Origin of the sequence: Micromonospora haikouensis, assembly GCF_000876225.1 — a bacterium.
Lineage (GTDB): Bacteria > Actinomycetota > Actinomycetes > Mycobacteriales > Micromonosporaceae > Micromonospora > Micromonospora haikouensis.
In genome coordinates, this window is record NZ_JXSX01000003.1 from 113,568 (window position 1) to 574,940 (window position 461,373).

General features: G+C 74.7%; 402 protein-coding genes, 3 tRNA genes, 1 other RNA gene, 9 pseudogenes, 1 CRISPR repeat array and 1 riboswitch (2 of these 417 running past the window's edge). Of the genes and pseudogenes, 243 read left to right on the top strand and 172 right to left on the bottom strand.

Translation table 11 applies throughout. The features are described from left to right. The 18 genes from dnaG to TK50_RS22255 form a co-directional block, all read left to right on the top strand. Positions 1-557 carry the 3' portion of a DNA primase gene (gene dnaG, locus TK50_RS22170; RefSeq protein ID WP_043966822.1) on the top strand. 1,315 nt of this gene lie to the left of the window's left edge, so only the last 557 of its 1,872 coding nucleotides appear in the window; its start codon lies off the left edge, out of view; it ends in the stop codon at positions 555-557. Then, positions 557-1,147, top strand: coding sequence for a hypothetical protein (locus TK50_RS22175; protein ID WP_043966823.1), 591 nt, complete (start codon positions 557-559; stop codon positions 1,145-1,147). Before dnaG ends, TK50_RS22175 begins: the two co-directional genes overlap by 1 nt. A 529-nt stretch (positions 1,148-1,676) precedes the next feature. Next, positions 1,677-2,855: an ROK family protein gene (locus TK50_RS22180; protein WP_043966824.1), complete on the top strand. Its 1,179-nt coding sequence runs from the start codon at positions 1,677-1,679 to the stop codon at positions 2,853-2,855. Next, positions 2,852-4,426, top strand: a complete 1,575-nt coding sequence (locus TK50_RS22185; protein WP_043966825.1) for a sugar ABC transporter ATP-binding protein — start codon at positions 2,852-2,854, stop codon at positions 4,424-4,426. The genes TK50_RS22180 and TK50_RS22185 overlap by 4 nt, the downstream gene beginning before the upstream one ends. Then, positions 4,423-5,562 carry an ABC transporter permease gene (locus TK50_RS22190; protein WP_043966826.1) on the top strand — a complete coding sequence of 380 codons (1,140 nt, stop codon included), beginning with the start codon at positions 4,423-4,425 and terminating at the stop codon, positions 5,560-5,562. Before TK50_RS22185 ends, TK50_RS22190 begins: the two co-directional genes overlap by 4 nt. A 120-nt stretch (positions 5,563-5,682) precedes the next feature. Beyond that, positions 5,683-6,741, top strand: coding sequence for a substrate-binding domain-containing protein (locus TK50_RS22195; RefSeq protein ID WP_043966827.1), 1,059 nt, complete (start codon positions 5,683-5,685; stop codon positions 6,739-6,741). 53 nt (positions 6,742-6,794) lie between these two features. Beyond that, the gene (locus TK50_RS22200; RefSeq protein WP_043966828.1) at positions 6,795-7,988 is read left to right on the top strand and encodes a Gfo/Idh/MocA family protein; all 1,194 of its coding nucleotides are present in this window, start codon (positions 6,795-6,797) and stop codon (positions 7,986-7,988) included. Positions 7,989-8,407: 419 nt separating this feature from the next. Continuing rightward, the gene (locus TK50_RS22205) at positions 8,408-9,619 is read left to right on the top strand and encodes an inositol-3-phosphate synthase (RefSeq protein ID WP_043966829.1); all 1,212 of its coding nucleotides are present in this window, start codon (positions 8,408-8,410) and stop codon (positions 9,617-9,619) included. Then, complete coding sequence (locus tag TK50_RS22210) at positions 9,616-10,461, top strand: SCO3242 family prenyltransferase (RefSeq protein WP_043966830.1); 846 nt, start codon at positions 9,616-9,618, stop codon at positions 10,459-10,461. The genes TK50_RS22205 and TK50_RS22210 overlap by 4 nt, the downstream gene beginning before the upstream one ends. Further along, positions 10,458-11,480 (top strand): sugar phosphate isomerase/epimerase family protein, encoded by a 1,023-nt coding sequence (locus tag TK50_RS22215; protein WP_082106503.1) that lies wholly within the window; start codon positions 10,458-10,460, stop codon positions 11,478-11,480. Before TK50_RS22210 ends, TK50_RS22215 begins: the two co-directional genes overlap by 4 nt. Before the next feature lie 33 nt (positions 11,481-11,513). Then, positions 11,514-12,167: an EboA domain-containing protein gene (locus tag TK50_RS22220; protein ID WP_043966831.1), complete on the top strand. Its 654-nt coding sequence runs from the start codon at positions 11,514-11,516 to the stop codon at positions 12,165-12,167. Positions 12,168-12,169: 2 nt separating this feature from the next. Next, complete coding sequence (locus TK50_RS22225) at positions 12,170-13,066, top strand: TatD family hydrolase (RefSeq protein ID WP_043969239.1); 897 nt, start codon at positions 12,170-12,172, stop codon at positions 13,064-13,066. Continuing rightward, positions 13,066-14,250, top strand: coding sequence for a metabolite traffic protein EboE (gene eboE, locus TK50_RS22230; RefSeq protein ID WP_043966832.1), 1,185 nt, complete (start codon positions 13,066-13,068; stop codon positions 14,248-14,250). The genes TK50_RS22225 and eboE overlap by 1 nt, the downstream gene beginning before the upstream one ends. Further along, positions 14,247-15,638, top strand: coding sequence for an alkaline phosphatase family protein (locus tag TK50_RS22235; protein WP_043966833.1), 1,392 nt, complete (start codon positions 14,247-14,249; stop codon positions 15,636-15,638). The genes eboE and TK50_RS22235 overlap by 4 nt, the downstream gene beginning before the upstream one ends. 32 nt (positions 15,639-15,670) lie before the next feature. Further along, positions 15,671-16,750: a polyprenyl synthetase family protein gene (locus TK50_RS22240; RefSeq protein WP_043966834.1), complete on the top strand. Its 1,080-nt coding sequence runs from the start codon at positions 15,671-15,673 to the stop codon at positions 16,748-16,750. Between the two features lie 369 nt (positions 16,751-17,119). Continuing rightward, entirely contained in the window at positions 17,120-19,993 is a 2,874-nt protein-coding gene (locus TK50_RS22245) for a carbohydrate-binding protein (RefSeq protein ID WP_043966835.1), read from the top strand. A 75-nt stretch (positions 19,994-20,068) separates the two neighbouring features. Continuing rightward, entirely contained in the window at positions 20,069-21,784 is a 1,716-nt protein-coding gene (locus TK50_RS22250) for a ThuA domain-containing protein (protein ID WP_043966837.1), read from the top strand. 268 nt (positions 21,785-22,052) lie between these two features. Further along, entirely contained in the window at positions 22,053-23,060 is a 1,008-nt protein-coding gene (locus TK50_RS22255) for a sugar phosphate isomerase/epimerase family protein (protein ID WP_043966839.1), read from the top strand. Positions 23,061-23,168: 108 nt separating this feature from the next. Here TK50_RS22255 and TK50_RS22260 read toward each other — a convergent pair whose 3' ends face one another. From TK50_RS22260 to TK50_RS22275, 4 genes are all read right to left on the bottom strand, one after another. Continuing rightward, positions 23,169-24,353, bottom strand: coding sequence for an ROK family transcriptional regulator (locus TK50_RS22260; protein ID WP_043966841.1), 1,185 nt, complete (start codon positions 24,351-24,353; stop codon positions 23,169-23,171). 144 nt (positions 24,354-24,497) lie between these two features. Continuing rightward, positions 24,498-25,571, bottom strand: a complete 1,074-nt coding sequence (locus TK50_RS22265; protein WP_043966843.1) for a sugar phosphate isomerase/epimerase family protein — start codon at positions 25,569-25,571, stop codon at positions 24,498-24,500. An 85-nt stretch (positions 25,572-25,656) separates the two neighbouring features. Beyond that, positions 25,657-28,992 (bottom strand): ThuA domain-containing protein, encoded by a 3,336-nt coding sequence (locus tag TK50_RS22270; protein ID WP_052503880.1) that lies wholly within the window; start codon positions 28,990-28,992, stop codon positions 25,657-25,659. Between the two features lie 340 nt (positions 28,993-29,332). Next, positions 29,333-29,761, bottom strand: coding sequence for a hypothetical protein (locus tag TK50_RS22275; protein ID WP_043966846.1), 429 nt, complete (start codon positions 29,759-29,761; stop codon positions 29,333-29,335). 285 nt (positions 29,762-30,046) lie between these two features. Here TK50_RS22275 and TK50_RS22280 point away from each other — a divergent pair. The 4 genes from TK50_RS22280 (at position 30,047) to TK50_RS22295 (ending at position 33,868) form a co-directional block, all read left to right on the top strand. Beyond that, positions 30,047-30,119: transfer RNA gene (locus TK50_RS22280), tRNA-Asn, on the top strand. Positions 30,120-30,315: 196 nt separating this feature from the next. Then, on the top strand, positions 30,316-32,430 hold the full coding sequence (locus TK50_RS22285; protein ID WP_043966848.1) for an MMPL family transporter: 2,115 nt from the start codon (positions 30,316-30,318) through the stop codon (positions 32,428-32,430). Beyond that, the gene (locus TK50_RS22290) at positions 32,420-33,661 is read left to right on the top strand and encodes an NAD(P)/FAD-dependent oxidoreductase (protein ID WP_043966850.1); all 1,242 of its coding nucleotides are present in this window, start codon (positions 32,420-32,422) and stop codon (positions 33,659-33,661) included. Before TK50_RS22285 ends, TK50_RS22290 begins: the two co-directional genes overlap by 11 nt. Positions 33,662-33,794: 133 nt before the next feature. Continuing rightward, positions 33,795-33,868, top strand: a tRNA-Ile gene (locus TK50_RS22295). Between the two features lie 59 nt (positions 33,869-33,927). On the opposite strand, the gene TK50_RS22300 is transcribed toward TK50_RS22295, so the two are convergent. From TK50_RS22300 to TK50_RS35740, 5 genes and pseudogenes are all read right to left on the bottom strand, one after another. Next, the gene (locus TK50_RS22300) at positions 33,928-34,338 is read right to left on the bottom strand and encodes a type II toxin-antitoxin system VapC family toxin (RefSeq protein WP_043966852.1); all 411 of its coding nucleotides are present in this window, start codon (positions 34,336-34,338) and stop codon (positions 33,928-33,930) included. Then, a complete protein-coding gene (locus TK50_RS22305) occupies positions 34,335-34,613 on the bottom strand; it encodes a type II toxin-antitoxin system Phd/YefM family antitoxin (RefSeq protein ID WP_043966854.1) in 279 nt (92 codons plus the stop codon). The genes TK50_RS22300 and TK50_RS22305 overlap by 4 nt, the downstream gene beginning before the upstream one ends. Positions 34,614-34,945: 332 nt before the next feature. Beyond that, a complete protein-coding gene (locus TK50_RS35035; protein WP_043966856.1) occupies positions 34,946-35,428 on the bottom strand; it encodes a MarR family winged helix-turn-helix transcriptional regulator in 483 nt (160 codons plus the stop codon). A 17-nt stretch (positions 35,429-35,445) separates the two neighbouring features. Further along, positions 35,446-35,766: an MBL fold metallo-hydrolase gene (locus TK50_RS35040; RefSeq protein WP_241774090.1), complete on the bottom strand. Its 321-nt coding sequence runs from the start codon at positions 35,764-35,766 to the stop codon at positions 35,446-35,448. A gap of 199 nt (positions 35,767-35,965) precedes the next feature. Next, positions 35,966-36,355: pseudogene (locus TK50_RS35740) on the bottom strand (MBL fold metallo-hydrolase); the annotation flags it as partial. A gap of 18 nt (positions 36,356-36,373) precedes the next feature. Between TK50_RS35740 and TK50_RS22320 the strand changes: the two are divergent. Beyond that, positions 36,374-37,471 (top strand): hypothetical protein, encoded by a 1,098-nt coding sequence (locus TK50_RS22320; RefSeq protein WP_043966859.1) that lies wholly within the window; start codon positions 36,374-36,376, stop codon positions 37,469-37,471. On the opposite strand, the gene TK50_RS22325 is transcribed toward TK50_RS22320, so the two are convergent. The 7 genes from TK50_RS22325 to TK50_RS34525 form a co-directional block, all read right to left on the bottom strand. After that, positions 37,401-38,279 (bottom strand): ABC transporter ATP-binding protein, encoded by an 879-nt coding sequence (locus TK50_RS22325; protein WP_199486189.1) that lies wholly within the window; start codon positions 38,277-38,279, stop codon positions 37,401-37,403. The genes TK50_RS22320 and TK50_RS22325 overlap by 71 nt on opposite strands. After that, complete coding sequence (locus tag TK50_RS22330) at positions 38,276-39,352, bottom strand: FecCD family ABC transporter permease (RefSeq protein ID WP_043966861.1); 1,077 nt, start codon at positions 39,350-39,352, stop codon at positions 38,276-38,278. The genes TK50_RS22325 and TK50_RS22330 overlap by 4 nt, the downstream gene beginning before the upstream one ends. After that, entirely contained in the window at positions 39,349-40,398 is a 1,050-nt protein-coding gene (locus TK50_RS22335; protein ID WP_082106507.1) for a FecCD family ABC transporter permease, read from the bottom strand. The genes TK50_RS22330 and TK50_RS22335 overlap by 4 nt, the downstream gene beginning before the upstream one ends. After that, positions 40,395-41,333 carry an ABC transporter substrate-binding protein gene (locus tag TK50_RS22340; RefSeq protein ID WP_043966863.1) on the bottom strand — a complete coding sequence of 313 codons (939 nt, stop codon included), beginning with the start codon at positions 41,331-41,333 and terminating at the stop codon, positions 40,395-40,397. Before TK50_RS22340 ends, TK50_RS22335 begins: the two co-directional genes overlap by 4 nt. A 63-nt stretch (positions 41,334-41,396) precedes the next feature. Then, on the bottom strand, positions 41,397-42,248 hold the full coding sequence (locus TK50_RS22345) for a siderophore-interacting protein (RefSeq protein WP_043966866.1): 852 nt from the start codon (positions 42,246-42,248) through the stop codon (positions 41,397-41,399). A 95-nt stretch (positions 42,249-42,343) separates the two neighbouring features. Then, the gene (locus TK50_RS34520) at positions 42,344-42,766 is read right to left on the bottom strand and encodes a LysR substrate-binding domain-containing protein (RefSeq protein WP_199486124.1); all 423 of its coding nucleotides are present in this window, start codon (positions 42,764-42,766) and stop codon (positions 42,344-42,346) included. Next, positions 42,763-43,245, bottom strand: a complete 483-nt coding sequence (locus TK50_RS34525; protein ID WP_199486125.1) for a LysR family transcriptional regulator — start codon at positions 43,243-43,245, stop codon at positions 42,763-42,765. The genes TK50_RS34520 and TK50_RS34525 overlap by 4 nt, the downstream gene beginning before the upstream one ends. Positions 43,246-43,395: 150 nt before the next feature. Between TK50_RS34525 and TK50_RS22355 the strand changes: the two genes are divergently transcribed. From TK50_RS22355 to TK50_RS22405, 12 genes are all read left to right on the top strand, one after another. Beyond that, positions 43,396-44,286, top strand: coding sequence for an SDR family oxidoreductase (locus TK50_RS22355; protein WP_043966868.1), 891 nt, complete (start codon positions 43,396-43,398; stop codon positions 44,284-44,286). Between the two features lie 61 nt (positions 44,287-44,347). Then, entirely contained in the window at positions 44,348-44,647 is a 300-nt protein-coding gene (locus tag TK50_RS35790; RefSeq protein ID WP_158499188.1) for a hypothetical protein, read from the top strand. Next, complete coding sequence (locus tag TK50_RS22360; RefSeq protein ID WP_241774091.1) at positions 44,569-45,207, top strand: amidohydrolase family protein; 639 nt, start codon at positions 44,569-44,571, stop codon at positions 45,205-45,207. Before TK50_RS35790 ends, TK50_RS22360 begins: the two co-directional genes overlap by 79 nt. A 236-nt stretch (positions 45,208-45,443) precedes the next feature. Beyond that, positions 45,444-45,818 carry a VOC family protein gene (locus TK50_RS22365; RefSeq protein ID WP_043966872.1) on the top strand — a complete coding sequence of 125 codons (375 nt, stop codon included), beginning with the start codon at positions 45,444-45,446 and terminating at the stop codon, positions 45,816-45,818. A 436-nt stretch (positions 45,819-46,254) separates the two neighbouring features. Next, a complete protein-coding gene (locus TK50_RS22370; protein ID WP_043966874.1) occupies positions 46,255-47,268 on the top strand; it encodes an ABC transporter substrate-binding protein in 1,014 nt (337 codons plus the stop codon). 2 nt (positions 47,269-47,270) lie between these two features. Then, complete coding sequence (locus tag TK50_RS22375) at positions 47,271-48,032, top strand: ABC transporter permease (protein ID WP_199486126.1); 762 nt, start codon at positions 47,271-47,273, stop codon at positions 48,030-48,032. Then, the gene (locus tag TK50_RS22380) at positions 48,029-48,784 is read left to right on the top strand and encodes an ABC transporter ATP-binding protein (RefSeq protein ID WP_043966876.1); all 756 of its coding nucleotides are present in this window, start codon (positions 48,029-48,031) and stop codon (positions 48,782-48,784) included. Before TK50_RS22375 ends, TK50_RS22380 begins: the two co-directional genes overlap by 4 nt. Further along, positions 48,781-49,728: an ABC transporter substrate-binding protein gene (locus tag TK50_RS22385; protein WP_043966877.1), complete on the top strand. Its 948-nt coding sequence runs from the start codon at positions 48,781-48,783 to the stop codon at positions 49,726-49,728. Before TK50_RS22380 ends, TK50_RS22385 begins: the two co-directional genes overlap by 4 nt. Next, positions 49,725-51,002, top strand: coding sequence for a TIGR03618 family F420-dependent PPOX class oxidoreductase (locus tag TK50_RS22390; RefSeq protein ID WP_063838616.1), 1,278 nt, complete (start codon positions 49,725-49,727; stop codon positions 51,000-51,002). The genes TK50_RS22385 and TK50_RS22390 overlap by 4 nt, the downstream gene beginning before the upstream one ends. Further along, positions 50,999-51,604, top strand: coding sequence for a nucleoside/nucleotide kinase family protein (locus tag TK50_RS22395; RefSeq protein WP_043966879.1), 606 nt, complete (start codon positions 50,999-51,001; stop codon positions 51,602-51,604). The genes TK50_RS22390 and TK50_RS22395 overlap by 4 nt, the downstream gene beginning before the upstream one ends. Next, on the top strand, positions 51,601-52,977 hold the full coding sequence (locus TK50_RS22400) for an LLM class flavin-dependent oxidoreductase (protein WP_043966881.1): 1,377 nt from the start codon (positions 51,601-51,603) through the stop codon (positions 52,975-52,977). Before TK50_RS22395 ends, TK50_RS22400 begins: the two co-directional genes overlap by 4 nt. Before the next feature lie 165 nt (positions 52,978-53,142). Beyond that, positions 53,143-53,532 (top strand): hypothetical protein, encoded by a 390-nt coding sequence (locus TK50_RS22405; protein ID WP_043966883.1) that lies wholly within the window; start codon positions 53,143-53,145, stop codon positions 53,530-53,532. A gap of 46 nt (positions 53,533-53,578) precedes the next feature. On the opposite strand, the gene TK50_RS22410 is transcribed toward TK50_RS22405, so the two are convergent. Together TK50_RS22410 and TK50_RS22415 are read right to left on the bottom strand one after the other, a co-directional pair. Then, entirely contained in the window at positions 53,579-54,220 is a 642-nt protein-coding gene (locus tag TK50_RS22410) for a response regulator (protein WP_043966885.1), read from the bottom strand. After that, the gene (locus tag TK50_RS22415; RefSeq protein ID WP_082106820.1) at positions 54,217-55,488 is read right to left on the bottom strand and encodes a sensor histidine kinase; all 1,272 of its coding nucleotides are present in this window, start codon (positions 55,486-55,488) and stop codon (positions 54,217-54,219) included. The genes TK50_RS22410 and TK50_RS22415 overlap by 4 nt, the downstream gene beginning before the upstream one ends. A gap of 151 nt (positions 55,489-55,639) precedes the next feature. Between TK50_RS22415 and TK50_RS22420 the strand changes: the two genes are divergently transcribed. Then, a complete protein-coding gene (locus tag TK50_RS22420) occupies positions 55,640-56,392 on the top strand; it encodes an ABC transporter ATP-binding protein (protein WP_043966887.1) in 753 nt (250 codons plus the stop codon). After that, a complete protein-coding gene (locus tag TK50_RS22425; RefSeq protein ID WP_043966889.1) occupies positions 56,389-58,974 on the top strand; it encodes an ABC transporter permease in 2,586 nt (861 codons plus the stop codon). Before TK50_RS22420 ends, TK50_RS22425 begins: the two co-directional genes overlap by 4 nt. A gap of 53 nt (positions 58,975-59,027) precedes the next feature. On the opposite strand, the gene TK50_RS22430 is transcribed toward TK50_RS22425, so the two are convergent. After that, on the bottom strand, positions 59,028-60,200 hold the full coding sequence (locus TK50_RS22430) for an acyl-CoA dehydrogenase family protein (RefSeq protein ID WP_043966891.1): 1,173 nt from the start codon (positions 60,198-60,200) through the stop codon (positions 59,028-59,030). Between the two features lie 377 nt (positions 60,201-60,577). Between TK50_RS22430 and TK50_RS22435 the strand changes: the two genes are divergently transcribed. The 4 genes from TK50_RS22435 (at position 60,578) to TK50_RS22450 (ending at position 66,370) form a co-directional block, all read left to right on the top strand. Further along, a complete protein-coding gene (locus tag TK50_RS22435; protein WP_052503881.1) occupies positions 60,578-62,875 on the top strand; it encodes a sensor histidine kinase in 2,298 nt (765 codons plus the stop codon). Beyond that, positions 62,865-63,527: a response regulator transcription factor gene (locus TK50_RS22440; protein WP_241774092.1), complete on the top strand. Its 663-nt coding sequence runs from the start codon at positions 62,865-62,867 to the stop codon at positions 63,525-63,527. The genes TK50_RS22435 and TK50_RS22440 overlap by 11 nt, the downstream gene beginning before the upstream one ends. A 141-nt stretch (positions 63,528-63,668) precedes the next feature. Next, positions 63,669-64,598, top strand: coding sequence for an LLM class F420-dependent oxidoreductase (locus TK50_RS22445; RefSeq protein WP_043966893.1), 930 nt, complete (start codon positions 63,669-63,671; stop codon positions 64,596-64,598). 146 nt (positions 64,599-64,744) lie between these two features. Then, complete coding sequence (locus TK50_RS22450) at positions 64,745-66,370, top strand: alpha/beta hydrolase (RefSeq protein ID WP_043966895.1); 1,626 nt, start codon at positions 64,745-64,747, stop codon at positions 66,368-66,370. A gap of 70 nt (positions 66,371-66,440) precedes the next feature. Here the strand turns inward: TK50_RS22450 and TK50_RS22455 are convergent, their stop codons facing one another. Then, the gene (locus TK50_RS22455; RefSeq protein ID WP_043966898.1) at positions 66,441-66,881 is read right to left on the bottom strand and encodes an Rv0361 family membrane protein; all 441 of its coding nucleotides are present in this window, start codon (positions 66,879-66,881) and stop codon (positions 66,441-66,443) included. A 68-nt stretch (positions 66,882-66,949) separates the two neighbouring features. Further along, a complete protein-coding gene (locus TK50_RS22460) occupies positions 66,950-67,378 on the bottom strand; it encodes a hypothetical protein (RefSeq protein WP_043966899.1) in 429 nt (142 codons plus the stop codon). 148 nt (positions 67,379-67,526) lie between these two features. Between TK50_RS22460 and TK50_RS22465 the strand changes: the two genes are divergently transcribed. Both TK50_RS22465 and TK50_RS22470 read left to right on the top strand, forming a co-directional pair. Continuing rightward, positions 67,527-68,789 (top strand): FAD-binding protein, encoded by a 1,263-nt coding sequence (locus TK50_RS22465; RefSeq protein WP_043969247.1) that lies wholly within the window; start codon positions 67,527-67,529, stop codon positions 68,787-68,789. A gap of 95 nt (positions 68,790-68,884) precedes the next feature. Then, entirely contained in the window at positions 68,885-69,808 is a 924-nt protein-coding gene (locus TK50_RS22470) for an alpha/beta hydrolase family protein (protein ID WP_043966901.1), read from the top strand. Positions 69,809-69,859: 51 nt separating this feature from the next. On the opposite strand, the gene TK50_RS22475 is transcribed toward TK50_RS22470, so the two are convergent. After that, entirely contained in the window at positions 69,860-71,002 is a 1,143-nt protein-coding gene (locus TK50_RS22475) for a site-2 protease family protein (protein ID WP_043966903.1), read from the bottom strand. Between the two features lie 98 nt (positions 71,003-71,100). Here TK50_RS22475 and TK50_RS22480 point away from each other — a divergent pair, with 98 nt between their 5' ends. Then, positions 71,101-73,188, top strand: coding sequence for a prolyl oligopeptidase family serine peptidase (locus TK50_RS22480; RefSeq protein WP_241774093.1), 2,088 nt, complete (start codon positions 71,101-71,103; stop codon positions 73,186-73,188). A gap of 273 nt (positions 73,189-73,461) precedes the next feature. On the opposite strand, the gene TK50_RS22485 is transcribed toward TK50_RS22480, so the two are convergent. The 4 genes and pseudogenes from TK50_RS22485 to TK50_RS22500 all read right to left on the bottom strand — a co-directional run. Beyond that, on the bottom strand, positions 73,462-73,773 hold the full coding sequence (locus tag TK50_RS22485) for a hypothetical protein (RefSeq protein WP_043966905.1): 312 nt from the start codon (positions 73,771-73,773) through the stop codon (positions 73,462-73,464). A gap of 180 nt (positions 73,774-73,953) precedes the next feature. Next, the gene (locus tag TK50_RS33800; RefSeq protein ID WP_144420366.1) at positions 73,954-74,811 is read right to left on the bottom strand and encodes a helix-turn-helix domain-containing protein; all 858 of its coding nucleotides are present in this window, start codon (positions 74,809-74,811) and stop codon (positions 73,954-73,956) included. Between the two features lie 185 nt (positions 74,812-74,996). Continuing rightward, positions 74,997-76,551: a CRISPR direct-repeat array (repeat unit 29 nt; unit sequence GGGATCACCCCCGCGTGCGCGGGGAACAG). 172 nt (positions 76,552-76,723) lie between these two features. Next, positions 76,724-76,924, bottom strand: a complete 201-nt coding sequence (locus tag TK50_RS22495; RefSeq protein ID WP_043966909.1) for a DUF397 domain-containing protein — start codon at positions 76,922-76,924, stop codon at positions 76,724-76,726. Continuing rightward, positions 76,917-77,669 (bottom strand): annotated as a pseudogene (locus tag TK50_RS22500) (DUF5753 domain-containing protein); the annotation flags it as partial. The pseudogene TK50_RS22500 and the gene TK50_RS22495, both read right to left, overlap by 8 nt. Between TK50_RS22500 and TK50_RS33095 the strand changes: the two are divergent. Both TK50_RS33095 and TK50_RS35045 read left to right on the top strand, forming a co-directional pair. Next, on the top strand, positions 77,637-77,903 hold the full coding sequence (locus TK50_RS33095) for a DivIVA domain-containing protein (protein WP_241774095.1): 267 nt from the start codon (positions 77,637-77,639) through the stop codon (positions 77,901-77,903). The pseudogene TK50_RS22500 and the gene TK50_RS33095 overlap by 33 nt on opposite strands. After that, positions 77,900-78,155: pseudogene (locus TK50_RS35045) on the top strand (hypothetical protein). The gene TK50_RS33095 and the pseudogene TK50_RS35045 overlap by 4 nt, the downstream one beginning before the upstream one ends. A 37-nt stretch (positions 78,156-78,192) precedes the next feature. On the opposite strand, the gene TK50_RS22510 reads toward TK50_RS35045, so the two are convergent. Next, entirely contained in the window at positions 78,193-79,098 is a 906-nt protein-coding gene (locus TK50_RS22510; protein ID WP_043966911.1) for a L,D-transpeptidase, read from the bottom strand. A 95-nt stretch (positions 79,099-79,193) separates the two neighbouring features. Beyond that, a complete protein-coding gene (locus TK50_RS22515; RefSeq protein ID WP_043966913.1) occupies positions 79,194-80,642 on the bottom strand; it encodes an alpha-amylase in 1,449 nt (482 codons plus the stop codon). A gap of 302 nt (positions 80,643-80,944) precedes the next feature. Between TK50_RS22515 and TK50_RS22520 the strand changes: the two genes are divergently transcribed. The 4 genes from TK50_RS22520 (at position 80,945) to TK50_RS22535 (ending at position 85,860) form a co-directional block, all read left to right on the top strand. Further along, positions 80,945-82,783: a ferric reductase-like transmembrane domain-containing protein gene (locus tag TK50_RS22520; RefSeq protein ID WP_043966915.1), complete on the top strand. Its 1,839-nt coding sequence runs from the start codon at positions 80,945-80,947 to the stop codon at positions 82,781-82,783. Beyond that, positions 82,780-84,246 (top strand): NADH-quinone oxidoreductase subunit NuoF family protein, encoded by a 1,467-nt coding sequence (locus TK50_RS22525; RefSeq protein ID WP_043966916.1) that lies wholly within the window; start codon positions 82,780-82,782, stop codon positions 84,244-84,246. Before TK50_RS22520 ends, TK50_RS22525 begins: the two co-directional genes overlap by 4 nt. A gap of 79 nt (positions 84,247-84,325) precedes the next feature. Then, positions 84,326-84,988, top strand: coding sequence for a TlpA family protein disulfide reductase (locus tag TK50_RS22530; RefSeq protein WP_082106514.1), 663 nt, complete (start codon positions 84,326-84,328; stop codon positions 84,986-84,988). Next, the gene (locus TK50_RS22535; RefSeq protein WP_052503882.1) at positions 84,988-85,860 is read left to right on the top strand and encodes a cytochrome c biogenesis CcdA family protein; all 873 of its coding nucleotides are present in this window, start codon (positions 84,988-84,990) and stop codon (positions 85,858-85,860) included. Before TK50_RS22530 ends, TK50_RS22535 begins: the two co-directional genes overlap by 1 nt. Here TK50_RS22535 and serS read toward each other — a convergent pair. The 5 genes and pseudogenes from serS to TK50_RS22560 all read right to left on the bottom strand — a co-directional run. Beyond that, positions 85,844-87,130 carry a serine--tRNA ligase gene (gene serS, locus TK50_RS22540; RefSeq protein WP_043966917.1) on the bottom strand — a complete coding sequence of 429 codons (1,287 nt, stop codon included), beginning with the start codon at positions 87,128-87,130 and terminating at the stop codon, positions 85,844-85,846. The genes TK50_RS22535 and serS overlap by 17 nt on opposite strands. A gap of 240 nt (positions 87,131-87,370) precedes the next feature. Next, positions 87,371-88,438 (bottom strand): DNA polymerase III subunit beta family protein, encoded by a 1,068-nt coding sequence (locus TK50_RS22545; protein ID WP_043969253.1) that lies wholly within the window; start codon positions 88,436-88,438, stop codon positions 87,371-87,373. Positions 88,439-88,484: 46 nt separating this feature from the next. After that, positions 88,485-89,669: a saccharopine dehydrogenase family protein gene (locus tag TK50_RS22550; protein ID WP_043966918.1), complete on the bottom strand. Its 1,185-nt coding sequence runs from the start codon at positions 89,667-89,669 to the stop codon at positions 88,485-88,487. Between the two features lie 47 nt (positions 89,670-89,716). Beyond that, positions 89,717-90,892, bottom strand: a complete 1,176-nt coding sequence (locus TK50_RS22555; protein WP_043969254.1) for a zinc-dependent alcohol dehydrogenase — start codon at positions 90,890-90,892, stop codon at positions 89,717-89,719. Positions 90,893-90,990: 98 nt separating this feature from the next. Next, positions 90,991-91,416, bottom strand: a pseudogene (locus TK50_RS22560) (hypothetical protein); the annotation flags it as partial. Positions 91,417-91,608: 192 nt separating this feature from the next. Between TK50_RS22560 and TK50_RS22565 the strand changes: the two are divergent. The 3 genes from TK50_RS22565 to TK50_RS22575 all read left to right on the top strand — a co-directional run bounded on the left by TK50_RS22565 (position 91,609) and on the right by TK50_RS22575 (position 99,345). Further along, positions 91,609-94,353 carry a LuxR family transcriptional regulator gene (locus TK50_RS22565; protein WP_082106516.1) on the top strand — a complete coding sequence of 915 codons (2,745 nt, stop codon included), beginning with the start codon at positions 91,609-91,611 and terminating at the stop codon, positions 94,351-94,353. Between the two features lie 165 nt (positions 94,354-94,518). Next, on the top strand, positions 94,519-96,354 hold the full coding sequence (locus TK50_RS22570) for a hypothetical protein (protein WP_052504045.1): 1,836 nt from the start codon (positions 94,519-94,521) through the stop codon (positions 96,352-96,354). 228 nt (positions 96,355-96,582) lie between these two features. Further along, positions 96,583-99,345 carry a cellulose binding domain-containing protein gene (locus tag TK50_RS22575; protein WP_043966920.1) on the top strand — a complete coding sequence of 921 codons (2,763 nt, stop codon included), beginning with the start codon at positions 96,583-96,585 and terminating at the stop codon, positions 99,343-99,345. A 138-nt stretch (positions 99,346-99,483) separates the two neighbouring features. On the opposite strand, the gene TK50_RS22580 is transcribed toward TK50_RS22575, so the two are convergent. Beyond that, positions 99,484-99,891 (bottom strand): hypothetical protein, encoded by a 408-nt coding sequence (locus TK50_RS22580; RefSeq protein ID WP_043966922.1) that lies wholly within the window; start codon positions 99,889-99,891, stop codon positions 99,484-99,486. Positions 99,892-100,049: 158 nt separating this feature from the next. After that, positions 100,050-100,193, bottom strand: a complete 144-nt coding sequence (locus TK50_RS34205; RefSeq protein WP_158229444.1) for a hypothetical protein — start codon at positions 100,191-100,193, stop codon at positions 100,050-100,052. 340 nt (positions 100,194-100,533) lie between these two features. On the opposite strand from TK50_RS34205, the gene TK50_RS22585 reads away from it, so the two are divergent. Further along, positions 100,534-100,896 carry an STAS domain-containing protein gene (locus TK50_RS22585; protein ID WP_043966924.1) on the top strand — a complete coding sequence of 121 codons (363 nt, stop codon included), beginning with the start codon at positions 100,534-100,536 and terminating at the stop codon, positions 100,894-100,896. Positions 100,897-100,973: 77 nt separating this feature from the next. Next, a complete protein-coding gene (locus TK50_RS22590) occupies positions 100,974-101,423 on the top strand; it encodes an SRPBCC family protein (RefSeq protein ID WP_043966927.1) in 450 nt (149 codons plus the stop codon). A 49-nt stretch (positions 101,424-101,472) separates the two neighbouring features. Here TK50_RS22590 and TK50_RS22595 read toward each other — a convergent pair whose 3' ends face one another. From TK50_RS22595 to TK50_RS22615, 5 genes are all read right to left on the bottom strand, one after another. Continuing rightward, a complete protein-coding gene (locus tag TK50_RS22595) occupies positions 101,473-102,543 on the bottom strand; it encodes a coiled-coil domain-containing protein (RefSeq protein WP_043966929.1) in 1,071 nt (356 codons plus the stop codon). A gap of 4 nt (positions 102,544-102,547) precedes the next feature. Beyond that, a riboswitch (cyclic di-AMP (ydaO/yuaA leader) is annotated at positions 102,548-102,677 on the bottom strand. Positions 102,678-102,830: 153 nt separating this feature from the next. After that, positions 102,831-103,745: a cation diffusion facilitator family transporter gene (locus TK50_RS22600; protein WP_043969258.1), complete on the bottom strand. Its 915-nt coding sequence runs from the start codon at positions 103,743-103,745 to the stop codon at positions 102,831-102,833. Positions 103,746-103,851: 106 nt separating this feature from the next. Continuing rightward, positions 103,852-105,969: a HelD family protein gene (locus TK50_RS22605; protein WP_043966931.1), complete on the bottom strand. Its 2,118-nt coding sequence runs from the start codon at positions 105,967-105,969 to the stop codon at positions 103,852-103,854. Between the two features lie 204 nt (positions 105,970-106,173). After that, positions 106,174-107,097 (bottom strand): alpha/beta fold hydrolase, encoded by a 924-nt coding sequence (locus TK50_RS22610; RefSeq protein ID WP_043966933.1) that lies wholly within the window; start codon positions 107,095-107,097, stop codon positions 106,174-106,176. A gap of 259 nt (positions 107,098-107,356) precedes the next feature. Next, positions 107,357-107,686: a hypothetical protein gene (locus TK50_RS22615; protein ID WP_043966935.1), complete on the bottom strand. Its 330-nt coding sequence runs from the start codon at positions 107,684-107,686 to the stop codon at positions 107,357-107,359. 326 nt (positions 107,687-108,012) lie between these two features. On the opposite strand from TK50_RS22615, the gene TK50_RS22620 reads away from it, so the two are divergent. The 4 genes from TK50_RS22620 (at position 108,013) to TK50_RS22635 (ending at position 113,779) form a co-directional block, all read left to right on the top strand. Beyond that, positions 108,013-108,504 (top strand): DUF3145 domain-containing protein, encoded by a 492-nt coding sequence (locus tag TK50_RS22620; RefSeq protein WP_043966937.1) that lies wholly within the window; start codon positions 108,013-108,015, stop codon positions 108,502-108,504. A 105-nt stretch (positions 108,505-108,609) separates the two neighbouring features. Continuing rightward, positions 108,610-110,346, top strand: coding sequence for a glycoside hydrolase family 3 protein (locus TK50_RS22625; protein WP_043966939.1), 1,737 nt, complete (start codon positions 108,610-108,612; stop codon positions 110,344-110,346). Between the two features lie 104 nt (positions 110,347-110,450). Further along, on the top strand, positions 110,451-111,455 hold the full coding sequence (locus tag TK50_RS22630; protein ID WP_277814345.1) for a glycosyltransferase family 2 protein: 1,005 nt from the start codon (positions 110,451-110,453) through the stop codon (positions 111,453-111,455). Then, on the top strand, positions 111,452-113,779 hold the full coding sequence (locus tag TK50_RS22635) for a hypothetical protein (RefSeq protein ID WP_043966942.1): 2,328 nt from the start codon (positions 111,452-111,454) through the stop codon (positions 113,777-113,779). Before TK50_RS22630 ends, TK50_RS22635 begins: the two co-directional genes overlap by 4 nt. Before the next feature lie 83 nt (positions 113,780-113,862). Here TK50_RS22635 and TK50_RS35480 read toward each other — a convergent pair whose 3' ends face one another. Continuing rightward, positions 113,863-116,580: a sugar-binding protein gene (locus TK50_RS35480; RefSeq protein WP_043966944.1), complete on the bottom strand. Its 2,718-nt coding sequence runs from the start codon at positions 116,578-116,580 to the stop codon at positions 113,863-113,865. Between the two features lie 503 nt (positions 116,581-117,083). Between TK50_RS35480 and TK50_RS22645 the strand changes: the two genes are divergently transcribed. The 8 genes from TK50_RS22645 (at position 117,084) to TK50_RS22680 (ending at position 126,727) form a co-directional block, all read left to right on the top strand. Next, complete coding sequence (locus tag TK50_RS22645) at positions 117,084-118,247, top strand: ROK family protein (protein ID WP_043966947.1); 1,164 nt, start codon at positions 117,084-117,086, stop codon at positions 118,245-118,247. Positions 118,248-118,279: 32 nt separating this feature from the next. After that, positions 118,280-119,326: an extracellular solute-binding protein gene (locus TK50_RS22650; protein WP_043966949.1), complete on the top strand. Its 1,047-nt coding sequence runs from the start codon at positions 118,280-118,282 to the stop codon at positions 119,324-119,326. A gap of 70 nt (positions 119,327-119,396) precedes the next feature. Continuing rightward, a complete protein-coding gene (locus TK50_RS22655) occupies positions 119,397-120,470 on the top strand; it encodes an ABC transporter ATP-binding protein (protein ID WP_043966951.1) in 1,074 nt (357 codons plus the stop codon). Then, positions 120,467-122,260, top strand: coding sequence for an ABC transporter permease (locus TK50_RS22660; protein ID WP_241774096.1), 1,794 nt, complete (start codon positions 120,467-120,469; stop codon positions 122,258-122,260). The genes TK50_RS22655 and TK50_RS22660 overlap by 4 nt, the downstream gene beginning before the upstream one ends. Further along, positions 122,257-123,237: a creatininase family protein gene (locus tag TK50_RS22665; protein ID WP_241774097.1), complete on the top strand. Its 981-nt coding sequence runs from the start codon at positions 122,257-122,259 to the stop codon at positions 123,235-123,237. Before TK50_RS22660 ends, TK50_RS22665 begins: the two co-directional genes overlap by 4 nt. Further along, positions 123,234-124,196 (top strand): amidohydrolase family protein, encoded by a 963-nt coding sequence (locus TK50_RS22670; RefSeq protein ID WP_043966953.1) that lies wholly within the window; start codon positions 123,234-123,236, stop codon positions 124,194-124,196. The genes TK50_RS22665 and TK50_RS22670 overlap by 4 nt, the downstream gene beginning before the upstream one ends. Before the next feature lie 73 nt (positions 124,197-124,269). Beyond that, entirely contained in the window at positions 124,270-125,727 is a 1,458-nt protein-coding gene (locus TK50_RS22675) for a lyase family protein (RefSeq protein ID WP_043966955.1), read from the top strand. A gap of 34 nt (positions 125,728-125,761) precedes the next feature. Continuing rightward, positions 125,762-126,727 carry an ROK family protein gene (locus TK50_RS22680; RefSeq protein WP_241774098.1) on the top strand — a complete coding sequence of 322 codons (966 nt, stop codon included), beginning with the start codon at positions 125,762-125,764 and terminating at the stop codon, positions 126,725-126,727. Here TK50_RS22680 and TK50_RS22685 read toward each other — a convergent pair. The 3 genes from TK50_RS22685 to TK50_RS22700 all read right to left on the bottom strand — a co-directional run bounded on the left by TK50_RS22685 (position 126,720) and on the right by TK50_RS22700 (position 129,115). Continuing rightward, positions 126,720-127,346 (bottom strand): lipoprotein, encoded by a 627-nt coding sequence (locus TK50_RS22685; protein ID WP_052503883.1) that lies wholly within the window; start codon positions 127,344-127,346, stop codon positions 126,720-126,722. The two genes, TK50_RS22680 and TK50_RS22685, sit on opposite strands and share 8 nt — an antisense overlap. A gap of 141 nt (positions 127,347-127,487) precedes the next feature. Next, positions 127,488-128,204 carry a class I SAM-dependent methyltransferase gene (locus tag TK50_RS22690; protein ID WP_043966960.1) on the bottom strand — a complete coding sequence of 239 codons (717 nt, stop codon included), beginning with the start codon at positions 128,202-128,204 and terminating at the stop codon, positions 127,488-127,490. Between the two features lie 593 nt (positions 128,205-128,797). Next, complete coding sequence (locus TK50_RS22700) at positions 128,798-129,115, bottom strand: hypothetical protein (protein WP_052503884.1); 318 nt, start codon at positions 129,113-129,115, stop codon at positions 128,798-128,800. Positions 129,116-129,322: 207 nt separating this feature from the next. On the opposite strand from TK50_RS22700, the gene TK50_RS22705 reads away from it, so the two are divergent. The 3 genes from TK50_RS22705 (at position 129,323) to TK50_RS22715 (ending at position 130,617) form a co-directional block, all read left to right on the top strand. Continuing rightward, a complete protein-coding gene (locus tag TK50_RS22705) occupies positions 129,323-130,096 on the top strand; it encodes a helix-turn-helix domain-containing protein (protein WP_043966963.1) in 774 nt (257 codons plus the stop codon). Next, complete coding sequence (locus tag TK50_RS22710; RefSeq protein ID WP_043966964.1) at positions 130,093-130,284, top strand: DUF397 domain-containing protein; 192 nt, start codon at positions 130,093-130,095, stop codon at positions 130,282-130,284. Before TK50_RS22705 ends, TK50_RS22710 begins: the two co-directional genes overlap by 4 nt. 114 nt (positions 130,285-130,398) lie before the next feature. After that, positions 130,399-130,617: a hypothetical protein gene (locus TK50_RS22715; RefSeq protein ID WP_043969263.1), complete on the top strand. Its 219-nt coding sequence runs from the start codon at positions 130,399-130,401 to the stop codon at positions 130,615-130,617. 108 nt (positions 130,618-130,725) lie between these two features. On the opposite strand, the gene TK50_RS22720 is transcribed toward TK50_RS22715, so the two are convergent. The 8 genes from TK50_RS22720 to TK50_RS22755 form a co-directional block, all read right to left on the bottom strand. Beyond that, positions 130,726-132,294, bottom strand: coding sequence for an amidohydrolase family protein (locus TK50_RS22720; RefSeq protein ID WP_082106520.1), 1,569 nt, complete (start codon positions 132,292-132,294; stop codon positions 130,726-130,728). A gap of 458 nt (positions 132,295-132,752) precedes the next feature. After that, on the bottom strand, positions 132,753-133,979 hold the full coding sequence (gene fabF / locus TK50_RS22725; protein ID WP_043966965.1) for a beta-ketoacyl-ACP synthase II: 1,227 nt from the start codon (positions 133,977-133,979) through the stop codon (positions 132,753-132,755). 1 nt (position 133,980) lies between these two features. After that, positions 133,981-134,220, bottom strand: a complete 240-nt coding sequence (locus TK50_RS22730; RefSeq protein ID WP_007072348.1) for an acyl carrier protein — start codon at positions 134,218-134,220, stop codon at positions 133,981-133,983. 86 nt (positions 134,221-134,306) lie between these two features. Next, a complete protein-coding gene (locus TK50_RS22735; protein WP_043966966.1) occupies positions 134,307-135,251 on the bottom strand; it encodes a beta-ketoacyl-ACP synthase III in 945 nt (314 codons plus the stop codon). After that, positions 135,248-136,414 (bottom strand): acyltransferase domain-containing protein, encoded by a 1,167-nt coding sequence (locus tag TK50_RS22740; protein ID WP_043966967.1) that lies wholly within the window; start codon positions 136,412-136,414, stop codon positions 135,248-135,250. The genes TK50_RS22735 and TK50_RS22740 overlap by 4 nt, the downstream gene beginning before the upstream one ends. Positions 136,415-136,515: 101 nt before the next feature. Then, positions 136,516-137,751 (bottom strand): PucR family transcriptional regulator, encoded by a 1,236-nt coding sequence (locus TK50_RS22745; protein ID WP_043966968.1) that lies wholly within the window; start codon positions 137,749-137,751, stop codon positions 136,516-136,518. 64 nt (positions 137,752-137,815) lie between these two features. Beyond that, on the bottom strand, positions 137,816-138,493 hold the full coding sequence (locus TK50_RS22750) for a response regulator (RefSeq protein WP_043969265.1): 678 nt from the start codon (positions 138,491-138,493) through the stop codon (positions 137,816-137,818). A gap of 89 nt (positions 138,494-138,582) precedes the next feature. Continuing rightward, the gene (locus TK50_RS22755; protein WP_043966969.1) at positions 138,583-139,809 is read right to left on the bottom strand and encodes a sensor histidine kinase; all 1,227 of its coding nucleotides are present in this window, start codon (positions 139,807-139,809) and stop codon (positions 138,583-138,585) included. Between the two features lie 180 nt (positions 139,810-139,989). Between TK50_RS22755 and TK50_RS22760 the strand changes: the two genes are divergently transcribed. Further along, positions 139,990-140,529: a hypothetical protein gene (locus TK50_RS22760; protein ID WP_043966970.1), complete on the top strand. Its 540-nt coding sequence runs from the start codon at positions 139,990-139,992 to the stop codon at positions 140,527-140,529. A 105-nt stretch (positions 140,530-140,634) separates the two neighbouring features. Continuing rightward, positions 140,635-140,985, top strand: coding sequence for a hypothetical protein (locus TK50_RS22765; RefSeq protein WP_043966972.1), 351 nt, complete (start codon positions 140,635-140,637; stop codon positions 140,983-140,985). Positions 140,986-141,068: 83 nt separating this feature from the next. Here the strand turns inward: TK50_RS22765 and TK50_RS22770 are convergent, their stop codons facing one another. After that, positions 141,069-141,824 (bottom strand): hypothetical protein, encoded by a 756-nt coding sequence (locus TK50_RS22770; protein ID WP_043966973.1) that lies wholly within the window; start codon positions 141,822-141,824, stop codon positions 141,069-141,071. A gap of 248 nt (positions 141,825-142,072) precedes the next feature. Between TK50_RS22770 and TK50_RS22775 the strand changes: the two genes are divergently transcribed. Further along, positions 142,073-142,687, top strand: coding sequence for a copper resistance CopC family protein (locus TK50_RS22775; RefSeq protein ID WP_229405155.1), 615 nt, complete (start codon positions 142,073-142,075; stop codon positions 142,685-142,687). A 90-nt stretch (positions 142,688-142,777) separates the two neighbouring features. Here the strand turns inward: TK50_RS22775 and gltX are convergent, their stop codons facing one another. From gltX to TK50_RS22790, 3 genes are read right to left on the bottom strand one after another with little or no spacing between them, the layout of a single operon-like run. Continuing rightward, positions 142,778-144,187: a glutamate--tRNA ligase gene (gene gltX, locus TK50_RS22780; protein ID WP_082106522.1), complete on the bottom strand. Its 1,410-nt coding sequence runs from the start codon at positions 144,185-144,187 to the stop codon at positions 142,778-142,780. Positions 144,188-144,246: 59 nt separating this feature from the next. Further along, positions 144,247-145,524, bottom strand: a complete 1,278-nt coding sequence (locus TK50_RS22785) for an MFS transporter (RefSeq protein WP_043966975.1) — start codon at positions 145,522-145,524, stop codon at positions 144,247-144,249. Positions 145,525-145,528: 4 nt separating this feature from the next. Beyond that, positions 145,529-146,911: a GH1 family beta-glucosidase gene (locus tag TK50_RS22790; protein ID WP_043966976.1), complete on the bottom strand. Its 1,383-nt coding sequence runs from the start codon at positions 146,909-146,911 to the stop codon at positions 145,529-145,531. Positions 146,912-147,163: 252 nt separating this feature from the next. Here TK50_RS22790 and TK50_RS22795 point away from each other — a divergent pair, with 252 nt between their 5' ends. Beyond that, on the top strand, positions 147,164-147,610 hold the full coding sequence (locus TK50_RS22795; RefSeq protein WP_043966977.1) for an SRPBCC family protein: 447 nt from the start codon (positions 147,164-147,166) through the stop codon (positions 147,608-147,610). Positions 147,611-147,924: 314 nt separating this feature from the next. Here the strand turns inward: TK50_RS22795 and aceE are convergent, their stop codons facing one another. Next, positions 147,925-150,669, bottom strand: coding sequence for a pyruvate dehydrogenase (acetyl-transferring), homodimeric type (gene aceE, locus TK50_RS22800; protein WP_043966978.1), 2,745 nt, complete (start codon positions 150,667-150,669; stop codon positions 147,925-147,927). Positions 150,670-150,826: 157 nt separating this feature from the next. Between aceE and TK50_RS34530 the strand changes: the two genes are divergently transcribed. Further along, positions 150,827-151,147 carry a hypothetical protein gene (locus TK50_RS34530; protein ID WP_199486231.1) on the top strand — a complete coding sequence of 107 codons (321 nt, stop codon included), beginning with the start codon at positions 150,827-150,829 and terminating at the stop codon, positions 151,145-151,147. Beyond that, positions 151,144-151,542 carry a YjbQ family protein gene (locus TK50_RS22805; protein WP_043969267.1) on the top strand — a complete coding sequence of 133 codons (399 nt, stop codon included), beginning with the start codon at positions 151,144-151,146 and terminating at the stop codon, positions 151,540-151,542. Before TK50_RS34530 ends, TK50_RS22805 begins: the two co-directional genes overlap by 4 nt. Positions 151,543-151,608: 66 nt before the next feature. Here the strand turns inward: TK50_RS22805 and TK50_RS22810 are convergent, their stop codons facing one another. Continuing rightward, on the bottom strand, positions 151,609-153,261 hold the full coding sequence (locus tag TK50_RS22810; RefSeq protein WP_043966980.1) for an alkaline phosphatase D family protein: 1,653 nt from the start codon (positions 153,259-153,261) through the stop codon (positions 151,609-151,611). 223 nt (positions 153,262-153,484) lie between these two features. Between TK50_RS22810 and TK50_RS22815 the strand changes: the two genes are divergently transcribed. The 5 genes from TK50_RS22815 (at position 153,485) to TK50_RS22835 (ending at position 157,883) form a co-directional block, all read left to right on the top strand. Next, positions 153,485-153,967: a MarR family winged helix-turn-helix transcriptional regulator gene (locus TK50_RS22815; RefSeq protein ID WP_043966981.1), complete on the top strand. Its 483-nt coding sequence runs from the start codon at positions 153,485-153,487 to the stop codon at positions 153,965-153,967. A 79-nt stretch (positions 153,968-154,046) separates the two neighbouring features. Beyond that, entirely contained in the window at positions 154,047-156,611 is a 2,565-nt protein-coding gene (locus TK50_RS22820; RefSeq protein WP_043966982.1) for a transketolase C-terminal domain-containing protein, read from the top strand. A gap of 112 nt (positions 156,612-156,723) precedes the next feature. Beyond that, positions 156,724-157,161, top strand: coding sequence for a DUF3052 domain-containing protein (locus tag TK50_RS22825; RefSeq protein ID WP_043966983.1), 438 nt, complete (start codon positions 156,724-156,726; stop codon positions 157,159-157,161). Positions 157,162-157,261: 100 nt separating this feature from the next. Further along, a complete protein-coding gene (locus tag TK50_RS22830; RefSeq protein ID WP_007072327.1) occupies positions 157,262-157,729 on the top strand; it encodes a peroxiredoxin in 468 nt (155 codons plus the stop codon). Between the two features lie 82 nt (positions 157,730-157,811). Continuing rightward, positions 157,812-157,883: transfer RNA gene (locus tag TK50_RS22835), tRNA-Val, on the top strand. Between the two features lie 151 nt (positions 157,884-158,034). On the opposite strand, the gene TK50_RS22840 is transcribed toward TK50_RS22835, so the two are convergent. After that, positions 158,035-159,234: a pectate lyase gene (locus TK50_RS22840; RefSeq protein ID WP_043966985.1), complete on the bottom strand. Its 1,200-nt coding sequence runs from the start codon at positions 159,232-159,234 to the stop codon at positions 158,035-158,037. Between the two features lie 241 nt (positions 159,235-159,475). Here TK50_RS22840 and TK50_RS22845 point away from each other — a divergent pair, with 241 nt between their 5' ends. Further along, complete coding sequence (locus TK50_RS22845; RefSeq protein ID WP_063838619.1) at positions 159,476-159,760, top strand: alpha/beta fold hydrolase; 285 nt, start codon at positions 159,476-159,478, stop codon at positions 159,758-159,760. 49 nt (positions 159,761-159,809) lie between these two features. On the opposite strand, the gene TK50_RS22850 is transcribed toward TK50_RS22845, so the two are convergent. The 3 genes from TK50_RS22850 to TK50_RS22860 form a co-directional block, all read right to left on the bottom strand. Then, on the bottom strand, positions 159,810-160,283 hold the full coding sequence (locus tag TK50_RS22850; protein WP_052503886.1) for a hypothetical protein: 474 nt from the start codon (positions 160,281-160,283) through the stop codon (positions 159,810-159,812). A 64-nt stretch (positions 160,284-160,347) separates the two neighbouring features. Beyond that, positions 160,348-160,680, bottom strand: coding sequence for a DUF6204 family protein (locus tag TK50_RS22855; protein ID WP_043966987.1), 333 nt, complete (start codon positions 160,678-160,680; stop codon positions 160,348-160,350). 146 nt (positions 160,681-160,826) lie between these two features. Next, on the bottom strand, positions 160,827-161,699 hold the full coding sequence (locus TK50_RS22860; protein WP_144420367.1) for a hypothetical protein: 873 nt from the start codon (positions 161,697-161,699) through the stop codon (positions 160,827-160,829). A gap of 186 nt (positions 161,700-161,885) precedes the next feature. Between TK50_RS22860 and TK50_RS22865 the strand changes: the two genes are divergently transcribed. Next, positions 161,886-162,683: an alpha/beta fold hydrolase gene (locus tag TK50_RS22865; RefSeq protein ID WP_043966992.1), complete on the top strand. Its 798-nt coding sequence runs from the start codon at positions 161,886-161,888 to the stop codon at positions 162,681-162,683. On the opposite strand, the gene TK50_RS22870 is transcribed toward TK50_RS22865, so the two are convergent. Then, positions 162,655-163,323, bottom strand: a complete 669-nt coding sequence (locus TK50_RS22870) for a dihydrofolate reductase family protein (protein ID WP_043966994.1) — start codon at positions 163,321-163,323, stop codon at positions 162,655-162,657. The genes TK50_RS22865 and TK50_RS22870 overlap by 29 nt on opposite strands. A 66-nt stretch (positions 163,324-163,389) precedes the next feature. Here TK50_RS22870 and TK50_RS35485 point away from each other — a divergent pair, with 66 nt between their 5' ends. The 3 genes from TK50_RS35485 (at position 163,390) to TK50_RS22885 (ending at position 165,813) form a co-directional block, all read left to right on the top strand. Then, the gene (locus TK50_RS35485; RefSeq protein ID WP_043969270.1) at positions 163,390-163,989 is read left to right on the top strand and encodes a TetR/AcrR family transcriptional regulator; all 600 of its coding nucleotides are present in this window, start codon (positions 163,390-163,392) and stop codon (positions 163,987-163,989) included. Positions 163,990-164,021: 32 nt separating this feature from the next. Further along, positions 164,022-164,510 carry a GNAT family N-acetyltransferase gene (locus TK50_RS22880; protein ID WP_052503887.1) on the top strand — a complete coding sequence of 163 codons (489 nt, stop codon included), beginning with the start codon at positions 164,022-164,024 and terminating at the stop codon, positions 164,508-164,510. A gap of 151 nt (positions 164,511-164,661) precedes the next feature. After that, a complete protein-coding gene (locus tag TK50_RS22885; protein ID WP_043966996.1) occupies positions 164,662-165,813 on the top strand; it encodes a polysaccharide pyruvyl transferase family protein in 1,152 nt (383 codons plus the stop codon). Between the two features lie 69 nt (positions 165,814-165,882). On the opposite strand, the gene TK50_RS22890 is transcribed toward TK50_RS22885, so the two are convergent. Continuing rightward, a complete protein-coding gene (locus TK50_RS22890) occupies positions 165,883-166,089 on the bottom strand; it encodes a hypothetical protein (RefSeq protein ID WP_043966998.1) in 207 nt (68 codons plus the stop codon). A 159-nt stretch (positions 166,090-166,248) separates the two neighbouring features. On the opposite strand from TK50_RS22890, the gene TK50_RS22895 reads away from it, so the two are divergent. After that, positions 166,249-166,770 (top strand): DinB family protein, encoded by a 522-nt coding sequence (locus TK50_RS22895; RefSeq protein ID WP_043967000.1) that lies wholly within the window; start codon positions 166,249-166,251, stop codon positions 166,768-166,770. A gap of 123 nt (positions 166,771-166,893) precedes the next feature. On the opposite strand, the gene TK50_RS22900 is transcribed toward TK50_RS22895, so the two are convergent. Then, complete coding sequence (locus tag TK50_RS22900; protein ID WP_043967002.1) at positions 166,894-167,766, bottom strand: carbohydrate kinase family protein; 873 nt, start codon at positions 167,764-167,766, stop codon at positions 166,894-166,896. A 90-nt stretch (positions 167,767-167,856) separates the two neighbouring features. On the opposite strand from TK50_RS22900, the gene TK50_RS22905 reads away from it, so the two are divergent. Beyond that, positions 167,857-171,156: a DEAD/DEAH box helicase gene (locus TK50_RS22905; RefSeq protein WP_043967004.1), complete on the top strand. Its 3,300-nt coding sequence runs from the start codon at positions 167,857-167,859 to the stop codon at positions 171,154-171,156. After that, on the top strand, positions 171,153-172,190 hold the full coding sequence (locus TK50_RS22910; protein ID WP_082106524.1) for an SWIM zinc finger family protein: 1,038 nt from the start codon (positions 171,153-171,155) through the stop codon (positions 172,188-172,190). The genes TK50_RS22905 and TK50_RS22910 overlap by 4 nt, the downstream gene beginning before the upstream one ends. On the opposite strand, the gene TK50_RS22915 is transcribed toward TK50_RS22910, so the two are convergent. Next, complete coding sequence (locus TK50_RS22915) at positions 172,159-172,416, bottom strand: DUF3040 domain-containing protein (protein ID WP_043967006.1); 258 nt, start codon at positions 172,414-172,416, stop codon at positions 172,159-172,161. The two genes, TK50_RS22910 and TK50_RS22915, sit on opposite strands and share 32 nt — an antisense overlap. A gap of 438 nt (positions 172,417-172,854) precedes the next feature. Between TK50_RS22915 and TK50_RS22920 the strand changes: the two genes are divergently transcribed. Genes TK50_RS22920 through TK50_RS22940 form a run of 5 tightly spaced genes read left to right on the top strand, consistent with a single transcriptional unit; the run spans position 172,855 to position 179,162 of the window. Next, positions 172,855-174,969 (top strand): DUF1800 domain-containing protein, encoded by a 2,115-nt coding sequence (locus TK50_RS22920; RefSeq protein WP_043967008.1) that lies wholly within the window; start codon positions 172,855-172,857, stop codon positions 174,967-174,969. Positions 174,970-175,001: 32 nt separating this feature from the next. Beyond that, positions 175,002-176,381: a DUF1501 domain-containing protein gene (locus TK50_RS22925; protein ID WP_043967011.1), complete on the top strand. Its 1,380-nt coding sequence runs from the start codon at positions 175,002-175,004 to the stop codon at positions 176,379-176,381. After that, entirely contained in the window at positions 176,378-177,796 is a 1,419-nt protein-coding gene (locus TK50_RS22930; RefSeq protein ID WP_043967013.1) for a ferredoxin reductase family protein, read from the top strand. Before TK50_RS22925 ends, TK50_RS22930 begins: the two co-directional genes overlap by 4 nt. A gap of 24 nt (positions 177,797-177,820) precedes the next feature. After that, on the top strand, positions 177,821-178,381 hold the full coding sequence (locus tag TK50_RS22935) for an FMN-binding protein (protein WP_043967015.1): 561 nt from the start codon (positions 177,821-177,823) through the stop codon (positions 178,379-178,381). Positions 178,382-178,430: 49 nt separating this feature from the next. After that, positions 178,431-179,162 carry an FAD:protein FMN transferase gene (locus tag TK50_RS22940; RefSeq protein ID WP_043969273.1) on the top strand — a complete coding sequence of 244 codons (732 nt, stop codon included), beginning with the start codon at positions 178,431-178,433 and terminating at the stop codon, positions 179,160-179,162. 340 nt (positions 179,163-179,502) lie between these two features. On the opposite strand, the gene TK50_RS22945 is transcribed toward TK50_RS22940, so the two are convergent. Further along, positions 179,503-180,174 (bottom strand): bifunctional DNA primase/polymerase, encoded by a 672-nt coding sequence (locus TK50_RS22945; RefSeq protein ID WP_043967016.1) that lies wholly within the window; start codon positions 180,172-180,174, stop codon positions 179,503-179,505. Positions 180,175-180,425: 251 nt separating this feature from the next. Here TK50_RS22945 and TK50_RS22950 point away from each other — a divergent pair, with 251 nt between their 5' ends. From TK50_RS22950 to mctP, 7 genes are all read left to right on the top strand, one after another. Beyond that, the gene (locus TK50_RS22950) at positions 180,426-181,655 is read left to right on the top strand and encodes a helix-turn-helix domain-containing protein (protein WP_043967018.1); all 1,230 of its coding nucleotides are present in this window, start codon (positions 180,426-180,428) and stop codon (positions 181,653-181,655) included. Beyond that, on the top strand, positions 181,652-182,254 hold the full coding sequence (locus tag TK50_RS22955) for a flavoprotein (protein ID WP_043967019.1): 603 nt from the start codon (positions 181,652-181,654) through the stop codon (positions 182,252-182,254). Before TK50_RS22950 ends, TK50_RS22955 begins: the two co-directional genes overlap by 4 nt. Positions 182,255-182,362: 108 nt before the next feature. After that, positions 182,363-183,328, top strand: a complete 966-nt coding sequence (locus TK50_RS22960; protein ID WP_043967020.1) for a Nif3-like dinuclear metal center hexameric protein — start codon at positions 182,363-182,365, stop codon at positions 183,326-183,328. Then, entirely contained in the window at positions 183,318-184,055 is a 738-nt protein-coding gene (locus tag TK50_RS22965) for a zinc ribbon domain-containing protein (protein WP_043967021.1), read from the top strand. Before TK50_RS22960 ends, TK50_RS22965 begins: the two co-directional genes overlap by 11 nt. Positions 184,056-184,060: 5 nt before the next feature. Continuing rightward, the gene (locus TK50_RS22970; protein ID WP_043967022.1) at positions 184,061-185,290 is read left to right on the top strand and encodes a bifunctional RNase H/acid phosphatase; all 1,230 of its coding nucleotides are present in this window, start codon (positions 184,061-184,063) and stop codon (positions 185,288-185,290) included. Between the two features lie 202 nt (positions 185,291-185,492). After that, entirely contained in the window at positions 185,493-185,735 is a 243-nt protein-coding gene (locus tag TK50_RS22975) for a DUF3311 domain-containing protein (protein WP_043967023.1), read from the top strand. A gap of 58 nt (positions 185,736-185,793) precedes the next feature. After that, positions 185,794-187,452 carry a monocarboxylate uptake permease MctP gene (gene mctP, locus TK50_RS22980; RefSeq protein WP_043967026.1) on the top strand — a complete coding sequence of 553 codons (1,659 nt, stop codon included), beginning with the start codon at positions 185,794-185,796 and terminating at the stop codon, positions 187,450-187,452. A gap of 124 nt (positions 187,453-187,576) precedes the next feature. Here mctP and TK50_RS22985 read toward each other — a convergent pair whose 3' ends face one another. Further along, complete coding sequence (locus tag TK50_RS22985; protein WP_043967028.1) at positions 187,577-188,059, bottom strand: MarR family winged helix-turn-helix transcriptional regulator; 483 nt, start codon at positions 188,057-188,059, stop codon at positions 187,577-187,579. Between the two features lie 53 nt (positions 188,060-188,112). Between TK50_RS22985 and TK50_RS22990 the strand changes: the two genes are divergently transcribed. Next, positions 188,113-189,345 (top strand): MFS transporter, encoded by a 1,233-nt coding sequence (locus tag TK50_RS22990; protein WP_043967030.1) that lies wholly within the window; start codon positions 188,113-188,115, stop codon positions 189,343-189,345. A 23-nt stretch (positions 189,346-189,368) separates the two neighbouring features. Here the strand turns inward: TK50_RS22990 and TK50_RS22995 are convergent, their stop codons facing one another. Further along, entirely contained in the window at positions 189,369-190,130 is a 762-nt protein-coding gene (locus tag TK50_RS22995; protein ID WP_043967032.1) for a sulfite exporter TauE/SafE family protein, read from the bottom strand. Between the two features lie 204 nt (positions 190,131-190,334). Here TK50_RS22995 and rnpB point away from each other — a divergent pair. After that, an RNA gene (rnpB, locus tag TK50_RS32460) (RNase P RNA component class A) lies at positions 190,335-190,751 on the top strand. 12 nt (positions 190,752-190,763) lie between these two features. Here rnpB and TK50_RS23000 read toward each other — a convergent pair. Continuing rightward, complete coding sequence (locus tag TK50_RS23000; RefSeq protein WP_043967034.1) at positions 190,764-191,048, bottom strand: hypothetical protein; 285 nt, start codon at positions 191,046-191,048, stop codon at positions 190,764-190,766. Positions 191,049-191,510: 462 nt separating this feature from the next. Between TK50_RS23000 and TK50_RS23005 the strand changes: the two genes are divergently transcribed. Beyond that, a complete protein-coding gene (locus TK50_RS23005) occupies positions 191,511-191,705 on the top strand; it encodes a helix-turn-helix transcriptional regulator (protein WP_199486127.1) in 195 nt (64 codons plus the stop codon). 34 nt (positions 191,706-191,739) lie between these two features. On the opposite strand, the gene TK50_RS23010 is transcribed toward TK50_RS23005, so the two are convergent. Beyond that, the gene (locus TK50_RS23010; protein ID WP_043967039.1) at positions 191,740-191,970 is read right to left on the bottom strand and encodes a hypothetical protein; all 231 of its coding nucleotides are present in this window, start codon (positions 191,968-191,970) and stop codon (positions 191,740-191,742) included. Positions 191,971-192,045: 75 nt separating this feature from the next. On the opposite strand from TK50_RS23010, the gene TK50_RS23015 reads away from it, so the two are divergent. Next, a complete protein-coding gene (locus TK50_RS23015; RefSeq protein WP_043967040.1) occupies positions 192,046-192,762 on the top strand; it encodes a TetR/AcrR family transcriptional regulator in 717 nt (238 codons plus the stop codon). A 53-nt stretch (positions 192,763-192,815) separates the two neighbouring features. Here TK50_RS23015 and TK50_RS23020 read toward each other — a convergent pair whose 3' ends face one another. After that, positions 192,816-193,496 (bottom strand): HAD family hydrolase, encoded by a 681-nt coding sequence (locus tag TK50_RS23020; RefSeq protein ID WP_043967043.1) that lies wholly within the window; start codon positions 193,494-193,496, stop codon positions 192,816-192,818. Beyond that, complete coding sequence (locus TK50_RS23025; protein WP_043967045.1) at positions 193,493-194,485, bottom strand: DMT family transporter; 993 nt, start codon at positions 194,483-194,485, stop codon at positions 193,493-193,495. Before TK50_RS23025 ends, TK50_RS23020 begins: the two co-directional genes overlap by 4 nt. A 124-nt stretch (positions 194,486-194,609) precedes the next feature. Between TK50_RS23025 and TK50_RS23030 the strand changes: the two genes are divergently transcribed. The 4 genes from TK50_RS23030 (at position 194,610) to TK50_RS23045 (ending at position 198,019) form a co-directional block, all read left to right on the top strand. Next, on the top strand, positions 194,610-195,143 hold the full coding sequence (locus tag TK50_RS23030; protein ID WP_043967046.1) for a YlcI/YnfO family protein: 534 nt from the start codon (positions 194,610-194,612) through the stop codon (positions 195,141-195,143). Positions 195,144-195,355: 212 nt separating this feature from the next. Next, positions 195,356-196,195: a DUF4097 family beta strand repeat-containing protein gene (locus TK50_RS23035; RefSeq protein ID WP_043967049.1), complete on the top strand. Its 840-nt coding sequence runs from the start codon at positions 195,356-195,358 to the stop codon at positions 196,193-196,195. 28 nt (positions 196,196-196,223) lie between these two features. Beyond that, positions 196,224-197,183, top strand: a complete 960-nt coding sequence (locus TK50_RS23040) for a daunorubicin resistance protein DrrA family ABC transporter ATP-binding protein (protein ID WP_043967051.1) — start codon at positions 196,224-196,226, stop codon at positions 197,181-197,183. Further along, positions 197,180-198,019, top strand: a complete 840-nt coding sequence (locus TK50_RS23045; protein ID WP_043967053.1) for an ABC transporter permease — start codon at positions 197,180-197,182, stop codon at positions 198,017-198,019. Before TK50_RS23040 ends, TK50_RS23045 begins: the two co-directional genes overlap by 4 nt. 18 nt (positions 198,020-198,037) lie before the next feature. On the opposite strand, the gene TK50_RS23050 is transcribed toward TK50_RS23045, so the two are convergent. The 7 genes from TK50_RS23050 to TK50_RS23080 all read right to left on the bottom strand — a co-directional run bounded on the left by TK50_RS23050 (position 198,038) and on the right by TK50_RS23080 (position 204,478). After that, the gene (locus TK50_RS23050; RefSeq protein WP_043967055.1) at positions 198,038-198,412 is read right to left on the bottom strand and encodes a DUF4259 domain-containing protein; all 375 of its coding nucleotides are present in this window, start codon (positions 198,410-198,412) and stop codon (positions 198,038-198,040) included. A gap of 322 nt (positions 198,413-198,734) precedes the next feature. After that, positions 198,735-200,438, bottom strand: a complete 1,704-nt coding sequence (locus TK50_RS23055; RefSeq protein WP_082106526.1) for a SulP family inorganic anion transporter — start codon at positions 200,436-200,438, stop codon at positions 198,735-198,737. Between the two features lie 239 nt (positions 200,439-200,677). Continuing rightward, positions 200,678-201,295, bottom strand: a complete 618-nt coding sequence (locus tag TK50_RS23060) for a hypothetical protein (protein ID WP_043967057.1) — start codon at positions 201,293-201,295, stop codon at positions 200,678-200,680. A 193-nt stretch (positions 201,296-201,488) separates the two neighbouring features. Continuing rightward, positions 201,489-202,712, bottom strand: a complete 1,224-nt coding sequence (locus tag TK50_RS23065) for a S8 family peptidase (protein ID WP_043967059.1) — start codon at positions 202,710-202,712, stop codon at positions 201,489-201,491. A 106-nt stretch (positions 202,713-202,818) separates the two neighbouring features. After that, positions 202,819-203,595, bottom strand: a complete 777-nt coding sequence (locus TK50_RS23070; RefSeq protein ID WP_043967061.1) for a hypothetical protein — start codon at positions 203,593-203,595, stop codon at positions 202,819-202,821. Between the two features lie 26 nt (positions 203,596-203,621). Continuing rightward, complete coding sequence (locus TK50_RS23075) at positions 203,622-204,110, bottom strand: roadblock/LC7 domain-containing protein (RefSeq protein ID WP_043967063.1); 489 nt, start codon at positions 204,108-204,110, stop codon at positions 203,622-203,624. Beyond that, positions 204,107-204,478, bottom strand: a complete 372-nt coding sequence (locus TK50_RS23080) for a hypothetical protein (RefSeq protein ID WP_043967064.1) — start codon at positions 204,476-204,478, stop codon at positions 204,107-204,109. The genes TK50_RS23075 and TK50_RS23080 overlap by 4 nt, the downstream gene beginning before the upstream one ends. 462 nt (positions 204,479-204,940) lie before the next feature. On the opposite strand from TK50_RS23080, the gene TK50_RS23085 reads away from it, so the two are divergent. The 4 genes from TK50_RS23085 (at position 204,941) to npdG (ending at position 208,317) form a co-directional block, all read left to right on the top strand. After that, positions 204,941-205,144: a hypothetical protein gene (locus TK50_RS23085; protein ID WP_043969275.1), complete on the top strand. Its 204-nt coding sequence runs from the start codon at positions 204,941-204,943 to the stop codon at positions 205,142-205,144. 82 nt (positions 205,145-205,226) lie between these two features. Then, positions 205,227-205,982 (top strand): hypothetical protein, encoded by a 756-nt coding sequence (locus TK50_RS23090; protein ID WP_043967067.1) that lies wholly within the window; start codon positions 205,227-205,229, stop codon positions 205,980-205,982. A gap of 131 nt (positions 205,983-206,113) precedes the next feature. Beyond that, complete coding sequence (locus TK50_RS23095; RefSeq protein ID WP_043967069.1) at positions 206,114-207,532, top strand: RNB domain-containing ribonuclease; 1,419 nt, start codon at positions 206,114-206,116, stop codon at positions 207,530-207,532. 86 nt (positions 207,533-207,618) lie between these two features. Further along, the gene (gene npdG, locus TK50_RS23100) at positions 207,619-208,317 is read left to right on the top strand and encodes an NADPH-dependent F420 reductase (RefSeq protein WP_043967071.1); all 699 of its coding nucleotides are present in this window, start codon (positions 207,619-207,621) and stop codon (positions 208,315-208,317) included. Positions 208,318-208,524: 207 nt separating this feature from the next. Here the strand turns inward: npdG and TK50_RS23105 are convergent, their stop codons facing one another. From TK50_RS23105 to TK50_RS23115, 3 genes are all read right to left on the bottom strand, one after another. Continuing rightward, on the bottom strand, positions 208,525-209,145 hold the full coding sequence (locus TK50_RS23105; protein ID WP_144420369.1) for a hypothetical protein: 621 nt from the start codon (positions 209,143-209,145) through the stop codon (positions 208,525-208,527). 26 nt (positions 209,146-209,171) lie between these two features. Further along, positions 209,172-210,017: a 3-methyl-2-oxobutanoate hydroxymethyltransferase gene (gene panB, locus TK50_RS23110; RefSeq protein ID WP_043967074.1), complete on the bottom strand. Its 846-nt coding sequence runs from the start codon at positions 210,015-210,017 to the stop codon at positions 209,172-209,174. A 121-nt stretch (positions 210,018-210,138) separates the two neighbouring features. After that, positions 210,139-211,947 (bottom strand): NAD+ synthase, encoded by a 1,809-nt coding sequence (locus TK50_RS23115; protein WP_043967076.1) that lies wholly within the window; start codon positions 211,945-211,947, stop codon positions 210,139-210,141. 224 nt (positions 211,948-212,171) lie between these two features. On the opposite strand from TK50_RS23115, the gene glnA (TK50_RS23120) reads away from it, so the two are divergent. The 4 genes from glnA (TK50_RS23120) to TK50_RS23135 all read left to right on the top strand — a co-directional run bounded on the left by glnA (TK50_RS23120) (position 212,172) and on the right by TK50_RS23135 (position 215,281). Next, positions 212,172-213,521, top strand: a complete 1,350-nt coding sequence (glnA, locus tag TK50_RS23120; RefSeq protein ID WP_043967078.1) for a type I glutamate--ammonia ligase — start codon at positions 212,172-212,174, stop codon at positions 213,519-213,521. A 104-nt stretch (positions 213,522-213,625) separates the two neighbouring features. Then, complete coding sequence (locus TK50_RS23125; RefSeq protein WP_043967080.1) at positions 213,626-214,051, top strand: DUF350 domain-containing protein; 426 nt, start codon at positions 213,626-213,628, stop codon at positions 214,049-214,051. A 34-nt stretch (positions 214,052-214,085) separates the two neighbouring features. Then, positions 214,086-214,778 (top strand): helix-turn-helix transcriptional regulator, encoded by a 693-nt coding sequence (locus TK50_RS23130; RefSeq protein ID WP_043967082.1) that lies wholly within the window; start codon positions 214,086-214,088, stop codon positions 214,776-214,778. A gap of 125 nt (positions 214,779-214,903) precedes the next feature. Continuing rightward, a complete protein-coding gene (locus TK50_RS23135) occupies positions 214,904-215,281 on the top strand; it encodes a VOC family protein (protein ID WP_043967083.1) in 378 nt (125 codons plus the stop codon). Between the two features lie 135 nt (positions 215,282-215,416). On the opposite strand, the gene TK50_RS23140 is transcribed toward TK50_RS23135, so the two are convergent. Next, the gene (locus TK50_RS23140; protein ID WP_043967084.1) at positions 215,417-215,908 is read right to left on the bottom strand and encodes a hypothetical protein; all 492 of its coding nucleotides are present in this window, start codon (positions 215,906-215,908) and stop codon (positions 215,417-215,419) included. Between the two features lie 161 nt (positions 215,909-216,069). Here TK50_RS23140 and TK50_RS23145 point away from each other — a divergent pair, with 161 nt between their 5' ends. Then, a complete protein-coding gene (locus tag TK50_RS23145; RefSeq protein WP_241774099.1) occupies positions 216,070-216,981 on the top strand; it encodes a Vgb family protein in 912 nt (303 codons plus the stop codon). Here TK50_RS23145 and TK50_RS23150 read toward each other — a convergent pair. After that, positions 216,978-217,928: a S66 peptidase family protein gene (locus TK50_RS23150; protein ID WP_241774100.1), complete on the bottom strand. Its 951-nt coding sequence runs from the start codon at positions 217,926-217,928 to the stop codon at positions 216,978-216,980. The two genes, TK50_RS23145 and TK50_RS23150, sit on opposite strands and share 4 nt — an antisense overlap. A gap of 49 nt (positions 217,929-217,977) precedes the next feature. Here TK50_RS23150 and TK50_RS23155 point away from each other — a divergent pair, with 49 nt between their 5' ends. Beyond that, a complete protein-coding gene (locus TK50_RS23155; protein WP_199486128.1) occupies positions 217,978-218,820 on the top strand; it encodes a type 1 glutamine amidotransferase in 843 nt (280 codons plus the stop codon). 8 nt (positions 218,821-218,828) lie between these two features. After that, positions 218,829-221,948: a bifunctional [glutamine synthetase] adenylyltransferase/[glutamine synthetase]-adenylyl-L-tyrosine phosphorylase gene (locus TK50_RS23160; protein WP_043967088.1), complete on the top strand. Its 3,120-nt coding sequence runs from the start codon at positions 218,829-218,831 to the stop codon at positions 221,946-221,948. A gap of 60 nt (positions 221,949-222,008) precedes the next feature. Here the strand turns inward: TK50_RS23160 and TK50_RS23165 are convergent, their stop codons facing one another. Further along, entirely contained in the window at positions 222,009-223,595 is a 1,587-nt protein-coding gene (locus TK50_RS23165; protein WP_043967089.1) for a hypothetical protein, read from the bottom strand. A 44-nt stretch (positions 223,596-223,639) separates the two neighbouring features. Here TK50_RS23165 and mptB (TK50_RS23170) point away from each other — a divergent pair, with 44 nt between their 5' ends. Further along, entirely contained in the window at positions 223,640-225,064 is a 1,425-nt protein-coding gene (gene mptB, locus TK50_RS23170) for a polyprenol phosphomannose-dependent alpha 1,6 mannosyltransferase MptB (RefSeq protein WP_199486129.1), read from the top strand. Between the two features lie 9 nt (positions 225,065-225,073). Beyond that, the gene (mptB, locus tag TK50_RS23175) at positions 225,074-226,711 is read left to right on the top strand and encodes a polyprenol phosphomannose-dependent alpha 1,6 mannosyltransferase MptB (protein WP_199486130.1); all 1,638 of its coding nucleotides are present in this window, start codon (positions 225,074-225,076) and stop codon (positions 226,709-226,711) included. 320 nt (positions 226,712-227,031) lie between these two features. Here the strand turns inward: mptB (TK50_RS23175) and glnA (TK50_RS23180) are convergent, their stop codons facing one another. Beyond that, the gene (glnA, locus tag TK50_RS23180; RefSeq protein ID WP_043967093.1) at positions 227,032-228,456 is read right to left on the bottom strand and encodes a type I glutamate--ammonia ligase; all 1,425 of its coding nucleotides are present in this window, start codon (positions 228,454-228,456) and stop codon (positions 227,032-227,034) included. Positions 228,457-228,714: 258 nt separating this feature from the next. Between glnA (TK50_RS23180) and TK50_RS23185 the strand changes: the two genes are divergently transcribed. Next, a complete protein-coding gene (locus tag TK50_RS23185) occupies positions 228,715-229,107 on the top strand; it encodes an RDD family protein (RefSeq protein WP_043969279.1) in 393 nt (130 codons plus the stop codon). Positions 229,108-229,111: 4 nt separating this feature from the next. Here TK50_RS23185 and TK50_RS23190 read toward each other — a convergent pair whose 3' ends face one another. From TK50_RS23190 to lipA, 3 genes are all read right to left on the bottom strand, one after another. Beyond that, on the bottom strand, positions 229,112-229,801 hold the full coding sequence (locus TK50_RS23190; RefSeq protein ID WP_043967094.1) for a DUF4191 domain-containing protein: 690 nt from the start codon (positions 229,799-229,801) through the stop codon (positions 229,112-229,114). 51 nt (positions 229,802-229,852) lie between these two features. After that, positions 229,853-231,343 carry an NAD(P)/FAD-dependent oxidoreductase gene (locus tag TK50_RS23195; protein WP_043967096.1) on the bottom strand — a complete coding sequence of 497 codons (1,491 nt, stop codon included), beginning with the start codon at positions 231,341-231,343 and terminating at the stop codon, positions 229,853-229,855. A gap of 98 nt (positions 231,344-231,441) precedes the next feature. Then, complete coding sequence (gene lipA, locus TK50_RS23200) at positions 231,442-232,509, bottom strand: lipoyl synthase (RefSeq protein WP_199486131.1); 1,068 nt, start codon at positions 232,507-232,509, stop codon at positions 231,442-231,444. A gap of 363 nt (positions 232,510-232,872) precedes the next feature. Here lipA and aspS point away from each other — a divergent pair, with 363 nt between their 5' ends. Next, positions 232,873-234,159, top strand: coding sequence for an aspartate--tRNA(Asn) ligase (aspS, locus tag TK50_RS23205; protein ID WP_043967099.1), 1,287 nt, complete (start codon positions 232,873-232,875; stop codon positions 234,157-234,159). A 347-nt stretch (positions 234,160-234,506) separates the two neighbouring features. Here the strand turns inward: aspS and TK50_RS23210 are convergent, their stop codons facing one another. From TK50_RS23210 to TK50_RS23220, 3 genes are read right to left on the bottom strand one after another with little or no spacing between them, the layout of a single operon-like run. Then, positions 234,507-234,899 (bottom strand): VOC family protein, encoded by a 393-nt coding sequence (locus TK50_RS23210; protein ID WP_043967101.1) that lies wholly within the window; start codon positions 234,897-234,899, stop codon positions 234,507-234,509. Between the two features lie 46 nt (positions 234,900-234,945). Next, complete coding sequence (lipB, locus tag TK50_RS23215) at positions 234,946-235,587, bottom strand: lipoyl(octanoyl) transferase LipB (protein ID WP_043969281.1); 642 nt, start codon at positions 235,585-235,587, stop codon at positions 234,946-234,948. Positions 235,588-235,616: 29 nt separating this feature from the next. Beyond that, positions 235,617-237,437, bottom strand: coding sequence for a DUF6311 domain-containing protein (locus TK50_RS23220; RefSeq protein ID WP_043967103.1), 1,821 nt, complete (start codon positions 237,435-237,437; stop codon positions 235,617-235,619). A 164-nt stretch (positions 237,438-237,601) separates the two neighbouring features. Here TK50_RS23220 and TK50_RS23225 point away from each other — a divergent pair, with 164 nt between their 5' ends. Then, positions 237,602-238,843 (top strand): extracellular catalytic domain type 1 short-chain-length polyhydroxyalkanoate depolymerase, encoded by a 1,242-nt coding sequence (locus tag TK50_RS23225; protein WP_043967106.1) that lies wholly within the window; start codon positions 237,602-237,604, stop codon positions 238,841-238,843. Here TK50_RS23225 and TK50_RS23230 read toward each other — a convergent pair whose 3' ends face one another. Together TK50_RS23230 and TK50_RS23235 are read right to left on the bottom strand one after the other, a co-directional pair. Beyond that, on the bottom strand, positions 238,844-239,743 hold the full coding sequence (locus tag TK50_RS23230) for a TIGR01777 family oxidoreductase (RefSeq protein ID WP_043967108.1): 900 nt from the start codon (positions 239,741-239,743) through the stop codon (positions 238,844-238,846). A 108-nt stretch (positions 239,744-239,851) separates the two neighbouring features. After that, a complete protein-coding gene (locus TK50_RS23235; protein ID WP_043967110.1) occupies positions 239,852-240,865 on the bottom strand; it encodes an aldo/keto reductase in 1,014 nt (337 codons plus the stop codon). Between the two features lie 53 nt (positions 240,866-240,918). Here TK50_RS23235 and TK50_RS23240 point away from each other — a divergent pair, with 53 nt between their 5' ends. Both TK50_RS23240 and TK50_RS23245 read left to right on the top strand, forming a co-directional pair. Continuing rightward, on the top strand, positions 240,919-241,278 hold the full coding sequence (locus TK50_RS23240; protein ID WP_043967112.1) for a MerR family transcriptional regulator: 360 nt from the start codon (positions 240,919-240,921) through the stop codon (positions 241,276-241,278). Between the two features lie 59 nt (positions 241,279-241,337). Beyond that, positions 241,338-241,859 (top strand): DinB family protein, encoded by a 522-nt coding sequence (locus tag TK50_RS23245; protein ID WP_043967114.1) that lies wholly within the window; start codon positions 241,338-241,340, stop codon positions 241,857-241,859. On the opposite strand, the pseudogene TK50_RS35070 reads toward TK50_RS23245, so the two are convergent. Together TK50_RS35070 and TK50_RS35745 are read right to left on the bottom strand one after the other, a co-directional pair. Beyond that, a pseudogene (locus TK50_RS35070) lies at positions 241,792-241,974 on the bottom strand (hypothetical protein); the annotation flags it as partial. The gene TK50_RS23245 and the pseudogene TK50_RS35070 sit on opposite strands and share 68 nt — an antisense overlap. 193 nt (positions 241,975-242,167) lie before the next feature. Beyond that, complete coding sequence (locus TK50_RS35745) at positions 242,168-242,677, bottom strand: hypothetical protein (protein WP_387161384.1); 510 nt, start codon at positions 242,675-242,677, stop codon at positions 242,168-242,170. A 282-nt stretch (positions 242,678-242,959) separates the two neighbouring features. Here TK50_RS35745 and TK50_RS23255 point away from each other — a divergent pair, with 282 nt between their 5' ends. The 3 genes from TK50_RS23255 to TK50_RS35075 all read left to right on the top strand — a co-directional run bounded on the left by TK50_RS23255 (position 242,960) and on the right by TK50_RS35075 (position 244,005). After that, entirely contained in the window at positions 242,960-243,187 is a 228-nt protein-coding gene (locus TK50_RS23255; protein ID WP_043967116.1) for a winged helix-turn-helix domain-containing protein, read from the top strand. Between the two features lie 174 nt (positions 243,188-243,361). Beyond that, a complete protein-coding gene (locus TK50_RS23260; protein WP_043967118.1) occupies positions 243,362-243,832 on the top strand; it encodes a helix-turn-helix domain-containing protein in 471 nt (156 codons plus the stop codon). A gap of 11 nt (positions 243,833-243,843) precedes the next feature. Then, the gene (locus TK50_RS35075; RefSeq protein WP_229405107.1) at positions 243,844-244,005 is read left to right on the top strand and encodes a VapC50 family PIN domain-containing toxin; all 162 of its coding nucleotides are present in this window, start codon (positions 243,844-243,846) and stop codon (positions 244,003-244,005) included. Between the two features lie 49 nt (positions 244,006-244,054). On the opposite strand, the gene TK50_RS23265 is transcribed toward TK50_RS35075, so the two are convergent. The 4 genes from TK50_RS23265 to lpdA form a co-directional block, all read right to left on the bottom strand. After that, positions 244,055-244,972 (bottom strand): LLM class flavin-dependent oxidoreductase, encoded by a 918-nt coding sequence (locus TK50_RS23265; RefSeq protein ID WP_043967119.1) that lies wholly within the window; start codon positions 244,970-244,972, stop codon positions 244,055-244,057. Between the two features lie 142 nt (positions 244,973-245,114). After that, entirely contained in the window at positions 245,115-246,401 is a 1,287-nt protein-coding gene (locus TK50_RS23270) for a low temperature requirement protein A (RefSeq protein ID WP_338390909.1), read from the bottom strand. Between the two features lie 177 nt (positions 246,402-246,578). Next, the gene (gene sucB, locus TK50_RS23275; protein ID WP_043967123.1) at positions 246,579-248,423 is read right to left on the bottom strand and encodes a 2-oxoglutarate dehydrogenase, E2 component, dihydrolipoamide succinyltransferase; all 1,845 of its coding nucleotides are present in this window, start codon (positions 248,421-248,423) and stop codon (positions 246,579-246,581) included. Between the two features lie 73 nt (positions 248,424-248,496). After that, positions 248,497-249,888: a dihydrolipoyl dehydrogenase gene (lpdA, locus tag TK50_RS23280; RefSeq protein ID WP_043967125.1), complete on the bottom strand. Its 1,392-nt coding sequence runs from the start codon at positions 249,886-249,888 to the stop codon at positions 248,497-248,499. A 177-nt stretch (positions 249,889-250,065) separates the two neighbouring features. Here lpdA and TK50_RS23285 point away from each other — a divergent pair, with 177 nt between their 5' ends. After that, positions 250,066-250,395, top strand: a complete 330-nt coding sequence (locus TK50_RS23285) for a hypothetical protein (protein ID WP_043967126.1) — start codon at positions 250,066-250,068, stop codon at positions 250,393-250,395. A gap of 73 nt (positions 250,396-250,468) precedes the next feature. Here TK50_RS23285 and TK50_RS23290 read toward each other — a convergent pair whose 3' ends face one another. Further along, on the bottom strand, positions 250,469-252,040 hold the full coding sequence (locus TK50_RS23290) for a leucyl aminopeptidase (protein WP_043967128.1): 1,572 nt from the start codon (positions 252,038-252,040) through the stop codon (positions 250,469-250,471). A 164-nt stretch (positions 252,041-252,204) separates the two neighbouring features. On the opposite strand from TK50_RS23290, the gene gcvT reads away from it, so the two are divergent. Next, positions 252,205-253,335 carry a glycine cleavage system aminomethyltransferase GcvT gene (gene gcvT, locus TK50_RS23295; protein ID WP_043967130.1) on the top strand — a complete coding sequence of 377 codons (1,131 nt, stop codon included), beginning with the start codon at positions 252,205-252,207 and terminating at the stop codon, positions 253,333-253,335. Here gcvT and TK50_RS23300 read toward each other — a convergent pair. The 3 genes from TK50_RS23300 to TK50_RS23310 all read right to left on the bottom strand — a co-directional run bounded on the left by TK50_RS23300 (position 253,332) and on the right by TK50_RS23310 (position 257,474). Beyond that, positions 253,332-254,633 (bottom strand): DUF2314 domain-containing protein, encoded by a 1,302-nt coding sequence (locus TK50_RS23300; protein ID WP_043967133.1) that lies wholly within the window; start codon positions 254,631-254,633, stop codon positions 253,332-253,334. The two genes, gcvT and TK50_RS23300, sit on opposite strands and share 4 nt — an antisense overlap. Positions 254,634-254,698: 65 nt before the next feature. Continuing rightward, positions 254,699-255,490, bottom strand: a complete 792-nt coding sequence (locus TK50_RS23305) for an adenosylcobinamide-GDP ribazoletransferase (protein WP_043967135.1) — start codon at positions 255,488-255,490, stop codon at positions 254,699-254,701. After that, positions 255,480-257,474: a bifunctional adenosylcobinamide kinase/adenosylcobinamide-phosphate guanylyltransferase gene (locus TK50_RS23310; RefSeq protein WP_043967136.1), complete on the bottom strand. Its 1,995-nt coding sequence runs from the start codon at positions 257,472-257,474 to the stop codon at positions 255,480-255,482. The genes TK50_RS23305 and TK50_RS23310 overlap by 11 nt, the downstream gene beginning before the upstream one ends. A 232-nt stretch (positions 257,475-257,706) precedes the next feature. On the opposite strand from TK50_RS23310, the gene TK50_RS23315 reads away from it, so the two are divergent. Beyond that, positions 257,707-257,907: a hypothetical protein gene (locus tag TK50_RS23315; RefSeq protein WP_043969283.1), complete on the top strand. Its 201-nt coding sequence runs from the start codon at positions 257,707-257,709 to the stop codon at positions 257,905-257,907. Then, positions 257,907-258,707, top strand: coding sequence for a site-2 protease family protein (locus TK50_RS23320; protein WP_043967138.1), 801 nt, complete (start codon positions 257,907-257,909; stop codon positions 258,705-258,707). Before TK50_RS23315 ends, TK50_RS23320 begins: the two co-directional genes overlap by 1 nt. A 91-nt stretch (positions 258,708-258,798) precedes the next feature. Here TK50_RS23320 and TK50_RS23325 read toward each other — a convergent pair whose 3' ends face one another. Together TK50_RS23325 and TK50_RS35080 are read right to left on the bottom strand one after the other, a co-directional pair. Continuing rightward, complete coding sequence (locus TK50_RS23325) at positions 258,799-259,797, bottom strand: aldo/keto reductase family protein (RefSeq protein ID WP_043967140.1); 999 nt, start codon at positions 259,795-259,797, stop codon at positions 258,799-258,801. A 61-nt stretch (positions 259,798-259,858) separates the two neighbouring features. Continuing rightward, a complete protein-coding gene (locus TK50_RS35080) occupies positions 259,859-264,922 on the bottom strand; it encodes a WG repeat-containing protein (RefSeq protein ID WP_241774101.1) in 5,064 nt (1,687 codons plus the stop codon). A 160-nt stretch (positions 264,923-265,082) separates the two neighbouring features. Here TK50_RS35080 and TK50_RS23335 point away from each other — a divergent pair, with 160 nt between their 5' ends. Genes TK50_RS23335 through TK50_RS23345 form a run of 3 tightly spaced genes read left to right on the top strand, consistent with a single transcriptional unit; the run spans position 265,083 to position 267,767 of the window. Beyond that, positions 265,083-265,934, top strand: a complete 852-nt coding sequence (locus tag TK50_RS23335) for an ABC transporter permease (protein ID WP_043967142.1) — start codon at positions 265,083-265,085, stop codon at positions 265,932-265,934. Next, entirely contained in the window at positions 265,927-266,733 is an 807-nt protein-coding gene (locus tag TK50_RS23340) for an ABC transporter permease (protein ID WP_043967144.1), read from the top strand. Before TK50_RS23335 ends, TK50_RS23340 begins: the two co-directional genes overlap by 8 nt. Beyond that, positions 266,730-267,767 carry an ABC transporter ATP-binding protein gene (locus tag TK50_RS23345; protein ID WP_043967146.1) on the top strand — a complete coding sequence of 346 codons (1,038 nt, stop codon included), beginning with the start codon at positions 266,730-266,732 and terminating at the stop codon, positions 267,765-267,767. The genes TK50_RS23340 and TK50_RS23345 overlap by 4 nt, the downstream gene beginning before the upstream one ends. Here the strand turns inward: TK50_RS23345 and TK50_RS23350 are convergent. The 3 genes from TK50_RS23350 to nadA all read right to left on the bottom strand — a co-directional run bounded on the left by TK50_RS23350 (position 267,745) and on the right by nadA (position 271,197). Next, positions 267,745-268,341 carry a DUF3043 domain-containing protein gene (locus TK50_RS23350; RefSeq protein WP_043967148.1) on the bottom strand — a complete coding sequence of 199 codons (597 nt, stop codon included), beginning with the start codon at positions 268,339-268,341 and terminating at the stop codon, positions 267,745-267,747. The genes TK50_RS23345 and TK50_RS23350 overlap by 23 nt on opposite strands. A gap of 88 nt (positions 268,342-268,429) precedes the next feature. After that, positions 268,430-269,785 carry a UDP-N-acetylglucosamine 1-carboxyvinyltransferase gene (gene murA, locus TK50_RS23355; protein ID WP_043967150.1) on the bottom strand — a complete coding sequence of 452 codons (1,356 nt, stop codon included), beginning with the start codon at positions 269,783-269,785 and terminating at the stop codon, positions 268,430-268,432. Positions 269,786-269,997: 212 nt separating this feature from the next. Next, the gene (gene nadA, locus TK50_RS23360) at positions 269,998-271,197 is read right to left on the bottom strand and encodes a quinolinate synthase NadA (protein WP_043967151.1); all 1,200 of its coding nucleotides are present in this window, start codon (positions 271,195-271,197) and stop codon (positions 269,998-270,000) included. Positions 271,198-271,269: 72 nt separating this feature from the next. On the opposite strand from nadA, the gene TK50_RS23365 reads away from it, so the two are divergent. The 3 genes from TK50_RS23365 to TK50_RS23375 all read left to right on the top strand — a co-directional run bounded on the left by TK50_RS23365 (position 271,270) and on the right by TK50_RS23375 (position 274,359). After that, on the top strand, positions 271,270-272,430 hold the full coding sequence (locus tag TK50_RS23365) for a glycerate kinase family protein (RefSeq protein ID WP_199486132.1): 1,161 nt from the start codon (positions 271,270-271,272) through the stop codon (positions 272,428-272,430). Positions 272,431-272,623: 193 nt separating this feature from the next. Continuing rightward, positions 272,624-272,992, top strand: coding sequence for an iron-sulfur cluster insertion protein ErpA (gene erpA / locus TK50_RS23370; protein WP_013735179.1), 369 nt, complete (start codon positions 272,624-272,626; stop codon positions 272,990-272,992). A gap of 389 nt (positions 272,993-273,381) precedes the next feature. Next, positions 273,382-274,359 (top strand): carbohydrate kinase family protein, encoded by a 978-nt coding sequence (locus TK50_RS23375; RefSeq protein WP_043967159.1) that lies wholly within the window; start codon positions 273,382-273,384, stop codon positions 274,357-274,359. A 278-nt stretch (positions 274,360-274,637) separates the two neighbouring features. On the opposite strand, the gene TK50_RS23380 is transcribed toward TK50_RS23375, so the two are convergent. Both TK50_RS23380 and TK50_RS23385 read right to left on the bottom strand, forming a co-directional pair. After that, positions 274,638-274,907 (bottom strand): sulfurtransferase TusA family protein, encoded by a 270-nt coding sequence (locus TK50_RS23380; protein WP_043967160.1) that lies wholly within the window; start codon positions 274,905-274,907, stop codon positions 274,638-274,640. Next, positions 274,904-276,055, bottom strand: coding sequence for a cysteine desulfurase family protein (locus TK50_RS23385; protein WP_043967161.1), 1,152 nt, complete (start codon positions 276,053-276,055; stop codon positions 274,904-274,906). The genes TK50_RS23380 and TK50_RS23385 overlap by 4 nt, the downstream gene beginning before the upstream one ends. A 169-nt stretch (positions 276,056-276,224) precedes the next feature. Here TK50_RS23385 and ctaC point away from each other — a divergent pair, with 169 nt between their 5' ends. Together ctaC and TK50_RS23395 are read left to right on the top strand one after the other, a co-directional pair. Further along, complete coding sequence (gene ctaC / locus TK50_RS23390; protein WP_043967162.1) at positions 276,225-277,196, top strand: aa3-type cytochrome oxidase subunit II; 972 nt, start codon at positions 276,225-276,227, stop codon at positions 277,194-277,196. Between the two features lie 10 nt (positions 277,197-277,206). Continuing rightward, the gene (locus TK50_RS23395) at positions 277,207-277,635 is read left to right on the top strand and encodes a cytochrome c oxidase subunit 4 (protein WP_043967163.1); all 429 of its coding nucleotides are present in this window, start codon (positions 277,207-277,209) and stop codon (positions 277,633-277,635) included. A gap of 312 nt (positions 277,636-277,947) precedes the next feature. Here the strand turns inward: TK50_RS23395 and TK50_RS23400 are convergent, their stop codons facing one another. The 4 genes from TK50_RS23400 to TK50_RS23415 form a co-directional block, all read right to left on the bottom strand. Next, positions 277,948-278,163, bottom strand: coding sequence for a hypothetical protein (locus TK50_RS23400; protein WP_043967164.1), 216 nt, complete (start codon positions 278,161-278,163; stop codon positions 277,948-277,950). A 347-nt stretch (positions 278,164-278,510) separates the two neighbouring features. Next, positions 278,511-279,557 (bottom strand): anthranilate phosphoribosyltransferase, encoded by a 1,047-nt coding sequence (gene trpD / locus TK50_RS23405; RefSeq protein ID WP_043967167.1) that lies wholly within the window; start codon positions 279,555-279,557, stop codon positions 278,511-278,513. Between the two features lie 141 nt (positions 279,558-279,698). Further along, the gene (locus TK50_RS23410) at positions 279,699-280,094 is read right to left on the bottom strand and encodes a hypothetical protein (RefSeq protein ID WP_043967169.1); all 396 of its coding nucleotides are present in this window, start codon (positions 280,092-280,094) and stop codon (positions 279,699-279,701) included. A gap of 105 nt (positions 280,095-280,199) precedes the next feature. After that, entirely contained in the window at positions 280,200-281,168 is a 969-nt protein-coding gene (locus TK50_RS23415) for a cytochrome c oxidase assembly protein (protein ID WP_043967171.1), read from the bottom strand. Between the two features lie 108 nt (positions 281,169-281,276). Between TK50_RS23415 and ctaE the strand changes: the two genes are divergently transcribed. From ctaE to TK50_RS23440, 5 genes are all read left to right on the top strand, one after another. Then, the gene (gene ctaE, locus TK50_RS23420) at positions 281,277-281,876 is read left to right on the top strand and encodes an aa3-type cytochrome oxidase subunit III (RefSeq protein ID WP_043967173.1); all 600 of its coding nucleotides are present in this window, start codon (positions 281,277-281,279) and stop codon (positions 281,874-281,876) included. A 72-nt stretch (positions 281,877-281,948) separates the two neighbouring features. Further along, a complete protein-coding gene (gene qcrC / locus TK50_RS23425; RefSeq protein ID WP_043967174.1) occupies positions 281,949-282,785 on the top strand; it encodes a cytochrome bc1 complex diheme cytochrome c subunit in 837 nt (278 codons plus the stop codon). A gap of 67 nt (positions 282,786-282,852) precedes the next feature. After that, the gene (gene qcrA / locus TK50_RS23430; RefSeq protein ID WP_043967176.1) at positions 282,853-283,941 is read left to right on the top strand and encodes a cytochrome bc1 complex Rieske iron-sulfur subunit; all 1,089 of its coding nucleotides are present in this window, start codon (positions 282,853-282,855) and stop codon (positions 283,939-283,941) included. Next, entirely contained in the window at positions 283,938-285,563 is a 1,626-nt protein-coding gene (gene qcrB, locus TK50_RS23435) for a cytochrome bc1 complex cytochrome b subunit (RefSeq protein ID WP_043967178.1), read from the top strand. Before qcrA ends, qcrB begins: the two co-directional genes overlap by 4 nt. 193 nt (positions 285,564-285,756) lie before the next feature. Next, entirely contained in the window at positions 285,757-286,431 is a 675-nt protein-coding gene (locus tag TK50_RS23440; RefSeq protein ID WP_043967179.1) for a DUF4142 domain-containing protein, read from the top strand. Positions 286,432-286,590: 159 nt separating this feature from the next. Here the strand turns inward: TK50_RS23440 and TK50_RS23445 are convergent, their stop codons facing one another. The 5 genes from TK50_RS23445 to TK50_RS23465 form a co-directional block, all read right to left on the bottom strand. After that, positions 286,591-286,878, bottom strand: coding sequence for an Lrp/AsnC family transcriptional regulator (locus TK50_RS23445; RefSeq protein ID WP_043967181.1), 288 nt, complete (start codon positions 286,876-286,878; stop codon positions 286,591-286,593). A gap of 484 nt (positions 286,879-287,362) precedes the next feature. Continuing rightward, positions 287,363-288,259, bottom strand: coding sequence for a nucleotidyltransferase family protein (locus TK50_RS23450; RefSeq protein ID WP_241774102.1), 897 nt, complete (start codon positions 288,257-288,259; stop codon positions 287,363-287,365). Then, positions 288,256-288,789, bottom strand: a complete 534-nt coding sequence (locus tag TK50_RS23455) for an NUDIX hydrolase (RefSeq protein ID WP_043967183.1) — start codon at positions 288,787-288,789, stop codon at positions 288,256-288,258. The genes TK50_RS23450 and TK50_RS23455 overlap by 4 nt, the downstream gene beginning before the upstream one ends. A gap of 53 nt (positions 288,790-288,842) precedes the next feature. Next, positions 288,843-290,630, bottom strand: coding sequence for a RelA/SpoT family protein (locus TK50_RS23460; RefSeq protein WP_043967185.1), 1,788 nt, complete (start codon positions 290,628-290,630; stop codon positions 288,843-288,845). A gap of 128 nt (positions 290,631-290,758) precedes the next feature. Next, positions 290,759-292,516, bottom strand: coding sequence for a DEDD exonuclease domain-containing protein (locus TK50_RS23465; protein ID WP_144420370.1), 1,758 nt, complete (start codon positions 292,514-292,516; stop codon positions 290,759-290,761). 296 nt (positions 292,517-292,812) lie between these two features. Between TK50_RS23465 and TK50_RS23470 the strand changes: the two genes are divergently transcribed. From TK50_RS23470 to TK50_RS23480, 3 genes are all read left to right on the top strand, one after another. Continuing rightward, a complete protein-coding gene (locus tag TK50_RS23470) occupies positions 292,813-294,162 on the top strand; it encodes an NYN domain-containing protein (RefSeq protein ID WP_374199678.1) in 1,350 nt (449 codons plus the stop codon). A 208-nt stretch (positions 294,163-294,370) separates the two neighbouring features. After that, positions 294,371-295,630 (top strand): M48 family metallopeptidase, encoded by a 1,260-nt coding sequence (locus TK50_RS23475; RefSeq protein WP_043967190.1) that lies wholly within the window; start codon positions 294,371-294,373, stop codon positions 295,628-295,630. Further along, positions 295,627-296,751, top strand: a complete 1,125-nt coding sequence (locus tag TK50_RS23480) for a glycosyltransferase family 4 protein (protein WP_043967192.1) — start codon at positions 295,627-295,629, stop codon at positions 296,749-296,751. The genes TK50_RS23475 and TK50_RS23480 overlap by 4 nt, the downstream gene beginning before the upstream one ends. Before the next feature lie 10 nt (positions 296,752-296,761). Here TK50_RS23480 and TK50_RS23485 read toward each other — a convergent pair whose 3' ends face one another. The 5 genes from TK50_RS23485 to TK50_RS23505 all read right to left on the bottom strand — a co-directional run bounded on the left by TK50_RS23485 (position 296,762) and on the right by TK50_RS23505 (position 303,764). Continuing rightward, positions 296,762-298,585: a putative bifunctional diguanylate cyclase/phosphodiesterase gene (locus TK50_RS23485; RefSeq protein ID WP_374199662.1), complete on the bottom strand. Its 1,824-nt coding sequence runs from the start codon at positions 298,583-298,585 to the stop codon at positions 296,762-296,764. Continuing rightward, positions 298,560-299,372 carry an SAM-dependent methyltransferase gene (locus TK50_RS23490; RefSeq protein ID WP_043967194.1) on the bottom strand — a complete coding sequence of 271 codons (813 nt, stop codon included), beginning with the start codon at positions 299,370-299,372 and terminating at the stop codon, positions 298,560-298,562. Before TK50_RS23490 ends, TK50_RS23485 begins: the two co-directional genes overlap by 26 nt. A gap of 195 nt (positions 299,373-299,567) precedes the next feature. Continuing rightward, on the bottom strand, positions 299,568-300,236 hold the full coding sequence (locus TK50_RS23495; RefSeq protein WP_007072219.1) for a response regulator transcription factor: 669 nt from the start codon (positions 300,234-300,236) through the stop codon (positions 299,568-299,570). 7 nt (positions 300,237-300,243) lie between these two features. Then, positions 300,244-301,881 carry a sensor histidine kinase gene (locus TK50_RS23500; RefSeq protein ID WP_043969287.1) on the bottom strand — a complete coding sequence of 546 codons (1,638 nt, stop codon included), beginning with the start codon at positions 301,879-301,881 and terminating at the stop codon, positions 300,244-300,246. A gap of 74 nt (positions 301,882-301,955) precedes the next feature. Continuing rightward, positions 301,956-303,764 carry an AMP-dependent synthetase/ligase gene (locus TK50_RS23505; RefSeq protein WP_043969288.1) on the bottom strand — a complete coding sequence of 603 codons (1,809 nt, stop codon included), beginning with the start codon at positions 303,762-303,764 and terminating at the stop codon, positions 301,956-301,958. A 121-nt stretch (positions 303,765-303,885) separates the two neighbouring features. On the opposite strand from TK50_RS23505, the gene TK50_RS23510 reads away from it, so the two are divergent. From TK50_RS23510 to TK50_RS23535, 6 genes are all read left to right on the top strand, one after another. Then, positions 303,886-304,341 carry an SRPBCC family protein gene (locus TK50_RS23510; protein ID WP_043967200.1) on the top strand — a complete coding sequence of 152 codons (456 nt, stop codon included), beginning with the start codon at positions 303,886-303,888 and terminating at the stop codon, positions 304,339-304,341. 43 nt (positions 304,342-304,384) lie between these two features. After that, positions 304,385-305,080: a hypothetical protein gene (locus tag TK50_RS35085; RefSeq protein WP_043969289.1), complete on the top strand. Its 696-nt coding sequence runs from the start codon at positions 304,385-304,387 to the stop codon at positions 305,078-305,080. 69 nt (positions 305,081-305,149) lie between these two features. After that, the gene (locus TK50_RS23520) at positions 305,150-306,106 is read left to right on the top strand and encodes an ROK family glucokinase (protein WP_176734398.1); all 957 of its coding nucleotides are present in this window, start codon (positions 305,150-305,152) and stop codon (positions 306,104-306,106) included. An 11-nt stretch (positions 306,107-306,117) separates the two neighbouring features. Further along, entirely contained in the window at positions 306,118-306,843 is a 726-nt protein-coding gene (locus TK50_RS23525; RefSeq protein WP_043967203.1) for an endonuclease/exonuclease/phosphatase family protein, read from the top strand. Positions 306,844-306,978: 135 nt separating this feature from the next. Next, entirely contained in the window at positions 306,979-308,382 is a 1,404-nt protein-coding gene (locus TK50_RS23530) for a flavin-containing monooxygenase (protein WP_043967205.1), read from the top strand. A gap of 23 nt (positions 308,383-308,405) precedes the next feature. Then, the gene (locus TK50_RS23535) at positions 308,406-309,200 is read left to right on the top strand and encodes an alpha/beta hydrolase (RefSeq protein WP_043969290.1); all 795 of its coding nucleotides are present in this window, start codon (positions 308,406-308,408) and stop codon (positions 309,198-309,200) included. 81 nt (positions 309,201-309,281) lie between these two features. Here TK50_RS23535 and TK50_RS23540 read toward each other — a convergent pair whose 3' ends face one another. From TK50_RS23540 to TK50_RS23550, 3 genes are all read right to left on the bottom strand, one after another. After that, positions 309,282-310,700, bottom strand: a complete 1,419-nt coding sequence (locus TK50_RS23540; protein WP_043969291.1) for an alpha,alpha-trehalose-phosphate synthase (UDP-forming) — start codon at positions 310,698-310,700, stop codon at positions 309,282-309,284. 206 nt (positions 310,701-310,906) lie between these two features. After that, complete coding sequence (locus TK50_RS23545; RefSeq protein ID WP_043967206.1) at positions 310,907-311,734, bottom strand: hypothetical protein; 828 nt, start codon at positions 311,732-311,734, stop codon at positions 310,907-310,909. A gap of 785 nt (positions 311,735-312,519) precedes the next feature. After that, the gene (locus TK50_RS23550) at positions 312,520-316,035 is read right to left on the bottom strand and encodes an ATP-binding protein (RefSeq protein ID WP_338390919.1); all 3,516 of its coding nucleotides are present in this window, start codon (positions 316,033-316,035) and stop codon (positions 312,520-312,522) included. A gap of 198 nt (positions 316,036-316,233) precedes the next feature. On the opposite strand from TK50_RS23550, the gene TK50_RS35090 reads away from it, so the two are divergent. Further along, entirely contained in the window at positions 316,234-316,371 is a 138-nt protein-coding gene (locus TK50_RS35090; protein WP_228987051.1) for a hypothetical protein, read from the top strand. Between the two features lie 95 nt (positions 316,372-316,466). Here TK50_RS35090 and TK50_RS23560 read toward each other — a convergent pair whose 3' ends face one another. After that, entirely contained in the window at positions 316,467-317,159 is a 693-nt protein-coding gene (locus tag TK50_RS23560; RefSeq protein ID WP_043967208.1) for a Crp/Fnr family transcriptional regulator, read from the bottom strand. A gap of 244 nt (positions 317,160-317,403) precedes the next feature. Between TK50_RS23560 and TK50_RS23565 the strand changes: the two genes are divergently transcribed. The 5 genes from TK50_RS23565 to TK50_RS23585 all read left to right on the top strand — a co-directional run bounded on the left by TK50_RS23565 (position 317,404) and on the right by TK50_RS23585 (position 321,521). Beyond that, positions 317,404-317,901 (top strand): polyadenylate-specific 3'-exoribonuclease AS, encoded by a 498-nt coding sequence (locus TK50_RS23565; protein ID WP_043967210.1) that lies wholly within the window; start codon positions 317,404-317,406, stop codon positions 317,899-317,901. Positions 317,902-317,965: 64 nt separating this feature from the next. Next, positions 317,966-318,469, top strand: a complete 504-nt coding sequence (locus TK50_RS23570) for a pyridoxamine 5'-phosphate oxidase family protein (protein WP_043967212.1) — start codon at positions 317,966-317,968, stop codon at positions 318,467-318,469. 162 nt (positions 318,470-318,631) lie between these two features. Then, the gene (locus TK50_RS23575) at positions 318,632-319,660 is read left to right on the top strand and encodes a 6-phosphofructokinase (RefSeq protein WP_043969293.1); all 1,029 of its coding nucleotides are present in this window, start codon (positions 318,632-318,634) and stop codon (positions 319,658-319,660) included. Positions 319,661-319,751: 91 nt separating this feature from the next. Next, positions 319,752-320,570 carry a pyrroline-5-carboxylate reductase gene (gene proC / locus TK50_RS23580; RefSeq protein WP_043967215.1) on the top strand — a complete coding sequence of 273 codons (819 nt, stop codon included), beginning with the start codon at positions 319,752-319,754 and terminating at the stop codon, positions 320,568-320,570. A gap of 12 nt (positions 320,571-320,582) precedes the next feature. Then, entirely contained in the window at positions 320,583-321,521 is a 939-nt protein-coding gene (locus tag TK50_RS23585; protein WP_043967216.1) for an aminoglycoside phosphotransferase family protein, read from the top strand. Between the two features lie 233 nt (positions 321,522-321,754). Here the strand turns inward: TK50_RS23585 and TK50_RS23590 are convergent, their stop codons facing one another. Continuing rightward, positions 321,755-322,294 (bottom strand): NUDIX domain-containing protein, encoded by a 540-nt coding sequence (locus TK50_RS23590; protein WP_043969294.1) that lies wholly within the window; start codon positions 322,292-322,294, stop codon positions 321,755-321,757. Further along, a complete protein-coding gene (locus TK50_RS35095; RefSeq protein ID WP_241774103.1) occupies positions 322,275-323,033 on the bottom strand; it encodes an NsdA family TPR-like regulatory protein in 759 nt (252 codons plus the stop codon). Before TK50_RS35095 ends, TK50_RS23590 begins: the two co-directional genes overlap by 20 nt. 1,033 nt (positions 323,034-324,066) lie before the next feature. Between TK50_RS35095 and TK50_RS34535 the strand changes: the two genes are divergently transcribed. The 5 genes from TK50_RS34535 (at position 324,067) to TK50_RS23620 (ending at position 327,563) form a co-directional block, all read left to right on the top strand. After that, positions 324,067-324,360, top strand: a complete 294-nt coding sequence (locus TK50_RS34535) for a globin family protein (RefSeq protein ID WP_043967218.1) — start codon at positions 324,067-324,069, stop codon at positions 324,358-324,360. Continuing rightward, positions 324,357-325,442, top strand: coding sequence for a ferredoxin reductase domain-containing protein (locus tag TK50_RS23605; RefSeq protein WP_043967220.1), 1,086 nt, complete (start codon positions 324,357-324,359; stop codon positions 325,440-325,442). The genes TK50_RS34535 and TK50_RS23605 overlap by 4 nt, the downstream gene beginning before the upstream one ends. 88 nt (positions 325,443-325,530) lie before the next feature. After that, entirely contained in the window at positions 325,531-326,100 is a 570-nt protein-coding gene (locus TK50_RS23610; RefSeq protein ID WP_043967222.1) for a type IV toxin-antitoxin system AbiEi family antitoxin domain-containing protein, read from the top strand. After that, complete coding sequence (locus TK50_RS23615; protein WP_063838620.1) at positions 326,097-327,083, top strand: nucleotidyl transferase AbiEii/AbiGii toxin family protein; 987 nt, start codon at positions 326,097-326,099, stop codon at positions 327,081-327,083. The genes TK50_RS23610 and TK50_RS23615 overlap by 4 nt, the downstream gene beginning before the upstream one ends. A 129-nt stretch (positions 327,084-327,212) precedes the next feature. Beyond that, positions 327,213-327,563 (top strand): DUF2203 domain-containing protein, encoded by a 351-nt coding sequence (locus tag TK50_RS23620; RefSeq protein WP_043967223.1) that lies wholly within the window; start codon positions 327,213-327,215, stop codon positions 327,561-327,563. An 8-nt stretch (positions 327,564-327,571) separates the two neighbouring features. On the opposite strand, the gene TK50_RS23625 is transcribed toward TK50_RS23620, so the two are convergent. Both TK50_RS23625 and TK50_RS23630 read right to left on the bottom strand, forming a co-directional pair. Further along, on the bottom strand, positions 327,572-328,519 hold the full coding sequence (locus TK50_RS23625; protein ID WP_043967225.1) for a threonine ammonia-lyase: 948 nt from the start codon (positions 328,517-328,519) through the stop codon (positions 327,572-327,574). Positions 328,520-328,606: 87 nt separating this feature from the next. Then, positions 328,607-329,440 carry an exonuclease domain-containing protein gene (locus TK50_RS23630; RefSeq protein ID WP_043967227.1) on the bottom strand — a complete coding sequence of 278 codons (834 nt, stop codon included), beginning with the start codon at positions 329,438-329,440 and terminating at the stop codon, positions 328,607-328,609. Positions 329,441-329,662: 222 nt separating this feature from the next. Here TK50_RS23630 and TK50_RS23635 point away from each other — a divergent pair, with 222 nt between their 5' ends. The 5 genes from TK50_RS23635 to TK50_RS23655 all read left to right on the top strand — a co-directional run bounded on the left by TK50_RS23635 (position 329,663) and on the right by TK50_RS23655 (position 335,720). Beyond that, positions 329,663-330,466, top strand: a complete 804-nt coding sequence (locus tag TK50_RS23635) for an SGNH/GDSL hydrolase family protein (RefSeq protein WP_043967229.1) — start codon at positions 329,663-329,665, stop codon at positions 330,464-330,466. A gap of 306 nt (positions 330,467-330,772) precedes the next feature. After that, on the top strand, positions 330,773-332,392 hold the full coding sequence (locus TK50_RS23640; protein ID WP_043967231.1) for a glycosyl hydrolase family 18 protein: 1,620 nt from the start codon (positions 330,773-330,775) through the stop codon (positions 332,390-332,392). Between the two features lie 201 nt (positions 332,393-332,593). Further along, positions 332,594-333,082 carry a hypothetical protein gene (locus TK50_RS23645; protein ID WP_241774104.1) on the top strand — a complete coding sequence of 163 codons (489 nt, stop codon included), beginning with the start codon at positions 332,594-332,596 and terminating at the stop codon, positions 333,080-333,082. 91 nt (positions 333,083-333,173) lie between these two features. Next, positions 333,174-334,580 (top strand): class II 3-deoxy-7-phosphoheptulonate synthase, encoded by a 1,407-nt coding sequence (locus tag TK50_RS23650; RefSeq protein WP_043967233.1) that lies wholly within the window; start codon positions 333,174-333,176, stop codon positions 334,578-334,580. A 108-nt stretch (positions 334,581-334,688) separates the two neighbouring features. Continuing rightward, the gene (locus tag TK50_RS23655; protein WP_082106534.1) at positions 334,689-335,720 is read left to right on the top strand and encodes a threonine aldolase family protein; all 1,032 of its coding nucleotides are present in this window, start codon (positions 334,689-334,691) and stop codon (positions 335,718-335,720) included. A gap of 34 nt (positions 335,721-335,754) precedes the next feature. On the opposite strand, the gene TK50_RS23660 is transcribed toward TK50_RS23655, so the two are convergent. After that, the gene (locus TK50_RS23660; protein WP_043967235.1) at positions 335,755-336,624 is read right to left on the bottom strand and encodes a deoxyribonuclease IV; all 870 of its coding nucleotides are present in this window, start codon (positions 336,622-336,624) and stop codon (positions 335,755-335,757) included. Then, complete coding sequence (gene pknB, locus TK50_RS23665) at positions 336,621-338,606, bottom strand: Stk1 family PASTA domain-containing Ser/Thr kinase (RefSeq protein ID WP_043967237.1); 1,986 nt, start codon at positions 338,604-338,606, stop codon at positions 336,621-336,623. Before pknB ends, TK50_RS23660 begins: the two co-directional genes overlap by 4 nt. Before the next feature lie 176 nt (positions 338,607-338,782). Between pknB and TK50_RS23670 the strand changes: the two genes are divergently transcribed. Continuing rightward, positions 338,783-339,175 (top strand): Rv2175c family DNA-binding protein, encoded by a 393-nt coding sequence (locus tag TK50_RS23670; RefSeq protein ID WP_043969299.1) that lies wholly within the window; start codon positions 338,783-338,785, stop codon positions 339,173-339,175. Positions 339,176-339,256: 81 nt separating this feature from the next. Here TK50_RS23670 and TK50_RS23675 read toward each other — a convergent pair whose 3' ends face one another. After that, a complete protein-coding gene (locus TK50_RS23675) occupies positions 339,257-340,339 on the bottom strand; it encodes a polyprenyl synthetase family protein (protein WP_043967240.1) in 1,083 nt (360 codons plus the stop codon). 379 nt (positions 340,340-340,718) lie between these two features. Here TK50_RS23675 and TK50_RS23680 point away from each other — a divergent pair, with 379 nt between their 5' ends. Further along, positions 340,719-342,272, top strand: a complete 1,554-nt coding sequence (locus TK50_RS23680; RefSeq protein ID WP_043967242.1) for a non-reducing end alpha-L-arabinofuranosidase family hydrolase — start codon at positions 340,719-340,721, stop codon at positions 342,270-342,272. 292 nt (positions 342,273-342,564) lie between these two features. Here the strand turns inward: TK50_RS23680 and TK50_RS32325 are convergent, their stop codons facing one another. Both TK50_RS32325 and TK50_RS23690 read right to left on the bottom strand, forming a co-directional pair. Continuing rightward, positions 342,565-345,957 (bottom strand): phosphocholine-specific phospholipase C, encoded by a 3,393-nt coding sequence (locus TK50_RS32325; RefSeq protein ID WP_422119966.1) that lies wholly within the window; start codon positions 345,955-345,957, stop codon positions 342,565-342,567. 451 nt (positions 345,958-346,408) lie between these two features. After that, positions 346,409-346,813, bottom strand: a complete 405-nt coding sequence (locus TK50_RS23690) for a helix-turn-helix domain-containing protein (RefSeq protein WP_052503890.1) — start codon at positions 346,811-346,813, stop codon at positions 346,409-346,411. Between the two features lie 243 nt (positions 346,814-347,056). On the opposite strand from TK50_RS23690, the gene metF reads away from it, so the two are divergent. After that, the gene (metF, locus tag TK50_RS23695) at positions 347,057-347,974 is read left to right on the top strand and encodes a methylenetetrahydrofolate reductase [NAD(P)H] (RefSeq protein ID WP_043967244.1); all 918 of its coding nucleotides are present in this window, start codon (positions 347,057-347,059) and stop codon (positions 347,972-347,974) included. Between the two features lie 43 nt (positions 347,975-348,017). Then, a complete protein-coding gene (locus TK50_RS23700) occupies positions 348,018-348,707 on the top strand; it encodes a CDP-alcohol phosphatidyltransferase family protein (RefSeq protein ID WP_043967246.1) in 690 nt (229 codons plus the stop codon). Positions 348,708-348,724: 17 nt separating this feature from the next. Here the strand turns inward: TK50_RS23700 and TK50_RS23705 are convergent, their stop codons facing one another. From TK50_RS23705 to TK50_RS23750, 10 genes and pseudogenes are all read right to left on the bottom strand, one after another. Further along, a complete protein-coding gene (locus tag TK50_RS23705) occupies positions 348,725-350,215 on the bottom strand; it encodes a phytoene desaturase family protein (RefSeq protein WP_043967248.1) in 1,491 nt (496 codons plus the stop codon). A gap of 11 nt (positions 350,216-350,226) precedes the next feature. Then, the gene (locus TK50_RS23710) at positions 350,227-351,354 is read right to left on the bottom strand and encodes a glycosyltransferase family 2 protein (RefSeq protein ID WP_043967250.1); all 1,128 of its coding nucleotides are present in this window, start codon (positions 351,352-351,354) and stop codon (positions 350,227-350,229) included. Next, on the bottom strand, positions 351,351-352,205 hold the full coding sequence (locus TK50_RS23715; protein WP_387161544.1) for a carotenoid biosynthesis protein: 855 nt from the start codon (positions 352,203-352,205) through the stop codon (positions 351,351-351,353). Before TK50_RS23715 ends, TK50_RS23710 begins: the two co-directional genes overlap by 4 nt. A 71-nt stretch (positions 352,206-352,276) precedes the next feature. Next, positions 352,277-352,837 (bottom strand): annotated as a pseudogene (locus tag TK50_RS23720) (GNAT family N-acetyltransferase); the annotation flags it as partial. Then, positions 352,834-353,571: a monooxygenase gene (locus TK50_RS23725; RefSeq protein ID WP_043967254.1), complete on the bottom strand. Its 738-nt coding sequence runs from the start codon at positions 353,569-353,571 to the stop codon at positions 352,834-352,836. The gene TK50_RS23725 and the pseudogene TK50_RS23720, both read right to left, overlap by 4 nt. Then, the gene (locus tag TK50_RS23730; RefSeq protein WP_043969301.1) at positions 353,568-354,056 is read right to left on the bottom strand and encodes a YbaK/EbsC family protein; all 489 of its coding nucleotides are present in this window, start codon (positions 354,054-354,056) and stop codon (positions 353,568-353,570) included. The genes TK50_RS23725 and TK50_RS23730 overlap by 4 nt, the downstream gene beginning before the upstream one ends. A 48-nt stretch (positions 354,057-354,104) precedes the next feature. Beyond that, on the bottom strand, positions 354,105-354,917 hold the full coding sequence (locus tag TK50_RS23735) for an FAD:protein FMN transferase (RefSeq protein ID WP_052504047.1): 813 nt from the start codon (positions 354,915-354,917) through the stop codon (positions 354,105-354,107). A gap of 17 nt (positions 354,918-354,934) precedes the next feature. Further along, positions 354,935-355,417 (bottom strand): FMN-binding protein, encoded by a 483-nt coding sequence (locus TK50_RS23740; RefSeq protein ID WP_043967256.1) that lies wholly within the window; start codon positions 355,415-355,417, stop codon positions 354,935-354,937. 20 nt (positions 355,418-355,437) lie between these two features. Next, on the bottom strand, positions 355,438-356,838 hold the full coding sequence (locus TK50_RS23745; RefSeq protein WP_043967258.1) for a ferredoxin reductase family protein: 1,401 nt from the start codon (positions 356,836-356,838) through the stop codon (positions 355,438-355,440). 103 nt (positions 356,839-356,941) lie between these two features. Further along, complete coding sequence (locus tag TK50_RS23750) at positions 356,942-357,925, bottom strand: EamA family transporter (RefSeq protein WP_199486133.1); 984 nt, start codon at positions 357,923-357,925, stop codon at positions 356,942-356,944. Positions 357,926-358,348: 423 nt separating this feature from the next. On the opposite strand from TK50_RS23750, the gene TK50_RS23755 reads away from it, so the two are divergent. From TK50_RS23755 to TK50_RS23790, 8 genes and pseudogenes are all read left to right on the top strand, one after another. After that, positions 358,349-358,798: an SAV_6107 family HEPN domain-containing protein gene (locus TK50_RS23755; protein ID WP_043967260.1), complete on the top strand. Its 450-nt coding sequence runs from the start codon at positions 358,349-358,351 to the stop codon at positions 358,796-358,798. A 103-nt stretch (positions 358,799-358,901) separates the two neighbouring features. Beyond that, positions 358,902-359,678: pseudogene (locus TK50_RS23760) on the top strand (hypothetical protein); the annotation flags it as partial. A gap of 137 nt (positions 359,679-359,815) precedes the next feature. Further along, positions 359,816-361,615, top strand: a complete 1,800-nt coding sequence (locus TK50_RS23765; RefSeq protein ID WP_043967261.1) for a DNA polymerase Y family protein — start codon at positions 359,816-359,818, stop codon at positions 361,613-361,615. 105 nt (positions 361,616-361,720) lie between these two features. Then, entirely contained in the window at positions 361,721-365,194 is a 3,474-nt protein-coding gene (locus tag TK50_RS23770; RefSeq protein WP_043967262.1) for an error-prone DNA polymerase, read from the top strand. A 65-nt stretch (positions 365,195-365,259) separates the two neighbouring features. Then, a complete protein-coding gene (locus TK50_RS23775; RefSeq protein WP_043967263.1) occupies positions 365,260-366,027 on the top strand; it encodes a methyltransferase domain-containing protein in 768 nt (255 codons plus the stop codon). Further along, positions 366,024-367,244 (top strand): alkaline phosphatase family protein, encoded by a 1,221-nt coding sequence (locus tag TK50_RS23780; RefSeq protein WP_043967264.1) that lies wholly within the window; start codon positions 366,024-366,026, stop codon positions 367,242-367,244. The genes TK50_RS23775 and TK50_RS23780 overlap by 4 nt, the downstream gene beginning before the upstream one ends. A gap of 59 nt (positions 367,245-367,303) precedes the next feature. Beyond that, the gene (locus TK50_RS23785; RefSeq protein WP_043967265.1) at positions 367,304-368,563 is read left to right on the top strand and encodes a DNA polymerase IV; all 1,260 of its coding nucleotides are present in this window, start codon (positions 367,304-367,306) and stop codon (positions 368,561-368,563) included. 115 nt (positions 368,564-368,678) lie between these two features. Continuing rightward, entirely contained in the window at positions 368,679-369,077 is a 399-nt protein-coding gene (locus tag TK50_RS23790) for a DUF3040 domain-containing protein (RefSeq protein WP_043967266.1), read from the top strand. A 272-nt stretch (positions 369,078-369,349) separates the two neighbouring features. Here TK50_RS23790 and TK50_RS23795 read toward each other — a convergent pair whose 3' ends face one another. From TK50_RS23795 to TK50_RS23810, 4 genes are all read right to left on the bottom strand, one after another. After that, entirely contained in the window at positions 369,350-370,258 is a 909-nt protein-coding gene (locus TK50_RS23795) for a hypothetical protein (protein WP_144420373.1), read from the bottom strand. Positions 370,259-370,285: 27 nt separating this feature from the next. Then, entirely contained in the window at positions 370,286-370,801 is a 516-nt protein-coding gene (locus tag TK50_RS33825; protein WP_144420374.1) for a hypothetical protein, read from the bottom strand. 731 nt (positions 370,802-371,532) lie between these two features. Next, on the bottom strand, positions 371,533-371,712 hold the full coding sequence (locus TK50_RS23805; protein ID WP_043967274.1) for a DUF397 domain-containing protein: 180 nt from the start codon (positions 371,710-371,712) through the stop codon (positions 371,533-371,535). After that, positions 371,709-372,548, bottom strand: coding sequence for a helix-turn-helix domain-containing protein (locus TK50_RS23810; RefSeq protein ID WP_043967275.1), 840 nt, complete (start codon positions 372,546-372,548; stop codon positions 371,709-371,711). Before TK50_RS23810 ends, TK50_RS23805 begins: the two co-directional genes overlap by 4 nt. A gap of 346 nt (positions 372,549-372,894) precedes the next feature. Between TK50_RS23810 and TK50_RS23815 the strand changes: the two genes are divergently transcribed. Then, positions 372,895-374,109: a helix-turn-helix domain-containing protein gene (locus TK50_RS23815; protein WP_043969304.1), complete on the top strand. Its 1,215-nt coding sequence runs from the start codon at positions 372,895-372,897 to the stop codon at positions 374,107-374,109. 8 nt (positions 374,110-374,117) lie between these two features. Here the strand turns inward: TK50_RS23815 and TK50_RS23820 are convergent, their stop codons facing one another. The 3 genes from TK50_RS23820 to TK50_RS23830 form a co-directional block, all read right to left on the bottom strand. Next, positions 374,118-376,595: a transglutaminase TgpA family protein gene (locus tag TK50_RS23820; protein ID WP_043967277.1), complete on the bottom strand. Its 2,478-nt coding sequence runs from the start codon at positions 376,593-376,595 to the stop codon at positions 374,118-374,120. Positions 376,596-376,662: 67 nt separating this feature from the next. Further along, complete coding sequence (locus tag TK50_RS23825; RefSeq protein ID WP_043969305.1) at positions 376,663-377,961, bottom strand: DUF58 domain-containing protein; 1,299 nt, start codon at positions 377,959-377,961, stop codon at positions 376,663-376,665. A 2-nt stretch (positions 377,962-377,963) separates the two neighbouring features. Beyond that, positions 377,964-379,019, bottom strand: coding sequence for an AAA family ATPase (locus TK50_RS23830; protein WP_043967279.1), 1,056 nt, complete (start codon positions 379,017-379,019; stop codon positions 377,964-377,966). Positions 379,020-379,503: 484 nt separating this feature from the next. Between TK50_RS23830 and leuS the strand changes: the two genes are divergently transcribed. Beyond that, positions 379,504-382,341 (top strand): leucine--tRNA ligase, encoded by a 2,838-nt coding sequence (leuS, locus tag TK50_RS23835; RefSeq protein ID WP_043967281.1) that lies wholly within the window; start codon positions 379,504-379,506, stop codon positions 382,339-382,341. Positions 382,342-382,444: 103 nt separating this feature from the next. Here the strand turns inward: leuS and TK50_RS23840 are convergent, their stop codons facing one another. The 3 genes from TK50_RS23840 to TK50_RS23850 are packed head-to-tail and all read right to left on the bottom strand — an operon-like array spanning position 382,445 to position 385,140. Continuing rightward, positions 382,445-383,146: a TVP38/TMEM64 family protein gene (locus TK50_RS23840; RefSeq protein WP_043967283.1), complete on the bottom strand. Its 702-nt coding sequence runs from the start codon at positions 383,144-383,146 to the stop codon at positions 382,445-382,447. Between the two features lie 37 nt (positions 383,147-383,183). Continuing rightward, positions 383,184-383,903: a type 1 glutamine amidotransferase gene (locus tag TK50_RS23845; protein WP_043967285.1), complete on the bottom strand. Its 720-nt coding sequence runs from the start codon at positions 383,901-383,903 to the stop codon at positions 383,184-383,186. After that, positions 383,893-385,140, bottom strand: a complete 1,248-nt coding sequence (locus tag TK50_RS23850; RefSeq protein ID WP_043967287.1) for a MurT ligase domain-containing protein — start codon at positions 385,138-385,140, stop codon at positions 383,893-383,895. Before TK50_RS23850 ends, TK50_RS23845 begins: the two co-directional genes overlap by 11 nt. A 354-nt stretch (positions 385,141-385,494) precedes the next feature. Here TK50_RS23850 and mraZ point away from each other — a divergent pair, with 354 nt between their 5' ends. From mraZ to TK50_RS23980, 25 genes are all read left to right on the top strand, one after another. Beyond that, complete coding sequence (gene mraZ / locus TK50_RS23860; protein WP_043967289.1) at positions 385,495-385,926, top strand: division/cell wall cluster transcriptional repressor MraZ; 432 nt, start codon at positions 385,495-385,497, stop codon at positions 385,924-385,926. Positions 385,927-386,128: 202 nt separating this feature from the next. After that, positions 386,129-387,223: a 16S rRNA (cytosine(1402)-N(4))-methyltransferase RsmH gene (rsmH, locus tag TK50_RS23865; protein ID WP_043969307.1), complete on the top strand. Its 1,095-nt coding sequence runs from the start codon at positions 386,129-386,131 to the stop codon at positions 387,221-387,223. Further along, positions 387,220-387,858: a cell division protein FtsL gene (gene ftsL, locus TK50_RS23870; protein WP_043967291.1), complete on the top strand. Its 639-nt coding sequence runs from the start codon at positions 387,220-387,222 to the stop codon at positions 387,856-387,858. The genes rsmH and ftsL overlap by 4 nt, the downstream gene beginning before the upstream one ends. Before the next feature lie 5 nt (positions 387,859-387,863). Continuing rightward, complete coding sequence (locus TK50_RS23875) at positions 387,864-390,086, top strand: peptidoglycan D,D-transpeptidase FtsI family protein (RefSeq protein ID WP_043967294.1); 2,223 nt, start codon at positions 387,864-387,866, stop codon at positions 390,084-390,086. A 91-nt stretch (positions 390,087-390,177) separates the two neighbouring features. Then, a complete protein-coding gene (locus TK50_RS23880) occupies positions 390,178-391,701 on the top strand; it encodes a UDP-N-acetylmuramoyl-L-alanyl-D-glutamate--2,6-diaminopimelate ligase (RefSeq protein WP_043967296.1) in 1,524 nt (507 codons plus the stop codon). After that, positions 391,698-393,098 carry a UDP-N-acetylmuramoyl-tripeptide--D-alanyl-D-alanine ligase gene (locus TK50_RS23885; RefSeq protein WP_043967298.1) on the top strand — a complete coding sequence of 467 codons (1,401 nt, stop codon included), beginning with the start codon at positions 391,698-391,700 and terminating at the stop codon, positions 393,096-393,098. Before TK50_RS23880 ends, TK50_RS23885 begins: the two co-directional genes overlap by 4 nt. Next, positions 393,095-394,231 (top strand): phospho-N-acetylmuramoyl-pentapeptide-transferase, encoded by a 1,137-nt coding sequence (gene mraY, locus TK50_RS23890; RefSeq protein ID WP_043967300.1) that lies wholly within the window; start codon positions 393,095-393,097, stop codon positions 394,229-394,231. The genes TK50_RS23885 and mraY overlap by 4 nt, the downstream gene beginning before the upstream one ends. A 289-nt stretch (positions 394,232-394,520) precedes the next feature. Further along, positions 394,521-395,927: an FtsW/RodA/SpoVE family cell cycle protein gene (locus tag TK50_RS23895; protein ID WP_229405286.1), complete on the top strand. Its 1,407-nt coding sequence runs from the start codon at positions 394,521-394,523 to the stop codon at positions 395,925-395,927. Then, entirely contained in the window at positions 395,927-397,033 is a 1,107-nt protein-coding gene (gene murG / locus TK50_RS23900; protein WP_043967301.1) for an undecaprenyldiphospho-muramoylpentapeptide beta-N-acetylglucosaminyltransferase, read from the top strand. Before TK50_RS23895 ends, murG begins: the two co-directional genes overlap by 1 nt. A 34-nt stretch (positions 397,034-397,067) precedes the next feature. Then, a complete protein-coding gene (gene murC / locus TK50_RS23905) occupies positions 397,068-398,534 on the top strand; it encodes a UDP-N-acetylmuramate--L-alanine ligase (protein WP_043967302.1) in 1,467 nt (488 codons plus the stop codon). Next, positions 398,531-399,349, top strand: coding sequence for a cell division protein FtsQ/DivIB (locus TK50_RS23910; RefSeq protein WP_043967304.1), 819 nt, complete (start codon positions 398,531-398,533; stop codon positions 399,347-399,349). Before murC ends, TK50_RS23910 begins: the two co-directional genes overlap by 4 nt. Before the next feature lie 297 nt (positions 399,350-399,646). Further along, on the top strand, positions 399,647-400,759 hold the full coding sequence (ftsZ, locus tag TK50_RS23915; RefSeq protein ID WP_043967306.1) for a cell division protein FtsZ: 1,113 nt from the start codon (positions 399,647-399,649) through the stop codon (positions 400,757-400,759). A gap of 9 nt (positions 400,760-400,768) precedes the next feature. Next, positions 400,769-401,530, top strand: coding sequence for a YggS family pyridoxal phosphate-dependent enzyme (locus TK50_RS23920; RefSeq protein ID WP_043967308.1), 762 nt, complete (start codon positions 400,769-400,771; stop codon positions 401,528-401,530). Positions 401,531-401,720: 190 nt separating this feature from the next. Further along, entirely contained in the window at positions 401,721-402,443 is a 723-nt protein-coding gene (locus tag TK50_RS23925) for a cell division protein SepF (protein ID WP_043967310.1), read from the top strand. Positions 402,444-402,472: 29 nt separating this feature from the next. Continuing rightward, positions 402,473-402,772, top strand: a complete 300-nt coding sequence (locus TK50_RS23930) for a YggT family protein (RefSeq protein WP_043967312.1) — start codon at positions 402,473-402,475, stop codon at positions 402,770-402,772. A gap of 55 nt (positions 402,773-402,827) precedes the next feature. Continuing rightward, positions 402,828-403,631 carry a DivIVA domain-containing protein gene (locus TK50_RS23935; RefSeq protein ID WP_043967314.1) on the top strand — a complete coding sequence of 268 codons (804 nt, stop codon included), beginning with the start codon at positions 402,828-402,830 and terminating at the stop codon, positions 403,629-403,631. Positions 403,632-403,704: 73 nt separating this feature from the next. Further along, complete coding sequence (locus TK50_RS23940) at positions 403,705-404,322, top strand: hypothetical protein (RefSeq protein WP_043967316.1); 618 nt, start codon at positions 403,705-403,707, stop codon at positions 404,320-404,322. A gap of 6 nt (positions 404,323-404,328) precedes the next feature. Further along, positions 404,329-404,628, top strand: a complete 300-nt coding sequence (locus TK50_RS23945; RefSeq protein ID WP_043967318.1) for a DUF167 domain-containing protein — start codon at positions 404,329-404,331, stop codon at positions 404,626-404,628. Positions 404,629-404,650: 22 nt separating this feature from the next. After that, complete coding sequence (locus TK50_RS23950) at positions 404,651-406,156, top strand: potassium/proton antiporter (RefSeq protein WP_043967320.1); 1,506 nt, start codon at positions 404,651-404,653, stop codon at positions 406,154-406,156. A 223-nt stretch (positions 406,157-406,379) separates the two neighbouring features. Next, on the top strand, positions 406,380-406,799 hold the full coding sequence (locus tag TK50_RS23955; RefSeq protein WP_043969309.1) for a TraR/DksA family transcriptional regulator: 420 nt from the start codon (positions 406,380-406,382) through the stop codon (positions 406,797-406,799). A gap of 62 nt (positions 406,800-406,861) precedes the next feature. Further along, positions 406,862-407,470: a signal peptidase II gene (lspA, locus tag TK50_RS23960; protein WP_043967322.1), complete on the top strand. Its 609-nt coding sequence runs from the start codon at positions 406,862-406,864 to the stop codon at positions 407,468-407,470. After that, positions 407,467-408,411, top strand: coding sequence for an RluA family pseudouridine synthase (locus TK50_RS23965; protein ID WP_043967324.1), 945 nt, complete (start codon positions 407,467-407,469; stop codon positions 408,409-408,411). The genes lspA and TK50_RS23965 overlap by 4 nt, the downstream gene beginning before the upstream one ends. A 4-nt stretch (positions 408,412-408,415) precedes the next feature. Beyond that, the gene (locus TK50_RS23970) at positions 408,416-409,321 is read left to right on the top strand and encodes a hypothetical protein (protein ID WP_043967326.1); all 906 of its coding nucleotides are present in this window, start codon (positions 408,416-408,418) and stop codon (positions 409,319-409,321) included. 76 nt (positions 409,322-409,397) lie between these two features. Next, the gene (locus TK50_RS23975) at positions 409,398-411,053 is read left to right on the top strand and encodes an AAA family ATPase (protein ID WP_043967328.1); all 1,656 of its coding nucleotides are present in this window, start codon (positions 409,398-409,400) and stop codon (positions 411,051-411,053) included. Positions 411,054-411,144: 91 nt separating this feature from the next. Next, positions 411,145-412,044 (top strand): hypothetical protein, encoded by a 900-nt coding sequence (locus TK50_RS23980; RefSeq protein ID WP_043967330.1) that lies wholly within the window; start codon positions 411,145-411,147, stop codon positions 412,042-412,044. Here TK50_RS23980 and TK50_RS23985 read toward each other — a convergent pair. Further along, positions 411,959-412,660: an LON peptidase substrate-binding domain-containing protein gene (locus tag TK50_RS23985; RefSeq protein ID WP_043967332.1), complete on the bottom strand. Its 702-nt coding sequence runs from the start codon at positions 412,658-412,660 to the stop codon at positions 411,959-411,961. The two genes, TK50_RS23980 and TK50_RS23985, sit on opposite strands and share 86 nt — an antisense overlap. Before the next feature lie 187 nt (positions 412,661-412,847). Between TK50_RS23985 and hisD the strand changes: the two genes are divergently transcribed. The 12 genes from hisD (at position 412,848) to hisF (ending at position 421,071) form a co-directional block, all read left to right on the top strand. After that, on the top strand, positions 412,848-414,170 hold the full coding sequence (gene hisD / locus TK50_RS23990; protein ID WP_043967334.1) for a histidinol dehydrogenase: 1,323 nt from the start codon (positions 412,848-412,850) through the stop codon (positions 414,168-414,170). Beyond that, positions 414,167-415,237, top strand: a complete 1,071-nt coding sequence (locus tag TK50_RS23995) for a histidinol-phosphate transaminase (RefSeq protein ID WP_043967335.1) — start codon at positions 414,167-414,169, stop codon at positions 415,235-415,237. Before hisD ends, TK50_RS23995 begins: the two co-directional genes overlap by 4 nt. Next, positions 415,237-415,848: an imidazoleglycerol-phosphate dehydratase HisB gene (gene hisB / locus TK50_RS24000; protein WP_043967336.1), complete on the top strand. Its 612-nt coding sequence runs from the start codon at positions 415,237-415,239 to the stop codon at positions 415,846-415,848. Before TK50_RS23995 ends, hisB begins: the two co-directional genes overlap by 1 nt. Before the next feature lie 2 nt (positions 415,849-415,850). After that, positions 415,851-416,021 carry a hypothetical protein gene (locus tag TK50_RS34540; RefSeq protein WP_176734836.1) on the top strand — a complete coding sequence of 57 codons (171 nt, stop codon included), beginning with the start codon at positions 415,851-415,853 and terminating at the stop codon, positions 416,019-416,021. Beyond that, the gene (gene hisH / locus TK50_RS24005) at positions 416,021-416,665 is read left to right on the top strand and encodes an imidazole glycerol phosphate synthase subunit HisH (protein ID WP_043967337.1); all 645 of its coding nucleotides are present in this window, start codon (positions 416,021-416,023) and stop codon (positions 416,663-416,665) included. The genes TK50_RS34540 and hisH overlap by 1 nt, the downstream gene beginning before the upstream one ends. A 42-nt stretch (positions 416,666-416,707) precedes the next feature. Beyond that, positions 416,708-417,031, top strand: a complete 324-nt coding sequence (locus tag TK50_RS24010) for a hypothetical protein (RefSeq protein ID WP_043967338.1) — start codon at positions 416,708-416,710, stop codon at positions 417,029-417,031. 31 nt (positions 417,032-417,062) lie between these two features. Beyond that, positions 417,063-417,788: a bifunctional 1-(5-phosphoribosyl)-5-((5-phosphoribosylamino)methylideneamino)imidazole-4-carboxamide isomerase/phosphoribosylanthranilate isomerase PriA gene (priA, locus tag TK50_RS24015; protein WP_043967340.1), complete on the top strand. Its 726-nt coding sequence runs from the start codon at positions 417,063-417,065 to the stop codon at positions 417,786-417,788. Then, positions 417,785-418,174, top strand: coding sequence for a RidA family protein (locus tag TK50_RS24020; RefSeq protein ID WP_043967342.1), 390 nt, complete (start codon positions 417,785-417,787; stop codon positions 418,172-418,174). The genes priA and TK50_RS24020 overlap by 4 nt, the downstream gene beginning before the upstream one ends. A 125-nt stretch (positions 418,175-418,299) precedes the next feature. After that, positions 418,300-418,746, top strand: a complete 447-nt coding sequence (locus TK50_RS24025) for a MarR family winged helix-turn-helix transcriptional regulator (RefSeq protein WP_043967344.1) — start codon at positions 418,300-418,302, stop codon at positions 418,744-418,746. A gap of 5 nt (positions 418,747-418,751) precedes the next feature. Then, the gene (locus TK50_RS24030) at positions 418,752-419,183 is read left to right on the top strand and encodes an organic hydroperoxide resistance protein (RefSeq protein WP_043969310.1); all 432 of its coding nucleotides are present in this window, start codon (positions 418,752-418,754) and stop codon (positions 419,181-419,183) included. A gap of 94 nt (positions 419,184-419,277) precedes the next feature. After that, positions 419,278-420,276, top strand: a complete 999-nt coding sequence (locus TK50_RS24035) for an NADP-dependent oxidoreductase (RefSeq protein ID WP_043967346.1) — start codon at positions 419,278-419,280, stop codon at positions 420,274-420,276. A gap of 27 nt (positions 420,277-420,303) precedes the next feature. After that, positions 420,304-421,071 carry an imidazole glycerol phosphate synthase subunit HisF gene (gene hisF, locus TK50_RS24040; RefSeq protein ID WP_043967348.1) on the top strand — a complete coding sequence of 256 codons (768 nt, stop codon included), beginning with the start codon at positions 420,304-420,306 and terminating at the stop codon, positions 421,069-421,071. 38 nt (positions 421,072-421,109) lie between these two features. Here hisF and TK50_RS24045 read toward each other — a convergent pair whose 3' ends face one another. Continuing rightward, positions 421,110-421,571, bottom strand: a complete 462-nt coding sequence (locus tag TK50_RS24045; protein WP_043967350.1) for a hypothetical protein — start codon at positions 421,569-421,571, stop codon at positions 421,110-421,112. Positions 421,572-421,656: 85 nt separating this feature from the next. Beyond that, entirely contained in the window at positions 421,657-422,325 is a 669-nt protein-coding gene (gene yczE, locus TK50_RS24050; RefSeq protein ID WP_043967352.1) for a membrane protein YczE, read from the bottom strand. A 58-nt stretch (positions 422,326-422,383) separates the two neighbouring features. Between yczE and yczR the strand changes: the two genes are divergently transcribed. Both yczR and TK50_RS24060 read left to right on the top strand, forming a co-directional pair. Next, positions 422,384-423,841: a MocR-like transcription factor YczR gene (yczR, locus tag TK50_RS24055; RefSeq protein ID WP_043967354.1), complete on the top strand. Its 1,458-nt coding sequence runs from the start codon at positions 422,384-422,386 to the stop codon at positions 423,839-423,841. A 78-nt stretch (positions 423,842-423,919) separates the two neighbouring features. Then, positions 423,920-425,224 (top strand): low temperature requirement protein A, encoded by a 1,305-nt coding sequence (locus TK50_RS24060; protein ID WP_043967356.1) that lies wholly within the window; start codon positions 423,920-423,922, stop codon positions 425,222-425,224. 168 nt (positions 425,225-425,392) lie between these two features. On the opposite strand, the gene TK50_RS24065 is transcribed toward TK50_RS24060, so the two are convergent. The 3 genes from TK50_RS24065 to TK50_RS24075 all read right to left on the bottom strand — a co-directional run bounded on the left by TK50_RS24065 (position 425,393) and on the right by TK50_RS24075 (position 429,050). Further along, entirely contained in the window at positions 425,393-427,219 is a 1,827-nt protein-coding gene (locus TK50_RS24065; protein ID WP_043967358.1) for an AMP-dependent synthetase/ligase, read from the bottom strand. Between the two features lie 125 nt (positions 427,220-427,344). Further along, the gene (locus TK50_RS24070; RefSeq protein WP_043967360.1) at positions 427,345-428,292 is read right to left on the bottom strand and encodes a terpene synthase family protein; all 948 of its coding nucleotides are present in this window, start codon (positions 428,290-428,292) and stop codon (positions 427,345-427,347) included. A gap of 128 nt (positions 428,293-428,420) precedes the next feature. Further along, positions 428,421-429,050 (bottom strand): TIGR03085 family metal-binding protein, encoded by a 630-nt coding sequence (locus TK50_RS24075; RefSeq protein ID WP_043967363.1) that lies wholly within the window; start codon positions 429,048-429,050, stop codon positions 428,421-428,423. A 150-nt stretch (positions 429,051-429,200) separates the two neighbouring features. Between TK50_RS24075 and TK50_RS24080 the strand changes: the two genes are divergently transcribed. The 3 genes from TK50_RS24080 to TK50_RS24090 all read left to right on the top strand — a co-directional run bounded on the left by TK50_RS24080 (position 429,201) and on the right by TK50_RS24090 (position 433,715). After that, positions 429,201-431,078: an ABC transporter ATP-binding protein gene (locus TK50_RS24080; RefSeq protein ID WP_199486135.1), complete on the top strand. Its 1,878-nt coding sequence runs from the start codon at positions 429,201-429,203 to the stop codon at positions 431,076-431,078. Next, positions 431,075-432,850 carry an ABC transporter ATP-binding protein gene (locus TK50_RS24085; protein ID WP_043967368.1) on the top strand — a complete coding sequence of 592 codons (1,776 nt, stop codon included), beginning with the start codon at positions 431,075-431,077 and terminating at the stop codon, positions 432,848-432,850. Before TK50_RS24080 ends, TK50_RS24085 begins: the two co-directional genes overlap by 4 nt. A 112-nt stretch (positions 432,851-432,962) precedes the next feature. Beyond that, positions 432,963-433,715 carry a DUF2470 domain-containing protein gene (locus TK50_RS24090; RefSeq protein ID WP_043969311.1) on the top strand — a complete coding sequence of 251 codons (753 nt, stop codon included), beginning with the start codon at positions 432,963-432,965 and terminating at the stop codon, positions 433,713-433,715. Between the two features lie 88 nt (positions 433,716-433,803). On the opposite strand, the gene TK50_RS24095 is transcribed toward TK50_RS24090, so the two are convergent. The 3 genes and pseudogenes from TK50_RS24095 to TK50_RS24105 form a co-directional block, all read right to left on the bottom strand. Then, a complete protein-coding gene (locus tag TK50_RS24095; protein ID WP_043967370.1) occupies positions 433,804-434,403 on the bottom strand; it encodes a TetR/AcrR family transcriptional regulator in 600 nt (199 codons plus the stop codon). An 18-nt stretch (positions 434,404-434,421) separates the two neighbouring features. Further along, positions 434,422-435,177 carry an ABC transporter permease gene (locus tag TK50_RS24100; protein ID WP_043967372.1) on the bottom strand — a complete coding sequence of 252 codons (756 nt, stop codon included), beginning with the start codon at positions 435,175-435,177 and terminating at the stop codon, positions 434,422-434,424. A gap of 74 nt (positions 435,178-435,251) precedes the next feature. After that, a pseudogene (locus TK50_RS24105) lies at positions 435,252-435,983 on the bottom strand (ABC transporter ATP-binding protein); the annotation flags it as partial. A gap of 680 nt (positions 435,984-436,663) precedes the next feature. On the opposite strand from TK50_RS24105, the pseudogene TK50_RS35100 reads away from it, so the two are divergent. The 4 genes and pseudogenes from TK50_RS35100 to TK50_RS24120 form a co-directional block, all read left to right on the top strand. Next, a pseudogene (locus TK50_RS35100) lies at positions 436,664-436,972 on the top strand (phosphoribosyl-AMP cyclohydrolase); the annotation flags it as partial. A gap of 219 nt (positions 436,973-437,191) precedes the next feature. Continuing rightward, positions 437,192-437,626 carry a phosphoribosyl-AMP cyclohydrolase gene (hisI, locus tag TK50_RS35105; protein ID WP_043969313.1) on the top strand — a complete coding sequence of 145 codons (435 nt, stop codon included), beginning with the start codon at positions 437,192-437,194 and terminating at the stop codon, positions 437,624-437,626. Continuing rightward, positions 437,623-439,176: an anthranilate synthase component I gene (locus TK50_RS24115; protein WP_043967375.1), complete on the top strand. Its 1,554-nt coding sequence runs from the start codon at positions 437,623-437,625 to the stop codon at positions 439,174-439,176. Before hisI ends, TK50_RS24115 begins: the two co-directional genes overlap by 4 nt. Before the next feature lie 43 nt (positions 439,177-439,219). After that, positions 439,220-439,828: a Trp biosynthesis-associated membrane protein gene (locus TK50_RS24120; RefSeq protein WP_043967377.1), complete on the top strand. Its 609-nt coding sequence runs from the start codon at positions 439,220-439,222 to the stop codon at positions 439,826-439,828. A gap of 87 nt (positions 439,829-439,915) precedes the next feature. Here the strand turns inward: TK50_RS24120 and TK50_RS24125 are convergent, their stop codons facing one another. Beyond that, positions 439,916-440,173, bottom strand: coding sequence for a hypothetical protein (locus TK50_RS24125; protein WP_043967379.1), 258 nt, complete (start codon positions 440,171-440,173; stop codon positions 439,916-439,918). A 520-nt stretch (positions 440,174-440,693) separates the two neighbouring features. On the opposite strand from TK50_RS24125, the gene trpC reads away from it, so the two are divergent. The 5 genes from trpC to TK50_RS24150 all read left to right on the top strand — a co-directional run bounded on the left by trpC (position 440,694) and on the right by TK50_RS24150 (position 446,108). Continuing rightward, the gene (gene trpC, locus TK50_RS24130) at positions 440,694-441,557 is read left to right on the top strand and encodes an indole-3-glycerol phosphate synthase TrpC (protein WP_043967381.1); all 864 of its coding nucleotides are present in this window, start codon (positions 440,694-440,696) and stop codon (positions 441,555-441,557) included. 70 nt (positions 441,558-441,627) lie between these two features. Continuing rightward, positions 441,628-442,863, top strand: coding sequence for a tryptophan synthase subunit beta (gene trpB, locus TK50_RS24135; protein WP_043967382.1), 1,236 nt, complete (start codon positions 441,628-441,630; stop codon positions 442,861-442,863). Positions 442,864-442,866: 3 nt separating this feature from the next. Next, complete coding sequence (gene trpA / locus TK50_RS24140; RefSeq protein WP_043967383.1) at positions 442,867-443,670, top strand: tryptophan synthase subunit alpha; 804 nt, start codon at positions 442,867-442,869, stop codon at positions 443,668-443,670. A gap of 86 nt (positions 443,671-443,756) precedes the next feature. Next, positions 443,757-444,905 (top strand): prolipoprotein diacylglyceryl transferase, encoded by a 1,149-nt coding sequence (gene lgt / locus TK50_RS24145; RefSeq protein ID WP_043967384.1) that lies wholly within the window; start codon positions 443,757-443,759, stop codon positions 444,903-444,905. Positions 444,906-444,920: 15 nt separating this feature from the next. After that, positions 444,921-446,108 carry an FAD-dependent oxidoreductase gene (locus TK50_RS24150; RefSeq protein ID WP_043967385.1) on the top strand — a complete coding sequence of 396 codons (1,188 nt, stop codon included), beginning with the start codon at positions 444,921-444,923 and terminating at the stop codon, positions 446,106-446,108. A gap of 213 nt (positions 446,109-446,321) precedes the next feature. Here the strand turns inward: TK50_RS24150 and TK50_RS24155 are convergent, their stop codons facing one another. Further along, positions 446,322-447,173, bottom strand: coding sequence for a GNAT family N-acetyltransferase (locus TK50_RS24155; protein WP_043967386.1), 852 nt, complete (start codon positions 447,171-447,173; stop codon positions 446,322-446,324). Between the two features lie 145 nt (positions 447,174-447,318). On the opposite strand from TK50_RS24155, the gene gltB reads away from it, so the two are divergent. After that, positions 447,319-451,983 (top strand): glutamate synthase large subunit, encoded by a 4,665-nt coding sequence (gltB, locus tag TK50_RS24160; protein WP_043967388.1) that lies wholly within the window; start codon positions 447,319-447,321, stop codon positions 451,981-451,983. Then, positions 451,976-453,481: a glutamate synthase subunit beta gene (locus tag TK50_RS24165; RefSeq protein WP_043967390.1), complete on the top strand. Its 1,506-nt coding sequence runs from the start codon at positions 451,976-451,978 to the stop codon at positions 453,479-453,481. Before gltB ends, TK50_RS24165 begins: the two co-directional genes overlap by 8 nt. 75 nt (positions 453,482-453,556) lie before the next feature. On the opposite strand, the gene TK50_RS24170 is transcribed toward TK50_RS24165, so the two are convergent. Beyond that, positions 453,557-455,110: a M1 family metallopeptidase gene (locus TK50_RS24170; protein ID WP_043967392.1), complete on the bottom strand. Its 1,554-nt coding sequence runs from the start codon at positions 455,108-455,110 to the stop codon at positions 453,557-453,559. Positions 455,111-455,307: 197 nt separating this feature from the next. Between TK50_RS24170 and TK50_RS24175 the strand changes: the two genes are divergently transcribed. The 3 genes from TK50_RS24175 (at position 455,308) to TK50_RS35110 (ending at position 459,743) form a co-directional block, all read left to right on the top strand. Further along, positions 455,308-456,135: an SGNH/GDSL hydrolase family protein gene (locus TK50_RS24175; protein ID WP_043967394.1), complete on the top strand. Its 828-nt coding sequence runs from the start codon at positions 455,308-455,310 to the stop codon at positions 456,133-456,135. A gap of 191 nt (positions 456,136-456,326) precedes the next feature. Beyond that, positions 456,327-458,888: an FtsK/SpoIIIE domain-containing protein gene (locus TK50_RS24180; protein WP_082106536.1), complete on the top strand. Its 2,562-nt coding sequence runs from the start codon at positions 456,327-456,329 to the stop codon at positions 458,886-458,888. A gap of 3 nt (positions 458,889-458,891) precedes the next feature. Continuing rightward, positions 458,892-459,743, top strand: coding sequence for a hypothetical protein (locus TK50_RS35110; protein ID WP_043967398.1), 852 nt, complete (start codon positions 458,892-458,894; stop codon positions 459,741-459,743). 31 nt (positions 459,744-459,774) lie between these two features. Here the strand turns inward: TK50_RS35110 and TK50_RS24190 are convergent, their stop codons facing one another. Beyond that, the gene (locus tag TK50_RS24190) at positions 459,775-460,731 is read right to left on the bottom strand and encodes an FAD-dependent oxidoreductase (RefSeq protein WP_043967400.1); all 957 of its coding nucleotides are present in this window, start codon (positions 460,729-460,731) and stop codon (positions 459,775-459,777) included. Positions 460,732-460,833: 102 nt separating this feature from the next. Here TK50_RS24190 and TK50_RS24195 point away from each other — a divergent pair, with 102 nt between their 5' ends. Continuing rightward, on the top strand, positions 460,834-461,373 hold the 5' portion of the coding sequence (locus TK50_RS24195) for a LysR family transcriptional regulator (RefSeq protein ID WP_043967402.1). Its footprint extends 345 nt past the window's final position; the window shows 540 of its 885 coding nt (coding positions 1-540); the start codon lies at positions 460,834-460,836; its stop codon lies off the right edge, out of view.

Consider the following 461,373-nt stretch of genomic DNA (forward strand, 5'->3'; position numbering starts at 1 on the left):
GGGCCGTGCTCGCCGCCGCCTCCGGCCAGCCCGACGGGGGCGCGGCGGCACCGGCGCGCGCCGCCCGGCCCGCGCCCGGCGCGGACAGCCCGATGTCGCTGGTCGAGCGGGAGGCGCTGAAGCTCGCCCTCCAGGAGCCGGTGCTGGCCGGGCCGATGTTCGACGCGGTCGAGGCGGCGGAATACCAGCACCCGGTGCACGTGGCCGTGCGGGAGGCGATCGCGGCGGCCGGCGGGGCCGCCGCCGCCACGCAGGGCGCGGTCTGGGTCGAGGCGGTCCGCGACGCCTGCGCCGACCTCGCCGCCCAGGCCCTGGTGGGCGAGCTGGCCGTGGAGCCGCTGCGCATCGACGGGGAGCCCGACCCCCGGTACGTCTCGGTGACCATCGCCCGGTTGCAGTGGGGCTCGGTGACCGGCCGGATCCGGGACCTCAAGTCGAAGATCCAGCGGATCAACCCGGTCAGCAACAAGGACGAGTACTTCGCGCTCTTCGGGGAGCTGCTGTCGCTGGAGCAGCACGCACGGGCGCTGCGCGAGCAGGCCGCGGGAGGGCTGTGATGGGGCTGTTCAGTCGCAAGCCGAAGCTGCCTGCGGCGGCCCGCCCGCCGCTGGCCGACGCCGAGCGGGTGCTGGCCTGGGCCGGCTCTGGCTCTGGCTCCGGCTCCGGCTCCGGCTCCGGTGAGGCTGCTGCCGCGGGCGAGGCCGGCGGTCCGGGCGTCGGCGTGCTGGTCGCCACCAACCTGGGGCTCTGGCTGCCGGGGCGGGACGCCCGGCTGGGCTGGCACGACGTCCTCAAGGCCGTCTGGTCGGGACGGGAGCTGACCGTCACCCCGGCCGAGCGGCTCGCCGAACGCGCCGGGTACGTGCTGGTGGCCGACGGCCCCGCCGAGACGTACCTCCTGCTCGAACCGGGTGAGCTGCCGCACCAGGTGCGGGCGCGGGTGACCCGTTCGGTGGCGTACACCCAGCACCACCCGGTGCCCGGCGGCGCCGGCCGGATCGCCGCCCGCCGCGTGCCCGGGGCGGACGGTCTGACCTGGACGGTCCGCTACGACCCGGGCACCCCCGCCGACGACGAGGCGGTGGTCGCCGAGACCGACCGCCTGGTCGCCGCCGCCCGCGCCGCCACGGCCCCCACCGACCTCTAGGGCCCCGCCGACGAGGTCGGCGACGCTCGTTCGGCGCGTGACGCAGCGCTACCGCCCGCCCGACCCCCACCACCCTTCCCCGCCCCTTTGCTCTGCACCCACGGACGCAGCGGGTTACGCAGCGCTGTCCGGGGTCGGCCGGCCCGCCCTGACGGACGCCGCAGATGCGCTGCTCAGGCCAGTGTTGCGCGGGTGGGTGCAGAGCAAAGGGGACAGGGGGTCTCTGGCGGGGCGGGCAGGTCGACACGCAGCGTGAGGCCCCGGCGCGGTCCCCTCGCCACGCCCGTGTTCACCCACGGTGAGGCGGCAGGTGGCGGGCCGTGTCCCTTCGGCGGCGGGTCGGCGGCCGACTGACGGTTCCGTCCGCACCTTTCCCAGATCAACTACTTGCTTTTGTTCGAACGGACGAAAGTTGTGGTCAGATCGGCCGAAGCTCTGGACAGCAGCCGCAGAACGCTTCTACTGTGTCGCACACAACACGTCGCGATTTCGTCGATGTGAACGACTCCGATGCGGAGGTGAGTTGCCGGTGCGAACGGTGGAGCCCCTGCACCTGCGGCTGTTGCGATTGCTCCGCGACGAGGGAGCTGTCTCCCGGGCGGAGCTGGGCGACCGGCTGGAGATGCCGCGTCCCCGGCTGCTCGCCGAGCTGGAGCGGCTGGTGGACCTCGGCTACGTCGCCGAGGCTGGCCTCGCGGCGTCGCGGGGCGGGCGCCGGTCGACCCTGGTCGAGCTCAACCCGCAGCTGCGCTTCGCGGCGGTCGACCTCGGCGCGAGCTCGATCGACGTCGAGGTGGTCAACGGGCGGCTGGAGCCGGTCGCCGCGTACGCGGAGCCGGCCGACATCCGCAACGGTCCGAAGGTGACCCTCCAGCGGGTGAACGAGCTGCTGCACAAGTTCCGGGTCGACGGGGCGTACGAGCGGCTGCACGCCGTGGGCATCGGCGTCCCCGGGCCCGTGAGCTTCCGCGACGGGGTGCCGGTCTCGCCGCCGATCATGCCCGGCTGGGACCGCTTCCCCGTCCGCGAGCTGCTGACCCGCGAGCACGGCTGCCCCGCGGTGGTCGACAACGACGTCAACATCATGGCGATCGGCGAGCGGCACGGCGGCGTCGCCCACTCGGTGGACGACTTCCTGTTCGTCAAGATCGGCACCGGTATCGGGTGCGGGATCTACCTCAGCGGCGAGGTCTACCGGGGCACCGACGGCTGCGCCGGGGACATCGGCCACATCCAGGTCGACACGCACGGGCCGACCTGCTCCTGCGGCAACGCCGGCTGCCTGGAGGCGCTGTTCAGCGGGGCCGCCCTGGCCCGCGACGCGAACGCCGCCGCGCGCAACGGCTCCTCGCCGGCCCTGGCCGAGCGACTGTCCACCCGGGGCACCGTCACGGCGGAGGACGTCGCCGAGGGCGCCATCGAGGGCGACGTGGTCTGCATCCAGCTCATCCGCGACGGCGGCCGGCGGGTCGGCGGCGTGCTGGCCGGGCTGGTCAGCTTCACCAACCCGTCGATGATCGTGATCGGTGGCGGGCTGGCCAGGCTGGGCCACATCCTGCTCGCCGAGATCCGCAGCGTGGTCTACCGCCGGTCGCTGCCGCTGGCCACCGGCAACCTGCCGGTCGTCCTGTCCGAGCTGGGCCCGCGCGCCGGGGTGGCCGGCGCCGCCGTGCTCGCCAGCGATGTGGCCTTCGGGGAGGCGTCATGAGCCAGGACGACAACGCGGCCCCGCTGGTCGAGGCCCCCGCCGACACCGTGGCCGGTGAGGTGGTGCTGCGGCTGACCGACGTGGTGAAGACCTTCCCCGGCGTACGGGCGCTGGGCGGGGTGCAGCTCGAGGTGCGGGCCGGCGAGGTGCACTGCCTGCTCGGCCAGAACGGCGCCGGCAAGTCCACCCTGATCAAGGTCCTCGCCGGGGTGCACCGCCCCGACTCGGGCGAGGTGCAGTGGCGGGGCCAGCCGGTCGAGTTCGCCAACCCGCAGGCCGCCATGCGCGCCGGCATCGCCACGATCTACCAGGAACTCGACCTGGTCGACGACCTGTCGGTCGCCGAGAACGCGTTCCTCGGCCACGAGCCGCGCCGGAGCGGTTTCATCCGCCGCGGCCACATGGCCCGCCGGACCCGGGAGATCCTGGGCCGGCTCGGCCACGGCGAGATCCCGCCGGGCCGGATGGTGCGGGCGCTGCCGGCGGCCGGCAAGCAGATCGTCAGCATGGCCCGGGCGCTCTCCCACGAGGCCCGACTGATCATCATGGACGAGCCGAGCGCGGTGCTGGCCCACGACGAGGTGGGCAACCTGTTCCGGATCATCCGTGAGCTGACCGCGCAGGGCATCGCCGTCATCTACATCTCCCACCGCATGGAGGAGATCCGCGAGATCGGCGACCGGGTGACCGTACTCAAGGACGGCCGGACCACGGCGGCGAACCTGCCGGCGCGCGACACCCCGACCAGCGAGCTGGTCGCGAAGATGACCGGCCGCAACATCGAGTACGTCTTCCCGGACCGTCCCGCCGACACCGGCGCCGGCGCGGAACTGCTCCAGGTCGACGGGCTGACCCGGGCCGGGGAGTTCGCCGACGTGTCGCTGCGCGTGCGGGCCGGCGAGATCGTCGGCATCGCGGGGCTGGTCGGCTCCGGCCGCTCCGAGCTGATGGAGACCATCTACGGCGCCCGCCGCGCGGACGCCGGCACGGTCCGGATGGGCGGGCACGCGCTGCGCCCGGGCAGCGTCGGCGCGGCGGTACGGGCCGGCATGGGGATGGCCCCCGAGGAGCGCAAGAGCCAGGCGTTGCTGCTCGGCGAGCCGATCTTCCGCAACGTCACGCTGGCCACGTTCGGCCGGTTCGCCCGCCTCGGCTTCACCGACGCCGGGCGGGAACGGGCCGAGGCGGAGGGGGTCGCCGACTCCCTGGAGCTGCGTCCCCGCGACGTGCGCCGGCCGGTGCGTACCCTCTCCGGCGGCAACCAGCAGAAGGTCGTGGTCGGGCGCTGGCTGCTCGGCGGCACGAAGCTGCTGCTGCTCGACGAGCCCACCCGCGGCGTCGACGTCGGCGCCCGGGCGGAGCTGTACCAGGTGATCCGGGGGCTGGCCGCCCAGGGCGTCGGGGTGCTGCTGGTCTCCAGCGAGGTGCCCGAGGTGCTCGGCCTGGCCGATCGGGTGCTGGTGATGCGCGAGGGCCGGATGGTGCGCGAGGCGCCCGCCGGTGAACTGGACGAAGACACGGTGCTCGACCTCGTCATGGCGGGGTCGCTGATGGAAGGCGCACCAGCATGACCGATAGCACACCCACCGCCACACCGGAGCGGCCGGCGGAGCTGCCGGCCCAGTCCCCGCCCGTGGACCCCGCCGCGACGGCGGCGGCCGCCAAGAGCCCCGGTCACCACGGGGCCGCCCCGGCCGCCGGCCGGCTCTCCTTCTGGCGCGGCGACAGCGGCGAGGGCGCCCGGCGCAACCTCGGCCTGATCGGCGTCCTCGTCGTGCTGGTCGTGATCGGCATCGCCACCCGCCCCGACCTGTACGGCAACTCGAGCTGGGTGTGGGACAACATCCTCACCATCCTCAAGCTCGCGTCCGTGGTCGGCGTGGTCACCGTCGGCATGACGTTCGTGATCATCGGCGGCGGGATCGACCTGTCGGTCGGCGCGATCGTGGCGCTGGCCGGGGTGTGGGCCACCACGCTGGCCACCCAGAGCTACGGCGCGGGCGGCATGATCTTCACGGCGCTCGCCGTCGGGCTGGGCGTCGGCCTGGTCAACGGCCTGCTCGTGTCGTACGGGAAGCTGGTGCCGTTCATCGCCACCCTGGCCATGATGGTGGCCGCCCGGGGCCTGGCCGCGGAGATCTCCGACAAGCAGACCCAGGTGTCGGGCAACAGTGTGATCAACGGGATCGCCAGCACCAGCCCGCTCGGCATCCCCCTGCTGGTCTACATCCTCGCCGCCGTGGTGATCGCCGGCTGGGTGCTGCTCAACCGGACGACGTTCGGCCGGCGCACCGTCGCCGTCGGCGGCAACCCGGAGGCGGCCCGGCTCGCCGGCATCAACGTGCGGCGGCACACCGTGCTGCTCTACGCGCTGTCCGGCCTCTGCTGCGGCATCGCCGCGATCATGCTGACCGCGCAGGCCAACTCCGCCCAGGCAGCGATGGCGAACCTCTACGAGCTGGACGCGATCGCCGCCGCGATCATCGGCGGCACGCTGCTCAGCGGCGGGCGGGGAACCATCGTCGGCTCCCTGCTCGGGGTGATCATCTTCTCCACCATCACCAACCTCTTCGCCATCAACGGCCTCTCCACCGAGGCCCAGAACATGGTCAAGGGCGGGATCATCGTGGCCGCCGTCCTGATCCAGCAGTTCCAGTTCCGCAGCTTCACCCAGTTCCTCGGCCGCAACCGCCTCACCACCACCTGATCCACCCGCACCACCACCCGAGGCACCACACCGCCCAGCACATCCGGCGACCGTCGCACCGACGGTGGCTCGGCGCACCACACCCTTCTTCCGCCCACCACCCTCTTCCAGGAGGTCGTCATGACCCAGCACAGTCGGGACCTGTCCCGTCGGCGGCTGCTGTTCGGCGGGGCCGCGCTCGGCGCGGGCGCGCTGCTCACCGCGTGCACCAGCAACGAGGCGGCGCCCACGGCGGCGCAGACCAAGGTGGCCGAGGCCGCCGCCGGCGGCAACAGCACCCCGGGCAAGCAGGTGACCATCGGCTTCTCCGCCCCGGCCGCCGACCACGGCTGGATCGCCGCCATCACCAACAACGCGAAGGCGCAGGCCGGCGCGTACTCCGACGTGAAGTTCACGTCGGTCGAGGCCGGCGCGGACGCGGCGGCCCAGCGCGCGGCGCTGTCCACCCTGGTCGCCCAGAAGCCGGACGTCATCGTGCTGCTGCCGCACGACGGCAAGGAGCTCAACGCCTTCGGCCTGGAGGCCATGAAGGCCGGCATCCCGGTGGTCAACCTGGACCGGGCCTTCCCGGACGCCCGGGCCTACCGGCTCCAGATCAAGGGCGACAACTACGGCATGGGGGTGGCCGCGGCCACCTTCATCATCGACCAGCTCAAGGCCAAGGGCGTCAGCAACCCGATCATCGGCGAGATCCCCGGCATCGACTCGCTGGAGCTGACCCAGGAGCGCTCGAAGGGCTTCGCGGACACGCTCGCCGCGAGCGGCTTCAAGGTGGCCAACCGGCGTCCGGCGGAGTTCACGGCGGACTCCGGCCAGCAGGCCGCCACCGGCCTGTTCCAGGCGCTGCCGAAGATCGACGCGATCTGGAACCACGACGACGACCAGGGCATCGGGGTGCTCGCCGCCGTCAACCAGGCCAACCGCAAGGAGTTCTTCATGGTCGGCGGCGCCGGCTCGAAGAAGGCGATGGAGGACATCCAGGCCGACAACACGGTCCTGAAGGCCACCGTCACCTACAGCCCGTCGATGGCGTCCTCCGCGATCTCGCTCGCCCGGCTCATCGGCCAGGGCAAGGGCATGTCCGACCTGGTGGAGCTCCAGGTGCCCAAGGAGATCGTGCTGGCTTCCGAGACGATCACCAAGGAGAACGCGAGCAACTACCTCAAGCTCGGGTTCTGACACACGGGGGGAGACCCACCTTGTCCACTCACCACAGTCAACTGCGGGTCGGCATGGTCGGCTACGCGTTCATGGGCGCCGCGCACTCACAGGCGTGGCGCACCGTGAACCGGGTGTACGACCTGCCGGCGCAGGTGCGGATGGCGCTGGTCTGCGGCCGGGACACCGGAAAGGTGGCCGAGGCCGCCGACCGGCTCGGCTGGGACGCGCACACCACGGATTGGCGTCGCCTCGTCGAGTCCGACGAGATCGACGTGGTCGACATCTGCACACCGGGGGACAGCCACGCCGAGATCGCGCTGGCCGCGCTGGCCGCCGGCAAGCACGTGCTCTGCGAGAAGCCGCTGGCCAACACGGTCGCCGAGGCCCGCGAGATGGCCGCCGCGGCGGTCGCCGCGCAGGCGGCGGGGGTCCGGTCCATGTGCGGCTTTACCTACCGCCGGGTCCCGGCGGTCACCCTGATGCGCCGGATGGTCGCCGAGGGAAGACTGGGCACCATCCGCCACGTCCGGGCGGCGTACCTCCAGGACTGGATCGTCGACCCGCAGTTCCCGCTGGTCTGGCGGTTGCAGAAGGACAAGGCGGGCTCCGGCGCGCTGGGTGACATCGGTGCGCACATCATCGACATGACCCAGTACGTCACGGGCCAGCGGATCACCGGGGTCAGCGCGATCACCGAGACGTTCGTCAAGCAGCGTCCGTTGCCGGCGGAGTACAGCGGCCTGGCCGCGCAGGCCGCCGGCAACGGGGTGGCCGACGGGCAGGGCCCCGACATGGGACCGGTCACCGTGGACGACGCGGCGGTCTTCGTGGCCCGGCTCGACGACGGCGCGTTGGCCACGTACGAGGCGAGCCGCTTCGCCACCGGCCGTAAGAACGCGCTGCGGGTGGAGATCAACGGTTCGCTGGGCACCCTGGTCTTCGACCTGGAGCGCCTCAACGAGCTGGAGTTCTACGACGCGACGCGACCCGCCGCCGAGCAGGGCTTCACCCGCATCCTGGTGACCGAGGCCGAGCACCCGTACATGTCGGCGTGGTGGCCGCCGGGCCACATCATCGGCTACGAGCACAGCTTCACCCACCAGGCGCGCGATCTCGTGGAGGCGATCGCCACCGGCGTCGACCCCGCGCCGTCGTTCGTCGACGGGTTGCAGGTCCAGCTCGTGCTGGACGCGGTGACCCGCTCGGCGGAGCTGGGCTCCACGTGGACCCACGTGGAGCCGGCGTTGGAGGCGGTCGCCGCCTGACCGGACGGCGGTGCGGCCCCGTGCCGCACCGCCCGACCAGAGGCTTTCCGGACCGGCCGGCGAGGGACCCGCCGCGGTTGCGCCCCGCGGCGGGGACGGGGTCGGCTCCGGAAGGCGTGCGACGGCGGGCATCCGCCCGGCGCGCACGACAGCACGACGGCACCTCCGGTGCGGCCGGACCGGGATTCCCCGGTCGCGCCGGAGGGCCGGGCACCACGCACCATGCACTGCGGGGGAGACAGGGACGGGACGCCGACCGACCCTGCCTGCCAGCCTCGTCCGCCGCCCGATCCGGCGAACCCACCCGGCACCGTTGTCGCCGCTTTCGGCGCCGGACGTGGGGAGTCGGGTCGGGCGGCCGGGCGGGGCGCATAATATCGACGTTGATCTATGCTGGAGCCACTGGCGGAAGGAGCACCATGCGTACGGGTGTCTGGCTGGTGGGGGCGCGCGGCTCGGTCGCGACCACCAGCATCGTCGGGGCGCTCGCCCTGCGGGCCGGGTTGACCGGCCCGACCGGCTGCGTCACCGAGCTGTCCGAGCTGCGGGGCCCCGCGTGGCCCTCGTTCGCCGACCTCGTGTTCGGCGGTCACGACGTGGCCGCCACCCCGCTGGCCAAGCGGGCCGAGGCCCTGGCCGACGCCGGGGTGGTCCCGGCCCGACTGGTCGCCGCGCTCGGCGAGGAGCTGGCCGCCGTCGACGACGACGTGCGCCCCGCCCCGGTGGACGGGACCCAGGCCGACCGGGCCGCCGCCGTCGTCGCCGACCTCGCCGCGTTCCGCGAGCGGCACGGGCTGGACCGGGTGGTGGTGGTCAACGTCTCGGCCACCGAGCCGGCCGCCCGCCCGCACCCCGCGCACGCCGACCCCGACGCCCTGGCCGCCGCGCTCGCCGCCGGCGGGGAGGTGCTGCCGCCCAGCTCGCTGTACGCGTACGCGGCGTTCACCGCCGGCTGCCCCTACGTGGACTTCACCCCGTCGACCGGGGCCCGGCTGCCGGCCCTCGCAGCGCTGGCCGCCCGGCACGCCGTGCCGTACGCGGGGCACGACGGCAAGACCGGGGAGACCCTGCTCAAGTCGGTGCTCGCCCCGATGTTCGCGATGCGGCACCTCGCGGTGCGCTCCTGGTCCGGCACGAACCTGCTCGGCGGTGGCGACGGCGCGACCCTGGCCCAGCCGGAGGCCAACGCCGCCAAGGTCGCCAGCAAGCAGCGCGTCCTCGGCGAGATCCTCGGGTACGTCCCGCAGGGCGACACCCGCATCGACTACGTCGAGGAGCTGGGCGACTTCAAGACCGCCTGGGATCTGATCACCTTCGCCGGCTTCCTCGGCACCGGCATGCGGCTGGAGTTCACCTGGCACGGCTGCGACTCCGCGCTGGCCGCCCCGCTCGTGCTCGACCTGGCCCGGATCACCGCCGCCGCGCACGCCGCCGGCCGGCACGGGCCCCTGACCGACCTCGCGTTCTTCTTCAAGGACCCGCTCGGCCCCGCCGACTCCGTGCCGGAGGCGGGTGCGATCGCCGACCGGACCCCCAGCCACGCGCTGGGCGAGCAGTGGGCCCGACTGGCCGCGTTCGCCGCAGACCTGCACGCCGGGGCCGGCACACCGCCGGCCGGCGGTGCCGCGTGAGCACCCTCGCCGACTTGGCCGAGCTGGTCCGCGCCCCGGCCGGGCTCTCCGTGCCGGGCGACGTGCTGGCCGGCGCGGCGGCGGCCGGCGCGCTCGGTCGGCGTACGCCCGGCCTGGCCGCCGCGTCGGTGCTGCTGTACTGGGCCGGCATGGCCGCCAACGACTGGGCCGACCGGGGGCTCGACGCGGTCGAGCGCCCGGAGCGCCCCATCCCCAGCGGCCGGGTCAGTCCGCCCGCCGCGCTCGGTGTCGCCGCCGGCCTCACCGCCGCCGGGGTGGCCCTGGCCGCCGCGGCGGGCGGCCGGCGCGCCGCCGCCGTCGCCGTGCCGCTGGCCGCCGCCGTCTGGGCGTACGACCTGGCGGCCAAGAACACCGCCGCCGGCCCCGCCGTCATGGCGGCCTGCCGGGGGCTGGACGTGCTGCTCGGCGCGACCGGCGGCCGGCTGTCCCGGGCCGTGCCGGCGGCGGCCACCGTCGCCGCGCACACCTGGACGGTCACCGCCCTGTCCCGCCGCGAGGTCGGCGGGACCGACCGGGCCCTGCCCGGCGCGACCCTCGCCGGCACGGCCCTCGTCGCGGCGGCCGCCGTGGGCCCCCGGCCCGCCGCCGCCCCGGCGGCGCTCGCCGCCGGCTACCTCGCCCGCTACGGCGGGGCGCAGGTCCGGGTGCTCGCCGACGGTTCGGCCGGCCGGGTCCGGGCCGCCGTCGGCGCGGGCATCACCGGGCTGCCCGCGTTGCAGGGCGCGCTGACCGCCCGGGCCGGCGCGGGGCTGCTCGGCCTCGCGGTCGCCGCCGCCGCGCCGCTGGGCCGGCTGCTGGCCCGGAAGGTGTCCCCGACGTGACCGCCGAACTGCCGGCCGGCCCCGCCGCCGACCGACCCGCCGCCGACCGACCCGCCCCCGCCGACCGTCCCGCCGTCCCGGCCGGGCCCGGCTCGCTGCGGTTCGGCTACGGCACGAACGGCTTCGCCAACCACCGGCTCGACGACGCGCTCGCCGTCATCGCCGACCTCGGCTACCGGGGGGTGGCGCTCACCCTCGACCACGACCACCTCGACCCGTTCGCCCCCGACCTGGCCCGCCGCACGGCCGCCGTGGCCCGCCGCCTCGACGCGCTCGGGCTCGCCGTGGTGGTCGAGACGGGGGCCCGGTTCCTGCTCGACCCGTGGCACAAGCACGCGCCGACCCTGCTGCACGACGACCCGGCCCGCCGCGTCGAGTTCCTCCGCCGGGCCGTCGCCGTCGGCGCCGACCTGGGCGCCGAGGCGGTCTCCTTCTGGGCCGGGGTGCGCCCCGCCGACGTCGCGCCGGCCGTCGCCTGGGACCGCCTCGTGGCTGGCTGCGCCACCGTCTGCGCGGCGGCCGACGCCGCCGGGGTGCGGCTCGGCTTCGAGCCGGAGCCCGGGATGCTCGTCGAGGACATCGCCGACTGGCGGCGGCTGCACGACGCCCTGGGCCGCCCGGCGGCGTTCGGCCTCACCCTCGACATCGGACACTGCCGCTGCCTGGAGCCGGTCGACGTGCCCGACTGCGTCCGGTCCGTCGGCGCGCACCTGGTCAACGTGCAGATCGACGACATGCGCCGGGGCGTGCACGAGCACCTGGAGTTCGGCACCGGCGAGATCGACTTCCCGCCGGTGCTCGCCGCGCTCGCCGAGGTCGGCTACGCCGGGCTGGTCGCCGTGGAGTTGCCCCGGCACTCGCACGCCGCCCCGCAGGTGGCCGCCCGGTCGCTCGACTTCCTGCGCGCCGCCGCCGAGCGCGCCGTCGCCGCCGAGCATGCGGTCGCCGCCGAGCGCGCCGTCGCGAGCCGTGCCGCCGCCGCGCCCGGCACACCGTCCGACCACCCCGGCGGCGGCTGAGCACGTCCGCACCAGCTCGGAAGGGAGACCGGGATGACACCCGAACGACTACGCGCCGCCCTGCGGGGCGTACCGGACCCGGAGTGGCTGGACGCGGCGATCGAGCGCGTCGCGGCCGAACCGGCGACGGTCCCGCGGTTCTTCGCCGCCGCCGCCCGCCGCTGCGGCCGGGACCCGCTGCCCGACGCCCCCGGCTGGACGGCCGACGAGGCGGCGCGGGCGCTGCTGCTGGCGGCGCTGCCCGCCGACCACGCCGGCCACGCCGCCGACGTCTACCGGCACGGCGACGCCGCCGAGAAGCGGGCCGTGCTGCGGGCCCTGCCGCTGCTGCCGATCGGCGCGGAGTGCGAGCCGCTGCTGCACGACGCGATCCGCACCAACGACACCCGGCTGATCGCCGCCGCCCTCGGCCCGTACTCCCGGCACCTCGACGCGGACGCCTGGCGGCACGCCGTGCTCAAGTGCGTCTTCACCGGCGTGCCGCTGGCCGTGGTGCACGACCTCGACGCCCGCGCCGACGCCGGGCTGGCCGCCATGCTGGGCGGGTTCGCCGTCGAGCGACGCGCCGCCGGCCGGGACGTGCCGGCCGACGCCGCCGCCCTGCTCGACCGGCTCACCGCCACCGCGAGCCCCGCCGCGAGCCCGGTCGCGGACCCCGCCGTACCGTCCGACGCCCGGAAGGCGTGACCATGCGCATCTTCGACCCGCACATCCACATGACCTCCCGCACCACGGACGACTACGAGCGGATGGCCGCCGCCGGGGTCCGGGCGGTGGTCGAGCCGGCGTTCTGGCTGGGCCAGCCGCGCACCAGCCCGGACAGCTTCGCCGACTACTTCGACTCGATCATCGGGTGGGAGCCGTTCCGGGCCTCGCAGTTCGGCGTCCGGCACCACGCCACCATCGCGCTGAACCCGAAGGAGGCCAACGACCCCCGCTGCCGGCCGGTGCTCGACCTGCTGCCCCGCTACCTGGAGAAGGACGGCGTGGTGGCGGTCGGCGAGATCGGGTACGACTCGATGACGCCCGCCGAGGACGAGGCGTTCGCCGCCCAGCTCGCCCTGGCCGTCGCGCACGACCTGCCGGCCATGGTGCACACCCCGCACCGGGACAAGGCCCGGGGCGTGGAGCGCAGCCTCGCGGTGGTCGCCGAGTCCGGCATCGACCCGGGCCGGGTGGTGCTCGACCACCTCAACGAGGTGACCGCCGGCCTGGTCCGGGACTCCGGCTGCTGGCTGGGCTTCTCGATCTATCCCGACACCAAGATGTCGCCGCCGAGGATGGTGGAGCTGCTGCGGCTGTACGGCACCGAGCGGATGCTGGTCAACTCGGCCGCGGACTGGGGCCGGTCCGACCCGCTGCTGACCCGGGCCACGGGCGAGGCGATGCTGCTGGCCGGGTTCACCGCCGACGACGTCGACCGGGTGCTGTGGCGCAACCCGGTCGAGTTCTACGCCCAGTCCGGCCGGCTCGACCTGACCGGCGTCGACGACGCCGACGCCCCGGGCGGGGCCGGCGGGCAGCCGGGGGCGGGCGGCGCCGGCGGCACGTTCGCCGGCAACTCGATCCTGCGCGGCGGCAGCTGATGCGACTGCGCCACGGCGGCGGCGAGACCGTGCACCTCGGCTACTGCACCAACGTGCACCCGGCCGAGGACCTCGCCGGCATCCTCGCCCAACTGGACACCTACGCCGTGCCGGTGCGCCGTGCCCTCGACTCCGACCGCCTCGGGCTGGGGCTGTGGCTGGCCGCACCGGTGGCCGCCGCGCTCGCCGCCGACGAGGGCCTGCGCCGCCGGCTGCGCGCCGAGCTGACCGCGCGCGGGCTGGAGGTGGTGACGCTCAACGGCTTCCCGTACGCGGCGTTCCAGGCCCCGGTGGTCAAGCACGCCGTCTACCACCCGGACTGGACGACGCCCGAGCGGCTCGCGTACACCCTGGACCTGGCCCGGGTGCTGGCCGACCTGCTGCCCGACGACGCGGCCCGGGGCTCGGTCTCCACCTTGCCGCTGGCCTGGCGCACCCCGTGGGACGCCGACCGGGCCGACGCGGCGCGGCGGCGGCTCGACGCCCTGGCCGCCGGGCTGGCCGGCATCGAGCGCGACACCGGCCGCACGGTGCGGGTCGGCTTCGAGCCGGAGCCGGGCTGCGTGGTGGAGTCCACCGGCCAGGCCGCCGCCCTGCTCGCCGGCACCGACCCGGCGCGGCTCGGCGTCTGCCTGGACCTGGCCCACCTGGCCTGCGCGTGGGAGGAGCCGGCCGCCGCCCTGGGCCGGCTCGCCGCCGCCGGGCTGCCGGTGGTGAAGGTGCAGGTGTCCGCCGCGATCGAGGCCCCGGCCGGCGCGGTGCAGGCGCTGCGCCCGTGGGTGGAGCCGCGCTTCCTGCACCAGACCCGCGCGGCCGGCTGCGGCCACGCCGCCGACCCGGCCGACCCGGCGTACGCCGCCGACGACCTCGACGCGGCCCTGGCCGCGGCGTTGCCCGGCGCGTGGCGGGTGCACTACCACGTGCCGCTGCACGCCCCGCCCGAGCCGCCGCTGACCGCGACCGTGCCGGTGCTGCGCGCCGCGCTGGCCGCGCTGTTCGCCGGCCCGGTCGCCGGGTGCGACCACCTCGACGTCGAGACGTACACCTGGGGGGTGCTGCCGGCGGCGCGGCGGCCCCGCGACGCGGCCGAGCTGGCCGCCGGGATCGCCGCCGAACTGGCCTTCGCCCGCGACGAGCTGGTCGCCGTGGGTCTCACATCACTTGGGACGGGGGTGCTGCGGTGAGCAAGCGACTGGTGGTGCTGGACGTGGTGGGCCTGACCCCACGCCTGCTGGCCCACATGCCCCGGCTGCGGTCGGTGGCCGACGGCGGCTTCACCGCCCCGCTCGGCACGGTGCTGCCGGCGGTCACCTGCGCGGTGCAGTCCACGTTCCTCACCGGCGAGCCGCCGGCCGGGCACGGCATCGTCGGCAACGGCTGGTATTTCCGGGAGCTGGGCGAGGTGCTGCTCTGGCGGCAGCACAACGCCCTGGTCGGCGGGGAGAAGCTGTGGCAGGCCGCCCGGAAGGTCGAGCCGGGCTACACGGTGGCCAACGTGTGCTGGTGGTACGCCATGGGCGCGGACGTGGACTGGACGGTCACCCCCCGCCCGGTCTACTACGCCGACGGCCGCAAGGAGCCCGACTGCTACACCGACCCGCCCGAGCTGCACGACGCGCTGACCGCGAAGCTGGGCACGTTCCCGCTGTTCACGTACTGGGGGCCGGGGGCCGGGCTGCCGTCGTCGGCGTGGATCTGCCGGGCGGCCGAGCAGATCCTCGCCGACCACGCCCCCGACCTGACCCTCGTCTACGTCCCGCACCTCGACTACGACCTGCAACGGTTCGGGCCGTCCTCGCCGCAGGCCGCCGCCGCGGCGGCGGAGCTGGACAAGGTGCTCGGCCCGCTGATCGACGCCGCCCGCGCCAAGGGCGCCACGGTGGTGGCCCTGTCCGAGTACGGCATCACCGACGTGGCCTGCCCGGTGGACGTCAACCGGCTGCTGCGCGCCGAGGGGCTGCTGCGGGTCTACACCCAGGACGGCATGGAGTACCTGGACCCGTGGACGTCGCGGGCGTTCGCCGTGGCCGACCACCAGATCGCCCACGTGTACGTCCGCGACCCGGCCGACGTGCCGGCGGTGGCGAAGCTCTGCGCGGGGCTGCCCGGGGTGGCCGAGGTGCTCGACGCCGACGGCCAGGCCGCGTACGGCCTGGCGCACCCGCGCAGCGGCGAGCTGGTGCTGGTGGCCGAGCCGGACGCCTGGTTCACGTACTACTACTGGCTCGACGACGCCCGCGCCCCCGACTTCGCCCGGCTCGTGGAGATCCACCGCAAGCCCGGGTACGACCCCGCCGAGTTGTTCTTCGACCCGGCCGCCCCGGGCGCGGCGAAGCGCCGGGCCGCGACCGCGCTGGCCCGTAAGAAGTTGGGTATGCGGTATCTGATGAGCGTGGTGGGGCTGGACGCCGGTGCGCGGGCGGTGCGCGGGTCGCACGGCCGGCTGCCGGCCGACCCGGCCGACGGTCCGGTGCTGCTCTGCTCCGACCCCGGCCCGGCCCGCGACGCGGTGGCGGCGACCGAGGTGAAGGCGCTGCTGCTGGAGCTGGCCGGCCTGACCCGTCACGGGTGAACCGGCCTCGCCACTGAACAGGGAGACACAACATGACGGTGACGGCCGCGCCCAGCGACGCGAGCGGCCTGCGCACCCGGGTCGACACCGAGCTGGCCGCCTTCCTTGAGCGGCAGGCTCCCGACTGGCCCGACGGCGCACCCCGGGGCATCTTCGCCGCCCTGCACCGGTTCGTCCTGGCCGGCGGCAAGCGGCTGCGCCCGCAGTTCTGCTACTGGGGCTGGCGGGGTGCCGGCGGGGAGGACGACGGTGGGGAAGGCACCCCGATCCTGGTCGCCTCGGCGGCGCTGGAGCTGTTCCACGCCTTCGCGCTGATCCACGACGACATCCTCGACCACAGCGACCGGCGGCGGGGCGCGCCGTCGGTGCACCGCATCTTCGCCGACCTGCACACCCGCTCCGCGTGGCGGGGCGACCCGGAGGCGTACGGGCGCAACACCGCCCTGCTCTGCGGCGACCTCTGCGCCGCCTGGGCGGACCAGATGTTCCACGAGTGCGGGCTGCGCCGCGACGAGCTGCTGCGCGGGTACGCGGTGTTCGCGCTGATGCGCACCGAGGTGATCGCGGGGGAGTACCTGGACCTGGTCTCCGGCGTGGGCGACGGCTCGGTGGCCAGCGCGCTCACCGTGATCCGGCTCAAGGCGGCGCGCTACACGGTGACCCGGCCGTTGCAGATCGGCGCGGCCCTGGCCGGCGGGTCGCCGGAGCTGGCGGAGGCGCTGGCCGAGTTCGGCGACCCGGTCGGCGACGCCTTCCAGCTCCGCGACGACGTGCTGGGCGTCTTCGGCGACCCACAGGTCACCGGCAAGTCCGTCCTGGACGATCTGCGTGAGGGCAAGCCGACGGTGATGATGGCGCTGGCCCGGCAGTCGGCGGACCGGGCGCAGAGCGCCCGGCTGCGGGAGCTGTTCGGCAACGCCGACCTGGACGACGAGGGTGCCGCCGAGCTGCGGGCCATCATCGAGGCCACGGGTGCCCGGGACGAGATCGAGCGGATGATCCGGATGCGGGCCAAGGCGGGCCTGCGTGCCCTGGCCGACGCGCCGCTCGCCCCCGCGGCCCGGGAGGCGCTCGCCGGGCTGGCCGCCCGGACCATCACCCGCACGGTCTGACGCCACCGCCGGCCCGGTGGTGCGGGCCCGGTGGTGCGGGACCCGCCCGCCGCCGGGCCGGCGGTGCTGCTCGGCAGCCCGTTCCTGCGGGCCGGCGGCGGGCGCACATTTTCGAAACATCCTCGACACAACCACGCAGATCGATTAATGTGAATGTGCTGCGAATCGGTTCGACGAGGTGTCTCCAGTGGGCGCGGTGCCCTCGTCGTCGGCTGCCGGCCGCAATCTCCGTCCCCGCGTGCCGACGGTCTCGTCCCTGCCGACGAGCCCAGCCCGCCGAGGAACGTCCACCGGTGTGCCGAAGGGACGTCCGTCGCGGTATCCGGCGCGACGACGCGCCCCACCACCGGCCAGAGAGGGCACCCCTGCATGTATAGAAGACTTCGTCACCACCGCCGAGCCGCCGGTCACCACGGCCCGGCCCGGAGCTGGCAGGCGGCGGGCACCGCCCTGCTCACGGTGGTCGCCGCGGCCACCGCCGTCGCCGTGTCGGCGGCGCCGGCCGCCGCGCACACCATCAACGCCAGCGACTTCCAGCAGGTCGAGCTGGCCCGCGGCGTCTCCGAGATGGGCGAGCCGATGTCGCTGGCCGTGCTGCCGGACCGGTCGGTGCTGCACACCGCCCGCAACGGCACGGTGCGGCGCACCGACGCCTCCGGCACCACCCGGACCATCGGCACGATCCCCGTCTACACCCACGACGAGGACGGGATGCAGAGCCTCGGGGTCGACCCGAACTTCGCCACCAACCGGCACATCTACCTCTACTACGCCCCGCCGCTGTCCACCCCCGGCGGCGACGCGCCCGCCACCGGCACCAACTGGTCCGCCTGGCAGGGCGTCAACCGGCTGTCCCGCTTCACCCTGAACTCCGACTTCACCATCAACATGTCCAGCAAGGTCGACATCCTCGACATCGGCACCGACCGGGGCATCTGCTGCCACGTCGGCAGCGACATGGACTTCGACGCCGCCGGCAACCTCTACCTGTCCACCGGCGACGACAGCAACCCGTTCGACTCCGCCGGCTACTCGCCGCTGGACGAGCGCACCAACCGCAACCCGGCGTACGACGCGCAGCGCAGTGCCGGCAACACCAACGACCTGCGGGGCAAGCTCCTGCGGATCAAGGTGAACGCCGACGGCACGTACTCGATCCCGGCCGGCAACCTCTTCGCCCCCGGCACCGCGAAGACCCGCCCCGAGATCTACGCGATGGGCTTCCGCAACCCGTTCCGGATCAGCGTCGACAAGGCCACCGGCATCGTCTACGTCGGCGACTACGGGCCGGACGCCGGCAGCACCAACTCCAACCGGGGCCCCTCCGGCCAGGTCGAGTTCAACCGGGTCACCGGCCCCGGCAACTACGGCTGGCCGTACTGCACCGGCACCAACACCACCGCCGAGACCTACAACGAGTGGGACTTCGCCAGCAACTCCACCGGCCCCAAGTTCAACTGCACCGGCGGGCCGACCAACAACTCGTTCCGCAACACCGGCCTGAGCACCCTCCCGCCGGCCAAACCCTCCTGGATCAAGTACGGCGGCGACTCCGGCAGCCCGCCCGCGTTCGGCAGCGGCTCCGAGTCGCCGGCGGCCGGCCCGGTCTACCGGTACGACCCCGACAACCCCTCGGCGACGAAGTTCCCGCAGTCCTTCGACGGGCAGTTCTTCGCCACCGAGTTCGGCCGTGGCTGGATCAAGCCGATCCACCTGAACACCGACGGGTCGCCCGGCACCATCGACAGCTTCCCCTGGGTCGGCAAGCAGGTGATGGACTCCGCGTTCGGCCCCGACGGGGCGTACTACGTGCTCGACTACGGCACCGGCTACTACAACGGCGACGCCAACTCGGCGCTGTACCGCTTCGACTACGTCGGCGTCGGCAACCGGGCGCCGGCCGCCCGCGCCAGCGCCGACCGGACCTCCGGGCCGGCCCCGCTGACCGTGAACTTCTCCTCGGCCGGGTCCGCCGACCCGGAGGGTGGGGCGCTGACCTACTCGTGGGCGTTCGGCGACGGCACCACCTCCACGGCGGCCAACCCGGCGAAGACGTACACCACGGACGGGTCGTACACCGCGACGCTGACCGTGCGCGACCCGCAGGGCGCGACCGGTTCCAGCAGCGTCACGGTCAACGTCGGCAACACCGCCCCGACGGTCACCATCACCGGGCCGGCCAACGGCAGCCTGTTCTCCTTCGGTGACACCGTGCCGTTCAGCATCACCGTGACCGACCCCGAGGACGGCTCGATCGACTGCACCAAGGTCAAGATGACCTACGTGCTCGGCCACGACCAGCACGGTCACCAGATCGCCTCGCAGAACGGCTGCTCCGGCACCATCACCATCCCCGTCGACGGCGAGCACGACGACGCGGCGAACATCTTCGCCGTCTTCGACGCCGAGTACACCGACGCCGGCGGCCTGACCACGCACACCCAGCACATCCTGCAGCCCCGGCACCGGCAGGCCGAGCACTTCAAGACCTCGTCCGGCATCAGCACCTACGACAAGGCCACCGCCGAGGGCGGCAAGACCGTGGGCGACATCCAGAACGGGGAGTGGATCGCCTTCGAGCCGTACCGGATCGCGAACGTCACCTCGTTCACCGCCCGGGTCTCCTCGGCCGGCGCGGGCGGCACGCTCCAGGTCCGCACCGGCTCGCCGACCGGCACCGTGCTCGGCTCGGTGACCGTCCCGGTGACCGGGTCGTGGGAGACCTTCACCACCGTCACCGGGTCGATCTCCAACCCGCCGACCGGCACCACCACCCTCTACCTCACCTTCGCCGGCGGCTCCGGGACGCTGTACGACGTCGACGCGTTCACCCTGAACACCGGCACCGTGACGCCGCCGACCGGCACCGGCCGGATCGTCGGGTTGGCCGGCAAGTGCCTGGACGTGCGCAACGGCTCGTCGACCGACGGCACGCAGGTGCAGCTGTTCACCTGCAACGGCGCCGCCGGCCAGCAGTGGACGGTGGGCACGGACAGCACGATCCGGTCGCTGGGCAAGTGCCTGGACGTCAACGGGGGCGCCTCGGCCGACGGGACGAAGGTCCAGCTCTGGTCGTGCAACGGCGGCAACGCCCAGCGGTGGGCGGCGCAGTCCGACGGTTCGCTGCGCAACACCCCGACGGGCAAGTGCCTGGACGTCTCGGGCAACAACTCCGCCGACGGCACGGTCGTGCACCTGTGGACCTGCAACGGCGGGGCCAACCAGAAGTGGACCCTGCCCTAAGGCACCTCTGCGGTCTCCCTGCGGTCCCCCGCCCCGGGCGGGGGACCGCACCGCCACCACACCCAGGAGAACGACATGCGAAGACTCCTCCGTCCCCTCCTCGGGGCGGCCACCGCCGCCCTGGCCGTGCTCGCCTGCACCACCCCGGCCACCCCGGCGTCGGCCGCCGACGCCCCGTACGACGTGCTGGTCTTCTCCAAGACCGCCGGGTTCCGGCACGACTCCATCGCCGTGGGCACCCAGGCCATCCGTGACCTCGGCGCGGCCAACAGCTTCACCGTCACCGCCACCGAGGACGCCGCCCAGTTCACCACCGCCAACCTGGCCCGCTTCGAGGCGGTGATCTTCCTCAACACCACCGGCGACGTGCTCAACGACAGCCAGCAGGCGGCGTTCGAGTCGTACATCGGCGCCGGCGGCGGCTACGTCGGCGTGCACTCCGCCGCCGACACCGAATACAACTGGCCGTTCTACGGCAACCTCGTCGGCGCGTGGTTCGCCTCCCACCCGGCCATCCAGCAGGCCCGGGTGAAGGTGGAGGACCGGGCGCACGCCGCCACCGCGCACCTCGGCCAGACCTGGACCCGCACCGACGAGTGGTACGACTTCCGCACCAACGCCCGCTCCACCGCGCACGTGCTGGCCAGCCTCGACGAGTCGTCGTACTCGGGCGGGGCGATGGGCGGCGACCACCCGCACGCCTGGTGCAAGACCTACAGCGGCGGCCGGTCCTTCTACACCGGCGGCGGCCACAGCCAGTCGTCGTACTCCGAGGCGGCGTTCCGGTCCCACCTGCTCGGCGGCATCCGGTACGCGGCCGGGCGCACGAAGGCCGACTGCCGGCCCGAGACCGGCTACACCGCCCTCTACAACGGCGCCACGACCGGCTGGAGCCAGGCGGGGCCGGGCGGCTTCACCAACACCGACGCCACCCTCAGCTCCTCCGGCGGCCTCGGCCTGTACTGGTACAGCGCGAAGCAGTTCACCAACTACTCGCTCAAGCTGGACTGGCGGATCCCCGGGGACGACAACTCCGGGGTCTTCGTCGGCTTCCCCGCCTCCAGCGACCCGAACTCGGCGATGACCAACGGGTACGAAGTGCAGATCGACGCCACCGACTCCGACGACCGCACCACCGGCTCGATCTACGGGGTCAAGTCCGCCGACCTGGCCGCCCGCGACGCCGCGCTCAACCCGCCGGGGGAGTGGAACACCTACGAGCTGCTGGTCGAGGGGGAGCGGCTCCAGGTCCTGCTCAACGGCGTGAAGATCAACGACTTCACCAACACCGACCCGGCCCGCTCGCTCGCCGGCTACGTCGGCATCCAGAACCACGGCACCGGCGACGACGTGTCGTTCCGCAACATCCGGATCAAGGAGCTGGGCGGCACGAACCCGCCGACGACCCGCACCGGGCGGATCGTCGGGCTGGCCGGCAAGTGCCTGGACGTGCGCAACGGCTCCTCGGCCGACGGCACCCAGATCCAGCTGTTCACCTGCAACGGCGCCGCCGGTCAGCAGTGGACGGTGGGCACGGACAGCACGATCCGGTCGCTGGGCAAGTGCCTGGACGTCAACGGCGGCTCCTCGGCCGACGGGGCGAAGGTGCAGCTCTGGTCGTGCAACGGCGGTGGCGCCCAGCGGTGGGCGGCGCAGTCCGACGGGAGCCTGCGCAACACGCAGTCGGGCAAGTGCCTGGACGTCTCGGGCAACAGCTCGGCCGACGGCGCGGTCGTGCACCAGTGGAGCTGCCACGGCGGCACCAACCAGAAGTGGACCCTGCCCAGCTAGCCGGAGGTAAGGAAGGGCCCCCTGTTAACGCATTCTGTTGCACAGGGGGCCCTTCCTAACCGCCGCAGGCGGCCATAGAGTGAGCGGCGGCGACCGTACGCGGTTGCCGGTGACCCGGCGGGAGGCGCAACCCGCTGGGCCCAGGCGCTGCTCCGCGCCCACCGGCACCCCGCCCGGTCCGCCGTGCACCAGCCCGGCCCAGCCCGGTCACCCTCGCCCCGGTCACGCACACGGAATCCCCCATCACCACCACAGGGGAGTAGGACTCATGGCGCGACCCATCACGCTCTTCACCGGCCAGTGGGCCGATCTTCCGTTCGACGAGGTCTGCCGGCTCGCCTCCGAGTGGGGCTACGACGGGCTGGAGATCGCCTGCTGGGGCGACCACTTCGAGGTCGACAAGGCTCTCGCCGACGACTCGTACGTCGAACGGAAGCTCGCGACCCTGGCGAAGCACAACCTGAAGGTCTTCACGATCTCCAACCACCTGGTCGGCCAGGCCGTCTGCGACCACCCGATCGACGAGCGGCACCAGGGGATCCTGCCCGCCCGGATCTGGGGCGACGGCGAGCCGGAAGGGGTCCGCCAGCGGGCCGCCGAGGAGATCAAGGACACCGCGCGGGCGGCGGCGAAGCTGGGCGTGGACACCGTCGTCGGGTTCACCGGCTCGTCGATCTGGCACACCCTGGCGATGTTCCCGCCGGTGCCGCCGGAGATGATCGAGCGCGGCTACCAGGACTTCGCCGACCGGTGGAACCCGATCCTCGACGTCTTCGACGAGGTGGGGGTGCGCTTCGCCCACGAGGTCCACCCCAGCGAGATCGCCTACGACTACTACACCACCAAGCGCACGCTGGAGGCGATCGGTCACCGGCCCGCGTTCGGGCTGAACTGGGACCCGTCGCACTTCGTGTGGCAGGAGCTGGACCCGGTGAACTTCATCTTCGACTTCGCCGACCGGATCTACCACGTCGACTGCAAGGACGCGAAGGTGCGCACCGGCGACGGCCGGCGCGGCCGGCTGGCGTCCCACCTGCCCTGGGCCGACCTGCGCCGGGGCTGGGACTTCGTCTCGACCGGCCACGGTGACGTGCCGTGGGAGGACTCCTTCCGGGCGCTGAACGCCATCGGCTACTCCGGCCCGATCTCCATCGAGTGGGAGGACGCCGGGATGGACCGCCTCGTGGGGGCCCCCGAGGCGTTGCAGTTCGTCCGGCGGCTCGCCTTCGACGCCCCGTCGGCGGCCTTCGACGCGGCGTTCAGCAGCAAGGACTGACGCTCGGCAGCACCGAGGACTGAGCCGGCCGTGCCGGTCGGGCCCGCCCGGGTCCGGCCGGCCGCGCCGGTCGGGATGCGACGTGGACGGCGGGGCCGACCGAGCGGGTCACGACGCGCCGAAGACGTCGTCGCTGGCCAGGCGGGCCGCGCCCACCACCCCGGCGGTGTCGTCCAGGTCGGACAGCACGATCGGCAGGTTGCCGGTGGCCAGCGGCGGAGACCGCCGGTAGACCACCGACCGGATCTCGGCGAGCATGGTCGGCCCGAGGCCGACGGCCGTCCCGCCGATGATCACGATGCCCGGGTTGACGAAGTTGACCAGCCCGACCAGGACGCGGCCGAGCCGCCGGGCCGCGTCGCGGACCAGCGTCTGCGCGGCGGGGTCGCCGGCCACCGTCGCCCGGCCCACGTCCGCCACGGTGAGCGCGCTGGCCTCGGCGAGCCGGGCGGCGAGCACCGGCGACCGCCCGTCCTCGACCGCCGCGAGCGCCTCCCGGACCAGGGCCTCGTCCGAGCAGTACGCCTCCAGGCAGCCCGTCTCGCCGCAGGCGCAGGTCGGGCCGTCGTCGCTCTGCCGCAGGTGCGCGATGCCGCCCGCGCCGCTGGTGGCGCCCCGGTGCAGCGCGCCGCCGAGCACCAGGCCGCAGCCGATGGCGGTGCCCAGCTTGACGTAGAGGAAGTCGTCGAAGGCACGGCCGGTGCCGGCGTGCTGCTCGCCGAGCGCCATCACGTTGGCGTCGTTGTCGACCAGCACCGGGCAGCCCAGCTCCGCGGCGAGCGCGTCGCGCACGCCGTACCCGTGCCAGCCGGGCAGGGCCGGCGGGGAGACCGGCGCCCCCTCGCGGAACGCGACCGGGGCGGGCAGGGCCACCCCGACCCCGGTGAGCCGGCCCAGGCCGAGGTTCGCGCGGACCTTGCCGAGCAGTTCGAGCGTACGGGCGATGGTCGCCTCCGGGCCGAGGCGGACGTCGACGGGCTCGCGGCGCCGGGCCAGGACGGACAGTTCGCCGTCGGTGACCGCGACGTCGATCTCCCGGGGGCCGATGGTGATCCCGGCGAAGCGGACCGCGCCGGCGATGCGCAGCAGCGACGAGCGGCGACCGCCCCGGGACGCGGCCGGGCCGGCGGTCTCCACCAGGCCCAGGGCGACCAGGCGGTCGACCTCCGCGACGAGCCGCGCCCGGCTGAGCCCCGCGGCGTCGCCGAGCTCGACCCGGGAGCGCGGGCCGTCGTCGCGGAGCAACCGCAGCAGCCGGGCCTGGTCGGCGTTGTCCGGGCCGTCGTACGTCATGTCGTGACCACCTCCGTCCGGAATCCTCCCCCGTCGTCCCCCGGCCGCGCCCGTCGAGGGCGACAACGAGTGCCAGGTCACCCCGGACGCGGGGCGGGGCCGCGCCCGGTCACCCCGGACGCGGCCCCCTTCGGTCGGCTCGGCTCAGCCGCGCAGGCCCGACATGTGCTTGTAGCTGATCTGGGCGTACTGGAGCGACCGGCCCGGGTCGGCGGTGCCGCCGGGCGCGTTGTCCTGCTCCCACATCGGGTTGTGGTAGCCCTTCGCGCCCATGTTGGCGAAGAAGCCTCCGTAGTCGATGTCGCCCTGGCCGAGCGGCGCGAACTCGTACCCGTTGGTGACGTTGGGGTTGCGCTTGCCGTCCTTGGCGTGGAACAGCGGGAAGCGCATGGTCCGGGCCTGGACGGTGGCCAGCGGGTCGAAGATGTCCGTGCGGGCCACGCCGTCCGGGTCGGTGTAGGTGTGCCAGCGGTGCTGGGCCACGTGCGCCCAGTAGATGTCCATCTCGAAGAAGACCCACTCGGGGTTGGTCTGCGCGAAGAAGTACTCCAGCTTCCGGATGCCGGAGGACCGGGTCGGCCGGCCCAGGTCGTCCAGCGGGCCGCTGTCGAGCAGGAAGTTGTACGCCGCGTCGTGGTTGTGGGTGTACAGCTTCAGCCCGCGCGAGGCGGCCATTTCGCCGAGGATGTTCCACCGCTCGGCGGCGGCGTCCCAGTCGGCCTTGTAGTTGCTGTTGGTCGGGTCCGAGCCGGTGCCGATGTGGCTCATGCCGAGCGTCGCGGCGATGTCGAGCTGCGCCTCGAACGCGGCGAGCGTGGTCGGGGTGAGCGTGCTCGGGATCGAGGCGTGGGTGCCGTTGGCCCGCAGCCCGTTGTCGTCGAGGATCTTGCGGATCTCGGCGGGGGTGATCTGCCGGCCCAGGATGGCGGTGCTCTGGTTGTAGCCGGCGAACTCGATCTCCTTGTAGCCGATCTCGGCGAGCCGGCCGAGGACCCGCTCGAAGCCGTACGGGACGCCGGTGGCGTCGGGGGCGGCGCTGATCCGGTCCCGGACGGAGTAGAGGATGATGCCGCGCTTGCCGGGCGGGACGAGGACGCCGTTGGCGGCGCTGGCCGACGAGACGAATTGGGTCGCCCCGCCGATGGCCGCCGCGCCGGCCACGCCGGCGACGGCGCCGAGCATCCGGCGGCGGCTCATTCCGTGCTGGTTGTCGCTCATGTCTGTGTTGCCTTCCTGAGGTCTGGTGATGGCGGCGCCGGGGGCGGGGTGGGGCCGCCGGGTGCGGCCCCACCCCGGGGTGGGATCAGGGGGTGACGCCGATGCCCTGACCGTTGAACTCGACCCAGTTGAGGTTGCCGAAGCCGCTGGCCGGGCCGCCGGGGACGGCGGTGAAGACCAGGTACAGCCGGCGGGTGCCGCCGGGGTCGGTGAAGGGGACGGTGGTGCTGGTGAACACCGTGTTGCCGGTGGTCGCGTTGACCGTGGCGGTGGTCAGCAGCGGGCCGGTGGGGGAGTCGAGCCGGAACTCGACGCCGAACCGGGGCTGCCCGGCGGTGGCGGCGCTGCCGCCGGAGGTGCGCAGCGTGACCGACTGCATGTTGGTCAGGTTCACCGTGCCGTTGATCGCGATCCAGTCGCCCGGGTCGAGGCTGCCGCGGTGCTGCCCGGCGCCGACGTCGGCCGTGTTGGCGACGGTGGTGCCGGACTGGTCGGCGGCGAACTCGACGTCCTGCTTCTTGGCCTGGATCACCTGCTGGTCGACCGTGGTCAGCGCCGGTTGGCCGTTGGCCCCGCCGTCGGTGTACGACGCGCTGATCACCCCGTAGATGTAGCCGCCGTGGGAGGCGTCGTCGGGGTCGGTGGGCAGCACGCCGGAGCAGCCGAACGCGTTGGCCCCACCGTGGCCGTGCTGGTCGTGACCGAGGACGAAGGTGACCTCGACCTTGCTGCAGTCGACCGGCCCGTCCTCCGGGTCGGTGACGGTCACCGTGTAGGGGATCGAGTCGCCCCACTGGAAGAAGCCGCCCTCGACGGGGGTGTTGACGGTCACCGTGGGCGCGGTGTTGCCGACGGTGATGGTGGTGTTCGCCGAGGCGGTCTTGCCGCTGGAGTCGGTCACCGTCAGCCGCGCCGTGTACACGCCGTTGGCGGTGTACGTGTGCGACGGGTTCGGGTCGATCGAGTCCGTGGTGCCGTTGCCGTCGAAGTCCCAGGCGAACGAGATGGAGTCGGCCGGGTCCGGGTCCTTCGAGCCGGTGCTGGAGAACGCCACGGTCAGCGGCGCGATGCCGTTGGTCGGGGTGGCGGTGAGCGTCGCGATCGGCGCCCGCAGCCCCTTGACGTAGCTGAACTTCAGCATGGCGGCGTCGGGGTTGACGTTGAAGAACCCGTCGCCGTACGTGAGCAGGTAGAGGTTGCCGTCCGCGCCCCAGCGCATGTCCATCGGGTTGTCGCACAGGAAGGGCTGCGTGGGGGTGGTGGGCGCCTGCCCGCAGTTCAACATGTTGTTGATCTTCAGGATGTCGCCGTTGGAGTCGAGCCGCACCTCCTTGAGGGTGTCGCGGGTGAACTCACCGAACACGATGGCGCCGTCGTAGTACGCGGGGAACTTCGTCTCCGACCTCAGCTCCGGGTCGTAGTCGTACTTCGCCGCGCCGTGCGGACCGACGCCACCGGTGCCCAGTTCGGGGAACAGCACCGGGCAGGTCTGCGTCGGAGTCGACAGGTACGACTCCGGGCAGGGGGTGGGGGCCTGGAACGAGTACCACAGCTCCGACTTCTCGACCGCCGGCAGCTCGGTCAGGCCCGTGTTGTGCCGCGAGGTGTTCCGCGGCGCCGCGCAGTCGAACGGCGCGACCGGGGAGATCGGACTCGTCGTCCAGTTCATCTCGATGTACGGCAGGTTCGGCTGCACGCACAGCGGCCAGCCGTAGTTGGCGGGCTTGTCGATCACCATCATCCGGCCGGTGCCGGCCGGTCCCCGCCCCACCGCCGCCGTCGACGAGTCGGGGGAGTAGTCGGTGACGTACGCGACGTCGTTCTTGTCGACGGTGATGCGGAACGGGTTCCGCAGGCCCATCGCGTAGATCTCCGGCCGGGTCTTCGCCGTGCCGGCCGGGAACAGGTTGCCCGCCGGGACCGTGTACGACCCGTCCGCGCCCACCGTGATCCGCAGGACCTTGCCGCGCAGGTCGTCGGTGTTCGCGGAGCTGCGCCGGGCGTCGGCGAACGGCGCCTGGTAGACGCCGGCCGCGCTGACCGAGTCGTTGTGCGGGGAGAAGCCGCCGGAGCCGCCGGCGCCCGACGGGGTGTCGTCGCCGGTGACCAGCCACAGGTTGTTCTTCGAGTCGAAGGCGATGTCGCCGGCCACGTGGCAGCAGGCGCCCCGGTCCACCGGGACCTGGAGGATCTTCTGCTCGCTGGCCACGTCCAGCGACGGGGTCTCCCCGTCGACGAACTTGAAGCGGGAGAGCTGGAAGTAGCCCTTCCACCGGTCCCACGTGGTGGGGTCGGTGCTGGTGGTCGGCGCCGCGCCCGTGGGGGTGTCCAGCAGCGGGGCGTAGTAGAGGTACACCCACTTGTTGGTGGCGAAGTCGTTGTCGACCGCCGGGCCGTACATCCCGTCCTCGCTGTGGGTGTAGACCGGGATCTGGGCGAGCACGGTGGTCTCGTTGGTCTCCGTGTCGTGCAGGCGTACGCCGCCGCGCCGGTCGGTCTGGATGACCCGGCCGTCGGGGAGCACGTCGAAGCCGATCGGCTCGTTGACGTTGGGCTGCGCCCCGACCACCGTCATCTGGTAGTTGGCCAGCACGGTCGCCCCGCAGTCGCCGTCGGTCACCCCGGCGGCCCACTGGATCGCGCCGCCCAGGTGCGCGCGCAGGTCGGTGCTGCGGAAGCTCGCGGCCGTGGCCCCGAGCCCCGTGTAGAACGACCGGCCGCCCTGGTAGTCCTTGCACCAGGTGACGGGGTGGTCGTAGCCCATGCTGCCGCCGGCGTACGTCTTCTCGTCCACCGTGGCCAGCACGTGCGAGACGCCCCGGACGTTGGCCGCGTAGTTGTACCAGCGGTCGGTGTGCCGCCAGCGCTCCGGCAGTGCGGCGGAGGCGGGATGGACCCGGTCGGCGACGGTGACGGTCGCCGGTGCGACCTCGGCGGCCCCGGTGGCCCGGGTGCCGAGCACGTCGGTGAGGAACGACCAGTCGGGCTCGGCCTCGATGGCCGAGTGGACGCCGACGAAGCCGCCGCCGGCCCGGTAGTACTTCTCGAAGGCGGCCTGCTGGGCGTCGTTGAGCACCTCGCCGGCCGTGTTGAGGAAGACGACCGCCCGGAACTGCTTGAGGTGGGCGTCGTCGAACTTGCGGGCGTCGTCGGTCACCTCGACGGTGAACCGGCGGTCCTTGCCGAGCTGGCGGACGGCCTCCACCCCGGCGGCGGTGGCGGCGTGGCTGCCCCCGGCGGAGCGGGTGAAGACGAGGACCTTGTACTGGATGCCGTTGGGTGAGGAGGGTGCGGACAGGACGGTGGTCGGCGCGGCGAGCGCCGGGGTCGGCTGCTGCTGCGTCGTCGCGACGAGTGTCGCGCCGACGAGGGCTAACAGGCTGAGATGGGTGGCGGCCCTGCGGCCGGTGGTTCGGAGCATCGAACCTCGCTCTGGTCAGGCGGGTCCGCCTCAGCACCGGGACGTGGCTGAGGTGGTCGCTTGGGGAGGTGACGAGAGCCTGGCCAGGTTCTTACGCAGGACCGTAATTGCGTCGGGGAGGAAAGAGAAGAGGCCGAAGGAAGGAGTTTTCGTGGAAACGCTCCAACTTTTGCTTGGCGTCAGCAAAAGTGGGATGAGCTGGGCTTACGCCCCGGTCGCGGCCCAGCATGGCAAGGCGTGCCGGCACGGCAGACGGGCGGCCCGATGCGGCGGAGCGGGTCGCCCGGCACGGCAGACGGGCCGGCCACCCGAAGGTGGCCGGCCCGCCGCGAACCGTGAGTCAGAGAGTGCTGCCGTTGGTGCCCGTGCCGGACGGCTTCGTCCGGGCCGGGCCGGAGGCCGACCCGCTCGTGGTCGACCCGGACGCGCCGGTGCCCGACGGGCCGCTGCCCGCCTTCGCGCCGACCGTCGCCGGGGTGCCCGCGAACGGCTTGTCGGCGGCGGTCAGCTCGTGCTTGCCGCTGTCGCCCCCGCTGCTGCCGTTGCTGCCCAGCTTCTCGCCGATCCGCGACTGGCTGAGCTTCTCCCTGCCCTCGCTGTAGAGCCGGTTGGCCTGGGCCTGCGCGACGCCGGCCGCCTCCTGGACGGTCGGGTGGTCGAGCACCTTGCGGCCCCGGACGACCAGCTCCTCGTACTTCTCCCGGCCGGCACGGGCGCCCAGGACGAATCCCGCAGCCAGCCCGCCAAGAAACATGATCTTTCCGCGCATGGCGGCTCCTTCCGTACCTGACGCGCCGTCGCCTCCCCGGGGCGGACCCCGCGGGCGACGAGCATCTCGCGCCTACGTCCTCTGTCGGCAGCTAACTACCCATCCTCCACCGCGCTCATACCTGGTTGTGCCCGGATGCCGAATTGTCCGCCCGCCGGGCGGTTCGGACGCCCCCGGTGCCGGTGCGCCCCGCGTCGGAACCCCCTGGACCAAACCCCGGGTGAATCCTGTACTCTTGTGCCGTCGCCGGGGGTGCCGGAGAGATCCGATCCGGGCGACGAGCGGTCCCCCGTAGCTCAATTGGCAGAGCAGCCGGCTGTTAACCGGCAGGTTTTTGGTTCGAGTCCAAACGGGGGAGCAAACAACGAGAAGGCCCGCCGGCCGCAGCCGGCGGGCCTTCTCGTATGCCCACCCCGCATGTCCGGAAGTGGGCCGGCGGGGGTAACGGGGCCGTTTCCGCCCGCCTGGGCGCGCTCGGCCGGCAGGATGGTCGATGTCGACTTAGACTCCCGCTGCGTCGATCGCTGCGTCGATTCAAGAGGTGGGTGGGTGGGATGGCCGGAAGACGGGGCGGCACCGCCACGCTGGTCGCGGCGCTGGTCGTGATCGGCTGGTTGGTCGTCGGCGGGGTGGCCGGGCCGTACGCGGGGAAGTTGGGGGAGGTCTCCACCAACGACAACGCCTCCTTCCTGCCCGCCGAGGCCGAGGCGACCCGGGCGCAGGACCTGACCGCCGAGTTCGCCGACCGGCAGACCACCCCGGCGCTCGTCGTCTACGCGCGGGCCACCGGCATCACCGACGCCGACCGGCAGCGGGCCGCGGCCGACGCCGCCCGGTTCGCCCAGGTCCCCGGCGTCGTCACACCGATCCCGCCGCCCGTGCCCAGCCAGGACGGCCAGGCCCTCCAGGTGGTCGTCCCCATCGACGAGGCCGAGGGGGAGCGGATCGGGCAGGTCATCGACGAACTGCGCGCCATCGCCGGCGACGACCGGGACGGGCTCACCGTGGACGTCGCCGGGCCCGCCGGGCTGCTCGCCGACCTCATCGAGGTCTTCGGCGCCATCGACGGCCCGCTGCTGCTGGTCACCCTCAGCGTGGTGCTGGTCATCCTGCTGGTCGTCTACCGCAGCCCGGTGCTGTGGATCTTCCCGCTGCTCGCCGCCGGCACGTCGTACGCCCTCGCGGCGGTCTTCGTCTATCTCCTCGCCGACCACGACGTGGTCAAGCTCAACGGGCAGGCGCAGGGCATCCTCACCGTCCTCGTCTTCGGCGCGGGCACCGACTACGCGCTGCTGCTCATCGCCCGCTACCGGGAGGAACTGCACCGGCACGGGCGCCCCTGGGACGCCATGCGGGCGGCCTGGCGCGGCGCCGCCCCGGCGATCATCGCCTCCGGCGGCACCGTCATCCTCAGCCTGCTCTGCCTGCTGCTGTCCAGCCTCAACTCCAACCGGGCGCTCGGCCCGATCGCCGCCATCGGCATCGCCGCCACCCTGCTGGTCATGCTGACCTTCCTGCCCGCCCTGCTCGTGCTCGGCGGGCGCTGGGCGTTCTGGCCGCGCCGGCCCGCCGTCGACCAGGCCGACCCGCAGACCGAGCACGGACTGTGGAGCCGCATCGCCGGCTTCGTCGCCCGCCGGGCCCGGGTCGTCTGGCTCGCCACCGCCGCGGTGCTGGCCCTGCTCACCATCGGCCTCACCCAGCTCGGCGTCACCACCCTCGGCCAGACCGACCTGTTCACCCAGCGCACCGACTCCGTCGCCGGCCAGGACGTGATCGCCGCCCACTACCCGGCCGGCACCGGCAGCCCGGCCACCATCTTCACCAACCAGGCCAGCGCCCAGCAGGTCGCCGAGGTGGCCCAGCGGGTGCCCGGCGTCGCCGCCGTCAGCCCCGTCACCCAGGGCAGCCAGGCCGGCCCGCCCGACCCGAACGCCCCGCCGAAGGTGGTCGACGGCCGCGTCGAGTTCGAGGCCACCCTCGCCGACCCGCCCGACAGCAACGGCGCGGAGCGCACCATCCGCGACCTGCGCGAGGCCGTGCACGGCGTACCCGGCTCGGACACGGTCGTCGGCGGGTTCACCGCGATCAACGTGGACACCTCCGACGCGTCCGCCCGCGACCGCAACGTGATCATCCCCGTGGTGCTGCTGGTGATCGCCGTCATCCTGGCCCTGCTGCTGCGCGCCCTGCTCGCCCCGCTGCTGCTCATCGCGACCGTGGTGCTGTCGTTCCTCGCCACCCTCGGGCTGTGCGCGCTGATCTTCCGGCACCTGCTCGACTTCCCCGGCGTCGACCAGTCGTTCCCGCTGTTCGCGTTCGTCTTCCTCGTCGCCCTCGGCATCGACTACAACATCTTCCTGATGAGCCGGGTCCGCGAGGAATCGGTCCACCGGGGCACCCGCCCCGGCGTGCTCGCCGGCCTCGCCGTCACCGGCGGCGTCATCACCTCCGCCGGCATCGTGCTCGCCGCGACGTTCTCCGCACTCGCCGTGCTGCCCCTGGTCGTCCTCGTCGAGCTGGGCGTCGCCGTCGCCGTCGGGGTCCTGCTCGACACCATTGTCGTCCGTTCGCTGCTGGTGCCCGCCCTGTCGTACGACATCGGGGCGCGGATCTGGTGGCCCGGCCGGCTGGGCCGCACGGACCGGGAGGCGCGTCATGCCCGCTGAGCCCGACGTCGTCATCGTCGGCGGCGGCCTCGCCGGCCTCGCCGCGGCCCGCCGGCTGCACCGCGCCGGCGTGTCCTGGCGGCTGCTGGAGGCCGGCGACCGGCTCGGCGGCCGGGTCGCCACCGACACGATCGACGGGTACCTGATCGACCGGGGCTTCCAGGTGCTCAACACCGCGTACCCCCGGCTCGGCACGCTGCTCGACCTGGCCACCCTCGACCTGGGCTGGTTCACCCCCGGGGTGCTGGTCCGGCGCGGCGAGGCCGTCGCCCGGCTGGTCAACCCGCTGCGCGAGCCCGCCGGGGCGGCGGGCACCGCGCTGGCCGACGTCGGCTCGCTGCGCGACCGGCTCCGGTTCGCGGCGCTGGCCACCGGCTGCGCCACCCTGCCGCCCGGCCGGCTGCTCGACGCCCCCGAGACCACCGCCGAGGGGGCGCTGCGCCGCGCCGGCCTCTCCGACGCGATCATCGAGGAACTGCTGCGGCCCTTCCTGTCCGGCGTGCTCGTCGACCGGGCGCTGGAGACCTCCAGCCACGTGCTGGCGATGGTGCTGCGCTCGTTCGCCCGGGGGCGTGTCGGCGTGCCCGCGCAGGGGATGGGTGCGCTGCCCCGGGCGATCGCCGCGCCGCTGCCCGCCGACCTGGTCGAGCTGCGCACGCCCGTCGCCGAGGTCGGCCCTCATCGGGTACGCACGCAGCCCGGCGAGCTGCGCTGCCGCGCCGTGCTCGTCGCCGTCGACCCGCCCACCGCCGGCACGCTGCTGCCGGCCCTCGGCCGGGTACGCATGCACGCCTACACCACCTACTACCACGCCACGGACACCCCGCCCCTGGACGAGCCGATCCTGCTCGTCGACGGCGACCGCCGGGAACTGGTCGCCAACACCGTCGTGCTGAGCCGGGCCGCGCCCACGTACGCGCCCGCCGGGCGGCACCTCGTCGCCACCTCCGTGGTCGGCCCGTCCGCCCCGCCCGAACCGGTCGTCCGCGCAGAGCTGGCCCGCCTCTACGGCCGCCCCACGGCGGACTGGGCGCACCTGACCACGGTCGACGTCCCCGCCGCGCTGCCCGCCGCGCCGCCGCCGCAGGGCCGGCTGCGCAAACCGGTGGCGCTCGGTGGTGGCCTCTTCGTCGCCGGGGACCACCGCGACAGCCCGTCCATCCAGGGCGCGCTGGCCAGCGGCTGGCGTGCCGCCGGGGCCGTGCTGGCCGAGCTGCGCGCCCAGGGCTGAGGCCGTCGCGGACGGCTGCGTGCTGTTATCCTCGCGTTGCCCATCGTGCTGGATCATCGATCGGTTGCCGGTGGGCTAGGCCGTTTCGTGCTGGCCGGTGATCGCCGGGCGGGTTACGATCCGGCGCGGTTGCGGGGCGGTAGCTCAGCGGGTTAGAGCAGGGGACTCATAATCCCTCGGTCACGGGTTCGAGTCCCGTCCGCCCCACCGAAACGGAAGCCGCAGGCCATGGCCGTACTGTGTGCTCAGAGTGGGGGGCTCGTGGGTCAGTTCTGGCCGGGGCTCGCTACGGGCAGCCCTGCTTCCTTGGCGCATTCGAGCAGTCGCCGGTCGTAGGTGACGAAGGCGATGAGTGCCGTTCCGGACTCGTTGGTCAGAAGCTGGGCGGTGGCCAGATGGATGGCGTCGAGGCTGCGCAGGGTCGGCTCATTGAACGCGGCTGCGGTTGCGCGGATCGTGCTGTCGATCTCCAGTCGGAAGAGCCGTCCGACTGCCGCCGGCACGCCGATCAAGGCTTGCGGAGCCGACCGGCGTAACGCTCTGGGCACTTCCACCTCGACGAGCGCGGAGGAGACCAGCGGTACATCGTCGTGAGCGTTGAGCCAGGAGACAAGGTCAGCACTGCATGCCTCCTGCCGAACCAACTTGACGACGGCGGCGGAATCGAGGTAGATCACCAGCGCTCCTCGTCCCGCATCTCTGCGAGCGTGGCGGCTACGTCCACATCCTCGTCACCAAGCCTCGGCGGAAGCGGAACGGGACCGCCGCCGGTCGGGGCGACGGCCCGCCCCGCAGCTACCAGCCTGGCTAGCATCGACCGGTCGTTACCTACTGGGACAAGTCGGGCGATCGGGTGCCCGCGATCGGTGATCTCGACGGTTTCGCCGCCGCTCACCCGAGCCAGCACCTGGCTCGTGTTCTGGTTCAGCTCCCGGACACCGATGCGCTCCATGGGCAAAGTGTAGAACGAGATGTTCTACACTTCCAGCTTTTGGGGGCGTCAGGGCTGTCTCGTTGCCGACCAGATGGGGTCGAAGCGGTCCAGGTCATGGCGACCGGCTGGCGGTTGGGCTGGTCGGGGTCGGGGTCATCGTGCCCGACCCGAGGTCCGTGAGCGGGGTAAGTCCAGTGGGAGGGGGACGTCGGAGATCGTGGCGGTGCGGTTCGTATGGTGGCGCCTCCGGCCCACCGAAACGGAAGCCGCAGGCCATGGCCAATGCCGTACTGCGTACCAAGAGTGGTGGACCGGTTGGGGGTTGGCCGCGCCGTGGTCCCTGCTGGTGGTCACAGGCACGATCCCCGGTCCTCGACGTCGCCGATGATCGCGAACAGCATGCGGCGGAGGGCCTGGACCTGGTCCTGGCCGAACCGGTCGAGCACCGAGGTCTCGACCGCGGCGCAGGCGTCGGCCACCTTCATGCACAGGGCCCGGCCGTCGTCGGTGATCACGGGGATGCGAAGGCGGCGGTCGCCCGGGGCGCCGTGGCGCTCCACGAGGGCTCTGCGTTCGAGGCGATCCAACTGGCTCATGAGGGTGGTCTTGTCCAGCCCCAGCGATTTGCCGAGTTCGCCCTGCGTGAGCCCGGGGGTCTTGACGAGGGCGCTCAGCACGATGTAGTCGCGCAGCCCGAGTCCGTGCGCCTCGGCCACGTCACCGGTCGCCGCGCGCATGCGCTGAGCCGCCCGGTGCAGAAGCCAGGTGATCTCGGAGCCGATGGAAGGGCTTGGACCGATGGGCTCGGGTGCCGGTGGTCGCGGGCTCTGCATGCGGAAACCGTACGTCGTCAGTGGGACCGCGCCGCGGCCTCGGGGGCCAGCAGCGGGATGCCGTCGTAGGAGCCGAGGTCGTGCGCGGGGACGATCCGCATCAGTCCGTCCAGGGCGATCATGCGGAGGAGGTCCTGGCGCAGCCGGCCGCGATCGCTGTCGGCGAGCCTGCTCAGCAGCCGTGGCCGTTCGACCCGCCGGCGGATGCCGTCGATCTGCCAGGTCAGGTCGCCGATGAACGCGTAGCGGAGGCCGGACGGCAGGGTCACGAAGACGATCACGGAGCCGGTCGTGTGGCCGCCCGCGAGGACGACGACCACCGCGCCGTCGCCGTACACGTCGTGGCTCGAGCCGAATCCGAGGTACAGCTCGTCGGTGAACCCGTACTCGTGGATCGGATGGCCCCGGGAGACCTGACGGAAGACCCTTTCCGTCCGGGGCGGCGGCGTACTGCCGCTCGTCGCGGTTCATCCAGATCGGCGTGCCCGGCAGGCCGTCGAGGCCGCTCGTGTGGTCCCAGTGCGAGTGGGTCAGCAGCACCCCCAGCAGGCGGCTGCGGTCGTAGCCGCTGTCGTCGAGTTGCTCGCGCACCGTGCGGCCCACCGCATAGGGGGCGCGCATGAAGCGGGGAAGCATCGCGATGTGCGCCGCGACGCCGGCACCGAAGCCCGCGTCGATCAGCAGGTCCCCTTTCGGGTGCCGTACGAGGACGGCGGACGCGGCGAAGTGGCGCTTGTCGCGGAACGATCCCCCTTTGACGGCGAGGGCGGCACGGGTGTCGTACGTGCCGGTCGGCAGGTGGTGGATGGTCATTTCCGCAGGTGGGCGTGCCTCGGGCAGCGGCTGGTTCCAGGTGGGGGGCTCGGGAAGTGGCGACATGCTGAGATCGTATGAGGCAGGATCGTCTGAGGCAAGACTTTCTGTCATGAGACTATCTTGCGTCAGATGATCTGGTTGGAGGTGGCGATCGTGGCGACGCAGACCATCCAGCGGGCGATCGTCGTCCCACTCCGCGCAACGGCTCGGCGCGGCGGATCGTTGGGGAATGACGTGGGCGCTGTCGTTCGAGAGGTCGTCGTCGTGGTGGCCGTGGCCGCGCTTTCAGCGTGCGGCGCGGTCGCCGGGCCGCCAGCCGACTCGGGGCCGGCTCCACCGGTGACCCGGACAGCCGGAACGCCGGCTGTCGAGTCAGGCTGGACCTCCTGCGCGGTCGACGCGCCCGAAGCTTTCGCTGGCCCATTGACCGAGGCTCTCACCCTGCCCCGTCTCGGCACCGGCTTCGCGGCCACGGCGGCGGTCCTCTGCCGACAGGAGCCGACCCGCCGCCCTGACGGCGGCACGGACCTGGTCCTCACCGAGGGTCGCTCCACCGAGCTGACCGGCCTGCTCGCCGCCCTGCGCCTGCCTGACGGCGGGCCCACCACCGACGCCTGCACCCTGGAACTCCCGTCGGTGCCGAACCTGCTGCTGTTCGACGTGTCAGGCCGGTGGATCCGACCGGGGCTGCCGGTCGACGGCTGCGGCAAGCCCCTCCCCGAGGTCCAGCAGGCGGTCCGGAGCCTACGACTGAGCATCACGTTCCGGACCGTCGTGCGGGAGATCGAGTCGGCCGGGGCGGCCGCCTCGGGCTGCGGGCAGTCCTGGTCGGACATGGTCGCCACCGAAGCCGGCCAGCAGGGCAGCCGGCCGCCTGTCGGTCGGATCGTGCCGCCCTTCCCGCCGACCACACCGCTGCGGCTGTGTGTGTTCCGCGTGCCGACAGGCCAGCAGGGCGGGAGCAAACCCGCCGGGTCGTTCGCGTACGGGCGGTCCCTCCCGCCTTCGGAACGGGAAGCGCTACTGCCTGTGCTGGCCGCGCTGCCTCCGGCCGGACGTTGCGTGGGCGCTGCCGACAGGTTCGCTGTGCTGCGGGCCAGCGACGGCACGGGCGGCGAGCTGTACGTGGAACTCGACCACTGCCGACGTGTCCTGGTCAGCCCGTCGGTCGGCCCACCGACCCTTGCTCAGGCGGACGAACCGCTCCTCGAACTCCTCGCGAGGTAGCGTGCGGCCTGCCGGTGAACCCCGGCTCCCGGGTGTCGGCCGGCACGACGAGCGGCGCTCCGGTGACCGGGTCGGGGACGACCTGGTTCGGCATCCCGAAGACCTCGGTGACGAGCCCGGTGTCGACCGTCGAGGCGGGCGGGCCCTCGGCCACGATCCTGCCGTCGCGCATCGCCACGAGATGGGTCGCGTACCGGGCGGCGTGGTTGAGGTCGTGCAGCACGGCCACCACGGTGCGGCCCCGGGTGACCAGGCGGTGCAGCACGTTGAGCACGTCGATCTGGTGCGCCACGTCCAGGTAGGTGGTGGGCTCGTCGAGCAGGACGAGCGGCGTCTCCTGGGCCAGCACCATGGCGATCCAGGCCCGCTGCCGTTGCCCGCCGGAGAGCTCGTCGACCCGGCGGTCGGCCAGCTCGGTGGTGCCGGTCGCGGCCAGCGCCGACTCGACGGCCTCCTCGTCGGCGTGGGAGAAGCGGCGGAGCACCCGCTGGTGGGCGTAGCGGCCCCGGCCGACCAGTTCCCGCACCGTGATCCCCTCGGGCGCGGTCATGGTCTGCGGCAGCAACGCGAGCCGGCGGGCGCGTTCCTTCGCCGGCAGGCCGCCGAGATCCGACCCGTCGAGCAGGACCCGGCCCGCGGCGGGGCGGAGCAGCCCGGACAGCGCCCGCAGGAGCGTCGACTTGCCGCACGCGTTGGGCCCGATGAGCACCGTGAACGAGCCGTCCGGCACCGCGAACGACAGCTCCTCGCTGACGACCCGCTGGTCGTAGCGGAGGGTGACGTTCTCCGCCCGCAGCCGCGCGTTCAGCTGGTCGACCATCTGGTCCTCCTGATCTCGTGGACGAGCAGCCAGAGCAGGTACCCGCCGCCGAGGGTGACCGTGACCACCCCCACCGGCACGGTCAGCGGGATCACGTGCTGGGCGACCAGGTCGGCGCCGAGCAGCAGCACCGCCCCGACCCCGGCGGTGGCGGCGAGCGGCAGGCCCGGTGCCCGGACGAGCCGGTGGGCGATCTGCGGGGCGGCCAGGGCCACGAAGGAGATCGGGCCGGCGACGGTGGTGACGGCGCTGACCAGGGCGACCGCGATGAGGACGAGGATGGCGCGGCTCCGGTCGACCGCGACCCCGCTGGCGGCGGCGACTTCGTCGCCCAGTGCCAACTGGGCCAGGGCCGCCGCCCACAGCGGGGTGACCGCCAGCAGTGCCAGGACGACCCCGGCGGCGGGCCAGACCACCTCGGCGGTGGCGGTGTTGAGGGAACCGGCACCCCAGGCGGCGGCGAAGAGCGCCGTCTCCAGGTCGGCCCGGAGCAGCAGCCAGGTGTTGGTGGCGGCGAGCATCGAGGAGACGCCGACACCCACGACGATGAACCGGAATCCGGAGAGGCCGTCCCGGTAGGCGAGCAGGTAGATCGCCAGCGCGGCCAGCAGGCCGCCGAGGAGCGAGCCGAGCATCAGCAGGTGCCAGCCGCCTCCCATCAGCAGCAGGGCGACCAGCATTCCGGAGAACGAGCCGTTGGCCAGGCCGATGATGTCCGGGCTGGCCAACGGGTTGCGGGTGATGGTCTGGAAGATCGCCCCGGCGACGCCGAGCGCCGCGCCGAAGGCGACGGCGGCGGCGACGCGGGGCAGCCGCCACTCCAGCACGACGGTGCGGGTCAGCCCGCCGATCCGGCCGCCGAGCACGCCGAGCACCTCGTCGACGCGGAGCGGGAAGTCGCCCAGCCAGAGGCCGACCACCGCCAGCGTCGCGACGACGAGCGCGGCGGCGGCGCAGACGGCGGCCTCGCGTACGCCGACGGCAACGTGCCGGCGGTCGGTGCCGAGCACCAGCCGGCGGCCTCCGGCGGCGCGGCGGACCGGCCGGCTCCCGGCGCTCACAGCGCGGTCGCCCGTCGCCGTCGGGCCAGCGCGATCAGCACCGGTGCGCCCACGAACGCGGTGACGATGCCGACCGGCATCTCGCTGGGCAGCACGGCGATCCGGCCGACCACGTCGGCCAGCAGCACCAGGATCCCGCCGGCCAGCAGGGAACCGGCGAGGATCCGGCGCTGGTCGGTGCCGACGCCCCAGCGCACCAGGTGCGGCACCACCAGCCCGACGAACGAGATGGGGCCGGCGATGGCGCTCGCCCCGCCCGCGAGCAGGGTCACCGCGCCCAGCACGAGCAGCCGGGTCCGGACGAGGCTGACGCCCTGCGCGGCGGCCAGGTCCGGGCCGAGCGCGAGCGCGTTCAGACTGCGGGCCGCGAGCAGGCCGGCGAGCAGCCCGGCCACGATCAGCGGCAGCACCGGCAGCACCACGGCGGTGTCGCGTTCGAGCAGGCTGCCGGCGTTCCAGCCGCGCATCCGGTCGAAGGTGTCGGGGTGGGTGAGGGTGATCCCGGTGGTCAGGCCGGCCAGCACGGCACCGGTCGCCACCCCGGTCACCAGCAGCCGGGTCGGGGTGGCCCGCAGGTCCGCCGCGCCGCCGACGGCGTACACGGCGGTGGCGACCAGGAGCGCGCCGAGCAGGGCGAGCCACATGTAGCCGGCCGGCGAGGTGACCCCGAGGAAGGCGATGCCCACGGCGACGAACGCGGCGGCTCCGGCGTTGACGCCGAGGATGCCCGGTTCGGCGAGCGCGTTGCGGGTGAACGCCTGCATCAGGGCGCCCGCCACCCCGAGCCCGGCGCCGACCAGCAGCCCGGCGAGGGTGCGCGGCAGGCGTTGTCCCCAGACGACGTACTGCGCGGTGTCGCTGCCCGCGCCCCGCAGCGCCGCCCAGACGTCCGCCGGGGGCACCGGGTTCGCGCCCACGAAGACCGACAACACCACCGACCCCAGGAGTACGGCGACCGCCCCGGCCAGCCAGCGCCAGACGGTACGGCGACGCGCGGCACGGCCGGTGGTCGGCGGTGCCGCGCGTGCGGGTGTGGTGGTGGTCAATTCGACGCGGCGAGGATGCGTTCGAGGTCGTCGAGGACGGCCTGTCCACCGACCGTGCCGACCCCGGTGATCCAGAAGGACTGGTCGACCAGGTGCAGGCGGGGGAAGGCGGCGGCGTTGGCGTCGACCGAGGCCGGGATGGTGCTGCGGTCGTTGACGTCGACGGTGGTGACGAAGACGTGGTCGGCCTTGGCCTCCAGCACCCGCTCGGGGGAGATGTCGACCGAGATGGAGTTCTCCCAGTCGCGCTGGGGGGTCTTGAAGCCGACGCACTCCAGCGTGCTGCCGGCGAACGAGGTGGGCCCGTACAGCGTGAGGACGCCGTCGCGCGGCCGGATGAGCTGTGCGGTCTTCCCGGCGGTGCCGAACTTCCCGGCGATCTCCGCGCACCGCTGCTGGTAGCCGGTGAGGAGCTTGTCGGCGGATTCCGCCCCGCCGAGCGTGGTGGCGGTGAACTTGACGTTGTCCTGCCACGGGTCGGCCTGGGACGCCATGAACACGGTCGGGGCGACGGCGGTGAGCTGGTCGTAGAGGGCGGAGTGCCGGGACTCGGTGCCGATGATCAGGTCGGGCTTGAGGGCCGCGATCTTCTGCACGTTGGGTTCCTGGACGGTGCCGACGGTGGTGATGCCGGCGGCCTTGTCGCCGAGGTATTTGGGCACGCCGGCGGCCTCGCTGAGCACGGCCGCGCCGACCGGGGTGATCTCCAGGGCGATGGCGGTGTCGAGCTGGACCGGTTCGAGGACGACGACCCGGGTCGGCTTGTTCGGCACGTCGGTCTTGCCGCGCGCGTGCTCGACGGTTCTGGTGTCACCGACGCCGCCCGCCGGGTCGGAGTCGGCGGAGCCGCAGGCGGCCACGACGAGCGCCGTCGTCGAGGCGACGGCGAGGGCGAGGAGGCGTCGGCGGGCTGTTCGAGGGGTTGTCGAGCGCATGGTGCAGGTTCCCGTCTGGTGACTTATGGTGATGCCAGGGCGGCGGGATTAGGTTAGCGTAACCTAATCTGCTGCCTCCTCGCGGGCCGGGCGATCATGCCAGTACCCCTGCGTGTGAACCCGATCCGGGTCGATGCGCGCCTCGGCGAAGAGGCGGCGCAGGTTCGCGATCCTGCTACTCTCCGTGGCCGCCCAGGCGTAGAAGTCGGTCCCCGCCCCGGCTGCCGCCGCACCGTGCTCGACCAGCCAGTCACCCACCATGGTGGTCAGCACCGTCCCGCCCCGGGCCCCGCTGCGCAACCCGACCTGGACCGAGTGGCCGGCGGTCACGTCGTCGAGGGTGGCGGCGTCCGCCGCGACGCCGGCCTCCAGCAGGACCGTCGCCCGCACTCCCGGCCCGAGGCTGGGCAGGATGCCCCGCACCGCCGGGTACGCGGTCTCGTCCGCCGCGATCAGCACCCGCGTCGCCGGCCCCGGCTCCCACTGCACGCCGTACCCGGGCTGGCCGGACCGGACGTGCGGACCCGACAGCATCAGCCGGTCGCCCGGTCGGGCCCCCGCCGCCCAGCCGCTCGCCGGGCCGTGCGGCTGGTGCAGGTAGAAGTCCAGGTCCAACTCGCCCGCCGCCGGCCGGGTCCGGTACGCGGTGTAGCTGCGCAGCAACGGCCGCTCGCGGTCGGGCGTGGACCGCCACTCGCGCCGCCACCCGTGCTCGGGCAGCCCCGCCCGCAGCCCGGCCGGGTAGTCACCGGTGACCGGCAGCATGATCTTGATGCGCTGGTCGAGCTGGTGCGGGGCCAGCTCCCGCAGTCGTTCGTCGCCGAGCGTGACGCGGACGAACCCGGGCGACAGCCGCCGGGTCGCCGTCACGGTCGTCTCGAACAGGACGTTGGGCGAGTTGCGGAAGGTCGACATGCCGACAAAGGTTAGCCTAACCTGATCGGCTGCCATGGACTTGCCGGGCTGCAGCGACCCGCAGGCCGAGGTCGGGCCCATCGGCGGCAGCCGCGTCAGTGCTGCCTGCCCGGCTCCGCGCCGACCAGGTGACGACGGGCGAGGTCGCGGAAGTCGGCGACGAGCCGGCTGCGGTCGTCGGCGCGGACGGCGACCACGACGTGGCCGGGGGCGACGCCGTCGAGGCGGACGGTCGTCACGTCCGGGCGCAGCCCGCGCGCGCCCGCCGGGACGATCGCCACCGCCTGGCCCGAGGCGACCAGTTCGATCTTGTCCTCGGCGGCGTGGACCAGCGGGCCGTCGGGGGCCGGGCGTCCGTCCGGGCGCGGGTCGATCCGCCAGTACGCGTCCCAGGCGGGGTCCGCCACCCGGGGCAACGGCTCGTCGGCGATGTCGTCGAGGGCGACGGACTCCTTCCCGGCCAGCCGGTGATCGAGGGCCACGGCGAGCACCCGCGGCTCGGCGTAGAGGACCGTCACGGCCAGGCCCTCGGCGGCCAGGGGAGGCGGCTCACCACGGCGTCGACGCGGCGGTCGAGCAGCGCCTCGCGGCACTGCCGCCAGTCCAGGTGCTGGGTGCTCACCTCACAGTCCGGGTGCCGGCGCCGCAACTGCCGCACCGCGGGGGTGACGAACAGGCCCGAGGTCCAGCCGACGACGATCCGCCGCGGGCGCGCGGCGGCCCGCGCCTCGGTGGTGGCCTGCGCCGCCGCCCGCAGCAGCTCCCTCGCCCGGGGCAGGAACGCCTCGCCGGCCCCGGTGAGCCGGCTGCCCTGCGGCGTGCGGTCCAACAGCCGTGCCCCGAGCTGCCGCTCCAGGCGGCGGATCTGCCGGCTCAGCGAGGGCTGGGTGAGGTGCAGCTCCTCGGCGGCCCGCCCGAACCGCTGGTGCGCGGCGACGACGGTGAAGTAGCGCACCAGGCGCAGGTCGAGGTCGGCGGCCGACGGTGGATCGGGCATGGCTCCACCGTAGGCCGGCACCGTTAGCTCCGGTGATGCCCGCCGCGTATGGCGTCGTACGAAACAGGCTTTGGACCTCCGCAGGTGTGGCCCGGCACCGTGGTGGGCGTCGGCCCGGCGGCGCGCCGGGCCCTGCCCCGAGGAGACCCCATGCGTGTGTTCGTCACCGGCGCGACCGGCTTCGTCGGTGCCGCCGTCGTCCGCGATCTGCTGGACGCCGGCCACCAGGTCGTCGGCCTGGCCCGCTCGGACTCCTCGGCCGCCGCCCTGGCCGCCGCCGGCGCGGAGGCGCACCGCGGCTCGCTGGAGGACCTGGCCGGCCTCCGGGCCGCCGCCAGCGCCGCCGACGGCGTCGTGCACACCGCGTTCGTCCACGACTTCACCGACTTCGCCGCCGCCGTGCGCACCGACCTGCGGGCCGTCGAGGCGTTGGGCGAGGCCCTGGTCGGCTCCGGCAGGCCGCTGGTCGTCACGTCCGGCACGACGCTGCTCACCCCCGGCCGGGTCAGCACCGAGGACGACGCCGCCGGCCCGGACTTCCCCCGGGGCCGCGCCGAGGAGGCCACGCTCGGGCTCGCCGGGCGGGGCGTGCGGGCGGTGGTGCTGCGGCTGCCGCCGAGCGTGCACGGCGCGGGCGACACGCGCGGCTTCCTGCCCCGGCTGGTCGGCATCGCCCGGGACAGGGGCTTCTCGGCGTACGTCGCCGACGGCGCGACCCGGTGGGCGGCGGTGCACCGGCTGGATGCCGCCCGCCTGTTCCGCCTCGCGCTGGAGGGCGCGCCGGCCGGCAGCCGGCTGCACGGGGTGGCCGACGAGGCGGTGCCCTTCCGCGCCATCGCCGAGGTCATCGGCCGCCAGCTCGACGTGCCCGTCACCTCGATCGCCGCCGGGCAGGCGGACGAGCACTTCGGCTTCCTCGGCGCCCTCGCCGGGAACGACACGGCGGCCACCAGCGCGCAGACCCGCACGCTGCTCGACTGGCAGCCGACGCATCCCACGCTGCTCGACGACCTCGACGCCGGGCACTACCTCACCTCCTGACGCCCGCCGGTGCACGCCGAGCCGGAACCCCCGACCGCCACGACACGAGACGAGCACGCCCATGGAGATCATCGACGCCCACCTGCACCTGCCCCGCACCCAGCGGCCCTGGGACCACGGCGACGAGTCGTTCCTGGACCTGCAGGGCGAGTTGCTGGTCGCCCAACTGGACGCCGCCGGGGTCGACGTGGCCGTTCTGGTCAGCCACCCGCTGTTCGCCCAAGGGTGGGGTGTGAAGCGGCCGTGGCGCGGCATCCCGACCGGCTCGCCGCGGTGCTGCAGTTGGACGAGACCGCCCGGGACGTCGCCGAGCAGGTGGCGCGGCTCAGGACGAGGCCGGGGATCCTGGGCCTGCGGGTGACGACCACCTGGCCGCCCGGCAACAGCGGGCGTCTCCGCGCGGGCGCGTACGAGACCCTGCTGGCCGCCGCCGAACGCCACCGGGTCCCGGTGTGCCTGCTCGCCACCGGTGACCTTCCCGGCGTGGCGGTCATCGCGCGTGCCCACCCGGCACTGCCGCTGGTCGTCGACCACCTCGGGCTGGCGCAGCCGCCCTACCAGACGCCGGACGACCCGGCCTGGCGCGACCTCGCGCACCTGCTGGCGCTCGCCGAGTTCCCGAATGTCTCGGTCAAGCTCTCGGGCGCACCGACCCTCTCGGCCGCTCCCTACCCGTATCCGGACGTCTGGCCCCACCTGCGGCAGGTGCTCGACGCGTTCGGCGTCGACCGCTGCATGTGGGCCACCGACCAGCACCGCGTCTCCGGACGCCTGCCGGGCCTCGATCCGCTGCCCAGGCACCCCGGCTACCACTCGTACGCCCAGGCCCTGCACTACCTGCTCGACCGGCTCGACCTCTCCCCGGCCGAACAGGCCGCGTTGTTCGGCGGCACGGCCCGCCGGGTCCTGGGCGTGCCCTGATCGCTCACGCGCGGCCCGGTGCAGGAAATGATGTTTGCGGTCACGATCCGCCCCGGGTAGCGTCACCGATCGTGAACACCGGACCGGCATCTCGCCACGCACGGATCGGCGATCCGGTGGAGGGCTGACCGCACGGCGGGTGCCGGCAGGGCACCCTCCAGGCTCGGCACGTGGACCTCCCGGCGGCCTGCGCACCGCAGGTCCCCATCCGTGTCGAGCACCACGAGGTCAGTCGCATGACAGTCACGTTCAACCACACCATCATCGCCGCCCGGGACCGCGAGGAGTCGGCGCGGTTCTTCCGCCAGTTGTTGGAACTGCCGGAAGCGCCGTCCTGGGGCGTGTTCACCAACATCCAGCTCACCGACGGCGTGCTGCTCCAGTTCGCCGAGCCGCCGGTGGAGATCCAGATGCAGCACTACGCGTTCCTGGTCGACGACGACCTGTTCGACCGGGCGTACCGACGGCTGTGCGAGCAGGGCATCGAGCACTGGGCCGATCCGCAGATGCGCCGTCCCGGCGAGACCAACACCGAGCACGGTGGCCGGGGGGTCTACTTCAAGGACCCGGCGGGCCACGCGATCGAGCTGATCACCCGCCCGTACCTGTAACGGACGGGGTCCCTGGCCGGGCGCCCGGAGCGCGGTGCCTGGCCAGGGCGCCAGGGCGGCGACGCCGCCGGATAGCCTACTAATCAGACCGGATATACCGGTGAAGTATGTTGCATGGGCCACTCTTGCTGGTCAGGGGCCTGTGGTCGCACGTAGGTTCCCCTCGTGACCGGCGCCGTCGTACCCCTGACGAGCTGCGCGTACGTCGACAACTGCGACGTCGCCAGCGCGCTGTGTCGCGGCCTGCGGCCCCGCCGCCGGGGCTGACCCGCCACCCGGGCCGGCCGGCCCCCACAGTCGAGGGCCCCGGCCCGCCCGGTCGACCCCCGCGGTCCCATCCGGCCCGCCCCGGTCGCCCCTCGCCACCGAAACGCCCCTGCGCGCCCGCGCGGAACCGGGGCGCGCACCCCTGACACCCCACCGGAGACGATCCACCATGCCCACGTTCCCCCGCCGCAGACTGCTGGCCCTGACGGCCGCCGCCGTCGTCGTAGCCGCCGCCGGCTGCGCCGACAGCGACAGCACCCCGACCTCGGCCGACCGTGCCCTTCGCAAGATCCAGGTCGCGCTCGACTGGACCCCGAACACCAACCACACCGGCTTGTACGTGGCCAAGGCCAAGGGCTTCTTCGCCGCGCACGGCCTCGACGTGGAGATCGTGCAGCCCGGCGACGCCGACGCCTCCTCGCTGGTCGCCGCCGACAAGATCCCGTTCGCCATCGGCTACCAGGAGGCGGTGACCCAGGCCCGCGCCCAGGGCGCGCCGCTGGTGTCGATCGCCGCGATCGTGCAACACAACACCTCCGGGTTCGCCTCGCCCAAGGACCGCGACCTCACCCGCCCCGCCCAGTACGTCGGCAAGACCTACGGCGGCTTCGGCGGCCCGCTCGAGGAGCCGCTGCTGCGTACCATCGTTGCGGCCGACGGCGGTGACCCGAGCCGGATCAAGACGGTCAACGTCGGCGACGCCGACTTCTTCGCGGCGACGAAGAAGGGCATCGACTTCGAGTGGATCTTCTACGGCTGGACCGGCATCGAGGCCGAGCTGCGCGGCGAACCGGTGAACATCCAGTACGTCCGCGACTACGATCCGGCACTGGACTTCTACACCCCGATCCTGATCACCAACGAGAAGCGGATCGCCGGTGACCCGGAACTGGTGAAGGCATTCACCGCCGGCGCCTCCGAGGGCTACACGTACGCGGCGAAGAACGCGGCCGAGTCCGCGCAGATCCTCCTCGACGCCGCCCCGGAACTCGACGCCGACCTGGTCAAGCGCAGCCAGGAGTGGCTCAGCCCGCGCTACCAGGACGACGCCCCCCGCTGGGGCGAGCAGAAGAAGGACGTCTGGACCAACTTCGCGGCCTGGCTGCTCGCACAGAAGGTGCTCGCCACCGAGGTCGACGCGACGAAGGCGTACACCAACGACTTCCTGCCGGCCGGATCATGACCGTGGCCCTGCGACGATGGGCGCCACCGGTGGCGACGCTGGTGGCGCTCGTCGGGGCCTGGCAGCTCTACACCACGCTCTCCGGCATCGACCCGTGGCTGCTGCCCAGCCCCGCCGACCTGTTCGCCGCCGCCGCCGAGCAGCGCACCGCGCTGACCGCGCACACCCTCGCCACCGCGCGGCTGACCCTGCTCGGCTTCGCCGCCGGGGCGGCCACCGGCCTGCTGGTCGCCGTGGTCCTGCACCTGGTGCCGGTGCTGCGGGCCGCGGTGTACCCCCTGCTGGTGGTCAGCCAGAACGTGCCGATCATCGCCATCGCGCCGCTGCTGGTGGTCTGGTTGGGCTTCGGCATCGCCCCGAAGCTCGTGGTGATCGTGCTGGTCTGCTTCTTCCCGGTCGCCGTGGCGACCCTCGACGGGCTGCGCCGGGGCGACCCGGTGATCGCCGACTACCTGCTGATGAGCGGGGCCAACCGGCGGCAGATGTTCACCGCCTTCCAATGGCCCGCCGCGCTGCCGACGATGTTCTCCGGGCTGAAGATCGCCGCCACGTACAGCGTCTTCGGCGCGGTCATCTCCGAGTGGATCGGCAGCGACCAGGGCATCGGCCGCTACATGATCGTGCAGAAGTCGGCGTTCCGCGCCGACCGGATGTTCGTCGCCATCGCCGTCGTCGTCGTCCTGGCGCTGCTCGTCTTCGGGCTGGTCGCGCTCGGCGAACGCCTCGCCGTCCGGGGCCGGCCGACTGCGGGGGAGCGGCCGTGACCGGGTACGCCCTGGAGATCACCGACCTGTCCCACCATTACGGCGACCTCTCCGTCCTGCGGGAGGTGAGCCTGCGGGTACGCCGCGGCGAGTTCGTCTCCGTCGTCGGCCCGTCCGGCAGCGGCAAGAGCACCCTGTTCCACCTGATCGGCGGCCTGGTCACCGCCGAGTCGGGGACGATCCGCGTCGATGGGCAGCCCACCGCCGGCCGGCGGGGACTGGTCGGCTACATGCCGCAGCAGCCCGCCCTGCTGCCCTGGCGCACCGTCGAGGACAACGTGGTGCTCGCCCGGGAACTCGCCGGGGCGTCCCGGCGGGCCACCCGCGCCGTCGCCCGCCGGTGGCTCGACCGGGTCGGCCTGGGCGGGTTCGCCCGCGGGTACCCGCACCAGCTCTCCGGCGGCATGCAGCAGCGGGTGGCGTTCCTGCGGGCGCTGCTCTCCGGGCACGACCTGATCTGTCTGGACGAGCCGTTCAGCGCGCTCGACGCGATGCTGCGCGCCGAGATGCACCGGTGGCTGCTCGACCTGTGGGAGACCGAGCGCCGCTCGATCCTCTTCGTCACCCACAGCATCGAGGAGGCGCTGCTGCTCTCCGACACCGTCTACGTGCTCACCCGCCGGCCGGCCACGGTCACCGCGCGGGTGGACGTGCCCTTCCCCCGGCCCCGCCGCGACGAGGTCGTCGACGACCCGGAGTTCGTGCGGCTGCGCCGCCGACTGACCGAACTGCTGCGAAAGGAGGCGTCATGACCCGCACCCGACAGGGCGGCGTGGCGACCCGCACCCACCTGCGCGTGATGTTGGAGTACTTCCACCCGTGGCCCAACGCCGCCGGCCTCTACGTGGCCAGCAGCGCCGGCTGGTACCGGGAGGCGGGGCTCGATGTCGAGCTGACCGTCTTCGACGCGCTGCGCGGCGACACCCTGGAGCACCTGCGCCGGGGGGAGGTGCACCTCGGCGTCTTCCCCACCAACCGGCTGCTGGTCCGTCGCGCCGCCGGCCAACCGCTGCACGCCGTCGCCGCGATCAACCACCGGGGCATGGAGACCATCCAGACGGTCACCGGGCGCGGCATCGCCCGCCCCCGTGACCTGGTCGGCAAGCGGCTCGCGCTCAACCCGACCCCGCGCGGGGTGGCCATGGTCCGCCACCTCGTCGCCGCCGACGGCGGCGACCCGGACGGCGTCGAACTGGTCGACAGCGGATACCGCGAGCTGAGCGTCGACGACATCGCCGCCGGCCACGTCGACGCCACCTTCGGCGGCTACTGGGCGTGGGACGCGCTGATGGCGGACCTGCCCGGCGAGCGGCGCGTCGTCTGGCCGGTCGACGAGATCGGCGCGCCCCCGTACCACAGCTATCTGCTCGGCACCGGTCCCGCGCTGGACGGCCGCGACGACCTGCTCGCCACCTTCCTGGAGGTGACCGCGCGGGGCTACCGGGCGGCCACCGACGACCCGGAGCAGACCCTCGCGGTGCTCGACCGGGTGATCCCCTACTTTCCGCGCGCCCTGCTGGCCCGCTCCCTGGAGCTGATCGCGCCGACGTGGTGGCACGAGGGTCGCTGGGGGACGGTGCGCGCCGAGCTGATGGAGCCGTACACCGGCTGGTTGGCGGCCAACGGCATCCTGCCCGCCGGGTTCGACTGGCGCGACGCGTACCGGCCGGTGGGTCCGGTGGGGGTGCCGCGGTGAGCGTCCTGGTGTCGGCGGCGGAACTGCGGGAACGCCTGGCGACCCTACCCCGGCCGGTGGTGCTCGACGCCACCGTCGAGCTGCCCGCCGCCGCCCACGACGGTGACCACCGGGCCGCCTCCGGCCACGCCGGCTGGCTCCGGGAGCACCTTCCCGGCTCCCGGCACGCCGACCTGCTCGTCGAGCTGAGCGACCCGGCGGCGCCGTACCACTTCGCCCGGCCCACACCGGCGGCGCTGGCCGCCGCGCTGGCCCGGCTCGGCGTCGTCGACGGCGTACCGGTGGTGGTCTACGACACCGCAGGCGGCATCTGGGCGGCCCGGCTGTGGTGGCTGCTCGACTGGATCGGCGTGCCGGCACAGGTGCTCGACGGCGGCCTGGCGGTCTGGCGGGCCGCCGGCCATCCGGTGGCCACCGGCGCGGACGGGCCCGACGCCGGTGCCGCCGTCCCCGCCGCCGGGCGGCTCACGCCCCGGGTCCGGTCGGGCCGCTGGGTCGAGCGCGACGACCTGCGACGCTGGCTGGCCGGCGACGCCGACGCCACGGTGGTCTGCGCGCTCGGCGCGGACGCCTACCGGGGCGACGTGCCGACCCGCTACACCCGGCGCGGCCACCTCCCCGGCAGCGGCAACCTGCCGGCCCGCGCGCTGGTCGGCCCCGATGGCCGCTACCTGCCCGGACCCGAGCTGCGCGCCGCGCTCGGCGACCTGCTGGCCGACCCCCGGCCGGTCTGGCTCTACTGCGGCGGCGGCATCTCCGCCGCCGCCCTGGGCGTCGCGCTGGCGGCGGCCGGCCGCGCCGACGTCGCCCTCTACGACGGCTCCCTCGAAGAGTGGTCCGCCGACCCGGCCCTGCCGCTGACCCGGGGCGACGAGCCGGCCGCCCGGCTCGACCCGGACACCCGCGCGCTGCTCGACCGACCCGAGTTCGCGGTGCTGTCCACCACCGAACCGGACGGTCGCGCGCAGCTGTCCGTCATGTGGGTCGGCCGCGACGGCGACCACCTCGTCATGGCCACCAAGGACGGCCGGCGCAAGGTCCGCAACATCCGCCGCGATCCCCGGGTCACCGTCCTGGTCTACGACCGGGCCCGGCCCACCCGCTACGTCGAGATCCGGGGCCGCGCCACCGTCACCGACGAGGACGCCCACGCCCTCATCGACGAGCTGGCCCGCAGCTACACCGGTGCCGCCCACGTCACCGGCACGCCGGAGCAGGAAGCCGGCCGGGTGGTCCTGCGGATCACCCCCGACCGGGTACGGCGGCACTCGTGACCGCCGCCGACCAGGTCGCCGCCTGGGCCCGGGGCCGGCCGCCGCGCGCCGGACGCACCCGGGTGCTCGCCGTCGAGGGCCGATCCGGGGCGGGCAAGAGCGACCTCGCCACCGCCGTCGCCGACCGGCTCGGGGCGGAGCTGCTGCGGCTGGACGACCTCTACCCGGGCTGGGACGGGCTGCTCGCCGGCGTGACGGCGGCCCACGACTGGGTGTTGGAGCCGTTGTCGCGCGACGCGCCCGCCCGCTGGCGGCGCTGGGACTGGGCGACCGGCCGGTACGCCGAGTGGCACCCGGTCGGCGACCGGGACTGGCTGGTCGTCGAGGGGGTGGGCAGCGGCGCGCGGCAGCTGGCCCCGTACCTGAGCGGGGTGGTCTGGGTCGACGCCCCCACCGCGCTGCGCCGGGCCCGCGCGCTGGCCCGCGACGGCGACACCTACGCCCCGCACTGGTCCCGCTGGGCGGCCCAGGAGGACGCCTACTACGCGGCCGACGACGTGCGCGGCCGGGCCGACCTCGTCGTCGACACCTCCCCGGGCCGGGTCGTCGACACCTCCCCGGGCTCCATCATCGGCACCTCGTCCGAAAGGGCATCAGCATGACCGAGCGACGGATCCGACTCAACGGGCTGCGCCAGTCCACGGTGGGCCACACCGCGATCGGGCTGTGGCGGCACCCGGACAGCCAGGCGCATCGCTACCGCGACCTCGACTACTGGCTCGACACCGCGCGGATCCTGGAGCGGGGGCGGTTCGACGCGCTCTTCGTCGCCGACGCGCTCGGCCCGCTCGACGTCTACCAGGGGCGCGTCGACGCGGCGCTGCGCGACGGCATCCAGACCCCCACCGACGACCCGCTGCTGGCGATCAGTGCGATGGCCGCCGTCACCCGGCACCTCGGCTTCGCGGTCACCGTCTCCACCACCTACGAGCAACCGTACGCGTTCGCCCGGAAGATGACCACCCTCGACCACCTGACCGGCGGTCGGATCGGCTGGAACATCGTGACGTCCGCGCTGGACAGCGCCGCCCGCAACCTCGGCCTGGTCACCCAGCTGCCGCACGACGAGCGGTACGCGATGGCCGAGGAGTTCATGGAGGCGGTCTACCGGCTGTGGGAGTCGAGCTGGGCCGACGACGCGGTGGTCCGCGACGCCGCGTCGGGAATCTTCGTCGACCCGGCGAGGGTGCGCCCCGTCGGCCACGAGGGCACCTGGTACCGGGTGCCGGACATCGCCCTGGCCGAACCGGGCGTGCAGCGCACCCCCGTGCTCTACCAGGCGGGCACCTCCCCGGCGGGGCGGGCGTTCGCCGGGCGGCACGCCGAAGGGGTGTTCCTCTCGGCGTACCTGCCGTCGATGGCCCGGCGGCTGGTGTCCGGGGTGCGCGAGCAGGCCGTGGCGGCCGGCAGGGACCCGGCGTCGGTGCGGTTCTTCGCCATCGCCACCGTGATCGTCGCCGACACCGACGACGAGGCCCGCGCCAAGCTCGCCGACTACCAGCGGTACGCCAGCGTGGAGGGGGCGCTGGCGCGGTGGAGCGCGCTGATGCACATCGACCTGTCCGCGCTGGACCTGGACCGGCCCCTGGAGTACGTCGACACCGACGGCATCCGGGGCATGGTGGAGCTGTTCACCACCCTGGACCCGAGCCGCACCTGGACGCCCCGGGCGATCGCGGAGTTCGTCGGGGTGGGCGGCGGCGGCCCGGTCATCGTCGGCAGCCCGGCGACCGTCGCCGACGAGCTGGAACGCTGGATGGACGAGGCCGACATCGACGGTTTCAACATCGCCGACCCGGTCCCGCCGGTGACCTTCCGCGACTTCGTCGACCTGGTCGTGCCCGAGTTGCAGCGCCGGGGCAGGGTGTGGCGCGAGTACGCCGGCGACACCCTGCGGGAGAGCTTCCACGGCCCCGGGGTGACCCGGGTGCGCGACGACCATCCGGCGGCCACCCACCGCTGGACGACCGCCTGAGCCGTCCCGCCCCCTGCGCGGTTCCATGGCCTCTGCCGAACGGCTGAGCCGGCGGGGGATTCTCCGTCCCCGGAGGGAGGCGGTCGGCCGGGCGCCGGTGCGAGGGTGGCACCTGCCGGCGGACGCATCGGCTCCGCCGCCATCGTGACGACGAGGAGTGCCCCCGTGCGCCGTACCCTGTCCGCGAGCCCGTGGCGTGTCCTGCCCGGGAGCCTGCTGCTCGGTCCGGTCCTGCTGCTGGCCTCCGCCTGCGCGGACACCGGCCCGCTGGAGGTGCGGTACGAGCTGACCGGCGAGCCCGGCGTCACCGTCGGCCCCGTGATCGTGGTGCCGGCGGAGGGCGGCGACGGGACGGCGACCCAGCGGACCACCCAGGAGACCGGGCCGGTGCCGTGGCAGGCGACCCTGGTCGTCGAACGCGGCGAGACGACCCTGGAAGCGACGCCGTCGCGGGGCGCGCTGACCTGCCGCATCGTGGTCGAGGGGCGGGAGGCGGCCAGGGTGACCGGCGTCCCGGGCCAGCCGGTGACGTGCTCGGCGCCGGTCGGCGAATGACCGTGCCCGCCACGTGAGGTGGCACGTCGCCCCGACCGCCCCGCCGTCAGCCGACGAGGCGGCGTTCCCAGGCCCAGGCGGCGATCTCCACCCGGTTGCGGGCGTCCAGCTTCGCCTGCACGCTGCCGAGGTGCGTCTTGACCGTGCCGACGGAGATGAACAGCTTCGCGGCGATCTCCGCGTTGGTCGCGCCCCGCGCCACCAGCCGCACCACGTCCAGCTCCCGGGGTGACAGCCCCGCCGGGTCGGGGCGCGCGGGCTCCGGCGGATTGAGGTGCCGCAGCAGCCGTACGGTGATCGACGGGCTGATCAGGGCGTCGCCGGACACGGCGGCCCGGACCGCCTCCACCAGCAGGGCGGGGCCGGAGTCCTTGAGCAGGAACCCGCACGCGCCGTTGCGCAGCGCGGCGTGCACGTACTCGTCGAGGTCGAACGTGGTCACCACGACCACCCGCACCGGGTCCACGACGCCGGGGCCGGCGAGCCGGCGCAGCGCGTCCAGCCCGTTCAGCCTCGGCATGCGGATGTCCAGCAGCACGACGTCGGGGCGCAGCCGGCGGGTCAGCTCGACCGCCTCCACGCCGTCGCCGGCCTCGCCGACCAGCTCCATGTCCGGCTGCGCTCCGATGATCATCCCGAACCCGGTGCGCACCATCGCCTGGTCGTCGGCCACCAGCACCCGGATCACCGGCCGCCCTCCCCGCCCGCGAGCCCCCGAGCCGCCGGGCCGGAAAGGCCCCGCCCGGCAGAGGACCCGCCGACCAGCGGCAGCGCCGCGTCGACCACCCATCCTCCGTCGACGCCGGGGCCGGCCCGCAGCCGCCCGCCGAGCGCGCCCACCCGCTCGGTCAGCCCGGTCAGCCCGTATCCCGGCCGGCCGCCGCGCTGCCCCCGCCCGTCGTCGGCCACCCGCACCGACAACCACTGCGGCGTACGGCTGACCAGCACGTCCACCCGCCGCGCCCCGGTGGCGTGCCGCCGGACGTTCGTCAGCGCCTCCATCACCACCCGGTACGCCGACGTGGTCACCTCGACCGGCAGGTCCCCGAGCGGCCCGTCGGTGTGCAGGTGGGCCGGGACCGGGCCGGCGGCGGTGAACGCCGCGACCAGCTCCGCCAGGTCGACCACCCCGGCCAGGGGCGTCACCGGCGCGTCGGGCGGCCCGTCCTGGCCGCGCAGCACCCCGATCATGCGGCGCATCGCCGTCATGGTCTCCGCGCCGGCCCGCTCGATCTGCTCCAGCGCGGCGACGGCCCGCTGCGGGTCGCGCCCCGCGACGTACCGGGCGCCCTGGGCCTGCACCACGATCCCGGTGACGTGGTGGGCGACGAAGTCGTGCAGGTCCCGGGCGAACTCGGCGCGCTGCTCCGCGCGTACCGCCGCGACCCGGCGCTCCCGGGCGGTCTCCGCCAGCCGCAGGTACATGCCGGCGGCGGCGGCCCCCGCCGCGAGCAGCGCGTAGGCCATGCCGATGATCAGGTAGGTGCTGCCGGCCCCGGCGCGCAGCGGCAGCGCGGCGACGGCGAGGCCGGTCGCGGCCACGGCGGCCAGGGCCGGCAGCGGGGCGGCCCGCCGCGCCAGCACGAAGACCATCCCGAGCAGCCCCGCCGACTCCGCCAGCCCCCACAGGTGGTCCGCCCCCCGCACCGGCACCCGGCCGTCCAGGCCGCCGGTCTCGCGCAGGAGGGCGTACGCCGCCGTCGTCGCCAGCGACCAGGCCGCCACCGCGCCGCCGGCCGCCGCCAGCCGGCGCGAGCCCTGCCGGTGGGCGGGCAACCACACCGCCGCCGTGGCGACCGCCAGCGCGACCTGCGCCAGCGCGGCCGGCACGGCGAGCAGGCCGGCGACGGGGAAGATCCGGCCGCCGACGACGTCGACGAGGCCGAGCAGCGCCATGCCGGCCAGGGCGGCGGCCTGCCCGGCCCGCCGCCACCCGCCGCTGAGGGTTCCGGTCATCGCCCCCACCGTAGCCACCCGGCCGGCCCGCCGGATCTGCCGAAAGTCGGAGGCGGCGGGCGCGGACCCGACCCCGGACGGATGCGCCGACGGCCCGCGCGCCGGGAGGCTCTGCGGCGTCCCGGTGACCGGCACCGGAGGTGGAGGAGACATGACGACGCACCATCCCGACCCCACGGCGGCCGTCGCGGCGGTCGACCTGGTCAAGGTGTACGGCAGGGGAGCCACGGCGGTACGCGCCCTCGACGGCGTGACGGTGGGCTTCCGCCGCGCCGCGTTCACGGCGATCATGGGCCCGTCCGGCTCCGGCAAGTCCACCCTCATGCACTGCCTGGCCGGGCTCGACACGGCCACCTCCGGGCAGGTGCTGCTCGGCGGCACCGACCTCGGCCGGCAGTCCGACCGGGTGCTGACCCGGGTCCGCCGGGAGCGCATCGGGTTCGTCTTCCAGTCGTTCAACCTGCTGCCCCAGCTCACCGCCGCGCAGAACGTCACCCTGCCGCTGGACCTCGCCGGGCGCGGCGTCGACCGGGAGTTCCTCGACCACGTGGTGGACGCGCTCGGCATCGGCGACCGGCTGGCGCACCGCCCCAGCGAGCTGTCCGGGGGCCAGCAGCAGCGGGCCGCCCTCGCCCGGGCCCTGGTGTCCCGCCCCGAGGTCGTCTTCGCCGACGAGCCGACGGGCAACCTCGACTCCCGCGCCGGTGCCGAGGTGCTCGGCCTGCTGCGCGACTGCGTGCGTACCCTCGGGCAGACCGTCGTCATGGTGACCCACGACCCGGTCGCCGCCGCGTACGCCGACCGGGTGGTGCTGCTCGCGGACGGCCGGGTCGCCGGCGACCTGGCCGAGCCCGACCGGGGCGCGGTCACCGCCGCCCTGCACGGCCTGGCGGCGGCCCGGTGAGCCGGCGCGCCGTGCTGCTGCGCGCGCAGCTCGTCGAGGCGGCCCGCCGCCCCGCCCGGACGCTGCTGACGGGCCTGGCCGTGATCGTCGCGGCGTTCGTCGTGTTCGGCACCGTGCTGGCCTACCAGGTCACCGAGCGGACCGTGCTCGCCGGTTTCAGCGGGACCCCGGCGGCGGCCGACCTGGTCGTCACCGGCGGCGACGGGGTCTCCCTGCGGACGCTGGACGCGGCCCGCCGGCTGCCCGGCGTCGCCGAGGCGGTGGGCCGCACGGACGCCTTCCACGAGTTCGCCGACGACCCGGGCGCGGGCCTGTCCGTGTACGCCGACCCCGGCTCCGGGCCGCTCGCCACGGTCCGCGTCGTGCAGGGGCGGTACCCGGCCGCGGCGGGTGAACTGGCCGTCACCCGGCGCACCGTCGACCGGCTCGGGCTGGGCGTCGGCGAGACCCTGCGGCTGGCGGGCGCGGCGCCGGACCGGCCGGTCGCGGTGACCGTCGTCGGCGTGGTCGACGCCCCGGACGACCCGGGGGAGACCGGCTACACCACGGAGGCGTTCGCCGCCCGCCTCGGCGGCTCCGACCAGCTCCGGCAGGTCGAGGTGCGGCTCGCCCCCGGCGTCGACCCCGACGTCGTGTCCGCCGCGCTGGCCCGCGCCGCGTCGGCCCCCGGCCCGTCGGCTTCCGGCCCGTCGGCCCCCGGTGCGTCGGCCGCCCCGTCCGAGCGCGCCGGTGCCGGCCTCGTCGTCCGCGCCGGGTCGGAGGTCCGCCGCGCGGAGGCCGACCAGGTCAGCGAGCGCGTCCAGGACCTCTTCGCCCTCGTCACGATGTTCGTGGCGATCGCCGTCGTGGCGGCGGTGCTGGTCGCCACCTCCACGTTCCGGATCGTCTTCGCCCAGCGGATGCGGCAGCTCGCCCTGCTGCGCGCCGTCGGGGCGCCCCGCGCCGGGCTGTTCCGGGCGCTGGTCGTCGAGGGGGCCGGCACCGGCCTCGTCGCGGGCCTGGCCGGCGTGCTGGCCGCGTACGGCGTCGGGCACGGGCTGCCGCCGGTGCTGCGGGGGTTCGGCCTCGCCGTGGCCTCGCCCGGCCACCCGGTCGCGGCGGCGGTCGCCGTGGCGCTCGGCGCGGCCCTGGTCACGGCGCTGGCGGTGCTCGCCCCGGCGGTCACCGCCGCCCGGGTCGCCCCGCTGGAGGCGCTGCGCGCGGCCAGCACCACGGCCGGCCGGCGCGGCGTCGGCCGGCTGCGCGCTGCGGCGGGACTCCTGCTCGCCGTGGGCGCGGTGCTGGTGGCGCTGCTGGTGGCGAGCCGGCTGCCCGGCCCCGACACCGAGAACTACGATCCGGCGAACCCGCTGCTGACGATCGTGGCGTCCGGCGCGCTCGCGTACGCCGCGCTGGTGGCCCTCGGGCCGCTGCTCGTGCGCCCGGTGCTGGCGGTCGTCGGCTGGCCGCTGCGCCGCCTCGGCCCGCTCGGCCGGCTGGCCGTCGGCGGGGTCGGCGGGGCGCCCCGCCGGGCGGCGGCGGTCAGCGTCGTCGTCGCGCTCGGGGTCACCCTGGTCGCGGGCGCGCTCGTCGGCAGCGCCTCGCTCGGGACGCTGCTCAAGCAGGAACTCGCCGGCATGGCGCCGGCCGACGTCGCCGTCACCGCCCGGGGCGACGGGCCGCTGCCGGCCGGGCTCGTGCAGCGCGTCCGGGGCATCGGCGAGCTGGACCGGGTGGTGCCGTACCGCAGCAGCCCCGACGTGCGCGTCGCCGGCGCGGAGGTCGACGGGCTCTCCGCCACCGACCTGGACCTGCGCGCGCTGGCCACCTGGTCGGACTTCGGCGCGAGCGCCGGCCGACTCACCGACGCCGGCCCGGGGCGGGTGGTGCTGCTGCGGTTCCTCGCCGAACAGGCGGGCGTGCGGCCGGGCGGTGAGGTGACCGTCACCCGGGGCGACCGGTCGGTGCGGCTGCGGGTGGCCGCGACCATGGCGAACACCCCGGTCGGCGCGGGCCTGCTGGTCGACCCGGCGGACCTGGACCGGCTCGGCGTGCCGGCCGGCCCGACCGGGCTGCTGGCCGACGTGGCGGGCGACGACGACCGGGCCCGGACGGCGGCGGTGCGGGCCCTGCGTGCGGCCGGCGGTCAGCAGGTGGGCATCGTGGTGACCGCCGACGACCGCGACGAGCTGGACGGCCGGCTCGACGCGCTGCTGGGGGTGCTGCTGTCCCTGCTCGGCCTGACCGTGGTCGTCGCCGTGGTCGGCGTCGGCACCACCACGGCCCTGTCCGTGGTGGAACGCACCCGGGAGTCCGGCCTGCTGCGGGCCGTCGGGATGTCGCGTCGCCGCCTCGGGGCGATGCTGACGGTCGAGGCGGGCCTGTACGGCGTCCTCGGCGCGGCCCTCGGCCTGCTGCTGGCGTGGCCGTACTCGTGGCTGACCGTCGCGGCGCTCGGCCAGGACGCGCCCGTCGAGTTCCCGGCCGGGCAGCTCGCCGGGGTCGTGCTGGCCCTCACGGTGGCGACGGCGCTCGCCGGGCTGCTGCCGGCGCGCCGGGCGGCCCGGGTGAGCCCGGTGGTCGCCCTGGGCGCGGGCGACTGACCCCGCCCGGTCGGGCCGGGCGGTGGGCCATCGTCGCCGGCGCAACCCCGCCGTCAGTAGGCGAGCTCGACCGGGCGGCCGAGCAGCTGGCTGCCGTTGTTGCCCAGCCAGCCCTCGGCCGCCGCCGCGTGCTGCGAGAACGTGTGGATGTCCCGGAAGCGGCGCTGCACGGGCGAGGAGTCCCGCGCCGCGCCGCCCCCGGTCGCCCGGTAGCAGGCGTCCACGGCGGCGGCGGTGACCTCGGTGACCCAGGGCAGGCTGGCCGAGATGCGCGGCTGCAACGCGGCGAACGCGGCCGGCCCGCCGCCGTGCGCCGCCCGGAACAGGTCGTCGGCCAGCGACCGCAGCAGCGCCCGGGCCGCCCGGACGTGCAGGTCGGCCCGGCCCAGCCGCTCCCGGAAGGCCGGCGAGTCGGCCAGCGACTGCCGGGCGTAGAGCCGCCGCCGGCCCCCGTCGAGCAGGGTGACCGTGTCGTCCAGGGCGCCCTGGGCGATCCCGACGGCCACCGCGCCCAGGTGCAGGACGAACTGGGCCAGCGGCGCGACGAAACCCGGCCCCGGCACGCACGGGACGCCGGTGAACAGGTCGAAGCTCCGCTCGACCGGGCAGTAGACGGCGTCGACCCGCACGTCGTGGCTGCCGGTGCCGCGCAGCCCGAGGGCGTGCCAGGTGTCCTCCACGGTCACCTGCCCGGCCGGGAGCAGCATCGAGCGGACCTCCACCGGCTGGCCGGCCGGGCCGGGCAGCGGCTGACCGTCGCCGGTGAGCACGCAGTTGCCGAAGATCCAGTCGGCGTGCCGGGACCCGCTGGCGAACGCCCACCGCCCGGTCACCTGGAAACCGCCGTCGGCCAGCTCCGCCCGCCCCTGCGGGGCGAAGCCGCCGGCCACCACGACGTCTGGGCCGTGGGCGTACAGCTTGTCGAACTGGTCGCGGGGCAGCATCGCCAGCAGGTGCGGGGTCTCCGCGCCGATCATCACCGTCCAGCCCGTGGACCCGTCCGCGCGGGCCAGCGCCTCCAGCACCGCCAGGCCGGTGTGCGGGTCGGCGTCGTACCCGCCGTGGCTGCGCGGCACGAACATCCGGAAACAGCCGGCGGCCCGCAGCCGGTCGAGCAGGTCGACGGGCAGCCCCCGGGCCGCCTCGATCTCCTCCGCCCGCCGGGCCAGCTCCGGGGCCAGCTCCCGCACGGCGCCGATCAAGCGAATCCGGTCCTGGTCGTCCACTGCCGCCTCCTGGTCACACCTGGCACGCGACGTCCCTGCGACGCCACGGCACAGACGGTCCGTCGCCCGGCGTCCCGGCGGGAAGGGACAGCGGTACCGGCGGGCCGGGCCCGCGGCGCGCGGCGGAAGTTCCCGACCGACCGGGACGGCACGCACCAGGCGGCCGGGACACCGGGACCGGGATGCTCGACGGGCCGGGGCCGTCGCCCGCACCGCGACCCGCCGGCCCACGCCCACGAGCCGTCAGCCCGGAGGTCTCCGTGTCCGTCAGCGCCCACCCCGTCCCCGCCGGCCGGCGGGCGACTGTCGCGGGACCGACATCCGCCCTGGAGCAACGGGCCATCGGCAACCGACGACGCGGCTGACAGGATCACGTCATGCTGGCCGACCCGCCGCCGCGTGCCCGCCCCGTCCCGAGCACCGGCGACGACCACCGCCGCCCGGTCGCCGCCCGGGCCGTCGCCGTCGCCTGCGCACTGCTGTTCACCGGCACCGCGCTGTGTTGGGCGCTGGCCCACCGCCCGTGGGGGCTGACCCAGCTCTACTTCCTCGTCGACTTCACCGACTGCGCCGTCTACGGGACGGTGGCCTGGCTGGTCCTGCTGCGCCGCGGGCACCCGGTCGCGTGGCTGCTGGCCGTGACCGGGATCGGCGGCGGGGTCTCCGCCCTGGGCGCGCAGTACGCCGACCTGCTGCGGGTGCACCCCGGGCTGCCCGAGATCACCTGGCTCACCTCGGCCCGGCACTGGGGCTGGGCGCCGGGCATGCTGTCGCTGATCGTGGTGCTGCCGTGGCTGGTGCGGGAGGGGCGGCTGCCGGTGCCGGCGCGGGTGGCGGTGACGGCGGGCGCGGCGGTCGTGGCCGCCTTCGAACTGTGCCAGCTCACCTGGCCGGGCCCGGGGGCCACCGGCTCCGACGTGCCGCTGCCGATCCGCAGCGCCGGCTGGGCGACGCTGGTCGAGCTGGTCCTGCCCGTGCTCGCCGCCCTGGTGCCGGTGCTCGGGCTGATCGCCGCCGGTGGGCTGCTGTGGCGGCGGCGGGTCGCGTCGACCACCGAACGGGTCGGACTGGGCTGGCTCGCCGTGGGCACGGCGCTGCTCGCGGTGAGCTTCGCCCCGGTGGCGCTGCCCGCCGACCGGGCGCACCTGGTGCCGCCCTGGCTGCCCCCGACGGGCATGCTGGCCGCCCAGGCGTTCTTCCCGGCCGCCGTGCTGGCCGTCGTGCTGCGGCAGCGGCTGTGGGGGATCGAGATCGCCGTCCGCCGTACCCTGGTCTGGTTCCTGCTGACGTTCCTGCTGGTCGCCGCGTACGTCGTCGGGGTGACCACCCTGGACGCCCTGCTCCCGGCCAGCCGGGCGGTGCCCGGGGTGCTGGTCACGGCCCTCGTCGCCGCCGCCGTGCAGCCGGGCCGCTGGTGGGTGCAGCGGCGGGTGGACCGGCTCATCCACGGTGCCGCCGCCGAGCCGCTCGGGGTGGTCCGGGGCGTGGGGGACCGGATCAGCGCCAGCGAGGACCCGGCCGACGTGCTGACCGGGGTGGCGCGGAGCCTCACCGACTCGCTGCGGCTGGGCGCGTGCGGCATCGAGGTGGACGGCCCGGAGCCCTGCACCGCCCACTGCGCCTCGACCGGGCCGGTGGGTGAGCCGCTGGTGCTGCCGCTGCGGCGGGGCGAACGGGAGGTCGGGCGGCTCACCGCGTGGGCGCGGGCCGGCGAGCGGCTCGACGGGCGTACCCGATCGGCGTTGGTCGACCTGGCCCCCGTGGTCGCCTCGGCGGCCAGCCTCGTCGCCACCAGCCGGGCACTGGTGGCCTCGCGGTCCCGGCTGGCCGAGGCCCGCGACTCGGAACGCCGCAAGCTGCGCCGGGACCTCCACGACGGGCTCGGCCCCACCCTCGCCGGGGTGGCGCTCGGCCTCCAGGCGGCCCGCAACCTGCTCGGCGTCGACCCGGCTGCCGCCGGCCGGCTGCTGGACCGGCTGCGCGACGAGACGGACCAGGGCGTCGAGCAGGTCCGTGACCTGGCCCGTGGCCTGCTGCCGCCGGTCCTCGGCGAGCGCGGGCTGGCCCCCGCCCTGCACGAGCTGGCCGGGCGGTACGACGGCTCGGGGCTGGTCGTGCAGGTGGACGCCCCGCCGCTGCCGCTGCCCGAGCCGGTGGCCACCGCCGTGTACGGCATCGTCGCCGAGGCCGTCCGCAACGCCCAACGGCACTCGGGCGCGTCGGTCTGCACGGTGCTGGTCGAGCGCGACGCCGACGGGCTCGCCGTGCGGGTCGCCGACGCCGGGCGGGGCATCGGGGCGGGCATCCCGGCCGGGGTCGGCATGCTCTCGATGCGGGAGCGGGCCGAGGGGATCGGCGGGGTGTGCGCGGTCGGGCCGGGGCCGGACGGCGGGACGGTCGTCAGCGTGCGCGTGCCCGCCGACAGGCTCCCGCCGCCCCCGCCGTTCCCGCCGCTCCCGGCCGGGACCCCGGCCGACGGTGCCCGGCCGGTGGGTGCTGAGCGGCCGGTGGGAGCTGCGGTGGGTGCTGAGCGGCCGGTGGACGCGGCGCGTTTGGAGGGCGGTCTGCTGCCGGTGGGCGCTGCGCGCGTGGAGGGCGGTCTGCTGCCGGTCGGCGTTGTGCCGCCGGTGGGGGTCGCGTCGGGCGGGTCGGAGGTGACCGTTCGTGGGCGGTGACGAGGCGGCGATCCGGGTGGCGGTCGTCGACGACCATCCCGTGTTCCGGCTCGGCATGACGGCGCTGCTGGCGTCCACACCCGGGCTGGAGGTCGTCGGCGAGGCCGCGGACGCCGACGAGGCCGTCCGGGTCGCCGACCTCACCCGCCCGCAGGTGATCATCATGGATCTCCACCTCGGCGGCGGCCGGTCCGGGGTGGAGGCCACCCGCGAGATCGTCGGCCGGCACCCGGGGATCGGGGTGCTGGTGGTGACGATGCTGGACGACGACGACTCCGTCTTCGCCGCGCTGCGCGCCGGAGCACGGGGCTACCTGCTCAAGGGCGCCGCGCCGGGCGAGGTGGACCGCGCCGTCCGGGCGGTGGCCAACGGGGAGGTGCTGCTCGGGCCGGTGGTGGCGAGCCGGGCGATCGGCTTCCTGGCCGGGGGGCGGGCGAGCGGCCCGGCGCCCTTCCCCGAGCTGACCGACCGGGAGCGCGAGGTGCTCGACCTGGTCGCCCAGGGGCTGAGCAACCTCGTCATCGCTCGCCGGCTGACCCTGAGCCCGAAGACCGTCCGCAACCACCTGTCCAACGTGCTCGGCAAGCTCCAGGTCGCCGACCGCAGCCAGGCCATCCGGCGGGCCCGCGAGGCCGGCCTCGGCCAGCCCTGACCCGCCCGCCCGGCGTGGGTGGCGCGGGCGGGCCCCTAGCGGGCGTCGCGGGGCGGGCAGCCCGGGGCGTGCGGAGGGTGCCCCTTCGCTACCGGAGGCATTGCCGAGGGGCCCTGCCCTGCACCTCCCTATGCTCGGGGAATGGAACTGCGGATCTTCACCGAACCCCAGCAGGGCGCCAGCTACGACCAGCTGCTCGCCGTGGCCCGCTGCGCCGAGGACGCCGGCTACGGCGCGTTCTTCCGTTCCGACCACTACCTGAAGATGGGCTCGGTCAGCGGCGACCCCGGCCCCACCGACGCCTGGACCACCCTCGCCGGGCTGGCCCGGGACACCTCCCGGATCCGGCTCGGCACGCTGATGACGGCCGCCACCTTCCGGTTCCCCGGGCCCCTCGCGATCACCGTCGCGCAGGTCGACCAGATGAGCGGCGGACGGGTGGAGCTGGGCATCGGCGCCGGCTGGTTCGCCGAGGAGCACAGCGCGTACGGCATCCCGTTCCCGCCGCTGGGGGAGCGGTTCGACCGGCTGGAGGAGCAGCTCGCCGTCATCACCGGGCTCTGGGAGACCCCGGCCGGTGAGACCTTCGACTTCGCCGGACGCTACTACCCGGTGCAGGGCTCGCCGGCCCTGCCCAAGCCGGTGCAGCAGCCGCGCCCGCCGATCCTGCTCGGCGGGAAGGGGCCGAAGCGTACGCCCCGCCTCGCGGCCCGCTACGCCGACGAGTTCAACCTGCCGTTCGTCTCGATCGAGGAGACGGCCGCGCAGTTCGAGCGGGTCCGCGCCGCGTGCGCGGAGATCGGCCGGGACCCGGCCGGGATGAACTGGTCCAACGCCCTGGTGCTGTGCTGCGGGCGGGACGAGGCGGAGGTGCGCAGGCGGGCCGAGGCGATCGGGCGGGAGCCGGCCGAGCTGCGCGAGAACGGCCTCGCCGGCACCCCCGCCGAGGTCGTCGACAGGATCGGCCGGTACGCCGAGACCGGCAGCGGCCGGATCTACCTCCAGGTCCTCGACCTGGCCGACCTGGATCACGTCGAGCTGGTCGCCGCCGAGGTGATGCCCCAGCTCTGACGGCCGCCACCGGGCGGGACCGGCCACCGGGGCGGGAGGTCCAGCCATCCGGGGGCCCGCCGCCTGGGCGAGTTCGCCGGATTCGCTGACACCGGGGCCCCGCTGGTGGAACCTGCGAGGGGAGCTTCGGGCGGAGGTGGGGGCGCGTGGGCCGCAGGCAGGTCGGGCTGCTCGTCCTCACCGGCCTGTTCCCCACCGTCGAGGCCATCGTGCTGGTGGCGATGGGCTTCGTGGCGGCCGAAGGGCTCGCGCCGCAGACCGGCGCCGTCTGGCCGTACGACACCTACCACGACCTGCGGTGGATGTTCGTCTACCACCAGTCGTGGCCCGAGTTCCTGACGACGTTCTGGCTGGTGGTGCTGGCCCGCACCGGCTACCACGTCCTCATGGTGCGGCTGGCGTGGCCGGACGGGATGCCGATGCCGTCGGTGCGCCGGATGCTCCGGCGGGCGTTCATCCTCGCCGTGGTGGTCACGGTCGTCGTCTCGCCGTGGGCGGTGATCTCGGTCGCCGCGTCGGTGGTGGCGCTGTCCTGGGTGCTGCTCGCGTCGCTGCTGCCGATGTTCCTGATCGCCCCGTTCATGCAGCGGGCCGCCATGGTTGATCCGTGGTGGCGGGGCCTGCCGTCGATCCGGCTGGTCGGCTGGTCGCTGCTGAACCTGGTGGCGCTCACGGTGGCCGGCGCGGTGGCGTGGAGCGTGCCGAGCTGGTGGACGGTGCCGGTTTCCGCCGTGGCGGGCGTGGTGAACGGGCTGCTGTGGATCCGGATCCTCCGGGTGGCCCTGCTCGCGCCGCCGCCGAGGTGGGCCCGGGTGCCCGTGACGCCGTTCGTGGTGCTGGTCGCGTTCGCCGTGCCGGTGCTGATCCCGTTGGCGGTGGACGCGGTGCCGGCCAGCCTGCGGGCCGAGCAGGTGCTGCTCGACCAGCCGCTGCCACCGGAGATCACCCAGGCGGTGGTCGTGCTGGCGGGCTACGGCTCCGCGTACGGGGGCGAGCAGCCGCGCGACCCGAGGGTCCAGTGGTTCTCCTACCGAGGGCTGGGCCCCGACGGCGAGCCCCGGCCCTACGGGCCGACGGACACCACGATCTCGATGGCCGACAGCGTGCGGCTGCTCGCCGACCAGGTGGACCGGCTGCACCGGCAAACCGGCCGGAAGGTGGCCCTCGTCGGGGAGAGCGAGGGGGCGCTCGTGGCCCGCACCTACCTCGCCCAACGGCCCCACCCGGCGGTCGACGCGCTGGCCATGTTCAGCCCGCTGATCGGGGCCGGCCGGGCCTACTATCCGCCGCCCGGCGAGCGCCGGGGATGGGGGCTGGTCACCGGCTGGTACCTGCGGGCCCTCTACGAACCCGTTCGACTCAGCGGCGGGCCCGGCAACGGCCCGGACGAGCCGTTCATCCGCTCGCTGCTCGACGACGCGCCGTTCTACCGCAACCGGTTCATGTGCCCGGTGCCCGGCGTGCGGATGGTGGCCTTCCTGCCGTACACGACGGCCGCCGAGGCGCCGCCCGGCGACTACACCGGCATCCCGGTCTTCCAGACCATCGGCGTGCACGGTGGCCTGCTCGACCGGACGCAGGTCCGGGACAACCTGGTCGCCTTCCTCGCTGGCGAGCCGGTGCAGCGGACCCGGGCCGAGTACACGCTGATCCAGCGGCTCACCGCCGCCTGGCAGGCGCCGCCGCTGGACATCTCGGCCAATCCGGCGTGGGCAGACGTGCGGGAACCGGACCCGGCGTTCACCGGCCGGGTCTGCGTGCCCGGCCGCTGACCGATCTGCGTGTCCGGCCGCTGACCGACAGGAGCGCCGGGCGGGGCGGGCCGCCGCGGGTCCGCGCGGGTCACAGCGGCGGCGGGCCGCACACCTTCCAGCCGCCGTCCTGCTTCTTGAGGTGGAACTGCACCTCCCTGCTCGGGAGGCCCGGGTAGGTGATCTCGGCGGTCACGACGTACTGCGTGGGGGCATCGCTGCTCCGCTTAACGGCGAGGTCGGTGATGCGGAATCCGGTCGGGTCGACGATCGCGCTGGCGGTGGCGTCCCAGTCCGCCCGGGACCGCCCGCGCTGTTCGGCCGCGCAGAGCAGGTCGTACGCCGTGCCGTTGTCGCCCCGCACGGCGGCGCCGAGGTACGCCTCACCGGCGGCGCGCATGCCCGGCTCGTCCGCCTTGTCCTTGCGCTGGAGATAGAAGCCGCTGATCGGCGTGCCGCAGCAGACGAGCGCGACGACGACGAAGAGCGTGATCTCGAATCCCCGGGTGGACATGTTCGCCTTGTCGGCCATGCCGTGAGGGTAGGGACGGCCGGCAACGCCCCGGTGCCGGGCGGCGAAGGCGGCGGTGGCGCTGCCCCTCAGCCCGTCGGGCGCGGGTCGCGGACGACGGTGTCGAGGCGGCCGTCCCGGTCGCTGTCCAGGTAGGTGATGTCCGGCACACCGTCGCCGTCGAGGTCGAACTGCACCACGTCGGCGATGCCGTCGCCGTCGAGGTCGGTGACCACCTCGGTCGAGCCGTCCAGGTGGTGGGTGACGATCGAGTGCGACTCGACCGGCGGGCGCGGGGCCGGCCCCGGCGACGGCGCGGGAACCGGCCCGGGTGCCGGCCTCGGCGCGGGCCCGGGTGTGGGCGACGGCGCGGGGTACGCCCCGAAGACCGGGCCGGCCTGCGGGTACGCCCCGAGCGGCGCGTCGTTCTGCGGGTCCGGGCCGACGCCGGTCGGGTCGATCTCCTCCTCGGACGGGTACACGTCACCGCGCAGGGCGGGATCCGGGTAGCTGCTCATGGGCGTATGGTTCCCCGACGACGCCCCGGGCAACCAGTGCCCGGCCCGCCGGTGCCGCCCGGGTGTCGACCCGACGACGCCGAGTGACGGGAGAGGGCACGTGGACGCGACCGACGGGAAGCCAGGCGGGAGCGGGCCGGGCGCCGGCGTGCCGGAGCGCAACTGGGCCGGCAACGTCCGCTACGCGGCGGCGCGGCGGCACCGCCCGACCGGCCTGGACGAGCTGCGTCGACTCGTCGCCGGCAGCGACCGGATCCGGGCGGTCGGCACGGGCCACTCGTTCAACCGGCTCGGCGACACCGCCGGCGACCTGGTCTCGCTGGCCGGGCTGCCGCAGACGGTCGAGGTCGACCGGGAACGGGCGACGGTCACCGTCGCCGCCGCCATGCGCTACGGCGACCTGGCCACCCGGCTGCACGCCGCCGGGTTCGCCCTGCCGACGATGGCGTCGCTGCCGCACATCTCGGTGGCCGGCGCGGTGGCCACCGCCACCCACGGCTCCGGCGACGGGATCGGCAACCTGGCCACCGCCGTCTCGGCGCTGGAGCTGGTCACGGCCGACGGGGAGCTGCTGACCGTACGCCGGGACGAAGGCGGCGACCGGTTCGCCGGGATGGTGGTGGCGCTCGGGGCGTTGGGCGTGGTCACCCGGCTCACCCTGGACGTGGTGCCCGCCTTCGAGGTGCGGCAGTACGTCCGGCTCGGCCTGCCGCGGGCGGCGCTGGACGAGGCGTTCGCGTCGGCGTACAGCGTCAGCCTCTTCACCGACTGGCGCGGCGGGGCCGACTCGCGCGGCGCGGCCGGCCGGATCGACCAGGTGTGGCGCAAGCAGCTCGCCGACGCCCCGCCGCCGCCGGCCGACTGGCTGGGCACCACGGCGGCGACCGGGCCCGTGCACCCGGTGCCGGGCATGCCGGCGCGCAACTGCACCGCCCAGCTCGGCGAGCCGGGGCCGTGGCACGAGCGGCTGCCGCACTTCCGGCTCGGCTTCACCCCGAGCAGCGGCGACGAGCTCCAGTCGGAATACCACCTGCCCCGGGCGGCGGCGGCCGGGGCACTGGCCGCGCTGGACCCGCTGGCGGACCGGATCGCCGCCGTGCTCCAGGTCTGCGAGCTGCGCACGGTCGCCGCCGACGAGCTGTGGCTGAGCCCGCAGTACGGGCGCGACAGCCTCGCCGTGCACTTCACCTGGATCGGCGACGGCGACGCGGTGGCCCCCGTGCTCGCCGAGGTGGAACGGGCGCTCGCCCCGTTCGCGCCCCGGCCGCACTGGGGCAAGGTGTTCACGCTCGACCCGGCGGCGGTCGCCGCCGCGTACCCCCGGTTCGCCGACTTCGCGGCGCTGGCGGGCGAGCTGGACCCGGCGGGGAAGTTCCGCACCGACCTGCTGGACCGCTACCTGCCCCGCTGACGGGCCGGCGGCCGGCGGGGCGGGCCCGGGCATAACCCCGTGACAGGAGCGCGACGGGATTGGCCCGGCCCGGCCGCTGCGGGAAAAAATGATGCATGTCGATTTATCCTGGCGTGCTGTCCGCCCCCCGTGTGCCCGGCCGCTCCCGGCCGGCAGCGCCCCGTCGCCCGTGGCGCGTGGTCGCCGCGCTGGCCACGACCCTCGCCCTGGCCGTCGCCGGCCCGACCCCCGCCCACGCCGCCAACCCCTACGAACGCGGCCCCGACCCCACGGTGGCGAGCATCGAGGCGACCACCGGCCCGTTCGCCACCGCCCAGCTCACCGTCGCCCGCTCCGCGGTGACCGGCTTCGGCGGCGCGACCGTGTGGTATCCGACGAGCACCGCCGAGGGCACCTTCGGCGCGGTCGCCATCGCGCCCGGCTTCACCAACACCCAGTCCGCCGTGGCCTGGCTCGGCCCCCGCCTCGCCTCCCAGGGCTTCGTCGTGGCCACCATCGACACCCTCTCGGTGTACGACCAGCCGGCGAGCCGGGGCACCCAGCTCCTCGCGGCCCTGGACTACCTGGTCGGCACCAGCGCCGTGCGCAGCCGCATCGACCGCAACCGGCTCGCCGTCATGGGCTACTCCATGGGCGGCGGGGGCACCCTCGCGGCGGCGAACACCCGGCCCTCCCTCCAGGCGGCGATCCCGCTGACCGGCTGGCACACCACCAAGAACTGGTCCGGCGTACGCGTGCCGACCCTCGTCGTCGGCGCCGAGAACGACACGACGGCCCCCGTCGCTTCGCACTCCGAGCCGTTCTACACCAGCCTGCCGGCCAGCCTCGACAAGGCGTACCTGGAGCTGAACGCCGCCACCCACTCCGCGCCCACCTCGCCGAACGTGACCATCGCGAAGTACAGCATCTCCTGGCTCAAGCGGTTCGTCGACGACGACACCCGCTACGAGCAGTTCCTCTGCCCCGCCCCGCGCGGCAGCGCGATCGAGGAGTACCGCGACACCTGCCCGCACTCCTGACCCGCCCCGCCCAGCGTGGCCGGTCGGCGGGGTGTCACCTCGGCGCCTGCGTCACCTGGACGTCTGCGCCTGCTGGTCGCGGAGGCTGCCGCGCTGCACCGCTCGGCTGATGTCGCTGGGCGAGACGATGCCGACCAGCCGCCCGCCGGCCACCACCAGCGCCCGGCCGTCGGCGCACTCGCTGAGCCGGGGCAGCAGGTCGGTGAGCTGCTCGTCCGGGTCGGCCAGCACGAGCTGGTCGGCCCGGCAGGCCACCTCGGCCAGCGTGGTCGCCGACCGGCGGTCGGCCGGGATGCCGCGTACCCGGTCGAGGGTGACCAGGCCGACCGGCCGACCCTCGTCGGTCAGCGGCAACGCCGAGTGCCGGTACGCGAAGAGGTAGTGGTCGACGAAGTCGGCCACGGTCATGTCGCCCGACGCGGTCTGCGGCTGCGGGGTCATCACGTCGGCGACCCGCACCCCGCGCAACGCGCTGCCCATCCGGGCCTGCCGCTCCTCCATCCCGGCCGCCCCGATCAGGAACCAGCCGATCAGCGCCAGCCACAGCCCGCCGACCCCGGCCCCGCGCAGGAACTGCCACAGGCCCAGCGCGATCAGCAGCGCGCCGAGGACCCAGCCCGCGCGGGCCGCCACCACCGACGCCCGCGTCCGGTCGCCGGTGGCCTTCCACACGGCGGCCCGCAGCAGCCGGCCCCCGTCCAGCGGGGCGGCGGGCAACACGTTGAAGACCGCCAGCAGAATGTTGATGCCGGCCAGCCAGGCCAGCGCGCCGAGCAGCAGCCCGTGCACCCCGGCCAGGGCGAGCAGCGCCGCGACCCCGCCGAAGACCACGCCGATGATCAGGCTGACGAGCGGCCCGACGCCGGCGATGCGCAGCTCCGCCCCCGGGTCGCGGGCCTCCCCGCGCAGCTCGGCCACCCCGCCGAACAGCCACAGGGTGATCCCGGAGACCTCCAGCCCGTTGCGCTTGGCGACCACGGCGTGCGACACCTCGTGGGCGAGCAGCCCGAGGAAGAAGACCACGGCCGCGCTCAGCCCCGCCAGCACGTACGCCCAGGTCGGCCGGTCCGGGTACGACCGGGGGAACTGGCTGCCCGCCAGCCCCCAGGCGATCAGCCCGAAGATGACCAGGACGCTCCAGTTGACCCCGACGGGTACGCCCGCGATCCGGCCGATCCGGAAACTCGCCCTCATCTGCCCGTCATACCCCGCGAAACGCGGCCCATGCCAGGGCCGATGGTCCCTCGGCGGGCCGCCGCCGGGGGTTGACCCGGCCGGGAATAGTGGCAAAGGTGACGAGGCTGATCGACGAGGATGACGACCCGTACCGCTGGCTGGAGGACCTGGACGGCCCGGACGCCGCCGGCTGGGCGCGCGACCGCAACGCCGAGACCATGGCCGCCCTCACCGGCGGCGACCGGTTCGCCGCCCTGCGGGCCGAGATCCGCGAGGTGCTCGACGCCGACGACCGCGTCCCCTACCCGACCTGGCGCGGCGACCACCTCTACTACAACTTCTGGATCGACGCGGCCCACCCCCGGGGGATCTGGCGCCGCACCACGCTCGACGAGTACCGCCGGCCCGAGCCGCAGTGGGACGTCCTGCTCGACATCGACGCGCTGGCCGCGCAGGAGGGCGAGAACTGGATCTGGCAGGGGGCGACGGTGCTGCGCCCCGGGCACGACCGCTGCCTGGTCAGCCTCTCCCGGGGCGGCTCCGACGCCACCGTCGTGCGCGAGTTCGACCTGGTCCGCCGGGCCTTCGTCGCCGACGGCTTCACCCTCGACGAGGCCAAGAGCGACGTCACCTGGGTCGACGCCGACCACATCCTCGTCGCCACCGACTTCGGGCCCGGCTCGCTGACCACCTCCGGCTACCCCCGCACGGTCCGCCGGTGGCGACGGGGCACGCCACTGCCGTCCGCCGAGGTCGTCTTCGCCGGCCAGGTCGACGACGTCTCCGCGTACGCCTCGCACGACCCCACGCCCGGGTTCGAGCGCACCTTCGTGGGCCGCCGCCTCGACTTCTTCCGCTCGGAGTCGTACCTGCTGACGCCCGCCGGGGAGCGGGTACGCATCGACGTGCCGTCCGACGCCCACTGGGACGCACACCGGGAGTGGCTGGTGATCGGCCTGCGCTCGCCGTGGACGGTCGACGGCGTGGCGGGTGTCGACGGCGGCGGGGGCGTCACCTTCCCCGCAGGCGCGCTGCTGGCGGCCCCGTTCGACGCGTTCCTCGCCGGTGCGCGGGAGCTGACGACGCTGTTCACCCCGGACGAGCGCACCGCGCTGAGCTACCACGGGTGGACCCGTGGCCACCTGATCCTGGCCACCCTCGCCGACGTGCGCAGCAGACTGGAGGTGCTCACCCCCGGCGTCCCCGGCGCTCCCGGCTCGGCGGGGCACTGGCGGCGGGAGCCGCTCGCCGGCGTGCCGGAGTTCGAGCACACCCGGCTGGTCGACACCGACCCGGACGTCGGCGACGCGTACCTGCTGGCCTCCGAGGGGTTCCGGCAGCCGGCGACGCTGCGGCTCGGGCAGGTCGGCGGCCCGGTCGAGACGCTCAAGCGGGCGCCGGCGTTCTTCGACGCCGCCCGCCTGACCGAACGCCAGCACTTCGCCACCTCCGCCGACGGGACCCGGGTCCCGTACTTCCTGGTGGGCGACCCCGACGCGGCAGGCGGGCCGACCCTGCTCACCGGGTACGGCGGCTTCGAGGTCCCCGAGCTGCCGCACTACAGCGGCATCGTCGGCCGGGGCTGGCTGGCCCGGGGCGGCAGCTACGTGGTGGCGAACATCCGGGGCGGCGGCGAGTACGGCCCCGCGTGGCACCGGGCCGCGCTGCGGGAGAACCGACCGAGGGCGTACGAGGACTTCGCCGCCGTCGCCGCCGACCTGGTGGCCCGGGGCATCACCACCCCCGCGCGCCTCGGCATGGAGGGCGGCAGCAACGGCGGCCTGCTGGCGGGCGTGATGCTCACCCGCTACCCGGAGCTGTTCGGCGCGGTCGTCGCGCACGTGCCGCTGCTGGACATGCGCCGCTACCACAAGCTGCTCGCCGGGGCGTCCTGGATGGCCGAGTACGGCGACCCGGACGACCCCGCCGACTGGGCCTACCTGCGCGACTACTCGCCGTACCACAACGTCGACCGCGACCGGCCGTACCCGCCGACGCTGCTCGTCACCTCCACCCGCGACGACCGGGTGCACCCCGGGCACGCCCGCAAGATGGCCGCCCGGCTGCGCGAACGCGGGCACGAGGTGGCGTACTACGAGAACGTGGAGGGCGGGCACGGCGCGGCGGCGAACAACGCGCAGCGGGCGTTCGTGTGGGCCCTGACCCTGGAGTTCCTCTGGCGGCATCTGGGCGGGCCGGCATAGCTTCGCCCTGCTTCTGCCCGGCCGGCTGGCGTCTTCGCTGTGGGGGTGCCGTCGGTTCAGCCATGATCGTCTGTCGTTTCCAGAGACGACACGCCGCCGCCCGTCTCCATAATCAGCAGACGATCATGACTGGGCGTGTCCCCGGTGTTGTGTGTCCTGGAACGGTGCGTCTTGCCGGCGGGAGAGGGAGGGCGGGCAGATGCGGCATCCGGAGGAGGCGATCCGGCCGGTGTCCCACCCCGTCCGGGGCAGGACACCACGCGCGGTTGTCGTCTAGCGGGCCTCGATGAAGATGTCGGTCACGTGGCTCGGGCTCTTGCAGGACGAGTAGGCGGTGTGGGTGCCGCCGTCGGACCAGCCGTACCAGCCCGAGTTGGTCGAACCGGCGTAGTAGCACCAGGTGACGACCCGCCACTCTCCCCGCCCGGTGCAGGTTCCCCACGCGGTGTTCGCGTTGTTGTAGCCCTTGGTGCACTTGGTCGGATCGACCGCCAAGGCGGGCGCGGCGAGAGCGAGCGCCCCCGTCAGCAGGCCCGCGAAGGCGGCTGTGGCGACGCGGACGTGTCCGCGCTTGGGGTTCAACATGCTGTCCTCCGGAGATCATCGACCGGGGCGGGTGCCGCGGTGATGCCATCTCCGCACGCCGCAGCGTTGTTCAGGCCCGACGACGGACTACCAGGGCCGGCGACGGTCTATCGGCGGCACCGCCGGCAGGCCGGGGCATCGGGTGCAGCCGTCCCGGCGAGAGCAGCAAGGGCAGCGAGATCAGCGGGGCGTGCAGATCGGCAGTCCCATGCCGCCCCGGTACCGTGCTTCGACGTACACCTCCGACAGGTATCCCGTCCGCCCGTCGTGCAGGACGACCTCGTACCAGATGTTGGAGGCCACCCCATTCGGGTTCGTCTCGATGCCCTCGCTGGTGAGATCCCGGTTGGTGATCTTGTCGCCGACGACCTGGCAGCGCGCCACCAGGACCGCGCCGCTCCAGACCTCGGTGCCGGGCACCTTGCAACCCCGCTTGGCGCAGAACGGCGCCGGCCTACCGGACAGGTAGGCCGGCGTGGTGTCCTCGGCGAGGCCGGATGGCCCGATCGCCACCTTGTTCTGTACGACGAGCGCGGCAGGAGCGCCGGCCGACGGCGCGGCCGGTGCCTGGTTGCCCCCTCCCTCGGAGCTGCGGGACCCGAGGGCCAACGGCACTGACAGCAGGAGTACGCCCAGCGGGACCACGGCAAGGAGGGCCCAGCGGAGCCGACGGCGGATCGCCGGCCGTCCGGCGACCAGGGGCGGCGCATCGTCAGGAAGATCGGCGACGGTAGCTGCCGCGCCACTGCGTGACGGCGGCTCTGCCGGCCGTATCGCCTCCTGCGCCGTCTCCCACCTCACCCGCCACTGACGGACATCGCCGCCGCATGCCCTGACGAACGCCTCGACCGTCTCCCAGGTGGGCAGATGATCGCCGCCGGCAGCTTCGGCCAGGGCGGTTCTGGACCGGCCCGACGCGCGCGACATCTGGAGGTACTTCGGCGAGCCTGCTCCTTCGCGGAGCTGTCGAAGCTCTGCGGCAAACGACTGGATGGGGCCCGCTTCAGGGTCTATCTGGCGTTCGGGACGAGGCACCATGACTCCAGGTCACTGCAACATCACGACCGGTGCGCAACTGCGCCGATCGATAGTAGTCGCTGACAGTCGCAGCGCGCCATCGCCCCGACTGACGTAGTGCGGCAGGTTCACACCTATAGGACACAGGGGCACCCCGCATACGCGCGGAGCAGGTCGTGGAGCTGAACCCGCACAACGGGCCGGGCAGGATCACCCCCGTATGCGCGGGGAGCAGCGTGCGGGCCAAGCCTCGGTGGTCGACAGCACGGGATCACCCCCGCATGCGCGGGGAACAGATCAGGCGAGCGTGGCGGGCGCGGTGGTGGCAGGGATCACCCCCGCGTGCGCGGGGAACAGCGCGGCTTCCGTACCTCCGTCATGATCTCCCCCGGATCACCCCCGCGTGCGCGGGGAACAGTGGTCTGCACGTCACACCGCCCTCGTGCGGGCCGGATCACCCCCGCGTGCGCGGGGAACAGGTCGCCCGGCTTCGAGTTGAACAGGGCCATGCCGGATCACCCCCGCGTGCGCGGGGAACAGAAGATCCGCGAGTTCGTCGCCGACGTGAAGGAAGGATCACCCCCGCGTGCGCGGGGAACAGCTCGGATGCCGTCCAGGCGGGGGGCCAACCGGCGGGATCACCCCCGCGTGCGCGGGGAACAGGCGTCCAGGGCGTCGAGCCGTGCAAGCGCGGCGGGATCACCCCCGCGTGCGCGGGGAACAGGGTCGCCGGGTCGCGCTCGGCGGCGTCCAGGCGGGATCACCCCCGCGTGCGCGGGGAACAGTCCGTGTCCACGATCAGCGTTCCCGCGTCCCCGGGATCACCCCCGCGTGCGCGGGGAACAGCAGATCACCCCGCAGAAGGCGTCCGCGTGGGTGGGATCACCCCCGCGTGCGCGGGGAACAGGTGCGGGTGTGGTCGCGGCCGGCGCCCTGGGCGGGATCACCCCCGCGTGCGCGGGGAACAGAGGTCCCAGTCGAGCTGGGTGAGGGCCGCCTGGGGATCACCCCCGCGTGCGCGGGGAACAGGGACCCAGCATCGCCGACCCGACCGGGCTGACGGGATCACCCCCGCGTGCGCGGGGAACAGGACACGACCAGCCCAGAGGAGACCGGCCCGCAGGGATCACCCCCGCGTGCGCGGGGAACAGTCGGGGGCGGCTCCGCGAGCCCGCATCGACTACGGATCACCCCCGCGTGCGCGGGGAACAGAGCAATGCGACAAGATGCGCAATCACCCACCCCGGATCACCCCCGCGTGCGCGGGGAACAGGGTGAACTCACGACCTACATGCGGGCCGACTACGGATCACCCCCGCGTGCGCGGGGAACAGATCTCCAACGGCAGGTACAGGATGAACGCCGAGGGATCACCCCCGCGTGCGCGGGGAACAGACGCTGCCGGCCCCGTGCTCCCGGACCGCCTTGGGATCACCCCCGCGTGCGCGGGGAACAGGTCTGGAGCGCGTACCCCGTCGTCCAGAACTTGGGATCACCCCCGCGTGCGCGGGGAACAGCGAGGGCCAGCCCGGCGACGCTGATCCCGATGGGGATCACCCCCGCGTGCGCGGGGAACAGTCCGTCCTCCGACGCGGGGGTGATGACGGCGGGGGATCACCCCCGCGTGCGCGGGGAACAGCTGAACGGGCCCTGGACTACGGACCCCGCCGACGGATCACCCCCGCGTGCGCGGGGAACAGCTGATGCAGCTCATCCACGTGTGGTCGCTGCGGGGATCACCCCCGCGTGCGCGGGGAACAGACTTCCTGACCTGGGGCGCTATAGATCAACTAGGCGGATTTCATTCACTTTGCTGGCCAAGATCACATCCTGAGTGGTGGCTGGGCGTCCAGGCTAGGTGGTGAACAGCCTACGAGTTGACCGGCATCTTCGGTGGGCAGGAGAGGAACCGTGGCGCAGCCTCCTTCCAGTTTCAGCGGCCAGGTGGCTGGGCCTTGACGTCCTCGATGAAGGCGGCCCAGGACGACGGGGTGAAGGTCAGCACCGGCCCGGCCACGTCCTTGCTGTCGCGTAGCCCGACGACGCCCGGGAGGTTGTCGGCGACCTCGACGCAGTTGCCGCCGTTGTTGCTTCGGGTCGACTTGCGCCAGACGGCACCGGTCAGGTCAGGCATGAGAGTACTCCTCTGCGGCTTGCTGGATCAGGCTCTGGGATCGGGACTCGTTGAGGGCGCGGCTGGCCATGTCGGCCCAGATGGTGTTGTAGGCGGCTGTCTCGTGCGGCTTGTCGAGATAGATCGCTCCGGTTGCGGCTTCCAGGTAGGCCACCGGTGGTTCCACCTCCTTGCCATGCTCGTCCCGTGGAAACTCCAAGATCGAGAAAGCTCCGGACATTGCCCCGGCATGCAATCCGGCAGAAAAAGTAAGCACCTGCACGGTCACGTTGGGTAGCTGGGTGGCCTTCAGGATCTGATGGAGTTGTTCGGCCATGATCGTTGTGTTGCCGACCGGGCGGCGTAACACGGCCTCGTTGATTATCACGCTCAGTAGCGGCGGGGAGAACCGGGTGAGGAGGGTTTGGCGCTCGGTCCTGAGCTGGATGGCCCGCCGCTGCTCCTCAGTGGCCTCCGCATCGATCGCGCCACCGGGCATCCGGAAGACCTGCTCCGCGTAGGCGGGAGTCTGTAGCAGCCCGGGGACCAGCTCCGCCTCGTACTGCCGGATGTGCGAAGCCCCGGCCTCCAGTCCGATGTAGAGCTGGAACCAGCGCGGCAGGCCGGAACCGATGTAGTCGTGCCACCAGTTCTTGTTCTCCCGGGTGGCCGCCGTCATCGCGAGAAGCAGCTCACTGTCCTCGGCGGACGCGCCGTAGAGGTCGAGCATCTGTTGCACGTCGGCCTGCCGGAAGCGGACGTGCTCCGGCTGCTGCCCTGGCAGGTGCGGGAGCGGCGGTTCCGTTCGGCCCCGCTCGGTCGGCGCGGGTTCGACCCGCAGGAGGTGCGGGAGTTCCTGGAGCGGGTCGCCGTCGAGTTGGCCGCCGCGCACGAGGCGCTCGCGCAGAGCCGCCGGGAGGCCAGCGAGGTCAAGCTCGCGCTGTGCCGGTTGCGGTCCGAGGCGGCGCATGCCCGCAACGAGCGGGGGTGGGGCCGGTGAGCGAGCGGTTCGTGATCCACCTGCCGGTGGTCGCCAACGACCTGCTCTCCGCCCAGCGGTTGGCCCGGGTGGTGGCGCACTGGACGCACGTGCTGCCGCAGACCGAGCCCGGGGGGCGCGACCGTGTCGCGGGAGGACGACCAGAACGTACGACACTGGGTCTTCTGCGACCGGTTCATGGATGGTGGCCGGCGGTGCCTGCTGCGGCCCGACCACGACGGCGCGTGTTCCCGCCGGCCGAGGCGGCGGTGAGCGTGCGGCGGCGGCCGGCAGCCGTCGCGGCGTCGGATCAGGCTGTCGGAGGCGGGGTGGGCAGGGCGTCCACGACGAGCACGACGCTGCCCGGCCGCACCTCGTCGAGCAGCTGGCGCTGGCCGCTGCGGGTCAGCCGGATGCAGCCGTTGGTGACGTCCTCGCCGAGGGTGTCGTCGTCCTGCCAGGCGTGCAGGCCGATGTGCGCGCCGGCCAGGCCCGGTGGGATGGCGTCCGGGTCGTCGGGGATCGCGCCGAGGGCGAAGACGTCGACGCCGCCGTACACGGGCTCGGGTGGGGGCGTGCGGCCGAGGACGAAGGTGCGGCCCAGCGGGGTCTCCTGGCCGCGCATGCCGAGGCTGACCTGCCACGATCGTTTGGCGTGCCCGTCGCGGTACCAGGTGAGCCGGTGCGGCCGGCGCTCCACCACGATCTGGTCGCGCAGCGGCACGGTGGCCCAGTCGCCGTCGGGCGGCAGCCAGGCGATCCGCCGGGTGGCCGAGGGCAGCAGCACGGCCGTCCAGCCGGTGCGGCGTTCGACGATCGGCACGGTCACCTCGACGCCGTTGATGGTGGGGGCGAGGAAGGCCAGCGGCCGGCCGCCGGGCGCGTCGTAGGCGGCGACCTTGCGGGTCGGCGTCAGCCCCTCCGTGAGCGGGGTGGCATCGGACGGGCGCGGGTCGGCGGGGAAGCCGGCGGGCGCCGGGTCGTAGGTGACGACCGGCAGGGTGGCCGGCGCGGGCGCGGCGGCGGGCACCGGCTCGCCGGTGGGCGTTGCCTCCGTGGCGGGCGCGGTGGGGGCGGCGGGCGGCGGGGCGACCCGCGCCGGCTCCGGGGTGAGCGCCCGGGCCGTGACCAGCCCGGTCGCCAACAACAGGGGTACGCCGAGCGCGGCGGCCAGCCAGCCCAGCCCCCATCGCGACACAATCCGGTCAAACAGCACAAAAGCACTGTAGGCGGTGGGTGGCCGGTGGCGGGGGTGATTGCAGGGGGCCCCTCCTATACGGAAAGCGTTAAGAAGGGGCCCTTCCTTGCACCTCAGCTCAGCTTGGCGGCGGTGTGGATGGCGATCGCGTCGTGGGCCGGGACGTTCGCCGTGAACCAGCCGTTCGCGTCCACCGTGATCACCGGGCCGCTGCACGTGCCGCCCGTGAAGTCGCCGTGGATCACGTCGCAGTACCGGCCGGCGGGCAGCCCGGTGTAGTACGAGCGCCCGGTGACCGCCCCGTCCTCGTCGTTCATCGTGAGGTAGCCCTTGCCGGCGCGGCTGAACGCGATGTGGTTGTTGCCGTTGTCGTACCAGTTGGTGACGCCCGCGCCCTGGGTGGCGTTGGCGAAGCCGACCATGTTGGCGACGACCCGCCAGCGGTGCTCGCACTCCCAGCCCGAGTAGCAGGTGGTGTTCAGGGTCTTGTTGTTGGCGTCGGAGGGCGGGCCGGCGTCCCGGTTGCTGAAGGTGTAGCTGGACATGACCGTGGGGGAGCCGTACGGCCAGGCCAGCATGAAGGCGTTGGCCAGCGCGTAGATGCCGCCGTCGCGGTAGGTGAGCACCCCGCCGACGTCGCGCTGGGTGTCGTGGTTGTCGACGAAGACCGCCGCCGAGCCGCTGGGCAGGTGGCCCCACCCCTCGCCGAAGTTCTTCAGGTACGCGAGCTTCTCGCTGCGGAACACCCGGGCGAGGTCCTTGCCGTACCGGAACTCGTGCACGTCGCCGTTGCCGGTGTACTCGGTCGGCTGGATCGGCTCGCCCGCGCCGTAGATGACCTCCTGCACGATGTACGCCGAGCGGGACAGCCTGCCCTTGATGGCGGCGATGTCGGCGGCCGGCATGTGCTTGCTGGCGTCGAGGCGGAACCCGTCGACGCCGAGGGAGAGCAGGTCGTTGAGGTACCCGGCGATCTTCGACCGGACGTAGTCGGACTCGGTGGCGAGGTCCGACAGGTTGACCAGCTCGCAGTTCTGCACCTCGTACCGGTCGTTGTAGTTGGCGATGTCGTCGCCGCCGTTGCGCCCGCAGTGGTGGAAGTCCTGGGTCTGGTAGATCCCGGGGTAGTCGTAGTGGCCGTAGGAGGAGCCGGCCCAGCCGGTGCCGCCGGCGTCCTGGCCGGACATGTGGTTGACGACGGCGTCGACGATCACCTTGACGCCGGCGGCGTGACAGGTGTTCACCATGGACTGGAACTGCGCCCGGGTGCCCTTGCGGGACTCGATGCGGTAGCTGACCGGCTGGTACGCCAGCCACCACTGGTTGCCCCGGACGTGTTCCTGGGGCGGGGAGACCTGCACGTAGCCGTAGCCCTTCGGGCCGAGCACGTTCGTGCACTCGCTGGCCACCGACGGCCAGTTCCACTCGAACAGGTTGGCGATGACCTTCTTCGTGCCGGACGGGGCGGCGGCGGCCGGGGGTGCCGCCACGGCGGTCGGTGCGAGCAGGCCGGCGATCACGCCCAGGGCGAGGACCGCCGAGCGGCATCGACGTCGATGCATCGGGGACTCCTGACGGGGGTCGGGGGAGGGGGTGGTCTGAACTGCTGCTTGCCGGCATCTTGCAGTCAGTGTTGAAATTTTCGGAAAGGTTACAAGCGCGTTGCAGTGGGTGTCAACGGATGGACGGGCGTCGCTGCGCGGGACGCCCTACACGCAGCCCACGCCGGGACGGTTCGACGGTGCCGCAGAAAAACCCGGGAAATTTCGCGACCGGGGCTGATCCGTTGAACCCGGTGCTCCGTACTCGATGGGGGAGCAGGGTCGGCCGGTGGGGGCGCCGCCGCTACACGATCGAGGAGCAGATGGCTCGGGCACAGCAGAACACCAAGGCCACGACCGTCCGTACCACGAGCAGCAGCCGCGGGGTGCGGACCAGGTCCAAGACCTCCATCGCACTGATGGCCGGGTCGGCGCTCGCGATCGTCTGGGCCGGCGTCGAGCTGGCCGGCGCCGGCACGGCGATGTACGCGTACGGCTTCTTCTTCACCGAGTTCTTCGCCGGCGTCGTCGCCCTGGTGTCGCTCAGCCTCACCGTGATGATGGGCCTGCTCGCCACCGACCGGCTCGTGCTGCGCATCCCGCACCGGGTGCTGTTGCAGTCGGCGCACCGGGCCACCGGCATCCTCGGCGTCGCCGGGCTGGTCTTCCACGTCATCACCAAGATCGCCATCGGCCGGGCCGGGCCGACCGACGCCCTCGTGCCGTTCATCGGGGGGCGGGGGCTCTACGTCGGGCTCGGCACGGTGGCGTCGTTCCTCATGGTCAGCGTGCTGTGGACCGGCATCATCCGGGCCCGGTTCGTCGGTGTCGGCCCCAAGTGGTTCTGGCGGGGGCTGCACTCGATGGCGTACCTGTCCTGGCCGTTCGCCCTGTTCCACGGCCTGAACGCGGGCCGGCCGGCGGCGTCCTGGGTGACCCTGAGCTACTTCGCCTGCGTGCTGCTCGTGGTGCTGGCGCTGATGGTCCGGCTCTCGGTGCACCTCGGCAAGCGCAGCCGCGAGCAGCACCAGGCCGCCGCCCTGAACAAGGCGATGGCCGGCAAGTCCACCGAGGACGGCAAGACGACCACGATGCTGCTCGGCAAGATCGGCCGTAAGCGCGACGACGCCGAGGAGAAGCGGGAGAGCCGCCCCGGGCGTACCCGTGCCGCCGGCGGCTGGGCGGAGACCACCGCCACCACCGGCTCCTGGGCGATGCCGACCGGCACCGCCCGCGGGCGACGCGACCCCGAGCGGTTCACCGTGCCGGTGGTGCCCGAGCCGGGCACCCTGCGCGAGCCGGTACGGGCCACCCGTCGCCGCGACGGGGAACTGGACGCCCCGGCCCGCCGCGGCGAGCGCGAGCTGACGTCGGCCGCCCGGCGTACCGCCGAGCCGGCCCCCGACCGGTCGAGCCGGCGGCGACGCGACGCGGACGCCCCCGTCTCCGCCCCCCGCCGCTCGCGCTCCGAGGAGGACGTCGCCCCGGTCTCCAGCCCTCGGCGCTCCCGGCGCGACGAGGACGTCGCCCCCGTCTCGGGGGGCCGCCGCGCCCGCTACGACGAGGACGTCGCCCCGGTCTCCGGCGGTCGCCGCGCCCGTTACGACGAGGACGTGGCCCCCGTCTCGGGCGGTCGCCGCGCCCGCTACGACGAGGACGTCGCCCCGGTCTCCAGCCCCCGCCGCTCCCGCCGCGACGAGGACGTCGCCCCCGTGTCGCCGGGCCGCCGCTCCCGCCGCGACGACGAGGACCTCGTCGCCCGCTACTCCTCGCCGCCGCGGCGCACCGACGAGCCCGAGGAGCCGTGGGACAGCCCGCGCCGTTGGGAGTCCGCGACGCCCGTCTCCGCCGAACCGATCTCCGCCGAACCGATCTCCGCGGCCCCGCGCAGCGGGTCCGGCCGGCACAGCGTCGACGACGAGGTCCCGGAGGAGCCCGACTACTGGCGGCCCCCGGCCCGGTTCGTCGCCGAGGAACTGCCGCCCATGGACGACACCCCGACCCTGGTCGACCTGGCCTCGCGGCGGGCGCTGCGGGCCGCCGGGGACGGCAGGCCGGGCCGACGCAAGCGGGACCGCGACCGGGACCGCGACCGCGAGCGGGCCAACGCCGACGCGATCGACGGCGCGTACTGGGCCGGGCTGCGGGGTGAGGCGAAGTGATGCGCACGACGGTGCCCCCCGTGGCGTGCGTCGGCGAGCCCCGGCTCACCGCCGGCTTCGCCGAGTTCGGCCGCCTCGACCTGATGGCCCACGAGGAGGTGCACGGCCCCATCGGGCCCATGGAACCGGCCAACCTGCTCCGGCTCGCCGAGGCCATCCAGCTCAAGGGCAAGGGCGGGGCGGGCTTCCCGTTCGCCCGCAAGCTGCGCGCCGTGCTGGAGTCCTGCGAGCGGCAGGACGCCTCCGCCATGGTCGTGGTCAACGCCACCGAGGGCGAGCCGGCGAGCTGGAAGGACAAGGTGCTGCTCACCCGGGCCCCGCACCTGATCCTCGACGGCGCGGCCCTGGTCGCGTACGCGCTGGACGCCGACGAGATCGTCATCGGCGTCGCCGACGACGACGTGGGCCGGCCGTCGTTGACCGAGGCGCTCCAGGAACGCCGGATGCCGGTGCCCACCAGCATCGTGACCGTGCCGCACCGGTTCATCTCCGGCGAGGGCGGCGCGCTCGTCAACGGCATCAACGGGCTGCCGCACATCCCGCCGGGCACCAAGAAGCGCTCCAGCGACTCCGGCGTCGGCGGCCTGCCCACCCTGCTGTCCAACGCCGAGACGTACGCGCAGCTCGCCGTCGCCGCCCGGCTCGGCCCGTACGAGTACGCGGCCCTGGGCACCGACGACGAACCCGGCACGGTCCTGCTCACGGTGACCGGCGCGGCCAAGCGCCCCGCCGTCGTCGAGTGCGCCGCCGGCACCCCCCTGCGCGACATCCTCGAACTGTGCGAGGTGCCCGACGGGCCGGGCATCCTCATGGGCGGGTACCACGGCAAGTGGATCACCGCCGAGGCCGCGCAGCGGGCCGAGGTGTCCCGCAAGGGCCTCACCGCCGTCGGCGGCACCCTCGGCGCGGGCATCATCGTGCCGCTGGCCCGCGACACCTGCCCCCTCGGCGAGGCCGCCCAGGTGGTCCGCTACCTGGCCGGCGAGTCCGCCGGGCAGTGCGGCCCCTGCAAGATGGGCCTGCCCGACCTGGCCCGCGCCGTCGACCTGGCCGTCTCCGGCAGCGCCCCCGTCGAGATCGTCCGCGCCGCCGCCGGCGACGTGAAGGGCCGCGGCGCGTGCAGCCACCCCGACGGCACGGCCCGGTTCGCCCTCTCCGCCATGGAGGTCTTCGCCGACGACCTGAAACTGCACACCACGGGCGAGGGGTGCGGCAAGCGGACCAAGGGCGTCATGGGCCTGCCCGGCGCCCCCGACGCCGACCCGAGGAAGCTGACCCTGGACTGGTCCCGCTGCGACGGCCACGGGCTCTGCGCCCACGTCGTGCCCGACTTCATCCGGCTGGACGGCAACGGCTACCCCGCCTTCCCCACCACCCCCGTGCCGACCTGGCTGCGGGAGGGCGCCATGAAGGCCGTCAAGGTGTGCCCCGAACTCGCGCTCCGGCTGGTCAAGGCCGAGTAGCGCGCCCCGGGACCGTCGGACACTCCAGCGCCGCCGTGGCGCCCCGTCCTGCGCGGCCCGCTACCGAAGGGAGACGCGGATGCGATTGTTCCGCCGGCCGTCGCGCCGCCGGACCGGCCCGGGTGGACGGTCGCCCCGCCGACGGCGGGCCGGCACAGCCACCGCGCTGGTCGCCGCCCTGTGCACCGCCCTGCTGGGCGCGGCGTCCTGCGCCGTCGACCCCCCGGGACCGCCGGTCGACGCGGCCGCCGCCGCGCCCGCCGGCGCCGACGATCCCACGGCGACCCCGACCGGTACGCCCACCGGCGCGCCGCCGACGCCGGCCGCCCCGGCCCGGGTGCCGGACAGCCTCCGGTTCACCGGCACCACCCTCGACGGGAAGCCGTTCGCCGCCGCCGACCTGGCCGGCAGGCCGGTGGTGCTGTGGTTCTGGGCCCCCTGGTGCGCCACCTGCGCCAGCCAGGCGTGGACGGTCGCCGAGATCGCCCCGCAGTACCGCGACCTGGTGCCGATCGTCGGCGTCGCCGGCCTCGGGCAGCGCAAGGCGATGCGGGACTTCGTGACCGAGTTCGAGCTGGGCGGCACCCTCCAGCTCGACGACGCGGCCGGGAAGCTGTGGCGGCGCTTCGAGGTCGTCGAGCAGAGCACCTTCCTGATCATCGACCGCGACGGGAAGGTGATCCACCAGGGCTTCCTCGACGGGGAGGACCTCACCCGCCGGGTCGCCGCCCTGGCCGCCTGATGGACGCCCCGCTGCTGCTGGCGCTGACCGCCGGGATGCTCGGCGCGGTCAACCCGTGCGGGTTCGCGATGCTGCCCGCGTACCTGTCGATCCTGGTGGCCGGGCCCGGCGACGGACGTGGCGCCGTCGGCCGGGCGCTCACCGCCGCCGCCGGCCTCACCTGCGGGTACGTGCTGGTCTTCGGCGCGTTCGGGCTGGCCTTCGCGCCGCTGGCCGGCTGGCTGCGCCCCCGGCTGCCCTGGCTCACCGTCACCCTCGGGGTGGGCCTGGTGCTGCTCGGCTGTTGGCTGCTCGCCGGGCGGCGGCTGCCCACCCCGCGCCCGCTGGCCCGCGCGCCCCGGCTGACCCGCACGCTGCCGTCGATGGTGCTGTTCGGCGCGGCGTACGCGCTGGCGTCGCTGACCTGCTCCATCGCCCCGTTCCTGGCGATCGTGGCGACCAGCCTCCAGGCCGGCTCGACGCCGCGCGGGCTGGCGCTGTTCGTCGCGTACGCCCTCGGGATGGGTCTCGTGGTGGCCGTGGCCGCCCTCGGCGTGGCGCTGCTGCGCGACCGGGTGGTGGCCCGGCTGCGCGGGGCCGGCCGGTGGGTGCCCCGGCTCAGCGGCCTGGTGCTGCTGGCCGCCGGCGGCTACGTCGCCTGGTACGGCTGGTACGAGGTGCGGCTCGCCGAGGGCCGGCACGACGCGTTCGGCGACCCGGTCGTGGTCGCCGCGGCCCGCGTCCAGCAGGCCCTCGTCGGTGCGCTCGATGCGGCCGGCCCCGCCCTGCTGGCCGTCGCCCTGCTCGCCCTCGCCGCGCTCGGGGCGAGGAGACGGCGGGGGCCGGGTGACCCGACCCCCGCCGACGAGGCGACGGTCAGCGACCCGGCGTGAGCCGGTCCGTGCCGACCCGGTCGCGGAGCACCTCCGGCACCAGCACCGAGCCGTCGGGCTGCTGGAACTGCTCCAGGATCGCCGGGAACAGCCGGCTGGTGGCCAGCGCGGAGCCGTTCAACGTGTGCACGAAGCGGGTCTGCTTGCCGCCCGCCTCCCGGTATCGGATGGCGGCCCGCCGGGCCTGGTAGTCGCCGGCCCAGGACACCGACGACACCTCCTTGTACTTGCCGGTGCTCGGCATCCACACCTCGATGTCGAGGGTCTTCTTCATCGAGGCGCTGGCGTCGCCGGCCGACAGCAGGCTGGTCTGGTGGTGCAGGCCGAGCCGGGCGACCAGGCCCTCCACGTGGGCGACCATCTGCCCCAGCGCGGCGTCGGCCTGCTCGGGCAGCGTGAACTGGAAGATCTCCACCTTGTTGAACTGGTGACCCCGCACGGTGCCGCGCTCGTCGGAGTGCGAACCGGCCGCCTCCCGTCGGTAGCACGGGGTGTACGCGAACCGCTTCAGCGGCAGGGTCGCGGTGTCCAGGATCTCGTCCTGGTAGGCCCCCAGGATCGCCGTCTCCGCCGTGGGCAGCAGGAACTGCCCGCGCGGGGCGGACTCCCGGTCGAGGTGGTAGACGTCGTCGTAGAACTTGGGGAACTGGCCGGCGGCGAAGCCGGCGGTGTCCAGCAGCAGGTGCGGCGGGAGCAGGAAGTCGTAGCCGGCCGTGATGTTCTGGTCGATCAACCAGTTGAGCAGCGCCCACTCCAGCCGGGCCCCCAGGCCCGTGTACATCCAGAAGCCGGAGCCGCCGAGCTTGACGCCCCGCTCGTGGTCGACCAGGCCCAGCAGGCGGCTCAGCTCGACGTGGTCCCGGACCTTCTCGATCGCCGGCGGCTCGCCGAACGTCCGCACGACCCGGTTGGCCTCCTTGCCGCCGGGGACGACGTCGTCGGCGGGCAGGTTCGGCAGCTCGCTCATCCGCTCGCGCAGCCGGGCCTGCACCTCGTCGAGCTGGGACTCCAGCTCGGCGAGCTGCTTGCGCTCGGCCTCCGGGGCGACGCTCTCCGGCGCGGTGCCGGCCCGCTTCGCCGCCGCGTACGCCCGCGCCTCGGCCTTGCGGCGCTGCCGCTCGGCGTCGATCTCCGTGATGAGGGCGCGGCGCTCCTGGTCGAGCCGCTGGATCTCGTCCAGCGCCCGGTTGACCTCGGCGGGATCCAGTCGCTTCGCCAGCGCGGTCGCCACCGCCTCGCGATCCTTCCGGATCAACTCCATGTCGAGCATGCGCTCCGTACGCCTCCGTCCGGGAATCTCAGGTGGGAACCCACCGATGCTACCGTCGCCGCCTCCCCCGCCCGGCCCCGGCCGTGAGCCCACCGGCCGGGACCGTCGCGCCGCGACGCGGTCTCGCCATGTCGGCGACACCGTGGGGTTCCCTGGGGCGGGAAGCCGCGATGTCGCCGACATGGCGCGCTGGCACCGGCGCGGCACCGGCGCGGGCGCGGCGCCAGCGCCGGCGCGGGTTCAGAGCCGGATCGGCATCAGGATGGAGTACGCGTCCGCGTCGTCCGGGCGGCGCACCGCCAGCGGGGCGATCGGCCCGTCCAGCTCCAGCAGCAGCTGTCCCCGGTCGCCCGCGTCCAGGGCGTCGAGCAGGTACCGCCCGTTGACGCCGAGCCGCACCGCGTCCGGCGCGGCGTCGGCCAGCGCGGCGTCGTCGAGGACCCGCAGGCCGCCCGCGTCGTCCAGGCCCAGCACGGTCACCGGCACGTCGACGCCCTCGTGCCGCAGGACCCGCGCCGGCGGGCGGCCGGCGACCTGCGCGCGCAGCGCCGGCACGTCCACCGTGATCCGGTACGCCGGCACGCGCGTGCCCAGCAGCCGCTGGTAGTCGGGGAACTCGTCGGGCAGGGCGGCCCCGCCGACCTCCCGGCCGGCGACGGTGACGGTGAGGCCGTCCCCGTCCAGCCGCAGGTGGGCGTCGGCCCCGCCGTCGACGCCCGACAGCTCGCGGACGGCGTCGATGAGGTCCACCGGGGCGAGCAGCCGCCGGGTGGGCCCGTCGACCGCGCCGGGGACCCGGGCCACCGCCATCCGGTGCCGGTCGGTGGCCACCAGGCGTACGCCGTCGGCGGCCACGTCGAACAGGACGCCGGAGAGCACCGGCAGCTCCGGGTCGGTGCCGACCGCGAAGCGGACCGCGTCGATCGCGGCGGCGAGGTCGGCGCGGGACAGGACGAGACGGGTGGACATCTGGTACTCCTCGTGGTCGATCAGGGCTCGGACCCGGGAGAGCTCGCGGCGGGCGTCGGTGAGGCCGTCCTCCAGCCGGCGCAGGTGCGCGTCGAGCAGCCGGCCCACCACGGCCGGCTCGGCCCGGTGCCGCACGGCGGCGGCGATCTCCGCCAGCGGCATCCCGACCCGGCGCAGCGCGGCGACCAGCCGGGCCGGCAGGACCTGGTCGTCGGCGTACCAGCGGTAGCCGGTGACCGGGTCGACCAGCGCGGGCACCAGCACCCCGGAACGGTCGTAGAACCGCAGGGCGCTGACGGTCAGGCCGCTGGCGCGGGCCAGCTCGCCGATGCTGCGCAGTTCGCTCTCCACGCCGAGGATCCTGTGCCCTCCACCATGTCGAGGGTCAAGCCGCCGCACCCTCCAGCGTGCGGAAGGCGATGCCGGCGGCGGTCAGGCGGCGCAGCAGCGCGTCGCCCATCGCGGTCACCGGGGTCACCTGGCCCGCGACGGGCGGCAGGTCGTCGAGGGCCAGGCAGAGGGCGGACTCGGCGAGCATCTTCGCCGTCTCGTCGTACCCGGGGTCGCCGCCGGCCACCTCGGTCACCACCCGCCGGCCGCCGCCGGAGCCGACGAAGCGCACCCGGAACCACGACTTCGCCCGCTGCTCGGCGCTGGGCCCCTGCCCGGAGGCGAGCCGGCCGAGCAGCCAGCGCCGGGCCGGCGGCACCTTCACCAGCCCGGCCAGCCCGGCGAGCCCGACCGCGCCGAGGACGATCGTGGGCAGCCGCCGCACGGCGGCGAAGTGCCGGTAGCGGAAGTCCGGCCCGTACTCCGGCCGGGCCGCCGCCGACCGGCGGACCACCTGCGGGTCGATGGTCGGCAGCGGCACCGCCCACCCGCCCAGCTCCGCCGACCGGCCGACCCTGCCGGGCACGGCCCGGACCCGGCGGCCCGGCGGGCGCGGCTCGACGGCCCGCCGCTCCTTCGCCGCCCGGCCCGCCTCGGCGGCCCGGGACAACGCGGTGAGCGCCGAATGGTACGTGCCGGCGGAGAACCGGCCGCCCGCCCGGACGAACCCGTCCACGGTGACCGGCCCGTCGGCCGGCAGTTGCGTGACCGTGTACCAGACGCCCAGGTCGTGCGGGATCGAGTCGAAGCCGCAGGCGTGCACGAGGCGGGCCCCGGTGCGTACGGCCTCGGCGTGGTGCCGCACGTACATGGTGTCGACGAACTCCGGCTCGCCGGTGATGTCGAGGTAGTCGGTGCCGGCCCGCGCGCACGCGGCGACCAGCGGCTCCCCGTGGTGCACGTACGGCCCGACGGTGCTGGCCACGACGCGGGCGTCCGCAGCGACCCGGCGCAGCGACTCCGGGTCGGTGACGTCGGCGGTGAGCAGCGGCAGCCCGGCCAGGGCCGGGTCGACGCCGGCGAGCCGGTCCCGTACGGCCGCCAGCTTGGCCGGGTTGCGCCCGGCCAGCGCCCAGCGCAGCCCCGGCGGCGCGTGCCGGGCGAGGTACTCGGCGGTGAGCCCGCCGGTGAACCCGGTCGCCCCGAACAGCACGACGTCGTACGCCCGATCCTCACGCATTCCGCGAGTCTGCCACCGCCGGGCAGCACCGGCACCACGATGGGCGCTCAGGGCGTGAAGACCGCACGCAGGCAGCCGTCGGCGCGGGTGCGGAACAGGTCGTAGCCGAGCGCGCCCTGCTCCAGGGGCAGGTGGTGGGTGGCCAGGTGCCCCGTGTGGATCTCGCCGCGCGCCATCCGGTCCAGCAGCATCGGGATCCAGCGTTGCCCGTGCTGCCGGGCGGCGCGCACGGTCAGCCCCTTCTGCATGACCGCGCCGAGCGGGAACGTGTCGACGAACCCGGTGAACGTGCCGAGCACCACCACCGTGCCACCCTTGCGGCAGGCGTGCACCGCCTCGCGTACCGCGATGGGCCGGTCGGGGGCGGCGCCGGGCAGCGCGGCGGCGGCGAACCGCTCGGCCAGCGACCGGGGCTCGGTGCCGTCCCACGCCATGCCGACGGCCTCCACGCACACGTCGGGGCCCCGCCCGCCGCTGCGTTCGCGCAGCTCGGCCGGGACGTCGACGCTGAGGTAGTCGAGGGTCTCCGCGCCGACGTGCCGCTGCGCCAGGCCCAGCCGCTGCGGGTACCGGTCGATCACCACCACCCGGTCCGCGCCGCGCAGCAGGGCCGCCTGCGCGGCCATCTGGCCCACCGCGCCCGCGCCCCAGACCGCCACCACGTCGCCCGGGGACACCTCGCCCAGCTCGGCGGCGAGCCAGCCGGCCGGCACCGCGTCCGAGGCGAAGACCGCCCGGTCGTCGTCCACCGGCTCCGGCACCGCGAACGCCCCGACGTCGGCGTACGGCACCCGGACGTACTCGGCGTGGCTGCCGGCGAAGCCCCCGGCCGACCGGGGATGGCCGTAGCAGCCGCCGGTCGGCTGCCCCCACGCCGCCTCGGCCGCCGCCGGCCCGGTGCTGCCGTTGTCGCAGCAGGCGTAGAGGCCCTGCCGGCAGTACCAGCAGTTGCCGCAGGCCACGGCGGCGCAGACCACCACCCGGTCGCCGACGCGGTGCCGCCGGACCCCGGGGCCGACCTCCACCACGTCGCCGAGGAACTCGTGCCCGAGCACGTCGCCGACGGAGAGCGCCGGGGCCCGCCCGGCGAGCAGCGGCAGGTCCGCCCCGCAGGTGGCGCTACGCCGCACCCGGACGATCGCGTCGGCGGAGTTGCGCAGCTCGGGATCGGGCACCTGCCGCACCGCGAGGCCGTCCGCGCCGAGCCAGCACAGGGCCCTCATCCGGGCACCGCCGGGCCGTCGCCGGGCCCGGCCGCCCCGGGCCACCCGGTCCCGGGCCCGGTCGGGGCGGCCCGCGCCGGTCGGGGGCCCTCCAGCGGGGAGCGGTCCGCGCGCAGCAGCTCACCGGTCTCGGCGAGCTGCTTGGCCTGGCGCAGCGCCTCGCGGACCAGCGGCGCGGGGTCGCCGCCGCCGACGAGGTGGGCGGCCATCCCGGTCACCGGCACGCCGCGCACGGGCCGGGCCGCCAGCTCGGTGCCGCGTCCGCCGGGCGCGGGCCCCTGCGCCACCTCCACCGCGCCGTCGAGCCGGCGCAGCGGCTCCGGCCACCGGCCGCCGGGCAGCACCCGCTCCGGCGGCCGGTCGATCGTGACCACCTGCCAGCCGTCGCGCGGGCCGCCCGTGCGCGGGCGGCCACCCCGGAAGGGGCCGCGCAGCACCCGCGCCACCGTCACCCCGGCGACCGCGCCGGCCACCACCCCGGCGGTACGGGCCAGCGCCCGACCGCCCCGCCTGCCCCGTCCCATCCGTCCCACCCGCCTCTCGTCGCCGATGCAGCCACTCGTCGCCGTGCAGCCGTCGGCGGGCCCGACGGCCGGTGCCCCCAGCGTCGGCGGCGGCCGGGTGAACCGGGATCCCCCCGAAGGGGTGAACCGGCCGGGGCCGGGTAACCGCCCGCCGCACGGGCCGGGGAGGGACGCGTGGCGTGGGGGTGCCGCATGACGCAGCACGAGGTGGCCGGGGTGACCGTGGCGGCCGGGGTCGACCCCGTTCCCGCCGCGGAGGACGCGGCGCCGCTGCTGGCGTCCCGGCTCGCGCCGGCCCCGCTGCCCGAGCCGGTGCTGGTCCGGCCCCGCCTGCTGCGCCGGCTGGACGAGGGCGCCGCCGGGGCGCTCACCCTGGTCACCGCGCCCGCCGGCTGGGGCAAGACCACGCTGCTCGGGTCGTGGGCCCGGACCGTCGAGCCGGCACCGGCGTGGGTGTCGGTCGAGGCGGGCGACACGGGGGCGCGGCTCTGGTCGTACCTGACGGCGGCCCTGCGCCCGCACGCGCCCGACGGGCCTTCGGCGGACCCGCCCCGGCCCGACCGGCTGGAACTGCTGGCCGCCGCGCTCGCCGCCCGGGAGCGCCCGGTGCTGCTGGTCCTCGACGACGTGCACCGGGTCGCCGACCCGGCGGCGCTGACCGGGCTGGAGTTCCTGCTCCGCCACACCGGGGGGCGGCTGCGGGTGGTGGCCGGGGCCCGCACCGACCTGCCGGCGGGGCTGCACCGGCTGCGGCTCGCCGGTGAGCTGACCACCGTGGGCCCCGGAGAGCTGGCCTGCACCGACGACGAGGTGGCCGACCTGCTCGTCGCGCACGGCGTGTTCCTGCCGGCCGCGGCGGTGCCCCGGCTGCGCGCACGTACCGGCGGCTGGCCGGCCGGGCTGCGGCTGGCCGCGCTGGCCGCCCGGGACCGGCCGGACCCGGTGCGCTGGCTGGAGCAGTTCGGCGGCGACCAGCCGGACGTGGCCGGCTACCTGCGCGCGGAGGTGCTCGCCCCGCTCGACGACGCGGCCCGCGACGCGCTGCGCCGGGGCGCGGTGGCCGACGCCGTCAGCGCCGACCTGGTCGACGCGCTGACGGGCCGCCGCGACGCCGAGCGGGCGCTGACCGCGCTGGCCACGGCCGGCGGTTTCGTGGACCGCGACGACAGCCGGCCCCCCTGGTACCGCTGCCATCCGCTGCTGGCCGACCTGCTCCGCGCCGAGCTGGGCGAGCTGACCGCCGAGGAACGCCGGGACCTGCACCGGCGGGCGGCCGACTGGTACGCCGGGCACGCCCGCCCCGCCGAGGCGCTGCGGCACGCCCTCGTCGCCGGTCGCTGGGACGCGGCCACCGAGCTGCTGGTCACCGGCTGGCCGGAACTCGTGCCGTACGACGACGAAGGGGCGGGCGGGCCCGTCCCCGCCGCGCCACCGGAGGCCGAGGTCCGGCGGGACCCGGAGCTGGCGCTGGCCGCCGCCGCCGAGCGGGCCCACGCGGGCGACGCCGACGCCGCCGCCGCGCAGCTGCGCCGGGCCGCCGGGCACGGCCGGTCGCTGCCCGTGCCGCGCCGGGACCGGTTCCGCCGGCTGGCCGTCGCCGTGGAGGTCACCCTCGCCCGGTTGACCGGCGACCACGACGAGGTACGCCGGGCGGCGTCGCGCCTGCTCGCCACGCGTACCCCCGGGGGGCCGGCGGACGACCCGCGCGCCGGAGCCGGCGACGACGCCGACGTGGCGGCGGCGGCCGGGGCGGCCCTCGGCCTGGTCGCGCTCTCCGGCGGCGACCTGCGCGGCGCGGCGGCCGAGTTCGACGCCGCGCTCGCGGCGGCCCGGGCGGGCGGCCGGGCCCGCACCGAGCTGCTCTGCGTGAGCCGCGCCGCCCTGCTGCACGCGGCCCTCGGCGAGCTGCGGGCGGCCGAGCGGGCCGCCGGGGAGGCCCTGGCGATGCCGCCCTGTCAGGGCTGGTCCTGCCGCACCGACTGCGCGTACGCCCACCTGGCGCTGGCCGTCGTCGCGCTGCACCGGGACCTCCCCGACGACGCGGAGGCGCACCTGGCGCTGACCGGCCCGACCGCCGACGAGCCGGCGGTGGCGGCGCTCGCCGCGCTGTGCCGGGCGACGCTGCTGCGCGACCGCGGCGAACCGGCCACCGCCCTGCGGCTGCTGTCGGCGGCCCGGGACGCCCTCGCGCCGCTGGCGGCCGGCGACGGGCCCGCGCGGGCCGACGATGGCCCACCGGGGTCGGGTCGGGGCGTCGGCGCGGGGGAGCTGGCCGCCTGGCTGCTGGCCGCCGAGGCGGACCTGCGGGCCGCGCACGGCGACCCCGGTGCCGCCCGGGAGCTGCTGGCCGGCACGCCGGCCGGTGCGCCCGCCGTGGCCCTGGCCCGGGTCGAGCTGCACGCCGGTGACCCGGCCGCCGCCGCCCGCGCCCTGCCGCCCTGGGACGGCCCGGAGGCCGCCGCCTGGCCGCTGCCGGTACGCCTCGACGCCGGCCTGCTCGACGCGGTGCTCGCCGGGCGGGCCGGGGACGCCCGGCGGGCCGGGCGGACGCTGGAGCGGGTCCTGGAGCTGGCCGCCGCCGAGGGGTTCCGCCGTCCGTTCACCCGCGCCGAGCCCGGGGTGCGGGACCTGCTCGCCGCGCACCTGGACTCCGGCACGGCGCACTGGCCGACGGTGAGCGACCTGGTCCGGGTGGCGCAGGAGCCGCCCGCGCGGCCGGGTCCCGCGCCGGGCCGGGAGCTGGACGAGCCGCTGACCGAGCGGGAGCTGACCATCCTGCGCTACCTGCAGAGCATCCTGTCCAACGTGGAGATCGCCGCCGAGCTGTCCCTGTCGGTGAACACCGTCAAGACGCACGTGCGCAACATCTACCGCAAGCTGGACGCCACCCGCCGCCGGGAGGCCGTCCGCCGCGCCCGCGAGCTGCACCTGATCTGATGGCCCACCTGCGCCGCCCCCGGGCCGGGCGGTCAGGAAGGGGACCCTTCCCATGCGGAAAGCGTCAACAAGGCGCCCCTCCTTGCAGTGATGACGGTCGACAAGACGGCGCGCGGTCCGGCACGATCTGGGGCGGCGTTGACCGTCGGGAGCGGGGAGCAGGCGATGGGTGAGGTTGGCGAGGCGGCACCGGTCGACGTCGCCGGGCCGCCGGCGACCGCCGGTCGGGGGCGGGCGGTGGCCGACCGGCTCGCCCGGTTCACCCGGCACGAGTGGACCCTCGCGGTGCTCGGGTCGCTGGTGCTGGCCGTGGTGCTGACCTGGCCGACGGTGCGCGACCTGACCGGCACCATCCCGCAGGACGTCGGCGACCCGACGTTGCAGGCGTGGCAGGTCGCCTGGGGCGGGCACGCGGTGCTCACCAACCCGACGCAGCTCTGGCACTCCAACACGTTCTGGCCGGAGCCGTACACGTACGCGTACTCGGACACGCTGCTCGGCTACGCCCCGTTCGGGTTCTTCGGCGACGGGCCGGTCGCCGCCGTGGCCCGTTACAACCTGCTGTACGTGCTGGTGCACGCGCTCGCCTTCGTCGGCGCGTACGCGCTGTCGCGGCAGCTCGGCGCGGGTTGGGCGGGCGCGGCGGTGGCCGGGGCGTCCTTCGCGTACGCGCCGTGGAAGCTGGCCCAGGCCGGGCACCTGCACGTGCTCAGCGTCGGCGGGATCGCCCTGGCGCTGGCCATGCTGGCCCGGGGCCACGGCTGGTCGCTGCGGCACGGCTACCGCCCCGAGCGGGTGCGCCCCGGCTGGGCGGGGGCCGGCTGGGCGGTCGCCGCCTGGCAGGTCAGCCTCGGCTTCGGCATCGGCCTGCCCTTCGCGTACGCGCTGGCGCTGCTCTGCCTCGGCGCGGCCGGCGGGTACGGCTGGTCGTGGTGGCGGCGTCGGCGGCGGCCGGCGTTCGGCCGCCGGCTGCTGGTGGCGGACCTGGCCGGCGGGGTGTTCTTCGCCGGGGTGACCCTGCTGATGGCCGCGCCCTACTTCGAGGTGGTGGCCCGGCACCCGGACGGCCGGCGCACGGTCGGGCAGATCGCGAGGTTCTCCCCGCCGCTGCGCGGGTTCCTCACCGCGCCGCCGGAGTCGTGGCTGTGGGGGGAGCGGCACGAGACGGCGCGGGCCTCGCTGAGCTTCGCCGGGGAGATGACGCTGCTGCCCGGGATGGTGCTGATCGGGCTGGCCGCCGCCGGGCTGTTCGTGTCGGCGTGGCGGGTGCGGCACCGGGTGGCGCTGGCCGTCGGGGTGCTGGTGACCGTGGCGCTGGCCGCCGGCAGCACGCTGGGCGGGGACGGCGACCCGGGGTACGTCACGCTGGTGGAGCACGTGCCGGGCTGGGACGGCGTGCGCACCCCGGGCCGGCTGGTGCTGTGGACGACGCTGCTGCTGGGCATCCTGGCCGCCGGGGCGCTGACGGTGGGCGACGCGGAGCAGCCGTCCCGCGAGCCGGGCCCGGACGCGGCGTCGGGCCCGGAGCCGGCGTCGGAGCCGGCGGGCGGGCCCGGCGGCGGGTGGCGGCGCTGGGCGCGGCTCGTGCTGGTGCTGCCGGTGCTGCTGGTGCTCGCCGAGGGCGTCAACCGGACCCCGCACGTGCCGGCCCCGGTCGCGCCGGCGGCGATGCACGGGCTGCGCGGCCCGGCGCTGGTGCTGCCCAGCGACGGCATCCGGGAGTTCCACGTGATGCTCTGGTCCACCGACGGCTTCCCGAAGATCGTCAACGGGCTGGCGTCGTTCGTCCCGGCCAAGCAGCAGGAGATCCGGGCGGCGAGCGCGGGCTTCCCGGACGCCGCGTCGGTGGCGTACCTGCGGGGGGTCGGGGTGCGCACGGTGGTGGTGCTGCCGGCCTACACGGCGGGCACGCCGTGGCAGGGCGCGGAGACCCGGCCGGTGGACGGGCTGGGCGTGCGGCGCGAGGCCGTCGGCGACGGGTACGTCTACCACCTCGACTGATCGGCCGCCGCCGGCCCGCCGGCCGGGCGAGTTTGTTGGGAGTGCTTCCTAACTCGGCCCGGGAGAGGTTACCGTGAATGCCTTCCTCGGCAGCGGGAGCCACGCGCGCCGGTGGGAAGCCAGGGCAGGCTTCCCGCGCCCCGACGTCGGGCCTGGGCACGGTCGTCCGTCGACCGCCGACGTCGTGCTCGTCCCACCACCACGGGCATCCCCGAGAGGAAACCGCAGATGCGGAGAGGTCTCGTCGGCGCGGTCACCACCGTGCTGGCCGCCGCCACGGCAGTCGTGGCCGTTCAGTTCACCGTCGCCCCGTCCACCGAGGCGGCCGCGGCCGCCTCGGAGCCGTACTCCTTCAAGAACGTACGGATCGACGGTGGCGGCTTCGTCCCCGGCATCGTCTACAACCCCACCGAGAAGAACCTGATCTACGCCCGCACCGACATCGGCGGACTGTACCGCTGGGAGCAGGCCAGCCAGTCCTGGACGCCGCTGCTGGACTGGGTCGGCGCGGACAAGTGGGGCTACAACGGCGTGGTCAGCGTCGCCACCGACCCGGTGCAGACCAACCGGGTGTACGCCGCCGTCGGCATGTACACCAACGACTGGGACCCGAACAAGGGCGCGATCCTGCGCTCGTCGGACAAGGGCGCGACCTGGCAGGTCACCGAGCTGCCGTTCAAGAACGGCGGCAACATGCCCGGCCGGGGCATGGGTGAGCGCCTCGCCGTCGACCCGAACAAGAACAGCACGATCTACTACGGCGCCGAGGGCGGCAACGGCCTGTGGCGCAGCACCGACTACGGCGCGACCTGGGCCAAGGTCGCCAACTTCCCCAACGTCGGCAACTACCAGGCCGACCCGAACGACACCACCGGCTACCAGAGCCAGAACCAGGGCCTGACCTGGGTGTCGTTCGACAAGAGCACGGGCACGGCCGGCAACACCACCCAGACGATCTACGTCGGCGTGGCCGACAAGGCCAACCCGGTCTACCGCAGCACCAACGGCGGCACCACCTGGGAGCGGATCCCCGGCCAGCCGACCGGCTACCTCGCCCACAAGGGCGTCGTGGACCCGGTGGGCGGCTACCTCTACATCGCCACCAGCGACACCGGCGGCCCGTACGACGGTGCCAAGGGCGACGTGTGGAAGTTCAACCGGGCCACCGGCGCGTGGACGCAGATCAGCCCGATCCCGTCGTCGAGCTCCGACGCGTACTTCGGCTACTCCGGCCTGACCATCGACCGGCAGAAGCCGAACACCCTCATGGTGGCCACCCAGATCTCCTGGTGGCCGGACGCGATCTTCTGGCGCAGCACCGACGGGGGCGCGACCTGGTCCCGGATCTGGGAGTTCACCAGCTACCCGGACCGCAGCAAGAAGTACACCATGGACATCTCCTCGGTGCCGTGGCTGACCTTCGGCACGAACCCGGCCCCGCCGGAGGAGACGCCGAAGCTGGGCTGGATGAACGAGTCGGTCGAGATCGACCCGCACGACTCCAACCGCTTCATGTACGGCACCGGCGCGACCATCTACGGCAGCACCGACCTGACCAAGTGGGACACCGGCGGCCAGCTCACCATCAAGCCGATGGTCAAGGGCCTGGAGGAGACCGCCGTGCTCGACCTGATCAGCCCGCCCACCGGGGCCCCGCTGGTCAGCGCGCTCGGCGACCTCGGCGGCTTCCGGCACACCGACCTCGACGCGGTGCCGGCGAAGATCTTCAGCCAGCCGGTCTTCACCAGCACCACCAGCATCGACTACGCCGAGACCAATCCGGCCGTGATGGTGCGGGCCGGCAACTTCACCGACGCCGACCGCCCCAACGACAGCCACGTCGCGTTCTCCACCGACGGCGGGGCCAACTGGTTCCAGGGCAGCGAGCCGGGCGGGATCAACAACGGCGGCACCGTCGCCGCGTCCGCCGACGGCAGCCAGTTCGTCTGGTCGCCCGGCGACGCCGGCCAGCAGGTCGTCCGCTCGGTCGGCTTCGGCAACTCGTGGACCGCGGCGACCGGGATCCCGGCCAACGCCGTCGTCGAGTCCGACCGGGTCAACAAGAACAAGTTCTACGGCTTCTCCGGCGGCAAGTTCTACGTCAGCACCAACGGCGGGGCGAGCTTCACCGCGTCGGCGGCCACCGGGCTGCCGAGCACCGGGAACGTCAAGTTCAAGGCGCTGCCCGGCAAGGAGGGCGAGATCTGGCTGGCCGGCGAGGGCGGGCTGTGGCGCTCGACCGACTCGGGGACCACCTTCGCCAAGCAGGCCGGCGTGTCGTCGGCGGTGAACGTGGGCTTCGGCAAGGCGGCCCCCGGGCAGACGTACCCGGCGCTGTTCGTCTTCGGCACCGTCGACGGGCAGGCCGGCCTGTTCCGGTCGGACAACACCGGCGCGGCCTGGGTCCGGATCAACGACGACAAGCACCAGTACGGCAACGCGGGCGAGGCCCTGACCGGTGACCCGCGCGTCTACGGGCGGGCCTACCTGGGCACCAACGGGCGGGGCATCATCGTCGCCGACCGGCTCGGCGGCGCCACGACCCCGCCGGCCACGACGCCCCCGGCGACCACCCCGCCGGCGACCACGCCGCCCGCGACGACGCCGCCGGCCACCACGCCTCCGGCGACCACGCCCCCGGCCACGACGCCGCCGGCCACCCCGACGGGTACGCCCGTGCCGGCCGGGGCCTGCTCGGCGACGTACAAGGTGACCACCTCCTGGTCCGGCGGCTTCCAGGGCGAGGTGACCGTGAAGAACAACAGCGGCTCGGCGAAGAGCTCCTGGAGCGTGGTCTGGAACTTCCCCGGCGGCCAGCAGATCACCCAGCTCTGGGGCGGCACCTACACCCAGACCGGCGCGCAGGTCGTGGTGCGGGACGCGGGCTGGAACGGGACGCTGCCCGTCGGCGGCAGCACCACCTTCGGCTTCGTGGCCAGCGGGACCGGAGCCAACTCGACCCCGGCGATCCTGACCTGCACGGCCAACTGACCGCACACTGACCGCCCCGCGCGGTCCCGAAACGCCGGGCCGGCCTCCCCGCACGGAGGCCGGCCCGGTTCGCGTCTCGAAGGGCCGGCGACGGCCGGCCGGGGATGCTCAGCCCTCCAGGGCCCAGCCGCCCAGGGCTCAGCCGTCCAGGCCGACCGGGGAGTTGGGTCGGTCGACGTCGACGAACTCGATCTCCTCGACGTCGCGCTCGCCCCGCCGCCCGGCGGCCCGCGCCGCCGAACCGGCGGCCCAGCCGATCGCCGCGCCGGCCAGGGCGGCCCCGATCAGCAGCGCCCAGGGCAGGGCGGGCCGGCGACCGGCGAGCGCGTCGAAGGCCAGCACCGCCCGGCGGCGCGCCTCGTCGGCCGCGGAGCCGACCAGGTCACCCGCCTCGTCGGCGAGGCCCGAGCCGCTGCGCCGGGCGGAGCGGGCGGTGTCGCGAACGCTGTCCCCGGCCGAGACGACGGCGGAGGCCAGGTGCTGCCACGCCTGGTCCGCGATCCGCTCGGGCTTGCTGCGGCGCTCCAGCAGGTTGGTTCCGAACATCGTGCTACCTCCTCGGGTGCCGAAGCTTGCGGCCACTTCGGACTGCGGCGTGGGTCCGGTGGGCGGTCGCCCGGGCGTTGCCCCGGCGCGGTCCGCCCACCGGGGCAGTGCCCCACCCGGCGCCGCCGCAAACCCCCCGGCGCGCGCCGGCCGTGCCCTCAGCGTACGGACACCACCGCCGCGCCCCGGGCGAAGTCGTCGTCGTCATCGTCATCGTCGTCCCCGGCGCCGCCGAAGCCGCAGGCCAGCATGAGTGCGAGCAGCGCGCCGACGCCGGCCAGGCCGGCCAGTCTCCGGATCATGGGTGGTCCCTTCCGAGCTACGGGTGTGGACGTCGCCGATGCTAGGCGGGGCGGGCAACGGTGGCGGGTCCCGCCCGTGGCGGCCGGGTGGGCACACGCCCGGGGTGCGGGGTGCGCGCAAAGGTCGGAGGGGACCGCTACCCTGGGTCGGCGACACCGGCCCCCGGGCTGGTCGTCCGGCAAACAGGATCTGAAAAGTCCGGATAAGGGCAACGTGTTTTGCCCTGATCCACGAATTGCTCATCCCGAGGGGTGGCGACCGAGGCCATCGGAGGAATACTCTCGGTCGCGGCCCGCGTACTGATGAGGCGCCCGTCAACGGGCGAGTGGAGGTGCTCGCGTGAGCCTGTCGATCGTGAAGTCGGTTCTTTCCGGTGGTGTCATCGAGATCGCCCCGCGCGGTGAGATCGACGTCGACACCGCGTACGAGGTGCGTGAAGCCATCGCCGAGGTGCTCACCAAGGGGCGGCCCGCCCGCATCGAGCTGAACATGCGTCTCGTCACCTTCATCGACTCGGTCGGCATCAGCGCGATGGTGGCCGGCTTCCAGACCGCCGAGGTCAGCGGGGTGAAGCTGGTCGTCACCGAGCCGAGCCGCTTCGTGCACCGGCAGCTCTGGGTGACCGGCCTGCTCGGGCTCTTCGGTGCCCCGGAGCCCTACCTCGCGGGCACGGCCACCCCCGAGGTGCTGCCGGGCGCCTGACGCGGCTGCCGGCGCTGGTCCACGTGCCGGGGCCTCCGACCCTTCCCCCACGCCCCCGGGTGGGGGACGATCGACGGATGCCCCGGCGCGACAGCTTCCAGTACTCGGTCCAGGCCCGCTGCTCGCGGGCGGAGGCGGTGGCGCTGCTCAGCGATCCCGCCCGGCAGACCGAGCTGCATCCGTTGATCACGCGGGTGCGCCGGCTGTCGCCCCGACCGGGCGCACTGGCCAGCTACGCGATCACCGACCAGCTCGCCGCCGGGCCGGTGCGCTTCGGCGTGACGTACCAGGCGGACGTGCTGGTGGTGACCGACGACGAGATCGTCACGGTGGCCCGGCAGCGGCCGGCCACGACGGTGCGTAACCACACGCGGCTGCGCGACGAGCCGGACGGCCTCGTCCGCGTCGATGTGGAGATCACCCTGGTCGCACCGACGCCGCTGTTCGCGTACGCCTTCCGGCAGGCCCGCTCGGCGCACCTCGGGCTGGCCCGCCGGCTCGGCGAGGTGCTCGGCCGGGCGGCGTAGCGCCCCGGCGACCGTCCCGTCGGGGGAGGGCCGCCGGGGCGGTCGCGGGTCAGATCACCGACAGGTGCACGTGGTTGGTGTGGTCGCTGGACGGGTCCCCGTTTCCGCCGCTGTACGCCTTCCAGCCGCTGCTGGGCAGCCAGATCTGCTTGAACCAGATCACGTACAGCACGGCGAGCCGGTCGGCGTTGCGCACGAAGTACGCGGCCAGGTTGTTGCCGTAGGTGCGGTCCCCGCCGCTGGCCACGCCGCCGAAGCCGCCCTTCTGCGCGGCGAAGTCGCAGGCCCGGCCCTTCGGGTGCTCGCCTGAGCCGCCGGGCCGGTAGCAGGAGACGTACCGGGTGAAGCCGGCGGCCTTGGCCTGGTTGAGCGCGTGCAGGGTGCGCGGGGTGATGCAGCCGTTGGCGGGGGTGGGGTCGTTGACGCTGCACGACTCCGCCGGCCAGGAGCCGTCGGAGTTGCGCTTCGCGGGGGTGGCGTTCGCGCTGGAGGTGCCGCCTGGGCTGGACCCGCCGCCGCTGCTGCTGGCCTTGTTGTTGGCCACGGTGAGGGCCCGCTCGGCCTGCTCCTTGCGCTTGCCCATCAGCGCGACCTGCTTGCGCTGCTCGCGGATCTCGCCGTCGAGGGCCTGCCGGGTCTTCGTCGCCTCGTCCCGGGTGGTCAGCAGCTCGCGCAGCGCCCGGTCCTCGTTCGCGGCGATCGTGTCGAGCGCGGCGGCCCGGTCCAGGAACCCCTCGGGGGAGCTGCTGTCGAGCAGCACCGAGGCGGCGGTGAGCCGGCCCTTCTTGTACGCCACCCCGGCGATCTCGCCGACCTTGGCGCCGCGGGTGACCAGCTCGGCCTCGACCGTCTTGAGCTGGCCGCCGAGCTGCTGCTGCCGCTTCACCGACCGGTCGAGGGCGGTCTTGGCCTCCAGGTAGCCCTTGCTCGCCGCCTCGAGCTGGGCGCGCAGGGCGGGCGTGCCGCCCTCCTCGTCGTCGCCGGGTGCGGCGAGCAGGCCGACGGGCGGCGCGGCCCCGGCCGGCGTCACCGGCGCGACCCCGAGGCCGACGGCGAGCGTCAGCACCAGCGCCGCCGCCACCCGGGCGGCGAGCCTTCCTACAGGTGCCACTACTGGCATATGCGTGTCCTTCCGTCAGCCGCCGACCGGGTTAGCTGACGGGTTCGGGACGGAAGATCCCTACCGCTGGAGCGGATGCACCCCACAAACATGGTTCCCCGGCTCGCCCGCAGGCGATTAGGCGGCGGCCACCACAGGCGCCGGAGGGCGCCGCCCGGCGATGGCCGGGGCCGAGCCTACCGGTGCGCGTGGGACCAGCGCTGCTTCCGTGACGGAGGGTACGCGGATGAAACCTGTCAAGTCAGTCATTCGGCCACGAATGTCGCGAAAATTGATGAGCCTCGGTCTCACCAGCCGGCCGGCCCGCAGCCGTCGCGGGCGGCTCCCGGCTCGACCTGCAGGGTGGCGTGCTCGATGTGGAAGTCCTCGTGCAGGGCGGTGCGGGCGGCGGTCAGCACCGCGCCGACCTCCGCGCCGGGCGCCATGGTCAGGTGGGCCGAGGCGACCTCCATGCCGGAGGTCAGCGTCCAGACGTGCAGGTCGTGCACCTCGACCACGCCGGGCACGGCGGCCAGCCGGTCGTGCACGGCGGTCACCTGGAGGTGCTCCGGCGCGGCCTGCACCAGGATGCGCACCGCGGCCCGCCCGAGCCGCCAGGTGCGGGGCAGGATGAACACGCCGATCGCGACGGCCACCGCCGGGTCCGCCCACCACCAGCCGGTGGCCATGATCAGCGCCGCCGCGCCGATCACGCCGACCGACCCGAGCAGGTCGCCCAGCACCTCCAGGTACGCCCCGCGCAGGTTGATGCTCTCCTTCGCCCCGCTGCGCAGCAGGGCGAACGCGGCGACGTTGGCGAGCAGGCCCAGCACCGCCACCACGAGCATCGGGCCGGTGGTGACCTCGGGCGGGTCGCCGAAGCGGCGGACGGCCTCGACGAGGACGTAGACGGCGACGCCGCTGAGCAGCAGGGCGTTGCCGAGCGCGGCGAGCACCTCCAGCCGGTAGAGCCCGAACGTGCGCTGCGGGTCGGCGGTGGCCCGGCGGGTGGCGGTGATCGCGGCGAGCGCCATGCCGATGCCGAGCACGTCGGTGAACATGTGCCCGGCGTCGGAGAGCAGCGCCAGCGAGCCGGTGCCGAGCGCGGTCACCGCCTCGACGATCATCAGCGCGGCGAGCAGCGCGAACGCCGCCCAGAGTCGACCCGAGTGGCGGTCCGCCGCGTTCGCCGCCCCGTGGTGGTGGTCATGACCTGCGCCCACGCCCACACCCTCCGTCCGTGATCCCCGCCCGGCCCAATCTATGCTCACATCGCAATATGTGCAAGTGATCGACAGCGGTCCGGCCGGGGAACGGCCGGGCGCCGGATCAGCCCGTGGGTTCGACGGTGACGAGGCGCTGGGTCGCCCGGGACAGCGCCACGTACAGCGTCCGCACGCCCGACCCCGGGTCGGCCCGGATCTCGCCCGGGGCGACCAGCACCACCCCGTCGTACTCCATGCCCTTGGCCTGGAGGCTGGTCACCACCTGCAGGCGCGGCGCCGCCCGGCCCGCCAGCCAGCCCGCCACCTCGTCGCGGCGCGGCACCGGCGTGATCACCCCGACCGTGCCCTCCACCTCGCCGAGCAGGTCGCCGACCGCCGCGACGGTCGCCGCCGCCAGTTCGGCCGCCGGCACGGTCAGCTCGACCGGGGCCACGCCGGTGGACCGCACCGCGCGGGGCAGCGCCAGGTCCGGGTAGAGCCGGCGGATCTCCGCCTCCGCCACCGCGAAGATCTCCGCCGAGTTGCGGTAGTTGGTGGTCAGCTCGAACTGGTGCCGCCGGCGGCGGCCCAGCGCCGCGTCCCGGGCCCGGGTCAGCTCCTCCGGGTCCCCCGTCCACGCGGTCTGCGCCGGGTCGCCCACCACCGTCCAGGACGCCAACCGGCCACGCCGGCCGATCATCCGCCACTGCATCGGCGACACGTCCTGCGCCTCGTCGACCACCACGTGCGCGAAGTCGCGGTAGTCCTCGGGCCGCTCCCGGGCCGCCTCCCGCGCCGCGCGCTGCCGGTCGGCATGCGTGCTCAGCTCGCGTACGCCCCCGGCGAGCTGGAACGGGTCGCGCCTCGCCCGCTTCGGCTGCAGCGGCTTGCCCAGCAGCGCGTCCAGCTCGTCGAGCAGGGCGACGTCGGCGATCGTGAGCCCCTCGACGTCCAGCGCCCGGTACGCCTCGACGAGCAGGCCGACCTCCGCCCGGGACAGCACCCCGGCGGCGTACCGCCGCAGCCGGTCGGGGCGGGCCAGCCAGCCCAGCACGTGCCGGGGGTGCAGCCGCGGCCACCACGCCTTGAGGAACTCGCGGAACTCGGGCCGCTCGGCGATCTCGTCCTCGAACGCGCGCTGCTCCGGCAGCCGGCCGATGCCCAGCCGCCGGGCCTGCGCCCACAGCGCCGCGAACACCCCGTCGAAGCCCGCCCGGCGCGACTCGTTGCGGCGGGCACCCCGGCCCAGCGCCCGGTCCCGGATGCCGTCGAGCTCTCGGCGGTCGAGCCGCAGCAGCTCACCCCGGTAGAGCAGGCGCAACTCGCCAGGCCCGCCCGGCACCGCGTCCCGCACCGCCCGCTCCAGCACCCGGCGCATCCGCAGGGAACCCTTCACCGCCGCCACCTCCGGCGGGTCGGTGCGCGTCGCGCCCATCCCCGGGAACATCGACCCCAGCGAGCGCAACGTCGCCGTCTCCTCGCCCAGCGACGGCAGCACCGAGGCGATGTACTCCACGAACACCGCCGACGGGCCCACCACCAGGATGCCGCCGCCCGCGTAGCGGCTGCGGTCGGAATAGAGCAGGTACGCCGCCCGGTGCAGGGCCACCGCCGTCTTGCCCGTGCCCGGCCCGCCCGAGACGATCGTGACCCCGGAGGCGGGGGAGCGGATCGCCTCGTCCTGCTCGCGCTGGATGGTGGCCACGATGTCCCGCATCCCCCGGCCCGTGGCCCGGGACAGGGTCGCCAGCAGCCCGCCGTCGCCCACCACCGCCATGTCCGGCGGTGCCGCCGCCGGATCCAGCAGGTCGTCCTCGATCCGGGTCACCCGCTCCGCCGACGAGGAGATCGTGCGCCGCCGCACCACGCCCAGCGGCTGGGCGGGCGTCGCCTGGTAGAAGGCGGCGGCGGCCGGGGCCCGCCAGTCCACGACCAGGGTCTCGGCGTCCTCGCCGCGCACCCCGAGCCGCCCCACGTGCAGCACCTGCCCCTCGCGCAGGTCCAGCCGGCCGAAGACCAGCCCCTCGTGCTCGGCGTCGAGCACGTGCCGGCGCTGGGCGGCGTGGAAGACCATCGCGTCCCGCTCGACGAGCGCCCCGAAGTTGCCCACCCGGGCCAGGCGGTAGCCGTCCTTCTCGGCCTGCGCGGCAAAGTGGCGCAGCTCGGCGAGGCGGGCGTACACCCGGTCGAGGTGCCGCTGCTCGGCGGCGATCTCCTGCTCCAGGGTCGTGCGGTCGGTCAACGTACGGGCTCCTCGCAGACGGCGGCGTCGGCCGCGCCAGGGGCGCGGCGGCGCGCCGGGGTGACCGGGTGAGGGTACGGCCAGCAGCCGACGGCTTCGCGGGGCCATGCCGCCGCCGCGATCCACCCCACGTCCCGGGCGGCCGGCGCGGGTCCCCCGGTCGGCGCCGCCGCGGCCCCGGTCAGGCCCCGTCGGGGCCCCCGGTCAGCGCGGCGCGGACGCCTCCGGCGCGCCCGCCAGCACCCGGCCCAGCACCCCGGCCAGGGCCGCGTTCACCTGCTCGGGCCGCTCCATCATCAGCATGTGCCCGGCGCCCGGGCAGACCGTCAGCTCCGTCGCCGGCAGGGCCGCCGCGATCGACTCGGCGCACGGCGGCGGGGTGAGCCGGTCCCGGTCGCCGACCAGCGCCGCCGCCGGCAGGTGGGCCAGCGCCGCGAGGGTGTCCAGCCGGTGCTGGGCCCCGATCGACGCCCGGAACCCGCCGATCGAGCGCAGCGTGGCCCGGGCCACCGCCGAGGTGACCAGCCGGATGTCGGTCGGGTCGCAGCGGTCGCCGAAGAGCATCCAGCGGATGCTGGGCCGCAGGGCGCGCAGCAGCGCCCGGGGCGGACGCCACGCGCCGCAGCGGGCCAGCACCCCCGCGCCCGTGGTCTCGGCCAGCCGGATCAGCCGGGCGATGCGGGGGGAGAGGCCGTACACGGTGTGGGTGTGCCCCTCGGCGGTGGTCGAGACGAACACCAGCCCCGCCGTGCGGGCGGCGAAGTGGCCGGGGTGCCGGTGCGCGTACTCCATGATCGTCATGCCGCCCATCGAGTGCCCGACCAGCACCACCGGCCCGGCGGGCGCGACGGCGTCGAGCACGGCGGCCAGGTCGTCGCCGAGCTGGGCCAGGGTGGCGGTGCGCAGCGCCATGCAGCCGGACCGGCCGTGCCCCCGGGCGTCGTACGTGACCACCCGGACCCGGTCGCCGAACCGCTCGCGCAGCTCGGCGAGCTGCCGGTGCCAGCTGCGCCCGTCCAGCGTCCAGCCGTGCAGCAGGACGGCGGTGACGTCGGCGTCGGCCGGCCCGGACGTCTCGACGTGCAGGCGCACGTCGTCCGTGAGCCGCACCTCCACGTGTTCCGGCATCGCCGCCTCCCCTCGGGCCGCCACGGAAACTTCACCGCCGGGTGACCCGGCGGTAACACCGGCTACCCGCCATGACACCACGCCAACCCTGTGCAAGGAAGGGCCCCTTCTTGACGCCTGGGGTGAAGAAGGGTCCCCTGCTCACCTTCGACGGCCCGGAGCGGGGGCGGGGCGCAGACGGCGAACCGCCCGCCGGGTGGCCCGGCGGGCGGTTCGAGGTGGCGCAGGTGAAGCGGTCGAGCAGGTGTCGCGGGCGGGCTCAGCCGCCGAAGACACCGGCCTCGGCGAGGCGCTTCTCGGTGGCGTCCCAGCCGTGGTCGGGGTGGGCGGCCGCGAGGCTGTTCAGCTCGGCCCGGATCTTGGCGGCGTGGCCGGCGGCGGCCAGCGTCCGGATCTCCTCGACGAAGGCGTCGGAGTCGGTGCGCAGGTGCGCGGTCTTGCCGTTGGTCAGGTTCCGCACGTAGGCGTGCTTGCCGCCGTTGAGCGGGATCAGGTACTTGAACTCGCCCAGCACGCTGAGGGCCCCACCCTGGCCAGCCTGGCCGGCCCGGACTGACGCGCGCGCGGTCTTAGAGGTGTTGCTCGCCACGGAGGTACTCCTTGGAGACGTACGGGAGGACGGGGAACGTCCGGGGGCTGTGACGGGTGACGCCCGGGAAGAGCCTCGGCCCGCCGAAGATGTGCGCGGCACAAGCCGCCGAGAGAACTGTACACGACCACGATGCCTGGCTGGTCACCGCGACTGTCGTCAGGGCACAACCGAGGCCACCGGCCCGGCATTCCGTCCCCGTCCGGGGCGGCGAATTTTCCGATTCCCTGGCGCACCATCCGCCCCACCAGTCATCATGTGTTCCAACAGCCACTCGGGTGTCGAGGTCGTAGGGGAAGACGCACCTCGCTCTCCGGGAGGTCACCGTGCCAACGCGTGGCGTCGTATACGTCCACTCGACCCCGCTCGCCGTGTGCTCACACGTCGAGTGGGCGATCGCGCGCGTCCTTGCCGCGCCGGTCAACCTGCAGTGGACGGCCCAGCCCGTCGATCCCGGCGCCCGCCGGGCCGAGTGCGGGTGGACCGGTCGCCCGGGGACGGGCGCCGAGCTGGCTGCTGCCCTCCGGCAGTGGCCCATGATCCGTTTCGAGGTGACCGAGGAACCGAGCGCGGGCGTCGACGGCGAACGCTTCATGTACGTTCCGGGGCGGGGCCTGTTCCGGGCCACCGTCGGCGCGGCCGGCGACATCCAGCTCGGCGAGGACCGGCTGCGCGGCATCATGGCCGCCGCGCGGGCCCCCGAGGCCCTCGCGCACGCGCTCGACAAGGCGCTCGGCACCGCCTGGGACGCCGAGCTTGAGCCCTACCGCTACGCGGGCGACGGCGCCCCGGTGACGCTGCTCACCCGCGTCGGCTGAGCGCCGCCCCGGCCACCTCCCCACCCGGACGCGGCCGGCGACCTCCGGTCCCGGCGCGGCGGCTTGACCGGGCCGAGTTGCCCCGATAAGGGGTGAACTGGTGGGATGGACCGCGTGTCGAACTCCCCGCGACGTGCCGGCGTCGCGCTCGCCGCCCTGACCGCCGTGCTGCTCACCGGGTGCACGGGGGAGCCGGACCGGCCCCGCCCCGCCCCGTCGGCCAGCCCCGCCGCGGCCGACCCGACCCCGTCGGGCGCGCCGACCGCGACCGCCGACCCGGCCGCCCGCGCCGCCGCCCTGGTCGGCACCCTCGCCGACGAGGACCTGGTCGGCCAGGTCCTCATGCCCTACGCGTACGGCGACAACGCCACGAAGGTCTCCACCGGCTCCGCCGCCGGCAACCGGGCCCTCGCCGGGGTGGACACCCCGGCCGAGATGGTGGCGAAGTACCGGCTGGGCGGGCTCATCCTGGTCGGCTTCAGCGCCGACGACCCGACCTCCGGCAACCAGGAGACCACCAACGTCGACAACCCGCAGCAGGTCCGCGAGCTGACCACCGGCCTGCGCGACGCGGCCGGGAAGCTGCCCGCCGGCGCGGCCCCGCTGCTGATCGGCACCGACCAGGAGTACGGGGTGGTCACCCGGATCACCGACGGGGTCACCCTGCTGCCCAGCCCGCTGGCCGCCGGAGCGGCCGGGGACCCGGCGCTGACCGAGGCCGCCTGGCGGGCCGCCGGCCAGGAGCTGGCCGCGATGGGGATCAACCTCGACTTCGCCCCCGTCGCCGACGTGCTGGTCACCCGCAGCACGGTGATCGGCTCCCGGTCGTTCGGCGCGGACCCGAAGCGCGCCTCGGCCCAGGTGGCCGGCGCGGTGCGCGGGTTGCAGGGCGCCGGGGTGGCGGCCAGCGTCAAGCACTTCCCGGGCCACGGCCTCAGCGCCGCCGACTCCCACGAGGAGCTGCCGGTGGTCGGCCAGAGCCGCAAGGTCCTCGACTCCACGGCGTTCCCGCCGTTCTCCGCCGGCATCGACGCCGGTGCCCTCGCCGTGATGTCCGCCCACCTCGACGTCACCGCCGTCGACCCGGGCACCCCGGCGACGTTCTCCCACAAGCTCCTCACCGGCGTGCTGCGCGGCCAGCTCGGCTTCAAGGGCGTGGTGATCACCGACGGCATGAACATGGCCCCCGCCAAGCGCTGGTCGCCGGGGGAGGCGGCGGTGCGGGCGCTCAAGGCCGGCAACGACCTGATCCTGATGCCGCCCAACGTCACCCAGGCGTACGACGGGCTGCTCGCCGCCCTGCGCGACGGCTCGCTGCCCCGGGCCCGGCTGGTCGAGGCGGTGACCCGGGTGCTGACCATGAAGTTCACCCTGGCCGGCACGCCCGCCCCGGCGATGTCCACGCTGAACGACCCGGAGCACCGCAGGGCCGCCGAGGCGCTCGCCGCCGGCGCGGTCACCGTGCTGCGCGGCTCCTGCACGAAGGGGGTCGCCGCCCCCGTCACGGTCACCTCCTCCGGCGGCCGGGAGAAGACCCGCGACCTGCTGACGCAGGCGCTCACCGCCGCCGGGGTGAAGGTGGCGCCGAGCGGCGGCACCCGGGTGCACCTCGTCGGGTACGGCGACGGAAGCGGCGACCTCGCCGCCGACGCGGCGGTGACCGTCGCGATGGACACCCCGTACGTGCTGGCGAAGGCGAAGTCGCCGACGCTGCTGGCGACGTACTCCTCCAGCGCCGCGTCGATGACCGCGCTGGCGAACGTGCTCGCGGGCCGGGCCCGCCCGACCGGCCGCTCCCCGGTGCCGGTGTCGGGGCTGCCCGCGACGACCTGCGGAAACTGACCCGGGCCGGCGGTCGCAGGTCGGCGCGCGCGGGCCTTGCGGGCCGGGCCCGGCTGGTAGCGTGCGGCTGTCCGAGCGCCGCAGACGAGACGGAGGCGAGCCCTGTGACGCCACCGGAGCCGGCGCTGTCGGTCGTGGTGCCGATGTTCAACGAGGAGAGCGTGCTGCCGCTGTTCGCCCCGCGGCTGCGGGCCGTCCTCGACGCCCTCGGCGAGCCGTACGAGGTGCTGGTGGTCGACGACGGCAGCACCGACGGCACCCCCGCCGGCCTGGCCGGGCTGCGCGCCCGCTGGCCGCAGCTGCGGGTGCTGCGGCTGCGCCGCAACAGCGGCCACCAGGCGGCCCTGGTCGCCGGGGTGCTGCGGGCCCGGGGCCGGTGGGTGGTCAGCCTCGACGCCGACCTCCAGGACCCGCCCGAGACCGTCGCCGAGATGCTGCGCCGGGCCCGCGCCGACGGCCTCGACATCGTGTACGGGGTGCGCGCCGACCGCAGCCGCGACACCCGCTTCAAGCGGTGGACGGCCGCCGGCTACTACCGGCTGATGCGTCGCCTGGTCGGCAAGCAGGTGCCCGCGCAGGCCGGCGACTTCCGGCTGCTCAGCCGGGCGGCCGTGGAGGCCCTGCGCGAGCTGCCCGAGCGCAGCCCCGTGCTGCGGCTGGTGGTGCCCTGGCTCGGCTTCCCCAGCGGGGAGGTCACCTACCAGCGCGAGGAACGGGCCGCCGGCCGCACCAAGTACCCGCTGTCCCGGATGGCCGGGCTGGCCGCCGAGAGCGTCACCAGCTTCTCCGCCGCGCCGCTGCGCGTGGCCACCTGGCTGGGTCTGGTCGGGGTGGCCGTGTGCGGGGTGCTGGTGGTGGTCGCCGTCGCCGCCTGGCTGGCCGGCTCCACGGTCACCGGCTGGCCCTCGCTGTACGTGGCGATCCTCTTCCTCGGCGCGGTGCAGCTGCTCTGCCTCGGCCTGCTCGGCGAGTACGTGGCCCGGATCTACACGGCCGTGCAGGGCCGCCCGGCGTACTTCGTGGCGAGCGACACCGCCGGGCCGGGCGCGGCCGACGCCGACGGGCCGACGGCCGACGGCCCCGCCGAGCTGGCCGACAGCCTCCGGTGACCGCGCTCGCCACCGGCGGCGGCGACCCGGCCGGCCCCCGCCGCGACGCGACCGTCGACCGCGCGGCCGGCGGCGCGGCCGGCAGCGGGCCCGCCCGGCGTCCCGCCGCCCTGCGGTACGCCCCGGCCGTCGCCGGCTACGCCGTCGTCGTCGCCGCGCTGCTGGCCACCGGCACCCCCGCGCCCGACGTGGCCCGCTGGACCGGGTACGCGCTGCTGGCCGTGCTGCTGCCCGGCACGCTGGTGTTCCGCGCGCTGCGCCGCCGCCCGCACACCCTCGTCGAGGACGTGGCGTTCGGCGCGGCCGTCGGCCTGGTGTTGGAGCTGGCCGGGTGGGCGGCGTTCACCGCCGCCGGCCTGCCCCACCTGCTGTGGCTGTGGCCCCTGGCGGTGCTCGTGCCGTTCGCCGTCGTGCCCCGGCTGCGCCGGCACTGGCGGACCACCGGGCACGCCCCGGTGCCGACGGGCTGGGCCTGGGCCCTCGCGGGGGTCGTCGCCGGCTTCACCCTCTATCTCTACGAGTCGTTCCTGCGGGTCAACCCGGTGCTGCCCACCGACGAGGGGCAGGCGCAATACATCGACCTCGCGTTCCAGCTCTCCCTCGCCGGGGCGGCCACCCACCAGGTGCCGCTGGACGTGCCGCAGGTCGCCGGGGAGCCCCTGCACTACCACTGGTTCGGCTTCGCCCACTTCGCGGCGGCCAGCTTGGTCAGCGGCGTGGACCTGCCGACGGTGTTCTTCCGGCTGGGCGTGCCGACGCTCTGCGCGCTGGCGGCCGTGCTGGCGGCGGTGGTCGGCTGGCGGGTCACCGGCCGGCCGTACGCGGGGGTGGCCGCCGCCGCGCTGATGTTCACCGTCGGCGAGTTCGGCTACGAGAACGGGATCCGCCAGCTCTTCGGCACCCAGGCCACGTTCATCGTGTGGGGCAGCCCGTCGATGACGTACAGCTGGGTGTTGCTCCTGCCGCTGGTGGCGGCGCTGGGCGAGCTGGTCGGGCGGGCCCGGGGCTCGACGGTGCCGGCGCTGGGGCGCGGCGCGTGGGTGCTCTCGGCGCTGTTCCTGGCCGCCTCGACCGGGGCGAAGGCCAGCTCGGTGCCGGTGGTGCTGGCCGCGCTGGCGTTCACCGCGGCGGTGTCGCTGGTGTTCCGGCGGACCCTGCCCCGGGCCGTGCTGGCGGCGGCCGGGCTGGCGCTGGCCGCGCAGCTGTTCGCCACCGCCGTGCTGTTCGCGTTCGAGAGCCACGGGGTGACCGTCGACCCGTTCTCGGGGCTGCGACCGTACGTCGGGACGGGCCGGCCGGCGGGGACGACCGCGTTGCTGTGGGCGGCGGTGTTCGTCGCGTTCCTGCTCAACCTCCAGCTCCGGCTGGCCGGGGTGGTGGCGCTGCTGCGGCTGCGCCGGTGGCGGCTGGAGCCGGTGCAGGTGTTCCTGCTCGGCGGGGCGCTCGCCGGCCCGGCGATCTACCTGCTGGTGGGGCATCCGGGCAGCAGCAACCAGTACTTCACCCGGGCCGGCTTCGCGTTCGGGGTGATCCTGTCGGCGTGGGGCTGGGCCGAGCTGGTCGACTCCGCCGCGCTGGGCGCGCGGGGCCGGGCGCTGCTCGGCGCGGGCGCGGCCGGGCTCGCCGTGCTGCTCACCGCCGTCCAGCTGTGGCGTCCGGCGGCGTCGCCGTCGACCCCGGCGTACGCGCCGGTGCTGCCGCTGCTGACCTGGGCGGCGGCGCTGGCGGCGGTGGCGTTGCTGGTCGGGCTGTGCTGGCCGGCGCTGGTCGGGCGCTGGCCGGGGCTCGCCGGCCGGGGCGGGGCGGTGCTGCTCACGGCCGCCCTGGTCGCGGGCGCGCCGGGGCTGGTGCTGGACGCCGCCGCCGCGCACCGGTTCCCCAACGGCGGGGCGTACCCGGTGGAGCGGATGCCGGCGTCCCGGGTGGCGGCGGCCCGCTACGTGCAGGAGCACAGCGCACCCGGCGACGTGGTGGCCACCAACGCGCACTGCCGGGCGGTGGTCAACGGCTGGTGCGACGCCCGGTCGTTCTGGGTCAGCGCCTACACGGAGCGCTCGGTGCTGGTGGAGGGGTGGGCGTTCGCGCCCCGGATGGTGGGCCTGCCCGGCGGCCCGTACGCCCCGTTCTGGGACGCCGAACGGCTGCGCGCCAACGACGCCGCGTTCACCGCCCCCACCGCCGCAGGGCTGGCCGACCTGCGCGACACGTACGGCGTGCGCTGGCTGGTGGTGGACCGGCGGGTCGCGCCGGAGTCCCCGGCCCTGGCCACGCTCGCCGACCTGCGCTACACGAACGCCCGGATGGCCGTCTACCGCCTCCGCTGAGCGCGCCCCGGTGGGCCCCGGTGTCAGGAGGGGCCCCTTGTACAACAGAATGCGTTGACAAGGGGCCCCTCCTTTCGGGAGGGTCAGCGCAGCGGGAGGCTGCGGGCCACGGCCGCGCCGTGCGACTCGTACGCGGCCAGCAGGGCGGTCGGCCGGCCCGAGGTGACCGGCACGACGACCGTCACCGACCGGTTCGCCTTCAGCTCGACGGTCCGGTCACCGAGGGCGGCGGAGCCGTCCCAGGCGTACAGGTAGGCCGTGCCGGACCGGTCGGCGCGCAGGGTGACCTTCACCCCGCCGGGGACCCGGCGCTGGTCGGTCAGCCGCAGCGCCTTCTCGGGCAGCCGCGCCACGGCGGCCGGAGCCACCCCGTCGACCGCCGACTGGGCGATGGTCTGCGGGCTGTGCACGCTGCGCGCGGCGGTGTCCGGGAAGACCGGGGCGCTGGGCTGCCGCGCCGCCGGGGTGTAGCCGGGCAGGGTCGCCAGGCCGTAGCGGTACGGGTCGGCCCGCACGCCGGTGAACGTGGACCAGCCCAGCCGGGACTGCGAGCTGAGGTCCTGGGTGTCCGAGTCGTAGACGAGGACGTTGAAGCCCATCCGGTTCGGGTCCACCGCGTCGGGCAGCACCGCGAACGGGATGCTGGCCTCGATGGTGTAGCCGGCGTACGGGCTGGTCACCTTGCTGACCACGGTCATGCCCGGCGCGGTCGTCGCCCCCGGGCCCTGCCGGTTGTCGGCGTCGCGCTGCCAGCACGGCGGGTCACCGTTGGCCGGGTCGTCGGTGACGGGGAAGATGCCGGCCTTGAACACCGTGGAGGTGTCGGTCGAGTTCCCCTTCGGGTCGACGATGATCTCGACGCTGTCGGTGCGCCGCTGCCGCTTGCAGTCCTGCGGCACGACCTTGCGGCCGAGCACGTCGTCGGTGACCTGGACGAACACCTTCAGGGCGTCGGCGGTCCAGGCGATGCGGCCCTTCGCCGAGGCGTCCTGCGGCGTGGTGGCCTGACCCTCCCAGATGCGGGAGAAGTCCAGCTCCTGGCCGGGGTACTCGCCGGCCGAGGCCACCCCGTCGACGGCGTGGTCGTGGCCGGCCTGCGGGACCTCGGTGGTCGGCACGATCTCCAGCGCGCCGGTCTCCACGGTGCTGCCGGCGGCGCTGGTGGTGGTGATGGTGATGCCGTAGTCGCCGTCGGTGCCGCCCGCGTTGGCGGTGGGCAGGGTGGCGTCGGTGTTGGTGACGGTGAAGGTGACCGCCCCGGTCGCGCCGGGGGCCAGGCCGGTGTAGCTCTTCGTGGCCGCGTCGGCGGTGAAGCCGGCGGGCAGGCCGAGGGTGACGGTGCCGCTGCGGGTGGCCTCGCCGTGGTTGCGCAGGTCGACGCGGACCGACCGGCTCTGGCCGGAGCCGATGGTGAGCACCGGCTTGATCAGCGTGTCGAGCTGCGGGTATCCGCCCTCGCCGGCCCACTCGCGGAACAGCCCCACCTCGGGCAGCGGCTCCAGGGTGCCGCGCACGTCGGCGACGACCCGCACGGCCCGGTCGGCGCGCCCGACGCCCTGCCGGGTGGTCAGGGTCGCGCCGACGAGCTGCTGCTGGTTGGTGTCGGCGCCGGCGGGGACGGCGACGGTGAACGTCGCGGTCCGCTCCTTGCCCGCCGGCACGCTGCCCCGCAGCGCGCCGGAGCCCTTGGCGGTCCAGCCCTGCGGCAGCCGCAGGTCGATCCGCGGCGCGGCCAGTGCCCGGTCCCGGGGCGCTCGCACGTGCGCGGTGACCTTGACGGTCTCGCCGGGGGCGAGGTCGAACCGGTCGGTGGTGAGGTACAGCTCGGTGCCCCGGGGCAGCCCGCCGGCCGCGTTCGGCAGCACGGAGCCGCGCAGGATCGCCTCGGGGGAGGCGTCCGCCGGGTCGTACGGGACGCGGCTGTCGACCAGGGTGTAGAAGTCGCAGCGCATCTTCGTCGGGTCGGTGGGGGCGGCGGCGGTGCCGGCCCAGCCCTGGGTGACGTACTCCCGGCGGGCGTCGACCTCGATCTCGGCCCAGGTCTTGCCGCTGGCGCTCGGCGTGCCCTCCCAGACCCCGAAGACCTGGTCGGTGGGGACGGTCGGCACGAAGCTGGACGCGCACTCGGGCCCGGCGGCCGACGTGCCGGTGCCGCCCGTACGCAGGAACTTCGCGGCCCGGAACGGCTTGAGGCCCTCCTTGCGGAGCTGCTCGGGGAACGCCTTCGGGTCGGCGGCGGCGTGGAACGCCTCGGCGGCGAACCGGGCGGCCTGCTGGTGGTTGCCGTGGTTGCCCGGGGTCGGCGAGGGGTTCATGGTCATGACGATCTCGGGCCGGGTCTGCCGGATCACCCGGACGATCTGGCCGAGCGTGTCGTCGTGTCCCCAGATCCGCTCGGACAGCGGCGCGGACGCCGTGTACCAGAAGTCGACCCGGTCGAGGTTGTAGAGGTTCTCCACGCCGGCCCGGCCGATCGCGGTGCGCTCCTCGCGTTCGCGGATGATGCCGAGCGGCGGGCCCTCTTCGAGGCCGACGGCGTTGCCGCCGCCCTCGCCGCGGGTGATGGTGACGACGCCGGCCTTGGCGCCGTACTTCTCCTTCCACTGCCCGAGGGTGGCGAGGCTGCCAGCCTCGTCGTCGGGGTGGGCGCTGACGAAGAGGACGTCGAGGTCGACGGTGTCGCCCGCCCGGCCGCCGTGGCGGTCGGCGGCTGCGTCGGCGGGGGAGGCGAGGGCGGCGGCGGGCACCCCGGACAGGGCCAGGGCTAGCGCCGTGGGTAGCAGGAACGCCTTGATGCGCATGCGGATCCTTCCGGAACTGTCCCGGGTCCGGGCAGCGGCCATCGCCGTCGGACGCGCGGCGTCGACGCGGGGTCGCTGATCGGGCGGCGGGACGGTGGGGCGGAGCCGGTGGCCGCGGCGGTGCCGGGCCACCGGCTGGGCAGCGGCGGGAAACGCCGCGGTACGGCGACGGCGGGGGTGCCGTCACCGGCGGTACGGCAGCGGCGCGGACTCCGTCACCGGGTACAGCGGCGGCGTGGGTGTCCGTACACACTGGAAGGCCTTCGCCCGGTGACGCTAGGGACCGGCGCGGCGGCCCGTCAATGCTTTGCAAGGTCTTTTTTTCTTTGCAAAAGAAATAAATTCAGGCCGGTCCACCTCTCCGGGGTGCCGGCCCGGTCGCGCGCCCCCGATCCGACATCGGGGCCGAAGCGGGGCGTTTTCCCTGTTCGTGAGGGTTCCTCGGGTGGGCCGAGACGCTTTTGTTACTTGACTCGATAGTTCGTTCGCCGTAGGAAGGAAGTGTGACTGACGTGGTGACGCCACCAACGAGCCCGGTGAGCCGGGAGCGGTCGAAGGAGATCAAGCGGTTGTCCGTGATCTCCACCGCCCGCCAGGTGCGGGTGCTCTCCCGCGCCGAGCTGACCGAGCTCACCGGCCTGAGCCCCGCCACGCTCACCCCACTCGTGCGCGAGCTGATCGCCGAGGGCTACCTCATCGAGCGGGGGCCCGGGGCGTCCCGCGCCGGCCGCCCCCGGGCGATGCTGGAGTTCAACCCGCGCGCCGAGCTGGTCGCCGCCGTCTCCCTGGAGCCGTCCCGACTCAGCTGCGAGATCGCCGACAGCGACGGCACGGTCGTCGCCCACCGCACCGTCCGCCTCGCCGGCGACATCATCGACACCATCTGCCGCTCGGTGCCCGAGCTGGCCGGCGACGGCCTGCCGGCGCTGCGCGGGGTCGCCATCGCCGCGCCCGGCGTCTCCTCCGGCGGGGCCGTCCGGCTCGCCCCCTCGGTCGGCCTCGTGGAGGGTCGGCCGATAGGGGAGGCGGTGCAGCGGCACCTCGGCGTGCCGGTGGTGGTGGACAACGACGTCAACCTCATGGCGGCCGGCGAGCACGCGGCCGGCGCCGGCAGCGACGTCGCCGACCTGCTGCTGCTGCACGTCGCCGACGGCATCGGTGCGGGGCTGGTGCTCGACGGCCAGGTCCGCCGGGGCGCGGGCGGGGCGGCCGGCGAGGTCGGCTTCCTGCCGCTGGACCCGGCCGACCGGGGCCACGACGGGGTCGGCCCGTTCGAGGCCCGCTGGTCGGAGAACGCCGTCGCCGAGCGGGTGGTGGCCCTGGCCCCCGGCCGGCGGCCCGACGCCCCGGTGGCCGCCCTGGTCGAGCTGGCGCGCGCCGACGAGCGCGCCGCCGCGTACCTCGACGAGGTGCTGACCGCGTGGTCCCGGCTGATCGTGTCCTGCGTCTGCGTCATCGACCCCGGTCGGGTGCTGCTCAGCGGCGCCGCCGCCCAGCTCGACGACCCGGCCGTCGACCGGCTCCAGGCCCTGGTCGCCGCCGCCGCGCCGAGCACCACCGAGGTACGCCGGGCCGTGCTCGGCGACCGGGCCGTGCTGCACGGCGCGGTCAGCTACGCCCTCTCCGCGGCGGCCACCGGGCTGCCCACCCTGCTTCCCACCCCCTAGCTCCGCCCAACCCGAACCCCTCGGAGGTCCCCATGAGACGTCGCCTTCTCCTCGCCGGTGCGCTGGCCACAGTCCTCGCCGCAGGCACCGCCTGCGGCGGCGGTGGCGACGACGCGTCCGGCGACGCGGGCGCCGAGAAGCTCACCATCTACACGGCCCGCGACAAGAAGGTCTCCACGTTCGTGGTGGACCAGTTCACCGCCAAGTACCCCGAGTACAAGGGCAAGGTGGAGATCCTCAACCTGGGCGCGCAGGAGATCCTGGAGCGGGTCCGGGCCGAGAAGGCCAACCCGCAGGCCGACGTCTGGTGGGGCGGCACCCAGCAGGGGCTCTCCGCGGGCGCGTCCGAGGACCTGCTGACCGGCTGGCAGCCGGCGTTCGCCGCCAAGATGGACGCGAAGTACAAGGACGCCGAGGGCCGCTGGTTCGGGGAGATCCTGCTGCCCGAGGTCATCATGTACAACAACAAGGCGCTCACCCCGGAGCAGGCCCCGAAGGACTGGGACGACCTGCTGAAGCCGGAGTGGAAGGACAAGATCGTCATCCGCGACGTCGCCGCGTCCGGCACCATGCGGTCGATCTACGCGGCGATGATCATGCGGCAGTCCCCGGACGGCAGCAACCCGCAGCCCGGCTACGACTGGCTGAAGAAGCTGGACGCCAACACCGGCTCGTACGCGGCCAACCCCGCCGACCTCTACCTCAAGCTCTCCCGCCAGCAGGGCGTGCTCAGCGCCTGGAACCTCCAGGACATCCTGCTCCAGGCCAACCAGTCGAACATGCCGTTCGGCTACGTGATGCCGGCCTCCGGCGCCCCGGTGCTCGTCGACGGCATCGCCGCGGTCAAGGGCGGCAACACCACCGGCGCGCAGAAGTTCATGGAGTTCCTCTTCGACGACGCGCTCCGCGCCGACCTGGCCAAGGACTACTACCAGATCCCGGCCGTGGAGATCGCCGAGAAGCCGCAGTGGCTGGCCGAGCTCAACCTCAAGCCGCTGGACGTCAACTGGGACGTGATCGGCAAGAACGAGACCGAGTGGATCAACCACTGGAACAGCCAGATCAAGAACAAGGGCTGACCACGGCGGCACCCGGGGCGGGCGCGGCGCGCCCGCCCCGGATTCCATCAGCCAAACAGGAGAGGACGCCATGATCGATGTCACGCTGGAGTCGGTGAGCAAGCGCTTCGCGCGCGGCGGCGACACCGCCGCCGTGGCCGACGTCGACATCACCATCGCCGCCGGGGAGTTCTTCACCCTGCTCGGCCCGAGCGGCTGCGGCAAGACCACCACCCTGCGCATGGTGGCCGGGTTCTACTTCCCCACCTCCGGCCGGATCCGGTTCGGCACGGAGGACGTCACCCGGCGTCCGCCGAACAAGCGCGACACCGGCATGGTGTTCCAGAACTACGCGCTCTTCCCGCACCTGTCCGTCGCGCAGAACGTGGCGTACGGGCTGAAGATCCGCAAGGTCGGCCGCGTCGAGTCGAAGCGGCGCGTCGAGGAGGCCCTCGGCCAGGTGCACCTCGCCGGGTACGGCGACCGGCGCATCGACGAGCTCTCCGGCGGCCAGCAGCAGCGGGTGGCCCTGGCCCGCGCCCTGGTGATCCGGCCGAAGACGCTGCTGCTCGACGAGCCGCTGTCCAACCTCGACGCGAAGCTGCGCGAGGAGACCCGCACGGAGATCCGCCGCATCCAGCAGGAGGCCGGCACCACCGGCATCTACGTCACCCACGACCAGGCCGAGGCGATGGCCATGTCGGACCGGATCGCGGTCATGCAGGCGGGCCGGGTGCAGCAGATCGGCGCGCCGCAGGAGATCTACCACCGCCCGGCGACGAGCTTCGTGGCCCGGTTCATCGGGCGTAGCAACGTGCTCACCCTGCCCGTACAGGGCGCCACGGAACGGACCGTGACGGTGGGGCTGCCCGGCGGCGGCGAGATCGACGTGCCGGCCCCGGCCGACCACGGCCTGCGCCAGGGCGAGACCGCCCAGGTGTCGGTGCGCCCCGAGCACATCGGCCTCACCTCCACCACCGAGGCGGGCGCGCTGCCCGGCCGCGTCGCCGAGCTGGAGTTCACCGGGATGGCCACCAACCTGGTCGTCGACACCGCCGGGGAGCGCATGCAGGTGGCCGCCGTCGACGTGCCGGCCGGCATCGCCGTCGGCGACCAGGTGGGGCTGCGGCTCAACCGGGACCGGATGTGGGTGGTGCGTCCGTGACCACCATCCCCGCCACCCCGAGCCCGGCCACCGTCGCCCCGGTCACGAAGGAGCCGACGCCGCCGCCGGGCCCGCGCCGCCGGCTGGCCGCCCGGTTCGCCGGGGGCACCGGTTCCCGCTGGTTCCCGTACGTGCTGGTCTTCCCGCTCGCGCTGGTCCTCTTCGGGTACGTCGTGCAGCCCATGTTCGCCACCTTCGCCGAGAGCGTCGGCGTGGACGGGGTGGAGAACTACGGCAGCTTCCTCACCGGCGGCGGGGTGGCCCGGTCGTCGCTGGTCACCTCTCTGATCATCTCGGCGGCCAGCGTGCTGCTCTGCGGGATCGTCGGCGTGGCGATGGCGTTCCTGCTCAAGCGCTTCTCGTTCCCCGGCCGCAAGCTGATCGAGGCGATCATCCTGGTGCCGGCGGCCCTGCCGCCGCTGATCGGGGCGATCTCGTTCCAGCTCCTCTACAGCGAGACCGGCATCCTGCCGCGCGGCCTGCAGCAGCTCTTCGGCGCGGAGAACCCGGTGCTGCCGTTCAGCGGCATCGCCGGGGTGCTGGTGGTGCACACGTTCACCATGTACCCGTACTTCTACCTGTCCGCCTCCGCCGCCCTCGGCGGGATGGACCCGTCGGTGGAGGAGGCCGCGTACAACCTGGGGGCGTCCCGGGTGCGGGTGTGGCGCACGGTGCTGCTGCCGATGCTCACCCCGGCGCTGGTGTCGGCGTCGCTGCTGGTGTTCATGACGTCGCTGGCGTCGTACACCGCCCCGCTGTTGTTCGGGGTGGACCAGACGATGACCATGCAGATCTACATCAACCGCACCAACGGCGACCTGCCGATGGCGTCGACGTACGCCTCCGTGCTCGGCGTCGTCTCGGTGCTGTTCCTGCTCGGCATGCGCTGGTACGAGGGGCGGCGCAGCTACCGCTCCCAGTCCAAGGGCGTCGCCGCCCACCGGCGGGAGATCACCAACCCGCTCGGCCGGTGGCTCGCCCTGGCCGCGTCCCTGCTGGCCACGGCCGTGCTGCTCGCGCCGGTGGCGACGATCGCCCTGGTGGCGTTCTCCCGGGACGGCTCGTGGACCACCGAGGTGATCCCGGCGCAGTACACGATGCAGAACTTCGTCACGATCTTCGCGGAGCCGAGGGCGTTCCAGCCGATCCTCAACTCGCTCAAGATGAGCCTCATCGCCACCGTGGCCTGCGTCGTGGTCGGCGTGCTCATCGCGTACGCGGTGCGCCGGCTGGACTTCCGCGGCCGGGGCCTGCTGGACGTGGCGGTCATGCTGGCCTGGGCGCTGCCCGGCACGGTGGTGGCGATCAACCTCATCTCGGCGTTCAGCACCGGCAACGCGTTCAGCTTCGGGCAGGTGCTCATCGGCACCTTCTGGATCATGCCGCTGGCGTACTTCGTGCGGTTCCTGCCGCTGGTGTTCCGCTCCAGCTCGGCCGCCCTGGCGCAGCTCGACCCGGCGCTGGAGGAGGCCGCCCGCAACCTCGGGGCGTCCTGGTGGCGGGCGTTCGGCACGGTCACCCTGCGGCTGATGCTGCCGGGCGTGCTGGCCGGCGCGCTGCTCGCCTTCGTGCACGGGGTCGGCGAGTTCGTCGCCTCGGTGCTCATCTACACCTCGGAGACCGCGCCCATCTCCGTGGAGATCAACAACCGGATGTACTCGTTCGAGGTCGGCACCGCCGCCGCGTACGGCATGCTCCAGGTGGTTTTGATCTTCGTGGTGATGGTGGTCTCCGGCCGCCTGGAGGGCGGCCGACGCTCGACCCGGGAGGCGGCGCGATGGACGGCGTGACGACACCGGCCGGCGACCACGTGGCCGCCTGGCTCGCCCACGGCGGGCTGGTCCCGGTCGCCCGGGTCCCCGGCGGGGAGCTGGCGGCGGTCGCCGCCGCGGCCGACTTCGCGGTGCTGCCGGTCGGCGCGGTCGAGTGGCACGGCCCGCACCTGCCGCTGGGTACCGACCTGATCCTCGCCGAGGGCTTCGCCGCCGAGAGCGCGCAGGCCTCCGCAGACGGCGCGGCCTCGTCCGGCGGCGGGACCCCGGACGAGGCCGCGCCCCCGGCGGCGGGCCCGCGCGGGGTGCTCTTCCCCGCCGTGGCGTACGCCGCCTGCCCCGGCCAGACCCGGCCGTGGCCCGGCACCGTGGCGATCCGGCCGGAGATCGCCGTCGGCTACCTCGCCGACGTCATCGAGGGCATCGTGGCGGCCGGCTTCCCCCGGCTGCTGATCGTCAACGGGCACGACGCCAACATGTCCACCGTCCGGGCCGCCATGGAGTGGGTGTCCGGGCGGCGCACGGCGAGCCTGCTGCTGGTCAACTGGTTCCAGCTCGTCACCCCCGCCGAGACCACCGAGCTGTACGGGCCGCAGGTCTCCCGCGGCCACGGCGGCGCGTACGAGACGTCCGGGGTGCTCGGGTTCGACCCCGGCGCGGTCCGGCTCGGCGCGGTCGACGACCTCCCGCCGAAGCCGAAGCTGCCGGTGACCCACCCGTACGTGCTGGTGGAGTCCCGGCCCGACCCGTGGCAGGGCTGGTCCGGGCACGTGTCGCTGGCCGACGAGCCCGCCGGCCGGCGGGTGCGCGAGTTGGCCGGGGCGCGGCTGCGCGAGGTCGTCGCCGCCTGGGTGGCCGCCGCCCCGCCCGCCCCGCCCACCGCCGACCCGCTGCCCGGCACCGACCCGCTGCCCGGCACCGACCCGCTGCCCGGCGTCGACCCGCTGCCGGACCCGCCGCCGGAGTCGCCGCCCGCCGAGGGGGAGCCGTCGTGACCGTCGACCGGGGACTCGACATCGTCGACTTCCACCTGCACTTCCGCATCGCCGCCGACCCGACGATCCAGGCGTGCGAGCACGCCGCCGGAATGCACCCCGGCGGGGAGCACGAGCGGGCCGTCCGCGCCGCCGGCTCCGCCCCGTACGCGGCGAAGTGGCGGCGGGCGTGGGCCTTCGCCGACCCGGAGCCCCCGGCGCAGCGCTGGGAGGACGAGGCGGACCGGTGGGCCGAGGAGCTGCGCCGGGTCGACGTGCGGCGGGCCGTGTTCGTCACCGGCGGCGGCAACGACACCGTCGCCGACGTCGTCGACCGCCACCCCGACCTGCTGCTCGGCCTCGCCCACCACGACCCCTACTCTCCGGGGGCCGCCGCCGAGCTGGAACGCGCCGTCACCGAACGCGGCCTGCGCGGGCTGAAGCTGTTCGCCCCGCTGCTGCGCGGCCCCCTCGACCACGCCGACCTCGACCCGCTGTGGGCCACCGCCCAGCGCCTCGGCGTGCCCGTGCTGATCCACATCGGGCACTACGGCAGCGCGGGCGGGCTGAGCTTCGGCCGGCACGGCGGCCCCGACGAGCTGGCCCGGATGGCCCGGCGCTTCCCCGAGCTGGCCGTGGTGGTGCCGCACTTCGGCGTCCAGCACGTGCAGGACCTGCTCTTCGCCGCCTGGGGCTGCCCGAACATCCACGTCGACACGTCCGGCTCCAACCAGTGGGTGCGCTGGATGCCCTACAAGCTGACGCTGGAGGACCTGTTCCGGCGCTGCTACGAGACCATCGGCCCGCACCGCATCGTCTACGGCAGCGACTCGTCGTGGTTCCCGCGCGGCTACGTCACCCGCTACCTCGACGACCAGCTCCGCGTCTGCCACGAGCTGGGACTGCCCGACGACCACCTGCGCGCGATCTTCGCCGGCAACGCCGAGCGCCTGCTCGGCCTGGACACCACGACCGGCTGACGTCCCGGGCGCGACGAGCGGCGTCGCGCCCGACCCACGTCCCGCCCGGCCCCGGAAGGAAGCAGAGACCCTGATGAGCACACCCGCGCTGACCACCTACCAGCGGCACCACCTGCGGCCCACGTACGACCACCACGTCGGGCGGCTCTTCCCGGCGATGGTGCGGGCCAGCCAGGCGCACGTGGTGATGCTGACCGAGCAGGGGCTGATCCCCGCCGAGCGGGGCGCCCGGCTGCTGCGCGGGCTGGCGGAGCTGCGCGCCGACACCGACCCCGCGCCGCCGTTCGACGGCACCTTCGAGGACACGTACTACCTGCTGGAGAAGCGGCTGGCCGCCGCGTGCGGCGTGCCGGCGTCCGAGCTGGACGTGCAGATGGCCCGCAGCCGCAACGACCTCGACGCCGGGGTGTTCCGGATGCTGCTGCGCGACCAGCTCGTCGGCGTCCTCGACCGGGTGCTCGCCACCGGGGCCACCGCCCTGGCCGCCGCCGACCGGTACGCCGACGTGGTGATCACCGGCTACACCCACCGCCGGCCCGCCCAGCCCACCACCATCGGCCATGCCCTCGCCGGGTACGCCGAGGCCCTCGCGGGCGAGGCCGCCGCCTACGCCGACCTGATCGACGCGCTCAACGTCTCGCCGCTGGGCTCCTGCGCGTTCGCCGGCACCGACCTGGACATCGACCCGGCCCGGGTGGCCGAGCTGCTCGGCTTCGCCGGCCTGGTCACCAACTCGTACGAGGCGGTGGCCGGCGCGGACCACCTGGTCCGGGTCGGCACGCTCAACGCGCAGGCCCTCGCCACCGGGGCGCGGCTGGCCCGCACCCTGATGGACTGGCTGAGCTGGCGCTGGGTGACCACCCCCGGCGACTTCACCCAGGGCAGCAGCATCATGCCGCAGAAGCGCAACCCGGTGGTGCTGGAGCACCTCGTCTCGTACGCCGGCGCGACCGCCGCCGACGCCGCGAGCGTGCTCAACAACGTCGGCGCGGCCTGGTGGGAGGACTCCAACAACGCCACCACCGACGTGCAGGTGCGGCTCTGGGAGAGCAACGACCGCACCGACCGGTTCTTCGCCCTGCTCGGCGGCTTCCTCGCCGAGATCGAGCCGCTGGAGCCGCCGTCGGCCGGGGAGATCGTCGCCTCCGGGGCCACCACCACCGCCGCCGCGGACGCGCTGACCCGGCACGGCGTGCCGTTCCGGGCCGCCCACTCGGTGGTCGGCCGGCTGGTCCGCGCCGGTGCCCCCGACACGTGGACCGCCGAGGGCGTCCGCGCGGCGGCGCAGGGCGTCACCGACCGGCTCGACGACGACGCGATCGCCGACCTGCTCGCCGCCGCCGTCCGCCCCGAGCTGGTGCTCGACCGGGCGCAGGTCGACGGCCCCGGCCGGTGCGCCGTCCGCAACCAGGTGGCGGCGCTGCGCGGCCACTTCGACACCGTCGCCGGCCGGCTCGCCGCCGTGCGGGCCCGGCTCGCCGCCGCCGACGCGGAACTCGACGCCGTCGCCGCCGAACGGGCCGCCCGGTGAGCGCGCGCGCCACCACGACCGAGGGGACCGGCCCGTGAACCTGCGGCTCGACGGCCCCGCCACCCCATCTTCCCCGCTGCCCGGCGACGCGGAGATGACCGGCGATGCGCAGGTGACCGGCGACGACGGCGTGCTGCTCGGCATCGACTTCGGCGGCACCAAGATGGCCGTCGGGGTCGCCGACGCGGCGGGCCGGCTGCTGGCCCGCGAGCGGGTGCCCACGTACGCCGAACGGGGTGCCCCGCAGGCCCTGGACCGCGCCCTGGAGCTGGCCGCGAAGCTGGTGGGGCAGGCCGGCGGGCCGCTCGCGGCGGCGGGCGTCGCCTCGCCCGGGGTGGTCCGGCCCGACGGCATCGACCTGGCCCCGAACGTGCCCGGCTGGGACCGGCTGCGGCTGGCCGACGCGGTGCGCGACCGGCTCGGCGCGCCCGTCGTCGCCGTCGACAACGACCTGAACGCCGCCGCCCTGGCCGAGCTGCGGCTCGGCGCGCTCCGCGACGCCGACCCCGGCCTGGTCGTCGGCATCGGCACCGGCGTCGCGGCGGCGCTCACCGTGCGCGGTGCCGTGCTGCCCGGCCACCACGGGGCGGCCGGCGAGATCGGGTACGCCGTGGCCGGCGGCCCCTGGCCCGGCACCATGCTGGAGCTGGACTTCTCCGGCCGGGCGCTGGACCGGCTCGCCGCCGACCTCGGCGTGCCCGGGGCCGCCGCCGGGCTGGCCGCCGCCGCCGCCTCGCCCGGCCCGGCCCGGGACGCGCTGACCGCCCGCGTCGACGAGCTGGCCCGCCACCTGGTCACCTGCTGCCTGCTGGTCGACCCGCAGCGGGTGGTGCTGGTCGGCGGGGTGGCCGGCAGCGACCTGATCCGTGGCCTGCTCGTCGAGCGGCTCGCCGCCGTGCTGCCGTACCGGCCGGAGGTGGTGCTCTCCGGCTTCGCCGACGACGCCGCGCTGCTCGGCGCGGTCCTGCTGGCCGGGGAGGCGGTCCCGGCGGTCAGTTGACCTGGAACGTCCGCGTCGCGAGCTGGTAGGCCGGGAACATGTCCTCGAACTCGTCGGTGTCCATCCCGCCGAGGGTCAGCAGCACCGGCCCGCCGGCCGGGGTGTCCGCCACCAGCGCCCGCTGCCGGTTCGGGCCGCTGAACTCGCTGCGCTGCAGGAACGTCGCCTCGACCAGGTCCAGCGGGCCGCGCCGCACCCGCCGGTACTCGATCTCGCTGACCCGGCCGTAGTCGGCGAGGAACCCCTCCAGCGTGGCGCGGCCGTCCCCGGTGGACCCGTCGGCCGCCCACACCCGCAGGAAGCCCACGCTGCCGGCGGGCTTGGCGTCGACCTCGCAGCGCAGCCGGGCCCCGCCCAGCGTGATCGTGGCCTCCTCCGCCACCGCCTCGGGCGTCCACCCGGTCGGCAGCGAGAACGTGACCGGCAGCTCGCAGGGGCTGCCCGGCACGCCGACGGTGAGGGCGGCCTCGGCGGGGGCCACCTCGTCGTACCAGGGCGGGCCCGTCACCACCGGGGACGGGCCGGGGCTTGTTGCCGCCCGCGTCCCCTCGTCGGCGCAGCCCGCCGCCGGCACCGTGCAGAGGACGGCCAGCAGGGCCGCCCCGATCCGTCGCAACACCGCTCGCACATCCCCCGTGGTCGTCCACACCGCCCGGTCCACCCCGGACGGGCCGATGGATGGTAACGGTGGGTGGCCAGGTTGGTCGGTGGCGGGGCGGTGCGCGTGACGGTCAGTCGTCGGCGGGGCCCGGCGGAGCGGTCAGTCGGTGGCGGGTCGGTGGGCGCGCAGCATCAGCGACACCCCCGGCAGCGCCCGCACCGGCAGGTGCCGCTCGGCGGTGACGACGGCGCGCAGCCCGAGGTTGACCAGCGGGTTCAGCTCGTCCAGGTCGCTGCCGGTGGACCTGCGCCGCCGCCAGGCCGCGACCGGCCGCAGCAGCACGTTCCAGCTCCACAGCTCGTCGACGACCAGCCCGGCCTTCTCCACCACGGCCCGCAGCGACGCCCGGTCGTAGCGGCGGACGTGACCGACCGCAACGTCGTGCGCCGACCACAGCGCCATGTCGGCCGGCACGGCGATCAGCGCCACGCCCCCGGGGCGCAGCGTGCGGCGGATCTCGGCGGCGGCCAGGTGGTCCTCGTCGAAGTGCTCCAGGATGTCGAACGCGGTGACCAGGCCCAGGCTCGCCGACGGCAGCGGCAGGTGCCGGGCGTCGGCCCGGATCACGTCGAGCCCACGTTCCCGGGCGACCCCGGCGCCCTCCGGGCTGTATTCCAGCGCCACGGGCTGCCAGCCGTGCGCCCGCAGGACCCGGGTGTTGCCGCCGCCGGCCGCGCCGACGTCGAGCGCCCGCCCGGGGACGTGGCCGGTGGCGGCCAGCCGGCGCAGCGCCCGGGCCAGCAGGACCCGCCGCTCCCGGTACCACCAGTGGGTGTCCTCCAGCGCGGCGAGCTTGCGGATCTCGGTCGCTTCCACGGCATGCTCCTAGCGCGATCTCGGCGAACCTCACCCTAGACGAGTACTCCCGAACCCAGCAGCCAACGCCCCGCCCTGCCCCGGCGCTGCCCCGCCCTCCCGCCCCGGCGGTTCTGGCCCGGCTCAACCGCCTCGCCGCGCGGCTGCCCGTACACCTGAGGTTCGCCGACGCGACGACGCCGCAGTTCGTCCCGGAGCGTGGCGGCATCGACGCCGTGCTGGCCGGGCTGCTTGGCGTGCTGGCCGGGCTGCTTGGCGTGCTGGCCGGGCTGCTGCCGTGCTGGCCGGGCTGCTCGGCGTGCTGGCTGTCGCGGCACGCGACGGCACCCGGGGCCGGCGGAAGATGCCACGTCGACCACGCGCACCTGACCGAGCCGAAGGCGGGGATTCCATAGATCTTGGAGAGTTTTGGCCCCTGGAGGGGCCATTTCGCTCCAAGATCTCCCATTCTCGCCCGCGATCTTGCAGTTGCGGCCCCCCGGCAGGGCGCATTGTTCCTTTTTCGGGCCGTGACTGCTAAGCGCGCCGACCGGCACCGCCTCAACCACGCCCTACACGCCATCACCACTCATCACCGAACCCCTTGACAACCCTCACTCGCGGATGGGCGCGACCGGGGTGGGCGGCGCGGGGGTGGGGGTGGGGCGGCGGGCCCAGCGTAGGAAGCGGCGGAACAGCTCGCTGGGCCTCGGCGGGTCGTCCGGGTGCAGCGCCCGGAGGTCCTCGTTGGCGTCGAACATCCGCCAGGCCAGGAACAGGCACAGCCCGACGCGGTCACCGGCGTAGGCGGCCAGCAGGTCGTCGCGGGCCTGTGGGCAGGGCCACGGGGCCAGGCACGCCCGGCACAGCCACAGCGGGCGCAGGGGTGGGTGCGGCCGGCGTCGGTCGCCGTCGCGTCGGTGCTCTGCCACGCGCCTGCCTCCTCGTCGGTTGTGGGGGAGGGCCGCCCCGCAAGGGGGGTGCGGGGCGGCCCGCGCTGGCCCGGCCGCCGGGCATCGCCTCCACCAGCCGGACCGCGTGGTTCCACCCTGGACCGGGGCGGGCCGGACAAACAGGACCATCGGGGGTACGGTGCACAGCGTGATCGATGCGGAACCATCAGTGAGGAGTGGTGAGGAGTGAGCGCGTATCTCGCTCTCGTGCTGAAGCACGAGCGGGGCAAGCGGGGGCTGACCCAGGACCAGGTCGCCGAGGCGGTGCACGTCTCCGGCTCGTTGATCGCGATGTTCGAGACGGGGCGGCGCGTCCCGCAGCCCGACACGGCCCGCCGGCTCGACGAGCTGCTGGGCACCGGCGACCTGATCGCCCGGATGGCCGTCGAGGCACGCCGGGACGCCCAGCCCGGCTGGTTCCGCCCGTGGGCGGAGGTGGAGCGGGAGGCCACCTCGCTGCGCTGCTTCCAGGCGACGATCGTGCCGGGGCTGCTCCAGACCGAGGCGTACGCCCGCGCGGCCCTCGCCAGCGGCCTGTTCGTGCCCGAGAAGGTGGAGGAGCACGTCGCCTTCCGGATGGAGCGGCAGGCGCTGCTCGACCGCAAGGAGCCGCCGCTGACCACGTTCGTCATCGACGAGGCGGCGCTGCACCGGGGCGAGCCGGCGGTGCTCAAGGAGCAGCTCCTGCACCTCGCCGAGGTGGGGCTGCGGCCCCGGGTGCTGGTGCACGTCGTGCCCTGCGACGCCGGTCCCTACCTCGGCCAGTCCGGCCCGTTCACGCTCGCCGAGGCGGCCGGCGGCGAGCACCTGGCGTTCCTGGAGGACCAGTTGGAGGGCCGCGTGCTCGCCGACCCGAAGCGGGTTTCCACACTGGAGCGGGCGTGGGAAGCTGTGCGTGCGGTCGCCCTGCCGCGCGACCAGTCGAGAGACCTGATCCTGAAGCAGGTGAACGAGCTGTGAGCACCCACCACCCCCGCTGGCGCACCGCCACCCGCAGCAACACCAACGGCGGCGAGTGCGTCGAGGTCGCCGACAACCTGCCGGGCGTCGTGCTGGTGCGCGACTCCAAGGCCCGCGACGCCGGCACCCTCGCCTTCGCCCCGTCGGCCTGGCGGGCCTTCGTCGCCGACCTCCGCACCCCCGCCTAGCCGCACCCGATTCCCCTTCCTCCGGCAGTGCCGCCCGGGCGCGACGCGTGCACCGCCGTTGCCGTAGCCGAATTCGGATGCGCGGTGGCGGCGAGGGGTGCGAGGGTGCCGGGCGTGGCAGAGGCGCAGGGATTCGCGTACGCCGAACGGGCGGACGGCACGGTGGTGATCACGCACCATGGGCGGGTCGCGGGGACGCTGCGGGGTGGCCGGGCGGCGCAGTTCCTCGCCGAGGTCGACGACGACCCGCAACTGGTGATGGCCAGGTGGACGGGCAACTACCGCCGGGGCAACGAACGGCAGGCGCGCCGACACCCCCGCAACCGCCCCTAGCACTCCCGAACGCGCCCCGGATGTGGAGCCGGCGGCGGGTGATGCTGGTCGGGTCGATGTGCGGTGCCGCCGTGCACCCGGTCGCGGTCGGGTGCACGGCGGCGGTGCTCAGAACCGGGGCGGGGTGGGGCTGGTCGGGGTGAGGACGCCGCCGGCCCGCGTACGGACGGCGTGCGCCGCAGCCGCCGCGTTGCGCACGATCGTGCCGGCGTCGTGGCTGACCATCTCCCGGTTGCGCTTCACGATCCGGCCGTCGATCAGCACGGTGTCGATGTTGGCCGGGGTGGCCGACCGCACCACGGTCGACTCCAGGTCGCCGATCGGGGCGATGTTCAGGTCGTCCGCCCGGATCAGGACGATGTCGGCCCGCTTGCCGGGGGTGATCGACCCGGTCACCGCCTGCAGGCCGAGCGCCTTCGCGCCGTTGATCGTGGCCATCTCGATCGCCTGCCGGAACACCACCGGCGGCAGCGCGGCGGTGTCCGTGCCCACCCACGGGATGCCCAGGTTCCAGGCCACGTTCATCGACTCGAACATGTTGATCGGGGCGAGCGAGCTGGCGTCGAACGACAACGAGACGGTGACCCCGGCGGCCAGCATCCGCAGCAGCTGCCCGTGGAACCCACCGGCCGTGCCGAGGCGCAGTTCGGAGTGGACGGAGAAGCTGACCGGCGCGTTCGTCCGCACCATCGCCTGCCGGTCCGCCTCGTCGAACGGCAGCGCGTGGCAGAGCAGGAAGTCCGGCCCGAGGAAGCCCATCTTCTCCAGGTCGGCGGCGTGCACCGCCGTGGTCGGGCCCTGCCCGGAGTGCACCGAGATCGGCAGCTTCCGCTTGCTGACCTCCGCCATCTCCGCCAGGAACGTCGGCAGCTGGCCGGGCCCGCGCAGGTTCACCCCGAGGTGCACCAGGCCGTCGAACGGCGACTTCTTGCCGAACCACGTGGCCGCGACCCGGTCGATGTCCGCGAAGTCGATCGGCTGGGTGGCCGGCTGGCCGTCCCGGTGGCCGTACGAGTAGCGCGCCCGCACGAGGCCGTCGGCGTGGGCGTGCAGCTCCGCGTCGGCGTACTCCGGCCCGCGTACGTTGTGCGACCAGTTGTTGACGGTGGTGATGCCCGCGCTCGCGCACTCGACGAGGCCGAGCAGCACGCTGTGGTAGAAATCGTCCGGCTGATACGCGGCGACGGTGGCCGACTTCGCCGCGAAGTACTCGAATCCGGTGGAGACGAAATTGCGGCCGAGAGCGCTCCACATGTGATAGTGGGTTTCCACGAAACCGGGCATCGCAATCATTTTCGACGCGTCGATGACCCGCGCGCCGCGCGCCTTCAGGTTCGGGCCGACCTGGACGATGCGCCCGTCGCGCACCTCGATGTCGGCCTTGGCCTGGTTGCCGATGGTCGGGTCGACGGAGACCAGCGCCGCGCCCTTGATCAGGTAATGTCCGCGTTCCGGGCGTCGGCCGGGCTTCCCGCTGGGGGTGTGTGGGCCGGGGGAGGAGGCGGCGGCCGGAGCGCCGAACGCGAGCGGGGCGATGGCGGCGGCACCAGCGGCGGCGAGCAGCGCGCGGCGGCCGACCGAATGCGCGGGAACGGGCCGTCCGCAGTCGTCGACAATTGTCGCTGTGTGGTCGTCGCCGCTTTCCGGCGTCGACAGTGGATCAGCTGTGGGGGGCATGCGGGAAAGCTAGGGAGCACCGATTTCCCGCACATTGCCGACTGGCTAGCATCGCGTGAACCCGCTGGTCGCGACCGCATGCCGGGAAGACCGCCGCCGACCGGCACGCAGCGGCGCGACGCTGCTGCCGACCGTCACGCCGCGGGTGGGCCTGGGTGCCGCCGGTGCGGGCGTGGGCACCGGTGTGGGCGCCGGTGTGGTGCGAGCGTGGTGCGGGCGTGGGCGCGGGTGCCCAGCCGGATCCGGGAGGTCACCGTGGCGGCCATGATCGACTTCATGTCGGCGACATGGCGGTGTCACGGTGGCTCGGATGCCGCCATGTCGCCGACATGAAGTCGATCTTGCCACCTCGAAACGCTGCGGGCCGCCGCCAGGCCCGCCACGTCAAGACGGGTGCGGGCGTTAAGAAGGGCCCCCTGCTATGCGGAACGCGTTGACAGGGGGCCCTTCCTTGCGCCTCAGGGGCGGGTGAAGACCAGTGCCACGTTGTGGCCGCCGAAGCCGAACGCGTTGTTCAGCGCGGCGGGGATCTCCAGGTGCCGTGCCTTGTGCGCGGCCACGTCCATGTCCAGCCCGGCGTCCGGGTCGTCCAGGTTGATCGTCGGCGGCACGACGCCGTCGCGGATCGACAGGATGGTGGCGATGGACTCCAGCGCGCCGGCCGCGCCGAGCAGGTGACCGGTCATCGACTTGGTGGCGGTGAGCACCGGGTGGTCGCCGAGCGCGGCGCGCAGCGCGCCGATCTCCAGCATGTCGCCGACCGGCGTCGAGGTGGCGTGCGCGTTGACGTGCACGATGTCCTCACGGGCGATGTCGGCGTCCGCGATGGCCTTCTTGATCGCGCGGATCGCGCCCTCGCCCTCCGCGTGCGGCTGCACGATGTCGTACGCGTCGGAGGTGATCCCCGCGCCGGCCAGCCGCGCGTACACCCGGGCGCCCCGGGCGGCGGCGTGCTCGGCGCGTTCCAGGACCAGCACGCCCGCGCCCTCGCCGAGGACGAAGCCGTCGCGGCCGGTGTCCCACGGGCGGGAGGCCCGCTCGGGCTCGTCGTTGCGGGTGGACATGGCCCGCATCGAGGCGAACCCGGCGATCGGCAGCGCGTGGATGACCGCCTCGGTGCCGCCGGCCACCACCACGTCGGCCCGGCCGGAGCGGATGATGTCCAGCCCGAGGGCGATGGCCTCCGCGCCGGTGGCGCAGGCGCTCGCCACCGTGTGCACGCCGGCCTTCGCGCCCAGCTCCAGCCCCACCCAGGCGGCGGGGCCGTTCGGCATCAGCATCGGGATGGTGTGCGGGGACACCCGGCGGGGGCCGGACGCCTCCAGGATGTCGTCCTGGGCGAGCAGGGTGGTGGCCCCGCCGATGCCGGAGCCGACGCTGACGGCCAGCCGCTCCCCATCCAGCCCGGAGTCGGCGAGGCCCGCGTCCGCCCACGCCTGCCGGGCGGCGATGATCGCGATGGCCTCGGAGCGGTCGAGCCGGCGCATCTTCACCCTGTCCAGCACCTCGGACGGGTCGACGGCGAGCTGCGCGGCGATGCGCACCGGGAGCTGCGCCGCCCACTCCTGGGTGAGCGGACCCACCCCGGAGCGGCCGGCGAGCATGGCGTCCCAGGTCGACGCGACGTCCCCGCCCAACGGGGTGGTCGCGCCGAGCCCTGTGACGACGACGTCGGAACGACTCATGTCAGGACTGCGCCTCGATGTAGCTGACGGCGTCGCCCACGGTCTTCAGGTTCTGCACCTCGTTGTCGGGGATCTTGACGCCGAACTTCTCCTCGGCGGCGACCACGACCTCCACCATCGAGAGCGAGTCGACGTCGAGGTCGTCGGTGAAGGACTTGCCCTCGGCCACGTCGTCCGGGTTCACCCCGGCAACCTCTTCGAGGATCTCGGCGAGGCCGGCGGTGATCTCGTCACGGGTCATGGTTGGTGCGTTCCTCTCCTGGGTGTGGAATCGCCGGCGGCGCGCGCCGCGCGGCGTGCGAACGGCCCCGCTGGGGGCCGGACGTCTCAGGGGCAGCGGACGACCTGACCGGCGTAGGTCAGGCCGCCGCCGAAGCCGAAGAGCAGCACCGGGGCGCCCGAGGGCACCTCCCGCCGCTCGATGAGCTTGGACAGGGCCAGCGGCACGCTCGCCGCCGAGGTGTTGCCGGACTCGACGATGTCCTTCGCGATGATCGCGTCGGGAATGCCGAGCCGCTTGGCGATGCCGTCGATGATCCGGGAGTTGGCCTGGTGCGGCACGAACGCGGCCAGCTCGGACGGGGCGACCCCGGCCCGCTCGCAGGCCTGCAGGGCCAGCGGGGCCAGCGCCGTGGTGGCCCAGCGGAAGACCGTCTGGCCCTCCTGCTTCACGTACGGCCGCCAGCCCTCGATGCGTACGGCGTCGCTCTTGTCCGGCACCGAGCCCCAGACGACCGGGCCGACCCCGGCCGGCTCGCCCTCGGCGGTGGCGGTGACCACCGCGGCACCGGCGCCGTCGCCGAAGATGATGCAGGTGGAGCGGTCGGTCCAGTCGGTGAAGTCGGAGAGCTTCTCCGCGCCGATGACGATCGCGTTGCGCGACGCCCCGGCCCGGATCGCGTGGTCGACGGTGCCCAGCGCGTACGCGAAGCCCGAGCACGCGGTGTTGATGTCGTACGCGCCGGGCGCGGTGATGCCGAGCTTGGCGGCGACCCGGCAGGCGACGTTCGGGCTGCGGTCGATGGAGGTGCAGGTGGCGACGACGACGAGGTCGATGTCGGCGGCGGTGAGGCCGGAGTTGGCCAGCGCCTTTCCGGCGGCGGCCGCCGCCATGTCGGACACCGTCTCGTCGCCGGCGATGCGGCGGCTGGCGATGCCGACGCGGTCCCTGATCCACTCGTCGTTGGTCTCGACGAACTGCGCGATGTCGTCGTTGGTGACGATCCGGGAGGGCTGGTAGTGCCCCAGGGCGAGAATCCGGCTACCTGTCATGAGTGACCCCCGATCCGGGCGAGCGGTTGACCCGGGGCGACCGGGGCGTCGTGGTGGGCGAGCCACTCGGTGAGCGGGCCGCCGTCGTGCGCGGTCACCTCGACCGGGCCCCGCCCGGTGACGACGTGGCCGATGACCTGGCCGATCTTCAGCGCCTGGCCCTCGGTCAGGCCCTGGGCGGGCTGGAAGACGCCCGGCGCGGGGGCCGTCACGACCCGGAACCGGGCGGTCGGCGCGGGGCGGGCGGCCGAGCCGTGCCGGGCGATCAGGTCGCGGGCGGCGGGCAGGTCGTCCGGCGTCTTCAGGGTGACGATCTCGGGCAGCGAGTCGGCGAGCTCCCGCTTGATCAGGCCGGCGAGGGTGCCGGCCGGCGGCAGCTCGACCACCCCGGTCACGCCGAGGTCGGCCAGGGTGCGCATGCACAGGTCCCACCGCACCGGCGAGGTGACCTGGCGGACCAGCCGCTGCACCAGCTCCCGGCCGTGGTGGACGGCCGTGCCGTCGAGGTTGGACAGCAGGATCCGGGCCGGGCGGGCCGGGGTGATCCCGGCGGCCACGCCGGCCAGGGCGGCCTCGGCGGGGGCCATGTAGGGGGTGTGGAACGCGCCGGCCACCTTCAGCCGGACGACCCGGGCCTTCGTGGGCGGCTCGGCGACGAGAGCGTCGATGCCGGTGGTCGACCCGGCGGCCACGATCTGGCCGGCGCCGTTGCGGTTGGCCGCGTGCAGCCCGTGCCTGTCGAGGGCGGCGAGCACCTCGTCGGTGTCGCCGCCGAGCACGGCGGCCATGCCGGTCGGCTCGATCGCGCAGGCGGCGGCCATCTCCCGGCCGCGCACCCCGGCGAGGGTGATCGCGGTCTCGGCCGGCAGGACCCCGGCCAGCGCCGCCGCGCCCAGCTCGCCGACGCTGTGCCCGGCCGTGAGGGTGACGTCGTGCATCGGCAGGTGCTCGGCGGCGAGCAGGGCCGCGGCGACCAGCAGCGGCTGGGTCCGGGCGGTGTCCTGGATCTCCTCCGCGCCGGCCGTGGTGCCCAGGTGGACCAGGTCGACGCCGGCCAGCGCCGACCACCAGCGCAGCCGTGCCTCGGCGCCGGTCAGGTCGAGCCACGGTGTCAGGAAGCCGGGTTTCTGGGAACCCTGTCCCGGTGAGAGTACGGCGAGCACGCCTATGACTCTTCCGGATACTCGCCAGTCACGGTGTTACCGGCCGCAACCAAACCGCACTAGAACCTTTGGAGGAACCCTACAGAAATAGGTGACCGTGATCATCTCTTTGCGGAGGTTTGCCGGTTTGGTGGCGTTATGGGCGGAGGTGTCACGACGGGCACCACCGGGTCGAGCCGCCCCACGGTCAGCGCCACCTGCAACGCGAACGCGTCCCGGGGGGTCAGCGGCGACAGCCCCGTCACGTCGGCGATCCGCCGCAGCCGGTAGCGCACCGTGTTGGGGTGCACGAACAGCGCCCGCGCCGCGCTCTCCAGCGTGCCGCCGGCCGCGAAGAAGGCGTCCAGGGTCTCCAGCAACTCGCCGCCCGCCCGGGCCAGCGTCGCGTACACGTCGTGGCGCAGCCGGCGGCGGGCCTCGGCGTCCCCGGCGAGGGCCCGCTCGGGCAGCAGGTCACCGGCCGGCACCGGGCGCGGCGCGGTCGGCCAGGCGGGAGCCGCCCGGTAGCCGGCGAGCGCGGCCCGGGCCGAGTCGGTCGCCTCGTCGAGGCTCGGCACCGCCGGCCCGACCACCACCGGCCCCTCCCCGAACGCGGGCAGCAGCTTCCCCGTCGCCGCCATCGGGTCGGCCGCGCCGCCGAGCACGATCACCAGCCGGTCGCCGTGCACCCCGCCGATCACCTCGACGCCGACGCGCCGGGCCAGCCGGTGGACGGTGTGCAGCACGGCGGCCACCTCGCCGCCCGGGGACCGGCCCACCGCCACCGCCACCGGCGGCGCGTCCGACCAGCCCAGCGCCGCGCCCCGGCTGGCCAGCACGTCCGGGGAGTCACCGCGCAGCAGCGCGTCGACCAGCAGGGCCTGCAGCCGGGCGTCCCAGGAGCCGCGCGACTCGGCGGCCCGCGCGTAGACCCGGGCGGCGGCGAAGGCGATCTCGCGGGAGAAGCGCAGCACCGCCTCCCGCAGCTGCTGCTCCTCGCCCTCGGCGGCGAGGGTGCCCACCTGCTCCTCGACCACGTCGATCGTCACCTTGATCAACGCCACGGTCTGCTGGAGGCTGATCGAGCGGGCCAGGGCCAGCGGGGCGGTGGCGAAGACCTCGTCGGAGACCTCCTGGGTGCTGTCCGCCGTGCCGCCGCCGTCGCGCAGCCACTGCACCAGCGACCGCGCGCCGGCCTGGGCCACCAGCATCACCCAGGACCGCTGGTCGGCCGGCAGCGCCCGGAACCAGGGCAGCGTCTCGTCCATCCGGGCCACGCTGGCGGTGGCCAGGGCCCCCGCCGCCCGCTCGATGCGGCGCAGCGTGGCCGACAGCTCGATCCCGCCCGGCTCGCTCACCCCACCAGCCTTGCAGAGAAGGTGGGGCCCCCTGTCGACGCCCCCGCGGAGAGGGGCACCCCGCTCACCCCGCACCGCCCGACGGCGGCAGCGGGGGCGGCGCGGGCAGGGACAGCTCCTGGGCCACGATCGCGGCCTGCACGCGGCTGCGCAGGTCGAGCTTCGCCAGCACCCGGCTGACGTGGGTCTTCGCGGTGCTCTCCGCCATCGCCAGCCGGTCGGCGAGCTGCTGGTTGGACAGGCCCAGCCCGAGACAGGCCAGCACGTCGCGTTCCCGCGCGGTGAGCGTGGCGACCGCGGCCCGCGTGGCGGCGGGCGCCCCCGGCGCGGTGGCGGCGAACGCGCTGATCAGCCGCCGGGTCACCGCCGGGGCGATGATCCCCTCGCCCCGGGCCACCGTGCGCACGGCGGCGACCAGGGCGGCGGCGTCGGTGTCCTTGAGCAGGAAGCCGGCCGCCCCGGCGCGCAGCGCGCCGAAGACGTACTCGTCGAGGTCGAAGGTGGTCAGCACGAGCACGTCGGCGAGCCGGCCGGCGACGATCTCCCGGGTGGCCGAGATGCCGTCGAGCCGGGGCATCCGGACGTCCAGCACGGCGACGTCCGGGCGCAGTTCGGCGCAGAGCCGCACCGCCGCCTCGCCGTCGGCGGCCTCGCCGACCACCTCGACGCCGGGCGCGGCGGCCAGGATCAGCGCCAGTCCGGCCCGCACTGCCGGCTGGTCGTCGGCGAGCACCACCCGCACCGGCCCCGCCGCGTCGCCCCGCCCGTCGGCACCCACCGGCCCCGCCGGGTCCGTCCCGTCCGCGGCCCGCCCGGGGGCGGCCCGGCCGGTCACGCCGGCTCCCCGGTGGGCAGCCGCGCCCGGACCCGCCACCGCCCGTCCGCCGGGCCCGCCGTGAAGCCGCCGCCCAGCAGCACCGCGCGCTCGCGCATCCCGACCAGCCCGGCGCCCGCGCCGGGCGCCGCCGCGCCGCCCGCCCGCAGCGGGTTCGCCACGGTCACCACCACCTCCGTCGGCCCGTACGTCACGACCAGCTCCGCCTCGCCCGCGCCGTGCTTGAGCGCGTTGGTCAGCGACTCCTGCACGATCCGGTACGCCGCCAGGTCCACCCCCACCGGCAGCGGACGCGCCCCGCCGGTCACCTCGGTCCGCACGGCCAGCCCGGCGGCGCGCATCCGGCCCACGAGGCGGTCCAGCTCGGCGAGGCGTACCCGGGTCGCCTCCTCGGCCGGATCCACGGCGTCGCCCGGCGCGGGCCCGACGCCCGCCGTGGGCTCCCGCAGCAGCCCGATGAGCTGCCGCATCTCCGCCAGGCCCTGCACGCTGTTCTCCCGGATGACCCGCAGCGACGAGGCCACCTGCTCCCGGTCCAGCCCGGGGACGGAGAGCGCGGCGGTGGCGTGGATGGCCACCGCGCCGAGGTGGTTGGCGACCACGTCGTGCAGCTCCCGGGCCATCCGGGAGCGCTCGGCGCGGACCGCCTCGCGCCGGTCCAACTCGGCCAGCCGGGCGGTCTGCTCGGCCCGGGCCCGTTCCTCGGCGGCCCGCGCCCGCTCGGCCGCCGCCTGGTCCCGGTACTGCCGCACGCTGATCCCGGTCAGCACCGGCACGACGCCGACCAGCACCACCGGCACGCCCAGCGCGACCCCGCGCCAGTGGCCGAACACCAGCACCCCGCCGACGGCGGCGAGCAGGCTCAGCGCCACGCTGCCCCGCAGCAGCCAGCGCCACAGCCGGGGCGGGCCGTACACGCAGGAGTCGTAGAGCACCTGGGTGTAGATCAGCGCGGTGCCGAGGGTGGTGCCGAGCGCGACGTCGACGCCGAGCGCCGCCGTGCCGAGGGCCAGCCCCGTCCGGGTGGCCACCCGCCGCAGGGCCACCGCCGCCGACACGGCCACCAGCGACGGCAGGAAGGCCGCCGTGGGCACGCCGGGCCGCGGGGTGATCGCCAGGTGCGTGCCGAGGCCGAGCAGCGCCAGCCCGCCCGCGAGGGCCACGCCGGCCAGCGCCACGTCCCGGCCCGCGGTGCCGGGCCGGGGCCAGGGCGGCAGTCGCATTCTCCGATCCCACCACACCCGCCGCCGCGCCGGCTCCGACCAGGGCACGAGGCCGCGTCCCCCGAAGGAGGTACGCCCCGACGCGGTCCATCGTTCGGCGTACCCGGATCTCGTCGCCCGGGTCGAGGGCGGGGCGCACGGCGGGCGGCACGCTGGACCCACGGACAGGGGGAGGTCGTCGTGCTGGTCGCGGTCATCGTCGGATGCGAGATCGGGTTCTGGATGCTGCTCGTGGCGGGGCTCGTGGCCCGCTACCCGCTGCGCCGCCCCCGCCTCGGCGCAGCACTGCTGGTCTGCGTACCCCTGGTCGACCTGGTGCTGCTCGCGGCGGCCGCGCTGGACCTGCGGCGCGGGGCCACCGCGGACGCCACCCACGGCCTGGCCGCCGCCTACCTCGGGTTCTCGGTGGCCTTCGGCCACTCGCTGATCCGCTGGGCCGACCAGCGCTTCGCCCACCGGTTCGCCGGCGGCCCGCCGCCGGTCCGGCCGCCACGCTACGGCTGGGCCCGCGCCCGTCACGAGTGGCGGGAGTGGGCCAAGGGCCTGCTCGGCTGGGCCGTGGCCTGCGCGTTGCTCGTGGCGGCGATCGCCTTCGTCGGTGACGCCGAACGCACCCGGGCCCTGTGGGACTTCGCCCGCACCCTCACCGTCGCCCTCGTGATCTGGCTCGTCGCGTTCCCGGTCTGGGAGACGATCTTCCCGCGCCGCCCCCGCCGCTGAGGTGGGGTACGCGCCGCACGGCGCGTCCGCCCGCCCCAGTACGGTGACAGGGCACGCGGGCCAGGGGCCGGCCGGCGGGCGAGGAAGAGCGTGAGGAGACCGCCGATGGCGCACGGGGAGGTCGAGCCGGGCTGCGCCCAGGGGGAGTCCTGCCGGCCGGGCCACCACGAGCCGGCGGCGAAGCATCCCCGCCGGCTCACCGGGACGACCCATCCTGCCGAGCCGACCTGCGGCCGGGCCGCGGAGCCGACCTGCGGCCGGGGCGCCGCGCCGGCCGACGAGGACGCCCCGGTGCCCCGCCAGCGCGCCGCCGAGCCGCCCGCCGACGACGAGTCCGGCCGGGCCGCTGCCTGCCGCAGCGACCTGCCCGGCTGGGCCGGCGCGCACCGGCACGGCCCGGTCCGCCCCCGGCACCGGGCCCTGCGCCGGGAGCGCCCGCCGCGCCGCTGGTGCTGAAGCCGCGCCGCCGGTGCTTGAGGCCGTGCCGCTGGTGCTGAGCGCACGGGGGCCCCGCGCCGAGCGGCACGGGGCCGGGCCCGTCAGCGGGTACGGCGGCGGATCAGCAGCGCGATCCCGGCCAGCCCGAGGGTGATCACCAGCATCACCCCGACGTTGAGCAGCAGCAGCCGCTGCAACTCGTCGAGCGCCTCGTCGATGTCGCCGGCCGGGTTCAGCGAATCGTCGGGCAGCACCCGCTCGCCGCCCCCGACGCCGCCGCTGACCGTGTCGACCTGCCGCTCCAGCGGCACCCCGACCGTCCGCAGCGTCTCGGACATGCTGAGCCGGCCGAGGAACCAGCCGGCCTTCTCCTTGCGGGCCGGGTCCGGCTGCTTTGCCGGCCGGTAGACCCGGGGGCCGCCCTTGGCCAGCGGGTAGAGGTCGTACGTCTGGGTGGCGATCTCCCCGACCAGCACCACCACCGTGTACTTCGGACCCAGGTCGGCAGGCTTCGGCCCGCTGGCCGCCCCGGTGGGGCCCAGCCAGCTCACCTGGTCGACGACCGCGACCACCTCGACGGGGTGGGCGGTGGCCCGCAGCCGCAGCGGCTCGGCCAGCCCCTCGCCGGTGATGTCCACCCCGGCCGGGAGGGTCTTCTTCGGCACCTTGCGGGCCAGCGCCGCGCTGGCGGCGGCGGCCGCGTCGGCCAGCGCCGCGCCCGTCGTCGCCGGACCCGTCGTCGCCGGACCCGTGGCCGTGCCGGCCGCCCGGACCGGCCCCGCCAGCGCCGTCGCCAGCGCCGTCGCCAGCAGCGCTCCCGCTGCCGCCCGGCTCAGCCGCCTCACCTGTCGGACCATCGCCGCCTCCTCGCCCCGTTCGATTTGGATGGCTTCGCTGCAGGTCACGCGTTGGTCGGTCGCTGGCGGTGACCATGCCCACAGGGCGGGGCGCCCACCTGAAAGACTGCGCAGAACGTCGATCGGTTGCAGCTGTTGGATCGGGAATTGGAACTATCTGCGATCTCAGCTCGACTAACCAATCGGCCGTAGATCAGCGGGCGGATAGTACCTTTACGGAGGTGTACATGGGGGGCAGGTTCCCACGCGTGGCGCGTACCTGGTTGGCCGTGCTCGGCGTGGCGCTCGGTGTGTCGCTCGTGCTCCCGGCCGCGCCGGCCGCCGCGCACAACTCACTGAGCGGCAGCAACCCGGCCAACGGCGCGCGGATCGCCACCGCGCCGGAGCTGATCGAGCTCCGGTTCCTGGCGAAACCGAACCCGGGTACGACGAAGATCACAGTCACCGGGCCGGACAATGTGGCCGCCCTCGACGGGGAGCCGACCTTCTCCGGAACGCGGGTGCGGATCCCGTTCGCGCCCGGCAAGGCCGGCCTATACATCGTCGGCTACCAGCTCGGATCCGCCGACGGCCACCCGATCAAGGGCGAGGTGCGGTTCACCCTCACCACCGGCACCCCGGCCGAGTCCCCGTCGCCGTCGGCCGCCGCGCCGGAGCCCGTCCCGCCGTCGGATGCCCCGTCCGCCGCCGCGCCGTCGTCGGCCGCCGCGACCCCGGAGGGTGCCGGCAGCGCCGTGCCGGCCGCCAGCGAGTCGACCGACGGGGGCCCGCCCGGCTGGCTCTGGGCGCTGGGTGGCGGCGTGCTGCTGGTGGCCGCCGCTGCCGGCGGGTTCGCCGTGCGCCGCCGCCGCGCCGGCACCTGACCGACCCCAGGCAGGACGCGTAGGGGCCCGCCGGTCCACCGGCGGGCCCCTACGTTCGCGTACCCGATCAGGCAGGCGTCGCGTACCCGATCAGGGCAGGCGCAGGCGGGCGGCGCGCAACCGGGCGAGGGTGCGCTCGCGGCCCAGCACCTCCAGCGACTCGAACAGCGGCAGCCCGACGGTGCGGCCGGTGACCGCCACCCGGACGGGCGCCTGGGCCTTGCCGAGCTTGAGGCCGCGCTCCGCGCCGACCGCCTCCAGCGTCGCCTTCAGCGACTCGGCGTCCCACGACGCGAGCCCCTCGTACGCGGCGACCGTCGCGTCGAGCAGCTCGGCCGCGCCCTCCTTCATCGCCTTCGCCCACGCGGCCTCCTCGATGCTCGGCGAGGCCAGGAAGAGGAAGTCGACGTTGGGCACGATCTCGCTGAGCACCGCGATGCGGGTCTGGGCCAGCGGGGCCACGGCGGCGAACGCGGCCTCGTCGAACTCCTCCGGCTGCCACGGCGGCGGGGCGATCGTGTCGGTGCCGGTCAGCCACGGCCGGCACGCGGCCACGAACTCGTCGACCGGCAGCGCCCGGATGTAGTCGCCGTTGAACGCGCGCAGCTTCTTCTCGTCGAAGAACGCGGGGGAGGGGTTGACCTCCTCCAGCCGGAACTCGTCCTCGATCACCGACCAGGGCACGATCTCCCGGTCGCCCGACGGGGCCCAGCCCAGCAGCATCAGGTAGTTGCGCATCGCGTCGGCGAGGTAGCCCTCGTCCCGGTACGCCTCCAGGGCGACCTTGTCGCGCCGCTTGGACAGCTTCTGCCGCTTCTCGTTGACCACCACGGGCACGTGCGCCCAGACCGGCGGCTTGACGCCCAGCGCGTCCCACAGCAGCTGCTGCTTCGGCGTGTTGGGCAGGTGCTCCTCGGCCCGGATCACGTGGGTGATCCCCATGGTCATGTCGTCGACCACGTTGGCCAGCAGGAACACCGGGGAGCCGTCGCCCCGGGCGATGACGAAGTCCTCGATCAGCCGGTTCTCGAACGTCGGCTCGCCCCGGATCAGGTCGACCACCACGGTCTCGCCCGTGTCCGGGGTGCGGAACCGCAGCGCGCGCCCCTCGCCGGCCGGCAGGCCCCGGTCGCGGCAGAAGCCGTCGTAGCCGGAGTACTGCGAGCCGGTGCGCGCCTGCACGGCCTCGCGGGTGCAGTCGCAGTAGTACGCCCGGCCGCCCTCGTGCAGCCGCTGCGCGGCGGCCCGGTGCTCGGCGGCGTACGACGACTGGAAGTAGGGGCCCTCGTAGCTGCCCCGGGCGATGCCGATCCAGTCCAGCGCCGACAGGATGCCCTCGGTCCACTCGGGCCTGTTGCGGGCCGCGTCGGTGTCCTCGACGCGGAGGACGAACACCCCGCCCTGCTGCCTGGCGAAGATCCAGTTCTGCAGGGCCGAGCGGGCGCCGCCGACGTGGAACATTCCGGTCGGGGAGGGGGCGAAGCGTACACGTACCGTCACGTCTCCCAGCCTACGGCCGCCGGCCAGCGGTTAACGGAGGGGCCCCTCGATCTCCACCGTCACGCCACGCCACGGATCTTGACGACGAGCGCGCTGCCGAGCAGGGTGACCGCCGCAGTGGCCGCGTACAGGGTGGGGTAGCCGCCCAGGTGCACCACGATCGGGGCGGACAGCGCCGGGCCGAGCACCTGCGGCGCGGAGTTCGCGATGTTGATCACCCCGAGGTCCTTGGCCCGGTCGGTGGCCGCCGGCAGCACCTCGGTGATCAGCGCCGCGTCCACCGACAGGTAGACGCCGTAGCCCGCGCCGAGCAGCACCGCCGCGACCATCGCCATCGGCCAGACCGGCGCGACGGCCAGCAGCAGCGCGGCCACGGCCATCACCAGCCCGGAGGTGATCACGAAGACCTTGCGCCGGCCCGAGCGGTCGGAGAGCCGGCCGGAGACCACGGCGGTGAGGATCATCCCGAGCGTGTAGAGCAGGATCAGCACCAGCAGCCCGCCCTCGGGGTCGGGATAGCGCACCCCGTCGGCGAGGAAGTACAGCAGGTACAGCGTGCCCAGCGCGTTGCCGAGCTGCACCAGGAACCGGGTGAGCCAGGCCCAGGCGAAGTCCGGGTGCCGGCGCGGGCTGATCCACATCGAGGCGAGCAGCGCGCCCACCCGCAGCGGCGGCCGGTGCGCCCGGGGCAGCGGGTCGTCGGCGGTGAGCAGCGCGAACGGCAGCGACAGCAGCAGCACGGCCAGCGCGATCGTGGCGTACCCGGCGGCGTTGCCGGTCACCACCGCCGTCACCAGCACCGCGCCGAGCACCAGGCCCAGCGACTGCGGGATGCCCACCCAGCCGGAGACGCCGCCGCGCTGCAGCACCGGCACCCGGTCGGGGATGCCGGCGGTGAGGCTGGCCAGCATCGCGTTGAAGCAGACCTGGGCGGCCACCCAGCCGACCGCGACCCCGGCGATGGTGTCCTGCCGGGCCAGCAGCACCAGGGCGAGCGCGCCGAGCACCGCGCCGCCGGCCGTCCAGACGTGCCGGCGGCCCAGCTCCCGGCCGCCCACCCGCAGGCAGGTGCGGTCCGACAGCGCCCCGGCGAGCGGGTTGGCCAGCACCGCGGCGAGCGCGCCGAGGCCGGTGACCACGGCGAACATGGCCTCCTTGTCGCCCGGGGCGATCCGCTCGATCTGCTGGGGCAGCAGCACCTGGATCGGGGTGAAGAAGGCCATCCACACCCCGAGGTTCGCCGCGAAGATCAGCGCGATCCAGCTCCGCCGCACCGGGACGGTCGGCTCGGCGAGCGCGGCGGGCAGCGACGCCGGTGTCGGGTCGACGGTGGTCACGGCGCTACTCCGCGTCGGATGTGGCGCGGCGGGAGGCGGGCGCGGCTGCGGCCGTGCCGGGCCGCGTCACGGCGTCGCGCAGCCAGGCGTACGACGACTTGGGCGTGCGCGCCCCGGTGCCGAAGTCGACGTGCACGAGGCCGAAGCGCTTGGTGAAGCCCTCCGCCCACTCCCAGTTGTCCAGCAGCGACCAGACGAAGTAGCCCGTGACGTCCACGCCGTCGTCGATCGCGGCCCGCAGGGCGCGCAGGTGGGCGTCGAGGTAGGCGATCCGGTCCGGGTCGTGGACCCGGCCCTCGGCATCGGGTACGTCGTCGTAGGCGCAGCCGTTCTCGGTGACCTGGACCGGGGGCAGCCGGTCGCCGTAGCGGTCGCGCAGGCCGGTGAGCAGCTCGCGCAGCCCGTCGGGGGCCACCGGCCAGCCGAACGCCGTGCGCGGGTACCCGGCGAGTTCCACCAGCTCGAACGGCAGCGGCGAGCCGGGCTCGGGCGCGCGTACCCCCGAGGGGTTGTAGTAGTTGACGCCGAGCACGTCGAGCGGCGCGGCGATCACGGCCAGGTCGTCGCCGCGCACGAGCCCCGGGTCGAGGTCGAGCAGGTCGGGGTAGCCGAGGCCGAGCAGCGGGTCGGTGAACAGCCGGTTGTGCAGCGCGTCGTACGCCGCGGCGGCGGCCCGGTCGGCGTCGGTGTCGCCGGCCGGGCGCACGGGCGAGTAGTTGTTGGCGATGGCGACCGGGCTGCCGGTGCGGGCGTGCAGCGCGGCGACGGCCAGCCCGTGCCCGAGGAGCTGGTGGTGGGCCGCCGGGAACGCGTCGAACAGCAGCGTCTGGCCGGGGGCGTGCTCGCCGGTGCCGTAGCCGAGGCTCATGTGGATGAACGGCTCGTTGAGGGTGATCCACAGCTTCACCCGGTCGCCGAGCCGGGCGGCGACCAGGTCGGCGTACTCGGCGAACCGGGCGGCGGTGTCGCGGTGCAGCCAGCCGCCGGCGTCCTGGAGGGGCTGCGGCAGGTCCCAGTGGTAGAGCGTGGCGACCGGGTCGATCCCGGCGGCGGCCAGGTCGTCGACGAGCCGGTCGTAGAAGTCGAGGCCGGCGGCGTTGGCGGGACCGGCGCCGCCCGGCTGGACCCGGGGCCAGGCCACCGAGAACCGGTACGCCGACACCCCGAGCCCGGCCATCAGCGCGACGTCCTCGGCGTGCCGGTGCCAGTGGTCGCAGGCGACGTCGCCGGTGCTGCCGTCGGCGATCAGCCCGGGGGTGTGCGCGAACGTGTCCCAGATGGAGGGCCCCCGGCCGGCGGCGGTCGCCCCGCCCTCGATCTGGTACGCGGAGGTGGAGACTCCCCAGCGGAATCCGGCCGGGAACTCGGGCAGCGGCTCGGTGGTCATGCGCTCTCCAGGCGGCAGGGGCCGGCGCGTCCGCGGGCGCGGGACGCGCGACGTCCCACGATGCCGGCCGGGCAGCCGGCGAACGTGAAACGTGTTCGGACTCTAGGCCGCGGCGGGAGTTTGCGCCATAGGCCGCCGGCGATCGGGGCGCAAGGGTTTTCGGCGTGTCTTTTCCAAAGTTGTCCGTTTGCGTCCGATTTAGCGCATAGAGTGCCGAATATCGCGGATGTCCTCAGTGGGGGAAAGAACAGAATGATCCTCGTGGAACGCAGTGCGCACGTGATGGCGCCGGTGGAAGCGGTCTGGGAAGTCGTGCAGCGGGCCGAGCAGTTGCCGGCCTGGCTGGCGGGAGTTCGCGCGGCGGAGGTCCTCTCGGGGGAGGGCTTCGGCCGGCGACAACTGGTCCAGGCCGGGCGCGGGTCGGCGCACGAGGCCGAGGTGATCGCCTTCCAGGAGCCGACCCTGATCGGCTGGCGGGAGCGCGCCAAGGGCGCCGGTGCCCGGGCCGAGGCCCGCACCGAGATCTACGTCCAGCTCACCGCAGACGAGGAGGAGGGCGGGACCATCGTGCGGCTCATCGTCGTACGCTGGCCCGCCGGCCCGGTCAAGGCCGCCCTCCTCCGGCTCGGGCTGCGGCGGGTCGGCGCCGACCTGGAGGACTCGCTGGCCCGGCTGACCGACCTGGCCGCCGTCGGCTGAGCGGGGCACGTCTCACAGCGCCATCCGCGACGGCGGTGGCCCGGCGCGTCCCCACCAGGAACGCCCCGGACCACCGCCGTCACACTGCCCACCCACCCTCTCCCCACCCCGCTCCGTCCCGCCCCCCGCCCCCCGCCCCCGCCCCGGTGATCAAGAGAAAAGTGTCAAAGTTGATCTTCCCGGTGACGCAAACCTCTTGATCACCGAGGCGAGGGCGGGGCGAGGGCGGGGCGAGGGCGGTGGGGTGGGGTGGGGGTTGGTGTGGCGAGGGGCCCGGCGCGGTTGCGCGCCGGGCCCCTCCGTCGTGCCTGTGGCTAGCTGTCGCCGCCCGTCTCGCCGACCGGGGCCGCGTTGACGTCGTCGATGGCGTACTTCTTCGCCGCCTCGGCCGGCACCTGCGCCGGCACCGCGCCGCGCAGGGCGAGCTGCCGCAGCGTCGCGACCGTCACCGACTCGGCGTCGACGTGGAAGTGCCGGCGCAGCGCGTGCCGGGTGTCGGACATGCCGAACCCGTCGGTGCCGAGCGAGGTGTAGTCGCCCGGTACCCAGCGGGCGATCAGGTCCGGTACGGCGCGCATCCAGTCGCTGACCGCGACCTTCGGCCCGTCGGCGTCGGCCAGCTTCTGCTGGATGTACGGCACCCGCTGCTCCGCGCCCGGGTGGAGCAGGTTGTGCTCCTCGCACTCCACCGCGTCGCGGCGCAGCTCCGTCCAGGAGGTCACCGACCACACGTCGGCGGCCACCCCCCAGTCCTGGGCGAGCAGCTGCTGCGCCTTGAGCGCCCACTGCATGCCCGTGCCGGAGGCCAGGATGTTGGCCCTCGGCCCGTCGCCGTCGACCTTCGGGGCGGGGGAGTAGCGGTAGATGCCCTTGAGCAGCCCCTCGACGTCCACGTCGGCCGGCTCGGCCGGCTGGTGGATCGGCTCGTTGTAGACGGTCAGGTAGTAGAAGATGTTCTCCGGCTGCTCGCCGTACATCCGGTGCAGGCCGTTCTCCATGATGTGCGCCAGCTCGAACGCGAACGCCGCGTCGTAGGCCACCACCGCCGGGTTGGTGGCGGCGAGCAGCAGCGAGTGGCCGTCCTCGTGCTGGAGGCCCTCGCCGTTGAGCGTGGTGCGGCCGGCGGTCGCGCCGAGCACGAAGCCCCGCGCCATCTGGTCGGCCGCCGCCCAGAACCCGTCGCCGGTGCGCTGGAAGCCGAACATCGAGTAGAAGATGTACAGCGGGATCATCGGCTCGCCGTGCGTGGCGTACGCGGTGCCGGCGGCGGTGAACGAGGCCACCGAGCCCGCCTCGTTGATCCCCTCGTGCAGGATCTGCCCGGTCGTCGACTCCTTGTACGACAGGAACAGCTCCCGGTCGACCGAGGTGTAGCGCTGGCCGTGCGGCGAGTAGATCTTCTGCGTCGGGAACAGCGAGTCCATGCCGAAGGTGCGGGCCTCGTCCGGGATGATCGGCACCCAGCGCTTGCCGAACTCCTTGTCCTTCATGATGTCCTTGAGCAGGCGGACGAAGGCCATCGTGGTGGCCACCTTCTGCTTGCCCGAGCCCCGCTTGACGTCGGAGAACCGCTCGCTGCCCGGGATCGCCAGCGTCCGGCCGGCGGTCCGCCGCGACGGGAGGTAGCCGCCGAGCTGCTCCCGGCGCTCCCGCAGGTAGGCGATCTCCTCGGACTTCTCGCCCGGGGTGAAGTACGGCGGGAGGTAGGGGTTCTCCTCCAGCGTCTTGTCCGAGATGTCCAGGTAGAGCCGGTCGCGGAAGAGCTTCAGGTCGTCCAGCGTCAGCTTCTTCATCTGGTGCGTGGCGTTGCGGCCCTCGAAGTGCGAGCCGAGCGTCCAGCCCTTGATCGTCTTGGCCAGGATGACCGTCGGCTGGCCGGTGTGCTCCATCGCCGCCTTGTAGGCCGCGTAGAGCTTGCGGTAGTCGTGCCCGCCCCGCTTGAGGTTCCAGATCTCGTCGTCGGTGAGCCCCTCGACCATCTTGCGGGTGCGCGCGTCGCGGCCGAAGAAGTGCTCCCGCACGTACGCCCCGGACTCCGCCTTGTAGGTCTGGTAGTCACCGTCGGGCGTGCTGTTCATCAGGTTGACCAGCGCGCCGTCGGTGTCGGCGGCGAGCAGCGGGTCCCACTCGCGGCCCCAGACCACCTTGATGACGTTCCAGCCGGCGCCCCGGAAGAACGCCTCCAGCTCCTGCATGATCTTGCCGTTGCCCCGGACCGGCCCGTCGAGCCGCTGCAGGTTGCAGTTGATCACGAAGGTGAGGTTGTCCAGCTCCTCGCGGGCGGCCACGCCGATCGCGCCGAGCGACTCGACCTCGTCCATCTCGCCGTCGCCGAGGAACGCCCACACGTGCTGCTGCGAGGTGTCCTTGATGCCCCGGTGGTGCAGGTACCGGTTGAACCGGGCCTGGTAGATCGCGTTCAGCGGGCCGAGGCCCATCGAGACGGTCGGGAACTCCCAGAAGTCCGGCATCAGCCGCGGGTGCGGGTACGACGGCAGCCCGCCGCCCGGGTGGGACAGCTCCTGGCGGAACCCGTCGAGCTGGTTCTCGCTCAGCCGCCCCTCCAGGAACGCCCGCGCGTACATGCCCGGCGAGGCGTGACCCTGGTAGAAGATGTGGTCGCCGCCGCCCGGGTGGTCCTTGCCCCGGAAGAAGTGGTTGAAGCCCACCTCGTAGAGCGACGCGGAGCTGGCGAACGTCGAGATGTGCCCGCCGACGCCGATCTCGGGGCGCTGCGCGCGGTGCACCAGCATCGCCGCGTTCCACCGGATGTACGCCCGGATCCGCCGCTCGATGTGCTCGTCACCCGGGAACCACGGCTCGCGCTCCGGCGGGATGGTGTTGATGTAGTCGGTGGTGGTCAGCGACGGCACCCCGACCTGGCGCTCCCGCGCGCGCTCCAGCAGGCGCAGCATCACGTACCGGGCGCGTTTGGTTCCGCGCTCGTCGATGACACCGTCCAGCGACTCGACCCATTCGCCGGTCTCTTCGGGGTCGATGTCCGGAAGCTGGCTCGGCAGACCGGCGGTGATCACCGGGCGCTTGCGTTCCGTGGCCACAGGCGTTCCCTCGGTTGTGTGTGGGATAGGTCTCTAGACGTTCATCCTGCCTTCTACCGACGGTTTTCGTCACGTCTGCCTCCCCCAGACGCGACGCTCAACACAGGTACCCGCCGGTAACTTATGGCTGCTTGCGGCCGTCTCCTACCGTCGACCCATGACGATGCTGCGAGCCGTGGCGAGCGCACTCGTGCTGGCCGGAGCGCTCACCCTGCTGCTGTCGGTGCTCGGCCTCGCCGGCGGCCGACTCGACACCGCCCCCGTGGGGCTGCTCGGCCTGGCCCTGCTCGCCGCGGGCCTGGTGCTGCTCAACCGCACCGGCGGCCGGAGCGCCCGCTACGGCTACGCCACCACCACCGGCGACCCCGCCGCCTCGTACGGCTCCGGCGCGTACGGCGCGGGCGCGGGCCAGCCCGGTGCCGACTTCCACGCCGGCGACGCCGGCACCGGCTGGTCCGGCGACCCGGGCCCCGGCTGACGGAAGCCCGGCCGCGACCCGGGTCCCGGCTGACCGTCCGGGACATCACCGCCGAGGCGGAACGGTTCGTCTCCGGCGCCGGCGACGGCCTGCTGCACGTCTTCGTGCCGCACGCCACCGCCGGCCTCGCCGTCATCGAGACCGGTGCCGGCTCCGACGACGACCTGCTCCGGGCGCTGGACGACCTGCTGCCCACCGACGACCGCTGGCGGCACCGGCACGGCTCGCCCGGCCACGGGCGCGACCACGTGCTGCCCGGCCTCGTCCCCCCGTACGCGACCCTGCCGGTGATCGACGGGCGGCTCGCGCTCGGCACCTGGCAGTCCATCTGCCTGGTCGACACCAACGGCGACAACCCCACCCGCAAGGTCCGCTTCTCGTTCCTGCCCGGCTGACCGCCCGCCGGCCGCTGACCGCCCGCCGGCCGCTGACCGCCCGCCGGCCCGCGTCGGCCGCCCCGGTCAGGGCCGCAGGGTCTCCGCCTCCACCGTCTGCCGGCCCAGGTCCGCCCCGGCCCCCGGGGCGGTGCGCGCGGCCGGTGCCGGCGGCCGGTCGTACGTCTGGTGCAGGCCCGGCACCCGGTCCTCGATCACGAACGTCGCCCGGGTGTACGCCGGGGCGTCCGGCCGGCTCACGTACGGCAGCACGTCGAAGTCGGCCGCCAGCTGCGCCGGGGTGATCGTCGTGCGGACGTACCCCCGGAGGTTGTTCTGGAAGCGCAGGTGCGGGTTGAACGCGAACCACGGGTGGGAGCCCGTCGGCGAGTCCGCGCCGTCGCCGGTCGACGTGACCGAGGAGCAGACCAGCTCGCTGCCGACCGTGCGCGACGTGGGGTCGGCGTAGTCGAGCTTCAGGTCGCTGGCCCAGTGGGCGTGCACGTCGCCGGTGAGCACCACCGGGTTGCGCACCCCGGCGGCCAGCCAGCCCCGGGTGATCCGGTCGCGGGAGGCCACGTACCCGTCCCAGGCGTCCATGCTGGTGACCGTGAGCGGCCCCGAGTTGTTGTCCCGCTGCGCGAAGAAGACCTGCTGGCCCAGAATGTCCCAGCGCGCGTCGGAGCGGCGGAACCCGTCGAGCAGCCACGCCTCCTGCTCCGCCCCCGTGATCGACCGGGCGGGGTCGGCCGCCGCGGCGCACTCCTTGTATCCGTCGCCGCACGCCTGGTCGTCGCGGTACTGCCGGGTGTCGAGCATGTGGAACGTGGCCAGTCGGCCCCAGCGCACCCGCCGGTACAACTGCATGTCGATGCCGCGCGGCAGCGAGGTGCGCCGCAGCGGCATGTTCTCGTAGTACGCCTGGAACGCCGCCGCCCGCCGGGCGAGGAAGTCCGGGTCCGGGGCCTCCGGCACCTCGTCGGCCCAGTTGTTCTCCACCTCGTGGTCGTCGAAGACCACCACCCAGGGGGCCACCGCGTGCGCCGCCTGGAGATCCGCGTCGGTCTTGTACTGGGCGTGCCGCTGCCGGTAGTTCGCCAGCGTCCGGGTCTCCGGGCCCTCGTGGTCGCGCGGGTTCCCGCCCGGCACCGTGTACGTGCCCTTCTCGTACTCGTACTGGTAGTCGCCCAGGTGCAAAATCAGCTCCGGCTCGGTCTCGGCCAGCCGCCGGTACGCGGTGAAGTACCCGTGCTCGTACTGCGAGCAGGAGACGAAGCCCATGGCCAGGGCCGACGGCAGGGTTCCCGGCGCCGGCGCGGTGCGGGTGCGCCCGACCGGGGACGCGTACCCCTCGGCCCGGAACCGGTAGAAGTACTCCCGGCCCGGCAGCAGCCCGCCCAGCTCCACGTGCACGCTGTGCGCCGCCTCGGGTCGGGCCTGCGCCACCCCGCGCCGCACCACGTGCCGCAGCCCCTCGTCGGCGGCGACCTCCCAGGTCACCGCCACCGGCCGCGCCGGCATGCCGCCCAGGCCGTCCTCCGCGAGGGGCTGCGGGGCCAGCCGCGTCCACAGCACGAAACCCTCGTGGTCCGGGTCGCCGGAGGCCACCCCGAGGGTGAACGGGTCCTGCCGCAGCGGGCGGGCCGCCGCCGCGCCGGCCGCCACGGGCAGCCCGGCCACCGCGCCGGCCGCGCCGACCGCCGCGCCGGAGAGCAGGATCGTACGTCGGGACAGTGTCACGGTTTCCTCCCCAGAGTCCGTGTTGTTCGACTCCGGGGAGCGTTGCGCCCGCCGATGGCCGTCAGGTGAAAGGAAGGGCCCCTTGCCATCGCCTTTTGTCGAACAAGGGACCCCTGCAAACACCCGCCGGGCGGCCGGGCGGCCGGGCGGCTAGGCGGGTGGTCGGTCGGGCGGCCAAACTGATGGAGGTGTTCAACAGTTGCGCTGGGCGTACGATTGCGGCATGGCGCAGCGCATCCCCACCGAGGCGGGGCCTTCCGCGGGTGGCCGCGCCGACCTGGCCGGTGCCGCCGTACGCCGGATCATGCACGTGGCCTCGGCCATCCGGCACCGGCAGGAGGCCGGGGTGGCCGGGCTGGGCCTGACCCCGGCCGTCGCCCGGGCGCTGCACGTGCTGGACCCGGACCGCCCGCTGCCGGCCCGCACCCTGGCCGACCAGTTGCGCTGCGACCGTTCCAACGTCACCACCCTGGTCGACAAGCTGGAGCAGGCGGGCCTCGTGGAGCGCCGGGCCGACCCGACCGACCGGCGGCAGAAGACCCTCGTGGTCACCGAGGCGGGCCGGCGGATGCGCGACCGCGTCGAGCGGGTGATGTCGGACTCCCGACTCCTCGCCGGGCTCACCGACGCCGAGCTGGCCACCCTGCACGAGCTGATGTGGAAGGTCGCCGACGGCGACTGCCCAGGGGAGCGCGCCTCGCGGTGACGCGCCGCCGGGCCCGGCGGCGACGGTGACCCGCCCCGGACGGACGTGTCTGAGTGGGCGACCGGCCGCCGCGTCGGTAATGCTGTCGGACGTGACCACCCCGCAAGATCTCGACGACCGGTTCCGGGAGGCCCTCGCCGGGCTCGCCGCCGCGCCCCGGCGACGTGACCCGGCCGAGCGGGTCCACGACGGCGCGCCGCTGACCGGGGCGCAACTGCTGGACCTCTTCGACGCCCAGGTCACCAGCCGGCAGCTTGACCTCGCCGGGCGGTGGCTGCGCAGCTTCGGCGAGGGCTTCTACACCATCGGTTCCGCCGGCCACGAGGGCAACGCCGCGGTCGCCGCCGCGCTGCGTCCCGGGGACCCGGCCCTGCTGCACTACCGTTCGGGCGCGTTCTACTGCCTCCGCGCCGCCCAGGCCGCCGGGGAGGTCGCCTTCCCCGGGCCGGAGGGGGAGACCGACGCGCCGACGCCCGGGGCGCAGGCCACGCCGGCCGAGGCGGAACCCGCGCGGCCCGAGGCGGCACCCACGCCGTCCGACGCGGAGGAACCGCCGCCCGAGACCGGGGCCGAGGTCGGGGCCGGGGCGGCGGCGGGGACGGGGGTCGAGGCCGCGGTCGGTGCGGCCGGCGGGCCGGCGGCGGGCCGCGACGGTGCGGCCGGGCGGGAGGACGCGTACGCCGGTGCCGCCCGGGACGTGCTGCGCGGGATGGTCGCCTCGGCCCGGGAGCCGATCGCCGGGGGCCGGCACAAGGTCTTCGGCCGGGCCGACCTCGCGATCGTCCCGACCACCTCCACCATCGCCTCGCACCTGCCCAGGGCGGTCGGCGCGGGGCTGGCCCTGGAACGGCTGCGTCGCCGCGACCCGGCCGGGCGGCGGGCCGGTGCGGACCCGCTCGGCGACGTCGGGCAGCCGCCCCGCTCGCCGTGGCCGCCGGACGCCATCGTGGTCTGCTCGTTCGGCGACGCCTCGGTCAACCACGCCAGCGCCACCGCCGCGTTCAACACCGCCGGCTGGTACGACCACACCGGCCTGCGCATCCCGGTGCTCTTCGTCTGTGAGGACAACGGGCTCGGCATCAGCGTCCGGTCCCCGAAGGGCTGGGTGGAGGCGACCCTGCGGTCCAAGCCGGGCATCCGCTACTTCTCCGCCGACGGCACCGACCCCGTGCAGGCGTACGAGGCGGCCGTTGAGGCGGCCGGCTGGGTGCGCCGGCACCGGCGGCCGGCCGTGCTGCACCTGAGCACCGTACGGCTGATGGGGCACGCCGGCGCGGACGCCGAGGCCGCGTACCGCAGCTCCGGCGAGATCGCCGCGGACCTGGACCGGGACCCGCTGCTGGCCACCGCCCGGCTGCTCGTGGCGGCGGGCGTCGCCACGACCGACGAGCTGCTGGCCCGCTACGACGAGCGCGGCTGGCAGGTACGCCGCATCGCCGAGGAGGTGCTCGGCGAACCGAAACTCGCCTCCGCGGCCGAGGTGGTCGCCGAGACCGCGCCCCGCCGCCCGGCCCGGGTGGCCCGCGCCGTCGCGGACGCGGCGACCCGGGCCGGCGGGCCCGGCGCGGCGGCCCGCGCGGACGTGTTCGGCGGCCGGCTGCCCGAGGCGGCCGGCCCGCTCACCCTGGCGCAGAGCATCAACGCCGCCCTCGCCGACGGCATGCTCGACCACCCCGGGATGGTCGTCTTCGGCGAGGACGTCGCCGCCAGGGGCGGGGTGTACGGGGTGACGAAGGGGCTGCGCGACCGGTACGGCGCGGCCCGGGTCTTCGACACGCTGCTCGACGAGACGTCGATCCTCGGGCTCGGGCTGGGCGCCGGGCTGGCCGGGCTGCTGCCGGTGCCGGAGATCCAGTACCTGGCGTACCTGCACAACGCCGAGGACCAGCTGCGCGGCGAGGCGGCGACGATGCGGTTCTTCTCCTCGGGGGCGTTCCGCAACCCGATGGTGGTGCGGGTGCCGGGGCTGGCGTACCAGGAGGGCTTCGGCGGGCACTTCCACAACGACAACTCCCTGGCCGTGCTGCGGGACGTGCCCGGGCTGGTGATCGCGGTGCCGGCGCGGCCGGACGACGCCGCCGCGATGGTGCGTACCTGCCTGGCGAGCGCGGCCGTCGACGGCAGCGTCTGCGTGCTGGTGGAGCCGATCGCGCTCTACCACACCCGCGACCTCTACACGGAGGGCGACGGCGAATGGCTGGCCGACTACGCCGGGCCCGGCGCGTGGGCCGCCGGCCACGCGCCGGTCGGCCGGGCCCGGGTGTACGGCGTCGGCTCCGCCGAGGACGTCACGATCGTCACTTTCGGTAACGGGGTGCCGATGTCGCTGCGCGCCGCCGCCACCCTCGCCGACGAGGGGATCGGCAGCCGCGTCGTCGACCTGCGCTGGATCGCCCCGCTGCCGGTCGCGGACATCGTCCGGGAGGCGTCGGTGACCGGCCGGGTGCTGGTCGTGGACGAGACCCGCCGCTCCGGCGGGGTCGGCGAGGGGGTGCTCGCGGCGCTGGTCGACGGCGGGTACGTCGGTGCGGCGCGCCGGGTGGCCTCAGTTGACTCGTTTGTACCATTAGGTCCGGCGGCGCGTGAGGTGCTGGTCACCGAGGATGCCATCACCCAGGGTGCCCGTACGCTGCTGGCACGGTAAATTCCGTTCCACCCGGTGCGCCACTTGCGCGGGGGGCCGCGAGTGTGTGGACTTTGCCTGACGGCGTCGCCGCGACGCCGCGAGCAGGGACGAGATGAGGAGGCACGCGACAGTGAGCGCGACCGCTGGTCAGGCCGCCGACGGGGTACGCAGCCTGGCGGACCGGTTCGGTATCGAGCCGGGGATGGTCGTCATGGAGATGGGGTACGACGAGGACGTCGACCAGGATCTCCGGGACGCCCTGACCGACCGCTGTGGAGAGCTGGTCGACGAGGACACCGACGAGGTGGTCGACGCGGTGCTGGTCTGGTACCGCGACGGCGACGGTGACCTCTTCGAGCTGCTCGTCGACGCCCTCGGCCCGCTGGCCGACAACGGCGTCGTGTGGCTGCTGACCCCCAAGGCCGGGCGGGAGGGCCACGTCGAGCCGAGCGAGATCGCGGAGTCCGCGCCCACCGCCGGCCTGCAACAGACGTCCACGGTCAACGCCGGCCGGGACTGGAGCGGTGCCCGCCTCGTGCTGCGCCGGGGCGCCAAGGCCAAGAAGTAGCCGAACCTGCCCCCGCCCGTGGGGCCGGCCACACTCGGTGGCCCCGGCCCTCGGGTGTGGCAGGCTGATGCCACCTCCAGAATCGACCCAAGGAGCTCGCATGCCGATCGAGGTTGGCGCCGAGGCGCCGGACTTCGTGCTCAAGGACCAGAACAACCAGGAGGTCCGGCTGTCGGACTTCCGCGGCAAGCGCACCGTGCTGCTGGTCTTCTACCCGCTCGCCTTCACCGGCATCTGCCAGGGCGAGCTGTGCGAGGTGCGGGACAACCTCAACGAGTACGTCAACGACGACGTCCAGGTGCTCACCGTGAGCGTGGACTCGGTCTACGCCCACAAGATCTGGGCCGAGAAGGAGGGCTACCAGTTCCCGCTGCTGGCCGACTTCTGGCCGCACGGCGCGGTCGCCCAGGCGTACGGCGTCTTCAACGACGTCGCGGGCATCGCCAACCGGGGCACGTTCGTGATCGACAAGGCCGGCGTCGTCCGGTTCGCCGAGATGAACATGCCGGGCGAGGCGCGCGACCAGCAGGGCTGGCGCAAGGCGCTGGCCGACGCCGTCGCCGCCTGATCCCACCACGGGCACACCGGCGCGGCGGGCCGGAGTCGGCAGGGTAAGCTTGCCGGACTCCGGCCCGCCGTGCGGGCGTTCGGGGCGCGTAGCTCAGTGGGAGAGCACTCGCCTTACAAGCGAGGGGTCGCAGGTTCGAAACCTGCCGCGCCCACCCATCACCACCAGCGCGGGAGCGCTTCCGAAGCTCAAGAACCCGGCCGCTGACAGGCCAGCACAGGGGTCTGTGGCGAGACAGACGACGGACACCGAAGGGGCACCCGCCGCCAGGCAGGTGCCCCTTCGCGAACGTGGGTGTCCAGTGACTACCGGAAGGTGACGTCACTCCTGTTGACCTTGCAGTTGGCGTCGTTCCAGCCCTCACCGAGGTAGCTGGGTTCGCTGCCCTTGGGCACACCCTTGTACTTGCCGCAGATGGTGGCCGAGCCGATGACGACCACGCGGGTGATCGTCGCGGTGTCGTTCCAGTTGCTGTTGATGCCGGCGAGCATGTCGATGTCGTCGACGAGGACGTTGTCGATTCGCACGTGGCGGGTGTACGAGGTGGAGCAGTTGCCGCAGCCGCGGTACAGCTTGCCGGACCCCTTGAGGTAGAAGCCGGAGATGTTGACCGTGCCGTTGCCGTTGTGCTGGAAGGTCTTGTCGCTGCCGCTGCGCGCGCCGCCACCGATGACGTAGGAGGTGCCGCCGTTGGTCTGCTTGAAGGTGGCGGCGTCCTCACCGATGTCGTTCCACCACACGTTGCGCAGCGTGCAGGTGCCCTCGCAGTGCACGCCGTCACCGGCGGGCGAACCGAGGATGACGTTCTGCAGCGTGCCGCCGTTGGCGATCTTGAACATCGGGTCCTGCGACTCGCCCTGCCCACCGTCACCGATGCAGCAGTAGGTCTTCATCCCGCCGTCGAAGGTGCCGGAGACGTTGACCGTGCCCGAGATGCTCACCGAACCGGCCGACGACGGCCACGCGCCGGTCGGTGCGCCTGGGTTGCTGGTCGGGCCGGACGTCGGACCGCTGGTGGGGCTGGTGGTCGGGGTCGACCCGCCGCTGGAGTACGTCTCGAACTCGGCGATCCGCGGGGCACCGGACGCGCTGGTGATGACGAAGGAGAGCTTCTTCAGCGACGTCGAGGAGAAGTTGATGGTGCTCGGGGCGCTGCTGCCGCTGGCCAGGACGGCGCCCGTGTCGTGGTTCGTGAGCTGCCAGCCGCTGATCGAGCCGCCGCCCGAGGCCTGCACGATGACGGCCGAGGACACCGTGGTGGCGCCGCCCCACTTGACCGAGATCGTGCCGGTCGAGCCGCTCGGCGACCAGAAGGTGCTGGTGTTGCCGTCGATGACGTTGCCATAGCTGGTGCCGCTGGCCTTGCTGGAGCCGTCGGCGCCTGCACCGATGCTCAGGTTCGTGGCGGCCGAGGCGTGGGGGACCTGCAGCGCCAGCGCGGCGACGGCCCCTGCGACCGCAGTGGCACCGCCGGCCAGCCACCGTGTAGCAACTTTGCGTTTCATCTGATCCGCCCTTCAATCATGAACACCCTGTTACGGAAAGCGCTTTCCAGTAACCATAGGGCTTTATCGATGGCGCGGCAAGGTTGCGATTGCCGATTCGCCGACGTCTGGCACCCGCGCCGGGTGACCTGCTGGGCGACGAGCTGTTGGCGCTGCTCATCGAGGGTTGGAAGTTCCTGTGCGCCGAAGCGGTCGGCCCTGTTGCTGTCGGCGGCAACGGTGGTAGCAGCAGGGCCGGACAGTGCGGCCCACCACTCTCGACGAGACGACGCTGATCTTCCGCCACGACGGCCCGCCGAAGCAGTGGGCCGGCGTCGACGCCGAGGTGCTGCTGGCCTGCGGCGGGGCCGGGCCGCCCTACTACCGGCCGACCAACGAGGCCCTGGCGGGAGCCCTGCCGCACGCCCGCACCCTGGTGGTGCCGCGCGCGGGTCACGACGCGCTCAACCGTGCCCCGCGCCACCTGGTCGACGCGCTTGCCGAGTTCTTCACCGCCCCGGTGACCTCGGAGCGGGCGGGCTCATAAGGCGGGCGGGGTTCAGACAGGCCAGCCGTAGTTGTCTCAGCGAGGACGTTCAGGCCCAGCTGGCGTACGGGCGGTCCCGACGCGGACCGGCGATCGGCTCAGCAAGGTCACCAGCCGCAGCCACCAGGGTGATCGGGAATTCCGCATCCCACTGGCCGACGCCGACACACACGGTGCGATCGTCGAAGTGCCAGGCAGACAGGGATGGCACGAAGTTGGAAAGGACACCAGCCAGGGCCGACACTGCCTCGCCCCGCATCGAGCGTTCCAGGACCGGGCCCAGCTCGATCCGCTCCGGTGGCCCCCACACCTGAGCAAGCGACTCCGCCAGGACCAGGCACCCCCGATCGAAGTGATCCCATACCTCGTCGGTCTGGGAGCGATCCTCCCAGGATTCGGCACTGGTGCACAGGAACAGGATCTGGTAGCCCGGACCTGCCGTGTCGGCAACGGCAGTGTGAGGACCCGGTAGCGGTTGCTTCTCAAGTCCGAGCACCCGCTCCAAGCACCCAGCGAGATCCACGTCAGGCACTCTATGCGTTGAGCTGAGACGATCCGAGGCGACCGGACTCCCGCTGTCGTCGGGGTCAGCGTCCCCGGGGGCGGACCTTGATGCTGTCGAGGTCCGTCGCCACCGACGTGAGGTCGCCGTGGTCGGCGCCCAGCCCCCGGACGGCGGCTGCAGCCAGCGCCTCCGCCCGGCCGGTCACCACCTTCGCTGCGTCCTCCGCCGTGGCCCGGACGACGCAGCGGAAGGTGAACCCGAGCAGGGAACGCTCGTAGGTCACCGTGCCCTCCTCCGTGAACCGCGCCGCGAACACGTCGTGCTCGTCGGCGCGGGCGAGCAGCGCGGCCCGTTGCCCGGCGTCGAGCGGCGCGAACCTGCCGCGCACGATGACCTGATACGCCTTGTCCGCCATTGCTGATGCTCCCCGGTTTGTGGACGAAGTCACGCGGCGACTCCACCCTCATCGTGCCGCGCCCCCGGCGTACGGCAAGCGGTTTACGCCCCGCCGCTGCGACGGCGCGGGCCGCCGGGGGTGACCGGCGGCCCGCCGCGACCGGGTCAGTTGGCGCAGACCGCGTACGCGCGCACCTTCCAGTTGCTGCTGAAGCCGTTCTCGTCCTCCATGGCCCGGACGGTGACCGTGGTCGAGGAGGTGGCCCGCATCTCGGTCAGGCGCACCTGGCCCTCGCCGCCGAGGATCTCGCCGCCGACCCCGTGCACCCGGGTCCCGGCCGGGCAGGTGGCCACCACCGACTGGACGGCGGCGGAGCTGTAGGAGCTGTCGTCGACGACGCGCTGCTCGCCGGGGAGCGGATCGGCGCAGATCGCGGTGGCGTCGAGCCACCAGCTGCCGGCGAAGCCGGTGCCGTCCTCGACGCCGGCCACCACGACGCTGCTCTGCTGGATGCGCAGGTCCTCCAGGATCACCTCGCTGCTGGACGCCCCGACGACCGCGCCGCCGACCCCGATGGCGTGCTTGCCGGCGGGGCAGGACTTCTCGAACCAGTTGGACGTGCCGAAGCTGGGCGCGGAGCTGCCGGAGACGGTCACCAGGCCGCTGGGGGCGGGGGCGCACAGCGCGCTCGCGGTGACCGCCCAGTTGCCGGCGACGCCGTTCTCGTCCTCGCGGCCGGTCACCGAGTACGCGCTTCCGCCGGCCAGCGGCAGCATGATGTCCATGCCGACCTGTCCGAGACCGGAGCCGGTGATCGCCCCGCCGCCGCCGATGACCGTGGTGCCCGTCGGGCAGGTCGCGCTCTGCGACTTCGCGACGGAGTTGCTGGGGCCGGTCGTCGTCCTGATGCTCAGGCCGGGCACCGCCGCCACGGGCCCGGTGAGGGCCAGTTGGCCGAGCACGAGCGCGCTCAGCGCCGCCCCGCCCACGGCGGTCGTGCGACGCGTCCACCGGCTCCGGTTCAATCCTTCTCGCATGCTGTTCGACCTCTCAGAGAAGCTCGGCGGGCGATCCGGCCGAGGGTGTGTGTGCGTTGACACCGGTGGGAGAGGCGAGGGGGCGGTACGCCAACAAAAAACTCCGGAGAAGTTTCCGGGCCGGAATGTCGTACCGCTGGGGTTGGATCGGAAGCGGGACGGTCGGACGGAGCCGGAGGTGCCCGGGTGAGCTACGCGGAGGTCAACGGCCTGCGGCTGTGGCACGAGGTGCGCGGGTCGGGCCGCCCGCTGGTGCTGCTGCACGGGGGGTACGGCGCGGCGGAGTCGTTCGCCCCGCTCCTGCCGGCGTTCGCCGGCCGGCGGCGGGTGGTGACGGTCGACCTCCAGGGGCACGGCCGCACCGCCGACGTCGACCGTCCCCTGCGGTTCGAGTCGATGGCCGACGATGTCGCCGCGCTGATCCGCCACCTGGGCCTCGGCGAGGCCGACGTGCTGGGCTATTCGCTGGGCGGCGGGGTGGCGCTGCGCCTGGCGATCCAGCATCCCGCGCTGGTGCGCCGCCTCGTGGTGGTCTCCGCGCCGTGCCGCAGCGGGGGGTGGTATCCGGAGGTGCTGGCCGCGATGGCGGCCCAGGACGCGGCGACGGGGGAGCGGATGCGGGGCACCCCACCGCACGAGCTGTACGCCCGGATCGCCCCCCGCCCGCAGGACTGGCCGGCGCTGTGGGCGAAGACGGGGGAGCTGCTGCGCCGCGACTACGACTGGTCGGCGCAGGTCGCCGCCCTGGCCAACCCGACCCTGCTGGTCTTCGCCGACGCCGACTCGGTCCCGACCAGCCACGTGGCGGAGTTCTTCGGGCTGCTCGGCGGCGGCCACCGCGACGCCGGCTGGGACGGCAGCGACCGTCCCGCGTCGCGGCTGGCCGTCCTGCCGGGGCTGACCCACTACGAGATGCTCGACTCGCCCGCGCTGCCGGCCGCCGTGCTGCCGTTCCTCACCGCCCCGGCGCGCCCTCCGCAGTGACCCCCGCCGGGTCCGCTGCCGCCGGGTCCGCTGTGCCGGTCGACGCCGACGTCGGGGCCGGCTCGGCGGCGTAGTGCAGGAGGACCAGGCCGCTGTCGAACGACTGCGTGCCGGTCAGGGTGAACCGGTGCGCCGCGAAGCCCCGGGCGGCCAGCGGGATGCCGCTGCCGGCCACGATCGGGTGCAGCTTGACGACGAGTTCGTCCACCTCGGGCAGGAGCTGCCCGGCGAGGTTCCCGCCGCCGCAGAGCCAGATGTCGCCCCCGGGCCGCCCCTTCAGCTCGCGGACGAAGGCCACCGGGTCGCCGGCGACGACCTCCAGCCCGGGGCCGGTCGACGGCGGCAGCGAACGGGAGAAGACGTACTGCCGCAGGTGGGCGTACGGGCTGGTGATGCCGACGCGCAGCGCCGGATCGTAGGTGGCACGCCCCATCAGCACCGCGTCGAAGCGCCCGGTGGGTCGGTCGATGCCGAGCTGCGGGTGGCTGAAGGTGGGGAAGGTCTGCGGCCATCCGGCGGTGAGGTGGGCGGCCACGTCCGGCTCCAGGGGGAAGAAGTCGTAGGACCCGTCGGGGGCGGCGATGAAGCCGTCGAGGGTGCTGGCCACGTAGTACACGAGCTTGCGCAAGGGGACTCCCATCAACCACTACTGCTGTCGTGGTTGGAACGTACTACACCTGTCGTGGTTGTTGCTAGGGTGTTCGGCATGGCCCGGAACCCCCAACGACGTGCCCTGCTCGCCGACGCCGGGCTGCGCGTGCTCGCCGCCGCCGGGGCGCGGGGCCTCACCCACCGCGCCGTCGACGCCGAGGCGGGCGTGCCCACCGGCACCGCCTCCAACTACTTCCCCACCCGCGAGGCGCTGCTCGGCGCGCTCGGCGAGCGGGTCTTCGAGCGGTACGCCCCCGACGAGGCCGTCCTCGCCCGGCTCGCCGCCCGCGACCCGTCGATCGACCTCACCACCGACTACGTCCGCTACATCGTCGAACGCACCACCCGCGAGCCGTACGTCACCCGGGCGCTGATCGAGCTGCGGCTGGAGGCGGCCCGCCACCCCGAGCTGGGCCGGGGCCTGGCCGAGGTGCTCCGCCGGGGGTACGCCGACGACGTCGCGTTCCACGCCGCCGCCGGGTTACCGGGTGGCGCGTTCGAGATCGCCCTGCTTCACTATGCGGTGGACGGGTTGCTGCTCGACCTGCTCACCACGTCGATCGACGCCGGCTTCGACGTGGACGAGGTGGTTTCCGCCCTGGTGTCCCGCCTCGTCGGCGGCGCCGCCCCGCGACCCGGGGTCGCCCGCGACTGACGGCGGCCCGCCCGAAGCGCCGAAGGAGTCGCGTGTCGCTCACCCTGGCCCCGATGACCGACGACCAGCTCGTCCGCCTGCGGGTCGGGCTCGAACGGTCGTACGCCGAGAACCTCGCCGAGGCCCGGGGACTGTCGCCGGAGGCGGCCCGGGCCGAGGCGCTGGCCCAGATCGGCCGGCTGCTGCCCGACGGGGTGGCCAGCCCGGGCGTCCTGCTGCGGGTGGCCCTGGTCGAGGGCGAGGAGGTCGGCTGGATCTGGACCACCCTGCCCGGTGCCGACCTGCCCACGATGGCCTGGATCCACAACATCGAGGTGCATCCCGCCCACCGGGGGCAGGGGCACGCGCGGCGGATGATCCAGCTCGCCGAGGCCGAACTCGCCCGGCTCGGCGTCGACCGGCTCGGGCTGAACGTGTTCGGGCACAACACCGTGGCGATCCGGCTCTACGACAGCCTCGGCTTCCGCGTCGCCGCCCAGCAGATGGTCAAGCCGCTGCCGCCGCCGGCAGCGCTGGGCTGAACGCCGCCGATCCGCCGGGCTGACCGCGCCGCGACGCCGATCCGCCCCTGCCGCGATGCCGATCCGCCCCCGCCCGATATCGGGACGTGTGCCCCCGCAGCCAGCGGGAAACCCACCCGGAACGCGCATCCTGCGGGGAGGAGCGAGGCCAATGAGGGACCGCACCGCACCGACGATCGGCGTGCTGGGCTCGTACGGCGGTCGCAACCTCGGCGACGAGGCGATCCTGAGCGGCCTGCTGGCCGACCTGCGCTCACACGAGCCCGACGCACGGATCATCGTCTTCTCCCGCAATCCGGCGCACACCGCCCAGGCGCACCCCGACGTCGAGGCCGTGCCGTGGGAGGGGGTGAGCCGGGTCGACTCGGCCGAGGTGCTGGCCGAGCTGGACCTGCTGATCCTCGGCGGCGGCGGCATCCTGTACGACCGGGAGGCCCGCCGCTACCTGCGCGTCGTGCGGGTCGCCCAGGAGCGGGGGCTGCCCCTGCTCACGTACGCGGTCGGGGTGGGCCCGCTCAGCGACGGGGTGGACACCGGCATGGTGCGGGAGACCCTGGCCGGCGCCACCGAGGTCACCGTGCGGGACCAGGAGTCCCGGATGGTGCTGGAGGAGGCCGGGCTGCTCAACCCGATCACGGTGACCGCCGACCCCGCGTTCCTGCTGGAGCCGGAGGAGTTCCCCGCGCACCTGCTGCGCGAGGAGGGCGTGCCGAACGGCAAGCGTCTGGTGGGGCTCAGCGTGCGGGAGCCGGGCCGGGCCGCCGAGCGGCTCGACGTCGACGGCTACCACCGGCTGATCGCCCAGATCGCCGACTTCCTCATCCACCGGATCGACGCGCACGTGCTCTTCGTGCCGATGGAACGCGACGACATCCGGCACTCGCACGGCGTGATGTCGCACATGACCGCCGCCGACCGGGGCCGCATCCTGCACGGCGACTACTCGCCCCGGCAGGTGCTGGGGCTGATGCGGCACTTCGACCTCGCCGTCGGCATGCGACTGCACTTCCTGATCTTCTCGGCGATGGTCGGCACCCCGTTCCTGCCCCTGCCGTACGCCGGGAAGGTCTTCGACCTCGCCCAGCGGCTCGGCGTGCCCGCGCTGCGCGGCGTGGAACGCGAGGTCGAGGGGCCGCTGCTGGCCGAGGTCGACCGCCTGTGGGACGAGCGGCACGCGCGCGCCGCGGAGACCGCCCGCCGGGTGGCGGAGGTCTGCGAGCAGGCCCGGGGGACCTCCCAGGTCACCGGCGCGGTCCTGGAGAGCCTGCGGTCGCGGACCCTGACCCGCGCCGGGGCGGCCTGACCTGCGCCGGGTGGCGTGGAGCGCGTCGGGGCGGCCTGACCCCACCACCGCCGCGGTGGCGGTCGGCGGTCAGACGGCGGGCCCCCGCCAGCGGTAGAGCCACCCCTGATCCCCGCCGACGGTCGACTCCAACTCGTAGATCTCGGCCTCGGCCAGCCCGTGCCCGCCGAGGTGGTGGTGGGTCAGCGGCGGCCGGCCGTTGCTGTCCAGCTCCACCCTGACCGTCTGCCCGTCGGCGCTGCCGCCCGTCAGCGGGATCTCTGCCGTTGCTGCCATGGGCCCATCCTGCCCCGGCACCGGAGGCCCCGCAGGGCCGTCACCCGGAGATCTTGGTGATTTTCGGCCCCTCCGGGGGCCATTTTCTTCCAAGATCTACGCCCGGCGGGGCCGCCGCGCGGGGCAGCGCGACCAGAATCGGACAAGTAGGGTGCGGAGATGGCGGAGATCAAGATCGACCCGACCCTCGGCCCCGTGTTGGCGCGCACCGGCGACGAGCGCGCGGTGCTCGAATCCTTCCTCGACTTCCACCGGGGCATCGTGCTTCGCAAGGTGGCCGGGCTCTCCGACGCCGACGCGCGTCGCCGGCTGGTGCCCTCCCGCACCACCCTCGCCGGCCTGGTGAAGCACCTGACGCTGGTGGAGCGGAACTGGTTCCCGGCCCTGCTCGCCCCCGGGCCGGGCGACGTCCACGTCACCGGCGAGGCGGATGCGGTGGACAGCTTCACCCTCGACGGGTCCGACACCGTCGAGTCCCTGGTGGCCGGCTACGAGCGGGCGTGCGCCCGGTCCCGGGAGGTCGCGGCGCGCTTCGACCTCGACCACGTGGTGCCGCAGCCGCAGCTCGGCGAGGTCTCCCTGCGCTGGATCCTGACGCACATGATCGAGGAGACGGCCCGGCACGCCGGGCACGCCGACATCCTGCGCGAGCTGACCGACGGCTCCACCGGCGCGATCTGACCACGAACGGCCCCGGCGGCGAACCAGCCCCGCCCGCCCGGCCGCGTCCCTCCCGGCTCACCGGCCGGGATACGCCCCGCTCACCGGCCCGGTCGCGTCTCAGCAGGCCTGCTGCCGCCCCGCTCACCGGGTCGGCAGCAGCCCCGGCGGGTACTCCATGCCGTCGTGGGCGCAGGCCGCGGCGGCCACCCGGGCCGCGTACGTCGCCGCGTCGGCCAGCCCCGCGCCGCGCAGCCGGGCCGCGAGCAGGCCGGCCGCGAAGGCGTCCCCGGCGCCGTTGGTGTCCACGACCGGCGCGGGCGCGACGGCGGCCGGCACCCGCACGGGCGGGGCCCCGCCCGTGAACAGCTCCGCCCCGTCCGCGCCCCGGGTGACCGCCGTGGTCCGGGGAGCGAGGGCGGCGGCGAGCGCCCCGGCCCGGTCGCCCAGCCGCACCCCGCTGACGAAGACCAGGTCGGCGACCTCGGCGAACGGCCGGTGATAAGGGTTGTCGCCGTCCCAGTCGTGCAGGTCGGTGGAGAGGCCCACCCCGGCGGGCAGCCCGGCGCGCAGGCCGGGCAGCAGGGGCGGCACCCAGTCCATGATCGAGACGTGTACGTGCGCCGCGTCCCGGGCGAGCGCGGCCAACCGCTGCGGCGAGAACGGCGGCGGCCCCTGCCACGGGCGGGGGTCGTAGAGCGACATCCGCCGGCCGGCGGGGTCGACCAGGTTCACCGACCGGCGGGTGCCGCCGGGGTCGACGACCAGCTCGGCGTGCACCCCGGCCCGCTCCAGCGCCCGGCGCACCACCTCGCCGGCCGGGTCGGCACCGAGCACGTCGACGACCGCGACCCGCAGCCCCAGTGCGCGGGCGGCCAGCGCCACCCCCGCCCCGGTGTTGCCGATCCGCAGGTCGATCGGGGGCACGGTGAGCGAGTCGGCGGCCGGCAGGGGGAGCTGCGGCACACGTACCCGCAGATCCACCCCCAGCCCCCCGAGCACCAGAAGGTCGAACATCCCCCGACCGTAGCGGCCCGGCCCGGCCCGGTGCCCCGGTGGACCCGCCGGGCCCGGCTATCCTCGGGGGTCGTCGGCGGAGGGGGAGCGGTGCTGGTCGTCCACGGGGCGTGGCTGCCCGGCGCGGGGCTCGTCGTCTGGGCGGAGGACAGCGCCCTGCCCCCGCAGGCGCCCCGCCGGCCGGGCCGGGCCCCCCGCGAGCGCCCCCACCCGTTCGCCGCCGACCACGCGGCCCTCGCCGCCGCCCTGGCGAGCGCCGGGCCGCAGACCGGCACCCCCTCGGCCCGCCCGGCGAGCGCACCGTCGCAGAGCACGGGACCGCACGCCCCGGCCGCCGCCGAGCCCGGGTCGGTGCTGCTGCGCCTGCCCACCCGGGCCGGCTCGCCGGCCGACTCCCCGGAACTGGTCCGCCCGGCCGTCGCCGAACCGGTCCGGGGGCCGGTCACCCTCGCCGGCTGGCGCGCTTTTGCCCTCCGGTACGCCCCGGCGGACGCGCTCGCGCTGCTGCGCGCTGCCGGTGACCGGGCCGGGGTGCCCGGCGCGACGCTGCGGCACCTCGCGGAGCTGGCCGGGTTCGCCGTCGACCTGGTCCGCCGGGGCCGGGTCCTGCCAGGCGTGGCCGGAGCACCCGAGCCCCGACCGACCGCCTTCCGCCCACTCGACGGTGCCTCCGCCGCGCCGCGCGCCGCCGGCCCGGGTCGTGCCGGCGAGGTCGGGGCGCGGGCGGTGTGGCGGCCCCTGCTCACCGGCGCCGACGCCGCCTGGGCCCGGTCGCTCGCCCTGGCCCTGCCCCCGGCCGGGCGGGCCGCTGCCGCCGACGTGCCGGCCGGGGAACTGGTCGCCGACGCCCTCGACGCGCTCACCGACGCCGCCGCGCGGGCGGCGCTGACCCGGACCGTGCTGACGCAGGGTGGCCGCCGAAGCGGCGCGGTGCCGGCCTGGCTGGCGGCGCTCACCGCGCCGGACGGCGGGTTCACCGCCGAGCGGGTCGCCCTCGACGCGCTCGCCGCCGAGCTGGACGACTGGCAGCGGGACGCGGCAGGCGGCGCGGTCCGGGCCAGCTTCCGCCTGGTGGAGCCGGCCGTCGACCCGATCGCCGACGCCCTGGCCGCCGCGCTGGACCCGACCGCCGCCACCGACACCGACGCCACCGCTGCGACCGCCACCGCCGACGCCACCGACGACTCCGGTGGTCCGGGCGGCGGCGCGGAGACCGGCTCCGCCGCCGCCGGCCGCTGGCGGGTGGAGTTCGGGCTCCAGGCCGCCGACGAGCCGGGCCTCGTCGTGGAAGCCGGGCACGTCTGGCGCTCCCCGCACGCCCCGTCCGGGCTCGCCGGCCGGCTCGACTCGCCCCAGGAGACCCTGCTCGCGGAGCTGGGCCGGGCCAGCCGGCTCTGGCCGGAGCTGGACACCGCCCTGCGTACGGCGACGCCGGAGGCGCTGGAGCTGGACGTCGAGGGCGCGCACCGGTTCCTGCGCGAGGGCGCGCCGGTGCTGCACGCCGCCGGGTTCGGGGTGCTGCTGCCCGGCTGGTGGCGGCGGCCGTCGGCGCGGCTGGGCGCGCGGTTGCAGGCGCGCAGCCGTACCGCCCCCGGCACGGTCGCCGCGGCGGACGGAGGGTTCGGCCTGGACGCCCTGGTCGACTACCGGTGGGAGGTGTCCCTCGGCGACGAGCCGATCTCCGCCGAGGAGCTGGCCGCGCTGGCGGAGCTGAAGACCCCGCTGGTGCGGCTGCGCGGGCGCTGGGTCGAGCTGGACCCGGGGCGGCTGGCCGCCGGCCTGCGGCTGCTGCGTTCGGCGGGCGAGCTGACGGTGGCCGACCTGCTGCGGCTCGGGCTGGCCGAGGCCGACTCGGCCGACGCGCTGCCGGTGCTGGAGGTCGTCGCCGACGGCGCGCTGGGCGACCTGCTCGCCGGGCAGGCCGAGCGCCGGCTCGTCCCGCTGGACCCGCCGCCGGCCTTCGCCGGGACGCTGCGGCCGTACCAGCGGCGCGGGCTGGCCTGGCTGGCGTTCCTCCAGTCGCTGGGCCTCGGCGGGGTGCTCGCCGACGACATGGGGCTGGGCAAGACGGTGCAGCTGCTCGCCCTGTTCGCCGGGGACCCGGCCGACGCCGGCCCGACCCTGCTGGTCTGTCCGATGTCGCTGGTCGGCAACTGGCAGCGGGAGGCCGCCCGGTTCGCCCCGAAGCTGCGCGTACACGTGCATCACGGTGCCGAGCGGGCGCGGGGCGACGACTTCGTCGCGGCCGTGCACGCGGCGGACCTGGTCCTCACCACCTATTCGGTGGCCGCCCGCGACGCCGTCGACCTCGCCGGGATCGACTGGCACCGGGTCGTCGTCGACGAGGCACAGGCGATCAAGAACGCCTCGACCCGGCAGGCGGAGGCCGTGCGGGCGCTGCCGGCCCGGCACCGGATCGCGGTCACCGGCACGCCGGTGGAGAACCGGCTCGCCGACCTGTGGTCCATCATGCAGTTCGCCAACCCGGGCCTGCTCGGCCCGGCCGCCAGCTTCAAGAAGGCGTACGCCGAACCGATCGAGCGGCACGGCGACGCCGAGGCCGCCGAGCGGCTGCGCCGGATGACCGGCCCGTTCGTGCTGCGCCGGCTCAAGACCGACTCCTCGATCATCTCCGACCTGCCCGAGAAGCTGGAGATGGAGGTGCTGTGCAACCTCACCGCCGAGCAGGCGGCGCTCTACCGGGCGGTGGTGGACGACATGATGGCCCGCATCGAGTCCACCGACGGCATCGAGCGGCGCGGCCTGGTGCTGGCGGCGATGACCCGGCTCAAGCAGGTCTGCAACCATCCCGCCCAGCTCCTGCGCGACGGCTCCGCCCTGCCCGACCGCTCCGGCAAGCTGGCCCGGCTGGAGGAGATCCTCGACGAGGTGCTCGCGGCGGGGGAGAAGGCCCTGCTGTTCACCCAGTACGCCGAGTTCGGCGGGATGCTGCGCGGCCACCTGTCGGCCCGGTTCGGCCGCGAGGTGCTCTTCCTGCACGGCGGGGTCGGCAAGGCCGACCGGGACGCGATGGTGACCCGGTTCCAGTCCGACGCGGGACCGCCGCTGTTCGTGCTCTCCCTCAAGGCAGGCGGCACCGGGCTCACCCTCACCGCCGCCAACCACGTCGTGCACGTCGACCGGTGGTGGAACCCGGCGGTGGAGGACCAGGCCACCGACCGGGCGTTCCGCATCGGCCAGCGGCGGCGGGTGCAGGTCCGCAAGTTCGTCTGCGCCGGCACGGTGGAGGAGAAGGTCGCCGCGATGATCGCGGAGAAGCGGAGCCTTGCCGCGTCCGTGGTGGGCACCGGCGAGCAGTGGGTCACCGAGCTGTCCACCGAGCGGCTGCGCGAGCTGTTCGCCCTGGAGGCGGGGGCGGTGGTCGAGTGACCGGCCCGTTCGCCGACTACGGCAGGCCCCGGCGGGTCGAGGGCGGGCTGCGCGCCCGCAGCACCCGGGGCGCGATCGGCCGGTCCTGGTGGTCCCGCCGCTTCCTGGAGGTGCTGGAGTCGTTCGCGTTGGGCACCCGGCTCACCCGTGGCCGGTCGTACGCGCGGGCGGGGCAGGTGCTCGACCTCGACGTCGCCCCCGGCGTGGTGACCGCGCGCGTGCAGGGCTCCCGCCCCCGGCCCTACCAGGTGCGCATCGCGGTGGAGCCGTTCCCGGCGGCGCGGTGGGAACAGGTGGAGGCGGCGCTGGCGGCGCAGGCGTTCTTCAGCGCGCGGCTGCTCGCCGGCGACCTGCCGGCCGAACTGGAGGAGCTGTTCGCGGCCACCGGCGTGCCGCTGTTCCCGGCCGGCGTCGGCGAGCTGGACCAGCACTGCTCCTGCCCCGACCACGCGGTGCCGTGCAAGCACCTGGCCGCGACGTTCTACCTGCTCGCGGAGGCGTTCGACGCGGACCCGTTCGAGCTGCTGCACTGGCGGGGCCGCCGCCGCGCCGACCTGCTGGACCGGCTGCGGACCCTGCGCGCCGCGACCACCGACCGGGGAGGCGACGACGGCGGCACCGTCGCGCCGGGGTCCACCGGCGACGGCCGGGACGCGGCAGCCACGCCGGGCGCACCGTCCACAGGCGACAGCCGGGGAGCGGTCGCCACGGCGGACGGCGACGGCCGGGCCGTACCGGCCGTCGGTGCCGCGCGGGCGCTCGCCCCGCTGCCCGCCGCGCCGCTCGCCGACGCGGTGGACCGGTTCTGGGTCCCGCCGGTGCCGCTGCCGGACCGGCCGCCGAGCCTGGCGACCGGGCCGGACCTGCTGCTGCGGCAGCTCGGCGCCCCGGCGGCCGCGCTCGGCGGCCCCGGCCTGACGGAACGGCTGGGCCGGGCGTACCGGGAGTTCGGCCGGTTCCGCCCGGAGGCCGACCGCCCGGAGGCCGACGACGACGGGGCGGCTACCACCAGCGGCGGCGGAACCGCCACATGACGGCGGCGTTGGCCAGCAGCACCGCCGCGAAGATCGCCCCGGCCGGTCGGCCGGCCAGGACGGTCGCCGCCGGCAGCGAGGCCCACAGCACGACGGTCAACAGCATCAGGTACCGGCCGCGACGGGCGCGGGCCCGATGGTCCAGGCGGGCGAAGAACTCCGGGTCGCTCTCCCGGAGCTGACGGGTGATCTGTTCGAACCTGCGCTGATCCTCTTTGCTGAGCATGGCGGTGCCTTCCCCTCACGCGTTCAGCGGTTCGGCGGCATACCCGCTGCGGTGGCGGCTCACGCGCTTCTGCTGCTGCTACTTTCGATGGGCGAGTGCGCCGCCGCCCGCTGGCACCTGAGAGCCCGGTTATCCCCGCCTTAAGTTTCCCTGTGGCAACCAACGGCGCGGCCGGCGGCCGGCCGGGGCGAAATGTCGCAGCGGGGGCCTGCGGGGTGCGCGTCCGCCCTGCTCGGGACACCCTCGGCGGCAGGGCCCGAACCGGACCGTGCGGCATCGGCGTTGAGCGCCGTCTTAAGTGCCCTCCCCGGCCCGCCCGCAGCGCCTTGAAGCGGCCTCCACCCGTCGTTAACTTCCCTGGCAACTCCTCAGGCAACAGTCGCCGCACCCGCCCCACCCCCGGGCTGGCCCCGGCGCTTGACGAAAACGGATTGGTACATGGCCGACCAGAACGTGCCACCGCGCCGACCGCGGGACGACCGCGCCTGGGACGGGCGACAGGACCCCAGCCCGGACGCCTACCGCGAGCACGGACCATCCACCGCCTACGGACCCACCGGCCACGAGCCGGGCCACCCCCCGTACCACCAGGCCTCGTACCCCGCCGGGCCGCAGCCGGGCCGCCCGCAGTCCGCGTACCCGACGGTCGCCGGCCCCGGCCACGACCCGGCCCGGCGCGGCCCGCGCTGGGTGGGACCCGACGGCCTCGGCGGGCCCACCGGCCCCGGCGGCCCCGGACTGCCCAACCTGGACGACGACGGCGACCCCGGCCGCCGGGTGGGCCGCCGCCGCGCCCTCGCCGCGATCGGCGGCACCGCCGCCGTGGTGGCCGGCGGCGCGGCCCTGGCCATGACCCCGCAGGTACGCGGCCTGTTCGACCTCGGCGGCGACGCCCCGATCGGCGACGCCACCGGCACCACCGTCACCGACGGCAGCTCCGTGCGCCCCGGCGGCCAGCAGCCCAGCACCGTGCGCACCTACACGGAGCAGAACGAGAGCTACATGGGCTCCCGGGCCGGCGCGGCGCTGAAGAGGAACACGCCCACCGGTGGCCGCACCTTCTCCGGCCCGGCAGCCGCCGCCGAGGCGACCGAGGTGACGGTCAAGACGGTGCTCGCCAAGGACCCGGTGCGGCACCTGGCCAGCCGGGCCACCTTCGGCGCGACCCCGAAGCTGCTGGCCGACATCAGGCGGATGGGCATCGACGCGTGGGTCCGCGAGCAGCTCGAACCCGAGAAGATCGCCCCCAGCGCGGCCGAGCTGAAGCTGTCGGAGCTGCCCACCCTCAAGCTCAGCCCGCAGCAGCTGCGCGACCAGCGTGACGCGCTCAACGAGCGCGGCGCGCAGCCGGAACGGGAGCTGGTCGACGCCACCATCGCCCGGCAGATCTGGTCGGAGCGCCAGCTCTTCGAGGTGATGGTCGACTTCTGGAACGACTTCCTGCACGTCGCCGCCGACTTCGACGGCGGCGAGGTCTACCGGGCGTCCTTCGACACCGACGTGGTGCGCCGGCACGCGCTGGGCAGCTACCCGGAGATGCTGGTCGCCGCGAACAAGCACCCCGCGCTGCTGCTCTACCTCAACCAGAACGACTCCCGCGCCGACGCGGTCAACGAGAACCTGGCCCGGGAGAACCTGGAGCTGTACTCCGTCGGCGTCGACGGCGGCTACACCGAGAAGGACGTGCGGCAGGCCGCCCTGCTCCAGACCGGCCGGGGCGTCAACGACGGCACGTACGTGTTCCGCCCCGAGCGGCACTACCTGGGCAAGGTGAAGATCCTCGGCTTCACCCACGCCAACAACTCCGACGACCCGAAGAAGGCCGACGCGGCCATCGACGCGTACATCGCGTACATCGCGCTGCACCCGTCGACCGCGAAGTACGTGGCGCAGAGCCTCGCCACCCGGTTCGTCTCGGACACCCCGCCGAAGTCCCTCGTGGACCGGCTCGCCAAGACGTACGCGGCGAACAAGGGCATGATCAAGCCGATGCTGATGACGCTGTTCAGCTCCTCGGAGTTCTGGGCGTCGGTCGGCCAGAAGGTGCGCCGCCCGATGGAGTACCTCGTCGCCACGTACCGCACCCTCGGCGTCTCCCCGCAGGCGTCGCCCGCGTTCGAGCAGCGCGACAGCCGGCGCACCGCGTTCGCCCAGGGGCTGCGGCAGGTCCAGGACAAGATGCGCGAGCTGGGCCAGTACCCGATGGGCCAGCCCACCCCGGACGGCTACCCCGACGTCTACGTCGCCTGGACCTCCGCCGGCACGATGGTCAACGGCTGGAACGAGGCCGGTGAGCTGATCGGCGGACGGCGCACCCAGTTCACCTACACCCCGCCGGAGAAGCTGGTCGCGAAGCCGCCGGCCACCGCCGGGGCGTACGTGGACGCGCTGGCCCAGCGCCTCGTGCACCAGAAGCTCAGCGCCCGCGAGCGGGAACTGATCCTCGACGTCGCCGGCGTCCCGGCGGGCACCCGGGTCGACGCCACGTTCGACGGTGCCGTCGCCGCCGTCGCGCGGGCGATCCTCGCGTCCCCCCAGCACCACCTGCGGTGAGGCACCCGATGGAGAAGCCGACGAGGCACCCGATGGAGAAGACCGTGCACCCGTTCCCCCTGCACCCCGAATGCCCCGACCTGCGCCGCCTGGCCGACGACCCGGCCGAGGCGCTGCTGCGGGCCGAGGCCGACATCGTCGCCGCCGAGAACGCCGCCGAGGCCGACCGCTACCGCCGGCTGGAGGCGCTGGAGGAGGCCCAGCAGGACGGCCGGGGCGTCACCCGGCGCACCTTCGTCGCCGGGGCCGCCGCCACCGCGACCGCCCTGGCCACCGCCCAGTTCGTCACCACCTCCGCGTCGTTCGCGGCGACGAAGACCGGCACCCTGATCCACGTCTTCCTCTACGGCGGGCTGGACGGGCTGAGCCTGGTCGCCCCGGCCGACGACCCGGTGCTCGCCAAGGCCCGCCCCGACCTGCTGCTCGGCGACGACTCCCTGGCCCTGGGCCGCGGCTTCAAGCTGACCAGCGCGTTCGCCCCGCTGGAGAAGTGGCTCAAGGCCGGTCAGCTCGGCTTCGTTCCGGCGGTCTCCGACGAGCGGCTGTCCCGCAGCCACTTCCAGGCCGCCGACGCCTGCAACCTCGGCGGGCTGCCCAGCGAGACGGGCGGCCGGGGCTGGCTGGACAGCCTCGTCGACAACCTCGGCAAGGGCACCGCGTTCCGCAGCGTCGGCATCGGCAGCACCCTGCCCCGGTCGCTGGTCGGCACCAACGGCGCGCTGGCCATCAACAGCGTCGGCTCGCTGCGGCTCAACGGCGACGAGAAATACCGGGCGGCCACCGAGAAGGCGATCCGGGGCCTGTTCACCGGGATCAACCACCCCGTCCAGGAGGCGGTGCAGGACGGCCTCGGCGCGCTGGCCACCGCCCAGAAGCTCGCCGCGAAGCCGTACCAGCCGGCCGAGGGCGTGAAGTATGAGGGCGTCGGCTACGCGTTCCAGCAGCTCGCCCAGCTCATCAAGGGCGGGGCGAACGTCCGCGTCGCCACCGTCGGGATGGGCGGCTACGACACCCACGAGAACCAGGGCACCCGCCCCGGCGGGCAGCTGCACCGCCGCCTCGGCGAGCTGGCCGCCGCGCTGGCCGCGTTCTTCACCGACCTGGGCGACGCCGCCGCCGACGTCACCATCATGGTGTCCAGCGAGTTCGGCCGCCGGGTCGCCTCCAACGGCGGCGGCACCGACCACGGCCACGGCGGCGTGGTCACCGTCCTGTCCGGCCGCAAGCTCGCCGGCTCGCTGCTGGGCGCCTGGAACGGCCTGACCGACCTCGACTCCGGCGACGTGCCCGAGTACAACAACATGTTCGACGTGTACGGCTCCGTGGCGCAGGGCCGGTTCGGGCTCACCACCGCCGAGGTCGACAAGATCTTCCCCCGGCAGAAGTTCACCCCCATGAAGCTGTACGCGTGACCCACCCGCACACCCACACCGCCGGCCGCCGTACGGGCAACCCCGCCCCGCACGGCGGCCGGTCGGCTGCGCCCGTACCCCCGGCGGCGGTGCCCCGGCGCGGGCCCGGCGGCCGGCGGGCGCTGGTGGGCCTGTTCTGGGCGGGCCTGGTCGCCGCCGTGCTGCCGTGGTGGCTGGACACCCCCGCCGGTTCCCTGGACGGCCGCGCCGCCGCGCTGACCGCCGCCGGCCGCATCACCGGCCTCGTCGCCGGCTACCTGCTGCTGGTGCAGGTGCTGATGATGAGCCGCCTCGGCGCGTTCGAGCGGTCGGCCGGCGCGGAACGGGTCTCCCGCTGGCACCGGGACGTCGGCGCGACCCTGCTGGTCGCGGTGCTGGCCCACCTGTCGCTGATCGTGGTCGGCTACGCCGCCGAGGGCGGCCGGTCGGTGCTCGGTCAGGCCGGCGAGCTGCTGGCCGACTACGAGGACATGGTGGGCGCGTTCGCCGCGGCCGGCATCCTGGTGCTGCTCGGCCTCACCGGGGTCCGCGCGCTGCGCCGGGCGCTGCCCTACGAGCTGTGGTACCACCTGCACCTGGCCAGCTACCTCGCCGTCGCGCTCGGGTTCGGCCACCAGTTCAGCAACGGCGCGCAGCTCTTTCCCCCGGGGCCGGTGCGCACCGGCTGGATCGCCGCGTACGCGCTGGTGGTCGCCGCCCTGCTCTGGGGCCGGGTGGTCGCCCCGCTGCGGTTCAACCTGCGCCACCGGCTGCGGGTGGCCGACGTCGTGGCGGAGAGCCGCGACACCGTGTCGATCTACCTGACGGGCCGGCGGCTGCACCGGCTCGACCTGCTCGGCGGGCAGTTCCTGCGCTGGCGGTTCCTCGCGCCGGGCTGCTGGTGGCAGTCGCACCCGTTCTCCGTCTCCGCCGCCGCGAACGGCCGCTGGCTGCGGCTGACCGTCAAGGTGGTCGGCGGGCACACCGCCGACCTGCGCGAGGTCGAGCAGGGCACCCGGGTCTGGGCGCAGGGCCCGGCGGGCACGTTCACCGCCGCCCACCGCCGCCGGGAGCGGGCCCTGCTGATCGCCGGCGGCAGCGGCATCGCCCCGCTGCGGGCCATGCTGGAGGAGCTGCCGCCGGGCGCGGCGCTGATCTACCGGGCCCGCACCCCCGACGACGTGCTGCTGCGCCGGGAGCTGGACTGGCTCGCCCAGGAACGCGGCACCGACGTCTGGTACGTCGTCGGCTCCCGCGACGACCCCGGCCCCCGGCAGGTGCTCAGCGCGCCGGGGCTGCGCAAGCTGGTGCCCGACGTGGCCCGCCGCGACGTCTACCTGTGCGGGCCGCCCGGCCTGGTCGAGCAGTCGGTCCGCGCGCTGCGGGCGGCCGGCGTGCCCCGCCGCCAGATCCGCCTCGCCACCTTCGAGCTGTAGTCCTTCGCCGAGAGGTCCCTGCCCATGCGTCGCGCGCTCCTCGCGATCACCGGCCTCGCCGCCGGCACCACCGCCCTGGTGGTGCTCAAGGGCTCCCCGGGGGCCAGCCAGGCCGCCCAGGACCCGCCGGCCGCCGCCTCCCCGTCGGGCGGGGGCACCCCGTCGGCCGACCGCGCCACCCTCGGCGCGAAGCCCCGCGCCAGCGCCACCACCCCGGCCGCCACCCGCACCCCGACGGCCCGCGCCACCACGGCCCGGCCCACCTCAGCCCCGCGCGCCACCACGGCCGCGCCGCGCGCGACGACCCGCCGGGTCACCGGGCCGGTCGTCGAGAACGAGTACGGCAACGTGCAGGTGCAGATCGTCCTCTCGGGCACCCGGATCGTCGACGCCGTGGCCCTGGAGCTGCCGCAGGAGACAGCGCAGTCCGACCGGCGCAGCGACCAGGTCGACGGCCGCTACAGCGGCACCTCGGGGCAGGTCGTGCAGCGGCAGAGCGCCGAGCTGGACACCGTCTCCGGGGCGACCGCCACCAGCGAGTCCTACCGGCGGTCGCTCCAGGCCGCCATCGACCGGGCCCGCTGAGGTGGCGGCGGCACCGACCCGGCCGGGCCTGCGCCGGGTCGAGCAGATCATGGGTACGGCGATCAGCCTCGACCTCGCCGACGATTTGCCCGCCGGGCGGCTGCACGAGCTGGCCGAGGAGACGTTCGCCTGGCTGCGGGAAGTGGACGCCCGGTTCAGCACGTACCGGGCCGACAGCGAGGTGCGCCGCTTCGACCAGGGCGAGGTGCTGCTGTCGGAGGCGTCGCCGGACCTGCGGGCCGTGCTGGCCCGCTGCGCCGACCTGTGGGGCGACACCGACGGCTTCTTCGACGCGTACGCGACGGGGGCGCTGGACCCGTCCGGCTACGTGAAGGGCTGGGCGGCGCAGGTCGCCTCCGACCGGCTGCTCGTGGCCGGCGCGCCGAACCACTGCGTGAACGCGGGCGGGGACGTGCGGGTGCGGGGACTGTCGGCGGGCGGCCGGCCGTGGCGGATCGGCGTGCGGCACCCGTGGGACGAGACCTCGACGTGCCTGGTGCTCACCGGCACCGACCTGGCGATCGCCACCTCCGGGGTGTACGAGCGCGGCTACCACGTGCTCGACCCGCGCCGGGGTGCCCCGGCGACCGGGCTGCGCTCGGTCACCGTGGTCGGGGCGGACCTCGGCGTCGCCGACGCGTACGCCACGGCGGCGGTGGCCATGGGCGTGGCCGGCATCGGCTGGCTGGACCGCCTGGCGGGCCACGAGCACGCGATCGTCACCGACGACGCCCGCCTCCTGCACTCGACCCGGCTCCCCACCCTCCCCACGGCCCCCTGACCGAGGCGGTGGTGTGGTGGGGGTCAGGCGGTGGGGCGGCGGGTGCCGGCCGGGTGGGAGCCCAGCGGGCGCGGGCGGCCGGGGCGCGAGCCCGGCGGACGGGTGGGCGGCCAGCGCCGGGGCCGGCGGTGGTGCGGCGGCGGCTCCGCCCCGTCGGGCCGGCGCGTCGCGTCATCCCTGGACATCAGACCCCCGATCGGGGCGCTGTCGCGCCCTCGTCCGGGTCAACGACGCCCGTGGCGGCCGGGACGCTGCCCGCCCGGCGTCCGCTCCCCGACAGTGGCCCTCGCCGGCCGCCTGCCGACGGGACAGCTCACCGGCCGCCTGCCGACGGTGGCCCTCACCAGCCGCGCCGGGGCAGCGGCAGGTGACCGGGGAGCAGCTCGGCCGGGAGCGACACGCCGGTGGCCCGCAGGGCGTCGACCAGCACGTTCTGCATGAGGTAGGAGTCCGGAAGCTGCCAGCGCGCCTGCTCGGGGGCGACCGCCCAGCGGACCGGGCCCTCCGGCAGCCGGGTCGGCGGGGCGGCGATCCACGAGCCGGGGCCGTGCCGGACCACGTGGAAGCAGTGCTCCAACTCGGGGCGGAGCGGGTCGCCCGGGCGGACCAGGAACATCCAGCGCCCGGTCGGGGTGACCACCACCGGCCCCCGGACCCCGGCGCCGGCCGGGTGCGTCCCGATGGAGTCGAGCACGTGCCGCCCGAGGTGGGCCGGCACCTCGAGGACGTCGAAGGCCCGCCCGGTGGGCAGCAGCACGCCGTGCGGGCGGCTGCGCCACCAGGTCGCGACCCGGGCCGGGTCGGCGGTGGCGGCCCGCTCCCACTCCTGGAGGGCGGGGTGGCAGCCGACGGTGGGGCAGCCGGCCCGGCCGCACACGAAGCGACTGCGGGCGAGGCAGGCGCCGGGCGTCACCTCCCAGCCGTGCGCGGCGTAGCGGACGGCGACCCTCCGCAGCCGGACCCGTTCCAGCGGCGACAGTTGTGCGACCCGTGGGCCGACGTTCCCCCACATCCGTTCGTACTCCCTCCGCCTGACGTCCCTAGGTGTCAGGTCACATGTTGAGCGCCGTCACTGCCGCAGGCCGCCGTCGTTGACCTGACGGAACGGTTGGTGCAACTTGCACGAAAGCTATGAGGGTCACCCGTACGGCCGACGTACAGGCTGTGCGACCAGCGAAAACCTGAGAACGAACGGACTGCCGCGCCACCCGCGCAGGCGGCCGCCGGTGGCCGGTCGGGCCCCGGCAGGGGAGGGATGGGGAGATGGACGAGTTACCCATTGGCCGGCGGGTGGCCTACTGGCGCGGACGGCGCAAGCTGTCCCAACAGGTCTTCGCCGACCGGCTCGGCAAGTCCAAGAGCTGGGTGGACAAGGTCGAGCGCGGGGTGCGCCGGCTCGACAAGTTCTCCGTCCTCTATGAGATCGCCTACATCCTCGAAGTCGACGTGCAGCTGCTGCTGGGCAAGGACCCGGAACGCCGCGCCGACGCGCTCAACTGCATCGACCAGGTCGAGGTCCAGGAGATCCGGGCGGCCCTGGAGCGGTACGACTCGATGAGCGCCTACTTCGACGCGGCCCCGTTCCCGCCACCCCTGATGGACATGCGCAAGGCGGTCAACCACGCCTGGCTCACCTACCAGTACGGCCGCTACGGGATGCTGACCCGGGCGCTGCCGAAGCTGCTGCGCGACGCCCAGGCCGCCGACGCCGGCCACGACGGCGACCACTCCCGGGAGGCGGCCCACCTGCTCGGCCAGGTCTACCAGATCGCCTCCTCGGTGCTGCGCAAGCTCGGCGAGTGCGACCTGGCCTGGCTGGCCGCCGACCGGTCGATGGCCGTCGCCCAGCGGGCCGACGACCCGTTGCTGGCCGGCATCGCCACCACCCGGGTGTGCAACGCGATGGTCGCGATGGGCCGGCCCCGCCCCGCGCTGGAGCTCAACCTCACCATCGCCAACCGGCTCGCCCCCGGCGGCGACAACGACAGCGACCCGGGGCGGCTCTCCGTCTACGGGCTGCTGCTGCTGCAGGGCGCGATGGCCGCCGCCCGGCTCGGCGACTCCGCGACCGTCGACGACCTGATCAACGGCGCCCACGAGGCGGCCCTGCAGCTCGGCAGCGACCAGAACCACTACTGGACGTCGTTCGGCCCGACCAACGTGGAGCTGCACCGGGCCGCCGCCGCCGTCGAGCTGGGCGACGGGGGGCGGGCGGTGGAGGTCCATCGCCAGCGCATCGCCGAGCCGATGTTCAACACCCTGCTGCCCGAGCGCCGCGCCCACCACCTGCTCGACCTGGCCCGGGGCTTCGCCCAGATCGGCGACGTGGCCAACGCCGGGGAGATGCTGCTGCGCGGCGACCGGCTCGCCCCCTCGGAGATCCGCTGCCGCCCCATCGCCCACGAGGTGATGTCGGACGTCCTGCGTCGCACAAGGGGTGCGCCGCCTTCGCTGATCGCGGAGTTGGCTGAGCACATGGGAGTGGGAGTATGAGCGCGGCGGGGGTCGGGACCACCGACCCGCACCGCAGCAGCGAGCGCCGCGAGGTGCTCTACGTCATCGCCTGCGGGTCGCCGCTGGCCAGCCACGTCGGCCGGCTCGTGGACCTGGCCCAGCAGGACGGCTGGGACGTGTGCGTGGTCACCACGCCGGACGGCGCGAAGTTCGTCGACCGGCCGGCGCTGGCCCGACAGACCGGTCATCCGGTCCGCAGCCGCTACAAGAACCCGGGCGACCCGGACGTGCTGCCCCCGGCCGACGCGATGGTCGTCTGCCCGGCGACGTCCAACACGGTCAACAAGTGGGCCGCCGGGATCACCGACACCCTCGCCCTCGGCCTGCTGGTCGAGGGGCAGGGCAAGGGGGTGCCGATCGTGGCGGTGCCGTTCACCAACGTCGCGATGGCCGGGCACCCGGCCTTCCGGGCCAGCCTGGCCCGACTGGGCGAGTGGGGGGTCGACGTGCTCTTCGGCGACCACGTCCTCCCGCTGCACCCGCCCGGCACCGGCGAGCACCACCTGCACACGTTCCCCTGGGCCGCCGTCCTGGCGGCCGTACGCGGCCTGCGCTGTTCGGTGAGCCCGGCAGCCTGAGCCCAGCCGGGAAGCAGGGGCCCCTTGTCAGCGGATTCCGTGAGCCGAGGGGCCCCTGTCCACCGCCGAGGCCGTGACGCGCGGCCGACGCCGGTAAGCTGGCCCGCCGTGAGCACAACCGCGACACCGCCGCAGCCGACGACCGTGGCCGACGTGGTGGCGGCGCTCGCGCGCCGCTACCCGACGACCTGGGCCGAGGACTGGGACCGGGTGGGGCTGGTGCTCGGCGAGCCCACCGCCCGGGTGCGGCGGGTGTCCTGCGTCGTCGACGTGGTCCCCGAGACGGTCGCCGAGGCCCTCGCCGCCGGTGCCGACATGATCGTCGCCCACCATCCGCTGCTGCTGCGCGGGGTCTCGTCCGTCGCCCCGACGACGTTCAAGGGGCGCATCGTCCACGACCTGATCAAGGCCGACGTGGCGCTGTACGTGGCACACACCAACGCCGACGTGGCCGACCCGGGCGTCTCCGACGCCCTCGCGGCCCGCTTCGGGCTGACCGGCCTGCGCCCGCTGCAGCCGCCGGCCCCCGGCTCCCCGGCCGCGGGCGCGGGGCGGGGCATCGGCCGCATCGGCGAGCTGCCCCGGCCCATGACCCTCGCCGAGCTGACCCGGCACGCCGCCGCCGTGCTGCCCGCCACCGCCTGGGGCGTTCGCGCCGCCGGCGATCCCGGGCGTATGGTTCGTACCCTCGCGGTCAGCGGCGGCTCGGGCGACGCGTTCCTCGGCGCGGCGACCGCGGCCGGCGTCGACGCCTACCTGACCTCCGACCTGCGCCACCACCCCGCCGGCGAGCACCTCGCCGCCGGCGGCCCCGCCCTGCTGGACGCCGCCCACTGGGCGACCGAGCGGCCCTGGCTCGACGACCTGGCCGCCGCCCTGCGGGCCGAGCTGGGCGTCGAGACCATCGTGTCCGACCTGGACACCGACCCGTGGACGGTGCACGCCGCCGCCCCCACGGCTGCCACCCCGGCAGCCACCCGCACCGTGCCCGGCGGCACCGCCCCGGGACCCGCCGCCGACCCCGCCGACCCCGCCCCCGCCGCGGACGACAAGGAGCCCCGACGTGAAGGCTGACCCGAAGGTCCAGCGCCGCCTGCTCGACCTCCAGGCGATCGACACCACCCTCGCCCAGCTCGCCCACCGCCGCCGCACCCTGCCCGAGCTGGCCGAGCTGGAGACCCTCGCCCGGGAGCTGTCCGCGCTGGAGGACGAGCGGGTCCGCGCCCAGGTCGCCGTCGACGACCTGGACCGCGACATCGCCCGCATCGAGAAGGACGTCGAGCAGGTCCGGGCCCGCAAGAGCAAGGACGAGGCGCGGCTGGCCGCCGGCAGCGGCCCGGCCCGGGAGCTGGAGGCGCTGCAGCACGAGCTGGTCTCGCTCAACCGCCGGCAGAGCGACCTGGAGGACGCCGAGCTGGAGCTGATGGAGCAGCGGGAGACCGCCCAGGGCGTACTCGACGGGATCGAGCGGCGGGCCGCCGACGCGCGCGAGCGGCGGGCGGCGGCCGAGCGGCGTCGCGACGACGCCCTCGCCGACATCGCCAAGGAGGAGGAGTTCAAGCGGCAGTCCCGTCAGCCCCTCGCCGGTGACCTCCCGGCGGAGCTGGTCACCCTCTACGACAAGATCCGTGCCGACACCGGGCTCGGCGCGGCCCTGCTCACCGGCGGGCGCTGCGGCGGCTGCCGGCTGGAGCTCTACGGCGCGGACATGGCCCGCATCCGCAAGGCCGCGCCGGACGACGTGGTGCGCTGCGAGGAGTGTCGCCGCATCATGGTCCGCACCAACGAGTCGGGGCTGTAGCTCCGATGGCGGTGCGCGCGGTCGTCGTCGAGGCCGACGGCGGGTCCCGGGGCAACCCCGGCCCGGCCGGCTACGGCGCGGTGGTCCGGGACGCGGCCAGCGGCGAGGTGCTCGCCGAACGCTCCGAGGCGATCGGCACGGCCACCAACAACGTCGCCGAATACCGGGGGCTGATCGCCGGCCTGGAGGCCGCCGCCGAGCTGGGCGCGGCCGAGGTCGACGCCCGGATGGACTCCAAGCTGGTGGTCGAGCAGATGTGCGGCCGCTGGCAGATCAAGCACCCGGGGCTGCGCCCGCTCGCCGCGCAGGCCGCGGCGCTGGTCGGCCGGTTCGCGGCGGTGCGGTTCCAGTGGATTCCCCGGGAGCGCAACCGGCACGCCGACGCCCTGGCCAACGCCGCGATGGACGCGGCGGCCACCGGCGGGAAGGCCCGGAAGACCGACGCGGGCGGGGTGGCCCGGCCTGCCGCCGAGCCGCCCCGCGAGGTCGCCGCACCGGACTCGCCCGCCCGCGCCCTCGCCCGGGAGGCCGCCGCCCGCGCCGCCACCCGGCGGGCCGGCACCGACCCGGCGACCGCCCCCGCCTCCTGGGAGCCGCGCCCCAGCGACACCGCGACCCGGCTGATCCTGGTCCGCCACGGCGAGACCGAGTTCACCGAGCAGCGCCGCTACTCCGGCCGCGGCGACGTGCCGCTGTCCGCCCGGGGCCGGGCCCAGGTGCGGGCCACGGCCGCCCGGGTGGCCGCCCTCGCCCCGGCCGTCGCGGCCGTGGTCAGCTCGCCGTTGTCCCGGTGTACGGCCACCGCGCGGGCGATCGCCGGGGCGCTGCGCGGCACCGTGCCGTTACGCACCGACGACGACCTGATCGAGTGCGACTTCGGGGCGTGGGAGGGGCGCACCTTCGCCGAGGTGCGCGCCGGCTGGCAGGGCGAGCTGGACGCCTGGCTCGCCTCGACCCGGGTCGCCCCGCCCGACGGGGAGTCGTTCACCGAGGTCGCCGCCCGGGTGACCCGGGCCACGGACGCGCTGGTCGAGGCGTACCCCGGGGAGACCGTGGTGGTGGTCTCGCACGTCTCGCCGATCAAGCTGGTGCTGCGCGAGGCCCTCGCCGCCGACGACGCGTTCCTGCACCGGCTCTACCTCGATGCGGCCGGCATCTCGGTGCTGGACCGGTGGTCCGACGGCGGCGTCGCGGTGCGCTCGGTCAACGACACCGCCCACCTCGCCGCGCTCTGACCCACCGCGATCAGGCGGCCGTCCCGACGGGACGGCCGCCTGATCCGTCTGCCCGCGACCGGCGGGACATCGACGGGCATGCCGTTCGGCGCACCCGGCGGCCCGCTCGGCGCACCGCCCCGCGTCGGTTGAACGTGACGCCCGTCACCGGGTCGTAACGTCCGGCCGTCATGGGGAGACAAGACCACCGGAGGTGTGTCGTATGACCGCATCCGAACCGGAGGAACCCGGCTCGGCGTCGTCCAGGGCGAAGGACCGCAGCCCCTGGAACTGGTTGCTGTTCGTCCCGATCGCGGTGCCGCTGATCCCGGTGTTCTTCAACGCCGACTCGCCGCGCGTGTTCGGGTTCCCGCGCTTCTACTGGCTGCAACTGGCCTACATCCTGCTCGGCGTGGCCACCACCACGCTCGTCTACCAGCTGACCAAGAAGCGGGGTGACCGGTGAGCGCGAGGAGTGAGCCGGGCCTGCGAGCCCCGCAGTCGCGAACGAAGGAGGTCCGGTGATGTGGCGGGACCACCTGACCGAGATCGTCGTCTTCACGGTGCTGTTCCTGCTGGTCAGCGTCATGGGTTTCGTGGCGGCCCGGTGGCGGGCGCCGAGGGACATGGCCCACCTCGACGAGTGGGGGCTGGGCGGGCGCAGCTTCGGCGGCTGGATCACCTGGTTCCTCGTCGGCGGTGACCTCTACACGGCGTACACGTTCGTGGCGGTGCCGGCGCTGGTGTTCGGCGCGGGCGCGATGGGCTTCTTCGCGGTGCCGTACACGATCGTGATCTACCCGATGGTGTTCCTGGTGCTGTGCCGGCTCTGGTCGGTGTCGCACCGGCACGGCTTCGTCACCCCCGCCGACTTCGTCCGCAGCCGGTTCGACTCGCCGGTGCTGGCGCTGGTCGTCGCGATCACCGGCATCGTCGCCACCATGCCGTACATCGCGCTGCAGCTCGTCGGCATCGAGGCGGTGCTCAAGACCATGGGGGTGACCGGCGAGAGCGCCCTCGCGCGGCACCTGCCGATCATCATCGCGTTCGCGATCCTGGCCGCGTACACGTACCAGTCGGGGCTGCGCGCGCCCGCGCTGATCGCGTTCGTCAAGGACACGCTGATCTACGTGGTGATCCTGGTGGCGGTGCTCTGGCTGCCGCAGAAGCTGGGCGGGTGGGGCTCGATCTTCGACGCCGCCGAGGCGAAGTTCCAGGCCACGGCGCAGAACCCCAACGACGGGATCCTGCTCAACGCCAACAACCAGCTCCAGTACGTCACCCTGGCGTTCGGCTCGGCGCTGGCGCTGTTCCTCTACCCGCACAGCATCACCGGCGTGCTGGCCAGCCGGAACCGGGACGTGATCAAGCGGAACATGTCGGCGTTGCCCGCGTACAGCCTGGTCCTCGGGCTGATCGCGCTGCTCGGCTACATGGCCATCGCGGCCGGGGTGAAGCCGCTGCCCGGGGCGACGCCCGGCAGCGCGGACGCGAACACGGTCGTGCCGGTGCTGTTCGACCAGCAGTTCCCCGACTGGTTCGCCGGGGTCGCGTACGCGGCCATCGGCATCGGGGCGCTGGTGCCGGCGGCGATCATGTCGATCGCGGCGGCGAACCTGTTCACCCGCAACATCTACAAGGAGTACCTGAAGCGGGACGCCAGCCCGGCCCAGGAGGCGAACGTCTCGAAGATCACCTCGCTGGTGGTGAAGGTCGGCGCGGTGGCCTGCATCGTCTTCCTCGACCCGCAGTTCTCCATCGACCTGCAGCTCATCGGCGGCGTGATCATCCTCCAGACGCTGCCGGCGGTGGCGCTGGGCCTCTACACCCGCTGGTTCTACCGGGGCGCGCTGATCGCCGGCTGGGCGGCCGGCATGGGGCTGGGCATGTGGATGCTCTACCAGATCCCCAACCCGGCGACGAAGCGCGCCCACTTCGGCGGCTCGGCGTTCCCGCTGAGCGACTTCGGCTTCGACACGAAGAAGACGATCTACGTCGGGATCGTGGCGGTGCTGGTGAACCTGCTGGTCGCCGCCCTGGTGACCCTGGTCCTGCGGGCGGCGAAGGTGGACGCGGGCCGCGACGGCACCACGCCGGACGACTACTTCGCCGACGAGGGCGACCCGCGCGTCACCCCGGGCCCGGCCCGCGACGCCGACGCCGCCCCGGAACCGGTGGCGTAAGGAGGGGCCCCTGTTAACGCTTTCTGTTGTACAGGGGCACCTTCTAACAAAGCCGCCGCCAGGCGCGCGCCCGCCGCAGCGGGGGAGCGGAGCGCGGGCGCTCGGCGGCGGCCCGGCGCGCTGGTCAGCGGCGGGTGCGGGTGCGGGTCTCCAGCGCCTCGTTGAGCCGGTGCAGCAGGTCGGCCAGGGTGTCGCGGTCGGCCGGGGCCCAGTCGGCGAGGATGTCGCCGTAGAGCCGGGTGCGGGCCGCCCGGACGGCGGCCATGCGCTGCAGCCCGGCCGGGGTGGGGGAGACGACGGTGCCCCGGCCGTCGCTCGGGTCGGGGGCGCGGGCGATCAGCCCGTCGCGCTGCATGGCGGAGACCTGCCGGGTGACGGTGGAGCCGTCCAGGTTGAGCCGGGCGGCGAGCGCCGAGACGTTCTGCGGGCCGGCGCTGTCGAGGTGCCGCAGGATCACGTACGCCGCGCGGTCCAGCACCCGGTGCTCGGCCGTGCCGGTGGCGCGCCGGGTCGCCTCGCCGAGTCGCATCAGCAGCGCCACCTCGGTCTCGATCCGCCCGAGTGTGACCTCTTCCGCAGTGCCTTCCGCAGTGCTGTCTTCGCTCATAGCTGTAGGATACAGGGAAACTAACTGTACGATACAGCTATCTGGGAGGCGGAGTGGACCGGCGCAACGAACCCCACCGCAGTGCCATCTACGCCACCACGCTGGTGGCCTTCCTCGCCATCGCCGGCATCGCCGTCGTCGACCCCATCCTGCCCGCCATCGGCGAGGCCATCGGCGTCACCGCCTGGCAGGTCGAGCTGCTGTTCACCGCGTACATCGCGGTCATGGCCCTGGGCATGATCCCCGCGACCCTGGCCAGCGGCCGGTTCGGCTTCAAGCCCGTGCTGATCACCGGCGTCTCCGTGGTCGGCCTGGCCGCCATCGGCGCCTCGTTCAGCAACGACATCGTGCAACTGTCGGTGCTGCGCGGCGTGTGGGGGCTGGGCAACGCCATGTTCTTCGCCACCGCCATGGTGGTGCTGGTCAACCTCGCCAACGACCGCGAATGGGTGGTCGGCCTCTTCGAGACCGCGCTCGGCCTCGGCTTCGCCGTCGGCCCGCTGCTCGGCGGCCTGCTCGGCGAGGTGAGCTGGCGACTGCCGTTCTTCGTCTGCGGGATCTTCATGGTCCTCGCGCTCGCCGTCGCGTCCCGCCGGCTCCGCGAGCCGGCAAACCCCCAACCTCGGGTACGCCTCGGCGCGATCTTCGCCACCTACCGCCGGCCCGCGTTCGTGGCCCTGTGCGCCGTCACCGCCGCCTACAACTTCGTCTTCTTCGTCGTGCTCGGCTACACGCCGCTCTTCCTCGGCCTCGACGTCATCCCGCTCGGCCTCGCGTTCACCGGCTGGGGCCTCGGCCTCGCCGCCGGCATCCTCGTGGTCGGCCACCGGCTCGCCCACCGCATCGGCGCGGTGCAGACCGTCGGCGTGGCCGTCGCCGGCCTGCTGGCCTGCATGGTCCTCTTCGCCACCTCGACCGGCACCGCCATGTCGCTGGTCGTGCTCGTCGTCGCCGGCCTGTTCATGGGCCTGGCCAACGCCAACCTCACCGACCTGGCCCTCGGCCTCGGCGCCGCCGACCGCCGGGTCGCCACCGGCGCGTTCAACCTGGTCCGCTGGGGCGCCGCCGCGCCCGCCCCGATCATCTCCGGCAAACTCGCCGAGCACGGGCCGGCCCTGCCCTTCTGGGTCGGCCTCGGCGTCCTCGCCGCCGGCGCGCTCGTCTACCTCGCCACCGCCCACCGGATGGCCGCCGGCCACGGCGAGCGGGTGCTCTGGGCCCGCTGGAACCGGGCCGCCGCGCGCAACGAGCACGCCCCGGAGGAACCGGTCGGCGAGGCGTACTGAGCCGGTTCGCGCGCGGTGCCGGCTCAGCGCACCGCGCGCCACAGCAGGTACAGGCCGATGGCCGTGCCGAACGCCACGATCAGCGTCTTCAGCACCACCGGCGGCAGCCGGCGCACCAGCCGCGCGCCGACGTAGCCGCCGACCAGGGTCGCCGGGGCCACCACCGCGACGGCCGCCCAGTTCACCGGGCCGAAGAGCGCGAACACCACAAGCGTGGTCAGCCCCACCGTCGCCGAGAGCAGGTTCTTCACCGCCGACACCCGGGCCAGCGTCGCGTCCAGCACCAGCGCCAGACCGGCCACCAGCATCACCCCCAGGGCCGCGCCGAAATAGCCGCCGTACACCGCGCCGACCGCGACCATGGCCTGCACGGTGACGGTACGGCGGCGCGGCCCCAACTCGGCCGGATGCCCGACGAGGCGGCGCAGCGGATCCTGGAACGCGAGCACGGCGGTCGCCCCGAGCACCAGGAACGGCACCACCAGCTCGAACGCCCGCGCCGGGGTGCCCAGCAACAGCAGGCACCCGACGATCGTGCCCACCACCGTGGTCGGCAGCAGCGCCCACAGCGCCCGGCCGCGCGGCAGGTCCGTGCGGCTGCCCGCCACGCTCGCGACGTACCCGGGGAACACCGCCACGGAGTTGCTCACGTTCGCCGGCACCGGCGGCAGGCCCGCCGCGATCATGGCCGGGAAGGTGATCAGCGAGCCGCCGCCGGCCACCGCGTTGACCGTGCCCGCGGCGAGACCGGCGGTGACCAGCAGCGCGGCGTCGGAGAGTTCCACGTCGCCGAGGCTAGCCCGCCCGGCCGCCCCGCCCGCCGCCCGCCCTCTTGCCCGCCCGTCCTCTTGATCATCTCCATGTCGGCGACATGGCGGTATCCCGACGCCCCGGACCCCGCCATGTCGCCGACATGGCGTCGGCGGCCCAGCCCGGAAGGCCGCGAAATGGGCGCGGGGGTGTGGTCGTTAGGATGGGGGAGCGACGGACGAGTCGACCGGGCGGTCGCGTCGGCGGGCCAGGTGCCCGTCGCCGAGGAACGTCCGGACTCCACAGGGCAGGGTGGTTGCTAACGGCAACCCGGGGCGACCCGCGGGACAGTGCCACAGAAAACAGACCGCCGGCCCCAACGGGGACGGTAAGGGTGAAACGGTGGGGTAAGAGCCCACCAGCATCCCGGGTGACCGGGATGGCTCGGTAAACCCCACCCGGAGCAAGGCCAAAATGGGCCGTCACCGCAAGATGACGACCTGCGCAGACGCCTGAGGGCTGCCCGCCCGATGTCTGCGGGTAGGCCGCTGGAGCCTGCCGGCGACGGCAGGCCTAGATGGATGGCCGCCGCTGGCGCGTGGCCCGCGAGGGGCATGCGCCGGGCACAGAATCCGGCGTACAGGTCGACTCGTCCGTCGCCCACCAGCTCAGCGCCTTGATCGGGGCTCCGAGCTGGTGCTTTTTTCGGTTCTCCGTGTTCCGTGGCCGCTGTTGCTGCGAGGAGTGCGCAGCAACCTGACGGCTGCCTCCAACACGTACAACTCCCTCCGGGCCACGGCTTCGTCCCTCTCGTCCAGCTGGTAGCCGTCGAGCCAGATCCAGCCGGCGTACGTGTGCAGTTCGGTGCGGACCTTGATGAGGCGGAGGAAGGTCGGCCGTACGAACTGAGGGCTTGCCGCCCGGGTCAGGTGCAGCACGTCACGGGCCTTCACGTCGGCTCTTCCGGTCCCGCCACGCGCGCAGGGTCTCGCCGGCTGCCGCCAGGCGCGGGCATCCGTCGTCGGAGCACTTCGAGCAGACGGAACGGTGATGGAAGTCGACGACGTAGCCGGCCATCAGGGCGGCGAACGGGGGCTCTGGCTGCCGCTGGGGGATCGGCACCGCTCACCTCTGGTTGAGCCGCTTGAGCGTCTGCGCCGAACGCCCAGCGCCGACCCTGGCCATCAGTGGCCGCCGCCCTGGGTTGGGGACCACGGCTCGACCGATCCACGTCTGAGCCTCCGGGTTGCACCTGCTCGTGGCCGGCGAGCCGGCCACGTAGTCCACCGGCTGGTCGGGGCGTTGGAACCACTTGAACCTAGTCATGCATCAAGGGTAAGCGACTAGAGTGAGAGGAAGCTAGTCGTCCATCAAGTTGACACACGCCCAGTCGACGCCTGCCTAGCGTCAGCGACATGGGTAGGAAGCTGCGGTTGGTGGGTTCGGGCGAGATCCGGACCATGCTCGGCGGCGTCTCGCGGCAGCGCGTCTACCAGATCACCAGCCGGCGCGACTTCCCTGAGCCGGTGGCCACGCTCCAGATGGGCAACGTCTGGCTGGCCGAGGACGTCGAGGCGTGGATCGCCGCCAAGCGCGGGGACCTAGCCTGACTCCAGGCGGGGGGCCTCGCCTCCCGGCGGGCGCTCAGGGTGCAGTGTCGGAGTAGACCTCGACGTCGTAGAGCAGCTGCACATTCCGGCGGCCGTTCGTGATGCCGACGAAGACCGGTTCGCCGGCCGGCGTCCGGCCCTGCCGCCACACCGCGTCCCGCGCCGCCTCCCGCGACTCGTGGTGGGTCTTGCCCTCCTGGTGCAGTTGCAGGATGCGTCGGGCGGTGACCCGGTCGCTGTCAAGGTGGACCCGCAGCAGAGGCATGACGCGACCCTCTCCCCGATTCCGAGCCCAACTTACCAACGTTAAATTGCCTGTCCACCGTACTAGAATGGCGCCATGACCACCACGGAGCCCGGCGGGCGGCGGGGCGGCCGCACGCCGCAGCCCGTCTGGCTGCGCGCGGAGCCGGCGCGCGCCCGGCGGAAGCCGCCGCTGACCCTCGACCGCATCGTGGGCGCGGCGGTGACCCTGCTCGACGCCGACGGCATCGAGGGCCTGACGATGCGCCGCCTCGCCCAACGGCTCGACGTGACGGCCACCGCGTTGTACTGGCACGTGAAGACGAAGGACGACGTCCTGGACCTGGCCGTCGACGGGGTCTTCGGCGACGTGCCGATCCCCGAGGTGACCGACGACTGGCGACAGGACGCCCGCGTCCTCGTCCGTGCCTGGCGCGCCGCGATGCTGCGCCATCCCTGGGCGCCGGGGCTGATCGGGCGGCCGATGCTCGGGCCCAACGTCCTGGCCCGCACCGAGTTCCTCCAGGCGGCGCTGGTGCGCGGCGGCTGTGGCGGGCTTGGGCTCACGGTGGCCACGCGGATGCTGGCCAACTACGTCATCGGGGCGTCGCTCACGGAGGCCACCTGGCGGCAGCACGCGGACCCCGGGGCGAGGGCCGCCGCCCGCGAGCACGTCGCCGCGAGTGCCGACACCTATCCGACCCTCCACGCCTCCGGCCACCTGGACGACAGCCGGTGGGACGACGACCTGCTGTTCGAGGAGGGCCTCGACGGCGTTCTCCGGGCGGCGGCACGAGCGGGAGCGTCGGGCTGACCGGGGCTCGGCGGCGGCACGGGCGGGGGCCGCTGGGCTGACCGGCCGCGCAGTCAGTCGACGCCGAAGGCGGCCACCAGCTCGGCCATGCTGTCGATGGTGGCGTCCGCCGCGGCGAGCCGGGCGCGCTTGCCGGGCTTGTTGGCGTACCCGATGGCGGCGATCCCGGCGGCGTGGGCGGCCTCGACGTCGGTGGCCGAGTCGCCGACCAGGACGCAGTCCGCCGGCTCGGCGTCCAACTCACGCAGGGCTGCGAGCGCCGGGTACGGGTCCGGCTTCATCCGCTCTGGCGCGCCCTCGGGGCGGCCGACGACCGGGTGCACGTACGAAGTGAGTCCATGGGCGCTCAGGTAGGCGCGGACGCACGCGGCGGAGTTGTTCGACACCACGGCGACCCGGCGGCCGGTGCGGTGGGCGGCGACGATGACCTGCCGGCCGTACGGGGTCGGCGCGGCGGTGCGGGCCGCGGTGACCTCCGCGCGGGTCAGCGCCTCGTCGACGAGGCGGATGACGGCGGGGCGACCGAGCGTGGCGGTGAAGCGCAGCACGGCGAGCGGGTCGGGCTCGTGCCGGATCCCGGGCGGCAGGGGCACGCCCCGGCCGGCGAGCAGCCGGCGCAGCTCGTGGGCGACGGCCGAGGCGGGGTGTCGGGCGAAGACGCCGCACACGGGCCCGTCGAAGTCGAGCAGGACCACGCGGGCGCGGCCGACGAGGGGAGCGAGAACGGCGGTCACGGCCCGGCGGCCCCGTCGGGCTGCGGCGGGCCGGGCCTTGCCGCTGCGGGGGCGGTTCGGTCCTGGCCCGCAGGTTGGAGGGCGACGACCGCCGCCAGGATCAGGGCGCCGCCGAGCAGCGCGGGTGCGGTGAACCGCTCGCCCAGGAGCAGCGCCGCCAGGAGGGCGGCGGAGAGCGGCTCGACGAGGGTGGCCACCGTGGCGGCCGATCCGGACGTCGTCCGCAGCCCGGCGTAGAGCAGGCCGTACGCCAGGGCCATCGTCGCGACCCCGAGGTATGCCAGCAGGGCGAGCGAGGCGGGGTCTGCCGTGAGTACCGGCTCGCCCGCGGCGAGGGCGATCCCGAGCCAGGGGAGCAGCGCCAGCGTCCCGGCGGCGGTGGCGCACGTGGTCAGTGCCACGGAGTCGACCCGCTGGGCCAGGGTGTGCCCGAGCAGCGTCGTCGCCGCGTACGTGGCCCCGGACGCGACGGCGAGGACGATCCCGAGCCCCGGCCGGCCGCCGGGGGCGGGTGAGCCGTGTCCGGCGGTCGCGCTGATCAGCACCAGCCCGGTGAGCGCCGCCGCCAGCACGGCCACCTCGCGCAGCGACGGGCGTGACCGGGCGGCGGCGTGCTCCCAGGCGGCGGTCAGGACCGGTGCCAGCCCGAGCGAGACGACGGTCGAGGCGCTCACGCCGACCAGCAGGACGGAGCCGAAGTACAGGGCCTGGTAGAGGGCGGTGCCGACGCCGACCACGACGGCCAGCGCCGGGTGGGTGCGTATCGTCGCGAGCACGACGCCCGACCGGCGGGTCACCACGGCGAAGCCGACCAGGGCGACGGCGGCCAGCGCCATCCGCCACGCGCTGACCGTCATCGCGCCGAGGCCGTCGCGGCGGTGCAGCAGAGTGACCACGAGCCCGCCGGTGCCCCACAGGACGCCGGCCGCGCAGACCTGGAGCAGCCCGATGCGGGTACGTCGGTGCGTGGCCCCCGCTGTCGTCGTCACGGCACCAACCTATGCGGCGCGGGAAGCTCGTTCGATCCGATTATGCCGCCGTGGTGCCATGCCTGGCGGCACTGCTGTGCCAAGTTGGCTTGTTCGTGTGCCATTCATGTGCCATAATGGTGCCATGGACCTGACCTCCTACGTGAGCAACCTCGGACGCGAGTTCGCCACCCTCGCCGAGGCCGGCGGCGACGAGTCGCGGTTGCTGGTCGAGCGCCTGACCGGGCCGCTGGAATCGGCGATCCGGATGACCCTGCTGGAAGCGCTCTCGGCCGCCGCCGACGAGATCACCCGGGACCTAGCCCCGGGGTCGGTGGAGCTGCGCCTGCGCGGGCGCGACCCCGACTTCGTCGTCACCCCGCCGCCCGCCGAGCCGCTCCAGCCCGCCACGGCAGGCGTCGCGGCGACGGGCGGCGGCACACCGGACGCCGTCCCGCCGATCGCCGAGGACGGCCCCGCCGCGCGGATCAACGTACGCCTGCCCGAGCAGCTCAAGGCCGCGATCGAGGAGGCGGCGGCGCGGGAGGGCCGCTCGGTCAACGCCTGGCTGGTCCGCGCCGCCGCCGCCGCCCTGCAACGACCCGACCACGACCAGCGCCCCGAGCCCCGCGACAGCGGCAGGCGCGCCCGGCAGAGCTTCACCGGCTGGGTGCGCTGACCGCACCCGCCCCACGCCGCCCCGGGCGGCACCGCTCCACGCCAGCCCGGGCGGCACCCGCCCCACGCCGCCCCGGGTAGCAGCACGCCACGCCGTACGGGCGGCAGCACCTCAGGCCGGGCCGCACCGCGCAGCACGCCGGGCCGCACCGCCCCGGCCTCACGTCCCCGACCTGCGGGGGCGACCCACCCACCCACGATGCGGAGACAACCATGCCTACTTTCGAGACCCCCGAACCGATCTCCGTCACGCTGGAAATCGGCGTGGCCCACGTGCGGGTCGCCGCGAGCGACCGGACCGACACCGTCGTCGAGGTCCGGCCCAGCGACGAGACCGACGAGTCCGACGTGCAGGCCGCCGCGCAGGTCCGGGTCGACTACGCCAACGGCGCGCTCCAGGTCACCGGCCCGAAGCGTACCTTCGACTTCTCCAAGAAGAGCAGGTCGGTGGAGGTCTCCATCGAACTGCCCAGCGGTTCCCCGCTCTCCGCCCACCTGGTGATGGGCGACGTCCGCTGCACCGGCCGGCTCGGCGAGTGCCGGATCAGGACCACCGGCGACGTCCGGATCGAACGGACCGGCCCGCTGCGCCTGCACACGGGGGTCGGTCACGTCACCGTCGACGCCGTCGCGGGCGACGCCGAGGTCTCCACCGGCTCCGGCAAGGTCGAACTCGGCGAGGTCGAGGGTGCCGCGTCGGTCAAGAACTCCAACGGCGACACCAGCATCGACGCGGTCACCGGCGACGGGCGGGTGCGCGCGGCCAACGGCGACATCCACGTCGAGCGGGCCGGTGCCGGCATCGACGCGAAGACGTCCAACGGCAGCATCCGGCTCGGCGAGGTGGTCCGCGGCGCGATCGTGCTCGGCACCGCCGCCGGGAACCTGGACGTCGGCATCGCCGAGGGCACCGCCGCCTGGCTGGAGGTCAACACCGGGTACGGGCACGTGCGCAACCTGCTGGAGAACACCGGCCGGCCCGGCGGGACCGAACAGACCGTCGAGGTCCGCGCCGCCACCTCCTACGGCGACATCACCATCCACCGCTCCTGACCCCCTTCGGCCCGAGGAGAGAACAAGCATGTCCAGTACGCGAACCCGGCCCGCGATCGCCGCGACCGGCCTGCGGAAGTCGTTCGGCGACCAGGTCGTACTCGATGGTGTCGACCTGTCCGTGCCGGCCGGCACGGTGTTCGCGCTGCTCGGCGCGAACGGTGCCGGGAAGACCACCACCGTCCGGATCCTGTCCACCCTGCTCGCCGCCGACGCCGGTGACGTCCGGGTCGCCGGGCACGACCTGGCCCGCGAACCGGACGCGGTGCGCGCCGCGATCGGGGTCACCGGCCAGTTCTCCGCCGTGGACAACCTGCTCACCGGCGAGGAGAACCTGCTGCTGATGGCGGACCTGCACCACCTGCCCCGGGCCGAGGGCCGGCGGCTCGCCGCCCGACTGCTCGAACAGTTCGACCTGACCGACGCGGCGCGCAAGCCGGCGTCGACGTACTCCGGGGGCATGCGGCGGCGGCTCGACCTGGCGATGACCCTGGTCGGCGACCCGCGAGTGATCTTCCTCGACGAGCCGACGACCGGGCTGGACCCGCGCAGCCGCCGCAACATGTGGCAGCTCGTCCGGGACCTGGTGGCCGGCGGCGTCACGATCTTCCTGACCACCCAGTACCTGGAGGAGGCCGACGAGCTTGCCGACCGGATCGCGGTCCTCGACCGGGGCCGGGTGATCGCCGAGGGCACGGCGGAGGAACTCAAGCGCCGCATCCCCGGCGGGCACGTCCGCCTGCGGTTCGCCGACGAGCAGGGCCTCGACGCGGCCCGGCGCGTGCTCGGCCAGGTTTCGCGCGACGGCGACGCCCTCGCCCTGCGGGTGCCCAGCGACGGCAGCCTGCGCTCGCTCAGGGCCCTGCTCGGCCGGCTCGACGACCAGGCCGTCCAGGTCGACGAGTTGTCCGTGCACACCCCCGACCTCGACGACGTCTTCCTCGCCCTCACCGGCGGCCCCACCGACGAGAAGGTGACCATCCGATGAGCACCCCCGCCCTCACCGGCCCCGCCCCTGCGGCCCTGCGCCTCCACCCGCTGCGTGACTCGGCGACGATGCTGCGCCGCAGCCTCCGGCGCATGCTGCGGTACCCGTCGATGACCGTGACGCTCGTCGCGATGCCCGTCGTCTTCCTGCTGCTGTTCGTCTACGTGTTCGGCGGCACGCTGGGCGCCGGGCTCGGCGGGGCGGTGCCCGGCGGCGCGGCCGGCGGGCGGGCCGCGTACGCCAACTACGTGGCCCCCGCGATCATCCTGATGACCGTGACGGCGGCGGTCCAGGGGACGGCGATCACCATCGCCATGGACCTGACCGAGGGGATCATCGCCCGGTTCCGCACGATGCACATCGCCCGCGTCTCGGTGCTGACCGGACACGTCCTGGGCAGCATGATCCAGGCGATGCTCAGCGTGGTGGTGGTGACCGCAGTGGCCGTGCTGGTCGGCTTCCGGCCCGCCGCCGGACCGGGCGGGTGGCTGGCCGCGGCCGGCTTCCTGGCGGCGGTGACCTTCGCGCTCGTCTGGCTGGCCGTCGCGCTCGGCCAGGTGAGCGGGAGCGTCGAGACCGCCAGCAACCTGCCCATGCCGCTCGTCCTGCTGCCCTTCCTCGGCAGTGGGTTCGTCCCCACCGACTCGATGCCGGCCGGGCTGCGCTGGTTCGCCGAGTACCAGCCGTTCACGCCGATCATCGAGACCCTGCGCGGCCTGCTGATGGACGAGCCGGTCGGCAACGACGCGTGGCTCGCGCTCGCCTGGTGCGCGGCCATCGCGCTGGGCGGCTACCTCTGGTCGAGGCGGCTGTTCAACCGGGAGCCCGCGCGCTGACGGTGGGCCGGCTCCGGCTCATGCCCCGCCCGCCGAAGCCAGCTCGGCGAGCTGGTCGAAGGTGCGGACGAGCACCTCGCGCCGCTGCGCCCGGTAGGCGGGGCTGGGCTCCAGGCCGTCGATCGTCTCGTCCCAGACGGCCAGGTACCGGCTCTTCCAGCCGGCGATGGTCTCCGGGTCGGGCAGCGTGACCCCGACGTGGCGCTGGCTGCCGATGAGGTGCAGCAGCTCCAGATTGCAGGGGACGACGACGCCCCAGTATTCGTCCGGCTCCAACCTGACCGGGTCGCCGGACATCGCCTCCGCGATCTCGTCGACCAGCCGCCCGGTCACCGTCGACAGGTGATCGGCGGCGGTGTCGTCGTCGAAGTTGCCACTGCCCCAGGTCCCCATGGTGTCGTCTGCCCTTTCGCGATCGTCGCTCGGTCGACGCCCGAGTCAACCAGACACCACCGACGATCCGCCGCCAGCCGCCAGCCGCCAGCCGCCAGCCGCCGGGTCCGCCGTCGCCAGCCGCCAGCCGCCGGGTCCGCCGTCGCCATGTCGGCGACATGGGGGCATCCGGCCGGTCGGGATACCCCCATGTCGCCGACACGGCGGACCCACCCGGACCCACCCGGACCCCACCCCACCCCGGGCCGGGCGGACCCGGCGAGCCCGGCCCGGCGGGCCCAGGACCGGGCGAGCCCGGCTCGGCGGGCCGGGCCGGCCGGGGTCAGTCCGTCGCGTCGACCGTGGTGGGGCGGTCGTCCTCCGCCGGGCGCGGCGCGACGACGTGCACCGACACCCCCGCGTTGCGGTTGTGCGTCTCGATCCAGGTGTCCAGCGCGGTGCGGCAGGCGTGGTCGACGTGCCGCAGCCCGCGCAGGTCCAGCCGGACGGTCCGGTCGGCCGGCAGTTCGTTGAGCGTGGTGAGGATGGTGGGCAGCCGGAGGAAGGTGGCGTTCCCGGTGATCGCGACCTCGACCGGCCCCGGGCCGGCGTCGCCCACAGCGGCATCACGCGCGGAAACCTCACGCGCGGACGCACCGCCCACCGAGACAGCCCACGCAGAGACGTCACCCGCAGAGACGTCACCCGCTGAGACGTCCCGCGCTGGGACGTCGTCCACCGAGACGTCCCGCGCTGAGACGTTGCCCGTGGAGACGCCCCGCGCCGAGACAGCGTCCAGGGCGGCGTCGCGCACGGTGACCCGGACGTGCGAGGTCTCCCACGCGGTCTTCACCACGGCCAGACCGAGGCCGACGAGCACGCCGGTGAACATGTCGGTGGTGAGGATGGCCAGGGCCGTCACCGCCAGCACCGCCGCCTCGCCCCGGTGTTCCCGCCACAGCTGCGGCAGCGCGCGCAGCGGCAGCAGCTTGACGCCGGCGTGGACGAGCACGGCGGCGAGCGCGGGCAGCGGCATCAGCCCGATCAGGCCGGGCGCGGCGGCGGCGAACAGCAGCAGCCACAGCCCGTGCAGCACCCGGGAGGACTTCGTCCGTGCGCCGGCCCGCACGTTGGCGGAGCTGCGGACGATGACGGCGGTCATCGGCAGGGCGCCGAGCAGGCCGCAGATCGTGTTCCCGGTGCCCTGCGCCACGAGTTCCCGGTCGAAGTCGGTGCGAGGGCCCTGGTGCAGCCGGTCGACGGCCGCCGCGCTGAACAGGCTCTCCGCTGACGCGACCAGGGTGAACGTGGCGATGGTGGCCAGCACCCCGACGTCCGCGAGGGTGCCCCAGTGCCCGAGCGACGGCTGCATCGCCGCGAGCAGCCCCTCGACCTCGATGGTGTCGACGGGCAGCCCGAGCGCGGCGGTCACCCCGGCCGCCGCCACGACGGCGACGAGCGCACCGGGGACCGTCCGCAGCCGACCGGGCAGCCTGTCCCAGCCCACCATCACGGCGATGGTGGCCACGCCCACGGCGAGCGAGACCCGCGCCGGTGTGGACGTGGCGACCTCGCCCACCAGCCCCGGCAGGCCGGTGAACTTGCCCGGCCCGGTGTGCGGCGCGGCGACGCCGGCCAGGACGTACAGCTGCCCGGCGATGAGCAGCAGGCCGATGCCGGCGAGCATGCCCTGCACCACCGACACGGTGATGGCGCGGAACCAGCGGCCGAGCCGCAGCAGCCCCAGCCCGATCTGGAGCAGCCCGGCGACCAGGACGATCGTGCCGAGGCCGGCGAGGCCGTAGCGGTCCACGGCCTCGGCGACCAGCACGGTCAGGCCGGCGGCGGGGCCGCTGACCTGCATGCTGCTGCCGGGCATGAACCCCACGACGAGGCCACCGACGATGCCGGTGACCAGGCCGAGTTCGGCCGGCACGCCGGAGGCGACGGCGATGCCCACGCAGAGCGGGAGGGCGACGAGGAAGACGACGACGGAGGCGGACAGGTCGGCGCGCAGCGTGCGCCAGGGCAGGGCGGGAGGCGACATCGTTCACATCCGGGGAAGGCGGGGCGAGCGGGCAACGGGTCGGCCACCGACGCCGGCCGCCGGCTGGTCGCACCGCCGGCCGGGCCGGGGGTACGGGTGTCGGCGGCGCGACGGCCGGTGGGTGACGCGTGGTGGTCAGGCGTACGCGGAGGTGCCCGACGGGCCGGGGGACGTCCTCGCCGTCCGCCGGCCGTGCGCCGCCCGCGACGGCGGGCGGGCCGGGTGCCGGCTGGCGGCGCTCAGCAGCGCAGGACGCTCAGCCGGATCGGGTCGGGTCCGGCGTCGGCGGTGGCGGGGCGCCCGTCGGCGGTGCTGCCCCGGCGGACGGCGGCGTCGGGCAGGGCCGACCCGGTCTGCGGCCCGGGGTCGCGGCGGTCGGTGCCCTGGTTGCCCCGCCCGGAGCGGCTGACCGATCCGCACGCCTTCCCGTCGAAGCGGGGCACGACGGTGGGGTCCGGCGGCTGGCCGGTGTGCGCGGCGAGCGTGGTCACGAGGCGGTACGCCTCCAGGGCGACCTGCCCGGCCCGCCCGGTGCGCGGCGGCCCGCCGGCCCGGGAGGTTGCCCCGGACCGGGCATCGGCGCGGGCCCGGGGGCCCAGGTCGGCGGGCGGCGCGACGGTGGCCAGGGCGGCGACGGCGGTCGGGGCGCTGGCGTGCGGCGCGACGGCGGCCGGGGCGGCGACGGCGGCCGGGGCGCTGGCGTGCGGTGCGGTGTCGGCCTGCGGTGCGGTGTCGGCCTGGGGCGCGACGGCGACGGCGACGGCGTCGAGCGGGGAGCGGCAGGCGAGGCCGAGGTGCAGCAGGAGCGCGCCGGCGAGCAGCGGGGCGAGGAGAACGGCGACGGGTCTGCGCTGCACCGCTCACCCCCAGGCCGGTACGCGTGCACGCACACCGCGTGCCACCACACCGTAGAACTCCCGACCCGCGTTGCCGGTTACGCCCGTTTTAACGGATTGATGCGCGCTGTGGGGGCCTGTCGTGATCCGTGCCCGGACGCGGTGCGGCCCCGGAGCGATCGAGCGCTCCGGGGCCGCACCTGGGGGTGGGTGATCAGCTGGAGGGGGAGACGTACAGCAGGCGGTTCGGGGAACCGGTGCCGGGGCTGGTGACCACGCCGGCGGTGGCCGTGCTGGTCAGGTACGAGGCGACCTGGGCCGGGGTCCAGGTCGGGTTGTTGGACAGGACGCGTGCGGCGGCGCCGGCCACGTGCGGCGAGGCCATCGAGGTGCCGCTGATGGTGTTGGTCGCCGTGTTGCTGCTGTACCAGGCGGACAGCACGTCCACGCCCGGGGCGAAGATGTCCAGGCAGGTGCCGTAGTTGGAGAAGCTGGCGCGCGCGTCGTTGCTCTGCGTCGCCCCGACGGTGATCGCCGTGGGCACGGCGGCCGGCGAGGAGGTGCAGGCGTTGGCGTTGGAGTTGCCGGCGGCCACCGCGTAGGTGACCCCGTCGGCGATGGAGTTCGCCACGGCCGTGTCCAGCGACGAGTTCGCGCCGCCGCCGAGGCTCATGTTCGCCACCGCCGGCTGGCCGGCCTGGTGGTTGGAGGTCACCCAGTTGACGCCGCCGATGACGCCGGCGTTGGTGCCCCGGCCCCGGCAGTTGAGCACCCGCACGGCGACGAGCTTGACGTCCTTGGCCACGCCGTACGTGGTGCCGCCGACGGTGCCGGAGACGTGCGTGCCGTGACCGTTGCAGTCGGCGGCCGGCAGCGCGTTGTCGACCGCGTCGTACCCGTCGACGGCCTGGCCGCCGAAGTCGTTGTGGTTGATGTTGATGCCGGTGTCGATGATGTACGCCGTGACGCCGGTGCCGGCGCTCGTGTAGTTGTACGAGCTGCTCAGCGGCAGGGCGGCCTGGTCGGTGCGGTCCAGCCCCCACGGCGGGTTCGCCTGGGTGGTCTGGAGGCTGACCTCGTGGTTCTGCTCGACCCAGGCGACGGACGGGTGCGCCGCGAGGCGCTTCGCGGCGGCCTCGGACAGCCGCACCTCGAAGCCGTTGAGCGCCGCGCCGTACACCTGGGCGACGCTGCCGCCGAACCGCTTGGCCAGGCTGCCGGCGGAGCTGGCGACGGCGGCGGCCCGGGTGCCGGCCTTCCCGCCCACGGCGCTGTCCTTCAGGACCACGATGTAGCTGGAGGGAACGGCGGTGGCGCCACCGGCGTGGCGGATCTCGCCGGTCGCGGGCGCTGCGGACACCGGGCTGCCGATCATGGTGGCGGCCAGCGCCGACGCGGTCAGCACGCCGAGGGTGGCGGCCTTGCGGGGGAGCGTCATCTATCGGTCTCCTCTGTCGTCGACCGCGCCCAAGCTGCGGGTACGCGGTCTGAGATCGTGATGACAGGCTATCGATAGATCCACAGTGAGCTATATATCGAATGGGTCATAGCATCGCGCGTATCTCGTCGCGTACGCCCCGCTGGAACGCGCGGGCCGCCACGCCGCCCGGTGGCGGGCCGCCGCCCCGGGCCGCGATCGCGCGCTCGATCAGGCCGGCCGCCGGGTGCCCCCGCCCGACCAGCCGCCGCCCCGCCGCCACCTTCGGCAGCCAGTCGCCGTCGCGGCAGCGCACCAGCGCGCGGCACGCGCCGAGCACCGCGTCCTCGGCGCCGGCGGCCGGCTCGTCGCCGGGCGGGGTCGGCAGCGCCAACCACCAGGTCAGCGCGTCCACCAGCAGCCGGCGCAGGTCGGCCGGCGTCAGGTCGGCGAACGCCTCCCCGGCCGGCGGCCCGAGCAGGGCCGACCCGCCGGCGTGCAGGATGCTGCGGTCCAGCCCGTACCAGAACCGGCCTTCGGCGGCCGGCCGCTCGTCGCCGGACCAGGTCACCCGGGGCGGCATCCGGGCGCCCGTGTTCAGCTCCACCTCGAAGCCCGGCTCCGGGGTGCCCGACCGGGCCACGTCCCGGCGGTAGACGACCAGCTCCAGCCCGCGCGCCGGGCAGGGCAGCGCCTCGTGCCGCAGCCGGGCGACCAGCTCCCGCTTGCGTCCGGCGGGCAGGGCCTTCGCGCACAGCAACGCCACGTCCACGTCGCTGCGCCCCGGCTGGTACGCGCCGAGCGCCACCGACCCGGCCGCGTACGCGCCGACGAGGTCCTCGCCGAGCACCTCGCCGGCCGCAGTGACCAGCTCCGTCAGGTAGCGCTCCACCTCCGTGTCCACCGTCGCATTGTGGCGGTCCGGCTCGCTCAGGGGCGGTCCCGCTGCAGCAGGGCGGCGAGCCGCTCGGCCGTCGACGGCGCGTGCAGGTGCAACCGGGCCACGTTGATGCTGTCCTGACCCACCACGGCGAGCAGTGCCTGCGGACTGACGGCGTAGACGCTCAGGTAGCCGCGGTCGTTGCGGACGGTGGACTGCTGGAACTCGCCCTGGCCCAGCCGCAGCCCCACCTGCCGGCCCAGGCCGTACGTGGTCGCGGCGAGCGCGGCCAGGTCGTTCGGGTCGACGTCGGTCTGCATGTTGTGGGTGATGAGCAGGCCGTCCACGCCGCCGAGGACGCAGCCGTGCACGCCGGGGATCTGCAACCGCAGGTCGGCCAGCTCCTGCCCGATCGCCGCGTACGGCAGCGAGGGGTTGCCCGCCAGCGACGGCGGGAACGACCGGGGCGCCGGCAGGTCCCCCGGCTGCCGTGCGGTGCGCCGGGGCAGGACGGTTCCGGTGCTGTCGACCACGCTCACAGCTCCAGGCTCTCCTCGATGACGCGCAGCTGGTGGCGGGCCATCGCCAGGTTGGCCCGGCTCTTGCTCACCATCAGGTACAGGAACAGGCCCTTGCCCGTCCGGCTGGTGACCGGCCGGATCAGGTGGTACTGCGAGCCGAGGGTGATGAGGATGTCCTCGATCTCGTCGTTCAGGTTCAGCATCTCGATGGTGCGCAGCTTGGCGCGGACCACGTCCGTGTTGCCGGCGGCGGCGACCGTCAGGTCGATCTCCCCGGTGCCGCCGGCCACGCCGAGCGTCATGCCGCTGTTGTAGTCGACCAGTGCGGCGCCGATCGCGCCATCGATGTTCATCGCGCTCTTGAGCGCGACGTCAAGGTTCGCCACGGTGTTGTCCCCCAGGTCGGGCGCGCGGGCGTCGCCTGTGCGTTGCCGAGGGTCACCTGTCGGTGACAGGGGCGCCGCGCCGCGCAGAAGGTTTCGCAGAGGCTCGCACACGGCGCGGCGGGGCGCACCCGCAAGCAGGCGTATCGACCTGAGCGGAGGGCCGTGCCGGCTCGCCGGTCCCGTAAGTGGGACCCGGTGACGGATGGCCCGTTCTCGTCCAGGCTGATATGAAGCCCCCCAGGGTGGGTGGTAGGGGACGGGACCGCTCTTACCGACCGCCGCGCGGTCTCCGCCGACACCGCGCCGGCCGCCCCGGCGGGGCACCGCGACGGCGCGGACTCCCGGTCGGCGGGTTCCGCCATTCCGGCCCGGCGGCCGGTCAGCGCGTCTACTGTGGAAGACGTCGGCGACTATTTGCCTGAACCGGTGGCGGCCGGGCGGTGCGCGGTGCACAGTGATCCCATGAGCGACAGCGGAAGTGGTGGGCACTACTACTGGTGCACGCGACACCACCGGGTCGAGACCGAGGCCGACGTCTGCGCGGCGCGGCACGTGCTCGGGCCGTACGCCTCGGCGGCCGACGCGGAGAACGCCCTGCAACAGGTGCAGGAGCGCAACGACGCGTGGGACGCCGAGGACGCCCGTTGGGCCGGGGAGGACAGATAAACGGCGCGGGACGGCCCGCGTCGAGGAACTCCGTGCCCCGAGAGGAGGCACGCGAGAGCATGTCCCCAAGGAGGGAACCACGATGGCCGAAGCACAAAAGGCCACCACCCGCCCGGCCGCCCAACGTACGACCGCGAAGAAGACCGCCGCGGCCGGACGGGCCACGGGCACGACCCGGGCCGCCACCACGGCGACCCGGCGGTCGACCGTGACCAAGGCGTCCCCGAACGCCTCCGGCGCCGGGGCCGGCCGGGTGCCGGCGAAGAAGGCGGTCGCGAAGAAGGCCGCCGCGACGAAGGTGGCGACCAGCAGGACCCCGGTCGGCAGCAGGACCGCGGCGAAGAAGGCGCCCGCGACGCGGGCGTCGGCGAAGAAGGCCCCGGCCGCCAAGACCACGACCGCCAGGAAGACCACCGCCGCGAAGACCACCGCCGCGAAGACCACCGCCACCAAGACCGCGAGGAGCGCCACCGGCGCGGCGGCGACCAAGCGGACGACGGCGGCGACCAAGAAGGCGTCCCCGGCGGCGAAGCGGACGACCACGACGGCGGCGAAGCGCACGACGGCGGCGAAGCGCGCCGGCGCGACGGCGGCGAAGCGCACGACGGCGGCGGCGGCGAAGAAGGCGCCCACGGCGGCGAAGCGCACGGCCGCAGCCGCGAAGAAGGCCCCGGCGGCGAAGAAGACCACGGCCCGGAAGACCACGGTCGCGAAGAAGGCCCCGGCCGCTAAGAAGACCACGGCCCGGAAGACCACGTCGTCCCGGTCCACCGCCACCCGCACGGCCACCGCCAAGAAGGCTCCGGCGAGGAAGTCGACGTCCTCCCGTAACCCCTGATCCCGCCCACCCCGCCCTGTCGACCAGGAGGTTCGCGCCGAAGGCCCGCCGGCCGGCGACGTGAACCTCTTGGCCGACCCCGCGGTGCGGGGCGCCGCGGTGCGGTGGGTGGGGGGTGTCAGGATGGGGCCGTGGTGATCCGACGCGTCCTCGCGCCCCGCATCGACTTCGGTGCGCTGCGCCGCGAGCTGGAACTGCCCGAGCGGTTCCCGCCCGCGGCGCAGCGCGAGGCCGAGGAGGCCGCCGCCGCGCCGCCCCGGCCCGACGTCGACCGCACCGACGTCCCGTTCGTCACCGTCGACCCGGCCACCTCACGGGACCTCGACCAGGCGATGCACCTCGCCCGCCGCTCCAGTGGCGGCTTCCGGGTCCGGTACGCCATCGCCGACGTCGCCGCCCACGTGCGCCCCGGCGGCGCGCTGGAGGAGGAGACCTGGCGGCGCGGGCAGACCGTCTACCTGCCCGACGGCAACGTCCCCCTGCACCCGGAGACGCTCAGCGAGGGCGCGGCCAGCCTGCTGCCCGACCAGGACCGGGCGGCCGTGGTGTGGACGATCGACCTCGACGCCGACGGCGAAACGGTCGCCGTCGTGCTGGAACGCGCCCTGGTGCGCAGCCGCGCCAAGCTGGACTACGTCGGCGTCCAGGCCGCCGCCGACGCCGGTCGGCTGCCCGAGCCGATCGCCCTGCTCCCCGAGCTCGGCGCGCTGCTCACCGCACGCGGCCTGCGCCGGGGCGCGGTCAACCTGCCGCTGCCCGAGCAGGACGTCGAACCGGACGGCGACGGCTGGCGGCTGGTGCTGCGCGGCCCCGTCCCGATGGAGGAGCACAACGCACAGATCTCCCTGCTCACCGGGATGGCCGCCGCCGACATCATGCTCGCCGGCGGGATCGGCCTGCTGCGGACGATGCCGCCGCCGAGGCCGGAGGCGGTGGCCCGGCTGCGCACCGCCGCCGCCCCGCTGGGCGTGCACTGGCCCGACGGCGTCGGCGTCGGTGAGGTGCTGGCCGGGCTGGACGCCTCCGAGCCCCGGGCCGCCGCGTTCGTCGACCAGGCGGCCGAGCTGATGCGCGGTGCCGCGTACACGGCGTTCGACGGCGCGCGGCCCGAGCAGCCGGCACACGGCGGGGTCGCCGCCGCGTACGCCCATGTCACGGCCCCGCTGCGCCGGCTGGCCGACCGGTACGCCACCGAGGTCTGCCTGGCCCTGCACGCCGACCGGCCGGTGCCCGACTGGGCCCGCGCGGCGCTGCCCAGGCTGCCGCAGGTGATGGCCGCGACCGACCGGACGGCCGGCGCGGCCACCCGGGGCGCCGTCGAGCTGGCCGAGGCGGTGCTGCTGGCGCACCGGGTCGGCGAGACCTTCGACGCGGCGGCGCTGGAGGTGGACGAGCCGAGGCCGGGCCGGCAGCCCGGCGGCACGGTGGCGCTGGACGCCCCGCCGGTGCGGGCCCGCTGCACGGGGGCGCTGCCGCTGGGCGAGCGGGTCCGGGTCCGGCTGGTCACCGCCGACCCGGCCACCCGGAAGGTCCTGTTCGCGCTGACCTGACGGCCGTGCGGGCCCGCGCCGCACGGCCGCAGCCCGCGCCGCGCCCGGCGCTGCTGCCGGACCGGCTGGTTTGCGAGGATGGGCCCATGGCATACGACGCGAGCACGCTGCCCGACGTGTCCGGGCTGACCGTCGGCATCATCGGCGGCACCGGCGACCAGGGCCGGGGCCTGGCCTACCGCTTCGCCCGCGCCGGGCAGTCCGTGCTGATCGGCTCCCGGTCGGCCGAGCGCGCCGCCGAGGCCGCCGCCGAGATCGCCGCCCTGCGGGGCGTGCCGGCCGACGCCGAGGTGGCGGGCGCGGACAACGAGGAGGTCGCCCGGCGCAGCGACGTGGTCGTGATCGCGGTGCCGTGGGACGGGCACGCGGCGACCGTCGCCGCCCTGGCCGGGCCGCTCGCCGGCAAGATCGTCGTCGACTGCGTCAACCCGCTCGGCTTCGACCGGCAGGGCCCGTACGCGCTGACCGTCGCCGAGGGCAGCGCCGTCCAGCAGGCCGCCGCCCTGCTGCCCGACTCGCGGGTCTGCGCGGCGTTCAACCACGTCAGCGCCCCGCTGCTGGCCGACCCGGAGGTGGACCGGATCGACCTCGACGTGCTGATCTGCACCGAGGACCGCGAGCTGGTGGACGTCGTCGGCGCGCTCGCCGCCCGGATCCCCGGCATGCGGGGCATCTACGCCGGCCGGCTGCGCAACGCCCACCAGATCGAGGCGTTCACGGCCAACCTGATCGCCATCAACAAGCGTTACAAGGCCCACGCCGGCCTCCGCGTCACCGACCTCTGAGGGACGCCGCCCCGCCCCGCCCCGGCCCGCCCCGGCCGGTCGCTGCGGGTCGGGCCGCGCGATGTCGGCGACATGGCGGTATCCGGGCGGTTGGGATACCGCCATGTCGCCGACGTGGAGTCGATCACCACCTGTGGGACGGGCTGCCGCGTCGAGGCGGCACTGCGGCGGTAGACGGCCGCCGGCACACCCAGTTCGGCGCTCGGGTCAGAGGTTCGGGTCGACGCCGACCTTCTTGCAGGCGGCGTTGGCCTTCGCGCCGGCCTTCTCCAGGGCGGCGCTGTCCTCGGCCGCGGCCTCGACGTCCGCGGCGTTCGCGATCCTGCGGGCCTCCGCGCCGACCGCGGCCAGCGCGATGGCGACCTCGCTGCCGGAGCCGCCCGTCGCGGGCGCGACCTCCGACATCTCGGTGAACGCCTTCTTCATCGCCGCCGCCGGGTCCCCGCCGTCCACGACGGCCTTCATCAGCGCCTTCTTCGAGTCGTCCGCGATCTTCTTCGCGGTTTCGCAGAGCTTCTTGTCGGCGGCCGGGTCGGCGGAGGCGGGGGTGGCGGCCGTCGGGGCGGGGGCGGTGGTCGGGGCGGCAGCAGTGGTAGCAGTGGCGGCGGCCGAGGTGGGCGCGGCTGTCGGGGCCGGCTCCTCCCCGCCGCACGCCGCGAGCGCCAGCACGGAGACGCAGGTCAGGACAACGGTTGAGATGCGAACATGATCCACGAGCGGGTACCTTAGCCGCTGCGTCCGCTGGCCGGACGCCCGCGTCACCACCCGCCGGCTGTCGCCGCCGTCGGCGCGGGCCGCCGGGCGCTGCCGGTGGACGACGCGGGGCACGCCGCCCACCGCAGCCCCCGGACGTGTCAGAAGGTGTGCTCGGCGGCCGGGAACTCGCCGCCCCGGACCTCGTCGGCGAACCGTCGGGTCGCCTCGGTCAACGCCCCGGCCAGGTCGGCGTAGCGCTTCACGAACCGGGGGGCCCTCCCGGTGCGCAGGCCGGCCATGTCCTGCCAGACCAGCACCTGCGCGTCGGTGTCCGGCCCGGCGCCGATGCCGACCGTCGGGATCGCCAGCTCCCCGGTGATGCGCTTGGCCACCTCGCCCGGCACCATCTCCAGCACCACCGCGAACGCGCCCGCCTCGGCCACGGCGAGGGCGTCGGCGAACACCTCGTCGGCCGTGTCGCCGCGCCCCTGCACCCGGTACCCGCCGAGGGTGTGCTCGCTCTGCGGGGTGAAGCCGACGTGCGCCATCACCGGGATGCCGGCCCCGACGATCGCGGCGACCTGGTCGGCGCAGCGCCGGCCGCCCTCCAGCTTCACCGCGTGGCAGCCGCCCTCCTTCATGAACCGCACGGCGGTGCGCAGCGCCTGCGTCGGCCCCTCCTCGTACGAGCCGAACGGCAGGTCGCCGACGATCAGCGCCTGCTTCGTCGCCCGCACCACCGCCCGCACCAGCGGCAGCAGCTCATCGGTGGTCACCGGCAGCGTCGTCTCGTAGCCGAAGACGTTGTTCGCCGCCGAGTCGCCGACCAGCAGCGCCGGGATCCCGGCGGCGTCGAAGATCGACGCCGTGTACTGGTCGTACGAGGTGAGCATCGACCACTTCTCGCCGCGCTCCTTGGCGGCGAGCAGGTCGCGGGTGCGCACCCGCCGGGTGGCCGGGCCGCCGTAGAGGGCGGTCACCTCGGTCGGGGTGGACTCCACCATGACTGTCTCCTTCCTCGAGGCCGCGTGCGCGGTCCCCGGGTCCGTCGCAAGCGTCGCACCGCGCGACGGTCGACGGCAGGAGGCAGTGGAGGATTTCACTCCCCGGTGGGCCCGGCCGGGCTCAGCCGTCCTCGCGCCAGCGGTTGGTGATCGGCAGCCGCCGGTCCCGCCCGAACGCCTTCATCGAGATCTTCGTGCCGGGGGCCGACTGCCGCCGCTTGTATTCCGCGGTGTCCACCATCCGCAGCACCCGGTCGACGACCGCCGGGTCGTGCCCCGACTCGACGAGCCCCGTGCGGCCCAGGTCGCCGTCGACGTACCCGATCAGGATCGGGTCGAGCACGTCGTAGTCCGGCAGCGTGTCGCTGTCGAGCTGGCCGGGGCTCAGCTCGGCGCTCGGCGGCTTGCCGATCGAGTTCTCCGGGATCGGCGGGGTCTCGCCCCGGCGGGTGGCGTCGGCGTTGCGCCACTTCGCCAGCCGCCAGATCAGCGTCTTCCACACGTCCTTCACCGGGTTGAAGCCGCCGACCGAGTCGCCGTAGAGAGTGGAGTAGCCCACCGCCAGCTCGCTCTTGTTGCCGGTGGTGAGGACCAGGTGGCCCTCCTGGTTCGACAGCGCCATCAGGATCACCCCGCGCACCCGGGCCTGGAGGTTCTCCACCGTCACCCCGGACAGCGACATGTTCGCCAGGAACGTGTCCACCATCGGCTGGATCGGCTCGACCCGGTAGTCCAGGCCGGTGCGCTTGGCCAGGTCCTCCGCGTCGGCCCGGGAGTGCTCCGACGAGTGCCGGCTGGGCAGCGAGACGCCGACCACGCGGTCCGGGCCGAGCGCGTCGACCGCGAGGGCCGCCACGACCGCCGAGTCGATGCCGCCGGAGAGCCCCAGCACCACCGACGGGAACCGGTTCTTGTCGACGTAGTCGCGCAGGCCCAGCACCAGCGCCTGCCACACCTCCGCCTCGTCGGCGACCGGCTCGATGATCCCGCCCACCGCCGCCGCGCCGCCGGGTGCCGGCGGGACGTCGCCGACCGTGGCCCGCACGATCCGCATGCCCGCGGCCAGCTCGCCGCCGGCCGGCGCCGCCCCGCCGGCCGGCGCCGCCCCGCCGGCCATGGCCGCGTCGCCGCCGTGTCCCTCGGCCGCCGGCAGCTCGACGTCGTGCACGAGCAGGTGCTCGACGAACTGGGGGGCGCGGGCCAGCAGCGTCCCGTCCGCGCCGACGATCAGCGAGTCGCCCTCGAAGACCAGCTCGTCCTGGCCGCCGACCATGTTGACGTACGCCACGGCGGCACCGGCCTCGGCGGCCCGGCGGCGCACCAGCGGCAGCCGGATGTCGTCCTTGTTCAGCTCGTACGGCGAGCCGTTGATCGTGACGACCAGGCCGACGCCGGCCTGCCGGGCCGCCGCGAACGGGCCCCCGGCCTGCCACATGTCCTCGCAGATGGTCAGGGCGACGTCCACCCCGCCGACGCGGACCACCGTCAGCGCGTCGCCCGGGACGAAGTAGCGGTCCTCGTCGAACACCCCGTAGTTGGGCAGGTGGTGCTTGAAGTAGGTGGCCACCACCTCGCCGCCGTGCAGCACCGCCGCGGCGTTGCGGGCCCCCCGGCCCGGCTCGGCGTCGGAGCTGACCTGCGGCGGGCCGTCGGCGTCGAGGTAGCCGACCACCACCGGCACCCCGCCCAGGCCGTCGGCGGCCAGGTCGGCGGCGAGACGGCGCAGCGCGGCCTGCGACGCGGCGACGAAGGACCGGCGGAACACCAGGTCCTCGACCGGGTACCCGGTGAGCACCATCTCCGGGAACAGGACGAGCTGGGCGCCGGCGTCGGCGGCCGTGCGGGTCCACCGGCGGACCAGGCCGGCGTTGCCGGCGAGGTCGCCGACGCTCGGGTTGACCTGGGACAGGGCGAGACGCAGGGTGGGCATGTCCACATCTTGCCCCAGCCGGCCGGCGCCGACACGGCGGCGGCGCGGAGACGGCGGCCACTCGTGCGGCGACGCCCGGCAGCCCGGCGGGGGTCCGTCCGCCAGGGGGCGGGACACGACAGGACGCGGTCCGGGCCGGTCGCGTAACGTCTGCGTAAAGGAGCCGGTGGAGACTGGGCGGCCAGGCCCCACCGGTGGTGGAGACAGTGGCACGAGGGGTGGAAGTGGACCGTCAGCAGGAGTTCGTCCTCCGTACGCTGGAAGAGCGGGACATCCGGTTCGTCCGGCTGTGGTTCACCGACGTGCTGGGCACGCTCAAGAGCGTGTCGGTGGCCCCCGCCGAGCTGGAGGCCGCGTTCGAGGAGGGCATCGGGTTCGACGGCTCGGCGATCGAGGGCTTCGCCCGGGTCTTCGAGTCCGACATGGTGGCCATGCCCGACCCGACCACGTTCCAGGTGTTCCCCTTCGAGGGCGGGGTCAGCGGCGAGAGCGCCCGGATGTTCTGCGACATCCTGCTGCCCGACGGCGGCCCGTCCTGGGCCGACCCCCGGCACGTGCTGCGCCGGATGCTGTCCAAGGCCGCCGAGAAGGGCTTCACCTTCTACACCCACCCCGAGATCGAGTTCTTCCTGCTGGAGAACGGCCCGCAGGACGGCTCGGTGCCGACCCCCGTCGACACGGGCGGCTACTTCGAGCACACCACCCACGCCGTGGCGCGGGACTTCCGCCGCCAGGCCGTGCTGGCCCTGGAGCGCATCGGCATCTCGGTGGAGTTCAGCCACCACGAGGTCGCCCCCGGCCAGCAGGAGATCGACCTGCGGTACGCGGACGCGCTGACCACCGCCGACAACATCATGACCTTCCGGCACGTGGTCAAGGAGGTCGCGCTCTCCACCGGCGTGCAGGCCAGCTTCATGCCGAAGCCGTTCACCGACCAGCCGGGCAGCGGCATGCACACCCACCTGTCGCTGTTCGAGGGCGAGCGCAACGCGTTCCACGACGGCGGCGACCCGATGAAGCTGTCGAAGGTGGCGAAGTCGTTCATCGCCGGGCTGCTCACCCACGCCCGGGAATACACGGCGGTCACCAACCAGTGGGTCAACTCCTACAAGCGGCTGTTCCCGCAGGCGCTGCCCGACCGGATCACCGAGAGCCCCGCGTACGTCTGCTGGGGTCACCTCAACCGGTCGGCGCTGGTCCGCGTCCCGGCCTACGGCAAGCCGAACTCGGCCCGGGTGGAGGTCCGCTCGCTGGACTCGGCGACGAACCCCTACCTGGCGTTCGCGGTGCTGCTCGGCGCCGGCCTCAAGGGCATCGAGGAGGGCTACGAGCTGCCCCCGGGCGCCGAGGACGACGTCTGGTCGCTGAGCAGCGCCGAGCGCAAGGCGATGGGCTACGAGGCGCTGCCGGAGAACCTGGCCGAGGCGATCGACGTGATGGCCGGCTCGGAGCTGGTCGCGGAGGTGCTCGGCGAGCACGTCTTCGACTTCTTCCTGCGCAACAAGCGGGCCGAGTGGGAGCAGTACCGCCGCGAGGTCACCCCCTACGAGCGGCAGCGCTACCTGTCGCTCTAGACGCCGCAGGCCGGCGCGGTCTGTCGGGGAGTTGCGGCGGGCCGCTATCGTCTCGATCACCGCGCCGGCACCCCCGCCGGGCGGCAGGTGGTGGGAGGCAGTCGGTGCTGGAGGACCTGCTCAGCGGAGCATGGCAGAGCGTCGTGTTCGGGGTCGTCGGGGTGGGGCTGATGGCGGCCGGCTTCGGCCTGGTCGACCTGCTCACCCCCGGGAGGCTGCGCGAGCTGATCTGGGTGCGGCGCAACGCCAACGCCGGGTTGCTGCTCGCGGCCAACCAGCTCGGCATCGCCGGCATCGTGTTCACCGCGATCCTGACCAGCTACAGCGACTTCGCGAAGGGCCTGGCGTCCACGGTCGTCTTCGGGCTGATCGGCCTGCTGATCATGGCGCTGGCGTTCTTCGTGCTCGACCTGCTGACCCCCGGCCGGCTGGGCGAGATCATCTGCTCCGACGAGCCGCACCCGGCGGCCCGGGTCAGCGCCGCCACCCACTTCGGGGCCGCGCTGATCGTCTGCGCCTGCATCGCCTGAGCGGCCTGTCACACCCGGCGGCTAGCGTCGGCGCGTGAACCGCACCGACCGCCTCTACGCCCTGGTGGAGGAGCTGCGGGCGGTGTCGCCCCGGCCGCGCAGCGCCCGCTGGCTCGCCGGCCGCTTCGAGGTCAGCTCCCGCACCATCGAGCGCGACATCGCCGCGTTGCAGCAGGCCGGGGTGCCGATCTGGGCCGAGCCGGGCCGCACCGGCGGCTACGTGGTCGACCGCGCGCACACCCTGCCGCCGGTGAACCTCACCGCCGTCGAGGCGGTGGCGATGGCCGTCGCGCTGCACCGCCTCGACGGCGGCCCGTTCGCCGAGGCGGGCGCGACGGCCCTGCGCAAGCTGCTCGCCGTCATGCCGCCAGCCGACGCCGCCGAGGCCCGCCGGCTCGCCGGGCGGGTGCACCTGGTCGGGGGCGGGCCGGCCGCGCCCGTCCCGGCCGCCGTCGCCGGGGCGGTCACCGCCGCCCGGGTCCTGCGCATCGGGTACGCCGACCGGGCCGGCGTCGCCACCGAGCGCACCGTGGAGCCGGTGGGCTTCCTCGGCAACCCCTGGCACTGGTATCTGCTGGCCTGGTGCCGGCTGCGCGACGGCCCGCGCGCGTTCCGCCTCGACCGGATCGCCTCGGTGACCGTGCTGGCCGAGCCGGTGACCCGGGAGTTGCGCCCCGACGCGCTGGACATCCCGCGCCAGGTCGTCCGCCAGCTCACCCTCGCCTGAACCGCGCCGCGCGCCCTCGCCCGATCCCCGTCGGAAACACCGACAGGACGCTGTCGCGGAGCGGGGCGAGGCTGGTCCCCGACGACGCCGGTCGACCGGCCGGCGCGACGAACGGGAGGCAGTCCATGACCACGACCAACGCGATCACCTGGTTCGAGATCGGCACCGACCGGCCGGACGAGGCCGAGCGCTTCTACGGCGAACTGTTCGGCTGGGAGTTCGCCGAGCAGGGCGCGCCGGGCCGGTCGTACCGGGTGACCGGCGGCGGGGCGGGCGGCGAGGGGATCGGCGGGGCGATCCGCGCCTCCGACGGCAGCACGCCGAACTACGCGATCTTCTACGCGCAGGTGGCGGACGTGGCCGACGCCGTCCGGCGGGCGGAGACGGCCGGCGGCCGGGTGCTGGTGCCCACGTTCACCGCGCCGAGCGGGCTCACCTTCGCCCACCTGCTCGACCCGTCGGGGAACCACTTCGGGGTCTTCACGCCGCCCCCGGGGCGGTGAACGCCGCCCTGTGCGGGCGGTGAACGCCGCCTTGCGCGGGCGGTGAACGCCGCGCGCCATGACGCCGACATGGCGGGGTCGGAGTGCTCCTAACCCCGCCATGTCGGCGACCTGGTGTTGCTCAGGCGCGCGGCGTCACTCGCCGGCCGGGCCGCCGTGGCCCCGGCCCCAGCTGCCGGGGAAGCCGCCCCCGCCGGGGAAGACGCCGGCCTCGACGGCCTTGGTGATGGCGTCGGCCTGCTCCTGGGTGAGCTTGCCGTCCTTGACGGCCTGGGCCAGCCGCTCCTTCAGCGCGGCCTGCCGCTCGGCGGCGTCGGGCCGCTCGCCGCGCTCGCCGACCTTGCCCCGCTCCGGCCGGTCGGCCTTGTGCTGCTCCCGGACCTTCTCCAGGGCGGCGGTGACCTTGTCGGTGGAGACGCCCAGCTCCTTGGCGAGCGCCTCGGCGAACTCCGACTGCCGCTCGGCCCGCTTCTCCTGCCGATCGGTGTGCTCGCTGCTGCTGGCGCTCGGCGACGGGGTGGTCCCCTCCTCGGCGAACGCGATGGTCGGCGCCGCGATCCCCACGCCGAGCACGCCGGCCGCCGCGAGGCCCGCCAGCACGTGCTTCTTCGACATCTTGCGGGACATCCTGTGTCCTCCAGACTCGTTGCTCGGATGCGATGACGTCACCGACAGTGACGGGTCTAGCTGGGCCGGAGCCGTGGCGACCCTGTCAGCGAGCTGAAAATCGGGCATTTAGGGGCGGACAAATCGGTTGCCGGGGGACACCGGGCACGGCAGGGTGGCCCGTGACCCCACAGAGAGGCGGGACGCCCGTGCCGCAGCCCACCATCCGCGAGACCGCCCTGCCCGACCCGGACTGCGGGCCGTACGGGATCGCCGCCGGGCCCGACGGCGCGCTCTGGGCGACGCTGGTCCGCTCCGGCGGGATCGCCCGGGTGAGCGCCGACGGCACCGTGCGGGTCCACCCCGGCGACCCGGCGAGCCGGCCCCTCGTCGTCACCGCCGGCCCCGACGGCGCGCTCTGGTTCACCCGCTCCGGCGACGACCGGCTCGGCCGGATCACCACCGCCGGGGCGGCGACCTCCGTCGCGCTGCCGGCCGGCACCGGCCCCGGCGGCATCGCCGCCGGCCCCGACGGAGCCCTCTGGTACGCGGGGATGAGCAACGACACCGTCGGCCGGGTCGACGTCGACGGCACCCACACGGCGTACCCGCTGCCGGTCGCCGGCGGGTTCCCGTCGATGATCACGGCGGGGCCCGACGAGGCCCTCTGGTTCACCCTCAACCAGGCCAACGCCGTCGGCCGGATCGCCTGCGACGGCGAGGCGGCCCTGCACCCGCTGCCCACCGCCGCCGCCGGCCCGGTCGGCATCACCCTCGGCGTCGACGGGGCGCTGTGGTTCGTCGAGATCGCCGCCGGTCAGCTCTGCCGGATCACCACCGACGGGCGGATCGAGGAGTTCCCGCTGCCCGACCGCGCCGCCCGCCCGCACGCGATCGTGGCCGACCCGGCCGGCGGCTGCTGGTTCACCGAGTGGGCGGCCAACCGCATCGGCCACGTCACGGCCGCCGGGCGCATCGACGCGTACGACCTGCCCACCCCCGGCTCGGAGCCGCACGGCCTGGCGGTCCTGCCCGACGGCACGGTCCACGCCGCCCTGGAGTCGGGCGCGATCGCCCACCTCACCCCGGCCTAGCGGACGGCGGGGGCGGCGGTCAGGGTGCCGGCGGTGGCGTCGAGGATGGCCTCCGTGCCGACGGGGACGGTGAGCTGGCCGAGGCCGTGGCCGATCGGCAGGCCGCCGAGGACCGGCACACCGAGGTCGCCGAGGCGGTCGGTCAGCACGTCGACGACCGTGGTGTCCCAGCCGTCCGCGCAGTCGGTGAACTGGCCTACGGCCACCCCGGCCAGGCCGTCCAGCGCCCCGGCCCGGCGCAGCTGGGTGAGCATCCGGTCGACCTTGTACGGGGGCTCCTGCACGTCCTCGACCAGCAGGACCGCCCCCGTCAGGTCCGGCATGTCGGCGGTGCCGAGGGTGGCGGCGAGCAGGCACAGGTTGCCGCCGAGCAGCGTGCCCGTGGCGCGACCGGGCACCCGTACCCCGAAGGTCTCCTCGCCGGGGACGGCGGCGACGGTGACCGGCGCGGTGGTCATCAACGCCGCGTGCAGCGACTCGGCGGAGCGCAGCGGGGTGCGCTCGTCCCGCCAGGCCGCCCCGGGGCCGTGCACGCCGGCCAGCCGCGCGCCCCGCCACAGGGCGAGCTGCAACGCGGTGATGTCGGAGAAGCCCGCCACCACCTTCGGGTCCCGGCGCACCGCCGCCATGTCGAGGGCGTCCACGACGCGCTGCGCGCCGTAGCCGCCCCGGGTGCAGATCACCCCGCGCACCTGCGGGTCGGCGAACGCGGCGTTCAGGTCGGCGGCGCGCAGCTCGTCCGCGCCGGCCAGGTAGCCCCGCCGGGCGTATGCGTGCGGGGCCGGCACCGGCCGCAGCCCCCAGCCGGTGAGCAGCTCCACGCCCCGGGCCACCCGCTCGGGCCGGGTCGGCCCGGACGGCGACACCAGCAGCACCGTGTCGCCGGGGCGCAGGGCCGGTGGACGCAGCACGGCGGCCGGGCGCGGCACGGCGTCGTCGGCGGTCACAGCCGCAGAGCCTAGCCGCCGGTCGGCTCCCCGCAGCGGGCACTCCTTCATGGGACCGGACGCGTCCGGCGCGCGGGCCGAGGCGTTCCGGGCGGCGGTCGACGCAACCGATAGCCTCGACGGCGTGGGAACCGCGCTGGTGATCGAGAACGACCCGACCGACGACCCCCGCCGCCTGGGGGAGTGGCTGGTGGAGGGGGGCCTGGAGCTGCGGGTGCTGCGCCCGCACGCCGGCGACGACCTCCCCGACGACCTCGACGGGTACGTCGCGCTGGTGGTGCTCGGCGGCGACCAGCACGCCTACCCGGGCCCCGACGGCACCCCCGGCGCCCCCTGGTTCGGCAAGCTGGAGGGGCTGCTGCGCAAGGCCGTCCGGCACCGGGTGCCGACCCTCGGCGTGTGCCTCGGCGCGCAGCTGCTCGCCACCGCCCACGCCGGCCTGGTCGAGCGCAGCCCGTCCGGGCCCGAGGTCGGCCCGGCCGTCGTCGGCCGGCGGGACGCCGCCGAGACCGACCCGCTGTTCCGGTACGTGCCGCTGATCCCCGACGTGCTCCAGTGGCACACCGACGAGATCACGGAGCTGCCGCACGGGGCGACGCTGCTGGCCGCGTCCACCCGCTACCCGCACCAGGCGTTCCGGCTCGGCGACCGGGCCTGGGGCCTGCAGTTCCACATCGAGTGCGACACCGCGATGATCGCCGACTGGGCGGCCGACTCCGCCCTGCTCGACGAGCTGGGCTACGACCCCGAGCTGGTGGTCGCCGCCTGCGACCGGGTGATGGCCGACGTCGAGGAGGTGTGGCAGCCGTTCGCGATCCGGTTCGCCGCCCTCGCCCTCGGCGAGCTGGGCGACGACAGCGTCCGGCGTCCCCTGCCGCTGCTCGGGCACTGAGGGCGACGATGAGCAGACCCGCCCGGGGCCGGCTGGCCCGCTACGGCTTCGGCACCGACGACAGCTCCCGTGCCGCCGACCTGCTCGGCCCGGCCGGGCTCGACCTGTGGCACCCGCAGGAGCAGGAGCCGATCGACGACCGGGCCGCCGAGCTGCTGGCCGCGCTGTCCCGGGCCGCCGACCCGGACCTGGCCCTGCGCCAGCTGCACCGCCTCGTCGAGGCCGAGCGCCGCACCACCGGGGGCGTCGCCGAAGCCACCGGGGGCGACGGTGACCGCGCCGCCGGCTCGGCCGTGCTGGACGCCCTGCACGCCGACCCGGGGCTGCGCCGACGGCTCGTCGCCGTGCTCGGCGCGTCCTCGGCCCTCGGCGACCACCTGGTGGCCAACCCCCACCAGTGGCCGGTGCTCGCCACCGACCCCGACGGGCTCGCCCCCGCCGCCGAGGGCCGGCTCGACCTGGCCGCCGCCGCCCGCCTCACCCCGTCCACCCAGCCGGTGGCGGTGCTGCGGCAGGCGTACCGGCTGGCCCTGCTGCGCATCGCGGCGGCCGACCTGACCGGCGGCCGGGCCCTGGAGCAGACCATGGCCGCGCTGTCCGCGCTGGCCGACGCCACCCTCGCGGCGGCGTACGACATCGCGGTGGGCGAGCTGCCCGAGGGCACCGCCGTGCCGCGCCTCGCCGTGGTCGCGATGGGCAAGTGCGGCGGCGGCGAGCTCAACTACGTCTCCGACGTCGACGTGATCTTCGTCTGCGCCGAGGACGACGAGCTGCCGGCGGCCACCACGATCGCCACCCGGCTGATCCACGTCTGCGGGCTGGTCGCCTGGCCCGTCGACGCGGCGCTGCGCCCCGAGGGCAGCCGGGGCCCGCTGGTGCGCACCCTCGCCAGCCACCTGGCCTACTACCGGCGCTGGGCGCGCACCTGGGAGTTCCAGGCGCTGCTGAAGGCCCGCCCGGCGGCCGGCGACCTGGCGCTGTGCCAGGAGTGGATCGACCAGCTCGCCCCGCTGGTGTGGACCGCCGCCGAGCGACCCGAGGCCGTCGACGACGTCCGGTCGATGCGCCGGAAGATCATCGACAACATCCCGCCGAAGGAGCTGGACCGCGAGATCAAGCGCGGCCCCGGCGGGCTGCGCGACATCGAGTTCGCCGTCCAGCTGCTGCAACTGGTGCACGGCCGCGGCGACGAGACGCTGCGCGTACCCGGGACGATCCCCGCCCTGCGCGCCCTCGTCGCCGGCGGCTACGTGGGCCGGGCCGACGGGGAGGCGCTGCTGCGCGGCTACCGCTTCCTGCGCGGCGTCGAGCACCGGCTCCAGCTCCAGGGCCTGCGCCGCACCCACACCGTGCCGACCGAACCGGCCGCGCTGCGCTGGCTCGCCGCAGCCCTCGGCTACGTGGCCACGCGGGGCCGCAGCGCCGTCGAGGAGTTCCGCGCCGAGTGGGTCACCCACGCCACCGAGGTACGCCGGCTGCACGCCAAGCTGCTCTACCGGCCCCTGCTGGAGTCGGTGGCCCGCGTCCCCGCCGACGGGCTGCGGCTCACCCCCGAGGCGGCCCGGCACCGGCTGGAGATCCTCGGCTTCGCCGACCCGGCCGGGGCGCTGCGGCACCTGCAGGCCCTCACCGGCGGGGTGAGCCGCACCGCCGCCATCCAGCGCACCCTGCTGCCGGTGCTGCTCAGCGAGTTCGCCGACGCCCCCGAGCCGGACCGGGGGCTGCTCAACTACCGGCAGGTCTCCGACTCCCTCGGCAGCACCCCCTGGTATCTGCGGCTGCTGCGCGACTCCGGCCCGGTGGCCCGCCGGCTGGCCCGCGTCCTGTCCTCCTCCCGGTACGCGGCGGACCTGCTGGCCCGCGAGCCGGAGGCGCTGCGGCTGCTCGCCGAGGAGAACGAGCTGACCCCCCGCCCGCGCGCCGTCCTCTGCGAGGGCTTCGCCGCCGCGGCGGCCCGGCACGCCGCCGACCCCGTCGAGGCGACCCGGGCGGTACGCGCGCTGCGCCGCCGGGAACTGGTCCGCATCGCCTGCGCCGACATGCTGAGCCGGGCCGGCTCGCTGGCCCCCACTCCCGGCCGGGACGCCGACCGGGCGGCATCGGGGCGGGACCCCGACGCCGCCGCTGGCCGCCCCGACGCCGACGTACGGGCCGCGCTCGGCCTCGCCGACGTCACCGCCGTCGGCACCGCCCTGTCCGACGTCACCGACGCCACCCTCGCCGCCGCGCTGCGCGCCGCCCGGGCCGCCCGGGCCGCCCAGCCGGCCCTGCCCGGCCTGCGGTTCGCGGTGATCGGCATGGGCCGGCTCGGCGGGTACGAGTCCAACTACCTTTCCGACGCCGACGTGCTCTTCGTCTACGACCCGCCCGCCGGGGCCGACGAGGGCGCGGCCAGCGCCGCCGCCCACGCCGTCGCCGAGGAGCTGCGCCGGCTGCTGTCAGCCCCCGCCCCCGACCCGGCGCTCGGCGTCGACGCCGATCTGCGCCCCGAGGGCCGGCAGGGCCCCCTCGTGCGCAGCCTCGCCGCCTACGCCCAGTACTACGCCCGCTGGTCGAAGGTGTGGGAGGCGCAGGCGCTGCTGCGCGCCCGGTTCGTCTGCGGCGACGCCGACCTGGGGGCCGAGTTCGAGGCGATGGTCGACCCCGTTCGCTACCCCGCCGACGGACTCACCCGGGAGCAGATCGTCGAGATCCGCCGGATCAAGGCGCGGGTGGAGACCGAGCGGCTGCCCCGGGGCGCCGACCCGGCCACCCACACCAAGCTGGGCCGGGGCGGGCTCGCCGACGTCGAGTGGGCGGTGCAACTGGTCCAGCTCCGGCACGCCGGCCGGCTGCCGGAGCTGCGCGGCACGCGTACCCTCGACGCGCTCGCGGCGGCGGCCGGCGCGGGCCTCGTCGACCCGGCGGACGCCACCGCGATGGCCGCCGGCTGGACGCTCGCCGCGCAGGTCCGTAACGCGCTGATGCTGGTGCGGGGCCGCTCCGGCGACCAGCTGCCCCGGCACGGCGTGGAACTGGCCGGGGTGGTGCGGCTGCTCGGCCGCGACGACCCGGGCGAGTTCCTCGACGAGTACCTGCGCACGGGCCGCCGCTCCCGCGCGGCGATGGAACGCGTCCTCGATGCCTGAGGCGCAAGGAAGGGCCCCTTCTTATCACCTTCTGCATAGCAGGGGCCCTTCTTAACCGCGTCAACCGGTCAGCGTGAAGGTCCCCGGTCCTGGCGGTCGCGCAAGCGTCCATCCGCCCGCCGGCCGCAACGTGACGCCGGCAGTGGTCCGCAGCCACCGGCTGTATCTCACCCTGATCAACACCTGCTCGTCCGACCTGGTGGTGAAGGTGACGGCTGACGCCGTCTGCCCGACGAGAGTGGCCGGCTTTCCGACGAGGGGCTGGGCCTCGGTGAAGACGAACAGTCGCCAGTGCGCGTCCTGCCAGACCGGCCGGAGATAGGGCAGGCCGTCGGTGACGAGCTGAGCCTCCGGCCTGCCGACCCAGGACAGCGGAGCATCCGGGACTGCCACGTACTGGACGGCGTTGTCGGCCAGCCAGTCCCGATAGCTGGCGGCCGTCAGCGGCACGCCCGTCCCCTCCGCGCCGGGCACCTGTCCGAAGAAGAGGGGATTGCGGTCGACGTCCGCCTGCCGCAGCCAGCCCCGCGCCAGCGGCACGTCGCCCAGGAGCGCGGCCTCCCAATAGTTCCGGGTTGGCGGCACCTCGACCCGGCCGGTGAGCCCCCGCCGCGCCAGTTCGGCACGCAGCGGCGCGAAGTAGGCCGGATCGCTGGTCGGATCCCCGACGCTGCGCAGGTCGGCCGGCACCACCGGGGGCTGCCACCAGCAGACGGCGGCCAGCAGCGCCGCCAGGGCGACGCCGGCCACGCCGCCCCGGCGCAGTCCCGGCGGCACCCGCCGGGCCGCCGGAGCGGGCAGGCGGGCGGCCGCCGCGAGCAGGGGCAGCGCGAACATCACCGCCAGCCGGGTCGCGTTCAGCCCGACGGGCGTGTGCACGACGGAGGCGAGCAGCACCCCGCCCGCCGACAGCAGGGCGCCCACCCGGACCGGGCGGTACGCCACGAGCGCGGCCACCAGCAGGCTGGTGAGCACCGCCCGCACCGTGTCGGTGCGGCTGATGTTCATCCAGCCGCCCTCGCCGAACAACAACCCGGTGACCGCCAGGGGAACGGCCGCGCCGACGCCCAGCAGCAGGCCGTCGCCGTACCGGCGGGTGAGCAGCAGCGCGGCTCCGGCCAGCCCGACGAAAAGGCCGGCGACGGGGCTGGTTGCCGACGCCAGCAGCGCTGCGGCGACGGCCAGCCCGGCACGCAGTCGGCGCCGGCCGGGGGACACGTTCGTCGGCATGGTGAGGGCGAGCAGCGCGGCCAGCCCGAACGCTACGCCGAGCCCGTAGGTGACCCGGCCGGAGACCAGGTTTCCGGCGATGGTGAGCACCCCGACCAGACTCCCGAGGATCGGGCGGGGCACACGCGTCCGCACCAGCAGGGCCGCGAAGACAGCCGCCGAGGCCACCAGCGCCAGGGCACCGGTGACCCGGACCCCGAGGACCGCCATCACCGGCGGCGAGACCAGGCTGTAGCCGAGCGGGTGGATGCCGCCGTACCACCGGAGGTCGACCAGGGCGGCACCGTGCGCGGCGAAGAAGTCGGCCCGGGCCACCTGGGCGGACAGGTCCGAGCCCATCCTCGGCAGCAGCAGGTACGCCACGCCCAGGGCCGCCGCCGACGCGGCGGCAACCGCCACCACCCGACTGCGACGCATGCCCACCTCCGTACCGCGACCACCGTACTGGCAGCATGGCGGGCGTGCCTCACCACCTCGCGCGCTGGACCGGGTTGGCCGGTTCCCTGCTGCTCGCCGTGTCCGCGTTCCTCGGCGGCGTGTTCCCGGACGGGGACCTGCGTCCCACCCCGGTCAGCATCTGGCAGGGCCCGCACGGGCCGCTGATCCTCGCGTCCTGGCTGGTCGGCACCGCGCTCATGGCGTGGGCCTGGTGGTCGCTGCGGAACGCGGTGCCGTCCGCGCGGTGGGCCCTGGTCACGGTGGGGCTCTGGCTGCTGCCCCTGCTGTTCGTGCCGCCGATGGGCAGCCGGGACGCCTACGCGTACGCCTGCCAGGGGGCGAGCTTCGCCAACGGCATCAGCCCGTACGAGTACGGCGTGTCGGCGCTGCCCTGCCCGTGGCTGGACACCATCTCGTACATCTGGCGGGACACCCCGGCCCCGTATGGACCGCTGTTCGTGCTGATCGCCGGTGCCGTGGTCAAGGCGACCGGGTCGCTGACCGGCGCGGTCGTCGCGTTCCGGCTGCTGGCGGTGGCCGGGGTGACGCTGACCGCCGCCTGTCTGCCGGTGCTGGCCCGCCGCTGCGGGGTTCCCGTCGGGCGGGCGCTGTGGCTGGCGCTGGCCAGCCCGCTCATCGGTGTGCACCTGGTGGCCGGGGCGCACAACGACGCGCTGATGGTGGGCCTGCTGGTCGCCGGCCTGGCCGTGGTTGCCGCCCGGCCGGGCCGCCCCGTGCCGCTGCTGGCCGGGGGAGTGCTGCTCGGGCTGGCCGTGTCCATCAAGATCACCGGGCTGGTGGTGATCCCGTTCGCGGCGCTGGCGGCGATCGGCGGGCCGTACCGGTTCCGCGCGCTGCTGCGGGACGGTGGCCCGGTGGTCGCCGGGGCAGTCGCCACCGTCATGGGGGTGACCTTCGCCGGTGGGCTGGACTTCGGGTGGATCGGCGGGCTGGAGAGCGGCGGCGAGGTGATCGCCTGGACCTCGCCGCCGACCGCCGTCGGACAGACCGCCGGGTACGTCGCGCTGCTCTTCGGGCTGCACGTCGATGCCCTGCCGGTGGCCCGTGCCATCGGGGTGCTCGCGCTCGCCGCGCTGCTGCTGTGGCTGTGGTGGCGGGCCCGCACCCGCGACCCGTTCTTCCACGCCGGCCTGGCGCTGGCGGCCACCGTCGCGCTCTCCCCGATCGTGCACCCCTGGTACTGGATCTGGCCGCTCACGGTGCTCGCCGCCACCGCCCGCGACGGCGTGTGGTTCGCCGCGGTCGCGCTGGTCGGATCATTCCTGGTGCTGCCGGACGGCACCGGGCTGGCCCGGTACACGAAGCTGCCAGGTGCCCCGCTGATGACGCTTCTGCTGATCTGGGCGGCCGTGCGGTTGGTACGGTCGGCCAGGGCGGATCGCGCGGCGGACCGCGCGCCGGACCCCGCCATCCGGGGAGCCGACTGAGCGAAGGGTGTGCCGGTGGCCGTCGTCGCCCGCTGGGCGGGACTGCTCGGTGCCGCTCTGCTCGCCGTCGCCGGCTGGCTGGGCGGGGCGCTGCCCGACCTGACCGGAGGCACGCCCGCCCAGGTGTGGCGGGGCCCGCACGGCCCGGCGGTGCTGGGCTGCTGGCTGGTCGGCACCGCGCTGATGGTCGGGGCGTGGTGGGCGCTGCGCGACGGCGCCCCGTCGGGCCGGTGGGCGTACACGACCGCCGGGCTCTGGCTGCTGCTGCTGGCGACGCCGCCGCTGGGCAGCCGCGACGTCTACTCGTACGCCTGCCAGGGCTGGTCGTACGCGCACGGGCGCGACCCGTACCGGTTGGGGGTGGCGGCGGCCGGCTGCCCGTGGCTGGACTCGGTCGCCCCGATCTGGCGGGACACTCCCGCGCCGTACGGCCCGCTGTTCGTGCTGCTCGCCGCGCTCGCGGTGACCGTCGGCGGCGGGCTCGCCGGTGCCGTCGCGCTCCTGCGGCTGTACGCCGTCGCGGGCGTGCTGCTGGCCGCGTACTGCCTGCCGGGGCTGGCCCGCGCGGCGGGCGTGCCGGTCCGGCGGGCCGCCTGGCTGGCACTGGCCGCGCCCCTGGTTGGGGTGCACCTGGTGGCCGGCGCGCACAACGACGCGGTGGCCCTCGGCCTGCTGCTGGTCGGCCTGCTGATGCTGGTCCGCCGGCCGGTCGGGCTGGTCCCGACTGCTGGGCCGCCGCCGGCCGGGCCGTCGACTGCTGGGCCGGCTCCGACTGCCGGGGTGCTCCTGCTGGCCGGGGTGCTGCTCGGGCTGGCCGTGGCCGTCAAGGCGACCGCCGTGGTGGTGCTGCCGTTCGCGGCGCTGGCCGCCGTGCGGGGCCGGTGCACCTGGCGGGCGCTGCTGCGCGCCGGGGCCCTGCTGGCCGGCGGCGTCCTCGCCGCGCTGCTGGCGACCTCCGTGGCGTCCGGGCTGGGCCTGGGCTGGGTCGAGGGGCTGGCCCGCAGCGGCGACTCCGCGCAGTGGACCTCACCGCCGACGGCAGTCGGCTTCGTCGTCGACTACGCGGGGGAGTGGGCCGGGCGGCGGCCCGACGCCGTGCCGGTGACCCGGGCCGTCGGCCTGCTGCTGCTCGCGGCGACACTGGTGGCCCTGTGGTGCTGGGCGTGGCGGTCGCTGCGCCGGCTCGACGCCGTACCCCACGGGGCGGGCGCCCCGGCGGCGGCCCGGCCCCGGGTGGCGCTGCTCGGGGCGGGGCTGGCGCTGGCCGCCACCGTCGCCCTCTCGCCGGTCTTCCACCCCTGGTACGCCATCTGGCCGCTGACGCTGCTCGCCGTCTCGGTGATCCGACCGGCCCGGACCACGTGGTTCGTGCTGCCCAGCGCGGTGGCCGCCGTCCTCGTCCTGCCCGACGGCACCAACCTGGCCCGCTCCACGAAGGCCCCGGGCGCGATCGCGATGACGGCGCTGCTGCTGACGCTGGCGGCAGTGGCGACGCTGGCGGCGGTTCGCGCCACCGGCGGTCGGCGCGGTGGCGGTGGCGGTGGCGGTGCAAGTGGCGGCGGAGGTGGAGGTGGCGGAGACCGCGGCGTGGGCGACGATGGCGAAATCGGCGGGGACGGGGATGGCAAGGCTCCGTGCGGCCCCTAGGGAGCTGAGTCATCGGCGACATCACGGCGTCGGTGGGCTCGGACGTCGAGGCGTCGGGTGGGTTCGGACAGCACGGTCTCGGTTGGGCTCGGACATCACGGTGTCGGGTGGGCCCGGGGCCGGGTGATGTCGTAAACGACTCAGCTCCCTAGGCGGTCTCAGCCCCTGTGCCACCTGGAGCTCCCTCGGCGATCGGTTGCCGTGCCGGCAGATGCGAAGCGGCCGGGCCGGCTCCGCGTGCGGCGGAACCGGCCCGGCCGGTGCTGAAGGAGGTGCCGGCCCGAGGGCTCAGCAGTCCGCAGTGCTCAGCAGTCGAAGGCTCAGCAGTCGAAGTACATGGCGAACTCGTGCGGGGTCGGGCGCAGGCGCACCGGGTCGACCTCGTTGGCCCGCTTCCACTCCACCCAGGTGGAGATCAGGTCCGGCGTGAAGACGCCGCCGTCGAGCAGGTAGTCGTGGTCGGCCTCGAGGGCGTCGAGCACCTCGGGCAGCGAGCCCGGAACCTGCTTGACCGAGCCCCACTCCTCCGGCGGCAGGTCGTACAGGTCCTTGTCGATCGGCGCCGGCGGCTCGATCTTGCTCTTGATGCCGTCGAGGCCGGCCATCATCATCGCCGAGAAGGCGAGGTACGGGTTGCTCGACGGGTCCGGCACGCGGAACTCGACGCGCTTGGCCTTCGCGTTGCTGCCGGTCACCGGGATACGGGTGCAGGCGGAGCGGTTGCGCTGCGAGTAGACCAGGTTCACCGGGGCCTCGTAGCCGGGCACCAGGCGACGGTACGAGTTGACCGTCGGGTTGGTGAACGCCAGCAGCGACGGCGCGTGGTGCAGCAGGCCGCCGATGTACCAGCGGGCGGTGTCCGACAGGCCGGCGTAGCCGGTCTCGTCGTAGAACAGCGGCTCGCCGTTCAGCCACAGGCTCTGGTGGGTGTGCATGCCCGAGCCGTTGTCGCCGAAGAGCGGCTTCGGCATGAACGTCGCGGTCTTGCCGTTGACCCAGGCCTCGTTCTTGATCAGGTACTTGAAGAGCTGGAGCTGGTCGGCCGAGTGCAGCAGGGTGGAGAACTTGTAGTTGATCTCCGACTGGCCGGCGGTGCCGACCTCGTGGTGCGAGCGCTCCACGGTGAAGCCGGCGTCGACCAGGCGGCGGACCATGCCGTCGCGCAGGTCGGCGTAGTGGTCGACCGGCGGCACCGGGAAGTACCCGCCCTTGTACGCGGTCTTGTAGCCGCGGTTGCCGCCCGGCTCCTCGCGGCCCGTGTTCCAGGCGCCCTCGATCGAGTCGATGTAGTAGAACGACTGGTGGGCCGAGGTCTCGTGGCGGATCGAGTCGAAGATGTAGAACTCCGCCTCGGCGCCGAAGTACGCGGTGTCGGCGATGCCGCTCGCGGCGAGGTACGCCTCGGCCTTCTTCGCCACGTTCCGCGGGTCCCGGGAGTAGGCCTCACGGGTGAACGGGTCGTGGATGAAGAAGTTGAGCGCGAGGGTCTTCTGCGCGCGGAAGGGGTCGATGAAGGCGCTCGCGACGTCCGGGAGCAGGAGCATGTCCGACTCGTGGATCGCCTGGAAGCCGCGGATCGACGATCCGTCGAAGGCGAGACCGTCGTTGAAGACGCTGTCGTCGAAGGACTCCACCGGCAGGTTGAAGTGCTGCATCACGCCGGGCAGGTCACAGAAACGTACGTCGACGAACTTCACGTCCTCGTTCTTGAGGTATCGCAGCAGTTCCTCGGGATTGGCGAACACACGTCCTCCTGGCACGTCCACGGGTGGCTGGCTGTTGGCGACGCTATGGCCGTGCGGTTGCCCGGTCGTATCTGCTGTGTTTCTGTCGTGTTACGTCGCTCGCGCTGCGTCATAAGCGCCGGTCAGTCGCCGTCGGATGTCCGTTCGGACGATACCCGGCGCGGCGATGTGCCGCAGATCAACGCCTTTTGTCCGGTTCGGCGGCGGGTGTGCTTCCGGCCACGTCCGGGCCCCTGACTACCCTTGGCGGTCGTGACCATGCCGCAGCCCCCCGCGCCGCCCGCCGCCGACCCCGCGTTCGCGCCGCCCACCCTGGGCCGCCGGTTCGGCGCCCTGGTGATCGACTGGGTGCTCTGCCTGCTGGTGTCCAACTTCTTCGCCGACCCGGTCCGCGACGGCTGGGCCCCCGTCGCGGTGCTGATCGTCGAGTACGGCTTCTTCCTGGGCCTGTTCGCGCAGACCCCCGGCATGTACGTCACCCGGATCCGCTGCCTGTCCTGGGCCGACGGCGGCCGGATCGGCCTGGCCCGGGCGCTGCTGCGTGGCCTCCTGCTCGCCCTGGTCGTCCCGGCCCTGATCATGGACGAGCACCGCCGCGGCCTGCACGACCGCCTCACCGGCTCGGTGATCGCCGCCGCGCCGCGCGGGTAGGGCGTCAGCGGCCCCGGGTCTGCCGGAACGCGCCACGCGGCGGGCGCATGTTCTTCGGGATCGCGCCCTTAGGCATCTGCGGGCGGGCGGTGAGCGCCTTGAGCCGCTTGTCGAGGGCGTTGACGTCCTTGCCGCTGAGGGCGCGCGGCAGCCGCATCAGCGTCATCCGCAGCTTGCGGATCGGCAGCTCACCCTCGCCCTGGCCGATCACGTAGTCGTGCAGCGGCGCGGAGCCGATCACCTTGGCCAGCCGCCGCTTCTCCTGCCCCAGCAGGCCGCGGACCCGCTGCGGGTGCCCCTCGGCCAGCAGGATCACGCCGGCACGGCCGATCACGAGGTGCACCATGTCCATCTGCGTGGTCGCGCTGACCGCCGGGGACACCCGCCAGTCACCGCGCATGCTCTCCATGATCTGCGCCGCCGCGCCGGGCTGCCCCTCGGCGGCATTCATCATCGCGGCGTTGGACCGCAGGTTGAGCACGATCAACAGGGCGAGCAGGGCGAGCAGGATGCCCAGCGGCAGCCAGAGCCAACCCCAGAGGAGCACCGCGACCACGGTCAGCGCGAGCGGGATCAGCACCGCGCCGGCGGCAAGCGGAGCGAACCACCTGTCCTGCTTGGCGGTGAACTTGAACACCATCCCGATCTGCTTCAGCCGCTGGCCGAACGAGACCTTCTCCTGGGGCTTCGCCATGCCGCAGAGTCTAGGTGGTCGCCGCCGGCCCCGTTGATCCGCGGCCGGCAGTCACGGGCGGCGGGGCAGCACCGGGGCGGCCCGGCCCGTGCCGTGCCGCCCGTCGGCCGAGGCGGAGGACGACGATGCGTCCGCCTGCTCGTGGTATTCCTCCTCCACGTTCACCTCCCACACGTCGTGGTCGGCGTCGTCGAGGATGTTCTCCACGGTCAGCATCGCCGTGAGCATCGAGTGGTCCTGGTTGTTGTAGCGGTGCATGCCGTTGCGGCCCACCGGGTGCACGTTCGGCAGCGCCTCGGCGAGCCAGTGGCGCATGGTCTCCACGGCCTGCTCGTAGCCGGAGTCGTAGACCGGGTACGCCTTCGGCATCCGCACCACGTACCCGGCCGAGACCGCCCCGGGGCGCACCAGCCCGAGCGCCTCCAGCTCGGCCGTGCCCAGGGTCACCAGGTCGTCGTCGGCCGACTCCCACAGGTCGTCACCCTCGTCGACGAAGTACTCCAGCCCGAGGCAGGTGAACCCGTCCCGCACCAGGAACGGCGACCAGGAGCCGAAGTTCTGGATCCGGCCCACCCGTACCCCCGGGGTGTGCACGTAGATCCAGTTGTCCGGGAACCCGGCGTCGGCCGGCACGACCAGCGCCACGGTGAGGAAGTCGCGGTGCCGCAGCGCGTCGGCGGCGGCCAGCACCGGCGGCGGCGCGGGCGGGTCCACGGCCCGCACCAGCTCCGGCAGCGGCATGCTGGAGATCACGTGGTCGGCCTCGATGCGGCGCTCGCCGTCCGGGCCCGCCACGGTCACCGCGACCGCCCGGCCGTCGGCCCGGTGCACCCGCGTCACCGACGTGCCCATCGTCACCGTGCCGCCGGCCTTCGCGACCAGCTCGGCGCAGCGTTCCCACATCATCCCCGGGCCGAGCTTCGGGTACTGGAACTCCTCGATCAGGCTGGTGATGTCGGCGCGGGCCCGGCGGGGCAGCAACGCGTTGCGCACCGCGCCGGCCAGGGACAGGTTGCGGATGCGCTGGGCCGCCCAGTCGGCCTGCAGCTCGGTGGCCGGAAAACCCCAGACCTTCTCGGTGTACGTCTTGAAGAACATCCGGTACAGGCGGGTGCCGAAGCGGGCCGACACCCAGCCCTCGAAGTGGCTCTGGTCCGCCGGTGGCCGCAGCCGCGCCCACACGTACGACCCGACGCAGCGCACCGCCTCGACGATGCCCAGGTTGCCCAGCGCGTTGCCGGCCCGCAGCGGGTAGTCGAACAGCTTGCCCCGGTAGTGGATCCGGCTCATCCGGGGACGCAGCAGGAAGTCGCCGTCGGGCAGCACCTCGTGCCAGAACTCCTCGACCCGGCCGACCTTGGTGAAGAACCGGTGCCCGCCGATGTCGAACCGCCACCCGTCCCGCTCGACGGTGCGGCTGATCCCGCCCACGACGTCGTCGGCCTCCAGCACCTCCACGGGGGCGTTGCGTCGAGTCAGCTCGTACGCGGCGGTGAGGCCGGCGGGACCGGCGCCGATGATGACGGTGTGCGGCAGGGGCATGACTAAATTCACCACCATCAACGTATCGATGGCAATAGCCGCCCCGTTTGTTGGGACATCATCCGAACAGGTGGATCTAGCCCCCCGGGGGGCGTGGCTCAGGCGCGCACGGCCTCGCGGGCGTCGAGGGCCTGCCGGTAGAGCCGGCCCGCCCGGTACGACGAGCGCACCAGCGGCCCGCTCATCACCCCGGCGAAGCCGATCTCCTCGGCCTCCTCACGCAGCTCCACGAACTCCTCCGGCTTCACCCACCGGGTCACCGGGTGGTGCCGGGGCGACGGGCGCAGGTACTGCGTGATGGTGATCAGCTCACAGCCGGCGTCGTGCAGGTCCCGCAGCGCCTGGGACACCTCGGCCCGCTCCTCGCCCATGCCGAGGATCAGGTTGCTCTTGGTGACCAGGCCGTCGGCGCGGGCCTGCCGGATCACGTCCAGCGAGCGCTCGTAGCGGAACGCCGGCCGGATCCGCTTGAAGATCCTCGGCACCGTCTCGACGTTGTGCGCCAGCACCTCCGGGCGCGCGCCGAACACCTCGGCGAGCTGCTCGGGGACGGCGTTGAAGTCGGGGATCAGCAGCTCGACCCCGCAGCCCGGCTGGAGGGCGTGGATCTGGCGGACCGTCTCCGCGTACAGCCAGGCCCCGCCGTCGGGCAGGTCGTCGCGGGCGACGCCGGTGATCGTGGCGTACCGCAGGCCCATCGACACCACCGACTCGGCGACCCGGCGCGGCTCGTCGGCGTCGAACTCGGCCGGCTTGCCCGTGTCGATCTGGCAGAAGTCACAGCGCCGGGTGCACTGGTCGCCGCCGATGAGGAACGTGGCCTCCCGGTCCTCCCAGCACTCGTAGATGTTGGGGCAGCCGGCCTCCTGGCAGACGGTGTGCAGCCCCTCGCGCGAGACGAGCCCGCGCAGCTGGGTGTACTCCGGCCCCATCTTGGCCTTCACCTTGATCCACGGCGGTTTGCGCTCGATCGGCGTCTCGGCGTTGCGCGCCTCGATGCGCAGCAGGCGCCGCCCCTCGGGGGCGACCGTCGCGGTACGCGAGGCGGGGCTGGTCGTCGGCTGCTCGGTCGTCGTCGGCGTCGTCGACGCGGCGTGCTCGATCGTCACAAAACCGAGCCTACGCCCGACGGCAGCCGTCGATGAACGGGACGCGACGCCCGTCACCTCCCGTTTCCTGTGACGCCGCCCACCGCCACCGCCGAAAACCCCGTTACACCGCCGCGTCCGGCTGCTAGCGTGCCCGCAAAGCTGCGACGGAGCCGAGTAGCGCGTCGCCCCGCCAGTCCAGAGAGCCGCCGAACGCTGCGAGGCGGTCTGGCGACGGCGCGCGAAGACCCTCCCGAGCTGCGGGAAGAACGGCGCTGTCCTCCGCGACGCGCGCCCAGTAGAACCCGCCCGGCTGGCCCCGGTCACCAGGCGACGAACGAGGCCCCCGCGCGCGGGGGCGAAGGTGTGGTGGCACCGCGAGGACCCGCTCGCCCACACCTCCCGGGGATCGCGTTGCGATCGATCGAGGAGGTAACCGCCTTGCAACGCATCCTGTCCACCCAGCTCCCCGCCCACGTCGGCGCGACCGTCCGGGTCGCCGGCTGGGTCCACCGCCGCCGGCTGCTCAAGTCGGTGGCGTTCCTGATCATCCGGGACGCCGCCGGCCTGGCCCAGGTCGTGGCCGCCGACCCGGCCGCCCGCGCTGCCGTCGAGCAGCTCACCGAGGAGACCGTCGTCGAGGTCACCGCGACGGTGGTCGCGACCCCGGCGGCTCCCGCCGGGGTCGAGCTGACCCATCCGACGGTACGACCGCTCGGCCCGCCCGCCGCCGCGCCCCCGTTCGACCTGTACCGGCCGGCGCTGGCGGCGACCCTGCCCACCCAGCTCGACCATGCACCCGTCGCCCTACGCCATCCGCGCAGGTCGGCGGCGCTGCGCGTTGCGGCGGCGGCGGTGGCCGGGTTCCGGGCGGCCCTCGACGCCCGCGACTTCGTGGAGATCCACACGCCGAAGGTGGTCGCCTCGTCCACCGAGAGCGGGGCGAACGTCTTCGCGCTGGACTGGTTCGGCCGGCCCGCGTACCTCGCCCAGTCGCCGCAGTTCTACAAGCAGCTCATGGTCGGCGTCTTCGAGCGTGTGTACGAGGTCGGGCCGGTGTTCCGGGCCGAGCCGCACGACACCGCCCGGCACCTGGCCCAGTACACCTCCCTTGACGCGGAGCTGGGCTTCGTCGGCGACCACACCGATGTGATGGCCGTGCTGCGGGACACCCTCGCCGGGATGCTGGCGACGGTGGCGGACCGGGCCGGCACCGCGCTGGGCACGCTGGGCGTGACGGTGCCGCAGGTGCCGGGGAGTATCCCCGCCGTCCACTTCACCGAGGCCCTGGCGATCGCCGGCGCGCCGGCCGACGAGCCGGACCTGGCCCCCGCCCACGAGCGGGCGCTGGGGGAGTGGGCCCGCCGCGAACACGGCAGCGAGTTCGTCTTCGTCACCGGGTACCCGATGGCGAAGCGGCCCTTCTACACCCATCCCGACCCGGCGCGTCCGGCGTACTCGAACGGGTTCGACCTGCTGTTCCGCGGCCTTGAGCTGGTCACGGGCGGGCAGCGCCTGCACCGGCACGACGACTACCTGGCGGCGCTCGCAGCGCGCGGCGAGCCGGTCGAGCCGTACGCCGGGTACGTGGACGCGTTCCGGCACGGCATGCCGCCGCACGGCGGCTTCGCGATCGGCCTGGAACGCTTCGTCGCCCGCCTGGTCGGCGCGGCCAACGTCCGCGAGGTCACGGCCTTCCCCCGCGACCTGCACCGCCTCACCCCCTGACGCGCCCCGCCCCGCCTGGCGGCTACCCGGTGTGACGACTCGCGGACCTCGCGGTCAATGTGACCCTGGGTGATGGAATTTTGCTCCTGGGGCGCGGTCATCCCGGTCGCGCCCCAGGTGGAGGTCGCCGACCTGGCCTACCTTGCCGACCCCACACGACCCGTTCCCGGCCCTTTGCTCTGCACCCGCATACGCAACAGCCACCCTCCGTTACCGCTGCGTGGGTGGGTGCAGAGCAAAGGGGAAGGATCGGGGTGTGGGTGGGAGGAGGTTGGTCACGTTGAGTGCATGCGTTGCGGCCCGGGACCCGCCGTGCAAGTGCCCCGATCCGCGCCGCGTCAGTCGGGTCAGGCCGGGCCGAGCAGGTCCCAGGGGTTGCCGGCGATGTCGCGGAAGACGGCCACCCGGCCGTACGGCTCGGCGCGCGGCGGCCGGAGGAACTCCACGCCCGCGTCGACGAGACGGCGATAGGCGGCGTCGAAGTCGTCGACCCGCAGGAAGAAGCCGACCCGCCCGGCCGTCTGGGCGCCGACCGCCGCCTCCTGCCGTTCGCCGTCGGCGCGGGCCAGCAGCAGGCCGGTCTGCGCGCCCGGCGGGCGGACCACCACCCACCGCTTCGGGCGGCCGTCGGTGGTCTGCGCCGGGGAGTCCTCGACCAGCTCGAAGCCGAGGACCTCGATGAAGAAGGCGATAGCCGGGTCGTACTCGGCGACGACGAGGGTGACGAGGTCGATCTGCACCCGCCGAGCCTAGAGCGTGACCAGGGCCCAGAGCGTGACCAGGGGCCTAGAGCGTGACCAGCGTGGGCAGGCGGCGCTCCACCACCGGCAGCACGTCGGCCACGGTGATCGGGCGGCCCAGCTCCGCGGTGAGCGAGGTGACCCCGGCGTCGCGGATGCCGCAGGGCACGATCCGGTCGAAGTACGCCAGGTCGCAGTCGCAGTTGATCGAGAAGCCGTGCTGGGTGACCCCACGGGCGACCCGGATGCCGATGGCGGCGACCTTGCGGGCCGGGCCCCGGTCGTCCTCGGGCACCCAGACACCGCTGCGCCCCTGGACGCGGTCGGCGGCGAGGCCGAACTCGGCGCAGACGTCGATCAGCAGCTGCTCGGTGCGGCGCACGTACGCGACGACGTCCACCGGGTCGGGCAGCTTCACGATCGGGTAGCCGACCAGCTGCCCCGGGCCGTGCCAGGTGATCTTGCCGCCGCGGTCCACGTCGACGACGGGGGTGCCGTCCAGCGGCCGGTCCCACGGCTCGGTGCGCTTGCCGGCCGTGTAGACGCTCGGGTGCTCCAGCAGCAGCACCGTGTCGCCGCGCTCGCCGGCCACCACCGACTCGTGCAGCCGTCGCTGCTCGTCCCACGCGGCCTGGTAGTCGAGCACCCCTGCACGGACGGCGGTCAGCCCCGGAATCGTCGCGGTCACGCCCACCAGCCTAGTCCCGTACCCGCCGGTCAGGCCGGTGGCACCCGCCACAGCCACACGTCGTCGACCCGCTGCGGCGGGCCGAGCAGGGCGGTGGCGGTGCGGCGCAGCGCGTCCTCGTCGAGGTCGTACTTCGCGCCCTCCACCCGGTCGGCGAGGACCACCACCTCGACCCCCCAGTACCGCAGGTCGGCCAGGGACAACCGGATGCTGCCCTCGGTGATGATCGGGACGAGCCCCGTGCGGCCCGCCTGGTCCATCAGCGTGTCGAAGGTGCGCGGCGGCGGCCCGATCCGGCCCCGGCCGTCCGGGCCGCCGGGGCCGAGGAAGAACCCCGCCGGGAGGCGGAACTCACCCTGCCGGTGGGCGAGCGCGTACGCCTGCCAGCGCTGCCCGTCCGGGGTCACGTCGAGGGTCAGCGGCAGCGGGGTGAGGGTCCCGCCCGGGGAGACGTACTCCTTCCAGGTGCCGGCGGTGATGAACACCGGCACCGGCTCGCGGACCCTGGTCAGCAGCGGCGTGGGCAGCAGCGGCAGCAGCGCCGCCGCGAGGCCGAGCACCCAGGCGGCCCGCGCGGCCCGGCGGCGTGGCGGGTCGGCCCGCAGCCGGTCGACGGTGTACGCCAGCAGCACCCCGAACACCGGGGCCACGATCAGGGCCAGCCGGGCCGGCAGGGCGGCGTTGACCACCGGCAGGTCGTCCAGCAGCAGGAACGGCAGCGGGGTGTCGGTGTGCCGGCCGGCCCACTTGGCCCGGGGCCCCCAGGACAGCACGGTGAACACGACGGCGGTGCCGCCAAGGGCGGCGAGGGTGGCCCGCAGGGCCCGGTCCCGCCGCCACAGCCAGCCGAGGCAGACGACGGCGAGCAGCAGCAGCGGCACCCCGAAGAACGAGTTCTCCTCGGTCGGGTTGGGCGCGAGCGAGGTGCCCAGCCCCGCCTCGCCGGCGAGGGACCGGCGCGGGTACGCCGCGTACGCGGCGATGTCCTCGGCGTGGATGACCGGGTCGAAGCCGGTGCCGTGGAAGCGCTGCGGGCCGGCGAAGTGCAGCCACAGGGGGTACGCCAGCAGCACCCCGGCGGTCAGCGCGGTCACGCCCAGCCCGCGCGCGAAGGCGGGCAGCGCCGCGCGGGCCCGCGCCCGCCGCTCGGGGTGCAGCGCCCAGATCGGCAGGAACACGCCGAGCGCGAGGGCGGTGAAGAACAACCCCTCGGCGGCGATGGAGAAGGCGACCGCCACGGCGACGCCGAGCACGACCCCGTTGCGCAGCCAGCGCCCCGGCTCGCGCAGGGCGAACACCCGCCACAGCAGCAGCGGCACCAGCCACCCGGCGGTCCAGTTCAGGTGGGCGTTGGCGTGCGACACCATGCCGGGGGAGTACGCCACGAACAGCGCGCCGACGCCCGCCGCGAGCCGGCTGCGCACGAGCTGCCGGGACAGCAGCAGGTACCAGGCCAGCGCGGTGACGGCGAGGTTGAGGGTCAGGATCACCAGGAACGTCGCGGGCGGCCCGATCAGGTACGTCAGCGGCGCGAACACGGCCGCGTACACGGTGATCGAGGTGTTGACCGCGAGGTTCACCCCGTCGGGGACGTTGAGCAGGGTGGTGAAGAGCGGGTTCTCGCCGTGGGTCAGCGCGTGCCCGCCGAAGGCGAGCAGCCACTCGAACAGCGCCTGGTCGCTGGAGTTGACGGTGATCACCCGCTGGTCGGGGCTCAGCCACAGCCCGCTGGTGACCCAGCCGGCGAGGGCCAGCGCGAGCAGCGCGAAGAGCGCGTCGGCGCGCCGGTTGCGGGAGCCGGCGGCGGTGCCGGTCGCCGGTCCGGCGGCGGGGGGCGGGGAGGGCGGCACGCAGCGGACGTTACCAACCGGACCTGGGCACGCCGGGGCGACACGGGCACACGTCGACGGCCGCGAATGTGTGACCGGCGACCATGTCGGCGGGAGGAAACACCGACGTAACGTCGCGGCAACTCGGAAGTGACTCAGTTCACAATCCGCGACAGGAGGTCGTCGTGCGCCGCTCCACCACCTCGCTCACCCGGCTCGCCGGGGCGGTCGCCGGGGCCGCGCTCGCCGCGGCGGCCCTGGTCGCCGTCGTCGCCGCGCCCGCCCGGGCCGCCACCCTCACCCAGGTCACCGGCTTCGGCGCCAACCCCGGAAACCTCACCATGTACGCCTACCGGCCCGACGGCCTCCCGGCGAACGCGCCCGCCGTCGTCCTGCTGCACGGCTGCACCCAGAACGCCGCCGGCTACGTCGCCAACTCCGGCTGGCAGAAGTACGCCGACCAGTGGAAGTTCGCCCTGATCGTGCCCCAGCAGTCCAGCGCCAACCAGGCGCTGACCTGCTTCAACTGGTTCACCGAGGGCGACATCGCCCGGGGCCAGGGCGAGGCGGCGTCGATCGCGCAGATGGTCGGGTACGCGAAGACCACGTACGGCCTCGACGGCAGCCGCATCGCCATCAGCGGGCTGTCGGCGGGCGGGGCGATGGTCTCGGTCATGCTCGCCGCGTACCCCGAGCTGTTCGCCGCCGGCTCGGTCATCGCCGGCGTGCCCTACCGCTGCTCCCCGCCCGCGTCCACCAGCGTCTGCCAGTACAGCGGGGTCGACAAGACCCCCACCGCGTGGGGCGACCTCGTCCGGGCCGCGTACCCCGGGTACGCCGGCCGCCGGCCCCGGGTGGCCATCTGGCACGGCACCGCCGACAGCACCGTCGTGCCGGCCAACGCCGTCGAGTCGCGCGACCAGTGGACCAACGTGCTCGGCGTCGCGCAGACCCCCACCGGCACGGCGTCGCTGCCCGCCGGCACCGCCCTGGAGGTGTACGGCGACGACGCCGTCCGCCTCTACCGGGTCGCCGGGATGGGCCACGGCACCCCCGTCGACCCCGGCTCCGGCGCCGACCAGTGCGGCACCGCGGCGGCGTACTTCCTCGACACGATCTGCTCGACGTACCGCGACGCGGTCTTCTTCGGCCTCGACGGCGGCGGCGCGTCGCCCGGCCCGACCCCGACGGCCACCGCGTCGCCCACCCCCACCCCGACGGCCTCGCCGACCGCCTCGCCCACCCCGACCGCGTCGCCCACGTGCGTCACCGCCAGCAACTACGCCCACGTCGCCGCCGGGCGCGCCTACCAGTCCGGCGGCTACGCGTACGCGCTCGGCAGCAACCAACGGATGGGCCTCTACAACGTCTTCTACACGTCCACGCTGAAGCAGACCGCCCCCGGCTACTGGGTGCTCGGCTGCTGATCAGTCGTTGAGGGCGGCGTGCAGGGCGCTCGGCAGGTCCGGGTGGTGGTACGCGAAGCCGGCCCGGGTCAGCACGGCGGGCAGCACCCGGGCGCTGGTGAGCGCCTCCTGGGCGAAGCCGCCCAGGGCCACCTTCAGGGCCAGCGCCGGGATCGGCACGACCGCCGGGCGGTGCAACTGGCGGGCCAGCTCCCGGGTGAACTCGGCGTTCGTGACCGGGGCGGGGCCGACGACGTTGACCGCCCCGGCCACGTCGTCGCGGTCCAGCAGGAACCGCGCCGCGCGCAGCCAGTCGGCCATCGAGATCCACGGCAGCCACTGCCGGCCGCTGCCCAGCCTCCCGGCGATGCCCAGCCTGAACGGCAGCAGCTGCGGCTTGAGCAGCCCGCCGTCGCGGTGCAGCGGCAGCCCGGTGCGCAGCCGGACGACCCGCACCCCGGCGTCCTCGGCGGGACGGGTGGCCGCCTCCCAGACCCGGCACACGTCGGCGAGGAAGCCCTCGCCCGCCGGGGCGTCCTCCTCGACCACCCGGTCGCCCGTGTTGCCGTACCAGCCGACGGCCGAGGAGTTCAGCAGCACCGTCGGCCGGTCGGCGGCCGGCAGGCCCGCGATCGTGATGGCCAGCGTGGTGGTCGAGTCGACCCGGCTGGACCTGATCAGCCCCTTGTACGCGTCGTTCCACCGCTTGTCGCCGACGCCCGCGCCGGCCAGGTTGACCACGGCGTCGGCGTCGGCGACCACCGCCGGGTCGAGCTGCGCGGCGGTCGGGTTCCACTGCCGCTCGTCGCCGGTGCGCGCCGGCCGCCGGACCAGGCGGGTCACCCGGTGGCCGTCCGCGGTGAGGTGGTCGGCCAGCCGGGTGCCCAGGAAGCCGGACGCGCCGGCCAGGAGGATCCGCATGCCCCCATCTTCGGTCACGGGAGGGCGGTTGGATGCGGTGAGCGGGATGAAGGAGCCCGCTCACCTCACGAGGCCACCCGGCCGGTCAGCCCCGACGCCGCCTGCCGGTCAGCCCCCGACGCCGGCCGGGCGCAGGTCGGCCAGGAGGCGCTCCACCTCCGCGAACGCGTCCGCCGGCAGCGGGCCGAGGGCGAGCGTGGCGAAGTTCTCCTCCGCCTGGGCCACCGTGCGGCAGCCGGGGATCGGCAGCGTCCGGTCGCTGCGGGCCAGCAGCCACCCCAGCGCACCCTGTGCGAGGGTACGGCCGTCGGCCGTCAGCGCCTGGCGCACCTCGGCGACCCGGGCCGCCCACTGCGGCGTCGGCCGGCCGTCGGTGAACCACGCCAGCCACTCCGGGGCCTTCCCGCGCACGTCGTCGCCGCCCAGCGCCGCTGGACTGCCCTGGTAGCGGCCGGTGAGCAGGCCCATCGCGAGCGGCCCCCGGTTGAGGCTGGCCTGGTCCAGCTCGGCGCAGACGGTGAGCATCGCCGCGTTGTCCTTCAGCACCGACTGGTCGTGCTGGATCGCCGAGCAGTGCGCGCCCGCCTCGGCGAACGCCCGCGCCGAGGCCGGGTTGTCGGTGCTCCACCCGTACGCCCGGATCTTGCCCTGGGCGACGAGGCCCTCCAGGGTGTCGACGAGGTCGAGCGCGGCGGGCACCGGCAGGTCGTTGAGGTGCAGCTGGTAGAGGTCGACGTGGTCGGTGCCGAGCCGGCGCAGCGACCCCTCCAGGCTCTCCACGGCGTAGGCGGGGGAGGCGTCCGTGCCGGTGGCCAGCCGGGTCGCCTCGTCGGAACGGTTGCCGAACTTGGTGGCGATCACCACCTCGTCCCGGCGGCCCGCGAGGGCCCGGCCGAGGACCCGCTCGCTGTGCCCGGCGCCGTAGTTGCTGGCCGTGTCGAACAGCGTCACCCCCAGGTCGAGGGCCCGGTGCACGGTGCGGATCGACTCGTCGTCGTCGACCTCGCCCCACCCGTACGGCTGCCCGTCGTCGCCCCAGAGCGGCCCGCCGATCGCCCAGCACCCCATGCCGATGGCGCTGACCTCGATCCCGCTGCGACCCAGTGTCCGTGTCGTCGTCATGCGCCCAGTTTTCTACCTGGAGCGCGCTCCAGGTCAAGCGCTACTGTGCGTCGGTGACCGGATACGCCCCCTCGGAAGCCGCCCGCCGCAGCGGGTTCAGCCTCGACACCCTGCGCTACTACGAGAAGATCGGCCTGCTCAGCGGCGTCGGCCGCACGTCGGCCGGGCGTCGGGTGTTCACCGACGAGGACCTGGGCTGGCTGACGCTGTTCCGCTGCCTGCGCGACACGGGCATGCCGATCGCCGAGATGTGCCGGTACGCCGAGCTGGCCCGCGCCGGCGACCACACGACCGGGGAGCGTCGGGCGCTGCTGGTGCGGCACGCGGAACGGGTGGAGGACCAGATGCGCCTGCTCCAGCGCCAGTACGACCACCTCCGCGAGAAGATCCGCTTCTACGACACCCTGGGCTGAGCGCGGAGCCGCGCCGTTATCCGGTCGACCGCACCGAGGCCCGGTGGCAGGATGCCCGGGTGTCGACGTCCCGTGGTGACCTGGTCCGGTGGCAGTTCGACCTGACCTGGGCCCTGTTCGAATACCACCTCGAACGGCTGGAGCCGGACGACTTCCTGTGGGAGCCGGCCGCGCACTGCTGGACTGTCCGGCCCGGCCCGGCCGGCACGTGGGTCCCGGACTGGGCGCAGACGGAGCCCGAACCGGTGCCGGTGCCCACGATCGCGTGGTTGACCTGGCACATCGGGTGGTGGTGGTCGTCGGCGGGGGAGCACCTCCAGGGGCGGCCCGTGCCCCAGCACACCGAGGTCGCCTGGCCGGGTGCCGGCGCGGTGACGATCGAGTGGCTGCGCGACCTGCGGCGGCGGTGGCTCGGGCACCTTGGCGGGCTAGGCGACGCCGACCTCGACCGGGTCGTCGCGTATCCGTGGCCGGCCGACGCCGGGCATACCGTCGCCCACCTGCTGGGTTGGGTCAACGCCGAGCTGATGAAGAACGTCGCCGAGATCGGCCAGCTCCGGCTGCTGCGCGCCGCGCGGTGACACAGCGGCACCAGAACTGGCGGGGCACGAACCCGTCGCGGCGCAGCCAGTGCTCGGTGTAGACGATCCGCTCCGCCTCGACGACCACGAGGGTGTCGTCGGGTGGCTCGGACAGCGGTTCGGGTAATAGCGCACTGGGGTCGCGGGCGGCCCGTCCGGCCCGGCACGCACAGCCAGCCATGATCGTCTGCTGATTCTGGAGACGGGCTACGGCGTGTCGTCTCCAGAAACGACAGACGATCATGGCCGAGCCGGCCGTGGCCCCGCGACTCGTCCAGCGCGGGCGTGATGGCGCAGGTCGTCGTGCGCTACGAAGGGCTACGAGACCGGGCCCAGCCGAGGAAGCGCGCGAAGAGCTGCGCCGGCTCCGGAGCGTCGTGCGGGTTGAGCGTGTAGAGCTGGGTCGTCGCCTCGTGCAGCAGCCCTGCCAGGTGGATCAGCAGCGCGACCCGGTCGTCGGCGTACTCCCGCAGCAGCGCAAGCCGGGCCGGCGCGCACGGCCAGGGTGCGGCGCAGGCCCGGCACAGCCAGAGCGGGCGCAGCGGCAGGTGCTGGGCGGTCGTCGCATGAGCGCCGTCGTTGCGCCGGGCCCGTGCGGTCGCGCCGGCCACCCGGCCCGGCCAGCGGCTGTTGCGCGCCGGACCGGGAGCCCTGACGGGCGGGGCGGGCGGCTCGGTGGGCGGTGGGGCGTGCCGGTCCGGGCACACCGCCCAGCGCAGGCCGCACGAGCACCAGCGCCGCCAGCCCCGCCAGGTCCGCCGGTGGCGCGGGCCGAGGGGGATGGGCGCCGCGTCGCGCCGCCGGCCCGACCACCTCACCACAATCCTTCGGGTACGCGGAACGTCTCCTTCGCGGTCGTCACGTGCACGCTCGCCGGCCCTTCGTGTCGAGGTTCTGTGGGGGTGGTGGCACCCGGTCGGCCGGGGGAATGGCCGACCGGGTGCGTCCTGCGCAGGACAACCGGCTCCGGGTTGCAGACCAGGGAGCCAGCCGAGGAGAACTTTGTCAGACAAGACTAGTAAAGTCAACGGTGGTCTAGACCTTGCTTGTCATGTATTGCCTGGTCGTGATCGAATGGCGGTGCAGACCAGGGAGTCAACATGCCCGCCAAAGCAAAGTGGGCGCACATCGCGGACCAGCTCCGTGATCAGATCGCGTCCGGACAACTCGCACCCGGTGACAAGCTGCCATCTACGGCTCAGCTCAGGGAGGAACACGGCGTTTCCGCCGGCGTCGTTCGCCATGCGATCCTCGTCCTGCAGATGCAGGGCTGGGTGGAAGGCGTGCATGGCGTCGGCGTGTTCGTCGCCGAGCGGCCCGGGGCCTGACGCGCGTCCCGCCGTGGGCGCGCGTGCTCCAGCCTCAGACCTTGGACAGTTGCTGTTCGCCGAACGCGTCAACTGTCCAAGATCTCGGCGTGCCTGCCGTGCCGTCCACCGGGATGATCTCGTCAGATTCCCTGATGTCTTTGCGGATTTTTCGATTAGCGATACGCTCGGACCATGAGCAGCGCACTCCGCGAACGCACGGTCCTACCCCCCGAAGACCCGGCCAACCTGGCTCGATTCGTGCAGGAGCTGCGGAGCGCAGGCAATCGCGCACGGGCCCGGCTGGTGGGCCCCGACGGCTCCGAAATCGAGATTCCGGACGAGTTGTACGGCGTGCTCCGTGACGTCGTGACAGCCCTGTCCGAAGGGCTGGCCATCTCCATCGCGCCGCACAACACCATGCTGACGACGCAGGAGGCGGCGGATCTGCTCAACATCTCCCGGCCGACCCTGGTCCGGTTGCTCTCCGACGGCGAGATCCCCCACACGATGCGAGGACGCCACCGTCGAGTCATGTTGCGGGACATCCTCGACTATCAGGAGCGCACCCGTCAGGAACGGCGGCAGACGCTCGACCGGATGACGGTTGAAGCCGAGGAAGACGGGTTGTACGACCTCACGTCCACTCCGCGAGCCACGAGATGAGGGTGGCCTGAGTGGCGTTCTCGGCATTCCTCGACACCTGTGTGCTCTACCCGGCACATCTGTGTGACACCCGCGCATACCGGAGAGAGCCGACCACCGTGCCGGGCCTGCTCGTGCTGCTCGGCCGCACGGGCGTGCCGCAGTTCGCGGCCGAGGTCCGCAGGCACCTCTGATATCGACCGGCATGCGTGATCACTGCCCCGCCGTGCATCTGCCGCCTCGTCAGGTGGCGAGGCGGTGCAGGACCGGGGTGAGCGGGTCGAGGGCGTCGGCGCGTACCACGAAGCGGGTGACGCCCCAGCGGCGCTCGTGCTCGGCGACCGCCGCGACGATCTCGTCCTCGGTGCCGATCAGCACGAACGGGGTGGCCAGCAGCTCCGGGCCGGTCAGGCCGGCGGCGACCGCGCGCTGCGCCGCGACGGCCTCCGCGTCGTCGGTCACCGTCACCGTCTGCACCAGCGCCTCCAGCGCGGGCGGTCGCGCCCGGCTTGCCGCGCCCTCGGCGACGCGGGCCAGCTGCGCCTCGATCTGGTCGGCCCGCCACCGGGCCTCGTGTCGGTGGCCGTCGTCGAGGGTACGGCCGAAGCCGGCCAGCCCCACGACGTCGGCGTGCGCGCCGGCCCAGCGCAGCAGCGTCGAGTTGGAGGTGCCGACGGTCAGCGGCACGCGTTCCTGGACCGGCCGGGGCGACTCCAGCCGGGCGGCGCGCACGGTCAGCTCGGGGGAGTCCACGGTCACCTCCTCCCCGTCGAGCAGGGCCCGCACCGCCTCGGCGGCGGCGACGCAGCGGCGGACCCGGCCGGCGACGTCGGGGCGTTCCCGGCCGACCGCGCGCCACTCGGCGGGGGTGTGACCGGCCCCGACGCCGAGGCGGGCCCGCCCGCCGGAGACGACGTCGAGGGTCGCCACGGCGGTGGCCAGCAGCATCGGCTCGCGGACGCCGAGGTTCGACACGTACGAGCCGAGGCCGATCGTCGTGGTGACCGACGCGGCAGCGGCCAGCGCGACGAACGGGTCGCCGCAGGAGCCGGGGTGGTCGGCGGCGAGCAGCGCGTCGAAGCCGGCGGCCTCGGCCCGGCGGGCCAGGTCGAGCCAGCCCGCCGCGTCGGTCGGGGTGGACTGGAGCGAGAAGGTGGCCATCGGCCCAGCGTCCGGCACCGGCGACCGGCAGGCAACGCGCCGGGGGTCGATTCTGCCGACCGGCGAATCCGCCGACCGCTGAACGTGCACCGGCCGGCCTGCAGCCCCCGGCCCGCCCGTAGCCCCGTCACTCCTCAGCCCGTTACTCCTCGTCCGGGTCGCCGTCGTGCCAGCGTCGCCGCCACTGCGCCTCCCGCGCCTCGTGGGCGGTCCGTTCGGCGAAGACCGCCTCGCGCAGCGCGTGCCGGGAGTCGGCCATCGTCACCACCTCCACGGCCACCAGGCCGACGCAGACGCCGGTGAGCAGGACCAGCGCGGCCAGCGCCGGCATCCGGCCGCCGACCGGGATCAGCGCCACGAGCAGCAGGACCGTGCCGGCGCGGGCCCAGGTGAAGGTGTGCAGCGTACGCAGTTGGAAGAGCATGTCGCCGGCCAGATAGCAGGCCACCCCGCCGAAGAGCAGCGGGATCCCGGGGCCGTGCAGTGACTCCTCCAGCGGCAGGTGCGGCTGGCCGAGCAGGTTCAGCATCTCCTCCGCCCCGAGGGAGAACAGGATCAGCCCGGTGATCATCGGCAGGAAGAGGTAGGCGTAGGCGTCGCGGGCCAGCCCCACCCGGGTCCGGCCCCGGGCGGCGTGCAGGGCGATGCGGGCCGCCGGGCCGACCACGTCGAAGTGCAGCCACCACAGCGTCGCGGCCAGGACGATGGCGATGCCGGCGGCGGTGATCGCCTGCCAGCCCACGGACCGGCTGGCCAGGTTGGTGCCGATGCCGACGGAGATCACCGACTCGCCGAGCGCGATCATGAGGATCAGGTCGTACCGTTCGGTCCAGTGCTCGGCGGAGATCACCCCGCCGCCCCCGGTGCCGGCCAGCAGCCCGGTGGCGTACTGGGAGACGACCACGACGGCCCAGAGCCCGTCGCGGACCAGCGCGCCGGCGTCGGGGTCGGCGAACTGGGCGGGGACCAGGGCGGCGGCGAGCAGCAGCACGGTGCTGAGCACCAGCTCCGGCGCGAGCTTCATCAGGTGCCGGCTCTCCACCGGCTCGTCCCGCATCACGTGCCAGTAGATCCACAGGTGGACGACCCGGATGACCAGGTAGCTCACCGCGACGGTGAGCGGGCCGGCCAGCCCCTGCCCGCGGGCGGCGATCGTCTGCGGCACGGTCAGGGCGAAGGCGAACAGGGCGGCCATCCCGACGACCATGACCACCGGCACGAAGCCCTCGCCGAGGCGGACCCGGGTGGCGACCACGCTGTGGATGACCCAGACCCACCAGAGCACCGCCAGCACGAGGAAACTGCGCAGCAGGGTGTGGCCGGTGATGTCGGTGGCGGTGGCCCGCACGATGACGAAGAACGAGAAGACGAAGACCAGGTCGAAGAAGACCTCGAACCGGTCCACCCGGGCGCCGGGCGCGATCGCCACGGCGGGCCCGAGGCTTCCCCGCCGCCGCTCACCGCGCACCCTTCCACTCTCGCAGCGTCCGCCGGGCGGCCGGGCGGATTCGGCGCAGGCGCTCCCGGGCCGGCGGGATCCCACCCGGTACGCCGACGGGCGCCCCGGTCGAGGTGACCGGAGCGCCCGTCGGAAGGGGCAGCGGTGTTACAGGCCCAGCTCGGCCTCGAAGTTGCCGCCCTCCAGCCGCTCCTTGACCGCGACCAGGAAGCGGGCCGCGTCGGCGCCGTCGATGAGCCGGTGGTCGTACGACATGGCCAGGTAGACCATCGAGCGGACCGCGACGACCTCGCCCAGCTCCGGGTCGTTGACCACGACGGGGCGCTTCACCACGGCGCCCGTGCCGAGCATCGCCGACTGCGGCGACGGCACGATCGGGGTGTCGAACAGCGCGCCCCGGCTGCCCGTGTTGGTCAGCGTGAACGTCGCCCCGGCGATCTCGTCCGGGCTGATCTTGTTGGTGCGGGTGCGCTCGGCCAGGTCGGCGATCCGCTTGGCCAGGCCGCCCAGGTTGAGGTCGCCCGCCCCGTGGATCACCGGCACCATCAGGCCGCGCTCGGTGTCCACCGCGATGCCGAGGTGCTCGGCGTCCGGGTAGGTGATCGTCCCGGCGTCGAGGTCCATGCTGGCGTTGACGATCGGGTACGTCTGGAGCGCCTCGACCGCCGCGAGGGCGAAGAACGGCAGGAACGACAGCTTCACGCCGTGCCGCGCAAGGAACGAGTCCTTGGCGCGGGCCCGCAGCTTGGCGACCTTGGTGACGTCGACCTCGACGACCGTGGTGAGCTGCGCCATCTCGTGCAGCGACTGCTGCATCCGCTTGGCGATCGTGGCCCGGATCCGGGGCAGCTTCTCGGTGGTGCCGCGCTTCGCGCTCGGCTGCGGCTTCGCGGCCGGCTTCGCCGGGGCCGCCGCCGCGGCGGGCTGCGCCGCCGGAGCCGGGGCCGCCTTCGCCGCCTTGGCCTTCTCGGCGGCCTCCAGCACGTCCTGCTTGCGGATGCGGCCACCCACGCCGGTGCCCTTGACCGAGGCGAGGTCGACGCCGTGCTCGCCGGCGAGCTTGCGGACCAGCGGCGTCACGTACCCGGCCGCCTCCTCGCCGCCCTGGGCGGGCGCGGTCGGGCGGGCCGGGGTGGCGGTCGGGGCCGACGGCTGCGCCTGCTGCTCGGCCTGGGCCGGCTTGGCGGCGGTCTCGGCGTCCGCCGCCGGCTCGTTGTACGACGCGCCCGGGGTCGGCTCCTCGGCCTTGGCGGCCGGGGCGGCCTCGGCCTTCGGCTCCGGCTTCGGCTCGGGCTTGGCCTCGGCCTTCGGCTCCGGCTTCGGCTCGGCCTTCGGCTGGGCCGGGGCGGCGCCGGCCGTACCGACGACCGCCAGGTCGGCCCCGACGGCGGCGGTCTCGTCCTCGGCGACCTTGATCTCCAGCAGCGTGCCGGCGACCGGGGACGGGATCTCCGTGTCGACCTTGTCGGTGGAGACCTCCAGCAGGGGCTCGTCGACCTCGACGGTGTCGCCGACCTGCTTGAGCCAGCGGGTGACGGTGCCCTCGGTGACGCTCTCGCCCAGGGCCGGCATCTTCACCGGGGTGCCCTCGCCCGCCGGGGCCGGGGCGGCCTGTGCGGCCGGCGGCTCCTCGACGGCCGGCTGCTCCGCCTCTGCCTGCGGCGCGGCGGCGGCCTCGGCGGCCTCCTCGGCCGGCTCCTCCTGCGGCGCGGCGGCCTCGCCGCCGCCGGTAGCCCCGCCGCCCGCGGACTCGCCCTCGCCGGCGATGACGGCCAGCTCGCTGCCCACCTCGGCGGTCTCGTCCTCGCCCACCACGATCCGGCTCAGCACGCCCGCCGCCGGGGACGGGATCTCGGTGTCGACCTTGTCCGTCGAGACCTCGAGCAGCGGCTCGTCGACCTCGACGGTGTCACCCTCCTGCTTGAGCCAGCGGGTGACGGTGCCCTCGGTGACGCTCTCGCCGAGCCGAGGCATGGTGACCGATACCGGCATCTTCTAAGACTCCTTCGTTCCCCTGGTGCGATCTCGCCCGTCTGCCGCCGGACGCCGCGGAATCAGTTCTCGATCAGGCGTGCGCGTGCAGCGGCTTGCCGGCGAGGGCGAGGTGCGCCTCGCCCAGGGCCTCGTTCTGGGTCGGGTGGGCGTGCACGAGCTGCGCCACCTCGGCCGGGTACGCCTCCCAGTTGTAGATGAGCTGCGCCTCGCCGACCAGCTCGCCGACCCGCGCGCCGACCATGTGCACGCCGACGACGGGGCCGTCCTCGACCCGGACCAGCTTGATGAAGCCGGCGGTCTTGAGGATCTGGCTCTTGCCGTTGCCGCCCAGGTTGTAGTTGTACGTCTTGATCTTGTCGGCGCCGTACTGCTCCTTGGCCTTCGCCTCGGTGAGGCCGACCGACGCCAGCTCGGGGTCGCAGTAGGTGACCCGGGGGATGCCGGCCTCGTCGATCACGGCCGGGTTCTGCCCGGCGATCTCCTCGGCCACGAAGATGCCCTGCTGGAAGCCCCGGTGGGCGAGCTGGAGGCCGGGCACGATGTCGCCGACCGCGTAGACGTTCGGCACGCCGGTGCGCAGCCGCTCGTCGGTCAGCACGTACCCGCGGTCCATCCGCACGCCCTGCTCCTCGTACCCGAGGTCGGCGGTGCGCGGGCCGCGGCCCACGGCGACCAGCAGCAGCTCGGCCTCGACGGTCTCGCCGCCGGCGATGGTGACCTTGACGCCGTTCTCGGTCTTCTCGACCTTCTCGAACGGCTTGCCCACCTTGAAGTTGATCTTCCGCTTGCGGAACGCCCGCTCCAGCGCCTTCGACGACTCCTCGTCCTCGGCGGCGACCAGCCGGGGCAGCGCCTCGATGATCGTCACGTCCACGCCGAAGGACTTCCACACGCTGGCGAACTCGACGCCGATCACGCCGCCGCCCAGCACGATCGCCGAGGACGGGACCCGGTCCAGGGTCAGCGCGTGGTCGCTGGTGATGATCCGCTCGCCGTCGACCTCCAGGCCGGGCAGGCTCTTCGCGTACGAGCCGGAGGCCAGCACGACGTTGCGGCCGGTGTAGCGCTTCCCGTCGACCTCGACGGCGTTCGGGGCGACCAGCCGGCCGTGGCCCTCGACGACGGTGATCGCCTTGTTGCCCTTGAGCATCCCCTGGAGGCCCTTGTAGAGGCGGGAGATCACGCCGTCCTTGTACGCGTTCACGCCGGCCATGTCGATGCCGACCAGCTCGGCCTTCACGCCGAACTGCTCCGACTCGCGGGTGGAGTCGGCGATCTCGGCGGCGTGCAGCAGGGCCTTCGTCGGGATGCACCCGTTGTGCAGGCAGGTCCCGCCGAGCTTGCCCTTCTCGACCAGCGCCACGGTCAGGCCCAGCTGGACGGCGCGCAGGGCGGTCGCGTAGCCGCCGCTGCCACCTCCGAGGATGACGATGTCGAAGGTCGCTTCGTTCGGCTCGCTCACGTCCAACTCCCAGTTCGCGTCACTGCATCGGGGGTCACGGCGGGGCGGCACGGACAGACCCCACCTCGGTCATCTTGTCACCACCGCGTACCGGGCGCGTAGTGAGGTGCCCAACGACACGTCCCGGACACGTACGCTTGGCACCGGTTTCGATCACGGATATGGGGGAGACGGTCGGTGGCGCTGTTCCGACGACGCAAGAAGGCGCGCCCGGCGGGGGCGGACCGCGCGCCCGACCGCGCCGATCTCGACCACCTGGAGAACTTCGTCCGCACCCGGCGGGGGGTCGAGGCGTTCATCGAGCCCCGCACCACCGTCACCGAGACCACCGTGATCCTCATCGCCGACGACGGGGAGTGGACCCGCCGGCGCATCGACGGCCCCGAGGGCGCCCGCCGGTTCGCCCACAAGCTGGCCATCCCCGTCTACGACGTGCGCCTCATGGGCTACCCGCAGCGGATGCGCGACTACAACGAGCGCCGCAAGCGCCGCCCCGAGCTGTACTGAGCCGCGCGGCCCGCGCCGGGCCGCCCGGCGAAGGGCCCCCCGACGGGTGGGGGGACCCTTCCGCGCGACCGCGTCAGCCGTTGGCGGCGACGTCCTCCACCAGGTGCACGAGGGTACGCACCGGCACCCCCGTGCCGCCCTTGGTCCAGTAGCCGGTCGCCTCACCCGAGTGGTAGCTGGGGCCGGCGATGTCGATGTGCGCCCAGGCCACGTCGTCGGCGACGAACTCCCGCAGGAACACCCCGCCCTGCAGCATGTGCCCCGCCCGGTCCATCCCGGCGTTGACCTGGGAGATGTCGGCGACGTCGGAGTCCATGCCCTTGCGCACCTCGTCGGGCAGCGGCATCGGCCAGGCCGGCTCGCCCACCGCGTCGCCGGCCGCCCGGACCCGCTCGCACAGCTCCGGGGTGCCCATCACGCCGGAGATCCGCTTGCCCAGCGAGATCACCTGACCGCCGGTGAGGGTCGAGGTCTCGAAGAGGTAGTCGGCGCCGTCCTCGCAGGCCCGCGCGATCGCGTCGCCCAGGATCATCCGGCCCTCGGCGTCGGTGTTGAGCACCTCCACCTTCTTGCCGTTGTACATGGTGATCACGTCGCCCGGCCGGTAGCTGGTGCCCGACGGCATGTTCTCGGCCATCGGCAGGTAGCCCGTCACCGTCACCGACGGCTTCAGCGCGGCGATCGCCAGCATGGTCGCGCCGACCGCCGCCGCGCCGCCCATGTCGGACTTCATCTCCCACATGCCCTGCGCCGGCTTGATCGAGATGCCGCCGGTGTCGAAGGTGATGCCCTTGCCGACCAGCGCCACCCGCTTGCCGCTGCCCCCGCCCTCGGGCGTGTAGGTGATCTTGACCAGGCGCGGCGGGGCCTCCGAGCCCTGCCCGACGGCCAGGATGCCGCCGTAGCCGCCCGCCGCCAGGGCCGCCTCGTCGAGCACCTCGACGGCGAGTCCGGCCGCGCGGGCCGCCTCGGCCACCGCGTCGGCGAACGCCGGCGGGCGCTGCAGGTTCGGGGCGGTGTTCACCCAGTCGCGGGTCAGCCGGACCGCGCCGGCCACCGCGTGCGCCCGCTCGATCTCGGCACGGGCGGTCGCGTCGCCGGCCTCCGGCACCGCGATCAGCACCTCGGCGACCGGATCCCGCCGGGCCGGCTGCGGGCGGGTCTTGTACCCGGCGAACCGGTAGCCGCCGAGCAGCGCGCCCTCGGCCACCGCGCGCAGCGCGTCGGCGGCGTCGGCGTCGTCGGGCAGCGGCAGGCTCAGCGCCACCCGGCGCGCCCCCGCCAGGGCCCGGACCGCCGAGCCGGCGGCCCGGCGCAGCGTCTCCGGCGCGGGGGCGGCCCCCGTCGGCTCGGGGCCGAGGCCGACCGCCGCGACCACCGGGGCGGTGACGGTGCCCAGCGTGGCCAGCTTGATCACCTCGCCCGGTGCCCCGGTCGCGCCGAGCAGCGCCAGCGTCTCGGTGAGCTTGCCGTCGAAGGCGGCGGCGATGCTCTCGGCGCCGCTGGCGAGCAGCAGCGCCCCGGCGGGGCCGCCGGCGGCGTCCTGCTCCCCGGTCTGGCTGTGCAGGCCGATCACGATCGCGTCGACGGCGAGCTCGGCGGGGTCTGTGTCGACCAGGCTGAGGGTGGTGCTGGGCGATGTCACTGAAGCTACTCCGGGCGGGCCGGGCCGGTCGCGTCGTCGCGTACCGGCGGTGAAGGTCTCCGGCGGCAACCTACCCGCCGGACGGTGGGCTGTCCCGCCGAACTCCGCCGACGGGGGTCCCGCCGATGCTAACCAGACGTTCAGCCACCGGTAAGTTGCCACCCATGACCGACGCGACCTCCGACGCCGCCGCGACCCGGCTGCGCCGTTCCCCGCTGCACGAGCGGCACACCGCCCTCGGCGCCAAGTTCGCCCCGTTCGGTGGCTGGGAGATGCCCCTGGAATACTCCGGCGGCGGGGTGCTCCGGGAGCACACGGCGGTCCGCACCGGCGTCGGCGTGTTCGACGTGTCGCACCTGGGCAAGGCGCGGGTCACCGGCCCCGGCGCGGCCGACTTCGTCAACGCCTGCCTCAGCAACGACCTGGGCCGGATCGGCCCCGGCCAGGCGCAATACACCCTGTGCTGCGACGACGCCACCGGCGGCGTGGTGGACGACATCATCGCCTACCTGCACGCCGACGACCACGTCTTCCTCGTCCCGAACGCCGCGAACACCGCCGAGGTGGTGCGCCGGCTGCGCGCCGCCGCGCCCGAGCACGTGACCGTCGTCGACGAGCACGCCGGACACGCCGTCCTGGCGGTGCAGGGCCCGCGCTCGGCCGAGCTGCTCGCCGCGCTGGGCCTGCCCACCGACCACGACTACATGAGCTTCCGCACCGCCACCCTCGCCGACGCCGAGCTGACCGTCTGCCGCACCGGCTACACCGGCGAGCTGGGCTACGAGCTGGTGGTGCCGGCCGGGCACGCCGTCGCCGTCTGGGACGCGCTGACCGCCGCCGGCGCGGCGTACGAGCTGCGGGCCTGCGGCCTGGCCGCGCGGGACACCCTGCGCACCGAGATGGGCTACCCGCTGCACGGGCAGGACCTGTCGCCGGAGATCACCCCCGTGCAGGCCCGCTCCGGCTGGGCCGTCGGCTGGGACAAGCCGGCGTTCTGGGGCCGCGACGCGCTGCGCGCCGAGAAGGCCGCCGGCCCCGCGCGTACGCTGCGCGGCCTGGTCGCCGTCGACCGGGCGATCCCGCGCCCCGGCATGAAGCTCTACGTCGGCGACACCTGCGTCGGCACGGTCACCAGCGGCACCTTCAGCCCGACGCGCAAGCAGGGCATCGCCCTGGCGCTGCTCGACACGTCCGCCGGCCTGGCCGACGGCGACCGGGTGGACGTCGACATCCGGGGCCGCCGCGCCCCGCTGACCGTCACCCGCCCCCCGTTCGTCACCCCCTCGGTCCGCTAGTCCCCGCTCGACGGGGTGGGGCGTTCGCCGGCGTCGAGGACGGCCTGGGTCCAGCCGCCCTCGATGACGCCCGTCGCGCCGAGGACGGCCCAGTCGACGACGTCCGCCGCCTCGACCACCACCGGCGCGCCGATGCGCACCGTCGGGTCGGTGCTGGCGTCGCTGGCGCTCGCGCCGACGATCCGTTCCGGGGCGTCCCACGACGTCACGCCCGCCCACACGTACTCGGGGCCCTCGTCGCCCGGCAGGCCGTACTTGACCACGAGCTGCGACTCCGCCGGCAGTTGGCCGGCCAGGAACCGGGCCCGCACGTCGTCCAGGCCCTCCCGGGCGGTGGCGATCGCCCGGCTCATGGCGTCGCCCGGGCGGGCGTAGCGTACGTCCGGCGCGATGCCGTCGAACAGCGTGGCGCAGGCCGCCGCGTAGTACCGCCCGTCCGGGCCCGGGTGCCCCGGCGGCGGGCGCAGGCTCAGGAACGAGTCGGCCTCCGGGTCGGTGGCCGGGTCCAGCTCCAGCCGCAGCAGCACCGGCGCGGTCGCCCCGTGCTGCTCCGGGTTGCCGTACGCGACCGCGATGTCGTGCCCGGTGACCGTGGCCAGCACCGGGAGCTGCACGAACGCCGGCACCTCGTCGCCGGCCAGCCCGTCGGTCCAGGCCCGCAGCAGGCGGCGGGCGGCCCCGGTGAGCACCGCGCCCCAGGCCCGGGTGAGGTGGTCGGGCACCCCCTGGGTCTGCAACTCCAGCAGCCCGAAGCGGCGCAGCCCCTTCGTGGTGAACCACAGCCCCTCGGCGTCCGATGAGTAGGGCACCAGCACCCAGTCGACCAGCCGGATCCGCCCCTGGTCGTCCGGCAGCGACCGCAGCGCCGTGGCCGGGTCGAGGAACTGCAGGCCGAAGACGTCCACGACGTCCCCGCCCGCGCTCTCGGCGACGGCGGCGGCGACCGCCCGCGCCGCCCACTCGTGCGCGGGCGGCCAGCCCGGCCGGTACTCCGCCTGCACCACCACCAGGTGGGTGGCCGCAGCCAGCCGGTCGAGCTGCTCCTGGCTCGCCCCGAACGCGGTCAGCAGGTCCGGCGGCAGCGCCGGGAACTCGGCGACCGGCCGGGTGTCCACGCTCATCAGCGGGCTGTCCAGCATCTGCGTGGCCAGCCCGTACACCGGCTCGGCGAGCCGACCGGCCAGCGCCCGCACGGCCGTCTTCGTGCCGACCTTCGGCAGGCCCACCATCGGCACCAGGTAGGTGGCGGTGAGCGACTCGGGGACCGGGACGGGCAGGAAGTCGTCGGTGATGAGCATGTGGTCCCCTGTCTGCCCCGTGCCGGCCTGTCGCCCGAAACGCTACCCGCCCCGGCGCGTCCGGATCAGCGGGTCGCCGCCAGCCCCAGGTAGACCAGCGTGGTCACCACCTCGACCGTCGCGCCGAGCACGTCGCCGGTGATGCCGCCGAGGCGGCGTACCAGGTGGCGCAGCAGCAGCACCGCGACGGCGAGCGCGGCGAGCACGGCGACCGGCCCCTGCCACGGGCGGCCCGGCACGGCGGCGACCGCGACGAGCGCGACGGCGGCCGTGCCGACCCCCGCCGCGACCGGGCCGACGGTGCCCGCGACCAGCGCGCCCAGCCCGTCCGGCCGGGCCGCCGGCACGCCGCGCCGGCAGGCCAGCGTGACCCCGAGCCGCCCGGCCGCCGTCGCCGCCACCACGCCCGCGAGCGCCGCCGGCCACGACCGGGCCGCCAGCTCCGCGAGGGCCGCGGCCTGCACCAGGAGTACGACCACCAGCGCGGCCACCCCGAACGGCCCCACGTCCGGCTTCTTCATGATCTCCAGCGCGGCGGCGCCCCGCCGGTACGACCCCAGCGCGTCGACGGTGTCGGCGAGCCCGTCGAGGTGCAGGCCCCGGGTGAGCAGCGCGCCCGCCCCGAGGGTCACCGCCGCGGCGACCAGCGGCGCGGCGACGGCCCCGACGAGCAGCAGCACCCCGGCCAGCGCCGCCCCGAGCAGGGCGCCGACCGCCGGGGCGAGCGCCATCGCGGTGCCCGCCGTGGCACGGTCGACCCGGCCGGCGCGCACCGGCCAGACGGTGAACGTGGTCAGCGCCAGCCGCAGACCGTCGCCGGCCCGCCGTCCGCCGCCCGGGTGGGCGTCAGTCGGCACGCCGCCCGGCCGGATCCGGCTCCGACCCGGTCGGCTCGGCGGCCCCGGCCGGCGGGGTGGGCTCGGCCGGCGCGGCGTGCTCGGTGGGCGCGGCCGGCTCGGTGGGCGCGGTGGTGGCCGGGCCCGGGCCGGCCGGCTCCGGCTCGACGAACGCCGCCGCGTCCGGGTCCCCGGCGGTGTCATCCGCGCTTGTCGCGCCGTCCGTGCCAGCGGCGGCGTCCGCGCCGGCCGCGTGCTGCTGGTCGGGACGGGCGGGCAGCGCGGCGGCCAGCGACAGCACCGAGCGCAGCAGCGGCAGCGCGGTCAGCGCGTTCGCCCCCTCGCCGAGGTCGAGCCGCAGGTCCAGCAGGGGTTCGAGGCCCAGCACGTCGGCGGCGAGCCGGACCGCCGGGTGACCGCCGTGGTCGGCCAGCAGGCACCAGTGCCGGGCCTGCCCGGCCAGGTCCCGGCTGACCATGCCGGCGGCCAGGCCGACCGGGCCGTCCAGCAGCACCGGCAACCGGCGGGCGGTCGCGCCGAGCAGCACGCCGGTGGCCACCGCGATGTCCCCGCCGCCCAGCTCGGCCAGCACGTCCTTGGCGTCGCGGGGCGAGCGCCGGGTGCGGTGCAGCGCGTCCCGGACCGCCGCGCAGCGCCGCATCCACGCCGCGTCGTCGATCTCGCCGCCCGCCGTCACCACCCGGCCGAGCACCGCGGGCGGCTCCGCCCCGGCCGTCGCCGCGAGCACCGCCGCCGCGGCGGCGTCCGTGCCGGCTCCGCACGCCGCCAGCACCAGCAGCCGTACGCCCGCCTCGGCGGCCTCCTCGGCCAGCCGCCAGCCGTACCGCAGGGCCTGCTCCACCTGCTCGTGGTCCAGGGCCGGCAGGTCCTCGATGGCCTCGGAGGCCGGCGTCTCGACGACCTGGAGGCTCGCGCCGCTCTCGGCGGCCAGCCGGGCCAGCACGCCCTGCCCGGCGCGGGCCTGTGCCGCCCGCCGGGCCGACTCCCCGGGCGGGGAACCGGCGGCGGCCCCGCCGGCGTGGTCGCCGTGCAGCAGCAGCACCCGCACGCTGTCCCAGGACGCCGGCGTCGGGGTGCCCTGGGTGGCCGCGGCGAAGCCGACCACCCGCTCCAGCACGCCCAGCCCGGCCCCGGGCACGTCCAGGGTGGCGAGCCGCTCCAGGGCCTGCGGCCCGGCGTACTCGTCGGGCATCGGCAGTTCCATGCCGGGCTGGATGACCAGGCCCGTGGCGACTACCGGCAGCGCCATCGTCGGCGCCGCCCACGGCACGCCGGCCGGCTCCGGTGCCGTGGTCGGGGTCAACACCTCCGGCAGCGCCGCCGCACGGTCGTGGCGTGCACCGCCGGGCGTCGCCGTGGCCGGGACCGCCGCCTGCGCCGCCGCAACCGTCGTCGGCGCAGCGGTGACCGCCCCGGCCCCCGTGCCCGAGGAGGCGGCGGGGGTCTTGAGCCAGCACGCCTGGCCGGCGACCACCAGGACCACCGCGTCGCACGCGTCGGCGACCGCCCGGTTGGCCGCGCCGAGGGCGTCGGTGAACGCCCGACCCAGCGGGGTCGTCGGCACCAGCGACAGCCCCACCTCGGGACTCACCACCACCAGCCGCGCCGGGCAGGCCCGCACCGCGTCGGCCAGCTCGGCGACGGTCGCCGTGTCGTCCGCCGGCTGGTGGGCCGGGTCGAGCAGCACGGTCACCCAGCCGCCGAGGTCGTCGACGAGCAGCGTCTCGTTCGGCCGCGCCGACGCGACGAGGTCGGCCAGCCGGCGCGGATCGTCGGCGGTCTCCTCGGTGGTCCAACCGCCCGGCCGCCGGTCGCGATGGGCCTTCAGGCGGGCCGCCCACTCGGCGTCGGTCGGGTCGCCGGCAGCCGACGTCGCCACGTAGCGGACCGTGGGCGCGTCGGCGACCAGGGACTCCGCGAACTCGGACTTGCCGGAGCGGATCCCGCCGAGCACCAGGACCGTGTTCCACCCGTCAACGGACATGCCCCGTACCTTAAGGCCGCCGTGGCCCGCGCCGCCGGTCGGCCCGCGCCGGTGACCACGGTTCGGGCGGACGGGGCCGGGGCGGTCCCGGGTGGGCCCGCCGCCGCGCGACCCGGCCGACCGCAGCGGCCGGCGGCGGTGCCCGGTGGAGCGGCGGGCCGTCCGGCACGGGGCCGACTACGCTTGCGGGGGTTCGTCCCAGGAGGACTTCAGCGGCGAGGGGAGACGCGGCATGGCGTGGAGCTGGCGGTACGAGGGCGCGGACGGCGCGGCGGCCGAGGGGCCGACGGAGACGTTCGGGAGCCAGGCGGACGCCGAGTCCTGGATCGGCCAGACCTGGCGGGAGCTCGCGGCATCCGGCGTCACGACGGTCACGCTCGTCGAGGACGACCGGGTGGAATACCGGATGAGCCTCCAGCCCCCGGCCGAGTGATGACGGCGGGCCGCCCGGGCGGCGGCGAGCCGCTGGTGCTCGGGGTGCCCCGGGCGGCCTTCCGGCCCAGCCCGGTGTTCCTGGCGCTGGTCGCGCTCTTCGCGGCCAGCGGCGTCATGGCCTGGAACCGGTTCGGCAACGTCCGGGTCGACGTGTTCCTCTTCGTCGTCTCGGGCTGGCTCGTCTCGCTCTGCCTGCACGAGTACGCCCACGCGGTGGTCGCCTACCGGGCCGGGGACCGCGACATCGCCCACCGGGGCTACCTGACGCTCAACCCGTTCAAGTACACCCACCCGCTGCTGTCGATCGTGCTGCCCGTGGTGGTGGTGCTGCTCGGCGGCATCGGCCTGCCCGGCGGCGCGGTGTGGGTGGACCGGCACGCCATCCCGGGGCGGCTGCGGCACACCCTGGTCAGCCTCGCCGGCCCGGCCACCAACGTGCTGTTCACCCTCGTGCTGGTGGCGGTGCTGCGGGTCGGCTTCGGCGGCGGCGGGTCGGTGGAGTTCTGGGCGGGCCTGGCGCTGCTGGCGTTCCTCCAGCTCACCGCCAGCGTGCTCAACCTGCTGCCGGTGCCCGGCCTCGACGGCGGCAACATGATCCAGCCGTGGCTGAACCCGCAGTGGCGGCGGATGTACGACCTGTTCGCCCCGTTCGGGTTCATCCTGCTGTTCGCGCTGCTGTGGAACCCGCGCCTCGGCGGCTGGTTCTTCGACGGCGTCTTCGCCGTGGCGGACCTGCTCGGCCTGCCCCCGTGGCTCTACGCCGTCGGCCTCGACCTGATCCGCTTCTGGCAGGGCTGACCCGCCCGCTCACGAAGGCGGCGGGGCCCGGTCCCACCTTCCCGGCGGGCCCGGTCCGGCCGGCGCGCCGCGCCGACCGGACCGGGACGCCTCACGGCCGCTGGGCGGGGGACTGCGTCTTGCCCGGGTCCCGCTCGACGATCGGGTCGACGATGGCGTCGATCGCCTTGAGCAGGTCGGCGTCGAGCTTCACCCCGGCCGCCTTGACGTTGTCGTGCACCTGCTCGGGGCGGGACGCGCCGACGATCGCCGAGGAGACGTTCGGGTTCTGCAGCACCCAGGCGATGGCGAGCTGCGGCATGCTCAGCCCGGCCTGCTCGGCCAGCGGCTTGAGCTCCTGCACCCGGGTCAGCACCTCGTCGGTGAGGAACCGGGCGATGAAGTTCGCCCCCGACTTCTCGTCGGTGGCCCGGGAACCGGCCGGCGGCGGCTGCCCCGGAAGGTACTTGCCCGACAGCACGCCCTGCGCGATCGGCGACCAGACGATCTGCCCGAGGCCCAGCTCCTCGCTGGTCGGCACCACCTCGGCCTCGATGACCCGCCACAGCATCGAATACTGCGGCTGGTTGGACACCAGCGGGATGCGCAGCTCCCGGGCGAGCCGGTGACCCGCCCGGATCTCGTCCGCCGTCCACTCCGAGACGCCGATGTAGTGGGCCTTGCCGGAGTGCACGACGTCGGCGAACGCCTCCATCGTCTCCTCCAGCGGCGTGCTGTGGTCGTACCGGTGGGCCTGGTAGAGGTCCACGTAGTCGGTCTGCAGCCGGCGCAGCGAGCCGTTGATCGACTCCATGATGTGCTTGCGGGACAGGCCCCGGTCGTTGCGGCCCGGACCGGTCGGCCAGAAGACCTTCGTGAAGATCTCCAGCCCCTCGCGGCGCTCGCCCTTCAGCGCCCGGCCGAGCACCTCCTCGGCCTTCGTGCCGGCGTACACGTCGGCGGTGTCGAACGTGGTGATGCCCGTCTCCAGCGCGGCCCGGACGCAGGCGGTCGCCGCGTCCTCCTCGACCTGCGAACCGTGGGTGATCCAGTTGCCGTACGAGATCTCGCTGACCAGCAGGCCCGAGTGGCCCAGGTGTCGGAATTCCATGGTCCGACCCTAGCCCGCCCCCGTCATGGTCACCCGTCGGCGGGTTGCGCGGCGGCCCGGGTCAGACCAGCGGGCTGGCGTCGGCGAGCAGGTGGTCGATCTGCTCGACCACCCGGTCCCGGCTCGGGTGCACCGGGTCGATCAGCGGCTCGCCGCGCCGGTCCAGCGCACCCCAGCGGCCGAGGCCGTCGCCGACCAGGTACGCCACCGGGTGCACCACCAGCGCCGGGTGCGCAGGGGCCACCAGCACCCGGCCCGTGCGGTCCACCACCCCGCGCCGGCCGTTCAGCTCCACCACGGCCAGCCCCTCCTCGGTGAAGCCGTCGACGTAGCGGCCGTCGGCCAGGGCCGTGGTGAAGCCGTGGTAACGGGTGGGCACCACCACCGTGCCGGTGCGGTCCACCGCCCCCCAGCCGCCGCCCGCGCGGACCGCCGCCACCCCGCCCCTGAACGGCCGGACGTCGTCGAAGCCGGGCGGGATCACCACCATGTTGGACGGGTCGACGGCCATCCAGTTGCCGGTGCCGTCCATCGACACCCAGGCGAGGCCGTCGGAGAACGAACCGACCGACCGGTAGCCGTTGTTGGCCTGGATCAGGGTGCGGCCCGAGTCGTCGATCAGCGCCCACCGGGTGCCCTCCGGCCGGCGCACCCAGGCCACGCCCTCGCGGAACGGCTGCACCTCGGCGTAGTCGGTGCCGATCACCAGGTTGCCGTCGGCGTCGGCGTAGCCCCACCGGTCCAGGTCCTCGTCGTACGTCGGCACCGGCGGCCGGGGCGTGCGCAGGATCTCCGACCGCCCGCGCGGGTAGGGGCCGAAACCGTCCCGCCCGGCCCGCTCGGCGACCGCGTCGAGTGCGATCCGGGTGCGGGCGAGCAGCTCCGGGTCGGCGGACCGGCGCAGGTCGAGCGCCCGCTCGAAGTGCTGGCACGCCTCGATCAGCCGGCCCTGGTCGTAGCAGCAGCGGCCGGCGTGCTCGTGCAGGGCCGCGCGCAGCCGGTCGGGCAGCTCCGTCGAGTTGGCCTCCGCGAAGAGCCGGTCGGCCTCGGCGAACTCGCCCCGCCAGCGCAGCACGTGGGCCAGCCGCGCCCGCGCCAGCGCGGTCCGCCGCAACTCGCCGGTGGCCTCGGCGTACGTCAGCGCGAGCCGGGCGTCGTCGACCGCGTCCCCCAGGTCGCCGAGCAGGCGCGACGCCACCGCCCGCAGGCTCAGCAGCCGGGCCCGGGACCGGTTGTCCAGGGCGACGTCGAGCTTGGCGGTCAGCCCCTCCCGCACGCTACGCAGCAGCTCCGGGTCGTCGGTCTCCTCGCGCAGGGTCTCCGGGTGCAGGCGCCACCGCAGGGCCGCGAGCGTCTGCTCCGGGTCGGCCGGAGCGGCCCGCCGCTCCTGGCCGGCCCGTGGCTCTGCCCCGGCGGGGGGCCCGGCCGGCGACACGGGCCGTGCGGGCATGCCGGACACGGGATAGGCGGGCATGCCGGAGACCGGCCGCGCGGGTGGGCCGGACATCGGCCGCGCGGGTGGGCCGGACACCGGTGGGGCGGGCACGCCGGACACGGGGCGGGCGGGCGGTGCCGAGACGGGACGCGGCTGCTCCGGTGCGGGGTGGGCGGCGAGCGGCGCGGCCCCGGCCGGAGGTGCGGACACCGGCGACGCGGGCGCGGCGCTCACCGGGCGTGGGTCGGCGGCCCGGCCGGCCGGGCCACCGGTGGGCTGCGGGGCGGGCGGCGTCGCCGCGCCCGCATCGGCCGGAGCCGGAACCTGGACCGGAGCCGGAGCCGGAGCCGGAGCCGGAGCCGGAGCCGGAGCCGGTACCGGGGCCGGAGCTGGAGCCGGAACCTGGACCGGTGCCGACGCCGGTGCCGGTGCCGAAGCCGGCGTCGGATCCTGGGCCGGCGTCGGATCCTGGGCCTGGGTCGGGGTCGGATCCTGGGTCGGCGTGGTGGGCGAGACCTGGGCTGGGGCGGGGGCCGGGCCCGCAGCGGCGGCGGGCGTGGCCGGCTCGGGGGCCGGTGCCGCCGGTCTGTTCGGCCGGAACCACGCGTCGGAATGCTCCGGCGGGGGCGGCGTCGCCGCGCGTGCCGGCTCAGGGGACGGTCGCTCGTCCGCTGCCCGGGGCCGGTCGGATCCACCGGGGGTGCCGTCGTCCGCCGCCCCGGCGTCCCGCGCCTCCCCGGCCCGCACGTCGACGGCCGAGGCGACCACGGTCCCGGCCGGGTCGACGGCGTCACCCCGGTCGACGTTCTCCTCCCGACCGGCGGGTTCCTCCTCCGGCGTGCCTTCCTCCGGCGCGGTGGCCTCGGTCGTGTCGGCGGGCACGGTGGGTGGGCGGGGGACATCCGGTCCTGCGGCGACAGCCGGGTCGCCGGGCACCTCCGGACCGGTCACGACGCTCGACCCGGCGGGCCCGGTGACGACTTCGGGCTCGGCCGCGCCTTCGGGTTTGGCCGTGGCTACAGGCTCGGCGGCGGCCCGGGGCTCGGGGGTGATCTCGGGCTCGGCGGCGAACTCGGCCTCGGTGCCGGCCTCGGGCCCGGTGGTGACCTCGGCCCCGATGGCGGCGGTCTCGGGTCCCGTGGCGGCCTCGGCCTTGGCTTCGGCGGTGGCGGTCGGGTCGACCGGCTCGGCATCCGGCGACTCGACCGGTGCCCGGGCGGCCGGCGGCCGGGGTGCGGCGGCGGTGGACGGCGGCTCTGGCGTCGGGTTCGCCGACTCCGGGGCGGTGGACGGCACCGGCAGCACGGGCTGCTCCGGTCGCGGCCGGCTCGGCCGCTCGTCCAGCGGTGAAGAAGCGGCGACCGGAGCGGCCTCGGCCGACCCGTCCGGGCGGGCCAGGTCGTCCCTGACTGCCGTGTGCTCGCCGGGCACGGGCGGGGGCTCGGTCGGCCCGGGGGCGGGCAGGAACTCCAGCCGCAGCCGGGCGGCGGGCGGCGCGGATACGGGCTCGGCGGGCGGCGGGGGCACGGGCTCGGCGGGCGGCATGGAGACGGGTCGTGGCGCGGCGACGGGCTCGGCGGGCGGCGCGGAGACCGGCGCCGACGGCGCGGGGGACGTCGGCGCGGTGCGTGGCGGCACGGGTGGCGCGGAGACCGGTGCCGCCGACGCGGCCGGCGTGAGCTCGGTCGGCGGCGCGGAGACCGGCCTGGTCGCCGGCGGTGTGGAGACCGACGGAACCGGCGGCCCCGAGACCGGCCGGGCCGGCGGACCGCTGACGGGCACGCCGCTCACGGGTGCGCCGCTGACGGGCACGCCGCTAGCCGGTACGCCGGTGGCGGGCGATCCGCCGACGGGCGGGGCGGGGGTGGTGGGCCGCGCGAACCGTGGGGCGTCGGCGGCCGGCTCGACCGGGCGGCGCGGCTCGCTCGGCGGGCGGGTCGGCTCGACCGGTGCGTGGTGCGGGTGCGGCTGGGCCGGGAAACGCGCCGGCCCGGCCGCCGGACGCGGGGGCTCCACCGGCGGGCGCAGCGGTTCGGCCGGCGGGCGCAGCGACTCCGCCGGGGGCCGCAGCGGTTCGGCCGGTGGCCGCAGCGACTCCGCTGCGGGCCGCAGCGGCTCCACCGGTGGGCGGCGCGGTTCGCTCGGCGGGCGGGTCGGCTCGACGGGCCGGTGCGACGGGGGAACGAACCGGGGGCCGGGAGCGGCGCTGTCCTGCCGGGGTGGCGACCCGGCCCGATCGACCGGCGGGCGGGGTCCGTACCGATCGGTGACCGGCCGTTCGTCGCCGCGGCCCTCGGTCGGCCGCTCGGCACGGTGCGGGTCGGCGGGGGTCGGGTTGCGGCCCAGGTCCGGACGGAGCGGACCGGGCGGCGGCCAGGGCAGGCCGCCGTCGCGCGGCGGTGCCGGCCGGACGCCGGGCTCGCGGTACTCCTCCGCGCGCGCGGCGGCCACGTCCCGCCCGTCCCGGTACGGTCGGCCGTCCCGGTACGGTGCCGGTCCGCCCCGGTCGGCGGGGTGACGCGGCTCGTCGGCGGCGGGGCGTCCGGGAGCGTCGGCGGGCCGGCCGTGCTGACGGTCCAGCCGGTCCGCGCCCTGACCGGTGCCGGTCGCCGGCGACGCCTGCCACCCGTCCGGGCCAGGGCCGGGACGGCCGTCGCGGTCCAGCGTGGGCCGGCGGCGTTCCGGCCAGCCGGGGCCGGCCGGCCCCGGCCGGTCGCCGTAGGGCCGGTTCGGGTGTTCGTCCGGCTCGGGCACCCACCCTGCCTCGCGGCGGGGCGCCGGAGAGACCGGGCTCGCCTCGGCGGGCCCCGGCCGGCGGCCGTGGTCGGTGGGGCGAGGCTGGTCGTACCGGCCGACGGCCGCATCGCGGTCCGGCGTCCAGCCGGCGGCACGCCGGTCGTGCCGGCCGGGCTGGTCGTGGGCGGGGTGCCGGGGCGGGTACGCCTCGTCCGGTCCGCGCTCGTCCCAGCCGCGCCGGGCCGGTCCCCACTCCTCCGGTGCGGGCCGGCGGTACGGGGCGTGCTCGTCGGCGGCGTGCCGCCGGTGCGGGGTGGCCTCGCCGGGGGCGGGTCGACGGTGCGGTGCGTGTTCGTCGGGCGCGGCTCGCCGGTGCGGGGCGGCCTCGCCGGGAGCCGGACGCCGGTACAGGGCGTGGTCGTCGGCGGCGGGGCGCGGGCGGTAGGGGTCGTGCTCGTCGGGGGCGGGTCGGCGGTAGCGGTCGCGCTCGTCCGGGGCGGCACGGCGCCCGTCGCCGACCGGCCGGTGGAAGCCGTCCTGCTCGGCGGGCCGACGGTACGGGTCGTGCTCGGTGACCGGCGGGCGGTGGCCGTCCTGCCCCGTGACCGGCCGGCGGTACGGGTCGTGGTCGGCGACGGGCCGGCGCTGGCCGTCCTGCCCCGTGACCGGCCGGCGGTACGGGTCCTGGTCGGCGGGCGGCCGGCGGTACCGGTCGTGGTCGTCCGACCCGGGGCGGCGGTACGGGTCGTGGTCGTCGGGGGCGGGGCTGACCGGCTGCACCTCGGCCCGGCCGACGACGGCGGCGCGACCCCGGGGCGGGGGAGGCTGGTGCCGCAGGCCGATGTCGCCCGGGTAACGCTGCCCCGGGAACTGCGGCTGCCACTCGGTGGTCGGTTCGAACACCCAGGACGGTTCGGCCGGATCGCGCCAGCGGTCGATGAAGTCGCCGCTCATCCGCAGGTCCCGTCGCCGCCCGCGTGGCGAGCCCCGGTGCCCGGCTCGCGTCGCTCGCTCACGGCGATGTCACCTCGTTGGAAATTGTCGCGCTGGGCACCCCACCTGCCGGTAAAGTCGCCCGGTCCGGCGCGGGTGGCTGCGGAAGGAGGGTAACGGCGTGGGCTCTGTCACCGCCACTGTGGCACCGCCCACCGAGTCAAACGTTATCCTATGGTTTCGGACATTCGGTGCGATAGCGCGATCCGGATTCCGACGGTACGCCACATACCGCCAGGCCGCGCTGGCCGGTGCCGTCACCAACATCGTCTTCGGTTTCCTGCGCTGCTACATCCTGTTCGGTGCGGCGGGCGCGGCGGGCACCGCGGCCGGCTACGACCGGGCGCAGTTCGCCACCTTCGTCTGGGCGGGGCAGGGCATGCTCGCGGTGATCCTGCTGTGGGGCCGGCCCGAGCTCGCCGAGCGGATCCGCACCGGCGACGTGGCCAGCGACCTGCTGCGCCCGGTCCATCCGGTGACCAGCTACCTTGCCACCGACCTGGGCCGGGCGGGGTGGGCGTGCGTGTCGCGGCTGCTGCCGCCGGTCCTGGTCGGCCCGCTCTTCTTCGACGTGTACCTGCCGGCCCGCTGGTCGACCGTGCCGCTGTTCGTGGTCTCCGCGACGGTCGCGGTGGTGCTCTGCTTCGGCTGCCGGTTCCTGGTCAACGCCACCGCGTACTGGCTCCAGGACGTCCGGGGCCCGCAGATCCTGTGGACCCTCGGCTCGGGGGTGCTCGCCGGGCTCTACTTCCCGCTGCCGTTCCTGCCCGACGCGCTGTTCCTGGCGTTGCAGCTGGCCACCCCGTTCCCGAGTCTCCTGCAGACCCCGCTCGACGTGCTGGTCGAGCGGGACCCGACGGGCGTGCAGGCCGGGCTGGTCGGGCTGCAGGTCGGCTGGGCGGTGGCGATCCTCGCCCTGTGCCGGCTGGTGCAGCGCCGCGCCGAGCGCCGCCTGGTGGTGCAGGGTGGCTGAACACCGGCTGCGGGCGTACGGGGCGCTGCTCGGCGCGCAGGCCCGGTCGCAGGCGGCGTACCGGGCGTCGTTCGCGGTGGACCTGGTCGGCAACGTCGGTGCCACCGTCTTCGACGTGGTGACCGTGCTGGTGATCTTCGGGGTGACCCGGGAGCTGGGCGGGTTCACGCTGCGCGAGACGCTGGTCATGGTGGGCCTGTCGGCCTGCGCGTTCGCCACCGCCGACCTGCTCGTCGGCAACGTCGAGCGGCTGCCCGCGTACGTGCGCACCGGCCTGTTCGACGCGGTGCTGCTGCGCCCGCTGGGCGCGCTGCCCCAGCTGCTGCTGATGGACCTGCCGCTGCGCAAGGCGTCCCGGGCGGTGTTCGGCCTGGCCGTGCTGCTGGTGGCCCTCGCCCGCGCCGGCATCGAGTGGACCCCGGGCCGGGTGGCGCTGGCGGTGGCCGCCCCGCTGGCCGGGGTCGTCTTCTTCGGGTCGGTCTTCGTGGCCACCGCCACGGTGTCGTTCTACTGGACCGAGTCGGGGGAACTGGCCAACTCGGTCACCTACGGCGGGCGCGACTTCACCTCGTACCCCGTCACGATCTTCGACGGCTGGTTCCGCGCGGCCTTCGCGTACGGGATGGGGTTCGCCTTCGTGAGCTACCAGCCGGCGCTGGCGCTGCTCGGCCGGGCCGACCCGCTCGGCCTGCCGGCCTGGGTGGGCTGGGCCTCGCCGACGGTCGCGCTGGTCGCCGCCGCCCTCGCCGCCGCCGCCTGGCGCGTCGGGGTCCGCCACTACCGGAGTACGGGGTCATGAGCGTCATCGACGTGCGCGAGCTGCGCAAGGAGTTCACGGTCCGGGTCAAGGCCGGCCGGCTGCGCCGCGAGAAGCGCACCGTCGCGGCGGTGGCCGGCGTCGACCTGCGCGTCGAGCGCGGCGAGATGCTCGGCTACATCGGCCCGAACGGCGCGGGCAAGTCCACCACCCTGAAGATGCTCACCGGCGTGCTCACCCCCACCTCCGGCCAGGTACGCGTCTGTGGGCTGCGCCCGGTGCCCGAGCGCACCCGGCTGGCGCTGCGCGTCGGGGTGGTGTTCGGCCAGCGGTCCCAGCTCTGGTGGGACCTGCCGCTGCGGGAGTCGTTCGACCTGCTGCGGCACGTCTACCGGGTGCCGGCCGCCGCGCACGCCGCCCGGCTGCGCCGCTGCCGCGACCTGCTCGACCTGGACGCCTTCGCCGACACCCCGGTGCGGCAGCTCTCCCTCGGCCAGCGGATGCGCGGGGAGCTGACCGCCGCCCTGCTGCACGGCCCGGAGGTGCTCTTCCTCGACGAGCCGACGATCGGGCTGGACGTGGTGAGCCGGCAGGCCGTGCGGGGCTTCCTGGCCGAGCTGGGCCGCTCCGGCGACACCACCCTCGTGCTCACCACCCACGACCTGGCCGACATCGAGCGGCTGTGCCCGCGCCTCGTGGTGATCGACCACGGCCGGGTGGTGCACGACGGCCCGATCGCCGCGCTGCACGACCGGTACGGCTCCCGCCGCCTCGTCGTCGCCGACCTGGACACCGCGCTGCCGCAGCCGCCGGAGCTGCCCGGCGCACCGCTGCTGCGGGTGGAGGCCGACGGGCACCGGCTGGTCTTCGCGCTGGAGTCGGCGGGCGTCGCCGACGTGGTGGCCGCCCTGGCCGGGCGGGCCGCCCTGCGGGACGTCTCGATCGTCGAGCCGGACATCGAGGACGTCGTCGCCCGCCTGTACGCGGGTAAGGAGGGGCCCCTTGTTGACGCTTCCGGTAGAGCAGGGGCCCCTTCTCAACGAGGGGGACGCGTCAGACCGGGTCGCCGATGTTGACGCGGGGCTCCGGGGCGCGCATCCGGCGGAAGGTGATCGACCGCATGATCGCGTACAGGTAGAGGGAGCCGAGGCGCTGGTCGGACTTCGGGAAGCGTTCCCGCACCAGCTTCTTGATCTTCCGGCTGATCAGGATCGAGTCGATCACCACGCCGAGGGCGAGCGCGCCCCACAGGATGTTGGAGAGCAGCCGGACGATCGGCGGCATCGCCTGGTTGGAGCCGAGCAGCACGATCAGCGCCCCGCCGAAGAACCAGGTGCCCACCGTGCGCCGGGAGTCGACCACGTTGCGGGCCAGCAGCCGCTCCGGGCCCCGGTCGCGCGGGCCGCCCTCGCGGCGGAACTCGGCCGCGGACTCGGCGCGCAACTGCCGCCGCCGCTCCCGGGCCTCCTCCTTGCTCAGCGGCTTGGTCGGGCCGGCGGGCCGACGCCCGGCCACGGGCCGCTTCGGCGTCTCGCGGCCCTTGGCCGGGGTGTAGCCCCGGCGGGCGCGCGCGGACTCCTCGTCGGTCGTCACCGTGGTGACGGACTCCTCGACGAGGTCGGTGGACTTGCGGCGAAACAGCGACGGCACGCGGAAAGGGTAGCCAAACGCCCGCGCCCGGTGCACATCGCGGTGCACCGGGCGCGGGCGGACGTGAGCAGGATTACTGCGTGTCGCGTTACGGACGCTCGGTGTGGGCGCCCAGGTCGGCCAGCTTCGCCTCGAAGTCCTCGTAGCCGCGGTTGATCAGGTCGACGCCGTACACCCGGGAGGTGCCCTCGGCGGCGAGCGCGGCGATCAGGTGGCTGAACCCGGCGCGCAGGTCCGGGATGACCAGGTCGGCGGCGTGCAGCTTGCTCGGGCCGGCGATCACGGCGGAGTGCTTGAAGTTGCGCCGGCCGAAGCGGCACGGGGTGCCGCCGAGGCAGTCGCGGTAGACCTGGATGTTCGCGCCCATGGTGTTGAGCGCCTCGGTGTAGCCGAGCCGCTGCTCGTAGACCGTCTCGTGGACGATCGACAGGCCCCGGGCCTGGGTCAGCGCCACGACGAGGGGCTGCTGCCAGTCGGTCATGAAGCCCGGGTGTACGCCGGTCTCCAGCGCCACGGCGTTCAGCTCGCCGCCCGGGTGCCAGAACCGGATGCCGCCCTCCTGGCCCGGGTCGCCCAGCTTCGGCGGACGGGCGTCGGTCACCTCGTACTCGCCGCCGACGGAGCGGAAGATGTTGAGGAACGTCATCATGTCGGCCTGCTGCGCGCCGAGCACCTCGACGTGGCCGCGGGTGGCCAGCGCCGCCGCCGCCCAGCTCGCCGCCTCGATCCGGTCCGGGATCGGCCGGTGGGTGTAGCCGTGCAGCTTCGGCACGCCCTGGATCTCGATCACCCGGTCGGTGTGCACCTTGATGATCGCGCCCATCTTCTGCAGGATGCAGATCAGGTCGATGATCTCCGGCTCGACGGCGGCGTTGCGCAGCTCGGTGACGCCCTCGGCCATCACGGCGGTGAGCAGCACCTGCTCGGTCGCGCCGACGCTCGGGTACGGCAGCGCGAACTTGGTGCCGTGCAGCCCGTTGGGGGCCGACAGGTGCAGGCCCTCCGGGGTCTTGTCGACCGTGGCGCCGAACTCGCGCAGCGCCTGGAGGTGGAAGTCGATCGGGCGCGGCCCGATGTGGCAGCCACCCAGGTCGGGGATGAACGCGTGGCCGAGCCGGTGCAGCAGCGGCCCGCAGAACAGGATCGGGATGCGGCTGGAGCCGGCGTGCACGTTGATCTGGTCGGTGCTGGCGCTCTCGACGTTGGCCGGGTCGAAGACCAGCTCACCGTCCTCGGCGCCGTCGGTGACCTTGACCCCGTGCAGGCCGAGCAGCCCCCGGACCACCTCGACGTCGCGGATCCGCGGCACGTCGAACAGCCGGCTGGGGCTGTCGCCCAGCAGGGCGGCGACCATCGCCTTGGAAACCAGGTTCTTCGCGCCGCGCACGCGGATCCGCCCTTCCAGCGGAGTACCTCCGTGTACGACCAGGACGTCGTCGGTCAACGCAACCTCCAGCGCGTCGGTGCTGCCGTAGTTGATGGTGATGCGGGCGATATGGGGGTTACCCGTGATGCGGCCGGATGAAAACGGGCGCGTGTGTCGTCGCCCCGGCAGCATAGCCCTCGGTGACGAAAATGGAGACGGTCACCTCGGACCGGAGGGCACGAATCGGCGCTTCCGGTGCCATAAGGTGCCCATCCGGTCACGCAGGGTGGTCAGGCGCTCGCCGGGGGCGGGGTGTCCGCGCCGGGGAGGGCGAGCATCCGGTCCAACGCCACCCGGGCGTGGTGCGCGGTGTCGGCGTCCACGGTGATCTGGTTGACCACCCGGCCGGCCACCAGCTCCTCCAGCGCCCACACCAGGTGCGGCAGGTCGATCCGGTTCATCGTGGAGCAGTAGCAGACCGCCTTGTCCAGGAACATGATCTGCTTGTCCGGGTGGGCCAGCGCCAGCCGGCGCACCAGGTTCAGCTCGGTGCCGACCGCCCACGCCGAGCCGGCCGGGGCCGCCTCGATGGCCCGGATGATGTATTCCGTCGAGCCCACGTAGTCGGCGGCGGTGACCACCTCGTGCCGGCACTCGGGGTGCACCAGCACGTTGACCCCCGGCACCCGCGCCCGCACGTCCTCGACGCTGTCGAGGGTGAACCGGCCGTGCACCGAGCAGTGCCCGCGCCACAGGATCATCTTCGCGTCGCGCAGCTGCTCCGGGGTCAGCCCGCCGTTCGGCTTGTGCGGGTCGTACAGGACGCAGTCGTCCAGCGACAGCCCCAGCTCCAGCACGGCGGTGTTGCGGCCCAGGTGCTGGTCGGGCAGGAACAGCACCTTCGACCCCTGCTCGAACGCCCAGTCCAGCGCCCGCTTCGCGTTCGACGAGGTGCACACCACGCCGCCGTTGCGGCCGACGAAGCCCTTGATGTCCGCCGACGAGTTCATGTACGTCACCGGGACCGTCTGCGCCGCGACGCCCAGCTCGGTCAGCGCGTCCCAGGCGGACTCGACCTGCGTCAGCACCGCCATGTCCGCCATCGAGCAGCCGGCGGCCAGGTCGGGCAGGACCACCCGCTGCCGCTCGGAGGTGAGGATGTCGGCGCTCTCGGCCATGAAGTGCACGCCGCAGAAGACGATGTATTCCGCGTCCGGCCGGGCCGCCGCCTCGCGGGCCAGCTTGAACGAGTCACCGGTCACGTCGGCGAACTGGATCACCTCGTCGCGCTGGTAGTGGTGCCCCAGCACGAAGACCTTGTCACCCAGCTTCGCCTTGGCCGCCGCGGCCCGCGCCACCAGGTCGGGGTCGCTGGGCGCCGGCAGGTCGCCCGGACACTCCACGCCACGCTCGGTGGCGGGGTCGCTGCCACGGCCGAGCAGCAGCAGGGCCGTCGCGGTGTTGGAGGGTTCCACCCAGGTCGAAGTCACGCCACTCATGGTTCCACAGCCGGGCGACAAGGCAGCCCGCGCCGGTGTGTGCTGCCACACTGCCCCGCGCCGATGTGGCCTGCCACACTGCTCGGCATGCGCGTGCTGCTCTGCCCCGACAAGTTCGCCGGAACGCTGCCCGCCCAGGAGGTCGCCGCCGCCGTGGCCGAGGGCTGGCGGGAGGTGGCCGACGGCGACGACCTGCTCATCCGCCCCCTCGCCGACGGCGGGCCCGGTTTCGTGGCCGTGCTCGCGGAGGCCCTCGGCGGGCGTCGGGTGCCGGTGCCGACCGTCGACCCGCTCGGTCGCCCCACCGACGGTGAGATCCTGGTCACCGACGACGGCACGGCGTACCTGGAGAGCGCCCAGGCGTGCGGCCTGCACCTGCTCGCCGCCGCCGAGCGTGACCCGAAGGCCACCACCTCGTACGGGCTGGGGGCGCTGGTCACCGCCGCCGTGGAGCACGGGGCCCGCACGGTGGTGATCGGGCTGGGCGGCTCCGGCACCAACGACGGCGGGGCCGGGCTGCTCACCGCGCTGGGCGTCACGCCGCTCGACGAGGCCGGCCGGGCCCTGCCGTACGGCGGGGCGGCGCTGGCCGCGGTCGCCGGGCTCGACGGCGCGCCCCGGCTGCGCGGCGTCACCCTCGTCGCCGCCACCGACGTCGACAACCCCCTGCTCGGGCTGCACGGGGCGAGCAACGTCTACGGCCCGCAGAAGGGCGCGACCCGCGAAGACGTGCTGCTGCTCGACGCCGCGCTGGAGCGCTTCGCCGGCGTACTCGAAAAGGACCTGCCGGGGTGCCCGCCCGGCCTCGGCGCCCTGCCCGGCGGGGGAGCGGCCGGCGGCCTCGGCGCGGCGATCCTCGCCCTCGGCGGCCGGTGCGCCTCCGGCATCGGCCTGGTCACCGAGGCCATCGGCCTGCCGGCCGCGCTCGACGCCGCCGACCTGGTGATCACCGGGGAGGGCTCCTTCGACCACCAGTCGCTGCGCGGCAAGGTCGTGGCCGGGGTGGCCGGGGCCGCCCGGGACCGGGGCGTGCCCTGCGTGGTGCTGGCGGGGCAGGTGAGCACCGGGCGACGCGAGGCCGCCTCGGCGGGCGTCACCGACGCGTACAGCCTGGTGGAGCACTTCGGCGGCGAGGAGCGCGGCGGGCTCGACGCGGCGCTGAGCCGCCCGGCGGAGGGGCTGCGCCAGCTCGGCGCCCGGCTGGCCCGCCAGTGGAGCCGCTGAGCGTCCGCAGCCTGGCCGCCGCGCGGGCCCGGCCCGCCGTGACCCGGGCCCGGCCTGGGGCCCCGGTCACGTCGACCGGGTGGTCCCGGCCGGGGCGGCGTACCATCGGATCTGCGAACACATCGGGAATCACTGGGCGACGGACGACGTTGGCCAGTGCGTCCAGACCCAGACCGCGCAGGGAGATTTCCACGTGACCACGCCAGCGCAGACCGAGTCGACCGAGGCCAAGGCCCCTACTTCCGTCGTCCTCACCGACGTCGCGGCGCAGAAGGTCAAGGCCCTGATCGAGCAGGAGGGCCGCGACGACCTGCGGCTCCGGGTGGCGGTGCAGCCGGGCGGCTGCTCCGGCCTGCGGTACCAGCTCTTCTTCGACGAGCGTTCGCTCGACGGTGACGTCGTCACCGACTACGACGGGGTCGAGGTCGTCGTCGACCGGATGAGCGCCCCCTACCTGGCCGGCGCCACGATCGACTTCGCCGACCGGATCGACGCCCAGGGCTTCACGATCGACAACCCGAACGCGGGCAACTCCTGCGCCTGCGGCGACTCGTTCAGCTGAGTCCCGACGTCGGCTGAGTTCGTCCGACCTCGAGTCCGTCCGACCTCAGCCGGTTCCCGGCCCGGCCACTCCGGCTGAGTCGCGCTCCGGCCGACACGGCGGGGCCACCCCCGATCCGAGGGTGGCCCCGCCGTCCGTCTTCCGGCCCGGTGTCTCTTCCTCCACCCGGCCCGGTGTCTCTTCCTCCGCCTGGCCCGGCGTCCCTTTTTCCGGCCGGCCCTACCGTCCGTGACTTCCCCGGCGGGCGTGACCGGTGCCTACCTGCGCCGCCTCGTGCGGGGTGACGGTGAGGTGAGCGGGACATGACCGCTTGCCGTCCGACCCGCGACCACGGCACCGGCCGGACCGGTAGGCTGACCCGCGCCGTGCTCCCGACCACGAGGGTTGACATGAAGATCGCCGTGACCGGCTCGATCGCGACCGACCACCTGATGAGCTTCCCCGGCCGGTTCGCCGACCAGCTCATCGCCGACCAGCTCGACAAGGTCTCGCTGTCCTTCCTGGTGGACGACCTGGTGCTGCGCCGCGGCGGGGTGGCCGCCAACATCGCCTTCGGCATGGGCCAGCTGGGCCTGCGGCCGATCCTGCTCGGCGCGGTCGGCGCGGACTTCGCCGACTACCGTTCCTGGCTGGAGCGCCACGGCGTCGACTGCGAGTCGGTGCACGTCAGCGAGGTGGCGCACACGGCCCGCTTCGTCTGCACCACCGACACCGACATGTGCCAGATCGCCTCCTTCTACGCCGGGGCGATGAGCGAGGCGCGCAACATCGAGCTGGCCCCCGTCGCGCAGCGGCTCGGCGGGCTCGACCTCGTCCTGGTCGGCGCCAACGACCCCGACGCGATGCTGCGGCACTCCGCCGAGTGCCGCGAGCGGGGGTACGCCTTCGTCGCCGACCCGTCGCAGCAGCTCGCCCGCATGGACGGCGCGGACGTGGTGGGGCTCATCGACGGCGCCGACTACCTCATGACCAACGAGTACGAGAAGTCGCTGCTGCAGAGCAAGGCCGGCCTGAGCGACGCGCAGCTGCTGGACCGGGTGAAGATCCGGGTGACCACGCTGGGCAGCAACGGGGTGGAGATCGCGGGCCGGGACTTCGACACCATCCACGTGCCGATCGCGCGCGAGGCCCAGGCCGTCGACCCGACGGGTGTCGGCGACGGCTTCCGGGCAGGCTTCTTCGCCGCCCTCTCCTGGGGGCTGGGCCTGGAGCGCGCCGCCCAGGTTGGCTCCCTGCTGGCCACGCTGGTGCTGGAGACGGTCGGCACCCAGGAGTACGAGGTGCGCCCCGACGTCTTCGTCAAGCGCCTGGCGGAGTCCTACGGCGACCAGGCCGCCGACGACATCCGTCCCCACCTCCTCCCGTAATCCTCATCCCACCCCGCCTCGACGCGGTGATCAAGAGATTTGCGTCAAAGTTGATCTCTGCTTTGACGCAAATCTCTTGATCACGGGAACGTCGGGCGGTGCGGTGCGGTGCGGTGCGGGGCGGCGGGGCTGGCGCGGGGCGGGTGATGATCGTCTGCGGTTTGGTGAGACGACACGCCGGTGCGATTGTCCGAAAGCAGCAGACGATCAAGAAGCCGTCAGCTGGCCCGCCGGCCTGCCGAGCACCGCGAGGCCCTGAGCTGCGAGCAGCGGCCGGGTCAACCGACGCGGCGTACGTCGTAGCCCGGCCCCTCCTCGTGGGCGGCGACGAACTCCTGGCCGCGCATCCGGCACCACGCCGGGATGTCCACGGCCGCCGCCGGGTCGTCGGCGAGCACCCGCAGCACCGCGCCGACCGGCAGCTCCGGCAGCCGCCGGGCCAGCTTGATCACCGGCAGCGGGCAGCGCTGCCCCCGGCAGTCCAGCACCTCGACCGGAGCGGCAGCGGCCCCCTCCGGCGGAGCAGTTCCCCCGACCGGCCCGCTCACAGCCCCACCACCCCCGCCTCGGCGCGCAGCTCCGCGACGATCCCGGGCAGCTCGGCGAGGAACCGCTCCACGTCGGCGACCGTCGTCTCCCGGTGCAGCGAGACCCGCACGTTGCCGTGCGACAGCACCCCCATCGCCTCCAGCACGTGCGACGGGCGCAGCGTCGACGACGTGCACGACGAGCCGGAGGAGACCGCGAAGCCGCGCCGGTCCAGCGCGTGCAGCAGCGCCTCCCCGTCGACGTACAGGCAGGAGAACGTGACCAGGTGCGGCAGCCGGTCCACCGGGTCGCCGACCACCTCGACGTCGGGCACCTCCGCCGCCACCCGCGCCCGGATCCGGTCCACCAGCGGCGCCAGCCGGGTCGCCTCGGCCGCCGCGTCGGCCGCCGCCGCGCGCAGGCTCGCCGCCGCCGCCACGACCGCCGGCAGGTTCACCACCCCGGGGGTACGCCCCGACTCCCGCTCGTCCGCCGGCCACGGCGACTCCCAGCGGGTGCCCTTGCGCACCACCAGCAGCCCGACGCCGGGCGGCCCGCCCCACTTGTGCGCGCTGGCGGTCAGCACCGACCAGCCCGCCGGCACCGGCACCCGGCCCACGAGCTGCGCCGCGTCGACGTACAGCGGCACCCCGGCGGCGGCGCACGCGGCGGCGGCCGGAGCGACCGGCTGCACCGTGCCCACCTCGTGGCTGGCCCCGATCAGCGCCGCGAGGGCCACCCCCGGCGCGCGGACCGCGTCGGCGAAGGCGTCGAGGTCGAGCCGGCCGAGCCGGTCCACCGGCACCGACACGGCGCTCCCGCCGCCGGCCACGTGCCGCTGCGCGGCGTGCAGCACCGCCGAGTGCTCGATCGCGGAGTGCACCAGCGTCGCGCCCACCCGCCGCCGCCCGGCCAGGCCACCGAGCACCGCCGAGTGCGCCGCCGCCGTACCGCTGGGGGTGAAGGACAGCTCGTCGGCGCGGACGCCGAGCGTCGCCGCGGCCGCCTCCCGGGCGGCGTCGAGAAGCTGGCGGGCCCGGCGGGCCTGGCCGTAGAGCCGGGCCGGGTCGGCCCAGCCGTCGTCGAGGGCGGCCAGCAGCGCCTGCCGGGCGACCGGGTGCGGCGGGGCGGCGGTGGCCGCGTCCAGGTAGACCGGGGATGCGCTCACGGCCCGACGCTATCGCGCCGGCACGCCGACGATCCCCCCGAAGGGGGCGTACGGCCACCCCAACACGGCTCTGCCCGTCATGGTCGAGTAATCTGCGACCGTCGGTGACGCCTTTGCCGCTGGTACGGGGACAACCAACCGCCACGGCGCGCTAGGGAGGCAGGACCAGGTGGTCGCAAGGAGTTCGGAGGTACGGCCCCCGGCCGTACGGCACAGCGCTTCTCCGGGAGCCGGTGGACGCCGGCGGCGTGGTGCTGGTCGGCTCGCCGGGCTCGGCCTCGGCGGCGCGGCGCTGCTGGTCTCGCTCACGGGCTGCGACGTCGGCAAGACGTTCGGCGGCTTCGGCTGGCCCCAGGGCGGGATCACGCCCGAGTCGCACCGCATGTACGACCTGTGGATCGCGTCCTGCATCGCGGCGCTCGCGGTCGGCGTGTTCGTCTGGGGCCTGATCTTCTGGTGCGTCGTGCGCTACCGCAAGCGGGGCAACGAGCTGCCGGTGCAGACCCGCTACAACCTGCCGATGGAGTTCCTCTACACGATCGCCCCGATCCTGATCGTGTCGGTGCTCTTCTACTACACGGCGGTCGTGCAGACCGACGTGGTGCGCACGACGAAGAACCCGGACGTCACGGTCGAGGTCGTCGCCTTCAAGTGGAACTGGCAGTTCAACTACCGCGACGGCCAGGGCAAGGACGCCAACACGGTGGCGTCGACGCTCGGCACCAGCGAGGTCATCCCGATCCTGGTCCTGCCGACCGGCCGGTCCATCCGGTTCGAGGAGACCAGCAAGGACGTCGTGCACTCCTTCTGGGTGCCGGAGATGCTGTTCAAGCGGGACGTCATGCCCGGCAACATCCGCAACGTCTTCGAGGTCTCCAGCCTCGACGCCGAGGGCGCCTACGTGGGCCGCTGCGCCGAGCTGTGCGGCAGCTACCACGCCTTCATGAACTTCGAGCTGCGCGTGGTCTCCCCGCAGCAGTACGACCAGTTCCTGGCCGCCAAGCGCGACGGCAAGTCGACGCAGGAGGCGCTCACCGCCATCGGCGAGGACCCGTACGCCACCACGACCAAGCCGTTCGACACGCGGCGCAACACGGCCAACTTCAACCCCGACGACGTCGCGGCCGGCGCGGGAAGCTGAGGGAGCGGGCATGAAGACCGAGTGGCGTATCTTCCTGATCATCGCCGGGTTCCTCTTCGGCGCGACGATCCTCTACGGCGCCTGGACGTACGGCGACTCCGGCGGCCAGGTCGAGTGGGTCGGCACTGTGGCGCTGCTGCTGTCGTTCCTGCTCTGCTCGATGTGCGGTGGCTTCTTCTGGTTCGTCTCCCGCCGGATCGACCTGCGGCCGGAGGACCGGCCGGACGGCGAGATCGCCGACGGCGCGGGCGAGATCGGCTTCTTCAGCCCGGGCAGCTACTGGCCGTTCGGGCTGGCGCTGGCCGCCGCGATCGCCGGGCTGGGCCTGGTCTTCTGGCAGTTCTGGCTGCTGGGCCTGGGCCTGGTGACGGTCGTCTTCGCCGCCTGCGGCCTGCTCTTCGAGTACTACAGCGGCACCCGGCGCACCGCCGAGCACTGAGCCACCCGCCGGCTTACGGAAGAAGCCCGCGCCCCCGGTGAGGGGACGCGGGCTTCTCCGCGTCGGGGACCGACGGGGGCGAGAGACCACCGCGCCGGCGTGGCCGCGCTGGGCTTGGCTGGGCGTGGGAGCGGCCTTGCATGGCCGGCCCTGGCCGGCCCCTGAGCTGGCCTGCGCTGGGCTGGGCCGATGATCGACTTCATGTCGGCGACATGGCGGTATCAGTGGGGCCCGGTTACCGCAATGTCGCCGACATGCAGGCGGGCCGTTCCTCGGCCGGCCCGGCCAGCCGGGCATGTCGGCCAGACCGGCTCAGGCCGCGCGGCGGCGGGAGGCGCGGCGGGAGGCGTGGGCGGCGCCGGTGGCGAGCCGGGTCGCCGGGAACGTGAACGTGGCGATCAGCAGCGCCGCGCCGCAGCCGGTGCAGGCCAGCTCGGGGCAGTCGGGGCCGTGGCCGTCGGCGCACGGCGGGGCCTCGAACAGCCGCACGCCCTCGCAGGTGTCGCAGTAGAGCTCGCGGTCCGACACGGGCGTCTCCTCTCCTGGCCGGGGCATGAGAATCACTCGGCTGTAGTTTCCCACGGGAGTCCGACAATTCCCGCCAGGGGCGGACCGGACGGCGTTCGCGCCGGCGAGCGTCGAGTTCGCACTGGCGAGCGGGTTCGCGCCAGCGGGCGGCAGGTTCGCGCCGGCGGGCGGCGGGTTCGCATTGGCGAGCGGGTTCGCGTCGGCGGACGCGCCGACCGCTGCCGGCTCACCCTCGGGTCCTGGCGAGTCCGCGTCAGCGGTGCACCTTGTCGATCAGCCCGCGCTCGGCGGCGAGTCCGCGCCGACGGATCGGGCGAAGCGTCGGTGGAGCGGGCGGAGGCGTCCGCTCAGGCGGAGCGGGCCACCTCGACCCAGCGGTCGAGCACGGCCGCGGCGGCACCGGAGTCGATCGCCTCGGCGGCGCGGGCCATCCCGGCGCGCAGCGCCTCGGTCAGGTCGCCGCCCAGCGGCCCCTGGGTGGCCAGCGCGGCGGCGGCGTTGACCAGCACCGCGTCGCGGACCGGGCCCGCCTCGCCGGCCAGCAGCCGACGGGCCACCCCGGCGTTGTACGCCGCGTCACCGCCCCGCAGGTCGGCGAGGGTCACCCGGGGCACCCCGAGGTCCGTCGCGTCGAGCAGCGCCTCCCTGACGGTGCCGCCCTGGGCCGCCCAGACCCGGGTGGGCGCGGCGGTAGTGAACTCGTCGAGGCCGTCCTCGCCGCGCAGCACCAGCACCGAGTCGCCCCGGGCGGCGAAGACGGCGGCCATCACCGGGGCCATCCGCGGGTCGAAGCAGCCGACCGCGCCGGCCCGGGGCCGGGCCGGATTGGTCAGTGGGCCGAGGAAGTTGAAGAACGTCGGGACGCCCAGCTCGCGCCGGACGGGGCCGGCGTGCCGCATGCCCGGGTGGAACCGGCCGGCGAAGCAGAAGCCGATGCCGACCTCGGTCACGCAGCGGGCCACGCCCTCCGGGGTCAGGTCCAGCGGTACGCCCAGGAACTCCAGCAGGTCGGCGGTGCCGCAGGACGACGACGCGGCGCGGTTGCCGTGCTTGACCACGCGCACGCCCGCGCCGGCCACCACGAGGGCGGCCATGGTGGAGATGTTCACGGTGTGGGCGAGGTCACCGCCGGTGCCGACCACGTCGAGCGCGGACGACCGCAGCTCCTCCGGCAGCTCGACCGGGACCGCCTCGCCGAGCATCGCCTCGACCAGCCCGGCGACCTCGGCCGGGGTCTCGCCCTTGGCCCGCAGCGCGACGGCGAAGCCGGCGATCTGGGCCGGTGCCGCCGAGCCGGACATGATCTCGCCCATCGCCCAGGCGGTGTCGGCGGTGGAGAGCTCCTCCCCGCGCAGCAGCGCGCCGAGCAGGTGCGGCCAGTTCCGTTCGCCCATGGCGGGCCTCCCGAGCGGGCGTGGGGTGCGGAGGGACGGGTGCCGAGCGGTGCGGGCCGGCACGACGGACCGGGCGACGCCGGTGGCGCGCGGGCCGGAGTCGGCTCAGGCCGGGTGGTGGCTCGGGCCGGGACGGTGGGCTCAGGCGGGGGCGTGGCTGCGCAGCAGCTCGGCCACGGTGGCGCCGGTGGTCACCGGGTCGAGCGGGTGCACGAGGGTGGCGTCGACCTCGGCGTACGCGGCCAGCCAGCGGTCGGCGGCGCGGGCGATCACCAGGCAGGTCGGGGGAGCGTCGTCCCGGTCGTCCTTGATCTGCCGGGCGATGCCGAGGCCGCCGCCGGGGCTCGCCTCGCCGTCGAGCAGCATCAGGTCGATCTCGTACTCGTCGACCAGCCGCACGCACCCGGCGTAGTCGGACGCATCGACGAACTCGACGCGCAGCCCGGGGGCCGGGCGGGTGCCGACGGCCAGCCGCATCCGGTCGCGGACCTGCGGGTCGTCGCTGTAGAGCAGGACGGTGCAAAGACGATCGCTCATCGCTGGCTGACTCCCCACCTCGTAGCTGCCGAGCATCGTACCCGCCGCCGCCGGCCGGTCGATGTCCCGCCCGGGCGGGCCGGTGGTCGTACCGGAATCCGCTGGTCAGGCCGGGGACTGCGCGGCCTGGTCGGCGCGCTCGCGGGCCTCCTGGCGGTCCAGCTCGCGGTCGAGCCGGCGGGCCTCCCGCTCCGACTGGCGCACCCACTGCACCACCAGGACCGCGAGCATCGTCACGCTGACGAACTCGCCGCCGGCCCACAGGATGCCCCCGGCGACCACCTGGTCGGCGGCGGGGTCGGACCAGGTGAGGCCGAGCGACGGGTACCAGTCGCCGCCGAACAGCGTGGTGCTCTGCATGATCGTGAGCCCGAGCACGGTGTGGAACGGCACCGACAGCACCATCAGCAGCGCCCGGGCCGGGTACGGCCAGCGCCCCGGCAGCGGGTCGAGCCCGAGCAACGGCCAGAAGAACACGCAGCCGGTCATGATGAAGTGCGCGTGCACCAGTTCGTGCGCCCAGGCGTGTTCGAGGGTGTAGCGGTAGAGGTCGCTGAAGTAGAGCGCGAACGGGTTCACCACGAAGATGGCGAACGCCACCAGCGGGAAGGTGTAGACCCGGGCGACGCGGCTGTGCACGATCGCCAGCAGCCGCTTGCGCGGCCGGACCGGCAGGGTGCGCAGCGCGAGGGTGACCGGCGCGCCGAGGGCCAGGAAGATGGGGGAGACCATCGACAGCACCATGTGCTGCACCATGTGCACCGACAGCAGCGCGGTGTCGTACGCGTGCAGGCCGCTGACGGTGACCGCCGCGATGCCGCCGAGGCCGGGGCCGAGGAAGAAGACGGTACGCGCGACCGGCCAGCGGTCCCCGCGCAGCCGCAGCCGGTACACCCCGTAGAGGTAGAGGCCGGCGGCGAGCACCAGCCCGAGGGCCAGCCAGCTGTCCAGCCGGGTCTCGGTGAACACGCGGGCCACGGTGAACGGCGGCGGCAGCGGGTCCCCGCCGGCCGCGAGCGCTCCGGGCGCGGCGACCGCCGAGGTGGCGGCGAAGATCGGATCGACGTGCTGCACGCGTTTCAGGCTAGGCCAGGCGATTCGGACCGCCACGATCGGGCCACCGACGCCACGGGTTTGGCCCCCCGCTGATCGCCGGCCGTGGTCAGGGGCAATAATGACCGCGTGACTGCGGCCCCAGCCATTGACAAGAGCCGGATCCACTCCCTGACGCGGCCCAACATGGTCAGCGTCGGGACGATCGTGTGGCTCTCCAGCGAACTCATGTTCTTCGCGGCGCTGTTCGCGATGTACTTCTCCATCCGCGCGGCGGCGCCGGAGCAGTGGGCGAAGCACACCGAGCACCTCAACATCCCGTACGCGACCACCTTCACGGTGATCCTGGTGTTGTCCTCGGTGACCTGCCAGCTCGGGGTGTTCGCCGCCGAGAAGGGTGACGTCCACGCCCTGCGGCGCTGGTTCACGATCACCTTCGTGATGGGTCTGATCTTCGTGCTCGGTCAGCTGAACGAGTACGTGACCCTGGTCCACGAGGGCGTGAAGATCAACGCGGACGGGTACGGGTCGATGTTCTACCTGACCACCGGCTTCCACGGCCTGCACGTGACCGGCGGTCTGGTCGCCTTCATCATCTTCATGGTCCGCACGACCATGGGCCGGTTCACCCCGGCGCAGGCCACGTCGGCGATCGTCGTGTCGTACTACTGGCACTTCGTCGACGTCGTGTGGATCGGCCTCTACGCCATGATCTACTGGCTTCAGTGATCTTGGCGCGTCACGAACCGCGCCGCTGCCCCGTCCTCTGAGACAAGGTCCCACCGGTTAAGGACACAGGTCATGACTTCTGACAACGACCGCCGACGCGGTCTGCTCGCGCGGTTGCGCGGCGAGCGGTCCGCAGCGCGCAGCAGGGGCCGCCGCCGGCTGGGTGCCGCGGTCCGCCTGATCGCCGCGCTCACGCTGGCCGGCGGCGCCTACACCGTCTTCGCCCCCGGAGTGCAGGCGCAGGAAAACCCGCCGCTCACCGGCGCCGCCGCCGAGGGCAAGGCGCTGTTCGACGTGAGCTGCGTGACCTGCCACGGCCGTAACGCGCAGGGTGTCGATGGTCGTGGCCCGAGCCTGATCGGGGTCGGCTCGGCCTCCGTCGAGTTCCAGGTGAGCTCCGGTCGGATGCCGATGGCCCGGCAGGAGGCGCAGGCCATGCGCAAGCCGCCGGTCTTCACCGACGAGCAGGTCCGCCAGCTCGGCCAGTACGTCCAGGAGCTCGGCGGGGGTCCGCAGGTCCCCGAGGGCGACCTGCGCGAGGGCGCCAACCTGGCCACCGGCGGCGAGCTGTTCCGGATCAACTGCTCCCAGTGCCACGCCTTCGGCGGTGGCGGTGGCGCGCTGTCCTCCGGCAAGTACGCGCCGAGCCTGCGTCCGGCCAGCGACCGGCAGATCTACGCCGCGATGCTCAGCGGCCCGCAGAACATGCCGGTGTTCGGGGACAACCAGATCACCCCGGAGCAGAAGGCGGACATCATCGCCTACATCCAGGACACCCTGAAGCACGACCAGGACCAGGGTGGCTTCAACCTCGGCCGGTACGGGCCGTCCACCGAGGGACTGGCGATCTTCCTGATCGGCATCGTCGCGCTCGTCTTCGCCAGCCTGTGGATCGCGGGCAAGTCGTGACCGAGCGGATCATTCGATTCAGCGCTGCGGTGCCGCGGTCCGGCACCGCCCGTAGCGAGGTGACGGCATGAGCACCAAGACCGAGCACCAGGCCCACCAGGGCCCGGAGCCGCTCGACGTCCACGACCCGCGGCTGAGCCGGTTCGACATCGTCCGGGAAGGCGCGCGCCGGGACGACATCGAGATCGTCCACTACGAGGAGCAGGTCGTCCCGGGCAGCAAGGCCGAGCGCCGGCTGACCCGCACGGTCGCCTCGATGTTCCTGCTGACCGGCCTGGCCGCCACCGCCTTCCTGGTCGTCTACATCTGGTGGCCGTGGGAGTACGAGCCGGGCACCGGCGGGGACAAGTACTACACCCCGCTGCTCGGCCTCACCCTCGGCGTCGCCCTGCTGGGCATCGGCTTCGGCATCCTGACCTGGGGCAAGAAGCTGCTGCCCAAGGAGGTTTCGATCCAGGACCGCCACGAGAACGACCCGAACGTGGCGGAGAGCCGCAAGATCACCGGTGAGACGATGCTCTACCTCGCCGACGAGATGGGCGTGAAGCGTCGCCCGCTGCTGGGCATCTCGCTGCTGGCCGGCCTCGCGCCCGTCGGCGCGGTCGCGGCGGCCCCGCTGGTCGGCGGCCTGATCTCCAACCCGCACAAGAACAACCAGATGTTCACCACCGGCTTCGCGCCGGCCGACGGCCGCAAGATCCGGCTGGTCCGCGAGGACGGCCGGCCGATCCGTCCGGCCGACATCAGCGCCGGCGGCCAGCTCACCGTCTTCCCCGGCATCGAGCACGGGGTGAGCAACAAGCACGCCGACTCCCCGACGCTGCTGATCCACCTGCGGGAGTCCGACGCCCAGGTGTCCCGCGAGGCCAACCAGCGGGTCGGCCACGGGAACTACATGTGGGGCAACTACGCGGCGTTCTCCAAGATCTGCACGCACGCGGGCTGCCCGGCGAGCCTGTACGAGCAGCAGACCAACCGGCTGCTCTGCCCGTGCCACCAGTCGCAGTTCCTGATCACCGACAACGCCCGGCCGGTCTTCGGCCCCGCGAGCCGGCGGCTGCCGCAGCTGCCGATCGAGGTGGACGACGAGGGCTTCTTCGTGGCGCGGTCGGACTACACCGAGACCGTCGGGCCTGACTTCTGGGAGCGGCCGTGAAGCGTCGTAAGTTGGACATGGCGTCCGTTCCGGGCAAGGCCGCGGTGGGGGTGGACGATCGCTTCGGGGTCTCGACGCCGCTGCGCAAGCTGCTGAACAAGGTCTTCCCCGACCACTGGTCGTTCCTGCTCGGCGAGATCGCGCTGTTCTCGTTCGTCGTGCTGCTGCTGACCGGCGTCTTCCTGACGTTCTTCTACGAGCCGGCGATGACCGAGGTGGTCTACAACGGCAGCTACGCCCCGCTGCGGGGCACGCCGATGTCGGCCGCGTACGCCTCCAGCCTGGACATCTCGTTCGACGTCCGCGGCGGCCTGATCATGCGGCAGATGCACCACTGGTCGGCGCTGCTGTTCATGGCCGCGATCGTCGTGCACATGCTGCGGGTCTTCTTCACCGGCGCGTTCCGCAAGCCGCGTGAGACCAACTGGATCATCGGCTCGCTGCTGTTCTGGGTCGGCTTCCTGGCCGGCTTCACCGGCTACTCGCTGCCGGACGACGGCCTCTCCGGCACCGGCCTGCGGATCGCCTCCGGCATCATGCTGTCGATCCCGGTGATCGGCTCCTGGGTCACCTCGTCGATCTTCGGCGGGGAGTTCCCGGGCGAGATCATCATCAGCCGGTTCTTCATCGCCCACGTGCTGCTCATCCCGGGCCTGCTGGTGGCGCTGATCAGCGCCCACCTCGGCCTGGTCTTCAAGCAGAAGCACACCCAGTGGCCCGGCCCCGGCCGGACCAACGACAACGTGGTCGGCGAGCGGATGTTCCCGCGCTACGCGCTCAAGCAGGGCGGCTTCTTCATGGTCGTCTTCGGCGTGATCGCGCTGATGGGCGGCCTGTTCCAGATCAACCCGATCTGGTATTTCGGCCCGTACGAGGCGTGGGTGGTCTCGGCCGCCAGCCAGCCCGACTGGTACGTCATGTTCCTCGACGGCTCGACCCGCCTCATGCCCGCGTGGGAGATCAACATCCCGATCGGCGACGGGTACGTCATCCCGCCGCTGTTCTGGCCCACCGTCGTGCTGCCGGGCGTCCTGGTCGGCCTCTCCACGCTCTACCCGTTCGTGGAGGCCCGCCGGCTCAAGGACTACCGCAGCCACAACCTGCTCCAGCGCCCCCGCGACGTCCCCGAGCGGACCGCGATCGGCGCGATGGCGGTGGCGTTCTACATCGTGCTGACCCTCTCCGGCGGCAACGACGTGATCGCGGACAAGTTCCACATCAGCCTCAACGCGATGACCTGGGCGGGCCGGATCGGCCTGCTGGTGATCCCGCCGCTGGCGTACTACGTGACCTACCGGATCTGCCTCGGCCTCCAGCAGCACGACCGGGAGGTGCTGGCCCACGGCGTGGAGACCGGCATCATCCGCCGGCTGCCGGACGGCCGGTTCGAGGAGGTCCACCAGCCGCTGGCCGCCGGTGGCCACGACGGCCACGCGGAGCTGGAGTACGCCGGCTGGGTGGTGCCCAAGAAGATGAACCGGCTCGGTGCCCTCGGGCCCGCCATCCGGGGCTTCTTCTACCCCATCGAGAAGCCGGCCGAGGCGCCGGTCTCGCCGGGGCACCCGCCGGTCGAGCCCCTGCCGGAGCGCAAGGAGATCAGCAGCGGGGAGCCCCGCCGCTGAGCCGCTGACCGCCCGCAAGCCGCACGTGGCGCCCGCCGAACCCTCGGCGGGCGCCACGTCCCGTTTCCGCCCCCGGGCGACCGCCGAGCGTCGCCGGCACCCCGGCGCCTCCCGCGAGGCGGCTGCGGATTCGCAGGGTTAATCCGGGTCAGCCGGGTATCCGTGCGGTCCAACGGAAAACGGGGAGGGAAACATGTTGGGTCTCAAGCGCCTCGGACTGCTCGCTGCCCTGGTGGTGGCGGGGCTGGCGCCCGCGGCGGCGGCGCAGGCCGCACAGCCGTCGACGCAGGACAGCCAGTATCTGCAGGCGCTGCACCAGGTGAACCTCGCGGAGATCGAGTCCGGGAACCTGGCGCAGCAGAAGGGCCAGAACCAGCAGGTCAAGGACCTGGGTGCCCAGTTCGTGACGGATCACACCCAGCTCGACCAGACGGTGCAGGACACCGCGCAGCAGCTCAACGTGAAGCTGCCGGGCGCCCCGACCGCCGACCAGCAGAAGGTCATCAACAAGCTGAAGAAGCTCAGCGGCGCCGAGTTCGACAAGGCGTGGGTGACCGCCGAGCTGGCGGGTCACGTCCAGGCCATCCAGGCCACCCAGACGGAGATCTCGCAGGGCACCGAGCAGTCGGTGGTCCAGCTGGCCCAGAACGCCCTGCCGGTGCTCCAGGCGCACTATGACGCGCTGGTGGCCCTGGCCCAGACCCTGGGTGTCCCGGTCCCGCAGACCAGCGCCAGCGGCACGCCCAGCCCGGGCGCGACCACCACGACGCCCGCTCCGGGCGGCAGCAGCGAGGCCCCGGCCCCGGGCGGCACCTTCGAGTCGCCGACCCCGGAGAACACCGAGACGCCGGCCCCGAGCGTGAGCTGACGTCGCGACACCCCAGGTGGTGGCCAGCCCTCCGGACCGGTGGGCTGGCCACCCCGTCGTGTCGTGTCGTGGGGTGGGTGGCGTGGCGGCGGCCGTGCCGTCGTCGGCGGGCTGTGCGAGACTCCGGCGACCCGCGACCGGTCGCAGCCGGCGGCGGGGTCAGTCCGTGCCGGCCAGCCCGATCGCGAACGCCTCCTCCAGGTCGTGCTGCGAGTAGGCCCGGAAGGCGATGTGCGACTCGGTGTTGATCACCCCGGGCACCTTGGAGATGCTGCCGGCGATGACCTGGGCGATCTGGTCGAACTCCCGCACCCGCACGATGGCGATCAGGTCGACGTGCCCGGCCACCGAGTAGACCTCGCTGACCCCGGGCAGGGCGGCCAGGTTCTCGGCCACCTCGGGGATCGAGTCGGTGGCGCAGTCGATCAGGACGATCGCGGTGATCACTGGTCTGCCCTTCGTCGCGCGTGCACGCCACGCCGGTGGTGGCGTCGATGACCATCGTAGGCCCGTCCGACGGGGCCCGGGTGGCGGTGGGGTGTGACCCGGCGGAAGCACCCGTGACGGCCACGCTCCGCGATTCGCGTGGAAGCACTCGTGGGTGCGGACTCATCTCACTCTGCGCAACCGCCTTCGGGCCCGACCGACGTCCCCCGCCCCCCTTTGCTCTGCACCCACGGACGCAACGCTGCGTGGAGCTGCGCGAATGCGTCATCACGAGGTGGGCGGGGGCAGTGACCCGATCGCTTTGGGTGACCGCTGCGTGGATGGGTGCAGAGCAAAGGGGGCGGAACGGCGGGTGGGGTCGGCGGGGCCGTCGATCGCGATCCGTCACGTACCGGGGTGGGCCGGGGCCGGGCCCGCCGCTCCCGCCACGAGGGGCTGGGGCGGGCTGCGGCGAGACTGCGGCAGGCTGCGATGGCCCCAGCGCTCAGCGGGGCTCCGCCGCGACGGTCAGGCCCCCGGCGACACGGACCACCCCGGTCAGGTGCTCCCCGACGGCCACCTCCGCGCCCGGCCAGAGCACCGAGCGGGTCACCTCGCCCCGCACGGTCGCCCCCGCGCCCACCACGGCCTCCCGGCAGCGGCCGGTGACCGTCGCGGTCGGGTCGACCAGGTTGCCGCCGCCCGCCGCGTGCAGGTTGGCCGCCAGGTAGTCGGCGGGTGTGCCGGTGTCGTAGAAGGTGCCGGCGTACGGCACGACGGTCAGCGCTCCGGCCGCCTCGGCCGGCCGCCACACCGCCCGGACCAGGTCGCCCGGCTCCTCCGCGAGGCCCCGCACCAGCCGCCACGGCAGCAGCGAGAAGCCGGTGAAGCGGTGGCCCGAGAAGGTGCCGGGGGCGGCCGGGTCGGCGGCGGGCTGGCCGAGCAGGCGTACGGTCTTGCCGTCCCAGCCGGCGAGCAGCGCGGCGATGTCCGGCCCCGGATCGGCGGCCGGGTCGGCGAGGTACGCGTCGGCGTTGCCGACCAGCACGCCCCGGCCGGCGATCCAGTCCCGCAGGTTGGCCACCCCACCGGCGGTGCCGAGCGGGGCGCCCGGCTCGACCGAGAGGTGGGCCCGGTCGCCGACGTGCGCGACGACCTGCTCGCCGAGGTAACAGGCGTTCACCGCCACCCGGGCCGGGCCGGCGAGCCCGAGCCCGGCGAGCCGGGCCAGCGCCCGGTCGAGCAGCGGCACGTTGCCCACCGGGCAGAGCGCCTTCGGCAGCCGTTCGGTGAGCGGGCGCAGCCGGGTCCCCTCGCCGGCGGCCAGCACCACCGCGCAGACCTCCGGCGCGTCGGCCGGGCCCACCGAGCGCCCCGGCCCGCCGCCGGCCGAGGCGGTCACGCCGACGGTCCGGGCGGCGCCTCACCGGCGCGCGGCCCGATGCCGTAGCGGCCCAGCAGGTTCGCCGTGGCGCGGCTCAGCCTCGGCAGGTCGTCCAGTGGATGCCAGGCGGCCTCGAAGACCTCGGCGCCGTCGACCGTCAGCTTCGTCGTCGACGCCGGGACCTCCGCCTCGAAGACGACGTCCACCCAACCCTTGGCGTGCACCACGGCGTTCGGCACCGCCGGGCGCAGCCGGTCGGGGGAGAGGCGCACCCCGGACTCCTCGAACAGCTCGCGGGCCGCGCCGACGACCGGATCCTCGCCGCGCTGCAGCAGCCCCGCCGGGAGCGTCCAACTGTGCCCCGGGGGCTGGCGCAGCAGCAGCAGACGACCGGCGCCGTCGGCCTCGGCGTCGCGCACCAGGGTGACCGCCCCCACGATGTACTTCGGTGTGGCGAGCCGGACCAGTCGGCGGCGCATCGACACGGGTAGCCGGTAGAACACCTGGTAGGCGAAGGCCCGTCCGGTGGCTCGGGAGCGGGGGATCATCGCCTTAGGCTAGTGGCCGACGCGGGGTGGGCCGGGCACCGGGGGCGGAAACGTCACTGGCGGTGGTCGACGAGGTCGATGAGCTGCAGGACCACCGCGTCCGGTTCGAGGGCCCGGTCGAAGACCGCCACCAGCAGGGTCTCCAGGTCGGGGTAGCCCAGCTCCTCCGACAGCCGCAGCAGCGGCAGGTCGTTGGCCAGCCCCCGGTCGTGCTTGCGCAGCGCCAGCCCGATCGTGGCCCGGCCGAGCCGGACCTTGTCGGCGATGGAGATGCCCGGCTCGGTGTGCTCGGCGAACCAGCGGTTGATCTGCATCTGGGCGTGCGGGGACTTGACGAAGCCGAGCCACTCCCGGCGGGGGCCGCGCGGGGCGACGTCCGCCTCGAAGCCGGACTCCGCGTCGGACTCGGTGAAGATCTCCACCACGTCGCCCTCCTCCAGCTCGGAGGAGAGCGGGGCGAGCCGGCCGTTGATCCGGGCCGCCAGGCAGCGGTCGCCCCGGTCGGGGCCCAGCTCGTACGCCACGTCGACCGGGGTGGCGCCTGCCGGCAGCACCACCTGCCGCCCCTCGACGACGACCTGGATCTGCGCCTCGGCCAGGTCGCAGCGCAGCGACTCCAGGAACTGCGCCGGGTCGGGCGCCTCCTGCTCCCAGTCGAGCACCCGGCGCAGCCAGTCGAGCTGCTCGGCCTGCCCGGCCGCCCCGGCGGGACGCGGGAAACGGAAGTCGGCGGCGATGCCGTACTCGGCGGCGCGGTGCATCTCCTCGGTGCGGATCAGCACCTCGACCGTGCGGTCCTTCGGCCCGCAGACGCTGGTGTGCAGGGAGCGGTAGAGGTTGTTCTTCGGGGAGGCGATGAAGTCCTTGAACCGGCCCGGCACGGGCCGCCAGAGGCCGTGCACCGCGCCGAGGGCGGCGTAACAGTCGGTCGCCGGCCCGTCCACGACGATCACGATCCGGGGCAGGTCGAACGGGACACTGTGCCCGCCGGCGACGGTGTCCTTCCAGATCGAGTAGAGGTGCCGGGGGCGGGGGGAGACCTGGGCGTCGACGCGGCTGCGGCGCAGCGCCACCTTCGCCTTGGCGACCACGTCGTCGAGGTACGCGGACCAGCCGGGCCGGTCGTGCACGAACCGCGCGATGCGGGCGTGCTCGTCGGGCTCCAGGTGCAGCAGCACCACGTCGTCCAGCTCGCGTTTGAGGGTCTGGATGCCGAGCCGGTCGCAGAGCGGGACGAGCACCTCCAGCGTCTTGCGGGCGATCCGCTCCCGCGACGCGGCCGAGCGGACCCCGAGGGTGCGCATGTTGTGCAGCCGGTCGGCCAGCTTGATGATCAGGACCCGGACGTCCTTGCCGGCCGCGACGATCATCTTGCGGGTGGTCTCCGCCTCCGCGGCCTTGCCGTAGAACGCCTTGTCGAACTTCGTCACCCCGTCGACCAGGTGGGCCACCTCGCCGCCGAAGTCCTCCGCTAGGGCCTGCAGCGTGTAGCGGGTGTCCTCCACCGTGTCGTGCAGCAGCGCGGCCACCAGCGTGGTGGCGTCCATGCCCAGCTCGGCGCAGATCTGGGCGACCGCGAGCGGGTGGGTGATGTACGGCTCGCCGCTCTTGCGGAACTGGCCGCGGTGCATGTTCTCCGCGATCGTGTACGCCCGGCGCAGCACCGACGCCTCCGTGCCGGGGTGGATGCCCCGGTGCGTGCGGATCAGGTGGGTGACCGGGTCTGTTTCGCCGGTCGGCCAGCTCAGCAGCGACCGCAGCCGCCGCGCCAGGGGCAGGTCGCCCGGCTGGGTCGGGAGCGCGCCCCCCAGGGCGGCGCCGTGTCCGGCGTCGACGTCCACGAGGGACACCTCCTCACCCCGGCCCCTCGGTCACCGGGCACGGCGACCGGGAGCAGGCCCACGAAACGGGCAGTACTGCACTTCCTTAACAGCCTAAGCGAGTCGAGGTCGTCCGATCGGTCACTTGGTCATGGGCGTTCGGTCGAGAGTTGGTGAGATGCGGCGCTCTCGATCTTGCTGAGCAGGTCACGGAAGCGGGCCGCCCCGGCGGCCGGGGACGCCCAGCCGGAGGACATCTCCACCAACCGGGTCTCGGGTCGCTCCAACCAGGACAGGATGCGCTCGGACTCCTCGGCGGAGGCCCGGGGCACCGGGCCGGGCCCGGGCGGCACCGTCTCGGCGGTCGCCCGGATCAACTCGATCGTCGGTCGCGGGTGGACACCGGGCGGGGAGACCCCGGCCCCGGCCAGCCGGCCGTGCCGGACCAGGGCCAGTTCCCAGCCGCCCCGGGCGGCCGGCCGGGCGGCGGCCAGCTCGGCGATCCCGGCCAGCGCGGTCAACCGTTGCATCCGGACGGTGGCCCGCAGCACCGCCGCGAGCCGGGACCGCACCACCGCCGCCTCCTCGTACCGCTGGTCGGCCGCCAGCGCCCCGATGCGGGCCAGCAGCGCGTGCACCACGGACCCCGGGTCGGTGGCGGTGGCCGCGCGGAACGGGTCGACGGCGCGGGCCGCGTACTCCCCCGGGGTGATCCGGTGCTCGCAGGGTGCCGGGCAGCGACCCAGCTCGGCCAGCGCGCACGCCGGGGTGACGGTGCGCAGCGACAACCGGTGGGTGCACTGGCGCAGCGGGAGCGCGTCGTGGAAGCCGGCGGCGGCCAGCTCCGCCGCCCGTTGCGAGCCGAACGGGCCGAGGTATGCCTCGTCGCCGGGGGCCAGCGACCGCACCACCGACAACCGGGGGTAGGGCCCGTCGGTGAGCTTGAGCCAGACCATCCGCTCGGGGAACTTCGACCGCCGGTTGTACGGCGGCGCGTGCGCGCCGATCAGCCGCAGCTCGCGCACCTCGGCCTCCAGCGAGTGGGCGCACTCGACCGCCTCCACCCGCTCGGCGGCGGCCAGCATCTCCGACATCCGGGCCCGCTTCTCGGCGGCCGTGAAGTAGCTGCGCACCCGGGTGGCGATGTCGCCGGAGGTGCCGACGTAGAGCGGCCGGTCGTCGGCGGCCCGGAAGATGTAGACCCCCGGCACCTTCGGCAGCCCGTCGGCGAGGTGGCGCTTGCGCCGCTGCGTCGGGGTGACCGCCCGGGCGAACTCGATCGCCTCCCCGACGGTGTCGACCCGGTGCCCGCCGAGGCGCGCGATGAGGCCGTGCAGCACGTCGACGGTGGCCTTCGCGTCGTCGAGCGCCCGGTGGGTGGGCCGGGTGGCCGTGCGGAAGTAGGCCGACAGGGTGCCCAGCTTGCGGTTGGGCACCTCGTCGCGGCTGAGCACCCGCCGGGCCAGCGCCGCCGTGTCCAGCACCCGGGGGTTGGGCCAGCGGTAGCCGTGCCGGGCGCAGGCGGCCTTGAGGAAACCGACGTCGTACGGCGCGTTGTGCGCGACCAGCACCGCGTCGGCGACGAACTCCAGGAAGCTCGGCAGCACCTGCTCGATCGGCGGCGCGGGAATCAGCATGGCCTGGGTGATGCCGGTCAGCACGGTGATGAACGGGGGGATCGGCACGCCCGGGTTGACCAGCGTGGCCAGCACGCCCAGCTCCTCGCCGCCGCGCACCTTCACCGCGCCGATCTCGGTGATGCCGCCGCCGTCCGGCGCGCCGCCGGTGGTCTCCAGGTCGACCACCACGAACGTCGTCGCGTACAGCGGCAGCGCCGGATCCACGCCGCCGCCCGCCGCCTGGCCCAGCCCGGCGAGCGCCTGCTGGACGTATTCCGCTCCGCCCACCCCGGGCACGGTAGACCCCGGGTCCGACACTCGCGCAACATCAGCCCCACGGGTCACCCCTGGGGCTAGGATGAGAGATCAGCTCACTCACCGGGCGGTGGGCCCGGTCGCGGTGGGAGACTTGCCACATGCCCCTCACCGAGCCGCACGACGACAACCTCCCGCAGGAGGAGTCGGTCGCCGCCGTGCGCCACCCCGGTGAGGACGCCCCGACCGCCGGGGCGGGCACCGTGCCCGAGCAGGAGCCAGAGCCGGAGTCCGAGCCGAGGCTGTCGGAGCCCGGGCCGGAGCCCGAGCTGGTGCGGTCGGAGTCCGGGCCGGAACCAGGGCCCGAGTCCGAGCCGGAGCCGACGCTGCCGGAGCCCGTGCGGCAGCGGATCGTCGCGCTCACCGCCGCCGTCCTGCCGGTCCTGCCCGGCGACGAGGTGCCCGTGCCGCTGCGCCGGGTGGCCAAGTTCGCGCCCAACCGGCGGGCCCGGCTGGGCGCGCCGATGATCGCCGCCCAGCTCACCGCCGATCCGCTGTTCCGGCAGCGGATCACCGCCCGGGTGCTCGCCGACTCCGGCGACCTCGGCGCCGCCGTGGTCGCCGGCACCGCCCCGGCCGCGGCCGACCCGGTCGAGGTCGCCGCGCTGGCCTACCTGGCCCGGCCCCGGGGCTGGCGGGAGCTGATCGACGCCAGCGGGGCGGCGGTGCGCGCCGAGGCGGACAAGGCCGTCGTCGACGAGCTGGTCCGCGAGGCCGAGCAGCGCGCCACCCGCGCCGAGCACGACCGGGCCGTGGCCCGGGTCGAGGCCGACAAGCTCCGCGACGAGCTGGCCCGGGTCCGCGACGAGCTCGGCCAGCTCCGCGAGGAGAACCGGCAGCTCGCCCGCACGCTGCGCGAGGCGCAGGCCCGGGAGCGCAGGGCGGCCGAGCTGCTGGCCACCGAGCGGGGCCGGGCCACCCGCGCCGCGACCGAGGCGGACGCCGAGCTGCGTCGCGCCCGGGCCCGGCTGGCCGAGGCCGAGGCGGCGGCCGGGGTGGCCCGCGCCAGTGCCAAGGAGGCCCGCTCCGTCGACGACGCGAAGCTCTGGCTGCTGCTGGAGACGATCGGGCAGGCCGCCGTCGGGTTGCGCCGCGAGCTGGCGCTCGACCCCGTCGACCGGCTCCCCGCCGACTTCGTGGCCGACGCCTTCGCCGACCAGCCCAACGCCACCCCGGCCGGCGCCGCCACCCGGGCCCGCGACACCGACGACCCGGCCCGGCTCGACCAGCTGCTCGCGCTGCCGAAGGCGCACCTGGTGGTGGACGGCTACAACGTGACGAAGCGGGGCTTCGGCGAGATGTCGCTGGAGCAGCAGCGCAAGCGGCTGATCACCGGGCTGGGCGGGATCGCGGCGCAGACCGGGGACGAGGTCACCGTGGTCTTCGACGGCGCCGAGCGGATGCACGGCCTGCCGCCGAGCCCGCGCGGCGTGCGGGTGCTCTTCTCCCGCAAGGGCGAGACCGCCGACGAGCTGATCCGCCGGCTGGTCCGCGCCGAGCCGCCCGGCCGTCCGGTCGTCGTGGTCTCCTCCGACCGCGAGGTCGCCGACGGGGTACGCCGGCACGGCGCGTACCCGCTCGGCGCCGACTCGCTGCTGCGCCGCCTCGCCCGGTCCTGACCGGCCACGCCGCGTAGCGCCCGCCCGCCGGGTCGGGGCTGGCCATGTCGGCGACATGGCGGGGTCGGGGACATGCCGATACCGCCCTGTCCCCGACATGACGACGTGACCACCCCGGTCGGCCCCGCCGCCGTCGGCAATAGGATGAGCGCTCACGGCGGGAGGAGCGACGGATGGGGCGCGCACGAGGCGAGCGCGGGGTGGCCCGGTGACGCCGCGCGGCTGGGCGGTGCTCACCCTCGCCGGGCTCACCGTCGCGCTGCTCGTCGCCGTCGCCCTGCTCGTGCCCTGGCACCGGCCGCCCGCCCCGCGCGCCGACCAGCTCGCCGCCCTGCGGGACCTCCCCGCCGAGCAGGTCGCCCGGGCCCGCGCCTTCCGCGGTGCGCTGCGCCCCGGCGGCTGGGCCGCCCTCGCCGTGGGCCTGCTGGTGGCCCTGGCCGTCGGCCTGACCCCGCTGGGCGGTCGCCTGGTGGAGCTGGTGGCCCGCCCGTTCGGCGGCCACTGGATCGCCCAGGCGGTGCTCGGCGGGCTCGCCGTGCTGCTCGTCGCCGACCTGCTCACCCTGCCGTTCGCCGCCTGGCGGCAGACGATCCTCACCCGCTACGGGCTGAGCACCCAGGGCTGGGCCGGCTGGGCGGCCGACCTGCTCAAGTCGTACGCCGTCAGCGCCGTGATCGGCGCGCTCGCCCTGCTCGGCTTCTACACCGTCGTCCGGCTCGCCCCGCGCTGGTGGTGGGCCCTCGGCGCGGCCGGCGCGGCCGGGCTGGTGGTGCTGTTGTCGTTCGTGCTGCCGGTGCTGGTGGAGCCGGTGTTCAACCGGTTCACCCCGATGGAGCAGGGCCCGCTGCGCACCGAGCTGACGGCCCTGGCGGCCCGCGACGGGGTGCCGGTGCGCGACGTGCTGGTCGCCGACGCGTCCCGGCGCACCCGCGCGGTCAACGCGTACGTCTCCGGGCTCGGGCCGACCCGCCGGGTCGTCGTCTACGACACGCTGCTGCGCGAGGCGACCCCGGCCGAGGTGACCAGCGTCGTCGCGCACGAGCTGGGACACGCCAAGGACCGCGACGTCTGGACGGGCACCCTCACCGGGGCGCTGGGCGCCGCGCTGGGCGTGGTCGTGCTCTACCTGCTCGGCTCCGCCGGCCCGCTGCTGCGCCTGGCCGGCGTCGACTCGATCGCCGAGCCGCGCGCGTTCCCGCTGCTGCTCGCGCTGGTCACGGTGGCGGGCCTGGTGACCGCCCCGGCCCAGGCGCTGGTGTCCCGCCGGGTCGAGGCGCGGGCCGACGCGCACGCCCTCGCCCTCACCGGCGACCCGGCCACCTTCGAGGCGATGCAGCGCCGCCTGGCCGGGGTGAACCTGGCCGACCCCGACCCGCCCCGCTGGGAATACCTCTACTCGGCGTCGCACCCGTCCACGGTCGAGCGGATGGCCGCCGCCCGCGCCTACGCCAGGGAGACCGGCCGATGAGCCGCACGCTGCTGATCACCAACGACTTCCCGCCCCGCCCGGGCGGCATCCAGTCCTTCGTGCACAACCTCGCCGTGCGCCAGCCCACCGGCTCCGTGGTGGTCTACGCCTCCAGTTGGCGGGGGGCGGAGAAGTTCGACGCCGACCAGCCGTTCGAGGTGGTGCGGGAGCGCACCAAGGTGCTGCTGCCCACCCCGCTGATCGCCCGCCGGGCTGCCCGGCTGGCCCGCCGGCACGACTGCGACACCGTCTGGTTCGGGGCGGCTGCCCCGCTCGGGCTGCTCGCCGCCGGGCTGCGCCGCCGCGCCGGGGTCCGCCGGGTGGTCGCCCTGACCCACGGGCACGAGGTGGGGTGGGCGGCGCTGCCCGGTGCCCGCACGGCGCTGCGCCGGATCGGCCGCGGCGCGGACGTGATCACCTACCTGGGGGAGTACACCCGGGTCCGGCTGGAGCGGGCGCTGCACGGCCTGACGGAGCTGCACCGGCTGGCCCCCGGGGTCGACGTCGACACGTACCATCCGTCGGTCGACGGCGAGCCGGTGCGGGCCCGGCTCGGTCTCGCGGACCGGCCGGTGGTGGTCTGCGTCTCCCGCCTGGTGCCGCGCAAGGGCCAGGACATGCTGATCCGGGCCCTGCCGGAGATCCGCCGCCGGGTGCCCGACGCGGCGCTGCTGGTCGTCGGCGGCGGGCCCTACCGGGGCGACCTGGAGAAGCTGGCCCGGCAGACCGGCGTCGAGCGGGACGTCGTCTTCACCGGCTCGGTGCCCGCGGCGGAGCTGCCGGCCCACTACGCGGCCGGCGACGTCTACGCGATGCCCTGCCGCACTCGCAACCGGGGCCTGGACGTCGAGGGGCTCGGCATCGTCTACCTGGAGGCGTCGGCCACGGGCCTGCCGGTGGTGGCCGGCGACTCCGGCGGCGCGCCGGACGCCGTCCGCGAGGGCGAGACGGGGTACGTGGTCCCCGGCCGCGACGTCGCCCAGCTCGCCGACCGGGTGGCCACGCTGCTCGCCGACCGGGACCTGGCCCGGCAGCTCGGCGCGGCGGGCCGGGCGTGGGTGGAGCGGGAGTGGCGCTGGGAGACCCAGGCCGCCCGGCTGGCCGCCCTCCTCGCCGGCTGACCCCGCCGCCTCAGCCGGCGGACAGGCGCTCCAGCAGGCGCGCGGCGGGCGCCGGCTTGCCGAAGTGCCAGCCCTGGGCGGCGTCGCAGCCGATGGCCCGCAGCCGGTCGGCCTGCCCCTCGGTCTCGACCCCCTCGGCCGTCACGGTCAGGTCCAGCGCGTGCGCCAGCGAGACCAGGGAGGCGAGGATCCGCTCGTCGGTGCGGCTCGCCGGGTCGTCCGCGGGGGCGCGCAGCCCCGCGACGAACTCCCCGGCCACCTTCAGCTCGGCCACCGGCAGGTCCCGCAGGTACGCCAGGTTGCAGTAGCCGGTGCCGAAGTCGTCGATGGCGATCCGCACGCCCATGTCGGCCAGCACCCGCAGGGCGCGCACCGGCTCCTCCACCGCGCTCATCATGGTGCTCTCGGTGACCTCCAGCTGGAGCCGCTCGGGCGGCAGGCCGGTGCGTTCGAGGACGTCGCGCACCTCCCGCACCAGCCCGGGGCGGTGCACCTGGCGGACCGCCAGGTTGACGCTGACGAACGGCGCGGCGGCGCCGAACGACGACCAGGACGCCGCCTCCCGGCACGCCTCGGCGAGCACCCAGCTGCCCAGCGGCACGATCAGCCCGGTCTCCTCGGCCAGCTCGATGAAGCTGCCCGGGTAGAGCTTGCCCAGCTCCGGGTGCCGCCAGCGGACCAGCGCCTCGACGCCGAGCACCCGGCCGTCGCGCAGGGACGTCAGCGGCTGGTAGTCGAGGTGGAACTCGCCTCGGTCGAGGGCCGCCGGTATCGCCGCGGACAGGGCGTACCGGGCCAGCTCGCGGCGGCTGCGCTCGACGTCGAACAGCGACCAGCGCGCGCCGCCGTCCGCCTTGGCCCAGTGCAGCGTGGCGTCGGCGGCCCGCATCAGGTCGACCGGGGTGGTGCCGGCCACGGGACGCTCGACGATGCCGATGCTCGCCGACACGGTCAGCTCGTGCCCGTCGACCAGGGCCGGTTCGCTGACCGCCGCGAGCGCCGTCTCGGCCACCTTCACCACGTCGTCGGTGCCCGCCGTGCGTTCGACCAGGATGACGAACTCGTCGCCGCCGAGGCGGGCGACCAGGTGCTCGCCGAGCGCGCGGCGCAGCCGGTCGGCCACCGACACCAGCAGCATGTCGCCGACCTGGTGGCCGAGGGAGTCGTTGACCACCTTGAAGCGGTCCAGGTCGAGAAAGCACACCCCGACCCGGTCCGCGCCCCGGCCGGGGGAGTCGATCGCGGCGGCCAGCCGCTCGGTGAACAGCGTGCGGTTGGGCAGGTCGGTGAGCGGGTCGTGGGTGGCCTGGTGGCGGAACCGGGCCTCGCTGTCCCGCAGGGCCCGCTCGGCCTCCGCACGGGCCACCATCGCGGCCCGGCGGATCGACTCCTGCTCGTCGAGCGTCCGGTCCCGCAGCGCCCGGGCGTAGCCCGTCGCCACGGTGGCCAGCAGCCGGGCCATCCGGTCCTCGACGTCCTCGGTGACCAGCCCCAGGTCGCGCAGCAGCCGGAGCTGGATGACCTCGATGGTCCGGCCCAGGCCCTCGGCGGAGGCGATGTGCGCCGCCACCAGCTCGGCGCCGACCTGGTGGCCGACCCGCACGTCGAACGGCTCGGACACCAGCGCCTCGGCCAGCCGCCCGGTGAGCCGGTGCAGCAACGCCTCCAGCTGGGCCTGCGTCATCGGCAGGTAGCTGGTGCCGGAGACCGCCTTCGCCCAGGCCCGGGCGAACACACTCGGGCAGCAGGCGGGCACCCCCGGGCAGGGGCCGCCGGGGGCTGACGGGCCTGACGGGCCGTCCGGATGCTCACCCACCGAGCCGCCCGACGCCACCCATGAAGACCGCCTTCTCGGCGTCCTCGGTGCTCTCCGGGGTCTCGGGCCGCCACTGCGGCACCCAGACCACCCCCGGGTCGACCAGCGGGAAGCCGTCGAAGAGGGCGGTCAGCTCCCGCCGGCTGCGGATGACCAGCGGGTTGTCGGTGCGCTGGTAGACCGCCTCGGCCTCCTCGCGTTCCCCGGTGTCGTGCCGGTCGTCGTCGCTGGCCTGCGACATCACCAGGTAGCTGCCCGGGGCGAGCGCCGCGCGCAGGGTCCGCAGGATCTCGTCGGGCCGGTCCTCGTCGGGCACGAAGTGCAGCACCGCCACGATCATCACCGCGACCGGCTGGGAGAAGTCGAGCATCCGGTTGACCTCGGGGTGGGCCAGGATCCGCTCCGGGTGGCGCAGGTCCTCCTGCAGGACGACCGCCCGGTCGTTGCCGCTGAGGATCTCCCGGCTGTGCGCCACGGCCACCGGGTCGACGTCGACGTAGACCACCCGGGACTCCGGGGCGATCCGCTGGGCGATCTCGTGCACGTTGCCGACGGTCGGGATGCCGGAGCCGATGTCGAGGAACTGGCGGATGCCCTGCTCGGCGAGGAACTGCACAGCCCGGCGCAGGAACGCCCGGTTGGCCTGGGCCATCAACGGGGCGTCGGGCACCGCGGCCACCATCGCCCGCGCGGCGGCCCGGTCGGCGGCGAAGTTGTGCGAGCCGCCGAGATAGTAGTCGTACATGCGGGCCACGCTGGGGCGCTCGATGTCGATCGTGTCGGGTGCCCAGTCCGGCCGCTGCATGCCCTACCCCTTTTGTCAACGACGCGGGCCACGCCGCCCGCGCGGGTCACCCGGGTATTCTGCCCCGCCCGCCGGGCGGGTGACCAGAGAGGGCCGCCGTCGTCGCGCCCGGCCGGCCGGAGGGTCCCGTTGACCGGACCCGCCGGCCGTCGCGCAAGCCCCCCGGCCGGTGACTGCCGGCCGGGCGGGACGGCGTCAGAACTTCGGGGCGTCGGGCGCTTCGAGCAGGCCGAGCCGCAGCGCCGTCATCAGCGCCTGCGCCCGGTTGGCCGCGCCCAGCTTCTCGTAGAGCTTCGAGATGTGGGTCTTGGCCGTCGACTCGCTGACGAAGAGCTGCTTGGCGATGCCGGCCACGCTCATCCCGTCGGCGAGCAGCCGCAGCACCTGACCCTCGCGCGGGGAGAGCTGCGGGCCGGACGGCGCGAGCCGCCGCTTCATCGCCTCGGCCAGGTCGGCCGCCGTGAACGCGCTCGGCGAGGAGGCGGCGTGCCGGGCGGCGGCCACGACCTCGTCGGCCGGGGCCGTCTTCGGCACGAACGCGCTCGCACCGGCCTCCAGCGCACCGAAGAGCTGGTCGTCGCCCGCGTACATGGTGAGCACGACGATGCCCATCGACGCGCTGGACTTGCGGAGCGCGCGGGTGGCCTCCAGGCCGCTGCCGTCGGGCAGCCGCAGGTCCATGATCACCACGTCGGGCTGGAGGGCACCGGCCTGCCGGACCCCCTCCGCCGCCGTGGCGGCCTCACCGACGACCTCGAACTGCCGGTCACGCTCGAAGGCGTGCCGCAGCCCCTTGCGGATCAGATCGTGATCGTCGACAAGGAGGACCTTGGTGCGGGTCGCCGGTGTCGGGCTTGTGGTCATCCTCGGGTTACTCCCCTTCTGCTGCTGCCGCCTTGCCGCGCACCCTATCGCGCCGGGGCGAGGAGCCGAGCACCACCGCCACGGTCGTGCCACTGGGTTGGCGCGGCCTGATCTCCAATCGGCCCCGGATACGTTCCGCCCTCTCGGCCATGATCGCAAGACCGTAGTGCCCGTCCGTGCGCTGCTCACCGATGCCGTGACCGTCATCCGACACTTCGATCTGCGCGTACGGGGGGTCCACCTCACAGGTGACCCACAGATTCGCCGCCCCGGCGTGCTTGCGGGCGTTGGTGACCGCCTCCTGCGCGATGCGCAACAGTTCGGCCTCGGTCGCGGCGGGCAGCCGCGCGGTGGACTCGTCCAGCGACAGGTGCACCCGCAGCCCGCCGGACGCCCCGACGGTGCGCGCGTACTCGGCGATGGCGGCGGCCAGGCCGCCGTGCCGGTCCACCTCGCTGCGCAGCTCGAACAGGCTCAGCCGCAGCTCGGTGATGACCCGGGTCACCTCGCCGCGCAGGGTGCGCAGCGCCTCGGCCGTCTCCTTCGGGTCCTCCTCCACGTACGCCAGGGCGTTGTCGATGCCGTACCCGACCATGACCAGCTCCTGGGCGACCCCGTCGTGGATCTCCCGGGCCAGCCGCTGCCGCTCCTCGTTGGTGGCCAGCGAACGCACCTCGTCGAACAGCAGCGCGGCCTCCAGCCGCAGCGCCGCCGGGCGGGTCAGCGCGGTCACCCGGGACACCACCGGCGGCGGGTACGCCTGCGCGACGTCCGCCTCCATCACCAGCATGCCGACCGTGCGGACCCCGGCGACCAGCGGCACGATCAGCGCGGAGACGTCGCCGCCGGTGTGCGAGCGGGCCTGCGAGCGGCTGGCGGTCTGCGGCTGCTGGCTGGCCCAGGCGTCGGCGATCGCCGAGTCGGCGTCGAGCGTGGTCTCCCAGTCGACCCGGTCCACGCCCACCTGGGCGAGCACCACCAGCCGGCCGCCGCCGCTGGCGGAGAGCACCGCCGCCCGCTCGGCCCGGGCCACGGTGCGCAGCTCCTCCAGCAGGTGCTCGGAGATGCCGCCCGGGTCGAGGGTCGCCCCCGGCAGCTGCCGGGCCACCGTGCGCAACTGGGTCAGCAGCCGGGTCGCCTCCGCGTACGGCTGGGGCTTGCCCTCGCTGCGGACCCGGATCACCCGGTGCAGGGTGCCGGCGGTGTAGAGGCCCAGGCCGGCGAGGATCAGCCACTGCGCGCAGACCGCCAGGTAGCCCGGCTGGCCGAGCTGCCGGCCGCCGTCGACCTGGGTGAGGGCGGCGCTGATCAGCAGCGTGGCGGCGGTGACGGCGAGCAGCGCCGCGCCCTCGCGGAACCGCCGGCGCAGCGCGGTCACCGTCACCGGGACGGCGAGGTACGGCAGCACGGCCGACGCGCCGAGGCCGCCGATCGTGCCGTTGAGGGTGGTGACCGCGGCGACCTGGCTCGCGGCCAGCCCCAGCACCACCACCTCGGCGAAGCGGCTGAGCGGGCCGAGCAGCCGGTGCTGGGGGGCGAGGACGGCGGGCAGCCCGGCGACGCCGAGCAGGGCGATCCACCAGAGCTGGCCGGCGTCGTGGGTGGCGAAGAGGGTGAGGACGGCGACCAGCGCGAGCATCACCACGCGCGCGGCGGTGGCGAGCGGCTGCGTCGGCGGCCGGGCGGGTGTCGAGGAGTCGGGCACGTGACGGATCGTAGTCAGCGCCGGTAGATCTCCGCGATCTCCGCCGCGTACGTGGTGTGCACGACCTGCCGCTTGACCTTCAGCGACGGGGTGAGCTCCCCGGTGGCCTCGGTGAAGTCGCGCGGCAGGATCCGGAACACCTTGATCGCCTCGGCCTTGGAGACGGCCTGGTTGGCCTGGTCGACCGCGCCCTGCACCTCGGCGCGCAGCGCCTCGTCGTCGCGCAGCTCGTCGACGCCGGTGTCCTCGGGGCGGCCGTGGGCGGCCAGCCACTTCGGCAGCGCCTCCTCGTCGATGGTGACCAGCGCGGCGATGAACGGCTGCCGGTCGCCGACGACGACGCACTGGCTGATCAGCGGGTGCGCCCGGACCTGGTCCTCCAGCACCGCCGGGGCGACGTTCTTGCCGCCGGCGGTCACGATGATCTCCTTCTTGCGGCCGGTGATGCTGAGGAAGCCGTCGGCGTCGAGCTGGCCGAGGTCGCCGGTGCGGAACCAGCCGTCCGCGCTGAGCGCCTCGGCGGTGGCCTCCTCGTTACGCCAGTAGCCCTGGAAGATCAGATCGCCGGAGATCAGGATCTCGCCGTCGTCGGCGATCCGGATGGTCACGCCGGGCAGCGGCCGGCCGACGGTGCCGATCTTCGTGGCGTCGGGCAGGTTCGCGGCGGCGGCGGGGGAGGTCTCGGTCAGCCCGTACCCCTCGCAGATGGTCACCCCGATGCCCCGGAAGAAGTGCCCGAGGCGGGCCCCGAGCGGCGCGCCGCCGGAGATCGCGTCGCGGCACCGGCCGCCGAGGGCGGCCCGCAGCTTGCGGTAGACCAGCTTGTCGAAGACCGCGTGCTGCACGCGCAGCGCCACGCCCGGCCCGCCCGGCGACTCCAGCGCCTCGCTGTACGCCACGGCGACCTGCTCGGCCCGGTCGAAGATCCGGCCCTTGCCGTCGGCCTCGGCCTTCTGCCGGGCACCGTTGTAGACCTTCTCGAAGACCCGGGGCACCGACAGCACGAAGGTCGGCCGGAACGCCTGGAGCTCGGCGACCAGGTTCCTCGTGTCGGCGCAGTGCGCCATGGTGGCCCGGGCCTGCACCACGCCGATCTGGATGAGCCGGGCGAAGGCGTGCGCGAGGGGGAGGAACAGCAGGGTCGACGCGCCCGGGCGCAGGAAGAGGTTCGGCAGCACCGGCACGGCGTTGGCGATGTCGGCGTACATGTTGCGGTGGGTCAGCACGCAGCCCTTGGGCCGGCCGGTGGTGCCGCTGGTGTAGATGATGGTGGCGACGTCGTCGGCCTTGACCCCCGTGCGCCGCCGGTCGATCTCGACCGGGTCGACCGAGGCCCCGGCGGCGACCAGCTCGTCGACCGCGCCCAGCTCGATCTGCCAGAGGTGGGCCAGCTCGGGGAGCCGGTCGCGGACGCCCTCGACGAGGGTGGCGTGGGCGGTCGTCTCGACCACGGCGGCGACGGCGCCGGAGTCGGCCAGGATCCAGGCGGCCTGCTCGGCGCTGGACGTCTCGTAGATCGGCACGGTGACCGCGCCGGCCGCCCAGATGGCGTAGTCGAACAGGGTCCACTCGTAGCGCGTGCGGCTCATCAGGCCGACCCGGTCGCCGGGGGAGACGCCGGCGGCGACCAGCCCCCGGGCCACGGCGACCACCTCGTCGCGGAACTGCCGGCAGGTCACCTCGACCCAGCCGGAGGCCGGCGCGGCGGCGGGGCGGGCGAACTGGACGGCCTCCGGGGCGGTCTCGGCATTGTCCCAGACCGGGTCGGTGAGGTTGGCCGAGTCGCCGACGGTGACGATCGGCGGAACGGAGAACTCGCGCACCTGCACTCCCTCGTGCTCGCACTGGCCGGGCGGGCCGGGGCCCCGGACGGGTCGGCTCTGTCGAAACCTACCCGCCCGCCCAGGTGGGTGCGCCAGGCAGGTTGCCGGGTAGCCTCCCCCCATGGCGGACTCCTCCACCCAGTCGATCGTCATCGGCGCGTCACCGGAGCGGGTGGCGGCGGTCATCTGCGACTTCGCGCGTTACCCGGAATGGACCGACGCGGTGCGCCGGACCGAGGTGGTCGAGGAGTACGAGGACGGCTACGCCAGCCAGGTCCGCTTCACCCTCGACGCCGGGGTGCTGGCCGACGAGTACGTGCTGGCCTACGAGTACGCCGAGGACATCTCCCGCATCGAGTGGCACCTGGTGGCGCCCTCGAAGATGCAGCGCTCCCAGCGCGGGTCGTACGACCTCGTCGGCAACCCCGACGGCACGACCACGGTGACCTACACCCTGGAGGTGGAGCTCTCCGTGGGCATGCTCGGCATGTTTCGCCGCAAGGCCGAGAAAATGATCATGGATGCGGCGTTGAAGCAGCTCAAGCGCCGGGTAGAAGACACCGGTGCGGCGCGGTGACGCGACCGGCTGCGGCACGCCCGGCACGGTAGAGGAGCCGACCATGGGGGGTACGGATCCGGGCTCGGCCCGGGAAGAGGCGGAGCGGCTGGTCGCCACGGTCCTCGCGGCGGCCCGGCTGGCCGCCGCGGGCGCCGGGTCGGGCGGCGGCTCCGGGGCGGGGCCGTGGGGTCCGCTCGGTGGGATCGTGTCCAGTGTCCTCGGTCACAGCACCGGCGGCGCGGCGACCCGACCGGCCACCGGCGGCGGCCACGGTGGTTTCGCCACCGGTGCCGCCGAATGCTGTATCTGTCCGGTCTGCCGCGGTATCGCCGCGTTGCGGGACCCGAGTCCGGAATTCGCCGAGCGGCTCGCCACGGGAGCCGGCGATCTGGCCGCCGGGGTGGCCAGCCTGCTGCGCGCGTTCGCGTCGGCCGACGAGCCCTCCGCCGGTGGCCCACCGCCCGGTGACCCCGCCGCGCCCCCGCCCCGACCGGCGGCTGACCAGGCATCGGGCGATCACGTGTGGCGCGAGGCCACCCGTACCGGGCATGATTCTCACCCGGCGCCGGATGAGGACGTGTGGTCCGCCGCGACCCGGGGGGAGGGTCCGGGCGTTCCGGCCGCCGCCGTGCCGCCCGCCGACGACGCCGGGCCGGACGCGCCGGGGGCTCCCCGGCCGCCGGCCGGCCGACCCGTGGTGCCCGCGTCGCGGGCCCCCGGTGGCGCGGGAGGGGACGCACCAGGCGACGGGGCCTGACCACCGGACATCCCGTCCCACCGGCACGGCCGTACGCCGTGCCGGTGCCGGGCAGCACAGCAGAGGGGAGTGGCAGCGGTGACGCTGACCATCGGAGTCGACGTCGGTGGCACGAAGGTGGCCGGCGGTGTCGTCGATGACACCGGCAACGTACTCGTGCAGGCCCGACGGGACACCCCCGCCGACAACGTGGGCAAGACCCGGGACGTCATCATCGAGGTGGTCACCGAACTCGCCGCCGGCCGGCAGATCGACGCCGTCGGCATCGGCGCGGCCGGCTGGATCGACGCCACCCGCTCCACCGTCCTCTTCGCGCCCAACCTCGCCTGGCGCGACGAGCCCCTGCGCGACTACGTCAGCCGGGCCACCGGTCTGCCCGTGATCGTCGAGAACGACGGGAACGTCGCCGCCTGGGCCGAGTTCCGCTACGGCGCGGCCCGCCACGCCGACGACTCCATGGTCATGTTCACCATCGGCACCGGCGTCGGCGGCGGCATCGTGCTCGGCGGCGAGCTGGTGCGCGGCGCCCACGGCATCGCCGCCGAACTGGGCCACATGCTCACCGTCCCCGACGGCCACCAGTGCGGCTGCGGCCGGCTCGGCTGCATCGAGCAGTACGCCAGCGGCAGCGCCCTGGTGCGCTTCGCCCGCGCTGCCGCCCGGCAGGAGCCGCACCGGGCCGTCGCCCTGCTGGAGCTGGCCGGCGGCGAGGCCGAGGCGGTCACCGGCCCGATGGTGACCGCCGCCGCCCAGGGCGGCGACCCCGTCTCCGCCGAGGCGTTCGCGCAGGTCGGGCGCTGGCTCGGCACCAGCCTCGCCGACATGGCGCAGATCCTCGACCCGCAGGTCCTCGTCGTCGGCGGCGGCGTCGTCGACGCGGGCGACCTGCTGCTCGGCCCGACCCGGCGTTCCTTCACCGACGCGCTGGCCCAGCGCAGCCGGCTCCCCGTCGCCGAGGTGCTCCCCGCCGAGCTGGGCAACACCGCCGGCGTCATCGGCGCCGCCGACCTGGCCCGCCGGCTGTAGGGCGGGCCGGGATGACCGAGACTGGCCGGGGGGCCGAGGCCCCGGGCGGCGTGCCGCTGCGCGTCGTGTCGTACAACGTGCACAGCCAGCGCGACGACCAGGCCGCGCTGGCGGCGGTGGTCCGCGCGGTCGCCCCCGACGTGGTGATCGTGCAGGAGGCGCCCCGGCGGTTCCGGTGGCGGCAGAAGTGCGCGTCGCTGGCCGAGTCGTTCGGGCTGGTCGTCGCCGTCGGCGGCCTGCCGTCGCTGGGCAACCTGCTGCTGACCAGCCTGCGGGTGCGGGTGGCCGACACCCGTTGCCAGCGCTACCCGCTGACCCCGGGCCGGCACATGCGCGGCGCCGCGTACGCCGACTGCCGCGTCGGCGGGGCCCGGTTCCTGCTGGCCGGCTCGCACCTGTCCACCGACCCGGCCGAGCGCCCCGCGCAGGCGGCGGCGTTCAAGGGGGAGCTGGCCGCCGCCGACCTGCCCGTGGTGGCCGGCGCCGACCTCAACGAGGGCCCGGACGGCCCGGCGTGGGCGACCGTCGGCGCGGGGCTGACCGACGCGGCGGTCGCGGCCGACCGCGCCGACCGGCTCACCTACTCGTGCGCCGACCCGCGCCGCCGCATCGACGCCGTCTTCGTCGACCCCCGGATCACCGTGGTCGACTACGACGTGGTGGACACCCCGCAGGCCCGCCTGGCCAGCGACCACTTCCCGGTCGTGGTCGACCTGCTGCTGCCCGCCGCCGGCTGACGGGCCGCGCGACCCACCGTCCACAGGGACTGGACAAACCGGTCGGGTTACCGGAAGGATTTCGCAGCGACCCGGCTCATGCCGCGCATGAGGAGAATGATTTCCGGCACTCGTGCCGCACATAAGGAGAATCCGGTGTCCCCCTCCACCGACCCCGGCCGTCCCGAGCCGGACGCGACGACGCTCGCCCCGCCCCGGGACGCCCGACCGGTCTCCGACCGAGGCGACACGGTCTGCGTCATCGGGGCCGGGGCCAGCGGCCTCACGGCCGTGAAGAACCTGCGCGAGCACGGCTTCGGCGTCGACTGCTACGAGCGGGAGACCGGCGTCGGCGGCGCGTGGAACTGGCGCCACGACCGCAGCCCCGTCTACGCCAGCACCCACCTGATCTCGTCGCGGCCGTTCACCCAGTTCCCCGACTTCCCGATGCCGGACGACTGGCCGGACTACCCGCACCACAGCCAGGTGCTGACCTACTTCGAGCGCTACGCCGACCACTTCGACCTGCGCCAGCACATCTGGTTCGGCACCGAGGTGATCCGGGTCGAGCCGGTCGACGGCGACCGCTGGGACGTCACCACCCGCAGCACCGGCGGGTACGGCCCCGAGCGCACCTCCCGGTACGCCGCCGTGGTCGTCGCCAACGGCCACAACTGGTCGCCGAAGCTGCCCCGCTACGAGGGGCTGGAGGAGTTCCGGGGCGAGATCATGCACGCCTCGTCGTACAAGGACCCGGCGCAACTGCGCGGCAAGCGGGTGCTGGTCGTCGGGGCCGGCAACACCGGCTGCGACATCGCCGTCGAGGCGGCCCAGCAGGCGTCCCACTGCTGGCACTCCACCCGCCGCGGCTACTGGTACGCCCCCAAGTACGTCCTCGGCCGCCCCGCCGACCAGGTCAACGACAGCCTGCTCGCCCTGCGGGTGCCGCTGCGCGTGCGGCAGTGGCTCTACCACTGGACGCTGCGGCTCACCGTCGGCGACCTGACCCGGTTCGGCCTGCCCAAGCCCGACCACCGGGTCTACGAGACCCACCCCATCGCCAACAGTCAGCTCGTCTACCACGTCGGCCACGGCCAGATCACCCCCGTGCCGGACGTGGCCCGGTTCCACGCCAAGGCCGTCGAGCTGACCGACGGCCGCGAGATCGACCCGGAGCTGGTCGTCTTCGCCACCGGCTACCTGCCGCGCTTCGAGTTCCTCGACCCCCGGGTGCTCGGCGCGGACGAGGCGGGCCGGCCCCGGCTGTGGCTCAACGCGTTCGTCCCCGGCCACCCGACGCTCGCCGTCACCGGTCTGGTCCAGCCCGACTCGGGGATCTTCACCCTGTCGCACTGGCAGACCGTCCTGTTCGCCCGGCTGCTCGCGCTGCGCGTGCGCCGACCGGAGCGGGCCGCCGCGTTCGCGCAGCGGGTCACCGCCGGGGCCGGCGAGCGCTATTCGGGGAAGGTCAAGGACAGCAGCCGGCACTGGTTCGAGGTGGGCCACGCCGACTACCTGCGCGCCGTCCAGCGCGCCATGCACGAGCTGGAGGACAAGTGAGCCGGCAGCAGCGGGTGCGGATCATGCGCGGCCGGGAGTGGGCCCGGCCCGTCCGTCCGGCCCGGCGCGAGGTGCTCAGCGCGCTCCCCGAGGTCGAGCAGGGCCGCCCGCCGCTGCTGTTCGTGCCCGGCTTCGGCCACGGCGCGTGGGCGTTCGCCGAACACTGGCTCGGCCACGCCGCCGGTCGCGGCTTCCCGGCGTACGCGCTGAGCCTGCGCGGCCACGGCGGCAGCGAGCCGGCGCCGGAGGCGACGCTGCGGGCGTACACCCATGACGTGACGCAGGTGGCGGCGGGCCTGCCGCGCCAGGCGGTGCTGGTGGGGCACGGCGCCGGGGCCCTGGTGGTGCGGCACGCCCTGGCCCGCTATCCGGCGCGGGCGGCGGTGCTGGCGGCCCCGGTGCTCGGCGACTGGGCGACGCTCGGCACGGCGCTGCGCCGCAACCCCGGCGGCACCCTGCCCGCGTTCGTCGGCGCGGGGCTGCGGCTGAGCCGCCGGCAGCTGTTCAGCCGCGAGCTGCCCGACGCCGAGGCCCGCCGGTACGCCGCCCGGATCGGCCACGCCGGCCGGCGTGCCCAGTGGCAGCTGCTGACCCACCGCGACCCGGAGCCGGCCGTGGGCGACCCGCCCGTGCTGGTCGTGGGCAGCCCCGACGACCGGGTGGTCCCGCCGGCCGCGCTGACCCGGGCCGCCCGCCGGCACGGCGGCGCGCCGCTGCTCTTCCCCGGCATGGGGCACGACCTGATGCTCGACGTCCGCTGGCGGGAGCCGATCGACGCGATCCTGGACTGGCTGGAGAAGGAACACCCGCCGGCCTGACCCGCTGCCTGCCTGACCCGCTGCCGGCGCGGCCCGCGGTGCGGGGTGCGCCGGCAGCGGCCGGTGGTGCGGAGCGCCCGGTCAGCCGGTGGGGGCGAGGTGGGTCAGCAGCGACCCGCCGTCGTCGAGGGCGCTGAGGTAGGAGCGGGCCCACGCCCGGATGTCGTTGCGGTGCAGGTGCTCGCGCATCGCCCGCATCCGCGGCGTGACGTCGGCCGGGTCGGCCTCGAGCGCCGAGAGCAGCCCCTGCTTGAGCCCCTCCAGGTCGTGCGGGTTGACCAGGTGCGCCTGCGGCAGCTCGGCCGCCGACCCGGCGAACTCGCTGAGCAGCAGCGACCCCGTGTCGTCGACCCGGGCCGCCACGTATTCCTTCGCGACGAGGTTCATGCCGTCGCGCAGCGGGGTCACCGCCATCACGTCGGCGACCCGGTAGAGCGCCGCCAGCTCCGCCCGGTCGAACGGCTGGGTGAGGTAGTGGATGGCCGGCTCGCCCACCCGGCCGAACTCGCCGTTGATCCGCCCCACCTCGCGCTCGACCCGGTCGCGGAGGATCTGGTATTGCGTGACCCGCTCCCGGCTGGGCACCGCCACCTGCACCAGCACCGTGTCGCGCACCTTGACGTGCCCGCTGGCCAACAGCTCGCTGTAGGCCTTGAGCCGCTGCTCGATGCCCTTGGTGTAGTCCATCCGGTCGACGCTGAGGATGACGTGGTCGGGGTCGCCGAGGTCGTGGCGCAGCCGCTGGGCCCGCGCCACCACGTCGGGGCGGGCGGCCAGCGCGGCCATCTCGGCGGTGTCGATCGAGACCGGGAACGCCCCGATGCGGACCACCCGGTCGCCGACGCCGATGCGCCGGTCGGTCGCCGGCAGCTCCAGCACCTTGGCCACCAGCTGGGCGAAGTTGTGCGCGGCCTGGGCACGCTGGAAGCCGATCAGGTCGGCGCCGAGCATGCCGCGCAGCAGCTCGGCCCGGCGGGGGAGCTGCATGAACAGCTCCGGCGGCGGGAACGGCACGTGCAGGAAGAAACCGATCCGCAGGTCGGGGCGCAGCTCGCGCAGCAGGCCGGGCACCAGTTGCAGGTGGTAGTCCTGCACCCAGACCACCGCGCCCTGCTCGGCCGCCTCGGCGGTCGCCTCGGCGAACCGCTGGTTGACCCGCTGGTACGCCTCCCACCAGCGGCGGTGGTATTCCGGCTGCTCCACCGCGTCGTGGTAGAGCGGCCACAGGGTCGAGTTGGCGAAGCCCTCGTAGTGGTCGCGGAAGTCCTCGCCGCTTAGCGGCACGGTGCGCATCCGCACGCTGCCGATGTCGGGCAGGCTCGGCGCCGGCCCGGTGCCGCCGGCCCAGCCGACCCAGGTGGCCGGCGTGTGCCGCAGCAGGGGATGCAGGGCGCTCACCAGCCCGCCGGGGCTGCGTCGCCATTCGCAGGCGCCGTCGGGCGCCACACTGTCGTCGATGGGCAGGCGGTTGGCCACCACCACGAGGGAACTCTGTCGCATCTCGGGCATTCCGATCAGCAGAGACCGACCACCGCTAGCAAGGAACAACCGGGCAGCCAGTGCGGGAAGTGACGTACAGCGGTATTCCTACTGACAGTAAGTTACACCACTGTTACGCCCCACGCCGGGGGCGGTGCGCGTCCCGCAATTCGGGCATCCGCCGTCCGCCTGTGGGGACGGGTCGCTACCCGGCGTATGGGGCCCGGTCAGACGCGGGCGCCGTCGTCGGGGTCGTCGTCGGAGTCGCCGGGGCGCAGCCGCCAGATCAGCGTCACGAAGCCGGCCAGGATGCCGGTGAAGCCGAGCAGGGTCACCACGGACGGGTCCACCGGCAGCAGCGTCGGCTCCAGGAAGAGCACGAACCCGGCGACGATGGCCAGCACGCCGGCCACCGCGTACTTGGAGACGCGGGGCAGCGGCGGTGGCGGCGGCGGGGTGTAGCGCTCGTCGGCGTCGTCGGGCAGGCCGGCGCCGAAGGTGTCCAGCCCGTCCAACAGGGACGGCTCGTCCTGCCGTCCCCCGCCGACGGAGACGCCCGAGACGTCGGCGGCCCACGGCAGCCGGCGTACGTCGGTGGCGGTGCCGCCCTCGTCCGCGCCGACCCGGCCGGTCGTGCCGGCCGGCTGCTCGTCGGGCTCGTCGTCGATGTCCTCGGCGGCGGGCCAGGGGTGCGCCCCGGCGGCCGGCGCGGTGTGGAAGCCGGCCACGATACGGGCCCACTCGGCGTCGACGTCGGGCTCGTCGCGGGCCGGCGCGGCCGGGGCCTCCTCGGCGAGCTGGGTCAGGTAGTCGCGCGCGGTCGTCAGGTGGGAGCGGTCGACGTAGAGCCGGTCCACGGGGCGGGCCGGGACGGTGGTGGTGCGGGTGACCGGGTTCAGGTCGGCCGACGGCTGCAGGTACGCGGCGATGCCGCCCGCGGCCAGCACGTCGAGCAGGTGCTCGCCCACGCGCGGATCCACGTCGCCGGCGACCGCGTACTCGCTCGCGTCGAGCCCGTTGTCCCGCCGTCCCCGGCGGGCCCTACCCGCTGACACCGGACACCCTCCCTCGCGCACCTCCCGGTGCGGTAAGCACCCGACGCCCCGCACGCCGTGCCCTGAATCGTGACACGTCAGGGCCCCCTTCCGGGAGTGCGTTGTGGCGCGCCGTACGAAGTAAGGCCCCTGCCGCAGGTCGGGGCGGGGCCTCAATGTCGGTTTTCGCTAATCGCTTGCCAACAGAAGCCCCGCGCCCCGGCCCACCACCAGCACCGCCCGGCCGACCCGCCCCTGCCGACACCTACGCAGCTGAGTCGAATACGACATCACCCCCGCGCCCCACCCCACCCCCACCGTCCCGCCCAGCCCACCGTCCCACCGTCCCACCGTCCCGCCCGTCCCCCGGGCCGGTGATCAAGAGAAAAGCGTCAGAGTTGATCTCTGCGATGACACAATTCTCTTGATCACCGGCCCGGGGGGCAGCACGGGCGGGGGTCGGCAGGCAGGGGGCGCGGAGGCGCGGGCGGGGCGGGAGGGGCGGGGAGGGGGCTTCGGGTGGTCGGTGATGTCGTATGTGACTCAGCTGCGTAGGCGCCGCATCGCAGGTGCGGCTCTCGCCCCCTCGCGTTCTCGCCTACGTGGCGGAGGGCGGTTGCCCCGCCGGGCGGCCTGTCTCGTCCTCAGTGGTCGGGCGGGATGGCCTTGTCGCCCGTGAATCCGGTGGACGCGGTATGCCGGTGGACCTGGCAAGCCCCGGTGGATCCCGTTGACCGGGGGATCCGTCGCCGGGCCTGGTCGCTGGGCCTGGTCGCCGGCCTGGTCGGCGGGCCCGGTCGGCTGGGCTAGTCGGTGGTGCCGGCTAGCCGGAGCAGGCCCGGGGCGTGGTTGCGGGCCGCGAACCCGCGCACCTCGGCCAGCACCTGCGCCGCGCCCGCCGGGTCCACCTCGCGCAGGGTGGGCACCGACAGCGCGGCGGCGAGCACGTGGTCGGTCAGGTCGCCCATCCGCCGGTACTGCTCGGCCGCCGACCGGAACAGCTCGGCGGCGGCCCGGGCGTCGCCGGTCGACCCGGCCAGCGCGGCCTCCGCCGCCTGCCCGGCGGCCCGGGCCCAGGGCGTCATCCGGGGCGCGGAGGTCAGCAGCCGGCGCACCCGGCGGGCCGCGTCCCCGCCGAGCACCACCGCGACGTGGCCGATCGCCGGCACCCACTCGGCGAACGGGATCTCCCGGGTCCGCCGCCAGTCCTCGTCCAGCTCGGCGAGCAGCCGCAGCGCCTCGGCCTCACGCCCCTGCACGGCCCGGCACAGCGCCGCGTGGGCCAACGTGGACCGCAGCACCCGGTGGAAGCCGGACCGCCGTCCGGCGGCCACCGCCCGCTCCACCTGGTCCGGCCCGCCGCCGTCGGCCGGGGCCTCCGGGTCGCCGCGCAGCGTCCGCATCCAGCCGGACACCGCGACGATGTGCATGTCCCACTCGCCGGTCGGCCGGCGCGTCGACTCGGCCGCCAGGTCCGCCGCCGCACCCCAGTCCCCGGCGTAGTACGACCGGGCCCACTGGTCCTCGAAGCTCGCGGTGAGGCTGTGCTCGCCGCCGAGGTCCAGCGAGCGCTGCTCGTCCACCAGCCGCGCCGAGCCGGCCAGGTCGCCCTCCTCCTGCAACGCCCAGGCCAGGTTGTGCACCGCCCGCCGGCGGCTGGCCAGCCGCTCCACCCGGCAGTGCTCGGTGATCTCGACCAGCTCCGCGTACGCCTCCGGCACCCCCGACAGGTAACGGGCCACCGCGAGGGTGATCCGGGCGCTCGCGCTGACCTCCCGCAGCTGGAGCCGCTCGGCGAGGCCCGCCGCGGTCCGGGCCGCCGCGCACGCGGGCTCGGTCTCCGCGTTGAGCATGTGCACCCGGGCCAGCTCCAGCAGGGCGCTCGCCTTCTCCTCGCTGTCGGGCAGGTCGGTGTAGATGCCGATGGCCCGGTCCAGGCAGCGCAGCGTCTCGGCCCGGTCCGCCCGCCGCCACGCGGCGGTGGCGAGCAGCGTCCAGGCCCGCGCCGCCCCCGTCGGCTCGCCGGCCCCGGCCAGCTCGCCGGCCAGCCGGGCCAACCGTGCCGCGCCGCCGTCGACGAGGAACGCGTCCCCGTCGCGGAACAGCGCCAGCTCGGCGTCGAACAGCTCCAACGTCGGCTCGGGTCCGCCGGGCAGGGCCAGCGCCCGCCCCATCAGGGTCGCGGCGGTGTCCAGCGCGTGCAGCTCGTACGCCCGGCGGGCCGCCCGGTGCAGCGCGGCCCGCGCCGCCGGCACGTAGGGCGTGGTGTCCAGCCCGACGGTACGGGCGATCTCGTGCGCCGCCCAGCGGTGGTTGGCGAGCACCTCGACCAGGTCCTGCTGCCGGCCGTCGGTGACCTGCTCCAGCCAGTCGGCGGTGCTCTGGTGGCGCGCCACCCGCTCGGTGCGGGGCAGCCGCTGATAGCACACGTCGCGCACCAGGACGTGCCGGAAGCGGTACTCGGGCTGGCCCGGCATCGTCGAGCTGGGCTGTTCGTACACCAGGTCCCGGCGCTGCAGCCGGCCCAGCGCCCGCTCCACCCACCGCACGGGGCGGCCCAGCGCGGTGGCCACCGGCCCCGGCCAGAACTGCACGCCGACGACGGCGGCGGCCTGGAGCACGGCCCGGTCGGCCGGGTCGAGCAGGTCGAGCCGGTTGGCGATGACCGCCTGCACCGTGCGCGGCATCTCCGGCGTACGGGCCGGGTCGGCCCGCCCGGCGGGGTCGACGAGCCCGCCGTCGAGCAGCATCCGGGCGTACTCCTGGGCGTAGAGCGGGTTGCCGTCGGCGAACTCGATCAGCGGCCCCCGGGACGCGGGCAGCAGCGCGGACTGCCCGAGCAGCAGCGAGTAGAGGGTGTCGATGTCGGAGTCGTGCATCGGCGGCACCGAGATCGACATCGCCCCGCTGATCGTGCCCGTCCAGGCCGGGTGCCGCTCCCGCAGCTCGGGCCGCGCGGTCGCCAGCACCAGCAGCGGCACGCCCCGGGCCGCCGCGCCGAGCTGCTCGACGAAGGCGAGCATCGCCTGGTCTGCCCAGTGCATGTCCTCGAACACCAGCACCGTCGGGCCCGCCGCGGCCAGGGCGAGCAGGAACCGCCGCCAGGACGTCTCGGTCTCGCCCGGGGTGAGCCGCTCGCCGGGCAGGCCGATGAGCGGGCCGAGCGGGTCGGCCAGCCGCACGGCGTGCGGGTCGCCCAGCCGGGCCAGCCGCTGCCGCAGCCGGTCGCCGAGCGCCGCCGGGTCGTCGACGTTCGACACGCCGACCCAGCCCTTCACGATGTCGGCGAGCGCGGCGTACGTGACGTTCTCGCCGAACGGCGGGCACTGCCCGACCAGCCAGGTGATCGGCGGGCCGGGCAGGCTGGCGGCGTGCCGGGCCAGCTCGCGCAACAGCCGGCTCTTGCCCACCCCCGCCGAGCCGAACACCGTGACGAGCTGCGAGGTGCGCTCGGTCACCGTGCGGTGCAGGGCGTTGACCAGCAGGCCGCGTTCGTGTTCCCGGTTGACCATCGGGGTCAGCTCGGCGGTGGTCAGGTCCCGCTGGGGCAGCGCCCGCACGGCCAGCCAGATCCGGCTGACCGCGGAGCGGCCCCGCAGCGTCACCGGCGGCCGGTCGGCGTACTCCATGTCGTGCCGGGTCGCCGCCCAGGTGCTCTCGTCGACGACCACGCCGCCCGACGGCGCGAGCGACTGCAACCGCGAGGCGGTGTTGACCACGTCCCCGGTGACGAAACCCTGCCCGCCGTCGCGGGCGGCGGACAGGTCGACCAGCGCCTCGCCGGTGGCGATGCCGACCCGGAAGCCGAGCGGCGGGTGCGGTCCGGCCGGCTGGCGGGCCAGGTTGCGTTGCAGCTCCAGCCCCGCCCGTACGCAGCGCAGCGCGTCGTTGTCAGTGGCCACGGGCGCCCCGAACAGCGCCATCACCGCGTCGCCGATGAACTTCTCGACCACTCCGCCGTACTGGTGCACCAGCCGTCGTACCGTGGCGAAGTAGGCCTGCTGGAGGTTGCGGGCCTGCTCCGGGTCGGCCCGCTCCGCGTACGTCGTGAAGTCGACGATGTCGATGAACAGGACGCTGACCTGCCGGCGGTCCTCCTGCACCACCACCGGCCGGTCCCGCAGCGGCTGCCCGCAGCTGGTGCAGAAGTTGGCCTCGACGCTGTTGGCGTGCCCGCAGGTGGCACAGCCACGGGTCAGGGCCTGCCCGCACCCACCGCAGAAGCGGTCGTCCGGACCGGCTTCGCGTGAGCAGTGTCCACACTTGAGGTCGATGGTCGGCTCCAGAGCGCGAGGTGGGCCCAGTATCGCGCCAGGCGGCAGAGTCGGCTACCCGATATGCAGGCGGATCGTGCGCCCGACCGGGTCAGACTAACCTTCCGCTCAGGACATGAACGCCAGGAGAGTGCCGTGCACGTACGACTGTCAGCCGCGTGGACGGACCCGCGAGGCACCCTGTGGGCCCCGGGCGACACGGTCGACGTCGATGCCGTCACTCTCGCCGCATTGGAGGAGCAGGGCATGGTAGACACGCCGGACGGTCAGGGCACCGCCCCCGACCAGGGCAGCACGAAGACCACCACGACGACCAAGCCGACCGACCCGACGAAGATCGGCCCCGGCCCGAGCGCGCCGCCCGCGGACGAGCCGGGCAAGTGATCCGAGGCTGACGCCGGCCGCGCCCCTGGTGGACGTGGCCGGCGTCAGCGCTCAGGCCGGCGTGGGCCGTCGCCCGGGCCGGCGTCAGCGGCCGGTCAGCGGTCGCTCATGCCGGCGCGGCGGCGCAGCGCCGCCACGTCGGTGACCACGATCCGGCGGCCCTCCGTGCGCAGCCAGCCCCGGCTGGCGAAGGACCCGATGGCCTGGTTGACGCTCTGCCGCGAGCCTCCGGCCATCTCGGCGAGCTGGCTCTGGTTGAGCTCGATGGTGATCATCGGGGCCTGGCTCTCGCCGGCCAGCCGCACCAGCGTCTTGGCCACCCGGCCGGGCAGGTCGAGGAAGACGTGGTCGGCGTTCTGCTCGGTCAGCCGGCGGATCAGCCCGCCGAGGGAGCGCATCACCGCGTCGAGGATGCGCGGGTTGGAGTGCACCAGCTCCATGAATGCGGGCCGGGACAGCGCGAGGGCGGCGCAGTCCTCGATCGCCTCGGCCGACGCGGAGCGGGTGGAGGCGTCGAGCAGGGAGACCTCGCCGAGGACGTCCGGGGGTCGGATCACCGACAGCACGGCCCGCTCGCCGGTCGGCGCGGTGCGGAAGACGGCCACCGCGCCGCGGCGCAGCACGATCAGGGACTCGCCGGGGTCGTTCTCGACGAAGAGCAACTGGCCCTTGCGGTACGTGCGCGGCACCGCCGCCGCGATCACCCGCTGCCGCACCTCCGGCTCCAGGCCGGCGAACATCTCGACACCCGTGAGCGCGTCACCCGGCTCCGGCAGGCGCATCTCCACGGCCCAACCCCTCCCCGGTAAAGGACCTCAACTCGCGGCCGGGTGAACCCGTCAGCCCCCGCCGCGAGGTCGCGAACCGGTTCGGTGTCCGGTAGCGGCACTCATCAGATCATGACGGCCCGGTCGCCCGCTGTACACCCCCGGCGACACTTCCGTAACAGTCCCGAGCTGCGGCGCAGGGGCGTTGCGGCGGGCGCGGCCCCGGCTGGCGGCCGGTGGCGTCGGTGGGCGAGGATGGCGGGCGATGGTATACCGCTACTTCTACGACTGCGAGTTCATCGAGGACGGGCGCACCGTCGACCTCGTGTCGATCGGCGTCGTCGACGAGAACGGGCGCGAGTTCTACGCCGTCTCCACGGAGTTCGACGACTCCCGCGCCGTGCCCTGGGTGCGCCGCAACGTCCTGGACCGGCTCCCCTCGCCGGCCGACCGGGCCTGGCGGTCGCGGGAGCGGATCCGCGACGACCTCTACGACTTCCTGATGGAGCCGATCCGGGGCCGGCCGGGCGAGCAGCTGGAGCTGTGGGCCTGGTACGCCGCGTACGACCACGTGGTGCTGGCCCAGCTCTGGGGTTCGATGCCGGGGCTGCCCCGGGAGATCCCCCGGTTCACCAAGGAGCTGCGCCAGCTCTGGGACGACCGGGGCCGGCCGCCCCTGCCGAACGCCGACGCGGCCCGGCACGACGCGCTGGTCGACGCCCGGCACAACCTCGCCCGCTGGCGTGCGATGACGGCCCGCTGATCAGGTTTGGCGGGTGCTCTCCGGGGCACCGGGTCGGCGTCGAGCCGATCGAGGGAGTGCCGCCATGAGCAGTGAGCCGACCAGCGCCGCCGACGCCCGCAGCCGGGTGACCGAGCTGGTCCGCGCCGCGCGGATCTGCATGCTGACCACCATCGGGCTGGACGGCCGGCTGGTCAGCCGGCCGATGGGCCTGCAGGAGGCGGAGTTCGACGGCGACCTGTGGTTCTTCGCGTACGCCGACTCGGCCAAGGTGCGTCAGTTGCGGGTCAACCCGGAGGTCAACGTGGCCTTCGCCGACCAGCGCAACCACGCCTGGGTGTCGGTCGCCGGCACCGCCCAGGAGGGGTACGACCGCAGGCACGCCGAGCGGCTGTGGCACCCGCTGCTGAAGACCTGGTTCCCCGCCGGCCTGGACACCCCGGGGCTGACCCTGATCAAGGTGCACGCCGGCTCGGCCGAGTACTGGGACTCCCCGGGCGGCGCCGTCGTCAACCTGCTCGGCCTCGCCAGGGCGGCGGCCACGGGGAAGCCGCCGAGGGCGGGGGAGAACCGCGAGGTGACCTTCTGAGCGGTGGACGCCTGCCCGGGGCGCACTGCCGGCGGATTGTCGCGGCGGCTACAGTTCGCAGGGACGGCCCGCCCCGGGCCGGCAACGGTGCCGAGGTCTGATCCGACACTTATCCTGGGGCAAATCGGGCTTCACCTGATGCTCCAGGAGGATGAGCAGATCATGCGTATCGGCGTGCTCACCGGCGGCGGCGACTGCCCGGGTCTCAACGCGGTCATTCGGGCGGTGGTCCGCAAGGGCGTCGCCACCTACGGTCACGAGTTCGTGGGCTTCCAGGACGGCTGGAAGGGCCCGCTGGAGGGCCTGTCCAAGCCCCTCGGCATCGCCGAGGTGCGGGGCATCCTGCCGCGCGGCGGCACCATCCTCGGCTCGTCCCGCACCAACCCGTTCAAGATCGAGAACGGCGTGGAGCGGATCAAGGAGAACCTCGCCGCGCAGGGCGTGGACGCGCTGATCGCGATCGGCGGCGAGGACACCCTGGGCGTCGCCACCAAGCTGCACGAGCTGGGCGTCAACGTCGTCGGCGTGCCCAAGACGATCGACAACGACCTCGGCGCCACCGACTACACCTTCGGCTTCGACACCGCCGTCAACATCGCCATGGAGGCGATCGACCGGCTGCACACCACCGCCGAGAGCCACCACCGCACCCTCGTCGTCGAGGTCATGGGCCGGCACGCCGGCTGGATCGCCCTGCACGCCGGCCTGGCCGGCGGCGCCAACGTCATCCTGCTGCCCGAGCGGCAGTTCGACGTCGAGCAGGTCGCCGGGTACGTCGAGAAGCGCTTCCAGCACCAGTACGCCCCGATCGTCGTCGTCGCCGAGGGCGCCCAGCCGCTCGACGGCCAGATGGTCCTGCACAACCAGGAGCTGGACGCGTTCGGCCACGTCCGCCTCGGCGGCATCGGCCAGTGGCTCGCCGAGCAGCTGGAGGCCAAGACCGGCAAGGAGGCCCGCACCGTCGTGCTGGGCCACATCCAGCGCGGCGGCACCCCGACCGCCTTCGACCGGGTGCTCGCCACCCGGCTCGGCCTCCAGGCGATCGACGCCGCCCACGAGGGCGACTGGGGCAAGATGGTCGCCATGCAGAGCACGGACATCGTCCGGGTGCCGCTGGCCGAGGCCACCCGCGAGCTGAAGACCGTGCCGCTGGAGCGCTACGAAGAGGCCGAGGTCTTCTTCGGCAGCTGACGCCAACCCGGCGCGCGCGGCGGTTCCCCGTGGAGCCGCCGCGCGCGCCGCTCGGCCCCGCCGCACGGCGGGCCACGAAAGGGGTACGACCATGGCGGTGGGCGACCACACCGTTGCGGTGATCGGCGCGGGCAAGATCGGCGAGCTGATGCTCTCCGGGCTGCTGCGCTCCGGCTGGCCGGTGGGCCGGCTGCTGGCCACGGCCCGGCGGCCGATCCGCGCCGAGGAGCTGGCCACCCGCTACGGCGTACGGGTGGTCGACAACCTGACCGCCGTCGGCGAGGCCGACGTGCTGGCCATCGCCGTCAAGCCGCAGGACGCCGCCGCCCTGCTCGACGAGATCGGGCCGAAGGTGCCCGCCGACAAGCTGGTCATCTCGCTCTGCGCCGGCCTGCCGACCGGCTTCTTCAACCGGCGGCTGCCCGAGGGCACCCCCGTGGTGCGGGTCATGACCAACACCCCGGCCCTGGTCGACCAGGCGATGAGCGCCATCTCGGCCGGCGCCCACGCCACCGGCGAGCACCTCGCCCTGGCCGAGGAGATGTTCACCCCGCTGGGCGCGACCGTCCGGGTCCCCGAGTCGCAGCAGGACGCCGTCACCGCCCTGTCCGGCTCCGGGCCGGCCTACTTCTACCTCCTGGTCGAGGCGATGGTCGACGCCGGCATCCTGCTCGGCCTGCCCCGTCAGGTCGCCCACGAGCTGATCGTGCAGACCGCGATCGGCTCGGCGGTCATGCTGCGCGACTCCGGCGAGCACCCGGTCAAGCTGCGCGAGGCGGTCACCTCGCCCGCCGGCACCACGATCTCCGCCATCCGCGAGCTGGAGAACCACGGCGTACGCGCGGCGATGCTCGCGGCCCTCGAAGCGGCCCGCGACCGCGCCCGCGAGCTGGCCGCCCAGTCCGAGTGAGGTCGACGGGCGATGCCAGACGTGGGGGCTGACGACGTTCCGGATCTCGGCCCGCTGCCCGAACGCGTCGCCGTCGACGTGGCCCAGGTGCGCCGGCTCGTCGCCGGCCAGTTCCCGCACTGGGCCGACCTGCCGGTCGAGCCGGTCGCCGACGGCGGCTGGGACAACTGGACCTTCCGCCTCGGCACCGGCATGTCGGTACGCCTGCCGAGCGCGGTCGAGTACGCCGAGGCGGTCGCCAAGGAACACCGGTGGCTCCCCGTGCTCGCCCCCCGTCTCCCGCTGCCCGTCCCGACCCCGCTGGCGAAGGGCGGGCCCGGCGAGGGCTACCCGTACGCCTGGTCGGTCTACCGGTGGCTCGACGGCGAGACCGCGCGGGCGGACCGCATCGCCGACCCGGTCCGGTTCGCGCTCGACCTGGCCGGGTTCGTCGTGGCCCTGCAGGGTGTCGATGTCGCTGACGGTCCCCGCCCTGGCCGGCACAACTGGTACCGGGGCGGCACCCTGCGCACGTACGACGGGCTGGCCGACCGGGCGCTCACGGCTCTCGACGGGCGGATCGACGTGGGCCTGGCCGGCGAGGTCTGGCGACGCGCCCTGGACGCGCGCTGGGACGGTGCGGAGCGCTGGTTCCACGGCGACCTCGCGCAGGGAAACCTCCTGCTCGACGACGGGCACCTCGCGGCGATCATCGACTTCGGCACCTGCGGAGTCGGCGACCCGTCCTGTGACCTGGCGATCGCCTGGACGCTGCTGACCGCCGACGGTCGGCGGGCCTTCCGGGAGCGGCTGGCCGTGGACGACGCGACCTGGGCGCGCGGGCGTGGCTGGGCGCTCTGGAAGACCCTGGTCAGCTATGCGAACGCGCCGGATGTCGGCGAGGCGGCGGCGAACTCACGGAGGATCCTCGACGAGATCTTCGCCGAGTACACCAACGGCGACAGTCGGTGAAGCCCCTGCGCCGGCCAGGCGCCCGTCGCGTCGTCGCACGGTGACTGCCCCAAATCTCGGTAGGTCAGCGATCTTGGTACGAAACGGCCCCCAGAGGGGCCGAAATCTACCAAGATCTACTAGTAGCGGGCACTGACGTTTCGTCGTGACGGCTGCCTGACGCAGGAACGAGTACTGGCAGCTCAGTCCGAGTGACGATCGGGCTTCCGTGGGATTCGGGTCGCCACGCATTCTCAGCGTGGGCCGTGCGCAACCCCGTTGATCAGATAGCGGAAACCGCCGTCGGTAGCAGCGGCCACGGCATGGTCAAGGCGCTGCCAGACGTAGGGGCGAAGAGTCGCCCTGGCGTCATCCGGTGAAATGAAACGGAATTCCAGCAGCTCGCCGTCCGCCAGCCGCAGTGATCTTGCCTGCTCACCGGTAACCATGCCGCAGTCGAAAACGAACATCAAGCTGTCGTCCCACGGGCCGTGCGGAGCCACCCAGTCCACCACCAGCAGCCGTCCGGCCCTCACCTCGACTCCCAGTTCCTCGCATAACTCGCGCTCGGCGGCCTGGTGGGGAGTCTCGTTCGCCTCGACCATCCCGCCGGGAAGGTCCCAATCCGGCTTGTACCGCGGGTTGACGAGCAGGACGTGGCCCTGTTCGTTTCTGATCAGGACGTCTGCGCCGACCCGCTTGCGGGCCTGCTTCGCGTTGCCCTCCGCCAGATATGCCTGCCACGCAACCGGATCCCGCTCGTAGAGCGGGCGATCATCCGAGCTGTTCGTCACCGGCTGCTCCTGACCGTAGCTCACCCACTGTGCCGATCCATGATCGCTCGTGGATCGTGTCGCGGAGACGGTCGAGGAGCGGCGGAACCTCGGCACACGCCTTCGCGTGAGATCCGAAGAGTATCGAAGCGTGTTGTAGTTGATCGATGATGACGCCTGATCCGAGGCCAGCGATCTCGTCCAGCACAGCATGGGTTGCGACGCACGCCTCGTCGATCTGGCCCTTGCCGAGCAAGACCGTGACCAACATGAGTTGAGCCAACGCGCGACTTCTGACCCTATCGGCCGGGCTGACGGCCAGCGCGGCCTGGAGCCGGCGCTGGGACTCGGCCAGATCACCGACGCGAAGGAGGCAGCGCGCAGCCTCGATGGCGAACGAAGTCACGTCGAAGGGACTCAACCACTCTGATGTGCCCGTGATCGGCTTGTGCAACGACGCCTCCGCGTCGGCGAGCGCTCGGGTGGCGTCGACCGGTTGGCCGCCAATGGCGAACCCGCGTGCCTGCATCGCCAGAAGCCGGGCCTGGAGCCGGCCGTGCGACGGAGCCTGCCGAAGACGTTCCAGTCCGTTCCGGGCGTGGAACAGCGACCCGCGCGCGTCGCCGCAGTGGTTGGCGAGATGACTCAGCCCTGCGTGAATCTGCGCTACGAGATGGTGGTCCTGGCTCTTCTCCGCAAAGGCGAGGGCTTCGCCGAGGTGTCGGCGGGCAGGACCTGCGCCACCGGAGTCGTGCGCCATCCACCCGGCCATCTCGTTGAGCGAGGCGGCAGCAGCGAGTGCTGCCTTCCCTGGTGTGCTGGCCCCAACGGGTACTGGTTCGGCGACCCTGCCTGCAAGATAGGCCGTTACTGTGGCGTACAGATGACCGCCGCCAACTCGGCGGTCAGCCAGCCGGAGTGACCGTACGAAGTTCAGGTGCTCGTCCCTCGCCCCCTGCCGTTGGTGGTCTCTGGTGCTGGCCGAATCCGCGTTGGGGTTGATCTCGCGGTTGTTCCTCGTTGACCTGAGGCTCGGCTTGCCCGCCCCGGCGAAGCTGATGGCCTTCCCGCCCTCATGACCTGCGGGCAACGCGAACCACAACAGGCGAGGGGGATCTGTAGGAGCTGCGCCCAATGCGCGAGGCGGTCGAGGTGAACGACCGCTGGGCCGTTCTCGATTCGGCTGAGCTGAGCCTGCGAGAGGCCGAGCCAACGGGCCACGATTTCCTGGGGCAGTGGGTGACGACCGTGGTAAGGGTGGCAGCGGTAGGCCCGGATGGCCCGTCCCAAGTGACGTTTGGCCAGCGCCTGCCGGATCGGCCCGTGGTCCCAGAAGGAGTTTGGCAAGGCAGGCGGTGAGGCAACGCGGTTTCGTTCGGTGGCCTGGCAGGGCCCGCAGCGCCCGCTGGTGTTGTCGCGGGCGAGCCTTCCACCGCAGCGGGGGCAGTTGGCGTTACGTCCCGGCGATCTCGCCATGGTCGGGCGTCTCCGTCCATCGTGGGGTGCGCTGAGCCTATCCATTCAACTCGTTACGTGAGCGTTCGGCATACGCCGAGTGCATATCGGAGAACTCCACTTGCGTGGGATGCGTGTCGACCATCTGTTGGCAGTCATGCCGCTGGCTCTCGCGTGCCGCGAACCTGTCGGCATGGGCCCGGGGCGGGTGCTGGGCACCGGTGGGGCGCGGCCCCCAGCGCGTCCGCCGTCCCCGTCCGCCCCGGTGCCGCCCCACCTCGCGATCCCGACGGAAGGACTCTCCATGACAACGATGCCGGGCACCTGGCGGTGGAGCGGTGGCCCGCTGGCTGCGGCTGGTGGCGGCGGACGCCGAGCTGGCGCCGTACCTCATCGGGGTCGATCGGGCCCGGCTCGCCGGGCACCTGGCGCTGACCCTCACGGTGGCGCTCGGCGGGCCGGCGGGGGACATCGCGCGGCCGGCGGCCGGGGCGTGGCGCGGCCTGGGCCTGACCGAGGAGCAGCACCGCCGCGTGGTCGATTATCTGGCCGGGGTGCTGTGGGCGCTCGACGTGCCGGCCGACGCGGTGGATGCGGCCCGGCGGGCCTTCGCCGACGAGGCCGGCGCGTGACCGCCGCCCTGGCCGCGTCGTGGTCGACCCTGCTGCGGTACGCCCGCGCGGCGGCCGACGACTTCTGGTGCGCGGTCGAGGAGCGCTGCCCGGGGCGGCTGCCGGCGAAGGAGGCGGCCGTGTTCCTCGCGGCGCTGGGGCGGCTGGCCGCCGGCGGCGACGACCCGGCGGGGCGGGCGGCGCTGCTGGCCGTGCTCGGCCACGCCTACCGCCGCCATCGCCTGCTGCCGCACCAGGCTGCGGTGGAGGCCGCGCTCGCCGCCACCGTCGCCCGGCACGCGCCCGGCACGCCGGGGCTGGCGGCGGCGTGGGCGCAGGCCGCGCGGCGGGCTTCGGCGGCGGTGACCCGCGCCGCCGAGCGGGCCGGCGGCGGCCCGGCCTGGTGGCCGGCGCAGGTCATCGGCCACGACCGGCCCGCCGAGGGCGTCGCGATCCTGACCGTGCGCCCCTGGCGACGCCTGCCCTTCCGACCCGGCCAGGCGGTGCCGGTCTGCACCGAGCGCTGGCCCGGCCGGTGGCGCTGGTATTCCCCGGCCAACGCGCCGCGCCCCGACGGCACTGTGGAACTGCACGTCCGGGCGGTCGCGGCCGTCTCCCGCGCCCTGGTCCACGCGGTACGCCCCGGCGACCCGATCTGGCTCGGCCCGCCGCGCGACGTCGGGCTGGGCGTCGACCCGGCCTCGCGGGCGGACCTGCTGCTGGTTGCCGGGGGCACCGGGCTCGCGCCGCTGCGCTCCCTCGTCGAGCAGGTCGTCGCCGCGCCGGCCGGGCGGCGGGTGACCCTGGTCGTCGGCGCGCGCGCCTTCGTCGACCTCTACGACTCGGTCAGCCTCGACAAGCTCCAGCGCGCCCACGACTGGCTGACCCTGGTGCCTGCGTTGTCGCACGACCCGCTCGCCGGGGCGGGGGAGCGGGGCGACGCGCTGACCGTCGCGCTCGACCACTACCGGCCCGGCCAGGAGGTCTACCTGTGCGGGCCGCCGCCGATGCTGGCCGGGTCGCGGCTGCGGCTGCTCGCCGCCGGGGTCCCGGCCGAACACATCAACCTGCCGTTTTGTCCGCTTACGGGGGCTGAAGCCTAAGGAATTTCCGGAGGAATTCCTTACAGGTTCCGCAGGGGTGTGTAGGGTTTCTCTGGTGAGGCGAGGGGGAGAGGTTGAGGCAACGTCAATGCGCTCGTTGCCGGTAACCTTCAGCTACTCGCAGGCCCTGGAGGCCGGCCTGACGCGGTGGCGGCTCTACCGATTGCGGGACCAAGGGCTGATAGAGCGCATGGGCCATGGGCTCTATCGACGCCACGACGCCGAGGCCGCAGACATCGACCTCGTCGAGCTTGCCCACCGGGCTCCGCCTGCCACCCTGTGCCTGACGAGCGCACTGGCTCGTCACGGCCTCACCGACGAGATTCCCTCCCGCATCGATGTCGCGCTGCCGCGCGGCCGGCATCGACCGGCGACGGCCGCCCCGGTCGCCTGGCACGCGTTCGACCCGGCCACCTTCGAGGTCGGCCGCGCGGAGTTGCCACTCGATCCGGAGACCTCGATCGGCCTCTACGGGCCCGAGCGCAGCATCATCGATGCCCTTCGCCTCCGGCACCGCGAGGGCCCGGAGCTGGCGTACCCGGCTTTGCGTCGGTGGCTGAGACGCGACGGCGCGGCACCGGCGAAGTTGCTGGCGATGGCTCGATACTTCCCGCAGGCCGAACGACCACTCCGAGAGGCTCTGGAGATCCTGCTGTGACCGTGCGCCCGACCCGAGCCACCCTGGCCGGCCGCGCCTACCTCGACCTTCAGAATCTCGCGCGCCGCTCCGGCCGCCCCACCGACGAGCTGCACCAGGTCTATGCGCTGGAGGGCTTCCTCGCCCGCTTGGCCCGATCCCCGTACGCGGACAAGCTGGTCCTCAAGGGCGGCGTGCTGCTGGCCGCCTATGCCGCCCGCCGGCCGACCCGAGACGTGGATCTCCAGGGCCGATGGATTTCGAACGACGCCGAGCGGGTGCTCGGTATCGTCCGTCGCATCAGCGCCCTGGACCTCGACGACGGCCTGACGCTCGATGCGGCGAGCGCAACGGCGGAAACCATCCGGGACGACGACGTCTACACCGGCGTGCGGGTCAGCCTCAGCGGCCACCTCGCCGCTGCCCGCCTGTCCTTCCATGTCGACGTCAACGTCGGCGACCCGATCTGGCCTGATCCAAAGCCGATCAAGCTGCCACGCCTGCTCGACGGTGAGATCGTGGTGACGGGCTATCCGCTCTCCATGGTGTACGCGGAGAAGCTGGTGACAGCGTTGCAGCGGAGTGCGGCAAACACCCGTTGGCGCGACTTCGCCGACGTCTACCTGCTCTCTGGCCTGCACGACATCGATGGCGGCGAGCTGGCCGCAGCCGTGCAACGGGTGGCCGAGTACCGCGGGGTGACGCTCGCGCCGTTGAGTCAGGTTCTCGACGGCTATGCGACGCTCGCGCAGCGGCGGTGGGCCGCCTGGCGACGTAAGCATCGCCTCGATGATCGGTTGCCGCAGAGCTTCGACGAGGTGTTGCAGCGGGTTTTCGCGCTGGCTGATCCCGCCTTGACCCCGCTTTCCGGTGGTCGGGAACACCGGTCGAGAGCACGCCGTGAGGCACTGGACGAGTTGACGGCGGACGCGATCGACATGGGCGTCTACGACGAAGCGATTCGACGCGGTCGCCAGCTCTCGGACGACCCGCCGGCCGAGTGACCATCCACCAACCTGGGAACCCTTGACCACCCTGCCGGTGCGGGTGGTCGGCTTGCGGCCGGGCCGGGCCGGGCCGGGGCGGGGTCGCCACACCTGCGCGAGAGGAGACCCGTGCCCCATACTGGCGCGGTGTTCACCCTCGCCCAGGCGCGTCACCTCGTGGCCACCCTGCAACCGCGCATCGACGAGCTGATCCGGCTCCGCGCCGACCTCGCCGAGCTGCGCGCCGACCTCGCCGACGGCGGGCTGAGTCCGCTCGGCGGCCTCGCCGAGGTCAAGGGCCTGGAGGCCCGGCTGCACGGCGTCGTGGACGAGCTGCACGAGCACGACATCCAGGTCAAGGGCATCGCCCCGGTGCTGCTGGACTTCCCCGGCGAGCGGGGCGGCCGCCCGGTGCTGTGGTGCTGGCTGGAGGGCGACTCCGACGTGCGCTGGTACCACCGCGTCGAGTGCGGCTTCGCCGGCCGCCGCCGGGTGTGAACGGAGGCTCAGCGCAGGGTGGCCAGCGCCGCCGGTGAGACGTTGCCGCCGCTGAGCACCAGCACCACCCGGGTGCACGACGCGGCACTGACCAGGCCGGTGCGCAGCGCCGCGTAGGTGACGGCGGCGGACGGCTCGACCAGGAGCTTCGTGGCGTCCAGCAGCTCCCACCACGCGCCCCAGATCGCGTCCTCGGCGACCTCCACCACGTCGTCCACCAGGGCCTGGATGTGGGCCAGGGTGTGCCGGCCGGCGAAGGGGGCGGCCAGCCCGTCGGCCATCGACCGTGGCGGCGTGGCCGGGGCCGCGCCGCCGGTGCGCAGGGCGTGCCCGACGGCGTTGGCGGTGGCCGGCTCCACCCCGACGATCCGCGCGGTCGGTGCCGCCGCCCGCACCGCCGCCGCCACGCCGCTGATCAGCCCACCGCCGCCCACCGGCACCAGGACCAGCCCCGGCGGCGGGCCGTCGGCCAGGATCTCCCGGCCGATGGTGGCCTGGCCGGCGATGACGTCCGGGTCGTCGAACGGCGGCAGCAGGTGGTATCCGCGTTCCGCCGCGATGGCCTCGCAGGTGCCGAGCAGGTCGTCGGTGAGCACGACCTCCCCGCCGTACCGGCGGACCGCCTCGATCTTGGTCGGCACCGCGTGCGGCGGCATGCACACCACGGTGGGCAGGGCGTACGCCTGGCCGGCGTACGCCACGGCCATCGCGTGGTTGCCGGCCGAGAAGGCCGCCAGGCCGGCCGGTCGGCCGGCGCGTTCGGTGAGCGCGAGCAACGCGTTGAGCACCCCGCGGGTCTTGAAGCTGCCGGTGTGCTGCAGGTTCTCCGCCTTGACCCACAGGTCGAGGCCGTACTCGTCGCCGATGTGCGTGCAGGCCAGCAGCGGGGTGCGGACGACCCGCCCGCCGATCCGCCGCTGCGCCGCCGTGATGTCGTCCGCGCTCACCAACTGCACAGGGCGCAGCCTAGCCGCCACCACACACCGCCTCACGCCCCGCGCTCACCACGGGGCGGCCCGGGCCGCACCGTGCCCCGGCCGGGGTCAGTCGCGCGGCGCCGTCTCCAGCGGCCACTGGGTGCTGACCGTCCTGTCGATGCCCCGCCGGTCGAAGGAGAGCTGGAGGCCCCGGGCCTGCTCGGCGTGCCAGCCGACCTGCGCCCGGTGCAGCGCGTCCGGCCGCATCCGGGCGATGGCCTCGTGCCGGGCGGCGATCGACCGGGCCAACTCGGCGGCTGCCCGGGCGTCGCTGGCCGCGTCGTGGGCGTTGTCGAGCGTGACCTCGTAGTACCGGCACAGGTCGCCGAGCTGCCGGCGGCCGTACCACCGGGGTTCGACCTGCTGGTGCAGCACGGACGGGTCGATGACGACGGCCCGGTCCCAGTCGATGGCCGGCAGGCCGTGCCGGGCCAGCTCGGTGTGCAGGGCCGTCACGTCGTACGGGGCGCAGAAGGCCACCAGCGGCGTGGCGTCGGCGATCAGCTTGGCCACCGCCGTGCCCAGCTCCGCGAGCGCCTCCCGGGCCGGCCGGCCGTCGGCGCGCACCCGCTCGTCGGTGATGCCGTGCCGGGCCGTGGCGTCGGCGGGGATCGGCACGCCCGGGTCGACGAGCCACTCCTGCGTCGTGCCGTCGGAGTGCACCAGGGCCGCGGAGACGATCCGGGTCTCCGTCGGATCGGGCAGGGTGCCCTCCAGGTCGAAGCCGACGACCGGCAGGTCGTGCCAGCCGCCGTGGCGTCCGACGGGCGGCGCGACCCGGGCCGGCACGCACCCGTCGTGGTACGTGTTCCAGACTCCGTTGGCGCTGGCGCGCCGGCCGGCGCCGGCCTCCACCGGGGCGTGGCAGGTGGCGCAGCGCCCGGCGTACTTGTTGATCATTGAGTTGTCTCCTGTGGGGTGTCGACGAACAGGAGACGATCTTCGGGTACGCGCCCGGCGGGCGGCCCGCCGCACACGCCGACGAACGGGCGGAAGCGCGGCCCTTGTGGATGGTCGCCGCCCCCTAGCGACCACCCCTGTTAGGGATCGGTGATCTTCCATTTACCGTGCATTCGGTGGTATCTATCTCTGACTACCACTTCCCACCCCCAGGAGTGCGACGTGCGGAGATCCCGTCTCGTTACCCTCGCCGTGAGCCTCGCGGCGTCCATCGGCGCCACGCTCACGCTGGCCGTCCCCGCCCAGGCGGCACCCACCGACCGCTACGTCGCCCTCGGCGACTCGTACGCCTCCGGCGTCGGCGCCGGCAGCTACACCTCGGAGAGCGGGAGCTGCCAGCGCAGCACCAACGCGTATCCGGCGCTCTACAACGCCAACGTCAAGCCCGCGTCGTACAAGTCGGTGGCCTGCTCCGGGGCGACCACCACGGACGTGATCAACAACCAGCTCTCCGCGCTGTCGTCGACCACCACGCTGGTCAGCGTCACCATCGGCGGCAACGACGTCGGCTTCGCCAACATCATGACCACCTGTGTGCTCTACGGCGAGAGCCAGTGCGTGGCCGCCGTGCAGGCCGCCGAGGACAAGGCGCGCGCCGAGCTGTCCGGCAAGCTTGCGAAGGTCTACAGCGGGATCAGGTCCAAGGCCCCGTCGGCGCGGGTGGTGGTGGTCGGCTACCCGGTCTTCTACCAGCTCGGCACGGTCTGCGTCGGTCTGAGCGCGAACTCGCGGGCGAAGATCAACGAGGGCATCAACCTGGTCGACGACATCACCCGCAGCGCCGCGAACTCGGCCGGCTTCACGTTCGCCGACGTCCGCTCCATCTTCGTCGGCCACCAGCTGTGCAGCTACGGCGAGAAGTGGCTGCACGCGCTCAACTTCGCCAGCATCGGCATCTCGTACCACCCGACGGCGGCCGGCCAGTCCGGCGGCTACTACCCGGTGTTCCGCTCCGCCGCCGGCTGAGCCCGGCGAGTCACCTGTCCCTGCTCTGACCCCGGCGCGCCCGGGGCGGCTTCCTGCCGCCCCGGGCGCGTCCGCGTCCGCGCCTCCGGTGGGACGGGGTGATCGACTCCATGTCGGCGACATGGGGGCATCCGGGTGGCGGGGACCCCGCCACGTCGGCGACACGGAGTCGATCAACGGCGGGGTGGCCCGTCACCGCCCGCTATCCGGTGATCGACGCATGTGCATCTTGACGAACTGATGACGGCGTGAGTAGCGTCTCACCATCCTTTTGGAAAGTTTCCTAACTGTTTGGGGAGCCGCCACATGAAGAGATCGCTCCGCCGGGCCCTCTGGGCCGGTGCCGTGGTCGCGGTGACCGCCGCGGTGGTCCCGGTGACCTCGGCGTTCGGCGCGGGGAGTGTGACCGCCACGTTCGCCAAGGCGCAGGACTGGGGGACCGGCCACGAGACCCGGGTAACCGTCACCAACGGCTCCGCCGCCAGCGTCAGCACCTGGCGCATCGAGTTCGACCTGCCCGCCGGCACCACCATCAGCAGCGCCTGGGACGCCGACGTCACCAGCAGCGGCAACCACTGGGTCGCGGTGAAGAAGAGCTGGGCCGGCCCGCTCGCCCCCGGGGCGACCTTCAGCTGGGGCTACAACGGCACCGGGGCCTACAAGGCGCCGCTGAACTGCACCATCAACGGCGCGCCGTGCGGCGGGGGGACCACCCCCACCACCGCGCCGCCGACGACCGCGCCCCCCACGACCGCGCCCCCGACGACCGCACCGCCCACCACGCCGCCGCCGACCACGACCCCGCCCACCGGCGGCAAGAAGGTCGTCGGCTACTTCGCCGAATGGGGCGTCTACGGCCGCAACTACCACGTCAAGAACATCCACACCAGCGGCTCCGCCGCGAAGCTCACCCACATCCTGTACGCCTTCGGCAACACCACCGGCGGCCGCTGCGCCATCGGCGACAGCTACGCCGACTACGAGAAGGCGTACACGGCGGCCGACAGCGTCGACGGCGTCGCCGACACCTGGGACCAGCCGCTGCGCGGCAGCTTCAACCAGCTCCGCAAGCTGAAGAAGATGTACCCGCACCTCAAGGTCATCTGGTCCTTCGGCGGCTGGACCTGGTCGGGTGGCTTCACCCAGGCCGCGCAGAACCCGGCCGCGTTCGCCGAGAGCTGCTACAACCTGGTCGAGGACCCGCGCTGGGCCGACGTCTTCGACGGCATCGACGTCGACTGGGAGTACCCGAACGCCTGCGGCCTCACCTGCGACACCAGCGGCCCGAACGCCTTCAAGAACGTGATCTCCGCGCTGCGGTCGAAGTTCGGCTCCTCGGCCCTGGTCACCGCCGCCATCACCGCCGACGGCAGCAACGGCGGCAAGATCGACGCCACCGACTACGCCGGGGCGATCGGCAACCTCAACTGGCTCATGCCGATGACGTACGACTACTTCGGCGCCTTCAACGCGCAGGGCCCCACCGCCCCGCACTCCCCGCTCTACTCCTACGACGGCATCCCGCAGGCGGGCTTCAACTCCGACGCCGCGATCCAGAAGCTCAAGGGCAAGGGGATCCCGGCCGACAAGCTGCTGCTCGGCATCGGCTTCTACGGCCGGGGCTGGACCGGGGTGACCCAGTCCGCGCCGGGCGGCTCCGCCACCGGGGCGGCGCCGGGCACCTACGAGGCCGGCATCGAGGACTACAAGGTGCTCAAGAACACCTGCCCGGCCACGGGCACGGTCGGCGGCACCGCGTACGCCAAGTGCGGCAGCAACTGGTGGAGCTACGACACCCCGTCGACCATCGGCGGCAAGATGACGTACGCGAAGAACCAGGGCCTCGGCGGCGCGTTCTTCTGGGAGCTGTCCGGCGACACCACCAACGGCGAGCTGATCGGCGCGATCCGCGGCGGCCTCGGCTGAGGCAAGGAAGGGCCCCCTGTTGACGCTTTCCGCATAGCAAGGGTCCCCTGCAAACACCCCGGGCCCGGGAACCGTCCGCACGGCGGTTCCCGGGCCCCGGCGTGCGTGGGCGCGGCCCGGCGTGGGCGTGGCGCGGGGGTGATGTGTCAGACTCGCCCATCGGCGGCGTCCCCGGTGTGCCGGGGCCGAGGGGAGGGACGGATGGGCGTGACGAACACCAGGGTGGCCACCAGGGCGGCGCTGGTCGCGACACTCGCGGTCCTCCCGTTCGCCCTGCTCGGCTGCGGCAGCGACGACGAGGACGCCGCCCAGCAGCCCGGCCGGGCGCCCGCCGAGGAGGCGGCCGCGAAGTCGCGGGAGCGGGTCCAGGCGTACCTCGACGCGATGATCGCCAAGGACGTGGCCGCCGGGCGCGGCCAGCTCTGCGCCCCCGCCCAGGCGGCCTTCGACGCCGCCGCGACCGGCCCGAACGGCGACTTCGCCGACCACTTCACCGTGACCGGGGCGACGATCACCGACGTCCGCGCGGGCGCGGGCGGGCAGGAGGTCAGCACGGAGATCACCGTGACCGCCGGCTCCCGCGAGGCCACCCGGCCACTGCTGTTCACCGTCACCCGCAGCGGTGCCGACTGGTGCGTGGCGCGCGAGGCGCCGGGCGGCAACACCCCGGAGCCGTCGGTCACCCCCTGATCACGCCCCGGGTCGGCGTTGATCTTCCAACTGCCGGAAACCGTCCCCCTCGCCCGTCGGGTGCCCGGGCGGTCGCCGTACGCTTTCCGTCATGCGCCATGAGTGGCATCAGCTGAGCCATCCCGCCGTGGGCAGCCCCGGCCTGCAGACCAGCCGCCCGACCGTCGACTCCGCCGAGGACGCCGCCCTCGGCCTCGACCGCTGGCGGGAGCTGCCCCGCGCGCAGGTCCCGCCGTGGCCCGACCAGGCCCAGGTCGCCGAGGTCTGCAAGGTGCTCGACACCGTGCCGTCGGTCGTCGCGCCGTACGAGGTCGACCAGCTGCGGCGCAAGCTCGCCCTGGTCTGCGAGGGCAAGGCGTTCCTGCTCCAGGGCGGCGACTGCGCCGAGACCTTCGCCGACAACACCGAGAGCCACCTGCTGGCCAACGCCCGCACCCTGCTCCAGATGGCGATCGTGCTCACCTACGGCGCGTCCCTGCCGGTGGTCAAGGTCGCCCGGGTCGCCGGGCAGTACACCAAGCCCCGGTCGCTGCCGACCGACGCCCGCGGGCTGCCGGCCTACCGCGGCGACCTGATCAACTCGCTGGAGGCCACGCCGGAGGCCCGGGTCGCCGACCCGCAGCGCATGATCCGGGCGTACGCGAACTCGGCCGCCGCGATGAACATGCTCCGGGCGTACCTGGCCGGCGGGCTGGCCGACCTGCACGCGGTGCACGACTGGAACAAGGGCTTTGTCAAGAACTCCCCGGCCGGCGAGCGCTACGAGGCGATCGCCCGGGAGATCGACCGGGCCATCGCGTTCATCCAGGCCTGCGGGATGACCGAGGACGACGCGCTGCGCACGGTCACCCTCTACTGCTCCCACGAGGCCCTGGCCCTGGAATACGACCGGGCGCTCACCCGGGTCTCCGGCACCCGGGCGTACGGGCTGTCCGGGCACTTCCTGTGGATCGGCGAGCGCACCCGGCAGATCGACGGGGCGCACATCGACTTCATCTCCCGCATCGCCAACCCGATCGGCGTGAAGCTCGGCCCGACCACCACCCCCGACGAGGCGATCGAGCTCTGCGAGAAGCTCAACCCGGAGAACATCCCCGGCCGGCTCACGCTGATCAGCCGGATGGGCAACCACAAGGTCCGCGACACCCTGCCGCCGATCGTGGCGAAGGTCACCGCCGCCGGCGCCAAGGTGGTCTGGCAGTGCGACCCGATGCACGGCAACACCCACGAGTCCTCCAACGGCTACAAGACGCGGCACTTCGACCGCATCGTCGACGAGGTGCTCGGCTACTTCGAGGTGCACCGGGGGCTGGAGACCCACCCGGGCGGCCTGCACGTCGAGCTGACCGGCGAGGACGTCACCGAGTGCCTCGGCGGCGCGCAGGGCATCGAGGACCTGGACCTGCCCGACCGGTACGAGACCGCCTGCGACCCCCGGCTGAACACCCAGCAGTCGCTGGAGCTGGCGTTCCTCGTGGCGGAGATGCTCCGTGGCTGACGCGAGGAGTGAGCTTGCGAGCCCCGCAGTCGGCGGCCGTAGGGGGCATGGTGGCTGACGCGAGGAGTGAGCTTGCGAGCCCCGCAGTCGGCGGCCGGAGGCGGATCCGTGGCTGACGCTGTTGTCGACCTGCGGTCGGACACCGTGACCCGGCCCACCGCCGGGATGCGGGAGGCGATGGCCGCCGCCGAGGTCGGCGACGACGTCTACGGCGAGGACCCGACGGTCAACGCCCTCGAGGCCGAGGTCGCCGCGCTGTTCGGGCACGAGGCGGCGCTGTTCGCCCCGACCGGTTCGATGGCCAACCAGATCGCCCTGCAACTGGTGGTGCCGCCGGGCGACGAGCTGCTCTGCGACGCCGACGCGCACGTGGTGACGTACGAGATCGGCGCGGCGGCGGCGTACGGCGGGATCTCGTCGCGGACGTGGCCGGCGGCCGGCGCGGACCTCGACCCCGGCGTGGTCGCCGGGATGGTCCGGCCGGACGACTACTTCGCGGTGCCGACGCGGGCGATCGCCGTCGAGCAGACCCACAACCGGGGCGGCGGCGGGGTGATCCCCCTGGCCACGCTGCGCGAGCTGCGCCGGGTCGCCGACGCCGACGGCCTCGCGCTGCACTGCGACGGGGCCCGGATCTGGCACGCCCACGTGGCCGACCGGGTGCCCCTGGCGGAGTACGGCGCGCTGTTCGACACCCTGTCCGTCTGCCTGTCCAAGGGCCTCGGCGCGCCGGTCGGCTCGCTGGTGGTGGGCAGCGCGGAGCGGATCGGGCGGGCGCGGACGATCCGGAAGCGGATGGGCGGCGGGATGCGCCAGGCCGGGGTGCTCGCCGCCGCCGGCCGGTACGCCCTCGCGCACCACGTCGAGCGGCTCGCCGACGACCACGCGAAGGCCGCCCGCCTGGCGGAGGCGCTCGCCCCGTTCGGGGTGCTCGCGTCGCCGGTGCGCACGAACCTGGTCCCACTCGACCTGACCAAGACCGACCTGGACGCGCGGGGCCTGGCCGCCGCCGCCCGCGCCGAGGGGGTGCTGATCTCGGTGCTCGGCCCGCGCCTCGCCCGCCTGGTCACCCATCTCGACGTCGACGACGACGCGGTCGACCGCGCCGCCGCCGTCCTGGCGGCGATCCTGCGCCGCTGACCCCGCCCGCCACCGGGGGCGGGGGAGGACCGGGTCAGGGGTGCAGGCGCTTGAGGGTGGCGATGTCGGTGGCGTGGCCCTCGTGCTTCTCCGTCGGGGTCTCCACCACGATCGGGATGCCGGCCGTGGCGGGGTGGGCCATCAGCTCGGCGAACGCCGGCTCGCCGATGCTGCCCTTGCCGATGTTCTCGTGCCGGTCCCGGGTCGAGCCGCACAGGTCCTTCGAGTCGTTGGCGTGCACCAGCCGCAGCCGGTCCGGCCCCACCGTGGCCACCAGCGTGTCCAGGCAGGCCGTCATCCCGCCCTCGGCGGCCAGGTCGTGCCCGGCGGCCCAGGCGTGGCAGGTGTCGAAGCAGACGCCCAGGCCGGGGTGGCGGTCCACCGCGTCGAGGTAGGGGCCGAGGTGCTCCACCCGGGAGGCCAGGGACCGGCCGCCGCCCGCGCTCGGCTCCACCAGCAGCAGCGGGCCGTCCGTGGCCGTGGTCTCGTCGAGCAGCGGCAGCAGCGCCTCGCGCACCTGGCGCAGGGCCGCGTCGGCGTGCCCGGCGTCGACGGCGCTGCCGGCGTGGAAGACCACGCCCCGGGCGCCGATCGCCCGCCCCCGGCGCAGCGCGTGGGCCAGGGTCTGCGCGGACCGCTCGACCGTGGCCGGGGTGGGTGAGCCCAGGTTCACCAGCAGGGACGCGTGGATGAACACGGGCACCCCGCGCGCGGCGCAGCCGTCGCGGAACAGCGCGTCCTGGGCCGGGTCGCCTGCCGGCAGCGCCCAGCCCCGGGAGTTGGACACGTAGACCTGGACGGCCTCGGAGGCGGCGGCGTCGACGTACGGCAGGGCGGCCTTCGCCAGCCCGCCCGAGGTGGGGGTGTGCGAGCCGACCGGGCGGCGGGGCGCGGGGGTGCTCACAGGCAGCCGATCGTGACCGGGGTGCCGGGCGGCACCTGCGAGTTCTCGCCCGGGTTCTGGAACCGGACGGTGCCGTTGGGGTTGAACTGCACGTTCACCGGCAGGCCCTGGCTCTCCAACTGCTGCTTGGCCTGCTGGCAGGGCAGGTCGACCACCCGGGGCACGACGACCTGCGGCGGCCCCTCGCTGACGTCGAGCTTGACCTGGGCGCCCTTCTCCACGCCGGTGCCGCTGGCGGGGCTCTGCCCGAGGATCTCGTCGCGCGGCTTGTCCGACTTCTTGTAGGTCTCCACCGGGACCAGGCCGAGCTGGGCCAGGGCGGCGCGGGCCTCGCCGAGGTTCTTGCCGACCAGGTTGGGCACCGAGATCGGCGCCTTGCCCTTGCTGAGGATGACGGTGACCTTCGCGCCGGGCTTCACCTCGGTGCCGACCTTCGGGTCGGTGGCCACCACGACGCCCTCGGGCAGGTTGTCGTCGTAGCGGGAGCCGCCCTTGGCCACCACCAGCTCGGCGTTGGTCAGGTCCGCCTCGGCCAGCTCGAAGTCCTTGCCGACCACGTCGGGCACCGGCAGCCGCTCCGGGCCCCGGGACAGGGTGAGGGTGATCGTGCCGCCCTTGACGATCCGGGCCGCCGAGGCCGGGTCCTGCGTCAGGACGGCGTCGCGGGGGACCTTCTCGTCGTAGCGGGGCTCGGCGTAGCGCAGCACGAACCCGCCCCGGTCGGCCTGCCCCTCCGCCTCGGCCTTGGTGAGGCCGACCAGCTCCGGGGCCACCGTGTACCGGCCCATCCCGAACCACCAGCCGGTGAGCGCGACGACCAGGCCGAGCACCACCAGGGCCGCGAGGACGCCCTTGCGGCCGCGCGGGTCGCCCATGATCTGGGTACGCAGCGCGGCGAGCCGCGCCATCGGCCCCTCGGGCTCGGGGGTGGCCCGCCGCCGGTGCGGGCGCTGCGGTTCGGGCTCGGGCAGCCGCGCCCAGGCGGGCCGCTGGGCCGGGCGGACCGCCGCGACCGCCATGGTCGGCTGCGCCATCGCGCTGGTCTCGTCGGTCACCGGGCGCAGCACGGCGGTGTGCGTGTTGGCGTTGCCCAGGTCGTCGCGGGCCAACTGGACCTCGGCCAGCAGGGCGCCGGCGTCGGTGGGGCGCGCGCCCGGGTCGCGGCGGGTGGCCCGGGCGACCAGGTCGTCGAGCGCCCGGGGCAGGCCGGGCACCAGCGTCGACGGGGCCGGCACGTCCCGGTCGACGTGCTGCCAGGCGACGTCCACCGGGCGGTCGCCGTCGTAGGGGACCCGGCCGGTGAGCATCTCGAACAGCACGATGCCGGCCGAGTAGACGTCGGTGCGGGTGTCGGAGCGGCCGTCGGTGACCAGCTCCGGGGCGACGTACGCCACGGTGGCCATGAGCTGGTTGCCCGGCTCCTCCTCGGAGCTGGCCTCCACGGCCCGGGCCAGCCCGAAGTCGGCGACCTTGACGACGCTGTCGACCAGGTTCGCCACGCCGCCGGTGGGGGCCTCGGCGACCAGCACGTTCTCGGGCTTGACGTCGCGGTGGACCAGGCCGGCGCGGTGCGCGGCGGCGATCGCGGCGAGCATCTGCTCCATGATCGCCAGCGCCTCGTCGGGGTTGAGCCGGCGGCGCTCGGCGAGCACGTCGCGCAGGGTGCGGCCCCGCACGTACTCCATGACCAGGTACGGCAGGCCGGCGTGGGTGCCCTGGTCGTAGACCGCCACCACGTTCGGGTGGGTCAGCCGGGCGATGGTCTTCGCCTCGTCGGTGAAGCGTGCCAGGAACCCGGCCATCCGGGCCCGCGCCTCGGTTGCCTGGGTCGGGTGGATGATCTTGACTGCGACGGTGCGCTCCAGGCGCTCGTCGGTGGCGGTGTACACGGTCGCCATGCCGCCACGGGCCACGCGACCGCGAATGCGGTAGCGCCCGTCGAGCAGCGAGCCCAGCAACGTGTCGGCGACCTGTGTGTCCATCGGCAGGCAGTCTATGTCTCCGGAGGGTGGAGGTTGCACCGGATGCTACAGCCGGATGGCCGGGTGCCCCCCGCGCCGCGCGCGTGGACCGGTTCCGGAGCCCCCGCCGGCCCCTCGCCTGCGGGGCGAGGGGGGTGCCGCGCGCCGTCCGGGCGGGCGCGTGGCAGGGTGATCGGGTGACCGACTCCGTACCCTCCGGCCAGGCCGCCTCCGGCGCAGACCTCGCCGGCCCGAGCGACCCGGCCGGCTGGCTGGCCCTGCCGGACGTCGCCGAGCGCCTCGACCTGTCGATCAGCAAGGTCCACCAGATGATCCGGGACCGCGAGCTGCTCGCCGTGCGCCGCGACGGCGTGCGTCGGGTGCCCGCCGACCTGGTGGCCAACCGCACCGTGCTCAAGCACCTGCCCGGCGTGCTCACCCTGCTCGCCGACGCCGGCTACGACGACGAGGCGGCGCTGCGCTGGCTCTACGAGCCCGACGACACCCTCTCCGGGGGCACCCCGGCGGCCACGCTCGGCGGCGACCACGCCCGCGAGGTCAAGCGCCGCGCCCAGGCCCTCGGCTTCTGACCGGCTCCGGCCGACCTCCGCACCCGGCCGGACACGGGCCGGGCCCCGTGGCGGAGGTCGCCGGCCGGGGTGGCGGGCGGGTCAGTCGGTGCGGCGGGTGGCGGCGATGGCGAGGTCCACCAGCGCCTGCCGGGCCTCGGTCTCCAGGTCGACGGCCGACAGCGCGGCGAGCGCCGTCTCGGTCAGCGCCGCGATCCGCTCCTCGGTGCGGGCCAGCGCGCCGGTCGAGGTGATCAGCTCGCGCAGCCGGGCCACCCCGTCGGCGTCCAGCTCCGGATCGCCGAGCCGCCCGAGCAGCAGCGCGCGGCCCGCGTCGTCGCTCGCCGCCACGGCCGCCGCCACGAGGTACGTCCGCTTGCCCTCGCGCAGGTCGTCGCCGGCCGGCTTGCCGGTCTGCGCCGGGTCGCCGAACACCCCGAGCACGTCGTCGCGGAGCTGGAACGCCTCGCCCAGCGGCAGCCCGTACGCCGAGTAGGCCGCCCGCACGTGGGCGGGCGCGTCGGCCAGCGCCGCGCCCAGCAGCAGCGGACGCTCGACGGTGTACTTGGCCGACTTGTACCGGGCGACCTTGCCCGCGCGCTCCACCGACGTGTCGCCGGTGGCCTGCGTCAGCACGTCGAGGTACTGCCCGACGGTGACCTCGGTGCGCATCTCGTCGAAGACGGGCCGGGCCCGGGCGACGACCCGCGGGTCCAGCCCGGCGGAGTGCAGCAGCTCGTCGGACCAGACGAGGCAGAGGTCGCCGAGCAGGATCGCCGCCGCGTCGCCGAAGCCGTCGGCGTCGCCGCCCCAACCGGCCCCCCGGTGCCGGGCGGCGAACCGCCGGTGCACCGCCGGCTCGCCGCGCCGGGTGTCCGAACGGTCCATCAGGTCGTCGTGGATCAGTGCGCTGGCCTGCACGAACTCCAGCGCGGCCAGGGCGGTCACCACCTGGTCGGCGTCGCCGCCGCCCGCCCCCCGGTACCCCCAGTACGCGAACGCGGGGCGCAGCCGCTTGCCGCCGCCCAGCACGAACGCCTCGATCGCCTCGGCCACCGGCACCAGGGCCTCGTCGACGGCCGTCAGCCAGGTGCGCTGGCCGGCCAGGAACCCGGCGAGGGCCTTGTCGACCCGCTGACGCAGGCCGGCGCGGTCGACGGGGGATACGGGAGCTGCGTGAGTCACGCCCCGACGCTAGCGGGTCGCCCGGTGAGCTGCGCATCGGCGGTGCATGGCGTGTCACCGGCCGCTCGGGCCGGCGAGTTGGGGTGTCCGGGTGACGGGACACCGCCGGGTCGGCCCTGCGGAGCCGATCCCGCCGGGTGGGCGCGTCGCCGACGGTGCGTGACGCTCGCTCGGGTATCGAACATTACGACTTGACGAACGGCGTGTTATCGCTCACAGTCGATGGTCAAGGACGACGACGCCCACGGCTGCCGGGCAAGCCCGCTTCGTTGGTCTTGGATTGGCGTGCGCCAGGCCTGCGTACGTGATGTTAGCGCTCACATCATCGACGCGCGCGGCCGTCCCCGCGCTGCCCATCTCTGGTCATTGAAGGAGGATCATGTCTGCCATTGGTGGATCGCCATCGATCGCACCGCCGCCGCCGCAGCGGCGACGCGGGTGGCTGTCTCGGGTCGTCGCCGCCGGCGTGTCGGCGGTGGTGCTCGGCGTGGCCGCCGCGGCCGCGGTGTCGACGCCCGCCGCCGCGGCGACGGTCGACACGAACGCGTGGTACGTGTTGGTCAACCGCAACAGCGGCAAGGCCCTGGACGTCTACAACCTCGCCACGAGCGACGGGGCGCGGATCACCCAGTGGACGCGTAACAACGGCAACCAGCAGCAGTGGCAGTTCGTGGACTCGGGCGGCGGCTACTACCGGCTGAAGTCGCGGCTGTCCGGCAAGGTGCTGGACGTCTACAACTTCTCCACCGCCAACGGCGGCAGCATCGTGCAGTGGAGCGACCTGAACGGCACCAACCAGCAGTTCCGCCTGGCCGACTCCGACGGTGGCTACGTCCGGTTCATCAACCGGAACAGCAACAAGGCGGTCGAGGTGCAGGGCGCGTCGACCGCCGACGGCGGCAACGTCGTGCAGTACGACGACTGGAACGGCAGCAACCAGCAGTGGCAGCTCGTGCGCGTCGATGGCGGCACGAACCCCACCACCCCGCCGCCGACGACCCCGCCGCCGGGCGGCACGTGCGACCTGCCGTCGACGTACCGGTGGTCGTCGACCGGCCCGCTGGCGCAGCCGAAGTCCGGCTGGGCGTCACTGAAGGACTTCACCATCGCCCCCTACCAGGGCAAGCAGTTGGTGTACGCCACCACCCACAGCAGCAGCGCCACCGGCGGCTGGGGTTCGATGAACTTCGGCCTGGTCGACAACCTCAACCAGCTCGGCTCGGCCCCCCAGAACACCATGAGCCAGAGCACCGTAGCGCCGTCGCTGTTCTACTTCGCGCCGAAGAACATCTGGGTCCTCGCCCACCAGTGGGGCCCGACGTCGTTCTCGTACCGCACGTCGACCAACCCCGCCAACGCCAACGGCTGGTCGGCCCCGCAGCCCCTGTCGACTGCGACGATCACCGACTCCGGCACCGGCGTGATCGACCAGACGATCATCGGCGACGACCAGAACATGTACCTGTTCTTCGCCGGCGACAACGGCAAGATCTACCGCCAGATCATGCCGATCGGGAACTTCCCGGGCAGCTTCGGCTCCAGCTACACGACCATCATGAGCGACACCTCGGAGAACATCTTCGAGGCGCCGCAGGTCTACAAGGTGCAGGGCCGCAACCAGTACCTGATGATCATCGAGGCCAGGACCAGCTCCTGGGAGCGCTACTTCCGCTCGTTTACGGCGACCAGCCTGAGCGGCACCTGGACGCCGAACGCGACGACCTACAACAACCCGTTCGCGGGCAAGGCCAACAGCGGTGCCACCTGGACCAACGACATCAGCCACGGCGAGCTGCTGCGCACCAGCGCGGATCAGACGAACACGATCGACCCGTGCAACTTGCAGCTGCTGTACCAGGGCCGCGCCACGAACTCGGGCGGCGACTACGGCCTCCTGCCGTACCGGCCGGGTCTGCTGACCCTGCAACGCTGACCGCGTGAGCCGACGCTGACGGCGTGAGTCAGCGGCCGGCGTGAGTCCGAGCGGCGGGTCCGGCGTAGGCCGGGCCCGCCGCGCGTCGCTCGACACCTCGTACCGGAGCGACCGAACAACGACCGGATCCCGCCCCGCCGATCGGCAGGAGGCGGGTCGACCCGGGACACGACGGTCGCGGGGACCGAGCGGGTCGCCACCGGGACCACCCTGCTGCCGACGACCATCACCGCGGAACTCCGCGCGGGGACGACAACGCGTCCCCGCGCGAGACGGTCAGGCCGCTGGCCGGTCAGGCGTCGGCGATCGGGCTGGTGCCCAGGCGGATGTTGTCGATCGCCCAGTACCAGTTGTTGCCGGCATTGAAGATCCGGAAGCTGACCTTTGCCGAGGTGGCCCCAGCCGGGACGGGACAGGAGAGCTGGACGAGCCGGTTCTCCTGGTCCTGGCCCTGGTTGGTGTTGCCGGAGGTCGCGCTGCTGTAGTGCAGCACCTTGACCTTGGCGCCGGTGTCGAACTGGACGGTGACCTCGGCCTCCTGCGGGCTCTCCTGACGGTAGTGGGAGTCGAAGCCCAGGTGGAGGGTGGAGGCGCCCGAGGGGATGGCGACCGCCGGGCTGGTCAGGGTCGAGTCGAACTGGCCCTGGCCGGCCGGGCTGCCGGTGTCGTCCCAGTCGTCGGGGTCGGCAACCGCGACCACGCCGAGGGACCGGCTGAAGTTGGGGCGGTTCTGCCCGCCGGGGAACCAGAACTGCTTGGACAGGAAGGTCCAGCCCTGTAGTTCCCGGGTGCCCTGCGGCATCCCCGGCGCGTTGGTGACCGTCCAGCCCTCGGGGGTGGTCCGCGTCCAGCCGAGCAGGCCGGGTCGGCTGAGGTCGGCCGCCGCAGCGAGCGTGGGGGCGATGGATTCGAAGTCCTCCGCGAGCAGGTAGCCGGTCATGACGGGCCCGGTCTTGGCCGGCAGGGACGCGGTCACCTGCTGGGCGCTGCCGCGCAGATCCGCCGTGACGGTCGCCTTGAGGCTGCCGGAGGCACGCGCCGCCGAGGCGGGCGCGACGACGTCCCACTCCAGGCGGGCGGAGGAGCGGGCCGCGACGGCCGCCGGCACGTCGCCCCTGGGCGTGGCGGTCCAGCCCGTCGGGAGGTCCAGCGTGGCTGCCAGGCTGGTGAGCGGGGCGCCGCCGGCGTTGGTGACGGTGGCCGACACGGTGACCGGCCTGCCCGGCGAGAGCACGGTGCCGTCGGTGCCGGGCGAGCTCGCGGGACCGGTCAGCGAGACGCTCATCGCCGGGGCGACCCGGAAGCCGACAGCCGCGTCGGCGAGCCTCAGCAGGCCGTCGCCGTCGCCGTGGGCGGCGACCACCAGGCGGCCTGCGGTGGCGTCAGCGGCCGGCGTGACGGTGAGTCGCACGTCGGCCGAGCCCCCGGCGGCGATCACCTTCGGCGCCGCGGCGGTCCGCTCGACCGTCCAGCCGGAGGGGGCGAGCAGGGCGACCGAGAGCCGGTCGATCCTGGTGCCGCCCTGGTTCCGCACGGTGACGACGACATCGGCCGGGCTGCTCTGCGCGAATGGCGTGTCCAGGGCGGGCAGCGCCTCCGGCAGGGTGATCGTCGCGGCCAGCGCCGGGGCGGTACCGGTCGCCGGGTCGGTGACGCCGGGCCTGTAGTCGGCCAGGCGGCCGGTCATCCGGCGCAGGAACGACGGGTCTCCCAGGTCGACGACCACGATGTCGTACCAGCCGTGGTCGGCAAGGTGGACGGGCACGGTCCGGGTCTGGCCGGGCGCGAGGGTGACGGTCTGGAGAGGGTGACGTGGCCGTCCACCGTGCCGGGGGTCACGCGGGTAGACCGACTCGCCGACGAGGAGCCTGCGGGTGGTGGTGGAGGGGTTGGCGCACTTCACCTTCACCTGGCCGGGGGCGGCCTGCTCGACCAGGTGCGCTTCAGCGCCCACGCCGGTGCCGCGCAGCTTCCAGACGGACCAGCCGGGGGCAGTGACCTGCAGGTCGTAGCCGTCGGCACCGTACCCGATCGTGTTGTCGGCGGTCCTGGCCGCAGGGACGGTCCACGGATGTGGGGCGGTGCCGTCAGCGGGATAGGCGGTGAACGTCGCGGCGGTGGTGCCCGCGTTTCCGAGCCGCAGGCGGACGTCGGTGCCGGTGACGGCGGCCCGCAGGGACAGGCGGTACGGCAAGGGCCGCGTCCGGCGGGTGCCGGTCTCCTGCGCCGGCAGCGACTGGTTCTTCGGCGGTGCGGGATTCCAACGGCCGACCGCCGGTGGCACCGGGCCGGGCTGCTCCACCTCGGGCTGCGGGTGCCTGCGCTTGAAGTCGAAGGCGGAGGTCAGGTCGCCGAAGACGCTGCGGCGCCAGGCGCTGATGTTGGGCTCCTGGACGCCGGTCCACTTCTCCAGGAACCGGATGACCGAGGTGTGGTCGAAGGCCTCCGAGCAGACGAAGCCGCCCACCGTCCACGGTGAGACGACCGTCATCGGCACCCGGGGGCCCGGGCCGACCGGCAGACCGTTGAACCAGTCGTCGCTGTTGCCGGAGTCCGGCCGTGGCGCGACCGGGGCGGGCACGTGGTCGAAGTAGCCGTCGTTCTCGTCGAAGTTGATGAACAGAGCCGTCTTCGACCAGGTCTTCGGGTCGCTCGCGATGGCGTCGAGGATGTCGTAGACGAGGTTGGCGCTGCCGACCGGGGTGGAGGTGCCGGGGTGCTCGGAGAGCGCCGCCGTCGGAACCAGCCAGCTCACCTTCGGCAGCGTGCCGTTGTTGATGTCGGACCTGAGCCGCTGGACGAGGGTGTCCGGCTCGGAGCGGTACGCCCCCCGCATGAACAACCGGCGCTCCGCCTCGGTCAGCGAGTCGACGCCCTGCTGGAACTGGGCCAGTGCGGCCTTGCGCTGGTCTGCGGTCTTGCCGAACAGGCTGTCGTAGAACTGCTCCGTGGTGGAGTACTGGCCGCTGACCTTGGAAAGGATCTTCCGGCCGATCTCCTTCCAGGGCCGGAAGTACTCGACCGCGTTGTCGGTGAAGTTGTCCCACTCCTGGTAGATCTGCCAGGAGACGCCGGCGGCCTCCAGACGCTCGGGGTACGTCGTCCACTGGTAGCCCGCGTGGGCGTAGGAGTAGGCGGCGTTGGTGACAGCCCGGTTGACGCCGTCCGGCTCGTAGCCGGTCGTGCCGGTCCACAGGTAGTTGCGGTTGGGGTTGGTCGAGCCGTAGACCGAGCAGAAGTAGGCGTCGCAGATGGTGAAACGGTCGGCCAGTTCGTACTGGAGGGGAATGTCACGCCGGTCGTAGAAGGCCATGGTGCTCTGGCCCTTGGCCGCGACCCAGTCGTCCCACCAGCCGTTCGCCCGCGCCTGGTTGGCGTCGGAGAAGCCGTGCGGGAGCGCGCCGAGGTATTGGATGTCGCTCTCGGGGCGACCGGCGTCGACCGCCGCCTGCCGGGCCGAGAACGGCAGAACCTTGCCACCGCCGGGCCGCGGCTGCTCGAAGACGCTGGCTCCGGTGGGCAGGCGCAGCGGTGTGCGGTCGCCGAAGCCGCGCACGCCTCTGAGGGCGCCGTAGTAGTTGTCGAAGGAGCGATTCTCCTGCATCAGGATGATGACGTGTTCGACCGCGTTCAGGCCACCGGGAGGCGGTGGCGCTGCCATCGCCCTCAGCACTGACGGGGGCAGTAAGAAATCGCGGTGCCGCCAGCGACGGCACCGAGAAGCTTGCGGCGGGAGATCTCAGGCATGGGGCGGAGACTAGGTCGCGCCGATTGCACAAGGTAACCCTCGAGTGGTGAAACTTCATCGAGTGTTCAATTTCCGCTGTGGAATGTTGCGCCGTTTGTGTGGCCATGTTTGTCGTCGCATCCGTTGGGCGGCCGAGCACGTCACTGGGCCCGAGTCTCTGCTCGACCTCGCCGCGTGGGTCACCGCCCCGCACCGCTTCGCCGTCGCCCCTGGGACGCCTGCTGGCCGCATGGTCGCCGACCCGAAATGTGATGCAGCTGCGCCGTCGGAAACGTACGCCATATCTTTTCGCTGCCCGCCGATATTGGCGTCGGCAAAGTGGGAATAGGGATCCCCTTTCCCTGTTGACGGATTTCCTTCCGAGCGGCGGCCTCCTGACCGGGGTGCGTCAGGTGGGTCGACAGGGCCAGCTGGGCTGCTGGCCGCGCCGTGGAGAGGATCGGGGGGCGTGGGTGGCGTGCCGGCGTGGGCGGAGTGTCGGCGTGCCGCCGGCTCGTGGGCGTGCCGGGCCGGCCGGCTGCGCCCGGCGGCGCGCGCGGCGGGCCCGCCCGGCGGCCTCGGCCAGCAGCTCCACCGGCGTGGCCAGGACCACGGCCAGCCAGCCCAGCCAGAAGCCTCCCGGCACCCGGAGCTGCCGTTCCCAGCGGGACACCTCGTGCCGGCTCAGCGTGGGCACGCCCGAGGCGGCGCAGAGCTCGGCGGCGAGGGCCTGCTGGCTGCGGCCCCGGCCCCGCCGGAGCCGGGCGAGCAGCGGCCCGAGCGGCTCGGGGCCGGGCGGCGTGGGTGGCGTCATCGGTCCTCCGGCAGGGGTCGGCGCGGGGGCGGCGTCGACCCGCGCACCAGGGCGGGACCGGCGCGCCGCCGATCGGTGCTGACCCCCGCGCGGGCCCCGTCCGCGCTACCGCCTGTCTACCCCGGGGGTACGACGCTCCGCCCGACCCGCCGCTCGGGGAGGGCCCGTGCGGGGGCTCGCGTGGCGGTCGCGTCAGGTGGGAAGGTCCTGGGTGCGGTGCGTCCCGACAGCTAGAGTCGGTCCATGGCTCTCGGTCTACCCTCGGTCCTCCCCAACCCGCAGCCGGCGATCGGGGAGCTGATCCGTGACCGTCAGCCCACCTTCTCGTTCGAGTTCTTCCCGCCCAAGACAGCCCAGGGCGAGCGGCTGCTGTGGCAGGCGATCCGCGAGCTGGAGTCGCTGCGTCCCTCGTTCGTCTCGATCACCTACGGGGCCGGCGGGTCGACCCGGGACACCACGGTCGCGGTGACCGAGCGGATCGCCACCGAGACCACCCTGCTGCCGATGGCGCACCTCACCGCCGTCAACCACTCCGTCGCCGAGCTGCGCAACGTCATCGGCCGGCTGGCCGGCGTCGGGGTGCGCAACGTGCTGGCCGTGCGGGGCGACCCGCCGGGCGACCCGGGCGGGGAGTGGGTCCGCCACCCCGAGGGGGTGCTCTACGCCGAGGACCTGGTGCGGCTGGTGCGCGACTCCGGTGACTTCAGCGTCGGGGTGGCCGCTTTCCCCTACAAGCACCCGCGCTCGCCCGACGTGGCCAGCGACACCGCGCACTTCGTGCGTAAGTGCCGGGCCGGGGCGGAGTTCGCGATCACCCAGATGTTCTTCGACGCCGACGACTACCTGCGGCTGCGGGACCGGGTGGCGGCGGCGGGCTGCGACACCCCGATCCTGGCCGGGGTGATGCCGGTCACCCAGCTCAGCACCATCGAGCGGTCCGTGCAGCTGTCCGGGGCCCCCTTCCCGCCGGCCCTGGCCGCGCGCTTCGCCGAGGTGGCCGACGACCCGGAGGCGGTCCGCCGGCTCGGCATCGAGCAGGCGGCCGAGATGTGCCGGCGACTGCTCGACGAGGGCGTGCCCGGCATCCACTTCATCACCCTCAACCGGTCCACCGCGACCCGCGAGGTCTGGCAGCAGCTGCAGGTCGGCGCGCGGGTGTGACCCCAGTGGCGCGACACCACAGCGCCGGTGCGACGGTTGTTCCGTGGTGGGCACTTCGCTGAACTGGGACGAGTACGCGACGGCGTGGGCGCGGCTGCACGGGGGCTTCGACCCCCGGGCGGCGGCCCCGGTGGTCCGCGCCTGGCTGCGGTTCGCCTACCACGTCGGGTACGTGCTGGGCCGCCTCCGGGTCACCCCGACCGCCGTCACCGTGGCGGGGGTGCTGCTCTGCCTCTGCGTGCCGCTGTTCGCCGTCCGGCCGGTGAGCGGGCCGGTGCTCGCGGCGCTGTTCGTGCTGGCCGCGTCGGTGGCCGACAGCGTCGACGGCGCGGTGGCGGTGGCCACCAACCGCACCACCCGGCTCGGCTACGTCTACGACTCCGTCGCCGACCGGCTCGGCGAGGCCGCCTGGCTGACCGCGTTCTGGCTGGTGGGCGCGCCGGGCGCGCTGGTCGCCGCCGCCGGCGGGCTGTCCTGGCTGCACGAGTACGTCCGGGCCCGGTCGGTGTCGGCCGGGATGCGGGAGATCGGCGCGGTCACCGTGGGGGAGCGGCCCACCCGGGTCTGCGTGGCCCTGGTCGGGCTGCTGCTGGCCGGCCTCGCCGGGCTGATCGACCCGGACCTGACCGCCGGCACGATCACCATGGCCACGGCCGTCTGGGTGCTGCTGGCCGGCTTCGGGCTGGGCCAGCTGCTCGCCGCCGTCCGCCGCGCCCTCATCGAGGCCGGCTGACCCTCCGTCGCCCTCCCCTATTCCCAGGCGGGGCCGATGGCGTCGGCGACGATCTGCGCGGAGAGGGTGACCATCGGCAGGCCGCCCCCCGGGTGCCCGGAGCCGCCGACCAGCCACAACCCGGCCGCCGGCCCCCGGTTCGCCGGGCGCAGCAGGCCACCCGCCGTGCCGTAGATCGCACCGCCGGGCGCGCCGGTCGCGGCGTCCAGGTCGGCCGGGGTGCGGACCTCCCGGAACACCAGCCGGTCGCGCACGTCCACGCCGCGCTCGGCGAGCACGTCGAGGACCCGGTCGGCGTACGCGTCGGCCAGGCCCGGCCGCCGCCAGTCCACCGCGCCCGTGGCGGTGCCGTGGCGGGGCGCGTTGACCAGCACGAACCACGCCTCGTGCCCGGCGGGGCGCACCGCCGGGTCGTCGGCGACGGTGACGAAGACGGTCGGATCGGGCGCGGGCCGGGCCCGCACGCCCCGCCCGGGGTGGCCGAAGACCGCGTCGAACTCGGCGTCGTAGTCGCGCGGGAAGAACACGTTGTGGTGGGCCAGGCCGGTCTCGCCGGCCACCCCGAGCAGCAGCACGAACCCGGCGAGGCTGCGGTCGGTCAGCCCGGCCAGCCGGCGCGGGCTGGGCAGCAGGTCCCGGTAGAGGGTCAGCGCGTCGACGTTGGCGACCACCACGTCGGCGGGCACGGGCGCGGCGACGCCGGCGAGGCGTACCCCGTGGACCCGGCCGCCCGCCGCGTCGATCCGGGTGACCGTGGTGCCGGTCTGCACGACCACGCCCAGGTCCAGGCAGCGGGTCAGCAGCGCGTCGGCGAGGGTGCCCAGGCCGCCGCGCAGATACCAGCCGCCGAACGCCAGCTCCGCGTACGGTACGGCGACCAGCGCCGCCGGGGCCCGGCGCGGGTCGGCCCCGGTGTAGGTGGCGTACCGGTCCAGCAGCATCCGCAGCCGGGGGTCGGCCAGGTGCCGGCGGCCCAGCCCGCGCAGGGTGCGCCCGGGGGCGATGGCGGCGAGGTCGCCCAGCCGCCAGGCCAGCGCGGCGAGGTCCAGCGGCGAGTCGACGGGCCGGCGCAGGATGTCGCGGTGCGAGGCGTCCCAGACCCGGGCGGCCCGCCGCCACAGCCGCTGCCAGTCGGCGGCGGCCCGGTCGCCGAACGCCGCGCCGACGCGGCCGGCGAACTCGGCCGGGTCGGCGCAGGAGTCGAGGGTGGGCCCGCCGCCGGGGAAGACGTGCCGGACGATCGGGTCCAGCGGGGCCAGGTCGAGGTATTCGTCGAGCTTCGCGCCGGTCGCCTCGAACAGGTCGTGGAAGACCTCCGGGAGGGTGAGCAGGCTGGGCCCGGTGTCGAAGTGGAACGCACCGGCCGGGGTGTCGTGGACGTACCGGCCGAGCTTGCCGCCGACCGTGCCGGCCTGCTCGAAGACGGTCACCTCGTGCCCGGTGGCGGCCAGCCGGGCGGCGGTGGCCAGCCCACCCACCCCGGCACCGACGACCACGATCCGCGCCATGACGTGCCCTCCTAGCTGACCGGGCGACCCCGCCAGGACAGACGACGCCGCTTCCGCAGATGGTACGACCGCGCGGTCAGCCAGCCGAGGACCACGACCGACACGGGGTGGCCGAGCGCGTCGGGCCACCACCGGCCGCCGGTGGCGCGGGCGCTGACCGCCCGCCCGGCCACCCCGAGCAGCCAGGCCAGCGCCGCCACCGCCGCGACCGCCGGGGCGCCCGCGACCAGGGCGGCCAGCGCGACCAGCGGGGGAGCCGTGTAGAGCAGCAGCAGCGCCGCCACCACGGCCGCCGCCGCGCCGGGATGACCGAACGAGGCCCACAGCGACTTGGTGTAGCCGTCGCGCAGCTGCGGCCAGTCGTCGTACATCCGGCAGGTGGCCAGCCGGGAGCCGTCGGCGAGGGCGATCCGGCCGCCGGAGCGCTTGACCGCGCGGGCCAGCTCGATGTCCTCCAGCACCCGGTCGGCCACGGCGGCGTGCCCGCCGGCCGCCGCGTAGCCGGCCCGGTCGACCACGAGGAACTGCCCGCCGGCCGCCGTCAGCGACGGCCGCGGCGAGCGCTCCATCGCCCGCAGCGGCAGGAAGGTCAGCCACAGCCACTGCAGCAGCGGCTGCACCAGCCGGTCCGTCGGGGTCCGGGTCACGATCCTCGGGTACGGCGACAGCAGCGTCACCCGCGCGGCGCGCAGCTCGGCGACGGCCGCCGCCACCGCGTACGGGGCGAGGACGACGTCGGCGTCGACGAAGGCCAGCGCGGTGGCGGCCGGGTCGGCGCGGGCGGCGAGCTGGTGGCAGGCGTGCGGCTTGCCCAGCCAGCCCGGCGGCGGAGCGACGCCGGTGAGCAGGGTGACCCGGTCGTCGTCGCCGGCGACCGCGCGGACCACGTCGGCGGTGCCGTCGGTGGAGCCGTCGTCGAGCACCACGATGCGCAGGCCGGGCACGCCGCGCTGGGCGAGCAGCGACTCCAGGCACGGGGTGACCCGGTCGGCCTCGTCGCGCAGCGGCAGCAGCACCGCGACGGCCTCGGCGACCTCGACGGGCCCGCCGGCCGGGCGGCGCAGCCACCGGGTGGCGTTGACCCAGGTGTGCGCGGTGAGCGCGGCGACGGCGGCGAGCAGCAGCAGGACGCCGGTCATGCGGTCGCGTCGGCGGGCGGACCCTGCTGGGGCTGCCGGTCCTGCCGGGGTCGCTGGCCCGGCTGGTCCGGCCGGCGGTCGCGGCCGAGCGCCAGGGCCAGTGGGACGGCGGCGACCGCCATGCCGGCCGCGCCCCACACCGCCGACGCGGGCAGGCCGAGGAAGACCGCGTGCGCCAGGATGCTGGAGGCGTACGTCCACAGGTAGAGCGCGAACATCGGGGCGTCGCCGGGGCCGGCCCGGTCGACGACCGCCCCGGCCAGCGGGCGCAGCGCCGCCATCAGCAACACCGCGAACAGCAGCCAGCCGAGGTAGTTGCTGACGGGCACGCCGGGCAGGCCGGGCAGCGCGGGGGTGGCGTCCCGCCACACCCAGTAGCCCTCGGCGACCATCTGCGGGTCGAGGAACAGGTCCCACGCGGCGAGCCCGACGGCGGCGAGGGCCACCCGGGCGACGCCGGGGGAGACGAGCCGGGCCGCCGTGAGCCAGGCGGGCCAGGCCATCCAGGTCCAGGCCAGGGGGATGACCAGCGGCACCCCGGCCAGCTTCGGGCCCAGCTCCCCGGAGTAGTCGTAGCTGCCGAACGGGAAGCCGGTGGCCACCCCGAGCGCCTCGATGGCGAAGCCGCCCCCGGTGGCCACCGCGACCAGCGCCGCCGCCGCGCGGGGACCCCGGGTCAGCAGCGCGTGGCCGACCGAGAGGAGGTAGCCGAGGACGACGGTGGCCACGGTCAGCCCGGCCCGGGTGGCGCCGACGGTGAGCGGGTAGCAGATCTGGGCCAGGACCAGCACGCCCAGCCCCACCCAGGGCAGCAGCGGCCGGAGCCCGGGCCGGGTCACGGCGCGGCCGATCCCGGTGCCGGGGCGGCCGGGCCGGCCGGCGCGGGGGCGGCGGGACCGGCCCGGCCGGCGGAGCTGCCGGCGGCCGGGCCGGCCGGGGCCGGCGGGGTGAGCGGGAGGTCCCGGCCGAGGATGCCGAACGGGCGTTCGTCGCCGGGGAAGTGGAAGTGGCGCAGCACGTCGACGAAGCCGAACCGGCGGTACAGCCGCCAGGCCCGGGAGCGCTGCTCGTCGGCCTCGGGCGTGGAGAGCAGGGTGGTGCTGCCCGGTGCCATCGTGAGCAGCGCGGTGAGCTGCCGGGTGCCCAGGCGGTGCCCCTGGGCGGGCGGCCGGACGTGCAACTCGACCACCTCGAAGCAGTCGGCGAGCCAGCGCTGCCGGGCACCGGCGGTCAGCGCCCGGTGCACCTGGTCGTGCCACCACTGGCCGGGCGTGCCGAGGTAGCCGTACCCGAAGCCGGCCAGGTGCCCCTCGGAGGTGAGGCTGGCCACGGCGCGGAAGCCGGGACGGCGCACGTGGGTGGCGATGTAGCCGCGCCGCGCCTCCAGCAGGTCGGCCCGGTAGTTCATCGCCTCGCCGTAGACGGCCACCACGTCGTCCAGCCGTCGGACCAGGTCGTCCGGCGTCCAGCGCACCAGCCTCATGCCCGCCCATCCTTCGCCGTTGCCGCGTCGCCGTCGGCGACCCACCCCAGCACCGCCCGGTCGCCGACCACGTCGCGCACCTCGAACCGCGCGAAGAGCTCCTCCGCGTACCACCCCTCGGTGGGGGTGCGCGTGATCGCGGCGCGGTGCTCGGGGTGACGGTACGCGAACGCGACGAGGTCCGCCGGATCGCGCCACACGCTGACCGTGCCCTGCCAGCCCAGCGGGGCCTCGCCGACGCCGAACCGGGCCAGCAGGCCGGGCGCGGCGTGCAGGGCGGCGGCCACCGGCGGGACGGCCCGCCAGAAGGTGGCCGCCCGGCGGGCCCGCAGCCGGGCCCGGGTCAGCGCCAGCACCGGGCCGGCGACCCGACCGCCGGACGGCTCGCCGAACGGCCGCCGCCCGGACCACTCGCCCCGGCTGGTCAGCGGGCGCAGGTCGACCCGCACCGACGAGCGGGCGATGCGGGCCCAGGAGCGGCCCACGGGCGAGGCGTCGAAGCCGGCGGCGTCGGCCGCGCGGTCCCAGACGGCGAGGGCCGCCCAGCGGGTCAGGTCGGCGTCGCCGGGGCCGAAGCCGGTGCCCGTCCCGGTGCCGAGCAGCTTGCCGAACCGGACCCCGGTGGTGCGGCGCAACCGCGCCGGGTGCGCCGCCATCCGGGCCAGCGCGCCGGGCAGGGCGGCCCGGCCGATCCGCCAGACGTGCAGGGTGACCAGCTCGGGGACGCCGCTCACGCCACCTCGGTCGCGGTGCCGACGGTGATCCGCAGCAGCTCCGCGTACGTCGTGGGGAAGACCGCCTGGGGCACCCCGCCGGCCGCCCAGACCTCGTCGTAGCCCGCCAGGGCCACGTCGACGATGGTGCGCAGCGGCTCGGGGTGGCCGAGCGGGGCGACCCCGCCGATCGGCTGGCCGGTGTGCCTGCGGACGAACTCGGGGGTGGCCCGGCGCAGGTGGGTGAACCCGAGGTGTGCGGCCAGGCCGGCGACGTCCACCCGGTGCGCGCCGGAGGTGAGCACCAGCAGCGGCGCGTCGTCGGCGTCGAAGACGAGCGAGTTCGCGATGGCGCCGACGGCGACGCCGAGCGCGTCGGCCGCCGCGGCGGCGGTGTGCACCGCCTCGGGTAGCAGGCGGACCTCGCTGGGCCGGCCGGAGCCGTCCCGCGCGCCCGCGGCGTCGAGGGCCTCCTGCACGGCCCGCACGTTCGGGTGTGGCTGCATGCCGCCCATTCTCCCCGGTGCCGCACCGCCTTTTTCACCCACCCACGGCTACGCCGCGGCGACCCCCGCCGCCGGCCGGGTGCCCGGCCAGCGCGGGGTGGCCCGGACCCGGCCGTCGGCGGTCACCAGCAGGGCGGCGTACCCGTCGAGGGTGGCCAGCCAGTCCAGGGCGTCCGGGCCCCCGGCGACGGCCGCCGTGGCGTACACGTCGGCCCAGAGCAGGTCGGGGCCGACCACGGTGACCGACCGGACGGCCTCGGCGGGCCGGCCGGCGCGCGGGTCGGTGATGTGCGTGCCGCGCCGGGCGGTGCCGGAGGTGGCGACCGCGCCCGACGCCCGCTCCAGCACGTCGAGCAGGTGCCCCGGGGACTGCGGGTCCTCGACGCCGACCCGCCACGCCGGCCGGTCGGGCGCGGCGCGCAGCAGCACGTCGCCCCCGGCGTTGAGGCACACGTCGTGGTCGGCCAGGTCGGTCAGCCACCGGGCGGCCCGCTCGACCGCCCAGCCCTTGACCAGCCCGGACGGGTCGAAGCCGACGCCGCCGCGCGGCAGCGGCAGCCGCCGGGCGTCGAACCGGCCGCCGGTGCGCAGCCGGGCCAGCTCGCACAGCTCGACCACCTCCCGCACCGCCGGGTCGGCGGTGGCCGGGTCGGGCGACCGGCCGGCGAGCCGGCCGAGGACGCTGTCCGGCCGGTACGTGCTGAACGTGTCGTCGGCCGCGTGCAGCTCGGCGAAGAACGCCTCCACCCGGGCGGCGACGGAGTCGTCGCGCACCCCGGGCCCGCGCAGGTGCACGCTCACCGGCAGCCCCATCACCTGTTCCACCCAGGCCCGCCGGCCCGGCTCGCCCGCCCTGGCCATCGTGTTCACCTTCCCGTTCACAGGTGGGCCGCGTCGATGGCGGCCTGGAGGGACTCCCGGTAGCCGTCGCTGGTGACGGTGGCCCCGGAGACCGTGTCGATGTCGGCGCTCTGCGCGGCCAGGGCCGACTGCCGCAGGATCGGCACCGCGTAGTCGTTGATCTGCTGGTCCCGGTGGTTGCCGTCGGGCACCTGGAGCGCGGTGACGTCGGTGATCTTCCCGCCGGAGACGGTGATCCGGACCTGCACCGGCCCCCACCGGGTCTGCGCCACCGACCCGTCGTACCGCCCGGCGCCGGTGCCGGACGAGCCGGTGCCGGTGCTGGTGCCCGCCGGGCCGGTGTCGGTGCCGGTGGTGGACGAGCCGGTGCCGGCGTCGCCGCCCGTGCCGGCGGCGATCGCGCTGCTCTCCCCGCCCACCCCCATCGTGCTGGTCTTGTAGCTGAACAGCAGCACCAGCGCCGCCACGGTGGACAGCAGCCACACGGTGATCCGTCGCATGGAAACCCCCTTCACGCCTGTCACCAGGCAAAACGTTCGTGGTGGGTGTGCTCGTCGGGCACCCCGGCGGCCCGGGTGGCGGCCCGCGCCGCGTCGACCCAGCCGTCCGGGCCGCAGAGGAAGACGTCGTGGTCGGCGATGTCGGGGGAGAGCCGGCGCAGCGCCTCGGCGTCGGGCACCCCTTCCGCGTACGCCGGCAGCCAGGCGGGTCGCCCGGCGCGCGGGCCGACGAGGTGGTGCACCACCACCCCGCGCTCGGCCGCGAGCCGGTCCAGCTCCGCGCGGAAGGCGATCTCCTCCTCGGTACGCGCGCGGTAGAGCAGCACCGCCTGCCCCGGGGCGTACGGCAGCTCCCACAGCAGCGCCAGCAGCGGCGTGACGCCGACCCCGCAGGCGAACATCGTGATCCCGCCGCCGCGCCAGTGCTCCCCGGTCAGCCGCCCGTACGGGCCCTCCAGCAGCACCCGGGTGCCGGGGCGCAGGGCGGCCACCCGGGCGCTGCCGTCGCCGAGGTCCTTCACGGTGATCCGCATCAGGTCCCCCGACGGGGGCGCCGACAGCGAGTACGGGTGGGCCCGGGACCAGCCGGGGCCGTCGAGGAACCGCCAGGAGAAGAACTGCCCCGCCCGGACGGGCAGCCGGTGCAGGTCCCGCCCGCGCAGCCACACCGACGTCACCCCCGGCGCCTCGGGCACCACCGCCGCCACCTCGACCCGGTGCCGCAGGGAGCGCCACGCCGGCAGCCCCAGCCGGAACACCAGCACGCTGCCCAGCGCCAGCAGGTACGCCGTCCACCAGTACGCCCGCGCGGCGGGCGAGGCGACGAAGTCCGCGCCGGTCCAGAGCTGGTGCGGCAGCGCCAGCGCGATCCCCAGGTACGCGTACAGGTGCAGCAGGTGCCAGGACTCGTAGCGCAGCCGGCGGCGGGCCGCCCGCACCGAGGTGACCACCACCAGCACCAGCAGGCCCAGCGCGGCGGTGGCCAGCAGCATCCCCGGGTACCCGGTGACCAGCAGCCAGAACTGCGTGACGACGTCCTCGCGGGCGGTGCCCGCGTACCCGATGGTGGTCAGCGCCACGTGGGCCAGCAGCAGGTGGAACGAGGCGAAGCCGGCGAGCCGGTGCCAGCGGGCGATCCGGTCCTGGCCGAAGCGCCGCTCGACCAGCGGCACCCGGGCCATCAGGACCACCTGGATCAGCATCAGGTCGGCGCTGAGCAGGCCGGTGAGCCGGCCGGCGGAGGTGAGGCCGGTCGCCACCCCGGACAGCAGCTCCTGCACCCCCCGGTCGGCCGTCCAGAGGGCGGTGACCACGAGCAGGCTGAGCGCGGCGGCGACGCCCGCCACGTCGGCCCACCAGCCGGGTGCCCCCGGCGGGACGAGGCGGACCGGGGCCGGTCGTTCGGCGACGGCGGCGCTCATCCGTCGATCGTTTCGGTACGGCTGACGTTCATGGGTCCACCCTGCGGCGGTGACCTCGACCGGTCCTTTGCGAAGCCTGTGCGCGTACTGAGAATCCCGGCGGTCAGCGGCCGGCGGCGGCAGCGCCGGTGACCACCGCGTCGGGCGCGGGCGGCACGGTCTGCTGCCCGGGCGGGGCCGCCCGGGCCGTCTCGGCCAGCACCACCCCGAGTAGCACCAGCGCGCCGCCGCCGAGCTGGGCGACGTTGAGCGCCTCGCCCGCGCCGATGACCACCCAGGCGACCGCCGCGGCGAGCACCGGCTCCACCATGCCGACGATCCCGACGCTGGTCGCGGGCAGGTGCCGCATCGCGCCGGCCACCAGCAGGTACGGCACGACCGAGCCGAGCACCACCACGTACGCGCAGAGCAGCGCGACCGGCACGCCCCCGGCGCGGCCGGTCAGCGGCTCCCAGCCACCGGTGCCGGCGGTGACCGCCCGGGTGAGCAGCCCGGCCACGGCGGACCCGCCGAACGCCCAGGTGCACAGCGACAGGGTGTCGCGGCCCTGCACGCCCCGCGCCCCGAGCACGTAGTAGCCGGCCAGGAAGACCGCCGCGCCCACGCCGGCCAGCACGCCCAGGCCGTCCAGCCGCAGCCCGCCCCACACCTCGGCCACGCAGCCCAGCCCGACGAGGCTCAGCGCCAGGCCGACCCAGAGCCGGGGACGGACCCGGTGCCGTTGGCCGAACCGGGCCCAGAGGGCGACCAGCAGCGGGGCGGAGTACTCGAACAGCAGGCCGATCCCGACCGGCAGCCGGGAGATGGCGACGAAGTAGAGCATCGGCACCAGGAAGAAGCCGGTCAGGCCGTACCCGATCAGCAGCGGCAGCTGCCGGGCGGTGACCCGCAGCCGGCGCGCCCCCGGCCGCAGCGCGACGCTGAGCAGCAGCAGGATGGCGACCGCGCCCAGGGCGCGCAGCAGGGTCAGCTGCTGCGCGTTCAGGCCGGCCCGGAGCACCAGCTTGGAGACCGTGCCGTTGACGGCGAACAGGGCTCCCGAGCCGAGCACCATGGCGACACCGAGGGCGGGGCGGGGAGTCGTCACCAGCAGAGGCTAGCGTCGCCGCCTGTTTCGGCACGCCGGCCCGCCACACGTTGCGTTTTCGTCGGGGGCGGGGTGTACTGTCAGCAGTAGTTAGAACGAGTGTTCGATTGCCTCGAACGCCCGTTCCAACAACCCGGGGTGGTGTTTCGCGGCGCCGGCCCCGGGCGGTGCGGCTCCGCGGGCCGCACCTGGGTCCCGGGCAGTCGCGAGTCCGGGCCCGTCAGGCAGGCGCGTCGCCCGCCGCCCACGACCCCCGGGCGGCGGGCGACGAACCCGCCGGTATCGCCGGCCGGGTGTGGTGTGGGGAAGCGTCCACACCCGGCCGGCCCCACCCGGTGCGTCTTCCTCCGCACCACCCGACCCGGCCCGTGCCGGCGGCCCCGGCCGCCGTGCCCGGCCCCGGCCACGTGGAGGAGACAGCCCATGCCGACCAACTCGGCCCAGCCACCGACGGTGCCGGCGCACGTGCTGCCGAACCGCACCCCGGCCCAGCTCCTCGCGGTGGCCCGGCACGGGCTGGCGGAGGCCGCCCGCACCCGCCCCGACGGCCTGCGCTACGCCGCGGCCCACCTCGCCGCCCTCCGCGCCGCCGCGGCCGTGCTCGCCGCCCGCGCCCGCCCCGCGCCGGCCCGGCGACACCGCATCACCAGCGTCTGGGTCCTGCTCTGCACCGTCGCCCCCGAGATGGACGAGTGGGCCGCCTACTTCGCCGCCGGCGCGGGCAAGCGCGCCGCCGCCGAGGCCGGCATCCCCCGCGTGGTCAGCGCCCGGCAGGCCGACGACCTGCTCCGGGCGGCCGAGCAGTTCGTGACGGTGGTGGAGACCTCCCTCGGGCTGACCCACCAGCCGGCGCTCGACGGCCTCGCCGCCTGACCGCGACCGGCACCCACCCAGCACGGCACTTCGGCACTTCCGCACGGCACTTCGGCACAGCACTTCGGCAACGACGGGCGAGGCACGACAGGGGGTAGGTCCGATGGCGGGCCGCATGGTGGTCGGTTCCGCCGCACTGGCCGGCCTGGTCCGTCCGGCGAGCGCGCCGGACCCGGCCGGGGCGCACCGGATGCTGCCGGTGGCCGCCGAGCTGACCGGCCTGCTGCCCAGCCGGGGGCTGCGTCGGGGCAGCACGATCGCGGTCGCCGCCGGCCAGCCCCGGCACAGCGGCGGCACCTCCCTGGTGCTGGCGCTGCTCGCCGAGGCGTCCCGGGCCGGCTCGTGGTGCGCCGTGGTGGGGGTGCCGACCTTCGGCGCGGGGGCGGCGGCCGAGGCCGGCATCGCCCTGGACCGGCTCGCCCTGGTGCCGCAGCCCGGGCCGGACTGGCCGACCGTCGTCGCCGCCCTGATCGACGGGGTGGACGTGGTGGTCGCCGCCGTGCCGGCCACCGTCTCCGCCTCCGTGGCCAACCGGCTGGCCGCCCGGGCGCGGCAGCGCGGCAGCGTGCTCGTCCCGTACGGCCGGTGGGACGGCGCGGACGTCACGCTGCAGGTGGTCCGGGGCGTCTGGGAGGGGCTGGGCCAGGGCCGGGGCCGGCTGCGGCGGCGCGAGGTCACCATCTGCGCCCGGGGGCGGGGCGCGGCGGCCCGGCCCAAGGAGATCAAGGTCTGGCTTCCCGGAGACGCGCTCACCCGGGTCATCCCCCGTTCACCCGTCGCGTCGGGCGTCTCCGCCACCGGCCGCTCGGCCGCCGGCCGGCTCCGCCCCGTCCCGCCGCCGTCGGCCGCGCTGCGGTCGTCCGAGTTGCCGCGGTCGTCCGCGTCGTCGTCGCCCGCCGCGTCGTCGTCGCCGTCGTCGGCCGCCCCGCTGTCGTCGGCCGTCCCGCCGTCGGTGGCCGTCCCGCCGTCGTCGGACGCACCGCCCCGCCGGGGCGCGCTCACCGTGGTCGGCCCGGCGTGACCGATGCGCCGGCGCGGACGCTGCTGCTCTGGTGCCCCGACTGGCCGGTGCTCGCCGCCGAGCTCGTCGACGGGGTGCCGGCGACCGGGGCGGTGGCCGTGCTGCACGCCAACCGGGTGGTCGCCTGCTCCGAGGCGGCCCGCGCCGAGGGCGTCCGCCGGGGCCTGCGCAAGCGGGAGGCGCAGGGGCGCTGCCCCCGGCTGACCGTCGTCGACCACGACCCGGGGCGGGACGCCCGGGCCTTCGAGCCGGTGGTCGCCGCCGTCGAGGAGTTGGCCGCCGGTGTCGAGGTGGTGCGCCCCGGCGCCTGCGCGCTGGCCGCCCGGGGCCCGGCCCGCTACCTGGGCGGCGAGGAGGCGGCCGCCGAGCGGATCATCGAGCACGTCGCCCAGACCTGTGCGGTGGAGAGCCAGGTGGGCATCGCCGACGGGGTGTTCGCCGCCGGCCTGGCGGCCCGGGACGGGCGGGTGGTGCCCCCCGGCGGCACCCCCGGCTTCCTGGCGGGCCTGCCGGTGGAGGCGCTCGGCCGGCCGGCCCTGGCCGACCTGCTGCGCCGGCTCGGCGTACGCACCCTGGGGGGCTTCGCCGCGCTGCCGGCCGGGGACGTGCTGGCCCGGTTCGGGTTCGACGGCGCGCTGGCCCACCGGCTCGCCGCCGGCCGGGACCACCGGCCGTTGGCCGTCCGCCGGCCCCCGGCGGACCTGGCCGTCACCGCCGACCACGACGAGCCGATCGACCGGGTCGACGCCGCCGCCTTCGCCGCCCGGGCGCTGGCCGAGCGGCTGCACGACCGGCTCGCCGCGCACGGGCTGGCCTGCACCCGGCTGGGCATCGAGGCGGTCACCGCCGACGGCCAGGAGCTGCACCGCGTGTGGCGGCACGACGGGCTGCTCACCGCGGCGGCCGTCGCCGACCGGGTGCGGTGGCAGCTCGACGGCTGGCTCACCGGCAGCGCCGGCCGCCCCGGTGCCCGCCCGACCCGCCCGACGGCCGGGATCATCCGGCTGCGCCTGGTGCCCGACGGGGTGCTCGCCCGGGCCGACCTGCAACCCGGGCTGTGGGGGGAGACGGGCGAGGAACGTGAGCGGGCGCACCGGGCGCTGAGCCGGGTGCAGGGCCTCCTCGGCCCTGAGGCGGTGGTCACCGCGGTGCTCGGCGGCGGCCGGTCACCGGACGACCAGGTGCGGCTGGTGCCGTGGGGCGACGAACGGCTGCCCGCCCGCCCCGGCGAGCAGACCGGCCCCGCCCGGGTCGGCGAGTTGGCTGGCCCTGCCCGGGTCGGCAAGCCGATCGGCCCTGCCCGCCCCGGCGGGTTGGTGGGCCCCGTCCGGGCCGGTGGGGCTGGAGGGCCGGGCGGTGCTGACCGGTCCGGTGGGGCTGGCGGGTTCGACCGGTCCGGTGGGCCTACCCGGGGAGGGGCGGCCTCGTCGGGGCGGGGCGGGGCGGCCTCGTCGGGGCGGGGCGCGTCGCCGCCGTGGCCGGGTCGGCTGCCGCCGCCCTCGCCGGCCGTGGTGCTGCCCGCCCCGATTGCCGCGACCGTCCACGACGCGGCCGGCGAGCCGGTCGGGGTCAGCGCGCGGCTCCAGCTCACCGCCGCCCCGGCGCGGCTGGCCGTCGGCGCGGCCCGGCCGGTGGAGATCGTCGGCTGGGCCGGCCCGTGGCCGGTGGACGAGCGCTGGTGGTCCCCGGCGGAGGCCCGCCGCCGGGCCCGGTTCCAGGTGTGCCTGGCCGACGGGGCGGCCCTCCTGCTGGCGGTCGAGTCCGGCCAGTGGCTGGTGGAGGCCATCTATGACTGACCGCCGCCCCACCCCCACCCTGCCGCCGTCGCCGACCGATCTTGGAAGTTCGTGGCCCCTCCAGGGGCCGGAAACTTCCAAGATCTCCGTGGCTCGGGGTGTGCGGTGAGCTTTCACAATCCCGGCGTGGGGTGGGGGGAGTTGGAGTGGGTGCTCTCCGGCCGGGCCGGGCCGGGTCCGGCCGGGTCAGGGCGGGCCGGGACGGGGCGGGGCGGTGAGGCGGGTCGGAGCAGAGAGCAGGGCGGCGCGGGCGGGCGGCACCTGTGGGCCGTGGACCCACCCGTGGTGGATCCCCTCGCCGTCGACGCCGACGGGGGCGACGGCCCCGCCTGGAGCCGCCGCCGGGGCCGGTACACCCCGCCGGAGCCACCCCGCACCGGCGGCGGCCCGGGTGGCGGCGGGCCGGGCAGCGGTGCCGTGCCGTACGCCGAGCTGCACGCGCACAGCAACTTCAGCTTCCTCGACGGGGCCAGCCACCCCGAGGAGCTGGCCGAGGAGGCGGCCCGGCTCGGGCTCACCGCGCTCGCCGTCACCGACCACGACGGCTTCTACGGCGTGGTGCGCTTCGCCGAGGCGGCCCGCGCGCTGCACCTGCCGACGGTCTTCGGCGCGGAGCTGTCCCTCGGGCTGCCCGGCCCGCAGAACGGCGAGCCCGACCCGCTCGGTGCGCACCTGCTGGTGCTCGCCCACGGCCACGAGGGATACGCGCGGCTCGCCGCCACCATCTCCCGGGCTCAGCTGCGCGGCGGCCAGAAGGGTCGCCCCGACTACGGGGAGCTGGAGGAGGTCGCCGCCGAGCTGCGCGACCACGTCCTGGTGCTCACCGGCTGCCGCAAGGGGCACGTGCCGGCCGCGCTGCTCACCGCGGGCGTCGACGCGGCGGCCCGGGAGCTGGACCGGCTCACCGCGCTGTTCGGCGCGGAGACGGTGGCGGTGGAGCTGACCGACCACGGGCACCCGGTCGACGGCGACCGCAACGACGCGCTCGCCGAGCTGGCCCGCGCCGCCGGGCTGCCCACGGTGGCCACGAACAACGTGCACTACGCCACCCCGGGCCGCCGCCGGCTGGCCACCACCCTGGCCGCCGTGCGGGCCCGGCGCAGCCTCGACGAGATCGACGGCTGGCTGCCCGCCGCCGGCACCGCCCACCTGCGCGACGGGGCGGAGATGGCGGCGCGGTTCGCCGCGTACCCGGGTGCGGTGGCGCGGGCCGCCGAGTTCGGCGCGGAGCTGGCGTTCGACCTGCAACTGGTCGCGCCGAAGCTGCCGGCGTACCCGGTGCCGCCGGGGCACACCGAGATGAGCTGGCTGCGCGAGCTGACCATGGCCGGGGCCCACGACCGGTACGGGCCGCCCGGGGCGCACCCGGAGGCGTACGCGCAGCTCGACCACGAGCTGCGGATGATCGACGAGCTGGGCTTCCCCGGCTACTTCCTGGTGGTCTACGACATCGTCGCGTTCTGCCGCGAGCAGGACATCTACTGCCAGGGCCGGGGGTCGGCGGCCAACTCGGCGGTCTGCTACGCGCTGCGGATCACCAACGTGGACGCGGTGCGGCACCGGCTGCTGTTCGAGCGGTTCCTCGCCCCGGAGCGCGACGGGCCGCCCGACATCGACGTGGACATCGAGTCCGACCGCCGGGAGGAGGTGATCCAGCACGTCTACGCCCGGTACGGCCGGGAGCACGCCGCCCAGGTCGCCAACGTCATCTCCTACCGGCCGCGCTCGGCGGTGCGGGACGTGGCGAAGGCGTTCGGCTTCTCGCCCGGCCAGCAGGACGCCTGGAGCAAGCAGATCGACCGCTGGGGCTCGGTCGCCGCGGTCGACGCCGAGGACGTCCCCGAGCAGGTCGTGGCGTACGCGAACGAGCTGCAGACGTTCCCGAGGCACCTGGGCATCCACTCCGGCGGGATGGTGATCTGCGACCGGCCGGTGATCGAGGTCTGCCCGGTGGAGTGGGGGCGGATGCCCGGCCGCAGCGTGCTGCAGTGGGACAAGGACGACTGCGCCGCCGTCGGGCTGGTCAAGTTCGACCTGCTCGGCCTCGGCATGCTCTCGGCCCTGCACTACGGCTACGACATGATCGGCGAGACCCTCGACCTGGGCGACATGACCCTCGACGACCCCGAGGTCTACGACATGCTCTGCCGGGCCGATTCGGTGGGGGTGTTCCAGGTGGAGAGCCGCGCCCAGATGGCCACCCTGCCCCGGCTCAAGCCCCGCGAGTTCTACGACCTGGTGGTGGAGGTGGCGCTGATCCGGCCCGGCCCGATCCAGGGCGGCTCGGTGCACCCGTACATCCGGCGGCGCAACGGCCAGGAGCCGGTGGCGTACCCGCACCCGCTGATGCGCAACGCGCTGGAGAAGACCCTCGGCGTGCCGCTGTTCCAGGAGCAGCTCATGCAGCTCGCCATCGACCTGGCCGGCTTCGACGCGGCGGAGGCCGACCAGCTGCGCCGGGCCATGGGGGCGAAGCGGTCGGTGCAGCGGATGGCGCGGATCGCCGACCGGCTCTACGCGGGGATGGCCGAGCGGGGCATCGCCGGCGAGCTGGCCGACGACGTCTACCGCAAGCTCACCGCGTTCGCCAGCTACGGCTTCCCGGAGAGCCACGCGATGAGCTTCGCCTACCTGGTGTACGCCAGCTCCTGGCTCAAGCGCTACCACCCGGGCCCGTTCCTGGCCGCGCTGCTCAACGCCCAGCCGATGGGTTTCTACTCGCCGCAGACCCTGGTGGACGACGCGCGGCGGCACGGGGTGGAGGTGCGCCGGCCGGACGTCAACGCCAGCGGCGCGAAGGCCGTGCTGGAGTCCACCCCGGACACCCGGTGGGGCAGCGTGCCGGGCGAGCCGCCGCACGCGTGGGGGCTGGGCGGTCCGGCGGTGCGGCTCGGGCTGGGCGGGGTGCGTACCCTCGGCGACGGGGTGGCCGAGCGGATCGAGGCGGAGCGGGCGGCGCACGGGCCGTACCGCGACATGCCGGACCTGGCCCGGCGCGTGGGCCTGCCGGCCGCGCAGCTGGAGGCGCTGGCCACCGCCGACGCCTTCGCCTGCTTCGGGCTGACCCGGCGGCAGGCGCTCTGGGCCGCCGGGGCGGCCGCCCAGGACCGGCCGGGCCGGCTGCCGGGCACGGTGACCGGCGCGACCGCGCCGACGCTGCCCGGCATGGACGCGGTGGACCGCCTCGTCGCCGACGTCTGGGCGACGGGCCTGTCGCCGGAGAGCCACCCGGCCCGGTTCCTGCGCGACCGGCTCGACGCCCTCGGCGCGGTGCCGATCGCCCGGCTGGGGCGGGTGGAGCCGGGCCGGCGGATCCGCGTCGGCGGGATCGTCACCCACCGGCAGCGGCCGGCGACCGCCGGCGGGGTCACCTTCCTCAACCTGGAGGACGAGACCGGCATGCTCAACGTCACCTGCTCGCCGGGGCTGTGGCAGCGCTACCGGAAGGTGGCGCGCACCAGCGCCGCGCTGGTGGTGCGCGGCCGGTTGCAGCGGCACGAGGGGGTGACCAACCTGACCGCCGACCGGCTCGACCCGATCGAGCCGCCGGTCGCCCCGGCCTCCCGCGACTTCCGCTGAGGAAAGGAGGGGCACCTTGTTGACGGCTCCGGTGGAGCAGGGGCCCCCTGTGAACACCGCCGGGGCTGACTAGGCTCGACCGTGTGGAGCAGACCAGTGCCCGGTTCACCGGCCCGCCGTTGACCCCCCGTACCGCCGTCATCTGGTCGGTGCTCCGGGCCGAGCTGGAACGCCGCGCCGGCGACCGGCTCACCGTCCTCGACGTCGGCGGCGGCACCGGCGGCTTCGCCGTGCCGCTGGCGCAGGCCGGGCACCGGGTCACCGTGGTCGACGCCAGCCCCGACGCGCTCGCCGCGCTCACCCGCCGGGCCGCCGAGTCCGGGGTCGCCGACCGGGTACGCGCCGTGCAGGGCGACGGCGACGCCCTCGCCGGGCTGGTCGAGCCGGCCAGCGTCGACCTGGTGCTCTGCCACTCCGTCCTCGAGGTCGTCGACGACCCCGCGCCCGTGGTGGCCGCGCTGGTCACCGCGCTGCGCCCGGGCGGCGCGGCGAGCGTGCTCGTGGCCGGGCAGGCCGCCGCGGTGCTCGGCCGGGCGATGAACGGCCACCTCGACGTGGCCGCCGCCCTGGCCGCCGACCCGGCCGGCACCGCCGGCCCCCGCGACACCCTGCGCCGGCGCTACGACGCCGACCGCGCCGCCGCGCTGCTGGCCTCCGCCGGCCTCACGGTCGAGGAGATCCACGGGGTACGCGTCCTGGCCGACCTCCTCCCCGCCGCCGTCGCGGACGGCCAGCAGGCCGCCGTGGTCGAGCTGGAGCGGGCCCTGGCCGCCCGGCCGCCGTACCGGGACCTCGCGGCCCAGCTGCACCTCTTCGCCCGCCGCCCGGCATGACCGCCGCCGTCCCGCCCCCGCCCGGGGAGCCCGCGCGCAGGGCCGCCGTCCCGCCCCCGCGCCCGCCCGCCGATCCGCTGGCCCCGGTGCCGCCCCGCTACGGCGGCGCGAGCCTCGCCGACGTGCTGCCCAGCGCCCTGGCGGTGCTCGGCGTGCCCGGGGCCGCCGACCTGCTCGGCCTGACGCCGGCACTCGCCGGGGTGCGGCGGGTCGCGGTGCTGCTGGTCGACGGGCTCGGCTGGTACCAGATCCCCACCGCCGCCCCGCACGCCCCGACCCTCGCCGGGCTGGCCGCGACCGTCGGCCGCCCGCTCACCTGCGGCTTCCCGTCGACCACCCCGACCAGCCTGGTGACGCTGGGCACCGGGGCCGCGCCCGGCGCGCACGGGGTGCTCGGGTTCCGGGTGCGGGTGCCCGACACCGACCGGGTGCTCAGCCACATCGAGTGGACCGGCGACCCGGAGCCGCTGCGCTGGCAGCCCGTCGCCACCCAGCTCGAACGCGCCCGCGCCGCCGGGGTCGCGGTGACCGTGGTGAGCCGCCCCGAGTACGCCGGCAGCGGGCTCACCCTCGCCGCCAACCGGGGCGGCGACTACCGGGGCGCCGCCGACGCCGCCGCGCTGGCCACCGCGATGCTGACCGCGCTGCACGCCGGGGCCGGGCCGACCCTGGTCTCCGGCTACCACCCCGACCTGGACCGGCACGGTCACCTCTCCGGCGTCGACTCGGCGCCGTGGCGGGCCGCCGCGACCGGGGTGGACGCGCTGCTCGCCCGGCTGGTCGACGGGCTGCCGCCGGACGCCGCGCTGCTGGTCACCGCCGACCACGGCCAGCTCGACGTGCCGCAGGCCGACCGGATCGACTTCGACGCCGACGACCGGCTGCGGGCCGGGGTGCGGGTGCTCGCCGGGGAGCCCCGGGTCCGCTACCTGCACGTCGCGCCGGGCGCGGCCGAGGACGTGGTGGCCGCCTGGTCGGCCGTGCTCGGCGACGCGGCCCGGGTGCTGCGCCGCGAGGAGGCGGTGGCGACCGGCTGGTTCGGGCCGGTGCCCGAGGCGCACCTGGGCCGCATCGGCGACGTGGTGGTGGTCTGCCGGGGCACGTCCGCCGTGGTCGCCACCCGCTCGGAGCATCCCATGGACTCCCGCCTGGTGGCCTACCACGGGTCGGACACGGCCGCCGAGATGACGATCCCGCTGCTGGTGGTGCGCGGCTGATCCTGGCGGCGCGGCCCCGGGGGCCGCGGCGTGTCGTACCCGGGGGCTAGCCTGCGGGCATGGGTCGCAGTCAGTCGTTGCCGCGCGGCGGCGACCCGCGCTTCGGGCCCGACGGCGACGACTCCGGCAGCCCGATCCTGCACGTCGACATGGACGCCTTCTACGCCTCGGTCGAGGTGCGCCGCCGCCCCGAGCTGCGGGGCCGGCCCGTCGTGGTCGGCGGGGTCGGCCCGCGCGGCGTGGTCAGCGCCGCCAGCTACGAGGCCCGCCGGTACGGCGTCCGCAGCGCCATGCCGATCATGCGGGCCCGGGCGCTGTGCCCGCACGCGGTCTACCTGCCGCCCGACTTCGCGCAGTACACGGCGGCCTCCCGGGCGGTGATGCAGATCCTGCGGGACGTCACCCCGCTGGTCGAGCCGCTCTCGCTCGACGAGGCGTTCCTCGACGTGGCCGGGGCCCGCCGGCTGTTCGGGCCGCCCGCCGAGATCGCCCGCGGCATCCGCGCCCGGGTCGCCGAGGAGCAGGGGCTGACCTGCTCGGTGGGGGTCGCGCCGAGCAAGTTCGTGGCCAAGCTCGGCTCCACCCGGGCCAAGCCCGACGGGCTGCTCGTGGTGCCGGCCGACCGGGTGCTCGACTTCCTGCGCCCCCTGCCGGTCGACGCCCTGTGGGGCGTGGGGGAGCGCTCCGCCGAGACGCTGCGCCGGCTCGGTCTGGCCACCATCGGCGACCTGGCCGAGGCGCCGCGCGGCATGCTCCGCAAGGCGCTCGGCGAGGCCGCCGCGGCCCACCTGCACGAGCTGGCCTGGGGGCGCGACCCGCGCCGGGTCAGCCCCGAGCAGGTGGAGAAGTCGATCGGCGCGGAGGTGACGTTCGACGCGGACGTGGCCGACCCGCTGGAGATCCGCCGGGCCCTGCTCGCCCTCGCCGAGAAGGTCGGCGCCCGGCTGCGCCGGGCCGGGCAGGTCGGCCGCACGGTGTCGATCAAGGTGCGCACGGCAGACTTCCGCACGGTCAGCCGGTCCCGCACCCTCGACGTGGCGACCGACACGGCGCGGGAGATGTTCGACACGGCGTGGGCCCTCTACACCGTCCTCGACCCCGGTGAGCGGATTCGCCTCGTCGGGGTGCGGATGGAGGGTCTCGCCCCGGCGGGCGAGACGCCGCAGCAGCTGACGCTGGGCGCTCCCGAGCGCGGCTGGCGGGAGGCGGAGGCCGTGGCGGACGCCGCCGCCGCCCGATTCGGGCGTTCCGTCATAGGTCCGGCGAGCCTGCTCGGCCGGCGCGATCCCGGGCGAAACGAAAATCCGCCCCGCCCATAGGTCGTCCCGCTTTCCGACGCGCGACCCCCCTCGTAGACTTGTCGTTAAGCAGCCGGTTGGCTGCCACGGTCTGTCGGTCCGACCGGGCCGACCAGCGTGACCGGGGAGGAGTGCCGTGCCGCTCTCGGAGCACGAGCAGCGGCTGTTCGAGCAGATCGAGCGGTCGCTTGCCGAGGACCCAAAATTCGCCTCGGCCGTGCGTGCCAGCGATCCGCGCTTCCACGCGCGGCGTCGTCTGCTCGTCGCTGCCGGCGCGATCATCGTTGGCCTGGCTCTACTGGTCTACGGTGCGGTGATCAAGACCCCACCGCTCGCGGTGGTGGGTTTCGTCATCATGCTGGGTTCGGCGGCGTACGCGGTGCAGTCGCACCGCAAGGCGCAGTCCCCCGACCTGCACGTGGTCGGGGGGACGACCACCAGCCGACGCCGCCCGCGCGGGCGGTCCGGCCGGCGGTCGTCGTTCGTGGATCGGATGGAGGACCGGTGGCGGCAGCGCCCGGAGGGGCACCGCTGACCCGGTTCCACCGCTGATCCTCGGTCCCGCCGGCCCGGCGGGACCACGCTGATCCGGCCCGCCGACGGCGGGCCGCTGCTTCCTGCCCGCACCGGTGCGTGCGGGCCTTCACGGTGCCCTGGAGCAGGCCGGCTTCTTCTGTCTGTGCCGCCGATGGCCGTTCGACCAGTTCACGGGTCTAGCAGTGAAAAGCCGCTGGCAGCCGCTGCGCCCCGGCGACGGCGCGGCCCCCTGCCCACTCAGGGCGTGCTGCCGCGCCGTGTTCGCTGGGACTACTTCGCGGTGGTTGTCTTGATGGTGACGCGCAGGGTCTGCGCCAGGCCGGGCATCGCGTTCCAGCCGTCGGCGACCTGAGTGAGTCGGGTGGCGTTGGTGGTGGTGAACTGCTGCAGGTCGGCTGCGGCGGCCTCAATGACCTCGCCTACCCGCGATTCACGGCAGGCCCAGTCGGCGGCGGCGACCTTCTTCTCGAATGCGACGGCGTCCGCCCATTCTGGAAGGGCGGTTGGGTCCGACGGACTTTCGAACGATACGGGCGGGAACTTTTGTTCGACCTTCATGTACGCCTCGGACAGGTCGCCGGCGTCGATCCCGGCCGTCTTCATGCAGTTGGCGTACTGGCCGGGCAGGTCTGGTGCGACCTGTTGCTGGACTTGGCCGAGCAGGTCCACCAGCTTGGCCTCCAGCTCCTCCTGTCCGTCGGGGACGCTGAGCCTTTCCCCGGCGGTGGCCGCGCCTTGGCAGGACTCAACGGTGGTGAACCAGCCACCCTGGGCGTCCGCTGCGGCGGGCAGGCCCGGGTTCGGAGTCTCGCCCCTCCTGGCCAGCATCTCGATACGGGCGGCTACTCCGAAGTCGGCGCGCTGCGGAGCGAATCCGAGCAGATCTCCGGGGGCGGGCTCGGTGGGTGGTCGCATCGGTTGGTACGGGGTGACGCCGTATACGACGCCCTTGGCAAGAGCACAGGCGGCGATTGCGGACTGCATTGTGAGCCACATCCGTTCCTGGCCGGCCTGACGTTGTTGCGGCGTGCCGTACACCTGGTCGAGCACAGTAGACAGCAGGGTTGCGGCATCGACGCCGGCCGGTGCGGCGGCGGGCGCTCCGGGCTGCGCGCAGCCGGTCAGTGCAACGAGGGTGACGGCGGCCGCTGCAGCCATGCGACGGGGACGGTTGGTCATCGGGCGGGTGGCTCCTTTCATGATTGGTCAGGACGAGCAGGAGGTCGACGAGGAGCCGCCCGGGTCGTACTGGTATGTGCCGCTGGAGGTCAGCCACCATGAGCGGGTGCAGTTGTTCGGAATGCTGGGGAGGACCGAGGACGGCGCGCCGATCGTCACCTCACAAGTACCGCTGGTGGTCGCGTTGTTGTTGCCGTAGCAGCTAAAGAGCTTGTTAAAACCGGACACGTCAGTGGACTCGTACGTGTTGCCGCTGTCGCGTGAGAAGGCCGGCCGGCAGGAGCGCGCCATGCGTGCGTCGTAGTGACTGCCTTCGCGGTTCCAGTCGTACCACATGTCCAGGCACTTGCCGCTGGGCACGGCACCGGTCGGGTTGGCCATCACGCGCAGCAGATCGGACGTGTCGTTCTGGTTGTAGAACCCATATGAGGGTGATGGGCCAACGTACAGGTATCCGGACGCGGCCTGGGCGGGACTAGCGACAACCAGGCAGGCGGCTGCGCCGAGTACAGCAACTGCTGTCGCGGCGAGCCGGTGGCGCATGGTGTGAACAGACAAGTGCTTCCTACCTCTGCATGGCAAGGCGACATGTGTGGGGTTCCGTCAAGAGAGCAGCGTACCTCAAAGTCACGTGTTGTATTGAGAGGAAATGATGAGCAAGGATCCCTGGCTGTGTGAGCTGGTGATTCACGCCCATCATGGGGTGTCAAGCGAAGTCCGGCTCTTCAAGGTTGGAGAGTGTTTGGTATATTTTGTTGCTCGCATTCGTGGAGGCGCAGCGTTGTTGGCGGGTGGGAGTATGCCTCGAATGAGGTGGTCGGCATGCTGGCAGGGGCACCTCAGTGGATCATTAATTACAAGGGCGGCAGGGTGGGTTTCGTAGTCGCGCGGGTCAGCCGACAGCGTGGCAGTCCAACTTATGGCTTTCTCTGGCACGGAGTGACGGGTGCACGCGATGAGCCTTTGCTGGTTGGATGTTTGCGGATGATTCTCCAGTGCGCTGCGCAGCGTGTTGCGTCGAGGTTGATTGCCTTTCCGAGGCTGATGGGTCGCTGCGCGAGAGCGGCCTAGCTTCTGCGCCTCAATGCCGTATGGATCGCCGACACGGCTGCGATCAGCCGCAGCTTGAAGTCGCATTCGAACGCACCGCAGCTCGCTTCAAGGTGCAGCTTTGGCGGCATTGCCACAGAAGTAACCCTCTTCCCGTAAAGTCGTAGCTCCAACGCGAAATCAATGTCAGAGAAGGAAGAACTCCGTGTGGCCAATGAAAAGCGTCAGCGCTTGAGCGCGTCGACAAATGAGGTCCAAGCGGACGGGCTGAACGACAGCACCGGCCCCTGCCGGTCCTTGCTGTCGCGCACCTGGGCGCTGTGGTCGGTGTACCGGGCCTCTACGCAAGCACCGTTGCCGCCGCTGCGGGTGCTGGTGCGCCACTGGTCGTCCAACGCCCTCATCGCGTCTCCTTGTCAAGATGCTTCTTGATGATCCCAGTTGAGGCAGTAGGCGACAGGGCGGCAGCCCGCAGGCTGTTGAAGACCCGAGTGCACCTCTGTACCTCCTCGCCTTCAGCGTAGAGGTCACCGGTCAATCCTTCGATGTAGACCACCCCTGGGCCTTCGGTGAAGCTCAGGATGTGGAAGCTCGACAGCATCGAGGCGTAGGCGCCCTCGCGGAAGGGGATGACCTGGACAGTGACGTTCCATCGCTTCTGGGCATCGAGTAGCGCCGTGAGTTGGGTCTGCATGACCTCGGGCCCGCCGATCTGGCGATGCAGGACTGCCTCGTCGATGACTGTCGCAAGGCGTAGGCGCTCTTCGGTCAGCAGCTTCTGTCGCTCCATCCGGACGGCAACTCGTTCCTCCACCGCCTGGGGAGTTGGCTGGGATGCGTCAGCGATGGTGATTGCGCGGGCGTAGTCGGTGGTCTGCAGCAGGCCGGGTACCACCAAGGTCTCGAAGTTCTGGATCTCGGCCGCCGCAGATTCGAGCCCGATGTACTGCCGGTAAGAGTTCGGCAGGTCGCCGTACTTCGCCCACCAGCCACGCTGCTTGCCACTTCGCGCCATGGACAGCAACGTCTCGCGTAGTTCGGCGTCGGTGATGCCGTACCGGTCAAGCAGCGCGTTCAACGCGGGTCCCTTGAGGCCGACCCGGCCTTGCTCGATGCGGCGCAGGGTGCTCGGAGAGACCTCGATGATCTTAGCTGCCTGTTCGGTGGTCACGTCGGCCTTCTCGCGCGCTCGCCGGAGGTGCGCGCCAAGTTGAAACCGCAGGAACGTCGGGCTCTGCATGGCGCCATCTTGCCTCGCCTCCCGTTCTCGCTAGCCCGCCGATGCGGGCGTGTCGTCAACGGATGTGACTCGTTGCCCCCTACAAAGTGCGCGCGCAAAAAGACTGAAGCGGTATGTTGCGTGCGAAGATGAGGGGACGGGTCATGCCTCGACGCATCACCTACGACCAGTTCATCGCGGCTGTGGCCCTGACCCTGGCTCGCCGACACGGGCCGGCGTGGAACTGCATCCTCAAGCGGGTGACGTGCCGGTGTGGCCGCGACCTGCCGTGCCGGGTGAGACATCGCATCCCGATCAAGCGAGGGCACTGGCCGGGTGAGGAGGGGTGACCGCCCGGGAGTCGTCGGTGCACGAGCTGCCGATCGGTCGCAGGGTTGCCTACTGGCGTGGGCGGAGAAGCATGTCGCAGCAGCAGTTTGCCGACGCGATCGGCAAGTCGAAGAGTTGGGTCGACAAGGTAGAGCGGGGTGTCCGCAGGCTGGACAAGTTGTCCAGTCTGCAGGCCGTCGCTGATGGGCTCCGGGTTGATCTACGACTGTTGCTCAGCAAGGAGACCAAGCGGGAGGCAAGCTCGGACGAGCTACTGGGCCGGGCCAACATCGACGAGGTCCGGGCTGTTCTGGTTCGTTGGGGGCCGGTCCAACTCTGGCCCGATCATTCCGTGCCTACCCTCGGGGATCTGGCCAAAGCCGTCGACCACGCCTGGCTGGCCTGCCAACACGCCAAGTACCTCGACCTGATCCGGTCGCTGCCAAAGCTGCTATGCGGGGCACAGCAGGTTCGGACGGCTGACCCGGCTGCCCCGGAAGCCGTACAGCGCTTGGCCGAGGCGTACCAGATTGCCTCGATCGTGCTAAGCAAGGCCGACATCAACGATCTGGCCTGGGTGGCGGCGGACCGGGCGCTGGCCGCGAGCCAGCATGCCGACGACCAGCTCTTGGTGGGTGCCTGCGCCGCCCAGCTTGGGCGCGTGTTGCTCGCCCAGGGGCAGGCCCGGCTCGCCATGGAGATCGGAATCGCGCTGGCCCACCGGATCGTCCCGTCAGGTCCGCTCGACGCTCCTGCCGATGCTCTGTCGGTATACGGAACGCTGCTCCTCGTGGCCGCCCGGGGCGCTGCTGGCCTTGGGCACGCCGACAGCGTCGCCGATCTGCTCGACCGGGCTGGTAGGGCGGCGGCGATCATCGGTGACGGGCAAGACCATTATCGGACCGTCTTTGGCCCGGTCACCGTCGCGTTGGCCCGTGTGGTGGCGACGATCGAACTCGATCCTGGCGTACTTGATCTCGTCGTCCATCAGCGGCTCGTCAACGCCACCGCATTTCGACGGTTGCCCCCCGAGCATCGGGCTGCCTACCTGCTTGACGCGGCGAACGGGTTCATGCAGGTGGGCGACCTGAAAGCTGCTGGCCAGGCGATAGTGGGCGCCGACCGGGCGGCAAAGGCGGAGGTTCGCCACCGCCGGCAGGGCCACGACCTGCTTGCCGCCCTTCTGCGCCGGTCGGCGGCACCTGGCTTCGACGTCCTGCGCTTGGCCGACGAGATGGGCGTAGTTGTCTGATCAGGGGGTCAGCGGCCCGTGCGGGTGGCCAGCAGGCGGCGCGGGCTCCAGCGCAGCAGCCGGTACCGGGCGTCGCCCGTCCTGGCCACCAGCCGGGAGGACGCGTTGCCCAGCGCGGTGCGCCAGCGCAGCAGCACCGACGGCGGCAGCACCGCCGCCAGCAGCCGCGTCCGCCGGTCGGTCCGGGTGGCGAGCGCGCTCCGGACGGCGCGCAGCGCCGGGTGCAGCTCCCCGCCCGCGAGCGGGGCGCGGGCGTACCGGGCCAGTTCCTCGGCGCGGCCCAGCAGCCGCACCGCCGTGGCGGCGGAGGCGTCCTCACCGACGGCCTCGGTGACGAGGCGCTCGGCGGTCGCCCGCGGCGTCTCCGTCCGGTCCACCCGGACCCGGTAGTCGACCAGGGTGTCGAGCAGCTCGTCCCAGGCGGCATGCGCGTCCGCCCGCGCCCGGTCGGGGTCCAGCACCACCGTGACCGGTCGCCCCGCCTCGCCGGCCGGGCCCGCGCCGGCGTCCACCGTGGCCGGTGCGAGCGTCACCGCCGGCCGGGCGGCCCGCCGGCGGCGCAGCGCCATCCGCAGCAGCGCCGGCGCGGCGAGCAGGGCCAGCAGCGCCAGCGCACCGGCCGTCCACCAGGGCCACACCGGGGCCTGCCGGGTCGGATCGTTCGCCCCGACCGCCAGGCCGGCGTCGGTGTCCTGGTCGGCGGCGTCCGGGTCGGTGGCTTCCGGCGCCGCCTCCGAGTCGTCGGGGGCGGCCGGGGCGCCCGGCTCGGTGGCCGCCGGCTCCGGCGCGTCGGTGTCCGGGGCCCACGCCGAGCGGGTCGAGCCCTGCACCCCGTACGCCGGGGTGGCGTCGAACGGCACCCAGCCCATCCCGTCGAAGTAGACCTCCGTCCAGGCGTGCAGGTTGCGGTTGGTCAGCACGTACCCCTCGTCGGTGCGGCCGGTGCCGTTGGTGAAGCCGAACGCCACCCGGGCCGGGATGCCGGCCGACCGGACCAGCCACGCCATCGCCGCCGCGTACTGCTGGCAGAAGCCGGCCTTGTTGTTGAGGAAGTCGACGATGTCCTGGCCGCTGGTGCCGCCCTTCGTGGTCAGGCTGTAGGTGAAGCCGTTGTCCGCCGAGAAGTGGTCGTAGATCGCCCGGACCTTGTCGTAGTCGGTGCTGCGGCCCCGCACCAGGTCGGCGACCAGGGTGTCGACCTGCTCGACCGGCGGGGTGGCGGTCTGCTGGAGCCGGATCGGGTGGTCCGACGGCAGCGACGGGGCCCGCCGCAGCGCCGTCGGGGTGTACGTCGACCGGACGTAGTCGAACGAGTAGCGCTTGCCGCGGGAGTTCTCCCGGTTGGAGAAGACCACCTGCTGGTTCGGGTCGTAGAGCCAGTTGCCGCTGAGCTCCACGGTGCGCACCGGCTCGGCGTAGGCGGGCAACAGCGGCATGTTGAGGTTCTTCGAGACCTCCACGGTGGCCTGGTACCGCGTCCGCTCGACGCCGTTGCCGGTGCCGGAGCGCTGGGTCGGGTCGGGCAGGTCCCGGGTGACGGGCCGGCCGGTCGGGTTGCGCACCCGGAAGCCGTCGGGCCGCAGCTCGTCGGCGACGCCGTAGCGCAGGTAGAACGGGTTCGGCTCGTTGGTGGTCACCGTGACCATCTCGTAGACCTCGGACTGGTTGAGCTGCCCGCTCAGCGAGGCGAAGAGGTCGATGCGGCCCGGGTTGCCGCCCTGGCCGTTGCCCGACCCGGTGCCGGTCCCGGCGCCCACGGCGTTGAGCAGGCCACCGGTCATCCCCGGCACCGCCAGCGGCAGCGCCACCGCCAGCACCACCCCGACCACGGCGAGCCGCCGCCCGGCGGCGGCCAACGGCGAGGACTCCCACACGTCGACGTCGCGGCCGTCGCCGGTGAACCGGCGGCCGAACCGGCGGACCCGGTCGACGTTGTCGGTGACCAGCAGCCACAGGTAGCCGGCCGCGCCGACCACGAACGGCACGGCGGGGACGCTGTCGACGTAGACGGCGACGGGCACCGAGTAGATGGCCAGCATCGGCAGCCCGGCCAGCGCCGGCCGGCGCAGGCCGACGGCGAGCACGTCCACCACCACGGCCACCCCGCCGATGCCGAGCACGCTGACGAACAGCAGCGGGTCGGTGTCGGGCACCTTCACCCCGTACGAGCGCATGTCCACCACGGACGCGCTCAGCAGCTCGCCGAAGTGGGCGAACGTGCTCGGCGTCGGCAGGAACGCCACCAGCTCGGTGCCGGCGGGGAAGAGCCAGGCCAGCGCGAGCGTCAACCCGCCGAGCATGCCCAGCACCTGCCCCCACAGCGGGGCCCGGACCAGCCGGGTCAGCGCGGCCACCCCGGCGACCACCGTGACCGCGATGGCCGCCTGGATGAGCCAGGTCCAGCGCTCGAAGATGGCCGACAGCGGGGCGGCCGCCAGCAGGGTCGCGGCGGCGGCCACGAAGCCGAGGTTGCGGGTCGCGGTCACGGGGGAGCCTTTCGGGGTCATCTTCCCGCCGGGGCGGGCCGGCACGTGCGCCCGACCCGGCGGATCGTCACTTGACGCCGCCGGCCACGGTCTCGGCCAGCGCGGCCCGCAGGGCGAACCCCTGCGAGCCCCGGCCGGCCTGCGGCCACAGCGCGGGCAGCCGCGCGCCGTGGTCGACCCCGACGACCCGCCACCCGCTCTGCAGCAGGGCGAGCGCGGCGGCACCGTGCGCGTGGTCGGCCTCGGCCCGGGCCCGGGGCGCGAGGTGGAGCCAGGTGGAGCTGTCCAGCAGGAAGCCGACGCAGGTCGCGCCGTTGCCGCGCAGGCCGGCGAGCAGCTCCGCCTCCGCGGTGCTCACCGCGCCGAACAGGCCGATGATCAGGCCGCCGTCGCCGCGCTGGCGGACCTGCCGCACCAGCGTGGTGATGTCGCCGCGCGGGTCGAGGCGGACCTCGGCGAGCTGGTCGAGCAGCAGCCCGTCCCCGGCGGCCTCGGTGGCGTCGACGTCCGCGCCGTCGCCGGTGACCAGGCGCAGCTTGTAGCCGGCCTGGCGCAGGTGCACGGCGATGCTGGCCGCCGCGGAGACCGCCCACTCGAAGCTCGCCGTGGGGCCGTCGCCCCGGTGGCCGTAGCCCCGGGTGTCCAGCACCACCGTCGCCCGGCTCTCCCAGGGCTGCTCCTCGCGGCGGACCATCAGCTCGCCCGTGCGGGCCGTCGACTTCCAGTGCACCCGGCGCAGGTCGTCGCCCATCCGGTACTCCCGGGTCGCCGCGTCGTCCTCGCCGTGCACCGCCACGGACCGGGCGCGGCTGGAGCCGCTGCCCGCGTACTCGCCGGGGAGCCGGACCGAGGGCAGCGGGGTGACCTGCGGGATCACCGTGAGCTGGTCGACGCTGGGGAACGACCGGGTCAGCTCGCACAGCCCGAACGGGTCGGTGAGCCGGACCACCAGCGGGCCCACCTCGTACCGGCCGCGCACGTCCGCGCGGACCGTGTACGCCACGGAGCTGGCCTGGTGCGCGCCGAGCCGCTCCAGCACCACCCGGGGCCGGCTGCCCAGGGCGTACGGCAGCCGGTCCTCCAGCAGCAGCGTGCCGGTGGGCAGGCGGGACATGTTCTGCAACCGCAGCACCACCCGGGAGCTGGCCCCGACCGGCACCCGGTGCGGGTCCAGCGACCGGTTGCAGGCCAGCTTGTAGCGGCTGCGCCCCACGTACGCGGCGGCGAGCAGCGGCAGGACGGCGAGCAGCACGGCCACCCGGAGCAGGTCCTTCTCGCCGAGGATGACGGCGGAGACCGCCGCGGCGAGCGCGGCGGCCAGGAACGAGCGGCCGCGGGTGGTCAGGCCCCGGAGCCCGTCGCGCACGTTCACCGCCTCCGCGGCTCGTACGGGGCGCGGCCGTTGCCGTCGGCGGCGGGCCGGTTGTCGTACGGGGAACGCTGGCGGTCGTGCGGCAGCGGCAGCCGGTGCACCAGCTCGGCGACGATCGCGTCGGTGGTGCGCCGGGCGAGCTGCGCGTCGGCGGTCGGGATGATCCGGTGGGCGAGCACCGGCACCGCGAGCGCCTGCAGGTCGTCGGGGAGGACGTAGTCGCGCCCCTCCAGGGCGGCGACGGCGCGGGCGGTGCGCAGCAGCTGGAGGGTGGCCCGGGGCGACGCGCCCAGCCGCAGGTCGGGGGCCTCCCGGGTGGCGGTGACCAGGTCCACCGCATATTGCTTCACGGCGTCGGCGACGTGCACCTCGCGGACGGTGGCGATGAGCCGGCGCACCGTGTCGGCGTCGGAGACCGGCCGCAGCTCCTGCAACGGGTCGGCCGCGCCGTGCCCGTCCAGCATGGCCAGCTCGGCCTCCGGCCCCGGGTAGCCCATCGCGATGCGGGCGGTGAACCGGTCGCGCTGCGCCTCGGGCAGCGGGTAGGTCCCCTCCATCTCGATCGGGTTCTGGGTCGCGATCACCATGAACGGGGTCTGCAGCTGGTAGGTGACCCCGTCGACGGTGACCTGCCGCTCCTCCATGCACTCCAGCAGGGCGGACTGGGTCTTCGGCGAGGCCCGGTTGATCTCGTCGCCGACGACGAGGTTGGCGAAGACCGCGCCGGGGCGGAACTCGAAGTCGTGCGTCTCCTGGTTGTAGACGCTGACGCCGGTGACGTCGCTGGGCAGCAGGTCGGGGGTGAACTGGATGCGCCGTACCGAACAGTCGATCGACCGGGCGAGGGCCTTCGCCAGCTTGGTCTTGCCGACGCCCGGGACGTCCTCGATGAGGAGGTGGCCCTCGGCGAGCAGGACGGCCAGGGCGAGCCGGACGGTGGCCGTCTTGCCCTCGATGACCTGCTCGATGTTGGCCACGATGGCCTCGCTGGCGGCGCGGAACTCGTCGTGCGGCAGCAGACCGCCCACCTCGTCCCAGGTCTGTTGTGTCACGGGCCTCCTCCTCGTCGCCACGACGGCAGCTCTGTTAAGAGCACCTGGACCCGCCGTTGGGTTCGCGACGGGAGAGCCTCGTCTGCCGCAGAAATCTCACTGGCCTCTCAGGCTAACCATGTTTGTCGTGAACGCCGAACCCCGCAGGAAGTCGGTCGGTTACGCCCGGAATATTCGCCCGACGGGGGAAACGCATCGTCACCCAGCGTGAGAGGGGTGTCCCGCGTCCCACCTCGCGGCGGCGGGCCGCGTGCCCGGCGGGCCGGCGGGGTACACTGCCCGACATGGCCGGAGTCTTCCTGCTTCTTACCGGGCCGTGCTGATGCGCTGACGCGCGACAGCACGGCGGCCCCTCCTGCGCGAGGGGCTTTTTTGTGCCCTCCGCCGGGCCGGCCCGGCGAGCCGGGATCGCCGGCCCGGTCGGCGGGCCGACACCGCCGGACCCGGCCCGGCGACGCCGCGACGAAGCGAACGAGGAGAGACGATGAGTGAGGCAACTGCGGCGGGCGACATCCCCCCGTACCGGTACACCGCGGCCCTGGCCGAGGAGATCGAGCAGCGCTGGCAGGACACCTGGCAGCGGGAGGGCACCTTCCACGCCCCGAACCCGACCGGGCCGCTGGCCGACCCCGGCCACCCCCGGGCCGGCGCGGAGAAGCTGTACGTGCTGGACATGTTCCCGTACCCGTCGGGGGCGGGCCTGCACGTCGGGCACCCGCTGGGCTACATCGGCACCGACTGCTTCGCCCGCTACCAGCGGATGGCCGGCCGCAACGTGCTGCACGCGATGGGCTTCGACGCGTTCGGCCTGCCCGCCGAGCAGTACGCGGTGCAGACCGGCACCCACCCCCGCACCACGACCGTGGCCAACATCGAGCGGTACAAGGCGCAGCTGCGCCGGCTGGGCCTGGCCCACGACGACCGCCGCTCGGTGGCCACCATCGACACCGACTTCTACCGCTGGACCCAGTGGATCTTCCTGCAGGTCTTCAACTCCTGGTACGACGCGGACGCCCGGAAGGCCCGGCCGGTCGCCGAGCTGATCGCCGAGTTCGCCGCGGGCGAGCGCCCGACGCCGGACGGCCGGCCGTGGGCCGAGCTGACCGACGCCGAGCGGCGGGCGGTCGTCGACGGCCACCGGCTGGCGTACGTCTCGGAGGCGCCGGTGAACTGGTGCCCGGGGCTGGGCACCGTGCTGGCCAACGAGGAGGTCACCGCCGACGGCCGCTCCGACCGGGGCAACTTCCCCGTGTTCAAGCGCAACCTGAAGCAGTGGATGATGCGGATCACCGCGTACGGCGACCGGCTGCTGGAGGACCTGGACACCCTGGACTGGCCCGAGCCGATCAAGCTGATGCAGCGCAACTGGATCGGCCGGTCCACGGGCGCGCACATCGACTTCGCCACCGACCGGGGCCCGGTGCGGGTGTTCACGACCCGTCCGGACACCATCTTCGGGGCCACCTACATGGTGCTGGCCCCCGAGCACGAGCTGGTCGACGCGCTGGTGCCGGCCGCCTGGCCGGACGGCACGCGGGACGCCTGGACCGGCGGGCACGCCAGCCCCCGGGCGGCCGTCGAGGCGTACCGCAAGGCGGCGGCGGCCAAGACCGACGTGGAGCGGCAGGCCGACACGAAGGAGAAGACCGGCGTCTTCGTCGGCGCGTACGCCACGAACCCGGTCACCGGCGGGCAGATCCCGATCTTCATCGCCGACTACGTGCTGGCCGGCTACGGCACCGGCGCGATCATGGCGGTGCCGGCGCAGGACGAGCGGGACTGGGCGTTCGCCGAGGTCTTCGAGCTGCCGATCGTGCGTACCGTGCAGCCGGCCGACGGCTTCGCCGGCAAGGCGTACACCGGGGACGGGCCGGCGATCAACAGCGCCGCGCCCGAGCGTGGCCTGGACCTGAACGGCCTGGGGGTCGCCGACGCCAAGGCGGCGATCATCGCGTGGCTGGAGGCCAACGGCCACGGCGCCGGCGCGACCACCTACCGGCTGCGCGACTGGCTGTTCTCCCGCCAGCGCTACTGGGGCGAGCCGTTCCCGATCGTCTACGACGCCAGCGGCGCGGCGATCGCGCTGCCCGAGTCGATGCTGCCGGTCGAGCTGCCCGAGGTCGACGACTTCTCGCCGAAGACGTTCGACCCCGACGACGCCGACAGCAACCCGGAGACCCCGCTGTCGCGCCGCCGCGACTGGGTCGAGGTGGAGCTGGACCTGGGCGACGGGCCGCAACGCTACACCCGCGAGACCAACGTGATGCCGCAGTGGGCCGGCTCCTGCTGGTACGAGCTGCGCTACCTGGACCCGACCAACGCCGACCGGTTCGTCGACGCCGAGAACGAGCGGTACTGGATGGGCCCGCGCGCCGAGGGCGACTGCGGCGGCACCGACCTGTACGTCGGCGGCGCCGAGCACGCCGTGCTGCACCTGCTGTACGCCCGCTTCTGGCACAAGGTGCTGTACGACCTGGGCCACGTGTCCAGCTTCGAGCCGTTCCGCAAGCTGTTCAACCAGGGCATGATCCAGGCGTACGCGTACACCGACGCCCGGGGCTCCTACGTGCAGGCCGAGGAGGTCGTCGAGCGCGACGGCACCTGGTTCCTGGGCGAGGAGGAGGTGCGCCGCGAGTACGGCAAGATGGGCAAGTCGCTGAAGAACGTGGTGACCCCCGACGACATGTGCGCCGCGTACGGCGCGGACACCTTCCGGGTGTACGAGATGTCGATGGGCCCGCTGGAGGTGTCCCGCCCGTGGGAGACCCGGGCGGTCGTCGGGTCGTACCGGTTCCTGCAGCGGGTCTGGCGGGCCGTCGTCGACGAGCAGACCGGCGCGACGCGGGTCACCGACGACCCGGCCGACGAGGCCACCCGGCGGCTGCTGCACAAGGTGGTCGACGGCGTCCGGGGCGACATGGAGGGGATCCGGTTCAACACCGCGATCGCCAAGCTGATCGAGCTGACCAACGCGCTGACCCGCCTGCCGGCCACCCCCCGCGAGGTGGCCGAGCCGCTGGTGCTGATGCTGGCCCCGTTCGCCCCGCACGTCGCCGAGGAGCTGTGGCGGCGGCTGGGCCACGACACCTCCCTGGCGTACGCGGACTTCCCGACCGCCGACCCGGCCCTGCTGGTCGCCGAGACGGTGACGTACCCGGTGCAGATCAACGGCAAGGTGCGCGGCCGGATCGAGGTGAGCGCCGACGCGTCCGAGGACGACGTGCGGTCAGCGGCGCTGGAGGCGGTGGCGGGCGCGCTGGCCGGCAAGGAGCCCCGCAAGGTCATCGTGGTGAAGGGCCGGATGGTCTCGGTCGTCGCCTGAGGTGCAAGGAGGGGCCCCTGTTGACGCATTCTGCATAGCAGGGGCCCCTGCCTGACGCCCCGCTGGCGGGGGCGCGGCGGCGTCAGGCAGCGGCGCGGTCGCGTCAGGCGGCGGCGCGGCGGCGGCGTTCCGCGCGCCACCAGCGGTGCAGCAGCACCGCGCTGGCGATCAGGCCGAGGCTCGCGGGGGCGGCGGCGTACCAGTTGACGTCGCCGGGGGAGGTGGCCGCCGCGCCGAGCGCCGCGTAGCCGAACGCCGTCGGGGCGGAGGCGAGGACGCTGCCGGCGAGGTACGGCAGCACCCGCGCGCCGGTGGTGCCGTATCCGTAGCTGACCAGCCCGTACCCGGAGATGGGCAGCAGCCGGACCGTGGCGACCCCCAGCACGCTCTGCCGGGCGAACCAGCCGTCGAGGCGGGCGAGCCGCCCCCGGACCCGTTCGGCGACGAACTCCCGGCCCAACGCCCGGCCGACGGCGAAGCCGAGCGCGGCGGCCAGCAGGGCCGCGCCGAGCGCGTACGCCGCGCCCTCGAGGGGGCCGAAGATCGCGCCGACGGCGAGCGTGACGAAGGTGCGCGGCACCAGGGCGACCAGCAGCAGCGCCCCGCCGACGATCGCGGCGACCGGGGCGTACCCGCCGAGGGAGTCGGCGAGCCGGGGCAGCGCCGCCGGCTCGGGCCGGGGGAGCACCGGCAGCAGCGCCGCCAGCCCGGCGAGCAGGAGCAACAGCAGGGCGAACCGGCGCGCCGCCGGCTGCCCGAGCAGCCGCCGTACGGCCGGGAGCAGCCGGCGCGGGGCCCGGGTCATGCGCGGCCGGGCCGCGGCAGCCGCCGGGCGGCCCGGATCATGCCCGGGCGGCGGCCACCGCGGCGCGGCGCTCGGCGCGGAGCCGGTCGGCCCAGGTGTCGTCCAGCGGCGGGAGCTGGTGCGCGCCGGTCGCCCAGCGCAGCAGCAGGTCGGCCAGGGCGGGGTTGCGGGCCAGGGCCGGCCCGTGCGAATACGTGCCGAGCAGCTTGCCCCGCCACGCGCCCTCGGTCGCGCCGTCGTTGCCGACCCCGGCGGTGACCCGGGCCAGCGGGGACACGCCCGGCCCGAGGTGGGTGCGGCCGCCGTGGTTCTCGAAGCCGGTGAGCGCCGGCACCCCGAGCCGGGGGTCGATGTCGCCGGCCAGCTCGCCGACGGCCCGCGACGGGCCCCGGTCGGAGGAGAGGTCGAGCAGCTCCAGCCCGGCGCACTGGACGCCCTTGGCGAAGAACGAGGTGCCGAGGAGCTGGTAGCCGGCGCAGACACCGAACACCACCGACCCCTGGGCGACGGCGCGGTGCAGGCCGCCGTCGGCCCGCAGCCGCTGCGCGCCGAGCGCCTGCGGGCCGTCCTCGCCGCCGCCGATGAGGTAGATGTCGGCGGTGGCGGGCAGCGCCTGGTCGGAGCGGACCTCCAGCACCTCCACGGGCATGCCGCGCTGCTGGGCCCGGCGGGCCAGGATCAGCATGTTGCCCCGGTCGCCGTAGGTGGACAGCAGGTCGGGGTAGATCCAGACGATACGCAGGCTCTCAGTTGACACGGTCCAGCTCCGCTCGGATGTCCTGGAAGGCGGTGTAGTTGGCGATGACCTCCAGCCGGCCCGGCGGGACCGCCCGGACCGCCTCGCCGAACGTGCGGACGTGCTGGAAGGGCACGCCGTTGACGTCGAGGCGGACCGCCAGGTCGTACGCCCGGTCGCCGGTGATCAGCACCTGCCGGCCGCGCAGCGGGGCGAAGTCGACGTCGAAGAGCCAGGAGGTGTCCAGCCCGTCGGGGTCCCGGGCGTTGATGGAGAGCAGCGTCGGCGCGAAGTCGGCCATGTCGAACGCCTCCAGCCAGCTCGCCGGGTTCTTCGCCAGCAGCAGCCGGATGTTGCGCCCGTCGCGGTCCACCTGGGCGTAGCGGCCGGCGATGGAGGTGACCGCGCCGAGCCGGGAGACCGCGTCGACCGGGCGGACGCCGAACTCGGCGGCGACGGCGAGGGCGGTGGCGGCGTTGCCGAGGTTGACCTTGCCGGGGAGCTGGAGCACCACCTTGTGCCAGGCGCCGGTCGGGTCGAGCACCCCGTCGTCCTCGACGGCCCACTGCGGATCGGGCCGGCGCAGCGGGCAGCCGCTGCACCACCACTGGTCGCCGTTGCGTGCGATGGTGTGCCCGCACTCGGGGCAGACCCACGAGTCGTCGTGCCAGCGCTGGCCGGCGCTGAACCAGGTGACGTGCGGCGGCCGGATGCCCCGGGCCGGGTCGCCGGGCGGGGTGGCCGCCCACACGACCATCGGGTCGTCGGCGTTGGCGACCACCCGCACGTCGGGGTGGTTGACCAGCGCCGCGCGCCAGAGCTGCGCCATCATGGCGACCTCCTTGGCGCGGTCGAGCTGGTCGCGGGAGAGGTTGAGCAGCGCCACCACGTGCGGCTCGGTGGCCTCCAGGACCTGGGCCAGGTAGTGCTCGTCGACCTCCAGCACCGCGTACGGGGTGCTGCCGGCCTTGGCCAGCGCCGAGGTGTGGCCGGTGGGCATGTTGGCGCCGAAGGAGTTGGTGGCGACCCGGCCGAGGACGCCGACCGCCGCCGTTGTCAGCCGGGTGGTGGTGGTCTTGCCGTTGGTGCCGGAGACGAGCGCGATGGCGCGCCCCGCCGAGAGGTGGGCCAGCAGGTCGGGGTCGATCTTCAGGCCGATCCAGCCGCCGATCACCGAACCGTCGCCACGACCCGCGGCCCGGGACAGCGCCGCGGCGGTCCGCGACACGGAGCTGGCCACCTTTGCCCGCAGGGGCATCTTCGCGTCCGTCACGCGAGCGAGGTTACCGGACCGCCGCCCCCGCCAGATCGCCGCCGACGGCGAACCGTTCGGCCGGGCCACCCGGGCGGACGGCCGGAGCGCGGTCGACCGGATGGAGTCGATCTATGTCGGGTAGTGGACGCCGGGGTGGGGGCGCCGCGGCCCTCCACTTCGCTCCACCCCTTCTGACGTGCTGTTTTGTCGCCGACGACGACGCGCCGCGCGGGCGATTCTGGTTGCAGGTGGAGGGAAGTGGAGTAGAGTGGGGACCAATGGTGAGGCCGGGAGGGCCCACCGGCCCGGGGGGAGCGGCGCCGCGAACGCCGCTGCAAGGGCGAGGGGGTTGGGCCGATGTTCCTCGGCACCCACACCCCGCGCCTGGACGACAAGGGCCGGTTGATCCTTCCGGCGAAGTTCCGGGATGAGCTGGCGGGGGGTGTCGTGATCACCAAAGGGCAGGATCGCTGTCTCTACGTCTTCCCGATGCCCGAGTTCCAGCGCATCGCCGACCAGTTGCGCGCGCAACCCATGACGAACAAGGCGGCCCGCGCCTACAGCCGGGTCTTCTTCGCCAGCGCGCACGACGAGGTCCCGGACAAGCAGGGGCGGGTCACCGTCCCGGCGCACCTGCGGGCGTACGCCGGGCTCGACCGTGACCTGGTGGTCATCGGCGCGAGCACGCGGGTGGAGGTCTGGGACAAGGCGGCCTGGGAGGCCTACCTCGCCGACAGCGAAGACGACTTCGCCGACATCGAGGAGGGGGTGCTGCCCGGCGGTCTGTAGGGCGTGACGACGCCCGACGTACTGCGAGATCTCCAGCCGCTTTCGAGTTCCTGGCACCCCTTCCCCGGTGCCAGGCGCACGATCTCCCGGAGGGCCGCGGCCTCCGGTGGGCGGGAGCGGATGGGGATCTGGCGGTACGACGGAGGCGTCGTCCGACGACAGGCGCGGAGAGAAACGGACGGTTCAACCGGTGGGGGTCGACATGGGGGAGCTTCGCGGCACGCACGTGCCCGTGCTGCTCGAGCGGTGTCTCGAGTTGCTGGCCCCCGCGCTGGACAGGGGCGACCGCACGATCCACGTCGACGCCACGCTGGGCCTGGCCGGTCACGCCGAGGCGGTGCTGCAACGGCATCCGCGCACGGTGCTGATCGGGCTGGACCGGGACACCGAGGCCCTCGCCCACGCGCGGGTCCGGCTGGCCCGGTTCGCCGACCGGGTCCACCTCGAACACGCCGTCTACGACGAGCTGCCCGAGGTGCTGGCCCGGCTGGGTTACCCGGCGATCGACGGCGTCCTGTTCGACCTGGGCGTCTCCTCGCTCCAGTTGGACGCGCCCGACCGCGGGTTCGCCTACGCACAGGACGCGCCGCTGGACATGCGGATGGACCAGACCCGGGGGGTGACCGCCGAGGAGGTGGTCAACACCTACTCCCACCCGGATCTGGCCCGGGTGCTGCGGGTGTACGGGGAGGAGAAGTTCGCCCCGAGGATCGCCTCGGCGATCCTGCGGGAGCGGGAACGGGCCCGGATCACCTCGTCGGCACGGTTGGCGGAACTGGTCAGGGAGAGCATTCCCGCGCCAGCCCGACGAACCGGGGGACACCCGGCCAAGAGAACGTTTCAGGCTTTACGGATCGAGGTAAACAGGGAGCTGGCGGCGCTGGAGACGGCGTTGCCGGCCGCTCTCGACAAGCTCACGGTGGGCGGTCGCATGGTGGTCCTGTCCTACCACTCGCTGGAGGACAGGCTCACCAAGGCGGCCCTCGCCGACCGGGTCCGCAGCAAGGGCCCGGTCGACCTCCCGGTCGAACTGCCCGGGTCGGGTCCGACGTTCCGGCTGCTCAGCCGGGGCGCGGAGCTGCCCGGGGAGGCGGAGGTCGCCGCGAACCCGCGTGCCGCGTCGGTGCGGCTGCGGGCCGCGGAACGGATCGACCCGGACGCGGAGCGACAGGGGCGGGCCGACCGCGAACGGCCCCGCCGGCGGGTCAGGGCGATGCACCAACCGGGGACCGGATCGGCGGATCCGGGGTCGACGGGCGCAGGGACGGACGAAGAGGGGGAGGGAAGAAGAAGATGAACGCTGACAAGCGCGACGGCCGGGACACCGGCGTCGGGCAGCGCGCACCGCGGTCGGGGGGCCGGATCGCGGCGCAGCGGACCACGCGGGCCGGGATGCCGGCTCCGGGGGCCGGCCGGCTCGACCGGCAGGGGGAGACTCGCGCCCGGGGGGCGCGCGAGTTCCCGACCAACGGCAGCGCCGCGTTGCGCCCGACCGAGCGAGTCAGCCCGGCCGAGCGGACCGGCACGACCGAGCGGGCCCGTGCGGCGGCGACCCCGTCGCCGCGGCTGCGGGTCGCCCCGCCGCCGCCGGTGTCGGTGCCGCGGGCGCCGTTCGTGGCGTTGATCCTGGTGCTGGTCGTCGGCGGGGTGCTCGGCATCCTGCTGGTCAACACCAAGATCAACGAGAACTCGTTCCGGCTGGAGCGGCTCCAGCAGCAGCAGGCCAAGCTCGACGTGGACCAGCAGCAGCTGGACAAGGAGATCGCCGACGCGAAGGCGCCCGGCAACCTCACCGCCACGGCCCGCCGGCTCGGCATGGTCGAGGCGGAGGAGCCGGCGTACATCCGGCTGCCGGACGGCCGGGTGATCGGGGTGCCGCAGCCGGCCAACGGCCAGCCGTCGGTCACCAGCCAGCAGGGTGCGGGGGGCTGACCGAGGTGCCGCCGAGAGCTGAGGAACCGCGCCGGGACCCTTCGGGCTCCCGGCGCGGTTCGTCCCGGGCCACCGGCGGGCGGGGCGAGCCGCGCACCGGCGAGCCCGGCGTGCAGGGCATCTCCGACGCGCGGGCGTACACCCCCCGGGGGCGCACCGTCCGCGAGGAGCGCCAGGCGGCGGGCCGGCCGACCGCCGGGGGCGCCGAGCAGCGGCGTACCCCGCGCGGCGCCCGGGCCGGCGGCGACCCGTTCCGGCCGGCGTTGCAGGTGCTCGACGGCGGCCGGGCCGGCGGCGGCCGTGCCGGCCGCCGGGAGCCCGTCCCGGCCGCGCGCGCCGCGGTGGTCCGGACCGTGCCCACCCGGGCGCGGCCCGACGACGATGACGATGACGCGCCGCGCCCGCCGCGCCGCCGGCCCGCCGGGCGCGGCCCGCGCCGCCCCACCCGGCCCGCCGCCGGGCGGTCGCCGCGCAAGCCCCGCAAGCCGCCCCGGCTGGCCGACCCGCGCCGCCGGCTGCGCCTGGGCACCCTGCTCGTCCTCGCGCTGTTCGCCACCATCGGCGTCCGGCTGGTCTTCCTCCAGGCGGTCGACACCCCGGCGTACGCCGGCGGCGGTCTCGCCGACCGGGTGATCCGGATCGACCTGCCCGCCCCCCGGGGCGCGATCTACGACCGCACCGGCGCCCCGCTGGCCAACAGCGTCGAGGCCCGGTACGTCTTCGCCGACCCGACCCGGGTCAGGGACCGCACGGAGACCGCGCGGGCGCTGTCGCCCCTGCTCGGCCGTCCGGCCTCCGAGCTGGCCGAGCGGATGAAGCCGCGCACCCTGGAGAACGGGAAACCCTCCCAGTTCGAATACCTGGCCCGGGGCGTCGACGTCCCCACCGCCAAGAAGATCGTGGCGCTCGACCTGTACGGCATCGGCGTGCACCGCGACGAGCGGCGCGAGGTGCCCGGTGGCGACCTGGCCGCCAACCTGATCGGCTTCACCAGCCAGGACATGGTCGGCCTGGAGGGCCTGGAGGCCCGCTACGACGACCTGCTGCGCGGCGAGATCGGCCGCCGGGTGTACGAGGCCGGCCAGGGCAAGCTCGACGCGCCGATCCCCGGCGGCTACAGCAGCACCACCCTGCCCAAGCCGGGGAGCTCCCTGCAGTTGACCATCGACCGGGACCTGCAGTTCAAGGCGCAGCAGGTGCTCAAGAGCCAGGTGGCCAAGGTGCAGGGCAGCGTCGGCGTCGCCATCGTCCTCGACGTGCCCACCGGCGAGGTGCTGGCCCAGGCCAGCCACCCCACCTACAACGCGGCGAAGCCGCAGGAGAGCGAGCCGACCGACCGGGAGGACGCGGCCACCAGCTTCGTGGTCGACCCCGGCTCCATCCACAAGGCGATCACGTTCGGCGCGGCGCTCCAGGAGGGGGTGATCACCCCCGACACGGCGCTGCCGATCCCCGACACCATCGTCCGGGGCGACACCACCTTCCGCGACACCCACCCGGCGAACGGGCGGCGGATGAGCCTGCCGGGGATGCTCGCGTACTCGTCGAACGTCGGCACCATCGAGATCGCCGACAAGCTCGGCCCGGACCGGCTGATCGACTACCAGAAGCGCTTCGGGCTCGGCCAGCCCACCGGCGAGGGCATCCCGGGCGAGGCCAGCGGCCGGCTGCTGCCCGCCCAGTCGTGGAGCGGGTCGTCGTACGGGTCGGTGCCGATCGGGCACAGCGTCGACGCCACCCCGCTGCAGATGGCCGCCGCGTACGCCGCGATCGCCAACAACGGCACGTACGTCCAGCCGCACCTGATCAAGGAGGTGATCAGCGGCAAGGACGGCAGCCGTACGCCGGGCAAGGCACCGGTCACCCGGCCGGTGCTCAGCCCGGCCAACGCGAAGGCGCTGCGCACCATGCTGGAGGCGGTCACCACCGTCGACGGGGCCACCGGGCTCGCCGCGGCGGTGCCCGGCTACCGGGTCGCCGGCAAGACCGGCACCGGCATCCGCTACGTCGACGGCAAGCAGCAGCCCGGCGAGGTCGGCTCGTTCATCGGGATGGCTCCGGCCGACAACCCGCGCTTCGTGGTGGCGGTCTTCGTGTGGAGCCCCGGCGGCGGGGGCGGGGCGGTCGCCGCGCCCGCGTTCCGCGACATCATGGGCTTCACGCTCAGCCGCAACCGGGTCCCCCCGTCCGGCGCGCCGGCGCCCAAGTTCGAGGTCTTTCCGCGCTGACCAGGCGCGGCGGGACATCATCGGTTGATGGGGACGAACCACCGGGGCGGCTGTACGGTCGGAACCGGACGACCGGGTAGGGTCTGACGCCGTGCCCGGCAATCCACGCCCCCGTACCGTGACCGGACTCCGGCTCGGCGAACTCGCCGACCGGCTCGCCGTCGAGGCCCCCGCGGGGGCCGCCGACCAGGCGGTGACCGGGGTGACCCACGCCAGCCAGGAGGTCCGCCCCGGCGACCTGTACGCGGCGCTGCCCGGCGCCCGCCGCCACGGCGCGGAGTTCGCCGCCGCCGCGGCCGCCGCCGGCGCGGTGGCCGCCCTCACCGACCCGGCCGGCGCGCCGGCGGTGGCCGCGGCGGGCCTGCCGGCGCTGGTGGTGCCTGACCCCCGCGCGGTGCTCGGCGCGCTCGCCTCCGCCGTCTACGGCGACCCCACCGCCGGCCTGACCGTCATCGGGATCACCGGCACCGCCGGCAAGACCTCCACGGCCTACCTCGTGGAGTCGGGGCTGCGCGCCGCCGGCCACGTCACGGGCCTGATCGGCACGGTGGAGACCCGGCTGGGCGACCTGGTCGTCGACAGCGTGCGCACCACCCCGGAGGCCACCGACCTGCACGCCATGCTCGCCGCGGCCCGGGAGCGCGGGGTCACCGCGCTGGTCATGGAGGTCTCCAGCCACGCCCTGGCCATGGGCCGGGTCGGCGGGGTGCGGTTCGCCGTCGGCGGCTACACCAACTTCGGCTCCGACCACCTGGACTTCCACGCCGACTCGGCGGACTACTTCGCGGCAAAGGCGCAGCTGTTCGACGGGCGCTGCGCCGTCGAGGTGCTCAACCACGACGAGTCGGCGCTGCGCGCGCTGTACACCCCCGCCACGGTCAGCTACTCGGCCGCCGGCGACCCCACCGCCACCTGGTACGCCACCGACGTCGACGGCGAAGGCTACGCGCAGCGGTTCACCGCGCACGGCCCCGGCGGGCTGACCGTGCCGGCCGGGGTCGCGCTGCCCGGGCGGCACAACGTCGCCAACGCCCTGCTGGCCATCGCCGCGCTGGTCGGCGCGGGGGTGGACCCGTCCACGGCCGCCGCCGGGGTGGCCGCCTGCGGCGGGGTGCCCGGCCGGCTGGAGCTGGTCTCGGCGGCCGGGCCGGTGCGCGGCGTGGTCGACTACGCGCACAAGACCGACGCGATCGTGGCGGCCCTGGCCGCGCTGCGCGAGCTGAGCGCCGGGCGGCTGATCTGCGTCATCGGCGCCGGTGGCGACCGGGACCGCGGCAAGCGGCCGGAGATGGGCGCCGCCGCCGCCCGGGGCGCCGACGTGGTGCTGGTGACCGACGACAACCCGCGCACCGAGGAGCCGGGCGCGATCCGGGCGGAGGTGCTGGCCGGGGCGTACGCCGCCGCCACGCCGGCCCGGATCGTCGAGGTGGCCGGCCGGCGCGCGGCGATCGACGAGGCGGTCCGGCTGGCCGCCCCGGGTGACGTGGTCGCCGTGCTCGGCAAGGGGCACGAACGTGGGCAGGAGGTGGGCGGCGAGGTGTTGCCGTTCGACGACCGTACGGAGCTGGCCGACGCGCTGCGCGCCCGCTTCGGGGACCTGGCGGGCCGCCGATGATCCCGCTGACGCTGGCCGAGGTGGCCGAGGCGGTCGGCGGCCGGCTGGTCGCCGCCGACCCGGCCGCCCGGGTGACGGGCCCGGTGGAGTTCGACTCGCGCAAGGCCGGGCCGGGCGCGCTGTTCGTGGCGTTCCCCGGCGAGAAGGTGGACGGCCACGACTACGCCGCCGCCGCCGTGGCCGCCGGCGCGGTGGCGGTGCTCGGCACCCGGGAGGTGCCCGGGGTGCCCATGGTGCTCGTCGGCGACGCCCTCGACGCGATGGGCCGGCTGGCCCGCGCGGTCGTGGACCGGCTGCCCGCGCTGACCGTGATCGGGCTGACCGGTTCGTCGGGCAAGACCACCACCAAGGACCTGATCGCCCAGCTCACCGCGCGGCTCGGCCCCACGGTGGCCCCGCCCGGGTCGTTCAACAACGAGCTGGGCCACCCGTGGACGGCGCTGCAGGCCGACGCGGACACCCGCTTCCTGGTGCTGGAGAAGGGCGCCCGGGGGGTGGGGCACGTGCGCTACCTGTGCGAGGTGGTGCCGCCGCGCATCTCGGTGGTGCTCAACGTCGGCGTGGCGCACCTCGGCGAGTTCGGCTCGGTGGAGAACATCGCGCTGGCCAAGGGGGAGCTGGTCGAGTCGCTGCCCGCCGACGGGCTGGCCGTGCTCAACGCCGACGACCCGCTCGTCGACGCGATGGCCGCCCGCACCGCCGCCCGCGTGGTGCGCTACGGCGAGGCCGCGCACGCCGACGTGCGGGCCGTGGACGTGACGCTGGACGGGCGCGGGCGCGCCGCGTACACCCTGGTGACCCCGGAGGGGAGCGCGGCCGTGCGGCTCGGGCTCACCGGCCGGCACCAGGTGTCGAACTCGCTGGCCGCCGCGGCGGTCGCCCGGGAGCTGGGCATGCCGCTGGCCGAACTGGCCGCCGCGCTGGGCGAGCTGGGCCTGGTCTCCACCCGACGGATGGACGTCTTCGAGCGCCCCGACGGCGTGACGGTGATCGACGACTCGTACAACGCGAACCCGGCGTCCACGGCGGTGGCGCTGCGGGCGCTCGCCGGGATGCGCGGCGCGGGACGGGCGGTCGCGGTGCTCGGCTACATGGCCGAGCTGGGGGAGTACGAACGACAGGGGCACCTGGAGGTCGGCCGGCTCGCGGCCGAGCTGGGTGTGGACCGGCTGCTCGTGGTGGGCGAGCCGGCGGCGCCGATCCACGAGGGCGCGACAGCGGTAGAGGACTGGGGAGGAAAATCGGTGCTGCTCACCGATCAGGCGGCGGCCGTCGAGGTGCTGCGCAGTGAACTACGGGCGGGCGACGTCGTCCTGGTGAAGGGCTCCCGGTACCGCACCTGGGAGGTGGCCGACGCGCTGCGCGCCGACGCCACGGACGGGGGTGCCGCCGCATGAGGGCGGTGATCGTCGCCATCGGGGTGGCGTTCCTCGTCTCGCTGTTCTGCACCCCGATCGCGATCAAGGTGTTCGCCCGGCTCAAGGCCGGCCAGCCGATCCGATCGAACCTCGGGCTCGCCAGCAACGAGGGCAAGAAGGGCACGCCGACGATGGGCGGCGTGGTCTTCATCCTGGCCACGGTCATCGCGTACGTCGCCGGGCACCTCGCCCTGACCACCCTGCCGGACGCGCAGATCGCCCAGGTCGAGCCGACCATCACCGCGCTGGTGCTGCTGGGCCTGATGGTGTTCTCCGGCGCGGTCGGCTTCATCGACGACTTCCTGAAGGTCCGCAAGCGCAACAGCGGCGGGCTCAACAAGCGGGGCAAGCTGGCCGGGCAGATCCTGGTCGGCGCGGCCTTCGGCGTCGTCGCGCTCTACTTCCCCAGCAGCATGACCGACGCCAGCGGGGCGGCCACCAACACCGAGACCGTGGGCGCCACGACGCTGAGCTTCATCCGGGACATCCCCGCGCTGGACGTCACCAAGATCGGCGCGGTGGTCATCTTCATCTTCGTGGTGATGGCGGCGACCAACGGCGTGAACCTCACCGACGGACTGGACGGCCTGGCCACCGGCGCGTCGGTGATGGTCCTCGCCGCGTACGCGCTGATCGCGTTCTGGCAGTACCGGCACTGGTGCGCCGACCCGTCGTACACGGCGAACCCGGACAACTACTGCTACACGGTGCGGGACCCGCTGGAGATCGCGCTGATCGCCGGGGCGGCGGCCGGGGCCTGCGTGGGCTTCCTGTGGTGGAACACCTCGCCGGCCCGGATCTTCATGGGCGACACCGGCGCGCTCGGCCTGGGCGGCCTGATCGCCGGTATGGCGATGTCCACCCGCACCATCCTGCTGCTGCCGATCATCGGCGGGCTCTTCGTGATCATCACGATGTCGGTGGTCATCCAGATCATCTCGTTCCGCACCACCGGCAAGCGGGTGTTCCGCATGTCGCCGTTGCAGCACCACTTCGAGCTCGCCGGGTGGAGCGAGGTCAACATCGTGGTCCGGTTCTGGATCATCGCGGGGATCGGCGTGGCCATCGCGCTCGGCCTGTTCTACAGCGACTTCCTCGCCGCGATGGGCTGATCCGCCGGCGCGGCCCCACCCCGCGCGGACCGGCGCGCCAGGCGTCAAGAAGGGGCCCCTGCTATGCCGAATGCTTTAACAGGGGGCCCTTCCTTTCGCCCGGCGACACGCCGACCACGGCGTTCGGCCGGAACGGGCCGCTCGCATTCGCGATGATGGGCGGGTGGGGGAGGACCGAGGCACCAGCGCGACAACGACCGACACGTCCGGCCGACGCGGCCCGGGGGGCGGCCGGGGGGTCGACCCGCCGGCCGCCGCGCCGGGGTTCGGCCTGGACGCCGCCGGCGGGCTGGCCGCGCTGCGCGGCCTGCTGGCCCGCCCCCTGGCCTCCTACTATCTGCTGATCTCCAGCGCCGGGCTGCTGCTGGTCATCGGCCTGACCATGGTCTTCTCGGCCACCAGCGTGAAGAACTACGCCGAGGAGGGCAACGCCTTCGCCGACGCCACCCAACAGGCGATCTTCGCGGTGATCGGGGTGGTGGCGTTCTGGGTGTGCCAGCGGCTGCCGGCGAGCACCTACCGGTCGGTGGCCGGCACGGCGCTCGGCATCGCGGTGGTGCTGCTGCTGGTGCTCAACCTGCTGCTCGCGCTCGACTCGTTCTTCGGGGTGAAGCGGGTGGGGCCGCTGGAGGCCAACCTGCTGTGGCTGTTCGTCGGCGGCGTCCAGCTCCAGCCCTCCGAGCTGGCGAAGTTCGCGCTGGTGCTGTGGGGGGCCGACGTGCTGGCCCGCAAGGGCGCCCGGCTCGGCTGGTGGAAGGAGCTGGCCACCCCGCTGTTCCCCGTGGTCGCGCTGCTGTTCGTGCTGGTCGGCTACAACGACGTCGGCACGATGCTCTGCCTGCTGGCCCTCGTCGTCGGCCTGCTCTGGGCGGCCGGCGTGCGCACCAAGGTCTTCGCCGTGCTGTCGGTGATCGGGCTGGTCGGCATCGGGCTGCTCGTCGCCGCCGCCTCGCTGGGCGCGGGTTCGGGGGCGAAGGGGCAGGAGAACTACCGGCTGGCCCGGCTCACCACCTTCGTCAACCCGCCGCCACCCCAGGAGTGCTTCGCCGAGCAGTGCTACCAGGTCGCCCAGGCCCGCAACGCCATCGAGCACGGCGGCTGGTTCGGCGTCGGGCTGGGCAAGAGCAGCTTCAAGTTCGGCTGGCTGCCCGAGGCGCACAACGACTTCATCTTCGCCGTCCTCGCCGAGGAGCTGGGCGTGGTCGGCTGCGTCGTGCTGATCACCCTGTTCGCGGTGCTCGGCTACACCGGGCTGCGCATCGCCCGGCGGGTGGAGGATCCGTTCCGTCGGCTCGCCGCCGCCGGGGCCACCACCTGGCTGGTCGGGCAGGCGATCATCAACATCGGCGGGGTGACCGGCCTGATGCCGCTGACCGGCGTGCCGCTGCCGTTCATCTCCGACGGCGGAAGCGCCCTGGTGGTGACCATGGCGGCGATCGGGATGCTCGCCTCGTTCGCCCGCTGCGAACCCGACGCGGCCCGAGCCCTGCATGCCCGTCCGCCCGCCCGATGGGTCCGACTACTCTGGGCCCCGTTGCCGCCGCTTCCCGGCCGGCGTCGTCGTCCGGCGCCGCCACCGGCGGACCGTGGGTCCGTACCCCGGTCGCGGGCGCGGCGCGAGGACGACCAGGCCGCATCCCGTGGCGCCCGGCCGGACCGGGCCCGGGGCGGGACGGCGAGCGAGAGGAGACGCTGATGGGTCCGCTGCGTTCGGTGGTGCTCTGCGGAGGAGGCACGGGTGGCCACATCTACCCGCTGCTCGCCTTCGCCGACTGCCTGCGCCGACACGACCCGGGCGTCCGGATCACCTGCCTCGGCACACCCAAGGGCCTGGAGAACGAGCTGATCCCGCCGGCCGGCTACGACCTGCGGCAGATCCCGGCCTACCAGCTGCCCCGGTCGGTGAACATGAGCCTCGTCCGCACCCCCGACCGGATGTGGAAGGCGGCCCGCGCGGCGGGCAAGGTGATCGACGAGGTCCGGGCCGACGTGGTCGTCGGCTTCGGCGGGTACGTCTCCGTGCCCGGCTACCTGGCCGCGTGGCGGCGCGAGCTGCCGATCGTCATCCACGAGGTGAACGTGCCGCCGGGGGTGGCCAACCGGCTCGGCATGAAGTTCACGAGCAACGTCGCGGTGGGCTTCCCGCACCAGCCGGCGCAGGCCGAGGCGCTGCGCGACGCCCGGGTGGTCGGGGTGCCGCTGCGCCGGGGCATCGCCGGGCTGGACCGGGCCGCCAACGCCGCCGCCGCCCGCGCCCACTTCGGACTCCGGCCGGACCTGCCGGTCCTCTTCGTCGCCGGCGGCTCGCAGGGCGCCCGGTCGATCAACCTCGCCGTGGCGGGCGCGGCCAAGGAGCTGGCCCGGCACGGCGTGCAGGTGCTGCACGTGATGGGCGCCCGCAACGAGCCGGTGCCGATCCCCAGTGACCTGCCGGTGCCGTACGTGACGCTGCCGTACCTGTCCCAGATGGAGATCGGCTACGCCGCCGCCGACCTGATGCTCGGCCGGGGCGGGGCGATGACCTGCGCCGAGGTCGCCGCGATCGGGCTGCCCACCGTCTACGTGCCGTACCCGCACAGCAACCAGGAGCAGAAGCGCAACGCGCTGCCCGTGGTGGAGGCCGGCGGCGGGCTGCTCGTCGACGACGCCGAGCTGACCCCGGCCTGGGTGGAACGCACGATCATCCCGCTGATCCGCGACCCGCACCGGCTCGCCGCGATGGGCGCCGCCGCGGCGGCGTACGGGCGGCGCGACGGCGACGAGGCGCTGCTGAACTTCGTCTACGAGGCGGTGGCCCGATGAGGGGCGCGGCCGTCGCGACCGGAAGGTTCCCGTCATGAACACCGCGCAGTTCACCCCGGCCGGCACGCTGACCGCCGAGGACCTGGGCCGGATCCACCTCATCGGCGTCGGCGGCGTCGGCATGAGCGGGCTGGCCCGGCTCTTCCTCACCCGGGGCCTGCCGGTCTCCGGCAGCGAGCTGCGGGAGTGGCCGTCGCTGGCCGGGATGCGGGCGCTGGGCGGGACCATCCACATGACCCACGAGCCGTCCAACCTCGACGGCGTCGACACGGTCGTCTACTCCTCGGCGATCCCGCAGGACCACGTGGAGATGGTGGAGGCGCGGCGGCGCGGGCTGCGGGTGCTGCACCGCTCCGAGGCGCTCGCGGCGGCGATGACCGGCCGGCGCACGGTGGCGATCGCCGGCACCCACGGCAAGACCACCACCACCTCGATGGTGACGATGGTGCTCCAGCAGGCCGGCGCCGATCCGTCCTTCGTGATCGGTGGGGAGATCTCCGAGGTCGGCTCCGGGGCGCACCACGGCACGGGCGAGCACTTCGTGGTCGAGGCGGACGAGAGCGACCGCTCGTTCCTCATCTACCGCCCGTACGTCTCGGTGATCACCAACATCGAGGCCGACCACCTCAACACGTACGGGGACCTGGCCACCCTGGAGGCGGCGTTCGCCGAGTTCGCCCGGCTCACCGACCCCGACGGGTTCATCGTCACCTGCGCCGACGACCCGGGCGGGCGGCGGCTGGCGCAGACGCTGCGGGCCGAGGGCCGTCGGGTGCACACGTACGGCGAGGCGGCCGACGCCGACCTGCGGCTGAGCGAGGTCGTCTCCTCCGCGCAGGGGGTGCGCTACCTCGCCGAGATCGACGGGCGGTCGCTGGGCGAGTTCCGGCTGCCGGTGCCCGGGCGGCACATGGGGCTCAACAGCGCGTCGGCGGTGCTCACCGCGTACCTGCTGGGGTTGCCCGTCGAGGCGGCGGAGGCCGCGCTCGCGGCGTTCCCCGGGGTGCGGCGGCGCTTCGAGCGCAAGGGCGTCGCCGACGGCGTGCTGGTCTACGACGAGTACGCCTACCACCCGACCTCGATGACGCTGGCGATGCGGACGCTGCGCGAGGTGGCCGGCGAGGGGCGGCTGATCGTGGTGTTCCAGCCCTACCGGCTCTACCGCACCCGCGACCTGCAGGCGGAGATCGCCGCCGCCCTCGGCCTCGCCGACGAGCTGGTCCTGCTGGAGGTCTTCGGCCCCGGCGAGCTGCGCCAGCCGGGGGAGGGCTCGGCGGCGCTGGTGGAGGCGGTGCCGCTGCCGGCCGACCGGAAGGTCTTCGTCGGCTCCTGGGAGGACGCGCCGGTCGAGGTGGCCCGCCGGGCGCGCCCGGGCGACGTGGTGGTGACGATGGGCGCCCCGCCGATCTCGCTGATGGGCGACGAGCTGCTGGCGGCCCTGTCGGCCCGCGCCGGTGACGCCGCCGGCGGTGCGGGCGGCTCGGCGGCCACCGCCGGATGAGCCCCGGTCCGGCGCGCGGCCGCACGGCCGGCGCGGACCCGGGCGGCGGGCGGCGGGGGCCGGTGCGGCGCTGGCAGCTGGTGCGGGCCGGCTCGGACGCGGTGCCGCCGTCGACCCGGCGGTTCATGGCCCGGGCCCGGCAGCGCCGGATGCGCGCGGCGCTGCCCTGGGCGGTGACCGCCGGGGTGCTGGCCGTGGCCGCGCTGGTGGCCTGGACGGTGCTCGGCACCGGGCTGCTCGGCGTGCGTGAGGTGCGGGTGGAGGGCGCCGAGCTGGTCACCGCCGTGGAGGTCCGCGAGGCCGCCGCCGTGCCGGACGACCAGCCGCTGGCGCGGGTCGACCTGGCCGCCGTCGCCCGGCGGATCGGCACCCTCGCCCCCGTGGAGCGGGCGACGGTCACCCGGGACTGGCCGGACGCGCTGGTGGTGCGGGTGGTGGAGCGCACCCCGGCGGCGGTGGTGCCGCAGGGCGAGCGGTTCGCCGTGGTCGACGGGTCCGGGGTGGTCTTCCGGTCGCTGCCCCGGCAGCCGGAGGGCCTGCCGGTGGTGCGGGTCGGCCGGCCGGGGCCGACGGATCCGGGCACCCTGGCCGGGCTGGAGGTGCTGGGCGCGCTGACCCCGGAGCTGCGCGGGCAGCTGGTGGAGGTCGGCGTCGAAGGGCTGGCCCGGATCAGCCTGCGGCTGCGCGGCGACCGGACCGTCGTCTGGGGCGACGCCACCCGGGGGGCGGACAAGGCCCGGGTCGCCACGGCCCTGCTCGGTCGGAAGGCCGACACGATCGACGTGAGCGCGCCGGACGTCGTCACCTTCAAGTGACCGGCCGGTCAGCGGCCCGCCCGTGGTGGCCGCCCGGTGGCGCGGGTAGGCCGGTGGCGCGGGCCGGAAGATGAGGCGTGGCCCTCTCCGGCGGCGACACGCCGGGCGGGTCCTTGGCTCCGGGCGTGGGGCCGCTTACGTTGCCCCGAAGAGGATCAGTAGTTGACATAACAGTAAGCCTCTAGTAGAGGGTGAGGGTTCACCTCTCGCCTCGTTGGGGGCCCGGCCGTGTCGGCGCTGGTCTGGCCAAGCCGTGTGGGGTCGGCCCATGCCAATCTCGAAGGGAAAGGACCGGAGATGACACCTCCGCACAACTACCTGGCGGTCATCAAGGTCGTCGGCATCGGGGGCGGCGGCGTCAACGCCGTCAACCGGATGATCGAGGTTGGGCTCAAGGGCGTCGAGTTCATCGCGATCAACACCGACGCGCAGGCGCTGCTGATGAGCGACGCCGACGTCAAGCTGGACGTGGGGCGCGAGCTGACCCGAGGGCTCGGCGCGGGCGCCAACCCCGACGTCGGCAAGAACGCCGCGGAGGACCACCGCGACGAGATCGAGGAGGTGCTCAAGGGCGCCGACATGGTCTTCGTGACGTGCGGCGAGGGCGGCGGCACCGGCACCGGCGGTGCGCCCGTGGTGGCCAACATCGCCCGCAAGCTCGGCGCGCTGACCATCGGCGTGGTCACCCGGCCGTTCTCGTTCGAGGGCAAGCGCCGCCAGGTGCAGGCCGAGGCGGGGATAGACGAGCTGCGCAACCAGTGCGACACGCTGATCGTCATCCCCAACGACCGGCTGCTGGCGCTCGGTGACCGCAACATCAGCATGATGGACGCGTTCCGCACGGCCGACCAGGTGCTCCTCTCCGGTGTCCAGGGCATCACCGACCTGATCACCACCCCGGGTCTGATCAACCTGGACTTCGCCGACGTCAAGAGCGTGATGAGCGGCGCGGGCAGTGCGCTCATGGGCATCGGCAGCGCCCGGGGCGAGAACCGCGCGGTCGAGGCGGCGGAGGCGGCCATCTCCAGCCCGCTGCTGGAGCAGAGCATGGACGGCGCGCGCGGCGTGCTGCTCTCCATCGCCGGCGGCTCCGACCTCGGCCTGTTCGAGATCAACGACGCGGCGCAGCTGGTCACCGACGCGGCCCACCCGGACGCCAACATCATCTTCGGCGCGGTCATCGACGACGCCCTCGGCGACGAGGTGCGGGTCACCGTGATCGCCGCCGGGTTCGACGGCGGGACGCCGGCGTACAAGCCCGAGCCGAGCCGCAAGAGCAACCAGAACCAGCCGGCCCAGCCGACCACGCCGACGCCGCCCCCGGCCACGATGCCGGCGCCGTCCCAGTCGCCGCGGCGGGTGCTCTTCGACGACGTGGACGTGCCGGACTTCCTCAAGAACGGGTCCTGACGGCCGGAGATGACCGACGTGAACCCGACGGTGCGCCCGGACCCGGGGCACCCCGACCGCCGGGCCGAGCTGGCGGCCGGGCTGGCCCGGGTCCGGTCCCGGATCGCCGACGCCTGCGCGGCGGCGGGGCGGGACCGCGCCGAGGTCACCATGGTCGCGGTGACCAAGACCTATCCGGCCTCCGACGTGCTGGCCCTGGCCGGGCTCGGCGTGGTCGACATGGGGGAGAACCGGGACCAGGAGGCCGCCGGCAAGGCCGCCGAGGTGGCCGCCGCCGGGGCGACGCCCCGCTGGCACTTCATCGGGCAGCTGCAGCGCAACAAGTGCCGGTCGGTGGTCCGCTACGCCGACGTCGTCCAGTCGGTCGACAGCGTCCGGCTGGCCCGGGCGCTCGACGCCGCGGCCCTGGCGAGCCGGGACCGGCCCGTCGACGTGCTGGTGCAGGTCAGCATCGACGCCGACCCGGCCCGGGGCGGGGCGCTGCCGGGCTCGGCCGACGCGGACGTCGGCCTCGGCCCGGTGGCCGAGGCGGTGGCCGGCGCGGCGGGGCTGCGGCTGGCCGGGCTGATGGCGGTGGCGCCGCTGGGCTGGGAGCCGCAGCGGGCGTTCGCCCGGCTCGCGGAGGTGGCGCAGGCGTTCCGCGCGGCCCATCCGGAGGCGGTCGCGCTCTCCGCCGGGATGAGCGGGGACCTGGAGGCGGCGATCCGACACGGCGCGACACATGTCCGCGTCGGCAGCGCGTTGCTCGGAATGCGTTCCACGCTGCGGTAGCCTGACCCGCGAGAGAAGCAAATTACATCAGTGTTGTTTCAGGAGCGGCGTCCCGTCGTCAGGGGGCGCGGCCCACGACCGCGAATCGTGGGCCGGGGATTGCTGTTCCGGTCCGGTGGGCAGGTTGTCCACTCGCGAGAAGCGACACGGCACGGGGGCGCGTGCCGCACGGCGGACGGAAGGGCGCGGGATGGGTGCACTGCGCAAGGCGGGGGTCTGGCTCGGTCTGGTCGAGGAGGACGACGAGCGGGCGTACGACGACGGTGGCTACGAAAAGGGTGGCTACCGGGAGTCGTCGCGCTACCGGCAGGGCCGGTACGCCGAGGAGTTCGCCGACGACGACGATGACGATGCCGACGAGCCGCCGGCGCCGCGGCCCCGGGCCGGCGAGCGGGGTCGGCTGACCGAGCGCTCCGCCACCCGTCCGCTGGACTCCGACCGGGACCGGGCGGACTCCGACCGGCCGGAGCGCGCCGAGCGGGTCGAGCGACCCGACCGGTCCAGCGTCCGGTCGATCACCCGCAGCTCGGGCGGGGAGGGCTCCGGCGCGCTCACCTACCACACGCGCGACAACCTCGCCCTGGCCCCGCAGGCCCAGCCGAGGGAGCGGGTGGCCCCGGTGGAGGAGGAGCAGCGTTACCAGATCACCACGCTGCACCCCACCACCTACCGCGAGGCCCGCACGATCGGGGAGCACTTCCGCGACGGCGTCCCGGTGATCATCAACCTCACCGAGATGGACGAGGCCGATGCCCGCCGGTTGGTCGACTTCGCCGCCGGGCTGGCCTTCGGGCTGCGCGGTACGATCGAGCGCGTGACCAACCGGGTGTTCCTGCTCTCACCGGCCAACGTCCAGGTCACCGCGGAGGACAAGGCCAAGATCGCTGAGGGTGGGTTCTTCAGCCTGAGTTAGCCCCGCCCGACCGAGGGACGTCGCCTGCTGTGTTGTCGATCCTGCTGCAAGTGCTGTACCTGATTCTGTATGTCTTCCTGATCATTCTTCTGGCCCGGTTTGTCCTCAGCGCGGTCCTCGCCTACGGGCGCCGCTGGCAGCCCGGCCGGGGAGCGACGGTGGGGCTGGAATCCGTGTGGAGCGTCACTGATCCGCCTCTCAAGGCGTTGAGGCGTGTGATCCCTCCGCTGCGAATTGGTACCGTGAGCATCGACCTGGCCTCCCTTGTGCTCCTGGTTATCCTGTTCGTGCTGATGGAGTTCGTGTTGAAGCGGCTGATCCTCGGGTGATGAAGACCCGCAGGTCCAGCCCGCTACGCGGCCGCAACTGACCCGAGGAGTTTCGATGCCGCTGACCCCGGCCGACGTCCACAACGTCGCCTTCAAAAAGCCGCCGATCGGCAAGCGGGGGTACGACGAGGAGGAGGTCGACGCCTTCCTGGACGAGGTCGAGCGCGAGCTTGCCCGTCTGATCGAGGAGAACAACGAGCTGCGCGCCCAGGTGGAGCGCGGCGGTCGCGGCGGTGCCCCCGCCGGTCCGGGCGGCGACGCCCGGCTCGCCGCGGAGCTCAACGACGTCAAGGCCCAGCTCGACCGGGTGCAGCGCGACAAGGTGGCCGCCGAGCAGGCCGCCCGGGCGATGCAGGCCGAGCTGGAGCAGGTCCGCGCCCAGGGTGGCCCGGCCGTGGCCGGCGACGGCGAGCAGCAGGCGCTGCGGGTGCTGATGATGGCCCAGCGCACCGCCGACGACCACGTCTCCGACGCCCGCCGCGAGGCCGACCAGCTGCTGTCCGAGGCCCGGTCCAAGGCCGAGGAGGTCACCCGCGAGGCGCGCGCCAAGGCCGACGCCCTGGAGCGCGACGCCCGCCAGCGGCACCAGGAGGCCATGGGCGGCCTCGACGCCAAGCGCACCGCGCTGCAGAAGCACATCGAGGAGCTCAAGCAGTTCGAGCGGGAGTACCGCACCCGGCTCAAGGCCTACCTGGAGAGCCAGCTGCGCGACCTCGACGGCCGTGGTCAGGGCCTGGAGGCCGAGATGACCCGGGCCGAGGGCGGCCGGGCCGTCGGGGGCAGCAACGGCCTCGCGGCCGCCGGCCTCGCCGGCTCGTACGGCGGCGGGCGCTCCGGCGCGCTGGAGTCCGGCCGCTGATCTTCGGTGCGGCGGCCGTCGTGGGGACGGCCGCCGACCGTGCCACCTGCATCCGACGCGGCGGGGGTGAGCCGTGATAGTCGCAAGCCTGTTGCTCATCCTCGTCGCGGTCGTGCTCCTGGTGGTCGGCCTCACCGGTGGCTCCAGCGTGCTGCTGGCCGCGTCCATCGCGGCCAGCCTGCTGGCCGCCGTCGCGTTGGTGGTGGGTGCCCGCCAGGCGGCCGCCACCCGGGCGGCAGCCTCACGGGTCGACCCCGACCCGTCCGGGGAGCATTGGCCTCCGGCGGGCCGCGTCCCACGGGACGCGGCCGGGCCCCCGGCCGGGCCGGACATTCCGGCCCAACGCGTTTCGTCCACGATCGGCGCCGACGACCCCGGGTGGCGGCAACCGCCCGGGTCGCCGGCCGCCGGGGCGGACCTGCCCGCCGACGCGGCGGGCGAGACCGCCACGCCCCTCGACGAGCCGCCCGCGCTCCGGGTGTCCCCGGCCGACGCGGCGCTGGTCGCCGAGCTCGACGCGGAGGTCCAGGTGGTGGACGGCCGGCCCCGCTACCACCTGTCCGACTGCCTCCACCTCTACGGCCGGGAGGCCGAGCCGCTGCCGGTGGCCGAGGCGGTGCGGCTGGGGTTCACCCCGTGCGCCCGCTGCGCCCCGGACGATGCCCTCCTCGCCGACGCCCGGCCGCTCTGACGCCCGATGGACGACACGCTCACCGTCGCCGTGCGGGTCAAGCCGGGTGCCGCCCGTGCCCGCGTCGGCGGCCGGCACGACGGCCCGCTCGGGCCGGCACTGGTGATCGCCGTGAACGCCCCGCCGGTCGACGGCCGGGCGACCGAGGCGGCCCGCCGGGCCCTCGCCGACGCGCTCGGCGTCCGGCCGGCGGCCGTCGCGCTGCGGTCCGGGGCGGCGAGCCGGGACAAGCTCTTCGCGGTCGAGCGCCCGACGCCGGAGCTGACGGAGACGCTGCGCCGACTGCGCGACGGGGCCGGCCGGTGACGGCTGGCCGCACCGGGCCGGCATGACGCCCGGGTTCGATCTCGCACTGCTGCTCGGCGCCGGGGTGTTGCTGGTGGCGGTCGGCGCGGTCCGCTTCTCCACCCGCCTCGGCGTGCCCAGCCTCCTGGTCTACCTGGCCCTCGGGGTGGCCATCGGCGAGTCCGGGCTGGGCATCCGCTTCGACGACGTCGACCTGACCCGCACCCTCGGTTTCTGCGCCCTGATCGTGATCATCGCCGAGGGCGGGCTGACCGCCCGGTGGAGCACCCTGCGCCCGGTGCTTGGCCTCGCCTCGGCGCTGTCCACCGTCGGCGTGGTGGTGAGCATCCTGGTGGTCGGCCTGGCGGTGCACCTGCTGCTCGGGCTGGACTGGCGGCTGGCGATGCTCTACGGCGCGGTGCTCTCGTCCACCGACGCCGCCGCCGTCTTCGCGACGCTGCGCCGGCTGCGCCTGCCACCCCGGCTGGTCGCCACCCTGGAGGCCGAGTCGGGGATGAACGACGCCCCGGTGGTGCTGCTGGTGGTGCTGCTGTCCCGCTCGGCCACCGAGGCCGGCCACCTCTGGTGGTACGAGGTGCTGCTGCTCGGCTACGAGCTGGGCGTGGGCGCGGCCGTCGGGGTGGGCGCGGGGCTGGCCGGCCGGGCGGCGCTGCGCCGGGCGGCGCTGCCCTCGGCGGGGCTGTACCCGATCGCGGTGGTCGGCTTCACCGTGCTCGCGTACGCCGCCGGTGCGGTGCTGCACGCGTCGGGCTTCCTCGCCGTGTATGTGGCGGGGGTGCTGCTGGGCAACGCCCGGCTGCCGCACCGGCAGGCGATCCTCGGCTTCGCCGACGGGCTGGCCTGGCTGGCGCAGATCGGCCTGTTCGTGCTGCTCGGGCTGCTGGTCTCGCCGGGCCGGCTGGAGGCGGCGGTGCTGCCGGCGGTGGTCGCCGGGCTGGCGCTGCTGCTGCTGGCCCGGCCGCTGTCGGTGGCGGTGTCGGCCACCCCGTTCCGCGTCGGCCCCCGCGAGCAGGCGTTCCTGTCCTGGGCGGGGCTGCGCGGGGCGGTGCCGATCGTGCTGGCGACCATCCCGCTGTCGCAGCGGGTGCCGGGGGCGGAGCAGCTCTTCGACGCGGTCTTCGTGCTGGTGGTGATCTTCACGGTGCTCCAGGCGGGCACGCTCGCCCCGGCCGCGCGTCGGCTGCGGGTCACCGCGCCCGCCGAGCCGGCGGAGATCCGGGTGGAGACCGCGCCGCTGGAGCGGATGCGGGCCGACCTGCTCCAGTTGGAGGTGCCGCCGGGCTCGCGGCTGGGCGGGGTGCACGTGGACGAGCTTCGGCTGCCGGTGGGCGCGTCGGTGACGCTGGTGCTGCGCGACGGGGTGGGCTTCGTGCCCGGCCCGGACACCCGGCTGAAGGCGGGCGACAGCCTGCTGATCGTGGCCACCGCCGGGGTGCGGGACGCGGCCGAGCGGCGGCTGCGGGCGGTGAGCCGCCGGGGCCGCCTGGCGCGGTGGTTTGGCGAGTACGGCGACGACCGCGACGACTGATCTGCTAGCGTTCCTTTTGCCCATTTGAGGGCTTTTCGAGGCGGATTAGCGGTGCGGCGGTGCGGCACGTTGTCGGACGCCTGTACGTTCCGTATTCTTGCCAACCTCCGGAGTGCGCGGCGGTCCTCGCCGCGCGCCCGTTTTGTTACCTGGGGGCGCCAGGCCGGTGACCCCTGTCCAGAGGCCGTGGCATGCCGCGGTCCCGTGGCGCGAGGGAGTGACGATGGTGAAGCCAGCCGACACCAGGACCGCCGGGCGTAAGCCGGTGGCCAGGACCACCCGCAGCGCCGCGGAGACCGAGAAGATCCGGGCGGCGCTGGCGGCCCGCCGCGACGAGCTGAGCGCCGAGTACGATCAGACGCTGAGCGAGATCACCGAGCTGCAGCGCGATCGGCTGACCGACTCGGCCGGGGACGACCAGGCCGACACCGGCACCAAGACGTTCGAGCGGGAGCAGGAGATCTCACTCGCCAACAGCATCCGGGAACGGATCACGCAGGTCGAGCGGGCCCTGGAGCGGCTCGACGAGGGCGGCTACGGCTGGTGCGAGAAGTGCGGCGACCCGATCCCGGTGGAGCGGCTCGCCGCCTTCCCGTCGGCGACCCTCTGCGTGAAGTGCAAGCAGCTGGAGGAGCGGCGCTGACCTCGCTCCCCGGCCGGTCAGGGCGGTGAGCGATCACCGCCGGGAGCGTCGATGGGGAGCAGATGACGGCTACACCGCCCGCCGGAACCGAGACCGGCACCGCCGAGCCGGGCGGGGGCAGGGCCCGACGCCGGGCGATCGTGCTCCTCGCCGGCGTCGGCCTGTTCGCCTTCCTGGCCGATCTGCTCACCAAGCACCTCGCGTTGCAGGCGCTCAGCGACCGGGAGCCGGTGAAGCTGCTCGGGGGCGCGGTCTACCTCAGCCTCACCCGCAACAGCGGGGCGGCGTGGAGCATCGGCAGCGACCACACCTGGGTCTTCCCGCTGATCACCATCGCGGTGATCGGCTGGATCGGCTGGATGGCGCTGCGGCTGCGTTCGGTGCCGTGGGCGGTCTCGCTCGGCCTGGTGCTGGGCGGGGCGCTGGGCAACCTGGCCGACCGGATCTTCCGCGCGCCCGGCCACTTCGTCGGGCACGTGGTCGACATGATCAGCCTCTTCGACCCGTACGGGCAGGTGTGGCCGGTGTTCAACCTGGCCGACAGCGCGCTGGTCTGCGGCGTGGTGCTCGCCGTGTTCCTGGAGCTGACGGGCCGCCAGCGCGACGGCTCCCGGCTCGGCCGGGACAAGCCGGCCGCCGAGGTCCCGGTCGAGCAGGGGGAGCGGGCGTGACGGCGGCGTTCGCCACCGGCGGCGACCACCGTTCCCTGCCGGTCCCCGACGGCCTGGACGGCATGCGGCTCGACCAGGCCGTGTCCCGGCTGTTCGGGCTCTCCCGCACCGCCGCCGCGAACCTGGTCGACGGCGGGGACGCGCTGGTCGACGGCGTCGTGCGGCCGAACTCGCACAAGGTCAAGGCCGGCTCCTGGCTGGAGGTGACGCTGCCCGCCCCGGTCGCCCCGCCGACCGTCGTGCCGCAGGCGGTGCCCGGCCTCACCGTCGTGTATGCCGACGACGACATCGTGGTCGTGGACAAGCCGGTCGGCGTCGCCGCCCACCCCAGCCCCGGCTGGACCGGGCCGACCGTGATCGGCGGGCTGGCCGGGATCGGGCACCGCATCTCCACCAGCGGCGCGGCCGAGCGGCAGGGCGTGGTGCACCGGCTCGACGTGGGCACCACCGGGATCATGGTGGTGGCCAAGAGCGAGCAGGCGTACACGGCGCTGAAGCGGGCCTTCAAGTACCGCGAGGTGGAGAAGCGTTACCACGCCGTGGTGCAGGGGCACCCGGACCCGTCGCGCGGCACCATCGACGCCCCGATCGACCGGCACCCGCACCACGACTACCGGTGGGCGGTGGTCTCCGGCGGCAAGCCGAGCATCACCCACTACGACACGCTGGAGGCGTTCCCGTCGGCGAGCCTGCTCGACGTCCGGCTGGAGACGGGGCGCACCCACCAGATCCGGGTGCACTTCTCCTCGCTGCGCCACCCCTGCGTCGGTGACCTCACCTACGGCGCGGACCCGACCCTGTCGGCCCGGCTCGGGCTGGCCCGGCAGTGGCTGCACGCCCGGTCGCTGAGCTTCCAGCATCCCCGCACGGGCGACGAGGTGACCTTCGTGAGCGACTATCCCGACGACCTGGACCGGGCGCTGCGGGTCCTCCGCGACTGACCCGGTGACCAGCCCAGACCCCGGACGGCCGGGCAGCCGCGCGACCCGACGCCGGCCCCGTGCGCTCACCGTCGCCGCGCTGCTGTCGGTGGCGGCGGTGCTGGTCGCGGCCGGCTGGGTCGGCCGCCACGACCGGCCGGTGGGCGACCGCACGGTGGGCGAGGTGACCCGGGTCGGGGTGCTGCCCGGCGGGTCGATCCCCGACTACCTGCGCGCCGCCGCCGCCGAGCTCACGGCCCTGCCGGCGGGTGGGTCGCCGGCGGGCACGTACGCGCTGGTGTCGTTCGCGGACTACCTCGCGCCGGACCGGCTGGCCGACGCGCTCGCCGGGGTCGCGGTGGCCGAGGCGGTGGCGCGGGCGCCGCTGCCCGGCCGGCAGACCGAGATCGTCCGGCTGTCGGCCCAGCGGCTCCCGCAGGACGTGGTGGCGGGGATGGCCGGCGTGGCGGGGCGCAAGGACCGCGAGGCCGCCGACCAGCGGGCCCGGGCCGCCGCCGCCGACGACGCCGAGCTGCGCCGGGCGTACGAGACCGGGGCGCTGGTCGCGGCGGGCGAGGCGGCGGCGTACCGGGCGGGGTGCGCCTGTGCCTACGCCGCCGTCGTGCGGGCCGCGCCGGACGCGCTGCGCGCCCTGGCGGCCCGGCCCGGGGTCCGCGCCGTCGACCCGGCCCCGGAGCTGCGCCTGCTGGACCGGACGGTGGTGACCCCGCCGCTGCCCGAGCAGCGCGACGTGGCCCGCCCGCCGGCCGACGCCGGCCCGACGCCGCTGGTGGGCGAAACGTCGGAAGCGGCACCGACGGCGACGGGTTCCTCACCGAAAGTCGACCGGGTCGTCCCCGCCGCGACCCCGTCCGGCGTCGCGACCTCCCCGGACGCGTCCGTGGGCAGCCGAACGGTGGTGGAGAAGTGACAAAGCCGAATCAGGATGTGCGCGGACCGGTGTGGTCCGAATAGGGTTTCGTTCGTAGCCTGTCAGGCGGAGATCGATGGCGCTGGGAGGGCGAGCCTTGGACGGCACGGAGACCAGCTGGGGTCGGCCGGCCGAACCAGCACCGCGGTGGCGGGCGCTGCTCGACCGGGCGCGGCTCGGCGGTCGCACCGCGGAGCAGGCCGAGGCCGACCGCCACGCCGAGGAGGCGCCGCGCGCGGCGCCCGAGCCGCTGCCCCGGCGCACGTCCGGCAACGGCTACGCCGGGCGGGCGGCGGCGATCGGCCCGCCGGGCGAGCAGTCGTACGCCGCGGAGCCCGGCTACCCGGCGGAGCCGGCGCGCGGCGGCTACCGGGCCGGGGCGAGCTACCGGGTGGACCCGGCCTACCGGATCGACCCGGCGTACCAGCCGGAGCCCTCGGCCTACCAGCAGCCGGAGCCGCCGGCCTACCCGGCCGATCCGCTGGGCTACCAGCCCGAGCCTTCCGGCTATCCACAGGAGTCGACCTATCCGGCCGAGCCGTCGTGGCGGTCCGGCCCCGGGCGCCTCGACCCGGAGCCGGTGCGCCGCGCCGACCCGCCGCCGCCCGCCCAGTCCCGCTACTCGCTGCTCGACGGCGGCGGCTACCGCCCCGAGCCCCCGCCGGTCGAGTCGCGCTACTCGCTGCTCGACGGCGGCGGCTACCGCCCCGAGCCCGCCTACCAGCCGCCCCCGGCCGACCCGGTCTACCAGCCGCCCGTCGTGGAGCCCGCCTACCAGCCGCCCCCGGCGGAGCCGGCGTACCGGGCCGAGGCGGCCTACCCGCCCGTCGCCGAGCCGGTCTACCAGCCGCCGCCCGGGCCGCCCGCGGTGGTCGAGCGGGGCTATCCGGCCCGCATCGAGTGGCGGGCGCAGAGCGCCGAGAGCGAGCTGGAACGCGCCGCCGGGGTGCTCCGCCGCGACCTGGGCACGCCCCGGGTGCTCGCCTTCGCCAACCCCAAGGGCGGGGTGCACAAGACCACGGCCACGGTGCTGGCCGCCGCCACCGTCGGCAGCGTGCGCGGCCGGGGCGTGCTCGCCTGGGACGACAACGAGCTGCGCGGCACCCTCGGGCTGCGCGCCGGCAGCGCCCGGCACGCCCGGACGATCCGGCACCTGATCCACGACCTCGCCCAGATCGAGATCCTGGAGGGCTCCGCCCTGCTCGGTAGCCTCGACGACTACCTGCGGCACGCCGCCGACGGCTCGTACGACGTGCTGGCCGGGGAGGAGAGCCCCCGGTTCGCCCAGCGGCTCGACCAGTTCACCGTCAAGCGGGTGCTGGAGCTGCTGCGCCGCACCCACGACGTGGTCTGCGTGGACACCGGCAACAACGTGGAGAGCCCCAACTGGCGCACGGTGATGCAGGCCGCCGACCAGCTCGTGGTGACCACCGTGCCCCGGGAGGACGCCGCGTTCAGCGCCGACTGGATGCTCGACCTGCTGCACGAGGTCGGCATGGGCGAGCTGGCCGACAACGCCGTCACCCTGATCTCCTGCCCGACGCCGGGCCGCTCGCCGTTGCAGACCGACCTGGAGCGGCACTTCGCCACCCGCACCCGGGCGGTGGCCGTGGTGCCGTACGACCCGGCGCTGGAGACCGGCTCCTCGATCGAATACCACCAGCTCCAGCCGGAGACCCGGCAGGCGTGGCTGCGCGCGGCGTCGGTGATGCTGGAGCCCTTCGCCCGCTGAGCCGGCCGCGACCACGAGCCGCCGCGGCGGCCGAGCCGGCTGCGGCGGCACCGACGCCCCGGGGACGCCCCCGGTCTGTAAGGATCATCGGGTGAGCCCGGACACCTCCGACGCCGACCGCCCCGCGCCCCGTCCCGACCCGACCGCCGGGCCGGTCCCCGGGCCGCCCGCCGCCCCGGTTCCCGACCCGATCGAAGGGCCGGTCCACGGGCCCCCGGCCGACCCGGCCCACCAGCCGCCCGCCGGTCCGCCCCAGTATCCGTTCGGCGCGCCGCCGACCGGGCCGGTCCCCGCCGGCCCGACCCCGCCCGAGCGCCGCCCGGGCCGGGTGGCCGGCGTGGCGCTGGGCGCGTCGGCCGTCCTCACCGCGCTGGGCGTCCCGCTGGGGCTGCTCTGGGCGGCCGTCGCCCCCGACACCCCGGTGGTCAAGACCGCCGAGGGGGCCGTCTACGCCCAGCCGCAGCCGGAGCAGCCGATCGCCGCCGACGGCTGGTTCAGCCTGCTCGGGCTCGGCTTCGGCGTGCTCGCCGCGCTGGCCCTGTGGGTGCTGCTGCGGCGGCGGCGCGGCCCCGTCGGGCTGCTCGCCGGGGCGGCCGGCGGCCTCGGCGCGGCCCTGGTGGCCTGGCAGGTTGGGCGGCGGGTGGGCCTGTCGACGTACGAGCGGCTGCTGGCCTCCGCGCCGGACGGGCAGGCGTTCACCAAGCCCGCCGACCTGCGCGCCGGCGGCCTGCACCGGCTGTTCGACGTGCTGCCCCTGCCGTACGGCAACCTGCTGCTGCCGGCGTTCGGCGTGGCCGTGACGTACACCCTGCTGGCCGGCTGGTCGCGCTGGCCGTCGCTGCGCCCGGAGCCCGAGCCCGACCTGTCCTGGGTCTACGCCGCCCCGCCCGCCACCGGGCCCCAGGTCAGTTCGGGGCCGGTGGACTCGCCAGCTCCGACAGCGGCACCGGAACCGCCCGCACCTGGCGCAGCAGGGTCGCCTCGCGGTTGAGCAGCCGCAGCTCGGCGCGGAGCCGGGCGGCGGTGCCGTCGACCGCGAGCAGCCGCTGCCGGTCGTCGACGGTCAGCATGGCGGTCGCGGCGACCAGGTGGGACAGCACCGTCGGGTCCTCCGGCAGCTGCTCGGAGATGTCCTCCGGGTCGGGGCGGATCAGCCCGAGATATTGCCGGAACACCGAGATCACCCGGGCCGCGAGCAGGTCGGCGGCCTCGTCGGGGCCGCCCGGCTCGGGCAGCCACTCCACCTCGGCCGTCAGGTAGGGCTCGGTGGTCTCGTCGAGCTGCGCGACGCGGAACCGCCGCCGCCCCACGGTGACGATGTCGAACCCGCCGTCGTCCAGCTCGGTCACCTGCCGCAGCTCGGCGGTGCAGCCGACCTCGTGCAGCGTGACGCCGCCGACGCCGGGGACGGGCCGCCCGGGCGTGCCGGGGGCGACCTCCCAGCCGGCCCGGATGGCCACCACGCCGAACTCCCGGGGCGCGCCCTCGGGCAGGCCCGTCAGGTGGCGCACCAGCGCCCGGTAGCGCTCCTCGAAGATGTGCAGCGGCAGCACCAGGCCGGGGAAGAGCACCGTCCCGAGGGGGAAGATCGGCAACCGTGCAGTCACGGGACCGAGCCTAGCCCGCCCGCGCCGTCCCGGCGGGGCCCGTCCCGCCCCGGAGGACCCGCCCGCCCCCGGCGGGGCCGCCCCCGGGCCCGTCGCGGCCCGCCCGGCGGCCGGCGTGGCTCGGCTCACCGTCCCGGCGTGCGGGCGGCGCGGGCCGCCGCCGGCCCGGCCGCCTAGACTCGCAGGCGTGTTGAATCGGATCGACCTGCGCGGCGGCGTCCGGGACCCCCGCCGCCTGCTGCCCCGTGCCCAGCTCGACGTCTCCGTGGCGGTCGAGCGGATCCGCCCCCTCGTGGAGGCGGTCCGCGATCATGGGTACCCGGCGATCCGCGAGGCGAGCGAGCGCTTCGACGGGGTCTCGCCGGAGCGGCTGCGGGTGCCGGCCGAGGCGATCGCCGAGGCCGAGGGGACGCTCGACCCCCAGGTCCGCGCCGCCCTGCTGGAGTCGATCAGCCGGGCCCGCAGGGTCCACGCCGACCAGCGCCGCGTCGACCACACCACCCAGGTGGTGCCCGGCGGCACCGTCACCGAGCGCTGGGTGCCCGTCGAGCGGGTCGGCCTGTACGTCCCCGGCGGCCTGGCGATGTACCCGTCGACCGTGGTGATGAACGTGGTCCCCGCCCAGGCGGCCGGCGTCCGGTCGCTCGTCGTGGCCAGCCCGCCGCAGCAGGAGAACGGCGGCCTGCCCGACGCCCGGGTCCTCGCGGCCTGCGCGCTGCTCGGCGTCGACGAGGTCTACGCCGTCGGCGGCGCCCAGGCGGTGGCGATGCTGGCCTACGGCGCGACGGTCGACCCCGACGGCGAGCAGCGCTGCGACCCCGTCGACATGATCACCGGGCCGGGCAACATCTGGGTCACCGCCGCGAAGCGGCTGCTGCGCGGCGTGGTCGGCATCGACGCCGAGGCCGGCCCCACCGAGATCGCGATCCTCGCCGACGACACCGCCGACCCGGCGCACGTCGCCGCCGACCTGATCAGCCAGGCCGAGCACGACCCCCTCGCGGCCAGCGTGCTGGTCACCTGCTCGGTCGCGCTGGCCGACGCGGTCGAGGCCGAGCTGGCCCGGCAGGTGCCGGCGACCAAGCACGCCGACCGGGTCACCACCGCCCTGACCGGCGAGCAGAGCGGCGTGGTGCTGGTCGACGACCTGGAGGATGGCCTGCGGGTGGTCGACGCGTACGCCGCCGAGCACCTGGAGATCCAGACCGAGAACGCCCGCGAGTGGGCGCTGCGGGTCCGCAACGCCGGGGCGATCTTCGTCGGCGCGTGGTCGCCGGTGTCGCTCGGCGACTACTGCGCCGGCTCCAACCACGTGCTGCCCACCGGCGGCTGCGCCCGGCACTCCTCCGGGCTGTCCGTGCAGTCCTTCCTGCGCGGCATCCACCTGGTGGAATACACCCGCGACGCGCTGCGTGAGGTGGCCCCGCACGTGGTGACCCTGGCCGGCGTCGAGGACCTGCCGGCCCACGGCCAGGCGGTCAGCGTCCGCTTCCCCGGGAGCGCCTCGTGACGACCCTCGACGAGCTGCCGATCCGCGACGACCTGCGGGGCCTGACGCCCTACGGCGCCCCGCAGCTCGACGTGCCGGTGCGGCTGAACACCAACGAGAACTCCTACCCGGTGCCCGAGGCGGTGGCCGACGCGATCGGCAAGGCCCTCGCCGCCGAGCTGCGCGACCTCAACCGCTACCCCGACCGCGACGCCGTGGCGCTGCGTGCCGACCTGGCGGCCTACCTGGGGCACGGGCTCACCGTCGAGCAGGTGTGGGCGGCCAACGGCTCCAACGAGATCCAGCAGCAGCTCCTGCAGGCGTTCGGCGGGCCGGGGCGCACGGCGCTCGGCTTCACGCCGGCGTACTCGATGCACCCGCTGCTGGCGCTCGGCGCCGGCACCCGGTGGGTGCCGGCGCAGCGCGGGGTCGACTTCGGGCTGACCGCCGACGAGGCGGTCGCCCAGGTCCGCACGCACCGCCCCGACGTGGTCTTCCTCTGCTCGCCGAACAACCCGACGGGCACGGCCCTGGACCCGGCGGTGGTCGCCGCCGTCCTCGATGCCGCGCCCGGCATGGTGGTGGTCGACGAGGCGTACGCCGAGTTCGCCCGCCCCGGCACGGTCAGCGCCCTCGCGGTGCTGCCCGGCCACCCGAGGCTGGTGGTGACCCGCACGATGAGCAAGGCGTTCGGTTTCGCCGGCGGCCGGCTGGGCTACCTCGCGGCCGACCCGGCGGTGGTGGCGGCGGTGCAGCTCGTGCGGCTGCCCTACCACCTGTCGGCGCTCACCCAGGCCGCCGCCCGCGCGGCCCTGGCGCACCGCGACGCCCTGCTGGCGACGGTCGAGGCGATCATGGGGCAGCGGGACCGGATCGTCGCCGAGCTGCGCGCCCGGGGCCTGCGGGTCGCCGACAGCGACGCCAACTTCGTCCTGTTCCAGGTGGGCGGCGACCAGGCGGTGGCCTGGCGAGCCCTGCTGGAGCAGGGGGTGCTCGTGCGCGACGTCGGGCTGCCCGGCTGGCTGCGGGTCACCGCCGGCACCCCCGCCGAGACCGACGCCTTCCTCACCGCGATGGAGAGTTTGTGATGAGCCGCACCGCCCGGGTCGAGCGGATCACCAAGGAGACCAAGGTGCTCGTCGAGATCGACCTCGACGGCACCGGCCGGGCCGAGATCGGCACCGGGGTCGGCTTCTACGACCACATGCTGCACCAGATCGCCCGGCACGGAGGCTTCGACCTGACCGTGCGCACCGTCGGCGACCTGGAGATCGACGCCCACCACACGATGGAGGACACGGCGCTCGCCCTGGGCGCCGCGTTCGACCAGGCGCTGGGCGACAAGGCCGGCATCCGGCGGTACGGCTCGGCGACCGTCCCGATGGACGAGGTCCTCGTCCGGGCCGCCGTCGACCTGTCGGGCCGCCCGTACGTGGTGCACGACGAGCCGGCGCTGGCCCCGTACATCGGGCCGGTCTACCCGACCAGCATGACCCGGCACATCTGGGAGTCCTTCGGCCAGGCGGCCCGGATCACCCTGCACGTGGACGTGCTGCGCGCGGCCCGCCCCGGCGGCCACCCCGACGCCCACCACGTGGTGGAGGCCCAGTTCAAGGCGGTCTCCCGCGCCCTGCGCGAGGCCACCGCGCTCGACCCCCGGTCGGCCGGCGCGATCCCCAGCACGAAGGGCGCGTTGTAGCCGTGGGCGGGGTGCTGCCGACCCTGCTGCTGATCCTCGCCGGGGTGCTGGTCGGCGGGGCGGTCTCGCTGCACCGCCAGGGCGCGACGCGCGGCGCGGTGGTGGTCACCGCGGTGCTCGCGGTGCTGGCCACGGCCGGCGGGGTGCTCTGGCTGCTGCCCGGGGAGGGCTGATGGGCGATCGGACGAAGCGGGTCGTGGTGCTCGACTACGGCTCGGGCAACCTGCGCTCGGCCGAGCGGGCCCTGGCGCGGGCCGGCGCCGACGTCACCGTCACCGCCGACCTGGCCGCCGCCGCGGCTGCCGACGGCCTGGTGGTGCCGGGCGTGGGCGCGTACGCCGCCTGCATGGCCGGCATCGAGGCGCTCGGCGCGGGCCCGGTCATCGCCGAGCGGGTCGCCGCCGGCCGGCCCGTGCTGGGCATCTGTGTGGGCATGCAGGTGCTCTTCGAGCACGGCGACGAACACGGCGTGGTCACCAAGGGGCTCGGGCTGCTGCCGGGCGCGGTGACCCGGCTGCCCGCCGCCCGGCTGCCGCACATGGGCTGGAACACGGTGCGGCCCCCGGCGTCGTCGGTGCTCTTCGCGGGCCTGCCCGCCGACAGCCGCTTCTACTTCGTCCACTCCTACGGGGTGGTCGACGCGGGCGCGCTGGCGGCGTCGGGCGCGGCGGTGACCACCGCCCACCACGAGGCGGACTTCGTGGCGGCGGTGGAGCGGGGCGCGCTGTCGGCCGCCCAGTTCCACCCGGAGAAGTCGGCCGACTCCGGCGCGGCGCTGCTGCGCAACTGGCTCGGCACCGTGCCCGCCGGTGGCTGAGCGGGGCCCGCGCGGCCGGGGCACCGGGCCGGGGGGCGCGGCGTGAGCAAGGAGCGGGCCCGCCGCCGGGCGGCCCGCGAGGCCCAGTTGGAGCGGGAGCGGGCCGTGCGCCGCCGCCGGGTGGCCCGCCGGGAGCGCCGCCGCGCGGTGGTACGCCGGCTGACGCCCCGCTGGCCGCGCCGCCGCGCCGGCCGGCTGGCCCGGCACTCCCGGGGCGAGCGGGCCGCGATCGTCGGTTTGACCGGCGTGGCGCTGGTCGCCATCTGGAGTTTCGTCGACGACCTGGCGCTGCGGGTGGTGCTGGTCGTGTTGTTGCTGCTGGTGCTGCCGGCGGCCGTGGTGATCGCACTGGGCCGCCGGTCCTGACGCGCACGTTATCGATCCGAGGAGAAGAGCGTTGAGCCTCACCCTGTTGCCCGCCGTGGACGTCGCCGACGGTCAGGCCGTCCGGCTCGTGCAGGGCGCCGCCGGCAGCGAGACCGCCTACGGCGACCCCCTGGAGGCGGCGCTGGCCTGGCAGCGCGACGGCGCGGAGTGGATCCACCTGGTGGACCTGGACGCCGCGTTCGGCCGGGGGTCCAACGCCGCGCTGCTGGCCGACGTGGTCGGCCGGCTGGACGTGCAGGTGGAGCTGTCCGGCGGGATCCGCGACGACGCGTCGCTGCGGGCCGCCCTGGGCACCGGCGCGGCGCGGGTCAACATCGGCACCGCCGCGCTGGAGGACCCGCAGTGGTGCGACCGGGTCTGCGGCGAGTACGGCGACCGCGTCGCCATCGGCCTGGACGTGCGCGGCCGTACCCTCTCGGCGCGGGGCTGGACCCGCGACGGCGGCGACCTGTACGAGGTGCTGGAGCGGCTCGACAAGGCGGGCGCCTCCCGGTACGTGGTGACCGACATCACCAAGGACGGCACGATGCGCGGGCCGAACCTGGACCTGCTGCGCGAGGTCTGCTCCCGCACCGACGCCCCGGTGATCGCCTCGGGTGGCGTCTCGACGCTGGACGACCTGCGCGCCCTGGCCACCCTGGAGCCGGTCGGCGTGGAGGGCGTGATCGCCGGCAAGGCGCTGTACGCGGGCGCGTTCACCGTGCGGCAGGCCCTCGACGTGCTCGCCGCCGCGTGACCGTCACCCGGTTGGGTTCGGGCGGCCCCTGGGAGGCGCTGTACGGCTACTCCCGGGTCGTCCGGGCCGGCGACCGGGCCGTCACGGCCGGCTGCACGGCGACGGTCGACGGCCGGGTGGTGCACGTGGGGGACGCCGCCGCGCAGACCGCGCAGGCGCTGCGGATCGGCCTGGCGGCCCTCGCGGAGGTCGGCGCGGGGCCCGGCGACGTGGTGCGCACCCGGATGTACGTGACGGACCGCGCGTACGCCGACGAGGTGGGTCGGGCCCACAACGCGGTGTTCGGGGCGGTCCGGCCGGCGGCGACCCTGGTCGTGGTGGCCGCCCTGCTCGACCCCGAGCACCTGGTCGAGGTGGAGCTGGAGGCGTACCTCGGCGACCGCTGACCCGGCGCGCCCCCGCCTGCCAGGGGCGCCGGGCCGGCGGTGGTGCGTCGGGCGGTGGGGGTGAGCCGGGGCACAGTGCGGCCCATTAGGTTGTGCACAACTCAATTGCGCGCTACGTTTTTCCCGTGACCGACGATCTGGTGCTGGGACGGCAGGTGTGCTTCGCGCTCTACGCCGCGTCGCGCGCCCTCACCGACGTCTACCGGCCGATCCTCGACGAGTTCGGGCTCACCTACCCGCAGTACCTGGTGCTGCTGGTGCTCTGGGAGCGCGGCGACGACGCGCCCACCGTCTCCGAGCTGGGCGCCGCCCTGCGGCTGGACTCCGGCACGCTCTCCCCGCTGCTCAAGCGGCTGGAGGCCGCCGGGGTGCTGGTCCGCTCCCGGTCGGCGGCCGACGAGCGGCGGGTCGAGGTGCGCCTCACCGACGCCGGCCGCGCGCTGCGCGAGCGGATGTGCGGGGTGCCGCTGCGGGTGGCGCTGGCCACCGGGCTCACCGAGGCCGAGCTGATCGGGCTGCGCGACACCCTCAACCGGGTCACCGAGACGATCCACCGACAGAAGGAGAAGTGATCGCCATGCAGGTCCTCTACACCGCCAACGCCCGCGCCACCGGCGACGGCCGCGACGGCCACGTCCGCACCTCCGACGGCACCTTCGAACTCGACCTCGCGATCCCGAAGGAGATGGGCGGCGCGGGCGGCGCGGCGAACCCGGAGCAGCTCTTCGCCGCCGGCTACGCCGCCTGCTTCCACTCCGCGCTGCGCCTGGTGGCGCGGCGGGCCAAGGCCGACGTGACCGGCTCGGTCGTCGACGCCGAGGTGGGCATCGGCGCCAACGGCAGTGGCGGTTTCGGCCTGGCCGTCACCCTCGTGGTGGACCTGCCGGCCGTGCCCCGGCCCGCCGCCGAGCAGCTCGTCGAGCAGGCGCACCAGGTCTGCCCCTACTCGAACGCGACCCGGGGCAACATCGAGGTCACCCTCACCGTCCGCGAGGCCCTCGCCGCCTGAGCCGTGGCGCGCGGCGCCGGCGCACCGTGTGTCGCCGCGCGCCGCGCCCCGCCTGACGCAGCCCCGACCAGCGACCGAGAGGACGACCGACACCGTGACCGTCAACCGTGAGATCCACCTCGCCTCCCGCCCCGAGGGGTGGCCGACCGCCGACAACTTCCGGCTCGTCGAGACCGAGGTGCCCACCCCGGGCCCCGGCCAGCTCGTGGTCCGCAACCAGTTCATGTCCGTCGACCCGTACATGCGGGGACGGATGAACGACGTCAAGTCGTACGTGCCGCCGTTCGCCCTCGACGCCCCGCTCGACGGCGGCGCGGTCGGCGAGGTGGTGGCCGGGGAGGGCAACGGGATCGTCCCCGGCGACACCGTCCTGCACGGCCTCGGCTGGCGGGAGTACGCGCTCCTCGACGCCAAGGGCGCCCGCAAGGTCGACCCGTCCCTGGCCCCGGTGAGCGCCTACCTGGGCGTGCTCGGCATGACCGGGCTGACCGCGTACGCCGGTTTGCTCGACGTGGCCGCCATGCGGCCGGGGGAGAGCGTCTTCGTCTCCGGCGCGGCCGGCGCGGTGGGCAGCATGGTCGGCCAGATCGCCAAGCTGAAGGGCGCCGCCCGGGTGGTCGGCAGCGCCGGCTCGCCGGCCAAGGTCGAGCGCCTGCGGGCGCTCGGCTTCGACGCCGCCTTCGACTACCACGACGGCCCCGTGGCCGACCAGCTCGCCGCCGCCGCCCCGAACGGGATCGACGTGTACTTCGACAACGTCGGCGGCGAGCACCTGGAGGCCGCGATCGGCGCGCTGCGGCTGCACGGCCGGGCCGCCGTCTGCGGCATGATCGCCCAGTACAACGCCACCGAGCCGCCGGCCGCGCCGCGCAACCTGGCGCTGCTCATCGGCAAGCGGCTCACCCTGCGCGGCTTCCTCGTCGGCGACCACGGCCACCTGCGCGACCAGTTCGTCCAGGAGGTGGCCGGCTGGCTGCGCGAGGGCAGGCTCTCGTACGACGAGACGGTCGTCGACGGCATCGACGCCGCCCCGGAGGCGTTCCTCGGCCTGCTGCGCGGCGACAACCTCGGGAAGATGCTGGTGCGCCTGTAGGCGGGCCGGGGCGATAGGCTTCGCGGCATGACGGTGGCGGTGCGGGTGATCCCGTGTCTCGACGTGGACGCCGGGCGGGTGGTCAAGGGGGTCAACTTCCTCGACCTGCGCGACGCCGGCGACCCGGTGGAGCTGGCGGCGGCGTACGACCGGGCGGGCGCGGACGAGCTGACCTTCCTGGACGTGACCGCCTCCTCCAGCGACCGGGGCACCATGCTCGACGTGGTGCGACGCACCGCCGAGTCGGTCTTCATCCCGCTCACCGTCGGCGGCGGCGTGCGGCAGGTCGCCGACGTCGACACGCTGCTGCGGGCCGGCGCCGACAAGGTCGGGGTGAACACCGCGGCCATCGCCCGCCCCGAGCTGATCGCCGAGATCGCCGACCGGTTCGGCCGGCAGGTGCTGGTGCTCTCCCTCGACGTGCGCCGGGCGCCGGCCGGCACCACCGCGAGCGGCTTCGAGGTCACCACCCACGGCGGCCGCCGGGGCACCGGGCTCGACGCCGTCGAGTGGGCGCGACGCGGTGCCGAGCTGGGCGCGGGGGAGATCCTGCTCAACTCGATGGACGCCGACGGCACGAAGGCCGGCTTCGACCTGGAGCTGATCGGCGCGGTCCGCGCCGTCGTCGACGTGCCGGTGGTGGCCAGCGGCGGCGCGGGCGAGGTGGCCCACTTCCCGCCGGCCATCGCCGCCGGGGCCGACGCGGTGCTCGCCGCCAGCGTCTTCCACTTCGGCGAGCTGACCGTCGCCGAGGTCAAGGCCGCCCTGCGCGGCTCGGGCCACCCCGTGCGCTGACCCCCGGGCCGCCCCCGCCGGTCCTCGTGCGGGGGCGCTCAGTGCCGGCCGGAGTGGCCCTCCGGCGAGCGGCGCGGGGCCGGGATCGAGCGGACGGCGTACTCCTGCACGGCGGCGGCGTGCTCGTCCTCGGGGAGGGTCCAGTCGGCGCTGCCCGGGGCGTGCCGTCGGCTCAGCACGCCCTGCACGGTGTCGACGGCCGTGGCCAGGCCGGCGCTCGGGCGGGAGCGCCAGAGCTTCTCCCCGTCGGGGGTGAGCCGGAACCAGCCGTCGGTGACGCTGACCAGGCCGGCGCCGACGAGCCGGCGGACGGCGGTCTCCACCTCCTGCCGCTCGGGGATGGCGTGGTTGAGGTGGTCGGCTGTGGAGAGCACGTCAGCGAGCCGGACGCCCTCGGGGCGCCGGGTGGATGCCGCCCTGCGGTGCCGGCCGGCACCGTTGGCGATCACCAGCGAAACGAAGATCCAGGCGTCGGTCCAGCGCCATCCGCTCTCCCCCATGCAGGAATGATGCCGTGCGCCGCCGCCGGAGGAAACACCTACTTTTCCGGTACGGGTGTCGCCGCAGCTCAGCGCGGTTGCGTGGTCACGGTCCGGCGGGGCGCGGCCCGGCGACCCCCACCTCGACGGGTTCCGCCCCGGCCGGTTCCGCCTCGACGGTGAACATCGGCAGGAACAGTTGGGCCAGCGGCCCGATGGTGAGGGCGTACGCGACGGTGCCGACGCCGACGGTGCCGCCGAGCAGCCAGCCGAGGGCCAGCACGGTGACCTCGATGACGGTGCGGACCAGCCGGACCGACCGTCCGGGGCGGCGCGCCACATACCCGGTCATCAGGCCGTCGCGGGGGCCCGGGCCGAGCCGCGCGCCCAGGTAGAGGGCGGTGGCGGCGCCGTTGGCGACGATCCCGACGACCAGCAGCGCCGCCCGCGCCGCCAACGGGGCCCCGCCGGGCAGCAGGGCCAGGGTGGCGTCGACCACGAGGCCGATCACCAGCACGTTGCTGACCGTGCCGAGGCCCGGTCGTTGGCGCAGCGGGACCCACAGCAGCAGCACGAGCGCGCCGACGGCGATGGTGACGGTGCCGAACGACAGGCCGGTCCGGCGGGCGACGCCCTGGTGGAAGACGTCCCACGGGTCGAGGCCGAGGCCGGAGCGGATCATCAGCGCCATGCTGACGCCGTAGAGGGTCAGGCCCGCGTAGAGCTGGACCAGCCGCCGGACGGGCCGGTGCCGCAGATTGCCAATTGCCACCATGCATGCCACCCTAGGTGCCAATCCGGCGGTGGGGAGAGCCAATATCGGGAGGGTGGCCATGACAAGTCAGGTGCGTGGGGCCCAATTGGCTCGGCTCCTCGGGCAGTGGCACGCCCTGCCGGGCCGTCGGCGCAGCCCCGACTACGCCGCGCTCGCCGGCGCCGTCCGTGGACTGCTCGCCGACGGCCGCCTGCCCCTGGGGGTACGCCTGCCGGCCGAGCGGGAGCTGGCCGAGGCGCTGCGGATCAGCCGGACCACGGTGACCGCCGCCTACCGGCAGTTGCGGGAGAGCGGGCACCTGGCCAGCCGCCGGGGGGCGGGCAGCTGGACGATGCTCCCGGGCACCCACCGGGTGGCCAGCACCGGCCTGTGGACCCCGCTGGACGACCGCGACATGATCGACCTCGGGGTGGCCGCGCTGGCCGCGCCGCCCGAGCTGCTGCCCGCCGCCCGGGCCGCCGCCGAGGACCTGCCCCGCTACCTGGGCGGGGCCGGCTACCACCCGACCGGCGTCATCGAGCTGCGCGAGGCGGTCGCCGCCGGCTACACGGCGCGGGGCCTGCCCACCTCACCCGACCAGATCATGGTCACCAGCGGCACCCAGCACGCGCTCGACCTGGTGCTGCGGCTGGCCCTGGCGCCCGGGGGCAACGTGCTGGTCGAGTCGCCGACGTACCCGAACGCCCTCGCCGCCCTCGCTGCCCGCCGGGCCCGGATCACCACCCACGGGCTGGCCACCGACGCCGCCGGCTGGGACGCCGACCTGCTGCTGGGCAGCCTGCGTCAGGGGCGGCCGAAGCTGGCGTACCTGATCCCCGACTTCCAGAACCCGACCGGGCACCTGATGCCGGCCGAGCTGCGCGAGCGGGTGGTCGCCGCGGCCCACGCGGCCGGCACCGACCTGGTGATCGACGAGTCGTTCGTGGACCTGCCGCTGGACGGCACCGAGCTGCCCCCGCCCGTCGCCACGTTCGACCGGCACTCCCGGGTGATCTCCATCGGCGGGATGAGTAAGCCCTACTGGGGCGGCCTGCGCATCGGCTGGGTCCGCGCGTCCGCCCCGCAGGTGCAGCGGCTGGCCGCCGCCCGGGTCGGGGTGGACATGGCCAGCCCGGTGCTCGACCAGCTCGTCGCGGTCCACCTGCTCGCCGACGCGCCGGCCATCGTGGCCGCCCGCCGCACCCAGCTCGCCGCCCAGCGCGACGCCCTGACCGACGCGCTCGCGCGCCGCCTGCCCGACTGGCGGGTCACCGCGCCGCGCGGCGGGGTGACGCTCTGGGTGGAGCTGGACGGGCCGATCTCCAGCGCGCTGGCCCGCGCCGCCGAGGAGGTCGGCGTACGGCTGGCGCCCGGACCACGGTTCGGCCTGGACGGCACCCTCGAACGCTTCCTGCGGCTGCCGTTCACGCTGCCCGCCGCGGACCTGGCGGAGGCCGTCGGCCGGCTCGCGGCGGTCCGCTACGACCTGGACCGCGCCAGCCGCCCGCGCTGGCAGGAGCCGGCGGTCATCGCCTGACCCGGCCGCCCGCCCGCGCGGTCGGCCGATCCGGCCGAACCCGGCTGCCCGGCGGCCCCGGGTTGGAAGACTGCGGGGATGGGCAACGGGGGATGGTCGCTCGGGGTGCGACCCGGCGCGTCCGGCTCGCGCACCACCCGGCTGGAGCTCTTCTACGACCTGGTCTTCGTCTACGCGTTCCTCAACGTCACCACGCTGACCGTGTACTACCCGAGCCCCGTCAACCTGTGCCGCTGCCTGCTCGTGCTGGGGTTGCTGTGGTGGTGCTGGACGGGCTTCGCCGGGCTCGGCAACGCGGTCCGCGCCGACCAGGGGATCCTGCCGCTGGTCGGCTTCGTCACGATCGCCGCGACCTTCCTGCTGGCCCTGAGCATGCCGGGCGCGTTCACGGACCGGCCCGGCGGGCTGAACGGCCCGCTGGTCTTCGCGAGCTGCTACTTCCTGGTCCGCGCCTCGCAGCTCGCGGTCTTCGGCTGGGTTGCGCGGGGCGACCCGGTGCGGCTGCGGCGCTGGGCGTGGCTTGCCGGGCTGCCGGTGGTCGCGGCGGCCTTGCTCGTCGCGGCCGCGCTGGTGCCGCCGCGGATCGCCCACGACGGCACGGCGACGGCCCTGCAGCTGGCCTTCTGGGCCGCCGCGCTGACCCTGGAGTACGTGGCGGGAACGAGCCTCGGCGGCGCGTACTGGGTGGTGGTGTCGGCGGGGCACTGGGCGGAGCGGCACGCCCTGATGGTGCTGATCGCGCTCGGCGAGTCGATCATCGCGCTCGGGCTGGGCTCGAAGTTCGTCACCGGCCTGCCGCTGACCTGGCCGGTGGTGGTCGCCGCGGTGACCGGCATCGCGATCGCGGCGACGCTGTGGTGGGCGTACTTCGACGTCCTGGCGCTCGCCGTCGAGCAGGCGCTGCACCGGGCCCGCGACCCGGTGGCGCGGGCCCGGCTGGCCCGGGACGCGTACACGTACCTGCACCTGCCGATCGTCACCGGGGTGATCTTCTTCGCCCTCGGGATCAAGGACCTGCTCGTCGAGGCGGCGGATCCGACCTCGCCGGCCTGGGGCGAGCCGTTGGGTGCGTTCTGGATCCTCGTTCTCTACGGCGGGGTCGGCCTCTACCTGATCAGTCTCGTCGCCTGCGGGGTGCGGGTGCTGCGGGTGCTGCGCTGGCCGCCGGTGGTCGCGGTGGCGCTGCTGGCCCTGCTCTCGCCGCTGGCCGCCCGGATCGGGGCCCTGCACGCGCTGCTGCTGCTCGGGGTGGTCTGCGTGGCGCTGGTCGTGGTGGAGACCCGGGGCGAGGGGCGCCGCCGGCACCGGGTCCGCCAGTTGGCGCTGGCGGAGCAGACGGAGGCCGAGGCCGAGGCGAGCAGGTGGCGCGCCGAGCACCTGTGAGCCCGGGCCGCGCCTTCGTCCGCCTTCGCGCCGCGCCCTCGCCCGCTTCCGCGCCACGACTCCGTCCGCCTCCGCGCCGGGCGGCGACCGGCGGCCGTGCCCCGGGACGGTGGGGCACGGCCGCCGGTGGGTCGGTGCCGAGTGGGTGTGGGCCGCGGGGGAGGCGGCTCAGATCTCGGCGAGGCTGCCCTCGTACATCCGGTCGATCTCGGCCGCGAAGTTGCTCTCCACGCCCCGGCGCTTGATCTTGAGGGACGGCGTCATCTCGCCGTCCTCGATGGTCAGGTCGCGGGGCAGGACGGTCACCTTCTTGATCGTCTCCCAGCGGTTGAGCTTGGCGTTGAGCTGGGCGACGTACTCCTCGACCATGGCCCGGGCCTCGGCGGAGGCGGCGATCTCGGCGTAGCTGCGCCCCTCCAGCGGGCCGCCGGCCGCCCAGCCCCGGATCGCGTCCGGGTCGAGGCTGACCAGCATCGTGCAGTAGTTGCGGGCCTGGCCGATGACGACCGCCTGCGACGTGTACGGGCACAGCGCCTTGAACATGCCCTCGATGTGCGAGGGGGCGACGTACTTGCCGCCGGAGGTCTTGACCAGGTCCTTCTTCCGGTCGGTGATGCGCAGGTAGCCGTCGTCGTCGAGGCTGCCGATGTCGCCGGTGCGGAAGAAGCCGTCCTCGGTGAACGCGGCGGCCGTGTCCTCGGGGAGGTGGTGGTACCCCCGCATGACCGGCCGGCCCCGGACCAGGATCTCCCCGTCGGTGTCGATCCGGCACTCCAGGTCGCCCATCGCCCGGCCGACGGTGCCGATGCGCAGGCCGCCGGGCGGGTTGACGAAGTTGCCGGCGCTGCTCTCGGTGAGGCCGTACCCCTCGGAGATCGGCAGGTTGGCGGCGGCGAAGAAGGTGGCGATCTCCTTGCTCAGCGGCGCGGCGCCGGAGACGAGCACCCGGATCCGGCCGCCGAGGCGGGCCTGGAGCTTGCTGAACACCAGCTTCTCGGCCAGCGCGTACCGCAGCCTCAGCCCGGCGGGGACGGGCCGGCCGGCCTGCTCCAGCGCGACCTTCTCCTTGCCGACCCGCACCCCCCAGGCGAAGATCTTCGCCTTCGCGCCGCCGGCGTCCTGCGCGGTGGTGACCGCCTTGTTGTAGACCTTCTCGAAGACGCGGGGCGCCCCGCACATCAGCGTCGGCCGCACGACGGCCAGCAGCTCGACCAGCTTCTCGACCCGGCCGTCGACGTAGGTCGGCAGGCCGACGTGGGTCGCGCCGCAGAGCAGGGTCTTGCCGAACGAGTGGGCCAGCGGCAGCCACAGGTACTGCAGGTCGTCGTCGCGCAGCAGCCCCACCTCGGCCTGCGCCACGCCCTCCCAGCACCAGCCGCCGTGCAGCAGCTCGACGCCCTTGGGCCGCCCGGTGGTGCCGGAGGTGTAGATGAGGGTGGCCAGGTGGTCGGGCCCGAGGTCGGCGGTCAGACGCTCGATCAGCTCCGGGTCGTCGGCCAGGGTCCGGGCGCCCCGCTCCTCCAGCTCGGCGAGGGTCAGCTGCGGCACGGCCGCCGCCGGGTCGGGCGTGCCGTCGAAGAGCACCACGTGGGTCAGGGCCGGCAGCGTCGCGCCGGCGAGCTTGGCGGCCTGGGCCGGGTTCTCCGCGAACAGCACCCGGGAGCCGGAGTCGGCGACGATGTACGTGGCGTCCTCGGGCTCGGTTGTCGGGTAGACGGTGGTGGTGGCGCCACCCGCGCACATGATGCCGAAGTCGGCGAGCACCCAGTCGAGCCGGGTGCTCGACAGGATCGCCACCGGGTCCTCGCGGCCGACACCGAGCCCGTGCAGCCCCGCCGCGACCGCCCGGGCCCGCTGCCCGACCTGGGCCCAGGTCAGCCAGACCGGCCCCGAGTCGTCGGGGGCGGGGTGGGCGAACGCGGGGCGGTCGGGGGTGGCCGCCACGCGCTTGAGGAACATGTCGGGGATGGAACGGTACGGTACATCGAGAGACATCGCTGTAGCCGCCTTCAGGGGGTGGAGGCGTGACGGGGGTCACGTCGTTTGCGGTTACCGAAGGGTATTGCCTGCACCGCGCATCGGCTAGTCCTCGCGGCGGCCCGCCGGGGCCCCGGCGCGGATCAGGCGTACCGGGCGGCCCGCAGCGACCAGTCGTAGGTGGCCCGCACCCAGTTGCGGCGGGCCGCCAGGAACGAGCGCAGCGCCGGGTCGTCGTCGGCGTCGACCAGGGCCGCCTCCCGCTCGGCGTAGCACGCGAGGGCCCGGTTGAACCGCTCGGCGGCGGCCCGCAGCGCCGCCGGCTCGCCCCGGCCGGTCTCGGCCGCGATCGCGCTGACCAGGTTGTGCGCGTCCGGCCCCGCCCGGTTCTCCTTGCCGTACGAGAACAGGTCGTTGCACCAGCAGACCAGGTCCGCCGCCAGGGTCTCGACGTCGACGAGCGCCGGCTCGACGCGGCGGTCCGCCTCCGGCGGCGCGTCGTACGCGAGGTCGGTCAGGGTGAACGCGGGGTGCACCGCCCCGGTGTGCCGGCGCAGCGAGACGTACTCGGCCACCCCGGGCACCCGGCCGTGCTCCCGGTTCGCCGCCTCCCACAGCAGGGCCAGCAGGTAGTCGCGCAGCTGGCCGACGAAGCGCAGCAGCAGCGGCGGGTGCCCGTGGGCCCGGATCCGCCGGCAGAGGTCGTCCAGGGCGGCGCCCAGCGGACCGCCGGCGGGGGCGAGGCCCGGGGCGCCGTGCCGGTCCAGCACGTCCAGCAGGTCGGCGACGACCGGGGCGAGCCGGGTGGGCGCGTCGCCGAGCCCGTCGTCGTCGCAGGCGTCGTCGACGACGAAGAGCCAGGTGATCAGGTCGGTGAGCAGTCGCAACCGGTCGGCGGGCGCGTCCGGGCAGGTGCGACCGGCCAGCTCGGCGGCGGCGGCGTGCCGCAGCCGGTGCATCCGGCGTCCGTTGGTGATCAGGCCGAACGCCTGCGCCCAGCCCAGGCTCTGTGCGGCGGCCAGATCGGTGCCGGCGTGCCGGCGCGTGGGAAACGGTGGCTCGTCCAGGGCAGAGACCGCGAAGCTCCGCACGTCACCCCCTGCCGGGTCGGGCCACCCCGGGTGGGGCGACCGGCCGAGGGTACGCCAGATGAATAGATATTCATAGTTCGGTCGGGAGCCTGCCCCGCGCCGTCGAGTGACCGTTCCCGCACAGCGGGTCAGATGCCGAGCTGGGCGGCCCGGAGCCGGTCCACCGCCGCCGCCGGCCCCTCCACCTGCACCCGCGAGACCCGCTGCCGGCCGGTGAGGAAGAGCACCAGCTCGCCCGGCGCGCCGACCACGCGGATCCGCGGCCCGCCCCGCCCCGCCGACAGTGCGCCGTGCCCGGGCGCCTGCACCAGCAGGTCGGCCGGGAAGCGGCGCAGCGCCAGCCGGCCCAGCACCGAGGCCCGCCGCCACAGCACGGCGTCCAGCCCGGCCGGCAGGTCGCGCGGACCCCACCCCGCCCGGGCCCGCCGGACGTCCTCGTGGTGGATGTAGAACTCCATCGTGTTGACCAGCTCGTCGGTGACGGGGTTGCTCAGCGGGCTCCACAGCGGCGGCCGGCGCACCAGCGCCACCAGCTCGTCGAAGGGCCGCGCCGCGACCCGCAGGCGCACCCGTTCGGCGTACCCGCGCAGCGGCGGCAGCGCGATCCCCCCGGCGGCGTCCGGCCGCCGCTCCCGCACGACGAGGTGGGCGGCGAGGTCCCGCACCGACCAGCCCTCGTTGACGGTCGGCGCGTCCGGACCCAGGTTCTGCATGAGGTCGGCGAGCGCCTCGCGCTCCGACCGGGCGTACCGCGGCATGGCCCGATCGTAGGCCGGTCCGCCGCCGTCGGCCCGTCGTGGCGGGGATGGCCCTCGACGTGATCGCCGACATACCCGTTCCGGGACAGCGTGGCTCGACCCGTCCGGTAAGGATGAGGGAGATACTTGCAACTTACGGCGGGGGAGAGCGTGACCAGCAGGACAAGTCGGGACGTGCTCCGCAGAGGGCTGTCCGTGCTCGGCCGGGCGATCCGGGAGCAGCCCCGGATCTTCGCGGTGGCGGTCAGCGGCAGCGTGTTGTTCGGCGGGCTGGTGATCGCCAGCGCGTACGTCGTCGGGGCGGTGGTCGGCGACGTCGTGGTGCCGGCGATCGCGCGCGGGTCGGTGGGCGTCGCCGCCCTCGCCCTCGCCGCCGGGGCGCTGTTCGGCATCAGCGTGCTGCGGGTGGTCGGCATCTTCGGCCGCCGGCTCGGCGCGGGCTACATGCAGTTCCGGCTCCAGGCCGCCTACCGCCGGCAGGTGACCCGCCGCTACCTGGAGCTGCCGCTGTCCTGGCACCAGCGCAACGCCACCGGCACCCTGCTGTCCAACGCCAACTCCGACGTCGAGGCGGCCTGGTACCCGATCGCCCCGCTGCCCTTCGCCGTCGGCACCGTGGTCATGCTGGTCGGCGCGATCGCCTCCCTGTTCGTCACCGACTGGGCGCTGGCCCTCGTCGGGCTCGCGGTCTTCCCCGCCCTGTTCGCCCTCAACGTGATCTACTCCCGACGGATGGCCCCCCGCCAGGCCCGCGCCCAGCGGCTGCGTGCCGAGGTCAGCGGCATCGCCCACGAGAGCTTCGACGGCGCCCTGGTGGTCAAGACCATGGGCCGCGAAGCGCAGGAGACCGCCCGGTTCGCCGCCCGCGCCGGCGAGCTGCGCGACGCGCTGATCTCCGTCGGCCGGCTGCGCGGCGTCTTCGACCCGATGCTGGAGACCCTGCCCAGCCTCGGCACCCTCGCCGTGCTGGTGGTCGGCGCGTTCCGCCTCCGGCAGGGCGCCATCACCGTCACCGACCTGGTCAGCGTGGCCTTCCTGTTCACCGTGCTGGCCTTCCCCGTGCGGGCCATCGGCTGGGTGCTGGCCGAGCTGCCGCGCAGCGTCGCCGGCTGGGACCGGGTGCGCCGGGTGCTCGACGCCACCGGCGAGATGCCGTACGGCGACGTCACGCTCGACCCGGCCGACCTGACGCCGGCCACGCTCGCCTTCGCCGACGTCGGCTTCGCCTACGAGCCCGCCGAGGCGCACCTGCCCGGCGCCGAGGTGCTCGGCGAGGTCACCTTCACCGTGCCCGCCGGCAGGACCGTGGCCCTGGTCGGGCCCACCGGCTCGGGCAAGTCCACCATCGCCGCGCTGGCCGTGCGGCTGGTCGACCCGCACACCGGCACGGTCAGCCTCGACGGCGTCGACGTCCGCCGGCTCACCGCCGCCTCGCTGGCCGGCACCGCCGCCCTGGTCGCCCAGGTGCCGTTCGTCTTCGACGACACCGTGCGGGCGAACATCGCGCTGGACCGGCCCGGCGTCACCGACGACGACGTCTGGGCCGCGCTGCGGCTCGCCGAGGCCGACGGCTTCGTCGCCGCGCTCCCCGAGGGGCTCGACACGATGGTCGGCGAGCGGGGCACCTCGCTCTCCGGCGGGCAGCGGCAGCGGCTCACCCTGGCCCGGGCGCTGGCCGGGCGGCCCCGGCTGCTGGTCCTCGACGACGCCACCAGCGCGGTCGACCCGAGGGTGGAGGCGGCCATCCTCGCCGGCCTGCGCGCGCCGGCCGCCGGCGGCCCCGCCGCCTCGATCCTGGTGGTGGCCTACCGGCGGGCCACCATCGCGCTCGCCGACGAGGTGATCTACCTGGAGCACGGCCGGGTGGTCGCCCGGGGCACCCACGCCGAGCTGCTCGCCACCGTTGCCGGCTACGCCGACCTGGTCACCGCCTACGAGCAGGCCGAGGCCGACGGCGAGCAGCAGCCCCGCCCGTACGACGAGGTCGCCCCGCTGACCTCCGGCCTGGAAGTCGAGGTGGACCGGTGAGTGTGGTGGAGGCCGAGCAACCGGCGGAGAACACCTGGCGCACGCTGCGGCGGGGCCTGGCCCTCTCGCCCGAGCTGCGCACCGGCCTGGCCGGCACCCTCGCGTTGGCGCTGGTCTACATGGTGGGCCGGGTCGCCGTCCCGGTCGCCGTGCAGCAGGGCATCGACGAGGGCATCGTCGGCGGTCTCGACCTCGGCGTGGTGTGGACCGTCGTCGCGGCGACCGCCGCCGTGCTGGTGGTGACCACCACCTGCGGCTACCTGATGATGCGCCGGCTGTTCACGGTCAGCGAGACGGCCCTGGCCAACGTGCGCACCCGGGCGTTCCGGCACGTGCACGACCTGTCGATGCTGCACCAGCAGTCCGAGCGGCGCGGCTCGCTGGTCTCCCGCGTCACCAGCGACGTCGACCAGATCACCCAGTTCCTCCAGTGGGGCGGGGTGATCCTGATCGTCAACCTCGGCCAGCTCGCGGTGACGACGGCCGTCATGCTCGCGTACTCCTGGCAGCTGACCCTCGTGGTGCTCGCCGCGTTCGCGCCCGCGGTGCTGGTGATCCGGCAGCTCCAGCGCCGCCTCGCCGGGGCGTACGGGACGGTCCGGCAGCGGATGGGAACCCTGCTCGGCACGATCGGCGAGAGCGTCGTCGGCGCGCCGGTGATCCGGGCGTACGGGATCGCCGGGCGGACCGCCCGACGGCTCGACGCGGCGATCGAGGGGCAGCAGCGGGCCCAGCAGCGGGCCATCCGGATCAGCATCCTGGGCAGCTCCGTGGGGGAACTGGCCGCCGGGCTGGCGCTGGCCGGCGTCGTCGTGCTCGGGGTGCTGCTCGGCGTGGACGGCACCCTGTCGATCGGGCAGCTCACCGCGTTCCTGTTCCTGGTCACCCTGTTCATCCAGCCGGTGCAGATCGCCACCGAGGTGCTCAACGAGGCGCAGAACGCCATCGCCGGCTGGCGGCGGGTGCTCGACGTGCTCGACGTCGCCCCGGACGTGGCCGACCCCGGCGAGCAGGGCCGGGACCTCCCGGCGGGGCCGCTGGACATCCGTTTCGCCGGGGTCGGCTTCGCCTACCCGGGCGGGCCGCCGGTGCTGCACGACGTGACCCTGGACATCGCGGCGAAGAGCCGGGTCGCCGTGGTGGGCGAGACCGGCAGCGGCAAGACGACGTTCGCGAAGCTGCTCACCCGTCTGATGGACCCGACCGACGGGGCGGTGCTGCTCTCCGGCGTGCCGCTGACCGAGGTCCGGTTCGCCTCGCTGCGCTCCCGGGTGGTGATGGTGCCGCAGGACGGCTTCCTGTTCGACGCCACCGTCGGGCAGAACGTCCGCTTCGCCCGGCCGGAGCTGACCGACGCGGAGCTGACGGCCGCGTTCACCGAGCTGGGGCTGGCCGACTGGCTGGCCGGGCTGCCGGCGGGGCTGGACACCCCGGTCGGGGAGCGGGGCGAGGCGCTGAGCGTGGGGGAGCGGCAGCTCGTGGCGCTGGCCCGGGCGTACGTGGCGGACCCGGACCTGCTGGTGCTGGACGAGGCGACCAGCGCGGTGGACCCGGCGACCGAGGTGCGCCTGCAGCGCACCCTGGACGCGGTGACCCGGGGCCGGACCACCCTCGCGATCGCCCACCGGCTCTCCACCGCCGAGGCCGCCGACGAGGTGATCGTGGTGGACCGGGGCCGGATCGTGCAGCGCGGGCCGCACGACGAGTTGATCCGCGACCCCGACTCGGTCTACGGCCTGCTGCATGCCTCCTGGCTGGAGCAGACCCGCTGACCGGCCCGGACGGGCGAACCGGCGGTGCGGTGGACGCGGGGGCGCGCATGGTCTACCGTGCTGCTTAGGTAAGCCTAACCTTCGGAGGTGGGTCATGCGCCCCAGTCCCGCCCTGCGCCCCACGCCCGCCGAGACCGTCCGGACGCTGGTCGCCGGCCGGCTCCCGGCCCTGGTCCACCTGGCCCAGCGGCCCGGCCCGTACCACGTCCGGCACGCCACCGACGCCGACGGGCGGGTGCTGCTCCTCGTCGGCGTGCACAGCGACCTGGCGGCGGCGCTGCCCCGGGGCGCGGGCGCCGACGTCGCCGTGGCGCTGGACGTGCTCGACCTGCCGCCGGCCGCCGGCGCCCCGTCGCTCGGCCGGGCCTGGGTCTCCGGGTGGGCCGCCGCGCTGCACGGCGACGAGGCCCGCCAGGCCACCCTGGACTTCGCCGAGGTGGACCCGACCGGCGACCTGCTCGACGTGGGCACCCGCTTCCGGCTGTACCGCTTCGAGGTGGCCGAGGCCCGCCTTGAGCGCCCCGACGGGCTGCTGCGGATCGACCCCGTCGCGTACGCCGAGGCGGAGCCGGACCCGCTGCACCCGGTGGAGCCGGAGCTGCTCACCGAACTGGCCGTGCACCACGGCCGGGAGATGGCCGCGTACGTCCGGCGTCAGCTCGGCCTGGTCGAGTCCGGCCCCGACGGCCCGCCCCGCGTGGTCCGCGTCGACCGGTACGGGCTGCTGGTCTCCCTCGGCCGGCCCGGCGCCCGGCGGCGGGCCCGGCTGGCCTTCCCGCGCCCGGTGGCCGACCACCGGGAGCTGGCCCGGCTGCTGCACCCGATGCTCTGCCAGCACCCGCGCTCCGCCGCGCCCCGCGGCTGAGCGAGCCGTGCCGTGTGGGCGCGAGCCGCGCCCCCGGGGGTGAGCGGGGCACCCCTTGCTACCGAATGCGTCAACAGAGGGCCCCTCCTTACCCCAGCCCTCCGCGCAGGTAGCGCTGGACGGTCGGGCCCACCGCCGCGACCAGGGTCTCCGGCGGGGCGGAGGCGACCGGCTCCAGCCGCACGACGTACCGCATGAGGGCCAGCCCGACCAGCTGGCTGGCCACCAGCGACCCGCGCAGCGGCAGTTCGGCCGGGTCGACGTCGAGGTGGTGCAGGACCCGGCGCAGCACCTGGGTGACCAGGAACTCGCGCAGCAGCCGGGCCGTCCACTCGTTGCTCACGGCCGAGCGCAGCAGCGCCACCGCGGCGGCGCCGGCCGGGGAGTCCCAGACGCCGAGGAAGGTGCGCACCAGCCGCTCACCGACGCCGTCGGCATCGCCGGCCAGCACCCGGGGCAGCAGCTCGCCCGGGTCGAGCGGGGCGCCCATCGCGGCCAGGAAGAGCTGGTCCTTGCCGCCGAAGTAGTGGTGCACCAGCGCCGGGTCGACCCCGGCCGCGGCGGCGATCGACCGGATCGAGGCCGCGTCGAAGCCCCGCTCGGCGAACGCGGCACGCGCCGCGTCGAGGATCGCCTCGCGGGTGCCCGGGTTGCCGGGCCGTCGCCCGGTGCGTCGCGCCGTCGCCATCCGCGCCCCGCCCGCGCGTCAGCCGCTGCGACGGCGCAGGGTGGCCGCGGCCAGCGCCAGCGCCAGCACCACCGCCCCGGCCACCACCCCGAGGTCGCGCCACATGGTGGCCGTCGGCTCGGCGTGCGCGCCGACCTCCTGCAACGCCTCGACGGCGTACGACAGGGGGAGCGCGTCGCTGACCGCCTGCAACCAGCCGGCCATCTCGTCGCGGGCGACGAACAGCCCGCACAGCAGCAGCTGGGGGATCACCACGACGGGCATGAACTGCACGGCCTGGAACTCGGTGCGGGCGAAGGCGCTGCAGAACAGGCCGAGGGCGACGCCGAGCACCGCGTTGACCACGGCGATGAGGATCACCAGGGCGCTGCTGCCGGCGGTGGTCAGCCCGAACACCCAGTACGCCACCGCCGAGGCGATCGCGGCCTGGCCGGCGGCGGCGAGGCCGAACGCGATGCCGTAGCCGAAGAGCAGGTCGAGCCGGCCCAGCGGGGTGGTGAGCAGCCGCTCCAGGGTGCCGGAGGTGCGCTCGCGCAGCATCGCGATGCTGGTCACCAGGAACATGATCACGAAGGGGAAGACGCCGAGCATCACCAGGGCCACCCGGTCGAACATGCTCGGCTGGCCGGGCGGGGTGGGCTGGTCGGCGTACATGTAGTAGACGAGCGTGAGCAGCAGGGCCGGCACCAGCACCAGCAGGGCGACGGTACGCCGGTCGTGCCGCAGCTGGCGCAGGACGCGGCCGGTGGTGGCGGCCAGGATGCGCGCGTTCACGACGCCGCCCCCTCGCCGGCTGCCCGCCCGAGGCCGTCAGCCTGCCCGCCGTCCGGTCCGCCGCCGTCCTGTCCGGCGTCGTCCTGCCCGGCGGCCGCCTCGCTGGCCCGGATCAGGCGCAGGAACGCCTCGTCGAGATCGTCGACCCCGGCGGCGGCGCGGACCGCGTCGGGGGTGTCGTCGGCGACGAGCCGGCCCTCGCGGATCAGCAGCAGCCGGTCGCAGCGGGCCGCCTCGTCCATCACGTGGCTGGACACCAGCAGGGTCGTGCCGGCGGCGGCGAGGGCGTGGAAACGGGCCCACAGGTCGGCCCGCAGCACCGGGTCCTGCCCGACCGTCGGCTCGTCGAGGACGACCAGCTCCGGCTCGCCGACCAGGGCGCAGGCCAGCGACGCCCGGCTGCGCTGCCCGCCGGAGAGGGAGCCGACGAGCTGGCCGGCGGCGTCGGCCAGCCCGACGTCGGCCACGGACCGGTCCGCCTCGGCCCGGCCCCGGCCGTGCAGGGCGGCGAAGTAGCGGGCGTTCTCGGCGACGGTGAGGTCGGCGTAGACGCTGGGCGCCTGGGTCAGGTAGCCCACCCGGCTGCGCAGCGCCGGGGAGCCCGCCGGCCGGCCGAGGACGGTCACCGAGCCCGAGCGGACCGTCTGCACCCCGACGACGGCCCGCATGAGGGTGGTCTTGCCGCTGCCGCTGGGCCCGAGCAGGCCGGTGACGGCGCCGCGCGGCACCGCGCACGTCACGCCGTGCAGCACCCGGCGTCGGCCCCGGTCCACGACCAGGTCGCGGACCGCGATCGCGTGGTCCATCGCCACCCCCTGGGAAGTAATTCATCACTCGATGAACTCCACGCTAGGTGAGGGAGGGGGCCGCCCGCAACGGTCGCCGCCCGGCCGGGCGGGACTGCCGCCGCGCCGGGCGGGGCGGCCGGCCGGAGCCGGGGTGCCGCCGGGCGGCGGCGAAAGGTACCCCGAGGCAGGAAAGAGAACCCTCGGGCACTAGCCTTCGGACCGGGCGTCAGCCTTCTGACCGGACAGCCCGTCCGGCATCGGGCATTGCGCCCCGATCGGGCGTACGGCACGATGGCGCGGTGGGTCACGCTGCGTCACCGGAAAGTGGATTCCTCGACGACTGGGCCGCCCGGCTGCGGCAGGCGGCCGAGCGCCCCGTCGTCGGCATCCTGCTGCGGGGCAGCCACGCCCGCCGGGCCGCCACGGCGCACAGCGACGTCGACCTCGACGTGCTGGTCGCCGACGCCACGCCGAGCCGCCCGGCCGGGCCGCCGATCAACGCCCCGTACGCCGCCCGCCGCGCCTACCTGGCCGAAACCGGCGGCCGGCTCACCCACGTCTCGGTGGCGGTCCGCGACGTCCGCTCCTGGCTGGAGCGGCTCGCCCAGCCGGCCGAGTGGGCGTTCGGGCTGCCGGTCACCGCGCCGATCCGGCTGCTCTGGGCCGACGAGCGGTGGCGTGCCCGCATCGACCTGCCGGTGCTCTGCCAGCCCGCCGACGAGCCACGGCTGGAGGAGCTGATCGCCACGCTCGGTAAGGTCGCCGGGGCCCGGGCCCGGGGTGACCACCTCGGCGTCCGGCTGGCCGCCGCCGACCTGGCCCGGCTCTGCCCGTCCGTGCTGCGGCTGGCCAACCCGTCGGTACGAGTGGTGTCCCGCCGGGCGGCGTTCGCCGCCGCTCTCGACCTGCCGGTCGCCCCGCCCGGATACCGCGACGACATGCTGCTCTGCCTCGGCGTGCGCCCCGGCTCCGTCGGGCAGCTCTGGGCCGCCGCCGGGCGACTGGTCACCGGCACCGTCCCGCTGGTCCGCCCGTACGCCGGGGAGATCGCCGCCGTCGCCGGCACGGACCTCGCCGAGGCCCTGTCCGACGGGCGGCTGGACCGCTACCTCGCGCAGCTCACCGGCGGGCCGGCACCGGCGCGGGCCGGCGTGCCGCGTCCGACCCCGGTCGCCCGGCGGGAGCCGTCGCCGGTGCCGTCGCCGCGTGCGGGAGAATGGGTGACTGTGCCCGTACCTGACGCGCCGGTGACCGGCGCCAACGCCCCCAGGACCCCGGCGGCGACGCCCGGCCCGGCCCGCCCGTCCCGGCTCGACCCGGCCGTCGCCGCGCGGCTGCGCCGCACCCCCGACGGTCTGGTGGCCGCCGTGGTGCGCCAGCACGACACGGGCGAGGTGCTGATGGTCGCCTGGATGGACGACGAGGCGCTGCACCGCACCCTCACCACCGGCCTGGCCACCTACTGGTCGCGCAGCCGGCAGGAATACTGGGTCAAGGGGGCCACCTCCGGCCACCTCCAGCACGTCCGCTCGGTCGCGCTGGACTGCGACGGCGACGCGCTGCTGGTCAGCGTCGACCAGGTCGGCGCGGCCTGCCACACCGGCGAGCGCACCTGCTTCTTCACCGAGCTGCCGGTCACCACCACCGGGGGGCAGGCATGACCGACGGCGTCGTCAGCCCCGACCAGGCCACCTTCGCCGACCTGGCGGCCCGCTGGCGGGTCGTCCCGGTCACCCGGCGGCTGCTCGCCGACGCGGAGACCCCGGTGGGCGTCTACCGCAAGCTGGCCGGCGGCCCCGGCACGTTCCTGCTGGAGTCCGCCGAGCAGGGGGCCGGCTCGGCGGGGATGGCCTGGTCGCGATACTCGTTCATCGGGGTGCGCAGCAGCGCCACCCTCACCGAGCGCGACGGCGTGGCGGGCTGGACCGGCCAGCCGCCGGCCGGGTTGCCCTCCGGCGGCGACCCGGTCCGGGTGCTGCGCGAGACCGTCGAGGCCCTCGCCGGCCCGGCCTGGGACCCGGCCAGCGGCATGCCGCCGCTGACCGGCGGCATGGTCGGCTACCTCGGGTACGACCTGGTCCGCCGCTTCGAGCGGCTGCCCGAGCTGACCGAGGACGACCTCGGCCTGCCCGAGCTGGGCATGATGCTCGCCACCGACCTGGTGGTCCTCGACCACTACGACGGCTCGGCGATCCTCATCGCCAACGCGGTGCTCCCGCCGGCCGACGAGCCGGGCCGGGACGCCCTGGTCGCCGCCGCCTACCACCACGCGGTCGGCCGGCTGGACGCGATGACCACGGCGCTGTCCCGGCCCATCCCGCCGATGATCTCCACGGTCGACCGGCCGGCCGTCGGCGACGTGGTCAGCCGCACCGACGCGGGCGGCTACCCGAAGGCCGTCGAGGCGGCCAAGGAGGCGATCCGGGCCGGGGAGTGCTTCCAGATCGTGCTGGCCCAGCGCTTCGAGCGGCCCACCGACGCGGACCCGCTGGACGTCTACCGGGTGCTGCGCACCACCAACCCGAGCCCGTACATGTACCTGCTGCGCTTCGACGGCTTCGACGTGGTCGGCTCGTCGCCCGAGGCGCACCTGAAGGTCAACGCCGGCCCCGACGGTCGACGCCGCGCGCTGCTGCACCCGATCGCCGGCACCCGCCCGCGCGGCGAGACGCCGGACGCCGACGCCCGGCTCGCCGCCGAGCTGCTCGCCGACCCCAAGGAGCGCTCCGAGCACGTCATGCTGGTCGACCTGGGCCGCAACGACCTGGGCCGGGTCTGCCGCCCGGGCACCGTCCAGGTGCCGGAGTTCGCCACCATCGAGCGGTACAGCCACGTCATGCACATCGTCTCGACCGTGGTCGGGGAGTTGCGCCCGGAGCAGACGGCGTTCGACGCGCTGGCCGCGACCTTCCCGGCCGGCACCCTGTCCGGCGCGCCGAAGGTCCGGGCCATGGAGATCATCGAGGAGCTGGAGCCGGTCCGGCGCGGCCTCTACGGCGGCACGGTCGGCTACTTCGGCTTCGGCGGGGACCTGGACATGGCGATCGCCATCCGCACCGCGCTGATCCGCGACGGCCGCGCGTACGTGCAGGCCGGCGCGGGGGTGGTGGCCGACTCCGACCCGGCCGCCGAGGACCAGGAGACCCGCGACAAGGCCGCCGCCGTGCTCGCCGCCATCGCCGCCGCCGAGACGCTGCGGCCCGCCCGGTGAGCGCGGCGGGGCGGCGCGTCGTGGCGGGCGGGGGGCGGCCGCGGTGACCGGGCCGGCGACCGACCGGGAGACCTCCGGGGCCGGCGCGCCGGCCGCGCGGGCGCGCCGCGAGCTGACGTACGCGGTGCTGCTCTGCCTGGCGGGCGCGGGCCTGGCACTGTGGGCGTCGACCCGGACGTGGGCGGTGGAGCTGGCCGCCCGGCCCGCGCCGCTGCCCCCGGTGCGCGCGGCCCGCACCGGGGCGGGGCTGCTGCCCTGGCTGCCCGCACTCGCGGTGGTCGGGCTGGCGGGGGGCGGCGCGGTGCTGGCCACCCGAGGGCTGCCGCGCCGGCTGGTCGGCGTCCTGCTGCTGGCGCTCGGCGCGGCCGTCGCGGTCGGCGGCGGCTACGGCCTGGTGGCCGCGTTCGACGGCACGGTGAGCCGGCAGTGGCCGGCGTTCTGCCTGGTCGGGGGCCTGCTCGCCGCCCTCGGCGGCGGCCTCGTCGCGCTGCGCGGCGCGGGCTGGCCGGCGATGGGGGCGCGTTACGAGCGCCCGGGTCGACGCGGCGCGGGCCCCGCCCCGGCGGAGGCCGCGGCCGGCCCGGTGACCGGGCGGCGCACCACCGAGGCGTGGGACGCGCTGGACCGGGGCGAGGACCCGACGGCCGACTGACCGGCGACCGGCGAACCGCCCGACCGGCGAACCGCCCGACCGGCGGCCTCGCGGCCGGGTCCGGCCCGGCGGGGTCGGCGGCCGGGGTCAGCCGACCGGCTGGCGGTCCCGCGTCGCGGCGCGGGCGGCGGCCAGCTCGGCCACCAGGCGGTCCAGCTCGGCGCGCTGGTGGGCGCGGGCCCGGTCGGCGCAGACGGCCTCCCAGGCGTTGCCGCGCGCGGTGCGCACCCGGGCGTCGCCCACGACGGCCCGCTCCAGGGTGTGCACCACCCCGACGGCCAGCGACGCCACGGTGCGGGAGATGGTGGTCAGTCCGATGGTCGGGTTGGGCCCGGCAGTGCTCATCTGGTCACCCCACGCGAGATCGTCCGACGGCTCGGGCGGCTGCTCGCCGCGGCCGCCCGATGGGCCGCGGGCAGGCCCCTCGTCGAGTCTGCCCGAGTCCCACGGTGCCCGGCTCACGTTTCGCCGCGGTCACCGCCACGTCAACTGTCCGCCGGATCCGTCCACCTGGGCAGGGCCGTTCAGCCTTGAGCTTCGTCACAACATCGACCGGCGTGCGCGCGGTCGCAGGCCGGCGCGCGTGCGGGTCGCCGGCCGGTCGCATCGGTGGGCGCCGGGCGGCGTGCGCGCGGCGCGGCGCCGACGGACAATGATCCGATGAAGATGGGCGATCATCGATGGCCTGGCGGGCGGTGGCGTCACCGCGATCGATGCGGTAGATCGCGCTCGGTGATCCACCGTTCACCGGAAGTCGGCCATTATGCCGCAGCCCATCTCGTGAGGAGCGCCATACCCCCGGCACGTGCTGCCAGGTGGCGCCCCCTAGCATCGGCCCATGACACCCGGAGAGGGGAGTCCGTTGGTGACTGCTGAGCATGCGCACGCGGAGGGGGACGGGGCCGGTCCGGCGGCGTCCGGAAGCGTCCTCGACGAGATCCTGGCCGGCGTCCGCGAGGACGTCGCCCGGCGGCAGGAGCAGGTTCCGCTGGAGCGGATCCGTGAGCTTGCCGCCGCCGCGCCGCCACCGCTGGACGCGTACGCGGCCCTGCGCCGACCCGGCGTGGCCGTGATCGCCGAGGTGAAGCGCTCGTCGCCGTCCAAGGGCCAGATCGCCGAGATCGCCGACCCGGCCGTCCTCGCCGCCGACTACGCCGCCGGGGGTGCGCGGGTCATCAGCGTGCTCACCGAGGGGCGCTGGTTCGGCGGCTCGCTGGACGACCTGGCCGCCGTCCGGGCCGCGGTCAAGGTCCCCGTGCTACGCAAGGACTTCGTCGTCTCCAGCTACCAGGTGCACGAGGCCCGCGCGCACGGTGCCGACCTGGTCCTGCTGATCGTGGCCGCGCTGGAGCAGAACGCGCTGGTCGGGCTGCTGGAGCGGATCGAGTCCCTCGGCATGTGCGCGCTGGTCGAGGTGCACACCGAGGAGGAGGCCGACCGGGCCATGGAGGCCGGCGCGCAGGTGATCGGGGTCAACGCCCGCGACCTGCGTACCCTGGAGGTCGACCGGTCGGTGTTCGAGCGGATCGCGCCCGGCCTGCCCAGCAACGTCGTCAAGATCGCCGAGTCCGGCGTGCGCGGCCCGCACGACCTGATCCGCTACGCCTCGGCCGGCGCCGACGCCGTGCTCGTCGGCGAGGGCCTGGTCACCCAGTCCAGCCCCCGCGAGGCGGTGGCCGCCCTGGTCAACGCCGGCAACCACCCGGCGACGCCCCGCCCGGCGCGCTGAGCCGCGCCGGGCGTCCCGCCCGGCGCGCTGAGCAACCCGGGCGAGAAGTCAGCAGCGAGAGGACACCGCCATGAGCGCCACCGAACCGGCCCCGGCCGGTCAGCTCCCCGACGCCGCCGGTCACTTCGGCCGGTTCGGCGGCCGGTTCGTCCCGGAGGCGCTCGTCGCGGCGCTCGACGAGTTGGACGCCGCGTACCGCAAGGCGATGTCCGACGAGTCGTTCCGCGCCGAGTTCGACGCGCTGCTGCGCGACTACGCCGGCACCCCCTCGCTGCTCTACCCGGCGCACCGGTTCTCCGCGAAGATCGGCGCGCGGGTGCTGCTCAAGCGGGAGGACCTCAACCACACCGGCGCCCACAAGGTGCGCAACGTGCTCGGCCAGGCGCTGCTGACCAAGCGGATGGGCAAGCGGCGGGTGATCGCCGAGACCGGTGCGGGCCAGCACGGCGTGGCCACCGCGACGGCCGCCGCCCTGTTCGACCTCGAATGCGTGGTCTACATGGGCGAGGTCGACACCCAGCGGCAGGCGCTCAACGTGGCCCGGATGCGGATGCTCGGCGCCACGGTCGTCCCGGTCACCACCGGCTCGCGCACCCTCAAGGACGCGATGAACGAGGCGATGCGGGACTGGGTGGCCAACGTCGACGAGACGCACTACCTCATCGGCACGGCCGCCGGCCCGCACCCGTTCCCCGAGCTGGTCCGGGACTTCGTCCGGGGCATCGGCGTCGAGGCCCGCGCGCAGTGCCTGGAGGCGACCGGCGCGCTGCCCGACGCCGTCGCGGCCTGCGTCGGCGGCGGCTCCAACGCGCTGGGCATCTTCCACGCCTTCGTGCCCGACGAGGGCGTGCGGCTCTACGGCTTCGAGGCCGGCGGGGAGGGCGTGGACACCGACCGGCACGCGGCCAGCATCACCGGCGGCACGTCCGGCGTGCTGCACGGCGCCCGCACCTACGTGCTGCAGGACGCCGACGGGCAGACCGTCGAGTCGCACTCCATCTCGGCCGGCCTGGACTACCCGGGGGTCGGGCCGGAGCACGCGTGGCTGCACGACAGCGGCCGGGCGAACTACCTGCCGGTCACCGACGCCGAGGCGATGGCCGCGTTCGAGCTGCTCTGCCGCACCGAGGGGATCATCCCGGCGATCGAGAGCGCACACGCCCTCGCCGGCGCGCAGAAGATCGCCCCGGGGCTCGCCGCCGAGCTGGGCCGGGAACCGGTCATCCTGGTCAACCTCTCCGGCCGTGGCGACAAGGACGTGCACACCGCCGGCGAATACTTCGGCATCCTCGACAAGGAGCAGTGACTCGTGAGCCGCATCGGGGTCGCGTTCGACAAGGCCCGGGCCGACGGGCGGGCCGTGCTGGTGGGCTGCATGCCGGCCGGCTTCCCGACCGTCGAGGGCAGCATCGCCGCGATGACCGCCATGGTCGACGCCGGCGTGGACGTCATCGAGGTGGAGATCCCCTACTCCGACCCGGTGATGGACGGCCCGGTCATCCAGAAGGCCAGCGACATCGCCCTGGCCGGCGGCGTACGCACCGCCGACACGCTGCGCATCATCGAGGCCGTCGCGGCCACCGGCGCGCCGGTGGTCACCATGACCTACTGGAACCCCATCGAGCAGTACGGCGTCGACGCGTTCGCCCGGGACCTCGCGGCGGCCGGCGGCACGGGCCTGATCACCCCCGACCTGATCCCCGACGAGGCCGACGAGTGGCTGGCCGCCTCGGACGCGCACGGGCTGGACCGCACCTTCCTGGTCTCCCCGTCGTCGACCGACGCGCGGCTGCGGATGACCGTGGAACACTGCCGGGGCTTCGTCTACGCCACCGCGATCATGGGCGTCACCGGCGCCCGGTCGCAGACCTCGGAGGCCGCGCCGATCCTGGTCTCCCGGCTGCGCGAGGTCACCGACCTGCCGGTCGGCGTCGGGCTCGGCGTCGGCACGGGCGCGCAGGCCGGCACCGTCGCCGGGTACGCCGACGGCGTGATCGTCGGCAGCGCGCTGATCCGCTGCCTGCTCGACGCGCCCGACCCGGCCGCCGGCCTGACCGCCCTGCGGGCGCTGAGCGCCGAGCTTGCCGAGGGCGTCCGCCACCCGCAGCGCTGATCCGCCCCGCCTCCGGGCGGCCTTTCCCGCCACCCGACCCGACCGGGGTGCCGGTCGGGCGGTGGGCGGCGGTAGCGTGTGCACCCGTGACCCTCGTCTCCACGATCCCCCAGGCGGCCCTGCCGAGCCCCAGCACGGCCGTCTGGCAGCTCGGCCCGCTGCCGCTGCGGGCGTACGCGCTCTGCATCATCGCCGGCATCGCGGTGGCCTGCGTGGTCACCGAGCGCCGGCTGCGCCAGCGCGGCGTCGCCCCCGGCGCGGTGCTCGACATCGCCGTCTGGGCGGTGCCGACCGGCATCATCGGCGCCCGGATCTACCACGTGATCACCTCGCCGGAGAAATACTTCGGCGAGGGCGGGGAGCCGCTCAAGGCGTTCGCCATCTGGGAGGGCGGCCTCGGCATCTGGGGCGCGGTGGCCGGCGGGGCGCTCGGCGCGTGGATCGCCGCCCGCCAGCTCGGCATCCCGTTCGCGGTGGTGGCCGACGCGCTCGCCCCGGGGCTGCCGCTCGCGCAGGCGGTCGGCCGGTTCGGCAACTGGTTCAACAACGAGCTCTACGGCGGCCTGACGACCCTGCCGTGGGGGCTGCGGGTGCACGACATGGACCCGCGCAACCCGGGTCACGCCAAGGTCGTCGACGGCGAGCCGGTGCTGCTGCCGGGGCTCTACCATCCGACGTTCCTCTACGAGGCGCTGTGGAACGTCGGCGTCGCCGCCCTGGTCCTCGTCCTCGACCGGCGGCTGCGGCTGGGCCGGGGGCGGGCGTTCGCGCTCTACGTGATGGGCTACACGGCCGGCCGGTTCTGGATCGAGCTGATGCGCACCGACGAGGCCAACCACATCCTCGGCCTCCGGCTCAACGTCTGGACGGCCGCGCTGGTCTTCGTCGGGGCGCTGGTCTACTTCCTGCGCGTGCGCGGGCCCCGCGAATACCTCGTCCCGCTGGGCGGCCCCGCCCCGGAGCCGGCCCCGACCGGGGGCGACGTGTCCCAGCTCGACCTGTCCGAGCGGGAGGCCGGCGCGCGGGCCGCCGCCCCGGAGGGCTACCGGGTGGTGAGCGAGGAGCAGTTCCGCGCGTACCGGGAGACCGGGGTCGTCCCCGACGACCCGGCCGACGCCGGCCCCGACGCGGCCGGCGACACCGACCGTGGGGAGGCCGGGGCCGACGGAGCCGACGAGACGGACGACGAGGCGGCCGGGGCCACCGGCACCCGCGCCGCCGACCGCGAGAGCTGAGCGGGAGGGGTCGGCATGCGTACCGCGGTGGTGGTCGGCGCCGGGATCGGCGGCCTGGCGGTCGCCGGCGCGCTGGCCCGGTCCGGCTGGCAGGTCACCCTCCTGGAGCGCGCCGACCGGGTCCGCCCGGACCCGACGGCCGTCGTGCTCTGGCCCAACGGGGTACGCGCGCTGCGCGCCCTCGACCTCGGCGCGGGGCTCGACGCGATCGCCACGCCGCTGCCCGACGGCGGCGTGCGCCGCCCCGACGGGCAGTGGCTGGTGCAGCCCCGCCCCACCCCGGCCGACCGGATGCCCGTGGTGGTGCACCGGGAGGACCTGCACGACGCCCTGATCGCCGGCCTCGGCGAGCGGGTGGAGCTGCGCACCGGCGTGTCGGTGCGCACGGTGCGGGCCGAGCCGGGCCAGCGCCCGTCGGTCGGCGACGGCCGGCAGCGCTTCGAGGCCGACCTGATCGTCGCGGCCGACGGCACCGACAGCGAGATCCGCCGGCAGCTGGCCCCCGAGTCCCGGGTGGTCAGCTCGGGCTGCGCCGCCTGGCGGGCGGTGATCCCCTGGTACCGGGCGCCCCGGCTGCCGGCCGACCAGCCCGTCGGCGGGGAGACGCTGGGGGCCGGGTACCGCTTCGTGGCCGCCTCGCTGGGCGAGCGCGGCTCGTCGGGCGCGTCGAGCCGGGGCGGCATCTACTGGGTGGCCACCGCCGCGGGCGCGCCCCGCCCGGAGCCGCCGGAGACCCAGCTCACCCTGCTGCGCCGCTGGTACGCCGGCTGGCCCACGCCGGTCGGCGAGCTGCTCGACGCCACCGACCCGGCCGACCTGGTGCAGCAGGAGATCCGCGAGCTGCGCCCGCTGCCCCGCTCCTACGGCTTCCCGGCCGGGCCGGGCGGGGTGGTGCTGCTCGGCGACGCCGCGCACGCCATGCCCCCGCACCTCGGCCAGGGCGCCTGCCTCGCCTTCGAGGACGCCGCCACCCTCGCCTCGCTGCTGCGCGAGTCGCGCCTGCCGGACGCCGTGGCCGCGTACGACCGGCTGCGCCGCCCCCGCGCGGCGACGGTGGTGCGGCAGACCCGCCGGATGTCGGCGGTGCTCCAGGCCCGGGGCCGGCTCGCCCTGCGGGCGCGCGACGCCGCCCTCGGCGCGATCAGCCCCCGCCTGCTCTCCGGCGCGGCGGCCTCCGCCGCGCAGTGGCGTCCCCCGTCCTGACGGCCCCGGGCCGGGCCGAGCCGGGGCTCGCCGCCCGCGAGCGGCGGGACGGGGTTCGGGCCGGGTCCGGGCTCGGGCCGGGCCGGGCCGGGTCCGGGCGTCATGTCGGCGACATGGCGGTATTCCCGCGCCCTGATACCGCGATGTCGCCGACATCGCCGCGCACCCCGCCGGCAGGCGGCGGCGCGTCCTCGCCGGCATGCGGCGGCGGCGTCAGATGATCGCGGCGGGCTCGGCGATGCAGGCGGTGCCGATCCGGCGGAAGCCGACCCGCACGTAGACGCGGGCGATGTCCTCGCTGCCGGCGGAGAGGAAGACCAGGTCGGTGCCGGCGGCGCGCAGCGCGTGGGCGAGGGTGGCGGTGACCGCCGCGGCGAGCCCCCGGCGGCGGGCGGCCGGCAGGGTCGCCACCCCGGCGATCTCGGCGGTGTCGCCGACCCGCATCGCCATCCCGCTGGCCAGCGCCCCCTCGCCGGGGGCCTCGGCGAGCGCGGACAGCCGCCGGCCGTCGGCGGTGCGCGCCCGCTCCTCCTCCAGCGCCGCCACGTCCAGCTCGATGATCGCCGCGTCCCGCTGCGCCGGGCCGGCCTCGCCCCGGGCGGTGCCGGCGGCGGCGAAGCCCACGGCGGCGACCGCCCGGCGGGCGGCCACGTCGGCGGCGAGGTCGGGGGAGGTAGCGTCCAGCAGGCGCACCGGCACGTCGGTGAAGCTGCCCGGGTCGGCCAGGGCGGCGGGGTCGAGGACCATCAGCGGGGCCTCCAGGACGGTCAGCCCCGCCGCGCGGGCCACCGCGAGCAGGTCCGGTTTGCGCTCGTGCACCCATTCGAACGCCTCCGGCAGGCCGAGTTCCCGCTGCCGCTGGCGCACTGCGGTAATGTCGGCCACGGAAGGTGGCCCGGCGGCGTCGAGGCGGGGACGCGCGTAGAACGGCCATCCCGCCCCTTCCCGGACGAACAGGACCAGGGGGCCGTGCTCCTCGGCGCGGGCCGCGTCGCGGGGCACGGCGTCGTAGAACCGCTCCAGCCGGTCGAACGTCACAGTCGTCTCAGCGCGTACGTGATCCACCGCGCGAGACTACCTTTCCCAGGATCTGGAAGTGTGATCAATCTGAACTGGCCTTGCGCGCCTACCCCTAACGTAGACTCAATAGACCCATAAGGGCCGACGTCGTCCCGACCATGATCCAACCTGAGTGACGACAGGAGGCCCGGTGGCCTTTCCGTACCCTCTCAGCCAGCAGTCGGCCCCGCCCGCGGCCGGGCTGTACGACCCCGCGCACGAGCACGACGCGTGCGGGGTGGCGTTCGTGGCGGACCTGTACGGCCGGCGCTCCCACTCGGTCGTCGCCAACGGTCTCGGCGCGCTGCTCCGGCTGGACCACCGGGGCGCCCGGGGCGCGGAGCACAACACCGGCGACGGCGCGGGCATCATGATCCAGGTGCCGGACGCGTTCCTGCGCGAGGTCGTCGACTTCCCGCTGCCGCCCGCCGGCGAGTACGCCACCGGCCTGGTCTTCCTGCCGACCGACGACGACGGCGAGGCCCGCGCCCGCCGGGTCCTGGAGAAGTACGCCCTGGTCGAGGGCGCCGAGGTCCTCGGCTGGCGGGACGTGCCCACCGACCCGAGCGGCCTCGGCGCGACCGCCCTGGCGGCGATGCCCCGGGTGCGGCAGGTCTTCCTGGCCGCCAGCCGGCTCACCGACACCCCCGCCGGCCCGGCCGGCTCCCCGCTGTCCGGCCTCGACCTGGACCGGGTGGCGTTCTGCGTCCGCAAGCAGGCCGAGCGGGAGACCGCCGAGCGGGGCGTGCCGGCCTACTTCCCGTCGCTGTCGTGCCGGACCATGGTGTTCAAGGGGATGCTCACCCCCGACCAACTCCCCGAGTTCTTCCCCGACCTGACCGACGGGCGGGTCGACAGCGCCATCGCGCTGGTGCACTCCCGGTTCTCCACCAACACGTTCCCGTCGTGGCCGCTGGCCCACCCGTACCGGATCATCGCCCACAACGGCGAGATCAACACGATCCGCGGCAACCGCAACTGGATGCAGGCCCGCGAGGCGCTGCTGCGCAGCCCGAACCTGCCCGGCAACATCCGCCGGGTGTTCCCCGTCTGCACCCCGGCGGCCTCCGACTCGGCGAACTTCGACGAGGTCCTGGAGCTGCTGCACCTGGCCGGGCGCAGCCTGCCGCACGCGGTGCTCATGATGATCCCCGAGGCGTGGGAGAACGACCCCGACATGCGCGCCGACAAGCGCGCGTTCTACCGGTTCCACGCGAGCCTCATGGAGCCGTGGGACGGGCCGGCGTCGGTGGCGTTCACCGACGGCGAGATCGTCGGTGCGGTGCTGGACCGCAACGGGCTGCGCCCGGGGCGCTGGTGGCGCACCGCCGACGGCCTGGTGGTGCTCGGCAGCGAGGCGGGCGTGCTCGACCTCGACCCGGCCACCGTGGTCGCCAAGGGCCGGCTCCAGCCGGGCCGGATGTTCCTGGTCGACACCGTCGCCGGCCGGATCGTCTCCGACGACGAGATCAAGACCGAGCTGGCCGCCGCCCAGCCGTACGCGGAGTGGCTGCACGCCGGGCTGATCGACCTGGGCGACCTGCCGCCGCGTGAGCACATCGTCTACACCCACGACTCGGTGCGCCGCCGCCAGCAGACCTTCGGCTACACCGAGGAGGAACTGAAGATCCTGCTCGCCCCGATGGCCCGCACCGGGGCCGAGCCGCTCGGCTCGATGGGCACCGACACCCCGATCGCCCCGCTGTCGACCCGGCCGCGGCTGCTCTACGACTACTTCCACCAGCTCTTCGCCCAGGTCACCAACCCGCCGCTGGACGCCATCCGCGAGGAGCTGGTGACCAGCCTCCAGCACACCATCGGCGCGGAGGGCAACCTGCTCGACCCGGGCCCGGCGAGCTGCCGGCAGATCGTGCTGCCCTACCCGGTGATCGACAACGACGAGCTGGCCAAGATCCTCTCCATCGACGAGGACGGCGACCTGCCCGGCTTCAAGGCCGTGCGGGTCTCCGGGCTCTACCGGGTCCGCGACGGCGGGGCCGGGATCAAGGCCCGGCTCACCGAGATCTGCCGGCACGTCTCGGAGGCGATCGAGGACGGCGTACGCATCCTGGTGCTGTCCGACCGCGACTCCAACGCCGACCTCGCCCCGATCCCGTCGCTGCTGCTCACCGCCGCCGTGCACCAGCATCTCGTCCGCGAGCAGACCCGGACCCAGGTGGCGCTGGTCGTCGAGTCCGGCGACTGCCGCGAGGTGCACCACGCGGCCGTGCTGATCGGCTACGGCGCGGCGGCCGTCAACCCCTACCTGGCCTTCGAGTCGGTCGAGGACATGATCGCCACCGGGGCCCTGACGGGCGTCGAACCGGCGAAGGCGGTGCGCAACTACGTCAAGGGGCTCGGCAAGGGCGTCCTGAAGATCATGTCCAAGATGGGCATCTCGACCGTGTCGTCGTACTGCGGGGCGCAGGTGTTCGAGGCCGTCGGCCTGGACGCCCGCCTCGTCGAGCGCTACTTCCGGGGCACCCCCAGCACGATCGGCGGGGTCGACCTGCACGGCGTGCACGCCGAGGTGGCCGCCCGGCACTCGCTGGCCTGGCCGGCGCCGGGCGCGGTGGCGACCGACCGGCTGGAGGTCGGCGGGGAATACCAGTGGCGTCGCGAGGGCGAGCTGCACCTGTTCAACCCGGAGACCGTCTTCCTGCTCCAGCACGCCACCCGCAGCCGCCAGTACGACGTCTTCCGGCAGTACACGGCCAAGGTCGACGAACTGGCCGCGAAGGCCGGGTCGCTGCGCGGGCTGTTCACCCTGCGCACCGGCGTCCGTCCGCCCGTGCCGCTGGACGAGGTCGAGCCGGCCAGCGAGATCGTCAAGCGGTTCGCCACCGGCGCGATGTCGTACGGGTCGATCTCCGCCGAGGCGCACGAGACCCTGGCCATCGCCATGAACCGCCTCGGCGGCAAGTCCAACACCGGCGAGGGCGGCGAGGACGTCGAGCGGCTGCACGACCCGGCCCGCCGCTCGTCGGTCAAGCAGATCGCCAGCGGCCGGTTCGGCGTGACCAGCGAATACCTGGTCAACGCCGACGACCTCCAGATCAAGATGGCGCAGGGCGCGAAGCCCGGCGAGGGCGGCCAGCTGCCCGGCAACAAGGTGTGGCCGTGGATCGCCCGCACCCGCCACGCCACCCCCGGCGTCGGCCTGATCTCCCCGCCGCCGCACCACGACATCTACTCGATCGAGGACCTGGCGCAGCTCGTCCACGACCTCAAGTGCGTCAACCCGGCCGCCCGGGTGCACGTCAAGCTGGTCAGCGAGACCGGCGTCGGCACCGTCGCGGCCGGCGTGGCCAAGCTCAAGGCCGACGTCATCCTCATCTCCGGCCACGACGGCGGCACCGGCGCGTCCCCGCTCAACTCGCTCAAGCACGCCGGCACCCCGTGGGAGCTGGGCCTGGCCGAGGCGCAGCAGACCCTGCTGCTCAACAAGCTGCGCGACCGGGTCACCGTGCAGGTCGACGGCCAGCTCAAGACGGGCCGGGACGTGCTGGTCGCGGCGCTGCTCGGCGCGGAGGAGTTCGGCTTCGCCACCGCCCCGCTCATCGTCGAGGGCTGCGTGATGATGCGGGTCTGCCACCTCGACACCTGCCCCGTCGGCATCGCCACCCAGAACCCGGTGCTGCGCGAGCGGTTCACCGGCCGGCCGGAGTTCGTGGAGAACTTCTTCCTCTTCCTCGCCGAGGAGGTCCGGGGCTACCTCGCCGAGCTGGGCCTGCGCTCGATCGAGGAGGCGATCGGGCAGACCGAGCTGCTCGACGTCGTACCGGCCATCGACCACTGGAAGGCCCACGGTCTCGACCTCGGTCGCGTCCTGCACCTGCCGGAGCTGCCGGCCGACGCCGCCCGGCGCGGCGTGCGGGCCCAGGAGCACGGGCTGGAGCTGGCGCTGGACAACGAGCTGATCGCCCTCGCCCAGCCGGCGCTGACCGACGGCACGCCCGTGCGGGTCGAGGTGGCGGTGCGCAACGAGCACCGCAGTGTCGGCGCGATGCTCGGCGGCGAGGTCACCCGCCGCTTCGGCGGGGCCGGCCTGCCCGCCGACACCATCGAGTTCCTGCTGCGCGGCACCGCCGGGCAGTCCTTCGGCGCGTTCCTGCCCGGCGGGGTCACCCTGCGCCTGCACGGCGACGCCAACGACTACGTCGGCAAGGGGCTCTCCGGCGGCCGGCTCGTCGTCCGCCCGGACGCCGCCGCGCCGTTCGTCGACGGCGAGGCCGCGTCGGGGGAGCGGGCCGAGGACCAGATCATCGCCGGCAACACCATCCTGTACGGGGCCACGGCCGGCGAGGTCTTCCTGCGCGGCCGGGTCGGCGAGCGGTTCGCCGTGCGCAACTCGGGCGCGGTGGCGGTCGTCGAGGGCGTCGGCGACCACGGCTGCGAGTACATGACCGGCGGCACGGTGGTGGTGCTCGGCGAGACCGGGCGCAACTTCGCCGCCGGCATGTCCGGCGGCACCGCGTACGTGTGGCGGCTCGACGAGCGGCGGGTCAACACCGAGCTGGTCGACCTGTCGCCGCTGAGCGACGAGGAGTCCGACCGGCTGCACGAGCTGGTGCACCGGCACTTCGCCGAGACCGGCTCGGCGGTCGCCGAGGCGCTGCTCAAGCGCTGGCCGGAGGCGGTGGAGGAGTTCACCGCGGTGGTGCCCCGGGACTACCGCCGGGTGCTGGAGATCATGCGGGCCGCCGAAGCCGCCGGCCGTGACGTCGACGACGCGGTGATGAGCGCGCTGAGCGCGCCGGCCGCGCCGGTGCCGCCCGCCACGCGGGTGGTCGCCCAGGAGGTGGCTCGTGCCTGACCCGAACGGTTTCCTGCGCTACGACCGGCGGCTGCCCGCGCGCCGGCCGGTGCCGGTGCGGATCACCGACTGGCGGGAGGTGTACCCGCCGGCCGGCGAGGCGCTGATCCGCGAGCAGGCCACCCGCTGCATGGACTGCGGCATCCCGTTCTGCCACGACGGCTGCCCGCTGGGCAACCGCATCCCGGACTGGAACGACCTGGTCCGCACCGGCGGCTGGGACGCCGCGGTGGAGTCGCTGCACGCCACCAACAACTTCCCCGAGTTCACCGGCCGGCTCTGCCCGGCGCCCTGCGAGGCGGCGTGCGTGCTCGGCATCGGCGGCGGGCAGCCGGTCACCATCAAGCAGGTCGAGGTGGAGATCGCCGACGCGGCGGCCCGGGGTGGCCTCGCGCCGCGTCCGGCGCCGGCCCCGACCGGCCGGTCGGTCGCCGTGGTCGGCTCCGGGCCCGCCGGCCTGGCCGCCGCCCAGCAGCTCGCCCGCGCCGGCCACGCCGTGACGGTGTACGAGCGCGACGACGCGATCGGCGGCCTGCTCCGCTACGGCATCCCCGACTTCAAGCTGGAGAAGCAGCACATCGACCTGCGGCTGGCCCAGCTGGAGGCCGAGGGCGTCCGGTTCCGCACCGGCGTGCACGTCGGCGTCGACGTGACCGCCGAGCAGCTGCGCGAGGCGCACGACGCGGTGCTGCTCGCCTGCGGCGCGTTGCAGGGCCGGGACACCCCGGAGACGCCGGGGCGGGCGCTGCGCGGCGTGCACCAGGCGATGGCGCACCTGGTCGCCGCGAACCGCGTCGTCGCCGCCGCGGGCGAGGGCCGGCCGGCCCTCGCGGTGCTGCCCGACGGCACCCCGATCGACGCCGCCGGCAAGCACGTGGTGATCATCGGCGGCGGCGACACCGCCGCGGACTGCCTCGGCGTGGCCCACCGGCAGGGCGCGGCCGGCGTACACCAGCTCGACCTGTACCCCGAGCCGCCGCACGCCCGCGACGCCGCGCGCGACCCGTGGCCGACCTGGCCGTGGATCCTGCGCAGCTACCCGGCGCACGAGGAGGGCGGCGACCGGGTGTTCGCCGCCGCCGTGCAGGAGTTCGTCGACGACGGCACCGGCCAGGTGCGCGCCGTACGCATCGCCGAGGTGACCGTCGAGAAGCGCGACGGCCGGCGCATCGTCACGGCGGTGCCCGGCTCGGAGCGGGAGCTGCCGGCCGACCTGGTGCTGCTGGCGATCGGCTTCGAGGGCACCGAGGAGCAGCCGCTGCTGGCGCAGTTCGGGGTGGCCCGCAACGCCCGGGGCGCGATCGACGCCCGGCCGGACTGGCAGACCGACGCCGACGGCGTCTTCGTCGCCGGGGACATGCACCGGGGCGCGTCGCTGATCGTGTGGGCGATCGCCGAGGGGCGGGCGGCGGCCGCCGCGATCCACTCCTACCTGGGTGGGGTGGGCGAGCTGCCCGCCCCGGTCGACCCGGCGCGGCAGCCGCTGGCCGCCCGCTGATCCCGCCGCGCCGGACGACCCGGACCTTGGACAGTTGGCGTTCCCCGGGGACGCCAACTGTCCAAGGTCGACCGGTCAGTGCGCGAGCAGGTCGTGGGCCTCGCGGATCTTGGCCCAGGACTTCGGCTTGACCGGGGCGGTGGGGGCGGCGGACCGGGCCGCCGAGGCGGCCTGCGTCAGCTCCGGGCGGCCCTTGGTGAACAGCCAGGTCGTGAACAGGGCGTCGAGGTCCTTGCCGGAGAGCTGCTCGGCGAGGGCCTGGAACTGCTCGATCGTGCCGTTGCCGTGGCGGTGGGCGGCGGTCCACGCCGGCAGGATGCGGAAGAACGCCGCGTCGCCGACGGCCAGCCGGAGCTGGTGCAGGGCCATCGCGCCCCGGTCGTAGACCGCGCCGTCGAAGACGTTGTTCGCGCCCGGGTTGCCGGGCGGCACCTGCCAGAACTCGGCGTCGGCCGGGTAGCTGGCGTAGGTGAAGTCGAACCACTCCTGCGCGGTGCCCTCGCCCTGCTCCTCCGACCAGAGCCACTCGGCGTAGCTGGCGAAGCCCTCGTTGAGCCAGATCTGGCTCCAGTCCGCGACCGAGACCGAGTCGCCGAACCACTGGTGGGCGTTCTCGTGCACGACCACGTAGGTGTTCGACCCGCGCCGCCAGAAGCCCGGCCCGTACACCGAGCGGGTCTGCGTCTCCAGGGCGAAGCTGATGCTGTTGGCCGGAGCGGCGACGCCGCCCTGCGCCTCGAACGGGTACGGCCCGAAGATCCCGCTTTCCCAGTCGACGATCTCGGCGGTGCGTCCGATGCTGGCCCGCGCGGCCGGCCCGAGCGCGCCCAGCGTGGTGCTGTACGCGTTGACGACCGGCTGCCCGTTCGGCGCGGTGTCGGTGACGATGTCGTACTGCCCGATGGCGAGGAACGCCAGGTACGTCGCGCCCGGCGTGGCGCTGCGCCAGCCCCAGCGGGTCCGGTTGCCGGGCTCGGCCAGCGGCGGCCGGGGCTGCACCCCGTTGCTGACGACCTCGACGCCGGTCGGCACCGACACGGAGACGTCCCAGGTGGCCTTGTCGCTGGGGTGGTCGTTGCTCGGGTACCACCACCAGGCCGACTCGGGCTCGTTGACGGCGAGCGCCCCGTCGGCCGTCTTCGTCCAGCCGGTCCAGCCGTCGACGCGGGTCTGCGACGGCACGCCCGCGTACTGCACCACGATGGTCAGGGACTGGCCCGAGACGATGGGGCGGGGCGCGGTGATCACCAGCTCGTGGGCGCCCTCGCGGGCGAAGGTGGCCGGGTAGTTGTCGACCTTCACCGACTGGACGCCGAGCACGAAGTCCAGGTTGAACCGGGAGAGGTCCTGGGTGGCCCGGGCGAGGATCGTGGTGGTGCCGGAGAGCTGGTCGGTGGCGGGCTCGTAGCGCAGCCGGACGTCGTAGTGGTCGACGTCGTACCCGCCGTTGCCGTAGTCGGGGAAGTAGCTGTCGCCGATGCCGGGGCTGCCCGGGGTGGGCGCGGCCGGCGCCGCGGCCGGCCGGCCCCAGCCCGATCGGGCGGCGGCGTGGCCGGGTGCGCCGGCCGCGACCGCGCCGGCGGTGGAGACGGTCAGGGCGGCGATGGCCGCCGCGAGAACGCGTCGCACGGGATGGACTCCCTCCGTTGGGTGTACGCCGGCCAACCTAATCGACAGATGTAAACGGGTGTGTCCCGCGCGGGCGGTCCGCGCCCTATTCCCTCGATGGAAATGTTTCGATAGCATTACCGACCAGTAACCACCACCCCTGGGCCACGCGCGCGGTTCCGAGGACCCACCACCCCTGCCCCCGCGGAGGTTCCCCCATGCCCCACCGCCCGCTGGCCCGCACCCTGACCGCGCTGACCGCCCTGCTCGCCGCGACCCTCGGCGCGGCGGCCGCCCCCGGCGTCGCCCAGGCTGCCCAGGCCGCGAAACCCGCCCGAGCCGCCGCCGCGATCAACTACGTGGCGCTGGGCGACTCGTACTCCTCCGGCGTCGGCGCCGGGCCGTACGACCTGTCCACCTGCCTGCGCAGCGACAAGTCGTACGCCCCGCTCTGGGCCGCCGCCCACCAGGTGGCCAGCTTCACGTTCCCCGCCTGCGGCGGCGCGGTCACCGCCGACGTCATCAACAAGCAGGTGAACGCGCTGAGCACCAGCACCACCCTGGTCACCATCACCATCGGCGGCAACGACGCCGGCTTCGTCGACGTCATCACGAGCTGCCGGTTCGGCAGCACCAGCACCTGCGAGGGCGCGGTCGACGAGGCCAGGACGTTCGCCACCACCGAGCTGCCCGGCCGGCTCGACCGCACCTACGCCGCGATCCGCGAGAAGGCCCCCAACGCCCGGCTCGTCGTGCTCGGCTACCCGCGCCTGTTCGAGACGACCTCCTGCGGCGCGCTGGCGATGAGCGCCTACAAGCGGACCATCATCAACGAGGCCGCCGACCTGCTCGCCTCGGTCACCGCCGGCCGGGCCGCCGCGGCCGGGGCCACCTTCGCCGACGCCCGCCCCTACTTCGCCGGGCACGGCGTCTGCGCCGCCGCGCCGTGGATCCGCGACGTCACCGGCGTCATCGAGGCGTACCACCCGAACGCCGACGGCTACCGGCTGGGCTACCTGCCGGCGCTGAACGCCGTCACCGGCTGACCCCGCGCCACCGCAGCCGGCCGGCGGCCGACGGCCCCGCCTCAGGCCCCGCCGCCGGCCCGTCACCTGCCCCGCCGGCCGCTCCGGCGGGGCCGGTGCGCGCGCCGTCGCGGCGGACTGTCCGACGCCGCCGCGCGTCCGTTAGGGTTCGCTGGACCAGACGGCCATCGCGCGTGGGGGGGCAGCAGAGGGTGGGCAGGCTCGCGTCGGCGTACGGTCAGGCGGTCGCCGCCCATCGGCAGGCCCGCGAGCGGCTCGACCGGGCCCGCCGGTGGATCGGCGCGCCCGGCCCGGCCGCCCCCACCGCCGCCGACGTCGTCGCCCGGCTGGCCGCCGTGGGCGGGCGGCTCGCCGCCCCCGCCCCCGGGGTCACCGCGCTGACCGGCGCGCCCGCCCCGATCCGCGTCGGCGAGGCGACCACACTGGACGGCGGCTTCCCCGTGCTCGTCCCACTCGGCGGCGGCTGCCACCTCACCGTCGACTCCGACGCCCGGGACCCGCGCGTCGGCGAGCTGCTGCGCGCGGTGGTGCTGCGGCTGCTCGCCACCGCCCCGCCCGGCAAGGTCCGCGTCGCCGGGATCGACACGGTGGCCTTCGGGGCCACCTTCCTGCCGCTGCGCCCGCTGCTCGACGCCGGGGTGCTCGCCCCGACCGCCACCACCGCCGCCGAGGTCGCCGCGCTGCTCGACTCCGCCGAGCGGCACGCCCGGGCCGCCCAGGAGGCCGACCCCGCCGCCCGCGAGCTGCTGGTGCTGGTCGTCGCCGCCGCGCCCGGCCCCCGCGAGCTGGCCCGGCTCGCCGCGCTCACCCACGCCGGGGCGTCCGCCGCGGTCTGCGTGCTGCTCGCCGGCCACCGCGCTGCCACACCCGGCAGCGCCGCCGGCCAGCAGAGCCCCGCCGCCTCCGACGCGCCGCCGCCGGGCGCGGCCACCGCGCTGCGCCTGATGCAGCGGTACGCCCACGTCGGCGACCCGCCCGGGCACCCGTTCAGCGCCGACGGCTCCGGGCTGGCCGCCCCCGTCGTCCTCGACGGCGACCTGCCGCCGGCCACCGTGGCCGCCCTCGCCGCGCACCTCGCCCCCGCCGCCCGCCGCGACACCCCGCCCGCCTTCGCCGACCTGCTGCCGGCCCGCCGCTGGGCGGCGACCAGCGCCGCCGGCCTGTCCACCGTGGTCGGCCGGGCCGGGCGGCAGCCGGTCACCGTCGCCTTCGACGACGCCACCCCGCACTGGCTGGTCGCCGGGCGCACCGGCGCCGGCAAGACCGTTTTCCTGCTCGACGCCCTCTACGGGCTGGCCGCCCGCTACGCCCCCGACCAGCTCCAGCTCTGGCTGCTCGACTTCAAGGAGGGCGTCAGCTTCACCGAGTTCGTGCCCACCGAGAGGGACCCGTCTTGGCTGCCGCACGCCCGCGTCGTCGGCATCGAGAGCGACCGGGAGTACGGCCTGGCCGTGCTGCGGGAGCTGCGCCGGGAGCTGAACCGGCGGGCGACCGTCCTCAAGCGGCACGGCGTCACGAAGCTCGCCGACCTGCCCGGCGACGCGGCGGTGCCCCGGATCGTGGCGGTCGTCGACGAGTTCCAGGTGCTGCTCGCCGGCACCGACGCCGTCGCCCGCCAGGCCGTCGACCTGCTGGAGGAGCTGGCCCGTAAGGGCCGCTCGTACGGGGTGCACCTGGTGCTGGCCAGCCAGTCCACCGCCGGCATCGAGTCGCTGTACGGCCGCGCCGAGGCGATCTTCGGGCAGTTCCCGCTGCGGGTGGCCCTGCCCGGCGGCGGGGGAGTGCTCGACGCGCTCAACACCGCCGCCGACGCGCTGCCGATCGGCGCGGCCGTGCTCAACACCGCCGCCGGGGCGGCCGGGGCCGACACCGTGGTCCGCTTCCCCGACGCGTACGCCGCCCGCGCCGAGCTGGCCCGGCTGCGCCACGAGCTGTGGCGCGAGCGGCCGGCCGGGTCCGCCGGACCCACCGTCTTCCGGGGGTACGATCCGGCGCGGCCCGACGACGATCCCGCCCTCGCCGCCCTGCGCCCCGGCGTCGGGCCCCCGGTCGCCCTGGTGGGCCGCGTCGTCGACGTGGCGAACAGCCCCGCCTCGTTCACCCTCGACGCGACCCCGGGCCGGCACCTGGCCGTGGTCGGCACCTCGACCGTCGGCGCGGAGGTGCTCCGCGCCGCCGCGCTGGGCCTCGGCCGGCAGCACGCCCCCAGCGGGGCCCGGTTCCTGCTCGCCGGGCTGGTCGCCGCCGTCGACCCGGTGGTCGACGCGACCGCCGCCGCGCTCGCCGCCGCCGGCCACCCGGTGGAGCGGCTCGACCCGGCCGCCCTGCGCGACCGGATCGCCGCCCTCGCCGCCGGCCAGCCCGCCGCCGGTCGCACCTACCTGGTGCTCTTCGGCGCGGACGCGGCCTCGGCCGCCCTCGCCGGCACCGACCCGACCACGTTCCGCTCCGGCCTGGACGACCTGCGCGCCCTGCTGCGCGAGGGACCGGGCCGCGGCGTGCACCTGCTGGGCTGGTGGCGGGGGCTGCGCCGGCTCGCCGACGACCTCGGCGGGGCGCACCACCGCGACGACGTCGCCTGCCTGGTCGCGCTGAACGTCCCCGGCGCGGAGCTGGGACTGCACCTGGGCGAGCACGACCTCGCCTACACCCCGCGCCCCGACCGGGCGCTGCTGGTGGACCGGCACGACCAGCGCACCCGGCTGATCGTGCCGTTCACCGGGCCGGGGCACGAACGGGACGAGGAGCGCTGAGCCGTGGCCACCTTCGCCGAGTACGCCGCCCTGGCCCGGCAGCTCGCCGACCAGCGCCGCGAGACCGACCGGGACGCCGTCGCCGCCGACCGCCGCCGCTCGGCCCTGCGCGCGACGCTCGACCAGCTCACCCGACGCCTCGACGCCCAGTCCCACCGCCTCGACCAGCTCGGCCGGGCCGCCGGCGTCACCGTCGAACCGGCACCCACGGCGGGCGAGCGCCCCGCGTCGCCGGCCGCCACCCCGGCGGCAGCGGCCGGGGCCGGACTGCCCGGCGGCGGGCCCGGTGGGTCGCCGGAGCCGGGGACGGCGGGGGCCGGCGGCGCAGCCGCCGCGCCGGAGCGGCCGGGTGTCGGGGCGTACCCCCGGGGTGGGGCGACCGGCGCGGTGGTGGCGGTGCCGGCGGCGGCCGGGGTGCCCGCGCCCCGCGCCGGGGGCGTCGACCCGGGCGCGGAGCTGGCCGAGGCCCGGCGGCTCGCCGACGAGACCGACCGGCTGATCGGGGTCACGGAGGCCGTCGGCCGTCGGCCGCCGCTGCTGCCGGCGTGGTCGCCGCTGGCGCGGGCCCTGGCCGTGTACGCGGCGTGCGCGGCGGCCGGCGTCGTGCTGGCGGTGGTGCTGCTGGGCGTCGCGGGCGTGGTGGCCAGCCCGGGGGCCGTCTACGTGGCGACCTGCGGGGCGCTGCCCGTGCTCTGCTTCGTCGCCGGTTACCTGGTGCTCGGCCGGTGGGGGCGGCCGGCGCTGGGCGCGGACGGGCCGCCGCCCCGGTTCGTGCCGCTCGGCTTCGTGACCTGCGTGCTGCTCATGCCGCTGGCCTACTGCGGCTACCTGGTGCTGTTCCGCCTGCTGGGCTGAGCCCAGCCGGTGTTTCGCCTTGCGCGGGCGGTCAGCCGTCCAGGGCGAGGCGGGCCACCTCGGCCGCGCACCCCCAGGACAGGGTGACCCCCGCGCCGCCGTGCCCGTACGCGTGCACCAGCCGGCCCCCGGCGGGGCCCGCCGGCTCGACCGCCACCCGGGGGCCGCCGTGTCGGGCGGGGCGCAACCCGATCCGCTCGCCGAGCACCGGCGCGTCGGCCAGCTCCGGCACGAGCGCCACGCACCGCCGCCGGATCGCCGCCGCCGTCTGCGGGTCGGGCCCGGTGTCCCACACCCCCGGCTGGTACGTGCCGCCGAGCACCACGTCGTGCCGGCGCGGGTGCACGTAGGTGATCCCGGCCGGGTCGTCCTCGTCGCGCACCGACGTGGTCAGCCCCGGGTTCGCCACCAGCACCAGCTGCCCGCGCACCGGGTGCACGGCCGGGTCGGCGGCGAGCCGCCCGGCGGCCAGCCCGGTCGCGTTGACCACCGTCGGGGCGACGTCGAACGCCTCGGCGAGGTCCCGCACCCGGTGGCGCAGCACCCGCCCCCCGCCGGCGGTGACGCGCCCGGCCAGCCACCCCAGGTACGGCGTCATCTCCACCGTCGGCGCGGTGAACCGCAGCACCGCCGTGTACGGCGGCTCGGCCGGCCCGGCCACCAGGTCCCCGGTGGCCGCCGCCCACCACGGCGGGCCCTGGTAGCGGTGGCGCAGCAGCATCCGCGTCGGCCGGGCCACCACCCCCGGCACGCCCGCCCCCGCCTGGCGGCCCAGCTCCGCGTGCGTCTCCGCCGCCCAGCGCAGCACCCGGGGATCCTCGTCGGTGTGCGTCGGGTACCACACGGCGGCGGCCACCGTCGACACCGTGTCCGCCGGGTCGTCCGCCGCCAGCACGGTCACCCGCGCGCCCCGCTCCTGCAGGATCACGGCGGCGGTCAGCCCGATGATCCCGCCGCCGACCACCACCACGTCCACCCGCTCCGCCATCGTCCGCTCCTTCCGGTCGTCGCTCGGATCGTGGCCGGCCGTCCGGGCGGGCGTCCAAGACGGAACGGGCAGGCGGCGATAAGCGGCGCTTATGATCCGGGGATGGACGCCTGGTCGGACCTGCGCCGGCTGCGCTACTTCGCCGTGCTCGCCGAGGAGCTGCACTTCACCCGGGCCGCCGCCCGCCTGCACATCGCCCAGCCGGCGCTCAGCCAGCAGATCCGTGCCCTGGAACGCCAGCTCGGCGTGCCGCTGGTGCACCGCACCAGCCGGGGCTGCACGCTGACCGAGGTGGGGCGGCGGGTGGCCGCCGAGACCGCCCGGCTGCTCGCCGACGTCGACGCCGGCACCGCCCGCATCAGGGATCTGGTGCAGGGCCGGGGCGGGCGGCTGCGGCTCGCGTACACCCGGTCGGCGCGCGGCGGTCCGGTGGACGCCCTGGTGGCCCGGTTCCGCGCCGCCCACCCCGACGTGGAGGTCGTCGCCGAGACCGCCTGGACCGCGCCGAACGTCGCCGGGCTGCTCGCCGGCCGGCTCGACGCGGCGTTCGTCCGCCCGCCGGTCGACGAGCCGGCGCTCGCGTGCCGCACCGTCGACACCGAGGAGCTGCTGCTGGCCCTGCCGGCGGGGCATCCGCTGGCC

What these genes read in the sequence shown, in the direction of transcription:
- TK50_RS22175 (WP_043966823.1), top strand. Translation starts at nt 557, where the DNA reads ATGGGGCTGTTCAGTCGCAAGCCGAAGCTGCCTGCGGCGGCCCGCCCG.
- TK50_RS22185 (WP_043966825.1), top strand. Translation starts at nt 2,852, where the DNA reads ATGAGCCAGGACGACAACGCGGCCCCGCTGGTCGAGGCCCCCGCCGAC.
- TK50_RS22190 (WP_043966826.1), top strand. Translation starts at nt 4,423, where the DNA reads ATGACCGATAGCACACCCACCGCCACACCGGAGCGGCCGGCGGAGCTG.
- TK50_RS22195 (WP_043966827.1), top strand. Translation starts at nt 5,683, where the DNA reads ATGACCCAGCACAGTCGGGACCTGTCCCGTCGGCGGCTGCTGTTCGGC.
- TK50_RS22200 (WP_043966828.1), top strand. Translation starts at nt 6,795, where the DNA reads ATGGTCGGCTACGCGTTCATGGGCGCCGCGCACTCACAGGCGTGGCGC.
- TK50_RS22205 (WP_043966829.1), top strand. Translation starts at nt 8,408, where the DNA reads ATGCGTACGGGTGTCTGGCTGGTGGGGGCGCGCGGCTCGGTCGCGACC.
- TK50_RS22220 (WP_043966831.1), top strand. Translation starts at nt 11,514, where the DNA reads ATGACACCCGAACGACTACGCGCCGCCCTGCGGGGCGTACCGGACCCG.
- TK50_RS22225 (WP_043969239.1), top strand. Translation starts at nt 12,170, where the DNA reads ATGCGCATCTTCGACCCGCACATCCACATGACCTCCCGCACCACGGAC.
- eboE (WP_043966832.1), top strand. Translation starts at nt 13,066, where the DNA reads ATGCGACTGCGCCACGGCGGCGGCGAGACCGTGCACCTCGGCTACTGC.
- TK50_RS22240 (WP_043966834.1), top strand. Translation starts at nt 15,671, where the DNA reads ATGACGGTGACGGCCGCGCCCAGCGACGCGAGCGGCCTGCGCACCCGG.
- TK50_RS22245 (WP_043966835.1), top strand. Translation starts at nt 17,120, where the DNA reads ATGTATAGAAGACTTCGTCACCACCGCCGAGCCGCCGGTCACCACGGC.
- TK50_RS22250 (WP_043966837.1), top strand. Translation starts at nt 20,069, where the DNA reads ATGCGAAGACTCCTCCGTCCCCTCCTCGGGGCGGCCACCGCCGCCCTG.
- TK50_RS22255 (WP_043966839.1), top strand. Translation starts at nt 22,053, where the DNA reads ATGGCGCGACCCATCACGCTCTTCACCGGCCAGTGGGCCGATCTTCCG.
- TK50_RS22260 (WP_043966841.1), bottom strand. Translation starts at nt 24,353, where the DNA reads ATGACGTACGACGGCCCGGACAACGCCGACCAGGCCCGGCTGCTGCGG.
- TK50_RS22265 (WP_043966843.1), bottom strand. Translation starts at nt 25,571, where the DNA reads ATGAGCGACAACCAGCACGGAATGAGCCGCCGCCGGATGCTCGGCGCC.
- TK50_RS22270 (WP_052503880.1), bottom strand. Translation starts at nt 28,992, where the DNA reads ATGCTCCGAACCACCGGCCGCAGGGCCGCCACCCATCTCAGCCTGTTA.
- TK50_RS22275 (WP_043966846.1), bottom strand. Translation starts at nt 29,761, where the DNA reads ATGCGCGGAAAGATCATGTTTCTTGGCGGGCTGGCTGCGGGATTCGTC.
- TK50_RS22285 (WP_043966848.1), top strand. Translation starts at nt 30,316, where the DNA reads ATGGCCGGAAGACGGGGCGGCACCGCCACGCTGGTCGCGGCGCTGGTC.
- TK50_RS22290 (WP_043966850.1), top strand. Translation starts at nt 32,420, where the DNA reads ATGCCCGCTGAGCCCGACGTCGTCATCGTCGGCGGCGGCCTCGCCGGC.
- TK50_RS22305 (WP_043966854.1), bottom strand. Translation starts at nt 34,613, where the DNA reads ATGGAGCGCATCGGTGTCCGGGAGCTGAACCAGAACACGAGCCAGGTG.
- TK50_RS35035 (WP_043966856.1), bottom strand. Translation starts at nt 35,428, where the DNA reads ATGCAGAGCCCGCGACCACCGGCACCCGAGCCCATCGGTCCAAGCCCT.
- TK50_RS22320 (WP_043966859.1), top strand. Translation starts at nt 36,374, where the DNA reads ATGATCTGGTTGGAGGTGGCGATCGTGGCGACGCAGACCATCCAGCGG.
- TK50_RS22340 (WP_043966863.1), bottom strand. Translation starts at nt 41,333, where the DNA reads ATGCGCTCGACAACCCCTCGAACAGCCCGCCGACGCCTCCTCGCCCTC.
- TK50_RS22345 (WP_043966866.1), bottom strand. Translation starts at nt 42,248, where the DNA reads ATGTCGACCTTCCGCAACTCGCCCAACGTCCTGTTCGAGACGACCGTG.
- TK50_RS34525 (WP_199486125.1), bottom strand. Translation starts at nt 43,245, where the DNA reads ATGCCCGATCCACCGTCGGCCGCCGACCTCGACCTGCGCCTGGTGCGC.
- TK50_RS22355 (WP_043966868.1), top strand. Translation starts at nt 43,396, where the DNA reads ATGCGTGTGTTCGTCACCGGCGCGACCGGCTTCGTCGGTGCCGCCGTC.
- TK50_RS35790 (WP_158499188.1), top strand. Translation starts at nt 44,348, where the DNA reads ATGGAGATCATCGACGCCCACCTGCACCTGCCCCGCACCCAGCGGCCC.
- TK50_RS22365 (WP_043966872.1), top strand. Translation starts at nt 45,444, where the DNA reads ATGACAGTCACGTTCAACCACACCATCATCGCCGCCCGGGACCGCGAG.
- TK50_RS22370 (WP_043966874.1), top strand. Translation starts at nt 46,255, where the DNA reads ATGCCCACGTTCCCCCGCCGCAGACTGCTGGCCCTGACGGCCGCCGCC.
- TK50_RS22385 (WP_043966877.1), top strand. Translation starts at nt 48,781, where the DNA reads ATGACCCGCACCCGACAGGGCGGCGTGGCGACCCGCACCCACCTGCGC.
- TK50_RS22400 (WP_043966881.1), top strand. Translation starts at nt 51,601, where the DNA reads ATGACCGAGCGACGGATCCGACTCAACGGGCTGCGCCAGTCCACGGTG.
- TK50_RS22415 (WP_082106820.1), bottom strand. Translation starts at nt 55,488, where the DNA reads ATGACCGGAACCCTCAGCGGCGGGTGGCGGCGGGCCGGGCAGGCCGCC.
- TK50_RS22420 (WP_043966887.1), top strand. Translation starts at nt 55,640, where the DNA reads ATGACGACGCACCATCCCGACCCCACGGCGGCCGTCGCGGCGGTCGAC.
- TK50_RS22435 (WP_052503881.1), top strand. Translation starts at nt 60,578, where the DNA reads ATGCTGGCCGACCCGCCGCCGCGTGCCCGCCCCGTCCCGAGCACCGGC.
- TK50_RS22445 (WP_043966893.1), top strand. Translation starts at nt 63,669, where the DNA reads ATGGAACTGCGGATCTTCACCGAACCCCAGCAGGGCGCCAGCTACGAC.
- TK50_RS22455 (WP_043966898.1), bottom strand. Translation starts at nt 66,881, where the DNA reads ATGGCCGACAAGGCGAACATGTCCACCCGGGGATTCGAGATCACGCTC.
- TK50_RS22460 (WP_043966899.1), bottom strand. Translation starts at nt 67,378, where the DNA reads ATGAGCAGCTACCCGGATCCCGCCCTGCGCGGTGACGTGTACCCGTCC.
- TK50_RS22470 (WP_043966901.1), top strand. Translation starts at nt 68,885, where the DNA reads ATGTCGATTTATCCTGGCGTGCTGTCCGCCCCCCGTGTGCCCGGCCGC.
- TK50_RS22475 (WP_043966903.1), bottom strand. Translation starts at nt 71,002, where the DNA reads ATGAGGGCGAGTTTCCGGATCGGCCGGATCGCGGGCGTACCCGTCGGG.
- TK50_RS22485 (WP_043966905.1), bottom strand. Translation starts at nt 73,773, where the DNA reads ATGTTGAACCCCAAGCGCGGACACGTCCGCGTCGCCACAGCCGCCTTC.
- TK50_RS33800 (WP_144420366.1), bottom strand. Translation starts at nt 74,811, where the DNA reads ATGGTGCCTCGTCCCGAACGCCAGATAGACCCTGAAGCGGGCCCCATC.
- TK50_RS22495 (WP_043966909.1), bottom strand. Translation starts at nt 76,924, where the DNA reads ATGCCTGACCTGACCGGTGCCGTCTGGCGCAAGTCGACCCGAAGCAAC.
- TK50_RS22515 (WP_043966913.1), bottom strand. Translation starts at nt 80,642, where the DNA reads ATGCATCGACGTCGATGCCGCTCGGCGGTCCTCGCCCTGGGCGTGATC.
- TK50_RS22520 (WP_043966915.1), top strand. Translation starts at nt 80,945, where the DNA reads ATGGCTCGGGCACAGCAGAACACCAAGGCCACGACCGTCCGTACCACG.
- TK50_RS22530 (WP_082106514.1), top strand. Translation starts at nt 84,326, where the DNA reads ATGCGATTGTTCCGCCGGCCGTCGCGCCGCCGGACCGGCCCGGGTGGA.
- TK50_RS22535 (WP_052503882.1), top strand. Translation starts at nt 84,988, where the DNA reads ATGGACGCCCCGCTGCTGCTGGCGCTGACCGCCGGGATGCTCGGCGCG.
- serS (WP_043966917.1), bottom strand. Translation starts at nt 87,130, where the DNA reads ATGCTCGACATGGAGTTGATCCGGAAGGATCGCGAGGCGGTGGCGACC.
- TK50_RS22550 (WP_043966918.1), bottom strand. Translation starts at nt 89,669, where the DNA reads ATGCGTGAGGATCGGGCGTACGACGTCGTGCTGTTCGGGGCGACCGGG.
- TK50_RS22555 (WP_043969254.1), bottom strand. Translation starts at nt 90,892, where the DNA reads ATGAGGGCCCTGTGCTGGCTCGGCGCGGACGGCCTCGCGGTGCGGCAG.
- TK50_RS22565 (WP_082106516.1), top strand. Translation starts at nt 91,609, where the DNA reads ATGACGCAGCACGAGGTGGCCGGGGTGACCGTGGCGGCCGGGGTCGAC.
- TK50_RS22570 (WP_052504045.1), top strand. Translation starts at nt 94,519, where the DNA reads ATGGGTGAGGTTGGCGAGGCGGCACCGGTCGACGTCGCCGGGCCGCCG.
- TK50_RS22575 (WP_043966920.1), top strand. Translation starts at nt 96,583, where the DNA reads ATGCGGAGAGGTCTCGTCGGCGCGGTCACCACCGTGCTGGCCGCCGCC.
- TK50_RS22580 (WP_043966922.1), bottom strand. Translation starts at nt 99,891, where the DNA reads ATGTTCGGAACCAACCTGCTGGAGCGCCGCAGCAAGCCCGAGCGGATC.
- TK50_RS34205 (WP_158229444.1), bottom strand. Translation starts at nt 100,193, where the DNA reads ATGATCCGGAGACTGGCCGGCCTGGCCGGCGTCGGCGCGCTGCTCGCA.
- TK50_RS22590 (WP_043966927.1), top strand. Translation starts at nt 100,974, where the DNA reads ATGCCCCGGCGCGACAGCTTCCAGTACTCGGTCCAGGCCCGCTGCTCG.
- TK50_RS22595 (WP_043966929.1), bottom strand. Translation starts at nt 102,543, where the DNA reads ATGCCAGTAGTGGCACCTGTAGGAAGGCTCGCCGCCCGGGTGGCGGCG.
- TK50_RS22610 (WP_043966933.1), bottom strand. Translation starts at nt 107,097, where the DNA reads ATGCCGGAACACGTGGAGGTGCGGCTCACGGACGACGTGCGCCTGCAC.
- TK50_RS22625 (WP_043966939.1), top strand. Translation starts at nt 108,610, where the DNA reads ATGGACCGCGTGTCGAACTCCCCGCGACGTGCCGGCGTCGCGCTCGCC.
- TK50_RS35480 (WP_043966944.1), bottom strand. Translation starts at nt 116,580, where the DNA reads ATGCGCATCAAGGCGTTCCTGCTACCCACGGCGCTAGCCCTGGCCCTG.
- TK50_RS22650 (WP_043966949.1), top strand. Translation starts at nt 118,280, where the DNA reads ATGAGACGTCGCCTTCTCCTCGCCGGTGCGCTGGCCACAGTCCTCGCC.
- TK50_RS22655 (WP_043966951.1), top strand. Translation starts at nt 119,397, where the DNA reads ATGATCGATGTCACGCTGGAGTCGGTGAGCAAGCGCTTCGCGCGCGGC.
- TK50_RS22675 (WP_043966955.1), top strand. Translation starts at nt 124,270, where the DNA reads ATGAGCACACCCGCGCTGACCACCTACCAGCGGCACCACCTGCGGCCC.
- TK50_RS22720 (WP_082106520.1), bottom strand. Translation starts at nt 132,294, where the DNA reads ATGCCCCCCACAGCTGATCCACTGTCGACGCCGGAAAGCGGCGACGAC.
- fabF (WP_043966965.1), bottom strand. Translation starts at nt 133,979, where the DNA reads ATGAGTCGTTCCGACGTCGTCGTCACAGGGCTCGGCGCGACCACCCCG.
- TK50_RS22730 (WP_007072348.1), bottom strand. Translation starts at nt 134,220, where the DNA reads ATGACCCGTGACGAGATCACCGCCGGCCTCGCCGAGATCCTCGAAGAG.
- TK50_RS22735 (WP_043966966.1), bottom strand. Translation starts at nt 135,251, where the DNA reads ATGACAGGTAGCCGGATTCTCGCCCTGGGGCACTACCAGCCCTCCCGG.
- TK50_RS22755 (WP_043966969.1), bottom strand. Translation starts at nt 139,809, where the DNA reads ATGCGACTGCCGCCCTGGCCCCGGCCCGGCACCGCGGGCCGGGACGTG.
- TK50_RS22765 (WP_043966972.1), top strand. Translation starts at nt 140,635, where the DNA reads ATGGCGCACGGGGAGGTCGAGCCGGGCTGCGCCCAGGGGGAGTCCTGC.
- TK50_RS22770 (WP_043966973.1), bottom strand. Translation starts at nt 141,824, where the DNA reads ATGGTCCGACAGGTGAGGCGGCTGAGCCGGGCGGCAGCGGGAGCGCTG.
- TK50_RS22790 (WP_043966976.1), bottom strand. Translation starts at nt 146,911, where the DNA reads ATGACCACCGAGCCGCTGCCCGAGTTCCCGGCCGGATTCCGCTGGGGA.
- TK50_RS22795 (WP_043966977.1), top strand. Translation starts at nt 147,164, where the DNA reads ATGATCCTCGTGGAACGCAGTGCGCACGTGATGGCGCCGGTGGAAGCG.
- TK50_RS34530 (WP_199486231.1), top strand. Translation starts at nt 150,827, where the DNA reads ATGACGATGCTGCGAGCCGTGGCGAGCGCACTCGTGCTGGCCGGAGCG.
- TK50_RS22815 (WP_043966981.1), top strand. Translation starts at nt 153,485, where the DNA reads ATGGCGCAGCGCATCCCCACCGAGGCGGGGCCTTCCGCGGGTGGCCGC.
- TK50_RS22820 (WP_043966982.1), top strand. Translation starts at nt 154,047, where the DNA reads ATGCTGTCGGACGTGACCACCCCGCAAGATCTCGACGACCGGTTCCGG.
- TK50_RS22830 (WP_007072327.1), top strand. Translation starts at nt 157,262, where the DNA reads ATGCCGATCGAGGTTGGCGCCGAGGCGCCGGACTTCGTGCTCAAGGAC.
- TK50_RS22840 (WP_043966985.1), bottom strand. Translation starts at nt 159,234, where the DNA reads ATGAAACGCAAAGTTGCTACACGGTGGCTGGCCGGCGGTGCCACTGCG.
- TK50_RS22855 (WP_043966987.1), bottom strand. Translation starts at nt 160,680, where the DNA reads ATGGCGGACAAGGCGTATCAGGTCATCGTGCGCGGCAGGTTCGCGCCG.
- TK50_RS22860 (WP_144420367.1), bottom strand. Translation starts at nt 161,699, where the DNA reads ATGCGAGAAGGATTGAACCGGAGCCGGTGGACGCGTCGCACGACCGCC.
- TK50_RS22870 (WP_043966994.1), bottom strand. Translation starts at nt 163,323, where the DNA reads ATGGGAGTCCCCTTGCGCAAGCTCGTGTACTACGTGGCCAGCACCCTC.
- TK50_RS35485 (WP_043969270.1), top strand. Translation starts at nt 163,390, where the DNA reads ATGGCCCGGAACCCCCAACGACGTGCCCTGCTCGCCGACGCCGGGCTG.
- TK50_RS22885 (WP_043966996.1), top strand. Translation starts at nt 164,662, where the DNA reads ATGAGGGACCGCACCGCACCGACGATCGGCGTGCTGGGCTCGTACGGC.
- TK50_RS22890 (WP_043966998.1), bottom strand. Translation starts at nt 166,089, where the DNA reads ATGGCAGCAACGGCAGAGATCCCGCTGACGGGCGGCAGCGCCGACGGG.
- TK50_RS22895 (WP_043967000.1), top strand. Translation starts at nt 166,249, where the DNA reads ATGGCGGAGATCAAGATCGACCCGACCCTCGGCCCCGTGTTGGCGCGC.
- TK50_RS22900 (WP_043967002.1), bottom strand. Translation starts at nt 167,766, where the DNA reads ATGTTCGACCTTCTGGTGCTCGGGGGGCTGGGGGTGGATCTGCGGGTA.
- TK50_RS22915 (WP_043967006.1), bottom strand. Translation starts at nt 172,416, where the DNA reads ATGCTCAGCAAAGAGGATCAGCGCAGGTTCGAACAGATCACCCGTCAG.
- TK50_RS22920 (WP_043967008.1), top strand. Translation starts at nt 172,855, where the DNA reads ATGGCCGACCAGAACGTGCCACCGCGCCGACCGCGGGACGACCGCGCC.
- TK50_RS22925 (WP_043967011.1), top strand. Translation starts at nt 175,002, where the DNA reads ATGGAGAAGACCGTGCACCCGTTCCCCCTGCACCCCGAATGCCCCGAC.
- TK50_RS22935 (WP_043967015.1), top strand. Translation starts at nt 177,821, where the DNA reads ATGCGTCGCGCGCTCCTCGCGATCACCGGCCTCGCCGCCGGCACCACC.
- TK50_RS22940 (WP_043969273.1), top strand. Translation starts at nt 178,431, where the DNA reads ATGGGTACGGCGATCAGCCTCGACCTCGCCGACGATTTGCCCGCCGGG.
- TK50_RS22945 (WP_043967016.1), bottom strand. Translation starts at nt 180,174, where the DNA reads ATGTGGGGGAACGTCGGCCCACGGGTCGCACAACTGTCGCCGCTGGAA.
- TK50_RS22950 (WP_043967018.1), top strand. Translation starts at nt 180,426, where the DNA reads ATGGACGAGTTACCCATTGGCCGGCGGGTGGCCTACTGGCGCGGACGG.
- TK50_RS22955 (WP_043967019.1), top strand. Translation starts at nt 181,652, where the DNA reads ATGAGCGCGGCGGGGGTCGGGACCACCGACCCGCACCGCAGCAGCGAG.
- TK50_RS22970 (WP_043967022.1), top strand. Translation starts at nt 184,061, where the DNA reads ATGGCGGTGCGCGCGGTCGTCGTCGAGGCCGACGGCGGGTCCCGGGGC.
- TK50_RS22975 (WP_043967023.1), top strand. Translation starts at nt 185,493, where the DNA reads ATGACCGCATCCGAACCGGAGGAACCCGGCTCGGCGTCGTCCAGGGCG.
- mctP (WP_043967026.1), top strand. Translation starts at nt 185,794, where the DNA reads ATGTGGCGGGACCACCTGACCGAGATCGTCGTCTTCACGGTGCTGTTC.
- TK50_RS22985 (WP_043967028.1), bottom strand. Translation starts at nt 188,059, where the DNA reads ATGAGCGAAGACAGCACTGCGGAAGGCACTGCGGAAGAGGTCACACTC.
- TK50_RS23005 (WP_199486127.1), top strand. Translation starts at nt 191,511, where the DNA reads ATGGGTAGGAAGCTGCGGTTGGTGGGTTCGGGCGAGATCCGGACCATG.
- TK50_RS23010 (WP_043967039.1), bottom strand. Translation starts at nt 191,970, where the DNA reads ATGCCTCTGCTGCGGGTCCACCTTGACAGCGACCGGGTCACCGCCCGA.
- TK50_RS23015 (WP_043967040.1), top strand. Translation starts at nt 192,046, where the DNA reads ATGACCACCACGGAGCCCGGCGGGCGGCGGGGCGGCCGCACGCCGCAG.
- TK50_RS23030 (WP_043967046.1), top strand. Translation starts at nt 194,610, where the DNA reads ATGGACCTGACCTCCTACGTGAGCAACCTCGGACGCGAGTTCGCCACC.
- TK50_RS23035 (WP_043967049.1), top strand. Translation starts at nt 195,356, where the DNA reads ATGCCTACTTTCGAGACCCCCGAACCGATCTCCGTCACGCTGGAAATC.
- TK50_RS23040 (WP_043967051.1), top strand. Translation starts at nt 196,224, where the DNA reads ATGTCCAGTACGCGAACCCGGCCCGCGATCGCCGCGACCGGCCTGCGG.
- TK50_RS23045 (WP_043967053.1), top strand. Translation starts at nt 197,180, where the DNA reads ATGAGCACCCCCGCCCTCACCGGCCCCGCCCCTGCGGCCCTGCGCCTC.
- TK50_RS23050 (WP_043967055.1), bottom strand. Translation starts at nt 198,412, where the DNA reads ATGGGGACCTGGGGCAGTGGCAACTTCGACGACGACACCGCCGCCGAT.
- TK50_RS23055 (WP_082106526.1), bottom strand. Translation starts at nt 200,438, where the DNA reads ATGTCGCCTCCCGCCCTGCCCTGGCGCACGCTGCGCGCCGACCTGTCC.
- TK50_RS23065 (WP_043967059.1), bottom strand. Translation starts at nt 202,712, where the DNA reads ATGACGCTCCCCCGCAAGGCCGCCACCCTCGGCGTGCTGACCGCGTCG.
- TK50_RS23085 (WP_043969275.1), top strand. Translation starts at nt 204,941, where the DNA reads ATGAGCGACAGCGGAAGTGGTGGGCACTACTACTGGTGCACGCGACAC.
- TK50_RS23090 (WP_043967067.1), top strand. Translation starts at nt 205,227, where the DNA reads ATGGCCGAAGCACAAAAGGCCACCACCCGCCCGGCCGCCCAACGTACG.
- npdG (WP_043967071.1), top strand. Translation starts at nt 207,619, where the DNA reads ATGGCATACGACGCGAGCACGCTGCCCGACGTGTCCGGGCTGACCGTC.
- panB (WP_043967074.1), bottom strand. Translation starts at nt 210,017, where the DNA reads ATGGTGGAGTCCACCCCGACCGAGGTGACCGCCCTCTACGGCGGCCCG.
- TK50_RS23115 (WP_043967076.1), bottom strand. Translation starts at nt 211,947, where the DNA reads ATGCCCACCCTGCGTCTCGCCCTGTCCCAGGTCAACCCGAGCGTCGGC.
- TK50_RS23135 (WP_043967083.1), top strand. Translation starts at nt 214,904, where the DNA reads ATGACCACGACCAACGCGATCACCTGGTTCGAGATCGGCACCGACCGG.
- TK50_RS23140 (WP_043967084.1), bottom strand. Translation starts at nt 215,908, where the DNA reads ATGTCCCGCAAGATGTCGAAGAAGCACGTGCTGGCGGGCCTCGCGGCG.
- TK50_RS23155 (WP_199486128.1), top strand. Translation starts at nt 217,978, where the DNA reads ATGGGACCGGACGCGTCCGGCGCGCGGGCCGAGGCGTTCCGGGCGGCG.
- TK50_RS23160 (WP_043967088.1), top strand. Translation starts at nt 218,829, where the DNA reads ATGAGCAGACCCGCCCGGGGCCGGCTGGCCCGCTACGGCTTCGGCACC.
- TK50_RS23165 (WP_043967089.1), bottom strand. Translation starts at nt 223,595, where the DNA reads ATGCGTCGCAGTCGGGTGGTGGCGGTTGCCGCCGCGTCGGCGGCGGCC.
- TK50_RS23185 (WP_043969279.1), top strand. Translation starts at nt 228,715, where the DNA reads ATGCCGCAGCCCCCCGCGCCGCCCGCCGCCGACCCCGCGTTCGCGCCG.
- TK50_RS23190 (WP_043967094.1), bottom strand. Translation starts at nt 229,801, where the DNA reads ATGGCGAAGCCCCAGGAGAAGGTCTCGTTCGGCCAGCGGCTGAAGCAG.
- TK50_RS23195 (WP_043967096.1), bottom strand. Translation starts at nt 231,343, where the DNA reads ATGCCCCTGCCGCACACCGTCATCATCGGCGCCGGTCCCGCCGGCCTC.
- TK50_RS23230 (WP_043967108.1), bottom strand. Translation starts at nt 239,743, where the DNA reads ATGCGGATCCTCCTGGCCGGCGCGTCCGGCTTCCTGGGCACCCGGCTG.
- TK50_RS23235 (WP_043967110.1), bottom strand. Translation starts at nt 240,865, where the DNA reads ATGACGACGACACGGACACTGGGTCGCAGCGGGATCGAGGTCAGCGCC.
- TK50_RS23255 (WP_043967116.1), top strand. Translation starts at nt 242,960, where the DNA reads ATGCCCGCCAAAGCAAAGTGGGCGCACATCGCGGACCAGCTCCGTGAT.
- TK50_RS23260 (WP_043967118.1), top strand. Translation starts at nt 243,362, where the DNA reads ATGAGCAGCGCACTCCGCGAACGCACGGTCCTACCCCCCGAAGACCCG.
- TK50_RS23265 (WP_043967119.1), bottom strand. Translation starts at nt 244,972, where the DNA reads ATGGCCACCTTCTCGCTCCAGTCCACCCCGACCGACGCGGCGGGCTGG.
- sucB (WP_043967123.1), bottom strand. Translation starts at nt 248,423, where the DNA reads ATGCCGGTATCGGTCACCATGCCTCGGCTCGGCGAGAGCGTCACCGAG.
- gcvT (WP_043967130.1), top strand. Translation starts at nt 252,205, where the DNA reads ATGACCGACGCGACCTCCGACGCCGCCGCGACCCGGCTGCGCCGTTCC.
- TK50_RS23300 (WP_043967133.1), bottom strand. Translation starts at nt 254,633, where the DNA reads ATGCTCATCACCGACGACTTCCTGCCCGTCCCGGTCCCCGAGTCGCTC.
- TK50_RS23310 (WP_043967136.1), bottom strand. Translation starts at nt 257,474, where the DNA reads ATGTCCGTTGACGGGTGGAACACGGTCCTGGTGCTCGGCGGGATCCGC.
- TK50_RS23315 (WP_043969283.1), top strand. Translation starts at nt 257,707, where the DNA reads ATGGCGTGGAGCTGGCGGTACGAGGGCGCGGACGGCGCGGCGGCCGAG.
- TK50_RS23320 (WP_043967138.1), top strand. Translation starts at nt 257,907, where the DNA reads ATGACGGCGGGCCGCCCGGGCGGCGGCGAGCCGCTGGTGCTCGGGGTG.
- TK50_RS23325 (WP_043967140.1), bottom strand. Translation starts at nt 259,797, where the DNA reads ATGGAATTCCGACACCTGGGCCACTCGGGCCTGCTGGTCAGCGAGATC.
- TK50_RS35080 (WP_241774101.1), bottom strand. Translation starts at nt 264,922, where the DNA reads ATGAGCGGCGACTTCATCGACCGCTGGCGCGATCCGGCCGAACCGTCC.
- TK50_RS23345 (WP_043967146.1), top strand. Translation starts at nt 266,730, where the DNA reads ATGAGCGTCATCGACGTGCGCGAGCTGCGCAAGGAGTTCACGGTCCGG.
- TK50_RS23365 (WP_199486132.1), top strand. Translation starts at nt 271,270, where the DNA reads ATGTGGCCTGCCACACTGCTCGGCATGCGCGTGCTGCTCTGCCCCGAC.
- TK50_RS23375 (WP_043967159.1), top strand. Translation starts at nt 273,382, where the DNA reads ATGAAGATCGCCGTGACCGGCTCGATCGCGACCGACCACCTGATGAGC.
- TK50_RS23395 (WP_043967163.1), top strand. Translation starts at nt 277,207, where the DNA reads ATGAAGACCGAGTGGCGTATCTTCCTGATCATCGCCGGGTTCCTCTTC.
- trpD (WP_043967167.1), bottom strand. Translation starts at nt 279,557, where the DNA reads ATGGGCGAACGGAACTGGCCGCACCTGCTCGGCGCGCTGCTGCGCGGG.
- TK50_RS23410 (WP_043967169.1), bottom strand. Translation starts at nt 280,094, where the DNA reads ATGAGCGATCGTCTTTGCACCGTCCTGCTCTACAGCGACGACCCGCAG.
- qcrC (WP_043967174.1), top strand. Translation starts at nt 281,949, where the DNA reads ATGACTTCTGACAACGACCGCCGACGCGGTCTGCTCGCGCGGTTGCGC.
- qcrA (WP_043967176.1), top strand. Translation starts at nt 282,853, where the DNA reads ATGAGCACCAAGACCGAGCACCAGGCCCACCAGGGCCCGGAGCCGCTC.
- TK50_RS23440 (WP_043967179.1), top strand. Translation starts at nt 285,757, where the DNA reads ATGTTGGGTCTCAAGCGCCTCGGACTGCTCGCTGCCCTGGTGGTGGCG.
- TK50_RS23455 (WP_043967183.1), bottom strand. Translation starts at nt 288,789, where the DNA reads ATGATCCCCCGCTCCCGAGCCACCGGACGGGCCTTCGCCTACCAGGTG.
- TK50_RS23480 (WP_043967192.1), top strand. Translation starts at nt 295,627, where the DNA reads ATGAGCCGCACGCTGCTGATCACCAACGACTTCCCGCCCCGCCCGGGC.
- TK50_RS23490 (WP_043967194.1), bottom strand. Translation starts at nt 299,372, where the DNA reads ATGCAGCGGCCGGACTGGGCACCCGACACGATCGACATCGAGCGCCCC.
- TK50_RS23495 (WP_007072219.1), bottom strand. Translation starts at nt 300,236, where the DNA reads ATGACCACAAGCCCGACACCGGCGACCCGCACCAAGGTCCTCCTTGTC.
- TK50_RS23510 (WP_043967200.1), top strand. Translation starts at nt 303,886, where the DNA reads ATGGCGGACTCCTCCACCCAGTCGATCGTCATCGGCGCGTCACCGGAG.
- TK50_RS35085 (WP_043969289.1), top strand. Translation starts at nt 304,385, where the DNA reads ATGGGGGGTACGGATCCGGGCTCGGCCCGGGAAGAGGCGGAGCGGCTG.
- TK50_RS23525 (WP_043967203.1), top strand. Translation starts at nt 306,118, where the DNA reads ATGACCGAGACTGGCCGGGGGGCCGAGGCCCCGGGCGGCGTGCCGCTG.
- TK50_RS23535 (WP_043969290.1), top strand. Translation starts at nt 308,406, where the DNA reads ATGCGCGGCCGGGAGTGGGCCCGGCCCGTCCGTCCGGCCCGGCGCGAG.
- TK50_RS23540 (WP_043969291.1), bottom strand. Translation starts at nt 310,700, where the DNA reads ATGCGACAGAGTTCCCTCGTGGTGGTGGCCAACCGCCTGCCCATCGAC.
- TK50_RS35090 (WP_228987051.1), top strand. Translation starts at nt 316,234, where the DNA reads ATGGTAGACACGCCGGACGGTCAGGGCACCGCCCCCGACCAGGGCAGC.
- TK50_RS23565 (WP_043967210.1), top strand. Translation starts at nt 317,404, where the DNA reads ATGGTATACCGCTACTTCTACGACTGCGAGTTCATCGAGGACGGGCGC.
- TK50_RS23570 (WP_043967212.1), top strand. Translation starts at nt 317,966, where the DNA reads ATGAGCAGTGAGCCGACCAGCGCCGCCGACGCCCGCAGCCGGGTGACC.
- TK50_RS23575 (WP_043969293.1), top strand. Translation starts at nt 318,632, where the DNA reads ATGCGTATCGGCGTGCTCACCGGCGGCGGCGACTGCCCGGGTCTCAAC.
- proC (WP_043967215.1), top strand. Translation starts at nt 319,752, where the DNA reads ATGGCGGTGGGCGACCACACCGTTGCGGTGATCGGCGCGGGCAAGATC.
- TK50_RS23585 (WP_043967216.1), top strand. Translation starts at nt 320,583, where the DNA reads ATGCCAGACGTGGGGGCTGACGACGTTCCGGATCTCGGCCCGCTGCCC.
- TK50_RS35095 (WP_241774103.1), bottom strand. Translation starts at nt 323,033, where the DNA reads ATGGCGCACGACTCCGGTGGCGCAGGTCCTGCCCGCCGACACCTCGGC.
- TK50_RS23610 (WP_043967222.1), top strand. Translation starts at nt 325,531, where the DNA reads ATGCGCTCGTTGCCGGTAACCTTCAGCTACTCGCAGGCCCTGGAGGCC.
- TK50_RS23630 (WP_043967227.1), bottom strand. Translation starts at nt 329,440, where the DNA reads ATGATCAACAAGTACGCCGGGCGCTGCGCCACCTGCCACGCCCCGGTG.
- TK50_RS23640 (WP_043967231.1), top strand. Translation starts at nt 330,773, where the DNA reads ATGAAGAGATCGCTCCGCCGGGCCCTCTGGGCCGGTGCCGTGGTCGCG.
- TK50_RS23645 (WP_241774104.1), top strand. Translation starts at nt 332,594, where the DNA reads ATGGGCGTGACGAACACCAGGGTGGCCACCAGGGCGGCGCTGGTCGCG.
- TK50_RS23650 (WP_043967233.1), top strand. Translation starts at nt 333,174, where the DNA reads ATGCGCCATGAGTGGCATCAGCTGAGCCATCCCGCCGTGGGCAGCCCC.
- pknB (WP_043967237.1), bottom strand. Translation starts at nt 338,606, where the DNA reads ATGGACACACAGGTCGCCGACACGTTGCTGGGCTCGCTGCTCGACGGG.
- TK50_RS23680 (WP_043967242.1), top strand. Translation starts at nt 340,719, where the DNA reads ATGTCTGCCATTGGTGGATCGCCATCGATCGCACCGCCGCCGCCGCAG.
- TK50_RS23690 (WP_052503890.1), bottom strand. Translation starts at nt 346,813, where the DNA reads ATGACGCCACCCACGCCGCCCGGCCCCGAGCCGCTCGGGCCGCTGCTC.
- metF (WP_043967244.1), top strand. Translation starts at nt 347,057, where the DNA reads ATGGCTCTCGGTCTACCCTCGGTCCTCCCCAACCCGCAGCCGGCGATC.
- TK50_RS23705 (WP_043967248.1), bottom strand. Translation starts at nt 350,215, where the DNA reads ATGGCGCGGATCGTGGTCGTCGGTGCCGGGGTGGGTGGGCTGGCCACC.
- TK50_RS23710 (WP_043967250.1), bottom strand. Translation starts at nt 351,354, where the DNA reads ATGACCGGCGTCCTGCTGCTGCTCGCCGCCGTCGCCGCGCTCACCGCG.
- TK50_RS23730 (WP_043969301.1), bottom strand. Translation starts at nt 354,056, where the DNA reads ATGCAGCCACACCCGAACGTGCGGGCCGTGCAGGAGGCCCTCGACGCC.
- TK50_RS23735 (WP_052504047.1), bottom strand. Translation starts at nt 354,917, where the DNA reads ATGGCCAGGGCGGGCGAGCCGGGCCGGCGGGCCTGGGTGGAACAGGTG.
- TK50_RS23740 (WP_043967256.1), bottom strand. Translation starts at nt 355,417, where the DNA reads ATGCGACGGATCACCGTGTGGCTGCTGTCCACCGTGGCGGCGCTGGTG.
- TK50_RS23745 (WP_043967258.1), bottom strand. Translation starts at nt 356,838, where the DNA reads ATGAGCGCCGCCGTCGCCGAACGACCGGCCCCGGTCCGCCTCGTCCCG.
- TK50_RS23755 (WP_043967260.1), top strand. Translation starts at nt 358,349, where the DNA reads ATGCCGACCAACTCGGCCCAGCCACCGACGGTGCCGGCGCACGTGCTG.
- TK50_RS23780 (WP_043967264.1), top strand. Translation starts at nt 366,024, where the DNA reads ATGACCGCCGCCGTCCCGCCCCCGCCCGGGGAGCCCGCGCGCAGGGCC.
- TK50_RS23785 (WP_043967265.1), top strand. Translation starts at nt 367,304, where the DNA reads ATGGGTCGCAGTCAGTCGTTGCCGCGCGGCGGCGACCCGCGCTTCGGG.
- TK50_RS23795 (WP_144420373.1), bottom strand. Translation starts at nt 370,258, where the DNA reads ATGACCAACCGTCCCCGTCGCATGGCTGCAGCGGCCGCCGTCACCCTC.
- TK50_RS33825 (WP_144420374.1), bottom strand. Translation starts at nt 370,801, where the DNA reads ATGCGCCACCGGCTCGCCGCGACAGCAGTTGCTGTACTCGGCGCAGCC.
- TK50_RS23805 (WP_043967274.1), bottom strand. Translation starts at nt 371,712, where the DNA reads ATGAGGGCGTTGGACGACCAGTGGCGCACCAGCACCCGCAGCGGCGGC.
- TK50_RS23810 (WP_043967275.1), bottom strand. Translation starts at nt 372,548, where the DNA reads ATGCAGAGCCCGACGTTCCTGCGGTTTCAACTTGGCGCGCACCTCCGG.
- leuS (WP_043967281.1), top strand. Translation starts at nt 379,504, where the DNA reads ATGAGTGAGGCAACTGCGGCGGGCGACATCCCCCCGTACCGGTACACC.
- TK50_RS23840 (WP_043967283.1), bottom strand. Translation starts at nt 383,146, where the DNA reads ATGACCCGGGCCCCGCGCCGGCTGCTCCCGGCCGTACGGCGGCTGCTC.
- TK50_RS23850 (WP_043967287.1), bottom strand. Translation starts at nt 385,140, where the DNA reads ATGCCCCTGCGGGCAAAGGTGGCCAGCTCCGTGTCGCGGACCGCCGCG.
- mraZ (WP_043967289.1), top strand. Translation starts at nt 385,495, where the DNA reads ATGTTCCTCGGCACCCACACCCCGCGCCTGGACGACAAGGGCCGGTTG.
- rsmH (WP_043969307.1), top strand. Translation starts at nt 386,129, where the DNA reads ATGGGGGAGCTTCGCGGCACGCACGTGCCCGTGCTGCTCGAGCGGTGT.
- ftsL (WP_043967291.1), top strand. Translation starts at nt 387,220, where the DNA reads ATGAACGCTGACAAGCGCGACGGCCGGGACACCGGCGTCGGGCAGCGC.
- TK50_RS23885 (WP_043967298.1), top strand. Translation starts at nt 391,698, where the DNA reads ATGATCCCGCTGACGCTGGCCGAGGTGGCCGAGGCGGTCGGCGGCCGG.
- mraY (WP_043967300.1), top strand. Translation starts at nt 393,095, where the DNA reads ATGAGGGCGGTGATCGTCGCCATCGGGGTGGCGTTCCTCGTCTCGCTG.
- murG (WP_043967301.1), top strand. Translation starts at nt 395,927, where the DNA reads ATGGGTCCGCTGCGTTCGGTGGTGCTCTGCGGAGGAGGCACGGGTGGC.
- murC (WP_043967302.1), top strand. Translation starts at nt 397,068, where the DNA reads ATGAACACCGCGCAGTTCACCCCGGCCGGCACGCTGACCGCCGAGGAC.
- TK50_RS23910 (WP_043967304.1), top strand. Translation starts at nt 398,531, where the DNA reads ATGAGCCCCGGTCCGGCGCGCGGCCGCACGGCCGGCGCGGACCCGGGC.
- ftsZ (WP_043967306.1), top strand. Translation starts at nt 399,647, where the DNA reads ATGACACCTCCGCACAACTACCTGGCGGTCATCAAGGTCGTCGGCATC.
- TK50_RS23920 (WP_043967308.1), top strand. Translation starts at nt 400,769, where the DNA reads ATGACCGACGTGAACCCGACGGTGCGCCCGGACCCGGGGCACCCCGAC.
- TK50_RS23925 (WP_043967310.1), top strand. Translation starts at nt 401,721, where the DNA reads ATGGGTGCACTGCGCAAGGCGGGGGTCTGGCTCGGTCTGGTCGAGGAG.
- TK50_RS23935 (WP_043967314.1), top strand. Translation starts at nt 402,828, where the DNA reads ATGCCGCTGACCCCGGCCGACGTCCACAACGTCGCCTTCAAAAAGCCG.
- TK50_RS23945 (WP_043967318.1), top strand. Translation starts at nt 404,329, where the DNA reads ATGGACGACACGCTCACCGTCGCCGTGCGGGTCAAGCCGGGTGCCGCC.
- TK50_RS23950 (WP_043967320.1), top strand. Translation starts at nt 404,651, where the DNA reads ATGACGCCCGGGTTCGATCTCGCACTGCTGCTCGGCGCCGGGGTGTTG.
- TK50_RS23955 (WP_043969309.1), top strand. Translation starts at nt 406,380, where the DNA reads ATGGTGAAGCCAGCCGACACCAGGACCGCCGGGCGTAAGCCGGTGGCC.
- lspA (WP_043967322.1), top strand. Translation starts at nt 406,862, where the DNA reads ATGACGGCTACACCGCCCGCCGGAACCGAGACCGGCACCGCCGAGCCG.
- TK50_RS23975 (WP_043967328.1), top strand. Translation starts at nt 409,398, where the DNA reads ATGGCGCTGGGAGGGCGAGCCTTGGACGGCACGGAGACCAGCTGGGGT.
- hisB (WP_043967336.1), top strand. Translation starts at nt 415,237, where the DNA reads ATGAGCCGCACCGCCCGGGTCGAGCGGATCACCAAGGAGACCAAGGTG.
- hisH (WP_043967337.1), top strand. Translation starts at nt 416,021, where the DNA reads ATGGGCGATCGGACGAAGCGGGTCGTGGTGCTCGACTACGGCTCGGGC.
- TK50_RS24030 (WP_043969310.1), top strand. Translation starts at nt 418,752, where the DNA reads ATGCAGGTCCTCTACACCGCCAACGCCCGCGCCACCGGCGACGGCCGC.
- hisF (WP_043967348.1), top strand. Translation starts at nt 420,304, where the DNA reads ATGACGGTGGCGGTGCGGGTGATCCCGTGTCTCGACGTGGACGCCGGG.
- TK50_RS24045 (WP_043967350.1), bottom strand. Translation starts at nt 421,571, where the DNA reads ATGGGGGAGAGCGGATGGCGCTGGACCGACGCCTGGATCTTCGTTTCG.
- yczE (WP_043967352.1), bottom strand. Translation starts at nt 422,325, where the DNA reads ATGGTGGCAATTGGCAATCTGCGGCACCGGCCCGTCCGGCGGCTGGTC.
- yczR (WP_043967354.1), top strand. Translation starts at nt 422,384, where the DNA reads ATGACAAGTCAGGTGCGTGGGGCCCAATTGGCTCGGCTCCTCGGGCAG.
- TK50_RS24060 (WP_043967356.1), top strand. Translation starts at nt 423,920, where the DNA reads ATGGGCAACGGGGGATGGTCGCTCGGGGTGCGACCCGGCGCGTCCGGC.
- TK50_RS24065 (WP_043967358.1), bottom strand. Translation starts at nt 427,219, where the DNA reads ATGTCTCTCGATGTACCGTACCGTTCCATCCCCGACATGTTCCTCAAG.
- TK50_RS24075 (WP_043967363.1), bottom strand. Translation starts at nt 429,050, where the DNA reads ATGCCGCGGTACGCCCGGTCGGAGCGCGAGGCGCTCGCCGACCTCATG.
- TK50_RS24095 (WP_043967370.1), bottom strand. Translation starts at nt 434,403, where the DNA reads ATGGCGACGGCGCGACGCACCGGGCGACGGCCCGGCAACCCGGGCACC.
- TK50_RS24115 (WP_043967375.1), top strand. Translation starts at nt 437,623, where the DNA reads ATGACCGACGGCGTCGTCAGCCCCGACCAGGCCACCTTCGCCGACCTG.
- TK50_RS24125 (WP_043967379.1), bottom strand. Translation starts at nt 440,173, where the DNA reads ATGAGCACTGCCGGGCCCAACCCGACCATCGGACTGACCACCATCTCC.
- trpB (WP_043967382.1), top strand. Translation starts at nt 441,628, where the DNA reads ATGAGCGCCACCGAACCGGCCCCGGCCGGTCAGCTCCCCGACGCCGCC.
- TK50_RS24150 (WP_043967385.1), top strand. Translation starts at nt 444,921, where the DNA reads ATGCGTACCGCGGTGGTGGTCGGCGCCGGGATCGGCGGCCTGGCGGTC.
- TK50_RS24175 (WP_043967394.1), top strand. Translation starts at nt 455,308, where the DNA reads ATGCCCCACCGCCCGCTGGCCCGCACCCTGACCGCGCTGACCGCCCTG.
- TK50_RS24190 (WP_043967400.1), bottom strand. Translation starts at nt 460,731, where the DNA reads ATGGCGGAGCGGGTGGACGTGGTGGTGGTCGGCGGCGGGATCATCGGG.